This window comes from Streptomyces sp. NPDC092370 (assembly GCF_044755265.1).
Classification (GTDB): Bacteria; Actinomycetota; Actinomycetes; order Streptomycetales; family Streptomycetaceae; genus Streptomyces.
Genome location: NZ_JBIVQO010000004.1, coordinates 273743 through 604772 on the forward strand (window position 1 = coordinate 273743; position 331030 = coordinate 604772).

298 protein-coding genes, 12 pseudogenes and 1 riboswitch are annotated in these 331030 nt (G+C 71.5%); of the genes and pseudogenes, 133 read left to right on the forward strand and 177 right to left on the reverse strand.

Annotation, left to right across the window (positions count from 1 at the left end; all coding sequences use genetic code 11):
* Positions 1–328: 328 nt before the first annotated feature.
* The 4 genes and pseudogenes from ACIQHQ_RS15290 to ACIQHQ_RS15305 form a co-directional block, all read right to left on the reverse strand.
* Positions 329–898, reverse strand: a pseudogene (locus ACIQHQ_RS15290) (ATP-binding cassette domain-containing protein); the annotation flags it as partial.
* On the reverse strand, positions 823–1005 hold the full coding sequence (locus ACIQHQ_RS15295) for an Ms4533A family Cys-rich leader peptide (protein ID WP_402612380.1): 183 nt from the start codon (positions 1003–1005) through the stop codon (positions 823–825). The gene ACIQHQ_RS15295 and the pseudogene ACIQHQ_RS15290, both read right to left, overlap by 76 nt.
* Positions 1006–1074: 69 nt before the next feature.
* Positions 1075–2400 carry a DUF3152 domain-containing protein gene (locus ACIQHQ_RS15300; protein ID WP_402612381.1) on the reverse strand — a complete coding sequence of 442 codons (1326 nt, stop codon included), beginning with the start codon at positions 2398–2400 and terminating at the stop codon, positions 1075–1077.
* Positions 2401–2981: 581 nt separating this feature from the next.
* Positions 2982–4028, reverse strand: coding sequence for an alpha/beta fold hydrolase (locus ACIQHQ_RS15305; protein WP_402612382.1), 1047 nt, complete (start codon positions 4026–4028; stop codon positions 2982–2984).
* A 255-nt stretch (positions 4029–4283) separates the two neighbouring features.
* Between ACIQHQ_RS15305 and ACIQHQ_RS15310 the strand changes: the two genes are divergently transcribed.
* From ACIQHQ_RS15310 to ACIQHQ_RS15325, 4 genes are all read left to right on the forward strand, one after another.
* On the forward strand, positions 4284–4508 hold the full coding sequence (locus tag ACIQHQ_RS15310; protein WP_402612383.1) for a hypothetical protein: 225 nt from the start codon (positions 4284–4286) through the stop codon (positions 4506–4508).
* A gap of 207 nt (positions 4509–4715) precedes the next feature.
* Positions 4716–5363 (forward strand): TetR/AcrR family transcriptional regulator, encoded by a 648-nt coding sequence (locus ACIQHQ_RS15315; protein ID WP_031132394.1) that lies wholly within the window; start codon positions 4716–4718, stop codon positions 5361–5363.
* Positions 5364–5498: 135 nt separating this feature from the next.
* Positions 5499–5726: a DUF3107 domain-containing protein gene (locus ACIQHQ_RS15320; protein WP_030854792.1), complete on the forward strand. Its 228-nt coding sequence runs from the start codon at positions 5499–5501 to the stop codon at positions 5724–5726.
* A 225-nt stretch (positions 5727–5951) separates the two neighbouring features.
* Positions 5952–6221, forward strand: a complete 270-nt coding sequence (locus tag ACIQHQ_RS15325) for a hypothetical protein (RefSeq protein WP_402612384.1) — start codon at positions 5952–5954, stop codon at positions 6219–6221.
* A 203-nt stretch (positions 6222–6424) separates the two neighbouring features.
* Here ACIQHQ_RS15325 and ACIQHQ_RS15330 read toward each other — a convergent pair whose 3' ends face one another.
* Positions 6425–7174 carry a ferritin-like fold-containing protein gene (locus ACIQHQ_RS15330; protein ID WP_283971459.1) on the reverse strand — a complete coding sequence of 250 codons (750 nt, stop codon included), beginning with the start codon at positions 7172–7174 and terminating at the stop codon, positions 6425–6427.
* Positions 7175–7649: 475 nt separating this feature from the next.
* Here ACIQHQ_RS15330 and ACIQHQ_RS15335 point away from each other — a divergent pair, with 475 nt between their 5' ends.
* Positions 7650–10304: a DEAD/DEAH box helicase gene (locus ACIQHQ_RS15335; protein WP_402612385.1), complete on the forward strand. Its 2655-nt coding sequence runs from the start codon at positions 7650–7652 to the stop codon at positions 10302–10304.
* A gap of 98 nt (positions 10305–10402) precedes the next feature.
* Complete coding sequence (locus tag ACIQHQ_RS15340) at positions 10403–11275, forward strand: alpha/beta fold hydrolase (protein ID WP_402612386.1); 873 nt, start codon at positions 10403–10405, stop codon at positions 11273–11275.
* Positions 11276–11326: 51 nt separating this feature from the next.
* On the opposite strand, the gene ACIQHQ_RS15345 is transcribed toward ACIQHQ_RS15340, so the two are convergent.
* A complete protein-coding gene (locus ACIQHQ_RS15345; RefSeq protein ID WP_402612387.1) occupies positions 11327–12220 on the reverse strand; it encodes an NYN domain-containing protein in 894 nt (297 codons plus the stop codon).
* 227 nt (positions 12221–12447) lie between these two features.
* Between ACIQHQ_RS15345 and ACIQHQ_RS15350 the strand changes: the two genes are divergently transcribed.
* Together ACIQHQ_RS15350 and ACIQHQ_RS15355 are read left to right on the forward strand one after the other, a co-directional pair.
* Positions 12448–12600 carry a hypothetical protein gene (locus ACIQHQ_RS15350; RefSeq protein ID WP_402612388.1) on the forward strand — a complete coding sequence of 51 codons (153 nt, stop codon included), beginning with the start codon at positions 12448–12450 and terminating at the stop codon, positions 12598–12600.
* A 133-nt stretch (positions 12601–12733) separates the two neighbouring features.
* Entirely contained in the window at positions 12734–13147 is a 414-nt protein-coding gene (locus ACIQHQ_RS15355; protein WP_402612389.1) for a hypothetical protein, read from the forward strand.
* Positions 13148–13170: 23 nt separating this feature from the next.
* Here the strand turns inward: ACIQHQ_RS15355 and ACIQHQ_RS15360 are convergent, their stop codons facing one another.
* The 3 genes from ACIQHQ_RS15360 to ACIQHQ_RS15370 form a co-directional block, all read right to left on the reverse strand.
* Positions 13171–13776: a MarC family protein gene (locus tag ACIQHQ_RS15360; protein WP_390988346.1), complete on the reverse strand. Its 606-nt coding sequence runs from the start codon at positions 13774–13776 to the stop codon at positions 13171–13173.
* Positions 13777–13937: 161 nt separating this feature from the next.
* Complete coding sequence (locus ACIQHQ_RS15365) at positions 13938–14798, reverse strand: PHP domain-containing protein (RefSeq protein WP_402612687.1); 861 nt, start codon at positions 14796–14798, stop codon at positions 13938–13940.
* A 105-nt stretch (positions 14799–14903) separates the two neighbouring features.
* Positions 14904–15545, reverse strand: a complete 642-nt coding sequence (locus ACIQHQ_RS15370; protein ID WP_402612390.1) for a DUF6758 family protein — start codon at positions 15543–15545, stop codon at positions 14904–14906.
* Between the two features lie 118 nt (positions 15546–15663).
* Here ACIQHQ_RS15370 and ACIQHQ_RS15375 point away from each other — a divergent pair, with 118 nt between their 5' ends.
* Positions 15664–16926, forward strand: coding sequence for an MFS transporter (locus tag ACIQHQ_RS15375; RefSeq protein WP_402612391.1), 1263 nt, complete (start codon positions 15664–15666; stop codon positions 16924–16926).
* 30 nt (positions 16927–16956) lie between these two features.
* Here ACIQHQ_RS15375 and ACIQHQ_RS15380 read toward each other — a convergent pair whose 3' ends face one another.
* Positions 16957–17541, reverse strand: coding sequence for a suppressor of fused domain protein (locus ACIQHQ_RS15380; protein ID WP_402612392.1), 585 nt, complete (start codon positions 17539–17541; stop codon positions 16957–16959).
* Positions 17542–17993: 452 nt separating this feature from the next.
* Here ACIQHQ_RS15380 and ACIQHQ_RS15385 point away from each other — a divergent pair, with 452 nt between their 5' ends.
* On the forward strand, positions 17994–19109 hold the full coding sequence (locus ACIQHQ_RS15385) for a magnesium and cobalt transport protein CorA (protein WP_402612393.1): 1116 nt from the start codon (positions 17994–17996) through the stop codon (positions 19107–19109).
* A gap of 23 nt (positions 19110–19132) precedes the next feature.
* Complete coding sequence (locus ACIQHQ_RS15390) at positions 19133–19645, forward strand: hypothetical protein (RefSeq protein WP_402612394.1); 513 nt, start codon at positions 19133–19135, stop codon at positions 19643–19645.
* A gap of 4 nt (positions 19646–19649) precedes the next feature.
* On the opposite strand, the gene ACIQHQ_RS15395 is transcribed toward ACIQHQ_RS15390, so the two are convergent.
* Positions 19650–20411 carry a hypothetical protein gene (locus ACIQHQ_RS15395; RefSeq protein WP_402612395.1) on the reverse strand — a complete coding sequence of 254 codons (762 nt, stop codon included), beginning with the start codon at positions 20409–20411 and terminating at the stop codon, positions 19650–19652.
* Between the two features lie 225 nt (positions 20412–20636).
* Between ACIQHQ_RS15395 and ACIQHQ_RS15400 the strand changes: the two genes are divergently transcribed.
* The 3 genes from ACIQHQ_RS15400 to ACIQHQ_RS15410 are packed head-to-tail and all read left to right on the forward strand — an operon-like array spanning position 20637 to position 23685.
* A complete protein-coding gene (locus ACIQHQ_RS15400) occupies positions 20637–21920 on the forward strand; it encodes a magnesium transporter MgtE N-terminal domain-containing protein (protein ID WP_402612396.1) in 1284 nt (427 codons plus the stop codon).
* Positions 21910–22509 carry a DUF1003 domain-containing protein gene (locus ACIQHQ_RS15405; protein ID WP_402612397.1) on the forward strand — a complete coding sequence of 200 codons (600 nt, stop codon included), beginning with the start codon at positions 21910–21912 and terminating at the stop codon, positions 22507–22509. Before ACIQHQ_RS15400 ends, ACIQHQ_RS15405 begins: the two co-directional genes overlap by 11 nt.
* Before the next feature lie 42 nt (positions 22510–22551).
* Entirely contained in the window at positions 22552–23685 is a 1134-nt protein-coding gene (locus ACIQHQ_RS15410) for an Mrp/NBP35 family ATP-binding protein (protein ID WP_402612398.1), read from the forward strand.
* Between the two features lie 138 nt (positions 23686–23823).
* On the opposite strand, the gene ACIQHQ_RS15415 is transcribed toward ACIQHQ_RS15410, so the two are convergent.
* The 5 genes from ACIQHQ_RS15415 to sigE form a co-directional block, all read right to left on the reverse strand.
* Positions 23824–24495: a hypothetical protein gene (locus tag ACIQHQ_RS15415; RefSeq protein WP_402612399.1), complete on the reverse strand. Its 672-nt coding sequence runs from the start codon at positions 24493–24495 to the stop codon at positions 23824–23826.
* A 226-nt stretch (positions 24496–24721) separates the two neighbouring features.
* Entirely contained in the window at positions 24722–25171 is a 450-nt protein-coding gene (locus ACIQHQ_RS15420; protein ID WP_402612400.1) for a sec-independent translocase, read from the reverse strand.
* Between the two features lie 217 nt (positions 25172–25388).
* Entirely contained in the window at positions 25389–27305 is a 1917-nt protein-coding gene (locus ACIQHQ_RS15425) for a trypsin-like peptidase domain-containing protein (RefSeq protein WP_402612401.1), read from the reverse strand.
* 125 nt (positions 27306–27430) lie between these two features.
* Positions 27431–28471, reverse strand: a complete 1041-nt coding sequence (locus tag ACIQHQ_RS15430; RefSeq protein ID WP_402612402.1) for an anti-sigma factor family protein — start codon at positions 28469–28471, stop codon at positions 27431–27433.
* Complete coding sequence (gene sigE / locus ACIQHQ_RS15435; protein ID WP_189592188.1) at positions 28468–29169, reverse strand: RNA polymerase sigma factor SigE; 702 nt, start codon at positions 29167–29169, stop codon at positions 28468–28470. Before sigE ends, ACIQHQ_RS15430 begins: the two co-directional genes overlap by 4 nt.
* A 235-nt stretch (positions 29170–29404) precedes the next feature.
* On the opposite strand from sigE, the gene ACIQHQ_RS15440 reads away from it, so the two are divergent.
* The gene (locus ACIQHQ_RS15440) at positions 29405–30103 is read left to right on the forward strand and encodes an O-methyltransferase (RefSeq protein ID WP_311774664.1); all 699 of its coding nucleotides are present in this window, start codon (positions 29405–29407) and stop codon (positions 30101–30103) included.
* Positions 30104–30219: 116 nt separating this feature from the next.
* Here the strand turns inward: ACIQHQ_RS15440 and ACIQHQ_RS15445 are convergent, their stop codons facing one another.
* A complete protein-coding gene (locus ACIQHQ_RS15445; protein WP_003966491.1) occupies positions 30220–30387 on the reverse strand; it encodes a DUF3117 domain-containing protein in 168 nt (55 codons plus the stop codon).
* A gap of 385 nt (positions 30388–30772) precedes the next feature.
* Between ACIQHQ_RS15445 and ACIQHQ_RS15450 the strand changes: the two genes are divergently transcribed.
* Positions 30773–31576, forward strand: coding sequence for an enoyl-CoA hydratase/isomerase family protein (locus tag ACIQHQ_RS15450; protein WP_402612403.1), 804 nt, complete (start codon positions 30773–30775; stop codon positions 31574–31576).
* 14 nt (positions 31577–31590) lie between these two features.
* On the opposite strand, the gene ACIQHQ_RS15455 is transcribed toward ACIQHQ_RS15450, so the two are convergent.
* On the reverse strand, positions 31591–32178 hold the full coding sequence (locus ACIQHQ_RS15455; protein WP_402612404.1) for a DNA-3-methyladenine glycosylase I: 588 nt from the start codon (positions 32176–32178) through the stop codon (positions 31591–31593).
* Positions 32175–32558, reverse strand: a complete 384-nt coding sequence (locus ACIQHQ_RS15460; protein WP_402612688.1) for a DivIVA domain-containing protein — start codon at positions 32556–32558, stop codon at positions 32175–32177. Before ACIQHQ_RS15460 ends, ACIQHQ_RS15455 begins: the two co-directional genes overlap by 4 nt.
* Before the next feature lie 149 nt (positions 32559–32707).
* Between ACIQHQ_RS15460 and folP the strand changes: the two genes are divergently transcribed.
* Positions 32708–33568 carry a dihydropteroate synthase gene (gene folP, locus ACIQHQ_RS15465; RefSeq protein ID WP_402612405.1) on the forward strand — a complete coding sequence of 287 codons (861 nt, stop codon included), beginning with the start codon at positions 32708–32710 and terminating at the stop codon, positions 33566–33568.
* A 142-nt stretch (positions 33569–33710) separates the two neighbouring features.
* Here folP and ACIQHQ_RS15470 read toward each other — a convergent pair whose 3' ends face one another.
* Positions 33711–34469, reverse strand: coding sequence for a TIGR00730 family Rossman fold protein (locus ACIQHQ_RS15470; protein WP_402612406.1), 759 nt, complete (start codon positions 34467–34469; stop codon positions 33711–33713).
* Between the two features lie 119 nt (positions 34470–34588).
* Positions 34589–35668, reverse strand: a complete 1080-nt coding sequence (gene dapE, locus ACIQHQ_RS15475) for a succinyl-diaminopimelate desuccinylase (protein ID WP_402612407.1) — start codon at positions 35666–35668, stop codon at positions 34589–34591.
* 85 nt (positions 35669–35753) lie between these two features.
* Here dapE and ACIQHQ_RS15480 point away from each other — a divergent pair, with 85 nt between their 5' ends.
* Together ACIQHQ_RS15480 and ACIQHQ_RS15485 are read left to right on the forward strand one after the other, a co-directional pair.
* Positions 35754–36734, forward strand: coding sequence for a heavy metal transporter (locus ACIQHQ_RS15480; RefSeq protein ID WP_402612408.1), 981 nt, complete (start codon positions 35754–35756; stop codon positions 36732–36734).
* Between the two features lie 346 nt (positions 36735–37080).
* Positions 37081–37527, forward strand: coding sequence for an ATP-binding protein (locus ACIQHQ_RS15485; RefSeq protein WP_402612409.1), 447 nt, complete (start codon positions 37081–37083; stop codon positions 37525–37527).
* A 72-nt stretch (positions 37528–37599) separates the two neighbouring features.
* Here the strand turns inward: ACIQHQ_RS15485 and ACIQHQ_RS15490 are convergent, their stop codons facing one another.
* Together ACIQHQ_RS15490 and fdxA are read right to left on the reverse strand one after the other, a co-directional pair.
* The gene (locus tag ACIQHQ_RS15490; protein ID WP_402612410.1) at positions 37600–38691 is read right to left on the reverse strand and encodes a bifunctional succinyldiaminopimelate transaminase/glutamate-prephenate aminotransferase; all 1092 of its coding nucleotides are present in this window, start codon (positions 38689–38691) and stop codon (positions 37600–37602) included.
* A gap of 121 nt (positions 38692–38812) precedes the next feature.
* Positions 38813–39133, reverse strand: coding sequence for a ferredoxin (fdxA, locus tag ACIQHQ_RS15495; RefSeq protein WP_003973842.1), 321 nt, complete (start codon positions 39131–39133; stop codon positions 38813–38815).
* Between the two features lie 140 nt (positions 39134–39273).
* Here fdxA and ACIQHQ_RS15500 point away from each other — a divergent pair, with 140 nt between their 5' ends.
* A complete protein-coding gene (locus tag ACIQHQ_RS15500; protein ID WP_402612411.1) occupies positions 39274–40290 on the forward strand; it encodes a GNAT family N-acetyltransferase in 1017 nt (338 codons plus the stop codon).
* A gap of 30 nt (positions 40291–40320) precedes the next feature.
* On the forward strand, positions 40321–41172 hold the full coding sequence (locus ACIQHQ_RS15505) for a tetratricopeptide repeat protein (protein WP_402612412.1): 852 nt from the start codon (positions 40321–40323) through the stop codon (positions 41170–41172).
* 309 nt (positions 41173–41481) lie between these two features.
* Here the strand turns inward: ACIQHQ_RS15505 and ACIQHQ_RS15510 are convergent, their stop codons facing one another.
* The 6 genes and pseudogenes from ACIQHQ_RS15510 to ACIQHQ_RS15535 all read right to left on the reverse strand — a co-directional run bounded on the left by ACIQHQ_RS15510 (position 41482) and on the right by ACIQHQ_RS15535 (position 47770).
* Positions 41482–44049 carry a hypothetical protein gene (locus ACIQHQ_RS15510; protein ID WP_402612413.1) on the reverse strand — a complete coding sequence of 856 codons (2568 nt, stop codon included), beginning with the start codon at positions 44047–44049 and terminating at the stop codon, positions 41482–41484.
* Positions 44050–44205: 156 nt separating this feature from the next.
* Positions 44206–44616 (reverse strand): DUF6113 family protein, encoded by a 411-nt coding sequence (locus ACIQHQ_RS15515; protein ID WP_402612414.1) that lies wholly within the window; start codon positions 44614–44616, stop codon positions 44206–44208.
* Positions 44613–45473 (reverse strand): N-acetyl-1-D-myo-inositol-2-amino-2-deoxy-alpha-D-glucopyranoside deacetylase, encoded by an 861-nt coding sequence (gene mshB / locus ACIQHQ_RS15520; protein WP_402612415.1) that lies wholly within the window; start codon positions 45471–45473, stop codon positions 44613–44615. The genes ACIQHQ_RS15515 and mshB overlap by 4 nt, the downstream gene beginning before the upstream one ends.
* Positions 45474–45524: 51 nt before the next feature.
* Positions 45525–46157, reverse strand: coding sequence for a Uma2 family endonuclease (locus ACIQHQ_RS15525; RefSeq protein ID WP_402612416.1), 633 nt, complete (start codon positions 46155–46157; stop codon positions 45525–45527).
* A gap of 52 nt (positions 46158–46209) precedes the next feature.
* Positions 46210–47133 (reverse strand): helix-turn-helix domain-containing protein, encoded by a 924-nt coding sequence (locus tag ACIQHQ_RS15530; RefSeq protein ID WP_402612417.1) that lies wholly within the window; start codon positions 47131–47133, stop codon positions 46210–46212.
* Positions 47134–47358: 225 nt separating this feature from the next.
* Positions 47359–47770: pseudogene (locus tag ACIQHQ_RS15535) on the reverse strand (ATP-binding protein).
* Positions 47771–47924: 154 nt separating this feature from the next.
* Between ACIQHQ_RS15535 and ACIQHQ_RS15540 the strand changes: the two are divergent.
* Both ACIQHQ_RS15540 and ACIQHQ_RS15545 read left to right on the forward strand, forming a co-directional pair.
* Positions 47925–48809: a helix-turn-helix domain-containing protein gene (locus ACIQHQ_RS15540; protein ID WP_402612689.1), complete on the forward strand. Its 885-nt coding sequence runs from the start codon at positions 47925–47927 to the stop codon at positions 48807–48809.
* A complete protein-coding gene (locus ACIQHQ_RS15545; RefSeq protein WP_402612418.1) occupies positions 48806–49015 on the forward strand; it encodes a DUF397 domain-containing protein in 210 nt (69 codons plus the stop codon). Before ACIQHQ_RS15540 ends, ACIQHQ_RS15545 begins: the two co-directional genes overlap by 4 nt.
* Positions 49016–49076: 61 nt before the next feature.
* Here ACIQHQ_RS15545 and ACIQHQ_RS15550 read toward each other — a convergent pair whose 3' ends face one another.
* Positions 49077–49271, reverse strand: a complete 195-nt coding sequence (locus ACIQHQ_RS15550) for a hypothetical protein (RefSeq protein ID WP_402612419.1) — start codon at positions 49269–49271, stop codon at positions 49077–49079.
* Positions 49272–49449: 178 nt separating this feature from the next.
* Here ACIQHQ_RS15550 and ACIQHQ_RS15555 point away from each other — a divergent pair, with 178 nt between their 5' ends.
* The gene (locus ACIQHQ_RS15555) at positions 49450–51573 is read left to right on the forward strand and encodes a prolyl oligopeptidase family serine peptidase (RefSeq protein ID WP_402612420.1); all 2124 of its coding nucleotides are present in this window, start codon (positions 49450–49452) and stop codon (positions 51571–51573) included.
* Positions 51574–51904: 331 nt separating this feature from the next.
* On the opposite strand, the gene ACIQHQ_RS15560 is transcribed toward ACIQHQ_RS15555, so the two are convergent.
* The 8 genes from ACIQHQ_RS15560 to ACIQHQ_RS15595 all read right to left on the reverse strand — a co-directional run bounded on the left by ACIQHQ_RS15560 (position 51905) and on the right by ACIQHQ_RS15595 (position 63623).
* Positions 51905–53053, reverse strand: coding sequence for an ABC transporter ATP-binding protein (locus ACIQHQ_RS15560; protein ID WP_402612421.1), 1149 nt, complete (start codon positions 53051–53053; stop codon positions 51905–51907).
* The gene (locus tag ACIQHQ_RS15565; RefSeq protein ID WP_402612422.1) at positions 53046–54104 is read right to left on the reverse strand and encodes an ABC transporter ATP-binding protein; all 1059 of its coding nucleotides are present in this window, start codon (positions 54102–54104) and stop codon (positions 53046–53048) included. Before ACIQHQ_RS15565 ends, ACIQHQ_RS15560 begins: the two co-directional genes overlap by 8 nt.
* 11 nt (positions 54105–54115) lie before the next feature.
* Complete coding sequence (locus ACIQHQ_RS15570) at positions 54116–55078, reverse strand: ABC transporter permease (protein WP_402612423.1); 963 nt, start codon at positions 55076–55078, stop codon at positions 54116–54118.
* Positions 55071–56000 (reverse strand): ABC transporter permease, encoded by a 930-nt coding sequence (locus tag ACIQHQ_RS15575; protein ID WP_402612424.1) that lies wholly within the window; start codon positions 55998–56000, stop codon positions 55071–55073. The genes ACIQHQ_RS15570 and ACIQHQ_RS15575 overlap by 8 nt, the downstream gene beginning before the upstream one ends.
* 131 nt (positions 56001–56131) lie before the next feature.
* The gene (locus tag ACIQHQ_RS15580; protein WP_402612425.1) at positions 56132–57745 is read right to left on the reverse strand and encodes an ABC transporter substrate-binding protein; all 1614 of its coding nucleotides are present in this window, start codon (positions 57743–57745) and stop codon (positions 56132–56134) included.
* Positions 57746–58365: 620 nt separating this feature from the next.
* Positions 58366–60273 (reverse strand): translational GTPase TypA, encoded by a 1908-nt coding sequence (gene typA, locus ACIQHQ_RS15585; protein ID WP_402612426.1) that lies wholly within the window; start codon positions 60271–60273, stop codon positions 58366–58368.
* A 219-nt stretch (positions 60274–60492) separates the two neighbouring features.
* Positions 60493–61116 carry a hypothetical protein gene (locus tag ACIQHQ_RS15590; protein ID WP_402612427.1) on the reverse strand — a complete coding sequence of 208 codons (624 nt, stop codon included), beginning with the start codon at positions 61114–61116 and terminating at the stop codon, positions 60493–60495.
* 113 nt (positions 61117–61229) lie between these two features.
* Positions 61230–63623, reverse strand: a complete 2394-nt coding sequence (locus ACIQHQ_RS15595; protein ID WP_402612428.1) for an ABC transporter substrate-binding protein — start codon at positions 63621–63623, stop codon at positions 61230–61232.
* 288 nt (positions 63624–63911) lie between these two features.
* Between ACIQHQ_RS15595 and ACIQHQ_RS15600 the strand changes: the two genes are divergently transcribed.
* From ACIQHQ_RS15600 to ACIQHQ_RS15615, 4 genes are read left to right on the forward strand one after another with little or no spacing between them, the layout of a single operon-like run.
* Complete coding sequence (locus ACIQHQ_RS15600) at positions 63912–64202, forward strand: hypothetical protein (RefSeq protein WP_402612429.1); 291 nt, start codon at positions 63912–63914, stop codon at positions 64200–64202.
* A 57-nt stretch (positions 64203–64259) separates the two neighbouring features.
* Positions 64260–65096: a hypothetical protein gene (locus ACIQHQ_RS15605; RefSeq protein WP_402612430.1), complete on the forward strand. Its 837-nt coding sequence runs from the start codon at positions 64260–64262 to the stop codon at positions 65094–65096.
* Between the two features lie 18 nt (positions 65097–65114).
* Positions 65115–67058 (forward strand): fumarate reductase/succinate dehydrogenase flavoprotein subunit, encoded by a 1944-nt coding sequence (locus tag ACIQHQ_RS15610; protein ID WP_402612431.1) that lies wholly within the window; start codon positions 65115–65117, stop codon positions 67056–67058.
* Complete coding sequence (locus ACIQHQ_RS15615) at positions 67055–67831, forward strand: succinate dehydrogenase/fumarate reductase iron-sulfur subunit (RefSeq protein ID WP_402612432.1); 777 nt, start codon at positions 67055–67057, stop codon at positions 67829–67831. Before ACIQHQ_RS15610 ends, ACIQHQ_RS15615 begins: the two co-directional genes overlap by 4 nt.
* A 19-nt stretch (positions 67832–67850) precedes the next feature.
* On the opposite strand, the gene ACIQHQ_RS15620 is transcribed toward ACIQHQ_RS15615, so the two are convergent.
* The 10 genes from ACIQHQ_RS15620 to ACIQHQ_RS15665 form a co-directional block, all read right to left on the reverse strand.
* Positions 67851–68936, reverse strand: a complete 1086-nt coding sequence (locus ACIQHQ_RS15620; RefSeq protein ID WP_402612433.1) for a hypothetical protein — start codon at positions 68934–68936, stop codon at positions 67851–67853.
* Between the two features lie 112 nt (positions 68937–69048).
* Positions 69049–69480 carry a GNAT family N-acetyltransferase gene (locus ACIQHQ_RS15625; protein WP_402612690.1) on the reverse strand — a complete coding sequence of 144 codons (432 nt, stop codon included), beginning with the start codon at positions 69478–69480 and terminating at the stop codon, positions 69049–69051.
* Positions 69481–69615: 135 nt separating this feature from the next.
* A complete protein-coding gene (locus tag ACIQHQ_RS15630; RefSeq protein WP_402612434.1) occupies positions 69616–72282 on the reverse strand; it encodes a SpoIIE family protein phosphatase in 2667 nt (888 codons plus the stop codon).
* 252 nt (positions 72283–72534) lie between these two features.
* Positions 72535–72978: an ATP-binding protein gene (locus ACIQHQ_RS15635; protein WP_402612435.1), complete on the reverse strand. Its 444-nt coding sequence runs from the start codon at positions 72976–72978 to the stop codon at positions 72535–72537.
* 125 nt (positions 72979–73103) lie between these two features.
* Complete coding sequence (locus ACIQHQ_RS15640) at positions 73104–73559, reverse strand: (deoxy)nucleoside triphosphate pyrophosphohydrolase (protein WP_402612436.1); 456 nt, start codon at positions 73557–73559, stop codon at positions 73104–73106.
* Positions 73560–73620: 61 nt separating this feature from the next.
* Entirely contained in the window at positions 73621–73815 is a 195-nt protein-coding gene (locus tag ACIQHQ_RS15645; RefSeq protein ID WP_402612437.1) for an SPOR domain-containing protein, read from the reverse strand.
* Positions 73816–74156: 341 nt separating this feature from the next.
* On the reverse strand, positions 74157–74909 hold the full coding sequence (locus ACIQHQ_RS15650; protein WP_402612438.1) for a GntR family transcriptional regulator: 753 nt from the start codon (positions 74907–74909) through the stop codon (positions 74157–74159).
* A gap of 147 nt (positions 74910–75056) precedes the next feature.
* Positions 75057–75308: a hypothetical protein gene (locus tag ACIQHQ_RS15655; RefSeq protein WP_402612439.1), complete on the reverse strand. Its 252-nt coding sequence runs from the start codon at positions 75306–75308 to the stop codon at positions 75057–75059.
* Between the two features lie 90 nt (positions 75309–75398).
* Entirely contained in the window at positions 75399–75752 is a 354-nt protein-coding gene (locus tag ACIQHQ_RS15660) for a hypothetical protein (protein ID WP_402612440.1), read from the reverse strand.
* A 140-nt stretch (positions 75753–75892) separates the two neighbouring features.
* Positions 75893–76180: a DUF4190 domain-containing protein gene (locus ACIQHQ_RS15665; RefSeq protein WP_402612441.1), complete on the reverse strand. Its 288-nt coding sequence runs from the start codon at positions 76178–76180 to the stop codon at positions 75893–75895.
* A gap of 180 nt (positions 76181–76360) precedes the next feature.
* On the opposite strand from ACIQHQ_RS15665, the gene ACIQHQ_RS15670 reads away from it, so the two are divergent.
* From ACIQHQ_RS15670 to ACIQHQ_RS15705, 8 genes are all read left to right on the forward strand, one after another.
* On the forward strand, positions 76361–77941 hold the full coding sequence (locus ACIQHQ_RS15670) for a S8 family peptidase (RefSeq protein WP_402612442.1): 1581 nt from the start codon (positions 76361–76363) through the stop codon (positions 77939–77941).
* A gap of 1113 nt (positions 77942–79054) precedes the next feature.
* Positions 79055–80638: an SDR family oxidoreductase gene (locus ACIQHQ_RS15675; protein WP_402612443.1), complete on the forward strand. Its 1584-nt coding sequence runs from the start codon at positions 79055–79057 to the stop codon at positions 80636–80638.
* 4 nt (positions 80639–80642) lie between these two features.
* Complete coding sequence (locus ACIQHQ_RS15680) at positions 80643–82016, forward strand: cryptochrome/photolyase family protein (RefSeq protein ID WP_402612444.1); 1374 nt, start codon at positions 80643–80645, stop codon at positions 82014–82016.
* An 84-nt stretch (positions 82017–82100) separates the two neighbouring features.
* Positions 82101–83243 carry a polyprenyl synthetase family protein gene (locus ACIQHQ_RS15685; protein ID WP_402612445.1) on the forward strand — a complete coding sequence of 381 codons (1143 nt, stop codon included), beginning with the start codon at positions 82101–82103 and terminating at the stop codon, positions 83241–83243.
* The gene (locus ACIQHQ_RS15690; protein WP_402612446.1) at positions 83240–84802 is read left to right on the forward strand and encodes a phytoene desaturase; all 1563 of its coding nucleotides are present in this window, start codon (positions 83240–83242) and stop codon (positions 84800–84802) included. Before ACIQHQ_RS15685 ends, ACIQHQ_RS15690 begins: the two co-directional genes overlap by 4 nt.
* Positions 84789–85772: a phytoene/squalene synthase family protein gene (locus ACIQHQ_RS15695; RefSeq protein WP_402612447.1), complete on the forward strand. Its 984-nt coding sequence runs from the start codon at positions 84789–84791 to the stop codon at positions 85770–85772. The genes ACIQHQ_RS15690 and ACIQHQ_RS15695 overlap by 14 nt, the downstream gene beginning before the upstream one ends.
* Positions 85765–86769: a DUF5914 domain-containing protein gene (locus tag ACIQHQ_RS15700; protein ID WP_402612448.1), complete on the forward strand. Its 1005-nt coding sequence runs from the start codon at positions 85765–85767 to the stop codon at positions 86767–86769. The genes ACIQHQ_RS15695 and ACIQHQ_RS15700 overlap by 8 nt, the downstream gene beginning before the upstream one ends.
* A 75-nt stretch (positions 86770–86844) precedes the next feature.
* A complete protein-coding gene (locus ACIQHQ_RS15705) occupies positions 86845–86934 on the forward strand; it encodes a DUF5914 domain-containing protein (protein ID WP_402612449.1) in 90 nt (29 codons plus the stop codon).
* A 58-nt stretch (positions 86935–86992) separates the two neighbouring features.
* On the opposite strand, the gene ACIQHQ_RS15710 is transcribed toward ACIQHQ_RS15705, so the two are convergent.
* The 4 genes and pseudogenes from ACIQHQ_RS15710 to ACIQHQ_RS15725 all read right to left on the reverse strand — a co-directional run bounded on the left by ACIQHQ_RS15710 (position 86993) and on the right by ACIQHQ_RS15725 (position 91483).
* Positions 86993–88501: an FAD-dependent oxidoreductase gene (locus ACIQHQ_RS15710; RefSeq protein WP_402612691.1), complete on the reverse strand. Its 1509-nt coding sequence runs from the start codon at positions 88499–88501 to the stop codon at positions 86993–86995.
* Between the two features lie 95 nt (positions 88502–88596).
* Positions 88597–89229 carry a class I SAM-dependent methyltransferase gene (locus tag ACIQHQ_RS15715; protein WP_402612692.1) on the reverse strand — a complete coding sequence of 211 codons (633 nt, stop codon included), beginning with the start codon at positions 89227–89229 and terminating at the stop codon, positions 88597–88599.
* A 32-nt stretch (positions 89230–89261) separates the two neighbouring features.
* A pseudogene (locus tag ACIQHQ_RS15720) lies at positions 89262–90251 on the reverse strand (lycopene cyclase family protein); the annotation flags it as partial.
* 107 nt (positions 90252–90358) lie between these two features.
* Positions 90359–91483 (reverse strand): MerR family transcriptional regulator, encoded by a 1125-nt coding sequence (locus ACIQHQ_RS15725; protein WP_402612450.1) that lies wholly within the window; start codon positions 91481–91483, stop codon positions 90359–90361.
* A gap of 163 nt (positions 91484–91646) precedes the next feature.
* On the opposite strand from ACIQHQ_RS15725, the gene ACIQHQ_RS15730 reads away from it, so the two are divergent.
* The 5 genes and pseudogenes from ACIQHQ_RS15730 to ACIQHQ_RS15750 form a co-directional block, all read left to right on the forward strand.
* Positions 91647–92252, forward strand: a complete 606-nt coding sequence (locus ACIQHQ_RS15730; protein WP_402612451.1) for a sigma-70 family RNA polymerase sigma factor — start codon at positions 91647–91649, stop codon at positions 92250–92252.
* Between the two features lie 105 nt (positions 92253–92357).
* A complete protein-coding gene (locus tag ACIQHQ_RS15735; RefSeq protein WP_402612452.1) occupies positions 92358–93185 on the forward strand; it encodes a DUF4397 domain-containing protein in 828 nt (275 codons plus the stop codon).
* 240 nt (positions 93186–93425) lie between these two features.
* Complete coding sequence (locus ACIQHQ_RS15740; RefSeq protein WP_402612453.1) at positions 93426–93824, forward strand: class F sortase; 399 nt, start codon at positions 93426–93428, stop codon at positions 93822–93824.
* Positions 93812–94180, forward strand: a complete 369-nt coding sequence (locus ACIQHQ_RS15745) for a hypothetical protein (protein ID WP_402612454.1) — start codon at positions 93812–93814, stop codon at positions 94178–94180. The genes ACIQHQ_RS15740 and ACIQHQ_RS15745 overlap by 13 nt, the downstream gene beginning before the upstream one ends.
* Before the next feature lie 46 nt (positions 94181–94226).
* Positions 94227–94414 (forward strand): annotated as a pseudogene (locus tag ACIQHQ_RS15750) (type II toxin-antitoxin system RelE/ParE family toxin); the annotation flags it as partial.
* A gap of 99 nt (positions 94415–94513) precedes the next feature.
* Here the strand turns inward: ACIQHQ_RS15750 and ychF are convergent.
* On the reverse strand, positions 94514–95602 hold the full coding sequence (gene ychF, locus ACIQHQ_RS15755; protein WP_352118740.1) for a redox-regulated ATPase YchF: 1089 nt from the start codon (positions 95600–95602) through the stop codon (positions 94514–94516).
* Between the two features lie 168 nt (positions 95603–95770).
* On the opposite strand from ychF, the gene ACIQHQ_RS15760 reads away from it, so the two are divergent.
* On the forward strand, positions 95771–96403 hold the full coding sequence (locus ACIQHQ_RS15760) for a DUF6542 domain-containing protein (protein WP_402612455.1): 633 nt from the start codon (positions 95771–95773) through the stop codon (positions 96401–96403).
* A 173-nt stretch (positions 96404–96576) separates the two neighbouring features.
* Here the strand turns inward: ACIQHQ_RS15760 and ppgK are convergent, their stop codons facing one another.
* On the reverse strand, positions 96577–97323 hold the full coding sequence (gene ppgK, locus ACIQHQ_RS15765) for a polyphosphate--glucose phosphotransferase (protein ID WP_402612456.1): 747 nt from the start codon (positions 97321–97323) through the stop codon (positions 96577–96579).
* 68 nt (positions 97324–97391) lie between these two features.
* The gene (locus ACIQHQ_RS15770; RefSeq protein ID WP_402612457.1) at positions 97392–98417 is read right to left on the reverse strand and encodes a 4-hydroxy-3-methylbut-2-enyl diphosphate reductase; all 1026 of its coding nucleotides are present in this window, start codon (positions 98415–98417) and stop codon (positions 97392–97394) included.
* Between the two features lie 181 nt (positions 98418–98598).
* Between ACIQHQ_RS15770 and xseA the strand changes: the two genes are divergently transcribed.
* From xseA to ACIQHQ_RS15785, 3 genes are all read left to right on the forward strand, one after another.
* The gene (gene xseA / locus ACIQHQ_RS15775; protein WP_402612458.1) at positions 98599–99807 is read left to right on the forward strand and encodes an exodeoxyribonuclease VII large subunit; all 1209 of its coding nucleotides are present in this window, start codon (positions 98599–98601) and stop codon (positions 99805–99807) included.
* A 9-nt stretch (positions 99808–99816) separates the two neighbouring features.
* A complete protein-coding gene (locus ACIQHQ_RS15780; protein WP_402612459.1) occupies positions 99817–100062 on the forward strand; it encodes an exodeoxyribonuclease VII small subunit in 246 nt (81 codons plus the stop codon).
* 121 nt (positions 100063–100183) lie between these two features.
* Positions 100184–100774 (forward strand): malonic semialdehyde reductase, encoded by a 591-nt coding sequence (locus tag ACIQHQ_RS15785; protein ID WP_390988212.1) that lies wholly within the window; start codon positions 100184–100186, stop codon positions 100772–100774.
* 64 nt (positions 100775–100838) lie between these two features.
* Here ACIQHQ_RS15785 and ACIQHQ_RS15790 read toward each other — a convergent pair whose 3' ends face one another.
* Positions 100839–101363 carry a DUF4245 domain-containing protein gene (locus ACIQHQ_RS15790; protein ID WP_402612460.1) on the reverse strand — a complete coding sequence of 175 codons (525 nt, stop codon included), beginning with the start codon at positions 101361–101363 and terminating at the stop codon, positions 100839–100841.
* 128 nt (positions 101364–101491) lie between these two features.
* On the opposite strand from ACIQHQ_RS15790, the gene glpX reads away from it, so the two are divergent.
* Positions 101492–102526, forward strand: a complete 1035-nt coding sequence (glpX, locus tag ACIQHQ_RS15795; protein WP_365094512.1) for a class II fructose-bisphosphatase — start codon at positions 101492–101494, stop codon at positions 102524–102526.
* Positions 102527–102626: 100 nt separating this feature from the next.
* Here the strand turns inward: glpX and ACIQHQ_RS15800 are convergent, their stop codons facing one another.
* Positions 102627–103004 carry a WhiB family transcriptional regulator gene (locus ACIQHQ_RS15800; RefSeq protein WP_402612461.1) on the reverse strand — a complete coding sequence of 126 codons (378 nt, stop codon included), beginning with the start codon at positions 103002–103004 and terminating at the stop codon, positions 102627–102629.
* 114 nt (positions 103005–103118) lie between these two features.
* Positions 103119–103820 carry a DUF1707 domain-containing protein gene (locus tag ACIQHQ_RS15805; RefSeq protein ID WP_402612463.1) on the reverse strand — a complete coding sequence of 234 codons (702 nt, stop codon included), beginning with the start codon at positions 103818–103820 and terminating at the stop codon, positions 103119–103121.
* Between the two features lie 167 nt (positions 103821–103987).
* Between ACIQHQ_RS15805 and ACIQHQ_RS15810 the strand changes: the two genes are divergently transcribed.
* The 4 genes from ACIQHQ_RS15810 (at position 103988) to ACIQHQ_RS15825 (ending at position 110349) form a co-directional block, all read left to right on the forward strand.
* Positions 103988–105655: a fumarate hydratase gene (locus ACIQHQ_RS15810; protein WP_402612464.1), complete on the forward strand. Its 1668-nt coding sequence runs from the start codon at positions 103988–103990 to the stop codon at positions 105653–105655.
* A gap of 77 nt (positions 105656–105732) precedes the next feature.
* Positions 105733–107136 carry a class II fumarate hydratase gene (locus tag ACIQHQ_RS15815; RefSeq protein WP_402612465.1) on the forward strand — a complete coding sequence of 468 codons (1404 nt, stop codon included), beginning with the start codon at positions 105733–105735 and terminating at the stop codon, positions 107134–107136.
* Between the two features lie 83 nt (positions 107137–107219).
* Complete coding sequence (locus tag ACIQHQ_RS15820; protein ID WP_402612466.1) at positions 107220–107912, forward strand: DUF402 domain-containing protein; 693 nt, start codon at positions 107220–107222, stop codon at positions 107910–107912.
* A gap of 292 nt (positions 107913–108204) precedes the next feature.
* Positions 108205–110349, forward strand: a complete 2145-nt coding sequence (locus tag ACIQHQ_RS15825; RefSeq protein ID WP_402612467.1) for a SpoIIE family protein phosphatase — start codon at positions 108205–108207, stop codon at positions 110347–110349.
* Positions 110350–110426: 77 nt separating this feature from the next.
* Here ACIQHQ_RS15825 and ACIQHQ_RS15830 read toward each other — a convergent pair whose 3' ends face one another.
* On the reverse strand, positions 110427–112724 hold the full coding sequence (locus tag ACIQHQ_RS15830) for a transglycosylase domain-containing protein (RefSeq protein ID WP_402612468.1): 2298 nt from the start codon (positions 112722–112724) through the stop codon (positions 110427–110429).
* 261 nt (positions 112725–112985) lie between these two features.
* Between ACIQHQ_RS15830 and ACIQHQ_RS15835 the strand changes: the two genes are divergently transcribed.
* From ACIQHQ_RS15835 to ACIQHQ_RS15855, 5 genes are all read left to right on the forward strand, one after another.
* Positions 112986–113921 (forward strand): SPFH domain-containing protein, encoded by a 936-nt coding sequence (locus ACIQHQ_RS15835; RefSeq protein ID WP_402612469.1) that lies wholly within the window; start codon positions 112986–112988, stop codon positions 113919–113921.
* On the forward strand, positions 113918–114187 hold the full coding sequence (locus tag ACIQHQ_RS15840; RefSeq protein ID WP_402612470.1) for a hypothetical protein: 270 nt from the start codon (positions 113918–113920) through the stop codon (positions 114185–114187). The genes ACIQHQ_RS15835 and ACIQHQ_RS15840 overlap by 4 nt, the downstream gene beginning before the upstream one ends.
* A gap of 127 nt (positions 114188–114314) precedes the next feature.
* Positions 114315–114839, forward strand: a complete 525-nt coding sequence (locus ACIQHQ_RS15845) for a helix-turn-helix transcriptional regulator (protein ID WP_390988194.1) — start codon at positions 114315–114317, stop codon at positions 114837–114839.
* Complete coding sequence (locus tag ACIQHQ_RS15850; RefSeq protein ID WP_402612471.1) at positions 114836–115525, forward strand: ABC transporter ATP-binding protein; 690 nt, start codon at positions 114836–114838, stop codon at positions 115523–115525. The genes ACIQHQ_RS15845 and ACIQHQ_RS15850 overlap by 4 nt, the downstream gene beginning before the upstream one ends.
* Positions 115522–117864 (forward strand): ABC transporter permease, encoded by a 2343-nt coding sequence (locus ACIQHQ_RS15855; RefSeq protein WP_402612472.1) that lies wholly within the window; start codon positions 115522–115524, stop codon positions 117862–117864. The genes ACIQHQ_RS15850 and ACIQHQ_RS15855 overlap by 4 nt, the downstream gene beginning before the upstream one ends.
* Before the next feature lie 26 nt (positions 117865–117890).
* On the opposite strand, the gene ACIQHQ_RS15860 is transcribed toward ACIQHQ_RS15855, so the two are convergent.
* Positions 117891–118841 (reverse strand): hydrogen peroxide-inducible genes activator, encoded by a 951-nt coding sequence (locus tag ACIQHQ_RS15860; protein ID WP_402612473.1) that lies wholly within the window; start codon positions 118839–118841, stop codon positions 117891–117893.
* A gap of 133 nt (positions 118842–118974) precedes the next feature.
* On the opposite strand from ACIQHQ_RS15860, the gene ACIQHQ_RS15865 reads away from it, so the two are divergent.
* Together ACIQHQ_RS15865 and ACIQHQ_RS15870 are read left to right on the forward strand one after the other, a co-directional pair.
* Positions 118975–119529 (forward strand): peroxiredoxin, encoded by a 555-nt coding sequence (locus ACIQHQ_RS15865; RefSeq protein ID WP_190195680.1) that lies wholly within the window; start codon positions 118975–118977, stop codon positions 119527–119529.
* A 6-nt stretch (positions 119530–119535) separates the two neighbouring features.
* Positions 119536–120069, forward strand: coding sequence for an alkyl hydroperoxide reductase (locus ACIQHQ_RS15870; protein ID WP_031103031.1), 534 nt, complete (start codon positions 119536–119538; stop codon positions 120067–120069).
* An 80-nt stretch (positions 120070–120149) separates the two neighbouring features.
* Here ACIQHQ_RS15870 and ACIQHQ_RS15875 read toward each other — a convergent pair whose 3' ends face one another.
* From ACIQHQ_RS15875 to ACIQHQ_RS15890, 4 genes are all read right to left on the reverse strand, one after another.
* Positions 120150–121457: an AI-2E family transporter gene (locus ACIQHQ_RS15875; protein WP_402612474.1), complete on the reverse strand. Its 1308-nt coding sequence runs from the start codon at positions 121455–121457 to the stop codon at positions 120150–120152.
* 138 nt (positions 121458–121595) lie between these two features.
* Entirely contained in the window at positions 121596–122297 is a 702-nt protein-coding gene (locus ACIQHQ_RS15880; RefSeq protein WP_402612475.1) for a transglycosylase SLT domain-containing protein, read from the reverse strand.
* Between the two features lie 419 nt (positions 122298–122716).
* Complete coding sequence (locus tag ACIQHQ_RS15885; protein WP_402612476.1) at positions 122717–124042, reverse strand: PhoH family protein; 1326 nt, start codon at positions 124040–124042, stop codon at positions 122717–122719.
* Between the two features lie 354 nt (positions 124043–124396).
* On the reverse strand, positions 124397–125170 hold the full coding sequence (locus ACIQHQ_RS15890) for an isoprenyl transferase (RefSeq protein WP_402612477.1): 774 nt from the start codon (positions 125168–125170) through the stop codon (positions 124397–124399).
* Between the two features lie 922 nt (positions 125171–126092).
* Here ACIQHQ_RS15890 and ACIQHQ_RS15895 point away from each other — a divergent pair.
* The gene (locus ACIQHQ_RS15895) at positions 126093–127337 is read left to right on the forward strand and encodes a winged helix DNA-binding domain-containing protein (RefSeq protein ID WP_402612478.1); all 1245 of its coding nucleotides are present in this window, start codon (positions 126093–126095) and stop codon (positions 127335–127337) included.
* Here the strand turns inward: ACIQHQ_RS15895 and ACIQHQ_RS15900 are convergent, their stop codons facing one another.
* The 5 genes and pseudogenes from ACIQHQ_RS15900 to ACIQHQ_RS15920 all read right to left on the reverse strand — a co-directional run bounded on the left by ACIQHQ_RS15900 (position 127338) and on the right by ACIQHQ_RS15920 (position 131312).
* A complete protein-coding gene (locus tag ACIQHQ_RS15900) occupies positions 127338–128195 on the reverse strand; it encodes a methyltransferase domain-containing protein (RefSeq protein ID WP_402612479.1) in 858 nt (285 codons plus the stop codon).
* A gap of 123 nt (positions 128196–128318) precedes the next feature.
* Positions 128319–128549, reverse strand: a complete 231-nt coding sequence (locus ACIQHQ_RS15905) for a hypothetical protein (RefSeq protein WP_402612480.1) — start codon at positions 128547–128549, stop codon at positions 128319–128321.
* 49 nt (positions 128550–128598) lie between these two features.
* Positions 128599–129481, reverse strand: a pseudogene (locus tag ACIQHQ_RS15910) (LLM class flavin-dependent oxidoreductase).
* Between the two features lie 158 nt (positions 129482–129639).
* Positions 129640–130665, reverse strand: coding sequence for a hypothetical protein (locus ACIQHQ_RS15915; RefSeq protein WP_402612481.1), 1026 nt, complete (start codon positions 130663–130665; stop codon positions 129640–129642).
* Positions 130653–131312 (reverse strand): hypothetical protein, encoded by a 660-nt coding sequence (locus tag ACIQHQ_RS15920; RefSeq protein WP_402612482.1) that lies wholly within the window; start codon positions 131310–131312, stop codon positions 130653–130655. Before ACIQHQ_RS15920 ends, ACIQHQ_RS15915 begins: the two co-directional genes overlap by 13 nt.
* A gap of 332 nt (positions 131313–131644) precedes the next feature.
* On the opposite strand from ACIQHQ_RS15920, the gene ACIQHQ_RS15925 reads away from it, so the two are divergent.
* Positions 131645–132019, forward strand: coding sequence for a DUF192 domain-containing protein (locus ACIQHQ_RS15925; protein WP_402612483.1), 375 nt, complete (start codon positions 131645–131647; stop codon positions 132017–132019).
* 629 nt (positions 132020–132648) lie between these two features.
* Here ACIQHQ_RS15925 and ACIQHQ_RS15930 read toward each other — a convergent pair.
* Positions 132649–133083 carry an Rrf2 family transcriptional regulator gene (locus ACIQHQ_RS15930; RefSeq protein WP_402612484.1) on the reverse strand — a complete coding sequence of 145 codons (435 nt, stop codon included), beginning with the start codon at positions 133081–133083 and terminating at the stop codon, positions 132649–132651.
* A gap of 128 nt (positions 133084–133211) precedes the next feature.
* Between ACIQHQ_RS15930 and ACIQHQ_RS15935 the strand changes: the two genes are divergently transcribed.
* The gene (locus ACIQHQ_RS15935; RefSeq protein ID WP_402612485.1) at positions 133212–133961 is read left to right on the forward strand and encodes an SDR family NAD(P)-dependent oxidoreductase; all 750 of its coding nucleotides are present in this window, start codon (positions 133212–133214) and stop codon (positions 133959–133961) included.
* Positions 133962–134482: 521 nt separating this feature from the next.
* Positions 134483–134746 (forward strand): hypothetical protein, encoded by a 264-nt coding sequence (locus tag ACIQHQ_RS15940; RefSeq protein ID WP_390988165.1) that lies wholly within the window; start codon positions 134483–134485, stop codon positions 134744–134746.
* 88 nt (positions 134747–134834) lie between these two features.
* On the opposite strand, the gene ACIQHQ_RS15945 is transcribed toward ACIQHQ_RS15940, so the two are convergent.
* The 15 genes from ACIQHQ_RS15945 to ACIQHQ_RS16015 form a co-directional block, all read right to left on the reverse strand.
* A complete protein-coding gene (locus ACIQHQ_RS15945) occupies positions 134835–137426 on the reverse strand; it encodes a hypothetical protein (RefSeq protein ID WP_402612486.1) in 2592 nt (863 codons plus the stop codon).
* A gap of 201 nt (positions 137427–137627) precedes the next feature.
* Positions 137628–138266, reverse strand: a complete 639-nt coding sequence (locus tag ACIQHQ_RS15950; protein WP_402612487.1) for an OmpA family protein — start codon at positions 138264–138266, stop codon at positions 137628–137630.
* A 20-nt stretch (positions 138267–138286) separates the two neighbouring features.
* Positions 138287–138868: a hypothetical protein gene (locus ACIQHQ_RS15955; protein WP_402612488.1), complete on the reverse strand. Its 582-nt coding sequence runs from the start codon at positions 138866–138868 to the stop codon at positions 138287–138289.
* 16 nt (positions 138869–138884) lie between these two features.
* Positions 138885–139505, reverse strand: a complete 621-nt coding sequence (locus tag ACIQHQ_RS15960) for a pilus assembly protein TadG-related protein (protein ID WP_402612489.1) — start codon at positions 139503–139505, stop codon at positions 138885–138887.
* Entirely contained in the window at positions 139502–139735 is a 234-nt protein-coding gene (locus ACIQHQ_RS15965; protein WP_398731477.1) for a Flp family type IVb pilin, read from the reverse strand. The genes ACIQHQ_RS15960 and ACIQHQ_RS15965 overlap by 4 nt, the downstream gene beginning before the upstream one ends.
* A 145-nt stretch (positions 139736–139880) precedes the next feature.
* On the reverse strand, positions 139881–140831 hold the full coding sequence (locus ACIQHQ_RS15970) for a response regulator (RefSeq protein ID WP_402612490.1): 951 nt from the start codon (positions 140829–140831) through the stop codon (positions 139881–139883).
* A 26-nt stretch (positions 140832–140857) separates the two neighbouring features.
* Positions 140858–142603, reverse strand: a complete 1746-nt coding sequence (locus tag ACIQHQ_RS15975; protein WP_402612491.1) for an ATP-binding protein — start codon at positions 142601–142603, stop codon at positions 140858–140860.
* A 16-nt stretch (positions 142604–142619) separates the two neighbouring features.
* Positions 142620–143507, reverse strand: a complete 888-nt coding sequence (locus ACIQHQ_RS15980; RefSeq protein ID WP_402612492.1) for a DUF5936 domain-containing protein — start codon at positions 143505–143507, stop codon at positions 142620–142622.
* Positions 143508–143523: 16 nt separating this feature from the next.
* Entirely contained in the window at positions 143524–144468 is a 945-nt protein-coding gene (locus tag ACIQHQ_RS15985; RefSeq protein WP_402612493.1) for a type II secretion system F family protein, read from the reverse strand.
* 9 nt (positions 144469–144477) lie between these two features.
* Positions 144478–145815, reverse strand: coding sequence for an ATPase, T2SS/T4P/T4SS family (locus ACIQHQ_RS15990; RefSeq protein ID WP_390988149.1), 1338 nt, complete (start codon positions 145813–145815; stop codon positions 144478–144480).
* A gap of 25 nt (positions 145816–145840) precedes the next feature.
* Positions 145841–146206, reverse strand: a complete 366-nt coding sequence (locus ACIQHQ_RS15995; protein ID WP_402612693.1) for a TadE/TadG family type IV pilus assembly protein — start codon at positions 146204–146206, stop codon at positions 145841–145843.
* A 109-nt stretch (positions 146207–146315) separates the two neighbouring features.
* The gene (locus ACIQHQ_RS16000; protein ID WP_402612694.1) at positions 146316–146639 is read right to left on the reverse strand and encodes a pilus assembly protein; all 324 of its coding nucleotides are present in this window, start codon (positions 146637–146639) and stop codon (positions 146316–146318) included.
* Between the two features lie 53 nt (positions 146640–146692).
* Entirely contained in the window at positions 146693–147925 is a 1233-nt protein-coding gene (locus ACIQHQ_RS16005) for a CpaE family protein (RefSeq protein ID WP_402612494.1), read from the reverse strand.
* Positions 147926–147934: 9 nt separating this feature from the next.
* Positions 147935–148642 (reverse strand): Flp pilus assembly protein CpaB, encoded by a 708-nt coding sequence (gene cpaB, locus ACIQHQ_RS16010; protein WP_402612495.1) that lies wholly within the window; start codon positions 148640–148642, stop codon positions 147935–147937.
* Between the two features lie 70 nt (positions 148643–148712).
* Complete coding sequence (locus tag ACIQHQ_RS16015; protein ID WP_402612496.1) at positions 148713–149546, reverse strand: hypothetical protein; 834 nt, start codon at positions 149544–149546, stop codon at positions 148713–148715.
* Between the two features lie 816 nt (positions 149547–150362).
* On the opposite strand from ACIQHQ_RS16015, the gene ACIQHQ_RS16020 reads away from it, so the two are divergent.
* Positions 150363–152051, forward strand: a complete 1689-nt coding sequence (locus ACIQHQ_RS16020; RefSeq protein WP_402612497.1) for a chitinase — start codon at positions 150363–150365, stop codon at positions 152049–152051.
* Between the two features lie 59 nt (positions 152052–152110).
* Here ACIQHQ_RS16020 and ACIQHQ_RS16025 read toward each other — a convergent pair whose 3' ends face one another.
* The 4 genes from ACIQHQ_RS16025 to ACIQHQ_RS16040 form a co-directional block, all read right to left on the reverse strand.
* Positions 152111–153427 carry an Nramp family divalent metal transporter gene (locus ACIQHQ_RS16025; protein WP_402612498.1) on the reverse strand — a complete coding sequence of 439 codons (1317 nt, stop codon included), beginning with the start codon at positions 153425–153427 and terminating at the stop codon, positions 152111–152113.
* Positions 153428–153583: 156 nt separating this feature from the next.
* Entirely contained in the window at positions 153584–154066 is a 483-nt protein-coding gene (locus ACIQHQ_RS16030) for an ATP-binding protein (RefSeq protein WP_402612499.1), read from the reverse strand.
* A gap of 80 nt (positions 154067–154146) precedes the next feature.
* Positions 154147–155043: an anti-sigma factor RsbA family regulatory protein gene (locus tag ACIQHQ_RS16035; RefSeq protein ID WP_402612500.1), complete on the reverse strand. Its 897-nt coding sequence runs from the start codon at positions 155041–155043 to the stop codon at positions 154147–154149.
* Positions 155040–158129 carry a LuxR C-terminal-related transcriptional regulator gene (locus ACIQHQ_RS16040; protein ID WP_402612501.1) on the reverse strand — a complete coding sequence of 1030 codons (3090 nt, stop codon included), beginning with the start codon at positions 158127–158129 and terminating at the stop codon, positions 155040–155042. Before ACIQHQ_RS16040 ends, ACIQHQ_RS16035 begins: the two co-directional genes overlap by 4 nt.
* 274 nt (positions 158130–158403) lie before the next feature.
* On the opposite strand from ACIQHQ_RS16040, the gene ACIQHQ_RS16045 reads away from it, so the two are divergent.
* A complete protein-coding gene (locus ACIQHQ_RS16045) occupies positions 158404–159756 on the forward strand; it encodes a M14 family metallopeptidase (protein ID WP_402612502.1) in 1353 nt (450 codons plus the stop codon).
* On the opposite strand, the gene ACIQHQ_RS16050 is transcribed toward ACIQHQ_RS16045, so the two are convergent.
* The 5 genes and pseudogenes from ACIQHQ_RS16050 to ACIQHQ_RS16070 all read right to left on the reverse strand — a co-directional run bounded on the left by ACIQHQ_RS16050 (position 159753) and on the right by ACIQHQ_RS16070 (position 162814).
* On the reverse strand, positions 159753–160253 hold the full coding sequence (locus ACIQHQ_RS16050; RefSeq protein WP_402612503.1) for a hypothetical protein: 501 nt from the start codon (positions 160251–160253) through the stop codon (positions 159753–159755). The two genes, ACIQHQ_RS16045 and ACIQHQ_RS16050, sit on opposite strands and share 4 nt — an antisense overlap.
* 65 nt (positions 160254–160318) lie before the next feature.
* A pseudogene (locus ACIQHQ_RS16055) lies at positions 160319–160515 on the reverse strand (hypothetical protein); the annotation flags it as partial.
* A gap of 63 nt (positions 160516–160578) precedes the next feature.
* The gene (locus tag ACIQHQ_RS16060) at positions 160579–160989 is read right to left on the reverse strand and encodes a RidA family protein (protein WP_402612504.1); all 411 of its coding nucleotides are present in this window, start codon (positions 160987–160989) and stop codon (positions 160579–160581) included.
* Positions 160986–161747 carry an IclR family transcriptional regulator gene (locus ACIQHQ_RS16065; protein WP_402612505.1) on the reverse strand — a complete coding sequence of 254 codons (762 nt, stop codon included), beginning with the start codon at positions 161745–161747 and terminating at the stop codon, positions 160986–160988. Before ACIQHQ_RS16065 ends, ACIQHQ_RS16060 begins: the two co-directional genes overlap by 4 nt.
* The gene (locus tag ACIQHQ_RS16070) at positions 161744–162814 is read right to left on the reverse strand and encodes a sugar kinase (protein ID WP_402612507.1); all 1071 of its coding nucleotides are present in this window, start codon (positions 162812–162814) and stop codon (positions 161744–161746) included. Before ACIQHQ_RS16070 ends, ACIQHQ_RS16065 begins: the two co-directional genes overlap by 4 nt.
* Before the next feature lie 134 nt (positions 162815–162948).
* Here ACIQHQ_RS16070 and ACIQHQ_RS16075 point away from each other — a divergent pair, with 134 nt between their 5' ends.
* Positions 162949–164226: an amino acid deaminase gene (locus ACIQHQ_RS16075; RefSeq protein ID WP_402612508.1), complete on the forward strand. Its 1278-nt coding sequence runs from the start codon at positions 162949–162951 to the stop codon at positions 164224–164226.
* Positions 164227–164239: 13 nt separating this feature from the next.
* Complete coding sequence (locus tag ACIQHQ_RS16080) at positions 164240–165853, forward strand: amidohydrolase family protein (RefSeq protein WP_402612509.1); 1614 nt, start codon at positions 164240–164242, stop codon at positions 165851–165853.
* 21 nt (positions 165854–165874) lie between these two features.
* Here ACIQHQ_RS16080 and ACIQHQ_RS16085 read toward each other — a convergent pair whose 3' ends face one another.
* Both ACIQHQ_RS16085 and ACIQHQ_RS16090 read right to left on the reverse strand, forming a co-directional pair.
* Complete coding sequence (locus ACIQHQ_RS16085) at positions 165875–166801, reverse strand: serine protease (protein ID WP_402612510.1); 927 nt, start codon at positions 166799–166801, stop codon at positions 165875–165877.
* 340 nt (positions 166802–167141) lie between these two features.
* Complete coding sequence (locus tag ACIQHQ_RS16090; protein ID WP_402612511.1) at positions 167142–167873, reverse strand: hypothetical protein; 732 nt, start codon at positions 167871–167873, stop codon at positions 167142–167144.
* A gap of 126 nt (positions 167874–167999) precedes the next feature.
* Here ACIQHQ_RS16090 and ACIQHQ_RS16095 point away from each other — a divergent pair, with 126 nt between their 5' ends.
* Together ACIQHQ_RS16095 and ACIQHQ_RS16100 are read left to right on the forward strand one after the other, a co-directional pair.
* Complete coding sequence (locus tag ACIQHQ_RS16095) at positions 168000–169211, forward strand: pyridoxal phosphate-dependent aminotransferase (protein WP_402612512.1); 1212 nt, start codon at positions 168000–168002, stop codon at positions 169209–169211.
* Positions 169212–169355: 144 nt separating this feature from the next.
* A complete protein-coding gene (locus tag ACIQHQ_RS16100) occupies positions 169356–169775 on the forward strand; it encodes a hypothetical protein (protein WP_402612513.1) in 420 nt (139 codons plus the stop codon).
* Between the two features lie 169 nt (positions 169776–169944).
* On the opposite strand, the gene ACIQHQ_RS16105 is transcribed toward ACIQHQ_RS16100, so the two are convergent.
* Both ACIQHQ_RS16105 and ACIQHQ_RS16110 read right to left on the reverse strand, forming a co-directional pair.
* Positions 169945–170220: a hypothetical protein gene (locus ACIQHQ_RS16105; protein ID WP_402612515.1), complete on the reverse strand. Its 276-nt coding sequence runs from the start codon at positions 170218–170220 to the stop codon at positions 169945–169947.
* Positions 170221–170546: 326 nt separating this feature from the next.
* Positions 170547–172376 carry a phosphoenolpyruvate carboxykinase (GTP) gene (locus ACIQHQ_RS16110; RefSeq protein ID WP_402612516.1) on the reverse strand — a complete coding sequence of 610 codons (1830 nt, stop codon included), beginning with the start codon at positions 172374–172376 and terminating at the stop codon, positions 170547–170549.
* Positions 172377–172704: 328 nt separating this feature from the next.
* Here ACIQHQ_RS16110 and ACIQHQ_RS16115 point away from each other — a divergent pair, with 328 nt between their 5' ends.
* The 4 genes and pseudogenes from ACIQHQ_RS16115 to ACIQHQ_RS16130 all read left to right on the forward strand — a co-directional run bounded on the left by ACIQHQ_RS16115 (position 172705) and on the right by ACIQHQ_RS16130 (position 176965).
* The gene (locus tag ACIQHQ_RS16115) at positions 172705–173418 is read left to right on the forward strand and encodes a hemolysin III family protein (protein ID WP_402612518.1); all 714 of its coding nucleotides are present in this window, start codon (positions 172705–172707) and stop codon (positions 173416–173418) included.
* Positions 173419–173518: 100 nt separating this feature from the next.
* Positions 173519–175033 (forward strand): annotated as a pseudogene (locus tag ACIQHQ_RS16120) (DHA2 family efflux MFS transporter permease subunit); the annotation flags it as partial.
* Positions 175034–175566: 533 nt separating this feature from the next.
* A complete protein-coding gene (locus ACIQHQ_RS16125; RefSeq protein WP_402612519.1) occupies positions 175567–176229 on the forward strand; it encodes a TetR/AcrR family transcriptional regulator in 663 nt (220 codons plus the stop codon).
* Between the two features lie 4 nt (positions 176230–176233).
* Positions 176234–176965, forward strand: coding sequence for a Mut7-C RNAse domain-containing protein (locus ACIQHQ_RS16130; protein ID WP_402612521.1), 732 nt, complete (start codon positions 176234–176236; stop codon positions 176963–176965).
* Here ACIQHQ_RS16130 and ACIQHQ_RS16135 read toward each other — a convergent pair.
* The 5 genes from ACIQHQ_RS16135 to ACIQHQ_RS16155 all read right to left on the reverse strand — a co-directional run bounded on the left by ACIQHQ_RS16135 (position 176962) and on the right by ACIQHQ_RS16155 (position 185669).
* Positions 176962–179304, reverse strand: a complete 2343-nt coding sequence (locus tag ACIQHQ_RS16135; RefSeq protein ID WP_402612695.1) for a galactose oxidase-like domain-containing protein — start codon at positions 179302–179304, stop codon at positions 176962–176964. The genes ACIQHQ_RS16130 and ACIQHQ_RS16135 overlap by 4 nt on opposite strands.
* A 59-nt stretch (positions 179305–179363) precedes the next feature.
* Positions 179364–180557 (reverse strand): glycosyltransferase, encoded by a 1194-nt coding sequence (locus ACIQHQ_RS16140; protein ID WP_402612522.1) that lies wholly within the window; start codon positions 180555–180557, stop codon positions 179364–179366.
* Positions 180554–182203 carry an ArnT family glycosyltransferase gene (locus tag ACIQHQ_RS16145; protein ID WP_402612523.1) on the reverse strand — a complete coding sequence of 550 codons (1650 nt, stop codon included), beginning with the start codon at positions 182201–182203 and terminating at the stop codon, positions 180554–180556. The genes ACIQHQ_RS16140 and ACIQHQ_RS16145 overlap by 4 nt, the downstream gene beginning before the upstream one ends.
* Entirely contained in the window at positions 182200–183489 is a 1290-nt protein-coding gene (locus ACIQHQ_RS16150; RefSeq protein WP_402612524.1) for a glycosyltransferase, read from the reverse strand. The genes ACIQHQ_RS16145 and ACIQHQ_RS16150 overlap by 4 nt, the downstream gene beginning before the upstream one ends.
* A 146-nt stretch (positions 183490–183635) precedes the next feature.
* Entirely contained in the window at positions 183636–185669 is a 2034-nt protein-coding gene (locus ACIQHQ_RS16155; RefSeq protein ID WP_402612525.1) for a thioredoxin domain-containing protein, read from the reverse strand.
* Positions 185670–185915: 246 nt separating this feature from the next.
* On the opposite strand from ACIQHQ_RS16155, the gene ACIQHQ_RS16160 reads away from it, so the two are divergent.
* Positions 185916–189113, forward strand: coding sequence for a tetratricopeptide repeat protein (locus tag ACIQHQ_RS16160; RefSeq protein WP_402612527.1), 3198 nt, complete (start codon positions 185916–185918; stop codon positions 189111–189113).
* A gap of 303 nt (positions 189114–189416) precedes the next feature.
* Here ACIQHQ_RS16160 and ACIQHQ_RS16165 read toward each other — a convergent pair whose 3' ends face one another.
* Positions 189417–189716: a hypothetical protein gene (locus ACIQHQ_RS16165; protein ID WP_402612528.1), complete on the reverse strand. Its 300-nt coding sequence runs from the start codon at positions 189714–189716 to the stop codon at positions 189417–189419.
* Positions 189709–190590 carry a mycothiol conjugate amidase Mca gene (gene mca, locus ACIQHQ_RS16170; RefSeq protein WP_402612530.1) on the reverse strand — a complete coding sequence of 294 codons (882 nt, stop codon included), beginning with the start codon at positions 190588–190590 and terminating at the stop codon, positions 189709–189711. Before mca ends, ACIQHQ_RS16165 begins: the two co-directional genes overlap by 8 nt.
* Positions 190591–190737: 147 nt before the next feature.
* On the opposite strand from mca, the gene ACIQHQ_RS16175 reads away from it, so the two are divergent.
* Positions 190738–191136, forward strand: a complete 399-nt coding sequence (locus tag ACIQHQ_RS16175) for a DUF4307 domain-containing protein (protein WP_402612531.1) — start codon at positions 190738–190740, stop codon at positions 191134–191136.
* 178 nt (positions 191137–191314) lie between these two features.
* Complete coding sequence (gene greA, locus ACIQHQ_RS16180) at positions 191315–191812, forward strand: transcription elongation factor GreA (RefSeq protein WP_390988082.1); 498 nt, start codon at positions 191315–191317, stop codon at positions 191810–191812.
* A gap of 58 nt (positions 191813–191870) precedes the next feature.
* Here the strand turns inward: greA and ACIQHQ_RS16185 are convergent, their stop codons facing one another.
* The 3 genes from ACIQHQ_RS16185 to ilvA form a co-directional block, all read right to left on the reverse strand.
* Positions 191871–192728, reverse strand: a complete 858-nt coding sequence (locus tag ACIQHQ_RS16185) for an ABC transporter permease (protein WP_390988081.1) — start codon at positions 192726–192728, stop codon at positions 191871–191873.
* On the reverse strand, positions 192725–193702 hold the full coding sequence (locus ACIQHQ_RS16190; protein ID WP_402612532.1) for an ATP-binding cassette domain-containing protein: 978 nt from the start codon (positions 193700–193702) through the stop codon (positions 192725–192727). Before ACIQHQ_RS16190 ends, ACIQHQ_RS16185 begins: the two co-directional genes overlap by 4 nt.
* A gap of 152 nt (positions 193703–193854) precedes the next feature.
* A complete protein-coding gene (ilvA, locus tag ACIQHQ_RS16195; RefSeq protein ID WP_402612533.1) occupies positions 193855–195084 on the reverse strand; it encodes a threonine ammonia-lyase in 1230 nt (409 codons plus the stop codon).
* A 163-nt stretch (positions 195085–195247) separates the two neighbouring features.
* Here ilvA and ACIQHQ_RS16200 point away from each other — a divergent pair, with 163 nt between their 5' ends.
* The 3 genes from ACIQHQ_RS16200 (at position 195248) to ACIQHQ_RS16210 (ending at position 196718) form a co-directional block, all read left to right on the forward strand.
* Positions 195248–195754 (forward strand): MarR family winged helix-turn-helix transcriptional regulator, encoded by a 507-nt coding sequence (locus ACIQHQ_RS16200; RefSeq protein WP_402612696.1) that lies wholly within the window; start codon positions 195248–195250, stop codon positions 195752–195754.
* 186 nt (positions 195755–195940) lie between these two features.
* A complete protein-coding gene (locus tag ACIQHQ_RS16205; RefSeq protein WP_402612534.1) occupies positions 195941–196444 on the forward strand; it encodes a sigma factor-like helix-turn-helix DNA-binding protein in 504 nt (167 codons plus the stop codon).
* A gap of 25 nt (positions 196445–196469) precedes the next feature.
* Entirely contained in the window at positions 196470–196718 is a 249-nt protein-coding gene (locus ACIQHQ_RS16210) for a hypothetical protein (RefSeq protein ID WP_402612536.1), read from the forward strand.
* A 237-nt stretch (positions 196719–196955) separates the two neighbouring features.
* Here ACIQHQ_RS16210 and ACIQHQ_RS16215 read toward each other — a convergent pair whose 3' ends face one another.
* A complete protein-coding gene (locus ACIQHQ_RS16215) occupies positions 196956–198110 on the reverse strand; it encodes a cystathionine gamma-synthase (protein ID WP_402612537.1) in 1155 nt (384 codons plus the stop codon).
* 119 nt (positions 198111–198229) lie between these two features.
* Between ACIQHQ_RS16215 and ACIQHQ_RS16220 the strand changes: the two genes are divergently transcribed.
* The 5 genes from ACIQHQ_RS16220 to ACIQHQ_RS16240 all read left to right on the forward strand — a co-directional run bounded on the left by ACIQHQ_RS16220 (position 198230) and on the right by ACIQHQ_RS16240 (position 203009).
* The gene (locus tag ACIQHQ_RS16220; RefSeq protein WP_402612538.1) at positions 198230–199348 is read left to right on the forward strand and encodes a hypothetical protein; all 1119 of its coding nucleotides are present in this window, start codon (positions 198230–198232) and stop codon (positions 199346–199348) included.
* An 81-nt stretch (positions 199349–199429) separates the two neighbouring features.
* Positions 199430–200140 carry a peptide-methionine (S)-S-oxide reductase MsrA gene (msrA, locus tag ACIQHQ_RS16225; protein ID WP_402612539.1) on the forward strand — a complete coding sequence of 237 codons (711 nt, stop codon included), beginning with the start codon at positions 199430–199432 and terminating at the stop codon, positions 200138–200140.
* The gene (locus ACIQHQ_RS16230) at positions 200133–200561 is read left to right on the forward strand and encodes a hypothetical protein (protein WP_402612540.1); all 429 of its coding nucleotides are present in this window, start codon (positions 200133–200135) and stop codon (positions 200559–200561) included. Before msrA ends, ACIQHQ_RS16230 begins: the two co-directional genes overlap by 8 nt.
* 486 nt (positions 200562–201047) lie before the next feature.
* Positions 201048–202223 (forward strand): AI-2E family transporter, encoded by a 1176-nt coding sequence (locus ACIQHQ_RS16235; RefSeq protein WP_402612542.1) that lies wholly within the window; start codon positions 201048–201050, stop codon positions 202221–202223.
* Positions 202224–202316: 93 nt separating this feature from the next.
* A complete protein-coding gene (locus tag ACIQHQ_RS16240; RefSeq protein ID WP_402612543.1) occupies positions 202317–203009 on the forward strand; it encodes a DUF4389 domain-containing protein in 693 nt (230 codons plus the stop codon).
* 341 nt (positions 203010–203350) lie between these two features.
* Here ACIQHQ_RS16240 and ACIQHQ_RS16245 read toward each other — a convergent pair whose 3' ends face one another.
* Complete coding sequence (locus ACIQHQ_RS16245; RefSeq protein ID WP_402612545.1) at positions 203351–203734, reverse strand: VOC family protein; 384 nt, start codon at positions 203732–203734, stop codon at positions 203351–203353.
* A gap of 147 nt (positions 203735–203881) precedes the next feature.
* Positions 203882–204922 (reverse strand): NAD(P)-dependent alcohol dehydrogenase, encoded by a 1041-nt coding sequence (locus ACIQHQ_RS16250; protein WP_402612546.1) that lies wholly within the window; start codon positions 204920–204922, stop codon positions 203882–203884.
* A gap of 181 nt (positions 204923–205103) precedes the next feature.
* Between ACIQHQ_RS16250 and ACIQHQ_RS16255 the strand changes: the two genes are divergently transcribed.
* The gene (locus ACIQHQ_RS16255; RefSeq protein WP_402612548.1) at positions 205104–206018 is read left to right on the forward strand and encodes a helix-turn-helix domain-containing protein; all 915 of its coding nucleotides are present in this window, start codon (positions 205104–205106) and stop codon (positions 206016–206018) included.
* 146 nt (positions 206019–206164) lie between these two features.
* On the opposite strand, the gene ACIQHQ_RS16260 is transcribed toward ACIQHQ_RS16255, so the two are convergent.
* The 3 genes from ACIQHQ_RS16260 to ACIQHQ_RS16270 all read right to left on the reverse strand — a co-directional run bounded on the left by ACIQHQ_RS16260 (position 206165) and on the right by ACIQHQ_RS16270 (position 211727).
* A complete protein-coding gene (locus ACIQHQ_RS16260) occupies positions 206165–209419 on the reverse strand; it encodes a S8 family peptidase (protein WP_402612697.1) in 3255 nt (1084 codons plus the stop codon).
* A 446-nt stretch (positions 209420–209865) separates the two neighbouring features.
* Positions 209866–211113 carry an Ig-like domain-containing protein gene (locus ACIQHQ_RS16265; protein ID WP_402612550.1) on the reverse strand — a complete coding sequence of 416 codons (1248 nt, stop codon included), beginning with the start codon at positions 211111–211113 and terminating at the stop codon, positions 209866–209868.
* A 284-nt stretch (positions 211114–211397) separates the two neighbouring features.
* A complete protein-coding gene (locus ACIQHQ_RS16270) occupies positions 211398–211727 on the reverse strand; it encodes a hypothetical protein (RefSeq protein WP_402612552.1) in 330 nt (109 codons plus the stop codon).
* 109 nt (positions 211728–211836) lie between these two features.
* On the opposite strand from ACIQHQ_RS16270, the gene ACIQHQ_RS16275 reads away from it, so the two are divergent.
* Complete coding sequence (locus ACIQHQ_RS16275; protein WP_390988049.1) at positions 211837–212151, forward strand: hypothetical protein; 315 nt, start codon at positions 211837–211839, stop codon at positions 212149–212151.
* Positions 212152–212196: 45 nt separating this feature from the next.
* Here ACIQHQ_RS16275 and hutH read toward each other — a convergent pair whose 3' ends face one another.
* The 3 genes from hutH to ACIQHQ_RS16290 all read right to left on the reverse strand — a co-directional run bounded on the left by hutH (position 212197) and on the right by ACIQHQ_RS16290 (position 215873).
* Positions 212197–213735 (reverse strand): histidine ammonia-lyase, encoded by a 1539-nt coding sequence (gene hutH / locus ACIQHQ_RS16280; RefSeq protein WP_402612698.1) that lies wholly within the window; start codon positions 213733–213735, stop codon positions 212197–212199.
* Positions 213736–213830: 95 nt separating this feature from the next.
* Positions 213831–214982 (reverse strand): diguanylate cyclase domain-containing protein, encoded by a 1152-nt coding sequence (locus ACIQHQ_RS16285; protein WP_402612553.1) that lies wholly within the window; start codon positions 214980–214982, stop codon positions 213831–213833.
* A 90-nt stretch (positions 214983–215072) separates the two neighbouring features.
* Positions 215073–215873, reverse strand: a complete 801-nt coding sequence (locus ACIQHQ_RS16290) for an enoyl-CoA hydratase/isomerase family protein (protein ID WP_402612554.1) — start codon at positions 215871–215873, stop codon at positions 215073–215075.
* Positions 215874–216101: 228 nt separating this feature from the next.
* Between ACIQHQ_RS16290 and ACIQHQ_RS16295 the strand changes: the two genes are divergently transcribed.
* Complete coding sequence (locus ACIQHQ_RS16295; protein WP_402612555.1) at positions 216102–216776, forward strand: hypothetical protein; 675 nt, start codon at positions 216102–216104, stop codon at positions 216774–216776.
* A 16-nt stretch (positions 216777–216792) separates the two neighbouring features.
* On the opposite strand, the gene ACIQHQ_RS16300 is transcribed toward ACIQHQ_RS16295, so the two are convergent.
* Complete coding sequence (locus tag ACIQHQ_RS16300; RefSeq protein ID WP_402612556.1) at positions 216793–217899, reverse strand: adenylate/guanylate cyclase domain-containing protein; 1107 nt, start codon at positions 217897–217899, stop codon at positions 216793–216795.
* 292 nt (positions 217900–218191) lie between these two features.
* On the reverse strand, positions 218192–219058 hold the full coding sequence (locus ACIQHQ_RS16305) for a biotin--[acetyl-CoA-carboxylase] ligase (RefSeq protein WP_402612557.1): 867 nt from the start codon (positions 219056–219058) through the stop codon (positions 218192–218194).
* A 110-nt stretch (positions 219059–219168) separates the two neighbouring features.
* Between ACIQHQ_RS16305 and ACIQHQ_RS16310 the strand changes: the two genes are divergently transcribed.
* The 4 genes from ACIQHQ_RS16310 to ACIQHQ_RS16325 all read left to right on the forward strand — a co-directional run bounded on the left by ACIQHQ_RS16310 (position 219169) and on the right by ACIQHQ_RS16325 (position 221875).
* Positions 219169–220773, forward strand: a complete 1605-nt coding sequence (locus ACIQHQ_RS16310; protein ID WP_402612558.1) for an acyl-CoA carboxylase subunit beta — start codon at positions 219169–219171, stop codon at positions 220771–220773.
* A 26-nt stretch (positions 220774–220799) separates the two neighbouring features.
* Positions 220800–221009, forward strand: coding sequence for an acyl-CoA carboxylase epsilon subunit (locus ACIQHQ_RS16315; RefSeq protein WP_402612560.1), 210 nt, complete (start codon positions 220800–220802; stop codon positions 221007–221009).
* 84 nt (positions 221010–221093) lie between these two features.
* The gene (gene mmpB / locus ACIQHQ_RS16320; protein WP_107062905.1) at positions 221094–221222 is read left to right on the forward strand and encodes a morphogenic membrane protein MmpB; all 129 of its coding nucleotides are present in this window, start codon (positions 221094–221096) and stop codon (positions 221220–221222) included.
* A 32-nt stretch (positions 221223–221254) separates the two neighbouring features.
* Positions 221255–221875 carry a Maf family protein gene (locus tag ACIQHQ_RS16325; RefSeq protein WP_402612561.1) on the forward strand — a complete coding sequence of 207 codons (621 nt, stop codon included), beginning with the start codon at positions 221255–221257 and terminating at the stop codon, positions 221873–221875.
* On the opposite strand, the gene ACIQHQ_RS16330 is transcribed toward ACIQHQ_RS16325, so the two are convergent.
* On the reverse strand, positions 221844–222356 hold the full coding sequence (locus ACIQHQ_RS16330; RefSeq protein ID WP_402612562.1) for a hypothetical protein: 513 nt from the start codon (positions 222354–222356) through the stop codon (positions 221844–221846). The genes ACIQHQ_RS16325 and ACIQHQ_RS16330 overlap by 32 nt on opposite strands.
* A gap of 308 nt (positions 222357–222664) precedes the next feature.
* On the opposite strand from ACIQHQ_RS16330, the gene ACIQHQ_RS16335 reads away from it, so the two are divergent.
* Positions 222665–224437, forward strand: a complete 1773-nt coding sequence (locus ACIQHQ_RS16335) for an acetyl/propionyl/methylcrotonyl-CoA carboxylase subunit alpha (protein ID WP_402612563.1) — start codon at positions 222665–222667, stop codon at positions 224435–224437.
* Positions 224438–224685: 248 nt separating this feature from the next.
* Here the strand turns inward: ACIQHQ_RS16335 and ACIQHQ_RS16340 are convergent, their stop codons facing one another.
* Complete coding sequence (locus ACIQHQ_RS16340; protein ID WP_402612564.1) at positions 224686–225666, reverse strand: DeoR/GlpR family DNA-binding transcription regulator; 981 nt, start codon at positions 225664–225666, stop codon at positions 224686–224688.
* Positions 225667–225831: 165 nt separating this feature from the next.
* Positions 225832–227280 (reverse strand): NAD(P)H-quinone dehydrogenase, encoded by a 1449-nt coding sequence (locus ACIQHQ_RS16345; RefSeq protein ID WP_402612567.1) that lies wholly within the window; start codon positions 227278–227280, stop codon positions 225832–225834.
* 97 nt (positions 227281–227377) lie between these two features.
* On the opposite strand from ACIQHQ_RS16345, the gene ACIQHQ_RS16350 reads away from it, so the two are divergent.
* The 3 genes from ACIQHQ_RS16350 (at position 227378) to ACIQHQ_RS16360 (ending at position 230679) form a co-directional block, all read left to right on the forward strand.
* Positions 227378–227815, forward strand: coding sequence for a gamma-glutamylcyclotransferase (locus ACIQHQ_RS16350; RefSeq protein ID WP_402612569.1), 438 nt, complete (start codon positions 227378–227380; stop codon positions 227813–227815).
* Positions 227816–227921: 106 nt separating this feature from the next.
* Positions 227922–228746, forward strand: a complete 825-nt coding sequence (locus ACIQHQ_RS16355) for a purine-nucleoside phosphorylase (protein ID WP_402612570.1) — start codon at positions 227922–227924, stop codon at positions 228744–228746.
* Positions 228747–229041: 295 nt separating this feature from the next.
* On the forward strand, positions 229042–230679 hold the full coding sequence (locus ACIQHQ_RS16360) for a phospho-sugar mutase (protein WP_402612571.1): 1638 nt from the start codon (positions 229042–229044) through the stop codon (positions 230677–230679).
* 35 nt (positions 230680–230714) lie between these two features.
* On the opposite strand, the gene ACIQHQ_RS16365 is transcribed toward ACIQHQ_RS16360, so the two are convergent.
* Positions 230715–231074, reverse strand: a complete 360-nt coding sequence (locus tag ACIQHQ_RS16365; protein WP_402612573.1) for a DUF6204 family protein — start codon at positions 231072–231074, stop codon at positions 230715–230717.
* A 721-nt stretch (positions 231075–231795) separates the two neighbouring features.
* Positions 231796–232500, reverse strand: coding sequence for a PH domain-containing protein (locus tag ACIQHQ_RS16370; protein ID WP_402612574.1), 705 nt, complete (start codon positions 232498–232500; stop codon positions 231796–231798).
* Between the two features lie 101 nt (positions 232501–232601).
* On the opposite strand from ACIQHQ_RS16370, the gene deoC reads away from it, so the two are divergent.
* The 4 genes from deoC to ACIQHQ_RS16390 all read left to right on the forward strand — a co-directional run bounded on the left by deoC (position 232602) and on the right by ACIQHQ_RS16390 (position 236766).
* Entirely contained in the window at positions 232602–233564 is a 963-nt protein-coding gene (deoC, locus tag ACIQHQ_RS16375) for a deoxyribose-phosphate aldolase (protein WP_402612575.1), read from the forward strand.
* Between the two features lie 5 nt (positions 233565–233569).
* On the forward strand, positions 233570–235006 hold the full coding sequence (locus ACIQHQ_RS16380) for an aldehyde dehydrogenase family protein (protein ID WP_402612577.1): 1437 nt from the start codon (positions 233570–233572) through the stop codon (positions 235004–235006).
* Positions 234999–235886: an aldehyde dehydrogenase family protein gene (locus tag ACIQHQ_RS16385; protein WP_402612579.1), complete on the forward strand. Its 888-nt coding sequence runs from the start codon at positions 234999–235001 to the stop codon at positions 235884–235886. The genes ACIQHQ_RS16380 and ACIQHQ_RS16385 overlap by 8 nt, the downstream gene beginning before the upstream one ends.
* Before the next feature lie 223 nt (positions 235887–236109).
* Positions 236110–236766 carry a uridine kinase gene (locus tag ACIQHQ_RS16390; protein WP_402612581.1) on the forward strand — a complete coding sequence of 219 codons (657 nt, stop codon included), beginning with the start codon at positions 236110–236112 and terminating at the stop codon, positions 236764–236766.
* Between the two features lie 234 nt (positions 236767–237000).
* Here the strand turns inward: ACIQHQ_RS16390 and ACIQHQ_RS16395 are convergent, their stop codons facing one another.
* Positions 237001–237807 (reverse strand): SigE family RNA polymerase sigma factor, encoded by an 807-nt coding sequence (locus ACIQHQ_RS16395; protein WP_402612582.1) that lies wholly within the window; start codon positions 237805–237807, stop codon positions 237001–237003.
* 237 nt (positions 237808–238044) lie between these two features.
* Here ACIQHQ_RS16395 and afsQ1 point away from each other — a divergent pair, with 237 nt between their 5' ends.
* The 5 genes from afsQ1 (at position 238045) to ACIQHQ_RS16420 (ending at position 241888) form a co-directional block, all read left to right on the forward strand.
* Complete coding sequence (gene afsQ1 / locus ACIQHQ_RS16400) at positions 238045–238722, forward strand: two-component system response regulator AfsQ1 (RefSeq protein WP_053675520.1); 678 nt, start codon at positions 238045–238047, stop codon at positions 238720–238722.
* Positions 238719–240323 (forward strand): ATP-binding protein, encoded by a 1605-nt coding sequence (locus ACIQHQ_RS16405; protein ID WP_402612583.1) that lies wholly within the window; start codon positions 238719–238721, stop codon positions 240321–240323. The genes afsQ1 and ACIQHQ_RS16405 overlap by 4 nt, the downstream gene beginning before the upstream one ends.
* A complete protein-coding gene (locus ACIQHQ_RS16410; RefSeq protein ID WP_402612584.1) occupies positions 240323–240940 on the forward strand; it encodes a hypothetical protein in 618 nt (205 codons plus the stop codon). The genes ACIQHQ_RS16405 and ACIQHQ_RS16410 overlap by 1 nt, the downstream gene beginning before the upstream one ends.
* An 85-nt stretch (positions 240941–241025) precedes the next feature.
* Positions 241026–241613, forward strand: a complete 588-nt coding sequence (locus ACIQHQ_RS16415) for a VanZ family protein (protein ID WP_402612586.1) — start codon at positions 241026–241028, stop codon at positions 241611–241613.
* Positions 241614–241675: 62 nt separating this feature from the next.
* Positions 241676–241888 carry a PspC domain-containing protein gene (locus ACIQHQ_RS16420; RefSeq protein ID WP_390987998.1) on the forward strand — a complete coding sequence of 71 codons (213 nt, stop codon included), beginning with the start codon at positions 241676–241678 and terminating at the stop codon, positions 241886–241888.
* A gap of 79 nt (positions 241889–241967) precedes the next feature.
* Here ACIQHQ_RS16420 and ACIQHQ_RS16425 read toward each other — a convergent pair whose 3' ends face one another.
* Together ACIQHQ_RS16425 and ACIQHQ_RS16430 are read right to left on the reverse strand one after the other, a co-directional pair.
* Positions 241968–242333, reverse strand: a complete 366-nt coding sequence (locus ACIQHQ_RS16425) for an ATP-binding protein (RefSeq protein ID WP_402612587.1) — start codon at positions 242331–242333, stop codon at positions 241968–241970.
* A gap of 140 nt (positions 242334–242473) precedes the next feature.
* Positions 242474–243631, reverse strand: a complete 1158-nt coding sequence (locus tag ACIQHQ_RS16430) for an adenosine deaminase (RefSeq protein WP_402612588.1) — start codon at positions 243629–243631, stop codon at positions 242474–242476.
* A gap of 123 nt (positions 243632–243754) precedes the next feature.
* Between ACIQHQ_RS16430 and ACIQHQ_RS16435 the strand changes: the two genes are divergently transcribed.
* On the forward strand, positions 243755–244513 hold the full coding sequence (locus ACIQHQ_RS16435; protein WP_402612589.1) for an alpha/beta hydrolase: 759 nt from the start codon (positions 243755–243757) through the stop codon (positions 244511–244513).
* 308 nt (positions 244514–244821) lie between these two features.
* Here ACIQHQ_RS16435 and ACIQHQ_RS16440 read toward each other — a convergent pair whose 3' ends face one another.
* On the reverse strand, positions 244822–245781 hold the full coding sequence (locus ACIQHQ_RS16440) for a LysR family transcriptional regulator (protein ID WP_402612590.1): 960 nt from the start codon (positions 245779–245781) through the stop codon (positions 244822–244824).
* 62 nt (positions 245782–245843) lie between these two features.
* Here ACIQHQ_RS16440 and ACIQHQ_RS16445 point away from each other — a divergent pair, with 62 nt between their 5' ends.
* Together ACIQHQ_RS16445 and ACIQHQ_RS16450 are read left to right on the forward strand one after the other, a co-directional pair.
* Positions 245844–247118, forward strand: coding sequence for an MFS transporter (locus ACIQHQ_RS16445; protein ID WP_402612591.1), 1275 nt, complete (start codon positions 245844–245846; stop codon positions 247116–247118).
* A 273-nt stretch (positions 247119–247391) separates the two neighbouring features.
* The gene (locus tag ACIQHQ_RS16450; protein ID WP_402612592.1) at positions 247392–248408 is read left to right on the forward strand and encodes a sigma-70 family RNA polymerase sigma factor; all 1017 of its coding nucleotides are present in this window, start codon (positions 247392–247394) and stop codon (positions 248406–248408) included.
* Here ACIQHQ_RS16450 and ACIQHQ_RS16455 read toward each other — a convergent pair.
* On the reverse strand, positions 248292–248678 hold the full coding sequence (locus tag ACIQHQ_RS16455; RefSeq protein WP_402612593.1) for an STAS domain-containing protein: 387 nt from the start codon (positions 248676–248678) through the stop codon (positions 248292–248294). The two genes, ACIQHQ_RS16450 and ACIQHQ_RS16455, sit on opposite strands and share 117 nt — an antisense overlap.
* Positions 248679–248834: 156 nt before the next feature.
* Between ACIQHQ_RS16455 and ACIQHQ_RS16460 the strand changes: the two are divergent.
* Positions 248835–249585 (forward strand): annotated as a pseudogene (locus ACIQHQ_RS16460) (AEC family transporter); the annotation flags it as partial.
* 3 nt (positions 249586–249588) lie between these two features.
* Here the strand turns inward: ACIQHQ_RS16460 and ACIQHQ_RS16465 are convergent.
* From ACIQHQ_RS16465 to ACIQHQ_RS16505, 9 genes are all read right to left on the reverse strand, one after another.
* Positions 249589–250173 (reverse strand): Uma2 family endonuclease, encoded by a 585-nt coding sequence (locus ACIQHQ_RS16465; protein ID WP_402612594.1) that lies wholly within the window; start codon positions 250171–250173, stop codon positions 249589–249591.
* A gap of 94 nt (positions 250174–250267) precedes the next feature.
* Positions 250268–251551, reverse strand: a complete 1284-nt coding sequence (locus tag ACIQHQ_RS16470; RefSeq protein WP_402612595.1) for a thymidine phosphorylase — start codon at positions 251549–251551, stop codon at positions 250268–250270.
* Between the two features lie 85 nt (positions 251552–251636).
* Entirely contained in the window at positions 251637–252041 is a 405-nt protein-coding gene (locus tag ACIQHQ_RS16475; RefSeq protein WP_402612597.1) for a cytidine deaminase, read from the reverse strand.
* Positions 252038–253303 carry an ABC transporter permease gene (locus ACIQHQ_RS16480; protein ID WP_402612599.1) on the reverse strand — a complete coding sequence of 422 codons (1266 nt, stop codon included), beginning with the start codon at positions 253301–253303 and terminating at the stop codon, positions 252038–252040. Before ACIQHQ_RS16480 ends, ACIQHQ_RS16475 begins: the two co-directional genes overlap by 4 nt.
* On the reverse strand, positions 253300–254418 hold the full coding sequence (locus ACIQHQ_RS16485) for an ABC transporter permease (protein ID WP_402612601.1): 1119 nt from the start codon (positions 254416–254418) through the stop codon (positions 253300–253302). The genes ACIQHQ_RS16480 and ACIQHQ_RS16485 overlap by 4 nt, the downstream gene beginning before the upstream one ends.
* Positions 254418–255989 (reverse strand): ABC transporter ATP-binding protein, encoded by a 1572-nt coding sequence (locus ACIQHQ_RS16490; protein WP_402612603.1) that lies wholly within the window; start codon positions 255987–255989, stop codon positions 254418–254420. The genes ACIQHQ_RS16485 and ACIQHQ_RS16490 overlap by 1 nt, the downstream gene beginning before the upstream one ends.
* Positions 255990–256199: 210 nt before the next feature.
* Positions 256200–257246: a BMP family protein gene (locus ACIQHQ_RS16495; RefSeq protein WP_402612604.1), complete on the reverse strand. Its 1047-nt coding sequence runs from the start codon at positions 257244–257246 to the stop codon at positions 256200–256202.
* A 273-nt stretch (positions 257247–257519) separates the two neighbouring features.
* Entirely contained in the window at positions 257520–258563 is a 1044-nt protein-coding gene (locus tag ACIQHQ_RS16500) for a BMP family protein (protein WP_402612605.1), read from the reverse strand.
* Between the two features lie 685 nt (positions 258564–259248).
* On the reverse strand, positions 259249–260481 hold the full coding sequence (locus tag ACIQHQ_RS16505) for a M20 family metallopeptidase (protein ID WP_402612699.1): 1233 nt from the start codon (positions 260479–260481) through the stop codon (positions 259249–259251).
* 299 nt (positions 260482–260780) lie between these two features.
* On the opposite strand from ACIQHQ_RS16505, the gene ACIQHQ_RS16510 reads away from it, so the two are divergent.
* The gene (locus ACIQHQ_RS16510) at positions 260781–261467 is read left to right on the forward strand and encodes a class I SAM-dependent DNA methyltransferase (protein ID WP_402612606.1); all 687 of its coding nucleotides are present in this window, start codon (positions 260781–260783) and stop codon (positions 261465–261467) included.
* Positions 261468–261983: 516 nt separating this feature from the next.
* Here ACIQHQ_RS16510 and ACIQHQ_RS16515 read toward each other — a convergent pair.
* The 4 genes and pseudogenes from ACIQHQ_RS16515 to ACIQHQ_RS16530 form a co-directional block, all read right to left on the reverse strand.
* Positions 261984–263042, reverse strand: a pseudogene (locus tag ACIQHQ_RS16515) (hypothetical protein); the annotation flags it as partial.
* 47 nt (positions 263043–263089) lie between these two features.
* A complete protein-coding gene (locus tag ACIQHQ_RS16520; RefSeq protein ID WP_402612608.1) occupies positions 263090–264028 on the reverse strand; it encodes an N-acetylneuraminate synthase family protein in 939 nt (312 codons plus the stop codon).
* A 13-nt stretch (positions 264029–264041) separates the two neighbouring features.
* Entirely contained in the window at positions 264042–265319 is a 1278-nt protein-coding gene (locus ACIQHQ_RS16525) for a cytidylyltransferase domain-containing protein (protein ID WP_402612609.1), read from the reverse strand.
* A gap of 35 nt (positions 265320–265354) precedes the next feature.
* On the reverse strand, positions 265355–266725 hold the full coding sequence (locus ACIQHQ_RS16530) for a DUF6716 putative glycosyltransferase (protein WP_402612611.1): 1371 nt from the start codon (positions 266723–266725) through the stop codon (positions 265355–265357).
* A 198-nt stretch (positions 266726–266923) separates the two neighbouring features.
* Between ACIQHQ_RS16530 and ACIQHQ_RS16535 the strand changes: the two genes are divergently transcribed.
* The 4 genes from ACIQHQ_RS16535 (at position 266924) to ACIQHQ_RS16550 (ending at position 271554) form a co-directional block, all read left to right on the forward strand.
* The gene (locus ACIQHQ_RS16535) at positions 266924–267910 is read left to right on the forward strand and encodes a glycosyltransferase family 2 protein (RefSeq protein ID WP_402612612.1); all 987 of its coding nucleotides are present in this window, start codon (positions 266924–266926) and stop codon (positions 267908–267910) included.
* Entirely contained in the window at positions 267910–269241 is a 1332-nt protein-coding gene (locus ACIQHQ_RS16540) for an alpha-2,8-polysialyltransferase family protein (RefSeq protein WP_402612613.1), read from the forward strand. Before ACIQHQ_RS16535 ends, ACIQHQ_RS16540 begins: the two co-directional genes overlap by 1 nt.
* Before the next feature lie 177 nt (positions 269242–269418).
* Complete coding sequence (locus ACIQHQ_RS16545; protein ID WP_402612615.1) at positions 269419–270573, forward strand: acyltransferase family protein; 1155 nt, start codon at positions 269419–269421, stop codon at positions 270571–270573.
* Positions 270574–270636: 63 nt separating this feature from the next.
* Entirely contained in the window at positions 270637–271554 is a 918-nt protein-coding gene (locus ACIQHQ_RS16550) for a class I SAM-dependent methyltransferase (protein ID WP_402612616.1), read from the forward strand.
* Positions 271555–271603: 49 nt separating this feature from the next.
* Here ACIQHQ_RS16550 and ACIQHQ_RS16555 read toward each other — a convergent pair.
* From ACIQHQ_RS16555 to ACIQHQ_RS16565, 3 genes and pseudogenes are all read right to left on the reverse strand, one after another.
* A pseudogene (locus ACIQHQ_RS16555) lies at positions 271604–271814 on the reverse strand (hypothetical protein); the annotation flags it as partial.
* 236 nt (positions 271815–272050) lie between these two features.
* Positions 272051–272698, reverse strand: a complete 648-nt coding sequence (gene leuE / locus ACIQHQ_RS16560) for a leucine efflux protein LeuE (protein WP_402612617.1) — start codon at positions 272696–272698, stop codon at positions 272051–272053.
* A 61-nt stretch (positions 272699–272759) separates the two neighbouring features.
* Positions 272760–274340: a methylmalonyl-CoA mutase gene (locus ACIQHQ_RS16565; protein ID WP_402612618.1), complete on the reverse strand. Its 1581-nt coding sequence runs from the start codon at positions 274338–274340 to the stop codon at positions 272760–272762.
* Between the two features lie 143 nt (positions 274341–274483).
* On the opposite strand from ACIQHQ_RS16565, the gene ACIQHQ_RS16570 reads away from it, so the two are divergent.
* A complete protein-coding gene (locus ACIQHQ_RS16570; protein WP_402612620.1) occupies positions 274484–275338 on the forward strand; it encodes a L,D-transpeptidase family protein in 855 nt (284 codons plus the stop codon).
* A gap of 225 nt (positions 275339–275563) precedes the next feature.
* Here the strand turns inward: ACIQHQ_RS16570 and ACIQHQ_RS16575 are convergent, their stop codons facing one another.
* From ACIQHQ_RS16575 to ACIQHQ_RS16590, 4 genes are all read right to left on the reverse strand, one after another.
* Complete coding sequence (locus tag ACIQHQ_RS16575; RefSeq protein WP_402612623.1) at positions 275564–276574, reverse strand: hypothetical protein; 1011 nt, start codon at positions 276572–276574, stop codon at positions 275564–275566.
* Positions 276574–277248 carry an RNA polymerase sigma factor gene (locus ACIQHQ_RS16580; protein ID WP_402612625.1) on the reverse strand — a complete coding sequence of 225 codons (675 nt, stop codon included), beginning with the start codon at positions 277246–277248 and terminating at the stop codon, positions 276574–276576. The genes ACIQHQ_RS16575 and ACIQHQ_RS16580 overlap by 1 nt, the downstream gene beginning before the upstream one ends.
* Positions 277249–277634: 386 nt before the next feature.
* Complete coding sequence (locus ACIQHQ_RS16585) at positions 277635–278426, reverse strand: hypothetical protein (RefSeq protein ID WP_402612627.1); 792 nt, start codon at positions 278424–278426, stop codon at positions 277635–277637.
* A 156-nt stretch (positions 278427–278582) separates the two neighbouring features.
* On the reverse strand, positions 278583–279200 hold the full coding sequence (locus ACIQHQ_RS16590; RefSeq protein ID WP_402612629.1) for an RNA polymerase sigma factor: 618 nt from the start codon (positions 279198–279200) through the stop codon (positions 278583–278585).
* 216 nt (positions 279201–279416) lie between these two features.
* Here ACIQHQ_RS16590 and ACIQHQ_RS16595 point away from each other — a divergent pair, with 216 nt between their 5' ends.
* Entirely contained in the window at positions 279417–280583 is a 1167-nt protein-coding gene (locus tag ACIQHQ_RS16595; protein ID WP_402612630.1) for a peptidoglycan recognition protein, read from the forward strand.
* A 2-nt stretch (positions 280584–280585) separates the two neighbouring features.
* On the opposite strand, the gene ACIQHQ_RS16600 is transcribed toward ACIQHQ_RS16595, so the two are convergent.
* The 4 genes from ACIQHQ_RS16600 to ACIQHQ_RS16615 form a co-directional block, all read right to left on the reverse strand.
* Positions 280586–280981, reverse strand: coding sequence for a hypothetical protein (locus ACIQHQ_RS16600; RefSeq protein ID WP_390987938.1), 396 nt, complete (start codon positions 280979–280981; stop codon positions 280586–280588).
* A 154-nt stretch (positions 280982–281135) separates the two neighbouring features.
* Positions 281136–281690 (reverse strand): hypothetical protein, encoded by a 555-nt coding sequence (locus ACIQHQ_RS16605; protein ID WP_402612631.1) that lies wholly within the window; start codon positions 281688–281690, stop codon positions 281136–281138.
* 108 nt (positions 281691–281798) lie between these two features.
* Positions 281799–282341 carry a hypothetical protein gene (locus tag ACIQHQ_RS16610; protein WP_402612632.1) on the reverse strand — a complete coding sequence of 181 codons (543 nt, stop codon included), beginning with the start codon at positions 282339–282341 and terminating at the stop codon, positions 281799–281801.
* A gap of 98 nt (positions 282342–282439) precedes the next feature.
* On the reverse strand, positions 282440–284029 hold the full coding sequence (locus tag ACIQHQ_RS16615) for a glycoside hydrolase family 20 protein (RefSeq protein ID WP_402612700.1): 1590 nt from the start codon (positions 284027–284029) through the stop codon (positions 282440–282442).
* 290 nt (positions 284030–284319) lie between these two features.
* Between ACIQHQ_RS16615 and ACIQHQ_RS16620 the strand changes: the two genes are divergently transcribed.
* From ACIQHQ_RS16620 to ACIQHQ_RS16655, 8 genes are all read left to right on the forward strand, one after another.
* Positions 284320–284793 carry a 2-oxo-4-hydroxy-4-carboxy-5-ureidoimidazoline decarboxylase gene (locus ACIQHQ_RS16620; protein ID WP_402612633.1) on the forward strand — a complete coding sequence of 158 codons (474 nt, stop codon included), beginning with the start codon at positions 284320–284322 and terminating at the stop codon, positions 284791–284793.
* Positions 284794–285014: 221 nt separating this feature from the next.
* Positions 285015–285395, forward strand: coding sequence for a succinate dehydrogenase, cytochrome b556 subunit (gene sdhC / locus ACIQHQ_RS16625; RefSeq protein ID WP_031107855.1), 381 nt, complete (start codon positions 285015–285017; stop codon positions 285393–285395).
* A gap of 5 nt (positions 285396–285400) precedes the next feature.
* A complete protein-coding gene (locus ACIQHQ_RS16630) occupies positions 285401–285883 on the forward strand; it encodes a succinate dehydrogenase hydrophobic membrane anchor subunit (RefSeq protein ID WP_390987931.1) in 483 nt (160 codons plus the stop codon).
* Between the two features lie 19 nt (positions 285884–285902).
* Positions 285903–287657 carry a succinate dehydrogenase flavoprotein subunit gene (gene sdhA / locus ACIQHQ_RS16635; protein WP_390987929.1) on the forward strand — a complete coding sequence of 585 codons (1755 nt, stop codon included), beginning with the start codon at positions 285903–285905 and terminating at the stop codon, positions 287655–287657.
* Positions 287657–288436, forward strand: coding sequence for a succinate dehydrogenase iron-sulfur subunit (locus ACIQHQ_RS16640; RefSeq protein ID WP_402612634.1), 780 nt, complete (start codon positions 287657–287659; stop codon positions 288434–288436). Before sdhA ends, ACIQHQ_RS16640 begins: the two co-directional genes overlap by 1 nt.
* 198 nt (positions 288437–288634) lie before the next feature.
* Positions 288635–289042: a hypothetical protein gene (locus ACIQHQ_RS16645; protein WP_402612635.1), complete on the forward strand. Its 408-nt coding sequence runs from the start codon at positions 288635–288637 to the stop codon at positions 289040–289042.
* Between the two features lie 41 nt (positions 289043–289083).
* A complete protein-coding gene (locus tag ACIQHQ_RS16650) occupies positions 289084–289578 on the forward strand; it encodes a thiol-disulfide oxidoreductase DCC family protein (RefSeq protein WP_402612701.1) in 495 nt (164 codons plus the stop codon).
* Positions 289579–289610: 32 nt separating this feature from the next.
* Positions 289611–290357, forward strand: a complete 747-nt coding sequence (locus ACIQHQ_RS16655) for a TetR/AcrR family transcriptional regulator (protein WP_402612636.1) — start codon at positions 289611–289613, stop codon at positions 290355–290357.
* Positions 290358–290745: 388 nt separating this feature from the next.
* Here ACIQHQ_RS16655 and ACIQHQ_RS16660 read toward each other — a convergent pair whose 3' ends face one another.
* Positions 290746–292305: a metallophosphoesterase gene (locus ACIQHQ_RS16660; protein ID WP_402612637.1), complete on the reverse strand. Its 1560-nt coding sequence runs from the start codon at positions 292303–292305 to the stop codon at positions 290746–290748.
* Positions 292306–292328: 23 nt separating this feature from the next.
* Complete coding sequence (locus ACIQHQ_RS16665; RefSeq protein ID WP_003992504.1) at positions 292329–292568, reverse strand: SCO4848 family membrane protein; 240 nt, start codon at positions 292566–292568, stop codon at positions 292329–292331.
* Positions 292569–292659: 91 nt separating this feature from the next.
* On the opposite strand from ACIQHQ_RS16665, the gene ACIQHQ_RS16670 reads away from it, so the two are divergent.
* On the forward strand, positions 292660–293979 hold the full coding sequence (locus ACIQHQ_RS16670) for a D-alanyl-D-alanine carboxypeptidase family protein (protein ID WP_402612638.1): 1320 nt from the start codon (positions 292660–292662) through the stop codon (positions 293977–293979).
* Here the strand turns inward: ACIQHQ_RS16670 and ACIQHQ_RS16675 are convergent.
* From ACIQHQ_RS16675 to ACIQHQ_RS16690, 4 genes are read right to left on the reverse strand one after another with little or no spacing between them, the layout of a single operon-like run.
* Entirely contained in the window at positions 293927–294844 is a 918-nt protein-coding gene (locus ACIQHQ_RS16675; protein ID WP_402612639.1) for a YihY/virulence factor BrkB family protein, read from the reverse strand. The genes ACIQHQ_RS16670 and ACIQHQ_RS16675 overlap by 53 nt on opposite strands.
* The gene (locus ACIQHQ_RS16680; RefSeq protein ID WP_402612640.1) at positions 294832–295257 is read right to left on the reverse strand and encodes a GtrA family protein; all 426 of its coding nucleotides are present in this window, start codon (positions 295255–295257) and stop codon (positions 294832–294834) included. The genes ACIQHQ_RS16675 and ACIQHQ_RS16680 overlap by 13 nt, the downstream gene beginning before the upstream one ends.
* A gap of 23 nt (positions 295258–295280) precedes the next feature.
* A complete protein-coding gene (locus ACIQHQ_RS16685; protein ID WP_402612641.1) occupies positions 295281–296225 on the reverse strand; it encodes a decaprenyl-phosphate phosphoribosyltransferase in 945 nt (314 codons plus the stop codon).
* Positions 296218–296739 (reverse strand): phosphatase PAP2 family protein, encoded by a 522-nt coding sequence (locus ACIQHQ_RS16690; protein ID WP_402612642.1) that lies wholly within the window; start codon positions 296737–296739, stop codon positions 296218–296220. The genes ACIQHQ_RS16685 and ACIQHQ_RS16690 overlap by 8 nt, the downstream gene beginning before the upstream one ends.
* A gap of 133 nt (positions 296740–296872) precedes the next feature.
* Between ACIQHQ_RS16690 and ACIQHQ_RS16695 the strand changes: the two genes are divergently transcribed.
* Together ACIQHQ_RS16695 and ACIQHQ_RS16700 are read left to right on the forward strand one after the other, a co-directional pair.
* Complete coding sequence (locus tag ACIQHQ_RS16695; protein ID WP_402612643.1) at positions 296873–298255, forward strand: FAD-binding protein; 1383 nt, start codon at positions 296873–296875, stop codon at positions 298253–298255.
* Positions 298256–298277: 22 nt separating this feature from the next.
* Positions 298278–299033, forward strand: coding sequence for a decaprenylphospho-beta-D-erythro-pentofuranosid-2-ulose 2-reductase (locus tag ACIQHQ_RS16700; RefSeq protein WP_402612644.1), 756 nt, complete (start codon positions 298278–298280; stop codon positions 299031–299033).
* 12 nt (positions 299034–299045) lie between these two features.
* Here ACIQHQ_RS16700 and ACIQHQ_RS16705 read toward each other — a convergent pair whose 3' ends face one another.
* The 5 genes from ACIQHQ_RS16705 to ACIQHQ_RS16725 form a co-directional block, all read right to left on the reverse strand.
* Positions 299046–299624: a 2'-5' RNA ligase family protein gene (locus ACIQHQ_RS16705; RefSeq protein WP_402612645.1), complete on the reverse strand. Its 579-nt coding sequence runs from the start codon at positions 299622–299624 to the stop codon at positions 299046–299048.
* A gap of 139 nt (positions 299625–299763) precedes the next feature.
* Positions 299764–300777 carry a tryptophan--tRNA ligase gene (gene trpS, locus ACIQHQ_RS16710; protein WP_402612646.1) on the reverse strand — a complete coding sequence of 338 codons (1014 nt, stop codon included), beginning with the start codon at positions 300775–300777 and terminating at the stop codon, positions 299764–299766.
* 120 nt (positions 300778–300897) lie between these two features.
* Positions 300898–302346, reverse strand: coding sequence for a glycine hydroxymethyltransferase (locus ACIQHQ_RS16715; RefSeq protein WP_402612647.1), 1449 nt, complete (start codon positions 302344–302346; stop codon positions 300898–300900).
* Between the two features lie 33 nt (positions 302347–302379).
* Positions 302380–302466, reverse strand: a riboswitch (ZMP/ZTP riboswitch).
* A gap of 84 nt (positions 302467–302550) precedes the next feature.
* Positions 302551–303732 carry a glutathionylspermidine synthase family protein gene (locus ACIQHQ_RS16720; protein ID WP_402612649.1) on the reverse strand — a complete coding sequence of 394 codons (1182 nt, stop codon included), beginning with the start codon at positions 303730–303732 and terminating at the stop codon, positions 302551–302553.
* A 17-nt stretch (positions 303733–303749) separates the two neighbouring features.
* Positions 303750–304103: a hypothetical protein gene (locus tag ACIQHQ_RS16725; protein ID WP_402612650.1), complete on the reverse strand. Its 354-nt coding sequence runs from the start codon at positions 304101–304103 to the stop codon at positions 303750–303752.
* Between the two features lie 125 nt (positions 304104–304228).
* Here ACIQHQ_RS16725 and ACIQHQ_RS16730 point away from each other — a divergent pair, with 125 nt between their 5' ends.
* Positions 304229–305074: a hypothetical protein gene (locus tag ACIQHQ_RS16730; RefSeq protein WP_402612651.1), complete on the forward strand. Its 846-nt coding sequence runs from the start codon at positions 304229–304231 to the stop codon at positions 305072–305074.
* Positions 305075–305183: 109 nt separating this feature from the next.
* Here ACIQHQ_RS16730 and ACIQHQ_RS16735 read toward each other — a convergent pair whose 3' ends face one another.
* Entirely contained in the window at positions 305184–306572 is a 1389-nt protein-coding gene (locus ACIQHQ_RS16735) for a PLP-dependent aminotransferase family protein (RefSeq protein WP_402612652.1), read from the reverse strand.
* A 47-nt stretch (positions 306573–306619) separates the two neighbouring features.
* Here ACIQHQ_RS16735 and ACIQHQ_RS16740 point away from each other — a divergent pair, with 47 nt between their 5' ends.
* Positions 306620–307129 (forward strand): carboxymuconolactone decarboxylase family protein, encoded by a 510-nt coding sequence (locus ACIQHQ_RS16740; RefSeq protein WP_402612653.1) that lies wholly within the window; start codon positions 306620–306622, stop codon positions 307127–307129.
* A gap of 64 nt (positions 307130–307193) precedes the next feature.
* Complete coding sequence (locus tag ACIQHQ_RS16745) at positions 307194–307913, forward strand: isocitrate lyase/phosphoenolpyruvate mutase family protein (protein ID WP_402612654.1); 720 nt, start codon at positions 307194–307196, stop codon at positions 307911–307913.
* Between the two features lie 3 nt (positions 307914–307916).
* Here the strand turns inward: ACIQHQ_RS16745 and ACIQHQ_RS16750 are convergent, their stop codons facing one another.
* The 9 genes from ACIQHQ_RS16750 to ACIQHQ_RS16790 form a co-directional block, all read right to left on the reverse strand.
* On the reverse strand, positions 307917–308873 hold the full coding sequence (locus ACIQHQ_RS16750; RefSeq protein ID WP_402612655.1) for an ABC transporter substrate-binding protein: 957 nt from the start codon (positions 308871–308873) through the stop codon (positions 307917–307919).
* A 1-nt stretch (position 308874) separates the two neighbouring features.
* Positions 308875–310824, reverse strand: a complete 1950-nt coding sequence (locus tag ACIQHQ_RS16755; protein ID WP_402612656.1) for an ABC transporter permease — start codon at positions 310822–310824, stop codon at positions 308875–308877.
* On the reverse strand, positions 310824–311936 hold the full coding sequence (locus ACIQHQ_RS16760) for a glycine betaine/L-proline ABC transporter ATP-binding protein (protein ID WP_402612657.1): 1113 nt from the start codon (positions 311934–311936) through the stop codon (positions 310824–310826). Before ACIQHQ_RS16760 ends, ACIQHQ_RS16755 begins: the two co-directional genes overlap by 1 nt.
* Complete coding sequence (locus ACIQHQ_RS16765; RefSeq protein WP_402612658.1) at positions 311933–313465, reverse strand: GMC family oxidoreductase; 1533 nt, start codon at positions 313463–313465, stop codon at positions 311933–311935. The genes ACIQHQ_RS16760 and ACIQHQ_RS16765 overlap by 4 nt, the downstream gene beginning before the upstream one ends.
* A 125-nt stretch (positions 313466–313590) precedes the next feature.
* A complete protein-coding gene (locus ACIQHQ_RS16770; protein ID WP_402612659.1) occupies positions 313591–315111 on the reverse strand; it encodes an aldehyde dehydrogenase family protein in 1521 nt (506 codons plus the stop codon).
* Positions 315112–315915: 804 nt separating this feature from the next.
* Entirely contained in the window at positions 315916–316905 is a 990-nt protein-coding gene (locus ACIQHQ_RS16775; RefSeq protein WP_390987870.1) for a malate dehydrogenase, read from the reverse strand.
* A gap of 331 nt (positions 316906–317236) precedes the next feature.
* Positions 317237–318550: a DUF2690 domain-containing protein gene (locus ACIQHQ_RS16780; protein ID WP_402612661.1), complete on the reverse strand. Its 1314-nt coding sequence runs from the start codon at positions 318548–318550 to the stop codon at positions 317237–317239.
* Positions 318551–318914: 364 nt separating this feature from the next.
* A complete protein-coding gene (locus ACIQHQ_RS16785) occupies positions 318915–319424 on the reverse strand; it encodes a DUF3017 domain-containing protein (RefSeq protein ID WP_402612662.1) in 510 nt (169 codons plus the stop codon).
* Positions 319414–320268: a bifunctional methylenetetrahydrofolate dehydrogenase/methenyltetrahydrofolate cyclohydrolase gene (locus ACIQHQ_RS16790; protein ID WP_402612663.1), complete on the reverse strand. Its 855-nt coding sequence runs from the start codon at positions 320266–320268 to the stop codon at positions 319414–319416. The genes ACIQHQ_RS16785 and ACIQHQ_RS16790 overlap by 11 nt, the downstream gene beginning before the upstream one ends.
* 274 nt (positions 320269–320542) lie before the next feature.
* On the opposite strand from ACIQHQ_RS16790, the gene ACIQHQ_RS16795 reads away from it, so the two are divergent.
* From ACIQHQ_RS16795 to ACIQHQ_RS16810, 4 genes and pseudogenes are all read left to right on the forward strand, one after another.
* A complete protein-coding gene (locus ACIQHQ_RS16795) occupies positions 320543–321124 on the forward strand; it encodes a hypothetical protein (RefSeq protein WP_402612664.1) in 582 nt (193 codons plus the stop codon).
* 287 nt (positions 321125–321411) lie between these two features.
* Positions 321412–321795, forward strand: a pseudogene (locus ACIQHQ_RS16800) (protein kinase); the annotation flags it as partial.
* Positions 321796–321867: 72 nt separating this feature from the next.
* A complete protein-coding gene (locus tag ACIQHQ_RS16805; RefSeq protein WP_402612665.1) occupies positions 321868–323628 on the forward strand; it encodes a protein kinase in 1761 nt (586 codons plus the stop codon).
* A gap of 77 nt (positions 323629–323705) precedes the next feature.
* Positions 323706–323990, forward strand: a pseudogene (locus ACIQHQ_RS16810) (ALF repeat-containing protein); the annotation flags it as partial.
* A gap of 50 nt (positions 323991–324040) precedes the next feature.
* Here the strand turns inward: ACIQHQ_RS16810 and purH are convergent.
* A complete protein-coding gene (purH, locus tag ACIQHQ_RS16815) occupies positions 324041–325606 on the reverse strand; it encodes a bifunctional phosphoribosylaminoimidazolecarboxamide formyltransferase/IMP cyclohydrolase (RefSeq protein ID WP_402612666.1) in 1566 nt (521 codons plus the stop codon).
* The gene (gene purN / locus ACIQHQ_RS16820; RefSeq protein ID WP_402612667.1) at positions 325603–326241 is read right to left on the reverse strand and encodes a phosphoribosylglycinamide formyltransferase; all 639 of its coding nucleotides are present in this window, start codon (positions 326239–326241) and stop codon (positions 325603–325605) included. Before purN ends, purH begins: the two co-directional genes overlap by 4 nt.
* A gap of 304 nt (positions 326242–326545) precedes the next feature.
* Here purN and ACIQHQ_RS16825 point away from each other — a divergent pair, with 304 nt between their 5' ends.
* Complete coding sequence (locus ACIQHQ_RS16825) at positions 326546–327328, forward strand: hypothetical protein (protein ID WP_402612668.1); 783 nt, start codon at positions 326546–326548, stop codon at positions 327326–327328.
* Between the two features lie 4 nt (positions 327329–327332).
* Here the strand turns inward: ACIQHQ_RS16825 and ACIQHQ_RS16830 are convergent, their stop codons facing one another.
* A complete protein-coding gene (locus ACIQHQ_RS16830; protein WP_402612669.1) occupies positions 327333–329387 on the reverse strand; it encodes a DUF6350 family protein in 2055 nt (684 codons plus the stop codon).
* Between the two features lie 96 nt (positions 329388–329483).
* Here ACIQHQ_RS16830 and ACIQHQ_RS16835 point away from each other — a divergent pair, with 96 nt between their 5' ends.
* Positions 329484–330749, forward strand: coding sequence for a helix-turn-helix domain-containing protein (locus tag ACIQHQ_RS16835; protein ID WP_402612670.1), 1266 nt, complete (start codon positions 329484–329486; stop codon positions 330747–330749).
* Positions 330750–331030: the final 281 nt, after the last annotated feature.

Consider the following 331030-nt stretch of genomic DNA (forward strand, 5'->3'; position numbering starts at 1 on the left):
TTTTTTGTGCGCGTCCTTTTGGGGGTGTTGTGGGGGTGGGGTTTTTTTTTTTTTTTTTTGGGGGGGGGGGGGGGGGGGTGGTGTTTGTGGTGGGGGGGGGGGGGGGGGGGGGGGGCGGGGGGCCCCCCCCCCCACCAAAAGGGGTGAACGGTCGTAACTTTCCCGTGCGGGTCGCGTTCTGTCGCGCTAGGAGATCAAACAGGCACGGATCGTCACGCTGCGGCCGACTCCCGTCGCTGCGCCCGGCGTCGCGCGGGGGCCTCCCGGCCGAGCGCCGGTACTACGGCCAGCAGCTGCCTGGTGCGGGTGTGGCCGGGCACCGCTTCGAGCCCACGCGCTCCCGCAGTTGCCCCACGCGCTCCCGGATGCGCTTCTCCTGCCGCTCGCCCAGCGGGTCGGCGCCGGCCTCGCCCGCGCTACGGGGGCATCGAGGGAGGAGACGGGGTCCCGCAAGACCATCCGCACCGCCGGGTTCACCCAGGGGTGCGCGCGGCCGTCGAAGGTCAGCGACCCCGACGTCGGTTCAGCAGTCCGACAAACATGCGCCCGAGGGTCGTTTGCCGCTGCCGCTCTCGCCGGCGATCCCGAAGGTCTCACCACGACGCAAGGTCTGCGACACGTCACCCACGGCCGAGGCCACCCCTTCACCACGGCCGAACTCGTGTCCGAGGCCGGTTGCCTCAGAACTGCCTCCTCGGGGGCCGACGAGCCCTTGCGCGGCGCGTCCAGCCGGGGGACGGCGGCCGGCAGGTCCCGGGTGTACCGGCTGGGCCGGGGCGCCACCGGCGACCGGGCCGTGCCCGACCGCCCGGCCGTGCCGCATCACCAGCACCTCGCCGACGCTCTCGACGGCGACACCCACGTCGCGCGTGACCGGCAACAGGCCCATGCGGGCCTCCCCTGGGGCAGGCGTCGGCAACAGCGGATAACGGCCACGCACGACGGGGTCACGCCGATGAGCGCCCGCTCGATGGCGGCGCGAACGGAGGCGGGACGGGGCGACATGCCCGGACTGAACGAACGAACTTTCCGAGCATGTCGACGCGAGCCGCGCCACACCTCCTGTGAGGTCCGTCAACTCCCGGGATACGCCCAGGGGTTGGGGCGGCATCGGATGCCGTCGTGAGCGAGGAACTTGGTCTGCTGCTGCATGACCGGCGCGAGGTCGCCGTCCTTGTCGCAGGTGACGTGACCGTAACCGAGGCGGTGGCCGACCTCGTGGTTGATCAGCATCTGCCGGTAGGCGTGGATCTTGTCGGCGCCGTAGGTCTCCGAGCCCTGCGCCCACCGGTAGGCGTTGATCATCACCCGCTCGGTCGCGGCCGAGTCGCAGGAGACGTTGTCCTCGGTGGTGTCCAGACCGGACTTGGCACACCAGTCGGCGGTCGTGCCGGGGCTGGCGAGAGTGATCACGAAGTCGGGCTTGCCGGAGTAGATGCGCTCGAAGGTGCGCGCGCCGTTGTGGGCCCAGCTGCGCCGGTCGTTGAGCGTCTTCTGCACGGCCTCGGCGAACAACGCGCCATCCAGCCCGAGTCCCTGCTCCACGTCCACGCGGTAGGTGAACTTCTGCCCGGCGCCCGGGGCCTTGGCGATCCCGGGAACGGCGTCGAACTTCCCCGAGCCCTTGAGCTCGACGCCGAGCGGGTACGTCCGGCCCATCTTCTCGTCGTAGGTCGGCGGCGCGGCCGCCGGGGCCGGGCCCCGGCCGTCGGCGCGGGACGCGGTGTCCCGGATGTCGCGGGCCTGGTCGGTGGCCGACTGTGACTGCACCTCGGCACCGGCGTGGTCGTCGGTGACCTGGCCGGCGACGACGACGGCCAGCACGGTCGTGATGGCCGCGGCCGCGATGCCGGTGAAGGTACGGCCCTTGCCGCCCCTGGCCGACACGGGCGTGCCGGTGGGCCCCGCGTCGTCGTGCCCGGACCCGGAATCGGCCGGCGTGCCGACGTTCCAGTCCGTGACGGAGGTGCGGGCGTCCGCGGCATGCGCGGAGGCGGGCGTACGGGGCGCGAAGACGTCGTCCTCCTCTTCGACGAAGGCGTCGAGATAGTCCTGTCGCGGCCCGGGCACGGAGGCCCGGCGCTGCCTCGGTATGGGAACACCGGCACCGGCGGGTCCCCCGCCCGGCCCCCTCGACTCGCCCCAGCCGCCTCCGGCTTCCCGCTGCTCGGGGTGCCCGCCCCGGGCCTGCCCAAAGCCGTGCGCGGTCGTGCCCCCGGGCACCCGGGGCATCCCACGCGCGGGCGTCCCGTCAGGCGTCCGCGGCATTCCGTGCGCCGGAGTGCCGTCAGGCATGCGCGGAGCCCCATGCGCGGGCGTCCCGTCCGGAACGCGCATTCCGCGTGCGGGCGTCCCATCGGGCAACCGCGGCATTCCGTGCGCCGGAGTGCCGTCGGGCATGCGCGGAGCCCCGTGAGCGGGAGTCCCGTCCGGCAGCCGCGGAACGCCACGCGCAGGAGTGCCCTCGGAGAAGCGGGGTACTCCACGCCCCGGCGTACCGTCCGGCAGACGAGGAACCCCCTGTGAGGGAGTCCCGTCCGGCAGCCGCGGAACGCCACGCGCAGGAGTGCCCTCGGAGAAGCGGGGTACTCCACGCCCCGGCGTACCGTCCGGCAGACGAGGAACCCCCTGTGAGGGAGTCCCGTCCGGCAGCCGCGGAACGCCACGCGCCGGAGCGCCGTCAGGCAGCCGGGGAACGCCACGCGCGGGCGTGCCGTCCGGAAGCCAGCCGTCCGGGAGGCGTGGCAGGCCGTGCGGCGGTGTTCCGTCCGCAGGGGCGGGCCGGGGCCCCGGCAGTCTGAGTGGTCCAGGCGGCGATGCCGTACGACCACCACGGCTCCCGTCCGGCGCCTGGCCCCTGGCTGGTCCCTGAGCCCGCTCGGACCCGACCCGGCCGTCCTGGCGGTCCCGCTCTGCGATTGTGTCCGCGCTGTCGCCCTTGACGACCGGCCCGCGGCGGCTGTGGCGTCCCACGTCGCGCCTCAGCCCCCCATGCTTTCGTCGGTGCCTTCTCCGTCGACGGCGTCGCCCCCGGAATCCGCCCGGCCGGCCCGCCTTGCCCGCTGCGCGCCCAACTCTCCCGCATCTTGGAGCAGTTCACGAAACGCCATGGCCACCGTCTCCGGGTACTCCATCATCGCCACGTGCCCGGCATCCGGCAACGTCATGAGCCGCGAGTCACGGAAGGCCCGGGCCGCCTTCTGGGCCATTCGGAAGCCGACGAGCTGGTCACGGCCGCCGTAGACGAGGAGAGTGGGCGCGAGAACCCGTTCGGCCTGACGCCACAGCCCCTGCTGGCCGCCCAAGGTGTACGCGTTGACGATCCCGCGCGCCGAGCGTGCCATCGCGTCCCAGAAGTACGGCAGCCGCAGCCGCCGCTCCATCTCCTGCACGGCGTTGCTGAATCCTTCCGGCGTCACCCGCCCGGGATCCCCGTAACACAGCGCCATCACGCCGCGGACGCGCTGTTCCGCCGTCCACTGCCGGGTGAGCCGGGTGAAGAGCAGGGCGACACCGGGCACCGCCAGCAACCCCGTGGGCACGGCGGCGCGCTGCACTCGGATTTCCGGCAGGGCGGGAGACACAAGCGTGAGCGTACGGACCAGATCGGGCCGAACCGCGGCGACACGGGTGGCGACCGCGCCGCCGAGCGAGTTCCCGAACAGGTGCACGGGGCCGCGCCCGGAGGCGTCGAGGTAACGGATGACCGCGCGCGCGTGCCCCGTGACGGAGTAGTCGCCGTCGTCCGGGGGCGGGGAGTCCCCGAAACCCGGCAGGTCGAGGGCCTCGCTGTCGACGAAGTCGTCCAGCAGCGCCATCAGCGCCGACCAGTTCTGCGAGGAACCGCCGAGCCCGTGCACGTACAGCGCGGGAGGCAGCCCCTCGCGGGCGGGAGGCCGCGACCGGACCGTCAGCGTGACCCCGGGGAGCTCGACCGACCGCAGGCGCTCGCCCTCCGCGACCCGGACGGTCCCCACCTTCGGCAGCACATTGGCGGGCGGCACGAACGGCAGCTCGGTCGAAGACATGCGGCAATGTTACGAGACGATCACGCAGTGACTCATACGTTCGCCTGTGTTCGCCGTCACAGGATTCGGCCTGTTGAGGGGATGGAAGAGAAGGCACCCGAGCACTCGTGGGTAGCAGTCGACGGGATGAGCAGCGCGTCACGTTCCGGACGCGGATCGCATAGCGTCCGGAACGGGTGTCTCCTAGGCTCGTACAGAGGGCACCCGCGTGTGGCCCCTGCATTCCCAGGGACGTTCGTAGGAAGGGAGCCCATCATGGCCGTAGACCCCACCGACCCGGAGACGTTCGAGGCCGAGGACGCGCAGGAGGTGCAGGAGTTCGACGTCGAGGCACCCGAGGTCGACGCGGCCGAGCAGCGGGCGGACATCACGCCCCATCGCGACGACCCGCTGACCGCCGTCGACCCGGACCGCGCCAACGAGGCCGACCTGGTGGAGCAGACCAGGATCGTCACGCTCGACGAGGACGACTACCGGTGACGTTCGCCGCCGACGGGCGACGAGCAGCTCCAGAGAACGGGAAAGGGGCAGAATTTTGCCCGCTCTGACCCTGTTTGAAACCTTCGCAACCGCTTTCGTAACCGTCCGGTCCGTGAAATTCTGCGCTCTCACCGCGCACACCACGGTTACCGAAAAGTACGATGGCGACGCGGCCAGATCCGCATGTGGACGACTATGGGAGGCGGCGTGACAGCCATCGAGCAGACAGAGGCGGTTCGCCCGCGGGGCACACGCCTGCCGCGCCGTGCCCGACGCAACCAGCTTCTGGGCGCCGCCCAGGAGGTCTTCGTGGCCCAGGGCTACCACGCGGCCGCGATGGACGACATCGCGGAGCGTGCCGGCGTCAGCAAGCCGGTGCTCTACCAGCACTTCCCGGGCAAGCTCGACCTCTATCTCGCACTGCTGGACCAGCACTGCGAGTCGCTCATCCAGTCCGTACGGAACGCGCTCGCGTCGACGACCGACAACAAACAGCGCGTCCGGGCGACGATGGACGCCTACTTCGCCTACGTCGAGGACGACGGCGGCGCCTTCCGCCTGGTCTTCGAGTCGGACCTGACGAACGAGCCCGCCGTGCGCGAGCGCGTCGACAAGGTCACGAACGAGTGCGCCGAGGCGATCTGCGACGTCATCGCCGAGGACACCGGCCTGTCGCGCGCGGAGTCGATGCTGCTCGCCTCGGGGCTGGGCGGCCTCGCCCAGGTGGTGGCACGATCCTGGCTGCACAGCGACCGCAGCGTGCCGCGCGACCAAGCGGTGCAGCTGCTCACCTCGCTGGCGTGGCGCGGTATCGCGGGCTTCCCGCTGCACGGCATGGACCAGCCGCACCACTGACGGGCGCTTTGTTCCCGCCCGATGTTCGCTCGTGGCGTTCTCGGGCGGAGCATGTACGTCCCCTCACCGGGCTAATGTGTGCTGCGTACGGCGCGGAAGGTCGCGCACATCACTGACCGTCGGAGGGACAAAGCCGTGGAGGTCAAGATCGGCGTGCAGCACGCGCCCCGCGAGATCGTTCTGGAGAGCGGTCAGACTGCCGAGGAGGTCGAGCGCGTGGTCGCCGAGGCACTGGCCGGGAAGTCGCAGCTGCTGAGCCTCGTGGACGAGCACGGCCGCAAGCTCCTCGTCCCGGCCGACCGTCTCGCGTACGTCGAGATCGGTGAGCCGGCCCCGCGCAAGGTGGGCTTTGGCGCGCTGTAAGCGCATACGCGAAACGGGGCGGGACGGCTGTCGGCCGTCTCGCCCCGTTTGGTTTGCCCTCCCTCGGACACCCCTTCCACGTAGCCTCCGCTTCTCCTTGCGGTACACCGGTTCCTTCACGGATGGAGCACAAGTCGCCCCCAGGGGTGGTTGGAATCCGCAGGTCAGGGGTAAGACGGGCTACGACCGATTTGGGCAGGCCGGCCGTGTGGGAGGGACCCCGACATGCTCCTGGAAGCGCTGAGCTCCGCGATCCTCGGCCTGGCTCTGGCATGGGCGGCCGCACACCGCCTGCCGCACCGGCTTCCAGCCCGCTCCCTGGTCCTGTCGACCGGTGTCGCCGGCGCCCTCTTCGGAGCCTTCGTCATGCACAGTGCGCTGGACGCCGGGCACGTGCTGCTCGTCCTGCTCGGCGCGATGATCGTCTCGGTGGCCTCGCTGTCACTGCTGCTGCGCCCCGCGGGAAGACTGCGCCGCCGGTCGGCGACCGCCTGAGGGGTCGCCGACGGTGGCGGCTCCGATGACGACGCGGCCCGGCCGGACGGCGGAAAGCCAGGGTGGGTCCGCCAAGTCCCGTCTCCCCCGCGACGCCCGGCACGCTCCCCCAAGCCCTCGACTCCGCCCGGAGGGCGCACCCTCATGACGCCGCAGCACCCGCCCTCCGGGCGGACGACGCGACTTCGCGGACACCAACGCCCCTAGGCGGCCAGCCCCAGCGCGGCCATCCGCTTGGTGTGGGCCTCGGTGATCCGGGAGAACATCTTTCCCACCTCGGCGAGGTCGAAGCCGTCCGCGACGCCGCCCACCAGCATGGTCGACAGCGCGTCCCGGTCGGCGACCACCCGCTGGGACTGCGACAGGGCCTCACCCATCAACCGCCGCGCCCACAGCGCGAGCCGTCCGCCCACACGCGGGTCGGCGTCGATCGCGGCCCGCACCTTCTCCACGGCGAAACCGCCGTGGCCCGTGTCGTCGAGGACGGCCAGCACCAGCTTGCGGGAGTCGGAGTCCAGCCGGGCGGCGACCTCCCGGTAGAAGTCGCTGGCGATCGAGTCGCCGACGTAGGCCTTGACGAGTCCCTCCAGCCAGTCGGAAGGGGCGGTCTGCTTGTGGAACCCGTCGTACGCGGCGACGAACGGCTCCATCGCCCGCGTCGGTTCCTCCCCGATCTCGGCGAGCCGGTCGCGCAGCCTCTCGAAGTGGTGGAACTCCGCCGACGCCATCTTCGCCAGTGCCGCCTTGTCCGCCAGCGTCGGCGCCAGCTTGGCGTCCTCCGCGAGCCGCTCGAACGCCGCGAGTTCGCCGTACGCGAGCGCGCCGAGCAGGTCCACGACCGCGGCACGGTACTGAGGGTCGGCGGAGGCCGTCGCCCAGTCCCGGGCGGCGACCGAGGTGGGTGCGGCGGCGTCGGTGTCCTTGGCGTTCTCAGGCTTGTCAGAGCTCGTCATGAAGCGCACAATAGCCCGCCCGCCGGGAGGCGTAAGGCCCTGGTCAATCACTGTGACGACGACTACGTGACCGAATCGGCCATCACATGTGCGGGATTCCGGGGTATGGTGGTAATGCGCCTGCTGGTACGTTGACGTACCTCGACAGGCCGCACGTATGAGGATGCCCGGTCGGTGGCCCGATCGGCTCCGACCCGACAGCCCTCCCCGGCCGTCCGCCTCAGTGCGTACGAGACCCGGAGGGGGACACCCTCAGCGGCACGAGCGCTAGAGCGTCGGCGCGGTCCTGTGCTTTTCGGCCCGCCCGTAAGCAGCCGACGTCCCCGGCACGGTCTGACACGACCCCGCGCTCGCCTCGCGCCGCCCACACAGAAGAGGCAGCACCCTGACTACGTTCCGAGAGCTCGGAATCCTCCCCGAGACCGCCGAGGCCCTGGAGGCCGTCGGCATCATCACCCCCTTCCCCATCCAGGAGATGACGCTTCCCGTCGCCCTCTCGGGCAAGGACGTCATCGGCCAGGCCAAGACCGGCACCGGCAAGACGCTGGGCTTCGGGCTCCCGCTCCTCGAGCGCGTCACCGTCCCCGCGGACGTGGAGGCCGGACGCGCCAAGCCCGAGGACCTCACGGACGCCCCGCAGGCACTCATCGTCGTCCCCACGCGCGAGCTGTGCACGCAGGTCACCAACGACCTGCTGACCGCGGGCAAGGCACGCAACGTGCGCGTCCTCGCCATCTACGGCGGCAGGGCCTACGAGCCCCAGGTCGAGGCCCTGAAGAAGGGCATCGACGTGGTCGTCGGCACCCCGGGCCGGCTGCTCGACCTCGCCGGGCAGAAGAAGCTGGACCTGAAGCACGTGAGGTGCCTGGTCCTCGACGAGGCAGACGAGATGCTCGACCTGGGCTTCCTGCCCGACGTCGAGAAGATCATCAACATGCTTCCGGTGCGGCGACAGACGATGCTGTTCTCGGCCACCATGCCGGGCGCGGTCATCGGCCTGGCCCGCCGCTACATGTCGCAGCCCACACACATCAGCGCCACGTCCCCGGACGACGCGGGCGCGACGGTCGCGAACACGAAGCAGTTCGTCTACCGCGCGCACAACATGGACAAGCCCGAGATGGTCGCGCGCATCCTCCAGGCCGAGAGCCGGGGACTGGTCATGGTGTTCTGCCGCACCAAGCGCACCGCGGCCGACCTCGCCGACCAGCTCAAGCAGCGCGGCTTCGCCTCCGGGGCCGTCCACGGCGACCTCGGCCAGGGCGCTCGCGAGCAGGCCCTGCGCGCCTTCCGCAACGGCAAGGTCGATGTGCTCGTCTGCACCGACGTCGCCGCCCGTGGCATCGACGTCGAGGGCGTCACGCACGTCATCAACTACCAGTCGCCGGAAGAGGAGAAGACGTACCTGCACCGCATCGGCCGGACCGGCCGCGCGGGTGCGAAGGGTACGGCGATCACGCTCGTCGACTGGGACGACATCCCGCGCTGGCAGCTGATCAACAAGGCGCTGGACCTGGGCTTCAGCGACCCGCCGGAGACGTACTCCACCTCCCCGCACCTGTACACGGACCTCGGCATCCCCGAGGGCACCAAGGGCGTCCTGCCGCGCTCGGAGCGTACGCGTGCCGGGCTGGAAGCGGAGGAGCTGGAGGACCTGGGCGAGCCGGGCGGCCGTGGGCCGCGCGGGCGCGGCGGCCGTCCCGGTCGCGGCGACCGGGACGAGTCCCGCTCGGCCGACCGCGAGCGGTCGCCGCGTACGCCGCGCAGCCGCCGCCGTACGCGCGGCGGGGCCGTACTGGACGGGGCGCCCGAGTCCGCCGGCGGCACCGCGCCGGAGACCACGGCCACCGGCGGCGCCACCGGGGCGGATGCCGTCACGGCTCCTCGCACCCCGCGTCGCCGTCGCCGCACCCGCGGCGGGGCCCAGTCCGAGTCGGCTCCGGTCGCGGCGGTCGAGACCCTCGCGTCCGAGCAGGCGGTGAACGCCGTCGCGTCGGCCGAGGGCACGACCGCAGGGGCGCCTGAGGCCGCCCCGACGTCGCGTCGCCGCCGCACGCGCCGGTCGGAGACGTCGGCGGTCGAGACCGAGGCCGCGGTGACGCCGTCGGCCCCGGAGACGACGGTCGTCGCCGAAGCCACGGACGCCGCGTCGCCCGAGGCTGCCGCCGCCGCGCCGCGCCGCCGCACCCGCACCCGCAAGGCCACGGCCGCCCCCGCGGCCGAGTCGGCGGTCGACACGGCCGAGGGGCTCACCGAGTCCGCGCCGGAGCCTTCGGAGACGAAGCCGCGCCGGACGCGCAAGACGGCCGCGAAGGCCGAGGCGAGCGTGGACACGGCCGAGGCGGCCGAGGCCAAGCCCCGGCGCACCCGCAAGACCGCCGCGTCGGCGGACACCGCCGAGCCGGCCGAAGCCAAGCCCCGGCGTACGCGCAAGGCCACGGCGGCCGAGACCGCCGTCGACACGGTGGAAGCCACCGAAGCCGCGCCGCGCCGCCGTACCCGCAAGACCGCCGAGCCCACGGCGGAGGCGCCGGAGGCCGTCGAGGCGGCCAAGCCGCGCCGCACGCGGAAGACCGCCGCGGCGGCCGAGACCGCCGTCGACACGGCCGAGGGCACGGAGGCCACGCCGCGCCGCCGCACCCGCAAGACCGCCGAGGCCGCGCCTGCCGTCGCCGAGATCCCGGCCCAGTCGACTCAGGAGCCGGAGACCGCCGAGGCCAAGCCGCGCCGCACGCGCAAGGCGAGCGCCGCCAAGGCGGAGGCGAGCGTCGACACGGCGGAGGCGACCGAGGCCAAGCCCCGGCGCGCGCGGAAGACGGCTGCCGCCGCTGTGGAGGCGGAGGCCGCGGAGGCCAAGCCGCGTCGGACGCGGAAGACCGCCGCAGCGGCCGAGACCGCTGTCGACACGGCCGCGGGTACGGAGGCCACGCCGCGCCGCCGCACCCGCAAGGCCGCCGAGCCCACCGAGATCCCCGCCCAGGCGGATCAGGAGCCGAAGACCGCCGCCAAGCCGCGCCGGGCGCGCAAGGTGACCGCGGCCGCCCCGGTTTCGGAGGACACGGCGGAGGCGAAGCCTCGGGCCCGCCGCACCCGCAAGGCCACGGCCGCCGCGGAGCCCACGGAGGGCTGACACCCCCTCCCGGACGGCCCGGCCCCCTCGCACGGGGGCCGGGCCGTCGGCGTTCGCCTGGGGCCACGGGGCCGGTCCCCACCCGCTACCCTCACCCCGTGACGAGCCACCCCGCCTTCCCCCCGCCCCCGGGCGCCCGTGCCTACCGCCTGCGCACCGCACGCGGCGAGTTCGCCGTCGTCGACTCGGCGCCGGCGGCGGGCGTGGAGGGCAAGGGAGCCGTCCTGATGCTGCCCGGGTTCACCGGAAGCAAAGAGGACTTCAGGCTGCTGCACGAGCCGCTCGCACAGCGGGGATACCGGGTCGTCGCCGTGGACGGGCGGGGACAGCACGAGTCGGGCGGCCCCCTGGAGGACGAATCGGCCTACGCGCAGCGGGAACTGGCGCGGGACGTGCTCGCGCAGGCCGAGGCCCTCGGCGCACCCCTGCATCTCGTCGGGCACTCGCTGGGCGGGCAGATCGCCCGTGCGGCCGTGCTGCTCGACCACTCCCCCTTCCTCTCCTTCACCCTGGTCTCGTCCGGCCCGGCGGAGATCTCCGTCTCCCAGCAGGAGCGCGTGAAGCTGCTGCGGGACGCGCTCGCCGTGCTGTCGATGGAGGAGGTGTGGGAGGCCATCCGGGCCATGGGGCCGCCGGAGGAGGTCGGGGGGCCCGCCCGCGGCCTCGGTGACCAGGAGCAGTTGCGCCGCCGCTGGCTGGGCCACAGCCCTGCCCAACTGCTGGCCACCGGGCGTCAGTTGTGCACCGAGCCGGACCGCGTCGCCGAACTGGCAGCGGTCCCGCTGCCGTTCCACGTCCTGTCTGGCGCGCACGACGACACCTGGCCGGTGGCGATCCTCGACGACATGGCTCTGCGGCTGGGCGCGCACCGCACGGTGGTCACGGGAGCGGAGCACTCCCCCAACGCCGACCGCCCCCTGCCGACGGCCCACGCCCTCGCGGACTTCTGGGACGGCATCGGAACGGCCTAGGGGTGTCCGGCTTCGGGCCGGTCCTCGCCGTCCGGCAGGGCGCCGGGGCGCCTAGTACTGCGTCCGCAAGTGCTCCCAGAAGCCGTCGCGCAGGGCTCGCCGCAGGTCCGCCTGGCCACGCAGCGAGTACTGCAGGAGGCCCTCCGCCTCCACGAGCAGGTCCTGGTCGACCGAGCCGGGCAGATAGGGGTGGCCGGGCAGCAGCTCCACCAGGGTGTCCCGGCCGCGTGCCGCCAGCCACTTCGCGGCGATCTGGGCGCCCACGAAGCGCACGTCCTCCCGACTGGGCCGGCCCGCGGCCGACTCGTGGACCTGGGCCGTGCGGCGGGAGACGTACGGCTTGAAGAAGTCGAGGTCGAAGGTGCGCTGGCTGTCGACCTCCCACAGGAGGGGCTCCGCCTGGTTGCGGCCCTCCGGCGCCTCGATGCCCCAGAGGTGGACCCGGGCGCCGTACCCCTGGGCCGCCTCCACCGCCGACACCAGGTCCTCGTCGCCGCCGAGCAGGGCCGCGTCGCTGATGGCGCGGTGCCGGGCGAGGGACTCCAGGTCGGACCGGATGAGGGAGTCGACGCCCTTCTGCTGGTTGTTGGCGTTGAGGTTGCCCAGGCGCACCTTGACGTCCGGCAGTTCCGCGATGGTCTGCTGCTCGCTCGTGTGGATGCGGCGCCGGGCGCCGTCGTACCAGTAGACCCGCAGCAGCCGGCTGTCCGCGAAGATCGTGCGGGCCTTGTCGATGAGCGCGTCGATCAGCCCTTCGGCGTCGAGGTCGACGGCGCGGCGGTCCTCCGTGCCGGCGACGAGGCGTCCGGCGGCCGCGTACAGGTACCCGGCATCGACGAAGATCGCGTGGGTCGAGGGCGTCTTCGCCACCTCGGCGAGCATGCGCTGGAGCAGCTCGTTGGTGCGGTCGATGCGGGCATGGAGGGCCGCGAGGTCGTCGTTCATCACGTCCATTGTCCCGGCGGTCACGCTGCGAACACAACCGGTCCCGGTCGGTCCCGTAACCACATTCTTACGGCACAGTAATTAGCCGTTCGAAAAATTTCCTTAGCGTAGGGAATGTTTGACCCGTGCTCCTCTGTTGACCCATATGGAACACCGGGCACGAGCCCGGTGGGCCGCACCACCGAGTAGTTCTCCTCAGGAGGATGACCAGACGAAGGGAGAAGCCCTTGCGCTTCGAAATCATGCGACTCGACGACGTCGACGGCACACCTGTGGACACGACCGTCGTGGACGCCGCCTCCGTCAACCGCATCGTTCAGCAGGCGGCCGCCATAGGGCAGCGCCTCTGGATCCGCCCGGCCGAGACCGCGGCCTCATAACGCGCGCAGTTCTCCCAGACTTCGCAGCCCCCGCCCGGCATCGGCCGCGCGGGGGCTTCGCCGTTGCGGACCTCGGCGGCCGGGGGCGTACTGGCTGGGGGGCACGGCGGGCGCCAGAACAGGACGGTGGAGCGTGCCGGAACGGACCGGTCGCACGGGGGAACCGCACGAGCGGGCCGCCGCCGAGGCCGCCCGGCGTGAGGAGGACTCCGCCGCCGAGCCCGAGCCAGTCGAGGCCAGGCCGGCGGCCGGGATGCGGTTCCCGGACCCCCCGGACGTGCTCGCCGTCCGCGCCGACCGGATCCTCGGCCGGGGCGGTCCGTCACCCTCGGCGGTGGTGGCGGACATCCACCGCGAGGCCATGAACCTGCCCGACGCCGACGAGCGGATCATCGACCTGCCCCACGAGCTCCAGGCCTGGAGCTTCTGCCCCGCCGGGTCAGGGCCGGGACCACGGTCCCCCGGATCGTCCAGCGGCCGCGAGCCGCACAAGAGGGACGTGCACCTCCGTATCCCGAAAGCGGCCGGGGAGACCGCGGCGTCCTGACGCTCCAGGCCTGACGCGGCCCCTCAGCTCCCCTGGATCACCTGGGTGACGCCGTTGATGATCTGCTGCACGGCGATGGCGGAGAGCATCATGCCCGCGAGCCGGGTCACGAGGACCACTCCGCCGTCCTTGATGATCCGGATGATCACCAGGGAGTAGCGCATCACCATCCACAGCACGACATGGATGGCGAGGATCGCCGCCCACACCGACACCTGGGTGGCGACGCTGTGGGCCTTCTGCACGGCGAGGATGACCGACACGATCGCCCCGGGCCCGGCCAGCAGCGGCATGCCCAGCGGAACGAGGGCGACGTTCACGTCCTTGGTCTGCTTCGGCTCGTCGGTCTTGCCGGTGAGCAGATCCAGCGCGATCAGCAGGAGCAGCAGACCGCCCGCGATCATCAGCGCGGGCACGGACACGTGCAGGTAGTTCAGGATCTGGTGCCCGAGAAGCCCGAACACGGTGATCACACCGCCCGCGACACAGACGGCCTGGAAGGCCATCCGCTTCTGCACCTTGCCGGGCCTGCCGGCGGTGAGCGCGAGGAAGATCGGTGTGATCCCCGGAGGATCCATGATCACGAAGAGGGTCAGGAAGAGGGAGCCGAAGACGGCGACGTCGAACATGGTGAGCCTTGCGCAGAAAGCTGCCGCTGTGTTCCGGCGTTCCGCACGGCGATGGGGGCACCGCCCTGCTCGAACGCAGTGGAGAGCTTGGAGGGAAGGCGAACACAGCGGGCAGCGCCGAGTGAGAAAAGAGGAAACGGACCTGCCGGGGAAGAGGAACCTCAGACGGCTCCGCCGGCACCCGGCACGGGAAACGCCCCGAAGGCCCGTCGTGTGATCTCCCCGTAGACCTCGGGATCCGTCGTGTACTCCCCGAGCACGCACGTCTTGCGGCTGCCGTGGTAGTCCGACGACCCGGTGACGAGGAGCCCGAGCTCCTTCGCCAGCCCTCGCAGTCGCGCGCGGGTGTCCGCGTCGTGGTCCATGTGGTCGATTTCGACACCGTCCAGCCCGGCAGCGGCCATCTCCGCGATGGCGGCCTCCGGTACCGTGCGCCCCCGCTTGCTCGCCCCGGGATGCGCGAACACGGCGACCCCGCCGGCGCCCTTGATCAGCCGGATCGCCTCGAAGGGGTCGGTCTCGTGCTTCTCCACGAAGACCCTGCCTCCGTCGGCCAGCCACTCCCGCGTGAAGGCGTCGTTCACGGTCGGCACGACGCCCAGCTCGACGAGCGCGCTCGCCACGTGCGGACGCCCCACGGACCCGTCACCGGCGATCCGTGCCACTTGCTCCCACGTCACGGGCACGCCCAGCCCCTGGAGCTTTGCGATCATGCCCTGGGCGCGCGGCACCCGGTCGTCCCGGACGAGCTCCCGCTCGGCGAGCAGCCGCGGCTCCTCGGCGTCGAAGAGGTAGGCCAGCATGTGCATGCTGATCCCGTCGAGCCGGCAGGACAGTTCGGCCCCGGTGACCAGCGTGACCCCCTCGGGCAGCGCGGCGATCGCCTCGGCATGCCCGCGGGTGGTGTCGTGATCGGTCAGCGCGACGACGTCCAGCCCGGCCGCGGCGGCCTTGCGCACCAGCTCGGCAGGGGTGTCCGTACCGTCGGAAGCGGTGGAGTGGGTGTGCAGATCGATGCGCACGACACGGACTCCAGACACGAACGACACGAACAGGGCCGCTCCAGGATAACCGGCTTCTCAGCATCCGATGTCACACCCGAACTGCGTGGGCACCCCCTACAGACCTCAGGTCCCCAGCAACCGCGGGGACAGGGCGCCGCAGGGAACCAGCTCGACCTCCGCCCCGGCGTCCCGCAGATCCGTCAGCACCAGCTCGTCGTACATCAGCAGCCCCGACTGCACCGGCCACACCACGGCCCACAGCCACACCCCCAGCGCCTCACCGGCGAAGACGGCACGATCATCGGGCGCCCCGGCCACATGCCACAACGGCGTGGGACGCCCGGCGGCCAGCACCTTCGCCTGGGGCGGCTTCTCGACGTTCATATGCGGCCCCGGGTCGGGACCGTCCATGCCCGCGTACCGCGCCCCGAGCCCGACGCCGAGCTCCTCGGCCACCAGGATCAGCTCGCCCATCCCGCCGAGCGGCCCGGGCCCCGTGCAGGCGACGGCGGTCGCACGGCCGCCCGTGCGGTCGTCGCCCGCGCAGGCCACACCCGTGAACAGCCACCCCACCGGCAGCGGCCACGGCATCCACAACGGCACCTGAGTGCGGTGCACCACGACGTTGAGGGCGTCGACGCTGGGCGGTATCACGGGCTGCACCGGATGGACGGTGCCGTGCACATCACACTGCCACGAGTCCGAGAAGAGGCCGGGAGCCCTGACCCGGCCACCGCACTTCGGGCAACTGGGTTCGCCCCTCATAGGGCCCCACGGTCCTACCGCCGCCGCGCCGCGTCAAGGACGATCACCCATCCGGACGGAACCCTTCACCACCCACACTAGATGTAACCTGCATTAATTAACCTTGCTAACTTAGTGCGTGTATATACCAACTACCTCCGTTCCGGGAAAGGCGGCAAGCAACCCCTTCGACGCCGGAGCGGGCGGCCTCCTGAAGCAGCCCAAGTCCGTGTGGGCGACCGCCGGAGCGTCGGTCGTCGCCTTCATGGGCATCGGGCTCGTCGACCCGATCCTGCCGTCCATCGCCCAGGGCCTGGACGCCACGGCCGGCCAGGTCTCCCTGCTCTTCACCTCGTACTTCCTCATCACCGCCGTCGCGATGCCGGCGACCGGCTTCATCTCCAGCCGGATCGGCGGCCGCAGGACCCTGCTGCTCGGCCTCGCGTTCGTCGTGGTGTTCGCCGGGCTCGCGGGCACCTCCGGATCCGTCGGCGAACTGGTCGGGTTCCGGGCCGGATGGGGCCTCGGCAACGCGCTGTTCGTCTCGACGGCCCTCGCGGTCATCGTCGGCGCGGCGGCCGGCGGCAGTGCGGCGGCGATCCTGCTGTACGAGTCGGCCCTCGGCCTCGGCATGGCCTGCGGCCCGCTGCTGGGTGCCCTGTTCGGCGACGCCTGCTGGCGCTACCCGTTCTTCGGCACCGCGTTCCTGATGGCCGTCGGCTTCCTGTGCATCACGGTGTTCCTGAAGGAGCAGCCGAAGCCGGCCCGCAAGACCTCGCTGCTGGACCCGATCAGGGCCCTCGGCCACGGCGGCCTCGCCTCCACGGCGGTCTCGGCGTTCTTCTACAACTACACGTTCTTCACCGTGCTGGCCTTCACGCCGTTCGTGCTGAACATGAGCCCCTACAGGTCGGGGGCGGTGTTCTTCGCCTGGGGTGTGCTGCTCGCCGTCTTCTCGGTGATCGTGGCGCCCCGGCTCCAGAAGCGGTTCGGTTCGCTGAAGGTGCTCGGCGGCTCCCTGGTGCTGCTCGCGGCCGACGTGCTGGTGCTCGGCTACGGCTCCCACCCGACCGCGGTCCTCTGCACGATCCTGTCCGGCGCCTTCATCGGCGTGAACAACACCGTCTACACCGAGCTGGCCCTCGGCGTCTCGGACGCGCCCCGGCCGGTGGCGAGCGTGGGCTACAACTTCGTGCGCTGGTTCGCGGCGGCGGCCGCTCCGTACGTCGCGCCGAAGATCGAGGAGTGGACGGACACCCACATTCCGTTCGTGGTGGCGGCGGTCACCGCGGTGGCGGGCGCGGCCGTGGTCGTCGTCCGGCGCAAGGCCCTCACCCATGAAACGGAGGAGCCGGAGCCGCGGCACGCGGCCCAGGACGGCGTCACCGTCTTCGCCAACTGACGCCGTGCGGCTCGGCGTCGGTGAGCTTCCTCACTCCAGCGGGACGGACTTCCGGGACGGATCCCGCAGGTCCGTTTCCTGGTTCAGCCATCGTTCGTGAAGCGCCTGCGCGCCGTGCACGCGCTTCCAGGCGGCCTCGTTCGGGGTCATCGGCAGCAGCGGCAGGAACCGTACGGGGTCGAGGGGCTCGTCGAGCTCCAGGTCCTCGACCAGCCCGCCCGGCTCGGCGACCAGGACCGAGGTGAACGGGGCGCCCGGCCACAGCGGCTCACCGACGTCGAGGGACGCGCCGGGAGCCACGACCAGGCCCTCCACCTGTGGAGACGCCGCGAGCACGGCGAGCGGCCGGAGCGCTTTGTCGGTGTCGGCGATCCCGGCACGGACCGACAGGATCAGCTCCGCACGCGGACCCTCGACGGGGTCGGCGACCACGGCCGTGGGGTCCGCCATGGGGTGCGCGGACATGCCGAGCGTGGCGTAGCAGACGATGCCGCCCCCCTGGAAGCGGAGCACCTCGATGCGGTCCGTGCCCAGGAAGGTGACCGCCGCGCGCGCGTCCGGTTCGCCCAGCGCGGTACGCAACCGGGCTTCGACCAGAGGAAGAACATCTGCCATGCGGCGAGCATAGAACTCGTCGGTAGCGGGCAAAGCAGCACCTTGACAGTTGTGTCGGCTGCTACTCTGGCCCGGTGGTTCGGGGCAGCACGCAGAAGCGTCGCGATCAAGCCCCGACGCCGAAGGAACTCCCTTACGAGGGACCGGCCGGAGGAGGTGGGGCTGCAATGGATCGAAGTCGACCGTGCAGTAGCACCACGCTCTTCGCGCCGCCGATGTAGCTGCTCTCTCTGGCTGCCACCTCTCGCACTCGCCTCACCGCGGAAGAGCGCTTCGTTTCGCTTTGCCTGATCTGCCTCAGTAGCTGAATCAGTAACGAAACCGGCCACCGCGACGGTGCGGTGCTCCCCGCTTTGTGGACGTGCCAAACATCCGTAGTCACTACGTCCTCATTCCGGGTGGTTCCACCCGTCGCCGGCGCCGTTCGTTGCCCGCCCGCGAAGGAGCCCGCCATGTCGATGATCCGCGACCTGCGCGCAGCCGTCCGTCCGTCCCGTGTCTCGCTGCGCAAGGACGGCGGCACCTACGACGCCACCCGCAGCCCCGCCGCGTCCTCCGCCGTCGTCGACTGCGCCGTCTACCGCGACGGCCGCCGCATCGAGACCGGGACCGCGCTGACCCCGCACGAGGCGGTCCGCCTGGTGCGCCGCGACGGGGGTTTCGTGTGGATCGGCCTGCACGAGCCGACGGAGGCCGAATTCTCCGGCATCGCCGGTGAGTTCGGGCTGCACCCGCTGGCCGTGGAGGACGCCGTCCAGGCCCACCAGCGACCCAAGCTGGAGCGCTACGACGACTCCCTGTTCACGGTCTTCAAGACCATCCACTACGTCGAGCACGACCAGCTCGACGCCAACAGCGAGGTCGTCGAGTCCGGCGAGGTCATGTGCTTCACCGGACGGGACTTCTTCATCACCGTCCGGCACGGCGGGCAGGGCTCCCTGCGGGCCCTCAGGCACCGCCTCCAGGACGACCCCGAGCTGCTCGCCAAGGGCCCCTCGGCCGTGCTGCACGCCATCGCGGACCACGTCGTCGACGGCTACATCGCCGTCGCCGACGCGGTGCAGGACGACATCGACGAGGTCGAGACCGAGGTGTTCTCCCCGGGGCGCAAGGGCGCGCCGCGCGGTTCGGACGCCGGCCGGATCTACCAACTCAAGCGCGAGGTGCTGGAGTTCAAGCGGGCCGTGTCGCCGCTGCTGCGGCCCATGCAGCTGCTGAGCGAGCGGCCGATGCGGCTGATCGACCCGGACATCCAGAAGTACTTCCGGGACGTCGCCGACCACCTGGCCCGCGTCCAGGAGCAGGTCCTCGGCTTCGACGAGCTGCTGAACTCCATCCTCCAGGCCAACCTCGCTCAGGCGTCCGTCGCCCAGAACGAGGACATGCGCAAGATCACCTCGTGGGCCGCGATCATCGCCGTGCCGACGATGGTGTGCGGGGTGTACGGCATGAACTTCGACCACATGCCGGAGCTGCACTGGCGCTACGGCTATCCGGTGATCCTCGGTTTCACCGTGGTCGTCTGTCTCGGCATCCACCGCACGCTGAAGCGGAACGGGTGGCTGTGAGCAGCCTGGTTAGGCTGGGGGCCATGACAAGCCAGCTGCTCGACCAGGCCCTCGTCGAGGAGGCCACGAAGAAGTCCGGCCTCGTCTGGGTCCAGGGCTACGACGGACCGGCGCGCGCGCTGTGGCACGTGTGGCACGAGGGTGCCGCGTGCCTGGTCGGCGACGGGCCCGGCGAGCAGCCGCTGCCGGGGCTGGCGGACGGCGCCGAGGCGAAGGTGACGGTCCGCAGCAAGGACAAGGGCGGTCGGCTCGTCACCTGGACGGCCCGGATCACCCAGCTCGCACCGGGCTCCGAGGCATGGGACGCGGCGGTCGCCGAGCTCAAGGGCAAACGGCTGAACGCGCCCGACGGCGAGGGGGTGCCGGAGCGCTGGGCCCGCGAGTGCCGGGTGCTGCGTCTGGAGCCGACCGGGCAGACGGCGCCGCTGCCCGACGGCTCCCTGTCCGAGCCGCCCCTGCCGTCCCCGGCGATCACCCGCCGGCCGATCCCGGCGGGGCTGCCCCGCCTGCTGCTGAAGCGGCGCAAACGGGCCTGACGGCCTACGACGCCGGCAGCTGCTTGCCGTAGTCCACCGTCTCGTTCCTCTCCGGCTCCCTGAGGGAGAAGTCCTGACCCCAGGCGGAGAACGTGAGGGTGCCCGCCCCGCCGGCCCGCTCCAGGCGCAGCGGATACGGCTTGCCCTCCAAGGAGACCTCCAGGGTGCCGCCGGAGCCCTTGTCACCGGTGACGCGGATGGTGCGGACGCCCGCCTCCTCGTCGTGGCCGTCCGTCGCGAGCGTCCCGTGCAGGGTGAGCAGACCGTCGAGGAGGAGAGCCTTGTCCGTGAAACCGCTGAACTTCTTGTACGAGGGGTCGCCCTGCGGCACCTTCACGAACTTGCCGCCGAGCTTGGAGGCCGCCGCCGCGTCCCCCTCGCCGTCCTCGCCCTGGCCGCTGCCATGAGCCCAGAACCCGGCGTCCGCCTTGACGTAGAGCTGCTCGCCGATGCGCAGCAGCTTGAAGGTAGCGCCCTGGGTGGTGACCGAGCCGTCACCGCCGTCGTCCTTCAGCCGCATGTCGAGGGCGTACGTCCGCTCGCCGCTGACGACGTTGCCGTGCACCCGGACCGCCCCGGCGGTCTCGGCGGCCGACCGGGTCTTGTTCTGGATCTTGGCGGCGGGGAGTCTGCCGACCCCGTTGGTGCCCTCGTTCGGATCCTCCGCGCAGCCGGTGAGCACCGTTCCCGTCACGAGCAGCGCGCACGTCGCGCTGGCGAGTGCGGCACTGCGGCTGCGGCTGCGGTTCTGGCGAATCGGAGTCACAGGTGGGGCTGCCTCTCTGACGGGAGACCTGAACGGCGTACCGCAGGGTACCGGGGTCGTGCGGGCAGGTCGGAGCCAGTCCGTCCGGACCGCCCGCCGACGCGGTCCCGATCGGGACGGGCTAGCCTGAAGCCCACCCGAGCGGGCAATTCGGAAGACACAGGCACAAGGACAGCCGCACAGACAGCCACCACGAACCACCCCGCACGTAAAGGAGCCGCGGCCATGGCAGCGGGCGCCCCCCGGATCTTCGTATCGCACCTCCAAGGCGTCGCCGTCTTCGACCCAGCCGGTGACCAGGTGGGGCGGGTGCGCGATCTGGTCGTCATGCTGCGGGTGGGGCAGCGACCACCGAGGCTGCTCGGCCTCGTCGTCGAACTCGCCACCCGCCGCCGCATCTTCCTGCCGATGACCCGTGTCACCGCCATCCAGTCGGGCCAGATCATCACCACCGGCGTGCTCAACGTCCGGCGCTTCGAGCAGCGGCCCACCGAGCGCCTGGTCTTCGGGGAGCTGCTGGACCGCCGCGTGACGCTCACCGAGACCGGCGAGGAGGTCACCGTCCTCGACCTGTCGGTTCATCAGCTGCCGGCCCGCAGGGAGTGGGAGATCGACCGGGTCTTCGTCCGCAAGGGCAGGAAGGGCAGTGCCTTCCGGCGCGCCAAGGGCGAGGCGCTGACCGTCGAATGGACGGCCGTCACCGGCTTCTCCCTGGAGGAGCAGGGACAGGGCGCCGAGAATCTGCTGGCCACCTTCGAGCAGCTACGCCCCGCCGACCTGGCCAACGTCCTGCACCACCTCTCCCCCAAGCGCCGGGCCGAGGTCGCCGCCGCCCTCGACGACGACCGGCTGGCCGATGTACTGGAAGAGCTGCCGGAGGACGACCAGATCGAGATCCTCGGCAAGTTGAAGGAGGAGCGCGCCGCCGACGTCCTGGAGGCCATGGACCCGGACGACGCGGCCGACCTGCTGGGCGAGCTGCCGACGGACGACCAGGAGCGGCTGCTGAGTCTGATGCAGCCCGGCGACGCGGCCGACATGCGGCGCCTGATGTCGTACGAGGACCGCACGGCGGGCGGTCTGATGACCACCGAGCCGATCGTGCTGCGCCCGGACGCCACCGTCGCCGACGCCCTGGCGCGGGTCCGCAACCGCGACCTCTCCCCCGCTCTCGCCGCCCAGGTGTACGTCTGCCGGCCCCCGGACGACACACCGACCGGCAAGTACCTGGGCACGGTCCACTTCCAGCGCCTGCTGCGCGAGCCACCGCCCTCCCTGGTCAGCTCCATCCTGGACAACGACCTCCAGCCGCTCGACCCCGAGGCGGAGCTGCCCGCCATCGCCGGATTCTTCGCCACGTACGACATGGTCGCGGCACCCGTCGTCGACGAGTCCGGCGCGTTGCTGGGCGCGGTGACCGTGGACGACGTGCTCGACCACATGCTCCCGGAGGACTGGCGGGAGACGGAGTTCCACCTGGACGAGGAGGTGGCCACCGATGGTTCCTGAGCGCGAGAGCCTGCGCGAACGCACCCCGGCGGGCGCCACGGCCGCCTCCCGGCCGCGTATCACCCGTCTCGACCAGCCGCTCCCGCGCCGGCGCCGGTTCCTGCCCGAGTACGACCCGGAGGCCTTCGGGCGGCTGTCGGAGCGCATCGCGCGCTTCCTGGGCACCGGGCGGTTCATCGTCTGGATGACGGTCGTCATCATCCTGTGGGTGGTGTGGAACATCTTCGCGCCGAGCGGCCTGCGCTTCGACGAGTACCCGTTCATCTTCCTGACGCTGATGCTGTCGCTCCAGGCCTCCTACGCCGCCCCGCTGATCCTGCTCGCGCAGAACCGGCAGGACGACCGCGACCGGGTCAATCTGGAGCAGGACCGCAAGCAGAACGAGCGGTCCATCGCGGACACCGAGTACCTGACCCGCGAGATCGCCGCCCTGCGCATCGGCCTGGGCGAGGTCGCCACCCGCGACTGGATCCGCTCGGAGCTGCAGGACATGGTCAAGGAAATGGAGGAACGGCACAACGGCCACCGTCACGACCCCGTCGTATTCCCGGCGGAACGGTCACGGGGACGTGACGCAGACGACCGCTGAGACGCTTTCCTACGCCCCGGTACGGCGCCGTACCATCGTCCTATGGCTATGGAAGACGCGGTGCGCGAGGCACTGGCGACGGTGAACGACCCCGAGATCCACAAGCCCATCACCGAACTCGGGATGGTCAAATCCGTGGAGATCGGCGCGGACGGGGCGGTCGCGGTCACCGTGTACCTCACGGTCTCGGGCTGCCCGATGCGGGACACGATCACGCAGCGCGTGACCGACGCCGTCTGCGCGGTCGAGGGCGTCACCCGCGTCGACGTCACGCTCGACGTGATGAGCGACGAGCAGCGCCGCGAGCTGGCGTCCGCCCTGCGCGGCGGCCAGACCGAGCGCGAGGTCCCCTTCGCCAAGCCCGGCAGCCTGACCCGCGTCTACGCGGTCGCCTCCGGCAAGGGCGGCGTCGGCAAGTCCTCGGTGACGGTCAACCTGGCGGCGGCGATGGCCGCCGACGGCCTCAAGGTCGGTGTCGTCGACGCCGACATCTACGGCCACTCCGTGCCCCGCATGCTGGGCGCCGACGGCCGTCCCACCCAGGTCGAGAACATGATCATGCCGCCGTCGGCGAACGGCGTGAAGGTCATCTCGATCGGCATGTTCACCCCGGGCAACGCCCCGGTCGTCTGGCGCGGCCCGATGCTCCACCGAGCCCTCCAGCAGTTCCTGGCGGACGTGTACTGGGGCGACCTGGACGTGCTGCTCCTGGACCTGCCGCCCGGCACCGGTGACATCGCGATCTCCGTGGCCCAGCTGGTCCCGAACGCCGAGATCCTGGTCGTGACGACGCCTCAGCAGGCGGCTGCCGAGGTCGCCGAGCGCGCGGGCTCCATCGCCGTCCAGACCCACCAGAAGATCGTCGGCGTGGTCGAGAACATGTCCGGCCTGCCCTGCCCGCACTGCGACGAGATGGTCGACGTCTTCGGCACGGGCGGCGGCCAGACGGTCGCCGACGGCCTGACCCGCACGACCGGCACGAACGTCCCGGTCCTCGGCAGCATCCCCATCGACGTCCGTCTCCGCGAGGGCGGCGACGACGGCAGGCCGGTCGTCCTGACGGACCCGGACTCCCCGGCGGGCTCGGCGCTCCGGGCGATCGCGGGCAAGCTGGGAGGACGGCAGCGCGGGCTGTCGGGCCTGTCGCTCGGTATCACTCCGAGGAACAAGTTCTGAACTGACTCAGGAGCGCGGGGCCGTGGCGATGTGCGGCTCCGCCGCGCGGGCGCGAGCGACCACATCGCACCCACAGCCGCCCCACACGGCCGAGGCCCTGTGGCGATGGGGCGCCGAAACCCACCGGCGCCCCGGAACTCACGCGTACGCGGCGATGTCCTTCACCACGGCGAAGCCGAGCCCGTAGGCGCTTATGCCCCTCCCGTACGCCCCGACGTGCACCCCGGCCGAGGTGGAACCGGCGAGCACCCAGCCGAACTCGGACTCCCGGTAGTGGAACGCCGTGGGCACCCCGTCCACGGGAAGCGACAGCGTCGACCAGTCGGACCCGTCCAGGTCGTCCGCCAGCACCCACGCCGTCTCCGTCTGCTGCTCCAGCCAGTCGTCCCGCAGCGCGTGGTCCATCTGCCCGGGCCAGGTGAAGGACAGCAGCCCCACCCCGGCCAGCCACGCGGCGGAGGACACGGACGTGGCCTCCAGCAGCCCCGTCCCGTCCGCCGTGCGCCGGGAGGGACTGGCCGCCACGGTCACCACGACCGCGAACTTCTCCTTGGCCTCCTGATCGCCGCCGGCGGCACGCTCGTTGCGCACTGTGGGCTCGTCACCGTGCCCGATGGACCCGTGTTCCACGGCCCCGTCGGCCGTCGTACCGACCTGCATCAGCCAGCGCGGTCCCGTGAAAGCCTCGTCGAGGCTGTACCACGGGAAGGGCGCACGCAGGTAGTCGTCGACGGTACGCCGGGCGGAGGGGAGCTGTTGCCCACCCTCCGCGGCCGGCGTCTGCGCGACTGCCCGACTCGTCGTCTCCATGTGCCCGGACGCCTCCTCGCTCTAGTCGGACCGGAACGGCCCGCCCCCCTTCGGGCGTACTCGTCACGGTCCGCACAACAACTCGGCAGCATAGCCACACCGCTGCGAGCAGCAGGGAAACCGCCCGGTGCGTGGGCCGCACGGCGCCCGGTTCAGGCCGTACACAGCCCGACCGGAGTATGAAACGCGTCACGCGCCCGGGGGCGTACGCCCCTGGTCGTGTCGCTCAGGTGGCGTCCGCGTCGAAAGGCGGCCGGTCATCCGGGTCGGGCGTCTCCGGCTTCTTCGTCATGTCGATACGGCCACCGGACGAACCGGCGGCGCCGGAGGACGACGCGGAGGACGTGTCGGAGTCACGGCTGTGGACGGCGTCGGTGACCTCGGCCATCTCCTTCTTGAGGTCGAAGCCGTTGCGGATCTCCTTGAGCCCCAGGTCCTCGTTGTCCAGCTGCTTGCGGATGAACGTCTTGGGGTTGAGGTCCTCGAACTCGAAGTCCTTGAACTCCGGGCCGAGTTCCTCCCGGATGTCGTTCTTGGCGCTCTCCGAGAACTCACGGATCTTCCGGATCGTGCGCGTCACGTCCTGGATGACCTTGGGGAGCTTGTCCGGACCGAAGACGAGCACGGCGAGGACGATGAGCGTCACCAGCTCGAGTGGTCCTATGTCATTGAACACCTGAAGCTCCTAGCGATGTCCTCGGTCCTCGGCCCTCGTGGTCGGTGCGGGTCCTGCCGTGGTCCGGGCCGGATCCACGGTACCCGGCGATCCTGTCCGACCGGTACCGTCCCGGGGCCTCCGAGTGCGGGAGGTGGGAGCGCTTTCCCGATTGTTTGCCTTGTCGGCCCCTTGGGGGGCCGGACGGGACGTCTTGGCGGGTCGCGGACATCATGTCTCAGCCACCGGACGATCCGAGGACGAGGGAGACGGTCCGTTCCTTGCCGGCTCGCTCCACGGCCAGCTCCAGCCGGTCGCCGGGGCGGTGCGCCCGCGTCTTGACGATCAGTTCCTCGCCGGAGTGCACCCGCCGGCCGTCGACCTCCCGGATGACGTCACCCGCCTTGATCCCGGCCTTGGCGCCCGGGCCGCCCACGGTGACCGGCGGCCCGCCCTGGCTGCCCTCGGCGGCCACGCGGGCGCCGTCGCCCGTGTAGTCCATGTCCAGGGTGATGCCGATGACCGGGTGGGTCGCCTTCCCGGTGTTGATCAGCTCCTCGGCGACTCGTTTGCCCTGGTTGATGGGGATGGCGAAGCCGAGGCCTATGGAACCGGACCGGCCGCTGTCCTGCGTGGAGCCGCTCTCCGCCGAGCGGATGGCCGAGTTGATGCCGATGACCCGGGCCCGGGCGTCGAGCAGCGGCCCGCCGGAGTTGCCGGGGTTGATGGGGGCGTCGGTCTGCAGCGCGTCGACGTACGACACATCGCTGCCGTCGCCCTTCTCGCCACCGGCCGTGATGGGCCGTTGCTTGGCGCTGATGATGCCGGAGGTGACCGTGCCGGCCAGGTCGAAGGGGGCTCCGATGGCCACTACCGGGTCACCGACCTGCACGTTGTCCGAGTTGCCGAGGGGCAGCGGGGTGAGTCCGCTGACGCCCTTCACCCGCACCACGGCGAGATCGTAGCCGCTGTCCCGGCCGACGACCTCGGCCTGCGCCGTCTCCCCGCCGTCGAACGTCACGGTGATCTCACCGCCCGATCCGGCGGGCTGCACGACGTGGTTGTTGGTGAGGATGTGCCCGCGGGTGTCGAGCACGAAGCCGGTGCCCGTGCCCTGCTCGCCGGCGCCGCTGACATGCAGGGTGACGACGCTGGGCAGGGCCCGCCCGGCTATCCCGGCCACACTGTCCGCGTCCCGCGCGGAGGCCTCCTTTCCCGCCTGCGGCAACTCGACGGACCCGACGCCCCCGTTCCGCTCCAGGTACGTACCCACCGCACCGCCGACACCCCCGGACACGAGCGCGATCAGCACGGCGGCGAGTGCCAGCGACTTCCTGCCCCGCTTGCGCCGCTGGTCGGTGCTGAGCACGGCGGCACCGTTGTGCTGGAGGGCCCCGTGCCCCCCGGCGACCGTGGGAGCCGCCCAGGGGTCGTAACGCTGCCAGGGGTCGGGAGTGGGGGCGGGGGTGAGGGCGGGAGTGGGGGCCGGCATCCCGGCGGGCGTGTGAGCGGCAGGCGCGGGGCTCCGGGGGGCCGGCATCCCGGCCGACGTGTGAACGGCGGGCGCGGGGCTGCCGGGGGCCGGTGCGGGTGGTGTGCCGTGCTGCGGCGGCACAACGGCCGGGGTGCCCGGCACGGCCGGCCCGCCCGGTGTCGCCACGCCCTGCGCGGGGACCGCCGCCGGGTGCTGGACGGGCGGGGCCGGCGCCCAGGGGCCGGGTTCGCCGTAGGGCGGGGTGCTGTAGGGGTCGGGGTCGTGCAGCGGCCGGGGAGCGCCCTCGGCCCGCCCGGTGTGCGAAGCGGAGGCGACAGGGGTGTCCTGGCCCTGGTCGGTTCCCCGGGCAGCGGGCACCGAAGCGGCGTCCTCGGCGGGTGCCTCGCCGGAGGCGGTCGTGACGGGGACGCCGCCGGACGGCACCTCCTCGGGACGCCTCAACTCGTAGTCGCCGTCTTGGTCGCGCCGAGGAGCGGGACGCGCCAGCTCGAAATCCCCGTCGCTGTCGGTCACGCCCGCCGGGGCGGTCGCCGGCCCGTGCGCCCCGCTCGCGGCCCGTTCTTCCCCGACGCCCCCGTCCGGACCCTCCGGCTCCCCCGCAAGGGACTGCGGACGCGGACGGCTCCACCACTTCGCCTTCGTGGGCTTCCCCTCGTTCATGCTCTCCCCACAGCAGCGGCACGGCTCGTCGCGGTGGCCGCAGTTCGTCGAATGCGCCCGGCCACACCTCGGCCGCGGGCAACCCCCGGATTCAATCAGGTTCGCGGTCCGGTGCGCAGAGGCGGTCAGCGAGCCGTACGCGAGGAGGCGGGGGGCGAGGGGGACGAGGTCGTGTCCGGAAGCGGCACGGCGAACAGGGGAGCGGTGATCTCGGGGACCGAGGACCACGAGGTCAGGGCGGCCGGTGCGGCCGCCTCGAGCGGACGTATCAGCGGGGACATGGCGGCGGCACCGGCCACCACCGGAGCGGTCAGGGCGTGCATCGCCTGGTGCCGGGCGGAGGGCGGTACGCCGGGCAGCAGCGGTGCGGACACCTCGGTCGGGGCGACCGGGGCGTGGCCGACCATGCTCTGGCCGTGCACCTGCCCGAGCAGCGGCGCCGTCCGGCGGCGCTGGGACTCGGGCGCCGCCGCGGCACCGCTGCCCTGGGTGCGCATCGGTGTCACGTTGCTGCCCGTGCCCTGACCGCCGCGGGCCTCCGCGTCGGCCGGGGCGCCGGTGGTGACCCCGCCCAGCGCGATCGCGGCGAGGGAGACGGCACCGGCGGCGACGAACGCGAACCGCAGCCGCGAGGAGGACCGGTCGGTGTCGGACCGGCCGACGTCGTGAATGCGGAAGCCCTTCCCCGCGGGCAGGCCGCGGTGGCCGGACGGCAGACCGCTCCTGCCGGAGGGGAGGCCCCGGCTGCCCGGGGAGGCGGGCAGTGCGGGCAGGTGCGGGCGGGACGGGGCGTACCCGAACTCGAAGCGCTCGCCGCGCTTCACTGCGAAGGCCCCGGACGATCCGAACCGTCCGGGCAGTCCCCCGGGCAGCCCTCCTGCGCCCGGCGGCGTGGCATCACCGTCCGGGCCGCCGCCCGCGGGTAGTCCCTGCAGGCGGGCCAGGAAACTCTCGGAGGGGGGCGGCGGGGCCGCCTCCGCGAAGACGTTCTTCAGCCGGCGCTGGGCGTCCACCTCCGCCTTGCACTTCGGGCAGGTGGCCACGTGCGCCAGTACGCGCTCGCGCGCGTCATGACCGAGCTCTCCGTCCACCAGGGCGGAAAGGCGGTCTCCCAGATGCTGCTCTGCGAGGTGACCCTCGGAAGCCTTCGGCCGTGATCCGCTCACGCGCTCGCGCCCCCTCCTCCCAGGGCGGGGACACGGGGCACGAAGGAGCGGCGCTCGGCGCGCGCCTGCGGTGAGCGGTGCGCGAGGGCCTTGCGCAGCTGGGACCGGCCGCGGTGGATCCGCGAGCGGACCGTGCCGAGCTTGACGCCGAGGGTCGCGGCGATCTCCTCGTACGACAGTCCTTCGATGTCGCACAGGACGACCGCGGCGCGGAATTCGGGGGCGAGGGTGTCGAGGGCCTGCTGCACGTCCGCGTCGAAATGCGCGTCGTTGAAGACCTGCTGCGGCGTGGGCTCCTTGCTGGGCAGCCGCTCGGCCGCGTCCTCGCCGAGCGCGTCGAAGCGGATGCGCTGCTTGCGGCGGACCATGTCCAGGAAGAGGTTCGTGGTGATGCGGTGCAGCCAGCCCTCGAAGGTGCCGGGCGTGTAGGTCGACAGGGAGCGGAAGACGCGGACGAAGACCTCCTGCGTGAGGTCCTCCGCGTCGTGCTGGTTGCCGGTCAGGCGGTAGGCGAGCCGGTAGACCCGGCCGCTGTGCGTGCTGACGATCTCCTCCCACGTGGGCGGAGTCCACGCCTGCCCGTCCGCGTCGGTGGTGAAGGTCGCGGTCTGGGCGAAGTCAGCGGCGTGACTGTGGTCAGCAGCGGTGTCGTTCACGGATGTCGGCCTGCCCGCCGATCCGAGGAAGCGCCGAAGCACTCCTGCGCGATCCACAGACGCAGCCGCACCTCCCCTGTCAGCTCTGGTGGTGTCCAGTGGAGCCCCTACCATAGCCACCTCGCCCGTTAGGACCGGATAAGCGGTTTTACGAGAATTTGATCTGGGCTGATACGCCTCGTACTGCTGCGTTGGCACTTGCTCGGCGTCCTGATCCACCGTCCGCCCCCCCGTCCCGGCCCGCGCCGTTTGCTCTCCCCTTTCAACGACCGGTCCCATCTGCGGGTTCCCGTGCCCAACGGATACAGTCACGCCCAGGCATTCACGGGGACAGGAGAGGGTCATTACCGGCAACCGGCAGACGAGCTGGGCGTTCGCCGACGCCTATGTCGCCGAGGACGAAGCGCTGCACTGGGCCCGGGACCGGGCCCGTGAGGCAGGGCTGCGCTCGGTGACGCCCGGCACGGGCGCCGCGCTGCGGTTGCTGGCCGCGTCCGTAGACGCGAAGGCCGTCGCGGAGATCGGGACCGGATGCGGTGTCTCCGGGATCCACCTCCTGCACGGTATGCGGCCCGACGGTGTGCTGACGACCGTGGACCCCGAGCCGGAGCACCAGCAGTTCGCCCGGCAGGCCTTCCGCGCCTCCGGCTTCGCCAGCAACCGGGCCCGCTTCATCCCGGGCCGCGCCCTGGACGTGCTGCCCCGCCTCGCGGACGCCGGTTACGACCTGGTCTTCTGCGACGGCGACCGCCTGGAGGTCATGGACTACCTCGCTGAATCGTTGCGTCTGCTGCGCACCGGCGGGCTCGTCGTCTTCGAGGGCGCCTTCGCGAACGGCCGGACGGTGGACTCCGGTCCCCAGCCGACGGAGGTGCTGCGCCTGCGGGAGCTGCTGCGCGCGGTACGCGAGAGCCAGGAGCTGTTGCCGTCCCTGCTGCCGGTGGGCGACGGGCTGCTGTGCGCGGTGAAACGCTAGCCGGGTCGCGCGTTAGGGCGGCGGGAGCCGGGGCAGGCGAGTGTCAGCGGTGAAAACAGCCGCCCCGGCACCACATGTGATGCCGGGGCAACTGAAAGGGTATGGTCGCTTGCCCGTCAGCCGACGACCTTCTTGAGGGCGTCGCCGAGCGCGTCGGCCTCGTCCGGGGTCAGCTCGACGACGAGCCGACCGCCGCCTTCGAGCGGAACGCGCATGACGATGCCCCGCCCCTCCTTGGTCACCTCGAGCGGGCCATCACCCGTTCGCGGCTTCATGGCCGCCATGCTCGTTCCCCTTCCTGAAACCCAGCTCATCGTCAAAGCCGACGGCCCTGAAGAAGGGCACACGTGCGGTCCTTGTGGCAGGACACGCGACACCGGCATCGAACACATTGCTTCCAGGCCATTATCCCGCATCTCAGGACCCGATGACCAACATCGGTCGGCATCGCTTGGGCAACGCACGCGAGCAAAACCACTCAATTCGGCGATGAGGCTGCGATACTCCGCCCCCGCACACGCATCCGCCGAACGAATCCGGGCGAGAATTCTTTGACGCAGGTCACACGTCCGGTCCGGTTCGACGTCGGCGATCTCCGTCATGCTGTCCTGCAGACCCGTGACGTACCGGCCGGTACGTCACCGATCCGCGACCCGGAGGGGATACGCCATGACCGACACCGTGCTCTACGAGGTGAGCGACGGACTCGCGACGATCACGCTGAACCGCCCGGAGGCGATGAACGCGCTGAACGTGGAGACCAAGGTCGCCCTGCGGGAGGCGGTCCGGTCCGCGGCGGACGACGGGGCCGTGCGGGCGGTGCTGCTGACCGCCGCCGGTGACCGGGCGTTCTGCGTCGGCCAGGACCTCAAGGAGCACATCGGGCTGCTGGCCGCGGACCGGGAGGCCGGGTCGGGGCAGACCATGAGCACGGTACGGGAGCACTACAACCCGATCGTGCGGGCGCTGGCCGGGGCGGCGAAGCCGGTCGTCGCCGCCGTGAACGGGGTCGCGGCCGGGGCGGGCTTCGGCTTCGCGCTCGCCGCGGACTACCGGATCGTGGCGGACACCGCCGCGTTCAACACCTCGTTCGCCGGGGTCGCGCTGACCGCCGACTCGGGGATCTCCTGGACGCTGCCGCGGGTGGTCGGCCCGGGGCGCGCCGCTGACCTGCTGCTCTTCCCGCGCAGCATCAGTGCGCAGGAGGCGTACGAGCTGGGTGTCGCCAACCGGCTGGTGCCGGCCGGTGAGCTGCGGGCGGAGGCCGAGAAGGTGGCGCGGGCGCTGGCCGAGGGGCCGACGGTGGCGTACGCGGCACTGAAGGAGTCGGTGGCGTACGGGCTGACGCACTCCCTGGAGGAGGCCCTGGAGAAGGAGGACGAGCTCCAGACCCGGGCCGGCTCCTCCGAGGACCACGCGATCGCGGTGCAGGCCTTCGTCAACAAGGAGAAGCCCAAGTATCTGGGCCGGTAGACCCCGGGGCGCCCCTACGGGGCGCTTCTCGTCACGCACGCCTCCAGGTGGTCGTCCACCAGACCGCACGCCTGCATCAGGGCGTACGCCGTCGTCGGCCCCACGAAACGCAGGCCCCGCTTCTTGAGGGCCTTGGACAGCGCCGTCGACTCGGGGGTGAGGGGCGGGACGTCCGAGAGGGTCCGCGGAGCCGGACGGGTGGCCGGGTCCGGGGCGTGGGACCAGATCAGGTCGTCCAGTTCGCCGGGGGACCACTCGGTCAGCGCACGCGCGTTGGCGAGGGTGGCGTCGATCTTGGCGCGGTTGCGGATGATGCCGGCGTCGGCCAGGAGGCGCTCGCGGTCCTCGTCGGTGAAGGCGGCCACCGAGGCGATCTTGAAGTCGGCGAAGGCGGCCCGGAAGCCGGGGCGGCGGCGCAGGATGGTGATCCAGGACAGGCCGGACTGGAAGGCCTCCAGGCTGAGTCGCTCGAAGAGCGCGTCGTCCCCGTGGACCGGGCGGCCCCACTCCTCGTCGTGGTAGGCCACGTACTCCGGGGCGGACAGGGCCCAGGGGCAGCGCAGCGCGCCGTCGGGACCGGGCAGGGCGGCGCCGTCGCTCACGGCCGGTCCTCCGGCCGGGGATCGGGCTTGTCCGTGGACACGTGCTTCTCCCCGGCCGTGCGCACCGGCCCGTGGGTGGGGGCCGACCGGGCGCCGGCCAGGGCCGACTCCAGGTCGGCGATGCGGGCGTCGCGCTCGGCGAGCTCGGCGCCCAGGCGGCTCAGGGCGTCGTCCACGTCCGCCATGCGGTAGCCGCGGACGGCGAGCGGGAAACGCAGGCCCTCCACGTCCGCGCGGTCGAGCGGGCGGTCCGGGGGCAGCTGGTCGCGCAGCCGCTCCGGGGAGGCCTCGGGCAGCGGGCCGTTGTCGCCGCCGCCCACCACGGCGATAGTCACCGCGCCGACCACGACGGCGAGCGCGACGACCAGGAACAGGAACATAACCATCGCGGGGCCCCCACGGTCGGATGGATCGGACTCTTCGGAAGTCCTCCGAGTCGATGTTGTCAGGCTCCGATCGTGCCATGCGAGTCCGCCGGTTAGGGTCGCAGGCGGCGGAGGACGGGATGTACCAGGAAAGGTCACAGGGGATGCTCAGGCTGGGCAAGCGGGAATTCGGGACGCACGAGCCGGTGATCATGGCGATCGTGAACCGGACCCCGGACTCCTTCTACGACCGGGGCGCCACCTTCCGCGACGAGCCGGCCCTCGCGCGTGTGGAGCGGGCCGTGGCCGAGGGCGCCGCGATCATCGACATCGGCGGGGTCAAGGCCGGGCCGGGCGAGGAGGTCACGGCCGAGGAGGAGGCCCGGCGGACGGTCGGGTTCGTGGCGGAGGTGCGACGGCGTTTCCCGGACGTGATCATCAGCGTGGACACCTGGCGGGCCGAGGTCGGCCGGGCCGTGTGCGAGGCCGGGGCCGATCTGCTGAACGACGCGTGGGGCGGTGTCGATCCGGGCCTGGCGGAGGTCGCCGCGCGGTACCGGGTGGGGCTGGTGTGCACGCACGCCGGCGGGGCGCAGCCGCGGACGCGGCCGCACCGGATCGAGTACGACGACGTCATGGCGGACATCCTGGACGTCACGGTCGCGCTGGCCGAGCGGGCGCTGGCGCTCGGGGTGCCGCGGGAGTCGATCATGATCGACCCCGGCCATGACTTCGGGAAGAACACCCGGCACAGCCTGGAGGCGACGCGGAGGCTGGACGAGATGGTCGCCACGGGGTGGCCAGTGCTGGTGTCGCTGTCCAACAAGGACTTCGTCGGGGAGACGCTGGACCGGCCGGTCAAGGAGCGGGTCGTGGGGACGCTGGCGACCACGGCGGTGTCCGCGTGGCTGGGGGCGCGGGTGTACCGGGTGCACGAGGTCGCCGAGACCCGGCAGGTGCTGGAGATGGTCTCGGCGATCGCGGGGCATCGGAGCCCTGCCGTCGCCCGGCGTGGGCTGGTCTAGTGCAGGGCCTGTCGTTGGATCATCCCGGCGCCGCGGGGCCCGGAGCGGCTGACAGGAGCCGGGCCTCGCAGCCGGCCCTGGTCCGAACGAAGGACCCTGGCCGGGGATCCCCGGCCAGGGTCCTCTGCCTCGCGGAGTCCTTTCAGCGGCCGGCTTCCTTCGAGACCAGGGCCACCGCCTCGTCCACGTCGTCCGTCACGTGGAACAGCAGCAGGTCCTTGTCCGCCGCCTTGCCCTGGGCGATCACCGTGCCGCGGAGCCAGTCGACCAGGCCGCCCCAGTAGTCGCTGCCGAAGAGGACGATCGGGAAGCGCGTGACCTTCTGCGTCTGGACGAGGGTGAGGGCCTCGAAGAGTTCGTCGAGGGTGCCGAGACCGCCGGGCAGGACGACGAAGCCCTGGGCGTACTTGACGAACATCATCTTCCGCACGAAGAAGTAGCGGAAGTTGAGGCCGATGTCGACATACGGGTTGAGCCCCTGCTCGAACGGCAGCTCGATGCCGAGGCCGACCGAGATGCCCTTCGCCTCCAGGGCCCCCTTGTTGGCCGCCTCCATCGCACCCGGACCGCCGCCCGTGATGACGGCGAAGCCCGCCTCCACCAGGCCCCGGCCCAGCCGGACGCCCGCCTCGTACTCGAGTGAGTCCACCGGAGTCCGGGCCGAGCCGAACACACTGATGGCGGGCGGGAGTTCGGCCAGCGCACCGAAACCCTCGATGAACTCCGACTGGATGCGCAGCACGCGCCACGGGTCGGTGTGGACCCAGTCGGAGGGGGCACGCTCGTCCAGCAGCCGCTGGTCCGTGGTGCTGGCCTGCACCTGATCCCGCCTCCGGAGGACCGGGCCCAGGCGCTGTTCATCCGGCGGCTGCTTCTTCCCCTCGGGGTTGCCGGTCGCCATGTGCGCTCCCTCCGTCGTGCCTGTCTTTCCACCTCAGCGTAGATCTACGCGGGTTACGAACGAGGGACGTGAGCATGTCCGCGATGAAGCGCCGTAAACACGAAGGCGTCCCGGCGGGGTCAGGCGGTCAGCCAGTTCCTCAGGCGCTCCTCACCCGCGAGGATCTTGGCGATCTCCACGCGCTCGTCCCGCTTGTGCGCCAAGTGGGGGTTGCCGGGGCCGTAGTTGACCGCCGGGACGCCGAGCGCGGAGAACCGGGAGACGTCCGTCCAGCCGTACTTGGGCATGGGGGTGCCGCCGACCGCCTCGATGAAGGCCTTGGCCGCCGGATGGGACAGACCGGGCATCGCCGCGCCGCTGTGGTCGACGACCTCGAACTCGTCGACTCCGCAGTCCGCGAAGACCTCCCGGACGTGGGCGACGGCCTCCTCGGGCGTGCGGTCGGGCGCGTAGCGGAAGTTGACGGTGACCACGCACTCGTCGGGGATGACGTTGCCGGCCACTCCCCCGCCGATGCCGACCGCGTTCAGGCCCTCGCGGTACTCCAGGCCGTCGATGACCGGCCGGCGGGGTTCGTAGGAGGCCAGGCGGGCGAGGATCGGGGCCGCGGCGTGGATCGCGTTCGAGCCCATCCAGCCGCGCGCCGAGTGGGCCCGCTCGCCGGTGGTCTTCAGCAGCACCCGCAGGGTTCCCTGGCAGCCGCCCTCGACCTGGCCGTCCGACGGTTCGAGCAGGACCGCGAAGTCGCCCTCCAGCCACTCGGGGTGCGTCTCGGAGACGTGCTTGAGGCCGTTCAGCTCCGCGGCGACCTCCTCGTTGTCGTAGAAGACGAAGGTCAGGTCGCGGTTGGGGGCCGGGACCGTGGCGGCGATGCGCAGCTGCACGGCGACGCCCGACTTCATGTCGCAGGTGCCGCAGCCCCACAGGACGCCGTCCTCGTCGAGCCGGGAGGGGACGTTGTCCGCGATCGGCACGGTGTCGATGTGGCCGGCCAGGATCACCCGCTCCGGGCGGCCCAGGTTCGTGCGGGCCACGACATTGTTGCCGTACCGGTCGACCGTCAGGTGGGGCAGCGCGCGCAGCGCCGTCTCGACGGCGTCCGCGAGGGGCTTCTCGGTGCCGCTCTCGGAACGGAAGTCGACGAGCCGGGCGGTCAGCTCCGCGGCGTCCAGCGTGAGGTCAAGTGAGGTGTCGGCCATGCCGTCGACCCTAACGCGCCAGGCCGTCGCCTCACTGTCCCCACCCGGCTCATACCACTCCCTACTCTCCAGTACCTTGTACGGCGTGCCAGAGCCGTCCTCTCCCAAGCGTCGTGGCCGCCTCTTCCGATGCGGGGCCGCCTTCGTGGCCCTGCTCGCGGTCGCCGGTTACCTCGTCGTGCAGTACGTCACCGGGGGCTCCGGCGGACCGGGCTGCAAGGTCGTCTCCGGCAAGGGCGACGGGGCGTCGTACGAGTTCACACCCGAGCAGGCGGTGAACGCCGCGACGATCACCGCCGTGGGGACCGCGCGCGGGCTGCCCGAACGGGCCGTGACCATCGCGCTGGCGACCGCGTTGCAGGAGTCGGCCCTGCGCAACATCAGCCACGGTGACCGGGACTCCCTCGGCCTGTTCCAGCAACGGCCCTCGCAGGGCTGGGGCACGCCGAAGGAGATCATGGACCCGACGTACTCGGCCGGTGAGTTCTACGAACACCTGGTCAAGGTGCCCGGCTACACCCGGCTGCCGCTCACGGTCGCCGCCCAGCGCGTGCAGCGCAGCGGCTTCCCGCAGGCCTACGCCAAGCACGAGCCCGACGCCGCGCTGCTCGCCGCGGCCCTCACCGGGCAGTCCGCGGCCACGCTGACCTGCGAAGGCCGCCCGGCCGCGACCCGGGCCTCGGGCCCGGACGGCGTGCGGGCCGCGCTCGTGCGGGACTTCGGGCGGGATGTGCTGGAGCCGGCCGGCGCCGCGGTGGGCGGCCCGTCGGCGGCCACACCGGCGCCGTCCCCGAGCGGTACGGGCGGGACCGGCGGGCGGACGGTGACCCTGCCGGTGACCGCCGACCCGGGTACGGCGGCCGGGCGGGGCCCGGACCGGCGCGGCTGGCAGCTGGCGCACTGGGCCGTGGCCAACGCCTCCGAGCTGCACATCGAGCGCGTCACCTACGCGGGGCGCGAGTGGGTCGCCGGGAACACCGCCAGCCAGTGGCGGGATTCCCCGGCGAAGGGCACCGCGGGCGCGGAACGGGCCGCGGACGCGGTCCGTATCGTCACGATGGGCTAGATCGCGCAGGGGTGCGGGGACTCACCCGAGGGGGTTACCCGCACGACTCGGTGGCGACGGGGTGCGCAGGTTTTCGCACCCCTCCGGGAAACCGTGGAATCCCTTGGGAACACAGGGCTGGAAGGATTCGGCGGCGTTTCCCGCAACAGCCTCTTTGACCGCTTTTATCCGCAGCCGATAATGCGACACATTGCCAACTCTTTACGTTGCGGCGCCGCAACCTTCGCGGGCTTCGAGCGGTAGTCACTGCGTCCGAGCCGGGGTGATCCTCAGCCAGTCGATCAACTGCCCCACCGCGGCCGGGCACTTCACGAAGCTCACTGTTCTCTCCCGTCGAAGGAGCACCATGTCCCTCCCCTTGACCCGCCGGATCGCCCGTGCCGCGCTGATCGTCGCTGCGGGAGCGGCTGCCGGGGTCGGTGCGGCCGGCTCCGCCAGCGCGGCCCCCGAGCTGCCCGCCACCCCGAACCTCGGGGGCCTGACCGCCCTGGACGGGGCGAACGTCGGCAACACCGTCGACGGCGCGGCGCAGAAGGTCACCGAGTCCGCGGGTGACACCGGCGGCAAGAGCGTCAAGAAGGCGACGCCGGCCCCGGGCAAGACCGGTGGCAAGGCGGGCAAGAAGACCACGCCCGTGCCGCACAAGGCGGCCGGTGACGCGGCGGACTCCGCCGGGCAGCTCGTCGGCGACACGGCCGGTTCGGCCCAGGGCGGCCTGCCGACGGACTCCCTCGCCAAGGGCGGCGTGCCGTCCGCCGACTCCCTGCAGGTGACGGGCCTGCCGGTCGGCTGACGCACCGGTGCTGTGACGCCGAAGGGGTCCGGGGAGCTTTCCCGGACCCCTTCGCCATGTGCTCGGCGGCGCTCACAGACGCCGTACGGCCGCCGCGACCCTTTCGTCGGTCGCCGTCAGCGCCACGCGGACGAACTCCGCGCCCGCCGGGCCGTAGAAGTCGCCCGGTGCGACGAGGATGCCGCGCTGTGCGAGGTGGGCGACCGTGTCCCAGCAGGACTCGCCCCTCGTGGCCCACAGGTACAGGCTGGCCTCGCTGTGCTCGATGCGGAAGCCGTGGGTGTGGAGGGCCTCGCGCAGGAGCTCGCGGCGGGAGGCGTAGCGCTCGCGCTGGACGCGCACGTGGTCGTCGTCGCCGAGGGCCGCGACGACGGCCGCCTGCGTCGGAGCCGACGTCATCATGCCGCCGTGCTTGCGGATCTCCAGCAGCGGCCCGAGGACCGCCGGGTCGCCGGCCAGGAAGGCCGCGCGGTAGCCCGCGAGGTTCGAGCGCTTGGAGAGGGAGTGGACGGAGACGATGCCGTCGTACGAGCCGCCGTTGACGTCCGGGTGCAGCACCGAGACCGGATCGGCCTCCCAGCCCAGCTCCAGATAGCACTCGTCGGAGAAGAGCAGGATGCCGTGCGAGCGGGCCCAGGCCACGATCCGGGTCAGCTCCTCCTTGGAGAGCACCTTGCCCGTGGGGTTCGACGGGGAGTTCAGCCAGAGGAGCTTCAGGCCCTCGGGGTCCAGTTCCGTCGGGTCGTCGTAGGCCTCGTACCCGGCGCACGCCAGCCGGGCACCGACCTCGTACGTCGGGTAGGCCAGGCGCGGGTAGGCCACCCGGTCGCCGGGGCCGAGGCCCAGCTGGGTCGGGAGCCAGGCGACGAGTTCCTTGGAGCCGACGACCGGCAGCACGTGGCGGTGGGTGACCCCACGAGCGCCGAGGCGGCGCTCGACCCAGCCGGTGATCGCGTCGCGCAGCTCGGGCGTGCCCCAGACCGTCGGATAGCCCGGCGAGTCCGCAGCCGCGACCAGCGCTTTCTGGATCAGCTCGGGGACCGGGTCGACCGGGGTGCCGACGGACAGGTCGACGATGCCGTCCGGGTGGGCGGCGGCCGTGGCCTTGTACGGGGCCAGCTTGTCCCAGGGAAACGTGGGGAGGCGGTCGGAGACTGCGGACACGGGTTCTGGCTCACTTTCTGGCACGTACGAGCCGGGCTACGGCAAACGCCTCGGTCCCGTACGGCGATCAGCGTGCTGATCGGGCCGTACGGGACCGAGGCGGCGCTGGTGCGGGCCGCTCTTACTGGTTCTGCGGCGGCAGCGCGGCGACGAAGGGATGGTCGCGCTCGATCAGCCCCAGCTTGCTGGCGCCGCCGGGCGAACCGAGCTCGTCGAAGAACTCGACGTTCGCCTTGTAGTAGTCCTTCCACTCCTCGGGAGTGTCGTCCTCGTAGAAGATCGCCTCGACCGGGCAGACCGGCTCACAGGCACCACAGTCGACGCATTCGTCCGGGTGGATGTACAAGGACCGCTGGCCCTCGTAGATGCAGTCGACCGGGCACTCCTCGATGCACGCCTTGTCCTTGACGTCGACACAAGGCTGCGCGATGACGTAGGTCACGCTGTCGTTCCTCCTCGATAGGGCGCTGGCGGGCCTCCTCAGGCTCCGCCGCCTGGCGCGCGGGAGCGCGGCGTCGTCGATGCCCGCCCCTAGTATCTCCGTTCCTGGGCATGATCCGAACAGGAGGGGTGAACTGACCTGTGGAAATCTCTGCCGCCGGGCGACTCGAGGTCCGTATCACCGCTGCTGACGTGGGCAAACGGGTCTCCGTGCGGAGCTTGATCGAACGTCCGGCTCCGGCGGAGAAGTTCACCGACACGGTCGGTGTTCTCACATCATGGGACAACGGTGTGCTGCTGATCACACGCAAGAGTGGCGAGAGCGTCCGAATCGCGGAATCGGCGCTGGTCGCGGGCAAGGTCGTACCCTCCGCACCGGCGCGTCGCCGCGGTCCCGCCGCCTCCTACGAGGAGCTGGCCCGGGTCACCGCGCGGGCCTGGCGGCCCGTGGAGAGCGAACGGCTCGGGGAGTGGGAGCTGCGGGCGGCGTCCGGGTTCACGCGGCGGGCCAACTCGGTATTGCCGCTTGGCACGCCGGGCGTGCCGCTCGACGAGGCCCTGGGCGCCGTACGGCGGTGGTACGCGGAGCGCGGACTGCCCGCCTACGTCCAGGCCGCGACCGGCGCCGAGGGCACGCAGGAGCTGCTCTGTGCCGAGCTGGAGGAGCGGGGCTGGGAGCGGGAGGTGACCGCCGAGCTGTGGATCGGGCCGCTGGCGCCGATCGCCGACCGGGGCGACCCCGCCGGGGTCGTGCTGTCCCGGGAGGCCGGTGAGGGCTGGCTGGCCCGGTATCAGCGCAAGGGTGTGAGCGAGGTGGCGCTGCGGGTGCTCGGGGGCGGGCCGTCGGTGTGGTTCGCGACCGTGCCCGGTGCGGCCGAGGGGGCGCCTCCGGCCGCCATCGGGCGGTGTGTCGTCGACGGGCGATGGGCCGGGTTCGCCGCCGTCGAGGTCGATCCGGCGCTGCGGCGGCAGGGGCTCGGCACGGCCGTGATGGCCGCGCTGGCCCGTCAGGCGCTCGACGAGGGCGCGTCGGCCGCGTGGCTCCAGGTGGAGGCCGAGAACGCGGGAGCGCGGGCGCTGTACGCCGGGATGGGCTTCGCAACGCATCACGCCTACCACCACTACCGGGAGCCGGAGGCCGACGGCACCGGCCGGTAAACGATCATCGTCGAAGGGCACGAGCCAGCTATGCGTCCCCCGTATCCCCCGTCCCCCGAGCGTTCCGCCGAGCTGCGGCGGCGGTTCGCCGAAGAGGCCCGTTCCGAGCGGCCCGATCTGTCGACGCTGTGCCTGCTGGTCGGCGCGGAGGCGGACGGGGAGCTGGACGAGGCGGGCCTGGACGCCGCACAGGTCGAGCTGGACCGGCTGGCGGGGCTGCTGCCGTACAAGCCCGGCGGGCCGCGGGCCTGGGCGGTCGCCCTGCGGGAGCTGCTCGGTGAGCGAACGGGCTTCCACGGCACGCCGGCCGACTACCAGCGTCTGGAGTCGTCGCTGCTGCACGAGGTGCTGGTGCGGCGCAGGGGACTGCCCATCCTGCTGTCCGTGGTGTGGATGGAGGTGGCACGGCGGGCGGGAGCGCCGGTGTACGGGGTCGCCCTGCCGGGGCACTTCGTGGTCGGGTTCGGGCCGGAGGAGGGGCAGGTGCTCGCGGATCCGTTCGGCGGGGGGCGGGTGCTGAGCGGGGCCGACGCGGAGTTGCTGGTGGCCGGGGCGACGGGGGCGCGGCTGGACGCGGCGATGTTGCGGCCGGCGGATCCGCTGGATGTGGTGCTGCGGATCCTGAACAACGTGCGGGCGTGGGCCGCCGCCCGGCCCGAGCGGTCGGATGTGGCGTTGTGGGCGGTCGAGTTGTCGTTGCTGCTGCCGTCACGTCCGGCTCGGTTGCGGTACGAGCGGGCCCGGTTGCTCGTCCAGCGGGGAGAGTTCCTCGGCGGGGCCGCGGAGTTGGAGGCCTATGCGGACGTGGTCTCGGCGGTGGACGAGGCGGCTGCCGAGCGGGTGCGGGGGGAGGCTTCCGCGGCCAGGGCGATGCTCAACTGACGCCTGCTCGCCCGCCTGCTCGCCCGCCTGCTCGCCGTGCCGGTCCCGCCGCCGGGCGGGTGCGGGTCGTCCGGGGCTGATCGCGCAGTTCCCCGCGCCCCCAGGCAGGCCGGCTTCATCGCGGCGGCCCTGGCGCAGGGCCGCGCGGCAGCTCGACCGTGCGGCGGCGGGCGCCGCAGGGACAGCGAGTGGCCGGGCAGACCGTGCGGGTCCCTGGCCGGGCGCAGGCGTTCACCCGTGAATTCCGTACGCCGCGCGAACGACGGAGCCCCTGCCGTGCGGGCAGGGGCTCCGTCGTTCGCGCGGCGATCAGTTCGGGGTGGTGTCGATGACCACGGTGCGCTCCGCCGCCGTCTTGCCGCGCAGCGCCTTGCGCAGTGCGGTGACGACGTCCTGCGGGAGTACGTCACGCTTCCCGGTGGCGGTCTCGATCTGCACGCCGTCGAAGGTCGTGCCGTAGGCCTCCTTGAGCGCCTTCAGGTCGTAGGTGTCCACGAGCTTGCCGTCGACGGCCTTGAATCCGAGGATCTTCGGCAGCGACAGCGCCCCGAACGGAATGCTGTGCGCCGCGTCGGTCTGCACGATGACCTTGGCCGACATCGCGGGCTGCGCGAAGTCCTTCAGGACCCGGTCGACCTCGGCGTTGGAGACCGTCGGCTGACGAGAGGTGGTCGGCAGGTTCACCGTGCCGGCCGTGCCGGTCTCCACCTGGGTGCGGTACGCCTCCTCCACCGTCGGCGTCGCCTTGGCGAGGTCGATGCCCTTGCCCACCTTGCCGTACACCGGGACGGCCTTGCCGTCCTTGAACTCGATCGTGCCGTCGGTCGACGCGCCGGAGCCGCCCGCCGCGTCCTCCAGGGAGGCGTGCAGCTTCTCCTCGTCGACGGGCATGACCGGCGTGACGACACGGTGGTTGCCGAAGAGGGAGCCGATCACGGAGACCGGGTTGTAGTCGCTCTTCGCCGCCGCGTCGGCCGTGGCGTCCATGTCGAACTGCAGGCCCGCGTTGTCCGGGTCGAGGGCGACGGTCTTGCCGCCCACCGACAGCTTCATCTCCTTGCCGACGTTCTTGTCGAAGGCCTCGTCGAGCTTCTTGACGGCGCCGTCGCGGGTCGTGCCGCCGATGTCGACGCCGAGCACGGTGGTGCCCTTGGGCACGTCGGTGCGGTTCATCAGCAGCCCGGCGCCGTAGACGCCGCCGGCGCCCACGACCACGGCGACCGCGAGCAGCACGAGCTTGTTGCGGCCCTTCTTCTTCGGCGCCTTCGAGGAGCTCGCCGGAGGCGGGGAGACCGGCTCGGGCAGCTTCGGGGCCGTGTGCGGCACCGGGCCGTCGCCGGGCGCACCCGGGCCGAACGGAGAGGCCGTGCCGGGCGGTACGACGGGGATGCCGCTGGTGACGGTGTGCCCGGAGACGTTGTCGTGCCGGGGGCCGTAGCCCTGGCCGTCCGACGGTTCGGGGGCCGGCTTCTGCGGGGTGAGGATGGCGGTGTCGTCGCTCATGCCACCACCGGGGCCGGGGCCCGTGGCGCCGGGGGTGCCGCCCTGGGCACCCGGGCCCGCGGGGCCGCCGGGTCCGGATACGCCCGTACCGGCGGGACCGCCGGGGGCGCCAGGGCCACCGGAGCCGCCGCCTATGGCTCCGGGGGCGTTGAAGGCACCGGGGCCGCCAGGGGCACCGGAGCGGCCGGGCTCGTTGAAGGACTCGGGGGCGCCGGGCCGGCCCGGGCCACCGAAGCCGCCGGGGGGACCGGGCTCGTTGAAGGACTCGGGGCCGCCGGGCCGGCCCGGGTCACCGAAGCTCCCGGGGCCGCCCGGGGCGCTGAAGGTGCCGGAACCGCCCGGCTCGTGGCCGAAACCGCCGGGGGCCCCAGGGCCACCCGGCGCGTCGAAGGCACCGGGGTCACCCTGGCCGGCGCCGCCGGGCGCGGTGAAGCCGCCCGGGCCACCGGCCTGCGGCACCATCGGGCCGTCGCCGGTGACCGGTCCGCCGGTCGGGCCGGCCGGGCCCCGGGACCCGGGCGTGGCGGGCTCGCCGAAGCCGTCGGCAGCGCTCGGACCGCCGTTCTGACCGTCGTAACCGCCCTGCCCGTTCTCGGCGAAGTACGGCAGGTCGTCGCGGCGCGGTTCGCCGCCGTCGCCCGGGGCGGGACGGGAGCCGTTGCCCGCCGAACGCGAGCCGTTGCCCAGCGGGCCCGCCGCCAGGGCTTCGGTGACGTCGAAAGAGCCGGTGCCGCCGCCGTGCCCGGGCGCGACAGGACCGCCGGTGGCGCCGCCCGGCAGCCCGGCACCGTTCGTGCCGCCGGAGCGGGAACCGCCCGGCGCGCCCATGGAGCCGACCACGCCTCCGGGCCGCCCGGTACCCGGACGCGCGCCACCGGACGCACCGGCACCGGAGCCCGGCGCACCGGGGCTGCCCGCCGCCGGAGCCGAACCGCCCGGCAGCCCGGCCCCGTTGGTGGAGCCGCTGCCCGGACCGCCCTTGCCTCCGCCCGACTTGCGGGGCGCGAACCAGTCACTGGTCGGCTTGTCGTCGCCGGGCTGCGGGGACTCGGCAGGAGGCTCGACCGGGGCCGGGGCGGTGCCCGACGCCGTCGACGTCTCACCGCGCGTGTCGGTGTCGGCGGAGCCCTCCGCCTCCGCGACGGGCTTGCGCACCACGACCGGCGGAATGGGCCGGGACCCGGGGATGTTGATCCGGATCCGGGTCGTCAGCGTGGTCTCGGTCTTGCGTTCCTCCGGCCGCGTGGCGGAACGGCCCGCGTCCGTACCGGCGTCGGAGACCGTCGGGGTCCCGTACGGCGGCGTGCCCGACGGGTAGGCGGCTCCGCCGCGCCCGTTGGGCCCGGAGGACGGAGTGTCAGTTTCACGACTCAAGGCAGGTTCTCCCGGTTGGCTCCGCCGCCCGACACAACCTCACGCGGGCAGCTCGGCGGCGCGCACCACCATACTGGCCACTTCTCAGCCGTATCCCAGGACCACTGGGGAAAGTCACACCGGACCCCCACCGGCGTGTCCCGGCGAAGTGGTACGTCACTTGCCAAGTCGGACGGGCTCACCGTCCGGTTGCCGCCCCGGGGCGAAGGTGGCACAGATCACAGCGACGGCGATGCCCCCGAGCAGGAAGAGATAGGAGCCGCTCCCCGCGGCGAAGAGGAAGTCGCCCTCGGGACGGCTGGCGGTGAGCAGGATGACGGCCAGCATCCAGCCGGCCGCGGCCGCGACACCCCCGGCCCGGCCCCGTACGACGCGCGCGGCACCCAGGACGGCTCCGGCCTCACCGGCGAGGGCGAGCAGCAGTCCGCCCGGGAACCACCCGGGCTGTACCAGCGCCCCGGCCACGCCGACCACGGCACCGAGCACGAAGAACCCGAGGCAGGCGGCGGCCCGCCCGGCGGTGGGCGGCCGCATCGGCTGGGCGAGGATCGGCGTCCGGTCGCTCACGAGGCCTCCTCGACACCGGCGAACAGGTCCGTCTCCCGCTCGCCCGGGCCCCGTTCGCCCCGCACGAGCTCGTAGTACTCGGTCGTGAGGATCGGCTGGGCGAGTTCGTTGGACAGCACGAAGTACGGCTCGGCCACGGTGATCTGGGTGGCGTGGGCGCGCATCGCGGCGGTCTTGGCGGCGGCGTGGGCGGTGCCGTCGACGACGGTGGTGATCCGCTCCTCGGCCACGACCCCCGGGACGTCGTCGATGTCGGCCGCCTTGGTGAAGGGCGTACCGGGCAGGTCCTCGTGGAGCCGGGCGAAGGACTGCTCCACAACCGGCCGGGGGACCCGGTTCCAGTAGACCTTGGGGATCGTCCAGCCCGACTCGGCGGCCAGCTCCGCGGCGCGCATCGCGACGCGGTGGGCCTGGATGTGGTCGGGATGGCCGTAGCCGCCGTGGTCGTCGTAGGTGACGAGGACTTGGGGGCGCACCTCGTGGATCACCCGGACGAGGTGTGCGGCGGCCTCGTCGACGTCGGCCTGCCAGAAGCAGGCGGGGTCGTCGTTGTCGGGCAGGCCCATCATCCCGGAGTCGCTGTAGCGGCCGGCGCCGCCGAGCAGGCGGAAGTCCGTCACGCCGAGCTCGGCCATGGCGGCGGTGAGCTCACGGCGGCGGTGCTGGCCCAGGGCGGCGCCCGTCAGGTGCGCGAGCTCGGGCGGGATGACCTCACCGCGCTCGCCGAGGGTGCAGGTGACCAGGGTGACGTGGGCACCCTCCGCCGCGTACCGGGCCATGGTCGCGCCGTTGTTGATCGACTCGTCGTCCGGGTGCGCGTGCACCAGCAGCAGACGACGGCCGGGCAGTTCCGTCATGGGACCACCCTACGAGGCACCGGACCACTGTTCGTCACGCCCCGGCCCCCGTCAGCCCTCGTCGTCGGCCACGTGGGCCATCTCTCCCGCATCGTCCTGGTAGCGCGGCAGGCCGCTCGTGGGGATGGTCCACTCACCGATGGTGACGTCCTCGCCGTAGACGAAGCTCTTGCGCACCGCGTAGCGAGGACCCTCCGGGGTGGAGTGGATGTCGGTGAAGACAGCACCGCTGCCGGTACGGGGGTCGAAGATCACGTAGATCGGAATACCGAGCAGCGGATAGTCGCGCATCTTGCCCACCCAGTCGTTCTCCGGGTTGGACCGGGAGACGATTTCGATGGCGGCGAGGACCGTACGGGGGTCGATGGAGCCTTCGACGTCGAGGTCGGCCCAGGCGATCACCATCACGTCCGGGTGCCGCATGATGCCCTCGGGTACGTCTTCCACGTCGGGCGTGCCGTTGTGGGCCAGCAGTTCGTCCGGCATGACCTTCTCCAGACGGCGGCTGACGTGCGCGGCCGTGACCTCGTGCGGGCCTCCCGGCGACATCATGTCGTGCACGATCCCTTCCTTGGTGACTTCGAACTTCCCGGGGAGGGTGTCGTCCATCGACTGCACGACATCCCTCATGGCCCGGTACAGATGGGAGCCGTCCCGCCGCGCGTTGCCGGATGCGATGGTCATGGCGCTCGCTCCTCGTCGTCTGTGCCCAGGGGCAAGGATCGTCACGTTCATGCTAGGCGGCTTCCTGGAGGTCGGGGCGGCAGTCACGGCAGCGGCCGGGGCGGGGCGCCCGGAAGCCGCGGTCGCAGCCGTCGCAGTTCTGCATCGGGTGCCGTGCGGGCGGCGGGGCGGTGGCCGGTGCCCGGAATGGGGCCGGGGACGGGAGCCGGTCGGCGAGGCGGTGGGCCAGGAGAGCCGCGGGACGGCGTACACCCTCGGGCGGCAGGTCGGCGGTCAGCGCGCGGCGTACGGCGACGGGGGCGACGTCCCGTTCCAGCCAGGCGGCGACGCCGGGGGCCAGGTGGTCGGTGTCGCATGCGGAGAGGAGCAACCGGGGGTCGTGGCGGTGGAGGTCCCCGAGGAGGTCGGTGGCGGCTTGGAGGAGGGCGGGGGCGGGGTACGCGGGGGCCGGTACGGCCGGGAGGGGCTTGCGGGGCGCTCGCTTCTCACGCGCCGCCGGGGTGTGGTGCGTCCCCCTGTCCTCGTACGCCTCACGCCGCTGCGGTGCCGCCGTGGTCCCGGCCCCGGGGCGTTCGAGGGCCGCCGTCGGCTGGTTGCAGGACGTCGTGCGGGTGACGATGCGGCCTATGGGGGTGCGGACGCGTTCGCGGCGCAGGTAGCCGTGGGCCTCCAGTTCGCGCAGGGCGGCGGCGATCCGGGGGGCTCCCTCGGGGAACCGGGCGGCGAGGGTCTTGATGTCGGCCGGGGCGCCCTTCGGCAGTGACTGGAGGTGCGTGGCGAGCCCGATGGCGAGGAGCGAGAGCTCCCGGTGCTGTGCCAGATGGTTGCCGATCACCGTGAAGCGGGTGGTGTGGCGGGTGTTGTCGTGCTGGAGCCCGCCGGTGCGGTGGGCCGCGCCGAGCCGCCGGTCCGGGTGCTTGTTGCCCGCGATACGGGCCTGGGCGTACGGGGGCACGCTAGGGTTCTGGGTACCCATCGGGAAGCTTCCTCTTCCTCGGTGGTCAGGCCCTCGCACTGGGATTGCCGTCCCGGCGGGGGCCGTTTCATGTCTGCGGTTGTGATGGTGCGTTGCGCTGAGCGTCGGGCCTCGGGGGCCGCGAAATCCAGCCGGTTCGGGGATGTTCACCCGCCCGAGTGAGCGTGGACCACGGGCGGGAGGGGTGGGGCTTGGCGGGGTGCTTTCCCCCGGAGTTCTTTGTCTTCAGCCGCCGACGGCACCGGAGCGCGAAAGTGCGGGTTCCGGCGGCGTGAAGCCCAGTTCGGCCCACACCGCCTTGCGCGGGAACCGCCCTTCGATCACCCTCCAGCGGTCCGCCGGCGCCTCGACGAGCAGCAGACCCCGGCCCGACTCGGCTACGGCATCGGGCGTCCGGGGTGCGAGCAGCCGGTGACCGCGCGGGTCGGTGACCTCGATGCGGAGCTTGGCGCCGACCGCCTGGATCGTGAGGCGGAAGCTGCGGCCGGGGAGACGGCCGTGCGTGGCCGCTCCGGAGCGCGTCCACCGCGAGCAGGCGGGCGAGGCGGGCACCACGTGGGGCGGAGGGCAGCAGCACGCGGAAGTTACGGACGCTGCTGTCGGGTTGGGGCCCGGTCTGGGCAGTTTCCTGATTCACGTCACTCCGCGTGGCCGACCGGACCTACCGTGATGTGTGATTGCCCTGCTACGTAGAGCTACCACCCAAGGCTTGTCCGGTGCTGTCCGGACTGTCGACGCGGCTCCCACGGACAGGGCGCGACGGTACGACGCGGCACTACGGAGGAGCACGCATGTCGGTGAACGGCGAGGCGGTGCGGGTCAGGACCGAGGCGGAGCAGACCGACGAGCCGGGCTGGGAGGTGGACCCGGACGACGACTGGGCGCTCGCCGTAGTGACCACGGTGGGCAGGCAGTTGAGGCTCCGCCGTGAGGCTGTGGGGATGCGGGTCGGGGAGTTCGCGGTGGCGGTCGGTTACGGCGAGGACCTCGTCTACAAGATCGAGAGCGGCAAGCGGATCCCCCGGCCCGAGTACCTGGACACGGCGGACGAGGTGCTGGACGCCGGTGGGCTCATCGCGGCGATGAAGGAGGACGTGAAGAGGGTCCGGTACCCGAAGAAGGTCCGGGATCTGGCGCAGATGGAGGCGCGGGCGGTGGAGCTTCAGCTCTACGATCCGCTGAACGTCCACGGGCTCTTGCAGACGGCGGAGTACGCGCAGGCCCTGTTTCGCATGCGACGCCCTCGCTATGCCGGCGAGGAGGTCGAGGGGGGTGTCGCCGCTCGCATGGCCCGCAGAGCCGTGTTCGAACGCGCTTCGGCGCCTGAACTCAGCTTCGTCCAGGACGAGTGGGCCCTCCGGCGGCGACTCGGAGGAGCAACGGTGATGCGTCAGCAGCTCGAACATCTGCTCACGATTGCCCAGTTGCCGAACGTCGAGATCCAGGTGATGCCGATGGACCGTGAAGAGCACGCCGGCGTGGACGGGAGCATCGAAGTGCTGAAGTTCGACGACGGAACGGCGGTGGGCCGTTCGCCGGGAGTGGCCAACGGCCGACCGGTCACCGATCCAAGGCAGCTCCGTATCCTGGAACTGCGGTATGGCATCATCCGGGCGCAGGCCCTCACACCGCGTGAAACAACCGCTTTCATCGAGCAACTGCTGGGGGAGACATGATCCGCAAGGCTTTGTCCGGGGACGCCTCCGACCTGGCGTGGTTCAAGAGCAGTCACAGCAGCGGGGCGGAGACCGACTCCTGCGTCGAGGTCGCCACAGAACCCGGCATCGTCCACGTCCGTGACTCCAAGAACGCCGAAGGTCCCCAGTTGGCCTTCGCTCCCGCCGCGTGGGCCGGTTTCGTGCCGTACGCGGTCGGGAGCTGATCCGGCGACGCCTCCGCTCAGGCCCGGATCGCTCCTCGGTCCGGGCCTGGACGCACGTCGCTCAGAACTTGATGCTGCCGATCATGCCCGCGATGTTCGTCGTCAGCTCGCTGATCGTGGGAGCGACGGTCGAGGAGGCGAGGTAGAAGCCGAGCAGCATGCAGACGATCGCATGCCCCGCCTTCAACCCCGACTTCTTCACGAGCAGGAAGACGATGATCGCCAGCAGCACCACCGCCGAAATCGAGAGTGCCACGGCGGCTCACCTCCAAAGATCCACGAGGGCGCGGGGGGGTCGGACTATGGGGGCATCAAATCCGTACAGCAGCCAGCAGGTTCATACCCACTATGCGACATTGATCATAACTATCCGTCCGCGCGCATCGATCGGCGCACGGCCGCACAAGGGGGCGCATGGCCAATATGGTCAGGGCATGACGACCGAGCCTCACTCCTTCCCCCGACGGCACGCCCGTACCCAGCGCTTCACGCTCGGCGCGCCGCGTTCGTTCACCGTGGCGCCCGACGGTTCGCGTGTCGTGTTCCTGCGCTCCGGTTCCGGTACGGACCGGGCGAATTCGCTCTGGGTCCTCGACATGGAGGAGGGCGGGGAGCGCGTCGCCGCCGACCCGCGCACCCTGCTGGGCGGCGCCTCGGAGGACCTCTCGCCCGAGGAAAGGGCCCGGCGCGAACGCAGCCGTGAAGGCGGGGCCGGCATCGTCGGGTACGCCACCGACACGGCTGTCGAGTTGGCCTCTTTCGCCTTGTCGGGGCGGCTTTTCGCGGCCGAGCTGCGGGCCGGGACGGCGCGTGGACTGCCCGCGCCCGGGCCGGTGATCGACCCGCGTCCGTCGCCCGACGGGCGGCACATCGCGTACGCCGCGCAGGGTGCGCTGCGGGTGATGGGCGCCGAGGGAGAGGGCGACCGGGCGCTCGCCGAGCCGGAGTCGGAGAATGTCTCATACGGACTGGCCGAGTTCATCGCGGCCGAGGAGATGGGGCGTTCGCGGGGCTTCTGGTGGGCTCCGGAGTCGGACCGGCTGCTCGTGGCGCGCGTGGACGACACGCCGGTGCGGCGGTGGTGGATCGCCGATCCCGCGCATCCGGAACGGGAGCCGCAGCGGGTGCCGTATCCGGCGGCCGGCACGGGCAACGCGGAGGTGCGGCTGTTCGTGATCGGGCTGGACGGGCCGCGCACGGAGGTCGCCTGGGACCGGGAGCGGTACCCGTATCTGGCGCATGTCCACTGGTCAGCGGCGGGTGCGCCCCTGCTGCTCGTCCAGGCGCGCAACCAGCGCAGTCAGCTGATCCTGGCTGTGGATCCGGACACCGGCGCGACACGGATGGTGCACGCCGACGAAGACCGAACATGGCTTGATCTTTTCCCCGGGGTGCCGTGCTGGAGCCCGTCCGGGCAGTTGGTGCGGATCGCGGACGAGGGGGGTGCGCGGGTGCTGGCGGTCGGGGGGCGGCCGCTCACCGGGGCGCAGTTGCACGTCCGGGCCGTGCTGGACGTCTCGGAGCAGGACGTACTGATCTCCGCGTCGGCGGGGGCGGAGGCCACTGAGGCGGAGACGGGCCAGGTGCATGTGTACCGGGTGAACGAGCTGGGTGTGGAGCGGCTGTCCCAGGAGCCGGGCGTGCACGCGGCGGTGCGGGCCGGGGAGGTGACGGTTCTGGTCTCGGCGACGCTGAACCGGCCAGGTTCGCGGGTCCAGGTCCTGCGCGACGGAAAACCGACCACAACTGTCCCGTCGTACGCCGAAGATCCGGGTATGTCCCCCCGCGTGACGCTCACCGAGGGGGGCGCACGCCGCGTCCCGTGCGCCGTGCTTATGCCTCGGGACTACGACGGTGACACCCCCCTGCCGGTGCTCATGGACCCGTACGGAGGACCGCACGGGCAGCGGGTGGTCGCCGCGCACAACGCCCACCTAACGTCCCAGTGGTTCGCGGACCAGGGCTTCGCGGTGATCGTCGCGGACGGCCGTGGCACCCCGGGCCGCTCGCCCGCCTGGGAGAAGGCGATCCACCAGGACTTCACGCTGTCGCTGGACGACCAGGTGGAAGCGCTGGAGGACCTCGCGAAGCGCCATCCCCTCGACCTCTCCCGGGTCGCGATCCGCGGCTGGTCCTTCGGCGGCTGGCTGGCGGGCCTGGCGGTCCTGCGCCGCCCGGACGTCTTCCACGCGGGCATCGCGGGCGCGCCGGTGACGGACTGGAGCCTGTACGACACCCACTACACCGAGCGCTACCTGGGCACACCCGAGGAGCACCCCGAGGCCTACGCGAAGAGTTCCCTGGTCACCTCCGAGGGCCTGTCCTCCCCGGCCGAGCCGCACCGGCCCCTGATGGTCGTGCACGGCCTCGCCGACGACAACGTCGTGGTCGCCCACGCCCTGCGCCTGTCCTCGGCCCTGCTGGCCGCCGGCCGCCCCCACGAGGTGCTGCCGCTGTCCGGCGTCACCCACATGACCCCCCAGGAACAGGTCGCCGAGAACCTGCTCCTCCTCCAGGTCGACTTCCTGAAGCGCTCCCTGGGCATCACCGGCACCTGAGCGCACGGCAACGGGCCGGGACGCCTCACAGCACCCCGGCCCGTTTACGGCACCCGCACGGCCGTACGCCGACCAGCCTGACGCGTCCGTATATCGGAACCGGGTCGGCGAAGTTGCCTGCGTGTTAACGCAGTTGGCGGGGGTTTGCGGGGTTTCGGGCGCCCAGTGGGACGGTGCCCGGCTGGGGGTGCGCAACCCGGCGCTGCGGGGTGCCGCTGCGCCCACCCGTGCCGCCCCAGCGGCACGACTGCCGGCACTGGGGCCGGACAGCCCGGTTCCCGGCACCCCTCCAGAGGGGCGCCGGGAACCGGAACGGACGTCACATGGACGTTCAGGCCGCGTGGACCACGTCCTTTTCCTCCGCGAAGTGGCAGGCCGACTCGTGGGCCGCCGGGGTGTCCGTGCTCTGGAAGCGCTCCGGGATGGCCAGGAGGGGGACCTCCTGGGCGCACTTGTCCTGGGCCTTCCAGCACCGGGTGCGGAAGCGGCAGCCCGAGGGCGGGTTGGCCGGGGACGGGACGTCGCCGGTGAGGATGATCCGCTCGCGGCCCTCGCGGGACTCCGGGTCGGGGACCGGGACAGCCGACAGCAGCGCCTGGGTATAGGGGTGCGTCGGGTGGTCGTAGATCTCCGTGTCCGTGCCGATCTCGGCCATCTTGCCGAGGTACATCACACCCACACGGTCCGAGATGTGCCGGACGATCGACAGGTCGTGCGCGATGAAGAGGTACGAGAGGTTGAACTCGTCCTGCAGCTTCTCCATCAGGTTGATGACCTGCGCCTGGACGGACACGTCCAGCGCGGAGACCGGCTCGTCGCAGATGATGATTTCGGGGTTGAGGGCCAGGCCGCGGGCGATGCCGATGCGCTGGCGCTGACCGCCCGAGAACTGGTGCGGGTAGCGGTTGATGTACTCCGGGTTGAGACCGACCACGTCCAGCAGCTCCTGGACCTTGCGGCGACGGTCGCCCTTCGGCGCCACCTCGGGGTGGATGTCGAACGGCTCCCCGATGATGTCACCCACCGTCATACGGGGGTTGAGCGAGGTGTACGGGTCCTGGAACACCATCTGGATGTTGCGGCGGACCGCCTTCAGCGCACGCCCGGACAGCTTGGTGATGTCCTGGCCCTTGTAGAAGATCTCGCCCGCGGTCGCCTTCTCCAGCATCATCAGCAGCTTCGCGACGGTGGACTTGCCACAGCCGGACTCGCCCACGATGCCGAGTGTCTCGCCCTGGTAGAGGTCGAAGGAGATCCCGTCCACGGCCTTGACCGCGCCGATCTGGCGCTTGAACAGGATGCCCTGGGTCAGCGGGAAGTGCTTGACCAGGTTGCGGACCTGAAGGATCGGTTCACCGCGCTCGACCGGCGCCTCGATCGCCGCAACGGCCTCTTCGTCGGTGGCCGCCTCGACCGTCTCGACCTCGGTGACGTTGGGGGTGGCGTCCATGGACTCGTCCGCCTTGTTCAGCTCAGCCATGGATCGTCTCCTTCCAGAAGTGACACGCGCTGCCGCGGCCGGCCAGCTCGCCGCCGTCCCGCTCGGTGACCGGGTGCAGCAGCGGGACGTCCGTACGGCAGATGTCCCGCGCCTGCGGGCACCTCGGGTTGAAGGCGCAACCCGACGGGATGCGTGTCAGGTTGGGCGGCAGGCCCTTGATCGCGTACAGGTCCTGGCCCTTCTGGTCCAGGCGCGGGATCGAGGCGAGCAGACCCTTGGTGTAGGGGTGCGCGGGCCGCTTGTACAGCTCGTGCACCGGCGCGGTCTCCACGATCCGGCCGGCGTACATCACCGCGATCTTGTCCGCGACGTCGGCGACCACGCCGAGGTCGTGGGTGATCAGGATCAGGCCCATGTTGTACTCGCGCTGCAGCTCCGCGAGCAGGTCCATGACCTGGGCCTGGACCGTCACGTCGAGGGCCGTGGTCGGCTCGTCGGCGATGATCAGGTCGGGCTCCAGCGCGAGCGCCATGGCGATCATGATGCGCTGGCGCATACCGCCGGAGAACTGGTGCGGATAGTCGCCGACGCGTTCCCTCGCGGCCGGGATCTTCACGCGGTCCATCAGCTCGATGGCCTTGGCCTTGGCGTCCTTCTTGCTCAGGCCCTGGTGGACGCGGAACATCTCGCCGAGCTGGTAGCCGACCGAGAGAACCGGGTTCAGCGAGGACAGCGCGTCCTGGAAGATCATCGCGATCTTGTTGCCACGGATCTTGCGGCGGTCTTCGCTGGACATCGTCAGCATGTCCTGGCCGCGGAAGAGGATCTCTCCCTTGGGGATGCGGCCGGGCGGCATGTCGAGGATGCCCATGATGGCCTGGGCGGTGACGGACTTGCCGGAGCCGGACTCGCCGAGGACGGCGAGTGTCTCGCCCGCGGCGACGGAGTAGTTGACGCCGTTGACGGCCTTGGCGACCCCGTCGCGGGTGCGGAACTCCACGTGCAGGTCACGGACTTCGAGCAGCGGGCGGCTCGTGTCCGCCGAACCGTCCGGTGCGGGGCTTCCCGCCACTTCTTCGATGATGGTCACGTACGCCTCCCTCAGCGCAGCTTGGGGTCGAGGGCGTTGCGTACCGCATCGCCGAACATCAGGAACGAGAGCACCGTGACCGAGACCATCACCGACGGGATGATCAGGGTGTGGGGCGCGATACGGAGCTGCTCACGTCCTCGCGCCACGTCGCCACCCCACGATACCGCCGCGTCACCGAGACCCACGCCCAGGAAGGACAGGGTGGCTTCGGCCGCGATGTAGCCGCCGAGCGCGATGGTCGCCACGACGATGATGGGAGCGAGCGCGTTGGGCAGGATGTGCCGGAACAGGATCCGGGACGTCGAGGCGCCGAGTGCCCTGGCAGCCACGACGTAGTCCGCCTGCTTGATGGTGATCACGGCACCGCGGGCGACACGGGCGATCTGGGTCCAGCCCAGGAAGGCGAGGGCCATGATGACGACCCAGACGGTGCGGTCGTCGAAGGAGTTGAGCACCACCAGCGCACCGAGCAGGAACGGGATGCCGAGGAAGATGTCCGTCATCCGCGAGAGCAGGGTGTCGGTCCAGCCGCCGAAGTAGCCGGCGATCATGCCGATGACCGTGCCGAGAAGGGTGACGGCGATGGTGACACCCACACCGACGGTGATCGAGGCGCGGGCACCGTAGACGACACGTGCGTAGATCGAACGGCCCTGGACGTCATAGCCGAGCCAGTCCGGAGCGAAGAAGTGACCCCAGTTCGGCTTGCCCAGATAGTGCTTGGCCAGATCGGCGTCGCGCGGCGAGGCGCTGGTGAACAGCCCTGGCCAGAGCGACATCACCAGCAGGAACACGATCAGCACGGCCGAGACCAGGAACAGCGGGTTGCGCCGCAGGTCGTGCCAGGCGTCGGACCACAGGCTGCGCGCCTTCTCCGGAGCCGGGCCGGCGTCGGTCACGACGACGCCCGCGGTGCTCACGGTGTCACCGGGAAGGGCTTCGACCTTCTTCTCGACGGTCTTGTCAGGCATACCGGATCCTCGGGTCCAGGACCGCGTAGAGCAGGTCGACGATCAAGCTGGCGGCGAGGTAGATGAGCACCATCAGCGAGGCGATTCCCACGACCGTGGCACCCTCACGCCGGGTGAGCGCGTCGTAGATCTCGAGGCCGATACCCCGCACGTTGAAGATGCCCTCGGTCACGATGGCTCCGGTCATCAGACTGCCGATCTCGATACCGAGGAAGGTGACCACGGGGATCAGCGAGTTGCGCATCAGGTGCACACCGATGACACGGCGGCGCGGCAGCCCCTTGGCCACGGCGGTGCGCATGTAGTCGGATCGCAGGTTCTCCGCGATCGACGTGCGGGTCAGCCGGGCGACGTAGGCGAGTGAGAGCGATGCCAGCACGGTGGCGGGAAGCACGAGCTGGGAGAAGTCCGTCGAGTCGGTCACGGTGGGCGTGGTGACCTGCCACTTGAACGCGAACTGGTACTGCAGCAGGAAGCCCAGCACGAAGGACGGCATCGAGACGAGGAACAGCGTCAGCGTCAGCAGTCCGCGGTCCCGCAGCGTGTCGGGGCGCAGACCGGCGACGACACCGAGGCCGATGCCCACGAGCGTGACGAAGGTGAAGGCGAAGAGCGTCAGCCGGATCGTCACCGGGAACGCATCGGCGATGACGTCCGCGATGGGCCGCTGGCTGGCGATCTGGGTGCCGAAGTCGCCCTGGAGCAGCCCGGTCATGTAATTGACGTACTGCTGAAGGAGCGGCTGATCGAGGCCCAGGTCCTTCTTGATGTTCGCGACCACCGTCGGGTCGTACGCCTGATCCCCCATCATCGCCCGGACGGGATCGCCGGGCAGGGCGTACATCATGCAGAAGATGAGCAGAGTTGACCCGATGAACACCGGGATCATCTGGAGCAGTCGTCGTGCGACATAGCGCCCCATAGGTGCCTCCGTGAGGGGTTAACGCAGGTGCGGGGGCCGTCTCCTGGTGACGAGACGGCCCCACGCACCTCCCACCGCCCCTGAATGGCGGCGGGCTTACGGCCGAGTGGGAAGAGCCCGCAGGGCTCCTCTTACTTGGTGGTGACGGCCCACACTTCGAGGTCACCGTGGAAGTCGACGTTGACGTTGTCGACGTTCTTACCGTGGCCGCCGTTGATGCGGTAGTACCAGAGCGGGATGGCCGGCATGTGGTCGACCAGCTTCTTCTCGACCTCCTGGAAGGCCTTCACCGACTCGTCGAGGGACTTGGCGTTGTCGGCCTTGTTCATCAGCGAGTCGATCTCCTTGTTGGAGAAGCGACCGTTGTTGGCCTCGGCGGTGGTGTGGTAGAGCTCCTTCATGAAGTTGGCGTTGACCGGGTAGTCGGCGACCCAGCCACCGCGGTACATGCCCTTCACCTGGTCGTTGTCACGGGCCTCGAGGTCCGTGGCGAAGTCCGGCTTGGGGTCGCCGGTGCAGTCGACACCGGTGGCCTTGCGGATGGACTCGCAGACCGCGGTCACCCACTCCTTGTGTCCACCGTCGGTGTTGTACTGGATGGTGAACTTGTTGCCCGGAACGCCGCCACCCTCCTTGACGAGCTGCTTGGCCTTCGCCGGGTTGAACGTGAACACGTCGGTGTCCAGGTTCTGGTTGCCCTTGACGCCAGGCGGCGTGAAGCCCTTGGCCGGCGTGCGGGTGTTGTTCAGAACCGTCTTGGTGATCGTGTCACGGTCGATCGCCATCGACAGACCCTGCAGGACCTTCGGGTCGATGTCCTTGAAGGTCTTGGAGTAGAACGCCGGGGTCAGCGTCTGGAGGGCCGCGTACGGCTGCTCGATGGCGCCGTCGCCCAGGTCCTGCTTGTACTTCGGCAGGTCCGTCGGGCCGACCTGGCGGATCATGTCCAGGTTGCCGGAGACGACGTCCTTGTAGGCGGCCTCGAGCGTCGTGTAGGCCTTGAACTGGACGCCCTTGTTCTTCGCCTTGTTCGGGCCCTGGTAGTCATCCCAGGCCTTGACCTGGATGAGCTTCTTGTGGTCCCACTTCTCGAACTTGTAGGGACCGTTGCCGACCGGCTTCTGGCCGAAGGCCTTCGGGTCGTCGTAGAAGACCTTGGGCAGCGGGGCCCACGTGGTGTAGCCCAGCTTGTAGTTGAAGTACGGCATCGTGTACTTCAGCTCGATGGTGAAGGTGTGGTCGTCCACGGCCTTCAGACCGGACATGGTCTCGGCCTTCGGGTCACCCTTCTCCGGGTGGACATCGTCGTAGCCCTTGATGTCCTGGAACCAGAAGGAGTTCTGCTGGTTGTTCTTGATGTTGGCGTACCAGTTCCAAGCGTCTATGTACGACTTGGAGGTGACTTCTTCGCCGTTGTGGAACTTCCAGCCCTTCTTGAGCTTGACCGTCCACGTCTTGGAGTCGTCGGTGGTGACCGACTCCGCGTTCGTGTAGACGATGTCGCCCTTGGAGTCGAAGTCCAGCAGCTGGGTGAAGATGGACTGGATGACGTACGAGCCGTTGGACTCGTTGGTGTCAGCCGGGATCAGCGGCTTCTGCGGCTCGCCGACGTCGATCGAGACGTATCCCGCAGGGCCGGAACCCTTGCTCTTCCCCTCACCATCACCGTTGCCGCCGCAGGCGGTGGCGGCCAGGGCGACGACTATCGCCCCCGCGACCCACTTGGCGCTCTTGGCACCGCGCATGGGTTCCTCCTATGAAGTCATTGGTTCACCGCAAAGGGAGCACAGACAGACCACCGCCACCGCCCGTCGCCGGTGACCGGAAATCGTCAGGTGCCCCCGCGCTCGTGAGTCGGCGCCGCCTCCAGCGAGTGACCCGTTCATCCGAGCTCTACGCGCCTAACTATCTGCCAAACGTCAGGACCGAACCACACTCTCGAGGTCTCGGTTCGATCACAGCTCGCGTATACATCTTCCAAAATCCGGACAAAGGGTTTGGTGAGAGATCCCTGCGAAACGGACTTGTTACACATCTATCGGGGTCGACTGTCCGCATTCCGGACGCGAGAGTGAAATAAACCGCTTGCGGCGTACCGTGGGTCCCGTGCAGGGTGCCACCGGAGTCTGTCGCGCGCTCAAGAAGCTTGTGCGGCAAGGCCGTTGTGCGTTTCCCCGGGGCACGGGGAAACGCGGCACTTGCGCAGCAGGGTAGTGGCAGAAATCCACCCCCGACGGCCGCCACCGGCAAATCGAGGGTTTTCCCTCACCCTTTCCTCTGCGCAACCGCCCCTTGGACCCCACGTGCAAGGAACGACACCGGGCACCCCGCCCATGCGGGGTGCCCGGTGTCGTCAGAGGGGGCGTCAGCCGTGCTTGGCGCGGCTCGCGGCGCGGGCGCGCTCGCGGGCGTCCAGGTTCACCTTGCGGATGCGCACGGCCTCCGGGGTGACCTCCACGCACTCGTCGTCCCGGCAGAACTCCAGGGACTGCTCCAGCGACAGCTTGCGCGGCGGGACGATCGACTCGGTCACGTCGGCCGTCGACGACCGCATGTTGGTGAGCTTCTTCTCCTTGGTGATGTTGACGTCCATGTCGTCGGAGCGGGAGTTCTCGCCGACGATCATGCCCTCGTACACCTCGGTGCCCGGCTCCACGAACAGCACGCCGCGCTCCTGGAGGTTGGTCATCGCGAACGCGGTGACCGCGCCGGCGCGGTCGGCGACCAGGGAGCCGTTGTTACGGGTCTGGAGCGTGCCGAACCAGGGCTCGAAGCCCTCGTGGATGGAGTGGCCGATGCCCGTGCCGCGGGTCTGGGTCAGGAACTCGGTCCGGAAGCCGATGAGACCGCGCGAGGGCACGACGAACTCCATGCGGACCCAGCCGGATCCGTGGTTGGACATGTTGTCCATGCGGCCCTTGCGGACGCCCATGAGCTGCGTGACGGCACCCATGTGCTCCTCGGGCACGTCGATCGTCATGCGCTCGACCGGCTCGTAGACCTTGCCGTCGACCTCCTTGGTGACGACCTGCGGCTTGCCGATGGTCAGCTCGAAGCCCTCCCGGCGCATCGTCTCGACCAGGATGGCCAGCGCCAGCTCACCACGGCCCTGCACCTCCCAGGCGTCCGGCCGCTCGGTGTCCAGCACCCGGAGGCTGACGTTACCGATCAGCTCGCGGTCGAGGCGGTCCTTGACCTGGCGGGCGGTGACCTTGCGGTCCTTGACGGCCGCCTTGTTGTCGGCGCCCTTGCCGGTGGCGCCGCGGCCGACCAGCGGGGAGGTGTTGGTGCCGATGACCATGGAGATCGCGGGCTCGTCGACCGTGATCAGCGGCAGCGCGACCGGGTTCTCCGGGTCGGCCAGGGTCTCGCCGATCATGATGTCCGGGATACCGGCCACGGCGCAGATGTCACCGGGGCCGGCCATCTCCGCCGGCTTGCGGGTGAGCGCCTCGGTCATCATCAGCTCGGAGATGCGGACGCTGCTGACGGACCCGTCACGCTTCATCCACGCGACCGTCTGCCCCTTGCGCAGCTCGCCCTGCTCGACGCGCAGCAGCGCGATACGGCCGAGGAAGTTGTCGGCGTCCAGGTTGGTGACGTGGGCCTGGAGCGGGGCGTCCTCGTCGTAGGTCGGCGCCGGGATGTGCTCCAGGATCGTGGAGAAGAACGGCTCCAGGCTGGTGGAGTCGGCCGGGACCGTGCCGTTCTCCGGCTTGGTCAGCGAGGCGATGCCGTCACGGCCACAGGCGTAGACGATCGGGAACTCGATCTGCTCCTCGTCGGCGTCCAGGTCGAGGAAGAGGTCGTACGTCTCGTTGACGACCTCGTCGATCCGGGAGTCCGGGCGGTCCGTCTTGTTGATGCACAGGATGACGGGCAGGCGCTGCTGGAGCGCCTTGCGCAGCACGAAGCGGGTCTGCGGGAGCGGGCCCTCCGAAGCGTCCACGAGCAGGACGACGCCGTCGACCATCGACAGACCGCGCTCCACCTCGCCGCCGAAGTCGGCGTGGCCGGGGGTGTCGATGATGTTGATGGTGATGACGTCCCCCCCGTCCTTGGGGTGGTACTTCACCGCCGTGTTCTTGGCCAGGATCGTGATGCCCTTCTCACGCTCCAGGTCGTTCGAGTCCATCATGCGGTCGTCGACCGAGTCGAGCTGGTGCGCGGCGAAGGCGCCGGCCTGCTTCAGCATGCCGTCGACGATGGTGGTCTTGCCGTGGTCGACGTGGGCGACGATGGCGACGTTGCGGATGTCGTGGCGCGTGGCCATAAAAGGCGTACTCCCGGAGTGTGAGGAATGCCCTGCGCGTACATCGGTGGAGCGCGGGCCCTGCCGGGCTGAACGTGCCTCGGCCTCACCCCATGGTACGGGTGCGCTGCCGTTGGGCTGTGCCGGGAGACATAAACGCAGGTGGCGGGGGTTCCACGGCACCCTCCACGGCACCCGGCGGCCGGGGCGGGCCGCCGGGGCGCTCTGGGACGGCTCGGCTCAGTCCGCCGCCCTCGCGGCTCGGGAGTCCGCCGGGCACAGTGCACGGGCCGCCGCACGGGCGCCCACTCCTTCGGGCAGTTCCTCGGAACAGGGCATGAATCCGCTGCCGGTGCCCTCCCAGGTCAGCACCTGCCCCTTGACGGGCTCGCCGTTTCCGCAGGTGTACGCGAAGTCGGCCGTGACCATTTTGATGTAGCCCCAGGAGTAGTAGTCGCCCTTGAGGTCGCCGGTCGCCGCCTCGAAGTAGTGGCCCACCTCCGGGGGCTCCTTCTCGGACGGACCAGCCAGCGGTTCCTCGACCGCCAGATGCGTGCCCAGCGCCGTGATCACGGCGGCCGCGCCGATACCCCGGGGCGCGCCGGTCACCGAGGGCCGGTAGACCTTGTCATCCACTGGCTTGAGCCTGGCCGAGTAGGAGGCGGTCCGCTTCTTGAACGTGATCGGGTCGCTCATCTCGGTCAGCTTCTCCGTCCGCCGCACGCCGGACCAGGCGTAGGTGCCGTTCGTGCAGGCCTCGGCCTTGCCGTCACCGCCCGCGTCCCCCGTGCACGCCGTCAGCCCCGTCACCAGGGCCCCGGCGATCAGTCCCGCTGTGCAGTAGCGCCGTACCGTGCCGCGCATTCGCCGGCTCCCGTCCCCCGTGCACGGACGCCCGGCGCCCGCACCATGATCGCGCTGACCTCATGGTGCGGACGCCGGGCGGGGGGCGGCAAGGCGTTTGAGCGTTACCAGAGCTACGGAGCGGCGGAGCCCTTCGCCGACGGGCCCGACGCCGGCTTCGCGCCCTTCTTCAGGAAGCCCATGTCCTCGTAGACCGGTGTGGCGAAGCCGAAGGCGCCGGTGTTGACCAGGTTCTTGCGGGCCGCCAGGAGCTGGGGGCGCTGGAAGAGGGGGATCGAGCCGGCCGCCGCCCAGATGCGGGAGTCCGCCTTGCGGATCAGGGAGCGGGACGCGCCCTCGTCGAGGGTGGCCACCGCCTCGTCGAAGAGCTGGTCGACCTGGTCGGTGCCGACGCGCGTGTAGTTCTGCTCGATGTTCAGCGAACCGTCGGCGGCCGGGACGGGCTTGGCGTAGACGGGCCGGGCGTCGGTGGCGGGGAACGCCGTGGCGGGCCAGGAGTACAGGGCGAGGTCGTACTGGCCGGAGGCGATGTGGTCCTTGAAGTAGGACTCGTCGGAAACCTTGGAGATCTCGGTGCTGATGCCGACGCGCTCCAGCATGCGGGAGATGCGGTCCGCGACCGTGCGCAGCGTCTGGGAGCCGGGGCCGGAGGGGAGCACGAAGCGCAGGGTGAGGACCTTGCCGTTCTTGGCGAGCGGGGCGGCCTCCTGGTTCGCCGGGGCGGCGGTGCCCCGGGGCGCGTACGCCCCGGGGGCGCCTCCCCGGTGCGGGGGCACGTGCTGCTTGCCGTCCTGGGCGACGCGTCCGGCGGGGTCCGGTCCGCGGTGCGCCTTGTTGTCCTCGCCGACGATGTACGTGCCGTCGTCGTCCGACTTCTCCCCGGAGTCGCCGTCGCCCTTCTCGCCCTCGGAGCCGTCGGCCTTCTCACCCTCGGAGCCGTCGGCCCCGTCGCCCTTCTCGCCCTCGGAGCCGTCGGCCTTCTCACCCTCGGAGCCGTCGGCGCCGTCGCCCTTCTCACTCTCGGAGCCGTCACCCTTCTCGCCCTCGGAGCCGTCGGCCTTCTCCTCCTCGGAGCCGTCGGCCTTCTCGCTCTCGGAGCCGGCCGCCTTCTCCCCCTCGGAGCCGGCCGCCTTCTCCTTCTTCTGTTCCTTGACCGGGCCGCCGCGCACCCATCCGGCCTCCGTGAGCAGCGCCTGGGCCTCCTTGGTGTCCTGGCCGCCGAGGGCGCCGCTGTTGTCGGCGTAGGCGGCCTGGCCGGACAGGGCCAGGTGGCTGCCGACCGGCACGGCGGGCAGGCCGAGGGGTTCGAGGACGGCCTTGGCCAGTTCCTTGCGGTCCAGGGCACGGGCGACGGCCCTGCGGACGCGTTCGTCCGTGAGCGGGCCCTCGGCACCGTTCAGGGCGAGCTGGGTGTAGGCCGGCTCCAGGGACTTGCGCACCTCGAAGCCGCTGAGGGCCCGCTGCTGCCGGGCGTACTTGGCGGCCGCCTTGCGCAGCTTCTTGCGGGCGACGGTCTCCTCGTCGGCGGCGTCCTCGTCGGAGCCGTTGGCGACGGCCCAGGAGCGCAGGGAGTCCGCGGCGGACCGGTCGGCGCCCGGGCCCATCAGAGGGCTGCTGGAACTGTGGGGGCGGGCGGCGACGGTGATGCGGCGGGCCGCGGCGGGGTCGATCTCGGCCAGGTCGAGGGTGCCGGCGGCCAGCTCGGCGGCCCGCTTGTCGCGCGGGACGGTGCGCAGCTCGATCTCGGAGAGCTTGGCGGGCTCGCCCCACCAGCGCGGGTTGCGGGTGAGGGTGACGCGCTCGTCGCCGCGGTCGACCTTCTGCACGGTGAAGGGTCCGGCGGTGACCTCGAGCTTCTTGCGGGCCCCGTCGTTGAAGGAGTCCGGGGTGCCCATGACGTCCTTCGGGTACAGCGGCGAGAACAGCGAGCGCCAGTCCGCGTAGGGGCGGCTGAAGGTGACCCGGACCTCCAGGGCGCTGTTGCCGCGCTCGATCTTCTGGATGCGTTCGTAGCCGGCGTTGCGGGCGGTCCAGTAGGCGGTGTCCTTGCCGGACAGGGCACGCCACTGGGCGGCGAAATCGGCGGCGCTGATCTCCCGGCCGTCGCTCCAGACGGCCTGCTGGTTGAGCTTGTACAGCACGACCTGCTTGGGCTCGGTGTCGACGACCTCGGCGGACTCCAGGTAGTCGGGGTTGCGCTCCGGGCGGCCGGAGGCGTTCATGCGGAACATCGACGGCAGGACGGCCTGGGCGACGCGGGTGGTGGTGGCGTCGGCGTCCGACTGGAACGTGTTCAGGGTGTCCGGCACGGAGTCCACGGCCCAGCGCAGGGTGCCGCCGTCGGTGATCCGGTCGCGGGGTGCGGGCTGGATGTCCTGCCCGGCGAGCGGCTTGCCGGACGGGTCGTCCGAGCTGCATCCGGCGAGCGCGGGCACCGCGAGCACGCCCGCGGTGAGAAAGGCGACCGAGCGCGTGACCGCACGCGGGCCGACACCGTGCTGGGACATCTGTGCTACCTCCGGGAAGCCGCGGGCGTTATGATCACTTTTGGCGGTATTTGGAGTTCATCTGATGTATGCGGCCACTGAAGAGGAAAGGGTTCGGCAACACAGGGCGACACGGCGGTCACGGACGGGAAGCCACCCGTGCGGCGCAGCGCACCGCAGGGTGCACCCACACACCTCGGCCAATCGATGCACATCCCTTCACAGCACAAGGTGTGACGCGCAACACTCGCAGGCGCATGAACGTTGCCGCCTTGGGCCACGAAGGACCCGCGGAAGTGAGGGCAAGTCATGTCCGTTCACGACGAACTGACGTCAGTCCAGCGCAATCTCGACGAGGTGCTCCGATCGCTGGGACGCCTGGAGAAGCAGCTCGGCACCGGCGGCCTGGAGATGCGCCGCGTCCGTGCCGACGCCAACCACCTGCGCGAGAGCGTCGCCCTGCTGCGCGACGCCGCAGCGTCACCGGCCGCGCCGCAGCGCCCCGAGCTGGTCACCATCTCCGACACGCCGTACGACTCCGCCCTGTGGAGCGACTCGGACGACGAGGGGCTCGGCGCCCGGGACCGGCGCGCTCCCTGACCCGGGGAGGAGTCGAGCGCGACCGGCACCTCCCCCGAACCCGAGCGGAGTCGTCACGTGGCCACTGGTACGGAACCCCCTGCCACCGAACCCCATCACCCGAGCGGCGGAGTGCGGGGCGGTACGCGCGCCGCGATCGCCGCCCCGCACCTGCGCACCGACCGCTGGTGGCTGGCCCCGGCCGGCACGGCCGCGGGCCTGCTCGCGTTCATCGTCTACTCGACCTGGCGGGCCTTCGCCGACGCCGACTACTACGCGGCGCCGTACGTCTCGCCCTTCTACTCCCCCTGCCTGGCGGAGCGGTGCGAGCCGATGAGGTCCGGACCGAACTGGGAGATCTTCGGGAGCTGGTGGGGCATCTCGCCCGCGATCATCATCCTGATCTTCCCGCTCGGCTTCCGCCTGACCTGCTACTACTACCGCAAGGCCTACTACCGGGGCTTCTGGGCGTCCCCGCCGGCCTGCGCGGTCGCCGAGCCGCACAAGAAGTACACCGGTGAGACCCGCTTCCCGCTGATCCTGCAGAACATCCACCGGTACTTCTTCTACGCCGCCATCGTGGTGGCCGGGATCCTGACCTACGACACCGTGCTGGCCTTCCGCGACGAGACCTACGCATGGGGCCACATGGGCCTCGGCACGCTCGTGTTCCTGGTCAACATCGTGCTGATCTGGGCGTACACGATCTCCTGCCACTCCTGCCGGCACATCGTCGGCGGCAAGCTCAAGCACTTCTCCAAACACCCCGTGCGCTACCGGATGTGGCAGTGGGCGGGGAGGCTCAATGCCCGGCACATGCAGCTGGCCTGGGCGTCGCTGGTGAGCGTGGCGCTCGCCGACTTCTACGTCTACCTGGTCGCGTCCGGCGCCTTCGACGATCCGCGCTTCTTCTAGAGGGATGGGGCCTTATCGATGTCCGTGGTCGACCGGCAGGAATGGGACGTCGTCGTGGTGGGGGCGGGCGGTGCCGGGCTGCGCGCCGCCATCGAGGCCCGCGAGCGGGGCGCCCGTACGGCCGTGATCTGCAAGTCGCTGTTCGGCAAGGCGCACACGGTGATGGCGGAGGGCGGCATCGCCGCCGCGATGGCCAACGTCAACAGCGGCGACACCTGGCAGGTGCACTTCCGCGACACCATGCGCGGCGGGAAGTTCCTCAACCAGTGGCGGATGGCCGAGCTGCACGCCCAGGAGGCGCCGCAGCGGGTATGGGAGCTGGAGACCTGGGGAGCGCTGTTCGACCGCACCGAGGACGGCCGGATCTCCCAGCGCAACTTCGGCGGCCACGAGTACCCGCGCCTCGCGCACGTCGGTGACCGCACGGGCCTGGAGCTGATCCGCACCCTCCAGCAGAAGATCGTCTCGCTCCAGCAGGAGGACTTCCGCGAGACCGGCGACTACGAGTCCCGGCTGAAGGTCTTCCAGGAGTGCACGGTCACGCGTGTCCTCAAGGAGGGCGGCCGCGTCTGCGGCGTGTTCGGCTACGAGCGCGAGTCGGGCCGCTTCTTCGTCCTGGAGGCACCCGCCGTGGTGATCGCCACCGGCGGCATCGGCAAGTCCTTCAAGGTGACGTCGAACTCCTGGGAGTACACCGGCGACGGCCACGCGCTGGCCCTCCTCGCGGGCGCTCCCCTGCTGAACATGGAGTTCGTGCAGTTCCACCCGACCGGCATGGTCTGGCCGCCGTCGGTGAAGGGCATCCTCGTCACCGAGTCGGTGCGCGGCGACGGCGGTGTGCTGCGCAACTCCGACGGCAAGCGGTTCATGTTCGACTACATCCCCGACGTCTTCAAGGACAAGTACGCCGAGACGGAGGAGGAGGGCGACCGCTGGTACGACGATCCGGACCACAACCGGCGCCCGCCCGAGCTGCTCCCCCGCGACGAGGTCGCGCGGGCGATCAACGCCGAGGTGAAGGAGGGACGCGGCTCCCCGCACGGGGGCGTGTTCCTCGACGTGTCGACCAGGATGCCCGCCGAGGTCATCAAGCGGCGGCTGCCGTCGATGTACCACCAGTTCAAGGAGCTGGCGGACGTCGACATCACGGCCGAGGCGATGGAGGTCGGGCCCACCTGCCACTACGTGATGGGCGGGGTCGCGGTCGAGTCCGACACGGCGGCGGCGCGCGGGGTGCCCGGGCTGTACGCGGCCGGTGAGGTCGCCGGCGGCATGCACGGCTCCAACCGGCTCGGCGGCAACTCCCTGTCCGACCTGCTGGTGTTCGGCCGCCGGGCAGGCTGGCACGCCGCCGAGTACGCGGCGGGGCCGGCCGGGGCGCGGCGGCCCGTCGTGGACGACGTCCAGATCGATGCCGCCGCCGCCGAAGCCCTGCGGCCCTTCTCGGCCGAGGCGGAGACCGAGGAACCGGCGGGCGGGCCGCCGGAGAACCCCTACACCCTCCACCAGGAACTCCAGCAGACGATGAACGACCTGGTCGGCATCATCCGCCGCGAGCCGGAGATGGAGCAGGCCCTGCGGAAACTGGCCGAACTGCGGGTCCGGGCGCGCAGGGCCGGGGTCGAGGGGCACCGGCAGTTCAACCCGGGCTGGCACCTCGCCCTCGACCTCAGGAACATGCTGCTGGTCAGCGAGTGCGTGGCGCGGGCAGCGCTGGAGCGCACCGAGTCGCGCGGCGGTCACACGCGCGAGGACCATCCGGGCATGGACCGCGAGTGGCGCCGGATCAACCTGCTGTGCGCGCTCACCGACCCGACGGGCGGCCTGGCGGCGACGGACCCCGTCCGTGGCCAGATCGCCCTCACCCGCGAGACCACCGAACCCGTCCGTGCCGACCTGCTCGCCCTGTTCGACAAGGAGGAGCTGGTCAAGTACCTCTCCGAAGAGGAGCTCTACGAATGAGCGGCTACACGGCCCACTTCAAGGTGTGGCGCGGGGACGTGAGCGGCGGCGGCCTGGAGGACTTCGAGGTCGAGGTCAACGAGGGTGAGGTGGTGCTCGACATCATCCACCGCCTCCAGGCCACCCAGACGCCCGACCTCGCCGTGCGCTGGAACTGCAAGGCCGGCAAGTGCGGTTCCTGCTCGGCGGAGATCAACGGCCGGCCACGGCTGATGTGCATGACGCGCATGTCGGTCTTCGAGCGTCAGGAGACGATCACGGTGACGCCGCTGCGGGCGTTCCCGGTCGTCCGCGACCTGGTCACCGATGTCGGCTTCAACTACCAGAAGGCGAGAGAGGTCCCGGCCTTCGTCCCGCCGGCCGGACTCGCCCCGGGCGAGTACCGCATGATGCAGGAGGACGTGGACCGGCCGCAGGAGTTCCGCAAGTGCATCGAGTGCTTCCTGTGCCAGGACACCTGCCATGTGGTCCGCGACCACGAGGAGAACAAGCAGGCGTTCGCCGGGCCCCGTTTCCTGATGCGGGTGGCGGAGCTGGACATGCATCCGCTGGACGCGGCGGCGGAGTCGGGCCTGGACCGCAAGACCACCGCCCAGGACGAGCACGGCCTGGGCTACTGCAACATCACCAAGTGCTGCACGGAGGTCTGCCCCGAGGGCATCAAGATCACGGACAATGCGCTGATCCCCCTGAAGGAGCGGGCGGTCGACCGCAAGTACGACCCGCTGGTGTGGCTGGGTTCGAAGATCCGCAGGCGCTCCTCGGCGGGGTGAGAGGGCGGCTCGGCCCCGGTCACCGCACCCAGTCCTCTTTGTAGGAGCGCCAGTCGGCCTCGGTGGCGGCGAAATCGATGTACAGCGCGACGCCGAAACGGGCCCGGTCCGCGTCCGTGCGGGACAGGCCCAGACGGACGCCCCGGACCGCCGCGGGCACGGTCTCGGCGTGGTTCCAGTGGCCGAAGCGGTTCTCGTGGAAGAAGGGCAGACCCATCAGCAGGTCGGTGGAGGGCGGGGTGACCTCCAGGGCGAGGGAGGTCTGCTGGGCCACGTAGCCGCCGTAGGTGCTCTCCAGCGGCTGCATGGTGTCGTACGACATGACGGCGATCTGGTCGACGCGGCGGGCGACCTGGCCGAAGAACTCCTGCGACCACCACTTGGGGTGACCGGTGAGGCGGCCCCAGACGGTGTGGAGGGCCGGGAGCGGGTCGATCTGGTGGGCGGCGACGGAGAGTCGCGCGTCACGGGAGCGGGTCTCGCGGCGCAGCAAGTCCAGGAGGGCGAGGTAGTCGCGGTCGCCGGACGGCATGGGCTCCAGGTCGAGGTGGATGCCCTCGTAGCCGGTGGCCAGGACCTGGCGGGCGGAGCGGACGACGGCGGCGCGGGTGTCCGGGTCCGCCAGGCGCATGCCGTCGGGGCCCTCGGTGGCCAGGACGTCACCGAGGAAGGCCTGGACGCGGACGCCGGGCAGTTTCTCGTGCACGGCGTCGATGAACCATCGGGCCCTCGGATGGACCGCCTCGGGGAGCGTGCCGTCGTGTTCCAGCGGGCCCGAGTGGACGTACAGGTCGCGGATGCCGGTGCCTTGGAGGCGGCGGGCGAGGGCGGTGACGTCGGCGTCCTTCTTGCGCCCGTCGACCCAGGCGTGGCCCAGCCAGAGGGCGTCCCGGTCGCGGGTGCGAGTGCCGTCGGCCGGGTCGCCCATGTAGTTGATGCGCAGGGCCGTCAGTACGGACAGGAGCGGGAGCAGGAGGAGCAGGGGGAGGGCGACGGCCGTGCGTCTGACCCAGCGCCGGCGTCTCGTGCCGCTGCCAGGGCCGGGTGGGGGATCCGCCTGTGGTGGTGGGGAGTTCTCGTCGTCGCCGGCTTCCGCGCGCTCCATGCCGTCTCCCCTCGGTGGTGCGGCTGGTGTTGCCGGGAAGGACGATCAGCACGGACGTTCGGTTGCGGTCAGCCGGGGCCTCCGGCCAGGTGCCGTACGTGCAGATGGCCCTTCACGGGCAGGCGGGCGGCTTCGCCGGCAGGACGGCGGCGAGGTCGTGACGGCTCTTCTCCGCCACGCGGCAGGAGGCGGTGTCGGCGGCCTGACGGCGCAGCAGGAGGCGGGTCAGGCCGTCGCGGGCGAAGGTCGCGACGGCCCGGTCGGACAGTGCGCGCAGGGTGCGCGGCGCGACGCCCCGGCCGCGTGCGCGCGCCACCGGCCAGTAGCCGACCTCGGCGGACGGGCCGCCCGCGACGACCTCCTTGAGGACCGCATGGCCGACCGGCGGCCCACCGGCGCGGGAGGGGTCGGCCTCCTCGACGGCGAACCCGCAGCGGCGGCCCTGCTCCCCGCCATGCCGCTGCTCCCGCAGCCACCGCGCCGCGCTCGACTCGTCGTGGACGGCGAACGATGTCCAGCGGCGCAGGGCCTCGTCCCCGCTCAGCGCGGCCGGCCCGGCCGCGTCCGCGGCATCTCAGGGGCGCGGGACCAGGGCGGGGGCCGTCGGTGTCGCCTCGGCCAGGAGCCGGGTCGTGATGTCGGGCACGGGCCGATCGTACGGTGGCGGGCCGGCCCGCTCTCAGAACAGGCTCAGCAGTGCCTCCGCCGGGTCCGTCAGTCTCGTGTCGCCTCCGGGGAGGGGCAGTTCGAACCACACCGTCTTGCCGCGGGGCGTGCGGCGGGAGCCCCACGCCGCGCTGAGGAGGCCGACGAGCTGGAGGCCTCGGCCGCCCTCGTCGGTGTCGCGGGCACGGCGGCGGCGGGGCTGGACCAGGCCGGAGTCCCAGACCTCGCAGACCAGGGTGCGGTCGAGCAGGAGGCGCAGGCGGATCTCGCCCTCGCCGTAGCGCAGGGCGTTGGTGACCAGCTCGCTGACCAGGAGCTCCGTGGTGTCGACCAGGGGCTCCATGCCCCAGGCGAGCAGTTGGGCACGCGCGTACTCGCGGGCCCGGCCCACGCTGCGCGGCTCGCGCGGCAGGGTCCAGTCCCCCACGGAATCCGTGGGCAGCCCCTGTACACGTGCCATCAGCAGCGCGATGTCGTCCTCGCCGTGATGGGTGTCGAGGGTGTTGAGGACGTGGTCGCAGACGTCCTCCAGCGGCTGGGTCGGGTCGGAGAGCGCGCTGACGAAAGCCTGCAAGCCCTCGTCCAGAGGGTGATCGCGACTTTCGACCAGTCCATCCGTGTAGAGCGCGAGCAGCGCGCCTTCGGGGAGTTCGACCTCGACCTCCTCGAAGGGCTCGCCGCCGACGCCGAGCGGCATGCCCGGCGGCACGTCGAGCATCAGCGCCGGCTCGCCCGGCTCGACCAGGACGGGCGGCAGATGACCCGCGTTGGCGAAGGTGCAGCGCCGGGTGACGGAGTCGTAGACGGCGTAGACGCAGGTGGCGAGATACACCTCCGAGAGGTCCGCCTCCCGGGGGCGGCGGGCCGCCCGGGTCGCCTGCTGCACACCTCCCCCCGTGCCGAATGCCTGGGAGGGACCGCCGGGGGCGCCGAGGCCGCGGGCGATCTCGTCCAGCTGGGAGAGGACCTCGGCCGGTTCCAGGTCGAGCTGGGCCAGGGTGCGGACCGCCGTGCGGAGTTCGCCCATGGCGACGGCGGCGCGCAGGCCGCGGCCCATGACGTCGCCGACGACCAGCGCGGTGCGGTGCCCGGGGAGTTCGATGACGTCGAACCAGTCCCCGCCGACCTCGCTGGGCCGGCCGGTGTTGACGTTGCCGGGCAGATAGCGGCAGGCGATGTCGAGGCCGGAGGCCTCCGGGTCGCCGGGCGGGAGCAGGGACCGTTGCAGTATCAACGCGCGTTCGTGTTCGCGCCGGTAGAGGCGGGCGTTGTCGATGCAGACCGCGGCACGGGCGGCGAGTTCGACGGCCAGGTCCCGGTCCCGGTCGCCGAACGGCTCGCTGCCCTTCGTGCGGGCGAACTGCACGAGTCCTACGACGGTGTCGTGGGCGACCATCGGCACTGCGAGCGTGGACTGCACGAGCCCGCCGTCCTCACCCGGGACGGTCTGGGGGCGGGCCGTGCGCAGGGCGTCCGCGCAGGGCGAGTTGAAGGGGTAGTGGTGGACGGCACCGACCGCGACGGGCACGCCGGTGCCGGCGAAGGGCGCGTCGGACACGGCGCTGGCGAAGGCCACGCGGCGCAGTTCGCCGCTGCCGTCGGCGAGCCCGGGCGGGGTCTCGTCGCCGACCAGCAGGCCCTGGTAAAGGTCGACGGTGGCCAGGTCGCAGAAGCCGGGGACGACGACGTCCAGGAGCTGGCGGGCGGTGGTCTCCAGGTCGAGGGAGTTGCCGATGCGGGCGCCCGCCTCGTTCAGCAGGGCGAGATTGCGCCGGGCGGCGGCCGCCTCGCGCGCCGCGGCGCGCCGGGCGGTGATGTCGGTGCCGAGCCAGGCGATGCCGATGGGGCGGCCCGAACCGCTGTGCACGCGGTAGAGGTTGACGGACCAGTGACGGCGCTCGTCGGATCCCGGCACGAAGCCGGTGACGTGCATGTCCGTGATGGAGTTGCCGCTCTCCAGCACGCGGCGCAGGGTCGCGGCGACCCGCTCGGCCTCGCCGCGCTGGAGGTAGTCGTGGACGCCCTTGCCGCGGTGGTCGTCGGGCGTGCCGCCGAAGATGGACGCGAACCGCTGGTTGGCGCGGCGGACCCGCAGGTCGGGGTCGATCAACAGGAAACCGAACGGGGATTGACTGAAAATGGCCTGCGAGGCGGCGAGATCGGTCTCGATGCTGCGCAGGGTGCGCACGTCGACGACGATGCAGACGGCTGCTTGGTCGCCTTCCTCGGTGCGCGTCGGCATGACGTACACCTCGGCGAGCCCTTCGTGGCCGCACTCCCCCTCGACGCCCTTCGGCATCCGGAAGGGCACCACGCCGGTCCACTCGCGGCCGTCGAGGATCTCGGCCATCTTGCGCATGCCGCGCTCGCGGTGGCGCGGGTCGATGAACGCCTCGATGGGGTCCATGCCGACGGCCTTGTCGGCGGAGATGCCGAAGAGGTGCTCGGCACGCAGGCTCCACTGCTCGACCAGCCCGTCGGGGCCGATGGAGAAGGACGCGACCTTGATGTAGTCGTAGATGGATCCGGGGGGACTGCTCTGCCACATGGCGTCCCCGGAGCGCACCCCGTCGGCAGCGAGCGCGCCTCCCACCGCGGAGGCCAGGCCGTCGACGGCCCTCGCCCTCGCGCCCGCCGACGGGTCCTCGGACTCCGTGGCCTTCGCTGGTATCTCGCTCACGCGAACCGTCCCCTCCAGCTCACCGCGCCCGGCACCGGTCACCGGGGGCGGCTGCCCGCAGTATCCAGCACTACGGTGCCGCACAACACGGTGTTCACGATCACAGCACGGTCCCGATGGTTTTCGGTCCGGACCGTGACAACACTTCCACTCTTCTAACCAGGGGACACGTCGTCGAATCCCGTCGGCCGGCAACCGCCACTGGCCTGAACCAATCGCTCTACAGCGGTCAGACGTACGTACACCGGATTTTCACTCCGGCAGCGCGAGTTCGAACCACACCGTCTTGCCCGTGGCGCCCGGACGGGTGCCCCAGCGGCGGGAGGAGGAGGCCACCAGGTGCAGTCCGCGGCCGCTCTCGTCCTCGGGGCGGGCGGCGCGCTCGCGGGGCGGGTCCGGCAGCGGGTCGGAGACTTCGACCAGGAGGACGGCGCCCAGGCCGGAGGGGCGGACCAGACGGACTCCGATGGGGCCGGTGGCGTGCCGCAGGGCGTTCGTGACCAGTTCGCTGACCAGCAGTGCCGCGAGATCCGCGAGGCTGTCGAGGCCCCAGGCGCGGAGTTGGCCGCGGACGGCCTGCCGGGCGGTGCGCACGGCGCCCGGCTCGGCGGGAAAGGTCCACCCGGCGCAGTCACCTTCGGTGTCGATCACGCCGATCACTTCCCAGGCAAGAGCCCCGCCCACGTCCGGTTTCATGGGGTTAATGGGCACATACCCGATATCCGGGACGTAGTACCGCGCGGGGCGGCGCACAGTGGCACAGAAGGCGTAGGGAGCGGCTCGTGCGGCACTGTGTCGAGGCCGCGCGCCCTCGGCCGGCTTCAGGCGCCGGGCTCTTGCGGCCTGCCGGAGACAGGGTGGCCGGATGCGAGGCCGTCCGCGACTCCCAGGTGCGCGAGGGTCTGCCGTACGGCCGGGACGTCCTGGTCGAGCCAGTTCACGTCCCAGATCTCGTGGGGACCGAGCCAGCGCAGCTCGTCGTGGTCCTCCAGGGGTGCGGGAGCGGCGGAGCCGGGCCGCAGCCGGGCGGTCCACACCTGCAGGACGTAGGGCGGCCTCAGGGGCCACTCCACCGGGACGCGCCCGCCCACCTCGGCGTCGACGCCGAGTTCCTCGCGCAGTTCCCGCACGAGCGCGGCGTCGGCCGTCTCCCCGGGTTCGACCTTGCCGCCGGGCAGCTCCCAGCGCCCGGCCAGCTCGGTGGGGGCGCTGCGCCGCGCGGCCAGCAGCCGCCCGTCCTCGACCAGCGCGGCACCTACGACGATCCGCTCACCCATGCGGGGAGCCTACGGGAGCCCGTCGATCGCCGGGGCCCCTCCCGGGGCGGCCCGGCGGCGGTCAGTCATGCATCACGGCCGACCCGTTCTGACCGAGCCGCTCGACCCAGTACAGCTGCTTGTGGCCGCGACCGTCGAGGCTGTCCGCGATCTTCTGGGCCTCGGCCCGGGTCGCGTACCGGCCCACTCGGTAGCGGTTGCCGTTGCCGTCCTCTCGTATCACGAGCCAGGGCAGAGTGACCGTGCTGTCGTTCATCGCGCCCCTCCACTTCCCACCCGCGGCCTGTGCCGTGCCCCACCCGCCAAGGAAACCGCAATGCGCATATGCCCGAGCGTACGCCTAACCTTTACGCAGCGAATACGGCTTTTCACAAAGAGGTACGCAACCAGCCAGAACGCAGGGGGCGCACGCCTGTGAACGCGCCGTCCGCGCACCTCCGCGCAACCAGCCGCACGGATACCGCATACACAGGCTTCGACCTGCGTGAACGACAGCTGGCCACGGGACGCGCACGCCCCCGGCCCGTGCCGGGCCGCACGGTGACCATGTGAGCGGGGCGCGCGGGGAGCGCGCCGCGGGACGGATGTGAGCGTTCGCTACTTGACCGGAAGGTGGTAGGCGACCCGGTACCGATCGGCCGGGATGACCACGTCGGCCGTCTCCACCGGGCGGCCGGAGGCGTAGAACGTGCGCTGGATGACCAGGACCACGTGCCCCGGGACGCCGCCCAGGACGAGCAGCTCCTCGGCGAGGCCGGGCCGGGCGCCGACCTCCTCCGTGACGTTGTCCACGATCACGTCGATGGCACGCATACGCTCGACGACACCCATGCCGCCGACCGGCCCCTCCTCCGGCAGCATCACGGGCGTACGCCCCGTCACGGCGAGGGGCTCCCAGGACGTGGAGAGCATCATCGCCTCACCGCCCTCGCGGTAGAGATACCTCGTGCACATGACCCGCTCGCCCGGCTCGACGCCCAGCCGCTCGGCGACCGCCACGCTCGCCTCGGACTGCTCGCTGCTGGACTCCCAGGTGCCGCGCCCCTCGCCGTCGGCCTGCTCCTGCCGGAACGCGGTGGCCCCACCGGTCGGGCGGAAGCCGGAGCGGGAGATGCGCCGGGGCACCGGCCGCTCGCGCACATACGTGCCCGAGCCGGAGCGGCCCTCGACCAGGCCTTCCGCCATGAGCACCTTGCGGGCCTCCAGCGCGACGGTGTCCGAGACCCCGTACTCCTGGCGGATTCTGGCCTGGGAGGGGAGACGGGTGTGGGGTGGCAGCTGACCGTCGACGATCTTCTGGCGGAGATCACCCGCGACGCGCAGGTACGCCGGCTGCTCACCGAATGTCACTGGCCGCTCCCATCAGGTTGTACAGACAGCGACAGCGTGGCAACCGTAGGTTGTGTGGTGCAAGCAAAGGCCAGAGAATCACTCGATGTGATGACATGGCGGCCCTGAAGGCTTTACGCAGGCGCTTTCTCCCCGCTATAGGCGCCGTCACACCTGCGCGCCGGAGTCCGCCCACTCGCCCTCCCCGGAGGCCGGTCCGGCCGCCGCCGGCCCGAGGACCTTGCGCGCCGTGACGGTCGCCGGCCCCTCCACGGGCGCGTACGCCTTGTCGTAGTGCGCGTGCGGATGGTCCGCGCACATCGGCGGCGCTCGCCCCTTCCACTCCTCGCGGGCGTCCTCCAGGTCCTCGACCGGGCCGGCGAGGGGCCTGCGGGCACCGGACGGCCAGGGGACGCGCATGACCCCGATCTGCTGCCGAGCACGTCGTGGACCTGAGCGGCCCGGGCCCGGTGCGCGGCGAGGTCCTCCTCGGGGGTCTTCCCGGGCTCCTCACAGAGCACCGCGTCGAGGGCGTCGCCGCCGGCCATCGAACGTCGACCGTCGGCAGGAGGACGACCTGATCGGTGTCGAGGGCGGTGGGGCCGCCGCCAGGGAGCCGGTCGGCTCGGCCGCGGCCCCGGTGCCGCCGAAGAGACGGGTGATCGCGCGGTCGCCGTAGCGTCGGCCGTCCCGGGACGGCATCAGGGAGTACGCGCCGACGTCGGTCGGCATCGCCCAGGTGTCCCGGGCGTACTGGCCCTGGAGGGCGTAGCACTTCTCGTCGGCGATGCCGGTGACGCCGGTGACGCCGGTGATCCTGGTGCCGCCCGGGAAGGCGCCGGGCAGCGTGACGACCGCGGACACCTCGCCGTCGTGTACGCCCCCGCAGGGCACGCTGTCGAGGTCGCAGGTGTCGCCCTCCAGCCCGCCGGGCGCGTCGAAGCCGTCGCCCTCTTGTCCAGCGACAGGCTCTCGTTGCCCCGCGTGCCGTCCTTGAACCCCTTTTAGCCCTGGGACACGGCGCCGGTGGACAGCACCACCGCCCACAGCACGATCCCGACGGCCGACAGGACCACGCCGGCGATCGCCGTGCCCCGCCCGCTCTGCCCGGGCCTTTGGATCTTGCCGCGGCGCGGTCGGCCCCAGCGCGAGCCCGGCGCCACCCGTGGATCCGGGGCAGGGGCGTGTGCCGGGTCTGCCGCCGGCGGCACGGGGTCGCGCTCCGCCTCGCCGTCCGGCTGATCGGCGGGCTGCCGCCGGCGGAGCGGCTTCGGTGGCTGACGGACCGTCACCCGGCCCCTTCCGGTCCGTGCAGGGCCCTTGTGCAATTCCTGTGGAGGCCTCAATCTTTCGCTGACGCACAGGAGTAGCCGCCATCTTGACATGGTCATGACCTATTGGCCCTCATCGGCGGCGACCGACGGGCGTGCACCACACCCCACAGCGCACCACCGATGAGGAGGACCCCTCAGATGGCAGTGATGCGTACTCCCCACAGAACCTCCCGGCGAAGACTGGCCGCGCTCGGCGCGACGGCCACCGCGGCACTCGTCGCGAGCCTCGTCTCCGCCCTCCCCGCCGGCGCGGCCCCGGCCGCGGCCGAAGGGCGTATCCAGTACGAGGACGCCGCGAACTCCGTCGCCGGCAGCTACGTCGTCACCCTGAAGACCGAGAAGGCCGGTTCCGCCGCGGGCCGCGCACTCGCGCACAAGTACGGCGCCGACATCGAGCGGACGTACACCAAGGCCCTGAACGGCTACGAGGTCGAGGCATCCGAGTCCGAGGCGAAGCGTCTCGCCGCCGACCCGGCCGTCTCCTCCGTCGTGCAGAACCGGACGTTCTCCATCACCGGGACGCAGCCCAGCCCGCCGTCCTGGGGCCTGGACCGCATCGACCAGAAGAGCCTGCCGCTGAACAGCTCGTACACCTACCCGGACTCGGCCGGCGAGGGCGTCACGGCGTACGTCATCGACACCGGCGTCCGCATCACGCACGGCGACTTCGGCGGCCGCGCCTCCTACGGCTACGACGCCGTCGACAACGACAACACCGCCCAGGACGGCCACGGCCATGGCACGCACGTCGCCGGCACTGCCGCCGGAAGCGCCTACGGCGTCGCCAAGAAGGCCAAGGTCGTCGGCGTCCGCGTGCTGAACAACTCCGGCCAGGGCACCACCGCCCAGGTCGTCGCCGGCATCGACTGGGTCGCCCGGAACGCGGTCAAACCGGCCGTCGCCAACATGTCGCTCGGCGGCCCGGGTGACACCGCCATCGACACGGCCGTGCGCAACGCCATCACCTCGGGCGTCACCTTCGTGGTCGCGGCCGGCAACGAGTCCACCAACGCCTCCACCCGGTCCCCGGCCCGCGTGAGCGAGGCCGTCACGGTCGGCGCGACGACGTCGAGCGACGCGAAGGCCGGCTACTCCAACTACGGCACCGTCCTCGACCTGTTCGCGCCCGGCTCGTCGATCACCTCGGCGTGGAGCACGAGCGACTCGGCGACCAACACCATCTCCGGTACGTCGATGGCGAGCCCGCACGTCGCCGGCGCCGCCGCCCTGCATCTGGCCGCCAACCCCGCTGCCACGCCCGCGCAGGTGTCCGCCGCGCTGACGTCCGCCGCCACCACCGGCGTCGTCACCAGCCCCGGCACCGGATCACCCAACCGGCTGCTGTACGTCGGCGGCGGCACGACCACCCCGCCCGGCCCGCGCTTCGAGAACACCGCCGACCAGGCCATCGCCGACAACGCCACCGCCGAGTCCCCCGTGACGGTCTCCGGTGTCTCCGGCAACGCGCCCTCGGCCCTGGCCGTCGAGGTGCACATCGTCCACACCTACATCGGTGACCTTCAGGTCCAGCTGATCGCCCCCGACGGCACGGCGTACACGCTGAAGTCGTACGGCACCGGCGGCAGCGCGGACAACATCGACACCACGTACACCGTGAACGCGTCCTCGGAGGCCGCGAACGGCACGTGGAAGCTGCGGGTGAGCGACAACGCCCGCTACGACACCGGGCGGATCGACGCCTGGGCGCTCCAGTTCTGACCGGTACCGCGGAAAAAAGGGGGGCCGGGCCGGCGACGGCCCGGCCCCCGCCGTTTGGTCACGCGGCCCTCACCGCCTGCGCGGGCAGCTCCGCGAACGCCACCAGGTGCACTGGGTCGACCGGGACCGGCTGCGCCGGTGGGCCGAACACGGCAATCTCACGTCCGGCGCGGTGACGGCGTGCCTCACCGGATAGCGACGGCCGGTCACATCCGCCGGGTCCGGGACGCCGGGGACCGCCGCGTGGTGCGCCGTGCTACGGGCGACGCGGCCAAAGGCCTGGCCCGGGACTACTTCCGGCCCCCGGCCCGGAGTACCGAGGCGGCCAGGGGCCGGAAGTAGTCCCGAGGAACTGGAGGTGGTCGTCCGGTTCCCCGCCGAGACGATCGCGGAACTCGTCCTGCCACGCCGTGGGCCGGCCGGCCTCTCGACTGCCGTCCACGAGGACTACCCGAACCGCGACGACGTCAACTTCATGCGGCACGCTGACGTTCCGCCGTTCCTGCGCGCACGGCATCTGCGGCTCGGACGCGATGCGGATCAACCGGCCGGGCGTGATGGGCCCATCGCATGTGTCCGGGGCGGAGTCGGCGACCGGGGGCGCGATCAGCGCCTGCGTGCCGGTGCAGGCCCTGCTCCTGGGCGAACCGGGCACCGGCGCACTGATGGGCGGGAAATGTTCGCGTCAGGGCCCGCCGCGAACCGACAGGACGGCGACGGCGTCATCGACCTCGGCCCGCGGGCGAGATGGCCGAACGCCCCGGCCCCAACGGCCCCACGAGGGCCGGACGGCCGTACACCCTCCGGCTGAACCGTCACCGACGCCCGTGTCGTGCATCCGCCGCGGGCGCCGGGCGGGAAGTGTTCGCGTCAGGGCCCGCCGCGAACCGACAGGACGGCGACGGCATCATCGACCTCGGCCCGCGGGCGAGATGGCCGAACGCCCCGGCCCCAACGGCCCCACGAGGGCCGGACGGCCGTACACCCTCCGGCTGAACCGTCACCGACGCCCGTGTCGTGCATCCGCCGCGGGCGCCGGGCGGGAAGTGTTCGCGTCAGGGCCGGCCGCGAACCGACAGGACGGCGACGGCGTCGGCGGACGGAGGCACGACCATGACGACGGACGGGCAGGGGCTGCACTGCCTGGTCACCGGGGCGTCCGGCTACATCGGGGGGCGACTGGTGCCCGAGCTGCTGCAGGAAGGCCACCGCGTCCGGTGCCTCGCCCGCTCCCCCGCCAAGCTCCGCGACCACCCCTGGGCGGCGCGCTCCGAGGCCGTCCGGGGGGACGTCACCGACCCGCGGTCGCTGGCGTCCGCGATGCGCGGCATCGACGTCGCCTATTACCTGGTGCACGCCCTCGGCTCCGGCTCCCGCTTCGAGGACACCGACCGCGCCGCCGCCCGGACCTTCGCCGAGCAGGCCCGGGCCGCCGGCGTGCGGCGGATCGTCTACCTGGGCGGGCTCACGCCGCGCGGCGTCCCCGAGGACTCACTCTCCCCGCATCTGCGGTCCCGGGCCGAGGTGGGGCAGATCTTCCTCGACTCGCCCGTGCCCGCGACGGTGCTGCGCGCCGCCGTCGTCATCGGCTCGGGCTCGGCGTCGTTCGAGATGCTGCGCTACCTCACCGAACGCCTGCCCGTCATGGTCACCCCCAGCTGGGTGCACACCCGCACCCAGCCCATCGGGGTACGGGACGTGCTGCGCTATCTCGTCGGGTCCGCGACCATGCCGGCCGACGTCGACCGGGCCTTCGACATCGGCGGGCCGGACGTCCTCACCTACCGCGACATGATGCTGCGCTACGCCGCCGTGGCCGGGCTGCGGCGGCGGTTCATCGTGCCGGTCCCGGTGCTCACACCACGGCTGTCCAGCCACTGGGTCGGCCTCGTCACCCCGGTGCCCGCCTCCCTCGCCCGGCCGCTTACCGAGTCGCTGCGGCACGAGGTCGTGTGCCACGAGCACGACATCGCCCGCTACGTTCCGGACACCCCGGGCCGGCCACTGCCCTTCGACGAGGCGTTGGCCCTGGCACTGCGCCGGGTGCGGGAAGCGCAGGTCACCACGCGCTGGTCCTCGGCCTCGGTGCCCGGAGCGCCCAGCGACCCGCTGCCCACGGACCCCGACTGGGCGGGCGGCAGCCTCTACCAGGACGAACGGCAACGGCCGGTCGACGCCTCCCGGGAGGCGCTGTGGAGGGTGGTCGAGGGCATCGGCGGCGACAACGGCTGGTACTCCTCCCCTGTGGCCTGGGCGGTGAGGGGCTGGCTGGACCGGTTCGCGGGCGGTGTGGGACTGCGCCGCGGACGGCGTGACACCGAGCGTCTGCGGGTCGGCGACTCACTGGACTTCTGGCGGGTGGAGGAGATCGAACCGGGTCGTCTGCTGCGGCTGCGGGCCGAGATGCGGCTGCCCGGCCTCGCCTGGCTGGAGATGTACGCCGAGACCGACGAGGAGGGCCGCACCCGCTACCGGCAGCGGGCCCTGTTCCATCCGCGCGGTCTGCTGGGCCACGCCTACTGGTGGAGCGTCGCCCCGTTCCACTCCGTCGTGTTCGGCGGCATGGCCCGCAACATCGCGCGGGCCGCGTCCGAGGGCACGAGCGGACGCCGGAGTGCCGCGCGCACCCGACGAGCCCGCCGGCGGCGAAGTGTCCGGGAGCAACGAACGCAATCCGCACCACCGCACCAGGAGTGACGCCATGACCGCCGCGGTCGTCCTGTTCACCTCGGACCTGCGCCTGCACGACCATCCGCCCCTGCACGCCGCGCTGAACTCGGCGGACGAGGTGGTGCCCCTGTTCGTCCGCGACCCCGCCGTGCACGCCGCCGGGTTCGTCGTGCCCAACCGGGCAGCCTTCCTCGCCGACTGCCTGGCCGACCTCGGCTCGGCGCTGCGCCGGCGCGGCGGACGGCTGGTGGTGCGCACCGGGCCGGTCGCCCGGGAGGTCCGCGCGGTCGCCGCCGCCTGCGGCGCCACGGAGGTCCACATGGCCGCGGGCGTCACCGGCTACGCCCACCGCCGTGAGGAGCGGCTGCGCGGGGAACTCGGCGCCGACGGTGTCGCCCTGCGAGTGCACGACGCCGTGGTCACCGCCGTCGCGCCGGGGGCCGTGACACCGTTCGGCTCCGACCACTTCGCCGTGTTCACGCCCTACATGCGCCGCTGGTCCGAGCAACGGCTGCGCGCCCCGCTGCCCGCGCCGCGCGCGGTGCGGGTCCCCGACGCCGCGCGCGGCGAGGAGCCGCCGTCCCGGACGGGCCTGGCGGACCTGTCACCGCGGCTTCCGGACGGCGGTGAGACGGCCGGGCGCGAGCGGCTGGCGCGATGGGCGGACACCGGTCTGTCGCGGTACGAGGAACGGCACGACGACCTGGCCGGTGACGCGACCTCGCGCCTGTCGCCGTACCTCCACTTCGGGGCGCTGTCGCCGGTGGAGGTCGTACGGCGGGCCCGGGAGAAGGGCGGCGCCGGCGCCGAGGCCTTCGTCCGCCAGCTGTGCTGGCGCGACTTCCACTACCAGGTCCTCGCGGCCCGGCCCGAGGCGGCCGTGCGGGACTACCGCGCCCGGGGCGACCGGTGGCGCGGCGAGGACGAGGCCGCCGAGGACATCGCCGCGTGGCGGGAGGGCCGCACCGGCTACCCGGTGGTCGACGCGGGCATGCGCCAGCTGCGCCACGAGGGATGGATGCACAACCGGGCCCGGCTGCTGGTGGCGAGCTTCCTGACCAAGACGCTGTACGTGGACTGGCGGATCGGCGCCCGGTACTTCCTCCGGTACCTGGTGGACGGCGACATCGTCAACAACCAGCTGAACTGGCAGTGGGTCGCCGGCACCGGCACCGACACCCGTCCGCACCGCGTCCTCAACCCCGTGCTCCAGGGCAAGCGCCACGACCCGGACGGCACCTACGTACGCCGGTGGGTGCCCGAACTGGCGGACGTCGGCGGCGCGGCGGTGCACGAGCCCTGGCGGCTCCCGGCGGACGAACGGGCCCGGCTCCGCTATCCCGCGCCGCTCCTCGACCTCGGGGAGGGACTGGCCCGTTTCCGGCAGGCCCGCAGCCGCGGCTGACAGCACGACACCGCGCGCATCCGAAACACCGCCCCCGGTGGAAGCACTGATGTGCGGATGACCGGAAGCGAGAAGGGGTTGTGCATGCTTGGACCGTGGCCGACGCCGGCCGGACCGGCGGAGACGAACCACGCCCCGCTCACCGCTCCCGGGGCCACGCGCGCCGTGGAGCGCGTCTTGGAGCGGGTGCTGGAGACGCGACTGCGGCAGGCCCGCGAGACCGACGCGGTGTTCGCCCAGGACATGGCCGACCGCGTCGCCGGGTTCGTCCGGCGGGGCGGCAAGCGGCTGCGCACGGCGTTCGTGTGGTGCGGCTGGCGGGCCGCGGGCGGCTCGGGCGACCCCGGGGCGGTCCTGCGCACGGGGGCCGCCCTCGAACTGCTCCAGGCCTGCGCGCTCATCCACGACGACGTGATGGACGGATCACCGCTGCGCCGGGGCGCGCCCGCGATGCACGTGGACTTCGCCCGGGACCCCCGGGCCGGCCGCGCGGCCGGATCCGCCGACGCGTTCGGGACGTCGGCCGCCGTGCTCGCGGGCGACCTGGCGCTCGCGTGGGCGGACGACCTGCTGACGGAGACGGCGCTCGCCGCACCGCACGGCGCGCGGCTGTACGACGAATGGCGGGCCATGCGCACCGAGATGGTCGCCGGTCAGTACCGCGACCTGCGTGCGCAGGCGAGCGGCTCGTCCGACGCCGAGGAGGCCCGGACCATCGCCGTGCTGAAGAGCGCCCGGTACACCGTCGCGCGGCCCTTGGCGCTGGGCGCGTTGCTGGCCGGTGCGGACGTGCCCGTCCTGGACGCGCTGCGGGCGGCGGGTCGCTGCGCGGGGCTGGCCTTCCAGCTGCGCGACGACCTCATCGGTGCCTTCGGCGACCCGGAGCTGACCGGCAAACCCTCCGACGACGATCTGCGCTCCCGCAAGCTCACGCCGCTCCTCGCCGCCGCCGTCCGGCTCGCCGACGACACCGGTGACCAGGAGGCCGCCGCCGTGCTCGCCCCGGGTGCGGGCGCCCGCCCGGAGCACAGCGTCGAGCGGATGCGGGCGGTGCTGGAACGGACGGGCGCCCGGGCCGAGATCGAGGCACGGATCGCGGAGCTGGCGTCCGCCGGCCTGCGGCACTTCGAGGCGACCGGTGCCGCGCCCGTCGTACGGCGGGAGTTCGCCGCCCTGGTCGAACGGGCCTCGGGCGTCGCCCCGCAGCCCACCGAGGAGCTGGTATGAGGACGGTGACGGGGCCGACGGACCATGTCGTCGTGGTGGGCGCCGGCCTGTCCGGTCTGGCGTGTGCCCTGCATCTGCTGGGCGCCGGCCGCCGGGTCACGCTCGTCGAGCGGGACGCCGGCCCGGGCGGCCGGGCCGGGCGGGTACGACTCGGCGACTACCTGGTGGACACCGGGCCGACCGTGCTGACGATGCCGCACCTGGCCGACGAGGCGTTCGCGGCCGTCGGCGAGAGTCTCGAACGGCACGTCGAGCTGGTGCCCCTGCACCCCGCCTACCGGGCGGGCTTCGCGGACGGGACCTCGCTCGACGTGCACACCGACGGAGACGCCATGGAGGCGGAGGTGCGGCGCTTCGCCGGACCGGCGGAGGCGGCGGGCTACCGCAGGCTGCGCCAGTGGCTGGAGCGGCTGTACCGGGCGCAGATGCGCCGTTTCATCGACACCAACTTCGACTCGCCCCTCCAGCTGGCCCACCCGGATCTGGCCCGGCTGGCGGCGCTGGGCGGCTTCGGGCGTCTCGACGGCCGGATCGGCCGCTTCCTCTCCGACGCCCGGCTGCGCCGGGTCTTCTCCTTCCAGGCCCTGTACGCCGGGGTGGCACCGGCCCGGGCACTCGCGGCCTACGCGGTGATCGCCTACATGGACACCGTGGCCGGTGTCTGGTTCCCCAGGGGCGGCATGCACGCCCTGCCCCGGGCGATGGCGGACGTGGCGGCCGGTGCCGGTGCCGAGCTGCGCTGGTCGGCCGAGGTGAGCGCGCTGGAACGCCCGGCGGGCCGGGTGCGGGCCGTCCGGCTCGCCTCGGGTGAGCGCATCCCGTGCGACGCGGTGGTGCTGACCTGCGAACTGCCTACCGCGCACCGGCTGCTGGGCCGGGCACCGCGGCGTCCGGTGCCGCTGCGGCACTCGCCGTCCGCGGTGGTGCTGCACGCCGGGACCGACCGCACCTGGCCCCAGCTCGCCCACCACACGCTGTCCTTCGGCGCCGCGTGGGAGCGCACCTTCGACGAACTGACCCGCTCGGGGGCGCTGATGAGCGACCCGTCCCTGCTGATCACCCGCCCGACCACGCACGACGCCTCGCTGGCGCCGCCGGGCCGTCACCTCCACTACGTCCTGGCGCCCTGCCCCAACACCGCCGTCGGCCCCTCCGCCGCCGCCTGGCGGGACCTGGGCCCGCGCTACCGCGACAGCCTGCTCGCCGAGCTGGAACGCCGCGGCCTCGACGGTTTCGCGGACAGCGTCGAGGAGGAACTGCTGGTGACCCCGCTCGACTGGACGGCCCAGGGCCACGCGGCGGGCAGTCCCTTCTCCGTCTCCCACACCTTCGCCCAGACCGGCCCCTTCCGGCCGCGCAACCTCGTACGCGGACTGGACAACGTGGTGCTCGCGGGCTGCGGGACCACACCCGGAGTCGGCGTACCGACCGTGCTCATCAGCGGGAAGCTCGCCGCCGCCCGCGTCACCGGGGGCCGCACCCGGCCGGCCCGGGCGGTCCGGCCCGCGGACCGCCTCCCGTCCACCCCGACCGGAGCAGGTGCCCATGACCCGTCGTGAACTGGACGCCGCCGGGATCACCGACCCGGGCCTGCGTGCCGCCTACGGCCGGTGCCGGCAGCTCAACGCCCGGCACGGCCGGACCTACTTCCTGGCCACGCGCCTGCTGCCGCTGGAACGCCGTGCGGCGGTGCACGCGCTGTACGGTTTCGCCCGCTGGGCCGACGACATCGTCGACGACCTGGACCGGCGTCTGACCCCCGACGAGCGGGACCTGCTGCTGAAGCGGCTGGAGGGCGACCTCGGGCACGCGCTGCGCACCGGCGGCGGAACCGAGCCGGTGGTCCGGGCCGTGGCGGACACCGCCGGCCGTTACGGCATCGACGTGGACCTGTTCGCCGACTTCCTCGCCTCGATGCGCGCCGACCTGACGGTCACGGACTACCCGACCTATGCCGATCTGCGGGCCTACATGCACGGCTCGGCCGCGGTGATCGGCCTGCAGATGCTGCCCGTGCTCGGCACGGTCGTCCCGCGTGAGGAGGCGGCGCCGCACGCGGCGGCCCTCGGGGTGGCGTTCCAGCTCACCAACTTCCTGCGGGACGTGGGCGAGGACCTTGACCGCGGGCGCGTCTACCTGCCCGCCGACCTGCTCGCCGCGCACGGCGTGGACCGCTCGCTGCTGCTCTGGAGCCGGCGGACCGGCCGCGGTGACCCGCGCATCCGGGCGGCACTGGTCGCGGCCGAGGCCATGACGAGGGACGTGTACCGGACGGCCCGGCCGGGCATCGCGATGCTCGACCCGAGGGTGCGCCCCTGCGTCGGCACCGCCTTCACGCTGTACGGCGGCATCCTCGACGCGATCGCGCGGCAGGACTACACCGTGCTGCTTCACCGTGCGGTGGTGCCCCGCCGCCGGCGGGCGGCCACCGCCGCGGCAGGTGTCCTGAAGGTGGCCCGCGCGCGGTGGCGCGCGGCGCCCGCGGCGGACCGCGCCGCACGGGAACGGAAAGGACCGGGCCGTGGCTGACCGAGCGGACAGGACACGCTGGACCGCGCCGCTGCGGCGGCGCCGCGGCCCCGGCTGGGCGGAGCAGACGCCGACCTGGCGCGCGGCCCGGCCGGCGCTGATCGCCGACGCCCTCAAACGGGCGTCCGCCCGGCCCTCCGGCAACTGGTTCGTGGTCGGCGCCTCCCGGGACGTGCGGCCCGGCAGCCCCTGCGGCAGGACCGTCGGCGGCGTCGAGGTGGTGCTGTGGCGCTCGCGGTCGGGTGACCTCCGGGCGGGGTCCGGTGTCTGCCCGCACCTCGGTGCTCCCCTGCGGGACAGCCGGGTGGTGTGCGGCACGCTGGTGTGCCACTGGCACGGACTGGCGCTGGACGGCTCGCCGTTCGCCGGCTGGCAGCCGTACCCCGCCCACGACGACGGGGTGCTGGTGTGGGTCCGGCTGGACGCGGTCGGCGGGGAGGAGCCCTCGGACCAGCCGGTGGTTCCCGCGCGTCCGGCGACGGCGACCGGGGTGGACGCCGTGTTCACGGCGGCCGGGCGGTGCGAACCGCAGGACGTGGTGGCCAACCGTCTCGATCCGTGGCACGGGTCCTGGTTCCACCCGTACTCCTTCGTCGATCTGACGGTGGCCCGGGAACCGCAGGGGGACACGGACGACGCCTTCGTGGTCGATGTGTCCTTCCGGGTGGCGGGCCGTCTGGTGGTGCCCGTCCGGGCCGAGTTCACCGCGCCGGAGCCGCGTACCGTCGTCATGCGCATCACCGATGGCGAGGGCGCCACGTCCGTGGTGGAGACCCATGCCACGCCGCTGACCGCCGCGGACGCGCAACGGCCGCGGACGGCCGTGATCGAGGCGGTCGTCGCCGCTTCGGACCGGCGCGGCTTCGCCCTGGCCCGGGCCGCCGCCCCCGTGCTGCGCCCCCTGATGCGGCGCACCGCCGGGCGTCTGTGGCGCGACGACCTCGCCTACGCCGAGAGGCGCTGGGCGCTGCGCAGCACCGGGCGTTTCCCCGGGTGAGAGGACGGCACCGGACGAGCCCGCGCGGATCGTCCCGGGTCGGTCCGGCCCTCCGGCGTCACCGGTGCGCCGGAGGTGCGCACCGCCGGGCGTCTGTGGCGCGACGACCTCGCCTACGCCGAGAGGCGCTGGGCGCTGCGCAGCACCGGGCGTTTCCCCGGGTGAGACGACGGCACCGGACGGACCCGCGCAGATCGTCCCGGGTCGGTCCGGACCTCCGGCGTCACCGGTGCGCCGGAGGTCCCGCGAGCGCGCCGAGTGCCCGCAGCACCGGGGAGCGGCCGGCCCGCGGCACGGTCCACAGCACCTGGCCGCGCACCCCCCACCCGGCGAGCAGGGCGTTGGACGCCAGAAAGCCGGTGGTGGCGGCGCGTTCCATCAACGCCACGGGCAGGTCGCAGCGCAATCCGTCACCGGCCAGCGTCAGCCAGGGGTGAGGGGTTCGTACGGTGGGGCGCCGGTGGTGGGTACCGGCCGGGAAGAGGGGGCAGTCCGCGCGCCATTCGTGCCGGGCATCGACGACCCGCGCCTCACCGATCTCCGGGTAGACCCGCCGCGCCTGCCCGAGCAGCGCGTCCTGCACACTCTTCCGGTTCGCGCCGGGGCCGACGGCATAGGCGTGCAGTTCCACGACCGAACCGCCCGTCTTCGCGGCCCAGCGGGCGGCCTCGCCCTCGTAGCGTTCCAGGACGCTGATGTTGTCGAGGCCGTCGTAGCCGCTGGTACCGAGGAAGCCGGGGCGGTCGGCGCGGACCGGCCGGTCGAGCCAGAGCCGCGAGACGAGGAACGGCGGGGCGGTGCGCAGGGCGGCGATGTCCGCGCGCCAGGGGGCGGTGCCCAGGCGGGCCGAGGCGGCGACGACCTGGCGCAGTCCCCCGGTGTCCAGGGCGAGCACCACCGCGTCGTGCCGGTCGGTGCCGGTGCCGGTGCGCACCTCCGCTCCCCCGGCGTCGGCGGGGTCCACGCCGTGGACGGGTGTGCCGGTGCGGACGGTCGTGCCGAGGCGCTGGAGGTAGCCGCAGAGCGGCTCCCACAGGGCCTGGGGAAAGGGCTCGTCGGGCACGTCGAAGAGCAGCCCCTCCGAGGAGCCGAGGAAGTAGATGTGGAACATCAGCAGCAGTTCGGCGGCGGAGAGTTCGCGCGGGTCGGCGAAGAAGCTGCGCGAGAACACCTCGAAGGCGAGGTGGTGCGCGGCCTCGGGGAAGCGGAGGCGTTCCAGGAAGTCGCTCGCGCCGACCTGGTCGAAGCGGGCGTACACCTCGGGGACGCGCACGTCCAGCAGCGGCAGTGCCGCCCGGGCGTCCAGGGCGGTGAGGTCGCGCCAGCCGAAGGTGGGGCTGAGGGCGACGAAACCGAGGGCGCTGAGGGGCGGGGTGCGCGGGACGCGGGCGAAGCTGTCGGTCAGTCCGCCGCTGTGCCGCAGGGGGTAGTCGGGCAGTGGGGTGAGGCGGGCGAGGGCGGGGTCGGTGCGCCGCAGCAGGCCGCGCAGGTTGTAGTACTGGCGGAAGAAGGCGTGGAAGCCCCGGCTCATGGTCACCTCGGAGCCGTCCGCCAGCAGGGTGCGGTGGCCGGCGAGACGGCCGCCCAGGGACTCCTGCCGTTCGTAGAGGGTCACCCGGGCGCCGCGCTCGGCCAGGCCGGTGGCCGCGGCGAGTCCGGCGATGCCGCCGCCCACCACGGCGACGGACGGCGCGTCCGCCGGCCCGAACCGGTCCCGGCCGGGCTCGGGCATCAGCACCTCGGCTTTGCGGTCCCGGCCGCGGCGGACGGTGGGACCGGGGCCCGTCGGGTGGCTTCCCTCGCTTTTACGGCCGGTGGTGCGGGTGCTCACCGGGCGGCCTCCGTCGTCTCGGTGACGCCGTTGCGGGCGACGAACGTGTGGGTGATGCCGGTCTGCCACCCGGCGAGGGGAAGGGCGCGGACACGCGTGAACCCCGCCCGCGTCAGCCGGCCGGTGAAGACGGGTGCGGTGTCGAACTCCAGGACGCTGCGCCACAGGTGCCGGTACAGGGCCCGGTCGCCGGTGAGCGTGCCCGCCGGGATGATCACCCCCTGGCACACGGCCGTCCACAGGGCGCGGTGCACGGGCGAGCCGCCGAGGCTGTATTCGTGGACGGCGAGGCGCCCGCCCGGCCGCAGCAGGGACCGCACGGTGGCGAGGACGCCGTCCGGGTCGGAGACGTTGCGGAACAGGTAGGCGGCGAAGACCGCGTCGAACGGGCCCTCGCCGGCCGTCGGCAGTTCCTCGGCGCTCAGGTGCAGGAAGCGCACACCGTCGGGCCACGGCTTGGCCAGCGCCCGCCGCAGCATGCCGGCGGAGGAGTCCACCGCGGTGATCCGCGCCCGGGGCGCGGTCCGCAGCAGGGCCCGCGTGGAGGCGCCCGTGCCGCACCCGAGATCGAGCAGGTGCAGACCGGCCCCGTCCCCGGGCAGCCGCAGCCGGCGGGCCGAGCGCAGCAGGTCGGTGCGGTAGCCGGGGTTGAGGCCGGTGAGACCGCGTCCATGGCGAGTGCCCGCCGCCCGTGCGGCCGGGGCACGGTGGCGCGGCCGTCGCGCAGGGTGGCGGCGATGGCCCGGCTGTGCCGCTGTACGGCCGCGAAGGTGTAGCCGGTGGCGGGGCGGGTGGCGCCGCCCGCCGTCCCGATGCGGAAGACCGACGCTCCCGTTCGCCGGGGGAAGCGGGCGTCGGTCATGGGGATGACGCCCTGCTCGGCGGAGTCCACGGTGAACTCGCCCAGGCGCAGCACCGTGCGGGCGTAGTGGCCGAGCGCCGCCTCGTACTCCAGGGTGGTCAGGGGGGTTCGGGAGAACTCGGTGTACTCGACGAGCGCCCGGTCCGGGGCCAGCGGGAGGACGTAGCCGAAGGCGAGCCCGTGTCGCGGCTGGGGCACCCGGAAGTCCATGAGGTCGGCGACCGCCGGGTCGAACCGGCCGGTGCGGGTGCGCACGAACCAGCCGCGGAAGTGCTGGAGCAGTTGCGTCCTGGCCGGGGGCAGGGCGGGCAGCGGCCGCGAGTCGAACACGTACCGGGAGCGCAGGGTCAGCGTGCGGCCGCCGGGTGCCGTGCAGCGGACCTCGGCGCCCCCGGGCACGTCCCGCACCGTGTCGGCCGTCGCGCGCAGCAGCCGCCCGCCGGGCGAATCCGCCAGCCGCGCGTGTACCAGCCGTTCGAAGGCCGTGGAGCGCACCATGCGGTAGCGCGAGGGGGCCGGGTCGACGGTGAGCGGGCTGCCGTCGGGGCCGTGCACCCGCAGCAGGGGCCAGGTCGCGGTGACCGCTTCGCCGAGGTCGTCGCCGTCCTGGCCCCAGTAGCACCAGGTACGCTCCGCCGGACGCGCGGGACCCTCCGGCGGCTCCACCACGGTCACGGTCGCGGCACCGGTCCCGACCAGCCGGTTCGCGAGGCTGAGGCCGGCCGCGCCGCCCCCGACCACCACCACGTCCGGAGTGCCGGCGGGCCACCGGGTCACCGCGTCCACCACGCGCCGCTCATCCGCACACCACGCTCGCTCCCGGCCACCCGGTCGACTGTGTCTGTCCGTTCACCGCTTCGGGCGGACGGCCGTGTTCGGATGCAGCGATACCGGAGCTACCGCGACACGACCGACTCCAGAACCGCGACGGCCTCGGCTAGTCCCGTCGGCCGCGGCAGGCCGGCGACGGTCCGGCCGGTCCAGCCCGGCCCGATCGTCAGGACGACCGGCTTGCGGCGGGCACCCCGCACGCCCCACTCCATCGCGGCCACGTGCTGGGCGAGCGGCCGGCTGGCGGTGGTCCGGGACTGCGCCCACAGCCCCACCGCCGCCGGCCCCGTTCTGCGTACGGCCGTCACGAGTGACTCCACGGGCAGGGCACCACCGAACATCCGCACCGGCAGGCCGCGTTCGGCGAGCGCGGCGGCCAGCACCTCCAGGGGCAGCGTGTGGTTCTCCCCCGGCACACAGGCGAGCACGACGGTCGCGCCCGGGCGGTCGGCGGCCGCGGGCGGGGCGCCGCGACGCAGGGCGCCCGAGACGTGCCAGGACAGGAAGTGCTCGACCTCGACGTACTTCTCGCCCGAGCTCTCCCACTTGCGGCCGACCGCCTGGAGGGTCGGCATGATGACCTCGGTCCAGGCGGCGACCAGCCCGTGCTCCGCGATCGCGGTCTGCAGCAGGTCGTCCAGCGCGGCGGCGTCGAGACGCAGCGCGGCACGGGCGATGCCCTTGCATTCCTGGCGCACATCACCGAGGCGCAGCCCACTGCCCGCCCGGCTGCGGGCGGGGGCGGAGGACCGTGGTGGCGCGCCGGCGACCCGGGCGTGGAAAGCGGGCCCCGGTGTCCCCTCGGCCGCCCGCCGGGCCGGGCCCGCTTCCACAGGCGCTGGGGCAGCCTGTCCCGCCTGGGCCGCCTCCGGTGCCGCCGGGGCTGCGTGCCCGGCCGAACCGGCCTCCTGCGTCGCTTCGCCGAGCACCGTGCGCGCCGCCTCGGCGGGCGGTATCCCGGTCGCCGTCAGGGCGCACATCCGCTCCAGCCGTGCCACGTCCACGGGGGTCCACCGCCGGTGCCGCCCGCCGGTGTGCGCCTCCGGCCCGAGGCCGTAGCGCCGGTCCCACGTCCGGACCGTGGTGGGCGCCACCCCCAGGCGCCTGGCCACCTCCCCGGTGGTCAGCCCGCCACCGAGCGGCGAGCCCTCGCGTCCGCGGTCCTCGCTGTCTCGTTCGTGTACACCCATACCTCCGACTGTACGACGCACAAACGACGCATGTTGAGGTGCGTCGTTTGTGCACCGAACACTGGCTTTCGAGCGCATGGTCGCGGCTCGGCACGGCGCGACCGGTGCGGTTCGGCAGACGGCCTTCCGTCCCCGCACGACGCACTGCAGGAGGAACCAGGCCATGATCACGAATACGCGACTCACCGCCCCCACCGCGCCCGCGGAGGAGACTCGGTACGAGGAGGAGCTGGCCCGTGGCCTCGTCGCCGCCGACGAGGAGGCGTTCGCCGCGATCTACCGGCGTTGGGGCTCACTCGTTCACACCATGGCCACCCGACTGCTCGGTGACACCTACGAGGCGGAGGACGTGACCCAGCAGGTCTTCCTCGGCGCCTGGCACGGCCGGGCCGGATTCCGCCCCGAACGGGGCCCGCTCGGCGCCTGGCTGGTCGGCATCACCCGCCGCAAGATCGTCGACGCGCTGGCGGCCAGGACACGGCGCCTGGCACTCGTCGACTCGGCCGGCCGCGACGCGGACACCGGCGGACCCGACGAGACGGCACCGGACCGCGTCCTGGACCGGGTCCTGCTCATCGACGCCCTGGCGCGGCTGCCGCGCCACCAGCGGGAGGTGCTGTGCATGGCCTTCTACGAGGACCTGACCCAGGCGCAGATCGCGGAACGGACCGGCATGCCCCTGGGCACCGTCAAGAGTCACGCCCGCCGTGGCCTGCACCGGCTGCGGATGGTGATCGAGCAGCCCCCGGTCCCCGACACGGACCTCTAGCGGGTGCGGCCGTCCGCATCCACGGCGGTCCCCGCGCCTGAAACAGGACCGAGACTCCGCACCGTACGGAGACCCCCTCACAGGGAATTCGAAGGGATGATCCCCATGACCTCCCACACCCGACTCGCCATCGCCGCCTCGACCGGAGCCTGTGCCCTGGCCCTCGGCGTTTCCGCTCCCGCCCTGGCCGCCCAGCAGACCAAGGCCATGGTGTCCGTCTTCCACGGCATCCCCGGCATGACCGTGGACGTGTACGCCAACGGCGACGAACTCATCGGCGACTTCGAGCCCGGCACGGTGACGGACCCGCAGTCCCTCGACGCCGGAACCTACGACATCCAGATCTTCGAGGCGGGCAAGGGGCCCGGCGGAACTCCGGCCCTGGAGAAGAAGATCCGGGTACCCGAGGGCGCGAACGCCACGGTCGCCGCCCACCTCTCCGCCGACGGCACACCGCGGCTCACGGCCTTCACCAACGACGTCTCCCAGGTCGACGCCGGCAAGGCACGTCTGACGGTCCGCCATGTCGCGGCGGCACCCGCCGTCGACGTCCGGGCGGGCGGACAGCCGGTCTTCAACAACCTCACCAACCCGAAGGAGGACACCGCCGAGGTCGACGCGGGCACCCTCAACACCGATGTGGTGCTCGCCGGCACGGACACCGTGGCCATCGGCCCGGCCGACCTGAAGCTCTCGGAAGGCACCGGCACCGTCGTCTACGCCTGGGGCAGCGCCGAGGACAAGAACCTGGCCCTGGCGACCCAGTCGTTCAGCGGCATGGCGTCGTCGCCCCGCGGTGTCCCCGCGGGCGTCAGTGCTGCCGCCGCCACCCCGAACTCCTCCGACTTGGGGCCGGCCTGGGCCGCGGCGGCCGGAGCGGTCGCGGTGACGGGCCTGCTGGTGGCCCGCCGGGTCGCCGGCCGGCGTGGCTGAGGGCACGCGACGGCTGACGGGACCGATCGTGGCGGCTGCCGCCCTGGCAGCCGTCCTCGGTTTTCCGGACCGTCCGTCGCAACCGGCCGCTCCGCGCCGGACTTCGCGGCCGCGCAGTCGGAGCGCGGGGCCGCGGTGGCCGCGGCGGCAGCACCCGCGGCCGGCACGGTGCGCAATCCGCCGTCCCGGCGCGTGCTCGTACCCCGTGCCGGTCTCGACGCCCGGGCCAGCCCCGTGTGCGTGACGGACCGAGGGAGCACGACCCTCCCCGACGGCCCCGACGTGGCCGGCTGGTACCGCCACGGCCCCGCGCCGGGCAGTGCCCGGTGCTCGGCGGTGCCGGTCGGACACACCGACACCGACACCGGCGACCTCGGCGAGTTCCTGGCGCTGTACGACGTACGGCGCGGGGTCCGCGTCGAGGTGCGCCGTGCGGAGGACGAGCCGGTGCGCTGCCGCCTCGTCTCACGCGTCACCGTGCCGAAGGACGAACCGCCCCCCTCGGCGTTCCGCCGGACCGGCGCCCCCGTCCTCACGCTCCTCACCTGCGCACCCCCGTACGCCCCCGAGCGGGGCGGCTACCTGTCCAACCTCGTCGTCACGGCGGAACCCGTCGGGAGGGCGCAGTGGCCCACGTAGAACCCGCGCACCTGGTGGAACTGGCGCTGCGCAACGCCACCCCGACCGACGCCGACGCCGAGGCGCTGCGGCACGTCGAGGAGTGCGAGCGCTGCCGCGACGAACTCCGCGTGCTGCTCCGCGTGGTCACGGCGGCCCGCACCGCGCACCTGGTGGACCTGCCGGCGGCACCCCCGGAGCACGTCTGGCGGGTCATCTCCCGGGACATCTCCCACGACACGGCCCCGCCCCGACCGCCCTCACACGTCCGCGACCGCGGAAAGCGAGCCCTCCTCGCCCTGCTCGCCGCCGCCGTGACCGCGGTCACCGGCCTCGCCGCCCGCTGGTCCCGACACCAGCGCTCGAAGTCCGGGTAGCGCGGGGCGGGACGGCGTCCAGCCCCGGTTCCGCCGCCGTATCGCGATCGGCTTCAGCGCCGCCCGCACGGTGTTCCGGCCCGAGGCCCAGGCCGAGCTGCGCGAGATCCCGCGTGACATCGCGCTTCGAAGCGCCGCCGCCTACGGGTCGGCGACCACCGTGTCGTCTGCGCCATCGACAACAGGGAACCGAGAGTGTGGGCCGTACACCTCGGACACCGCCCCACGGCGCATAGCCGCTCCCGCCGGCCGGCGGAGCGGTTCTGCGGACTGTTGGACAGCACAACGGCCCGACCCGCGTCCTCGCAGGCCGGGCCTTTCGTGGTGAGGCGATCAGACGTTGAAGCGGAACTCCACCACGTCCCCGTCCTGCATGACGTACTCCTTGCCCTCCATGCGGGCCTTCCCCTTGGCGCGGGCCTCCGCGACCGAGCCCGTCTCCACCAGGTCGTCGAAGGAGATGACCTCCGCCTTGATGAAGCCCTTCTGGAAGTCGGTGTGGATGACACCGGCGGCCTCGGGGGCCGTCGCGCCCTTCTTGATGGTCCAGGCGCGGGATTCCTTGGGGCCGGCCGTCAGGTACGTCTGGAGGCCCAGCGTGCGGAAGCCGACGTGGGCGAGGGTGGCGAGACCCGGCTCCTCCTGGCCGACGGACTGGAGGAGTTCCAGCGCCTCCTCCTCGTCGAGCTCGGCGAGGTCCGCCTCCAGCTTGGCGTTGAGGAAGATCGCCTCGGCGGGGGCGACCAGGGCACGCTGCTCGTTCTTGAAGTCCTCGTCGGTCAGCTCGTCCTCGTCGACGTTGAAGACGTAGAGGAACGGCTTGGTGGTGAGCAGGTGCAGGTCGTGCAGGAGCTCCGCGCGCTCGCTGCCCTGGACGAGGCCGTGCGCGAAGAGCGTGTCGCCCTTCTCCAGGATCTCCTTGGCCTCCTCGACGGCCTTGACCTTCGGCGCGATGTCCTTCTTGATGCGCGACTCCTTCTGGAGGCGCGGCAGGACCTTCTCGATGGTCTGCAGGTCAGCGAGGATCAGCTCGGTGTTGATCGTCTCGATGTCGTCCTTGGGCGAGACCTTGCCGTCGACGTGCACGACGTTCTCGTCCTTGAAGGCGCGGATGACCTGGCAGATCGCGTCGGACTCGCGGATGTTCGCGAGGAACTTGTTGCCCAGGCCCTCGCCCTCGGAGGCACCGCGCACGATGCCGGCGATGTCCACGAAGTCGACGGTCGCGGGCAGGACGCGCTGGGAGGAGAAGATCTCGGCCAGCTTCGTGAGGCGCGGGTCCGGGACGCCGACCACGCCTACGTTCGGCTCGATGGTGGCGAACGGGTAGTTGGCCGCCAGCACGTCGTTCTTGGTCAGGGCGTTGAACAGGGTCGACTTGCCGACATTCGGCAGACCGACGATTCCGATCGTGAGCGACACGTTGCGACTTCCCGTGAGTGGAGGGCCAGAGGGCCAGGGGACCGGCCGATCCACCAGTCTACGGCGTGTCCGGATCCACCCAGGCGACGTATCGAACGCTTGGCCAAGCAGCGGTCATCGGCGTGTCTGACGGGCTATTCGGCATATAGAACGACCTAAGTTGGTGCGGTGGAGCAATACAGGACGCGATCTCCCCAGTACGGACCGCGACGGGACCGGCCCAGGCCGCCCCGGCAACCCGTCCCGTCCCAGGCGGGGCGGGGAGCGGGGGGCGAGCCCGTGCGCGCGGCCCGGCCGCCCGGGCCGCAGCCCCGCCCGGCGCCGGTACGAGGCCCGGTACGAGGCCCGGCACGCCCCGCACGCCCCGCACCGGCGTCCGGCGCGGCCCGGCTGCCCAACCTCCGGCTGCCCAACCCCCGGCTGACCGGCCTGGGCAGCGGGCTGTTCTGCGCGGCGGTGATGTTCCTGCTCGGCGCGCTCTGCACGGCGCTGTTCGGGGCGTCCCTGACGGCATACGGCGTGCTGTTCCTGCCGGTGTGCGTGCTGACCGCCCTCTGGGTGCGCCCGGGGGATCTGATGAGCGCGCCCGTGGTCGTGCCGATCGCGTTCGCCGTGGGGCTGCTGCCGGCCACCGACGGCGAGGGCGGGACGGTCGGCAAGCTGATGGGCCTGGTGACAGGACTCGCCACACAGGCCGGCTGGCTGTACGGAGGGACGCTCATCGCCGGTCTGATCGTGATCGTCCGGCGGATCCGGCTGGTGCACCGGCGGCGGGCGGCAGGGGCCCGGCCACCGGTGTGACAACTCTCGGTCCGTACGCCCGAACGTCCGACCGCCCTAGTGTCCGGGCGTCCGAAGGTCCGACCGCCCTAGTGTCCGGCCGCCCCGGGCGCCCGACCGCCCGACCGTCCGAGCGTCCGAAGGTCCGACCGCCCTAGTGTCCGGCCGCCCGGGCGCCCGAGCGTCCGACCGCCCTAGTGTCCGGCCGCCCGCATCGCCGCGCCCACGATTCCCGCGTTGTTCTGCAGCTGCGCCGGGACGATCTCGGCCTTGATGCCCTCGATGTAGGGCAGGAACTTGTGGGACTTGCGGCTGACGCCGCCGCCGATGATGAACAGTTCGGGCGAGAACAGCATCTCGACATGGGCGAGGTACGTGCGCACGCGGTGCACCGCCCAGTGCTCCCACGTCATGTCGTGGTCCTCACGGGCCTTGCTGGAGGCCCGCTTCTCCGCGTCGTGCCCGTGGAGCTCGAGGTGGCCCAGCTCGGTGTTGGGGACGAGGACGCCGTCGACGAAGACCGCGCTGCCGATGCCGGTGCCGAAGGTCAGCAGGATCACCGTGCCCTGGCGGCCGCGGCCCGCGCCGAAGTTCATCTCGGCGACGCCCGCCGCGTCCGCGTCGTTGACCACCGTCACCGGCAGTCCGCCCAGCCGCTCGCCGAGCAGCGCACGCGCGTCGGTGTCGATCCAGCTGTCGTCGACGTTGGCCGCCGTGCGGATCGTGGCTCCGTCGGTGACCACGCCCGGGAACGTGACCCCGACCGGGCCCGTCCAGCCGAAGTGGTCGACGACCTGCTTGACGCCGTCGGCCACCGCGTCGGGCGTGGCCGGGTGCGGGGTGAGGACCTTGTGACGCTCCTGGGCCAGGTCGCCCTTGTCCAGGTCCACCGGGGCGCCCTTGATCCCGGATCCGCCGATGTCCACTCCGAAGATCTGCATGGCCCTACGTTACGACGAACGACTGACGGTCACAGGCCGGACGGCGGTGCTGCCCGGCCTGTACCCGATCACTCCCCGGAATGTTCACCGGACCCGGCGCCGCCGCGCTCGGCGACCAGGGCCGCCGCCTCCTCGCGCAGGTCGCGGCGCAGCTCCTTCGGCAGGGAGAAGGTGATGGACTCCTCGGCCGCCTTGACGAGCTCGACGTCCTCGAAGCCGCGCTGGGAGAGGAACTCCAGGACCTGCTCGACCAGGATCTCCGGGACGGAGGCGCCCGAGGTGACGCCGACCGTGTTCACGCCCTCCAGCCAGGCCTCGTCGATCTCCTCGGCGAAGTCCACGAGGTACGCCTCGCGGGCGCCCGCGATCTTGGCGACCTCGACGAGCCGCTTGGAGTTGGAGGAGTTGCGCGAGCCGACCACGATGACCAGGTCCGACTCGGCGCCCATCTGCTTCACGGCCAGCTGACGGTTCTGGGTGGCATAGCAGATGTCGTCGCTGGGCGGGGAGATGAGCTGCGGGAACTTGTCCTTCAGGGCGTCGACGGTCTCCATGGTCTCGTCGACGGAGAGCGTGGTCTGGGAGAGCCAGACGACCTTGGACGGGTCGCGGACCTCGACCTTCGCCACATCGCCGGGGCCGTCGACGAGCTGGATGTGGTCGGGGGCCTCGCCGGAGGTGCCGATGACCTCTTCGTGGCCCTCGTGCCCGATCAGGAGGATGTCGTAGTCCTCGCTCGCGAAGCGGACGGCTTCCTTGTGGACCTTGGTGACCAGCGGGCAGGTGGCGTCGATGGTGGCGAGCTTGCCGCGCTCGGCCTCCTGGTGCACGACGGGGGCGACCCCGTGCGCCGAGAACATCACGATGTTGCCCGGGGGGACCTCCTCCGTCCGCTCGACGAAGATCGCGCCCTTCTTCTCCAGGGTCTGCACGACGTACTTGTTGTGGACGATCTCGTGGCGGACGTACACCGGAGCGCCGTACTGCTCCAGGGCTTTCTCGACGGCGATCACGGCGCGGTCCACACCCGCGCAGTAGCCACGGGGGGCGGCGAGCAGGACACGGCGGCCAGGCGAAGCAGACATGCGTCCCATCGTAAGGCCGCGTCCGGCGGGTCGAAGATCGCCTGCCCGTGGAGTCCCCGGGAAGGCTGACGCGGCGCGAGGCGAGTGAAGCGGAGCGGAGGGCGAGGCGCGATGTCCGAGACCGGACCGGCGGCCTCTGCGGCCACCGGGGTGGGCCGTGTTGTCGGCGGTGGCCACTACGCTCGCGGGCATGGCTGTGAACACGACCCCGGAAGCCCCGTTGCCCGTCGGTGAGGTGTCGCGGCTCATCGGGGGCTGGATCGATCGGCTCGGGGCGGTGTGGGTCGAGGGGCAGATCACGCAGTTGTCGCGGCGGCCGGGCGCCGGCGTGGTGTTCCTGACGCTGCGGGACCCGTCGTACGACATCTCCGTGAGCGTCACCTGCTACCGGCAGGTCTTCGACGCCGTCGCGGACGTGGTGAGCGAGGGTGCCCGGGTCGTCGTCCTGGCGAAGCCCGAGTGGTACGCCCCCCGGGGGCAGTTGTCCTTGCGGGCCGCCGAGATACGGCCCGTCGGGGTCGGTGAACTGCTCGCGCGTCTGGAGCAGCTGAAGAAGGCCCTCACGCGGGAGGGGCTGTTCGCGCCGGAGCGCAAGAAGCCGCTGCCGTTCCTGCCGCAACTGGTGGGGTTGGTCTGCGGCCGGGCCTCGGCCGCCGAGCGGGACGTCCTGGAGAACGCCCGGCACCGCTGGCCCGCCGTGCGCTTCGAGGTGCGCAATGTCGCCGTGCAGGGCGTGCACGCCGTGCCGCAGGTCGTGCAGGCCGTGAAGGAGCTCGACGCGATCGACGACGTGGACGTGATCATCGTCGCCCGGGGCGGCGGCAGCGTGGAGGACCTGCTGCCGTTCTCCGACGAGCAGCTGATCCGCACGGTCGCGCAGTGCCGTACGCCCGTGGTGTCCGCCATCGGGCACGAGCCGGACAACCCGCTGCTGGACCACGTCGCCGACCTGCGCGCCTCCACTCCGACCGACGCCGCCAAGAAGGTCGTGCCGGACGTCGGCGAGGAGTACGAGCGGGTGCGGCAGCTGCGGGACCGGGCGCGGCGGTGTGTGGCGGCGCTGGTGGAGCGTGAGGAGCGGGGGCTGGCGCACGCGCTCGCGCGGCCGTCGATAGAGGATCCGCACCGGATGATCGACGAGCGCGCCGACCAGGTGGCGAACCTGCTCGACCGGGGCCGGCGCTGCCTGCGGCACCAGCTCGACCGGGCCGACTCGGAGCTGACCCACACGCACGCGCGCGTGGTGGCCCTCTCCCCCGCCGCGACCCTCAAGCGCGGGTACGCCGTACTGCAGAGGGCGGACGGGCACGCCGTCCGCGATCCCGGCGAGGTGACGGCCGGCGAGGCCCTGCGGGCACGGGTCTCCGAGGGCGAGTTCTCCGTACGAGTGGACACATAGGGTGGGTGGATGACCAGCGAGGTTGATGTGACACCGGGCATGAGCGAGGCGCTCGGCTATGAACAGGCGCGGGACGAGCTGATCGAGGTCGTCCGGCGCCTGGAGGCGGGCGGCACGACATTGGAGGAGTCCCTCGCGCTCTGGGAGCGCGGCGAGGAGCTGGCCAAGGTGTGCCGGCGCTGGCTCGACGGGGCCCGGGCGCGGCTGGACGCGGCGCTGGCGGAGGAGGCCGCGGAGGGCGAGGACGCGGAGTAGCCGGGACCGTTCGGGTTCGGGTGACGTACGACACCCTCACGTTAGTTGAACGTTGAACTTCATTCGCGTACGGTCGAAGATGTCAGCCGATCTCCCGGACCAGACGCGAGAAGGTGCATCGATGTCCCTCGTTCTTGACCCCGCCGCCCAGGACCTCCTGTTCCGTGAGGCCCGCACCGCCAACACCTTCACCGACGAGCCGGTGACCGACGAGCAGGTGCAGGCGATCTACGACCTGGTCAAGTACGGTCCGACCGCCTTCAACCAGACCCCGCTGCGCATCACCCTGGTCCGCTCGCCGGAGGCCCGCGAGCGCCTGGTCGCGCACATGGCCGAAGGCAACCGGGCCAAGACGGCGAGCGCCCCGCTGGTGGCGATCCTCTCCGCGGACAACGAGTTCCACGAGGAGCTGCCGCACCTGTTCCCGGCCTTCCCGCAGGCCAAGGACGCCTTCTTCGCCGAGCGCCCCGCGCGGGAGAGCGCCGCGGCGATGAACGCCGCCCTGCAGGCGGCGTACTTCATCGTCGGCGTACGCGCCGCCGGTCTCGCCGCCGGCCCCATGACCGGTTTCGACTTCGAGGGTGTCCGCAAGGAGTTCCTGGACGACGACCACACGCCGCTGATGGTCGTCAACATCGGCCGCCCCGGTCCGGACGCCTGGTACCCGCGCTCCCCGCGCCTGGAGTTCGACCAGGTCGTCACGACGGTCTGAGCGCCCCCTCGGACATGAGGAAGGCCCCCTGGAATTCGCGCCAGGGGGCCTTCCTCGTGCGCGCTCACTTCGTCTCCAGCGCCTCCGCCATCTTCGTCAGCTGCGCGAACGACGCGGTGCCCGTCACGACCGTGGTCGAGCCCTTGGTGCCCTCGAGGACCAGCGCATCGTACCGGCCGCCCTCGTAGCGGGTCCACGTCTTGCCGTCGATCTTCTCCGTCTTCCCGGTCTCCCGCGCACCCTGCGTCGCCTCGTCGAGGAAGACCGGGCGCCGCTGAGTGGACTGCTCGACCGCCACGTACTCCCCCTCGGGATCGTGGAAACCGAGGTGCCAGGCGTCGAACTCGTCCCCCCGGAAACGGACGGAGGTGGCCTTCCACGCGTCGGGCAGGCCCTGGGGCGCGGCCACGGGGTACGAGGCGGCGCGGCGCGCCGTGAGCAGCTCGACGCGGTAGTCGACGGCCTTGACGTCGGGCGCGCTGTCGTCGTGCGGGATGAAGAGGTACATGAAGCCCGCCACCAGGACGATGACTCCCATGGAGAGAATCATGTCCCGCGCCGTCTTCTGCTTGCCGTTCTTGCCTGCCACGCCCCCCATCGTCGCAGGTCCCTGCCGCGCTCATCCGTGGGGGCCCCTGCTCATTTTGCGGGCTCGGCGATAGAGTCGGGCGAACAACACCCTCATCCGGCCGTCGTCGTACAGAAAGGTGCGCTCCGATGACCGAGCATCATCACTTGCCGTCCGAACTCGATGTGCCCTCCGAGGCCCCCGACCGCAACCTCGCCCTGGAACTCGTCCGGGTCACCGAGGCCGCGGCGATGGCCGCGGGCCGTTGGGTCGGGCGGGGAGACAAGAACGGCGCCGACGGTGCCGCGGTGCGCGCCATGCGCACCCTCGTTTCCACCGTCTCGATGAACGGCGTCGTCGTCATCGGCGAGGGCGAGAAGGACGAAGCCCCGATGCTGTTCAACGGGGAGCGCGTGGGCGACGGCACCGGGCCCGAGTGCGACATCGCCGTCGACCCGATCGACGGCACCACGCTGACCGCGAAGGGCATGACGAACGCGATCGCGGTGCTGGCCGCCGCCGAGCGCGGGTCCATGTTCGACCCGTCCGCCGTGTTCTACATGGACAAGCTGGTCACCGGACCGGAGGCGGCCGACTTCGTCGACATCAACGCGCCGGTGTCGGTGAACATCCGCCGGGTCGCCAAGGCGAAGCGGTCCGCGCCGGAGGACGTGACGGTGGTGATCCTCGACCGGCCACGGCACGAGGGCATCATCAAGGAGATCCGGGAAACCGGGGCGCGCATCAGGCTGATCTCCGACGGCGATGTGGCCGGCTCGATCCTGGCGCTGCGCGAGGGCACCGGCGTCGATCTGCTGCTCGGCATCGGCGGTACGCCGGAGGGCATCATCTCGGCCTGCGCGGTGAAGTGCCTGGGTGGCACGATCCAGGGCAAGCTGTGGCCCAAGGACGACGAGGAGCGGCAGCGGGCGATCGACGCGGGGCATGACCTCGACCGGGTGCTCACGACCGAGGACCTCGTCACCGGGGAGAACGTGTTCTTCGTGGCCACCGGGATCACCGACGGGGAGCTGCTGCGGGGGGTTCGCTACCGGGCCGAGACCGCCACGACCGACTCGATCGTGATGCGGTCGCGGTCGGGCACGGTGCGCCGGATCGACTCCGAGCACCGGCTGAGCAAGCTGCGTGCCTACAGCGCGATCGACTTCGACAAGGGGAAGTAGCCCCGAGACGGAGCGGACCCGCACAGCGAAAAGGGCGTCCCCGGTGCGGTGGGGACGCCCCTTTCGCTGTGCCGTTCTCGTACGCCCTTGTGCTCGGCCGTCAGCCTGCCGCCGCTATCCGGTTCTCCGGACGGACCGCCTTCTTCAGTTCCAGCTCCCGCCGGCGGCGCCGGGCGAGGACCACCCGGCGCTCCGCGGCGGTGAGCCCGCCCCAGACGCCGTAGGGCTCGGGCTGGAGCAGGGCGTGCTCGCGGCATTCGACCATCACCGGGCATCGGGCACAGACCCGCTTCGCCGCTTCCTCCCGGGAGAGCCTCGCGGCGGTGGGCTCCTTGGAGGGGGCGAAGAACAGGCCGGCCTCGTCACGCCGGCACACCGCCTCGGTGTGCCACGGGGCGTCTTGGTCCCTGTCTCGCGCTGGCACCCGCGGGGCCGGAACGGCAGCGACCTGCAGGGACGAATGCGGCGGTTGCAGCACGGTCTACTCCTGACGACGGCTTCGCGAGCGAGAGACGATGCAGCAAGGCCTACCCGCTGTACGCGCGCCTATGCACTGAGTTCCCAACCGCCGGTTCCGGAGGCTTCGCGACTGTCAATGACCCAGGTGTTTGCGCAAACTCTTGTCGACCTTGCGCTGCACCCGGTCCAGGATGTCCGCGACGACCTTGCCCCGCCGGGGCCGCGCCTCGACGCTGCCCAGGACGGCCCAGCCGTCGACGTAGACGATGGGGGCCTCCGGTTCGCCCGAGTCGAGAGTGGCCACCTCGAAGCTGCCGAGGACGCCGCCGCCCATGCCGCGCAGCGACACGTTCTCCGGGACGCGGATCTCGACGCTGCCGAAGACCGCGAACGACTTGACGACGACCTGCTGGTGGTCGAAGAGGGCCTCGCTGAGGTCTATCTCGACACTGCCGAAGATCGCGTACGCGTGGATGCGGCGGCCCGCGCGCCAGCGGCCCTTGCGGACGGCGCTGCTGAAGACCGCGACCACGTTGTCGTCGGGGTCGATCGGGATCGCCCCGGCCGTGGGGCGCCGGGGTGCCGGGGTGTGGGACGGGCCGGGGGCCCGGCGGTGCGCAGCGGGCAGGTCCCGGATGAAGACCTCCAGCTCGCCGACCGTCTTGGCGCACAGCACCCCCTCGACGCGCTCGGCGTGCTCCTCCGCGGTGAGGCGGCCCTCGGCCAGGGCCTCGTGCAGGATGTCGGCGATGCGGTCGCGCTCGGCGTCGGAGGCGCGGAGCTCGGAGCCGGCGGGCGCGGCCTGTGCGTGAAGGTCCTGCTTCTGAAGGTCCACGGCAGCAGCGTACCGAAACACGATAGATCGCGACACCCCTGGGATCGCGCCCGAGTGTGACGAACTGAGCCTTACCTCACAAGCTCGCCGTCGGCGGCAGGTTCTACGCTGGTGGGCGCTCGCCAACGGAGGCGGGCCGCCGTCCGTCGAGTGAGGAATGGGCTGAGATGCCTGAGTTCGCGTACACCGATCTGCTCCCCCAGGGAGAGGACACCACCCCTTACCGGCTGGTTACCTCCGAGGGTGTCTCCACGGTCGAGGGGCCGGACGGGCGGACCTTCCTGCAGGTGGAGCCGGAGGCGCTGCGCAAGCTCGCCGAGGAGGCCATCCACGACATCCAGCACTACCTGCGCCCGGCCCACCTCGCGCAGCTGCGCCGGATCATCGACGACCCCGAGGCGTCGGGCAACGACAAGTTCGTGGCGCTGGACCTGCTGAAGAACGCCAACATCGCGGCGGCCGGCGTGCTGCCCATGTGCCAGGACACGGGCACCGCGATCGTGATGGGCAAGCGCGGGCAGAACGTGCTGACGCGGGGCCGCGACGAGGAGGCCCTCAGCCACGGCATCTACGACGCGTACAAGAACCTGAACCTGCGCTACTCGCAGATGGCTCCGCTCACCATGTGGGAGGAGAAGAACACCGGCTCCAACCTCCCCGCTCAGATCGAGCTGTACGCGACCGACGGCGGCGCCTACAAGTTCCTGTTCATGGCCAAGGGCGGCGGCTCGGCCAACAAGTCGTTCCTCTACCAGGAGACGAAGGCCGTCCTGAACGAGTCCTCCATGATGAAGTTCCTGGAGGAGAAGATCCGCTCGCTGGGCACCGCGGCCTGCCCGCCCTACCACCTGGCGATCGTGGTCGGCGGCACGTCCGCCGAGTACGCGCTGAAGACCGCCAAGTACGCCTCCGCGCATTACCTGGACGAGATCCCGGCCGAGGGCTCCGAGCTCGGGCACGGCTTCCGGGACAAGGAGCTGGAGCAGAAGGTCTTCGAGCTGACGCAGAAGATCGGCATCGGCGCGCAGTTCGGCGGCAAGTACTTCTGCCACGACGTGCGCGTGGTGCGCCTGCCCCGGCACGGCGCCTCCTGCCCGGTCGCCATCGCCGTGTCCTGCTCCGCCGACCGCCAGGCCGTCGCGAAGATCACCGCCGAGGGCGTCTTCCTGGAGCAGCTGGAGACGGACCCGGCGCGCTTCCTTCCGGAGACGACGGACGAGCACCTCGACGAGAGCGACGTCGTCAGGATCGACCTGAACCAGCCGATGGACACGATCCTCGCCGAGCTCACCAAGTACCCGGTGAAGACCCGCCTGTCCCTGACCGGCCCGCTGGTCGTGGCCCGCGACATCGCGCACGCCAAGATCAAGGAGCGGCTGGACGCGGGCGAGGAGATGCCGCAGTACCTGAAGGACCACCCGGTGTACTACGCCGGTCCGGCCAAGACGCCCGAGGGCTACGCGTCGGGTTCCTTCGGCCCGACCACGGCCGGCCGGATGGACTCCTACGTCGAGCAGTTCCAGGCGGCGGGCGGTTCCAAGGTGATGCTGGCCAAGGGCAACCGCAGCAAGCAGGTCACGGCCGCCTGCGACGCCCACGGCGGCTTCTACCTCGGCTCCATCGGCGGCCCGGCCGCACGCCTCGCCCAGGACTGCATCAAGAAGGTCGAGGTCGTCGAGTACGAGGAGCTCGGCATGGAGGCCGTCTGGAAGATCGAGGTCGAGGACTTCCCCGCCTTCATCGTCGTCGACGACAAGGGCAACGACTTCTTCCAGGACCCGGCGCCGGCGCCGACGTTCACCTCCATTCCGGTACGCGGTCCCGGACTCGCCTGAGAAGGGCGGTGACGATTCGCCTCCACGGGGAACAGTGGTCGCGGCGCTGACGCTGTGACACGTGGAGGTGATCGTCGATGACCGACGAGCAGGACAGGACCGAGTACCGCACCGAGCACGACTCCATGGGCGAGGTGCGGGTGCCCGTCCACGCCAAGTGGCGTGCCCAGACCCAGCGCGCCGTGGAGAACTTCCCGGTCTCCGGGCAGCGCATCGAACGGGCGCACATCGAGGCGCTGGCCCGGATCAAGGGCGCGGCGGCCAAGGTCAACGCCGGGCTGGGGGTCCTCGACCAGGACATCGCCGGGGCGATCCAGGAGGCGGCCCGGGAGGTCGCCGAGGGCGAGTGGGACGAGCACTTCCCGGTCGACGTGTTCCAGACCGGGTCCGGGACCTCGTCCAACATGAACACCAACGAGGTCATCGCCACGCTCGCCAGTGAGCGGCTCGGGCGGCCCGTGCACCCGAACGACCACGTCAACGCCTCCCAGTCGTCCAACGACGTCTTCCCCTCCTCGATCCACATCGCCGCCACCGCCGCCGTGACGCGCGACCTCGTGCCGGCCCTGGAGCACCTCGCCGCCTCCCTGGAGCGCAAGGCCGAGGAGTTCGCGGACGTCGTGAAGTCCGGGCGGACCCACCTGATGGACGCCACGCCGGTGACGCTGGGTCAGGAGTTCGGCGGGTACGCCGCCCAGGTGCGGTACGGCATCGAGCGTCTGGAGGCCTCCCTGCCCCGGCTCGCGGAACTGCCCCTCGGCGGTACGGCCGTCGGCACCGGCATCAACACCCCGCCGGGGTTCTCCGCCGCCGTGATCCAGGAGGTCGCCCGTACGACCGGGCTGCCCCTCACAGAGGCCCGGAACCACTTCGAGGCGCAGGGCGCCCGGGACGGCATCGTCGAGACCAGCGGACAGCTGCGGACCATCGCGGTCGGCCTGACGAAGATCGCCAACGATCTGCGGTGGATGTCCTCCGGGCCGCGCACCGGCCTCGCCGAGATCGCCCTGCCCGACCTCCAGCCCGGCTCCTCGATCATGCCGGGCAAGGTGAACCCGGTCATCCCGGAGGCCGTGCTCATGGTCGCCGCGCAGGTCGTCGGCAACGACGCCACCGTCGCCACAGCGGGTGCCGCCGGGAACTTCGAGCTCAACGTGATGCTGCCCGTCATCGCCAAGAACGTGCTGGAGTCGATCCGGCTGCTCGCCAACGCGACGCGGCTGCTCGCCGACCGGACGGTGGACGGCATCACCGCCGACCGCGAGCGGGCGCGGGAGTACGCCGAGTCCTCCCCCTCCGTCGTCACGCCGCTCAACAAGTACATCGGCTACGAGGAGGCCGCGAAGGTCGCCAAGAAGGCGCTGGCCGAACGGAGGACGATCCGTCAGGTCGTCCTGGAGGGCGGGTACGTGGAGCGCGGGGACCTGACCGCGGAGCAGCTCGACGAGGCGCTGGATGTCCTGCGGATGACGCATCCGTGACAGGGGGACCCAGGCGTGTGCCCGGCGGGTGAACCGTGACACGCGCCGCAGCGTCGTATGCCTACGGCACCTAATATCTGTTCATGGCAGAGGGTGAAGCGATGAGACGCGTGGAGACGGGTGGTGCGGCGGGCTTCTGGGCGCCCGGGAGCCGGGTCCTGTGGCGGTACCGGGAGAACGGCGGCACGCAGGTGCACATCGCGCGTCCCGTCACCGTCGTCCGGGACGACGCCGACCTGCTCGCCGTGTGGCTGGCGCCCGGCACCGAGTGCGTGAAGCCCGTGCTCGCCGACGGCACACCCGTGCACCTGGAGCCGCTGGAGTCGCGTTACACCAAGCCGCGGACCGTGCAGCGCGACCGATGGTTCGGCACGGGCGTGCTGAAGCTGGCCCGGCCCGGCGAGCCCTGGTCGGTGTGGCTGTTCTGGGAGCCCGGCTGGCAGTTCAAGAACTGGTACGTGAACCTGGAGGAACCGCTGGCCCGTTGGACGGGCGGGGTCGACTCCGTCGATCACTTCCTGGACATCTCCGTGCACCCCGATCGCAGCTGGCACTGGCGGGACGAGGACGAGTTCGCCCAGGCCCGCCGGGACGGGCTGATGGACGACCGGCAGGCCGAGAAGGTACGGGCCGCGGGGCGGGAGGCGGTGCGGGTGATCCGTGCCTGGGGACCGCCGTTCTCGGAAGGCTGGCAGCACTGGCGCCCGGATCCGTCCTGGGCGGTACCGTCACTGCCGGAGGACTGGGATCGTACGCCTGCGCATGTGTCCTCATGAGACCCTTGATGCGCCCCCGGGCAAGAAACGTAGGATCGTCCTCCGCAAAGACGCGCGGCGGCAACCACCTGAGCACGCGCTGGGCTTGACCGATCGTCACCGAGGGGCGGCAGGACGTGAGCGAGGGGTACGAGGGCAACACCGGCAGGGCCTGCGCCGCAGGCCGCAGACGGCCTTCCGGTGGCACAGGAACAACCTCTGACCACGCGGGAATTCCGTTCCTGGGGCACGTATTCCGGGTATCGGAGTTTCGGCGGGACCAACTGCGCGCGCGGCGCGCAGCCCCGGACGGATGGATTCGACACGCGTGACGGAGCAGCCGACCTCGTTCGAACGCCCCCAGGGGGGCGCCGACCCCGCGGATCCCCGCGGGGCGTTCGTGCATACCCCGACACCGGCGCGAGCGCCGGGCGCGGGCACCTTACCGGTACAGGGCCGCCCCGGCGGCGACGTCACCGTTCCGGTCACGACGGCACACAGCACACCGGGCACGTCGGAGCCGGGCACCTCCACGCCGTTCGGCAAGGGCAAGGACACCGTGAGCGACCCCGCATCCGAGCACTCCCAGCCGGGTGCCGAGCAGACCACCGAGCGCGAGACCCCTCGGCCGCGCCCCGTCCCCGAGGCCATTCCGCTCCAGCCGGCCGACGAGCAGGACCTGCCGGGGGCGAACGCCGACGGGCAGGAGCGCCGCAGCGGCCAGAGCCTGCCGCCCGGCCGGCCCACGCCCATGCGGCGGGACGGCGACCGGCTCCGGTTCGTGGGGGCCGCCACCCGGCGGATCGCCCGCGGCATCGACCTCGACGAGATCGTGATGGGGCTGTGCCGGGCCACCGTGCCGACCTTCTCCGACGCGATCCTGGTCTATCTGCGCGACCCGCTGCCCGTCGGGGACGAGCGGCCCACCGGCCCACTGCTGCTGCGGCTGCGCCGCACCGACCGGATACCGGCGGAGCGCGACACCGAGAACGGCTTCCTGCCGGCCGCGCAGCCCGAGCCGAACGAGCTGGACACGGTCGGCGCCGAGCTGTGCGAGGTGCGGCCCGGCAGTGCGCTCGCCGAGGTCCTGCGGGGTGTGCGCCCGGTGTTCACCGACGCCCCCGCGGCCCGCGCCGCACTGCCTGAACTGCTCGGCGACGGCGGCGAGTTCGCCGTTCCGGGCGGACAACGGGCGATCCTCGCCCCGCTGCGGGGCCGGCGCCGGGTGATCGGCGCCGCCCTGTTCCTGCGCCGTCCCGAGCGCATCGCGTTCGAGCCGGACGACCTGCTGGTGGCCGCCCAGCTCGCCACGCACAGCGCCCTCGGCATCGACAAGGCCGTGCTGTACGGCCGCGAGGCCTACATCGCGGACGAGTTGCAGCGCACCATGCTGCCCGAGACGCTGCCCCGCCCGACGGGTGTGCGGCTGGCCTCCCGCTACCTGCCGGCCGCGGAGACGGCCCGGGTCGGCGGCGACTGGTACGACGCGATCCCGCTGCCCGGCAGCCGGGTCGCGCTGGTCGTCGGTGACGTCATGGGCCACTCCATGACCTCGGCCGCCATCATGGGCCAGCTGCGCACCACGGCCCAGACCCTCGCCGGCCTGGACCTGCCGCCGCAGGAGGTCCTGCACCACCTCGACGAACAGGCCCAGCGTCTCGGCGTGGACCGCATGGCGACCTGCCTCTACGCGGTCTACGACCCGGTATCGCACCGCATCACCATCGCCAACGCCGGCCATCCGCCGCCCGTCCTGCTCCACCTGGGCGGCCGCGCCGAGGTCCTGCGCGTGCCCGCCGGTGCCCCGATCGGGGTCGGCGGCGTGGACTTCGAGGCCGTGGAGCTGGACGCGCCCGCCGGCGCGACCCTGCTCCTCTACACCGACGGGCTGGTCGAGTCCCGGCTGCGCGATGTGTGGACCGGCATCGAGCAGCTGCGGGAGAAGCTCGCCGCGGTCGCGCAGCTCACCGGGCCGGACCATCCGCCGCCCCTGGAAGCGCTGTGCGACGAGGTGCTCGACATGCTCGGCCCCGGCGACCGGGACGACGACATCGCGCTGCTCGCCGCCCGCTTCGACGGGATCGCGCCCAGCGACGTGGCGTACTGGTTCCTGGAGCCGGAGGACGCCGCCCCCGGCCGGGCCCGCCGCCTGGCCCGCCGCGCGTTGCAGCGCTGGGGCCTGGAGGAGCTCAGCGACTCCGTCGAGCTGCTCGTCAGCGAGGTCGTGACCAATGCCGTGCGCTACGCGTCCCGGCCGGTGACCCTGCGGCTGCTGCGCACGGACGTGCTGCGGTGCGAGGTCGGCGACGACGTGCCGCAGCTGCCGCGGCTGCGCCAGGCTCGCGCCACCGACGAGGGCGGGCGCGGGCTGTACCTGGTGAACCGGCTGGCCCGGCGCTGGGGCGCGACCCGGCTCAGTACCGGCAAGGTGGTGTGGTTCGAGCTCAACCACGGCTGACGGAGCCGTGGGGAGCGGAGCCGTACGAACAAGGCGAAGGGGCGCCCGGTGTGCACCGGGCGCCCCTTCGGCTTCTCCTACTCGTCGTCGCCCGGCTTGATCGGGTCGAACGGGCCGCCTCCGCCCCCGTTGTCGCCCGGCGGTGTCGTGGACGGGGCCGTGGGCGGGGTGATGGTGGGCGGTGTCGTCGACGGGCTCGGCGGCGGGGACGACGACGGCTTCTCGGAGGTGGGCGGCGGGGACGACGACGGTTCCTCGGTCGTCGGCTCCTGCGTCGGCTCCTTGGTCGGCGTCGGCGACGGCGACGGCGTCCAGGTCGGCTGGACGGCCGCGCCCTGCTGGGTCTCCAGGTCGAACGTGCTGACGTCGCCCATCACACCGAAGGTGTACGCCGCCCAGATCTGCGCCGGGAACCCGCCGCCGTTGACCCGGGGTTCGCCGCCCGCCTTGTACATCGGGACCTGGGCGTGGGTCTTGGCGTCCTCGCCGAACAGTCCCACCGAGGTGACCAGGCCGGGCGTGTAGCCGGTGAACCAGGCCGACTTGTTGTTGTCGGACGTTCCCGTCTTGCCCGCGACCTGCTGGCCGTCGCGACGGGGGTTGTTGGCCACGGATGCCTGGGCGGTGCCGTCGTCGACCACGCCGGTCAGCACCGAGGTGACGGAGTCGGCGGCCTCGCGGCTGATGACCTGCTCGCCGATCGGCTCGGGCATGGTGACGTTTTGGTTCAGGTGCTCCGCCTTCTTCACGAGGGCGGGGGTGACCTTCTTGCCGTGGTTGTCGAGGGTCGCGTAGACCCCGGCCATCTGCAGAGGGCTCGCGCCCATGCTGCCCAGTGTCTGGGCGGGTACGGCCTCCATGTTCTCGGTGTCCATGCCGAGCTTGCCGGCGACCTTCACCACCTCGGACATGCCGACGTCGACGCCCATCTGCGCGAAGACGGAGTTGACGGACTTGTTCATGGCCGTCTGGACGGAGATCGGTCCGTAGTTCCGGTCGTCCTCGTTCTCGGGGGCGAAGCCGACTTTGCGGCCGTCCTCCACGACCGGGCGCTTGCTCGTGCCGTCGTAGATCGTGCTCGCGGTGATCGGCTTGCCGTCCTGCGTCTTCGCCTGCGTCTCCAGGGCCGCGGCCAGGATGACCGGCTTGAAGGTGGAGGCCGGCTGGTAGTCGGAGCGGGTGGCGTTGTTGGTGTAGTGCTTGAAGTAGTCCTCGCCGCCGTACATCGCGACCACCGCGCCGGTCTTGGGGTTCACGGACGCGGCGCCGGCCTGGACGTTCGCGTCGACCTTGCGCTTCTCGGGGTCGAGCTTGCCGGTCAGCTGCTGTTTGACGGACTTCTCCAGCGCCGCCTGCTTCTTCTTGTCGATGTTGAGCGTGACGGTCCAGCCGCCGGCCTTGACCAGCGCCTCGGCTTCCTTGGCGCTGTCGGCGGTGCCGTCGGCGACGAGCTGCCTCTCCAGCGCCGCGTTGGCCGAGTTGACCAGGTAGCCCTTCTGGCCCTCCATGCCGGGGGCGGGCTTGGGCTCCTTCGGCACCGGGAACTTCATGCCCGATCGCTCCGACCGGCTCAGCCAGCCCTCGTCGACCATGTTGTCCAGGACGTAGTTCCAGCGCGCCTTCACCAGCTTCTTGCCGCCCTCGGAGGCGACGGCCCAGTCGTACTGGCTGGGGGCCTGGAGCAGCGCGGCGAGGTAGGCGCCCTGGGCGACGGTGAGCTTCTCGGCGTCGGTGTGGTAGTAGGCCTGGGCGGCGGCCTGGATGCCGTAGGCGTTGCGGCCGTAGTAACTGGTGTTGATGTAGCCGGCGAGGATGTAGTCCTTGGACTTCTCCCGGTCCAGCTTCAGCGAGATGACCAGTTCCTTCAGCTTGCGGGAGACGGTCTGTTCCTGCGTCAGGTAGTAGTTCTTGACGTACTGCTGGGTGATCGTCGAACCGCCCTGCGCGCCCCGGCCGGCCAGCGTGTTGAACACGCCTCGGGCGGTGCCCTTGAGGTCGACGCCGGAGTCCTTGTAGAAGGTCTTGTTCTCGGCGGCCACGAAGGTGAGCCGCACGCCCTTGGGGACCCTGGACAGGTCGACGACCTCGCGGTTGACCTTGCCGTCGCGGGCCATGATCGAGCCGTCGCTGTACTTGTAGATGTTGCTCTGCCGTTTGGCGTCGGCGTTCCCCTCGGGGATGCCGATCACCATGTACAGCACGACGAAGGCGCCCATGCCGAGCAGGCACAGGCCGAAGAAGGTGCCGAGGATCTTCTTCCAGGTGAAGAGCCTGCGTATGCCGCTCTTCCCGGCCGCTTCCGACGAACGGCGGCGCTTGGGTGCCGCCCGGCGCCCACCGCGCTGTCGGGCGCGTCTTTCTTCCGCTCGTCCCATGGGTCCGATCCGCTCCGCTTCGTTCATGTGTGCTCACATGTCACACAGGTTCGCCGCTCAGGTCAGCTCAGAAAGCTAACACCGGGAGATAAGAGATAGGGCTGCCGATCCGGCCCTTTGCGGACGTGACAATCAGCACCCATCCCAACGGAACCGACGTACGAGACACGCGCAGGGTTGCCAGGGCGCGATAAAGTGATATCACTTAGCTAGACAGAAGCTATGCAGGAGTGGCTTCGACCGAAGAACGGGGGACCACCCATGTCCACACACGACACGCAGGTCACGGCCGACGTGCCCGAGATGCCGGCGCCACGGGTGCGGGAGTTCACCGCACACAGCATCGGCGGCGGGCTCGCCCTGCTGCTCGGCCTCCTCGGACTGCTGGCCGGCGCCGGGCTGATCGCGGGCGCCACCACGGTGGACGCGACCGGCGCGAAGGCCGGGCTGATCATCGGTGGCATCCTGATCGCGCTAGCGGCGTTCCTCGCCATGTGCGGGCTGAACATGGTGGCGCCGGGCGAGGCTCGGGTCGTCCAGCTGTTCGGCCGCTACCGGGGCACGATCCGGGAGGACGGCCTGCGCTGGGTGAACCCCTTCACCTCACGCACCAAGATCTCGACGCGCGTACGCAACCACGAGACGGCGGTCCTGAAGGTCAACGACGCCTACGGCAACCCGATCGAGCTCGCCGCGGTCGTGGTGTGGCGCGTCGAGGACACCGCCCAGGCCACCTTCGAGGTCGACGACTACATCGAGTTCGTCTCCACCCAGACCGAGGCGGCCGTGCGGCACATCGCCATCGAGTACCCCTACGACGCCCACGAGGAGGACGGCCTCTCGCTGCGCGGCAACGCCGAGGAGATCACCGAGAAGCTCGCCGTCGAACTGCACGCGCGCGTGGAGGCGGCCGGCGTGCAGATCATCGAGTCCCGCTTCACGCACCTCGCCTACGCCCCCGAGATCGCCTCGGCGATGCTCCAGCGGCAGCAGGCCGGAGCGGTGGTCGCGGCGCGGCGGCAGATCGTGGACGGCGCGGTGGGCATGGTGGAGGCCGCGATCGCCCGCATCACCGAGCGGGACATCGTGGAACTGGACTCCGAGCGGAAGGCGGCGATGGTCTCCAACCTCATGGTCGTGCTGTGCGGTGACCGTGCCGCGCAGCCGGTCCTCAACACCGGGTCCCTCTACCAGTGACGGTCCCTCCCGAGGGTCCGGGTTCTCAGCGCCGGCCGCAGCAGCAGCGCAAGCAGGTGCTGCTGCGGCTGGACCCGGCGGTGTACGAGGCGCTCGCGCGGTGGGCCGGGGACGAGCTGCGATCGGCCAACGCGCAGATCGAGTTCCTGCTGCGCAGGGCGCTGGCGGAGGCGGGTCGGCTGCCGCGGGAGACCGGGCCGCTGCCCCGGCGGGGACGGCCGCCCGGGCCTCCCGGCCCCCCGCCCTCCGGCCCCCCGCCGGCCTGAACGAACCGGCTCCGGGGCTGTTGCGGAACCGTGACAACCCGGCCCGACCTGCACAGCGGTACGGCCCGCCATGAGCTACACACTCGGCGTATACATCCGGCGTATACACGGTGTGTAGAGTCATGGCATGTCCATCGGTCACACTCTTCTGGGACTCCTGGAGTCCGGTCCGCGGCACGGTTACGACCTGAAGCGGGCCTTCGACGAGAAGTTCGGTCACGACCGGCCGCTCCACTACGGCCAGGTCTACTCGACGATGTCCCGCCTGCTGAAGAACGGGCTCGTCGAGGTCGACGGCATCGAGGCGGGCGGCGGGCCCGAGCGCAAGCGCTACGCGATCACCGAGGCCGGCATCACCGACGTCGCGCGCTGGCTCGCCACGCCGGAGAAGCCGGAGCCGTATCTCCAGTCGACCCTCTACACCAAGATCGTCCTCGCGCTGCTCACCCACCGCGACGCCGGCGACATCCTCGACACCCAGCGCTCGGAGCACCTGCGCAGCATGCGCATCCTCACCGACCGCAAACGCAAGGGCGATCTCGCCGACCAGCTCATCTGCGATCACGCGCTGTTCCACCTGGAGGCGGACCTGCGCTGGCTGGAGCTGACCGCGGCGCGTCTGGACAAGCTCCGTGAGGCGGTGGCCCGGTGACGATTCCCGCTGGTTCGCTCCTCACCGCCCAGGACCTGCGCAAGGTGTACGGGCCGACGACCGCGCTCGACGGCGCCGGGTTCTCCATCCACCCGGGCGAGGTCGTCGCCGTGATGGGCCCGTCCGGGTCGGGCAAGTCGACGCTGCTGCACTGCCTCGCCGGGATCGTCATGCCCGACTCGGGCTCGATCACGTACAACGGGCGCGAGGTGACCGCGATGAGCGATGCCGAGCGCAGTGCGTTGCGGCGCTCGGAGTTCGGGTTCGTGTTCCAGTTCGGGCAGCTCGTGCCGGAACTCACCTGCGTGGAGAACGTCGCGTTGCCCCTGCGGCTGAACGGGTCGTCCCGCAAGGAGGCCGAGCGGGCCGCGCTGGCCTGGATGGAACGGCTGGAGGTCGACGACCTCCGCAAGAAGCGGCCCGGCGAGGTGTCCGGCGGTCAGGGGCAGCGGGTCGCCGTCGCCCGCTCGCTGGTGACGAACCCCCGGGTGGTGTTCGCCGACGAGCCGACCGGCGCACTCGACTCGTTCAACGGCGAGCGCGTGATGGAGCTGCTCACCGACGCCGCCCGGTCGGCCAACGCCGCCGTGGTGCTCGTCACGCACGAGGCGCGGGTGGCCGCGTACTCCGACCGCGAGATCGTCGTCCGGGACGGCAGGTCGCGGGACATGGAGCGCGTCGTATGAGCGTCAGGCAGTGGGCCCGGGACCTGGCCATGGGGGCACGGTTCGCCTTCGCCGGCGGACGCGAGGGGTGGACCCGGGCGCTGCTGACGGCCGTCGGGGTCGGGCTCGGGGTGGCGCTGCTGCTGCTCACCACCGCCATCCCGAACGCCCTGGCGGAACGGGACCGGCGCGAGGAGGCGCGCAGCGACCACACGTTCGGCCAGCAGAAGATCCCGAAGGCCGACGACACGCTGGTGATCGTGGACGCGGACACCACGTTCCGGGACCTGGACGTGCGCGGCAGGCTGGTGGAGCCGGAGGGCCCGCGCGCCCCGCTGCCACCGGGGGTCGCCGAGTTCCCGGCGGCGGGCGAGATGGTCGTCTCCCCCGCGCTGAAGGAGCTGCTCGCCTCCGACGACGGCAAGCTGCTGCGGGAGCGGCTGGACTACCGCATCGCCGGCACCATCGGCGAGCAGGGGCTCGTCGGCTCGCGGGAACTGGCCTACTTCGCGGGCGGCAAGGGGCTGGAGAAGGTACTGGAGGGCCCCGCGAGCGGCGCCCGGATCGACGGCTTCGGCAACGACGACCTGGGGTCTTCCGATGCCTGGGACCCGGTGCTGCTCCTGCTGATCCTGGTCGTCTTCGTGGTGCTGCTGATGCCGGTCGCCGTGTTCATCGCCGCGGCCGTACGGTTCGGCGGCGAGCGGCGTGACCGCAGGCTGGCGGCACTGCGACTGGTCGGCTCCGACAGCCGGATGACCCGGCGGATAGCCGCCGGCGAAGCGCTCGCGGGTTCGCTGCTGGGGCTCGTCCTCGGCACCGGGTTCTTCCTGCTCGGACGCGAACTGGCGGCCTCCGCCGAGGTGTTCCACGTCAGCGTGTTCCCGAGCTATCTGAACCCCTCCCCCGTGCTGGCCGTCCTGGTCGCGCTGGCGGTGCCGGCGGCGGCGGTCCTGGTGACGATCCTCGCCCTGCGCGGGGTGGTCATCGAGCCGCTCGGCGTGGTGCGCACGGCCAAGCCCGCACGGCGCCGGCTGTGGTGGCGGCTGCTGCTGCCGCTGGGCGGACTCGCGCTGCTCTACCCGATGATCGGGCAGGGCAAGGACGGTGGGGAGTTCAATCAGTACCTCGTCGTCGGCGGCGTGATGCTCCTTCTGGTCGGCGTCACGGCCCTGCTCCCCTGGGTGGTGGAGACGGTCGTGGCCCGCCTCGGCTCGGGCGGGGTCGCCTGGCAACTGGCCATCCGGCGACTTCAGTTGAGCAGTGGCGCGGCGGCCCGGATGGTCAACGGCATCGCGGTGGCGGTGGCCGGGGCGATCGCCCTGCAGATGTTGTTCGCCGGGGTGGACGGCAACTACACCCGGGCGTCGCGGTACGACGTCTCCCGAGCCCAGATGAGCGTGGACGTGCCAGACGGCTCCGACCCCTCGGCCGTCATCGGCAAGTACCGCGACACCGAGGGCGTGCGCAAGGTCACCGCCCTGTCCGACGTCTATCTCCACGAACGGCGCAGCGAGGACTCCTCCGTCCAGATCACCCTGGCCGACTGCGCGTCACTGCGGGAGGTGGCCACGCTCCCCTCCTGCCGCGACGGGGACGTCTTCGCGGCCAAGGGCTCGGAGTACGACAGCGCGAGCGACCATCTGGCCGAGCCCGGCACGACCCTGTGGACGCCCGAACCGGACGGCGACACCGCACGTTCGGGCGAGCGCCCGGTCTCCTGGACCGTGCCGCGGAACATCCGGCAGGCCCAGTCCCGCGAGGACCCCACCGGATACGAGCGCGGCGGCATCCTGGTCACGCCCGGCGCGCTGCCCGGGAAGCTGGCGGCGGTCACCTCGGCGCGGCTCTTCCTGAGCCTGGACCTCTCGGTGCCGGACGCCTACGACCACGCGCGCAACACGGCCGCGCGAATCGACCCGGCGGTCCAGCCCATGACCTGGCACAGCATCGAGAGCAACGACCGTTACGCCGCCATCCGCACCGGCCTGTCCGTCGGCGCCGCCTGCGTGCTCGCGCTGATCGGGGCGAGCCTGCTGGTCTCGCAGCTGGAGCAGTTGCGCGAACGCCGCAAGCTGCTGTCGGCCCTGGTGGCCTTCGGCACCCGGCGCCGCACCCTCGGCCTGTCGGTGCTGTGGCAGACGGCGATCCCGATCGGGCTGGGTCTGCTGCTGGCCGCGATCGTGGGCATGGCCCTGGGCGCGGTCCTGCTGCGGATGACCAACACGTCGGTCAGGGTGGACTGGCCGAGCGTGCTGTCGATGACGGGCATCGGCGCCGGGGTCGTCCTCGTGGTGACGCTGCTGAGCCTGCCGCCCCTGCTGAAGCTGGTGCGTCCGGACGGGCTGCGCACCGAGTAGCGGGACCGCGCGGACCGTACGGGTCGTCAGGCGTCCTGCTCCAGCACCCGTACGGGCAGCGGGCGCAGCGCCTGTCGCAGGGCGGCCGCGAGCTCCTCGTACTCCGCGCCGCGCGCGGCCCCCACCCGCATCGCCAGGGCGACCCTCCGGGTGGGGGCCGGATCGGCGAAGTACCCGGTGAGGAGCTGATTGCTGCGGGAGGTCTCGACCTTCAGGGCGGTGCGCGGCAGCAGGGTGACTCCCAGCCCGCCCGCCACGAGCTGCACCAGTGTGGACAGCCCGGCGGCGGTCGTGGTGACCGGCACGTCGTCGCGGCCGGCCTCCCGGCAGATGTCGAGGGCCTGGTCGCGCAGGCAGTGTCCTTCGTCCAGCAGCAGCAGATTCAGCTCGCGCAGCGCCTCACGCGCGATGCCCTCGCGTCCGCCGAGCCGGTGGCCGAGCGGGGTGACGAGCACGAAGTCCTCGTCGAACAGCGGAAGTTCCGCCACGCCCGGCACGCCCAGCGGCACGGCGAGCAGCAGCAGATCGAGCCGGCCGCAGGCGAGACCGTCGAGGAGGTTGGCGGTCTGCTCCTCGTGCACCTGGAGGTCGAGGTGCGGATACCGCTCGTGGACGAGCCGCAGGACCGTCGGCAGCAGATAGGGCGCGACCGTCGGGATCACCCCGAGCCGCAGCACCCCGGTGAAGGGCGCCCTGACCGCCTCGGCCTCCTCCATGAGGGCGCCCACCTCCCCCAGGACCGCCTTGGCCCGTACGGCGATCCGCTCACCCTCGGGTGAGAGCAGCACTTTGCGCGTCGTACGCTCGAGGAGCGTCACTCCGAGTGTCTCCTCCAGGGCCGACACCGCACCCGAGAGGGCGGGCTGGCTCATGCCGATCGCCGCGGCCGCGTCCCGGAAATGAAGGTGCTCGGCCACCGCCGCGAAGGCCCGGAGCTGGGCGAGGCTGGGCTGCCTGCGCTTATTACCGACCGTCACTGATAGCTACCTCCGATCAACTCGACCGAGTGTAGCTATTTCCGTAATCAATCGAGCCTGTGCCAACATCAACACAGTCCAACCCATGGGAAACGCCCGCAATCCGGGTGTTTCTTCGCTGCAAGGAGTGTGTGTGCTCACCGTCGGTGACAAGTTCCCCGAGTTCGACCTGACCGCCTGCGTCTCGCTGGAGAAGGGCAAGGAGTTCCAGCAGATCAACCACAAGACCTACGAGGGTCAGTGGAAGGTCATCTTCGCGTGGCCCAAGGACTTCACCTTCGTGTGCCCGACCGAGATCGCCGCCTTCGGCAAGCTGAACGACGAGTTCGCCGACCGCGACGCCCAGGTCCTCGGCTTCTCCGGCGACTCCGAGTTCGTCCACCACGCCTGGCGCAAGGACCACGACGACCTGCGTGACCTGCCGTTCCCGATGATGGCCGACTCCAAGCACGAGCTGATGCGCGACCTCGGCATCGAGGGCGAGGACGGCTTCGCCAAGCGCGCCGTGTTCATCGTGGACCAGAACAACGAGATCCAGTTCTCGATGGTGACCGCGGGCTCGGTCGGCCGTAACCCGAAGGAGGTCCTCCGGGTCCTGGACGCGCTCCAGACGGACGAGCTGTGCCCCTGCAACTGGTCGAAGGGCGACGAGACTCTCGACCCGGTCGCGCTGCTCTCCGGGGAGTGATCTGACATGTCGCTGGACGCCCTGAAGTCCGCCATACCGGACTACGCCAAGGACCTGAAGCTCAACCTGGGCTCGGTCATCGGCAACTCCGATCTGCCGGCCCAGCAGCTGTGGGGCACGGTGCTGTCGACGGCGATCGCCTCGCGCTCCCCGATCGTGCTGCGCGAGCTGGAGCCGGAGGCGAAGGCGAACCTGTCGCCGGAGGCGTACACGGCGGCCAAGGCCGCCGCCGCGGTGATGGCGATGAACAACGTCTTCTACCGCACCCGTCACCTCCTCTCGGACCACGAGTACGGCACGCTGCGCGCGGGCCTGCGGATGAACGTCATCGGCAACCCGGGTGTCGACAAGGTCGACTTCGAGCTGTGGTCGTTCGCGGTCTCCGCCATCAACGGCTGCGGCATGTGCCTGGACTCCCACGAGCAGGTTCTGCGCAAGGCCGGTCTCGACCGCGAGGTCGTCCAGGAGGCCTTCAAGATCGCTTCCGTGATCCAGGCGGTCGGCGTCACGCTGGACGCCGAGGCGGTCCTGGCCGAGTAATCCCCGGCCGGACGCCTCGTACCGCAGGGCCCCGCCCACCTGACCGGTGGACGGGGCCCTGCTGGTGTGTCGGGTCCCGGCTACTCCGGGGGCGTCTTCGGGGCGGGCTCCGCACTCACCGCCGTGGCCCCGCGGGGCCGCACCGAATGCCGTAGCGCCGCCTTCTGCGAGTAGGAGCGCAGATATCCGGCGACCGTGTTGGTCACCGCCACCAGCGGCACGGCGACGACCGCACCGCCGATCCCGGCCACCATGCCCCCCGCCGCGACCGACAGCACGACCGCCAGGGGATGCACCCGCACGGCCCGTCCCAGGATGAACGGCTGCAGGATGTGCCCCTCGATCTGCTGCACCGCGAGCACCACCACCAGCGTCATCACGGCCGTGAACACCCCCTGGGTGACCAGCGCGACGACCACGGCGAGCGCACCGGAGACCACCGCACCGACCAGCGGGATGAACGCGAACAGGAAGATGAACACCGCCAGCGGCACCGCCATCGGCACATCGAGGAAGTAGATGCCCAGCCCGATGAAGATCGCGTCGATCAGCGCGACGACGACCGTGCCCCGCACATACGCCGTCAGCGTCCGCCACGCCGCCGGACCGGCCCCGGCCACCCCCGGCCGCGCCGCCGCCGGCACCAGCTTCAGCGTCCACTCCCAGATCCGCTTGCCGTCGTAGAGCAGGAACAACGTCGAGAAGATCGCCAGCAGGATCCCGGCGAGCGCCTCGACGACGACCGTCACGCCTTCCAGGCCCGCCGAGGTGATCTGGTCCGTGTTCGCCCCGACCGCTTCGCGCAGGTTCTTGGCGATCTCGTTGATCTGCTTGTCCGTGACGTGGAAGGGGCTGTTCAGCAGCCAGTTCCGCAACTCGTCGATGCCGTCCTGAATCTGGCCCGAGAGGTCGTCGATGTTCTCCATGACCTGCCAGGTCACGAACCAGCCGATGAGGCCGATGACGACGAAGCCGAGGATGGCCGTCAGTGCCGTCGCCGGCCCGCGCGGCACGCCGTGGCGCCGCAGACGCGCCACCGTCGGCTGCAGGATCGCCGTGATGAGCAGCGCGATCACGAACGAGAGCACCACGAGCTGGACGGCGCTGATGATCCGCATCAGCACCCAGACGGTGCCCGCGAGGATGAGGAGCCGCCAGCCGGCCTCGGCGGCGACCCGCACCCCCCACGGCACGGCCTGTGCCGGATCGGGCCGGGCGGCGACGTCGGGCGCGTAGTCCGGGGGCGGCGGCACGTACTCGTCGGAGAGGACCGGGGATTCGGAGTCGTCCCGCTCCCGCTCGGCCTCGGCACGGCGTTCGTTGTAACGCTCGCTGATCTCGGTCAGCCCGGCACCGAGCCGACCGAGCCACCCTGGCACTCGCGACATGATCCGTCCTTTTCCCCCGTCTCAGCGCACCACTCCCCCTGGAGTCGGTCCCGTCCGACCGTACATGGCGAGAACCCCGCACCGGCGACGGTGCGGGGCTCTCGTGAGGCAGCGGGATCGGCCGTGCGGCCGGTCGGCTCAGTACCAGTGGTTGGCCTGCCAGAACGTCCAGGCCTCACAGGGGCTGCCGTAGCGGTCGTTCATGTAGCTGAGGCCCCACTTGATCTGGGTGGCCGGGTTGGTCCGCCAGTCGGCGCCGGCAGACGACATCTTGGAAGCGGGCAGCGCCTGGAACATGCCGTAGGCCCCCGAGGAGGGGTTGACGGCCTTGTAGTTCCAGTCGGACTCGTGGTCCACGATGTTGCTGAAGCACTGGAACTGACCCGACGGCACCATCTGGCGTGCCATCGCCTGGATCTGGGCGATGCTGTAGGAGCTCGCGACGGGGAAGTCGGAGGAGTCCTTGGAACGGCTGGCGGCGGCCTTGACCTCCGCGCGCTCCTTGGCTGCCGCCTCGGCGGCCTTGGCGGCCTTCTCGGCGGCTTCCTTCTTGGCGATGGCCGTCTCGGCGGCGGCCTTGCGGGCGGCCTCCTCGGCGTCCTTCTTGGCGCTCGCGTCCGCCTGGATGGCCTGCGCGTCGGCCTGCTGCGTCAGGGACGCGGTCTGCACCTGGGCCTGCTGGCCCGCGGGGATGTCCGCGAGCAGGGTGGCGCCGCTGGCCGTCGCTTCGGCGTCGTTGTTCTGCGCGGTGCTGCCCGAGGCAACTCCGACGACGCTTCCGACAGCGGTGACCGCCGTGGCCGAGGCCACTGCGAATCCCCGGACCGAGATCCGGCTCACACGGTTTTCCTTCCAGCATCGCCCGCTTCGGTGACCCTCGCGGACGCAATCGTGCCCCTGGCACTGGCCTCCCCAACTGCGGGGTCACGGGAGGCGCGGGCCCGGTGGGCAACTCCCGCGAGGGAGCGCCGCGTGTTGCTCGGGCGGCATACGACATCGCTATGCAGTTGATGCTGTTGCTTTGGTGGTGCCGTACCGCTGGGGGTACAGGTGTGTCGTATGCGGGGCCTGACAGGACTGAGACTCTGCCGTAACCCGACGGGGCAAGGCAATTCTGAGTTGCGTGTGAAAGCTCACATCCCGTTTCGCGCGGGGGATTCACAGGAACGCCCACATGCGAAGGCGCCGTCCGGCTAGGCTCTTTGCCTTTTCCGAACGGCGCCAACTATCGCATAACCGACCCTACTTACTGGGGACGGTCAGATCTGCCCGTCTTCGAGCATTTCGGTCACAAGAGCTGCGATCTGAGACCTCTCGGACCGCGCCAGGGTCACGTGCGCGAAGAGCGGATGCCCCTTCAGCTTCTCGACGACGGCGACGACACCGTCGTACCGGCCGACTCTGAGGTTGTCCCGCTGGGCCACGTCATGGGTGAGAACCACCCGCGAATTGGCCCCGATCCGGGACAGAACGGTGAGAAGCACATTCCGTTCCAGCGACTGCGCCTCGTCCACGATCACGAACGCGTCGTGCAGCGAACGGCCGCGGATGTGAGTGAGCGGCAGGACCTCCAGCATCCCGCGCGCGGTGACCTCCTCGATGACCTCGCGGGACGTGACCGCCGAGAGGGTGTCGAAGACGGCCTGGGCCCAGGGGCTCATCTTCTCGGCCTCGGAGCCCGGCAGATAGCCCAGCTCCTGCCCGCCCACCGCGTACAGCGGACGGAAGACCATCACTTTCTGGTGCTGACGGCGCTCCAGCACCGCCTCCAGACCCGCGCACAGCGCCAGCGCCGACTTGCCGGTGCCGGCCCGGCCGCCCATCGACACGATCCCGACGTCCGGGTCGAGCAGCAGGTCGAGCGCGATCCGCTGCTCGGCGCTGCGGCCCTTGATGCCGAACACCTCACGATCCCCGCGTACGACACGGATGGTGCCCTCCGGCGTGACCCGTCCGAGCGCCTTGCCGCGCTCCGACTGGATCATCAGGCCCGTGTGCACCGGCAGGTCGGCGGCCTCGGGGACGTAGACGTGGCCCTCCTCGAAGAGGATGTCCACCTGCTCGCCGGGCAGGGTCAGTTCGGACATGCCGGTCCAGCCGGAGGAGTCCGTGATGGCGAGTTCCGCGCGGTACTCCTCGGCGAGGAGTCCGACGGAGGACGCCTTGATCCTGAGCGGGAGGTCCTTGGACACGACGGTGACATCGAACCCCTCGGCCTGCAAATTGCGGGCGACCGCGAGGATGCGGGAGTCGTTGTCCCCCAGGCGGTAGCCGCTGGGCAGCACACTGGGGTCCGAGTGGTTGAGCTCGACACGGACGGTCCCGCCCAGATCCCCGATCGGGATGGGGGCGTCGAGGCGACCGTGCCGGACCCGGAACTCGTCGAGCAGGCGCAGGGCCTGCCGGGCGAAGTAGCCGAGCTCGGGATGGTGCCGCTTGGCCTCCAGCTCCGTGACCACGACGATGGGGAGCACGACCTCGTGCTCGTCGAAGCGGTTCAGGGCGTTCGGGTCGGCCAGCAGGACGCTGGTGTCGAGAACATAGGTGCGCCGGTCTGGCTTGTGGCGCTTTGCGCTGGTCACCACGGAAGGACGTACCCCCTCGGATGAGGTCGGGGAGCGACGGTATGGAGCTGGACCGGTCGTCGGCCGCCCTGCGCGGGCCGAAAACCGGCCCTCCGCCTCTTCGTCCGTGCTGTGACCGCACGATCGGGCTGGTGCAAAGGGCCTCCCGGGCGGACGGCCCCGTGCCGTCCGCTGAGATCCGACACCCGTGGTTCGGGCGTCGACCTGACTGGGTTATGCCCTCGAACGAGCGTCGCCATGCCACGGCATATGACGGCGAACCGGTGAACTCCGTGTTACGCGCGCCCTCGGCGGGGTACCGGGAGGTGTTCTGACGTGGGACGTCCCGCGTCCGGGGGTCCGGTGACGGGTGCGTCAGCCGCCGAACCGCCGGTGGCGGGCCGCGTAGTCCCGCATGGCGCGCAGGAAGTCGACCTTGCGGAACGCCGGCCAGAACACGTCACAGAAGTAGTACTCGGAGTGCGCGGTCTGCCAGAGCATGAATCCGGACAGCCGCTGCTCGCCGCTGGTGCGGATCACCAGGTCGGGGTCGGGCTGGTCGCTCGTGTAGAGGTGACGTCCGATCATGTCGATGTCGACGGCCTCGGCGAGCTCCTCCATCGAGGTGCCCTTGTCCCGGGCGTCGAGCAGCATCGACCGCACGGCGTCGGCGATCTCCTGGCGGCCGCCGTAGCCGATGGCCACGTTGACCACTATCCCGTCGACGTGGGCGGTGGCCTCCTCGGCCTCCTTGAGGACCGTCTGCATCCCGGAGGGCAGCAGGTCGGGCGTGCCGACGTGGTGCACGCGCCAGCGGCCGTCGGCGGCCAGGGTGCGGACGACGTCCTCGATGATGCCGAGCAGCGGGCCGAGTTCCTCCTGCGGCCGGTCGAAGTTGTCCGTGGACAGGAGCCAGAGGGTGACGACCTCGACGTCGGTCTCACTGCACCAGCCGAGGAACTCCTCGATTTTCTCGGCACCGGCCCGGTGGCCGTGGACGGTGCTGGAACCGGCGGCCTTCGCCCAGCGCCGGTTGCCGTCCATGATGACGCCGATGTGCTTGGGCACCTGAGCGTGGTCCAGGTGGCCTTCCACCCGGCGTGCGTACAGCCTGACCAGCAGGCCACGCAGCTTGTCGCGCAGGTTCACGTGATTGTCAGCCCCTCCGTACGGATCGGACAGGCCGCGGCGTGCGGCCCGGTCGTGGCCCGCGGGCGGTCCCTGCCCGTATGGCAGTCCCCGGAGGCGAAGCCTACCCCCGCTGCGGCCGTGGGCCGCCAACAGGGGCGGAACGAACGGTTCCGGCCGGTGGTTCGAGCCGCCCGGCAGGCAAAGAAAAACGGGCCGGTCCGTGGGGGGGAGACGGACCGGCCCGAGGGGGGGTTTCCACCATAACCCTTTGTAAGTGATGCCGCGCGCATCGGCGTGTCACAACTACTCTCCGGAGCCACCCGGCGACGCGGCGATGCTCACGGAAGCCCTCGTTCAGGGCGGGCTCCTGGCCGAAACAGGGCCCCCGCACAGGGGAGATCAGGCACTCCGGGACAGAGTCCGGGGGAATTGCCGCACCTTGGGGACCACTCGGGTGACGTGTCCCGGTATCCCCCCGACGGGTGAACCGGCCGCGCACGGCCGCTTGACCTCGAGTCGCCACCCGGACCGTCTCCTTGCCACCACGCCCCCCTCCACCCAGTCGCTGAGTACCTCGCGATAGGGGGCGCGCTGCCGCTCCAGGGGGATGCCCGCCCCTGGAGCAGCAGCCGCCGCACCGGCTCGGCGGGGACCGGGCACCGCGCAGCCCCCTCCGCTGCGCGGTACCTCCCGCGCAGCTTTGCTCACGCGAATTCCCTTGGTCCGAATGTACGTGAGGGGTGTCCGAGAGGCGAGGCGCAAGCGATAACGATGTGAAAACTGTCGTCGGAAGATGCGCAAGTGTGGTGAGGGAGACGAGTGACCCGCGGCGGCCGGTGACGCCGATCATCCGTGCTCGCACCTGGATGCAGGTCGGCCATGGGGACTCGACCTTCTCACTAGGACAGGATTCGTCCTCATTCCCCTCTAGCGTCACATCATGACGACGACGCTGAGGATCACGTGGGACGCGGCGAACGCGCGCCGGGCGGAGCGGCAGTTCCTGGCCGGACCGGCCGGGTCCGGCACGCCGGTCGCCGAGGTGGTCGGGGCGATGCGGGGCGCCCACGCGCAGGTACTCTCCGCGGCCGAGGTCTCGGTGGGGATGCGGACGGACGGCGTGACGCGGGCGGACGTACGGACCGCGCTCTGGGACGAACGGTCCTTGATCAAGACATACGGCCCGCGCGGCACGGTCCATCTCCTCCCGGCCCGCGAAATGCCTCTCTTCTCTGCGGCCTTGAGCGCGGTCCCGAGCGGGCCGAGCCCGTTCCCGCCCGACGTGCGACTCACCGAGGGACAGGCCCGCCAGGTCGTGACGGCGATCGGTGACGCGCTCGACGGCAGGTGCCTGACCCTCGACGAGCTGTCCGAGGAGGTCGTCGCCCGTACGGGCCCCTGGGCCGGTGACCGCGTGATGCCGGCCTTTCAGGACCTGTGGCCGCGCTGGCGCCAGGTGATGCACCGGGCCGGATGGGCGGGCACGCTGTGCTTCGGCCCGAACCGCGGCCGCAAGGCGACGTACACCCGCCCACCGCGGGGGGACGGCGGGGCGGGGGACACGCGGCCCGTGCCGAGCGCCGGGGGCGGGGACGGCGACGGGGGCGACCGGCCCGTGCCGGGCGGCGAGCACGGGGAGAGCGTGGGGGGCGTGCCGGTCGCTTTCGTCCATCGCTATCTGTACGCGTACGGCCCCGCCGCCCCGCAGCACTTCGCCCGCTGGCTGGCGGCGCCGCCCGGCTGGGCGACGGCCCTGTTCGGCGAACTGGCCGCCGCGGGCCGTATCGAGGAGGTCGACTTCGAAGGGACACCGGCGTGGGTGGCGGCGGGCGACACGGACTTCCCGGACGGTCCGCCGCGGGGTGTGCGCCTGCTGCCCTACTTCGACGCGTACGTCATCGCCGGGCAGCCCCGCGAGCGGCTGTTCCCCGGGACGGCGTACCAGCGCGCCCTCGGTGGCGGCCAGGCGGGCAACTACCCGGTGCTGCTGGTCGACGGTGTGGTGGCGGGAGTGTGGCACCAGCGGCGCCGGGGCCGTCGTACGACCGTCACGGTCGAGCCGCTCGTCCGGCTGACGGCACGGCAGAAGCGGGAGCTGGGCGAGCAGGCGGAGCGGGTGGGTGAGGTGCTGGAGGCTGCGGCGGAGCTGGTGGTGGGAGAGGTGACGGTGGGTCCGCACGCGTGATCAGGCGGCCGGCGTGCGTCCGCCCGGCTTGCGTGCCTCGACGAGGTGGCGGGTGCTGTGGGCGACGAAGGGGCCATCGGCCTGGATGCGCTCGTGCAGCTCCCGCAGCCGCGGTTCGTACGCCTCGACGGTGAAGCCGGGGACCATCCAGACCACCTTGCGCAGGAAGTGCACGACCGCGCCGATGTCGTGGAACTCCATGCGCAGCCGCTCCGCCCGCAGATCGACGACATCGAGCCCGGCGGCCTCGGCATCGGCACGCTCACGGTCGGGGTGGCGGGCGCTGCGGACGTCGTCCGGCTGAGGCCCGAGGAAGTACTCGACGACTTCGAAGACGCTCCCCGGGCCCACATGCTGGGCGAAGTAGGTCCCGCCGGGCTGGAGGACGCGGGCGATCTCCTGCCAGTGCGGGCGGACGGGATGGCGGCTGACGACCAGGTCGAAGGCACCATCGGCGAAGGGCAGCGGATCGTCGTCGGCAGCGGCCACGACGGCGACGCCGCGCCGGCGGAGCAGGGCGGTGGCCTTCGCGACGTTGGGGGGCCATCCTTCGGTGGCGATGGTGAGCCGGGGTGGCTTCGAGGTGGGGGCGCCGGTGGGGGCGGAAGCACCGTCGCTGACCCTCGCGAGGGCGAAGTCCAGCACCTCCCCTCCCCCGGTCTGCACGTCCAGCGCCGCGGTCGCCCGGCCCAGCCGCTCGGCCATCGACACGGCGTAACCCCAGGAGGGGCGTGCTTCCGTCGCCCGCCCTTCGAACCAGGAGAAGTCCCAGCCTTCCGTCGGGACGGAGGCGCCCTCGGCGAGGAGCTCTTCGAAGGTGGCGGGCTGTGGGGGGTGTGGTTCCTGATGCACTGCCATGGGCAGATGATGGCAGGGGCCGTGCGGGGGCGCTCGGTATTTTCACGCCGGTGGCGTGCGGACGTCTCCACCGAACTCGAAGGGCGGTCGACGGACCCGGGGCGGGACCTCACCGGGTGCGCCTCACGTGAGGACGAACACGACATGCTCGCCTGTCACCGTGCCGGACGGTGCCGGACCGGAGGAAGCCGTGTTTCCCGAGCAGGCGTACGGAGCTTCGGCCTTCCAGTGCCGCAGGAACGCCTCGCGCGGTCCAGGCGTGAACCTCGGCCGCCGCACGGCTTCCGGATCGTGCTCGTACGCCAGGACGAACTCCGGGTCGGCTTCCACCACGTCTCGCAGACGTACGTCCACGTCGTCGTCCCTCATACCCCGGTGTGGCAACCACCACTGACAACGGGCCTCAGGGAACCAGGGGACGCACCTCCTCGGCCGCGAACCGCACGAACCCCTCCGGGTCGGGCTCGTCCGCGGTCGGCTGCAGTACGACGCTGTCGGCGCCGGCCTCGACCAGCCGCTCGACGGCCTTGGCCACGGCGCCGGCGTCCCCGGCGACCCCGACGTCCGCAGCGGGGTCGAGCCCCTCGGCGGCCAGCTCCGCGCGCAGCCGGGCGTCGGCGTCGGGCCCGGTGGCGGTGAGCAGATAGACGACGACGCGGTGCGGCCCGGCCGCGCGACCGGCCGCCGTCCGCCCCTCCTCCACGAGCCGGCGCGCCTCGCGCACACCGTCGGCGCTGGTGGATGCGGTGAGAATGGTCCCGTCGGCGGCCTCGCCGCTGAGCCGCAGCGATCGAGGACCGGTGGCCCCGGCCAGCACCCCGCCCTGGGCACCCTGAGGCGGCCAGTCGAGAGCGACGTCGTCGAGCTTGACGTACCGGCCGTCGACGGAGAGCCGCTCTCCGCCCAACAGGGCGCGCAGCGCGAGGAGATACTCCCGCAGCAGGGTGACGGGCGACTCGACCCGGGCCCCGACCTGCCCCATCCAGTCCTGCACGCCGTGCCCCACGCCGACGACCGCCCGCCCGCCCCGGGAACATCCGGTGCAGCGAGGCGATCTCCATGGCCGTGATGGCGACGTTCCGCAGGGGCACGGGCAACAGCCCCACCCCGACCCGCACCCGCTCGGTCCACGCGAGGGCAGCGGCGGCGGTGGAGATACCTCCCTCTCTGAAACAGTCCTCCCAGAGCCAGAGCTCTTCGAGCCCGGCATCTTCGGCGGCTTCGCAGACCGACCGCAGACGCTCGGGGGCCAACTGGGGACGGAAGACTGCACCTAGTGAGGTCATGGGGTCTTCCTACCCAGGAGTGCGGGAGCCGGACAACACCTTTGTGCGCCGCGTCGTCGCTGCCCTTGCCCCGCCCGATGATCCGGGCACGATCTTCGGAGGGCGGAGCGGCCACCCTCACGAGTGGCCGCCCTGTCGGATCGGCTTCGAAGCGCGGCTCAGCGGTTGACGGCCTGGATCTCCTGCACGGTCACGTCCTGGGTCGCGCCGAACGTGCCGTCGGGAAGATCGCCGCCGGTGCCGCCGGTGCCGGTCCACTGGATTTTCCAGGTGACGGTGGCCTGGAGGGGGTACGTGCCGTCGCCGGAGGAGCGCAGGTACCTCACTCCACAGGGCGGCGTGCGGTCCGCCTTGCCCTTGGCGTAGGGCTCGCCGATGCGGCCGTTGTTGATGGCGCAGACGCCGGAGGCCGGGTAGGTGACAGCGTCCTTCGTGCCAGGTTCGATGCGGAGCGACACGGGTTCCGCGGTCGCGGTCGCCGCGATGCCGATCACGGGCACGGAAGCGGTGACAGAAACCGGCTTGAAGTCGGCGGCGTCCAGCCAGGCCCAGGTCGGGAGGTTGACCTTGGTCTGCGCGGCGGGGGCCAGGGTCACCTTGGTGCTGGGGACACGGACCTCGGCGTAGGCCAGTTCGGCGAGAATCTCGGGCGTGACGGCATTCTGGATGTCGGCGGGCGGCGGGTCGCCCTGGTCCACCCAGAAGGGTTCCTTCGTGCAGGCGTCCCACCCCGGGGGGAAGTCCTCGTCGACGAACGAGTCCCAGAAGTAGCCCTCGCCGGTCTTGTCCTTGTTGAAGTCCTTGTACGGCTTCCCGTTGACATACCGGTCGCGCTGCTTGGCGTCCCACTCGTAGCCCGTCGAACCGGCCTCCCAGACCGGCTCCATGGCCTTCTGGAGCTGTTCCGGGGTGTACTTCGGGGCGTACCAGCAGGGCGGCGGGGTCCAGGAGGTGGAGGAGGTGAGCGCTCCGGCGGAGTTGCCGCTGCCGTTCTTGGAACGGTCGAAGACGACACCGCCGACGGTGACGGAGACGGTGCCGTCTTTGCCTGCGTTTGCTTGTTGCGTTTCCCCATCCGTGCCGCCGAACCCCTTTTCGGCGTGAGCGGGACCGGCCAAGGTCAGGGCTGCAGTCACGACGCACGAAGTGAGCAGTATGCGTCCGGTACGACTCAAGGCTGGCACTTCGCGCTCCCCCGCTGCGAGATCAGTCGCTCGGTGACCCATACGCCCTTGTCGTTCTTGCGCAGGGTTCCGGCGTAGACGACGTAACTGTCCTTGGTCACCGGCGTGACGTCGGTCTTCCCGGTCTTCAGGAACTTGTTGTACGCCTTGCTCTGGTCCTCGCAGTACACGAGTGCGGCCGTGCCGTCTTCCTTGAGGGTCAGACTCTCGTTGTAGTAGCGGGTCAGACCAGTGGTGCGTGCTTTGTGGTCGACAAACTCCTTGATGTACTTCTGACTTCCGGCGGCCGCCGCGCCTTCGGAGTAGAAGCGGTAGGCCTTGTCGAGCGGATCCTGTTTGGCAATCGCCATGTCCACGGCCCTGATGCGCTGCTCGGCATCGTTGAGCACGGCGTCCTTCTGGGCGTCGCCGGTCTTCTTCCATTCGAACTCGTAGGTCACGTCCGACGGGAGTTCGATCTTCGGTCGACCCGCCGCACCCGGCTCGCTCGGGCTGGAGGAGGGCGACGCCTTTTCCCCCGTGTCGGCTCCCGCGATCTTGTCGTTGTCCTTGTCCTTGGAGCTGTCATCGCTCCCGCACGCGGACAGCGTCAGGGCCGCAGCGGCGGTCAGCGTGAGCGCTGCGAGGAGGGTGGGGCGGCGGTTCACGGTCGGCTCCCGGTCAGAGGCGAGGCTTCTCTCGAGCGAACCAAAGCTATACAGCGGGGTGCGGCCGCACCAGGGTGATGGTTGTCAACAGGCGGGGTGTATGGGGAGGAATCGACGATCCATCGACCCGTTCGGGTCGTAACGGTTGCATAACGCGTCAATGGGGTGCACAACACGGACGCGGCGCGGGGCGTTCCAGTCAGGAACAAGCAAACGCAGGCCGTCCGGCGTCGACTTGGCATGGGCCAGTGGACCCGTGTGACGGGCTGACCGCTGCGGATACGTTCGGGACGGAGAGCATGGGGCGGGTGACACGATCGAAGGGGACCCGGATGGGGCGGCGTTGGGGAGACGGGCGTGGGCAACTGATGGTGCGCACGGATGGTGACGAGCCGTCTGTGACAGTGCCTTTAGAGATCGCCACCTCGTATCGAGCCCGTACGAAGGGGTTGTTGGGGCGGGACTCCATCGACGGGGCGATCCTGCTCTCCCCCGCCAACAGCGTGCACACCTTTCGTATGCGCATGCCGATCGATGTCGCCTATCTCGACCGGAACCTTCGCGTCATCGCCGTCCGCACCATGCGGCCCGGCCGGCTGGGGATGCCTCGGCTGCGCGCCCGGCATGTCGTGGAGGCGGGGGCCGGGGCGATGGGTGAGTGGGGGGTCCGGAAAGGGGCGCGGGTGGAGGTCGTCGGGTCGGTGTAGTCGTGTCGATGTCGGGAGGTCAGGGTCTACCGGCGGCCCGACCGCGCCGGCGCACGACCCGCCGATCCCACGTCTCCTCGGCCTGCGACTCCGTGCCCGGCTCACGCAACCCCGTGTCCCACCCGTGTCTCGTCTCCGCCGTCCGCTCAGTTGATGCCCGGGTACGCCTTGGCACTGGCCGGGTCGCTCATCCTGACCGGCTCGTCGTGCCGGGCCGGCTCGAACTCTGCGGGTGTCCTTGCGGGTCAGGACATAGCGGACGACGGCGTGGCTGAAGTGGCGTGAAGCGGAGCGGTGGTTCGTCGGTGGTGTCGGCGAACGTCACCGGCGTTCAGCGGTAGAGCTCGTAACACGATCATGGGTGGGCCTTCTTGAGACGTCTCCAGCAGATGAGGCTGCAGGCCAACGAGACGAAGGTGTCGTGGAGTTCGGTTCGGCGTTCCCAACGGACGGTAAGGCGTTTGAACTGGTGGAGCAGCGCGAGGGTCTGCCACTACAACAAGATCAAGTTACGAGCTCGTAGGACACGGCCTGATACCGCAACGGTCTTCGGCGTGACTGGTTGCCCGGCTGATCGCCGGCCTGGGCATGGATGGGAGTCTTGGTGATGTCAGGACGTAACGGGGAGGCTAGCGAGGTGCCGCGAGTACGTCCCGGAGTACATTCTCGAGCGTGACGCGGGCCAGTTCGTGTCTCAGGGTCTTCTCGATGCCCTCGTAGATGCTCTGCATCGCCGGCTGGATGCCGTGACCCACCACGCATCCCTGGTCCGGGGTGGTGCGGTGCATCGCGAACAGCGGGCCGGGTTCCACTGCCTCGTACACGTCGAGCAGGGTCATCGAGTCCAGCTCGCGTGCCAGCGACCAGCCCGCACCCACGCCCCGCCGGGAGTCCACGAGCCCGGCCCTGCGCAGCTCGCCGAGCAGCCGTCTGATCACCACTGGGTTGGTGTTCGCGCTGGTCGCGATCTGCTCGGAGGTGGCGACCTCATGGCCTTGGCGCTGGTAGAGGCCGATCCAGGCCAGCGCGTGGGCGGCGATGGTCAGCCTGCTGTTGGCGCTCATGGACTCCTCCTCTCGGCCGCAACGCTTTATGTTACGACAATGCAGTCGTAACAGTGAAGGTTGCAACAGCCTGTCGTAACAATTAACGTTGCGACTGGCCGGAAGGGTCAATCAACGAGGTGAGAAGAATGAGCAAGCCACTCACGGGCAAAGTCGCCCTGGTCACCGGGGGGTCGCGCGGACTGGGAGCCGCGACCGTACGACTGCTGGCCGAGCAGGGCGCCGACGTCGCCCTCACCTACGTCAGCTCCGAGAAACAGGCGCAGACCGTCGTGGACGAGGTGCACGGCAAGGGAGCCAAGGCCGTCGCCTTCCAGTCCGACCAGGCGGACACGAGCCGGGCGCCGGCACTGATCGACGACGTGGTCGCGCACTTCGGCGGCCTGGACATCCTCGTCAACAACGCGGCGATCTCCGTGGCTGGCACGGTGGACGACCCGGATGCCGACACCGCCGCACTGGACCGGATGCACGCCACCAACTACCTCGGCGTGATCGCCGTCATCCGGGCCGCCTCCCGAGTGCTGCGCGCGGGCGGCCGCATCATCACAGTGAGTTCCGGACTGGGCTCCCGGGTCGGCGCCCCCGGTCTTGCCGACTACTCGGCGACCAAGTCCGGGATCGAGAGGTACACCATGGGCGTCGCACGCGACCTCGGGCCCCGGAACATCACGGCCAACGTCGTGGAGGCCGGACTGATGGAGGGCGGCATGCAACCGCCGGACCCCGAGACGCTCAAGGCCCTGGTCAGCTCGCTGTCCCTGCAACGCATGGGACACCCCGACGAAATCGCCGCGGCGATCGCCTTCCTGGCGAGCCCCGCCGCGTCATACATCACGGGCGCAGTGCTGGACGCCCACGGCGGCTACAACGCTTGAACCCGAACCCCTGCCGCGCGCTCCGAAGGACATCGCGCCTTCGGGGCGCGCACCGCCAACGACCCGCGTGTGCGTGGACACGCCTCAAGAAGCCCGGATGGTGATCGTGTTACGAGCTCATAGCGCACTCAACGTTCGCATTGGCTAGAGTCGCCATTATGAGCACCGACTTGCATGGATGGCTGGAATGCAGGCCCAAGCCTGGACGCTATGGCACTGAACATGTGCCGTGGGAGCCCTTCTCGGAACTCAGGCATCTTTACTGGGCCCGTGATTACATGTCATGGTCAGCACTCTTTGACGTCCGGAGCGTGGAGCCTGTCAGAGCTCTGTTCCCTGACCGCGGAGCTCCTGTAGATATTTCGGACACGGCACGAAGGGATGTGGACGAATTCGAGGGGCACAGTCATTCGTGGTTCTCGTGGAGTGAACTGTCAGCTGTCGACTGGAATGCCCCCTGCACCGACGGCCCGTCTCGGTACTGGGTCCGTCGCTGGTCCCGTGCTCCTGAAGGATCCCTCGTGCCCGAGGGATTGGCCGCACTCCCGGACGAGCTGTACGACTCGGCCGCTGCCAAGTTCGGGGAAGGAAACATCGCTCCGTCCCGGTGGCCCGCCGACGGAGAGCTCCTGCTGGGCGACGAGGTGTACCGCCCTGTCTCCCCTGCCTATCGCGACCTGGTGCCGGCCGACGGACCATGGCAACCGGTGTGGAATGTGATGGGCACGCTGTCCGAACTCCATGGTGAGGACAACGTCCGCCTCGTCGTCTGGTTCGGCGGCTGAACGGAAACCTGGGGGCATCAGTCGTGCGTCACGGGGTGACGGCTTCCGAGCCGTCACCCTCCTTCTCGTCTTCACCCCGGCCCTGCTGTCATTCCAGCCCCAGGTACTCCAACGCCCCCTTGGGGTCATCGTTCAACCGATTCCAGTCGATTTCCTCACCTCGACTGTACTTCGCCTCCAGCGCCCGCTGCATGTCACCCAGCTGCTTGGCCGTGAAGTTCGCATCACCGATACGAGCGTCAACTCCCTTCTCATTCATGAGCTGGGCCGGAGAGACCTTCTGTCCCTTGATGGGCCGGAAAACCTCGGTCCACTTGTCAGGCTTGTCGATCTCAACTCGAGTCGCTCTGCCTGGATTCGCATTCTTCCACTCGGAGAGTGTTTTGATCTTCCCGACGAATTCCGGCTGACGCGTCGGGTTCACCGTGTTCTTCACCTCGACCAGGTGCACCCTGCCGTCACGCCCCTTGTACAGAACATCGGCGTCCGGCACGTTCGACACATCCACGGCTTCTCCCGGCGCGACCTCGACCTGACGCCGGTTGTGTTCCGAGCCGACGGCGGTGTGCACGGTGCTGTCGGGTGCCGCGTCCTCCGAGGCGCGCCGCACACCGCGCACCTCAGCAAGCATCTCCTCAAGCCTGCTGGCAGTACGCGCGTTGGTCACTTCGGAGCCGAGCTTGCTCGCGCCCGCCCGGTCGACGTTCTTGCGTCGAGCGAGATCAGTGAGCTCGTCCAGCGCGGCCGCCGCCTGGTCTTTGCCGATCTCTTTCTTGCCAGGGGTCTTCTTGGCGTTCCCGACGAAGTCGTCGATGTTGCGCTCGTCAATACTGAGCCTGCCCTGCCTGATGGCGGCCTTCGCAGCCTCCGCCTGCGCCTCCAGCGCCTGTTGCTGCGCCTCGTCGGCCTGTTTGCGGGCTTCCTGGGCCTGCTGTTCGGCCTCCTCATCGCAGCCGTCCTCGGCGAGGACGACGTACCGGGAGTCGGACGGGCCGGCGGCGAGGATCGTGGTGCCTGTGCCGGAGGAGCCGGTGAGGAGGCCAGGGCTGGTCCCGGGTAGGTTTCCGCCGTACGGGATCCGGCGGGCCGGCCCCGCGATGGTGCAGCCCGTCTCCCGGGCTTGCTTCTCGGCCGCGTCCGCCGCCTCGTCGGCGTCCTTCGCCGCCTTCCGAGCGCCCTCGGCATCGCCCGTCTTGGCAGCCTCGCGGGCCTTCTCCGCCGCGTCCGCCGCCTTGTCGAGGGATTCGCCGACCTCGGCCAGTTCCTTGAACTTGGTGAACTTCGTGATGGTCTTCGGGCTGAAGATGCCGACGACGTTGACCACGGTGTTACCGATGGAGGCGCCGTAGTTGCCCTTCTCCCAGTTCTCCTTGTCGACGAACGTGTCGATCGCCAGGTCGGACACGAAATCCTCGGGCGAGTTGACCCAGCCCCACACGGAGGAGACGTAGTTCCCCTTGTCCCACTCCTCGCCCAGTTCGTCGGCCTTGTCGCCCCACCAGTTCGTGGTGTAGCCCTTCAGACCGTTCCAGGTGTCCTTGATCGAGCCGACGGGGTCGCTGACCACGTCCATGGTGCCGGCCAGAAAACTCTTGGCCGGGGCCACGAAGAAGCCCCGGACATGGTCCATGAACGACCTGTCGTGGCGTTCCTGGTCATGCACCTCGTCCCAGAGCGACCTCTCTTCGAACGGCCCCGGAGCGAGTGGGACCGTGTCGTTCGTCCCCGCACCCTCGTAGGTGATGATCCGAGCCGACCAGGACGGGCCTCCGCCGCTGTTGTCACCGCCCGTACCACCACCGGCACCCGTGCGTCCCTGGCCACCCGCCTCGCCCTCGGTGCCCGAGTCGCCTTCGGTACCCGCCTCGCCGTCCGCGCCCGCACCACCGACTGCCGCCGCGCCACCGTCGGCTTCCGCGCCACCGTCGGCTTCCGCACCGCCGTCCGCGCTCGCGCCACCGTCGGCTTCCGCACCGCCGTCCGCGCTCGCGCCGCCGTCGGCTTCCTCACCGCCGTCCGGGTCGGCGCCGTTGCCGCCGTCGGCATCGGCGTCCGCACCACCCGGCCGGCCGGCGTCGTTGTCCCCGGCCGCCCCCGTCTCCGTACCGTCGCCCTGCGAAGCGGGGCAGGCCGTGCCCGTCACCGAGCAGACCGCCGACTGGATGCCGTCTGCGATACGCCCGCCGAGGCCGCCCACCGACAGTGCGACGATGATCACCGCGACTACGGCGATGAGCCCCGCGTACTCCACCGCGGTCTGGCCCTCGTCCCGCCGCCAGCGGATCATCCTCGCCAGGCTGAACGCCCGGCGCTCCTCCCTGTCCTGGGGAGCGATCTCGAACCACTCGCGCGACCGGGCCCGGCGCAACAGCACGATGACCGCCACCGGCATCGCCGCCTGCGTGATGCCCCGCAGATCACCGTGCAACAGCGTGCCGAACGACAGCCACACGATCCACGCCTGTACGGCGATCAGTGTGCGGCTCGTCCACGCCCCTCCCCGCCACAGGCGACGGGCCAGGTAGACCCCGGCCACGCTGGGCAGCGAGTCGTACGCCAGGATCCCGAAGATCTCCCCGGAGTAGTACGTCACCACCGACAGCACGGTGACCACGTACAGCACCGTCAGCGCGAACTGCACCCACAGCAGTACCTGCGCCCAGCCCAGCTCCCTCGGCAACGGCGAATGCCGGCTCCAGGAAGGGCTGTTTCGTGCACCCCACATCCCGCTCGGGGGTATCGAGTCACCGGCAGGGGACATGCGCGACCTCAGCTCAGCTCGATGAACGGCCGTTCAAAACGGACACCGAGCCGAGGCTAAGGAACGTCGATCACTCACACATGGGCCCGTGGCCCCAACGCCGGGCCCACTTTCTGTGGCTCAACCCTCCGTGCGCGGGAAGGAGACCTCGACCCGGCGGTTCTTCTTGCGGCCGGTCTCCGTGGAGTTGTCGGCGATCGGGTACTGCTCGCCGTAGCCGCGCACCTCGTACGTGGCATTGGAGTCGGTCAATTCCTGGTCGAGGACGTTCTGGACGGCGTCGGCTCGCTTCCGGGACAGGACGTCACCGTGGGCGGAGGAGCCGAGGTTGTCCGTGAAGCCGAAGACGCGGATCTTCGTGGCGTTCTGCGTCTTGATCTCCTCGGCGATCGCGGAGATACGGGCCTTCGCCTCACCGCTCAGTTTCGCGCTGTCCTTGCCGAAGAGGACCTCGGCCTGGAGGGCGAACTTGACGTCCGCGTTGGTGTCTTCGCGGCGTTCATCACCGCTTTGGTCTTCGACGACCTGTTTGATGTCGAGGACCTTGGCTTCGGCGAGGGTGGCGCCTTCGGGCAGCTTGAGGTCGGGGTCGTTGGCGTCGACCTCGACGGGAGCGGCGGCGGAGGCCTCGGTGCCGGGGGGTACGCCGGGTGTCTCGTCGGCGTGGGCCGCGACGGCTCCACAGAGGTTCGCGGCGACCATGAGGCCGGCGGCGGTGAGGACCAGGGCGAGGCGTGGAGTCGCCGGTCGGGTGCGCATGCGGGTTTCCATGGCCGGCCTCACCCGGAGATCTTGATGGTGCCGCTGGAGAACGTCGGCAGTTGCAGGGCGACGTCAGCCGTGTCGGTCGGTGGAGCGGGGAACTGCATGAACACGGGGAGCGCCTGCCCGGCCTCAAGGGTTGTGAGACCCGTCGTCGTCAGCGGACGCCCGTCGGTGTCACGCAAGACGTAGTAGCGCTTCTTCCCCTTGGAGTCCACGAGAGTGGCACCGCCGAGCGACTGACCGTGCTTGATGACCTCGGTCTCGTCGCCACTCGTCTGGGCGGGGATGGCCACCGACTCCGCCCCGTCGTTCTTCAAGCTACCGCTCACCGTGACGAAGCCTCCAGCGTCCCGTTGGGCGGAGGTGACTTGCAGGAAAAGTCCGTCCGTTCCCTTGAGCTCGGCGAGCGGTGTCTCCGACTGCCCTTCCTGAGCACTCGGCTTGGATCCGCTGTCCTTGGAGGCGGATGCCGGCGGGGTCGGCTTGTCATCGTCGCCGCCACCGCCGCCGCAGCCGGCCACGCCGAGGGCCAGTCCGGCCGCAAGGGTCAACGCGACCGTTCCCCTGCGGGCCTTCGCAGTGAACCGAATGCTCATCTCTCTGCTTCCTTCATCACTCGTCGTTCGCTTGTGGCTCGGCCAGGTGGACGTCGAAGAGGTCCTCGGGTTCCGGCAGAACATCGAGATCGTCCGGGTCCAGCTCCCAGACCACGTCGTCTTCGCATGTGAGCGTCGGCAGAACGTCGGGACCGGCGTCCCCGGCGGGCGGGTCGAAGTCGCAGCGGGGCTCGATCACGGCGGTGGCGGTCGCGTCGGACTTCCGGGCCGCCGTTCCGGGAACGACGGACTCACCGACGGATTTGTTGGTCTCGACCTCGACCGTGAAACCCAGGGGACCCTCGGGTCCGCAAGTGTTCACCCTGGCGTCGTTCTGCTCGGCGAGCTGATACGCACGCCAGCAGGACGGGCCGAGACCGTCAGTGGTGCCCTCGAAGATCGCCGGCCACTTGGCCGGATCGAGTACGTCCTTCACCCACGCGCCGGCGAGTTGGTCCCGCCTGTCCTGCGCTGCAGCGAGAGCCGCCGCGTCCGCGGCTGTCTGGGCGCCGTTCCTGTTCGCCGCGGCCTGGCCGACCGCGAAATACGCGAGCGCGAGAAAGAGCAGGCCCCCCACCACCACGATGTAGATGGGGAAAGCCTGCCCTGCGTCGCCGTACCGGCGGGGTCGCGTCAAGGAGCGACCTTGGCGATCTGCGCCTGGATCTTGGTGAGGATCGTCTGACCGATGTTCGTACCCGTGATCGCCAGCACGATCGCCACCACCACCGCGATGATGCCCAGGTACTCGACCGCCGTCTGTCCCTTGTCGTCGGCGCGGCGCTGCATCGCCTCGACCGTCGTGTTCTTCCAGCCGTTCACGCGGACCTTGGTCGCGACGGCGGTCTTCAGCATCAGGTCGCTCATGGTGTTCCCCTCCGGGTTCGGCTGTGTCGCTTTCGACACGAGGAACGTACGGCGAATCGACCAGTCCGCCAGAGGGCCCCTGGGCCCAATTCCGGGCCCAATCGATCGGGCACGACCGGCTGTTCCCCCTTGGTGTCACCGACGGTCACCCCCGTCCCCGGTGTGCGTCCGGCGCCGTGCCGATCCACTTCGCGGCGGCCTCGGAGCGGCTGGTGCTGTGGAGCTTGGCGAAGATGCGGTTGATGTGGTTCTTGACGGTCTTCTCGCTGATGAAGCACGTGGCGGCGATCTGCTGGTTGTTCATGCCGGACGCGATGAGGTCCATGATCTCCGCCTCCCTCGTGCTCAGTTGGAACCGCGACCTGTCGGGAGCGGCCGGACGGCCACTCGTCCACCCAGACGAAGACTGTCCCACATGCGGTTGCACTTGCGAAAGGTTTTCTGGAGAAGAAGGTGGCGGCGTGTTGAAGTGCACTGGTGGAGAGGGTGATTGGGTCTGCATATACGACTGGGCGGAAGTGGAAAGTCCGTATGCAGTCGCACTTGACGACTGACCCAGGCCCTCGGGGAGGGGTGGTGCGGAGGTCCGGTCCTGGCGGAGTTGGGCCAGCAGGGCGCCCGCCGCCGTGGCGGTGAAATGGGCCCGGCCCTCCTTGATGTCCCGTACGGCCTCGACCAGTTGGTCGGCCGTGAATTCGCCGTGGACCAGGTAGCCGCCCGCTCCCCGTCGCAGGGCCTCCTGGACGATCTCCGACTCCCTGCTGTAGGTGAGCATCACCACCGGGGCGATCTGCACCAGGTACGGGAGGGCCGAGATGCCGTCCACGCCGGGCATACGGACGTCGAGGAGCACGACGTCCGGGCGGTGCCGGTGGGTGGCCTGGTAGGCCTGGCGGCCGTCGGCGGCCTCCGCCACGACCTCGATGTCCGCGCGGCCGGAGAGCAGGGCGGTCAGGCCGGCGCGGACGACGGGGTTGTCGTCCGCCACGACGACCCGGAGACGGCGGGTCGGCCGGGCCGGTTGTGGGAGGTCGGCGAACGGGTCGTGCGGCGGCGGCTGCGGGGCGCCGGTGGGGTGGGGCGTGTGGTCCGGCATCAGGGGCCTCCTCTCGGGTCGTGGGGTCATGCGGTGGGTGTGGTCAGGGCGGCCAGGGGGAGTTCCAGGCGGACCTCCGTGCCCTGGGGGTGGCCGCCGCGGCCTATGCGGATGCGGGCGCCCACGGAGGCCGCGCGTTCGACCATGCCGACGAGACCGAAGTGGCCCGCGCGGCGCAGCTGTTCGAGGGTGGTGCCGGGTGGGAGGCCGCGTCCGTCGTCGTGGACGCTGATGCGGAGCAGGTCGCCGTGGACCCCCGCGCGGACGTCGACGCGGGTCGGGTGTGCGTGGCGGTGGGCGTTCTCCATGGCTTCCGAGGCGATGGTGAGAAGCTGGCGGGCCACCGCCGGCGGGACGGGGGGCACGGCGTTTGCGCCGGTGGGGCGGTAGACCGCGGGGAGGCCGGTGCGGGTGCTGAAGTCGCGGGTCCGGGCGGCCAGTTCCACCAGGACGTCCGTGCCCTGGCCGGGGTCCGACTCGCGGCGCAGGTCGGCCAGGAGCTCGCGGGATTCGGCGGCGGCCCGGCGGGCCGAACGGGCGACGAGGGCCGCCTGTTGCCTGACCAGGGCCGGGTCCATGCGGTCGGCGTTCGCCGAGGTGGTCAGACCGTCGGCGGCCAGGGCCACGCCGTGCAGGGTCTTGGCGACGGAGTCGTGCATCTCGCGGGCCAGGCGGGCTCGCTCGGCGCTGACCGCTTCCGTCACGGCGAGTCGGGCCTGGACGGTGGTGAGGGCCTGGGTGGCCGCGCCGAAGCGGAGCATGAGGTTGCGGAGGCTGGAGCCGACGGCTCCGGCGATGACGCAGAGGCCGGGCAGCAGGGCCGACTCGGTGAGGCCGGGGGCCGGGTTCTCCTGTGCCGCGTGGATGAGGAGCAGCAGGAGCGCTTGGACGGAGGCGAAGACCGCGGCTCCCCGCCAGCCGTAGACGAGCCCTGCCAGGAGGGGGGTGCAGACGCTGACGTAGGCGAGGGTGCTGTCGGGGCCCGCGGCGATGAGGAGGAGTGACCCGAAGAGGGTGTCCGCGGCGAGGAGGGAGGGGTGGCGGAGGAGGAGCGGGCCGAAGCGCTCCCAGTCCCTGAAGAGGACGTAGGAGGTCATGAAGGTGACGACCACGGCTGCGCCGACGAGGCGGGTGGGGAGGCCGTCGTTCGCGTTGACCAGGGCGGTGGGGGTGGCCAGGGCGATCATGGCCAGGCGGAAGCCGAACACCTGCCGGCACATGGCCTGGAGGGCGTTGATCTGGATGTCGATCGCGGGGTGGGCGGGCACGCCGGGTGCCCTGGCTTCGGCCGGGAGGGGGTTCCCGGCCGCACCGACGGCGTAGCCGTCGTCGTCGGGTGCGGCCGGCCCCTGCGAGGCCGCGGCGCCGGCCCACCGGCCGTCCGCAGGTCCTTGCGGCCCGGTGCCGGCCCGCGGTGCGCGATCGTCCTTCGGCCGTCCTGCCGGACCACGTGTCCCGTCGCCCGGTTCGCCGTTCCCGGCCGTCGGCACCGGGCTCTGCGCAGAGGTTGCCGCCTCCGCGCGAGGCGGCTCCGCTTTCCGGCGCCCGCCGCCCTTGATCCGCAGGATCGGTCCCCCGCCGGCAAGGGCCCCGGCCGCCTCCCACCCGGGCGGCAGCGCGGGCGTCACCGATGTCACCGGTACGTCCGGCGCGCCCGTGCGGACATACGCGGGCAGCACCGTCCCCGCCGGAGGTGTGGTGATCTCCGGTGTCCGCTCGGCTCGGCGGCGGCGCCGCCTCAGCGGCCCCGTCCGTTCCCCTGTCATCGCCATACCTCCGCCCCCTTCCCTACTTCCCCGTCACCGAGCCGAAGTCCGTGCCCGAGCCGAGGATCAGGCCCGCGCCGAGCAGCAGCATCGTGGCCGGGACCATGAAGGTCGTGATCATCATCGTGGCCTTGGGGACGGCCCGGGCGGCTTTGCGGCGGGCGTTCTGGGCGTCCGTACGGCGCATGTCCTTGGCGAGGGACACCAGCGTGTCGACGATCGGCGCGCCCAGTTCCTCCCCCTGCTGCAGGGCGGTCACGAACATCGCCACCTGCTCGGAGTCGTTACGGCGGCGCAGTTCCGCGAAGGCCTGGCGGCGGCTCATGCCGAGGTCCATCTGGCGCAGGGTGATGCGCAGTTCGTCCGCCCAGGGGCCCTCGTACCGGGAGGCGACCCGGTCCAGTGCCTGGCGGAAACCGAGACCGGCGCTCACCACGACCGCCAGGACGTCCAGGAAGTCCGGCAGGGTCCGTTCGATGACGTCCCTGCGGATGCGGATCGCCGACCAGATGCCGACCTCCGTCCAGAACGCGCCGAAGGCCAGCAGGAGCAGGGCGACGAACAGCTGGCCGCGCATGAGGAAGACCAGGAAGCCCACGGCCCCGAGGAAGCCGTAGACCGCCCGGCGCGCCCCGTACCTGTCGATCGTCAGGCCGCCGGGGTTGCCTGCGAGGTCGATCTTGCGGCGGTACTTGGCCACCTGCTTGGGGCCCATCAGGCGCAGCACCGCGGGGGCGTAGCGCATGCCGAGGCGGTCGACGAGCGAGTCGACGGCGCCGGTGCGGGTGGAGCCGACCTCCAGGGCCAGGGCGAGGTCGCCGGGCAGTTTGGCCTCCGCGCGGTACATGCGAAGGCCGGCGAACACGCCCCAGACGCTGAGGCCCATCAGCAGGGCGAGGAGCAGTCCCATGGTTGCCTCCGGGCTCTCAGACGTCGATGCGGGACAGGCGGCGGATGAGCAGGAAGCCGACGGCGTAGAGCGAGAAGGCGATGATGACCGCCGCCTGGCCGAAGGGGGAGCCGGTCATGCGGTCCAGGGCGCCGTCCTTCACCCCGTTCATCAGGAACAGGGACCCGACGCCCAGGACCGGGACGGCGTACGACGTCATGTTCACCTGGGAGAGCTGGGTGCGGACCTCGCGCCGGGTCTCCTTGCGTTCCTCCAGCGTCTCCGTGAGGTTGCGCAGGGCGCTCACCACCTGCCCACCGGCCCGGTTCGACAGGACCAGCGTGGTGACGAGCACGACCAGCTCGCGGGAGGGAAGGCGGTCGGCCAGTTCGCCGAGCGCGTCGTCCATCGAGGCGCCGACCGCCAACTGGTTCGACACCTTGCCCAGTTCCTCACCCGCGGGGGCTTCCATCTCCTCCGCGGCCATGCCGATCGCCGTGCGCAGGGCGAGGCCCGCCTGGGTGGCGTTGGCGAGGATCCGGGCCATTTCGGGGAGCTGGTTGATGAACTTCTCGATGCGCTTCTGCCGTTGCCAGTTGAGGAACTGGACGGCGACGCCGATGCCGAGCAGACCCGCCAGCGGGCCGAAGAACGGGGCCAGGGCCGCCTGGCCGATCAGCCACAGGCCCGCGACCGTGGCGAGCATGTAGACGAAGAACTCACCCGGGGTGATGTCCAGGCCGGTCGCCGCCAGGCGGAGCTCCAGCTTCTTGCCGAGCCTGGTGCGCCGCAGACGGCGGTCGATGCCCCGGAAGTTGCGGCGCCGGCCGCCGGCCTGGATCTGGCCGGTGGCGGACAGCCGGTCCACCAGGGCCTGTCGCTGCGCCTTGCCCGTGGCGTAGGAGTGCAGGCCGACGACCGCGAGGACGCAGGTCAGCAGGGTGATGCCGGTGGTGAGCGTGATGAGCTGTTGCAGTTCCATCGGTCGGTCCTACCTGGCTTCTCGGGTGGCTAGCTGGTCCGCGGACCCCGCGATGCCGAACGCCTGCGGGAGGGGCTGGCTCGCCATGTAGAGGCGGTCGGCGGTGCGGCGCGGCAGCGGGAAGTACTCGAAGGCGCCGTGGATGCGTCCGTCGGAGGTCATGGGCTGTGCGGCGAAGCGGGCGGCCGTGACCAGGCGGTACGGATCGCTGCCGTGGCTGTCCATCAGCGCGATCTCGGTGATGCGGCGGGCGCCGTCCGCGAACCTCGTCAGCTGCACGATGACGTCCACCGCGCTGTTGATCTGGTCGTGCAGCGCCACGAAGGGGATCTCCACGTCCGACATGGACGCCAGGGTCTGGAGCCGCATCAGGGCGTCCTCGGCGCTGTTGGCGTGGACGGTGGCCAGCGAGCCGTCGTGGCCGGTCGACATCGCCTGGAGCATGTCGAGGGACTCGCCGCCGCGGACCTCACCGACGACGATCCGGTCGGGGCGCATGCGCAGGGAGTTGCGCACGAGGTCGCGGATGGTGATCTGCCCCTTTCCCTCGACGTTCGGGGGGCGTGACTCCAGGCGGATCACGTGCGGCTGCTGGAGCTGGAGTTCGGCGGAGTCCTCGATGGTGATGATGCGTTCGCCCTCGGGGATGAGGCCGGAGAGGGCGTTGAGCAGCGTCGTCTTGCCGGTGCCGGTCGCGCCCGAGACGATGATGTTGAACTTCGCCTGAACCAGGCCCGCCAGCAGGTACAGCATGTGCTCGTCGAGCGAGCCGAGGCCGATCAGTTCGTGGAGCGTGAAGGAGCGCGGGAAGCGGCGGATGGTGAGGGTGGCGCCGGTCAGGGACAGCGGCGGGATGATGACGTTGACGCGCTCGCCGGAGGGCAGGCGGGCGTCGACCATCGGGTTCGACTCGTCCACGCGGCGGTTGACCGTGGAGACGATCCGCTCGATCGTCTGCATGAGCTGGTCGTTGGAGGCGAAGCGCAACGGCAGTTGCTCGACCCGGCCACCGCGCTCGACGAAGATCGCGTCCGGGCCGTTGACCATGATCTCGGTGATGGACGCGTCTTCGAGGAGGGGCTCCAGGATGCCCAGGCCGAGCGCCTCGTCGACCACCCTGCGGATCAGCTGCGAGCGCTCCACCGTCGACAGGACCGGGCCCTCGCGGCTGATGATGTGCCCGAGCACCCGCTCCAGGCGGGCCCTGCGCTCGGCGGCGGCCAGCGAACTCATCTCCGCGAGGTCGATCTCCTCCAGGAGCTTGGCCCGGTAGGAGGCGACCATGTGGCCGTCCTCGCCCCGGTTGCCGTTCTCCTCGGGGGTGTTGATGCGTGCTCGAAGGCTCATGAGTGCGGTGCTCCTCGCTCGTTGCTCAGTGATCGCGCGGCATCGTGGCGGTCTTGACGGCGGGGTCGAAGTCCCAGCCCGGCACGACGGACGGGATCTGCACGGTGGCCGTGACCGTTACCTCGTCCCCGCCCGGCGCCGACAGGCAACTGGTCCCGTCGGCCAGCCAACTGCTCACGGCCGCGCGGCAGTCCGCCTCGTACGGTCCCTCCAGCGACGCGCTGCGCGCCCCCGTACGGGCCGCCGTGCCGGCCTGCTGGGCGGTGTAGGCGATCAGTCCGAGCTGTACGGCCGCCAGGGCGACGAGCAGCAGGATCGGCAGGAAGCCGATGAACTCGATGGCGACCTGGCCGCGGTCGCGGACTCTACGGACTTCTCGGAGCTCACCGATCTCTGGGACTTCACGGATCTCCCAGAGCTCATGGATCTCTCGGACCTCACCGATCTCCCGGATCTCACCGATCTCTCGGACCCCTCGGATCCCTCGGCTACGAGCCATGTCAGTCCGCCTCCTCGACCGCGCCGGCGTGGCCCTCGACGGCGTACGGGAAGGACAGCGTGCCCGGGAAGAGGATCGGCACCTCCAGCCGGACGTCGGCCGTCACATAGCCGGAGCCGCCGCAGGTCACGGTGGCGTCGGATCGCCACGCCTCCGACAGGTGCTTGCGGCCGGCCTCCTCGCACGCGCCCTGCCGGGCGCCCGGTTCCGCGGCCGTGGCCTGCCGTACGGCCTCGTCGGCGGCGTTGCCCGCGAGGATGAAGGTGTAGCCGACGAGGACGACCTGCCACAGCGCGATCAGCGTCACGATGATCGTCGGTGTCATGCCCAGGAACTCGATGGTCACCTGGCCCCGGTCCCGCTCCCTTGACAGCACCGTCACCCCTCCCTCCTCCGCCGAAAGCTCACCGGCCCCCGGCCCCCCTTGTGGGCGCCGTCCGCGGCCTTGACCAGGCCCAGTTCCCCGGCCAGGCCCCACAGGGCCTGCTTCACCGAGCTCTTGCTCTCCAGTTCGTGGACGCGGCCCGCGTCGACGACGCTCTGGAGTTCCTTGAAGTTGGCGGGGACCACGGTGGCCGCGACCGTCGTGCCGGTGATCTTCTGGATCAGGGGCGGCTGGATCTCGGTGGCGCGCGAGTGCCGGTTGACGACGACGGTCGTCTCCTCGGCCTTGCGGATCTGCAGCCGGTCCCACATCCGCACGGCCCGTTTGGCGCCCCGGACGGCGACCACGTCCGGGGTGGTGACCAGCAGGGCCCGGTCGGCCATCTCCACGGCCGCCGCCCCGGCGCCGCCGAGCTGGGCGCCGCAGTCGATGACGACGACCTCGTAGCGGGAGCGCAGGGCGCTGACGATCTGCCGGGCGGCGCGGTCGGTGACGTCCTCGCCGCGTTCGCCTTCGGCGGGGGCGAGCAGCAGGGCGAGGCCGGTGTCGTGGCGGAAGACGGCGTCGGCGAGGACGCGGGGGGAGATGTCGGTGATGGCGGCCAGGTCGACGACGGAGCGGCGGAACTGGACGTCCAGGTAGGAGGCGACGTCGCCGGTCTGGAGGTCCATGTCGACCAGGGCGGTGCTGCGGCCGGAGGCCTGGGCGGCCAGCGCCAGCTGGATCGCGGTCAGAGTGGTCCCGGCCCCGCCCTTGGCGCCGCTGACCGTGACGACGGTACCGCCGACGCCGGTGAAGACGTCGCCCCCGGCACCCAGGTGCCGTCGTACGCCGACGGACCACTGGGCGACCGCCTGGACGCGGCTGGCGAGTTCCTCGTAGCTGAGCGGCAGGGCGACCAGGCCGCGGGCGCCGTAGTCCATGGCGGCCTGGAAGAGGCCGGGGCTCGCGTCGGAGGTGACGAGGATGACGCCGACGGCCGGGAAGCGCAGGGCCACTTCGCGGATCAGCTCCAGCGCGGGGACGGGACCGATCCGCTCGTGCACGACCACGACCTCGGGCAGCTCGTCGACGGACTCGGCGGCCAGCCGGGCGAGGGTGTCGATGAGCTGGGTGGAGTCGACCACCGGGGCGACGGGCTCGGCGTCCGGGAGCTGGCTGAGCAGCGTCGTGATGGACCGGACCGCGTCCGTGTCACCGACTGCCGGGAGGATCCTCGTGGGCATGGCAGCCTCTCACTTGTCCTTCGCGAGTTCGTACGTCCGGTCCCGCTCGGGGACGGTGGTGTCGCTGCCGGGCGCGACGAGGGCGAGCCGGACCCGCTTGGCGAACGACTCGGCGTAGGTGATGCGCTGGGCGTCTAGGGCGGACAGCGCGAACGTGATCGGGACGGCGTCGGTGGGCTGCTGGGTGCGGTTGCCCTCGTCGGGCTTCAGGGCGGTGAGCCGGCCGACGTCGAGGACCTTGGCGTTGGTGACGATGATCTTCGACTGGTCGGGGTCGCCCTCGCGTGCGCCCTCGAAGGTGGCGTAGACGTTGACCGAGGCGCCGGGCGTGATCTTGCCGGCCACGCCGGTGGCCGCGTCGATCATGATGGCGACCTCCTGCTGGCCGGGCTGGAGGGCCGGCTGGCGGACGATCATGTCGGACTGGAGCAGGGAGCCCGCGCGCAGCGTGGTCACGGCGATCTTGCCCCGGATCTCCCGCAGATCGGTGACCGCGTTGCCGGACAGCCACCGTTCGGGCATCTTGATCTTCTCGAACTGGCCCGTGCTGAGGGTGGTGTAGGGCGGCACGTCCGATGTGAGCCGGTAGGCGGTGACCTCGGGGCCGACTTTCGACTTCACGTCACTGATGACGGAGAGCACGCCGGCGAAGGCGCCGAGGGCGCAGACGACCGACAGGAGCAGGAGAATCACGCCGCGGCGCTGACGGGAGTTCATGAACCGTACAACCTCGTTGGGTATATCGGTCGAGCGGGATCGGAACAGTGCTGACGAGCGGTGCCGGGCCTCACCCGACGGCCGTCCGGTTCTCGAGCTGCCGGCTGGGCGGGCTGTCGTGGACGGGCGGCGTGGCCGAGCAGAACACGCAGCGGTCGCCGATGACGTCGATGCCGCACCAGTGGCACTGACCTCGACGTACGGACGTGACCAGCTGGTAGAGGACGGACAGGTCGGGCAGGTAGCTGCAGAACTCGATGAGCTTGCCGGTGCCCCACCAGGCGGGCGACTCGGCCGGGAGCGGGGTCTCGCGCAGCCCCTGCACCTTCCAGGAGGGGGCGAGGGTGCCGGTGACCCAGTCGGACTGGAGCTGTCCCTTGGCGACGAGCATCCAGGTGCCGAACTCGGGGCCGGGGAGCCCTGCTTCGGGGGTGATCCTGACGAGGTGCGGCTCGGGGTGGGCGAGGACGCCGAACTGACTGCCGGGCACCCAGGACTTGGCGTGCGATTTCAGGCCGACGGGGACGCGGTCGAGCCGGGTGACGGAGTTGAGGAGCGCGCCGGCGTGGATGTAGTGGACGAGCAGCCGGCCGGCCGAGGCGAGCACGCCGGGGCTGATGTCGCAGGAGGCGAGCTGCCGTAACTGGCGGGCCAGGACGGCGAGTCCGAGCGGTGGCAGTTCCGGCCGGAACAGGGCGATCCGGTCGCTCTCCATGAGGGAGCGCAGGGTGTGCAGCCGTCGCTGCACCGCGGTGGGCGCGGCCTGCGAGCAGACCACGATCACATGGCCGTGGTGCTCGACCAGGGCCTGCATCTCCGCGAGCGCCTGCTCCAGGGGGCGTCGGTCGATGTCCCTGAGCACGACGGCGGGCAGGGTCCGTTCGTCCTGTGGCGGCAGTGCCATGTCAGCACTGGTCACGGCAATGGCAGTTGGCACGCGCAGCTCCCCGTTTTCCCCATGCCCGTCGGAACGCCGGGTGTCACTCCGGCGCACCGTTTCGACTTCACTGCGTGACTACCTCAGCACTGTATCCACGGCTCTGTGACCGGAGAACAGCGTTTGTGTAGCTGGAGAGCAACTGCCGTTGCACAAGATGCGTCAAAACGGGGCAGGTTGAGCATCTTGCCGGTCCAGCGTCGAGCTCCGGCGGTCCCGGGCGATGAGGCCGGGAGGCCAGTGCTGACGGCGGCCTTCATCGAGAGGCAGAAGGGCATGGAGCCGGCCGGGGGGACGAGGCGAAGCGGATCGACTTCACCTTCGAGACGACCGGCGAGAACGGCGGCCCGGCCACGGGCACCCCGGTCGAGGGCGCGACCCTCACCGGGCCGGACTCGGCCGGCACCACCTTCGCGATCCGGATCGACGCCGCGCCGGGTTTCCCGCGCCACCACATCTGGTCGACCACCGCCGGATCGGCGCGCCTGGGCGGCGGCGTGGGTGCGTTCGGAGCCGCGGCCGCCGGATGCCGGTCCCGCTCGGGGCCGTCGCGTACGTCGCGCGCGCCCGCGGCGTTCCCGCTCAGGCGGCATCTGGCGGCGGCGTGCGCGCGGCGGCGGCCCAGTGTTGTTGCCGGTGTCGCGGCCGGGGTGCCGGACCCGGCGGGTGCCGCGTTGTGGATGTCCGCGGGCACGCTGCCGGCGGGGTGCGCGGTGGGACTGCCGCTCGACAGGTTGGTCTGGACCTCTTGACACCACCTCTAGTCTGGACCATTTTCTTGTCATGTCCAGACACAGACGATCCCTGCGGCTGTGGTCGGGTGCCGTCACGGCTGCCCTGGCCCTCACTGTCACGACCGTCGGCCAGGCGAACGCCGCCGACGTCAACAACGTCAGGAACGCCGGCTTCGAGTCGGGCCTGAGCGACTGGACCTGCTCGGGGGGCAGCGGCACGACGGTCTCCTCCCCGGTGCGCTCCGGGTCGGCCGCGCTGCGGGCGACCCCGGCGGGGCAGGACAACGCGCGGTGCAGTCAGACGGTGGCGGTGAAACCGAACTCCACCTACACGCTGGGCGCGTGGGTGCGGGGCGGATACGCCTACCTCGGCGTGACGGGCACGGGCACCACGGACGTGTCCACCTGGACGCCGGACTCCTCCTCCTGGAAGCAGCTGTCCACGAGCTTCAGGACGGGTTCGTCCACGACCTCGGTGACCGTGTACACGCACGGCTGGTACGGGCAGGCGGCGTATCACGCGGACGACGTGTCGGTGTTCGGCCCCGACGGCGGCGGGGGCACGGACCCGGGTCCCACGGTCCCGTCCGCGCCGAGCGGCCTGAACGTCTCCGGCACGACGTCCTCGTCGGTCTCCCTCGCCTGGAACGCGGTCTCCGGAGCGACGGGTTACACCGTCTACCGCGACGGCACGAAGGTGACGGCCGTCTCCGGCACCTCGGCGACGGTGACCGGACTCGCCGCCTCGACGTCGTACTCCTTCCAGGTCACGGCGACGAACGGGGCCGGTGAGTCGCCGAAGTCGGCGGCGGTGACGGGAACGACGAACCAGCCGAACGGCCCGGGCCCCGCGCTCCCCAAGCACGCGGTGACCGGTTACTGGCAGAACTTCGACAACGGCGCGACGGTCCAGCGCATCTCGGAGGTCCCCGCCGCCTACGACATCATCGCCGTGGCCTTCGCGGACGCGACGGGCACGCCGGGGGCGGTGTCCTTCACCCTGGACTCGGCCGGGCTGAAGGGCTACACGGTCGACCAGTTCAAGGCGGACGTGCGCGCCAAGCAGGCCGCGGGCAAGAAGGTCGTCATCTCGGTGGGCGGAGAGCGCGGCACGGTGTCGGTCAACGACGCGACGTCGGCGGCCAACTTCGCGAACAGCGTGTACTCCGTGATGCAGACGTACGGCTTCGACGGGGTCGACATCGACCTGGAGAACGGCCTCGACGCGACGTACATGACGCAGGCGCTGCGCGCGCTGTCGGCGAAGGCGGGCCCGTCGCTCGTCCTCACGATGGCTCCCCAGACCATCGACATGCAGTCGACGTCCGACGCGTACTTCCGGACCGCGCTGAACGTGAAGGACATCCTCACGGTCGTCAACATGCAGTACTACAACAGCGGTTCCATGCTCGGCTGCGACGGCAAGGTCTACAGCCAGGGCTCGGTCGACTTCCTCACGGCCCTGGCCTGCATCCAGCTGGAGAACGGCCTCGCCCCCTCCCAGGTGGGTCTGGGCCTCCCGGCCTCCCCCCGGGGAGCGGGCAGCGGCTACGTCTCCCCGGCCGTGGTGAACAAGGCCCTGGACTGCCTGACCAGGGCCACGAACTGCGGCACCTTCACACCGCCCCGGACCTACCCCGACCTGCGCGGCGCGATGACCTGGTCGACCAACTGGGACGCGGCGGCGGGCAACGCGTGGTCCAGCGCGGTGGGGCCGCACGTGCACGGTCTGCCGTAGCCGAGGACGACGAGGCCGGCGGGGTGAAGGGCGGAACTTTCCTCACCCCGCCCGCCGCTCTAGAAGAACTCCCCCCACGGCTGGTCCCAGATCTGCTTCACGCACAGGACCAGGAACAGCAGGCCCGCCACGGCCAGCATCGCGTTGCTGAGGGGGCCGCTGCGCCACTCGCGGGGCGTGCGGGAGGAGTTGAGGAGCCAGATCAAGGTGGCGGCGAGGAAGGGGAGGAAGGCCGCGCCGAGGACGCCGTAGACGATGATCAGACGGAAGGGCTGGCCCTCGAAGAGCAGGATCATCGGCGGGAAGGTCAGCCAGAGCAGATACGCGCGGAACGGCCAGGAACGCTCGCGTTCACCCGAGGCGACCTCCGCGCCCTTGGCCTGGCCCTTGCCCGACAGGCGGGCCACGAAGTCGGCGAACATCAGGCTCACACCGTGCCAGACGCCGATCAGCGAGGTGAAGGACGTGGCGAAGAAGCCGATCAGGAAGAACTTCGCCGTCGCCGGGCCGTACTGGTCCTCCAGGATGTCCCCGAGCTGGATCAGGCCCTTGTCACCGCTGGCGATCGCGATGTTCGCCGAGTGCAGCAGCTCCGCACCGACGAACAGCATGGCGATGACGAAGATGCCGGTCGTGGCGTAGGCGACGCGGTTGTCCAGCCGCATGACCTTCATCCAGCCGGTGTCGGTCCAGCCCTTGGCGTTGACCCAGTAGCCGTACGCCGCGAGCGTGATCGTGCCGCCCACACCGCCGATCAGACCCAGCGTGTTGAGGATCGAGTCCTTCTCGTCCGGCAGCACCGGCAGGAGCCCGGCGAAGGCGTCGGGGATGTTCGGCGTGACACGGATCGCCAGGTACACCGTCACCACGAACATGACGCCCACCAGGACCGTCATGACCTTCTCGAACACCGCGTACTTGTTGAACCAGACGAAGACCAGTCCGACCAGACCACTGGCGATGCCCCACCACTTGAGGTCCATCACGTCCGGGAACAACGCCTGCAGCGGCAGCGCGCTCGACGACATCGCCGCCGCGCCGTAGACGAACCCCCAGACCACGACGTAGACCGCGAAGAACCACGTGGTCCAGCGGCCGAGGCTCGCCCAGCCGTCGAACAGGGTGCGGCCGGTGGACAGATGCCAGCGGCCCGCCGCCTCGGCCAGGGAGATCTTCACCAGACAGCCGATGATCGCGGCCCACAGGAGGGTGTAGCCGAAGTTGCTGCCCGCGATGAGTGTGGCGACCAGGTCGCCGGCCCCGACGCCGGTCGCCGCGACGACGATGCCCGGCCCGATGTACTTCCAGCTCGCCTTCCGGGGCTGTGGGGGATGTGTGGCCGCGCTTTTCGTGGTGTTTCCCGTGGTGTCCGCCATGAAAGTCAAGAAACCGCAATGCGGCCGGGCCGACAAGAGGGCCTGAACGGAATCACCCCGGAGGTGCGAGACCTGCGCGAAACCACCACGATGAACGAGCGGACCGGAGCCGGGCCCGGGCGGCTGGAGCACCGCCGAGACCCGGCAGGCGGAGCGTCACGGCTGTCGCCGACCACAGCCGTCCGATCCGCACGTGCCGAGCTCGAACCACACGGTCTTGCCCGGCCCGTCCCGGTGGCAGCCCCACCGCTGGGCGAGTGCGTCCACCAGGAACATTCCGCGGCCGCTCTCCCCCGTGCCCGCGTCCAGCACCCGCGGCACGCGGCGTTCGCTGTCGACGACCTCGCAGCGCAGCACGCCGTGCGCCGCGAAGAGCGTGAGCCGGAAACGACTCCCGGCGTGCACCACGGCGTTCGCTGCCAGTTCACCGACGAGCAGTTCGGCCACGTCGGTCACCTCACCGCGCTCGGCGAGTCCCCAGGCCTCCAGCTGCCTGCGGACCTCCGCGCGTGCCTCGCGGACGGCGGAGGGCCGCGGTGCGTACTCGACACTCAGGTGGCCTGCTCCCAGGGGTGGTTGCGGGAACGGGCCACAGGGGGCGTCGGGGTCCGGGAGGTGCCGCCCGGAGAGTTGCAGCATGCGTCAAGGGTGATCCGCGGGGGTGGTCCGGCGCAGGGGGAGGACTACCCGATCCTCTACCTGTTCGCGCAGGTGGGGTGTCATGCGAACTGGAGACGGACCGTCGCTCCGTCGGCGTCGTCGCGGATGTCCACGTAGGCGCAGACCTGACGCGCGTACCAGAGCCCCGGGCCCGCGGCGGAGGCTGTGGGCGGGACGAAACCGGCGAGCGGGTCGTCGAGACGGCGGACCGAGCGCAGTTCGCAGACGCAGGCGGGCGCCTCGCCCCACAGCAGGGCGTCATCCGCGAGGGGCGCGAGGGCCACCGCGGTCTCCGCCACGGCGGCGGCGAACAGCTCGGCGTCCGCGGCGGCCAGTCCCCTGGCCGCCGCCCAGCGCTGCACGGCCGCGGCGTGCGGCTCCCTCAGGGGCCACGCACCGGCCGGAGGCGACGGCAGGGGCACGGCGTCGAGTTCGGCCGCGAGGCGCAGCGGGTCCTCGTACACCTCCGTGTCGGGGTGGGTCCGGCGGGCCGCGGCGACGACGGCGGGCCCGGCGGTGCGGGTGTCGTACGCGCACAGAGCGGTCGTGGCCTGGGGCGCGAACAGGAGGTTGGCGAAGGCCTCGTAGCGGATCCACTCGGTGGTCTCGCGGGCCGAACGGCCGGCACGGCCGCTCCAGACGGGCTCCATGACGAGGTGGATCCGGCCGCCGGGGCCGGCGTGCGCGGTGAGGTACGCGGCGGCCCGGGCGACGGCGTTGGCGGCGGAGCCGGTGTACCAGTCGGTGTGCGGGATGCAGGTGACGTCCTTCGCGTCGCGGCCGAGGGCGTCCCGCAGGAGGTCCAGGTTGTGCGGGGCGGCGATGGCCACCGGCGGTGGTTCCCCGCAGGCGCCGAGTCCTTCACCGAGGAAGGGCAGGGCGGCGGCGACGAATCCGTCGTCGGAGTCGAAGACGGCCATGCGGTGGTCGAAGGCGCTGAGTGGTCCGGTGATCATGCGATCCCCTCGGGTGGGTGTGCGTGGAGGGCGTGGGGGGCGGGTCGTCGCTGTGCCGTCATCCAGGCGGCGATCTGGCTGCGGTTGCTGAAGCCGAGCTTGCTGAGGATGCGTTCCACGTGGCCTTCGGCGGTGCGGCGGGCGATCACCAGGCGGTCCGCGATCTGCTGGTTGGCGAGTCCCTCGGCGACGAGCCGGGCGACTTCGGTCTCGCGGCGGGTCAGAGGCACCGCGGTGTCGTCCTGCGGCGGTGCGGCGGGCTCCGAGGGGAGCGGGCGGCCGGGCTCCTGGAGCGCGTGGCCGGCCAGCTCCCCGAGACCGAGCGCCGCGCCGCGCCGGTGGGCCCGCTCGAACGCCTCGCGCCCCAGGGCCCGGACGGCCCGCTCCTCGCTGTCCCGGCGTACGGAGGTGAGGACGTGGGCGCCCCAGCGGCCGGTGTCGATGTCGGCCCAGACGCGGTCGGCGCCGCCCAGCAGCAAAGCGGCGTGCCGGTGGGCGTCGCGTGCCGCCGCGACGGACGCGAGCAGGTCGAGGGTGAGGGCGATGCCGATGACGTCGTGGACGGCGAGCTTGAGCCGCAGGGCCTCGCGGGCGTGCCGTTCGGCCCGGGGCCAGTCGCCGCGCGCGGTGTGCGCGAGGGCGAGCATCCGCAGCACGTACGACCGCACCCATTGCTCGCCGTGCCGCTCGCACAGCCGCAGGGCCCGCTCGCAGATCTGCACGGCCCGTTCGGCCTCCCCCAGGAAGCCCAGCGCGCAGGCGAGTTCGACCTGGTCGAGGCCGACGAGGCTGAGGTGCTGGCCGGGCACGGGGCCGCGGGCGACGGTGGTCTCGAAGTGCCTCAGCGCTCCGGGCAGGTCGCCGCCGAACAGCCGGATGACGCCGATGACGTACTCGGCGTGGGCGCCCTCGGCGGTGTCACCGATGGCGCGGGCGAGGGTGAGGGCCTCGGTGGCGTGGCGGCGGCCCCGGGGGAAGTCCCGGGTGGCGGCGGCCAGCAGCCCGGCGACCCAGAGGCCGCGGGCCCGTTCCCGGGTGGGTTCGGGGGTGGCGTTCAGGGCCCGGTCGAGCCAGTACAGGCCCTCGCGGGAGGCGCCGCAGGCATGCCAGTAGAACCAGAGCGTGCCGGCGAGGCGGAGGGCGGCGGGTGCCTCGCCGGGCGTGGAGAGGCTGAAGTCGAGGGCGGCGCGCAGGTTGTCCCGGTCGGCGCGCAGCCGGGCGACGGTTTCCGGCTGCCCCGGCCCGAACCAGCCGCGCTCGCACTCCTCGGCCCGCCGCAGCATCCAGTCCCGCTGCCGCCGGGCGGCCTCCTCCTCCCCCGCGTCCCGCCGCAACTGCTCCAGCCCGTACTGCCGCAGGGTGTCGAGCAGTCGGTAGCGCACCCCGCCGGGCCCGGGCTCACGGCTGAGCACGGACTTGTCCACGAGCCCGGCGACGGCTTCCAGAACGTCGTCGGCACGCAGGCGGGGGGTCGGAGCCAGAGCCCTCGTGGGCGCCGCGGAGGGCCGCGCCTGCGGCCCCGGTGCCTCCATGAGCCGCGCATGCGGCCCCGGTGCCTCCGTGAGCCGCGCATGCGGCCCCGGTGCCTCCGTGAGCCGCGCCTGCGACCCCGGGGCGTCCGCGAGCCGCGCAGGGAGCGCGGCCGGGCGAGCGGGCGGAAACGCCGTCAGGTCCGGGGCCGGAAGCACGACGAGCCGCTCCCCGCCTTCCGGAGGCAAGCCGGCGCCCTCCGGGGACCGGGAGACATACGGGGATCGGGGGACCTCCGGCGGTTGGGAGCCCTCCGGCGGTCGGGAGCCCTCCGGCGGTCGGGGGAGTTCCGGCGGTTGGGAGCCCTCCGGCGGTCGGGGGAGTTCCGGCGGTTGGGAGCCCTCCGGCGGTTGGGAGCCCTCCGGCGAGCGGAGGGCCTCCGGCGGTCGGGGGACCTCCGGGGGTAGGAAGCCCTCCGGGGGTTGGGGGGCCTCCGGAGACCGGCGGTCCTCCGGCAGTCGGGAGCCCTCCGGGGGTTGGGGGACCTCCGGAGACCGGCGGTCCTCCGGCAGTCGGGAGCCCTCCGGAGACCGACAGACTCCCGGCACACAGGGAGCCTCCAAGGACCGGCAGACTCCTGGCACACAGGGAGCCTCCGGTGGCCGGGAACCCTCTGTGGGCCCAGGGGCCGGGCCCTCGGGAATGCCGTCCGCGCACACCGCCTCCGCCGTCTCCAGGTCGAAGCTGCCCGCCAGGACCGACAGCCGGGCCCACACCGTCTGCTCGGGGGTGGTGCACAGGTCGTGGCTCCAGGCGACCGCCGCCCGCAGGGTCTGGTGGCGGGGCAGGGCGGTGGGGCTGCCGGTGGTGAGGAAGCGGTAACGGTCGTCGAGGCGGTCGAGGCGGTCGAGGAGCTGGTCGACGTCGAGGACACGCATGCGAACGGCGGCCAGTTCGATGGCGAGGGGCAGACCGTCCAGGCGGTGGCACAGCCGGGCGACCAAGGCGCGGTTGGCGGCGGTGAGGCGGAAGCCGGGGACGACGGCGGCGGCCCGGTCGGCGAAGAGGGTGAGGGCCGGGTAGCTCTCGGCGGCGGACAGGTCGCCGTCCGGGTCGGGCACCGGCAGCGGCCGTACCTCCAGCAGGTGTTCCTCGGTGAGGCCGAGGCGGTGCCGGCTGGTGGCGAGGATCCGGACGCCCTCGGTGCCGTGCAGCAGGGCCGCGGCGAGCTGGGCGCACGCACCGGCCAGGTGCTCGCAGTTGTCGACGACGAGGAGCAGCCGCCGGTCCCTCACCTGCTCGACGAGGGCGTCCAGGGGCGGTTGGGCGGAGTGGTCGTGGAGCCCGAGCGCGTCGGCGGCGGCGAGCGGGACGAGGGCCGGGTCGTGCAGTCCGGACAGGTGTACGAAGCGCACGCCGTCCGGGAAGGCCCGCCGCACCCGGGCCGCGATGCGCCCGGCGAGCCGGGTCTTGCCGACGCCGCCCGGCCCGGTCAGCGTCACCAGTCGCGCGCGGGCCAGCAGTTCGCGGCCCTGGGTCAGTTCGCCACGCCGGTCGACGAAGCTGGTCGTCTCGGTCGGCAGGTGGTGGTCCCGTCGTGGCGCTGATCCGCCCATGATCAGCCAGTCCTCTGAGGGGTGTCGTCCGGGGACCGGGACACTCCGGCTCCCCCTTGCGCGGACCCCCACCCTCCCCCGCTCCGTCCATACATGCACGCCGCGGCCACTCCTGCGGGTGCACTTCCGCCGGGGCACCTCGATCGCGGCGGCGCACGCGTACACTGCACGGCCACTTTCAGTCTTGACCCGCTCATGGCATTAGCAGAACGATGTGCGCCACCCGCACCAAGCACGTCGCACGGAACAACCCCACCTCCCACAAGGAGATTTCATGCGACTTCGCATACGAGGCTCCGGTGCCCGCACCGGCAGACGCACCGCCGCCCTCGCCGGCCTCCTCGCGTTCGCCCTCGCGGCGCCTCTGTCCGCGACGACGACCGACGCCACCGCCGACGGCGCCCGTCAAGCGGCCGCCACGGCCGACGACATCCGCCAGTACGAGGTCCATCTGCACTCGACGGCCGAGGACCGCACGGCACTTCAGCGTACGGGCGTGACCGTGGACGAGGTCCACGGCCACGGTGTCGTGGTCTCCGGCCGCGCCGACCAGGTCAGGAAACTGCGCGCGCTGGGCTATGAGGTCGCCCCGCTCGGCGCGGTGCCCGACCGTTCCGCGGGGGAGGACGACGTCCGGCTCTTCGACTTCCCCTCGGGCGACTCGAAGTACCACAACTACGCGGAGATGACGAGCGAGATCAACGCGATCGTCTCGGCCAACCCGTCCATCGCGAGCCAGCGCGTGATCGGCAAGTCGTACCAGGGCCGGAACATCGTCGCCATCAAGATCAGCGACAACGTCGGCTCCGACGAGTCCGAACCGGAGGTGCTGTTCACGCACCACCAGCACGCCCGCGAGCACCTGACCGTCGAGATGGCGCTCTACCTGCTGCGCGAGCTGACCTCCGACTACGGTTCCGACTCACGCGTCACCGGCATGGTGAACAACCGTGAGATCTGGATCGTCCCCGACATCAACCCGGACGGCGGCGAGTACGACATCGCCACCGGCTCGTACCGCTCCTGGCGCAAGAACCGGCAGCCCAACTCCGGCTCGTCGTACGTCGGTACCGACCTGAACCGCAACTGGAACTACCGCTGGGGCTGCTGCGGCGGCTCCTCGGGCTCCACGTCGTCCGACACCTACCGGGGGCCGTCGGCCGAGTCCGCACCCGAGGTGAAGGTCGTGGCGGACTTCGTGCGCAGCCGGGTCGTCGGCGGCACGCAGCAGATCAAGGCGGGGGTGGACTTCCACACCTACAGCGAGCTGGTGCTGTGGCCGTTCGGCTACACGTACTCCGACACGGCGACCGGGATGACCGCGGACGACAACGCGGCGTTCAAGGCGGTCGGGCGGAAGATGGCCGCGAGCAACGGGTACACGGCGGAGCAGTCCAGCGACCTGTACATCACCGACGGGTCGATCGACGACTATCTCTGGGGCGCGCACAAGATCTTCGGGTACACCTTCGAGATGTACCCCCGGTCCGGCGGGGGTGGGTTCTACCCGCCCGACGAGGTGATCGAGCGGGAGACCTCCCGTAACCGCGATGCGGTGCTGCAACTGCTGGAGAACGCGGACTGCATGTACCGGTCGATCGGCAAGGAGAGCCAGTACTGCGCCTAGCCGGCGTCTTCCTCGAAGTAGGCGTCCAGCACCGCGTCCAACTGCGCGTCCCACTCCTTGAAGTGGCTCCTGGCCGGCGCCTCGATCTCGATCGGGTACCAGCGCCGGTCAGGGGTGTGGACGGTGACGGTGTACCGCTTGCCGAAGCGGGCCGTCTCCGTCTCCACCGCGCCGATCTCGTCCCAGCGGAACTCGCATTCCTGGTCGTCCAGGGACAGTCGTACGCCTCTGTGGTCGGCGACCAGCCTGGCGCGGCGGTCGGACGCCTCGAAGACGGGGCCGTCGACCTCGGTGTCCTCCTCCTGCTCGGAGGGGGCCGCCTCCGCCGTGTCCGCCGATGCGGTGCCGGCCTCCTCGGTTTCCGCGACCTCAGGCTTCTGCTCCGGCTCGTCCTCCTCCGTGGGTCGGGACGCGGGTGACGTGAGCCCGGGGATGAAGGCCGGGTCGAATCCGGCGCCTTCCAGGGGCTGGCTGCTCGAACCTATGCGCTGCTCCACAGCGGAGCAGTATGGTCGACAAACCTGTGCGGCACACAGTCGACCCCGGCATCGTTATGAGACGCCTACACGAACAGACTCAAAACCGCCGCCACCGCGCACCCCGCCACCGGCAGCACGCTGTCCAGGACGGTCCAGGTCTTGGGCGTGTCGCGCTCGCTGATGCCGAAGTACTTCGCGGCCGTCCAGCCGCATCCGTCAGCGCACTGCGCGCGCGGGCCCCGTCGTTGAGGTGCGAGGCGAAGATGGAGCCGGCCGAGACAGGGCGGAGCGCGGCGCGGCCCGTCGAAGGCGCCGCGCCTCGAAGAGGGCGGGGTGGGGTGGGTCAGCCGAGGACGGCCAGCGCGTCGATCTCGACGAGGAGACCCGCGGGCAGGCCGACGTAGACCGTCGTGCGCGCGGCGGGCGGCTGGGTCAGCTCCTGCTCCTCGAAGTACGCGTTGTAGATCTCGTTCATCTCGGCGAAGTGGGCCACGTCCGTCAGGTAGACGCGGATCATCATCACGTCGTCCCAGGAGGCGCCGCCCTCCTCCAGGATCGCCTTGACGTTGGCGAGGGTCTGCAGGGTCTGCTCACGCAGGGTGGGCCCGGCGGGCGTGGGCGCCTTGCCCTCCTCGGCGGGCAGGAAGCCGACCTGGCCGGCGACCTGGAGGATGTTGCCCTTCCGCACGCCGTGCGAGAACTTCGCCGGCGGGGTGGTGTGGGTCTTCGGGGTGAGTGCGACCTTGTCCGTCATACGGTGCCCTTCACTGGTGTCCTGCCGGAGTACTCGCCGCTGATGGCGTCCGCCGTACGGCGCACCAGCGGCAGGAGGGTGAGGAGTTCGTCGGCGGTGACGACCACGTTCGGCGCGGAGACGGACATCGCGGCGACGACCCGGCCGTCGGCGCCGCGGATGGGCGCCGCGACGCAGTTGATGGACTCTTCGTGGCCGCCGAGGTCGGTGGCCCAGCCCTGTTCGCGTACCTTCTCCAGCTCACGCAGGAACGCGTCGGCGTCGGGGGTCGAACGGGACGTGTAGGTGGGGTAGTCGAGCTTCTTCGCGACCGCCCGCCGCTCGTGCTCGGGCAGGTCGGCCAGCAGCAGCTTGGCGACCGCGGCGACGGTGATGGCCACGGGCTTGCCGATGCGGGAGTACATCCGCACCGGGTAGCGGCTCTCGACCTTGTCGATGTAGAGGACCTCGTTCTCCTCGTACACGGCGAGGTGCACGGTGTGCCCGCAGTCCTCGTTGAGGCGGACCAGGTGGGGGTGGGCGATCTCGCGGACGTCGAGGTTCTCCATCGCCTCCTGGGCGAGGGCGAAGAGCCGTGCGCCCAGGCGGTAGCGCTGGTCGGACTGGCGGTAGACGAGCCCGTGCTCGTGCAGGGTGCGCAGCAGCCGCAGGGCCGTGGACTTGTGCACCCCGAGGCGGTCGGCGACCTGCCCCAGGTCGGCGGGGCCCTCGGCGAGCAACGGCAGGATGCTGAGCGCGCGGTCGACGGTCTGGCTCATGGCGTACGTACCTCCTCGTCGGCCCGCTGTGTCCGCTCGGTCCAGCCCGGGCCGAGTCGCAGTCTCCCCCATGCCGCGTCGTCCAGGGCGACGAGCCGGTCGGCGTGCTCGCGCCCGGGCGGTGTCGCGAGATCGCCGGGCACGGTGAGGGCGGCGGCGGCCATCAGATGCCCGTGCCGCAGCCGGTCCCGGACGGGCAGCGCACGCAGGGTGGCGGAGAGGAACCCGGCGGCGAAGGCGTCTCCGGCGCCGACGGCGGCGACGACGTCCACGCGGGGGGCGCGGGCGAGGGTGGCCGTGCCGTCCGCGTCCTGCGCGTCGCGGGGGTCCTTGTCGAGGGCGACGGCGCCGCCCGGGCCCATCTTGACGACCACGAGCTCGGGCTCGGGCAGCGCGTCCCGGACGGCGGACGGGCCGTTCAGGCCCCACGCGTCGAGGGCCTCGTCGGACCCGACGAAGACGAGGTCCGCGCGGCGGGCGAGGTCCAGCAGGACCCGGCATCCGTCGGGGTCGGGCCACAGCCCCGGCCGGTGGTTGACGTCGAAGGAGACGAGCGGCCGCCGCGGGCCCGGTTCGGTCAGTTCCCACAGCAGGTCGAGGCAGCTGCCGGAGAGCGCCGCCGTGATCCCCGACAGGTGCAGCACGCGGGCGGCCCGGACGGCCGCGAGGTCCACGGTGTCGGTGGACATCGCCGAGGCGGCCGATCCGGCCCGGTAGTAGGCCACCTCGTGGGCGCCGGTGGCCCGGTCCCCCGCCGTGCGGAAGTAGATGCCGGTCGGACGAGCCGGATCGCGCCGTACGGACGCGACGTCGACGCCGTAGGACCCGATCTCCTCGACGAGGTGGTCGCCGAAGCCGTCGGCGCCGACGGCTCCGACCCACCGCACGGAGTGCCCCGCCGCAGCCAGCACGCACGCCACGTTGGACTCCGCCCCGCCGATGCCCCGCTCGAAGGACGGCACGTCGGCGAGACGCCCCGGCCGGGAGGGCAGGAACGTGACCATGGACTCGCCGAGCGCGACGACGTCCACGACGTCGGGGGCGTTGCAGGGTCCGGTGAGGGTCACGATGCTCGTAGCTCCTCGGCGAGGTCGGTGGGCGGCGGCTTCATTGACCGGCGGTGGCCGAGATGTTAGACAGCGTCGAGCGATATACGCAATGATAGTTGCAAATAGTGCAACAGTGCTGATCAGGAGGCTCCATGCCAGCCGACCCCGCAGCCGAGTCCCTCGCCCGGCTCGCCGCAGAGCGCGTCGACCACCGGTTCAAGGGCCTCCCGCCGGACGCCGACGGCCTGACGGTCGGCGAGCTGGCCGGCCAGCGCCGCAACCTCTTCACCGGCGACTTCGCCACGCCCGTGCTCGCGCTGTCCGCCGAGCGCCTGGAGCACAACCTGAGGCTCATGGAGACGTACGCGGCCCGGCACGGCCTGGCCTTCGCGCCGCACGGCAAGACCTCCATGGCGCCACGGCTGTTCCAGCGGCAGATCGAGCACGGGGCGTGGGGCATCACCCTGGCCGTGCCGCACCAGGTGCGGGTGGCGCGCGCCTTCGGGATGCGGCGCGTGTTCCTCGCGAACGAGCTGGTCGACGCGGCGGCCCTGCGCTGGATCGCCCGCGAGCTCGGCGCCGACCCGGACTTCCGGTTCGTCTGCTACGTCGACTCCGTGCGCGGCGTCGAGCTGATGGACGCAGCCCTCCGGGACGCCACGCGGCCCCTGGACGTCGTCGTCGAACTCGCGGCCGGCGAGGGCGCCCGGACCGGGGTGCGTACGGAGGCGGAGTGCGCGGCGGTCGCGGACGCGGTGGCGGGCACGCGGACACTGCGGCTGGTCGGTGTCGCGGGCTACGAGGGCGAGGTGCCGAAGGCCGACACCGGGCGGGTGACGGCGTGGCTGCGGCGGCTGGTAGCGCTCGCCGCCGAGTTCGACGAGGCGGGGCGGTTCACCGGACTGGACGAGATCGTGGTCAGCGCGGGCGGCAGCGCCTGGTTCGACGCGGTCGCCGAGGTCTTCGCGGAGATCCCCGAACTGTCGCTCCCCGTCCTGAAGTTGCTCCGCTCCGGCGCCTACGTCTCGCACGACGACGGGCATTACCGCAAGCTGACCCCGTTCAACCGGGTCCCCGAGGAGGGCGCGCTGGAGCCGGCGTTCCGCCTGTGGACCCAGGTGGTCTCGCGGCCGTCGGCCGAGCAGGCCTTCGTCAACGCGGGCAAGCGGGACGCGGCCCACGACCTCGATCTGCCCTTCGCCCAGGTGATCCGCCGAGGCGGCGTCGAGCGCCCGGCCACCGGCGTGTCGGTGACGGCACTGTCCGACCAGCACGCCTGGCTCGCCACCACCCCGGAGGCGGATCTGGAGGTCGGCGACTGGGTGGGCCTCGGCCTGTCCCACCCGTGTACCTCGTTCGACAAGTGGCAGCTGATCCCGGTCGCGGAGGCGGACGGCACGGTCGTCGACTACGTCCGCACCTTCTTCTAGGAGGCCGGGCGCGATGGAGGAGCTCGTCATCCGGGACGCCGACGTCGTCGACGGTTCCGGCGCGGACGCGTACCGGGCCGATGTGGTGGTCGACGGCGGCCGGATCGTCTCCATCGTCAAGGAGGCGGCGGCGGCCGGCTGTCAGCGGCCGAAGGCGCGCCGGGAGCTGGACGCCGAGGGCCTGGTCCTCTCCCCCGGCTTCGTCGACATGCACGCGCACAGCGACCTGGCGCTGCTGCGCGACCCCGACCACAGCGCCAAGGCCGCGCAGGGCGTGACCCTGGAGGTCATCGGCCAGGACGGCCTGTCGTACGCGCCGGTCGACGACCGCACGCTCGGTGAGGTGCGGCGGGCGATCGCCGGGTGGAACGGCCCGGGCGACGACATCGACTTCGACTGGCGCACGGTCGGTGAGTACCTGGACCGGCTGGACCGGGGGATCGCTGTGAACGCGGCCTACCTGATCCCGCAGGGCACGGTCCGGGCGCTCGTCGTCGGCTGGGAGGACCGCGCGGCCACACCCGCCGAGCTGGAGCGGATGCGCCGGCTGGTCGCCGAGGGCCTGGAGCAGGGCGCCGTCGGCATGTCGTCGGGGCTGACGTACCCGCCCGGCATGTACGCGCGGGACGCCGAACTGACCGAACTGTGCCGGGTGGTGGCCTCCTACGGCGGCTACTACTGCCCGCACCACCGCTCCTACGGCGCCGGGGCCCTTCAGGCCTACGAGGAGATGGTCGCCCTGACCCGGGAGGCGGGCTGTTCCCTCCATCTCGCCCACGCCACCATGAACTTCGGCGTGAACAAGGGCCGGGCACCAGAACTGCTGGCCCTGCTGGACGAGGCGCTGGCGGCCGGGTCCGACATCAGCCTCGACACCTACCCGTACACCCCGGGCTGTACGACGCTGGCGGCCGTGCTGCCGAGCTGGGCGAGCGAGGGCGGCCCGGAGGAGACCCTCAGGCGGCTGGCGGACGAGGAGACCGCGGAACGCATCCGCCACCACCTGGAGGTCACCGGGTCCGACGGCTGCCACGGCGTGCCGATCGAATGGGACACCATCGAGATCTCCGGCGTGAACGATCCGGCCCTGGCCGATTTCGTCGGCCGGACGGTCCGGGAGTCGGCGGACCGGCGGCGCGAGAAGCCCTGGGTGACCGCGCGCGGCCTGCTGCTGGCGGACCGGCTGGCTCCGACGATCCTCCAGCACGTGGGCCATGAGGAGAACGTCCGGGCGATCATGCGCCACCGGGTGCACACGGGCGGCTCGGACGGCATCCTCCGGGGCGCCAAGCCGCACCCGCGCGCCTACGGCACCTTCCCGCACTATCTCGGGCACTACGTCAGGGAGTTGGGGGTGCTGTCGCTCGAGGAGTGCGTCGCGCACCTCACCTCGCGCCCGGCCGCGCGGCTGCGGCTGCCCGACCGGGGCCTGGTACGCGAGGGTTACCGGGCCGATCTGGTGCTCTTCGACCCGGCGACGGTCGCGGCGGGCTCCACGTTCGCGGAACCCCGCAGGCTCCCGACGGGCCTCCCGTACGTCCTGGTCGACGGCCGGTTCGTCATCGAGGACGGCCGGCGCACGGACGTGCTGGCGGGCCGGGCGGTCCGCAGGACTCCTCCCGCGTGACCGCCCGGCCGGCACTCAGTCTTACGGCTTGGGCAGGGTGCAGCCACTCGCGCTCAGGTCGAGTTTGCTGTCGATCCCGAAGCAGGCCGGGATCCCGTAGGTCTCCTGGGCGTAGTTGATGCCCTTGCGGACGGTCACGGTGCCGTTCGCGTCGACCTCGCACGGGTTGTTCACCGTGCAGCGTTCACCGTCCTCGTTGCCGGTGTTGTTGATGGCGACGACCTTGTTGGTGGCCTGGTCGACGACGGGCGAGCCGGACGTGCCGCCGATGGTGTTGCAGGCGGAGGTGTAACGGACCGAGTCCTTCCAGGTCCAGTCGCCCTCCTTCAGGCGGTACGCGAACCCGTCGATGGAGCAGCTGTAGATCCGCTTCCAGTAGCCGGAGGGGATGCTGATGGCGGTGCCGGCCACCGGGTGGGTGTCGTTCAGTGTCAGCGCGTTGATGTTGTACGAGCTCTTGATCTGCGCGTACGTGGTGGTGAGCTGGTACAGCGCGACGTCCGTGTCGGTCATCGTGCCGTAGGCGAGCTTGGCGGCGCGCAGGGTGGCGACGCGTGAGCCGGAGGCATTGAGCAGGCTGAAGGTGCGGCTGGAGGCCTTGTCGACGAGGACCTGGCCGGGGCCGGGGAAGCCGGACTCCAGGCAGTGGCCGTTGGTCATCACGAGCGCCGGGTCGTCGGCCTCGGAGTCCGGCATCCGGACGACCGAGCCGGAGCAGTTGCTGAGGGCGACGGTGCCGGCGAAGTTCACGGCCTTGGCGGACGGGTTGGCGAGCCCGGACAGCGTCTGCTCCACGGACGTGACCACGCCCGAGACGGCGGACGTGGCCGAGCCCGTGTCCGCGACCTTGCCGACGCCCGTGGGGGCGGCGTCGGCGGCGGTCGCGGGAGCCGCGCCGGCTCCGGCTATCGCCAGGGCGCAGAACGCGGCGGCGAGAGGTTTTCTCATGGGGGGTCCCCTCTTGCGACGAGGCGGCCGGAAATCTTCCGGCCGCCTGCACTGTTGTCATGTGCATTGTGATCGTCACAAGGGGGGCGGCACAAGAACCCGTTCCAGAACCGGAATCTCGGCGTCCCGACCGACCCTACTCAACGGGCCAGAACGGCCGGTCACTTGGGGCGGCGCGCACCCATCCGGAATCCTCTACCGCCCGGCAGACGGTATACCTCCCTACCGGCCGACCGCCCTACTGCGTGCGGGCGGGTGGCCTTCGGCCGCCCGGACACCGAGACCGGACACCCACCGGAGCAAGCCGGGGTCAGCGGTGAACACCCCCCGGCACCCGGGGCTACTTGGGCCCCTTCGTGCCGCCCGGCCCACGGCCGGGCTTCCCGTCCGAGCGCCCCGGTGGCGTGTTGGCGGCCGGGGCCGACGTCGTCGGGGTGGCGACCGTGGGGCTGCTCTCCGAGGACCCGGGCGTGTCCGCGCCACCGGCCGACGAGGTGCCGCTCGCCGGGCCCGACGGATCGGCGGAGAGGCCGCCGGAGGCCTCGCCGTCACCCACCGGTACGCCGTCGAGCGGTGCGCCCGGGGTGGTCGCGCGCACACTGCCCGAGGGCGGCGCCGTCGGCGTCTCCCCCGCCGTCGGAGCCGTACGGCCGCTTTTACCGCCCCCCGTCCCGTCCGTCCCGTCGGAGGACGTGCCCGAGAAGGAGAACCCGGCGATCAGCGCGACCGCGGAGACGGCGCCCACGGCCCCGGCCGCCACCGCCGCCCGGCGCGTCCGCCACGGAGGGGGCTTGCGCCGGGAGCGGTGGCCCCGGGCGGACCGGGCCCGTGCCGGCACCGCTGGAAGCTCACGCGTGTCACCCACGCCGTCCGCGCGCCCCCCGTCGCGCAGGCCATCCCCACCGTCCGCGGCAGCCGTGCCGTCGTAGACGTCCTGCCATCCGTGGGCCGCGGCCGGGTCGGCGTAGGCGTCGTACTCCGGGGGCGGGGCGCCCTGCGGCACGTAGACGTTCGGCGTTCCCTGGGGACCGCTGCCCGTCACTCCGTCGGCGTACTCGAATGGCTTGGACATGGCGGCGAATTCTAGGGACCTGAGGTGCTGATGGGACAGCGGACGGCGATATCCACCCAAACCGCCGCGTCTCACGTGGCGGAAAACACGACCCGCGAGGCGTTACCGGGCCGTAAGCTCCCAGACATGCAGGTGATCCAGTCGACCAAGCTCGCCAACGTCTGTTACGAGATCCGGGGCCCGGTGCTCGAGGAGGCGATGCGGCTGGAAGCGGCCGGTCACCGGATCCTCAAGCTCAACACCGGCAACCCGGCGGCGTTCGGCTTCGAGTGCCCTCCCGAGATCCTGGAGGACATCCTCCGGAACGTGTCGTCGGCGCACGGCTACGGCGACGCCAAGGGGCTGCTGGCGGCCCGCCGGGCCGTGGTCATGCACAACCAGACGCTCGGCATCGAGACGGACGTCGAGCACGTGTTCATCGGCAACGGCGTGTCCGAGCTGATCGTGATGGCGATGCAGGGCCTGCTGGACGACGGCGACGAGGTCCTCGTGCCCGCGCCCGACTACCCGCTGTGGACGGCCGCCGTCTCCCTGTCCGGCGGCACCGCCGTGCACTACCGCTGCGACGAGCAGGCCGACTGGATGCCGGACCTCGCCGACATCGAGCGCAAGGTCACCGACCGGACCAAGGCGCTCGTGATCATCAACCCCAACAACCCGACGGGGGCCGTCTACGACGAGGCGATGATCAAGGGCCTGACCGATATCGCGCGCCGGCACAATCTGCTCATCTGCTCCGACGAGATCTACGACAAGATCCTCTACGACGAGGCCACCCACACCCCGACCGCCTCCGTCGCCCCCGACCTGCTCACCCTCACCTTCAACGGCATGTCGAAGGCCTACCGGGTGGCCGGTTACCGGGTCGGCTGGATGTCGATCTCCGGGCCGCGCGCCCATGCCGACTCCTACATCGAGGGTCTGACGATCCTGGCGAACATGCGCCTGTGCGCGAACATGCCCGGACAGCACGGGGTCGTCGCCGCGCTCAGCGGACGCCAGACGATCAACGACCTGGTGCTGCCGGGCGGGCGACTGCGCGAGCAGCGGGACACCGCCTACGAGCTGCTGACCCAGATCCCCGGTGTGACCTGCGTGAAACCCAAGGGCGCGCTGTACCTCTTCCCACGCCTCGACCCCAAGGTCTTCAAGATCAAGGACGACCGGCGGATGGTCTTGGACCTGCTCCGGCGCGAGAAGATCATGGTCGTGCAGGGTACGGGCTTCAACTGGCCGGAGCCGGACCACTTCCGGGTGGTGACCCTGCCGACGGTCGGGGACCTGACCGACGCGGTGGGGCGGATCGGTCACTTCCTGGACGGCTACAGCCAGCCCTGATCCATCCCTGATCCGACGGAAGACGAACCCCGCCGGCCTGCCCGCTCACCCTACGTGCGCGGGCAGTCTGATTTTGTGAGCGACTCAACTTTAGACGAAATCTAAGCTAGGATGGCTTCCTGAAAGACCTCAGGAGGCCTTCCCATGTACGAACCGATCCGCACCAAGTCGGTCCACAGCACGGTGGACGGCCCCAACCCGGACTTCCCCCACCGTTCCCGTGAGGAAGAGCTGGACATCCAGCTCGCGGGCTATCTCGCCGCCCTGCTCGCCGTCACGGACGAGCTGCGTGCGACGCAGGCCTCGGCCGACTTGGACACGGCGGCGGAGCGGCTCGCGAAGCAGGTGGGCAGGTTGCGGGGAGGGCGCGCCCCGGTGCGTGCGCCGATGAGCGGCCGGCCCGAGCAGGGCGCCACCGCCCTGCACCGGCGGGCGCACGCCCTGGCGGGCCGCGCGCTGGTCGTCGCCGCCTCCCGCGCCGACACCGCGGCCGCGATCCTGGCCGCCGAGCGGATGGACGCCCACACGGCGGCCCTGGAGCCGCGTCCACTCGCGTCCCGCTGAGCCCCGCGGGGCTCCCTCGACGGCCCCGGTCCGCGCGCACCCGCAGCGACGCGCGGACCGGGCGCCACTAACCCCTCTGTGAGGACCCTCGGGTACCCGCACCCGAAGCACGTCACGCCTGTTACGGACCGCGATCACCCGATCGTCCCCGACCGTCGGCCGGTTGCGGCTACGCGCGGCCGGGAACGACCGGGTCGGCCGGAGTGCCGAGAGCGGTGACGACGTGGCGGAAAACCACCCGGCCGTCCGCCTCCGTCTTTGCCCGCACCGGGGCGCCCGTCTCCGGATCGATCGTGAAGCCGCGCGTCAGGCTCTCGTCCGGGGCGCGGGCACGCAGCAGGAGGCCTGTTGCTCGCTTTCCTTGCACGGCCGGAGCTGCTCGGCGCTCAAGGGGGAGTCGGTGAAACGCAGAACTCGTGACAGCCGGCTGCTTGTCATCGGTCACGCTGCTTTCACCTGCCTCGCCGGAGTTCTCGCCCGACACCGACACACCGAAAACGCCCGAGCGCCCCGGTCGACGTAGGCCGTCGGCCGGAGCGCTCGGTCATTCATCGGCACGTTCGTGAGCCCGCGGGGCGGGCCGCGCCGAAGCGGGCGGGAGTGGGCCTGTCGCCGCCAGGTTCCGTCGGGGCGGACGGAGGGCGGCGGCGGGCCCGGAACCCCGCACGCCGTTGTGCGGGCCCCGCCAGTCGGTTCCGCGGCCGGCCGTGACGATGTTGCTGGTCAGGGCACTGTCGGTTCCAGCCGGCCGCGGAGTACAGGGGGGTGGGATCAGCCGAGGCGCTCCACCAGGGCGCGGTACTCGTCCCACAGCTCCTTCGGCGTGTGGTCGCCGAAGGTGTTGAGGTGCTCGGGGACCAGGGCGGCCTCCTCGCGCCAGACCTCCTTGTCGACCGTGAGCAGGAACTCCAGGTCGGACTCGGCCAGTTCCAGGCCTTCGGTGTCGAGGGCGTCCTTCGTCGGCAGGACGCCGATCGGGGTCTCGACGCCCTCGGCGGTGCCCTCCAGGCGCTCCACGATCCACTTCAGGACGCGGGAGTTCTCGCCGAAGCCGGGCCAGACGAACTTGCCCTCGTCGTCCTTGCGGAACCAGTTGACGTAGTAGATCTTCGGCAGCTTGGACTGGTCCTTGTCCTTGGCCACGTCGATCCAGTGGGCCATGTAGTCGCCCATGTTGTAGCCGCAGAAGGGCAGCATCGCGAAGGGGTCGCGGCGCAGCTCGCCGACCTTGCCCTCGGCGGCGGCGGTCTTCTCGGAGGCGACGTTGGCGCCGAGGAAGACGCCGTGGTTCCAGTCGAAGGACTCCGTCACCAGCGGTACGGCGGTGGCGCGGCGGCCGCCGAAGAGGATCGCCGAGATCGGCACGCCCTTGGGGTCCTCCCACTCGGGCGCGATGATCGGGCACTGCGAGGCCGGGACGGTGAAGCGGGCGTTGGGGTGGGCGGCCGGGACGCCGGACTCGGGCGTCCAGTCATTGCCCTTCCAGTCCGTCAGGTGGGCCGGGGTCTCCTCCGTCATGCCCTCCCACCACACGTCGTTGTCGTCGGTGAGGGCGACGTTGGTGAAGACGGAGTTGCCCCAGAGGGTCTTCATGGCGTTGGCGTTGGTGTGCTCGCCGGTGCCGGGCGCGACGCCGAAGAAGCCGGCCTCGGGGTTGATGGCGTAGAGGCGGCCGTCCTCGCCGAAGCGCATCCAGGCGATGTCGTCGCCGATGGTCTCGACCGTCCAGCCGGGGATGGTCGGCTCCAGCATGGCGAGGTTGGTCTTGCCGCAGGCGCTCGGGAAGGCGGCGGCGACGTACTTGGCCTCGCCGCGCGGCGGGGTGAGCTTCAGCACGAGCATGTGCTCGGCCAGCCAGCCCTCGTCACGGGCCATGACGGAGGCGATGCGCAGGGCGTAGCACTTCTTGCCGAGCAGGGCGTTGCCGCCGTAGCCGGAGCCGTAGGACCAGATCTCGCGGTCCTCGGGGAAGTGCGAGATGTACTTGGTCTGGTTGCAGGGCCAGGGGACGTCTTCCTGGCCGGGCTCCAGCGGGGCGCCCAGGGTGTGCACGGCCTTGACGAAGAAGCCGTCGGAGCCGAGCTCGTCGAGGACGGCCTGGCCCATGCGCGTCATGGTGCGCATGGAGACGGCGACGTACGCCGAGTCGGTGATCTCCACGCCGAGGGCGGACAGCGGCGAGCCGAGCGGGCCCATGCAGAAGGGCACGACGTACATGGTCCGGCCGCGCATCGAGCCGCGGAACAGACCGCCCTGCCCTCCGGAGCCCTGGAAGACCTCCCGCATCTCGGCGGGGGCCTTCCAGTGGTTGGTCGGGCCGGCGTCCGCCTCCTTCTCGGAGCAGATGAAGGTCCGGTCCTCCACGCGGGCGACGTCGGTGGGGTCGGAGGCCGCGTAGTAGGAGTGGGGGCGCTTGATCGGGTCGAGTTTCCGGAAGGTGCCCTTCTCCACGAGCTCTTCGCACAGTCGCTCGTACTCGGCCTCGGATCCGTCACACCAGACCACGTTGTCCGGCTGCGTCAGTTCTGCGATCTCGTTGACCCACGAGATCAGCCCCTGATGAGTGGTGGGGACGGTGGGAGCCGCGATGTCGCGCGCCACGATTGCTCCTAAATGAGGGATTTTTTGTGATGTGGAGGCCCCGTGGGGGCTGCGACCCGGATGCTTCACGGAGGATCTTGGGCGCTCATCCGGTGCCGACCGCACTCATTTGATCATCCGATGCTCGCGCCCATCTGTCCAGAGGAGCGCACAGGTGAGCAACGTGAGGCTCGCCACGGTTTCTCGCGCCGCTTTACCCGCACGTTGCGTTAACCTGACCGCTCATTTGCGTAACCATTGCCGGGCCGAAGTGAGAGGATGGCCACTCTTCGCCGGTCAAGCCGAGGCGCTGATACGTCACTTACGGTTCCGTAGCTACCATTCGGCCATGACTGCGTTCGTCCCCGACGCGCCCTCGGACTCGGCGGCCGACGGCCACGGTCCACAGGCGCTCCCCCTGCCTCACCCGGTGAAGCCGAAACTGCGTGGCTGGCTGCACCTCGGCATGTTCCCGGCGGTTCTGATCGCGGGGCTGGTGCTGACCGCCCTCGCCGACACCTCCAGAGGGCGCATCGCCTGCGGTGTCTTCGCCCTGACCGCATGCCTGCTGTTCGGCGTGAGCGCGCTGTACCACCGGGGCGACTGGAGCCCGCGCATGGACGGCGTCCTGCGCCGGCTGGACCACGCCAACATCTTCCTGATCATCGCGGGCACCTACACGCCGCTGACCATGCTGCTCCTGCCGGACTCCAAGGGCCGGTGGCTGCTGTGGGGCATCTGGAGCGCGGCCGTGGCCGGCATCCTCTTCCGCGTCTTCTGGGTCGGCGCCCCGCGCTGGCTCTACACCCCGTGCTACATCGCGATGGGCTGGGCGGCCGTCTTCTACCTGCCCGACTTCATGCGCACCGGCGGTGTGGCCGTCCTCGTCCTGGTCGTCGTCGGCGGCCTGCTCTACAGCGCGGGCGGCGTGATCTACGGGATCCAGCGGCCGAATCCCTCGCCGCGCTGGTTCGGCTTCCACGAGGTGTTCCACTCCTTCACCCTGGCGGCCTTCATCGCGCACTACGTGGGGATCTCGCTGGTGGCGTACCAGCACGGGTAGCAGCTGCCGCGCAGCACAGGGCCACGGCTTCCGCGCCGTGGCCCTTTCTCATGTCCCTCCACGTTGACAGTAAGACTCTTTTGAGAGTTACTTTCATTTCATGGCTACTGTCACTCAGCGGGGCCCGAGGCCCAGGGACCCCCGCCGCTGGTGGGCGCTCGGTGCCCTCGTCGCGAGCATGCTGGTGCTCGGTTTCGATCTGACGATCCTCAACGTGGCGCTGCCGACGATGGCCGCGCAGCTGGACGCGACCACCGGCGAGCTCCAGTGGATCGTCGACTCCTACGTCGTCGTGTTCGCGGCGCTGATGCTGCCCGCCGGACTGCTCGGCGACCGGTTCGGGCGGCGCCGGATGCTGGTCACGGGCCTGGTGGTGTTCCTCGCCGGATCGCTGGCCGGCACGGTGGTCGACACCGCGGAGCTGGTGATCGCGGCGCGCTCCCTGATGGGTCTCGGCGCCGCGCTGGTGATTCCGCTCGGCCTGTCCGTACTGCCGTCGATGTTCGGCGAGGAGGAGCGCGGCAAGGCCGTCGCCGCCGTCACCGCGTCCATGGCCGCGGGGATGCCGCTCGGGCCGCTGATCGGCGGGCTGCTGCTGGACCGCTACTGGTGGGGCTCGATCTTCCTGATCAACATCCCCATGGCCGCGATCGGCATCGCCGCCTGTCTGCTCCTGCTGCCCGAGTCCCGCGACCCGTCCTCACCCCGCGTGGACGCCCTGTCGACCGCGTCCAGCGCGCTGGGGCTCGGTGCCCTGGTCTTCGGCATCATCGAGGCGCCCGAGCGCGGCTGGGGCAGCGGCCTGGTGCTCGGCTCGTTCACGGCGTCCGCCGTGCTGCTCGCCGTCCTCGTCGCACGGGAGCGCCGCGCGATGCGGCCCATGCTGGACCTGAAACTGCTCGGCCACCGGGGGTTCCTGTTCAACAGTCTGGCCGCGACGCTCGGCACGTTCGTCTTCTCCGGGCTGCTGTTCATGCTGCCGACATATCTGCAGGAGGTCGGCGGCAGCGACGCCTTCGGCACCGGGCTGCGGCTGCTGCCGATGATGGGCGGGCTGATGGTCTCCGCGCGGCTGAGCACCCTGCTGGTGCGGCGCGCGGGACCACGCCCGGTGGTCACCACGGGCCTGGTGGTGCTGTGCTTCGCCGCGCTGCTCGGCTCCCGCACGGAGCCCGGCTCCGGCTACGGCTTCACCGCCCTGTGGCTGACGATCGCGGGCCTGGGATTCGGCCTGGCGATGGTGCCCGCGATGGACGCGGCGCTCGGCGGCATCCCCGCCGAGGAGGCGGGCAGCGGCTCCGGACTGCTGATGACGCTCCGCCAAGTGGGCGGCGCCATCGGCATCGCGCTGCTCGGCAGCCTCGTCGCCGGCGCCTACGACGACCGCCTCGACACCGCCGGTCTGCCCCGGGGGGCGGCGGACGCGGCACGCGACTCGGTCAGCGGCGCCCACGCCGTGGCCGAGCAGCTGGGACTGCCGGCGCTCGCCCGCTCCGCCGACGCCGCGTATGTGGACGGCATGTCCACGGTCCTCGTGGTCTGCGGCATCGCCGCCCTGGTGACGGCCGCGCTGACGGCACTGCTGCTGCCCGACCCGCGGGTCACCGCTCCGGCGGGACAGGCAGGGAAACTCGGCGGACCCGAGGAGGCCGGGGAGTCCGGGAGGCCAGGGGAACCTCGGCAGCCCGGAGGGCCCGGCGGACCCGGCCGACCTGGGGAAGCCTGGGAACTCGGGAAAGCCGGGAAGCTCGGGAGGACCGGAAAGCCCGGCGGACCCGAGGAGGCCGGGAAGGCCGGGAGGCCCGGGGAACCTCGGCAGCCCGGAGGGCCCGGCGGACCCGGCCGACCTGGGGAAGCCTGGGACCCCGGGAGGCCCGGGAGGCCCGGGGAACCCGGGAAGCCCGGCGGACCCGGAAAGCCCGGCGGACCCGGGAAAGCCGGCAAAGCCGGGGAACCCGGCGAACGCGGGAAACTCGACGGCCCCGGGAAAGCCGGGGACCCCGGCGGACCCGGGAAGCCCGGCGGACCCGGGAAAGCCGGCGGACCCGGGGAACCCGGCGAACGCGGGAAGCCCGGGGAGCCGCAGGCCGAGGTGGCCTCGGGACCGGACGTGGCCCGGGTGGAGGCCGATGACCGACAATGAGCCGTATGACCACGGCACGGACCCCTGTTCCCGAGGCCGCGCGGCATCTGGGCCTGCGGGAGCGCAAGAAGATCAAGACGCGGATCGCGATCAGGGACGCCACGTACGCCCTCATCAAGGAGCAGGGCTACGAGGCCACCACGGTCGAGCAGATCGCGGAGCGCGCCGAGGTCTCGCCGAGCACCGTCTTCCGCTACTTCCCCACCAAGGAGGACATCGTCCTGACGGACGAGTACGACCCCTTGGTGGAGGACCTGCTGCGGGCGCGGCCCCAGGACGAACCGGTCCTGGAATCGCTGCGCTGGTCGATCCGTCAGGGAATGACCATGGCCATCGCCGACACCGCGGACTCAAAGCAAGACGACATGATCCTGCGCATCCGGCTGATGGTCGAGGTTCCCGCGCTGCGCGCGCGGATGATGGAGAGCATGTCCCTCACCGGCCGCCTGCTGTGCCGGGCGCTGGCGGAACGCAGCGGCCGCGACGAGGACGAGCTCGAAGTGCGGGTCTACGCGATGGGACTGATGGGTGCCCTGCTGGAGGCGATGATCTACTGGGTCGAACGGGACTTCCGGGACGACCTGCCGGAACTGGTCGACCGCACCCTCGACACCCTCAAGGACCTGCCGAAACGGCCACCCTCTTCAGAGGCCCCCGTGGCATCCTGACCGGGTGAACGGTCCCGAGATCCAGGTCGAGTTCGCCCCCGAACTGACGGTGTTCGTGCCCCGGGCCCGAGGGACGGGCACCGTGCGGGCAGCCACCGACGGCGTCTCCAGCCTCGGCCATGTCGTCGAGTCGCTGGGCGTGCCGCTGACCGAGGTGGGCGCCCTGGTCGTGGACGGCCGCGAGGTCCCCTTCGCGCACGTCCCGTCGGCCGGCCAGGCGGTGACCGTACGGGCCGTCGCACGCCCCCAGCAGGTCCCGGGCGCATCCCTGCGCTTCCTCCTCGACGTGCACCTCGGCACGCTGGCCCGCCGGCTGCGCCTGCTCGGCGTGGACACGGCCTACGAGTCGACCGACATCGGTGACCCGGCCCTCGCGGCGCGCTCGGCGGCCGAGCAGCGGGTGATGCTGAGCCGCGACCGGGGACTGCTGCGGCGCCGGGAGCTGTGGGCGGGGGCGTTCGTCTACAGCACCCGGCCCGAGGAGCAACTCCGCGACATCCTCGACCGCTTCCGTCCCGTGCTGCTCCCCTGGACGCGCTGCACGGCCTGCAACGGGCTGCTCCGCAAGGCGACCAAGGACGAGGTCGCCGATCAGCTCAAGCACGGCACGCATGCCACGTACGACGTGTTCGCGCAGTGCACGGCGTGCGGCCGGGCGTACTGGAAGGGCGCGCACCACGAGCAGCTGGAGGCCATCGTGGAGCGCGCCCTGGCGGAGTCGCGCAGCAACGGCTAAGGGCGTTTGGCGTCGCCCTTGCCGCAGGCGGTCCCGTCCCGGTTCCGGTCCAGGCCCAGCGGGTCGTGCTTGCCGTTGACCTTCAGACGGCCGTAGTCGTTGGCCTTGAGCCATTCGCAGCGGGCGGCCGTCGTCCTCTTCACCTCAGCCGGGAAGTCCGTCGGCACGCAGACGTTGATCGAGCCGTAGTGCCGGTCGCAGCCGGAGATCGTCGGGCTGACCTTCTGGGAGTTCCGCTTCTTGCCGGGCCCCGTGACCTTGCCCTTCGGGGCGTCCGCGAAGTCGTGGACATGGGCCGAGGCATCTGTCGCCTTGAGTGCCTGCGGGCCCCGCAGATGCACCCACTTCGCCACCGACGGCACCCCGTTCGCGTCGACCGCGAAGAGCATGTACCAGCCGGGCGGGGCCAGACTGGGGTTGCTCGTCACGTTCAGGTCGACGTTGTCGCCGTCGACGGACAGCGGCAGGTCCACGAACCGCTGGTTCGGGTCCGAGGAGTGCGTGACGGCGGCCGGGCGGATCAGCTCGGCCTTGGCGATGGGCCGGTCGACGGTGATCCGCTGGGTGTCGCCGTAGTTCCACTCGGTGTCGATGACCGAGGTGATCTGCGGACGCGGGCCCTTGAACAGGTAGGGCGGGCTGTAGACCGACACGTCGTGGTTCCAGGAACCGTTGCCCGGGTTGTCGCCGGTGGTCATCACCCGGCCGTCGGGCAGCAGGAACGCCGAGGAGTGGTAACCGTGTGCCTCGGGGTCGACGGCCACCGGGTCGAACGTCTCCGACGCGGGGTCGAAGAGCGAGGTCTCGTACACCGGGTTGGCGCGGTTGTGCAGGGCGCCACCCGTCTCCAGCACCTTGCCGTCGGGCAGGAGCACCGCCGAGACGTACATCTTGCCCTGGTTCCCGGTCTGCGGGACCGCGCCGTTGCCGAGGTCGACCGTGCCCTGCGGGATCGGCGGACCGGCCACGTACGACGGGTTCGGCTGCTTGAGGTCGATGATGTCGGTCAGGCGGTTCGCCTCCGGGTTGGAGTCGATGTTGCCGCCGCCGAGGGTGAGGACCTTCTGGTCCTGCGCCGGGGGCAGCAGCACGCTGGCCGACTGGTCGCGCTCGTCCTTGTTCCGCAGGCCCGGTACCTGCGTGATGGTGTTGGCGCCGTAGTCGTAGATCGCCGAGCCCGTGCCGGGGATGTTGTTGCCGAAGACGTGGCTGCCCGAGTAGAAGAGGCGGCCGTCCTGCATCAGGATCATCGACGGGTACAGACCCCAGTACGACCAGGTCTGGTTGACCTTCCACAGCGGCTGCCACTGCTGCTCGGCCTGGGAGAACAGCTCGGCGGTGACCGATCCGGTGGAGTCCTCCTTCAGGCCGCCGAAGGAGATGACGTCGCCGTTGCCGAGGATCGTCGCCGACGGGTACCAGTGGCCGTCGTTCATGTCGTTGGTCTTGGAGAAGGTCTCGGTCTCCGGGTCGAAGACGTACGAGTCCCTGTAGCCCTGGTAGCCGACGCGGCCGTCGGCGGACGGATAGCCCTTGTTGCCGCTCATCACCAGCACGCGCCCGTCTTGGAGCTGGACGTGCCCGGCGCAGAACATGTCCTTGGGCGTGGGGACGACCTTGTAGGAGCCGTTCGCCGGGTCGTACACCGCCGAGGTGAAGGTGCCGGCCTCGAACATCGACTCGTCGTTGCCGGAGCCCGCGATCAGCAGCACCTTGCCGTTGTGGAGGACCACGGAGTGCATCGAGCGGACCGGGTTCCGCGTGGGCAGCACGTCCCACTTGCCGTTCGCGCACTGCTCGGCGGTGCCGGTGCACTCCGGGGGCAGGACCGGGTCGGGCACCTGATCCATCGTGTAGTCGTCGGTGGTGGCGGAGCCGGTGCCGTGGACGGAGACGCCCCAGGAGATGCGGTCGGTGCCGGCCGGGACCTCGGGGGTACGGACGGTGGCCTCGGTCCAGTTCCCGGCCATGTCCAGGGTCTTGAGGTCGGTCCAGTACTGCCAGCCGGCCGTGGTGTCGTGCCGGAACAGGGTGATCGCCGCGTCCGGGGTCGTCGTCTTGTACCAGAGCCCGAGGTCGTACTGCTTGCCCGGCGTCACCACCGGCGCGCACGCGTCGGACTCGGTGATCAGGGCCTTGCGGTCGCCCTCGACCCGGCGGGTCAGCTCGACCTTCATGGCCTGGGAGCCGGAGTGCGCGTCGGCCGTGGTGGTGAAGGTGAAGTCGTTGTCGCCCCAGCCGGACTTCTCCCAGCAGTACGGCATGTCGCCGGCTCCGGCGGTCTCGAAGCCCGGGTTCTTGACGAGGTTGGCGGCGGACGCGGGCTGGGGCGCGGCCATCAGGAGGCCGGCCGTGAGCGCGCCCACGCCGGCGAGCGCGGTTCTTCTCCGGTACTTGTTCACACGGATCTCCTCGCGGTGCGGCTGTCGCGCCCGGGCTTCTCGCGTCCCCGGCGCGGCAGGTAGACCAGCGCTTCGGTCCCGGCGAAGCGCAGGACGAACGTCGTCACCAGCGCGAGCGCGGTGGCCGACAGCACGCCCAGCTGGAACTGGTGCATGAACAGGGCGATCAACGGGATGCGCAGCACCAGGTCGGCGTTGGCGAGCAGCGCGAACCGCCCGGCCCGGTCCCACCAGCGCTGGTGCCGGCGCCGCTCGCGGAACAGCAGGTGCTCGATGAGCAGGAAGTTCCAGGCGACGCCGAGCTGGTTGGCGAGGACCTCCGCCGGTACGTAGTGCATGCCGACGGCGGTCAGCCCCCACAGGCCGACCAGGTTCGGCACGAAGCCGGTGAGCCCGATCAGGCCGAAACCGACCATGCGCGCGACCGGTGAGGCGGCACGCAGGCCGGCCAGATGGCGCAGGAACCGGAAGCCCTCCTGCGCGGTGGACTTGGACTCCCCGGCGAACCGGTCCTGGAAGACGAAGGGCACCTCGGTGACCCCGCGCGGACGGCTGCGGACGGCGAGTTCGAGCAGGATCTTGTAGCCGAGCGGCTGGAGGACGTCGGCGGTGACCGCGCTGCGGCGGATCGCGAAGAAGCCGCTCATCGGGTCGCTGATGCCGCTCAGCCGGCGCGGGAACAACGCCTTGGTCAGCCAGGTCGCCCCGCGTGAGACGAACACCCGGTAGCTGCCCGCCAGTCCGGCGCGGCTGCCGCCCTTGAGGTACCGGGAGGCGACGACCAGCCCGGCGTTCGCCCGCTCGCCGGTGGCGACCAGGTCGGGCACCAGGGACGGCGGGTGCTGGCAGTCGCCGTCCATGACGACGATCCAGTCGGACGTGGCCGCCTTCAGCCCTTCGACGACGGCGCCGCCGAGCCCGCCCACCGGCTCCTCGCGGTGCAGGACGGTCACGGGGAACGGGCAGTCCTGGGCCGCCTTCTCGATGACCTCGGGGGTGTCGTCGGTGGAGTCGTCCACGAAGACGACCTCGCAGGGCAGCCGGGCCGGGACGGCTTCGGTGATCTGGCGCAGCAGCTGCCGTACGTTCGCCGCCTCGTTGAACGTCGGTACGACGATGGTGACGGCGCCCGGCTCGGGGATCTCGGCGGTCTCGACGACCTCGCCCGGGACGGTGGACTCCTGGCTCATCGCGCGCCTCCGGCGGACGTCTGGATCTGGCGGATCTCGATACGGTCCTCGCCGGTGCCGAAGGTGGCGACCGGGTCCGAGTGTTCCATGGCTGCCTTGACGTTGGGCAGGTCGGCCGCGTCACGCCGCACGGTCGGCGAGGCGACGACGTAGTCGAGGTCCTTCCAGCCGCGCGGCATCGTCTTCGTGACCGCCGGGTCGAGGTCGGCCTTGTAGAACCAGATGACGCCGAGGCCCGGCCGGTACCCCTGGTGCACCAGGTCCAGCCAGAGCGCGTCGTCGACCAGCACGCGGGTGCGTTCCGGGTCCTCGACCTCGGTGGCCAGCCACCTGGAGGCTGCCTTGTAAGGGGCGTTGGCGTCGGTGGTGACGGCCGTGCGGGCGCCGTCGTACCAGCGCGGTACGACGTAGGCACCGGCGGCCAGGGCGAGGGCGGCGGCGAGCGCGTACCGGCCCACGCTGACGTACGGCTTCTCCGTCTCGGAGCGCCAGCGGCTCAGCACCGCGTGGGCGACCGAGGCGGTTCCTCCGGCGAGGACGAGCGCGAGGAACGGCAGGGCCTGGATGACGTACATCGCGGGCAGGTAGCCGTTGGGGCGCAGGGCCAGAGCGGCGAAGATCGCCACGGCCAGGGCGGGTCCGGCCAGGGCGCGGGCGGTGACCGACCAGCGCCAGGTGACGAGCAGGAGCAGGGCGCCCGCGAGGCCGCCGAGGGGCAGGATCTTGTCGTAGTACAGCCACGACTGGAGCACGCCCCAGGAGCCGGAGCCCTGGTCCAGGATGAAGCCCGAACCGGGTCTGGTCATCTGGTACGTGACGCCGTCCCACAGGGACACGTGCCCGCTGCCCGGCAGCAATTCGCCCTTGAGCAGGGCGAACAGGGGGTATGCGAAGCCGATCAGGACGCAGGCCGTGACGGCTCCGGTGAGGGCGAACTTGCGGGTGTCCTTGTGGCTGTGCCGCCACATGGTGACGAACAGGGCGGGCAGGACGAGGAGCATCGTCTCCTTGGTGAGCACGGCCGTGGCGGCCGCGATGCCCGCACCGAAGTGGTGCCAGAGGTGGCGGCTCGGGGAGGCGGCCAGCGTGAAGGCCAGCAGCGTCCACATCACCGCGAGGTTGTCGAGGAAGATCTCCCGCTGGAGGATGACCGACAGCGGCGAGAGCCCGAACAACACCATGCCGAGCGCGGCCGCCCAGCGGGGCAGCGCCAGGCGCCGGCCCAGGACGTAGACCAGGACCGCGCTGATGCCGCTGATCACGAGCATCGCCGCGCGCATGCTGCCCACCGTCATCGATTCGGGGCTGATCAGCGCGGGGATCCAGGTCAGCACGGCGATCTGGATCCAGCCGAGCGGCGGGTGGTCGTACCAGTAGGTGTAGTGGGCGAGGCCGTCGCCCTGCTGCACGGACCAGGCCTGGGCGAGGTAGGTGCCCTCGTCGTCGCTGAGGGCCGGGTAGTCGGCGATGTTCCAGCCCTGCACGACGAGGATCGCCACGAGCAGCACGCCGCACAGGATCAGGTCGGACCGGGAGGAGCGCAGCCGGCTCGGCGGTTGTGGCCGTCGGTGCCCACCGGTGCGGGGCGCGGGCCGGCGCTGCGCGGGGGTCCTCGAAGGGGTCACCGCGGGAAGGGTGGAGGTCACGCGGGAACGTCCTCTCGGGTGACGGGAACGTCCTGCCGGGGCACGGCCGTCTCGCCGAGATGCGCGCCCACATGGGTCGTCAGCTCCCAGTCGTTGCGACCACGCTGCTCACGCCACACGGCCCGGACGGCCGCACCGGCGAGGAGGACCTGGTAGAAGGGGCCGCCCAGGATCAGTTTCAGGTAGTGCGCGAAGCGGACGCGCAGGCCGTACTGCTTGCCGAAGTCGTGCAGTCCGACGACCTCGAAGACGAAGGTGACCAGGGCGGTGACGGCCGGCAGGAAGGTGATGAAGGCGATGCCGACGGGCACGTCCAGGAACAGCGCGATCGCCACGTTCAGCGGGATGATTAGACCGGTGAAGGCCTGCATGAACGGCGTCATCAGGGTGTAGCGGGCGAGCAGCCGCTGCCCGAGGGTGGGCAGTTGCTTCCAGTCCTTCTTCCGGTACACCTGGAGGAAGCCCTGGTTCCAGCGGGTGCGCTGTTTCAGCAGGGACATCAGCGAGCCCGGGGTCTCCTCCCGGGTCACCATGTCGGAGTCGTAGGCGACGACCACCTTCTTGCCGACGCTGGACAGGCGTACGCCCAGGTCACAGTCCTCGGCCAGGCAGTTCGGGTCCCAGCCGCCGGCTTCCCTGAGAACGTCGGTCCGGACGAACACGGTGTTGCCGCCGAGCGGAATGAAACCTTTCTGCGCGTGCAGGTGGAGCCGCGAGCGGAACCAGAAGAAGTACTCCAGGCAGTTGCGCAGGCTGTACCAGCTGGAGTGGAAGTTGATCAGCTGCACGCCGCCTTGGACGACGTCCGCGCCGGTGGTGCGGAAGGCGTGGTCGACGTGCGCGAGGAGCTCGGGATGGACCTGGTCCTCCGCGTCGAAGACCCCGACGACGTCGCCGCGGCAGTGCGGCAGCGCCGTGTTCATGGCCTTCGGCTTGTTCTTCCTCTCGTGCGTGTCGACGACGACCCGGACCCGTGCATCACGCGCGGCGGCCTGCTCGGCCACCGCGGTGGTCTCCGGGTCGTCGTGCCCGACGATCACGATGATCTCGAAGTCGGTGTGGCTCGACTCCAGCAGCCGCTGGATCGTGTGATCCAGCACGGCCTGTTCGTGCCGCGCGGGTAATAACAGCGAGAAGGAGACGTGCTCGTCCCCGTCCGGACTGCTGAACCGGGTGGAGGCGAGCACTTTCGGCGTACGCCAGGCGTGCATCTGCCACCACAGGGTGAACGCCGCCATCCAGAACAGAGCAAGTGAAACGGCCGCGATGAAGACAGACGTCAGCAAACAGATCCCCCCAGATCCCAGAACCCCCCGTCGCGACGGCGGGCCGATGCGGCCCCATCCGCCACGTCACTGTGCAGAGAGTAGGGGGGAACCGTGAAGCCTGAGGGCTGTTCAGATAAAGACCATGTTTCCGTCGATACGTGACGTCAGCCACTCAAGGCCGTACGCAGCCGGTCAGGCTCGGTCGTCGGGGCATCACACGTGAAGTTGCGGCAGACGTACGCGGACGGTTCACCGCCGACCAGCGGACGGTCCGCGAGCAGCGGGAACTCGTCGCTCTCCGGGGCGCCGACGGCGACCACCGCACCGGGTGCGGTGCCCAGAAGTGCCGTACGGTGCAAGGCCCTTGTGGCCTCGTGGTCGAGGGACGGACCCACGATCGCCACCTCACGCGGCCCGTCCAGCACGGCCTCCGCCACGGCGAGCCCCCAGCCGATGAAGCGCGGCACCCGCGGCCCGAGCGCCTTGACGACCCCGAGCGCCCTGTGCGCGGCGGCGCGGTGCGGCTCGGACCCGGTGTGCGCGGCATAGCTCAACAGGGCGCCCGCGGCCGCCGTCCACCCCGACGGAGCGGCGTTGTCGGTCGGGTCCTGCGGACGGCGGATCAGCCGCTCGGCATCGGCCGCGGTGTCGTACAGCGAGCCCGACTCGGTGTCCGTGAAACGCGCCAGGACGTGATCGAGGAGGAACCCGGCGAATTCCAGCCACACGCCCTCGCCCGTGACGGACGCGAGCGCGAGGAAACCCTCCGCCACATCCGCGTAGTCCTCCAGGACACCCGCGTTGGCGCCGGCGTGACCGTCCTTGCTGGTACGGGTGAGCCGGGCCTGCTCGTCCAGATGCAGCCGGACCAGGAGGTCGGCGGCCGCGACGGCGGCCTCGACCAGATCGGGCCGGTCGAAGTAGGCACCCGTCTCGGCGAGCGCGGCGATCGCCAGCCCGTTCCAGGCCGCCACCACCTTGTCGTCCCGGCCGGGCGCGGGCCGCTCGGCCCGCTTCGCCAGCAGCCGCTCCGAGATCGAGGCGATCTTCTCCGCGTCGAACACGCCTTCCCGCACCGGCAGTTGGAGAACGGATGCGCCTTCCTCGAACGTGCCCTCCTCGGTCACACCGAAGTGCTGGGCCGCCAGCTCGGCGTCCTCCTCGCCGAGAACCTCCCGCAACTGCTCGGGCGTCCACACGTAGTAGGCGCCCTCGACGTGCTTACCGGTGCCGTCATCGCTGTCGGCGTCCAGCGCCGAGGCGAACCCGCCCTCACTCGTACGCAGTTCACGCACCATGAAGTCGGCGGTCTGCAGGGCGACCCGGCGCGCGAGCTCCGAGCCGGTGGCGCGCCAGAGATGGGCGTACACCCGGCACAGCAGGGCGTTGTCGTACAGCATCTTCTCGAAGTGCGGCACGACCCAGTCACGGTCGACGGAGTAGCGGGCGAAGCCGCCCCCGAGCTGGTCGTACAGACCGCCCCGGGCCATGCGCTCACAGGTGTCCCGCGCCATCTGCAGAGCCCCCTCGGCACCGGTGCGGGCGTGGTGACGCAGCAGGAACTCCAGCACCATGGACGGCGGGAACTTCGGCGCCCCGCCGAAACCGCCGCGCTGCGGGTCGTACTCCCGGGTGAGCCCGAGCAGCGCCTGCGCGAGCTCCTCCTCGCCCGGGGTCCGCGCGTCGCCGTAGGAGATCTCCCGCCCCGCCAGATCCCGGACGATCTTCCCGGCGACCTCGGTCACCTCGTCCCGCCGCTCGTCCCACGCCTGATGCACCCCCTGGAGCACCTGCCGGAACGAGGGCATGCCCTGGCGGGGGACGGGCGGGAAGTACGTACCGAAGTAGAACGGCTCGGCGTCCGGGGTGAGAAAGACGGTCATGGGCCAGCCACCCTGCCCGGTCGCCGCCTGCACGGCCTCCATGTACACGGCGTCGACGTCGGGGCGCTCTTCGCGGTCGACCTTGATGTTGACGAAGTGCTCGTTCATCACGGCGGCCGTCACCTCGTCCTGGAAGCTCTCCTTCGCCAGGACGTGGCACCAGTGGCAACTCGAGTAGCCGACACTCAGGTGCACCGGGACACCCCGTCGACGCGCCTCTTCGAAGGCCCCTTCCGACCAGGGCCACCAGTCGACGGGGTTGTCGGCGTGCTGAAGGAGGTAGGGGGACGTCTCGTGCGCCAGTCGGTTCGGCATGGTGTCCATCCTGCCGCAGTACCCGGCCCCTCACCTGTCAGGCGTCCCGCGGACGCCGCTTTCGCTGCCCCAGCCGGCACGGGCACCGGGCGCGCGGCACACCAACCCGCCCTGCTCTTCACACAATCGGGCCGGGTACGCCCCCTCGCCCCGATGCGCCGTCCACAGCACACTTGACCAAGGGAACGACCGAGGAACGACCTGGACGACGGAGAGAACGCCGTTGCCGCCGGAGGGGGACATGACATGCGGGACAGTCATCGGGCGGAGGCCGAGCGGCTGTTGGCGCGGGCCGTCGAGGAGGAGGTGCGCCGCTCGGGCGGCCGCAGCGACGGGAAGGTGCTGCTTGCGCGGGCGCGCGGGGCGCTCGACGTGATGGCGCGGAGCGCGTCCGAGGAGTACGAGGCCTACACGAGCGCCCTGGACGAGGCGGCGGCCGGTCAGCTCACCTTCGGGCAGCGCTACGCCCGGGAGGGCGCCGGGACGGCGCTGCTGGTGGCCGGGGTGGCGGCGGTCGCGGCCGTGGCCGCGGACATGGCGCTGGGCACGGGGACCGGCACCGCTCTCGGGGCGGGTGTGACGGTGGGTGCCGCAGGGGCGGCGGCGACGGTGGTGAAGGTGGTCGGCTCGCATCTGCCGGCCGCGAGCCGTCGCGCCGGGGCCGCGAGTCAGCCGGGCGGTCCCGAACAGTTGCGACTGCAGTGGCTGACCGCGCTTGAGGTGCGGGGCATCCGCCCGTTCCTGGACCAGCAGCGGGTGCTCGCGGCTTCGACAGGGCCGAAGAAGACGGGGCCGCGGCTGCGGGGCGCCGACAAGAGCGCGGCGGCGCGCGGGCGCAACGTGCTGGAGCAGTCCTTCGGGCAGCTCCCGGAACCGGCGGAGCCGTTCGCGGGGCGGCGGCACGAGCTGGCGCAGATCCGGCAGTGGGTGCAGGCGGCCCGGGCGAGCACGGAGACGCAGCCGACGGTCGTCGTGCTGCACGGCACGCCCGGCAGCGGCCGCACGACGCTCGCGGTGCACGCGACGCACGATCTGAAGGACTACTTCCGCGGTGCCTGCGTCGTCGACCTGCGCGCGGACGGACCGGGCGAGTCCCCGCTGTCCACCCGTGACGCCCTGCTGCATCTGCTGAACCGGCTCGGCGCGCCCCGTGAGCAGCTGCTGTTCCGTGAGCGCTCCTCCCCCGGCCAGCAGGTCAAGCGGCTGAGCGAGCTGTACCACCAGCATCTGACCGGCCTGCCGGTGACGGTCGTCCTCGATGACGCCGCCGACGCCGAGCAGATCCGTGCCCTGGTCCCGGAGCGGTCCGACAGTCTGGTGCTGGTGACCGCGCGGGGCCCGCTGGAGTGGGCGGGGCTGCCCGCGCGGGTGCATCAGCTGGCGGTGGCGCCGCTGGACGCCGCCGGTGCGGAGGAATTGCTGGGGGCGGTGGCGCAGGACCGTTCGGGACCGTACGACGCCGAGTCCGCGGACCGGGTCCGGGAGCTGTGCGGCGGGCTGCCGCTGGCGCTGCGCATCGCCGGCTCGTGCCTGGGTCCGCGCTCCCCGCGCGTGCTGGCCACCGACCTGGCCGCGTACGGCCCGGTGGAGCCGGTGGAGCGTGCTCTGTGGCTGCGCTACACGGACCAGTCGGAGACGGTACGGCGGCTGCTGCGCCGGCTGGCCCTGGCCGGGCGGGCCTCGCTGGGCGCCGCCGCTGCCGCCGCGCTGCTGGCGACCGACGAGGCGGAGGCGAAGCGCCACCTTCAGGCCCTGACCGGCGCCGGCCTGATCGACCACGTCCGGGGCGATCGCTACCGGCTGCACGACCTGGTGCGTTCCTTCGCCCAGGCCCGCCTTCTCGACGAGGAGGAGCCGGCCGAGCGCACGGCGGCGCAGGAGCGGCTGATCGTCAACTACGCCGAGCTGGCCGACTCGGTGCTGCGGATGGTCGACGGCAACATGTCGACCCGCACCAACCGCTTCAGCCCGTACGGTTTCACGTCCCTCGACGAGGCGCTGCGCTGGCTGGACGACGAGTCGAGCTTCATCACGGCGGCGCTGCGGCATGCCGAGGGCGTGGACCAGGGGGCGGTGCTGAACCTGCTGGGCGCCCTGTGCGACTACTGCCTGCTGCGGGGTGACCTCTACCGCCTGGGCGAGATCAGCGAGCTGGCCCAGGCGGTGGACGAGGGCCTGCTGGTCCGCTCGGTGCAGTGGCGTACGGGTATCGCGGCGCGGCAGCTGGGCGAGCTGGACAAGGCCCGCACGACGCTCACGTCGGTCGTGGACCTCTACCGGGAGGCCCATCACGACGCCGGTGCGGCCCGCGCCCTGTGCTCCCTCGGCATCACCCTGCACCACCAGGGCAACCTGAGCGAGGCGTCGGAGAAGCTGCGTGAGGCCCTCGCGCTGCAGGCCTCGCCCGCGCTGGCAGTGGACCGGGCGTGGACGATGCACGCGCTCGCGGCGGTGGAGCGGGACCGGGCCCGGCTGGCGGAGGCGCTGGAGCTGCTGACCGAGTCGCTGGTCCTGCATCGCCGGGGCGAGTCGGTGCACGGCCAGGCGTGGGCGCACTTCCAGCTCGGTCAGCTGGGTCTGCGCATGGGGGACGTCCCGCGTGCCGAGGCGGAGCTGCGGGCGGCTCTCGAACTGTACGGCCGGACCCGTGACGCCCGTGGTGAGGCCTGGGCTCTGACGCAGCTGGCCCGGGCGCTGCTGGTCGCCGGGGACGCGTCGCCGGCGGTGGAGGAGCTGCGCGGGGCTGCCGCCCGCCACCGTGACAACGAGGACGCGCGCGGCGAGGCCTGGACGCTGTACTACCTGGGCCAGGCCCTGGAGGAGACGGGCAACCTCGACCAGGCGGTCCGTGAACTGGAACGCGCCCGCACGATGTTCTCGCGGATGCGCGATGTGTACGGCCTGGCCTGTGCCCGGCACCACTCGGCCCGTGTCACCCGCGATCAGCGAGCGGCCCAGACGGGTTCCCTGCGCAACTCGGGCTTCGCGCGGCAGCTGCTGGTCGACGCCCGGGCGGACTTCCAGCGCATCGGTGTCGCCCATGGCGAGGCGTGGACCTGCCTGGAGCTGGCGATCGTGGACGCGGGCAACGCCCGCACGCAGCAGGCTCTCGGCCTGTGCGACGAGGCGGTGGAACTGTTCGCTTCGTACGGCGACCGCCGGGGCGAGGACTGGGCCCGCTTCCTGCGCTGCACCCTGCTCCCCTACGCCGCCCCGGGCGGCATGGAGATCGGCACGGCGGTGGCCCAGGAGGAACTGGCGCAGTTGTCCCGCGCCGGCCACGGTCTGCGCGACCAGAAGCTGGACGACTACCTCGACGCGTACCAGCTGCTGCTGGAGCGCGGGGTGACCCTGGAGGCGGGCTGGCAGGCATGGCGTCTGGGCATGGTTCCGAACCGCCATGCGCGTGAGGTGATGGGCGTGGCCGTGGAGTCGAAGGAGTAAGCACGGGCCCCCGTCGGCGGCGCTCCTCGCCGGGTACCCGTCGGCGACGCTCCTCGCAGAGGCGTGGGCCTTTCGGTTCGCGACGCTCCTCGCACACGCGTGAGCCTCCGGTCCGCGGCGGGCGCACCTCGCAGATGCATGGGGCCTCGGTCCGCGGCGGCGCACCTCGCAAGTGCGCGCGGGGCCCGCCCGCGGCGCTCTTCAGCGCGGCCCGAGCACCTGTCAGGGCGCTCCTCGCTGCGCGCGGCGCACCCGTCGGCGGCGCGTGGTGCCGGCCACCGACGGGTGGCGCTCCCTCGGGGGTCAGCCTTGCTTCTTGCCGCCCTGGCCGGAGGGCTCGGCTTCCGCGGTTTCCGTGTCCGCCCCCGACGGGTCCGCCGGGGAAGGTTCCGGCTGCTCGGCCTTCGGGTCGGGGGCCTGGGGGAAGTCGACCCGGTTCATGTGCCGGCTCATGGACTTCATCAGGGCCCACACCGCCAGGGCCATCGCCGCGAAGACGATGAAGCCGAGGACGCCGGGGGTGACCTTGTCCTCGTCGACCTCCTTGGCGAAGGAGACGAGGTGCGTCATTGCCAGGCTTGCGCTTGCGCTCATGTCAGGCATTGTCGCGGATGCCCGCAAACAGGTCGTCCTCGGGGAGGGAGGTATCGACGAGGGCCTTCGCCAGCTCGTACTCCTCCGTCGGCCAGACCTCCTTCTGGATCTCCATCGGGACCTTGAACCAGCCGCCGTCCGGGTCGATCTGGGTGGCGTGGGCGATGAGCGCCTTGTCGCGGATCTCGTAGAACTCGGCGCACGGGATGTGAGTGGTGAGCGTGCGCTGCTTCATGCCGAACTCCTCCCAGCGCTTGAGCCAGTCCCCGTAGGGGGACTCCAGGCCGCGGTCGAGCATCGCCTGGTGCAGGGCCTCGGTGCGCGGCCGGTTGAAGCCCTGGTTGTAGTAGAGCTTCTGCGGCTGGTAGGCGGGCCCGTACTCCGCCTCCGGGTACTTCTCGGTGTCCGCCGCCGACTCGAACGCCACCATCGAGATCTTGTGGGTCATGATGTGGTCGGGGTGCGGGTAGCCGCCGTTCTCGTCATAGGTGGTGATCACCTGGGGGCGGAACACACGGATCTTGCGCACCAGCTCGCCGGCCGCGTGGTCCACGTCCTCCAGGGCGAAGCAGCCCTCCGGCAGCGGCGGCAGCGGGTCGCCCTCGGGCAGCCCGGAGTCGACGAAGCCGAGCCACTCCTGCTTGACGCCCAGGATCTCCCGGGCCTCGTCCATCTCCTTCTTGCGCACCTCGTGGATGTGCTCCTCGATGTACGCGTCGCCCTGGAGCTTGGGATTGAGGATGGAGCCGCGTTCCCCGCCCGTGCAGGTCACGACCAGCACGTCCACCCCCTCGGACACGTACTTCGCCATGGTCGCGGCGCCCTTGCTCGACTCGTCGTCGGGGTGGGCGTGAACGGCCATCAGTCGCAACTGGTCAGTCAAGACTCAATCCTCAGTAAGTCGGCGCCCTGTGTGCCTCGGCGCAATCAGCGGCTTCTATAGTGACCGAATCGGGGGGCGAATAATTCCGGGGCCCGGCCCTGGAGCCCCTTCCGGGACCTTCGTCCCGGCCCGGTCTGGAGGACGATCATGAGTACGGCGAGCACGCGACTACCCGAGGGCCGATACGGCCGCTCCTCGGACGAGCGCGCCGATCGCACGCTCAAGGTCGTGGGGGTCGTGCTCGCGGTGGCGCTGCTGGGGCTCGTCGGCTGGTTCGGCTACCACTACGTCGCCCAGAACGAGATCAGCGCCGAGGTGATCAGCTTCGAGCCGGGCAAGGAGTCGGTGCGGGTGCATCTGGAGGTCCGCAAGGACGCCGGCACCGACGGCTACTGCACCGTGCGCTCGCAGGCCGAGAACGGGGCCGAGGTGGGCCGGGCCGACTTCCGCTTCGACGGGGACGACACCCGCATCGACAAGGTCGTCACGCTCCGTACGACCTCCCCGGGGACGACGGCCCAGCTGCTGGGCTGCCACGCCGGCTGACCACAACGAGCGGCACCTGGAATACGTACTACCTGACCTGCATTGACGTGATTCTGGTCGCTTATGTCCTCCCCCTTGGGCCCCTGAATTGTTAGGCTCGTGGTTTCGCCCTTCCGTGAAGGAACATTCTTCTGGGTAGGGCGATGCTTTGTATTCCCAGTACCTACGAGGAGCACCTGTGACCCAGACCAGCGAGAACGTCACCTGGCTGACCCAGGAGGCGTACAACAAGCTCAAGGCTGAGCTTGAGTACCTTACTGGTCCCGCGCGGGCGGAGATCTCCGCGAAGATCGCCGCGGCGCGCGAGGAGGGCGACCTGCGTGAGAACGGCGGGTACCACGCGGCCAAGGAGGAGCAGGGCAAGCAGGAGCTCCGTGTGCGCCAGCTCACCCAGCTCCTGGAGAGCGCCAAGGTCGGTGAGGCGCCCGCGGCGGACGGCGCGGTGGCGCCCGGCATGGTCGTCACGATCGCGTTCGACGGCGACGAGGACGACACGCTGACGTTCCTGCTCGCCTCCCGCGAGTACGCGAGCTCCGACATCGAGACGTACTCGCCGCAGTCCCCGCTGGGCACCGGCGTGATCGGCCACAAGGTCGGCGAGGACGCCCAGTACGAGCTGCCGAACGGCAAGAAGGCTCTGGTCAAGATCCTCAAGGCCGAGCCGTACGAGGGCTGACCCGCGGCCTTCCGAGCCTTCATCCGCCCCCGGCGCCGCATCGGCACCGGGGGCACTGTCATGCCGTCGCCGACCGGTACTTGCGCACCGCCAGCGTCCGGAACACCACCAGGATCAGGATCGAGTAGATCAGCGAGGCCCAGACGGGGTGCTGCATGGGCCAGGCGTCCGACGGTGACTGGCCGGGGTTGGCGAACAGCACGCGGCAGGCCTGAACCGTGGCGCTGAACGGGTTCCACTCGGCGACGTGACGCAGCCACGGGGTCATGTGGCTGGTGTCCACGAAGGCGTTCGAGATGAAGGTGACCGGGAAGAGCCAGATCAGGCCGCTGGAGGTGGCCGCCTCGGGCGTCTTCACGGACATGCCGATCAGGGCGCCGATCCAGGTGAACGCGTAGCCGAGCAGAAGCAGCAGGCCGAAGGCCGCGAGGACCTTGGCGGCGTTGGTGCTGCCGTCCGACCCGACGCGCCAGCCGACCAGCAGGGCGACCACCGCGAGGACGACCAGGGTCAGGGCCGTCTGCACGGAGTCGGCGAGGGTGCGGCCGGTGAGTACGGCGCCGCGCGCCATGGGCAGGGAGCGGAACCGGTCGATGAGGCCCTTGTGCATGTCGTCGGCGATGCCCGCGCCGGAGCTGGCGGTGGCGAACGTGACCGTCTGCGCGAAGATGCCCGCCATCAGGAAGTTCTTGTAGTCGGCGGCGCTGGTGCTGTCGCCGATCTGCATGGATCCGCCGAAGACGTAGGTGAACAGCACCACGAACATGATCGGCTGGATCAGCCCGTAGATGATCATTTCGGGGATCCGGGACATGCGGATCAGGTTGCGTTTGGCGACGACCAGCGAGTCCCGGATCGACTGGCTGACCGGGTTCGCGGCCGGCGCGACCCGCACGGTGTCGGTGACGGCGCTCACTGGGCGGCCTCCTTGTCGTTCTCCTGGTCCTTGACCTCGGCCGCGTGTCCCGTCAGGGACAGGAAGACGTCGTCGAGAGTCGGCCTGCGCAGGCCGATGTCGTCGATCTCGATGCCCCGCGTGTCCAGTTCGCGGATGACCTCGGCGAGGAGCTTGGCGCCGCCGGTCACGGGCGCGGTGAGCTTGCGCATGTGCTCCTCGACCTTGGTCTCGCCCTTGCCGAAGCCGGCGAGGACCTCGGCGGCGGCCTGGATGTGTTCGCGCTCGTGGACGACGACCTCGACGCGCTCGCCGCCGGTGCGCGCCTTGAGCTGGTCGGAGGTGCCCTGGGCGATGACCTTGCCGTGGTCGACCACCGCGATGTCGTGCGCCAGGTGGTCGGCCTCCTCCAGGTACTGCGTGGTGAGCAGCAGTGTGGTGCCGCCCGAGACCAGTTGCTTGATGACCTCCCACAGCTGCTGGCGGTTGCGGGGGTCGAGGCCGGTCGTCGGCTCGTCCATGAACATCACGGGGGGTGAGACGACCAGGGCCGCCGCGAGGTCGAGGCGGCGGCGCATGCCGCCCGAGTAGGTCTTGGTGGGGCGGTCGGCGGCGTCCGCGAGGTGGAACTGCTCCAGCAGTTCGGCCGCACGCTCCTTCGCCGCTTTCGCCCGCATCTGGTAGAGCTGGCCGACCATCTGGAGGTTCTCCCGGCCGGTGAGGTATTCGTCGACGGCCGCGAACTGGCCGGACAGGCCGATGGAGCGGCGGACCGCGTCGGGCTGTTTGAGCACGTCGATGCCCGCGACGACCGCGCGTCCGGCGTCGGGCCGCAGCAGGGTGGTCAGGCAGCGGACGGTGGTCGTCTTGCCCGCGCCGTTCGGCCCGAGCAGGCCGAGGACCGTGCCTTCGGGCACGTCGAGGTCGACGCCGTCCAAGGCCTTGACGTCACCGAAGGTCTTGACCAGCCCTTCGGCGTAGATGGCGCCTGGCATATGAGTCTCCACGTCTTCGTAGATGACCGGACAGACGTCCGGCTAGGCTTTCCACCAACACACCATAACGCGATGTATCGCGTCTCGCGATGCGTTTTTGGCGCGTTGCTCCGCATGAGGCGGAAAGGATCTTCGGCCGACTCGGGGGGCGCTCAGCCGATGACCGTGTAGCCCGCCTCGCGCAGCGCCTGACCCACCTCGGCGCAGTGCGCCGGACCCTTCGTCTCCAGGTGCAGCTCGACCTCCGCCTCCGTGAGCCCGAGCCGTGGGTCGGTCCGCACATGGCTCACATCGAGCACGTTAGCGTCGACCACTGACAACACGCCCAGAAGAGTGGCGAGAGCGCCGGGCCGGTCCGTCAGCCGCAGCCGGACCGCGAGATAGCGGCCCTGCGCGGCCATGCCGTGCCGCAGCACCCGCTCCATCAGCACAGGATCGACGTTGCCGCCGGACAGCACCGCGACGACCGGGCCCTCGAAGGTGCCGGGATCGCTCAGCAGCGCCGCGACCGGGCTCGCCCCGGCCGGCTCCACGACCAGCTTGGCCCGTTCCAGGCACAGCAGCAGCGCGGCGGACAGCTCGTCCTCGCTGACCGTGCGCACCTCGTCCACCAGCTCGCCGACGATCCCGAACGGCACGTCGCCGGGCCGCCCGACCTTGATGCCGTCGGCCATCGTCGCCGGGTTCTCGACCGTCACCGGCCGCCCCGCCGCCAGCGAGGGCGGGTAGGCCGCCGCGCCCGCCGCCTGCACACCCACGATCCGCACGTCCGGCCGTACGGACTTCACCGCCACCGCGATCCCGGCGGCCAGCCCGCCGCCGCCGATCCCGACCAGGATCGTGCGCGCCTCGGGGCACTGCTCCAGGATCTCCAGGCCCACGGTGCCCTGGCCGGCGATGACGTCGGGATGGTCGAAGGGGTGGATGAACACCGCACCCGTCTCGGCCGCGTACTCCTGGGCGGCGGCCAGCGTCTCGTCGACCACCTGGCCGTGCAGCCGCACCTCGGCCCCGTAGTCCCGGGTGGCGCTGACCTTGGGCAGTGGCGCGCCGTTCGGCATGAACACCGTGGAGCGCACGCCGAGCAGGGAGGACGCCAGGGCGACGCCCTGCGCGTGGTTGCCGGCGCTCGCGGCCACGACACCGGCGGCGCGCTCCTCCGGCAGCAGACCGGCGATCCGGACATACGCGCCGCGCAGTTTGAACGAACCCGTCCGCTGGAGGTTCTCGCACTTGAGATGCACCGGCGAACCGACCATCTGGGACAGGTGCCTGCTGCCCTCCATCGCCGTCACCCGTGCCACACCCGAGAGCATCTTCTGCGCGCCGCGCACGTCGTCGAGGGTGACGGGCCGAAAGGAGTCAGCCGTGCTGTAGCTCATGACTCCAGCATCGCAGTTCACAGGCGGGAACGACCGTTGTGACCAACCTCCGAGACCCGCTTTGCGCAGCGCCGGTACGGCCCGCCTTCCGGCCGCGTACCCTGTCCCCCAATCTGCCAGCCCTTCACGAAGTGAGCCCCCGGCCATGCCCACAACACCTGAAATGTCGATGGACATGACGACCGTCGGTGACACCGGTCTTCTCGACACGCTGCAGCACGAGGTGGCGCTGTTCGCCCGCCGTGCCGAACAGACCCGGCTCGGCGGCGTCGGGCAGGTGCGCAACTCCATGGACCGCGCCGCGTATCTGCTGCTCAACCGCCTCGACAAGGAAGGCCCGATGGGCGTCAAGGCGCTCGCCGCGAGCATGGGGATCGACTCCTCGACGGTCACCCGGCAGGTGGCTCCGCTCGTCGACACCGGTCTGGTCAAGCGCACCTCCCACCCCGAGGACGGGCGCGCGGTGGTGCTGCAGCTGTCTCCGCGCGGACAGTCCCGCCTGGAGGAAGTGCGCTCCTCCCGGAGGCAGTTGATGGCCGAGCTCACCCACGACTGGCAGCCGGAGGAGCGCGAGGCGTTCTGCGGCCTCCTCACGCGCTTCAACACCGCGCTGTCCTCCCGGATGGCTGTGCAGGGGGTCCCGGCGCCGGAGGCGCAGCCGACGACCTGAGTGCCACGCGGCGCCGATTCCGTACGACTTCGGCACGACGGCGGGGACACCACGCGCCCGTGGCGCCGCCCAGGCCGTGCGCGGCTCTTGACCCCGGGGCCGTCCTTGGCCTGATATGAGACCGGGTCCCCGTTCGTGCGCGGCCGGGGCCCGCATCCTCAGGGTCGCCGTCAGGCGGGAGGTGCTGTGCTGGAGCGGCATGCGTCCCGGGCCACCCGTCGCGCCCGGGAGTTCGAGGCGTTCGTCGCGGGCGCGGCCGGGCGGCTGCTGCACGCCGCCACGCTGCTCACCGCGGAGGCCCCGGACGACAACCCCCGCGCGCGGCGCCTGCTGACGCTGTCACTGGCTCACACGTACGCGCGCTGGGACCGGCTGCGCGGCGAGGACCCCTACGACCGCACCCGCTCGCACCTGACCGCCCGCTTCGCACGCGGCGTGTGGCACCCCTTCGGCGGACTCGGCCGCTCCCGGCCGCACCCCGCGAACCCGATGGCCCCGCTGACCCCCCAGGAACGGCTGATCCTGGTGCTCAGGCTCTACGAGGGCGTCGCCGAGGAGCAGACGGCGGCCCTGCTCGGCCTGTCCCCGGAACGCGTACGCGCGATCTGCCACCGGGCGACCTCGACCCTGTTGCACCGGCAGCGAGGCCCGGCGCCCGCGGTGACGGCCGCGAAGGCGGTGCCGTCATGAGAACGGCCGGCGACCGGAGGGCGCGATGAGGGAGAACGACCGCGACGCGGCCGTACGGCGGCTGCTGGAGCAGTCGCCGCGGCCCCTGCCGCCGGAGATCCACACGGAGGCGGTGCGCCGGGGCGCCCGCGCCCTGCGGCGCAGGACACTCGCCCGCCGCGCGATGTGGCTGCTGCTCTTCGCGGCCGCCGTGGCCTTCACCGTGTGGGCGCTGACGGCCCGCCCGTGGGTGGAGCCGCCGTCCGACACGACTCCACCCCTCACCGGCTGGTGATCCCGCCGAGGGCCTGCCAGGGCCTGCCGTTCGGATCACCCCGACGTCGCCGGGCCCGGCACGCCCGTCTCGGCGTGGTCAGTCGGTTGCCGACTCCACCGAGCTCTCGACTCCGCTCGAGCAGGGCCCCATCCCGTGGGCGCCCTTCTCCGCCTTGCGGCTGGACGCACGCGGCCCCGCTCGGATCGGCCGACACGAGCCCGAGCCTCACAGCCGGCCTGATCCGGACAACAGGTGCTAGCCCAGCGCCTGCTGGAGGTCCTCCAGCAGGTCGTCGGCGTTCTCGATGCCCACCGACAGACGCACCAGGTCGGCCGGGACCTCCAGCGCCGAACCGGCCACGGAGGCGTGCGTCATACGGCCGGGGTGCTCGATCAGGGACTCGACGCCGCCCAGGGACTCGCCCAGCGTGAAGATCTGGGCCCGGTTGCAGACCTCGACGGCCGCTTCCTCGCCGCCCTCGACGCGGAAGGAGACCATGCCGCCGAACGACTTCATCTGCTTGGCGGCGACCTCGTGCCCCGGGTGCTCCGGCAGGCCCGGGTACAGCACGCTGCTCACGCGCGCGTGCCGGGTGAGCATGTCGGCGATCTTGACGGCGTTCTCGCTGTGCCGGTCCATGCGCACGGAGAGGGTCTTGGTGCCGCGCAGCACCAGCCAGGAGTCGAACGGCCCGGCGACCGCGCCCATCGCGTTCTGGTGGAAGGCCAGCTCCTCGCCCAGGGCGGCGTCGGCGGTGATCAGGGCGCCGCCGACGACGTCGGAGTGACCGCCCATGTACTTCGTCAGCGAGTGCACGACGACGTCCGCGCCCAGCGCCAGCGGCTGCTGGAGGTAGGGCGTGGCGAAGGTGTTGTCGACGACGAGGCGGGCGCCCGCGTCCCGGGCGACCTGGGCGACGGCGGCGATGTCGGTGATGCCGAGCAGCGGGTTGGAGGGGGTTTCCACCCAGACGACCTTGGTCTTCGGGGTGAGGGCGGCCCGGACGGCGGCCGGGTCGCTGGTGTCGGCGACCGACCACTCCACGCCCCAGCGGGCGACGACCTTGGCGAACAGGCGGAACGTGCCGCCGTACGCGTCGTTAGGGATGACCACGTGATCGCCCGGGGTGAGCAGCGTACGCAGCAGGCAGTCCTCGGCCGCCAGCCCGGACGCGAACGCGAGACCGCGGCGGCCGCCCTCCAGGGCGGCGAGGTTCTCCTCCAGCGCGGTCCTGGTGGGATTGGCGCTGCGGCTGTACTCGTAGCCGCCGCGCAGCCCGCCGACACCGTCCTGCTTGTAGGTGGAGACCTGGTAGATCGGCGGGACGACCGCGCCCGTCAAGGGGTCGGCGGTGTTGCCCGCGTGGATCGCGAGCGTCTCGAAGTGCTGACTGATGTGCCTGTCGCTCATGAGCACCGAGGGTAGTGCGCCGACGCGGCGAGTGCCCGGGGGCGGGGCGAGCCCGGGGTTTTCCACAGGTTGTGGGAGCAGGTTGGCCAATTGTCGGCGCCGTCTGGTTCGCTTGTCGTATGGAGATTCTCTGGGTCCTGATCGCGCTGGTCATGCTGGGCTTCGTGCTGCTCCCCTTCCTGCGGCGCAGGCGCGGTGCGATAGGGCTGGTCTCGCCCGACCACCCGGACGCGGCCGACCCGGCGAACTACGGCTTCGTCCAGGAGGAGGAGCTCGACATCCGCATGCCCGGCCCCGACCAGGACCTGTTGGACGTCCTGGACGTGGTGCAGCGCACGCAGGACTACCGAGCGGCACAGCAGCTCCTGGCGGGCACCGAGACGGAGGGCGAGCGGCGCTGGCAGCGCGTGCAGGCCTTCGCGGGCGCGGCCTCGCTGGAGCTCGCCCGGCGCCCCGGCGGGGTGAGCGAGGCACCGGGTGGGCAGTGGCTGCGGGTGTGGCGGGCCGAGGCGCCCAAGGACGCGGGCGGTGCGGCGGTGCACGCCGAGTTCCTGGTGCAGCAGGCGTGGCGGACGGCGACTCCGGGGACGGACGAGTTCCGGATCATCATGGAGGAGGCGCGGACGGCGTGTGGCGAGGCGGCGCTGCTCGCCCCCGGTGACCCGATCCCGTACATCGTCGAGCTGTCGGTGGCCCGCGGTCTCGGCTACTCCCAGAAGGACTTCGAGCAGATCTGGCTGAAGATCCTGGACCGCGCCCCGGCCCACATGGGGGCACACCTGGCCGCGCTGCACTACTGGTGCGAGAAGTGGCACGGCTCGCGCGCCGAGGCGTACGCGTTCGCCGAGGCCGCGGCGGCCCGGGCCCCCCGGGGCTCCCTCCTGTCGGCGATGCCCCTCTTCGCGGTGTTCGAGCACCTCCCCGAGGTGACCCTCGTGGCGAACTTCTGGCAGAGCGAGGTCGTCACGAAGGCGGTCCACGGCGCGCTGCACGCGGTGCACTCGGCCCGCCCCGACGACCCGATGCTCGCCCACGTGCGGCACATGCTGGTGTTCTTCCTGGTCCGCGGTGAGCGCTGGTCGGAGGCCATGAACCAGCTGATACACATCGACGGCCATGTGGGCGCCCTGCCCTGGACGCTGTCCGCCGACCCTGCGGCGGAGTTCGCGGTGTACCGGGCACTGGCGGTGGCGGGCTACGAGGCGAACGGCGGCAGCCCGGCGAGCCTGCCGCACTGAGCTCCGTCCGTGCCGGGAGCCCACCGGAATTCCAAGGGGTCCGGGCACGTTGACAGGGCAGTCGCCCCGATTGGAGACCGCATGTTCCTGCACAGTCGTACGCCCCAGCTGCCGACTCCCGAGCAGGCGCTGCCCGGCCGCCCGCAGCCGGCGTTCACGGTCCCCGACCGCCACACCGTCCTCGGCAACCCGCTGCTCGGCCCCTACCCCGAGGGCCTGCAGACCGCCGACTTCGGCCTGGGCTGCTTCTGGGGCGCCGAGCGCACGTTCTGGCAGCTCCCGGCCGGTGTCTGGACGACCCTCGTCGGCTACCAGGGCGGCCACACCGAGAACCCCACGTACGAGGAGGTCTGCTCGGGCCTGACCGGCCACACGGAGGTCGTGCGCGTGGTCTTCGATTCGGAGCAGATCTCGTACGAGCGCCTGCTGAAGACCTTCTGGGAGTCCCACGACCCCACACAGGGCTACCGCCAGGGCAACGACCGGGGCACGCAGTACCGCTCGGCGATCTACACCCACACCCCCGAGCAGGAGGCCGCCGCCAAGGCTTCCCGCGAGGCGTACCAGAAGGTCCTCACGTCGTCCGGCTACGACGGCATCACCACGGAGATCGTGACGGCACAGGGCCGTCCCTTCTACCCGGCGGAGGGCTACCACCAGCAGTACCTGGACAAGAACCCGGCGGGCTACTGCGGCATCGGCGGGACGGGGGTCAAGCTAAGTGACCCGTTCGAGACGAACTGGGGGGCGTCCTGCCCGACGGGCCTTACCCCGGCTCCGACGGATGACTGACCGCACACCGGTGTCCGTATTCGGGGATCGCCGCATCGGCGAGTTCAGCTTCAGGGAACACCTGGAGCTCATCCGGACGCGGCCCGGCATGTACGGCCTGGACGGCTCCTACGGCGACTACGTGACCTACCTACACGGTTACGACGCAGGCTCACGAGACAGCGCACTCCTGGGCTTCCGGGAGTGGCTGCTCCTCAAGCTCGGGCATGAGAGCAGCTTCGTATGGTCAGCCCTCGTGACGGAGCTGGCGCTGCCAGGAGCATCCCGGGCCTTCGATTACAGAAACCTGGATCAAGAACAGAGCCAGGTGGCTGTCGATGCGCTGTTCCAGTTCCTGGAGGGCTTCCTTCGTGACCGTGACGAGCAGCGGGACGGGCTACGGAGCATCTTCCGGGAGTACTCGCTCCGCTTCCCGGAGTGATCCGCAAGCCGAACGGCGATGGGTCACATGGCAGCACAGGCTCGCCGGCACAGGAGTGTCCTGCCCGATCGGCGTGGCCAGGGCCGGTGGCTGCGCCCTCGGGGTCTGCCGCCTCCCTGGGCGGAGGGTGGATCTTCGCGGAGAATCTGCGGCCGTTCCGCGAGTCGGTCGCACAGTTCTCGGGCGACGACTTCGACGACTCGCACTGGCGGGCCGTCGAGAACGCCCTGCCGGCACGGACGTGGAGAAGTCCGACGGCTGGTACGACTACCCGCTGCCGGGCCGGACGCCGCTGACCCTGCTGGTCGCGGACGATCCCGGCTCGTCCGTCGTCTTCGTGCGGCTCACGGGGGGAACTCGACGACCGTACGCGGACGCGGATCGAAACGGTCCTGTACCTCTTCAGCGCGTACATCGTCCGCTGACAGGTGCGTTCTTCGGGGGCCGGGCTGCCCGGGGCGGGCTCTCAGCCCATAGGGTGCCTGCGTGACTGCGCCCTTGAGTACCGAGAGGTCCCGTGCCGCGTTGCGGATAACCGCGCGGGTCTCCGCCGAGTTGCTGCTGGTGTTCGCCATGTCCGCCGTGGCGTTGTGGTTGCTGGGCCGCATGTGGCCGGTGGTGTGGCCGCTCGTGGTCGGGCTGTTGTTGACCACCCTGACCTGGCCCGCGGCCCGGTTCCTGCGCCGACGCGGGTGGCCGCCCGCGCTGGCCGCGTCGGTCGTGACCGTGGTGTTCCTGCTGGTCGCCGCCGGTGTCGTGGCACTGATCGCCGTGCCGGTGGCCTCCCAGTCCGGGGAGTTGACCGACGGTGTCGTGGAGGGCATCCAGCGGCTGCGCGAGTGGGCCGCCGGGCCGCCGTTGAACATCGGGGACGCGCAGATCAACAAGGCCTTCGACAGTGCGGTCTCCCGCGCCCAGGAGGGTCTCGGCAGCATGGTGGGCGCCGTCGTCACCGGGGTGAGCACCGTGGTGAACGGCGTCGTCACCGCTGTCCTCGCGCTCTTCCTGATGTTCTTCTTCCTCAAGGACGGCACCCGGTTCCTGCCGTGGCTGTCCCGGCAGCTGCCCGGCCGGCTCGCCACCGACGTGCCGATCGTGTGCGCCCGCGGCTGGGACACCCTGGGCGCCTTCGTGCGGTCCCAGGCGGCCGTCGGCCTGCTCGACGCCGTCCTGATCGGTCTGGGGCTGTGGATCCTGGGCGTGCCGCTGGTGCTTCCGCTGGCGGTGCTGACCTTCGTCTCGGCGTTCGTGCCGATCGTCGGCGCCCTGTTCGCCGGTTTCGTCGCGGTCCTCATCGCCCTGGTCTACAACGGCCTGGCGGACGCGCTGATCGTGCTGGTGATCATCATCGTGGTGCAGCAGCTGGAGGGCAACGTCTTCCAGCCCATGATCCAGAGCCGTGGCCTCGGCCTGCACGCGGCGGTCGTGCTGCTGGCGGTGACCCTGGGCGGCAGCCTGGCCGGCATCGTGGGCAGCCTGCTCGCCGTGCCCGTGGCCGCGTTGATCGCGGTGGTGTGGAACTACGCGCGCGAGCAGCTCGCCGATCCGGCGGGCGGACCGGGAGCGGGCGGACCGAAATCCGGCGGACCGGGAGCGGGCGGACCGGGAGCGGGCGGACCGGAGACCGACGAGCCGGGCTCCCGAGGCGCCGTCCCGTCGTGATGGCCTTCGAAGGCGGCTGATACGCGAACGGCCCCGCCCCGGTCGCGGGACTCCTCCTCGCTTGCGAGTCTGCAGGCGAGGAGGAAGCCGCCCATGAATCCTGTCGCCGCGTCACCCGTGCGTCTCGAGGCGTCCGTCGATCCCGGCCTGTCCCGGTGGATGTGGCTGGTGAAGTGGCTGCTCGCCCTCCCGCACTACATCGTGCTGATGTTCCTGTGGATCGCGTTCGTCGTCGTGACCGTGATCGCCTTCTTCGCCATCCTGTTCAGCGCCCGCTACCCGCGGGCCCTCTTCGACTTCAACGTCGGTGTACTGCGCTGGAACTGGCGGGTCGGCTACTACGCGCACACCGCGCTCGGCACCGACCGGTACCCGCCGTTCACCCTCGCCGAGGTGCCCGGCTACCCGGCGCGCTTCGACGTCGTCTATCCCGAGCGGCTGTCCCGGGGACTGGTCCTGGTGAAGTGGTGGCTGCTGGCGATCCCGCAGTACATCGTCGTCGCGCTGTTCACCGGGGGCGGCTGGGGCAGCCGGGACGGCTGGCGGGGCGGGCTGATCCCCTTCCTCTCCCTGGTCGCCGTCGTCGTCCTGCTCTTCACCGCCCGTTACCCGCGGCACCTCTTCGACTTCCTGATCGGGCTGGCCCGCTGGGCGGCCCGGGTGACGGCCTACGCCGCGCTGCTGACGGATCAGTACCCCCCGTTCCGGCTCGACCAGGGCGGGCAGGAACCGCCGGCGGCGTCTCCACCGGCACCGCCACCGGCCTCCCCGATGACCAAGACCTGACCTCGCGCAGGGCGCCATGGGCAGCGGAGGCGTTTCCTGCCCGGGATTCTCACCAGGCCCCCTGCGCGGCGGCTGCCGCGCAGGGGGCCTGGTGAGGATCCGGACGTCGTGGCCGCAGGCGCAGCGGCGGGACGACGTGGCCGCCCAGGGCGCCCGTGACGCCGGTGACGCCGGTGACCAGGCTCGGTGCTGCCGGTCACCAGGCTCGGTGCCGCCGGTCACCAGGCTCGGTGCTGCCGGTCACCAGGCTCGGTGCTGCCGTGTCTGCTCCCCGCTCCGCGTCGGTGGTGTCGCTTTCGCCGGTATGACCCGCGGCGGCGCGACGAGGGGGGTGCGCAGGCTCAGCCGCCGCTGCCGTAGGGCCGCGTGATGATCTCCAGGCGGTGGCCGTCGGGGTCGTTGAAGTAGGCTCCGCGGCCGCCGTCGTTGTGGTTGATCTCGCCCGGCCGGCTGTGGAACGGGTCCGCCCAGTACGTCAGGCCGGCCTTCTGGACGCGGCCCAGGATCTCGTCGAACTCCTCCTCCGAGACGAGGAAGGCGTAGTGCTGCGGCGAGATGGCTTCGGAGCTGTCCATGAAGTCGAGGGTCACGCCGTTGGAGATCTCGACCGGGAGGAACGGGCCGTAGGGCGGACTCACGTCGAGGCCCAGGAGATCGGCGAAGAAGCGGGCGGACGCTCGCTTGTCGTGTGCGGCGACGATGGTGTGGTTCAGCTGCACGGTCATGGTGGGCCTCCCCTGACGTACCTGGCGGAACCCTTACGTGCACTCCCCCACGTGTACCCCGCGTGCGCCCCGTCGTGCACCGGGAATGCCCTGAGGGACCCGGCGCGCGGCCGGGGCCCTCAGGGCTGCTGCACGAGAGGCCGGGCGTCAGATCGTCGCCGTGTCGATCACGAACCGGTAGCGCACGTCGCTGGCCTGGACCCGCTCGTACGCCTCGTTGATCTGGTCACCGCCGATGAGCTCGATCTCGGCGCCGAGGCCGTGCTCGGCGCAGAAGTCCAGCATCTCCTGGGTCTCGGCGATGCCGCCGATCATGGAGCCGGCGAGGGTCTTGCCGCCGCCGATCACCGAGAACAGGTTGAGGGAGACGGGCTCCTCGGGGGCGCCGACGTTGGCCAGCGTGCCCTCGGTCCTCAGCAGCGACAGGTAGGCGTTGAAGTCGAGCGGGGCGGACACCGTGGACACGATCAGGTCGAACGTGCCGGCCAGCTCCTCGAAGGTCTTCGGGTCGCTGGTGGCGTAGTAGTGGTCGGCGCCCAGCCGCAGGCCGTCCTCCTGCTTGCGCAGGGACTGCGACAGCACGGTCACCTCGGCGCCCAGCGCGTGGGCGATCTTGACGCCCATGTGGCCGAGGCCGCCCAGGCCGACGATCGCGACCTTCTTGCCGGGACCGGCGCCGAAGCGCTTGAGCGGGGAGTAGAGGGTGATGCCGGCGCACAGCAGCGGGGCCGCGACGTCGAGCGACAGGCCGTCGGGGATGCGGACGACGAAGTTCTCGTCGACGACGACGTTCTCCGAGTAGCCGCCGTACGTGGGCTCGCCGTCCTTGCCGATGCCGTTGTACGTCGGGACGTTGCCCTGCACGCAGTACTGCTCCCGGCCGGCCTCGCAGTTCTCGCACTCGCGGCAGGAGTCGACCATGCAGCCCACGCCCACGCGGTCGCCGACGGCGAACCTCGTGACGCCCGGGCCGACCGCGGAGACGACACCGGCGATCTCGTGGCCGGGGACCATCGGGAAGATCGCCTCACCCCAGCCCTCCTGGACCTGGTGGATGTCGGAGTGACAGATGCCGGCGAACTTGATGTCGATCAGGACGTCGAACTCGCCGACGTCGCGGCGCTCGATGGTGGTGCGCTCCAGCGGAGCCTTGGGAGCGGGAGCGGCGTACGCAGCAGCAGTGGTCATGCCGGGGGTTCTCCTAGCGGGGGTCGTGCGCCCGGCTGCCTTCTGGATCTTCTGGCCGGGCACGATCACCAGCGTGCCCGATACGCGAGCACTCACCCAGACCACGCTTTTGCGTACGCACACGGTGCGTACCACTGCCGGGGTCAGGCTCGTGTGCGTACGACCGTGAATACTGGACGGCATGGACGAACAGCCCGAACCCGCACAGGCGGCCGGTGGCGGCCTGGACCGGCGCGCCGAGCTCAGTGAGTTCCTGCGCACCCGGCGGGCCCGGCTGAAGCCCGAGGACGTGGGCCTGCCCGACTTCGGGCGGCGGCGGGTGCCCGGACTGCGCCGGGAGGAACTGTCGCAGCTGGCCGGAGTGTCCGTGGCGTACTACACACGGCTGGAACAGGGCAACGGCCGCAACGTCTCGGCGGAGGTGCTGGACGCGATCGCGCGCGCCCTGCGGCTGAGTGACGCCGAACACACGCACCTGATGCATCTGGCGAAACCGAAGCAGCACAAGAAGAAGACGGTGGCACGCAGCCGGCAGGTGCGGCCGGCGCTGCGGCATCTGCTGGACTCGATCGACGGCGTCCCGGCGTACATCGTCGGCCGCCGCTCGGACATCCTGGCCTGGAACCGGATGGCGGCGGCGCTGTTCGGCGACTGGGCGCAGGTGCCGGCGCAGGAGCGGAACTGGGCGCGGATGGTGTTCCTCCGGCCGGAGTACCGCGAGCTGTACCTGGAGTGGGAGCAGAAGGCGGCCGACATGGTCGGCTATCTGCGTATGGACGCGGGGTGTCACCCGGACGACCCGCGGTTGTCGGCCCTGGTGGGCGAGCTTTCCGTGAAGAGCGAGGAGTTCCGCCGCCTGTGGGCCGCCCACGACGTCAAGGAGAAGAGTTACGGCGTCAAGCGCATGCGCCACCCCCTGGCCGGTGAGCTGACCCTGTCCTTCGAGACGTTCCGCCTCGTCGACGACGCCGAGCAGTCCCTGATCACGTACCACGCGGAGCCGGGCACACCGTCGGCGGAGGCCCTGCGCCTGCTGGCGAGCTGGGGCGCGGACGCGACCCGCTCCGGCACGAGGGCTTCGACGCCGTCGGAGTGAGGGCCACCGCCCCTCGGTCGCGAACGGCGAGGTCGCCCCACATCAGCGCGCCGCTCGTCAGGCCCGGTCCTCCACTCGCCCGCGGACGCGTACGGCCCGCCGGAAGCCGGAGCTTCCGACGGGCCGTCGCACGTGTGCGCTACCGCTTACTTGCCGTAGTACGCGTTGTAGATCGAGATCGTCGACTTGTTGCCCTTCTTGTCGGCGATCTTGGCGTGGAAGGAGATGGCCTTCCCCTTCGCCGGGTTCTTGACGCTCACCTTGCCGTCCTTGACGGTGAGCTTCTTCCAGGTCTTGCCGTAGTCGTACGACGCGTACACCGACAGCGACTTCAGGTTGCTGCCCTTGGCCGCGCCCTCGACGGTGACCGGGATCTTGACGGTCTTGTCGGCCGGGACCTTGCTGTCCAGGCCGGTGGTCGCGAGGAAGCGGGCCGTGGAGACGGGCAGCTTCGTGATGCCGCTGGTCTTCTTCGAGCGGAACGTCCAGCTGGCGTCGACGCGGGTGGAGGCCGCGGCGACCTTGACGCTGCGCTTGACCGACGTGGTCAGCTTGTACTCGGCGTCGGCGGACGGGACCTTGAACTGCTTCTCGCCGAACAGCGGGTCGTCGTTGCTGCCGACCTTGGTGCCGTTGCGGTACAGGGTCGTGTTGACCGACGAGAACTTCGAGTAGCCCACGTTGCCCTTGCCGTCGGCGAACAGCGGCAGGGAACCGTAGATCTCGTTGCCTTCACGGATGACCCCGAAGTCGCTGGTCAGGCGCGGTCCGAAGACGGCCGTGTTGACGGTCTTCGAGTAGCTCTTGCCGGCGGCGAACTTGTGCGTGCCCAGGGTGTAGGCGGCATCGTCCATCGGGAAGCCGTCCGCGTCCGCGCCGCCGTACTGGCTGAACTCCAGCTGCCACTTCACGCCGCCCTGGGCGGACAGGTGGAGCGTGCGCGTACCGGGCAGGGTCTGCACCATGCCGATCGAGGAGGCGCCGGAGCTCCACGGCATCCAGCCCACCGCGTTGATCGCGCCCTTCTTGCCGCTCGCCGCGGCGCCGAGGCCGGCCTTCACCGTGGCGAGCTCACTCGCCTTGTAGTGCTTGGTGAAACCGGTGGCGAGCTGCTTGACCGGACCGCCGGCGACGACGTCGTACTCCTCCTTGTCGCCCTTGGACCAGTGACCGTCCCACTGCTGGGTCACCGAACCGTCGGTGATCTGCGGGCCGACGTGGGCGGTGCGGAAGTTGTCGTACGACTCCAGCCACCAGCCGAAGCCGTAGCTGCTGTCACCGGCTTCCACCGTGTAGTCGGCCGAGGCGAACTCCGACTTGACGCCTGTGGCCGGAACGGTGATGTCCACCGGCTTGGCCTTGCGGGCGTCCAGCGTGATCGTCGTGTTCTTGCCGACGTTCAGCTTGGGCTGGGCGAGCCAGTCGGCGCCCTCGAAGTTCTCCGGGTCGTCGCCCGCGTAGACGCTCGTGTTGAGGATGTAGGTGCCCTTGGGGACACGGGCGGTGACGGTGCCGTCCTCGTCGTACGGCATGGCACCCTTGCCCTCGCCCAGGCCCGCGATCCCCATCAGGTCGGCGCTGTAGTACTTCGCCGCCTTGCCGTCGCGGTCCAGGAACTTCAGGGTGACGTCGTACGACTCGACCTCGCGCTGCACCGCCGCCGCCGTGCGGACGGTCTGGCCGCCGCCCGTCGCCGTCACGTACGCCGAGTAGGCGCCGTCGACCGTGCCGCCGAGCTTGGTGTCGACCGTGAACGGCACGGAGGCCTTGCCGCCGGCCGGGACCGTCACCGAGGTGGCGCCGAGCTTGAAGAAGCCGGCCGGGGCGGCCTGGCCCTTCGGGTTGGTGGCCGTCGACGTCAGCTTCAGCGTGACGTCCTTCGCGCCGAGGTTGCGGTACGTCAGTTCCTTGGTGACCGGCTTGTCGTCGGTGTGCGGCCACTGCTGCACCCCGAAGCTCACCGAGCCCGGCTCGGCGATCACGGACTGCTTGATGGCCTTGTCGACCTGGATGCGGCCCGAACCCTGCTGGAAGGGGGTGTACTTGCCGCCCTTGGTGGAGCCGGTGAGGGCGCCCTTCAGTTCGGCGTACTTCCAGTCCGGGTGCTGCTGCTTGAGGATCGCCGCCGCGCCCGCGACATGCGGGGTCGCCATCGACGTACCGGAGATCGACATGTAGCCGGCCGGCTTCTCGCCGACCTCCTGGGCTATCTGGTTGCCCGGGGCGGAGGCCGCGGTGATGTCCACGCCGGGCGCGGTCACGTCGGGCTTGAGGGCGCCGTCCATGCCGGGGCCGCGGCTGGAGAAGTCGGCCAGCTTGTCCTTGTCGTCGACCGCGCCGACGGTCAGGGCCGCGGCGGCGCTGCCCGGGGAGCCGACGGTCTGCTCGCCGAAGTCGCCCTCGTTGCCGGCCGCGATGGCGAACAGGATGCCCTTCTCCTCGGACAGCTTGTTCACCGCCGCTTCCAGCGGGTCGATCTCGGGCGTGTCGCCGCCGCCCAGGCTCAGGTTGACGACGTCGGCGCCCTCGGCGGCGGCCCACTCGATGCCGGCGAGGACTTCGGAGTCGCTGCCGAATCCGCCGTCGTCGAGGACCTTGCCGTTGAGGATCTTGGCGCCGGGCGCGACGCCCTTGTACGTGCCGCCGGACTTCTTTCCGGTGCCGGCCGCGATGGAGGCGACGTGCGTGCCGTGGCCGACCTTGTCGGAGGCGTCGGGCGCGGTGGTGAAGTTCTTGGCGCCGATCACCTGGCCCTTGAGGTCGTCGTGGGTGGCGTCGACACCGGTGTCCAGGACGGCGATCTTGACGCCCTTGCCGTCGTAACCGGCCGACCACGCCTTGGGCGCGCCGATCTGCGGGACGGACTTGTCGAGGCTGGCCTTGCGGACGCCGTCGAGCCAGACGTGCGCGATACCGGAGGCGGTGTTCTCGCCGTTGGTGAGCGCGTCCCAGAGCTCGGGCGTGTCCTTCTGCGGTGTCTGCACCGCGTCCGCGTTCACGGACTTCAGCGCGTGGCTCAGGGTGCCGGCGTCGCGGACGTCGGCCTTGGTGGCCGCGGCGCTGCCGCGGTAGCCGACGATGACCTTCAGGCCCTTCTTCTGGGCCTTGCGGGTGGTGGACTTGTTCAGCTCGGTGACGTCGAAGAGCCGCTGGTCCAGCTTGCCGGTGGCGACCAGGCGGGCCGCGTCGGCCGGGATGACGAGGGTGTGGCCGTCGCGCTTGCGGATCTGGACGGGGACGTGCTCCCGGCCCTTGGCGTGCTCCAGGCCGATGACACGGCCCTTGGCGTCCAGGACGACGCGGTCGCCGGTGATCAGTGTGACGCGGTGCTTGGCGGTCAGGGACGCCGGCTTGGCGGCTGCTGCCGCCTGCTCGCCGTTGGCCGACGCCGGGCTGGTCATGCCCGCCGCCAGGGCCACGGCCGCCGCGGTGGCGACTGTGGCGGCGTACGCCCTTTTCACTTGTCTGCGCAAGTTTCCCCCTTGCAGAAGAACCGGGTGAATTCCCCGTTCACCCGGCCGGGGGTGGTCTCGTACGCATGCCCGTACACCCCCCGGAATACGCAGTATGCCGAGGGGTGATCAGGTGCTCAATAGACGAGAGGAAGGTAAGAATTCCGTCGGCCGACTGTTACACGGTCGTCGGAACTCCGTTACAGGGCCGGGGCGTTGCGCACGCGTGTTCCCCTTGACGCCGCTCCGGCCCTTGCGGATCGCCGCCGGACGCGCGGCCTTCGTGCAAGGGATTGAACCGCGCACGAAGCCGGACGAGAAGAGACGAAAGGGCCGCCGCCCACCCCCCGGCGGGGGTGGGCGGCGGCCCTTTCGTCAGTGGAACCGGCGAGTGGTCAGACCGCCGAGCCGGCCTTCCAGTCGGCCCAGCTCATGTTCCAGCCGTTGAGACCGTTGTCCGGCGCGATCGTCTTGTCGCCGGTGTTCTCGACGACCACGACGTCACCGAGGATCGAGTTGTTGTAGAACCACGCGCCCGGTGTGTTCGGGTCGTTGGCACCCTTGGCGTCCTGCAGGCCCACGCAGCCGTGGCTCGTGTTGACGCTGCCGAAGATGGACTTCGCGCCCCAGTAGTTGCCGTGGATGAACGTGCCCGAGCTGGAGAGGCGGATGGCGTGCGGCACGTCCTTGATGTCGTACTCGCCCTTGCCGTCGTCGTCCGTGAAGCCCACGGTCGCGCCGTTCATGCGCGTCTCCTTGAACTTCTCGGACATCACCATGATGCCCTCGTAGGTCTTGTTCTCGGGCGAGCCGGCGGAGATCGGGATCGTGCGGACGACCTTGCCGTTCCGCGTGATCTTCATCTGCTTGGTCTTCGCGTCCACGTACGAGACCTGGTTGCGGCCGATCTTGAAGGTGACCGTCTTCTGCTGGACGCCGAAGACGCCCTTGGCCCCCTCGACACCGTCGAGCGCGAGCTTCAGCGTGACGGTGGAGCCTTCCTTCCAGTAGTCCTCGGGCCGGCAGTCCATGCGGTTGGCGTTGAACCAGTGACAGGCGACCTCCTGGCCGCCGGTCGTGCTGACCTTGACGCCCTTCTGGACGGCGGCCTTGTTGGTGATCGCCTTGTCGAAGTTGATCGAGACCGGCATGCCGACGCCCACGGTGGTGCCGTCGTCCGGCGTGAAGTTGCCGATGAAGCTGTTGGCCGGGGAGACCGTGGTGAACGAGGCGTTCTCATGGGCGACGCGGCCGTCGGAGTCCTTCGCCTCGGCCGCCAGCTTGTAGGTGGTGGACCGCTCCAACTGGGTGGTGGGCTTCCAGCTGGTCTTGTCGGCGGATATCTGGCCGCTGACCTCGGTGCCCTCCGACGTCGTCATCTTCACGTCCGTGAGCGTGCCCTTGCTCACGGTGACGGTGGCGGAGTTGTTGATGGAGGCGTTGTCCGAACCGTCCTCGGGCGTGATCTTGATCTGGGCCTCGGAGGTCTTCTTCGCCGCCGCCTCGTCGACCTTCGACTGGGAGCTGTCGCCTCCGTCGCTCCCGGCGCTGTCGTCGCCTCCGGAGCAGGCCGAGAGCATCAGCACTCCGCCGAGCAGTGCGGACGCGACCGTCAGGCCCTTGCGCCGCTTACTGACCGTCATCACACGCTTCTCCATCGTTGCCGATTTCCCCAAAACCCCGAGTGTCCCCGTCACACCTGAGCGCCCCCGCCACATCTGAGTGCCCTCATGGGGACCCATGAGTCCTCGTCCGGAACGTTCCACGCTACGACCGGTTCGACCGGTTCCCCAGGTCGCGCAGGTGTGGGCATCACCACGTCCGTGACGGACGGTGCCGGTCGATACCGGTGCGGTCGATGCGCCGCCTGAGACGCGAAGACCCCGGGCGGCGGTTGCCGCCCGGGGTCACGAGTTTCCCGAACAGCTCAGCCGTCGTTGTCGTCGCCATCATCCTCGTCGAGGTCCCACTCCGGCGAATCGGGGTCGTAGTCGATCCGCTCGCTGCTCCAGGAGGCCTGCTGGAGCTCCACCCCCGGTACCTGACTGACCAGGTCGAACGGGTCCACGAGGTACGCCAGGGCCTCCGCGGTGTCTTCCGTCACAGCGCCCTCGGCGTGGGCCCGTTCCGCCGCCGGCATCTCCGCCTCGTCGGCGATCCGGCGCAGCGCGGCCTTGGTGACCGCGTCCGCGTCGTCTACCTCGAGAACGACTTCTACCCGAACCCGCACATAACGTGATGTCTCTGGAGTGCTCATGGCGCGAGCGTACGTCCAGGCCCTCCCGTGACTTTCCCGTGACCCGCGACTTTCACTAACATCACCCCACACGGCCAATTCGCCAGTACCACAAGGGGATCGATATTCCGTGTCATCCGCTCGCCGTCCGTTGCTGACCGCCACCGCCGCGGCGTCCCTGCTGGGCGCCCTGTGGTTCGTCCCGTCCGCGAACGCGACGTCGGACTCGCCGGTGAGAGACGCGGTCTCGACGAGCCCGTCGCCGCAGGTCACGGAGCAGGCTCGGATCGCGGCCACGACCGCGGACGCCTCCGTCACCGGCACCCGTCTCGCCGACACCGGCAGCTTCGACAGCACGCCGTACGTGATCGGCGGGACCTTCTGCCTGACGCTGGGCGCCGGGTTCGTCGTGTACTCGGTCCGCCGGGAACGGCTCGGTTTCTGACGGTCGTTGACGCGGGGCCCCGTCGGCGACAGGGCCCCCGCCGCCCTACTGGAGCGGCCCGGTGATCTTCTCCACGGCGGCCAGCAGCCGCCCGTCCCGCACGAACGCGTCCGCCGCGGCGAGGTCGGGGGCGAGGAACCGGTCCGGTCCGGTGCCCTGAACTCCCGCCTCCCGTAGGGCGTCGACGACCGCCCGCGTCGCGGGTGCCGGGGTCAGCCCCTCGCGCAACTCGACGGCGCGCGTGGCGGCGTAGAGCTCGATGGCGATGACGCGGGTGAGGTTGTCGACGGCCGTGCGCAGCTTGCGCGCCGCCGACCAGCCCATCGAGACGTGGTCCTCCTGCATGGCGGAGGACGGGATCGAGTCGGCCGACGCCGGTACGGCGAGCCGCTTCAGTTCGCTCACCAGCGCGGCCTGTGTGTACTGAGCGATCATCAGGCCCGAGTCCACACCGGGGTCGTCGGCGAGGAACGGCGGCAGGCCGTGGCTGCGGTTCTTGTCGAGCAGCCGGTCGGTGCGCCGCTCGGCGATGGAGCCGAGGTCGGCGGCGGCGATGGCGAGGAAGTCCAGGACGTAGGCGACGGGCGCCCCGTGGAAGTTGCCGTTGGACTCCACCCGACCGTCGGGCAGGACGACGGGGTTGTCCACGGCGGCCGCCAGCTCGCGGTCGGCGACCAGCCGGGCATGGGTGATGGTGTCCCGCCCGGCGCCGGCGACCTGCGGGGCGCAGCGCACCGAGTAGGCGTCCTGGACGCGCGGGGCGTCGTCCTGGTGGTGCCCGGTCAGGCCCGACCCCTTCAGCACGGCCAGCATGTTGGCGGCGCTGGCGGCCTGCCCCGGGTGCGGGCGGATGGCGTGCAGCTCGGGGGCGAGGACCCTGTCGGTGCCGAGCAGGGCCTCCAGGGACAGGGCGGCGGTGACGTCGGCGGACCGGTAGAGCTTCTCCAGGTCGGCCACGGCCATCACCAGCATGCCGAGCATGCCGTCGGTGCCGTTGAGAAGGGCGAGGCCCTCCTTCTCGCGCAGTTCGACCGGCTGGATGCCGTGTGCGGCGAGGAGTTCGGCGGCCGGGCGCACGACGCCGTCGGGACCCTCGGCGTCGCCCTCGCCCATGAGCGCCAGGGCGCAGTGGGACAGCGGCGCGAGGTCGCCGGAGCAGCCGAGGGAGCCGTACTCGTGCACGACCGGGGTGATCCGGGCGTTGAGGAGGTCGGCCATGGTCTGCGCGACCTCGGGCCGTACGCCGGTGTGCCCGGAGCAGACGGTCTTGAGCCGCAGGAACATCAGGGCGCGGACCACTTCGCGCTCCACGGCCGGACCCATTCCGGCGGCGTGCGAGCGGACGATGTTGCGCTGGAGCTGAGCGCGCAGCTCCGGGTTGATGTGCCGGGTCGCCAGGGCGCCGAAGCCGGTGCTCACGCCGTACACGGGGTCCGGCTTGGCCGCCAGTGCGTCCACGATCTCGCGGGCCGCGGCCAGGGCGGCCACGGCCTCATCGGAGAGCTCGACGCGGGCGCCGCCGCGCGCCACGGCGAGCACGTCGGAGGCCCTCGTCCCGGACGTCCCCACCACCACAGTGTGCATATCCATATTCAGGAGCGTACGCAGTGAATTCGATGATGTCACCACTGGGGGCGGCGTTCACCCCTTACCGAATGCGTCACACCGCCGGCACGCGGTCAGGGCGCCTGCCGGCCCCGGAACCTCCGGCGCTCACCGCCCGCCTCCTGGGACGGCTGGTCCGCCAGCCGCACGACGGGATCGTCCGGCCCGGCCCGTCCGGCCACGACCGGCCGGTTCGCCCGCTCGGCCTTGGCCCGGTACTGGGCGGCGTCGGCGAGACGGAAGAGCCGCCGGGCGGAGCGCACGGGCCCGATCGGATCCCCGGTGGACGCGACCCCGCAGGCCACACCGTCCCCGAGTTCCAGCTCGGCGGCCCGGCGGCACAGTTCGCCGGCTGCCTTCACGACCTGGTCGGCGGGCGGCCCGACCGCGAGCAGACAGAACTCGTCCCCGCCGAGCCGCGCCGCCAGCGCCCCCGGCAGCATGGCCCCGCACAGTGACAGCACCGAGCCGAACCGCTCCAGGAGCCGGTCACCGGCGGCGTGCCCGTGGGTGTCGTTGACCCGCTTGAGCCCGTTCAGATCGCAGACGACGAGACTGACGACGGCCCCGTCACCGCGATGCCGCTCGATCGCCTGCTCCAGGCGCACGTCCACGGCACGCCGGTTGGCGAGTCCGGTGAGGGAGTCGGTGAAGGCGAGGCGCCGGACCTCCTCCAGCCGCTCGGTCTGGGCGATACCGGCGGCCACGACGGAGGCCAGGACGGTGGCGAAGTCGGCGTCGCCCCGGCCGAAGACGGCTTCGCCGACCGGCCGGGCGACGTACAGCTCGCCCCAGGCCCTCCCGTGCAGCACGATGGGCGCGACCACGCAGCAGCCGCGGCCCCGGCGCCGCAGGGCGGCCACCCGCTGGTGGCAGTATCCGGGCCGCCGCCCGGCCGCGGGCCCCTCGGCGGTCTCCACCCACGCGTCGGGCTCCCCGCCACCGGCCCACTGCTCGTGCAGGAACTCGGTGATCTCCGCGAACTGGTGCACCGGATAGGCCTCGCCCTCGGGGAACTCCTCCTCCCCCTCGGCCAGTTCGCCGACGTTCACGAGGACCCTCAGCCGCCCGAGCTCCCGCTCCCACACCGACAGCGCGGCGAAGCTCCCGCCCAGCGCCCGGCACGCCCCGATGGCCGCCGCACGCCACGCCTCACGCGACCCGTGCGCGGCCGCCATCCCCTGAGCCAATGCGACGACGGCCGCCAGCCGTCTGTCCTCACCCATCACTCCAGGCTAGGGAGTTTCCAGCCAGACTGACCTGTTTACGACGCGAACGGGGACGACCTTTCCGGCCCGGGCCGCCGCTCCGGTCCCCTACTCTCCCGGCCACTGCGGCTTGCGCCGCTCGTTGAAGGCCGCGACACCCTCCGCCCGGTCCCCCGAGAACGCCGTGGCCCGCCACGCCGCGTCCTCGACCTCGAGCCCGGCCCGCAGGTCCAGCCCCTGCCCGAGCCGCAACGCCCGCTTCGCCGCCCGCAGCCCCACCGGCGAGTTCCCGGCGATCCGGGCCGCCAGCGCCAGCGCCTCCTCGCGGTCGCGTCCCTCCTGAACCACCTGGTCGACCAGCCCCAACTCCCCCGCCTCCACGGCCTCCACCCGCCGCGCGGAGAAGATCAGCTCGGCCGCCCGGGCCGCCCCGACCCGTCGCGGCAGCAACTGCGTCCCCCCGCCCCCGGGAATCACCCCGACCGAGACCTCCGGCAGCCCCACCACGGCCGTCCGGTCCGCCACGATCACGTCACACGCCAGCGCCAGCTCGAATCCGCCGCCGAGCGCGAACCCGTGCACCGCCGCCACCGTCGGCACCGGCAGCTCCAGCACCCCGGTGTACGCCCCCCGCGTCACCGGCCGCTGGCGCAGCAGATCCGCGTCGCTGAACGAGTTCCGCTCCTTCAGGTCGGCCCCGACACAGAAGGCGCGCTCGTGCGTCGAGGTGAGCACGACCACCCGGACGTCCCGGTCCTCCCCCAGGGCCGTGCACGCCTCGGCGATGGACCGCGCCATCTGGGTCGACACCGCGTTCATGGCCTTGGGCCGGTCGAGGACGAGCTCCGCGACATGCCCCTGCTCGTGCCGCCGCACCACCACGAACTCCCCGAACCGTTCCTCACTCATGACACCCTCCGGTTAACGCGGGTTAACAAGACGCTCAGATCATCGCAGCCGCACCTCACCCGCGAAAGGCCGGACGCGTCCGGTTCCCCTTCCGCCCCCGCCCACCCGTTCGAGTGACATCACCCCGACTCCGGCCCAACCGCCCGTGGGAGCGCTTAGCGTGCGTCCGCCACGGCGCACAGGGAGCGCAGGTGCTTCGGGGAGGGACCGTTTCGGGGAGGGAACACGATGACGACGAACACGCCGGCGAGACCGCGAGGAGACATCGGGAGCACCACGGCACCCCACCGGCGTGAGCCGCCCGGGCCCCTCGGCCCGGCCCCGGCCGAGACCGGGCCCTTCGCTCCCCGCGTCCGGGGCCGGCACCGCAAGCCCCGTCCCCGCAAGGTCCTGCTCGCCGTCGGCGGCCTCGCCTTGGCCACCGGCGCCCTGAGCCTCCTGCGCCTGGCCTCCGGTCCGGACGCCGACGCCGGTCCCGTCACGGCCGGGCCCCGCCCGGACCCGGTCTCCACCGCCCCCGATGACACCACCCACACCGCCGCGGCCTTCCCGGCCGCGCCCGAGGCGAGCCCCTCGTCACCCACACCCCTGGGCGACCTGCCCCCCTCCCCGGCCACCGGGGGGCCACAGCAGCCCCCGTCCACCACGGCCGGCACCTCCGCGGGCGCCCCGGCCACCGGCCCCGCACCCACGACCATTCCCGACACGCCCAACACCCCGGACCCGGCGCCGACGGCGTCGCAGGGCGACGCCCCACGCCCGGCACCAGCCCCGTCCGCACGGCCGAGCCGGACCGCACCCACCCCGGCACCCCGGCCCGAGGCTCCTGCGAAGCCGCAGGACCCGGGCCTGTGCGTGCCGGTCATCGGCCTCTGTGTGGACTCGCCCCTCGGCCACCGGTGACGCCTCGGACCATCGGCTACAGCGCGCCGTCCCGCCGGGTGAGCAGCCACGGCTCCACGACGCCCAGCCCACGCACGGGCCGCTGCCACATCGGCTGGAGCCCGAACCGGTACACGGGGGGTTCCTCGCCTTCCTTCTCCGCCGCCGCGGCCTCCTCGGCCGCCTCCGCCTCCGAGGTCGGGGCGTCCTGCGTACGGATCAGCTCCTCGGCGAAGGCGGTGTCGACGAGGACGGCGTCCTTCGGAGCTATCGAGGTGAGCCGGGAGGCCAGGTTCACGGTCGTACCGAACACATCGCCCATACGGGTGGTCACCGTGCCGAACGCCATGCCGACACGCAGTTCCGGCATCGTCTCGTCGTGCGCCATGGTCTCGATCAGCCGCAGGGCGATCTCCGCGGCCGTACCCGCGTCGTCGGCGGCGTACAGCACCTCGTCGCCGAGGGTCTTGATTAGCCGCCCGCCGTTCGCGGCCACCAGGTCGGCGGCCGTGGTCTCGAAGGCCTCGACCAGCTCGCCGAGCTCCTCCTCCTCCATGCGGCGGGTCAGCCGCGTGAACCCGACCAGGTCGGCGAAGCCGACGGCGAGACGCCGGTCGACCATCTCCTCGTCGTCGGCCGCCTGCACGACCCGCCCGGCCGACGCGGCGAGCTGCCGGCGCCAGACGTAGACCAGGAACTCCTCCAGCTCGGGCAGGAGCAGCTCGACGATCGGGTACGTCACCTCGGTGCGGGTCATGCCCGGCTCGGGCGGCTCGGTCAGGCCCTCCAGGAAGGAATCGATCTGCCACTCGGCGAGCCGCGCGGTGGTCTGCCCCGTGGACCGGGCCACCTGCACGGCCATCGCCTCGCTCAGCAGCCCCGCCTCGACGAGACCGGCGAGACGCCGCAGCGCGAGGACGTCCGCCTCGGTGAGGGCCTTGGCCTGGCCGATGTCGGCGAAGCCCATGGCCCGCCAGAAGCGGGAGGCCAGCTCCATGGAGACGCCGGCGCTGCGGGCCGCCTGGAACGGGGTGTAGCGGCGCTCGGCGCCCAGGATGAGCCCTTCGAGGCGCAGGGCGAGCGGATCCTCGCCGGAGTCGGCGCCCTGCGCGTCCTCGCCGGAACCCGAGTCGTCGACGGTCACGCGTGTTGCCCTTCCGATCTGTCACGGTCATGTATCGACCGGCCTCAACTCTACGGCAGGTGTGCGCCAGCTCACTCCGCTGGTTGAGCCGACGGGTGAGATGCCCGGCGTTTGCCGGCCGCCCGGCGTCGGTGCCGCGGCCCACCGGGGGCTGCCGCCCCTGGCCCCCGCTTCGGCCCGACCGGCCTCGTGCTCGATCGCCGGACGGCCTGGAGGCACCCGGCCCTCGTCCGGTCTCAGCCGCAGCTGCGGGCATGCGTGCCGCCGGGTCCCGGCCCCACCCGGCCTCAGCTCACGCCGGCCTCAGGTGCACGATGTCCCCGGCGCCGACCGGCTCCTGTACTCCCTCCGCGGTGGCGAGCACCAACCGCCCGTCCCCGTCCACAGCCACCGCCTCCCCCACGACCGCCCGGTCCCCCGGCAACTCCGCTCGCACCACTCGCCCGAGCGTCGCACAGCCGGCCGCATATGCCTCGTGCAACCCGCAGATCCCCGCGTCGCCGTCGGCGGCACGCCACTTGCCGTACCAGTCCTCCAGTGAGCGCAGCACGCCCCGCAGCAGCGGGTCCCGGTCCGTGCTCACCGCCCCGGCCAGCGCCAGCGAACCCGCCGTCGGCACGGGCAGTTCGTCGTCCCTGAGGGAGACGTTGACGCCGACCCCGATGACCACCCCGTCGTCGCCGGCCCGCTCGGCCAGGATCCCGCCGGCCTTGCGTTCGGCTCCCCTCACCGTGACCAGCAGATCGTTCGGCCACTTCAGGGCCGTGTCCACGCCCGCCGCCCGGGACAGCCCCGTCGCCACCGCGACCCCGGTCAGCAGCGGCAGCCACCCCCAGCGCGCCACCGGCACCTCGCTCGGCGCGAGCAGGACGGAGAAGAAGAGGCCGGAGCGGGGCGGTGCCGTCCACTGCCGGTCGAGGCGGCCGCGGCCCGCCGTCTGCTCCTCGGCGACCAGCACCGCGCCCTCGGCCGCCTCGCCCTTCGCCGCCCGCGCCACCAGATCGGAGTTGGTGGAGCCGGTGCGCTGCACCACGTCCACCTTCGACCACAGCCCTCCCTGCCGTACCAGACCCCGGCGCAGTGCGGTGATGTTGAGGGGCGGACGGTCCAGGTCCGACCACCGGCTTCCGTTCGGCTCTGATGCATCTCGCGGCGTCATGCAAGCCACCCTAGGTGTGGTAAACGCCGCACTGCCGATGCGGAGGCACCCCACTACTCTACGGATGAGTAACCGTCCCCCCTTTTGAGCAGGCAGGGAGCCACATCCCGATGTCCGAGCCGGAAGAGCAGCAGCAGCCCGACATTCACACGACCGCGGGCAAGCTCGCGGATCTGAAGCGACGCATCGAGGAAGCGACACACGCCGGCTCCGCACGTGCCGTCGAGAAGCAGCACGCCAAGGGCAAACTGACGGCCCGTGAGCGGATCGAGCTCCTGCTCGACGAGGGCTCCTTCGTCGAACTCGACGAGTTCGCCCGGCACCGCTCCAGCAACTTCGGCCTCGACAAGAACCGCCCGTACGGCGACGGGGTCGTCACCGGGTACGGCACCGTCGACGGCCGCCCGGTCGCCGTGTTCTCCCAGGACTTCACCGTCTTCGGCGGTGCCCTCGGCGAGGTCTACGGCCAGAAGATCGTCAAGGTCATGGACTTCGCCCTGAAGACCGGCTGCCCGGTCATCGGCATCAACGACTCCGGCGGCGCCCGCATCCAGGAGGGTGTGGCCTCGCTGGGCGCCTACGGCGAGATCTTCCGCCGCAACACCCACGCCTCCGGCGTGATCCCGCAGATCAGCCTGGTCGTCGGACCGTGCGCGGGCGGCGCGGTCTACTCCCCGGCCATCACCGACTTCACGGTCATGGTCGACCAGACCTCGCACATGTTCATCACCGGCCCCGACGTCATCAAGACGGTCACCGGCGAGGACGTCGGCTTCGAGGAGCTGGGCGGCGCGAGGACCCACAACGCGACCTCGGGAGTCGCCCACCACATGGCGGGCGACGAGAAGGACGCCATCGAGTACATCAAGCAGCTGCTGTCGTACCTGCCGTCCAACAACCTCTCCGAGGCGCCGGTCTTCGCGGAGGAGGCGGACCTGGAGGTCGGTGACGAGGACCGCGAGCTGGACGCGATCGTCCCGGACAGCGCGAACCAGCCGTACGACATGCACACGGTGATCGAGCACGTCCTGGACGACGCCGAGTTCTTCGAGACGCAGCCGCTGTACGCGCCGAACATCGTCACCGGGTTCGGCCGGGTCGAGGGCCGCCCGGTCGGCATCGTCGCCAACCAGCCGATGCAGTTCGCCGGCTGCCTGGACATCAAGGCCAGCGAGAAGGCCGCCCGCTTCGTGCGGACCTGCGACGCCTTCAACGTCCCGGTCATCACCTTCGTCGACGTCCCCGGCTTCCTGCCCGGCGTCGACCAGGAGCACGACGGCATCATCCGCCGCGGCGCCAAACTGATCTACGCCTACGCCGAGGCGACCGTCCCGCTCATCACGATCATCACGCGCAAGGCCTTCGGCGGCGCCTACGACGTCATGGGCTCCAAGCACCTGGGCGCCGACCTCAACCTCGCCTGGCCCACCGCCCAGATCGCCGTCATGGGCGCCCAGGGCGCGGTCAACATCCTGCACCGCCGCACCATCGCCGAGGCCGAGGCGGCCGGGGAGGACCTGGAGGCGGTCCGGGCACGGCTCATCCAGGAGTACGAGGACGCCCTCCTCAACCCCTACGTCGCGGCCGAGCGCGGTTACATCGACGCCGTGATCCTGCCGTCCGAGACCCGTCGGCACGTCGTACGGGGACTGCGTCAACTGCGTACGAAGCGGGAATCCCTGCCTCCGAAGAAGCACGGCAACATCCCCCTCTAGCCCGACAGCGAGCCCAGGAGGCCCACATGACGATCAAGGTCGTACGGGGCAACCCGACCCCCGAGGAGCTGGCCGCCGCCCTGGCGGTGGTCAGGGCCCGCGCCGCGGCGGCAGCGGCGGCGCCGCCCGGCGCGCCGGCCACCCGCGACTCCTGGTCCGACCCGTCCCGCATCGCGGCCCACCGCCTGCCCCAGCCGGGGCCGACGGCGTGGGGCCGCACCTATTGGCCAGGGTGAGACCGGCCCTGCGCAACCACGCGGGGCGCCGATTTGAGTACCCCTACTCAGGCGCCCCGCCGGGCCAGGCCGCACGCTGGGGTCATGCTGTGGTCCGACCCCGAGAACGAGCCGCCCGAAGAACTGCGCGACACGCAGGACATGCTGCGGCGGCTGAGCGTTCTCCTGGCCCTGGCCATGGTCCTGGCGATGATCGTGATCGGCGTGAGGTGAGACGCCCGGGGTGACGCCGATACGCTGAACGCATGACAGATCAGCCGCGTCGCCGACTCGTCCTCGCCTCCCAGTCCCCCGCCCGGCTCGGACTGCTCCGCCAGGCCGGCCTCGCCCCCGAGGTGATCGTGAGCGGCGTCGACGAGGACGCCGTCACCGCCCCCACCCCCGCCGAGCTCGCGCTGGCCCTGGCCGAGGCGAAGGCCTCCGTCGTGGCGGCCCGGCCGGAGACCAAGGGCGCGCTCGTGATCGGCTGCGACTCGGTGCTCGACCTGGACGGCCGGGCTCTCGGCAAGCCCGCGGACGCCGAGGAGGCCACCGCCCGCTGGAAGGCGATGCGCGGCCGGGCCGGCACCCTCCAGACCGGCCACTGCGTCTACGACACGCTCACCGGCCGCTACGTGTCCGCCACCGCCTCCACGGTCGTCCACTTCGGCGAGCCCACCGACGAGGAGATCGCCGCCTACGTCGCCTCCGGCGAACCTCTCTACGTGGCCGGGGCGTTCACCCTGGACGGCCGCTCGGCGCCGTTCATCGACGGCATCGACGGCGACCACGGCAACGTCATCGGCATCAGCCTGCCCCTGGTCCGGCGACTGCTGGCCGAACTGGGCGTCGGCATCACGGAGTTGTGGGCGCCGGCGGAGAAGTGACCGGGGACCCGTCGCCGCTCGTGCCGCCCGCGGGCGCGGCGTCGGCGGGCCCGGCCGGGCGGTCGTACACCATCAGCAGCAGCACGATCAGGGCGAGCAACAGCACCATGAACAGGAACGCGGTCCAGCCGACGAGCCCCCAGGTGAACGCGCCCAGCAGCCCGTGCACGACGGCCGCGCTGATCAGCAGCACGCGTCCGAAGCCCGCCGGGGGCCGGTTCCGCAGTGCCACCAGCAGGGCGACCAGGCCGCACAGCGCGAAGTAGAGGCCGAAGGCGATCCCGCCGATCTTCGACGACACCGACATCACGTGGGGGTCCAGTCCGGCCAGCGACATGTCCTGCCGGTCCACGACCGTCCCCAGGAACCAGTTGAGTGCCGCGACACCGAACGCCTCCGCGAACAGCGCCACCGCCAAGACCCACGCCACCGGCCTGCGGATCACCGGGCCCACCCTCTTACCCTCGTACGTACGAGACATCGCGAACGCTACTAACCGGTAAACGTGGGGACAAGAGTCCGGCGGGGGGCAAAGAATCATTGGGCCATTCGTAGGGACTCGACAAAGAAACCGAGTGGCCCGCAGCACGTGATGACAGAGACCTTGGCCACAGGAGAAGGCTAGGGTTTCCGGCAGGAGTACTGCGTACCGCGGTGCGGCAAGGGATTACGCGGGTCGAGCGAGCCACGCATCACGCTCCGTGTGGGCAAGCTCACCACTGGGGACGGGTCGTAGTGCCGTGTCGGCAGTCCCTAAACTCGGCTTGTTTCAAGGAGGGAGCCTCAATCGTGCGCAAGGTGCTCATCGCCAACCGTGGCGAAATCGCTGTCCGCGTGGCCCGGGCCTGCCGGGATGCCGGTATCGCGAGCGTGGCCGTCTACGCCGACCCGGACCGGGACGCTCTGCATGTCCGCGCGGCGGATGAGGCGTTCGCCCTGGGCGGTGACACCCCGGGCACCAGCTACCTCGACATCGAGAAGGTGCTGGGCGCCGCCCGCGAGTCGGGCGCGGACGCGATCCACCCCGGCTACGGCTTCCTCTCGGAGAACGCCGAGTTCGCGCAGGCGGTCCTGGACGCGGGCCTGATCTGGATCGGCCCGCCGCCGCAGGCGATCCGCGACCTCGGCGACAAGGTCGCCGCCCGGCACATCGCGCAGCGTGCCGGTGCCCCGCTGGTGGCCGGCACGCCCGACCCGGTGTCCGGCGCCGAGGAGGTCGTCGCGTTCGCAGAGGAGCACGGCCTGCCGATCGCGATCAAGGCCGCCTTCGGTGGTGGCGGTCGTGGTCTGAAGGTCGCCCGCACCCTCGAAGAGGTGCCGGAGCTGTACGACTCGGCGGTCCGCGAGGCCGTCGCCGCCTTCGGCCGGGGCGAGTGCTTCGTCGAGCGGTACCTGGACAAGCCGCGGCACGTGGAGACCCAGTGCCTGGCCGACCAGCACGGCAACGTGGTGGTCGTCTCCACCCGTGACTGCTCCCTCCAGCGCCGGCACCAGAAGCTGGTGGAGGAGGCCCCGGCCCCCTTCCTGTCCGACGCGCAGGTGGAGCAGCTGTACTCGGCCTCCAAAGCGATCCTGAAGGAGGCCGGCTACGTCGGCGCCGGCACGGTCGAGTTCCTCGTCGGCCTCGACGGCACGATCTCCTTCCTGGAGGTCAACACCCGTCTCCAGGTGGAGCACCCGGTCACCGAGGAGGTCGCCGGTATCGACCTCGTGCGGGAGATGTTCCGCATCGCCGACGGCGAGGAGCTCGGCTACGGCGACCCGGAGCTGCGCGGCCACTCCTTCGAGTTCCGCATCAACGGCGAGGACCCGGGCCGCAACTTCCTCCCGGCTCCCGGCACCGTCACGACGTTCGCCCCGCCGTCCGGCCCGGGTGTTCGTCTGGACGCGGGTGTGGAGTCCGGCTCGGTCATCGGCCCGGCGTGGGACTCCCTGCTGGCCAAACTGATCGTCACCGGCCGCACCCGCAAGGAGGCCCTCCAGCGGGCCGCCCGCGCGCTGGAGGAGTTCCAGGTCGAGGGCATGGCGACGGCGATCCCGTTCCACCGCGCGGTGGTGAAGGACCCGGCGTTCGCGCCCGAGCTCACGGACTCGTCCGACCCGTTCACGGTGCACACCCGCTGGATCGAGACGGAGTTCGTCAACGAGATCAAGCCGTTCACCGCACCGGCCGATGCGGAGGCGGACGAGGAGCCGGGCCGCGAGACGGTCGTCGTCGAGGTCGGCGGCAAGCGCCTGGAGGTCTCCCTGCCGTCGTCGCTGGGCATGTCCCTGGCCCGTACGGGTCTCGCGGCGGGCGCCAAGCCGAAGCGCCGGGCGGCGAAGAAGTCGGGCCCCGTGGCGTCCGGTGACACCCTGACCTCCCCGATGCAGGGCACCATCGTCAAGGTCGCCGTGGAGGAGGGCCAGGAGGTCAAGGAGGGTGACCTGATCGTCGTCCTGGAGGCCATGAAGATGGAGCAGCCCCTGAACGCGCACAGGTCGGGCACCATCAAGGGCCTGAGCGCGGAGATCGGCGCGTCGGTGACGTCGGGCGCCGCCATCTGCGAGATCAAGGACTGACGTCCGAGTCCGGACGGACAACACCGACGGCGCGGCCCCGGATCGGGGCCGCGCCGTCGGCGTCACGACACGCCCGCACCCGTGTACCGCGGATGGGACGTGTCGAGGGTCGTCCTGGGGCGATGGGGTGCCCCGCTGCTCGGACCGTGCCGAGAGCCCGGGCGAGGGCGGGCGCGGCGGCGCCTCCTCGCGCCGGGGTGCGCACCCACCCGCCCGAGCACCCGAAGCCGAGTGCCCGGCGGCCGGCGTCAGCGCCGCCGGAGATCCGCCACCCGCGCCCGCTCCGCCCCGGGACTCTGCTCACCCAGCATCGAGGCGGGCCGCAACTGGCCCCCGGTCCCTGGCACCTGCCGTCGAGGCCCGGGCAACGGCACGTCCCGGCGCTGCTGGCGCGCCGGGACGGAATCACCCCCCGGGCCCCCCGCCCCCGCTCCGGCAGAGCCCCCTTGGCCCCCGGCGACAGCGATCTGTACGCCCTGGTCGGCGAGCGCCTGGAGTTCCGTGGCGGCACGGTCGTCATGCGCGGGCGGCTCGTCCGTGACCAGGCGTGTGATGAGATCCGTCGGCACGGTCTGGAACATGGTGTCGGTGCCGAGCTTGGTGTGGTCCGCGAGGACCACGACCTCCGCCGCCGCCTGCACCAGCGCCCGGTCGACGGACGCCGACAGCATGTTGGACGTGGACAGCCCGCGTTCGGCGGTCAGCCCGCTCCCGGACAGGAACGCCCGCGACACCCGCAGCCCGTGCAGGGACTGCTCCGCACCACTCCCGACCAGGGCGTAGTTCGAACCGCGGAGCGTACCGCCGGTCATCACGACCTCGACCCGGTTGGCGTGGGCCAACGCCTGGGCGACGAGGAGGGAGTTGGTGACGACGGTGAGCCCGGGCACCCGGGCGAGCCTTCGGGCCAGCTCCTGGGTCGTCGTACCCGCCCCGACCACGATGGCCTCCCCCTCTTCCACGAAATTCGCGGCGAGGTCGGCGATGGCGGTCTTCTCGGCGGTCGCGAGATGAGACTTCTGCGGAAAGCCGGACTCCCGCGTGAAACCGCCCGGCAGTACCGCACCGCCGTGCCGGCGGTCGAGGAGTCCTTCTGCCTCCAGCGCGCGCACGTCCCGCCGTACGGTCACTTCGGAGGTCTGGACGACGCGGGCGAGCTCACGGAGCGACACGGCCCCGTTCGCTCGCACCATTTCGAGGATCAATTGGCGACGTTCTGCAGCGAACACGAAACTGACAGTAACGCCAGCGACCGTCTGCTTTCAGCAGTTTGCGCTGAATAGCAGAAGATGTTCGCACCGGGTAGCAGGAAGTGGTATAGAGCCTAGTTCCGCCGCCTATGCCGTACGCATGGTCGAATACTCCCCGCGACCAGGGAGGAGCCGGTTTCGGCCTCAGCCCTCGCCGCTCTCCTTACGGGTGTGCAACTGCCGTGCCACCTCGGCGATCGAGCCCGACAGGGAGGGGTAGACGGTGAACGCCTTCGCGATCTGTTCGACTGTCAGATTGTTGTCGACCGCGATCGAGATCGGGTGGATCAGTTCCGAGGCGCGCGGCGCCACGACGACACCGCCCACCACGATGCCCGTGCCCGGCCGGCAGAAAATCTTGACGAAGCCGTCGCGGATGCCCTGCATCTTCGCCCGCGGGTTGCGCAGCAGCGGCAGCTTCACGGACCGGGCGTCGATCTTCCCGCCGTCGACGTCGGCCTGGGTGTAGCCGACGGTGGCGATCTCCGGGTCGGTGAAGACGTTCGACGAGACCGTCTTGAGGTTCAGCGGGGCCACGGCGTCGCCCAGGAAGTGGTACATGGCGATGCGGCCCTGCATGGCGGCCACGGAGGCGAGGGCGAACACGCCGGTCACGTCACCGGCCGCGTACACGCCCGGAGCGGTCGTGCGCGAGACCTTGTCGGTCCAGATGTGACCGGACTCGCGCAGCCGGACCCCGGCGTCCTCCAGCCCCATGCCCGCGGTGTTGGGCACGGCACCGACGGCCATGAGGCAGTGCGAGCCGGTGATGACCCGCCCGTCGGCGAGGGTCACCTCGACCCGGTCCCCGACCCGCTTGGCGGACTGCGCCCGGGAACGCCCCATGACGTTCATGCCGCGCCGCCGGAAGACGTCCTCCAGCACGGCGGCGGCGTCCGGGTCCTCGCCCGGCAGCACGCGGTCGCGCGACGACACCAGCGTCACCCTCGACCCCAGCGCCTGGTAGGCACCGGCGAACTCGGCACCCGTCACACCGGACCCGACCACGATCAGCTCCTCCGGGAGCTCGTCGAGGTCGTACACCTGGGTCCAGTTCAGGATCCGCTCACCGTCGGGCAGGGCGTCGGGCAGCTCACGGGGGTGCCCACCGGTGGCGATGAGCACGGCGTCAGCCGTCAGCGTCTCCTCGCTCCCGTCGACGGTGCGCACCACGACCTTGCGCGACCCGTCGAGCGCCTGCATGCCCTCCAGCCGCCCGCGCCCGCGCATGACGCGCGCCCCCGCACGGGTCACGGAGGCGGTGATGTCGTGCGACTGGGCGAGCGCCAGCCGCTTCACACGCCGGTTGACCTTGCCCAGGTCCACACCCACCACCCGGGCGGCCTGCTCGACGTGCGGGGTGTCGTCGGCGACGATGATCCCCAGCTCCTCGTAGGAGGAGTCGAAGGTGGTCATCACCTCGGCCGTGGCGATCAGGGTCTTCGACGGCACGCAGTCGGTGAGCACCGACGCCCCGCCCAGACCGTCGCTGTCCACGACGGTCACCTCCGCGCCGAGTTGAGCGGCCACCAGGGCCGCTTCGTATCCGCCGGGTCCGCCACCGATGATCACGATCCGAGTCACGTACTCCATTGTCCCGCACCGCCCACGGTGCCACCGCCCCGGGGCCCCGCCGCAGCGCCGGTTGTTACGACAGTGACGCCGGGGCCGCCTGCCGTACCCTTCCCCCATGTCGCTCTACGCCGCGTACGCCGGCAACCTCGACGCGCGGCTGATGTCCCGCCGCGCCCCGCACTCGCCGCTGCGCGCCACCGGCTGGCTGAACGGATGGCGACTGACCTTCGGCGGTGAGCACATGGGCTGGGAGGGCGCGCTGCCCACGATCGTGGAGGACCCGCTCTCCCAGGTCTTCGTCTCCCTGTACGACATCGCCCCGATGGACGAGGATTCCCTCGACCGCTGGGAGGGCGTGGGCCTCGACATCTACCGCCGTACGCGCGTACGGGTCCACACCCTGGACGGTGAGGAATCGGCCTGGGCCTTCGCTCTGAACGCGTACGAGGGCGGTCTGCCCTCCGCCCGTCACCTGGGCGAGATCGCCGACGCCGCCGAGTCGGCCGGCGCTCCGCACGACTACGTGATGGAGCTCCGCAAGCGCCCCTGCTGACGGCCGCCCGCCCGCTCCCCTTCGTCGGAAACGACAAGACAACGATCGCCACCCCGTGAGCTCTGCCATCTACGCGCGTAGGCTTTCACCGGCTACCCTCTTCGGCGTGAACGCATCTCTTCTTCCGGACGACATCCAGGGCGACCCCCACGCCGCCACCGACGCCGCCGCGGCCCGCCTGCGCGAACTGACGGGCGCCGAGACCCACGACGTCGCCCTCGTGATGGGCTCCGGCTGGGCCCCGGCCGTGGACGCCCTGGGCGCCCCCGAGGCCGAGTTCCAGGTCACCGAGCTCCCCGGTTTCCCGCCGCCGGCGGTGGAGGGCCACGGGGGCAAGATCCGCTCGTACCGGATCGGCAACAAGCGCGTCCTGGTCTTCCTGGGCCGCACGCACTACTACGAGGGCCGCGGAGTGGCGGCGGTCGCCCACGGCGTCCGTACCGCGGTCGCGGCCGGCTGCAAGACGATCGTCCTCACCAACGGTTGCGGCGGTCTGCGCGAGGGCATGCGCCCCGGCCAGCCGGTCCTCATCAGCGACCACATCAACCTCACGGCCACCTCGCCCATCATCGGCGCGAACTTCGTCGACCTGACCGACCTGTACTCCCCGCGCCTGCGGGCCCTGTGCAAGGAGGTCGACGCCACACTGGAGGAGGGCGTCTACGCCCAGTTCCCCGGCCCGCACTACGAGACCCCGGCCGAGATCCGCATGGCCCGCGTCATCGGTGCGGACCTGGTGGGCATGTCGACGGTCCTGGAGGCGATCGCCGCGCGTGAGGCGGGCGCCGAGGTCCTGGGCATCTCCCTCGTCACGAACCTCGCCGCGGGCATGACGGGCGAGCCCCTGAACCACGAGGAAGTCCTCCAGGCCGGCCGCGACTCCGCGACCCGCATGGGCTCGCTCCTGGCCCAGGTCCTGGGCCGCCTGTAAACGACCCGAGGCCCGGGCGCGCGGCGGCCCCCGGCAGCCGAGCCGACATGTGCCCGCACCCGCGTACGGCGGGAAGGGGACGTGTCGGGGGGTGTCCGCCCGCAGCGGTCGGCGCGTCGACGAACGATCGGCCGGTACCCGACCCCATCGGGCCGTCCCGGGGACGGACACCCCCGGAACGGCCCGGCCCATACCCGGCATACCGAAGCTCGCGCACCCTCACCGGACCAGCACAGGCCGCAGGCCGCAGGCATGGCACCCCGCATCACAGACAAGCGAGAGGCTGACACCGACCGTGCACGACGAACTCATCGCACAGGCCCAGGCGTGGCTCACCGAGGACCCCGACCCGGAGACCCGCACCGAGCTCGCCCGCCTCATCGACGCCGGAGACCACACGGAACTCGCCGCACGCTTCGGCGGCACCCTCCAGTTCGGCACCGCCGGCCTCCGCGGTGAACTCGGCGCCGGCCCCATGCGCATGAACCGCTCGGTCGTCATCCGCGCCGCCGCAGGCCTCGCGGCGTACCTCAAGAAGGAGGGGCACGACAACGGCCTCGTCGTCATCGGCTACGACGCCCGCCACAAGTCGCACGACTTCGCCCAGGACACCGCCGCCGTCATGACCGGCGCCGGCCTGCGCGCGGCGATCCTCCCGCGCCCCCTGCCCACCCCCGTCCTCGCCTTCGCGATAAGGCATCTCGGCGCGGTCGCCGGTGTGGAGGTCACCGCCAGCCACAACCCGCCCCGCGACAACGGCTACAAGGTCTACCTCGGCGACGGCTCGCAGATCGTCCCCCCGGCCGACATCGACATCGCGGCGGAGATCGCCGCGGTCCCGTCCCTCACCACCGTCCGGCGCCCCACCGAAGGCTGGGACATCCTCGACGACAGTGTCCTGGACGCCTACCTCGCCCGCACGGACGCCGTCCTGTCCGAGGACTCCCCCCGCACCGCCCGCACGGTGTACACGGCGATGCACGGTGTCGGCAAGGACGTCCTCCTGGCCGCCTTCGCCCGCGCCGGGTTCCCGGAACCGGTCCTCGTCACCGAGCAGGCCGAGCCCGACCCGGAGTTCCCGACCGTCGCGTTCCCCAACCCGGAGGAGCCCGGCGCGATGGACCTGGCCTTCGCGACGGCCCGCGCCGGCGAGACCGCCCCGGACCTGATCATCGCCAACGACCCGGACGCGGACCGCTGCGCCGTCGCCGTTCAGGACGGCACCGACTGGCGCATGCTGCGCGGCGACGAGGTCGGGTCCCTGCTCGCCGCCCATCTGGTCCGCCGCGGAGCGACCGGCACGTTCGCGGAGTCGATCGTCTCGTCGTCCCTCCTCGGCCGGATCGCCGAAAAGGCGGGTCTCCCCCACGTCGAGACCCTGACCGGTTTCAAGTGGATCGCCCGCGCCGAGGGCCTGCGCTTCGGCTACGAGGAAGCCCTCGGCTACTGCGTCGACCCCGACGGCGTGCGCGACAAGGACGGCATCACGGCCGCGCTGCTGATCACGGAACTGGCCTCGCAGCTCAAGGAGGAGGGCCGTACGCTCCTCGACCTGCTGGACGACCTGGCGGTGGAGCACGGCCTGCACGCGACGGACCAGCTCTCCGCCCGCGTGGAGGATCTCTCCCTCATCGCCGCGGCGATGCGCCGCCTGCGCGAACAGCCCCCGACGGAACTGGCCGGCCTGCCGGTCACCCGCACCGACGACCTCACCCAGGGCACGGCCGAACTCCCGCCCACGGACGGTCTGCGCTACACCCTCGACGGCGCCCGGGTGATCGTCCGCCCGAGCGGCACGGAGCCGAAGCTGAAGTGCTACCTGGAGGTCGTGATCCCGGTCGGGTCCCACGAGGATCTCCCCGCGGCCCGCACGAAGGCGACGGCGCTGCTGGAGTCGATCAAGCGCGACCTGTCGGCGGCCGCGGGCATCTGAGGCCGAGGCCCCGCACCACCGCCCCCGCCGACGACTCAGGAACTCTTCCGGGCGGCTTCCCGCCGCTGCCGCTTGCCGAGAGGCGCCTGGGAGAGATCCTCGGCGGCGGACCTGAGGTTCTTGTAGCCGTACCCGCGCTGCTCCAGCCACGCCCGCGCCGACTCCTCGGCCCGCTCGGTGGCCTCCAGGATGTCCTCCTCGGCCTCCCCGGAGTCCAGGAACCGGAAGGTGAGGGCGGGCCGCACGGCCACGTCGTACGTGAGGCTCCCCTCGGGGGTGAAGGCGGCGCGCAGCACGTCGTGCTCCGCGGCCCGCTCCAGCAGCTCGGTTCGCTGCGCGGCGCTCAGCCCGTCGAAGACGCCCCGGACGGTGACACGAAAGGTGCGGCTGCTCATCCCCCGAACCTAGGCGCGCAGCCCCTCGATCAGCCACCGGATTTCCGGCACGCTCCGAGGGGCCGAGGCCGGCGGCACAGACCGGGGAGGCCGAGGCCCGGCGGCACAGACCGGGAAGGCCAGAGCCCACCGGCACAGACCGGGAAGGCCAGAGCCCACCGGCACAGACCGGGGAGGCCGAGGGCCGGCGGCACAGACCGGGAAGGCCAGAGCCCACCGGCACAGACCGGGGAGGCCGAGGCCCGGCGGCACAGACCGGGAAGGCCAGAGCCCGGCGGCACGGAAGGCCGGAATCCAGCGACACAAACCGGGGAGGCCGAGGCCCGGCGGCACAAACCGGGAAGGCCGGAGCCCGGCGGCACGGAAGGCCGGAACCCAGCGACACAAACCGGAAAGGGCCGGGCCCACGGCACAGAATCGCGGGCCCGGATCTCACCGCACGGACTGAGAGGCCGAGACCTCACCCCCCAGTCGAGAAGCGAGACCTCACACCGCAAAGACGAGAAGCCGGGACCCCACCACCCAGTCGAGAGGCCGGCCTCCACAACACGGACCGGGATGCCCGAACCCACGGCGCAGGCGGAGAGGCCACAGCCCCGCACCCCGCCCCGAGAGGCCGCAGCCCCGCGGCCCACGGCGTCGGGCCCCGACCAGGGCGTCGAGCCGCAGCCCCGCGGACCCCGGCGTCGGCCCCCGACCAGGGCGTCGGGCCGCGGCCCCGTCAGCCCGCCGCCACCAGGATCAGCACCAGCACAGCCCCCGCGAGGGCCGGCGCCAGCACCTCGTAGGCCCACCGCACGGTCACCTCGCCCCGCGCCGACTCCGCCTGGTGCCGCGCCTCACGCAGCGCCCGCAGCTCGTCCATGATCCGGTCGGTCTCCGCCCGGACGGGCCCGTCCGACATCGGCTCCCGGCTCAGGCCCTGGCCCAGCCCCGCGGTCATCCCGAGCGCGCTGCCGCGGCTCTCGTCCCGCCCCATCTCCCGCCGTGCCTGCGCCGTCGCCCGCATCTCGCGCCGCGCGGCCTTCTTGCGCGCACGCAGCGAGACCGGCACGGCCCACAGCTGGTACTTCGCACCGGACTGGGTGAGGACCTCGTTCGAGTACGAGGAGCGCAGCGAGGCGACCTGTCCCCAGGGCAGGACGACGACGCGGAAGGGGTTGCGGATCCGCAGCCGGTCGTCGCCCGCGTACACGGCGGGCCGCAGGGTGAAGGCGACGACCAGCGGCACGACGAGAAGCAGCACGGCGAGCGCCAGCCACGGTGTGCGCTCCCGGCCGGAGAGCACCGCGTCGATACCGAGCCACCCGGCGATGGCGAGCAGCAGCACACCACCGGCGATGGCCGGGACGGACCGGTACACCCGGTCCTGGGGCTCCGGCTCCGGAGGCTGTGGCGCGTGCGACTGGGACTCGGGGCTCGTCATGTCTCGATTCTGCCGGACCGGTCCCGCGGGTCCGGCATCCGCCCGGACGAACCGGAGGGCTGTACAGCCGCTACGCGCGTAGATATGCTCGTCTGGTGACCATGCCCAGTTCTGCACTCACCGCAGCTCACCCCCTCAAGGACGTCGCCGCGTCCGACAGCGCGCTGCGCCGCTTCCTCCACGGGCTCCCCGGCGTCGACGCGGTCGGGCTCGAAGGCCGTGCGGCCTCCCTCGGCACGCGTTCGATCAAGACGACCGCGAAGGCGTTCGCCATCGACCTCGCCATCTCGATGGTCGACCTGACGACGCTGGAAGGCGCGGACACCCCGGGCAAGGTCCGGGCCCTCGGCGCGAAGGCGGTCCAGCCCGATCCGACGGACCGCACGACGCCCGCCACGGCGGCGGTGTGCGTCTACCCCGACATGGTGGCCGTGGCCAAGGAGGCCGTCGCCGGCTCCGCCGTGAAGGTCGCCTCGGTGGCCACGGCGTTCCCGGCCGGCCGCGCCGCGCTGGAGGTCAAGCTGGCCGACGTGCGCGACGCCGTCGCCGCCGGCGCGGACGAGATCGACATGGTCATCGACCGCGGGGCGTTCCTCTCGGGTCGATACTTGAAGGTGTACGACGAGATCACCGCCGTGAAGGAGGCCTGCGGGACCTCCGCGCGCCTGAAGGTCATCTTCGAGACGGGCGAGCTCTCGACGTACGACAACATCCGCCGCGCGAGCTGGCTCGGGATGCTGGCGGGCGCGGACTTCATCAAGACGTCCACCGGCAAGGTCGCCGTCAACGCGACCCCGGCGAACACCCTGCTCATGCTGGAGGCGGTGCGTGACTTCCGTGCGCAGACCGGCATCCAGGTGGGTGTGAAGCCGGCCGGCGGCATCCGGACCTCCAAGGACGCCATCAAGTTCCTCGTGCTGGTCAACGAGACCGCAGGCGAGGACTGGCTGGACAACCACTGGTTCCGCTTCGGCGCCTCCTCGCTGCTGAACGACCTGTTGATGCAGCGCCAGAAGCTGGCCACCGGCCGCTACTCCGGTCCCGACTACGTGACGGTGGACTGATCACCATGGCACCCGTATTCGCATACGCCCCGGCCCCCGAGTCGCGCGCGATCGCCGACATCGCGCCCTCGTACGGCCTGTTCATCGACGGCGAGTTCGTCGAAGCGGCGGACGGCAAGGTCTTCAAGACCGTCTCCCCGTCCACCGAGGAGGTCCTCTCCGAGATCGCCCAGGCCGGTTCCGAGGACGTCGACCGTGCGGTGAAGGCCGCGCGCCGGGCCTTCGAGAAGTGGTCGGCGCTGCCCGGCTCGGAGCGCGCCAAGTACCTGTTCCGCATCGCGCGGATCATCCAGGAGCGCAGCCGGGAGCTGGCCGTCCTGGAGACCCTGGACAACGGCAAGCCGATCAAGGAGACGCGCGACGCCGACCTGCCCCTGGTCGCCGCGCACTTCTTCTACTACGCGGGCTGGGCCGACAAGCTCGACCACGCCGGCTTCGGCGCGAACCCCAGGCCGCTCGGCGTCGCGGGCCAGGTCATCCCCTGGAACTTCCCCCTCCTCATGCTGGCGTGGAAGATCGCCCCGGCGCTCGCCACCGGCAACACCGTGGTGCTGAAGCCGGCCGAGACCACCCCGCTCTCGGCGCTGTTCTTCGCGGACATCTGCCGCCAGGCGGGCCTGCCCAAGGGCGTCGTCAACATCCTCCCGGGCTACGGCGACGCGGGCGCCGCGCTGATCGCGCACCCGGACGTGAACAAGGTCGCCTTCACCGGCTCCACGGCCGTCGGCAAGGAGATCGGCCGCACGGTCGCCGGGACGCGCAAGAAGGTCACGCTCGAACTGGGCGGCAAGGGCGCCAACATCGTCTTCGACGACGCCCCGATCGACCAGGCCGTCGAGGGCATCGTCAACGGCATCTTCTTCAACCAGGGCCAGGTCTGCTGCGCCGGCAGCCGCCTGCTGGTGCAGGAGTCGATCCAGGAGGAGCTCCTGGAGTCCCTGAAGCGCCGCCTGTCCACGCTGCGCCTCGGTGATCCGCTGGACAAGAACACCGACATCGGCGCGATCAACTCCGAGGAGCAGCTGACGCGCATCACCTCGCTCGTCGAGCAGGGTGAGGCGGAGGGCGCCGAGCGCTGGTCACCGGCGTGCGAACTGCCCGAAAGCGGCTACTGGTTCGCCCCGACGCTGTTCACGAACGTCACCCAGGCGCACCGCATCGCCCGGGACGAGATCTTCGGCCCGGTGCTGTCGGTGCTGACCTTCCGCACGCCGGACGAGGCGGTCGCCAAGGCCAACAACACGCCGTACGGCCTGTCCGCCGGCATCTGGACGGAGAAGGGCTCGCGCATCCTGGCGGTCGCCAGCAAGCTCCGCGCGGGTGTCGTCTGGTCCAACACGTTCAACAAGTTCGACCCGACGTCGCCGTTCGGCGGTTACAAGGAGTCGGGCTTCGGCCGCGAGGGCGGCCGCCACGGCCTGGAGGCATACCTCGATGTCTGACGCGCGACTCAGTGTCCTCAAGACCTACAAGCTGTACGTGGGGGGCAAGTTCCCGCGTTCCGAGAGCGGCCGGGTGTACGAGGTGACCGACGCAAAGGGCAACTGGATGGCGAACGCGCCCCTGTCCTCCCGCAAGGACGCCCGTGACGCGGTCGTCGCGGCCCGCAAGGCGTTCGGCGGCTGGTCCGGGGCGACGGCGTACAACCGCGGCCAGGTCCTCTACCGCGTCGCCGAGATGCTGGAAGGCCGCCGGGACCAGTTCACCCGTGAGGTGGCCGACGCGGAGGGGCTGTCGAAGTCCAAGGCGGCGGCGGTCGTGGACGCCACGATCGACCGCTGGGTCTGGTACGCGGGCTGGACCGACAAGATCGCCCAGGTGGTCGGCGGCGGCAATCCGGTCGCGGGCCCGTTCTTCAACCTGTCCTCCCCCGAGCCGACTGGCGTGGTCGCGGTCCTCGCGCCGCAGGAGTCGTCCTTCCTGGGCCTGGTGTCGGTGCTGGCCCCGGTGATCGCGACGGGCAACACGGCGATCGTGGTGGCGAGCGAGAAGGCCCCCCTGCCCGCCCTGTCCCTGGCCGAGGTGCTGGCCACCTCGGACGTCCCCGGCGGCGTGGTCAACGTCCTGTCGGGCCGTACGGCGGAGATCGCCACCCCGCTCGCCGCCCACCAGGACGTCAACGCGATCGACCTCGCGGGCGCCGACGAGGTCCTGGCGAAGGAGCTGGAGATCGCGGCGGCCGACAACCTCAAGCGCGTTCTCCGTCCACAGCCTGTGGATTACGCGGAGACCCCCGGCATCGACCGTCTGACGGCGTTCCTGGAGACGAAAACGGTCTGGCACCCCACGGGGTCACTGGGCGCGTCGGGTTCCTCGTACTAGCCCGCCACCCCTCGATACGGAAGCCCCGGCCCTCCTCCGTCCAGGAGGCCCGGGGCTTCTTTGCGTTTCGCTCCGCCTCACATCCCGAGCCGCTGCCCGAGAGCGGCCCGGCCGCCCGCCACCACCGGCACACCCCTGATGCGCTGCGTGAGCGAACGATGACCTGAGGTAGTTGAGGTGTGATGCGCGCATCAAAGCCGACCCGTGGGGCGTACGGCCCCCGATGGATGCCTCACACTGGTGTCCCGTGAGTTCTCCACTGCCCCTCCCGACGCGAGTCGTGCTGCTCTGCGGCCCTTCCGGCTCCGGCAAGTCCCTCCTCGCGGCCCGCTCCGGCCTTCCGGTGCTGCGGCTCGACGACTTCTACAAGGAGGGCGACGACCCGACGCTGCCCCTGGTGGCGGAGAGCTCCGACATCGACTGGGACCACCCGGAGTCGTGGGACGCGGACACGGCCGTCGCCGCGATCATGCGGCTGTGCCGCACGGGCCGTACGGAAGTCCCCCGCTACGACATCTCGCTCAGCGCCCGCACCGGCGAGGAGACCGTCGACATCGGACGGACCCCGCTGTTCATCGCGGAGGGCATCTTCGCCGCGGAGATCGTCACGCGCTGCCGCGAACTCGGCGTCCTGGCTGACGCGCTGTGCCTGAGCCGCGGCCCGGTGAAGACCTTCCGCCGCCGCTTCCTGCGGGATCTCAGGGAGGGCCGCAAGTCGGTGCCGTTCCTGCTGCGCCGCGGCTGGCGCCTGATGCGTCAGGAGCGCACGATCGTCGCCCGCCAGACGGCACTGGGCGCGTACGCCTGCGACCGGGACGAGGCGTTGGGCCGGCTGGCAGCGGCTGCCGGCCGGCGCGCGAGCCTCGACACGGTGGCCTAGGCGGCCGGGCACGGAAAAAAGCGGGACTGGACGGACCCCCCGGCCCTCCAGTCCCGCTTCGGTGCTCCCCCGTTGTCCTCCCCCGAGTCCCCCACTCTCCTGTGGAGACGCCCCCCAGCGCCTCTACAGTTCCCCCGTGGGCCCCCTTTGTTTCCCCCATGGCCCCCGTGTGGTGCTCCCCCGTGGGCCCCCTGCGTTTCCCCCGCGGGCCCCGTGTGGTGCTCCCCCGTACCTTCAGGCGACAAGCTCGCCGAAGGCGTCCTCCTCGTCACGGCCGAAGCTGAGGACCTCGTCCTCGCGCAGCCGGCGGAGAGACCGCCAGATGCTGGACTTCACCGTGCCGACACTGATGTCGAGGATCTCCGCGATCTCCGGGTCCGTGCGGCCCTCGTAGTAGCGCAGGACCAGCATGGTGCGCTGGAGTTCGGGCAGCCGGGCCAGCGCCTGCCACAGGACCGCGCGCAGCTCGGTGCCGCGCATCGCGTCCGTGTCGCCGGGCGTCTCCGGCAGTTCCTCGGTCGGGTATTCGTTGAGCTTGCGGCGCCGCCAGGCGCTGATGTGCAGGTTGGTCATGGTGCGGCGGAGGTATCCGCCGACCGCCGCCTTGTCACTGATCCGGTCCCACGCCCGGTAGGTCGAGAACAGCGCGCTCTGCAACAGGTCCTCGGCCTCGAAGCGGTCACCGGTGAGGTGGTAGGCGGTTGCGTACAGGGAGGCGCGGCGCTCCTGGACGTAGGCGGTGAACTCCGCCTCCGTCAGCGAACGGCGCTCCCCCGAGCCCTCCCCGTACGCTGCTCCCCCGATGGTGCCCGTGGCGGCTGCCGCCGCGGACCCCTTGTTGATCTCCCCCGTGGGTGCGTCAACCACCGTCATGAACGCGGTGTGCTGACGCCCGGTGCCACGAGCGCACCCCCGCCCTCCCCCACGCTCGAACGAGCTCGCGCGGGAGGGGCCCTCGGCACCGGACTTCTCGGAACCCCGGTGCACGTCGTGCAGACGCGTGACAACTGCGCTGGTGCTGATGCCGTGCAGCGTGTTCATCTCGCGCCCCCCGTCGTGGACTTCCGGTGTGCGGCCCGCCTGTGGAGCGGGCCTCCCTGCCTGTGCCGAGAAGCTTGCCGCCGCACTTTCATGGCCGTGTCCGCCGACTGTCACAGACCTGTCACAGGGGCCGGCGACAGTTCGATGACAGGTCCCGCACACGCGTCGGCGGTGCCGGCCACAACGACTGGGCCCCACCGGTCGAACCTCGACCCCTCCATGGGCCAGAATGAGCGCGTGCCTTCCCTGTTGCTGATCGAGGACGACGACGCCATCCGGACGGCCCTGGAGCTCTCACTGACGCGCCAGGGTCACCGCGTGGCGACCGCTGCCAGCGGTGAGGACGGTCTGAAGCTCTTGCGCGAGCAGCGGCCGGATCTGATCGTGCTGGACGTGATGCTGCCCGGCATCGACGGGTTCGAGGTGTGCCGGCGCATCCGGCGCACGGACCAGTTGCCGATCATCCTGCTGACCGCGCGCAGCGATGACATCGACGTGGTGGTCGGGCTGGAGTCCGGCGCCGACGACTATGTCGTCAAACCGGTGCAGGGGCGCGTGCTCGACGCCCGGATCCGGGCCGTGCTGCGGCGCGGCGAGCGGGAGTCGAACGACGCGGCGAGCTTCGGCAGCCTCGTCATCGACCGTTCGGCGATGACCGTGACGAAGAACGGCGAGGACCTCCAGCTCACGCCGACCGAGCTGCGGCTGCTGCTGGAGCTGAGCCGGCGGCCGGGCCAGGCGCTGTCCCGGCAGCAGCTGCTGCGGCTGGTGTGGGAGCACGACTACCTGGGCGACTCGCGGCTCGTGGACGCGTGCGTCCAGCGGCTGCGCGCCAAGGTCGAGGACGTGCCCTCGTCCCCGACGCTGATCCGTACCGTGCGGGGTGTCGGCTACCGGCTGGACGCGCCTCAGTGACCCAGGCGCACCAAGGGGGGGCCCACGGCTGGACCGGGGCGCGCAAGGGAGTTCTGTCGGGGCTGCGCTTCACCAGCCTGCGGCTGCGAGTGGTCGTGGTCTTCGGCCTGGTGGCCCTGACGGCCGCCGTGTCCGCGTCCGGGATCGCGTACTGGCTCAACCGCGAGGCCGTGCTCACCCGCACCCAGGACGCCGTGCTGCGCGACTTCGAGCAGGAGATGCAGAACCGGGCGGGCGCGCTGCCCGAGCGGCCGACGCAGGACGAGCTGCAGCACACCGCGGGCCAGATGGCGGGCAGCGACCAGCGCTTCAGCGTGCTGCTGGTCGGCCGTGACAGCGAGGGCCGCACCGTCTACGGCAGCTCCGGCGGGCTCAGCGGCTTCTCGCTGGGCGACGTGCCGGCCTCGTTGCGCACGGCGGTGAACCGGACGCAGAAGGTCGACGGAGACGAAAAGCACCCGTACCACCTGTACTGGCAGCGCATCGTCGACCACGACACCCCGTACCTCGTGGCGGGCACGCGTGTGATCGGCGGTGGTCCGACCGGTTACATGCTCAAGTCGCTGGAGCCGGAGGCCAAGGACCTCAACTCGCTGGCCTGGTCGCTGGGCATCGCCACGGGGCTCGCGCTGATCGGCTCGGCGCTGCTCGCGCAGGCCGCGGCGACGACGGTGCTGAAGCCGGTGCAGCGGCTCGGGACGGCCGCGCGGCGGCTCGGCGAGGGCAAGCTGGACACCCGGCTGCGGGTGTCCGGGACCGACGAACTCGCCGATCTGTCCCGGACGTTCAACAACGCGGCCGAGGCGCTGGAGAAACGGGTCGCCGACATGGCCGCCCGCGACGAGGCGTCCCGGCGGTTCGTTGCGGACATGAGCCATGAGCTGCGGACGCCGCTCACCGCGATCACCGCCGTGACGGAGGTGCTCGAGGAGGAGCTGGAGGCGGAGACCGGCAGCATGGACCCGATGATCGAGCCCGCCGTGCGGCTGGTGGTCAGCGAGACGCGGCGGCTGAACGACCTGGTCGAGAACCTGATGGAGGTCACCCGCTTCGACGCGGGCACCGCCCGGCTCGTCCTGGACGACGTGGACCTCGCCGACCAGATCACCGCCTGCATCGACGCCCGCGCCTGGCTGGACGCGGTGGAGCTGGACGCCGAGCGCGGCCTGCACGCCCGCCTGGACCCGCGGCGCCTGGACGTCATCCTGGCCAACCTCATCGGCAACGCGCTCAAGCACGGTGGCTCCCCGGTGCGGGTGTCCGTGCGGGAGGCGGACGACTCCATCGTCATCGAGGTGCGGGACCACGGGCCCGGCATCCCGGAGGACGTCCTGCCGCACGTCTTCGACCGCTTCTACAAGGCCAGCGCCTCCCGGCCGCGCTCCGAGGGCAGCGGCCTGGGCCTGTCCATCGCGCTGGAGAACGCCCACATCCACGGCGGTGAGATCACCGCGGCCAACTCGCCCGACTCGGGGGCGGTGTTCACGCTGCGGCTCCCGCGCGGCACGTCCCCGGAGGAGGAGCAGCCGGCCGAGGACGAACTGAGGCCCGGGAGCGACACCGACCGGCCCCAGGGCGCGGACTCGAAGGGGGACGCCTGATGACCGCGCGTTTGGCGGCCGTGCCTCGGCTGCTCGCCGTTTTGGCGCTCGCCGTGCTGCTGGCCGGCTGCGGGATCCGGGCCACGGAGGTGCCGACCAACTTCGGGCCCGCGCCGTCGCGGGTGCAGTGCTCGCTCTCCGAGCCGGACGTGTCGACGCAGGCCGCCCGGGGACTGCCGGTGCAGGTGTTCCTGCTGTGCGGGTCCTCGCTGGTGACCGTCGACCGGACGGTGCGGGTCCCGGACGGCGCGGCCGACTCCGAGCGGCGCATGCTCGTCGCGCAGGGTCTGCTGGACCAGCTCGCCACACCCCCGTCGACCGCCGAGAAGGAGGCCGGTTACAGCACGGACGTCCGCGGCGGCATCTCCGTGGGCGGGCCGCGCCCCGGCGACCCGGAGGACGCGCTGCGGTTGAGCACGGCGCCGGCCGGACTCACCTCGTACGCCCTCGCGCAGATCGTCTGCACCTTCTCCGACTCGGCGGCGGCCCAGGGGGACGGCTCGGTGGTCCTGGGCGGACCCGGCGCCGAGGCTCCGCGCCGCTACGAGTGCACCGACGAGGTGCGAGCCCGGCCCGGCAGCACGGAACCGCCGTCGAAGGACGTGGCCGGGGAGTGACCCGCCCGGGCTGTGGCGTATGCCTCACCGGCCTTCCGGGGGCCCTTGCGGAACCGATCCGGCCGGAGGCCGCGTCTTGGGGGGCGTGCAGCGTCAAGGCTCCATCGGCGGCAGCGCCGCGTCCCGCATCCGTGTGACAGGAGGTGTCCTCCTCGTCGCCCACCTCGCGTTCGTCGCCTGGTTCACGCTGCGGCCGCTGGACGTGCCCTGGGTGATGCCCGCCAACTTGCGGCCCTTCGCCGGTATCCGGGCCGATCTCGCCCTGGGCTGGCCCGAGGCGACCCGCCGGATCGGTCAGGGGCTGGCCCTGCTCGCCCCGCTGGGTGTGCTGCTGCCCGCGGTGGGCGGCAGGCTGGTCGTCTCGCCGCTGGCGTCCCTGCTGCGCACCGTCGCGGCCGGCGCGCTGCTGTCGTGGGGCATCGAACTGCTGCAGACCGGCGTGCCCGGTCAGGTCGTGGACGTCGACTCGCTGTTCCTGAACACCGCGGGCGTGGCCCTCGCGCACCTGGCGCTGGTCCCGGCTGGCCGCTCCTGGCTGCGCCGCCACACCACCACCGCCCGTCTGCTCCGTGCGCCCCTTGCTGCGGAGGAACCGGCTCAGGGTCGGACCCCGACGATTCCCAGGGTCGGGATCGCCCCGTGGAGTGACGCTTTGCCCCCTTCGTCTCCGTAGCGTGGAGTGCGGATGGGGTACTCGGACGAGAGGCCTCACACACCCTCACGAAGGAGTCGCACATGTCCCGCCTCGCCCGCCCCACCCACGGCCGCATGATCGGCGGCGTGTGCGCCGCGCTGGCACGGCGCTTCGGCACCTCCGCGACCACGATGCGGGTGATCTTCCTGGTCTCGTGCCTGCTGCCCGGCCCGCAGTTCCTGCTCTACATCGCGCTGTGGATCCTGCTGCCCTCCGAGGACAAGACGCACGGCAAGGCCCAGACCGCCTGGTGAGGCCCGTATGCGCGAACGCCGATGGGGCGCACCCCTTTGCGGGGGCGCCCCATCGGTGTGTGTCCGCCTCGGCGGGAGGTCAGCCGACCGGCACGCCGTTGACCGGCAGGCCCTGCGTGGGCAGGCCCTGCGTGGGCAGGCCCTGCACCGGGAGGCCGCCCAGCAGGCCGGCGGCGGGGCCCGTGGGGCCGTTGGCGAGCACCTGCTCGGCGACCGGCTGGGCGGCGGCCGCACCGGCACCGGCCGCCGTCTGCCCCTGGCTCAGCGCCTCGCCCGAGGCAGGCAGCGTCTGGAGCTGCTCCGCCGGGAGCGCCGCGGTGACGGTCTCCAGCGTCTGGGCGGTGTCCGGGAGGGCCGGGGCGGCGTTGGCGGCGCCCGCACCGGCGGCGGCGAAGGCGGCACCGAGAGCGGCGACACCGAGGGTCTTGGCAGCAGACTGCTTCATGAAATGCGTCCTCGTAACGGGATGACGGAGTGTGAGCGGTTCAGCGACCGTAATCACGCGGCCCCGCCCGCCGCAAACATCGAAAGGCGGGCGGGATGGCGAACACCGCCCGCATTCGCTGTGCACCGAAGACCCCCGAATCAGTCCTCCGTGACGGCAGAATCGCTGGTGGGAGCGGTCTGACGGAACAGCCATTCGGATTTCAGCTCGGCATATCCGGGCTTGATCACGTCATTGATCATGGCCAGCCGTTCATCGAAAGGAATGAAAGCTGATTTCATCGCATTGACGGAGAACCACTGCATATCATCGAGCGTGTATCCGAATGCCTCGACGAGGTGCTCGAATTCCCGGCTCATGCTGGTGTGCGACATGAGACGATTGTCCGTATTGACGGTGGCACGGAAATGCAGCCGTCGCAGCAGCCCGATGGGGTGCTCGGCGTACGAGGACGCGGCCCCCGTCTGGAGGTTGGAGCTCGGGCACAGCTCCAGCGGGATGCGCTTGTCCCGGACGTACGAGGCGAGCCGCCCGAGTTCGACGCGGCCGTCGTCGTGCACCTGGATGTCGTCGACGATCCGCACGCCGTGCCCCAGCCGGTCGGCGCCGCACCACTGGAGCGCCTGCCAGATGGACGGCAGACCGAAGGCCTCGCCCGCGTGGATGGTGAAGTGGTTGTTCTCGCGCTTGAGGTACTCGAAGGCGTCGAGGTGCCGGGTGGGCGGGTAGCCGGCCTCGGCACCCGCGATGTCGAAGCCGACGACGCCCAGATCGCGGTAGCGGTTGGCGAGTTCGGCGATCTCCAGGGCGCGGGCCGCGTGCCGCATGGCGGTGAGCAGCGAGCCGACCCGGATGCGCAGGCCGTTCTCCCGGGCGCGCCGCTCCCCGTCCCGGAAGCCCTCATTGACGGCCTCGACGACCTCTTCGAGGCTCAGGCCGCCCTCCAGGTGCTGCTCGGGGGCGTAGCGCACCTCGGCGTAGACGACGCCGTCCGCGGCCAGGTCCTCGGCGCACTCGGCGGCGACCCGGACCAGGGCGTCACGGGTCTGCATGACGGCGACGGTGTGGGAGAAGGTCTCCAAGTACCGTTCCAGGGAACCGGAGTCGGCGGACTCGCGGAACCAGACGCCGAGCTTCTCCGGGTCGGTGTCGGGCAGCTGCGCGTAGCCGCTGACGCGGGCGAGTTCGACGATCGTGCCGGGGCGCAGACCGCCGTCGAGGTGGTCGTGCAGCAGAACCTTGGGCGCCCGGCGGATCTGGTCCGGTGTCGGGGTGTTCGCGATGGTCTGGCTCGTCATTTCCGCACTCTAACTCCTACGCGCGTAGATGGCGCGTTCCCCACTGCTGTACGTTTTCGTCGATACGTAACGGTGACCGCAAGGACAGGTCGGGTACACCCGCGCTTCTGACACTGTTCTGTCATGGCACACCAAGCGACGCCGGTTCGCAGGGCCCGGCTGGGCAGGGCACTGGGGCCGGAGCCGACAGCGGTGAGCGGCGCGGTGCTGCTGCTCCCGGGCGGCGACGAGGTCTCCGGCCGCAGACCGTCTCCCGTACTGGCGACCGCCTCGATGCGCGGCGTCGGGCGCCGCCTGGCCCGCGCGGGCCGGGACGAGGGTCTCGCCGCGCACGTGGTGCACTACCGCTGCCGCGGCTGGAACGGCGGCGAGGCCAACCTCGCGCAGGACGCGACCTGGGCGGCCGACGAGATCGTACGGCGGTACGGAGACGTCCCGGTCTGCCTCGTCGGCCTCGGGATGGGCGGCCGGGCGGGGCTGCGGGCGGCCGGGCACGAAGCCGTCAACTCCGTGCTCGCGCTTGCCCCGTGGCTGCCGGAGGAGGATGTCGCGACGCCACCCGAACCGGTGAAGCAGCTGGTCGGCCGCCAGGTGCTGATCGTGCACGGCACGAACGACGGGCGGACGGATCCGGAGCTGTCGTTCCGGCTGGCGGCGCGGGCGAAGAAGGCGAACCGGGACGTGTGCCGGTTCGAAGTGCACGCGGACGGGCACGGGTTGAGCCAGTACCGGGACGAAGTGCTGTCGCTGGCGGAGGACTTCGTGATGGGGGCGCTGTTCGGGCGGCCGGTGTCGCGACCGGTGCGGGACGCGTTCGCCGCGCCGCCGCCGTTGGGGTTGCGGATGCCGCTGGCCGCGGGGTTCAGCCCTTCTCGGCGGTAGCGCCGTCCGGGGTCGCCGTGATTCCCGGGACGCGGGTGGTGCAGGGGTGCTCGCCCCCACGCGGCGGAGCCGCACATCGGCACCACGCCGTGATTCCCGGGACGCGGGTGGTGCGGGGGTGCTCGCCCCCACGCGGCGGAGCCGCACATCGGCACCCCGTGATTCCCGGGACGCGGGTGGTGCGGGGTGCTCGCCCCCATGCGGCGGAGCCGCACATCGGCACCCCGTGATTCCCGGGACGCGGGTGGTGCGGGGGTGCTCGCCCCCATGCGGCGGAGCCGCACATCGGCACCGCACCGCGACCCCGCTCAGGGCAACAGACTTCCCCTTCTCGAGAGCAGGAACTTCTTGAAGGCCGCCACCGGGGGTGTGTCCGGGTGGCCCTCCAGCCAGGCGACGCCGATCTCGCGGGCCGCCCGGGGGGCCGTGACCGTCAGTTCCACCACTCCTGGGCGAGGGACGGCCGGCGGGGGCAGGAGGGCCACTCCCAGGCCCGCCGCCACCAGGCCCCGCAGGGTCTCCGCCTCCTCGCCCTCGAAGGCGATGCGGGGCTTGAAGCCGGCCTCCTTGCAGAGGTCGTCCGTGATGCGGCGCAGGCCGTAGCCGGGCTCCAGGGTGACGAAGGTTTCGTCGGCCGCCTCGGCGAGGCGGATGCGACGGCGGCCGGCGAGGGAGTGGTCGGCGGGGACGACCAGGCACAGCTTCTGCTCGTCCAGGCGGCGGGCCACCAGGTCGGGCGCGTCCGGCACCGGGGACGTCAGGCACAGGTCGAGCTCGCCGGCGCGCAGGCGCTCCAGCATGGCCTCGCCGTAGTTCTGGACGAGGCTGAAGCGGACGCGCGGATGGTCGGCGCGAAAGGCGTGCAGAAGACCCGGGACGGTCTCGGCGCCCATGGTGTGCAGGAAGCCGAAGGCGACCTTGCCGGTGGTCGGGTCGGCGTCCGCGCGCACCTCCTCGACGGCACGCTCGACCTCGGCGAGGGCGCGTTCGACGGAAGTGAGGAAGGTGCGGCCGGCCGGGGTGAGGGAGACCGTGCGGCCGTGCCGGGCGAACAGGGCGACGCCCAGGTCCTGCTCCAGGCGGGCCATGGACCGCGAGAGCGTCGACTGCGGGACGTTCATCTCCTGGGCGGCGCGGGTGACGTGCTCGGTGCGGGCGACACCCGCGAAGTACGCGAGGCGCGGGGCCAGCACTCTGGACATCTCCGCCCTGTCTTGTGTGTCACTGCTCGGTGACAGGCGGCCCTGTGAACTCGGTTGATGCGCCATGGGAACGATTATGACCGTTCCATGCATTGGACGGATGAGTGCGGTGTCCGTACGTTCGAGGCATGTCTCCCGCCAGTACCGGGGCGTCCACCGTCGTGGGCGCCGCTGCCTCTGTCCCTGCCGCCGACTCACGCGTCTCCCCGGGTGGCCCCGGCTACCGCCGGATGAGCTTCGCCCTCTTCCTCGCGGGTGTCGCGACCTTCGCGCTGCTGTACTCCACGCAGGCCCTCCTCCCGCTGATCTCCGGCGAGTTCGGGGTGGCCGCGAGCGACGCGAGCTGGACCGTGGCGGCGGCGACCGGCGGGCTGGCGTTGTTCGTCCTGCCGATGAGCGCCCTGTCGGAGCGCTTCGGACGCCGTGCGGTCATGACGGGCTCGCTGGCCGTGGCCGTGACGCTCGGGCTGCTGGTACCGCTGGCTCCCTCCCTCGATGCGCTGATCGCGCTCCGCGCACTGCAGGGCGCCGCCCTGGCCGGACTGCCGGCGTCGGCCACCGCGTACCTCGCCGAGGAGGTCAGCCCCAAGGCGCTGGTCACCGCGATCGGCCTGTTCGTCGCGGGCAACAGCGTCGGCGGGATGAGCGGCCGCGTCATCACCGGCTGGGTCGCGCAGGAGTGGGGCTGGCGGGTCGCCGTCGGTGTCATCGGCGTGATCGCGGTCGTGTGTGCGGTGGCCTTCCGGCTGCTGCTCCCCGCCCCGAAGCACTTCAGGGCCGGTTCGCTGCGGCCGCGCGTCCTGGCCCGGACGGTCCGCGATCACCTGTCCAACCCGCTGCTGTGCCGGCTGTACGCGATCGGCGCGCTGTTCATGACGGTGTTCGGCGGTGTGTACACGGTCATCGGCTACCGGCTGACCGAGGCCCCGTTCTCGCTGCCGCAGGGCATCATCGGTTCGATCTTCCTGGTGTACCTGGTCGGTACGGTGTCGGCGTCCACGGCGGGCCGGCTGGTCGGCCGGCTGGGCCGCCGGGGCGCGCTCTATGTGGGCGGCGGTACGACGGCGGCGGGTCTGCTGCTGTCCCTGGCCGGCTCCCTCCCCCTGGTTCTGCTGGGCCTGGTCCTGATCACGGCGGGCTTCTTCGCGGGGCACGCGGTCGCCTCCTCGGCCGTCAGCAAGACGGCCACGCACGGCCGCGCCCAGGCCTCGGCGCTGTACCAGTCGGCGTACTACATCGGCTCCAGCACGGGCAGCACGGTCGGCGCGATCGCCTTCCACGCGGGCGGCTGGGCCGGGACGGTCGGGGTCGGGCTGCTGGCGGTCCTGGGCGTCGTGACGATCACCGTCTTCGGTACCCGGGCGGCCCGGCTGCAACGCCGGCGACTGGCCCCGGCTGCCTGAGGACGGGTGCCGTCCGGGCAGCGGGCGCTGCTGCACGCCGTGCCGGGCGGCGGGGAGGCGGGTGCGGCGGCGCCGGCCGGGGAGCACCGGCATCTGCTCATGTCGGTCAAGGAGCTCGTGTGAAGGCCCGCCGGCTTGGCGCACCCGGTCTCATCACCGGGCTCGACCTGCGCTTTCGTGCGCTCGGGGGGCCGTTGTCAGTGGGCTGCGGTAGCTTCCGAAGTGCTGATGCGCAAGGGCGCGTGAACAGAACGTCCACAGGGGTGGGTGGAGATGACGAACGGCACGGCGACATCGACGGACCTGGACACCAGGCTGGAGGCACACCGCACCGAGCTGACGGGGTACTGCTACCGGATGCTCGGCTCCTCCTTCGAGGCCGAGGACGCGGTGCAGGACACCCTGGTCCGCGCCTGGCGCAGCTACGACAAGTTCGAGGGCCGCTCCAGCCTGCGCTCCTGGCTCTACCGGATCGCGACCAACGTGTGCCTGGACATGCTCACGGCGGGCAACAAGCGCGCCCGGCCCATGGACCTCACGGAGTCCACCCCGCTCGCCCGGGCGGCCCTCTCCCCCCGACCGGACAACACCTGGTTGGAGCCCATGCCGGACGCCCGTGTGCTGCCCACGACCGACGACCCGGCGGAGGCGGCGGTCGCCAAGGAGTCCGTGCGACTCGCCTTCATGGCCGCCCTCCAGCAGCTCCCGGCCAAGCAGCGGGCCGTGCTGATCCTGCGCGAGGTCCTCGCCTGGAAGGCCAGCGAGGTCGCCGAGCTGCTGGACACCTCGGTGGCATCGGTGAACAGCGCCCTCCAGCGGGCCCGCGCCACCCTGGCCGAGCGGCAGGAGCCGGGCGCCGCGGCGGCCGTCTCCGACCCGCTGGACGAGGCCCAGCAGAAGCTTCTGGACCGCTATGTGGCGGCCTTCGAGGGCTACGACATGACGGCACTGACGGCCCTGCTGCACGAGGACGCGGTCATGACGATGCCGCCGTTCGACCTGTGGCTGACCGGCACGCAGGACATCACCGGCTTCATGACCACCCTCGGCGCGCCCTGTGCGGGTTCCCGGCTGGTGCCGGTGCAGGTCAACGGCCTGCCGGGGTTCGCCCAGTACAAGCCGGACCCGGAGAAGGGCGGCTTCACGCCGTGGGCGGTCCAGGTGCTGGAGATCTCAGACGGCCGGATCACCGGGTTCCACTGTTTCCTCGACACTCAGCGCTGGTTCCCGCTCTTCGACCTCCCCCTCCACCTCGAAGCGGATGCCGACCAGGTCGAGCAGGGCGCGTAGGGCCGGGTCCGGGTCGCGCAGCCGGATCCGGCCCCCGGCCCGGCGGGCGGCCAGCTGGAGCCTCGCCAGCAGGTCGACGGCCGCGAGCCCCGGCGGCCCCAGGCCCGCGACATCGCACACCACGACCCGGGCGCCGCTGCCGTGCAGCAGTGCCCGCACATCGTCGCTGAGTCCTCTCGCCTCGTCCTGGGTGACGGGACCGGGCAGTACGAGTACGGGCGGTGTCATGGCGTCCACGAGCGGTAGACCCGGCGGGCGGCTGTAACTCATCGGGGCTGTCCGCCCCGTCGGCGCCGCGCGGATCGTTCGGCGCCGGAAGGATCACATCTACCCGGGGCAGCGCCCCCCGGAGGCCGCCTGTGCGAGGGTCGTGAAGAGCAGCGCCTGGGACGCCACATGGAAGGCGAGCCTGGTCAGGACCTCCCGGCGAACCTGCCGGTGATCTTCTCCGGCCGGCTGATGGTCACGGCGTTGAGCACGGCAGCGGCGGCGGGTGTCTTCGTGGGTGTGGCGCGTGGCTGGGGCGTGGGCCGGAAGACGATCGGCGCGCTGTGCTCCAGCTATGTCAACTCCGGAAACCTGGGCATCCCGATCGCCGTGTACGTGCTGGGCGACGCGTCCCTGGTCGCGCCGGTGCTGCTGTTCCAGCTGGTCGGTGTCACACCGGTGGCGCTGACGGTCCTGGACCTGGCGAGCGGCGGGGAGAAGCGGCCCCTGTGGCAGCGGCTGCTCACGCCGCTGCGCAATCCGATAGCGCTGGGCCCCCTGGCCGGTGTGGCCGTCTCGGCGTCGGGCCTCACGGTGCCGGGCCCGCTGATGGACCCCCTGACCCTGATCGGCGACATGTCGGTGCCCGCCGGTGCTCCTGGCCTTCGGCATCTCCCCTGCGGGGCAACACACCTCCCCCTACGGGGCGCCGAGCGGGCCCCTGGACTCCTCGCCGTGACCCTCAAGTCCGGCGGTCCAGCCCCTGGACGCCTGGGCCCTCGCGGCGGGCGTCTTCGGCCTCCACGGGGCGCCCCCGCTCGACGTGGTGGTGACATCGGCACTCCCGGCGGCCCGGAACCTCTTCACGTACGCGAGCGGCTACCGGGTGGGCGAGGTGCTGGCGAGGGAGGCGATCCTGCTGTCGACGGTGCCGGCGGTGCCGGTTCTGGTGGCGGCGGTTTTGGGGTGACGGTCAGTCGACCGGAAACTCACCGGTGTCGATCGTCACGTCGAACGGGTCCGGCAGCTTGATGGGATCACCGAATTTCACGGCGCTCAGGACGCGGTAGACCTCGCCCTTCGGCTCCCCGTACAGCGTCGTCGTCGGGCCCCCGGGAGCCCAGCGGTCGACGAGGAGGTAGAGCGGAATCCCGGCAGTGGCGTAGGCGGCGGGCTTGCTGACGCGGTCGTGGCGGGCGTTGGATTTGGAGGTCACCTCGACCACCAGTTCGGCCAGGGCCGCCGGGATGTGTGACTCCGCCTCCGCGCATTCCCGCACGGGCGCTACCAGCAGGTCCGGGATGAGCATGCCCAGTCGGGACGGCACGGCGATCGCCTGTGTCTGGAAGATCTCCCAGTCCTCGGGAATCGCGGAGTAGAGGCGACGCTGAATACGGGCCGCGATCACGTTGTGGCGGGACGCGGGAGCAGGTGACACGGTGATGATCCCCTCGATGATCTCCACCTTGCTGCCCTCGGGCCATTCCATCTCCTCCCAGAACCGGACGAGGTCGTCCCAGTTCTGGTCGGGGTCCTGGCTCACGGTGAGTGCGCTCATGGCGGTCTCCTTCGGTGCGTCACCGATCCCAGCATGCCGAACGGGACCGGCGGGGGTCCACCGGTCCCGTTCACCCGAGAGGGGAACCACCTGGTCAGGCGATACGTTCCAGCACCACCGGCGACGGCGTGAAGTCCGTGCCGGGGGCCGCCACGTCGTAGGAGCCCTCGACCGCCTGGAGGGCGTAGTCGAAGCGCTCGGGGGTGTCCGTGTGGAGGGTCAGCAGGGGCTGGCCCTCGGTGACCGTGTCGCCGGGCTTGGCGTGCATCTCGATGCCGGCGCCCGCCTGGACCGGGTCCTCCTTGCGGGCGCGGCCCGCGCCGAGGCGCCATGCGGCGACGCCGATGTCGTAGGCGTCGAGGCGGGTCAGGACGCCCGAGGCCGGGGCTTTGATCACGTGTTGTTCGCGGGCCACCGGCAGCGCAGCGTCCGGGTCGCCGCCCTGGGCCGCGATCATGCGGCGCCAGACGTCCATCGCGGAGCCGTCGGCCAGGGCCTTCGCCGGGTCGGCGTCCTTCACGCCGGCCGCGTCCAGCATCTCGCGGGCCAGGGCGATCGTCAGCTCGACCACGTCCGCGGGGCCGCCGCCCGCCAGGACCTCCACCGACTCGCGGACCTCCAGGGCGTTTCCGGCGGTCAGGCCGAGGGGCGTGGCCATGTCCGTGAGGAGCGCGACCGTCTTCACGCCGTGGTCGGTGCCCAGGCCGACCATCGTGGAGGCCAGTTCGCGGGCATCTTCGAGCGTCCGCATGAAGGCGCCGGTGCCGACCTTCACGTCCAGGACCAGCGAGCCCGTGCCCTCGGCGATCTTCTTCGACATGATCGAGGAGGCGATCAGCGGGATCGCCTCGACGGTGCCGGTGACGTCCCGCAGGGCGTAGAGCTTCTTGTCGGCGGGGGCCAGGCCGTCGCCCGCCGCGCAGATCACCGCGCCGGTGGTGTCGAGGACGTTCAGCATCTCCTCGTTGGACAGCAGCGCACGCCAGCCGGGGATCGACTCCAGCTTGTCGAGGGTTCCGCCGGTGTGGCCGAGGCCGCGGCCGGACAGCTGGGGGACGGCCGCGCCGCAGGCGGCGACCAGGGGGGCCAGCGGCAGCGTGATCTTGTCGCCGACGCCGCCCGTGGAGTGCTTGTCGGCGGTCGGGCGGGACAGGGACGAGAAGTCCATGCGCTCGCCGGAGGCGATCATCGCGGCCGTCCAGCGGGCGATCTCGCGGCGGTTCATGCCGTTCAGCAGGATCGCCATGGCGAGAGCGGACATCTGCTCGTCGGCGACCTCCCCGCGGGTGTACGCGTCGATGACCCAGTCGATCTGTTCGTCGCTGAGTTCGCCGCGGTCCCGCTTGGTGCGGATGACGGAGATGACGTCCATGGCCATGGCTTGGCTTCCTTCCGATGGTTCCAGAAGCCGCGCGGCCCCTCTGAGCCGGTCGCGTGAGCAACTCAGAGGGGCCGCACGGAAGTTACTTGCTGAGGTGGTCCGGGCCGAAGGCCTGGGGCAGCATCTGAGACAGCGGCAGGATCCCCGCCGGGGTCTCCAGCAGGAGGTCCGGGCCGCCGAACTCGTGGAGCAGCTGGCGACAGCGCCCGCACGGGACGAGCGTGTCGCCCTCGCGGTCGACGCAGGTGAAGTGCGTCAGCCGGCCACCGCCGGTGTTGTGCAGCTCGGACACCAGGCCGCACTCGGCGCACAGGCCGAGTCCGTACGAGGCGTTCTCGACGTTGCAGCCGGAGATGATCCGGCCGTCGTCGACCAGGGCCGCCACGCCGACCGGGAAGCCGGAGTACGGGGCGTACGCCCGGGTCATGGCGTCCCGGGCCACCGCGCGCAGCTTCTCCCAGTCGACGGCCGGGCCGGTGCCGGTCACTTGCCCTGCCCCTTGCGGTACGGCAGCCCGTCCGCCTTCGGCATCCGCAGCCGCTGGGCGGACATCGCGAGGACCACCAGGGTGATGACGTACGGCGTCGCGGAGACGACCTGGTTCGGGACCTCGTCGGTGGTCGCGTACCAGGCGAACACCAGGGCGGCGACGACCGCGGTGATCACCGAGGGGACGTACTTCTTGCGCACGGCCAGCCAGATGGCGCCGATGATCAGCAGGAGGGCGCCGAGCAGCAGCAGGGCGTGGACGTTGGCGGAGCCGCCGCGCAGGTTGAGGCTGTCGGTGTAGCCGAACAGGCCCGCGCCGAGGGCGAGGCCGCCCGGCATCCAGTTACCGAAGATCATCGCCGCGAGGCCGATGAAGCCGCGGCCGCTGACCTGGCCCTCGAGGTAGAAGGGGTTGGCCACGATGGACAGGAAGACACCGCCGAGGCCGGCCAGACCGCCGGAGATGACGACGGCGATGTACTTGTACTTGTAGACGTTGACGCCGAGGGACTCGGCGGCCACCGGGTTCTCTCCGCAGGAGCGCAGGCGCAGGCCGAACGCGGTGCGCCACAGGATCCACCAGGTGGCGGGGATCAGCGCGATGGCGACCAGGGTCAGCCAGGACACGTTGGTGACCAGGCCGCCGAGCAGACCGGCGATGTCGGAGACGAAGAACCAGCCCTGGTTGTTCAGGTCCCGAAGTGCGTCGGACAGCCCCGGCACGGTGAAGTGGCCGAGGGATTCCACCGCCGGGGACTGCTTGGCGGAGCCGCCCGTGTGGCCCTCGAAGGCGAGGGGCGCGAGGTAGCGGGTGGCGCCGAGGGCGAGGATGTTGATGGCCACACCGGAGACGATGTGGTTGACGTTGAACGTGACGGTCACGAAGGCGTGCAGCAGACCGCCGATCGCGCCGCCGAGGATGCCGACCAGGACACCCGTCCACGGGCCCCACTGGAAGCCGGCCCAGGCGCCGAACCAGGTACCGAGGATCATCATGCCCTCGAGGCCGATGTTGACCACGCCCGCGCGCTCGGCCCACAGACCGCCGAGACCGGCGAGGCCGATCGGCACGGCGAGCTGGAGGGCGGTGGACATCTGGCTGACGTTGGTGATGCCGTCGGCGCCGGTGATGAGGCGGACGATCGAGGTGAGCGCCAGGCCTCCGGCGATGATGAGCAGCAGGACAGGCCACGACAGGCGGCGGCCGGTCGGCGCCGCGGGCTGCAGCGTGGGCTGGTTGACGTCGGTCGCGGTGGTCATCGGCCAGCCACCTCCTTCGTGTTCTGAGCGCCGAGGACGTGTCCGGCGGCGAGTTCGGCGCCGACGCGACGCTGCTGGCGGCGCAGACCCCATTCGCGGACGGCCTCGTAGGAGACGACGACCGAAAGCACGATCAGGCCCTGCATGATGACCGCGATCTCCTTGTCGTAGCCGTGGAAGTCCAGCTCGGGCGAGGCCTTGTCGAGCCAGGCCCACAGCAGGGCGGCGAAGGCGATGCCGACGGGGCTGTTGCGGCCGAGCAGGGCGATGCCGATACCGAGGAAACCGATGCCGGTGGGGAAGTTCAGGCTGTAGGTGTGGGTGTCGCCGAGCAGGATCGGCAGGCCGGCGAGGCCCGCGATGCCGCCGGAGATCAGCATGGCGCTGAGCACCATGCGCTTGGGGTCCACACCACTGGCCGCGGCGGCGGTCTGCGACGCGCCGGAGGCGCGCAGGTCGAAGCCGAAGCGGGTGCGGTTGAGGACGATCCAGTAGCCGATGCCGAGCAGGACGGCGAGCAGCACCAGGCCGTAGATCTCGCCGGAGTCGCCCAGGCTGATCCCGGGGATCCAGCCGGACTCGTACATCTCGCCGGTGGTGTTGTTGTTGCCGACCTTGACGCCGAAGACGTTCGGCAGCCACATGTAGGCGATCACGGAGGTGGCGATCGCGTTGAGCATGATCGTGGCGACGACCTCGCTGACGCCGCGGGTGACCTTGAGGACACCGGCGATGCCGGCCCAGAAGGCGCCGGTGAGGACGGCGGTCAGGAGCAGCAGCGGGATCTGGAGGGCGGCCGGCAGGTTCATGTGGGCGCCGACGACGGCGGCCATCATGGCGCCGAGCTGGTACTGGCCGTCGACGCCGATGTTGAACAGGTTCATCCGGAAGCCGATGGCCACCGCGAGGGCCGCGATGTAGTACATCGAGGCCTGGTTGATGATCAGCACCTGGATGTCCGAGAAGCCGATCTGCTCGAACATCAAGGCGAACGGCTCGAAGGGGCTCTTGCCCGAGGCGAGCAGCACGATCGCGCTCAGGACGAAGGCCACGGCCAGCGCGATGACCGGTCCGGCCACCGCGAGGAGCACGCGCTCCTTGTCGAACTTCTTCATCAGCGGGCCTCGTCTTCCGGAGACTCGGGGGCGTCGGCCTTCGAGGTCTCGGGGGTGTCGTCGTGCTCGAGGTGCCCGGTGACCGCGCCGGTCATGGCCGAGCCGAGCTCCTCGGGAGTGATGGTGGCCGGGTCGGCGTCCGCGACCAGCTTGCCGTTGTAGATCACGCGAAGCGTGTCGGACAGGCCGATCAGCTCGTCCAGGTCCGCGGAGATCAGCAGCACGGCCAGCCCTTCGCGGCGGGCGTCGCGGATGTGGTCCCAGATGGCGGCCTGGGCGCCGACGTCCACGCCCCGGGTGGGGTGCGCGGCGATGAGGAAGCGCGGCTTGTGGCTCATCTCGCGGCCGACGATCAGCTTCTGCTGGTTGCCGCCGGACAGGGAGGCGGCGGTGACGTCGATGCCGGGGGTGCGGACGTCGTACTCCGTCACGATTCGGCGGGTGTCCTCCTGGGCCGCCTTCGGGTCCAGCCAGACGCCCTTCGCGAGGGGCTTCTCGGTGACGTGGCCGAGGATGCGGTTCTCCCAGAGGGGTGCCTCCAGGAGGAGACCGTGGCGGTGCCGGTCCTCGGGGATGTAGCCGACGCCCTGCTCGCGGCGCCTGCGCGTCGGCCAGGCGGTGATCTCCTCGTCGGCGAGCCGGATCGTGCCGCTGTCGGCGGACCGGAGGCCGATGAGGGCGTCGACGAGCTCGGTCTGGCCGTTGCCCTCAACGCCGGCGATGCCGAGGACCTCGCCCGCGTGGATGGTGAAGCTGATGTCGTCGAGGAGGGCCTTGCCGCCGGGGGCGGCGAGGCGCAGCCGGTCGACGCTGATGACCGGGCGGTCGGTGACCGTGGACTCGGCCGTCTCGGGCGTGGGCAGCTCGCTGCCGACCATCATCTCGGCGAGCTGGCGGGGTGTCGTCTCGGCGGGCACGGCCGTGCCGACGGTGGTGCCGCGGCGGATGACGGTGATGTCGTCGGCGACGGAGAGGACCTCGCCGAGCTTGTGCGAGATGAAGATGACCGACAGGCCCTCGGAGCGCAGTTCGCGCAGGTTGGCGAAGAGGGCGTCGACCTCCTGCGGGACGAGCACGGCGGTCGGCTCGTCGAGGATGAGGGTGGTGGCGCCGCGGTAGAGGACCTTGAGGATCTCCACGCGCTGGCGGGCGGCGACGCCGAGCTCCTCGACGAGGAGGTCGGGCTCGACGCCGAGACCGTAGCGCTCGGAGAGGTCCTTGATCTTGCGGCGGGCCTTGGCGCCGATCCCGTAGAGCTTCTCGCTGCCGAGGACCACGTTCTCCAGGACCGTGAGGTTGTCGGCGAGCATGAAGTGCTGGTGGACCATGCCGATGCCGCGGGCGATGGCGTCGGCCGGGGACGAGAAGGTGACCTGCTCGCCGTCGACGGAGATGGTGCCCTCGTCCGGCTTCTGCATGCCGTAGAGGATCTTCATCAGCGTGGACTTGCCGGCGCCGTTCTCGCCGACGAGGGCGTGCACGGTGCCCTTGCGGACGCTGAGGTGGATGTCGTGGTTGGCCACGACTCCGGGGAAACGCTTGGTGATCCCGGCGAGTTCGACGGCGGTCACCGATTCGTTGACCGCCGCTCCGGCCGGAGGGCTGCTGGACGCGTTGATGGCGCACTCTCCTGGGGACGGGGGCCGTCTACGCGCGTAGCGCCCCTACGGCATACAAAGGGGCCGACGCCCCGCGGCAACGGGGCACGAGGAGCAGCTCCCCGTACCCCGTCGAGCGGACGTAACCCCGGGGGTTACCGCCTGCTTCGAGGCAGTCGCCCGTCAGCTGCTCTTGACCTTGATCTCGCCGCTGATGATCTTCTCCTTGGCCGTCTTGATGGCTGCCTGGAGCTCGGCGTCGTCCGCGAACTTCGGGTTGGAGTTCGACAGGCTCACCTCGCCGGTCTTCAGATCGCCACGAACGATACCGGTCTCGGGCTTGCCGTCCTCGACCGACTTCGCCAGGTTGTACACCGCCTTGGCGACGTCCTTCATCGCCGAGGTCAGGATGGAGTCCTTGTACTTGGCAAGGGCTTCCTGCTGGTACTGGTCCGAGTCGACCCCGATGGCCCACACCTTGTTGGCGGCGGCGGCCTCGATGACACCCTGACCGGACAGACCGGCGGCCGCGTAGACGACGTCGGCCTTCTTCTCGATCTGACCCTCGGCAGCCGTCTTGCCCTTGTCGGGGCTGGCGAACCCGCCCTCCTCGGCCGTCTGGGTGAGGTACTGGGAGAGCACCTTGACCTTCGGGTCGGTGTCCTTGACGCCCTGCGCGAAGCCCGCCTGGAACTTGTGGATCAGCGGGATGTCCACGCCGCCGACGAAGCCGACGACCTTCGACTTGGAGGTCTTGGCCGCGGCGACACCGGCCAGGTAGGAGGCCTCCTCCTCGCTGAAGACGAGGTCGGCCACGTTCTTGGCGTTGATCGTGGCGTCGTCGACGATGCCGAAGGTGGTGTCCGGGAACTTCTCGGCGGCACCCTTCACGGCCGCGGCGTACGCGTAGCCGACGCCGATGACCGGGTTGTGGCCCTGCTTGGCCAGGGAGACCAGGCGCTGCTCCTTGTCGGCGTCCGTCTCGCCCTCCGTGGGCTCCACGTCGGCCGTCTTGTACCCGAACTCCTTCTTAGCCTGCTCCAGGCCCGCGTAGGCGGCGTCATTGAAGGACTGGTCACCCTTGCCGCCGACGTCGTAGGCGATGGCGAGCCCCTTGTCGCCCTTCGAGTCGGACGACCCGGAGGTCGAGGTGCTGCCGCAGGCGGAGAGGGCGAGGGCCAGGGAGGCGGTCGCTGCGCCTGCGACCGTGATCCGGGAAATCCGGCGCATGTCTGGGTGCTCCTGTCGTACAACGAGGTCGCACAGCGCCGGGACGGTTCAGCTTCAGCGCTGGCTTCGCCGCAGATTAACGCGCGTAGACCTGCCTGAAAACCCCTTCTGTCCACCTTGTTATGCGCCCGTGGCCTAGCCATCACCGGGGCTTGGCCACGGTGTTGCCGACCGCAAACGGGGGGTGGCGCTGGGTGATCCGCTTCCCGGGAAGCACGGAGCGGGCGGACACCTGGGGTGTCCGCCCGCTCCGCTGCCCTGCGAGGGTCGTTCTTACTCGGTCTTCACCTTGATGGAACCGTCGTCGATGCCCTGCTTGGCCTTGTCCACGGCCTCCTTGAGGCCCTCGACCTTGGCGAACTCGGGGTTCGACTCGGAGAGGCCGACGCCGTTGACCTTCAGGTCGAAGGTCTGCGTGCCGGTCAGCGGCTTGCCGTCCTGGACCGACTTGGACAGCGCGTAGACCGCTCCGCCGACGTCCTTGAGCGCGGAGGTGAGGATGTAGTTCTTGTACGGGGCGAGGGGGGGCTGCTTGTACTGGTCGGAGTCGACGCCGATCGCCCAGACCTTCGCCTTGGCGGCGGCCTCGATGACGCCCTGTCCGGACAGACCGGCGGCCGCGTAGAGCACGTCCGCCTTCTTCTCGATCTGGCCCTCGGCGGCGGCCTTGCCCTTGTCGGGGCTGGCGAAGCCGCCCTCCTCGGCCGTCTGGGTGAGGTACTGCGACAGGACCTTCACCCCGGGCTTGGTGTCCTCGACACCCTGCTGGTAGCCGGCCTCGAACTTGTGGATCAGCGGGATGTCCACACCGCCCACGAAACCAACGACGTCGCTCTTCGTGGCCTTGGCGGCGGCGACACCGGCGAGGTACGAGGCCTGCTCCTCGGCGAAGACGAGGGAGGCGACGTTCTTGCCCTCGACCACGGAGTCCACGATGCCGAAGGTGGTCTTCGGGTACTTGGCGGCCGCGTTCTTCATTGCCGGGCCGTAGGCGTACCCGACACCGATGACCGGGTTGTAGCCCTGCTTGGCCAGCGAGACCAGGCGCTGCTCCTTGTCGGCGTCCGTCTCGCCCTCGGTGGGCTCGATGTCGGCCGTCTTGTAGCCGAACTCGTCCTTGGCCTTCGTCAGGCCGGCGAAGGCGGCGTCGTTGAAGGACTGGTCGCCCTTGCCGCCGACGTCGTACGCGATGGCGACACCGCGGTCGTTGCTGTCGCTGTCGCCGCTGTCACTGCTGGTGCCGCCGCAGGCCGTGGCGACGAGCCCGAGCGACGCGACCCCCACCGCGACACGGGTCAGTTTGGAAATCCGACGCATCTGAAGTTCCCCATTCTCCAAAGCCCCGCAGTGGGTGCTCGGTTCGGCGCACATTAACGCGCGTAGACACTCCTGGGAACGGTTCGCCGCGGGGCCGTTATCCATTCGTGCCGATGGCCCGTTACGCCCTTGTGAACCACGGGATCGAACGGGGTCGAAAGGTGTACTCGGGAACACGGCGCGTGCCTACCTCGTGACGCGCACCAGGCTGCCGTGAGGCTGCGCCGCTCGCAACCGGAGGCTCCGCCGGGGTGGGCGGTTGGGTGCGGGGGTGACGCCTGGGGCCCTTGGGTACGGGGGTGACGCCCCAGGGCAACTGGGTACAGGGAGTGACCCCCCAGGGCAACTGGGTACGGGGAGTGACCCCCCAGGGCCCCTGGGTACGGGGGTGACGCTCCGGGGCCCCTGGGGGGTGCGGGCTCGTCCTCCTCGTGCGGCGCCGTCGTGGCTCCTCGCGCAGTTCCCCGCGCCCCCCCAGGGACCCGTGCGGCGCCGTCGTGGCTCCCTGCCCACTTCCCCGCGCCGTCAAGTCCGTGCGGCGCCGCCGTGGCTCCTCGCGCAGTTCCCCGCGCCCCCAGGGACCCGTGCGGCTCCGCCGTGGCCGGTCGCGCAGTTCCCCGCCCCGAGAATCCGTGCGGCGCCGTCGTGGCTCCTCACTCAGTTTTCTGCGCCGCCAGGGAGGTGGCTAGCGGAGGCCGTTGACCAGGGCCGCGGCCGTGAAGAGTTCCACGCCGACCGTGATGGCCGACTCGTCGACGTCGAAGTCGCCCTGGTGGAGGTCGCGCACATGACGCTCACCGGGGGTACGGACGCCCAGGCGGGCCATGGCGCCGGGGACGTGCTCCAGGTACCAGGAGAAGTCCTCGCCGCCGAGGCTCTGCTCGGTGCCCTCGACGGATTCGACGCCGCGCCGCGCGATCATGGCGTCGCGCAGCAGTTCGGTGACGCCGGGCTCGTTGACGACGGGCGGGACGCCGCGCACATAGTTGATCTCCGACTTGGCGCGGTGCAGGTTGGCGATCTCGTCGATGGCGGCGACGACGACGTCGGGGGCCTGCCGCCACGCCTCGATGTCGAGGCAGCGCACGGTGCCGGAGAGCTCGGCGTGCTGGGGGATCACGTTCGGGGCGTGGCCCGACTCGACGCGACCCCAGGTGATGGCGAGCCCGCTGCGGCTGTCGAAGCGCCGGGCGACCAGCGCCGGCACGTCGGTGACGACGCGGGCGGCGGCGGTGACCAGGTCGGTCGTGAGGTGCGGGCGTGCGGTGTGGCCGCCCGGGCCGTCGAGGCCGACCTCCAGCCGGTCGCACGCCGAGGTGATGGGCCCCTCCCGGAGACCGATCTTCCCCGCGTCCACCCGGGGGTCGCAGTGCACGGCGATGATCGCGCCGACGCCTTCCAGCGCCCCGCCCTTGATGGCGTCGGCGGCACCGCCGGGCAGCACTTCCTCGGCGGGCTGGAAGATCAGCCGGATGGGGCGGGGCAGCGCGCCCTGGCGGTGCAGCCCGGCGAGGACCAGGCCGGCGCCGAGGACGACGGTGGTGTGCACGTCGTGACCACAGGCGTGGGCCCGGTCGGGCACGGTCGAGCGGTACGGGCACTCCGTCTTGGTGTCCGGGATGGGCAGGCCGTCGATGTCGGCCCGCAGCGCGAGCATGCTGGGACCGCCGTCCCACTGCTCCCCCTCCACGCCGATGTCACAGAAGAGTCCGGTCCCCACGGGCAGGACGCGTGGCTTGAGGCCGGCCTGCTCGAGCCGCTCCTTGATCGCGGCGGTCGTGCGGAACTCCTGGTTGCCGAGCTCCGGGTGCATGTGCATGTCGCGTCGGAACGCGATGAGCTCGGCCCGTAGAGCATCGGGCAGGGCACCGGGAAGTACGGCTCCTCCGGGAAGGTCGACCTCGGACTCCAGTGACATCAGTGGCTTCACCCTTTGAAGGGTAGGGCGCCAAGGCGGTCGGCTGACCCTGGATCAACAAAACTTCAACCTGATAGGGGAGGAAAATATGACCGCCGGGCGCATAGCTGTCGAGTGGGATGGGTAAACTGGCCAGCCTTTTGGGCTGGACCGGGCCACCCATCCCCCGGAATGTGACTTCGATCACATCAGGCGTCACGACTCCGGTATCCATCCATCTTCTCCACGGATACCACGCCCTGCGCGGTGAACACGGGCTTGTTCATCTGCCGGACGCGCGCCTCCACTAGTGTGCGCCCGTGCGCGCCCCCGAGTTCTTACAGTTCACGCAGTCCTCGTACGACGCCATCGCCGAGGCCTATACCGCCGAGCACCCGGACAGCCTGGCCGGGAAACCGCTGGAGCAGGCGCTGCTCGCGGCCTTCGTGGATCTGGCCCGGGCCTCCGGAGGTGTCGAGCGGCCACCGGTCGCGGACATCGGCAGCGGCCCCGGGTACGTGACGGCGCGGCTGCACGAGGCCGGGCTGCCGGTGTTCGGGGTGGACGCCTCGCCCCGCATGGTGGCCCTGGCCCGCAAGGCCCACCCGGAGCTGCGGTTCCACGTCGGTTCGATGACGGCCCTGGACCTGCCGGACGAGACGCTCGGCGGCATCGTCGCGCTCTACTCGATCATCCACGTGCCGGACGATCACCTGCCGTCCGTCTTCGCCGGGTTCCACCGCGTCCTGCTGCCGGGCGCGCCCGTCCTGCTCGGCTTCCAGTCCGGAGGGGAGGACGGACACCAGCGCCTGACCGAGCGCTTCGGTCAGGAGATCTCGCTCGACTACTACTGGCGCACTCCGGACACCGTCGCCGGGCACCTCACGCGGGCGGGTCTGCACCTGTACGCGCGCGTCCTGCGCGAGCCGGAACCCGGGGAGAAGATGCCCCGCGCGTTCCTGCTGGCGCGCAAGCCGGTGGAGACCGGGGAGCCTGGCGCGGGCTAGGCAGACGGGGGTTGTGTCCGACGGGCCGGGCGGACCCGGTGCGTGCGGAGCCCGCCGACGGGCCTCCGCGCCCGCCGGGCTCCCCCTGGGAAGCCAGCCGTCTCAGCCGGCCGCCACCGCCCCGGCTGCCCCGGGCGGGGCGGTGAAGCTCGCCGTGCCCGCCGACTCCGTGGGGTCGGGCGGATGCGGCGGATTCTGCCGCAGCGATGCCGCCGGACCGGGCGGATGTGGCAGGTCCGACCGCAGCGGTGCCGCCGGACCGGGCGGATGCGGCAAGTCCGACCGCAGCGATGCCGCCGGACCGGGCGGATGCGGCGGGTCCGGCCGCAGCGGTGCCGCCGGACCGGGCGGATGCGGCAAGTCCGACCGCAGCGATGCCGCCGGACCGGGCGGATGCGGCGGGTCCGGCCGCAGCGGTGCCGCCGGACCGGGCGGATGCGGCAGGTCCGACCGCAGCGATGCCGCCGGACCGGGCGGATGCGGCGGGTCCGGCCGCAGCGGTGCCGCCGGATCGGGCGCGGACGTCGGAGGCAGCCGGTGGACGTCGCGGGCCGTGCCGGTGACCCCGGACAGGAAGCCCTGGGCCCGCGGAGAGGCGTGCTCGGTCAGCCAGGCCGGGTCGATGTCGCAGACCGCGACGCGGACCTCCGTGCCGGACAGGGCGAGGGGGAGGGTGTGGACGACCGTGGAGGGGAAGCTGAGGATCGTCCGGCCGATGGGGCCGCGGCGGGCGATCAGTTCGAGGGGGAGCTCGGGGCGGACGATCTCCAGGCCCGTCTCGACCGCGAGGCGGTGGAGCTTGTCCGTGCTCTCGCGGCGGTGGGCGAAGTAGCGGGTGGCGCCGTGGGCCCTGGCCAGGGCGCGGACGGCCTCCAGGTAGCGGCCGTCGTCCACGACACCGGTCTCCACCAGGGACGTGCCGACCATGTCGGCGCCCTTGGTGATGCGGGGCGGGCCGAAGCGGGACCGGGTCCAGGCGAAGGTGTTGGCGCCGAGCGTGACGCCCGCCGGTGTCTCCTCCATCGGCATGGAGGAGAAGATCGCGATGCGGCGGCGGTCGCCGGGGGTCAGCCGGCGCCGCGCCGAGGACGACACCGGTGCGAAGAGCACGTCCCGCGGGCCCGGGCGACCGCCCTTGCGGTGCCAGCGCACCAGTCGCTCGCCCCGGGCCAGCTGCCCGACGAACTCCATCGTCGCCGTGCCGTCGTCGACGACGACCAGGTCACGGGCGCGGGTGATCGTCAGCAGCAGCTGGACGTAGCGGGAGAAGGGGTCCCCCAGCACGATCCGGTGCGCCCTGCGGAGCAGGCCGCTCAGGCCGCCTATGGTCTGGAAGGGCGCCAGGGGCCCGCCGCGTGCTTCCTCCCAGCGGACCTGGTGCCCCTCGTCGCGGGCCAGGTCGGACATCCGCCGCAACTGGCCGCGCGTCATCGGGTCGACGGGCGACAGCACCACGAGGGTGAGCCCCGCGCCGGGGGCGTGCGCATGCGCCCACTCCAGCACGTTCAGCAGCTGTACCGGGCTCTCGACGAAGGCGAGAGTGTGGGGGCCGGCGTTCCCGGCGCGGGGGCTCATCGAGGTACGACCGTCCCGTCGTAAGGGGGGTGGTGTGGGTGGTGCGTTCAGACGCCGACCGGCTCGCCCGCGGCCGTGGCGATCTCCGCCTCGGCGACCACACCGCTGACGCGGCGCAGCTTCTTCATCGGGCCCAGCTCGGACTCGTAGACCTTCTTGACGCCGTCGCCGAGGGAGGCCTCGATGGTGCGGATGTCGCGGACGAGGCGCGTGAGGCCCTGCGGCTCCACGGACGCGGCCTGGTCGGAGCCCCACATGGCGCGGTCGAGGGTGATGTGGCGCTCGACGAAGGTGGCGCCCAGGGCGACCGCGGCGAGGGTGGTCTGCAGGCCGGTCTCGTGGCCGGAGTAGCCGATCGGGACGTTCGGGTACTCCTTCTCCAGCGTGTTGATCACACGGAGGTTGAGCTCCTCGGCCTTGGCCGGGTAGGTCGAGGTGGCGTGGCACATCAGGATGTTGTCGGAGCCGAGGACCTCGACCGCGTGGCGGATCTGCTTCGGCGTCGACATGCCGGTGGAGAGGATCACCGCGCGGCCGGTGGAGCGCAGGGCGCGCAGCAGCTCGTCGTCCGTGAGGGAGGCGGAGGCGACCTTGTGGGCCGGCACGTCGAACTTCTCCAGGAAGGCGACGGCCTCGGTGTCCCACGGGGAGGCGAACCAGTCGATGTTCTTCGACTTGCAGTAGTCGTCGATCGCGCGGTACTCGTCCTCGCCGAACTCCACGCGGTGGCGGTAGTCGATGTAGGTCATCCGGCCCCAGGGGGTGTCGCGCTCGATGTCCCACTGGTCGCGCGGGGTGCAGATCTCCGGGGTGCGCTTCTGGAACTTGACGGCGTCGCAGCCGGCCTCGGCGGCGGCGTCGATCAGCTTGAAGGCGTTCTCGAGCTCGCCGTTGTGGTTGATGCCGATCTCACCGCAGACGTAGACCGGACGGCCCGGGCCGACCTCGCGCGAACCGAACCGGCGGATACGGGAGTTGGTGCTCATGGCAGAGATGTCCTTACTTGGTGAGGGAATCGAGAGAGGGGCCGAGGATCCAGCTGGCGATCTCTCGGATCGCGCCGTCGCCACCGGGGACGGTGGTGACCGCGCGTGCGGCGCCGCGCACGACGTCGTGGGCGCTCGCGACCGCCACGGGCCAGCCCACGAGGGCGAAGCACGGGAGGTCATTGACGTCGTTGCCGACGTAGAGCACGCGCTCCGGCGCGATGCCCTGCTCCTCGCACCACTGCTTCAGCGCGAGGTCCTTGCGGTCGATGCCGTGCAGCACCGGGAGCTTGAGCTTCCGGGCCCGTGCGGCGACCACAGGGTTCTGTTCCGTGGACAGGATCAGCATCTTCACGCGACCGCTCGCACGGAGGGCCGCGATGCCGAGTCCGTCCCCGCGGTGCACGGAGACGAACTCCCGTCCCTCGGAGTCGATCAGCACCCGGTCGTCGGTCTGGGTGCCGTCGAAATCGAGGACGACCGCGTCGATGTCGTCGGCGGTCGGGAGGGCGCCGGGGCGGTTCGCGTCGAAGATCGGGGCGAGGGCCCGGGCGCGGGCGAGGTCGTGCGGGTCGTCGATCTCCAGCACGCGCGCGGGGTCCGTGCGGACCAGTTCGGTGCGGCCGAAGAAGCGGTGCTGGTGCTCGCGGAAGCCGGACGCCTCCATGGCGTAGGCGGCGCCGGTCTCCAGCAGGTCCTGGGGACGGTCCTGGCGGCGGGGCCGGAAGGACTTGTCGTGGTTGATGCCGTAGCCACCGCCGACGGCCGTGTCGGCCTCGGCGATGCCGCCGGCGGCGACCGTGTTCCCGGCGGCATCGGCGTCCCGCCAGATGAACCCGTGGAAGGGCGCCACGGTCACCGCGGTGTCGGCGCCGTTCTCGGCGATCGCGCCCGCCACCCCGTCGATGTCCTCGCGGACGATGAAGGGGCTGGTGCACTGCACGAGCAGGACCACGTCCACCGGCGCGCCGTGCAGGGCCTCGTGGGCGTCCATGGCGTGCAGGACGGCGGCCTCGGAGGTGGCGGTGTCCCCGGCGATGGCGGCGGGTCGCAGCACGACCTCGGCACCGGCCTGGCGGGCGGCGGCCGCGATGGCCTGGTCGTCGGTGGAGACCACGACGTCCGTCACGAGCCGCGCGGCCCGGCACTCGCGTACCGCCCGTGCCACCAGCGGGACGCCGCCGACGGGGAGGAGGTTCTTGGCGGGCACGCCCTTGGAGCCGCCGCGCGCGGGGATCACCGCGAGCACACGGCGCACCGAGGCGCCTCGGCCCGCTTCCGGGTGGGACATGGGGTCTACTCCTTGGGCAGGGGTCTCGGGGCGGCTCACAGCTCGCCCATCCGCCGGATGACGGGCGCCACGCGCTGCACGCCGTGCCGGTAGGCGCCGCGCGCCGCCCGGCGCACGATCTGCCGGACCGGTCCGGGCTCCTTGTCGGCGGCGGGCGCGCCGGGCAGCGGGGTGCCGTCCGGGCCGAGGTGGTGGCGGGCGAGGATCCCGGGCAGATAGCCGGGCGCGGTGACGGGGGTGTAGTACGGGGTCAGCGGGGGCATGCCGCCGGGCCGGTCGAGCAGCTCGGTGATGCGTTTGCGGGCCGCGTCGAAGGCGGAGTCGTACGAGCCGTCCGCCGCGACGCCCTGCCGGGAGACCCACTCCCCGTCGGGCGCGGGCCGGTGCCCGGCGTCGAGCTGGTCCCAGGAGGCGAGGCAGCCGGAGCCCACGAAGTGGTGGTTGCCGAGGGACTCGCGGATGCCGAGGTCGGTCAGTACGACGGTCGGGATGCGGCGGTGCAGCGACTCCAGGGCGGCCGTGGAGCTGACCGTCACCAGCAGGTCGGTGCGGTCCAGTACCTCGCCCATGTTCCCGTACACCAGGCGGAAGTTGGCGGGCGGATCGAGGCGCTGCACCAGCTTCTGGTACGGCAGCTCCTCGATGTGGGTGGTGTGTTCGCCCGGCTTGGAGCGCAGCTTGAGCAGCACCTCGCGCTCGGGGTGGCTGCGGGCGTGCCGCACCAGCCGGTCCAGCAGGTACGTACGGTCCCTGCGGTTGTCCGGGACGGAGGGCTGGGCCGCGAACACCACCGTGTAGGGCCTGCGCCCCTGCTTCCCGGAGGGGTCGTGGTCACCTTCGTAGGGAGCACCGCCGAGGAACGGCAGGGCCACCTCGGTCACCGCGGAGGCGTCGGCGCCGACCCCTTCGTAGACGGCGCGAAAACGGTCGGCGTCCTGGCGGGAGTTGGCGAGGACCAGGTCCGCGCCGTGCCGCAGCAGGAGGCCGTCGGCGAGCTTCTCGTAGACGACGCCGACGTAGCCCGTGACCACGACGGGCCGCTCGGTGCGGTTCTCCCACACCCGCGCCAGGCCGTGCAGCATCGCCTGCACACCGCCGCCGACCAGGGAGAGGACCAGGACGTCGTAGGACCCCTCGGCCATGGCACGCAGGAACTCGACGGCGGTGACCTCCCGCAGCGAGTCGGCGCGCACGCCCACTTCCTCCAGCTGGCGCGGGGTGGGCGTCGCCCGGCCGCGCAGCAGGAATCCGTCGAGGAGGGGGCCGGCTTGCGCGCCCTCGCGCGGTGCGGCTTCCATGGACGGTCGCGGGGCGATGCGGTCCGCGGTCAGCGCACCCCATTTCCATCGGGTGTCGGAGTCCGCCAGGACCGCGATTCGCGGGCGCTTCGGTGTACTTACTGGCACGCCGAAGACGCTAGGAAGCGAATCCTAGGTATGGCGGAACCGCGACTCAACGAAAAGTTAACAACAGCCCACTGAGAGCCGAACTGGCCTGCTGGAAGGCGGGAAGTACACGGGGTGCACCGTTCTGACACATTGAGTTCACCCGGTGTACCTCCCTCGGAAAGTTCCGCTGCCGGGCCGCCTCCTAACGTTTTGCGGGTGCCTAAGCTTTCCGTGATCGTGCCGTTCTACAACGTGCAGCAATATGCCCCGGACACCCTCAGAAGCCTGCGGTTGAACGCCGACCGCGATTTCGAGTTCATCCTGGTCGACGACCATTCGAAGGACGGAACTCCGGCCATTCTCGAACGAGCGGCCGAGGAGCTTTCGGATGTCGCCCGGGTGCGGTACATCCGCCACGAGCACAACGGCGGGCTCGCCACCGCGCGCAACACCGGCCTGGACGCCGCGCAGGGCGAGTACCTGACGTTCCTGGACGGTGACGACTGGCTGGCCCCCGGCTACCTCACCGAACTGGTGTCCGCGATGGACGACTTGGGGTGCGACTTCGTGCGCACCGACCATGTGCAGGCCACCGCGCGCGCCCGTTCCGTGCACCGGGTCCCGGTCGGCCGCCGCTGGGAGGCGTTCGACCCGAGGGAGGCGATCCTCCCCGCCCACCGCTCCACCTCCGTCGACTACGCGTACGCCTGGGCCGGCGCCTACCACCGGCGCCTCGTCGACAAGGGCGTGCTCCACTTCACCGACGGGCTGCGCACGGCCGAGGACCGGCCGTGGATCTGGAAGCTGCACCGTGAGGCGGAGTCGTTCGCCGTGGTGAGCCTGCTGGGCGTGTTCTACCGGCGCGGGGTCGCCTCGTCCCTGACGCAGATCGGTGATGTCCGCCAGCTCGACTTCATCCGTGCCTTCGACCAGGTGATCGAGGAGACGGCCGCGGACCGCGACGCCGACCGGCTGCTGCCCAAGGCGGTGCGGACCTACTGCGCGATCATCGCCCACCACCTCTCCAACGAAGACCGGTTCGAACCGGCCGTGGCCAGGCAGCTGCGGTCGATGAGCGCGGCGGCCATCAGGCGCATGCCGCAGGACGCACTCGCCGACGCCCTGGAGGCCATGGACATGGACCGCTCGTCCAAGCTGCGGCGGCTGCGGCGCCGGGTGACCACGACAGGAGCGGCCGCCTGATGCCCGGGACCACTCAGATCTTCTGCGCCTCGACGCTGTACGGCGTCGCCACCCTGGCCGCCGCGATCGACTCCGGCTTCTTCGAGGAGCCGGACCGCCGGGTGCTGCTGGTGTTCAACAACACCGCCACCCCGGAGACGGCTCCGGCCCTCGACGAGATGCCGGGCTTCGCGCCGCTGCGCGAGCACTTCGACGAGGTGCTGTCCTGGAACGAGGCCATCCGCCCCTTCCACCCGGGGGCGTGGGCGCCGCGCGCCGACGACATCCCCCTCTTCGAGCGCTATCTGCGGCTGCTGTGGGGCCTCGGCGACGACCGGGTGAGTCTGGTACTGGAGTCCATCCAGGTGGCGCCCGCCCTGACGGTGGCGCAGTTGTTCACCGACGCGCCCATCGACGTCTACGCCGACGGGCTGATGAGCTACGGCCCCACCCGCAACAAGCTCGACCCGCTGGTGGGCACGCGCGTGCGGCGGCTGCTGCACCTCGATCTGGTGCCGGGGCTCACGCCGATGCTGCTGACCGAGTTCGGCGTGCCGGCGCACCTGGTGCCGACGCCCGCCTTCCTGAAGGTGCTCGGCGAGGTCACCGAGACCGTGTCCGACCTGCCCGCCCTGCCCGGCGATTCGGCGCTGCTGCTCGGGCAGTACCTGTCCGCGCTGAACATCCTCTCCCCCGAGGAGGAGGAGGACCTGCACGTGCGGATGATGCGGGGGGCCGTCGCCCGCGGCCACCGCACGGTCGTCTTCAAACCGCACCCGACCGCACCGGCCCGTTACAGCCGCGCCCTGGAGGCCGAGGCCGAGCAGCTCGGTGTGGAGCTCACGGTGCTGGACACGCCGGTGCTCGCCGAGGTGCTGTTCGACCGGGCCCGGCCCGCGCTGGTCGTCGGCTGCTTCTCGACCGCGTTGTTCACGGCGTCCGTCTTCTACGACCTGCCGGTCGCCCGCATCGGCACCGAGCTGCTGCTGGAGCGGCTGACGCCGTACCAGAACAGCAACCGGGTTCCGACCACCCTGGCGGACGCGTTGCTGCCCGACCTGGAGAGCGGCAAGGACGGTGACCTCCTGCCGGCCGAGCGGCTGTCCGCGCTCCTCACGGCCCTCGGGTTCACCATGCAGCCGCAGATTTACCCGGATCTGCGCCCGCAGGCCGAGCAGTTCCTCGCCCGGCATCTCGGCCCGCGCACCCGGCGCTACTTCAAGAAGCGCCGTCTCACCGCGCTCGGGCTGCCCGGCGGCATTCCGCAGCGGCTGGCGTTCCTGCCGCGCAACTCCACGGCACGCCGGGTGGTCCGGCGGGCCCGGGCACTGCGCAAGGCGGTACGCCGCTGAGCCGGTCCGCCCGGCGTCCCGCCCTCCCCCGGCGACATCCAGATGAACCCATGGAGACCGGCGGGCGAAGCCTGTCGCCATCGAACGTCATTGCGTCAACTCTCGTCCTAGGGTGACAGGCGCCCGCCCACAGGCGGCTCAGGCAAAGGACATACGAGCCACACAGAGGTTTTCAGCGTGACCGAGACGGTCGTCAGCACCCGCAAGCCCCGGCCCGGCGTCGCCGTGCTGGTCGAACCGCCGGGCGCCACGACCGTCCCACGGCGCGGAAAGGACTCCGGCGGGCGGCTGCGCGCCCTCGACGGGCTGCGGCTGGTGGCCGCGCTGATGGTGGCGCTGTACCACTACGGCGGGCGCGGCGGTGAGGTCGCCCAGGCCTGGGGCACCTCACCGAGGGACCAGTTCCCGACCCTGCACTCCCTGTTCGCCTACGGCTGCCTCGGCGTCCAGGTCTTCTTCGTGATCAGCGGGTTCGTGATCTGCATGAGCGGCTGGGGCCGGCCCCTGAAGTCGTTCTTCGCCTCCCGCGCATCCCGGCTGCTGCCCGCCTACTGGGTGGCGGTGCTCATCGTCACGGCGGTGTTCGCGCTGCCCGTGGTGGCCTACGAGGCGGTCTCGCCCAGCGACGCCCTCGTCAACCTGACCATGCTGCAGATGCCGCTCGGCGTGGACCGGGTGCTCGGCGTGTGCTGGACCCTGTGGGCCGAGGTCCGCTTCTACGCCCTGTTCGCGCTGTGCGTGGTGCTGCCCGGGGCGAACCGCCGCCGGGTGATCATGTTCTGCGCGGGCTGGATGCTGGCGGCGGTGATCGCCGAGAACGCGAACACGCCGCTGCTCGACATCGTCCTGATGCCCGAGTACGCGCCCTTCTTCATCGGCGGCGTCGGCCTCTACCTCGTGCACCGCGACCGGCGGGACGTCTACGGGTGGGGCATCGTGGCCGTCAGCTGGCTGATCGGCCAGCACTACGCGGTGCAGGGACTCTGGCACGCCCCCGATCCGGAGGCCTTCTCCTACCGCTCCGCCTTCGGGATCATCGCCGTCGTGACGTTCGGCTTCGTGGCGGTCGCCGCGATCGCGCTGGGCCTGCTCAACCGGGTGAACTGGCGGTGGCTGACGGTCGCGGGGGCGCTGACGTACCCCTTCTACCTGGTCCACGAGCACCTCGGCTGGGTGGTGATCCACGCCCTGCACCGCGGTCTGGGACTTGCCTCCGGGGTGACGTTCACGCTGACGGTGGCGTCAATGCTGCTGCTGGCGTGGTTGCTGAACAAATATGTGGAAAAGCCGCTGACGCCCCGGCTGCGGGCGGCGCTGGCGAAGGCCCGCTGATCCGTTCACCGGACGTTCAACCGGTCGTCGGTTCGGGCAACGCTCAGAGAGAAGGCTCGTCTCATGACCAACGCACAAGCGACCGACACGCCCCCCGGCGAACTCGCCGACGTCCCCGGCTGGTTCCCGGCGCTGGACCAGATGCTGTTCACCTGGTTCCTGGAACGGCAGAAGACGGCCGGGATAAAGGGTGACCTGCTGGAACTCGGCGTCTACATGGGCAAGAGCGCGATCCTCCTCGGCCACCACCTCCAGGACGGCGAACGGTTCACCGTCTGCGACCTCTTCGAGGGCGACGCCCCCGACGGGGCCAACCAGGCGGAGGCGGCCAAGTCGTACGCCTCGCTGACGAAGCGGGCGTTCGAGCGGAACTACCTCTCCTTCCACGACACCCTGCCGACGGTGATCACCGGCCCCAGTTCCCTGGTGTCCGGGAAGGTGGCCCCCGGCACCTGCCGCTTCGTCCACATCGACGCCTCGCACCTGTACGAGCACGTGTACGGCGACATCGGCGCGGCCCACGATCTCCTGCTGCCCGAGGGCGTCGTCGTCCTCGACGACTTCCGTTCCGAGCACACCCCGGGTGTCTCGGTCGCCGCCTGGGAGGCCGTCCTCAACCGCGGCCTGCGCCCGATCTGCCTCAGCACGCAGAAGATGTACGCCACCTGGGGCGATCCCGAGCCGCTCCAGGAGGAACTGCTCCAGATGCTGCGGCAGCGCACGGACGTCGGGCTGAGCGTGCAGGAGGCGGCCGGGCACCGGCTGGTCCGGGCCCGTTCCAGGAGCATGAAGCCACCGTCCTTCCCGCGCTCACGGCACTACGTGGAGCCCGTGCCGGTGCAGGCCCGTCCCGAGGTCAGCGAGTCGCGTGCGGCGCGCCCGGCCCGTCCCGCCCCGTCCCGGGCCCGCCGGCTCGCCAAGGACCTGCTGCCGCCCCTGGTGACCCGGGCCGTGCGGCGGGCTCGCGCGAAACGGGCCTGACACTCCGGACGGCGTCATGAGACCCCGTAGCGCCCCCGATCCCCCCGATCATGAGGGTGGTCCCGTCCTTGAAGCGCCAGTCGAGGGCGGGCGCCTTCACATCCAGTTCCCGGGCGATGGCGCCCAAGGCCGGGCCGTCCAGGCCGGTCTCGTTCAGCGGCTGGCGAAGAAGCCCTGCGTCGGCCGCCAGCGGCCGCAGCGCGGTGTCCGCGACCCGTGGCGGTCCCGGGCTCGCGTCGTTCCGTACTGACAGCTGACAACGCAACACCGTCAAGGACGCCTTCCGCGGCCCGCACTGGACCCTGTCGGCCCCGGGGGACGTCCAGGCGCCCCGGAACTCGACGGGCAGGCGCGCCTCGTCCGGACCCGGCACCCGGGACGTACGGGCCCGGCCTGTACCTCGTCCGCCCCGACGGCTACGTCGGCCGGGCGGACGACACGGCGGCCTCACTCCCGGACTACCCGGCCCGCTTCGGCCGGTGCCAGGGCCCTTGCCCTACGAACTCGCCAGGGACAGCTTCACCGCGAAGCCCAGGAACAGCGCGCCCGCAGCCGAGGTCGCCCCCGCCGACAGGCGCCTGCGGCGGCGGAAGACGGCGGCCAGCCGGGTGCCGCCGAAGATCAGCGCGCTCAGGTAGAGCACACTGGCGAGCTGGGCGAGGGTGCCGAGGACGACGAACGACAAGGCGGGATGGGCGTACTGCGGATCCACGAACTGCACGAAGAAGGCGACGAAGAACAGGATCGCCTTGGGGTTGAACAGGCTGACGACGAAGGCACGGCGGAAGGGCCGCTCCTCGGGGGGCGCGGGAGCCTCACCGTCGGCGGTCCGCTCGGCACGCGTCCGCCACATGCCCCACGCGGCCCGCAGCATGCCGATGGCCAGCCACGTCAGATATCCGGCCCCCGCGTACTTCACCACGGCGAACAGCACGGCGTTCGCCTGCAGCAGCGAGGCGACCCCGGCCGCGGACAGCGTCATCAGCACCGCGTCACCGCACCAGACGCCGGCGGAGGCGGTGTACCCGGCACGCACCCCGCGTCGGGCGGCCACGGACAGCACGTACAGCGAGTTGGGGCCGGGCAGCAGAATGATCAGGACGAGGCCCGCCAGGTACGTGGGCAGATCGACGACACCGAACATGCGAAGGAGTGTCGCACGCGCGTCCGGCAGCCGGGTAGGACGTACGGGAGCTCCCCGCCGGTCAGAAGGCGTCCGACGGGACGTGTGTCCCCCACACCTCGCGCAGTGCGTTGCAGACCTCGCCGACGGTGGCCCGGGCGCGCAGGGCCTCCTTCATCGGGTGGAGGACATTGTCGTCGCCTTCGGCGGCCTTCTTCATCGCGGCCAGCGCGGTGTCGACGGCCGGCTGGTCGCGTTCGGCGCGCAGCGCGGCCAGGCGCTCGGCCTGGCGGGCCTCGATGGCGGGGTCGACGCGCAGGGGTTCGTAGGGTTCTTCCTCGTCGAGACGGAAGCGGTTGACGCCGACCACGACCCGTTCGCCGGAGTCGGTCTGCTGGGCGATGCGGTAGGCGTTGCGTTCGATCTCGTTCTTCTGGAAGCCCCGCTCGATGGCCTCGACGGCGCCGCCCAGTTCCTCGATCTTGGTCATCAGCTCCACGGCGGCGGCCTCGACGTCGTCGGTCATCGTCTCGACGGCGTAGGACCCGGCGAAGGGGTCGACGGTGGCGGTGACGTCGGTTTCGTGGGCGAGGACCTGCTGGGTGCGCAACGCCAGGCGCGCGGACTTGTCGGTGGGCAGGGCGATGGCCTCGTCGAAGGAGTTGGTGTGCAGCGACTGCGTGCCGCCCAGCACCGCCGCCAGGCCCTGCACCGCCACCCGGACCAGGTTCAGCTCCGGCTGCTGGGCCGTCAGCTGCACCCCGGCCGTCTGCGTGTGGAAACGCAGCATCAGCGATTTCGGGTTCGTCGCGCCGAACTCCTCGCGCATCACCCTCGCCCAGATACGTCGTGCGGCACGGAACTTGGCGACCTCCTCCAGGATCGTGGTGCGGGCCACGAAGAAGAACGACAACCGCGGCGCGAAGTCGTCGACGTCCATACCGGCCGCGACCGCCGTCCGCACGTACTCGATGCCGTCGGCCAGGGTGAAAGCGATCTCCTGTGCGGGCGACGCCCCCGCCTCCGCCATGTGGTAGCCGGAGATCGAGATGGTGTTCCACCTCGGGATCTCGGCCCGGCAGTACTTGAAGATGTCCGCGATCAGCCGCAGCGACGGCTTGGGCGGGAAGATGTACGTCCCGCGCGCGATGTACTCCTTCAGCACGTCGTTCTGGATGGTCCCGGTCAGCCGATCCGCGCTGACGCCCTGCTCCTCCGCGACGAGCTGGTACATCAGCAGCAGCAGAGCCGCCGGTGCGTTGATCGTCATCGATGTCGACACCTGATCCAGCGGAATCCCGCCGAACAGCACCCGCATGTCCTCGACCGAGTCGACCGCCACCCCCACCTTGCCGACCTCACCGTGCGCGATCGGAGCATCGGAGTCATGGCCCATCTGCGTGGGCAGGTCGAACGCCACCGACAGACCCGTCGTCCCGTGCGCGATCAGCTGCCGGTAACGGGCATTGGACTCCGCCGCCGTTCCGAACCCCGCGTACTGGCGCATCGTCCACGGACGGCCCGTGTACATCGACGGATACACACCCCGCGTGTACGGGTACGCCCCCGGCTCCCCCAGCCTCTCCGCCGGATCCCAGCCCTCGAGGGCCCCCGGCCCGTAGACCGGCTCGATGGGCAGTCCGGACTCCGACTCACGCGCCATGGTGGCTTGCCTCCCGCAGAGCAGTGACCTCGCTCACCACCATGCCCCCTGGTTCGCGGCGGGTCACGCCCGGGGAAGCATCTCAGGTGACATCCGGGTGGACCGGTGAGACGAGCGGGGGGGGCCGTGTGCGTACTACGGGCATGGGGAGAGCGTTCGCAGCGGGACTCGCCGTGGTGGGGGCGCTGACCGGCTGCACGGTGCAGGCTCCCGACGGCGAGGAAAAGGGCCGCTCGCCGGTGCACATCGAGCTGCCCGGCACCCCGTCCCCGGCCCGCACGGCGGCCGGCGGAGACAGCGACGGCGACGGACCGAGCGCCGCGCCACCGTCCGGCGACGACAAGCCCGGTGCCGCCCCGGCCCCGCCTCGCGTGCTGTGGTCCCGCGGTGACACCGGCCGGGACGTCCGGGAGCTCCAGGCCAGGCTGCGGCAGGTCGCCTGGCTGTTCGAGGGGCCGACCGGGACGTACGACGAGCCGACGGAGCGGGCGGTCAGCGGCTTCCAGGGCAAGCGCGGGCTGCCGCGCACCGGGAAGGCCGACGCCGTCACCTGGCAGCGGCTGCTGCGCATGACGCGGGAGCCGGGCCGCTGGGATCTGTATCTGATGGGTGGCCAGCCGGCCGACCCGCCGGACGCGCGCTGCCGAACGGGCCGGGTGCTGTGCATCGACAAGACCAGCCGGACGTTGCGCTGGATGGTCGACGGGCGGACGGTGTCGACGATGGCGGTCCGCTTCGGCTCGCAGTACACGCCGACCCGGGAGGGCGTCTTCTCCGTCTACTGGAAGTCCCGCGACCACGTCTCGACGCTCTACGACTCGCCCATGCCGTACGCGATGTTCTTCAGCGGCGGCCAGGCCGTGCACTTCTCGGCGGACTTCGCCGCCCGGGGCTACGCGGGCGCCTCGCACGGCTGCGTCAACGTACGGGACGAGGCGGCGATCGCCGGGCTGTTCGCGCAGGTCCGCGTCGGCGACAGAGTCGTCGTGTCCTGGTGACGGCGGAAGCGGGGGTAAGGGGCGCGGGCGGGACCGGGGGAACGTGTCCCGCCCGCGCTCAGGTGCACGAGCCGTAGGTACGGGGGGAACCCCGGCTCTGTGCGACGGCCGATGACCAGTCGGCTCACTCATTACTGCGCCGGGGCGGCCGAAAACGTCACACCCTCGGCGAGGAGTTTTCCGCAGCACGCGAAACAGCAGGTCACAGCGGTGTCAGGGGGTCGGTCACCGGCCGCGGTCCGCGTCGCCCTTGTCGCTCTTCTTCCCGCCCTGCTCGCCTGCCTGCTTGCCGGCCTTCCGGTCGGCCTTGTCCGGCCCGCGGTCCTGGCCGCGGTCGTGGTCGCCGCTCCGGCCCGCGCCCTTGCCCCTGCCGTTGCCGTTGTGCCGGCCCTGGTCCGGGTGCTCGTCGCTCCTTTGCTGCCCCGAGCGGGGGTCGGCCGAGGACAGGACGCCCTCGCAGTACTTCCACACCCGCGCACCACCCGCCGCGTCCCGCAGGACGCGCCTGCGGTCGGCGTCCAGCGGCTTGCCGTCGCGCAGGTCACGGCAGGCGGAGGCGATCGTGCCGTGACCGTCGTCGGGGCGGTCCGCCCGGTCGCCGGAGTCGGGCTTCCGGCCCGCTTCCGGCTCATCGCGTCCCTGGGCGTCCGCCCCGCCCGTCGAGCTCCCCTCCTGGACGTCCCCGGGGGTGGTTCCGCGCTGCGCGCCATCGCTCGGCGAGGGCGACACCAGCGGGCGTTCGGGAGGAGTGACGTCGGCCGGGAGGGAGGCGCCGGGGGCGGGTTCGTCGCCGCCGAACGGTGCCCTCAGGACTCCGGTTCCGGCCGCGACGGCGACCCCGCCGACCATGCCCACGGCCAGCACGGCGGCCAGGGCCAGACGCGCGGTACGGGCCCGGCGAGGCCGCCGGGCGGTGCCGGTGCCGCCGTCGCCCGGGCTCCCGATCCGGACCAGTCCGGCGTCGGTGACCCCGGGCGCGTCCCGACCGCCGGTGGCCGCACGGCCCGCGACCGCGTCGGCGCGTTCCGCGCGGGCCTTGCGGAACGCGGCCACCGCCGCGGCCTCACCGGGGAGTTCATCGCTGGTCAGCGGGGGTGTGGCGGACAGGGCACCGAGGGTCCTGACGAGGTGTTCGGCCTGGTCGCGGGCGGCGCCGTCAACAGCTTCGAGTGGCTCTCCGCTCAGCAAACGCTCCGCCGTTTCGCGGTCCAGCCACCTGTACTGCTCGTCGGCCATCACACACCCTTCTGCGTCCGCGTAACGCTGTGCGTCACACCTGCGGACGTCACGGCACCGCCGCGCGGTTCTCTCTGGGGCGGCAGGGCGTCGAGCACCCCGGCCGATTCCGGATCGGCCTGCGGATCGTCGCCGAGCAGTTCGGCGAGCCGCTTCAGGCCCCGGTGCGCCGCCGTGCGGACCGCGCCCGGGCGCTTGCCGAGCGTCTCGGCGGCGGTCTTCGCGTCGAGCCCCACCACCACGCGCAGCACGACCGCCTCGGCCTGGTCCTGGGGCAGCCGGGAGATCAGGGAGAACGTGCCGTCGGTGGCGAGCGCCTCGATGGCCTCGCCGGCGGTGTCGGACTCGGCGGCGCGGCCGGTCAGCTCGGTCTCGTCTCCGCCGATCGCGGGCCGGCGCCCGCGCATGCGTATGTGGTCCAGCGCGCGGTTGCGGGCGATCCGGGCGGCCCAGCCGCGGAACCGGTCCGCGTCGCCGGTGAACCGCTCCATGTCGCGGGCTATCTGAAGCCACGCCTCGGACGTCACGTCCTCGGCGTCGGGGTCGCCGACCAGCGTCCGTACGTACCCGAGCAGCCGCGGATGCACGGTGCGGTACACAGTCCGGAAGGCGTTTTCGTCTCCGTCCTGTGCCGCGCGCACCGCGGCGGTCAGCTCCGCGTCGTCCCCCAGCACCGCGCGCCCTTCTGCGCCTGAGCCGGCGCCGCTTTCGCGGACCGGGTTCTCGCCGTCGTGTGGTTGCTCAATTGGTGGTTGCGGTTACAAGGCCGCAGGTGGTTGCGGTGGTCTTGCCGCCTTCGCCGTTGGCGCGAATGGCACGTTACGACCTGAAACCAGTCCCCGTCCATGTCCGTCCGGGATGCAACTAAGCCGTGACGCGGCGGGGTGTGACAGAAAACGCACACCGGGCGCTGTAGGGAGTACGGGCCGCCGCGCGGCCCGTGCCGTGCGACGGCCGGGGCCTCTCCTGTGGGGGGTGGCGGCTCCGGCCGTTGCCATGGCGGCTACCGCCGGGTCCGCGGCACCGCTGAGCGGTGACGACCGGCGCTCGCGGAAATCCCTTACTGATGACGGCCCTTGGGCTGGGAGCGCTTGGGGTCGCTCCGGTTCTGGCCCGTTCCGTTGCCCGACTCGCCGCTCCCGGCGTTGTCCGGCTGGACCGCCCCGCCGTCGCCCGCGGTGGAGGAGCCGCCGCCCCGGTCGGGATCGCCGTTCCCGGAGCCACCGCTCCCGCCCTTCGGCTCGGTCGATTGTCCGGCGCAGTACGCCGTGACGTTCCTCTCACCGCCCGCGGCGGTCACCAGACGCTGCCAGGCCGTCGCGTCCATGGCCTCGCCGCGCCCCCCGGCCCGCTCGTAGGCGCGGCAGCGGACTTCGTCGTCCTGCGCGGGGGACGGCCGGCCGGGGCGGGCCGGGGCCGAGCCGGTGCCGGAGCCGGGGCTGTGGCCACCACGGGGAGGCTTCCCGGCCGGGTCGTGCGGGGCGCTGCTCGGGGCGGGCTTGCGGCCGGGGGCGTGGGTGGTGCCCTTCTCCGGCGACCCCGCCGCACCGATCGCCGCCACGGCGACACCGCCCAGCGTGAGACTGGCGAACAGGACCGAGAGCGTGGTCTTCAGGGACCGGCCCAGGTGCCGCCGCTCCCCGGACCGCCAGTCGTCCCGGCGGTGACCGCGGGTGCGCAGGGCTCCGGCGTCCCGGGCGGCCCGGAAGGCGGCCACGGCCCGCTGCTCGGCCTCGGCGTCCACACCGTCCCTGATGAGGGAGGCGATGAGCAGCGCCTCGACATCGCAGTCCAGGAGGGTGTGACGGGAACCACGGCCGGACAGCCCGCCGCCGCTCTGCCGTTCACCCATGTCCGTATCCGTCCCTGCTCGATCCGATCGATCCGTCCACCCCGGTGGCGCCGGCCGGGCCACCAGGTCCCACCAGTACGTCCCGCCGGTCCGCCCTGTTCAGGGCGGACGGCCCGGGCGACCCGCCCGGACCGTGAGCGAAACCGCCGGTTCCGCTCATGTCGACTCACCCAGCGTCCGGGGGGCCTCATCCGTCACACTCTCCGCGCCCAGCTGCCCGGCGAGGCGTTTCAAACCCCGGTAGGCGGCCGTGCGGACCGCACCCGGCCGCTTGCCCAGGACCCGCGCGGCGGCCGGGCCGTCGAGGCCGACCACGACACGCAGCAGCACGGCCTCGGCCTGGTCGCGCGGCAGCCCCCGGACCAGCTGCATGGCGCGCTCGGTGGACATGGCCTCCAGCGCCTGGTCGTGCGTGCTCTGCGGCCCGGGCAGTTCCAGGACGTCCTGCTCCAGCGCGGACGACCGGGGCCGTACCCGTTGCCGGCGCAGGTGGTCCAGCGCCCGGTGCCGGGCGATGGTCGCCGTCCAGCCCCGGAAGCCGGCCCCGTCGCCCCGGAACCGGCCGAGGTCCCGGGCGATCTCCAGCCAGGCGTCGGACGCCACGTCCTCCGCGTCGTCGCCGACCAGGCCGCGCAGGTAGCCGAGCAGCCCGGGCTGCACGAACCGGTAGGCGACCGCGAAGGCCGCCTCGTCACCCTGCTGGGCCCGCGCGACGGCCGCGCCCAGTTCCCCGTCGTACGCCTGCCCGCGCCGGGGTTCCGCTCCCTGACCCAAGTACCGTCCTCGTCCGTGCCGAGTGCGCGCCCTCCCACGGTGATCAGCGCCGGTCCGCGCGGAAGTGTCACAGGGCGCCGGATGCCGGGGGCCCACGACCGTTCGGGTCAACCCGGCCCGCCGTCCTCGGGAGCCCGGCCCCGGGGAGGTTTCGGCCGAGTTGACCACCGGGGAGCTCTGCTCGCGATGCAACCGCCCACGAAAGGCGAGCGCCGTATGACACCCCGCCTCCTGCGCACCGCCGTCGCCACCGTCCTTGCCCTCGGTGCCCTCGGCCTGAACCAGCCCGCCCGGGCCTCCTCCTCGGACGGTGTGCACACCGTCCGCGTGCCGGACGGCGACCCGCACGAGCGGTCCCTCGCCCCGCGCACCACCGAACCGTTCAGTCTGGTCGGGGTCACCTGGGACGACCCGGACGCGACGCTGGAGGGCACCGCACAGGTGCGCACCCGCTCGCGCGAGAGCGGCGCCTGGAGCACGTGGCGGCCTCTGGAGACCGACGCCCGTACGCCGGAGATCGGCCCCGACCGTGACCGGGCCGGGGTGCGCGGCAGCACCCAGCCGCTGTGGACCGGGCCCTCGGACGGCGTTCAGGTGCGGATCTCGGGCTCGCGCCTGCCGGAGGGGCTGCGCGTCGAACTGGTCGACCCCGAGGCCGGGTCCGGCACCGTGCACACCGCGGCCGTCGAGCCGGACGCGGTCGGGCCGGCCGCCGGTCCGCTCTCCGCCGAGCGGCCCGTCGTGACCTCTCGCTCCTCCTGGGGCGCTGACGAGTTGCTGGTGAAGGATCCGCCCACCTACACCGGTGGCACCCGGGCGATGTTCGTCCACCACACGGCGGGCACCAACGACTACGCGTGCTCCGCGTCGGCGTCGATCGTGCGCGGCGTCTTCCTCTACCACGTGAAGAGCAACGGCTGGAACGACATCGGCTACCACTTCCTCGTCGACAAGTGCGGCACCGTCTTCGAGGGCCGTGCGGGCGGCATCGACAAGCCCGTCCTCGGCGCGCACACCTACGGGTTCAACACCGCCACCAGCAGCGTCTCGGTGCTCGGCGACTACTCCACCGCCGCCACCAACGCCGCGGTGCGCCAGTCGGTCGCGAAGGTCGCGGCCTGGAAGCTCGGCCTCTACGGCATCGACCCGACCGGGACGGTCGTGCTGACCTCCGGTGCCGACAACGGCAAGTACAAGCTGGGCCAGAAGGTCACGTTCTCCCGCATCTCCGGCCACCGCGACGGCTACCCGACCGCGTGCCCCGGGCAGCACCTCTACGGCGTTCTGCCCGAGATCCGCACCTTGGCCGCGAACGCCGGCAGGTCCGCCGTGACTGCCCAGGAGCCACCGGGACTCCGGGACGAGGTCGTGCCCGCGCGCTGACGCTATCGCCGGGGCGCCGCTCTGCCCGCGTCCCGGCACAGCAGCCGCAGCGATCCATGGCCCGCGTAGCAGCGGCGGGCCTCCTCGATGGGGTCCCACAGGCGTCCGTCGGGGGTGCGGATCCAGTGGTCGCCGCCGGTCGCCCACCACTCGGCGCCCGTCTGACGCGCCATCACCTCACCTGCGTAGGCGCCGAAGCCGCGCAGTACCTCCTGGACGGCGGCGTCGGGCGCTCCCTCCCGCCGTATCCCCTCGATCATCCGGTCGATGCTCCACAGGCTCTGCGCCGAGTAGTCGAGGCGCAGCCGTGCTCCCTCGCGCATCGTCGCCACCGTGTCCGCCGCCCACCGCAGCGGCTTGGCAGCCGCCGATGGCCTGGTCTCCGCTTGAGTCGTCACATCCCGGAAAGCGCTGCGGCGAAGCGTTTCGTCACCCGGAATCGGCGGCTCCCCCGAAGCGGCGCAGGACCGCCCCACCTCGCTCAAGGGACAGTCACAGGACTCTTCCAGAAAGCGGGTTTAGGCCGGTCGGGGCCGTCTGCCGAGGGGATCTTCAGCCCTGCCGGCGGTTCCGGCGGGACACCACCGCGCGCAGCACCCGACGTCCCTCGACCGACACCTCCAGCGCCCGGCGCAGACCGGCCGGGCCATGTCCGGCCAGTACCTCCAGGACGGTGATCTGGCGGCGCAGTTCGGCGGCGACGAGAGGTGACATGCCCTCCGTCCGGCCCTCGCGGCGGGAGTCGACGGACGAGGCCTCGTCCTCGGCGGTGTCCAAGAGCCGGTGGATCTGGAGGGAGGCGACGGAGCAGGCGTCGGCCCACGCCCGCACTCCGGCGGCGGACCGCTCGGCGGGAGCGGCCTGGAGCATCCGGTGGGCGAGCACGGCCGCCTCGTCGCCCGGGCCGACCGCGTCCAGCTTGCCGCGCACCTGCTCCAGCCGTTCGCCCCACTCACCGGCGTCCGCGCCGTCACCGAGGCTCGCCCACACCGGCCGCAGGATCTCGTCGTCACCGCCCAGCAGGGGCACGCACCGATCCAAACAAGCCAGCCCGCTCGCGGCCAGCCCGCGTTCGTCGGCCTGTGCGATCAACTCCACCAGGCTCATCCAGGTCTCCCTCCACAGGCCGTCCCAGGGGCCCGATCAGGCCGCTATCGGCCTTCACCCCTCACGGAACCCGCACTTCCCCTTACTGCGTGCAACAGCCCCGGAGTGTCACAGGGGCACCACGCCCAGCCTGTCGAGGAAGCGGAACAACAGGTTTTCGGCCTGGGGGTCCCCCCGGTCGAGCGAAGCCGAGAGCGGGGGAGGATCGAGGTCTGACGTGAGTACGTCCAGCAGCGACTCGGCGGTCACCGCGCACCCCGCCTCGGCGGCCCAGCGCACGGCACGCTCGGCGGCGTCGCCGGGTTCCAGGAAGTAGTCCTCCAGCGTGAGGCCCCCGCGGTCCGCCCCCAGGTACCCGGCCATGGCGGAGCGTACGAGGCAGGTGGTCCACGCCCCGCTCTCGGGAGCCGCCGCCTCCAGCACCACGCACTCGCTGTTCATGACGTACCCGAAGAGCGCGGGCGCCCCGGTCTCCCGGGCGAGGGCGTTCATGTTCCCGATGTCGCCGTCGCCGCTCGGGTACTCCCACACCTGCCAGCCACCCGGCGCCGAGGTGTGCCGCACGAGCCCCTCCGCGGCCCCCGCCAGCGCGTCCAGCTCCGGCAGCGACCGCTCCCCCCGGCCCACGACGAAGTATCCCCAGTAGCCCATGTCCCGGTTCCCCCCCGGCATATTCGATTCCCGCTGCGCTCAGAACACCACCACAGTCGTACGGGAGTTCGCAGCCGTATGGGGCAATTCGTGCCGGGTCAGCCGAGCCTGTCCGCCAGCGTCCGGAACTCCGTCCAGGACAGTTCGGGCTTGTCCGGGTCCCACAGCTTCTGGACGGTCGCCCGCAGCGGCATCCGGATCCCGGCCGCCACCTGCTCCTGCGTCTGGGAGTTCGCGAGGTCGCACCACACCGCGAAGGACCCGCCGAGGATCTGGCCGTCGTAACGCGCCGGCACGGCCGCGGTGCCGCGCAGCACCCGCGGCGTCCACTGTTCGTAGATGCGCTGTCCCGTCGGATAGACGAAGGTCTGCGGCTCACCGAGCACGTAGTACAGGAACTCGTCGTTGTAGTTGATCACCTTGCGGCCCGCCTGGAGGTACTCCAGGGGCGCCCGGGCGCCGATCTCCTTGCCGGTCCAGTAGGCGACCTGGATGTCCTTGGCGGCCTGGACGGAGGTGCCGCGGAAGAAGCCGTCGTTCCACGCGCGCGGGACGCGCTGATGCTTGCGGACGGTGTCGGCCCGGTCGTTCAGCCAGCCCGTGGTGAGGTCGGCGACCGTCGCGCCGGAGCCGTACTTCTCCCGGGCGGCGGCGGCCAGCTGCGGGAACGAGGCCTCCGGGTTCGACCGGGTCAGCGCCTGGTACTCGTCGCCGCCGAGGTGCCAGGGGCCACCGGGGAAGAGGTCCGCGTACTCGTTCAGCAGGTCGTCGACGATGTCGGCGCTCTCGGCCTTGGAGATGTCGATGGCGCCCTGCACCGCCGACCCCTGCGCGCTGCGCAGCTGCAGGTCGGGGTGGGCGTCGATGACGGCGCCGAGGTGTCCGGGCGAGTCGATCTCGGGCACGATCGTGATGTGCCGGCTCCGCGCGAGGTCGATGATCTTCCGCACCTGCGCCTTGGTCAGATGCTGTCGCGACACGACCTCGGGGTGCGAGGTGGACTCGATCCGGAACCCCTGGTCGTCGGAGAAGTGCAGTCCCAGCTGGTTGAACTTCAGGTCGCCCAGTTCCCGGATCCGGTCCTCGATCCAGCCGGCCGTGAAGTACTTGCGCGCGATGTCCAGCATGAACCCGCGCTGAGCCTTGGCCGGTTCGTCCTTCACGACGCCCTCGGGCGCCGTGCCGCCGTCGTGGGTCTCCTGCTTGAGCGTGCGGGTGCCGTAGAAGACCCCGGCGTCGGAAGGCCCGTTGATCTCCACCCGCCCGTCGCGCACGGTCATCACGTACGACTCGAGGTTCGCGCCCTTGTCGCCGTTGAGCGCCAGCCGCAGGTCCCCGGCGCGCCGGTCGTCCTTCTCGCCCGCGTACGACATCCCGAGCTCGCCGGCGACCAGCCGCCCCTCGTCGGCCAGCGCCGGGTCGTCCACGACCACCCGGTTGCCCGCCTCGGGACGCCAGCCCGGGCCGCGCGCCGGCTCGTGCTCGCGCACGGCGGGGATGGTGCGAGGCGCCTCCGACAGGGGGTAGGAGCGGGTCGGGCTCGCCTCCGGCGCTCTGTCCGGGGGCGCTGCCGCGGTGGCTTCCCGCGAGGACGTGGCCTGCCGGCCCGTGGCATCGCCGTCACCGCCCGAGGCCGCCCAGAGCCCAAGACTCACCCCGGCCGCGACCACGACCAGGGCTACCGCCATGGCCACGACCAGCACCTGCCGCTTGCTCTCCTGCTTCGCCGAAGCCCGGCGCCTGTGCTGACTCACACGGCCAACCTAAAACTCGAGGCCCCATGGCGCGCGTCCACCACGCGTCCCGAAACTCTCTCTCCCGGGTGAAATTCAGGCATCCTTCGGACACGTCATGGTCGTACTCGATAGCGTGACGTCACATCTCTCACAGCTTGCCCTGCCGACACACGTGACGCCCACGAGGACCCACGCTGCCTGCGCACCGTCTCCCAGATCTCCCCGGTCGGCTCGCCATACCGGTGGAACACTTCAACGCAGCCTCCGAGGAGGACCTGGAGCAGGCCCTCCTCTCCTGCCTGCGCAGCCTCCGCTGGACCCGGCGTGTCGCGGAGCACCGCCCCTATCCGGACCTGGACGCCCTGCTGGCCGCCGCGGACGAGGCGGCCTACGACCTGAACTGGTCCGACCTCGCGGAGGCACTGGCGGCCGAGCCGCTGCCCCTCCCCCCGCCGGACGCCTACTCCGCCGCCCACACCGCCCTCAGCGCGGCCCACGCCGCCTATGAGGCCCGCTTCGGACACGTGTTCGTCATCTGCCTGGACGGCCTGTCCCCCGCCGAGGTGCTGGACCACCTCCTGGAGGCCATCCGGTCACGATTGGCGAACGATCCGGAAGAGGAGCGCACGGTCGCCGCCGAGGAGCTCCGGCGCCTCGCCAGGGGGCGTCTGCTCGATGCCCTCAGGGGTGCCGGGAACTGCGCGATCAACCACTGACGGCCCGCAAGGGTCGGTCCCGGAGACACCCCCGGCCCCCTTGGCCGCACTAGTCCACCCGTACCTCTTTGCGTGCCAGTTTGATCACACCAGGGGACCCCCGCTCAGCCCAGCGGCAGCGCATCGCTACGATGCTGGGGGCCGGTGGACCGTACCCGGCCGGGCCCGACCGACACACCAAGCCGGCGCGGCCCCAATCCCCGCTCCCGGAGGAAACTTCCGTGCCGGCTGGAACGCTGTACCGCGGCCGGGAAGGAATGTGGTCCTGGGTGGCTCACCGAGTCACCGGCGTCCTCATCTTCTTCTTCCTGTTCGTTCACGTGCTGGACACCGCCCTCGTCCGTGTGTCCCCGGAGGCCTACGACACCGTCGTGGCCACGTACAAGACGCCGATCGTCGCGCTGCTGGAGTACGGCCTCGTCGCCGCCATCCTCTTCCACGCGCTCAACGGTCTGCGCGTCATCGCTGTCGACTTCTGGATCAAGGGCGCCCGCTACCAGAAGCAGATGCTCTGGACCGTCGTCGCCCTGTGGGTCGTGCTGATGCTCGGGGCCATCTACCCCGTCCTCGGCCACGCCGCTCGTGAACTCTTCGGGAGCTGACGCCAATGTCCACGTCTGAGAAGACCGCCGCCGGCGTCGGCCCCGTCGAGGGTGGCGCCGTCTACACCGTCGACAACCCGGCGCCCTTCATCGAGGCCCCGCGCCAGCGCACCCGCAAGAGCCCGAAGAGCACCCGTGGCAACTTCGAGCTGGCGGCCTGGCTGTTCATGCGCCTGTCGGGCGTCGTGCTGGTCGTGCTCGTCCTCGGCCACCTGCTGATCCAGCTCGTGCTGGACGGCGGCGTCTCCAAGATCGGCTTCGCCTTCGTGGCGGGCCGCTGGGCGTCCCCGTTCTGGCAGGTCTGGGACCTGCTGATGCTGTGGCTCGCCATGCTGCACGGCGCCAACGGCCTGCGCACGGTCATCAACGACTACGCGGAGCGCGCGAACACCCGGCTGTGGCTCAAGGGCCTGCTCTACACCGCCACGGTGTTCACCATCCTGCTGGGCACGCTGGTGATCTTCACCTTCGACCCGAACATCCGCTAGGCACGGGGCTGCGAGAATCATGAAGATCCACAAGTACGACACCGTCATCGTCGGCGCCGGTGGCGCGGGCATGCGCGCGGCCATCGAGTCCACGAAGCGCAGCCGCACCGCCGTGCTGACCAAGCTCTACCCCACCCGCTCCCACACGGGCGCCGCGCAGGGCGGCATGGCCGCCGCGCTCGCCAACGTGGAGGAGGACAACTGGGAGTGGCACACCTTCGACACGGTCAAGGGCGGTGACTACCTGGTCGACCAGGACGCCGCCGAGATCCTCGCGAAGGAGGCCATCGACTCCGTCCTCGACCTGGAGAAGATGGGCCTGCCGTTCAACCGCACCCCGAACGGCACGATCGACCAGCGCCGCTTCGGCGGTCACAGCCGCAACCACGGCGAGGCCCCGGTCCGCCGCTCCTGCTACGCGGCCGACCGCACCGGCCACATGATCCTCCAGACGCTGTACCAGAACTGCGTCAAGGAGGGCGTGGAGTTCTACAACGAGTTCTACGTCCTGGACCAGCTGATCACCGAGGTCGACGGCGTCAAGAAGTCGGCCGGCGTCGTGGCCTACGAGCTGGCCACCGGTGAGATCCACGTCTTCCACGCGAAGTCCGTGATCTACGCATCCGGCGGCTGCGGCAAGTTCTTCAAGGTGACGTCCAACGCGCACACGCTGACCGGTGACGGCCAGGCGGCGGTCTACCGCCGCGGTCTGCCGCTGGAGGACATGGAGTTCTTCCAGTTCCACCCGACCGGCATCTGGCGCATGGGCATCCTGCTGACGGAGGGCGCCCGCGGTGAGGGCGGCATCCTCCGCAACAAGGACGGCGAGCGCTTCATGGAGAAGTACGCGCCGGTGATGAAGGACCTGGCGTCGCGTGACGTCGTGTCCCGCTCCATCTACACGGAGATCCGTGAGGGCCGCGGCTGCGGTCCCGAGGGCGACCACGTCTACCTCGACCTCACGCACCTCCCGCCGGAGCAGCTGGACGCGAAGCTTCCCGACATCACGGAGTTCGCCCGCACCTACCTCGGCATCGAGCCCTACACGGACCCGATCCCGATCCAGCCCACCGCGCACTACGCCATGGGCGGCATCCCGACGAACGTCGAGGGTGAGGTCCTGGCGGACAACACCACCGTCGTCCCGGGCCTGTACGCGGCCGGCGAGGTCGCCTGCGTGTCCGTGCACGGCGCCAACCGCCTCGGCACCAACTCGCTGCTGGACATCAACGTCTTCGGCAAGCGCGCGGGCATCGCCGCCGCGGAGTACGCGCAGAAGGCGGAGTTCGTCGAGCTGCCGGAGAACCCGGCGGAGCTCGTGATCTCGCAGGTGGAGCGGCTGCGCGACTCCACCGGCACCGAGCGGGTGGCGGAGCTGCGGCGCGAACTGCAGGAGACCATGGACGCCAACGTCATGGTGTTCCGCACCGAGCAGACGATCAAGACGGCGGTCGAGAAGATCGCGGAGCTGCGCGAGCGCTACCGGAACGTGTCGATCCAGGACAAGGGCAAGCGGTTCAACACGGACCTGCTGGAGGCCATCGAGCTGGGCAACCTGCTCGACCTCGCCGAGGTCATGGCCGTCTCCGCGCTCGCCCGCAAGGAGTCCCGCGGCGGTCACTACCGCGAGGACTACCCGAACCGCGACGACGTCAACTTCATGCGGCACACCATGGCGTACCGCGAGGTCGGCGCCGACGGTTCCGAAACCGTCCGTCTCGACTACAAGCCGGTCGTCCAGACCCGCTACCAGCCGATGGAGCGTAAGTACTGATGGCTACCCCTGTTCTGGACAAGGAAGACGCGGCCGGCAAGCCCGAGCCCGGTTTCGCCGACTCCCCCTACATCACGGTCACGTTCCGCGTCCGCCGCTTCAACCCGGAGGTCGCGGCGGAGGCGGTGTGGGAAGACTTCCAGGTGGAGATCGACCCCAAGGAGCGTGTCCTCGACGCCCTCCACAAGATCAAGTGGGACCTGGACGGCACGCTGACGTTCCGCCGTTCCTGCGCGCACGGCATCTGCGGCTCGGACGCGATGCGGATCAACGGCAAGAACCGTCTGGCCTGCAAGACGCTGATCAAGGACATCAACCCCGAGAAGCCGATCACGGTCGAGGCCATAAAGGGCCTCACGGTCCTGAAGGACCTCGTGGTCGACATGGAGCCGTTCTTCCAGGCGTACCGCGACGTCATGCCCTTCCTCATCACGAAGGACACGAACGAGCCGACGCGTGAGCGTCTCCAGACGGCCGAGGACCGCGAGCGCTTCGACGACACGACGAAGTGCATCCTGTGCGCGGCCTGCACCACGTCGTGCCCGGTCTTCTGGAACGACGGCCAGTACTTCGGCCCGGCCGCCATCGTCAACGCGCACCGCTTCATCTTCGACTCGCGTGACGAGGCCGGCGAGCAGCGCCTGGAGATCCTCAACGACCGCGACGGCGTCTGGCGCTGCCGCACGACCTTCAACTGCACGGACGCCTGCCCGCGCGGCATCGAGGTCACGAAGGCGATCGCGGAAGTGAAGCGTGCGCTGATCACGCGCCGCTACTGAATCGACCGCTGGATCGAGAGGGCCCCGTTTCCACTGGAAACGGGGCCCTCTGGCATGTGCCACACCATGGGGCGAACGCAGCAGACACAGTGCGGGGCACCACAGACGATCACCCCGACCCACGTGTTGAACATGTTCAAAAGTAGGTCTAGAGTCATCCCCGACAGCGTTTTGAACGTGTTCAAGAAGGGTGGGGCAATGGACCGCACGGTCATCGCCTACGTCATCTACCTGCTGGTCAGCATCGGCCTGACCGTCTGGGTGGCCCGCACGCTCAGCCGGAACGGCAAGATCTTCCTCGCCGACGTGCTGCACGGCAACGAGAAGCTCGCCGATGCCGTCAACCACCTCCTGGTGGTCGGCTTCTACCTCGTCAACCTCGGGTTCGTCGCGCTGTACCTGAGCGGTGACGGGACCATCACCGACGCCCGCGGCATCTTCGAGGCCCTGTCGACGAAGCTCGGCGTGGTGCTGCTGGTGCTCGGTGTGATGCACCTCGCCAACGTCTACGTGCTGAACCGGATCCGGCGCCGGGGGGCCATGGAGCGGGAGCAGGTGCCGCCGGTGCCGCCGCAGGGCTGGGTCGCCCCGTCGGCGCGGGCCTGAGCGGGGCCCACGTGAACGCCACCGGCACCGACGCGACCGGCATGAACACACCCGCACCGCTTAGCCGGCTCACCGTCCTGTACGACGCCGAGTGCTCCCTGTGCGCGTTCCTGCGCGACTGGCTCCTGCGGCAGCCCCACCTGGTGCCGCTGGAGCTGGTCCCGGCCGCCTCCGAGGAGGCCCGGCGGCGGTTTCCCGGCCTCGACCACGGCGCCACCCTCGACGAGATCACCGTCATCGGTGACGCCGGGCAGGTCTACCGGGGCCCCGCCGCCTGGGTGGTCACCCTGTGGGCGCTGCGCGAACACCGGCCGCTGGCCCACCGGCTGAGCACCCCGTCCGGCGCTCTGCTCGCCAGGGGCGCGGTACTCGCCGCCGCCAAGTGGCGCGGGGCGCAGGGGCACCGGAGGCAGCGCGGCGGGACGCAGTGGGGCGGCCGGGTGTACCGGCGGGCGGACGGATGGTCCTACGCCCCGGACAGCGGCTGGAGCTACACCGCGCCGGGCTGCGCCGACGGCACCTGCGCCCCTCGGTGACCGCACCGGTGCTGACGTTAGGCTCTCTTCCCGTGCCCGCGAAGAACGACGGCCCCGACGACGGCGCCACCCCCACCAAGTCCGAGCAGACCCGCGCCCTGATCCTGGAGACGGCCATGCGGCTGTTCCAGGAGCGTGGCTACGACAAGACCACGATGCGGGCCATCGCCCAGGAGGCCGGTGTCTCCGTCGGCAACGCCTACTACTACTTCGCGGGCAAGGAACACCTGATCCAGGGCTTCTACGACCGGATCGCCGCCGAGCACCAGGTGGCGGTCCGGGAGATCCTGGACCGGGAGACCGACCTGGAGACCCGGCTCGCGGGGGTGCTGCGGGCCTGGCTGGACATCGCCGCGCCCTACCACGAGTTCGCGGTGCAGTTCTTCAAGAACGCCGCCGATCCCGACAGCCCGCTCAGCCCCTTCTCCCCGGAGTCGGAGCACGCGCGCGAGGAGGCCATCAGCGTCCACCGGGACGTGCTGGCCGGGGCGACGAAGACCAAGGTGCCCGAGGAACTGCGGGGCATCCTGCCCGAGTTGATGTGGCTGTCCCAGATGGGACTGTGCCTGTACTGGATCTTCGACCGGACCGAGGGCCGCGAGCGCAGCTACCGGCTCGCCGAACGCGGTGCCCGGCTCACCGCGCGGGGCGTGGCCCTGGCCCGCTTCCGGGTGCTGCGGCCGCTCGTGCGCGAGGTGCACGAGCTGTTCACGGACTTCCTGCCGGGGATGACGCACGCCATCCCGGACCCGGCGGCCCGGCGGCGTTCCGACCCCTGAGCGGCGACCGGGGCGGGCCGTCAAGGGGGAAGTCGGCGGCCCGGCCGACGGCGTCCGCGTCGAGCGTGCCGGTCGCCCGCTGCCTGGGGAAGGCGGTCCACTCGTGGCCCTTGGGGGTGACCTGGGACAAGCGCTCGCCTCCGGCTCCTTCTTGATCTCGGCCGCCTCCTGCTCACCGGCGCCGCCGCCCTTGGCGTAGCCGTAGGTGAAGTGCGCGGGCAGGCTGACGCCGGCCCGGGTGAGCGGCTGCCGGGCCTTCCTCGGGCCGGGCTTCGGGTGGTCGTCGAAGAACGAGGCGGTGTGCCCGGTGAGGCCGGCCGGGATCGGGGAGTACAGCGGGTCGGCGATGCCGTCGCAGACCGTCACGGCTCCGCCCTGGGCTGTGCGCTCAGGCCTGCTTCGACGCGAGCTCGACCACGGTGATGTCCGACGGTGCCCCCACCCGGGTGGGCGGGCCCCAGGCGCCGGCGCCGCGCGAGACGTAGAGCTGGGTGTCGCCGTAGCGCTCCAGGCCCGCGAGGGTGGGGTTCGCGCCGGAGGCGACGAGGTTGCCGGGCCAGAGCTGGCCGCCGTGGGTGTGGCCGGAGAGCTGGAGGTCGACGCCGTGCTCGACGGCGTCATGGATCTGGACGGGCTGGTGGGCGAGCAGCACGCACGCGCGGGCGGTGTCCCGGTCGCCGAGCGCCTTCGCGAAGTCGGGGCCCCGGCCCTCGTCCTCGCCCGCGACGTCGTTGACTCCGGCGAGGTCGAAGTACGGCATCTCCCGGCGGGCGTTCTCCAGGGGGTCGATGCCCAGGCGACGGACCTCCTCGACCCACTGCTCGGCGCCGGAGAAGTACTCGTGGTTGCCGGTGACGAAGTAGGACCCGTGACGGGCCCTCAGCTGGGCGAGCGGGGCCGCCGCGGGTCCCAGGTCCTTCACACTGCCGTCGACCAGGTCGCCGACGACCGCGATCAGGTCGGGCTGGGTCGCGTTGATCGTGTCGACGACCTTCTGCGCGAAGCCGCGTCCCAGGACCGGTCCGAGGTGCACGTCACTGACCACGGCGATCCGGTACCCGTGCGCGGCGCGCGGCAGCTTGGCCAGTGGCACGGTGACCCGCTTGACCTTCGGCCCGCGCAGCACACCGTACGTCCCGTACCCCACGGTCCCGACGGCGGCGGCCGCGGCGGCCCCGGCGACGACCCGCGAGACGAAGAGCCGACGGGAGGGCGAGGGAGGGGTGGCAGAGGGCTGGGGCGAGGCGTCGGGGGCGTCCGGCGCCGAGTCGGCCTGCGGGTGGACGGCGGTCACGCCACGGGCGCGGCCGGGCTGGGAGGCGGTCGTGGGCGCCGTCCCGGGGACCGTCGCCGCACCGGAGCCGCCCGCCCGCGAGGCGGTCGCGGGCGCGGTGGGCGTGTCTCCGGCGTTCTCCTGCGGCGCGGCCGTCGGCGTCCCGGCGCCGCCGCCACTCCCCTGGGGGCCGTCCGCTCGCGGGGAGACGCTCGCGGGGGGAGTGCGGTCCGCGGTCGAGTCGGGTGCCGTGGCCGGCGCCGTGGCGCCGGCCGGGGCGTGCGGGCCGGGCTCGGAGGCGGTGGGCTGCTCGGTGGCGGTCGCCGGGCGCCGGTCCTGGTGCGTTCGTCCCGCCCGGTGGTCGAGGAAGCGTCGCAGGAGCGGGCGGACGATCTCTCCCGCCAGCACCGCCAGCAGCAGGTACATCGACAGGGCCAGCCACAGGAAGCCCGGCCAGGCGAGGACCTGTTGGAGCGGGAAGGGGGCGCCCGAGCGTTCGGCGACCAGGGCCGTGATCGCCAGGATCCAGCCGCCGGCGATCAGGACCGCGCCCGCGCGGCGGACGAGGCCCGGGCCACTGGTCGTGTCGCGGAACAGGCGGCGCCACACGTACCAGTTGGCCGTCACGACGACGGCCAGGACCAGCACTGCGACGAGTACGAAAACGATGACCACGGTGTCGTGTCTCCCGATCGCCGCTATGACGTCCGGCGCAGTGCGCGCAGACCACGCAACCCGATGGCCCCGATGACCGTCCCCAATACGAAGGAAACGACGGCGAGCAGCAGGTGCACCCAGAAGTAGGCCGTGGGACGACCGTCGTCGAAGGCGAGCCCGCTGCCGTCCTTGACCAGGTTCTTGACGAAAGTGATCCAGATGACCCAGCTCCACACCCCGAAGGCGAGCAGGAACCAGGAGACGGGGCGGCTGAGCTTCATGCACCCAGTATCGCCAGGCCGTGTCCGGTTCCGTTCCCGGGGTGGGGCCGGAGGCAGGACTTCCGACCGTACGGCATGTACGTTTCCGACCGTGCCCCCTCCGCAGCAGACCACCAGGCGATCCCTGCTGGTCACCTACGCCGTCCTGTCGTCGCTCGCCCTGGCCGCGCCCGCCGCCGTCGCCGCCCCGAGCCCTTCGGGCAGTCCTTCGGGCAGTCCCTCGCCGAGTCCGTCGGCCACTCCCCCGGCATCGATGTCGAGCGTGGGCGGCGCCCGCCTCGGCCGGCCGGGGACGCAGGTGAATCTGGCGAGCGGCGTCCCGGTGCTGCCGAAGGACGTCAGCGCCCGTTCCTGGATCGTCGCCGACGCCGAGTCGGGCGACGTGCTGGCCGCGCACAACGCCCACTGGCGCCTCGCCCCGGCGAGCACCCTGAAGATGCTGTTCGCGGACACGCTGCTGCCGGAGTTCCCCAGGGACACCAAGCACAAGGTCGTCCCCTCCGACCTGGCGGGCATCGGCCCGGGCTCCAGCATGGTCGGGATAAAGGAGGAGGAGACGTACACGGTCCACGACCTGTGGCTGGGCGTCTTCCTGCGCTCCGGCAATGACGCCGTGCACGTGCTGTCCGCCATGAACAAAGGCATCGAGAACACCGTCGAGGAGATGAACGAGCACGCCGAGGAGCTCCAGGCCCTCGACACGCACGTCGTCAGCCCGGACGGCTACGACGCCGAGGGGCAGGTCTCCTCGGCGTACGACCTGACGCTGATCGCCCGCTCCGGGATGCAGAAGAAGGACTTCCGCGAGTACGCCTCGACGGTCAGCGCCAAGTTCCCGGGTAAGACGAAGAAGGGCAAGAAGGGCAAGAGGGTCCGCGAGTCCTTCGAGATCCAGAACACCAACCGGCTGCTGGCAGGCGACTCGGACGTGCCCGTCTACGAGGGCATCGCGGGCGTCAAGAACGGCAACACCACCAACGCGGGCGCCACCTTCACCGGTGTCGCCGAGCGCGGCGGCAAGGTGCTCCTGGTGACGGTGATGAACCCGGAGAAGCCCGGGCACAACGAGGTCTACAAGGAGACCGCCCGGCTGTTCGACTGGGGTTTCAAGGCGGCCGGGAAGGTGCGGCCGGTGGGCGAGCTGGTCCCGCCCAAGAGCGCCGCGCAGGCCAGTGCGCAGCCCGGCGCGAACCCCTCCGGCGAGGCCGGCGGCTCCGGGGACGGCGGCAGCGGCACGGCCGGGACCGGTGCGAAGCCGGTGGCCAGCGCCCCGGCCGCGGACGGCTCCAGCGGCATCGGGACGGCGCTCGGCATCACGGGCGGGGTGCTGGTGCTGCTCATGGGCGGCGCGTTCCTGGTCAACCGCCGCTGGCCACTGCCGGATCTGGTGCGCCGTCGGACTCGCCCGTGAGACCCGGGACTTCGTCCTGCTTGCTCTGCGTCGCCGTCCAGGCGGCGCAGAACAGCACCAGCTTCGAGGTGAAGTTGATCCACAGCAGCAGCGCGACGGGCACCCCGAACGCGCCGTACATGCTCTTCGCGGCCACGCCCTGCAGATAGCCGCTGAGCAGCAGCTTCAGCAGTTCGAAGCCGATCGCGCCGGTCAGCGCCGCCACGAAGAGGCGGTGGCGCGTCGGCTCGACGCCGGGCAGCAGCGTCAGGACGTAGAGCAGCAGCAGGAAGTTCGCCAGCACGGCGACCAGGAACGCGACGACGTGCAGCAGGACCCCGCCCCAGCCGCCCTCGTCGACACCGAGTTGCCGGGTGACCCAGCCGATCAGCGCGGAGGCGACGGCGGAGGCGGCGATGGTGACGAGGAGCGCGCCGCCGAGGCCGATCAGGACACCCGCGTCCTTGCCGTAGCGCAGGACGGGGTTCTCCTCCTCGTCGGTCAGTTCCCACACCGCCCGCAGGCACTCGCGCATCGAGCCGGCCCAGCTGACGCCGGTGAAGAACAGCAGGGCGCCCGCGATGAGTCCGATCGTGCCGGCGTTGTCCACCAGACCGGCGATGTCCATCTGATCGGAGATGCCGGGGACCTGCTCGGCGAGCTTGTCCCGCAGCTTGTCCTCCTGCTCCGTGCTGAGCGTGGCGGCGGCGATGGTGGCGGACACCGTCAGCAGCGGGAACAGTGCGACGAAACTCGTGAAGGTCATCGCGGCGGCCAGCCGCGTCCACTTCACGCGGTCCAGCCGTTCGTACGACCGCCACGCGTGGGTGATCATCAGCCGCTCCGCCCACGGCCCGACCACCGGGAGTCTTTTCAGCCAGTCCATGATCCGACTCTGCCCTCCGCCCGGAACACCCATGTACGGGTACCCCAGAACCGCAGGACTGTGGCCAGCGCCATCCCGACGACTCCGCCGGAGACGGTGTCCGCGCGCTGCGAGGTGAGGCCGAGGCCGTAGTGGCTGGCGGCCAGGCAGAGCAGTTGCAGGCACGCTCCGGCGAGGTTCACCGCGAAGAACACGGCGTACGGGCGCAGGCCCCGGCGTCGTGTGGTCCGGTAGGTGCCGAGGGCGTTGCCGGCGTAGGCGAGCGTGCAGGCGGCCAGGAAGGACACGGACTTGGCGGTGAGCGGGCCGAGTCCGGCGGGGCCGCGCAGGTACGTGAAGAGGGCGAGGTCGACGGCGTAGGCGAGGAGACCGGTGGTGGCGAAGCCGATCAGTTCCCGGCGGCACGGGAGCACGGGGCTTCGCCCCGGGCGCGTGGTCACCAATTGGCCACTGCCAGGCCGTACATCGCCACCCACACCACACCGATGAGCGCGAGGGCGCGGTCGCGCAGGATGACGTCCTCGGGTTCGCCGGCGGTGCCGCGGTCGGCGAACACGGCGTAGCGCAGGATCGCGAGGATGAAGGCGACCATGGACAGCTGCCGCCAGGGCAGCACGCTGGTGTGCGGGACGCCGCCCTCCTCCATGGCCCACAGGCAGTAGCCGAGGACGGCGACACCGGCCGCGAGCTGCCAGACGAAGCGGAGGTAGCCGGTGGTGTACTCGGTGAGCAACGCCCGTGTGGCGCCCGCCTTTCCGGCCATCTGGACGGCTTCCGAGTAGCGCTTGGCCGACACCATGAACAGCGCGCCGAAGCCGGTGGTGATGAGGAACCAGCGCGACAGCGGGATGCCGAGGGCGAGTCCGCCGACCATGGCCCGCATCAGGAACCCGGTGGTGACGACGGCGAGATCGACGACGAGGACGTGCTTCAGGCTGATGCAGTAGGCCAGTTGCATGGCGAGGTACGCGGTCAGCAGCGCGGCGACGGCCGGACCGCACAGCCAGGCAGCGGCGGCGGGCGCGAGGACGCCGAGGATGCCTCCGACGGCGTAGGCCACGGGCACGGGGACCTGCCCGGCGGCGACCGGGCGGTGCCGCTTGGTGGGGTGGGCGCGGTCGGCGTCGGCGTCGCGGGCGTCGTTGACGAGGTAGACGGCGGCGGCGCAGGCCGTGAAGAGGACGAAGACCAGGGCGAGTCGGATCAGGGCGTGCCGGGAGAAGAGCTCGCCGGCGGCGGCCGGGGCGGCGACCACGAGAACGTTCTTGATCCACTGTCTGGGGCGCGCGGTCCTGAGGAGACCGGCCAGGAGACCGCCCTTGCCCGGTGGTGCCGGCCGCTCCTGGTGGGTGCGCTGCCGCAGGACGGCCGTCTCAGCCATGGTCGGCGCCTCCTCGCATCCAGCGGGCGCCGAGCCGGGCCGTGAGGGCGCCCAGCGCCGCGCCCGCGGCGACGTCGGAGGGGTAGTGGACACCGGCCACGAGGCGCGAGAGGCACACGGCGGCGGCGAGCGGCGGGACGGCGTGCGCCCCCAGGGCGCCGAAGGCGACGGCGGCGGCCGCCGCCGAGGTGGCGTGCGAGCTGGGGAAGGAGTGCCGGCCTGCGGTGCGCACCAGGGGCTCGACGTGCGCGGGGCGCGGCCTGCGCACGACCCGTTTCACTCCCATGCTGACGAGGTGCGCCCCGGCGGTGAGGGCGGTGCCGCGCAGCCAGACGCCGCGTCTGCCGCCGTCGACGGCGGCTCCGGCGAGCCCGGCCACCAGCCACAGTGCCGCGTGCTCCCCCGCCCAGGACAGGGCACGCGCGGCACCGGCGACGCGCGGGTCGGTGCCGCACGCCCTGAGCGTCGAAACGATCCGGTGGTCCATGTCGTGCAGGTCGTCGAGGTCGTCCATGTGGACTCACTGTTCACGCCCACCGGGCCTGAACTGCGGCAATATTGAGCGACATCCCATTAATCACCCGTTTCGGGGAGGGGTGCCATGTTCACGAACTAATCGCCCACGATAGGGCGATACGGTCGCGGACATGTCTGCCGACACCGATTACGACCCGGACGTCATGGGGCTGGATCACACCACCGTCACGGGCTGGGGCCGCACCGCCCCCACCGCCGCCCGGCTGATCCGCCCACGGACGTATGAGGAGGCCGTGGCGGCCGTCCGGGACTGCGGGGCCCGCGGGGGCATCCCCCGGGGCCTGGGGCGGGCGTACGGGGACGCGGCGCAGAACGCGGGCGGCTCCGTGCTCGACATGACGGCCCTGGACCGTGTGCACGCGATCGACGCCGGCGGCGGGACCGTGCTGTGCGACGCGGGCATCTCCCTGCACCGGCTGATGGAGGTGCTCCTCCCGCTCGGCTGGTTCGTGCCGGTCACCCCCGGCACGCGCTACGTCACCGTCGGCGGGGCGATCGGCGCCGACATCCACGGCAAGAACCACCACGTCTCGGGCTCCTTCGCCCGCCATGTGCTCGCCTTCGAACTCCTCACCGCAGACGGTGAGATCCGCACGGTCGTACCCGGCACGCCGCTCTTCGACGCCACCGCGGGCGGTATGGGCCTGACCGGCGTGATCCTCACCGCCACCATCCGGCTCCAGCCCGTCGAGACGTCGTTGGTGTCGGTCGACACCGAGCGGGCGACGGACCTGGACGACCTGATGGCCCGGCTGGCGGCGACCGACCACCGCTACCGCTACTCGGTCGCCTGGATCGACCTGCTGGCCCGGGGCGCCGCCACCGGCCGCGCGGTCCTCACCCGCGGCGACCACGCGCCACTGGACGCGCTCCCCGCCCGCCTGCGCCGGGACCCGCTCGCCTTCCGCACCCCCCGCTTGCCGGCGACGCCCGCGATCCTCCCCGAGGGCCTGCTCAGCCGGACGACCGTGGGCCTGTTCAACGAGCTCTGGTACCGCAAGGCCCCCCGCGCGCGCACCGGCCGCCTCCAGCGGATCTCGGCCTTCTTCCACCCCCTGGACGGCGTGCCGCACTGGAACCGCGTCTACGGCCGCGGCGGCTTCGTGCAGTACCAGTTCGTCGTCGGCTACGGCCGGGAGGACGCCCTGCGCCGCATCGTGCGCCGCATCTCCGAACGCCGCTGCCCGTCCTTCCTGGCCGTCCTCAAGCGCTTCGGGGAGTCCGACCCGGGCTGGCTGTCCTTCCCCGTGCCGGGCTGGACACTGGCGCTGGACATCCCGGCGGGGCTGCCCGGCCTCGGCGCGTTCCTCGACGAACTCGACGAGGAGGTCGCCGCCGCCGGCGGGCGCGTCTACCTCGCCAAGGACGCCCGGCTGCGACCGGAGCTGCTCACGACCATGTACCCGCGTCTCGACGACTTCCGCGAGCTGCGCGCCGAGCTGGATCCGCGCGGGGTGTTCGTGTCCGACCTGGCCCGCCGCCTCAGTCTGTGAGCAACCTCAAGGAGCTGCTGTCATGAAGGACGCCTTCGGCCTCCCCCAGTCCCTGCTCGTCCTCGGCGGTACGTCCGAGATCGCGCTGGCCACCGCCCGCCGGCTGATCGCCCGCCGCACCCGCACGGTCTGGCTGGCGGGCCGCCCCTCCCCCGCCCTGGAGGAGGCCGCCGGGCAGCTGCGCGGGCTCGGGGCCGATGTGCACACCGTCGCCTTCGACGCCCTCGACCCGGCCTCCCACGAGGCGGTGCTCGGCAAGGTCTTCGCCGAGGGCGACGTCGACATGGTGCTGCTCGCCTTCGGGCTGCTCGGCGACCAGGCCCGCGACGAGCGCGAGCCGGAGGCGGCGGTGCGGGTCGCGCAGACCAACTACACCGGCGCGGTCTCGGCGGGGCTGGTGTGCGCCCGCTCGCTCCAGTCGCAGGGGCACGGCTCGCTGGTCGTGATGTCCTCCGTCGCGGGCGAGCGGGCCCGCCGCGCCAACTTCATCTACGGCTCCAGCAAGGCCGGCCTCGACGCTTTCGCGCAGGGCCTGGGCGACGCGCTGCACGGCACGGGCGTGCACGTCATGGTCGTACGTCCCGGCTTCGTCCGGACGCGGATGACCGCCGGTCTGCCCGAGGCACCGCTCGCGACCACGCCCGAGGCGGTCGCGACGGCCGTGGAGCTGGGCCTCAGGCGCCGTTCGGAGACGGTGTGGGTGCCGGGGGCGCTGCGGGTGGTGATGGCGGCGCTGCGGCACCTGCCGCGCGGGGTGTTCCGGCGGCTGCCGGTCTGACCCGCGGGCGGGTCAGCGGGTGGGGACCGAGCCGTGCTCCACGCGCCCGGCCTGCGGGGGGACCACCGAACCACCGAAGGGGAACTCGCGGAGCTTGCGCCAGACGCCGTCGGCGCCCTGCTCGTAGAGGGCGAAGGCGGTGCAGGGCCACTCGGCCTCGTAGCCGGCGAGCTCCTCGAAGGCGCGGTCCATGGCCGCCTCGTCGATGCCGTGCGCCACGGTGACGTGCGGGTGGTAGGGGAACTGCAGTTCGCGCGCGGCCGGGCCGGCGGGGTCGCGGACCTGCTGCTGGAGCCGGGTGCAGGCCTCCGCGCCCGAGACGACCCGGACGTACACCACCGGTGACAGGGGCCGGAAGGTGCCGGTGCCGGACAGCCGCATGGGGAACGGGCGGCCGGCCGCGGCGACCTCGGCCAGATGCGCCTCGACGGCCGGCAGGGCGGTCTCGTCGACCTCCGTCGGCGGCAGCAGGGTGACGTGCGTGGGGATGCCGTGAGCCGCGGCGTCGCCGAAGCCCGCGCGCAGCTGCTGGAGCTCGCTGCCGTGAGGCTCCGGGACCGCGATCGAGACACCGATCGTTACGGTCCCCACGTCGTCTCCTGTCGTGTCAGTGTGGCCGCTGATACGACCACCCGGTTATCGACTGTACGGCCACGGCCGGGTTACGGGCAGGCGCAACCGGAGTGATGTACAGCGCTGTTCGGTGGTACGGCTGCGCGCGGGAGCGGTTTCAGTGCTTGGCGGGCAGGAAGCCGACCTTGTCGTACGCCTGCGCGAGGGTCTCGGCGGCGACCGCGCGGGCCTTCTCGGCACCCTTGGCCAGGACCGAGTCGAGCGTCTCGGGGTCGTCCAGGTACTGCTGCGTGCGCTCGCGGAACGGCGTCACGAACTCGACCACGATCTCGGAGAGGTCCGTCTTGAACGCGCCGTAGCCCTTGCCGGCGTACTTCTCCTCCACCTCGGCGATGGTCGCCCCGGTGAGGGTCGAGTAGATGCCGAGGAGATTGCTGATGCCCGGCTTCTCCACCGCGTCGTAGCGGATGACCGTGTCGGTGTCGGTGACCGCGCTCCTGACCTTCTTCGCGGTGGCCTTCGGCTCGTCCAGGAGGTTGATGAGGCCCTTCGGCGTGGACGCCGACTTGCTCATCTTGATCGACGGGTCCTGGAGGTCGTAGATCTTCGCCGTCTCCTTCAGGATGTACGGCTTCGGGACGGTGAAGGCCGGGCCGAACCGGCCGTTGAAGCGTTCGGCGAGGTCGCGGGTGAGCTCGATGTGCTGGCGCTGGTCCTCGCCGACCGGGACCTCGTGGGCCTGGTAGAGCAGGATGTCCGCGACCTGGAGGATCGGGTAGGTGAACAGGCCGACCGAGGCGCGCTCGGCGCCCTGCTTGGCGGACTTGTCCTTGAACTGGGTCATCCGGCCGGCCTCGCCGAAGCCGGTGAGGCAGTTCATGATCCAGGCGAGCTGGGCGTGCTCGGGGACGTGGCTCTGCACGAAGAGCGTGCAGCGGTCCGGGTCGAGGCCCGCCGCGAGGAGCTGGGCCGCGGCCAGCCGCGTGTTCGCGCGCAGGCCCTTCGGGTCCTGCGGGATGGTGATCGCGTGCAGGTCGACGACCATGTAGAACGCGTCGTGGGTCTCCTGGAGGGCCACCCACTGGCGGACGGCGCCGAGGTAGTTGCCGAGGTGGAACGAGCCGGCGGTGGGCTGGATCCCGGAGAGCACGCGAGGTCGGTCAGAGGCCATGCTCACCATTCTCTCAGGTCTCGCTGCCAGATCCGGAACCGGTCGCGAACAGAGGGATGAGGGTGCCCCGGCGTAGAGCGCCGGGGCACCCTCGCGAGCAACAGGTGACGGGGCGGGGCGTCAGCCCAGGTCGATCTCCGGGTACAGCGGGAAACCGGCCACGAGGTCGGTGGCGCGGTGGGAGATCTCGTCGGCGATCTTGGCGTCGAGCACGTGGGCCGCCTTGGAGGGGGCGCCCGACTTGGTCGTGCCCGGCTCCGTGGCGGCAAGGACGCGGTCGATGAGACCGGCGACCTCGTCCATCTCGGCGGTGCCCAGGCCGCGCGTGGTCAGGGCGGGGGTGCCGATGCGGATGCCGGAGGTGTACCAGGCGCCGTTCGGGTCGGCGGGGATGGCGTTGCGGTTGGTGACGATGCCCGACTCGAGCAGGGCGGCCTCGGCCTGGCGGCCGGTGAGGCCGTAGGAGGAGGCGACGTCGATGAGGTTCAGGTGGTTGTCCGTGCCGCCGGTCACGAGGGTGGCGCCGCGGCGCATGAGGCCTTCGGCGAGGGCCCGGGAGTTGTCGACGATGCGCTGCGCGTAGTCCCGGAAGGACTCCTGGCGTGCCTCCGCGAGGGCCACGGCCTTGGCGGCCATGACGTGCGGCAGCGGGCCGCCGAGGACCATCGGGCAGCCGCGGTCGACCTGGTCCTTGAGGGAGTCGTCGCACAGGACCATGCCGCCACGGGGGCCGCGCAGCGACTTGTGGGTGGTCGTCGTCACGATCTGGGCGTGCGGCACCGGGTCGAAGTCGCCGGTCAGGACCTTGCCCGCGACCAGGCCGGCGAAGTGCGCCATGTCGACCATGAGCGTCGCGCCGACCTCGTCGGCGATCTCGCGCATGATCCGGAAGTTCACCAGGCGGGGGTAGGCGGAGTAGCCGGCGACGATGATCAGCGGCTTGAACTCGCGGGCGGAGGTGCGCAGGGCCTCGTAGTCGATGAGGCCCGTGGCGGGGTCCGTGCCATAGGAGCGCTGGTCGAACATCTTGCCGGAGATGTTCGGGCGGAAGCCGTGGGTGAGGTGGCCGCCGGCGTCCAGGGACATGCCGAGCATGCGCTGGTTGCCGAAGGCCTGGCGCAGCTCGGCCCAGTCGGCGTCGGTCAGGTCGTTGACCTGGCGCACGCCGGTCTTCTCCAGGAAGGGCACCTCGACGCGGGCGCCGAGGACGGCCCAGAAGGCGACCAGGTTGGCGTCGATGCCGGAGTGCGGCTGGACGTAGGCGTGGCGGGCGCCGAAGAGTTCGCGGGCGTGCTCGGCGGCGAGGCCCTCGACGGTGTCGACGTTGCGGCAGCCGGCGTAGAAGCGGCGGCCGATGGTGCCCTCTGCGTACTTGTCGCTGAACCAGTTGCCCATCGCCAGCAGGGTGGCCGGGGAGGCGTAGTTCTCGGAGGCGATCAGCTTGAGCATCTCGCGCTGGTCGGCGACCTCCTGGCCGATGGCGTCCGCCACGCGGGGCTCGACGGCGCGGATCACGTCGAGGGCGGCGCGGTAGGCGGTGGAAGCGGGGGAGAGGGGCGCGGCTGACATGTGTGGACCTCCGGACGTTGCGTTCAGCGTTCACGGTACGGCCCAGGCGCACGGCTCTGACTGCTCGGGCCGCTCCCCGATGGTTGGACCCATCCCAGCGCGCCAGTCACGGCCCACGGGCAGCCTACCGGACCTCGTCTGCGGGATTCGTGTTGCTGGTCGCGAGTTCCCCGCGCCCCCGGGGGAACCGCGCCCGTCCCCGATCTAAAGGATGACGTGGGGCAGGAACCGTGCGTATTCGTCCGTGATCAGGCCCGACGACTCGCGGATGCCCAGGCCGGCCGACTCGTTCTCCACCACCCACGCGCCCAGGACCACCCGGTTGCCGTCGAAGTCGGGCAGGGGGGCCAATCGCTGGTAGCAGCACGGTTCGTCGCGGAGCGCGGGGGCGGATCCGGGCTCGTGGATCGTGACACCCGCGCCCTCCCGGCCGAGGAGGGGCTTGGCCGCCCAGCCCGTGGTGGTGAGGTCCCGGGGGCCGTCCAGGTAGGCCGGGAGGAGGTTGGGGTGGCCGGGGTAGAGCTCCCAGAGGACGGCCAGCAGGGCCTTGTTGCTGAGGAGCATCTTCCAGGCCGGTTCGATCCACAGCGTGGAGCCCGTGCCGCCGCCGTTGTCGAGGGTGTCCAGGACGTGGCCGGCGAAGCGGTCGGTGGTGAGCCATTCCCAGGGGTAGAGCTTGAAGACGCTGCGGATGAAGCGCAGGCGCTGGTCGACGAAGCGGCCGGAGAGTCGGTCCCAGCCGATCTCCTCCATGGAGATCCAGTCGGTGGCGAGGCCCGCCTGCTCGGCGGTCTCCTTCAGGTAGGCCACCGTCATCATGTCCTCGCCGAGTTCGTCGGCGGAGGAGTAGGCGAAGTGGAGGGGGCCGCCGGGCGGGAGCAGGGCGGCCTGGTTCTTCCACGCGTCGACGAGGCGTTCGTGGAGGGAGTTCCACTGATCGGCGCCGGGGAAGCGGTCCTCCATCCAGAACCACTGGGGCGACGCGGCCTCCACCAGTGAGGTGGGGGTGTCGGCGTTGTACTCCAGGAGCTTGGCCGGGCCGGTGCCGTCGTAGCGGAGGTCGAAACGGCCGTAGAGGGAGGGGAGTTCGGCGCGGCGGTGCCAGGCCTCGGCGACCGCGCCGGCCACGCGGGGGTCGGTGATGCCCAGGTCGGCGAAACGGTCCGCGGTGACGATGTGGTCGGCCGCCGCCAGGCACATGCGGTGGAGGTCCTCGACCACCTCTTCGAGGGCTTCGATCTCCTCCAGGGAGAAGACGTAGTACGCGCTCTCGTCCCAGTAGGGGCGCAGGGAGTCGTCGGGGTAGCGGGTCAGGGGGTAGATCAGGCCCTGTTCCTCGACGGTCTGCTGCCAGCCGGGGCGGGGCTCGGTGATCCGGCGTTCCATCTGCTGCGTCCGCCCGGTCAGCCGCCGCCGCTGCCGGAGCCGGAGCAGCCGAAGCCGCCCCGGTCGACGGCCTCGCTGCGGCTGAAGGTGCCGTGGTCGGCGTAGCCGCCGCTGACGTCGGCGTCGTAGTACCAGTCGGCGTCGGCGGCCCTGGTCTTGCCGCTCTTCTTGCGGCCCTTGCCGGAGGAGGAGGCGCCGGACGAGCAGTTCTTGTCGGCGACGATCTTGTAGCCGTTGATGTAGTCGTAGCTGTCCCGGTCCACACAGCGGCGGTCGGGATCGGAGCCGCACGCGGACAGGGCCGCCGCGAGGACGCCCATGCCTCCCAGCACCACCGTGCTCGAACGCAGCCTTCGCCGTGTTTCAGCCATATGTGTGTCTCCCCCGGTCTCCCCGCTGTGCACCGACAGACGGTCAGCCTAGAGATCGGTGTGACCGGGCGTGCATGACCCCCCGTCCACGACCGTTCCCCTACTGTCGATTTGTGATTTTTGGAATGCTGTGCGCCCTTGGTGCGGCGGTCTGTTTCGGTACGGCGACGGTGTTGCAGGCGATCGCCGCGCGGGCGGCGGCGGCGACCGGCCCGGGCGGGGACGTGGCACTGCTGTGGCGGGCGCTGCGGCAGTGGCGGTACCTGGCCGGACTCGCGCTCGACGGGATCGGTTTCGTGCTCCAGATCCTCGCGCTGCGATCGGTGCCGATCTACGCCGTCGGGGCGGCCCTGGCCGCGAGCCTCGCGGTGACGGCCGTGGTCGCGGCACGGCTGCTCAGGGTGCGGCTGAGCCGTGTCGAATGGGCGGCGGTGGCGGTGGTGTGCGCCGGGCTCGCACTGCTGGGGCTGGCGTCCGGCGCGGAGGGCGACGAGCCGGGTCCGGCGTGGCTGAAGTGGGCGATGCTCGGGGCGGCGGCGGGGGTGCTGCTGCTGGGTGCGGCCGGCGGGCGGTTGCCCGAACGGGGGCGGGCCCTGGCGCTCGGTCTGGGAGCGGGGCTCGGGTTCGGGGTGGTGGAGGTGTCGGTGCGGCTCATCGACGGTCTGTCCCCCGGTGAGCTGTTCCCGAATCCGGCGACGTACGCGCTGCTGCTCGGCGGCGGGGCGGCGTTCCTGCTGCTGACCTCGGCCTTGCAGCGCGGGTCGGTGACCACGGCGACGGCCGGGCTGGTGCTCGGGGAGACCGTCGCCCCCGCGCTGATCGGTGTGGTGTGGCTCGGGGACCGTACGCGGCCGGGGCTGGGGTGGCTGGCGCTTCTCGGTTTCGCGGTGGCGGTGGTGGGGGCGCTGGCGTTGTCGCGGTTCGGGGAGGCACCGGTGGTGGCGGAGGAGAGCGTCGTCGCACCGCGGTGACGCGGTGCCCGGAAGGGCCGTGCCCTCGGCGAGGAGCCCCACCGCCGGACATCCTCCCGGCTGCCTCGCGGGCCACCGGGACCTTGCCCGGGCGGTGGAAAGCGCGTGTTCACCCGGGCAGTACGGCGCACAGCGCGTCCAGCGCGCCGGACCACGCGTGGTCCGGGGGTGTCCCGTATCCGACGACCAGGGCGTCGAGCGGCTCGGCCCGCGCGGCGGGGTTGCCGTAGCGGGCGAGGCCGTGGAGCGCGAGGCCCCGCCAGTGGGCCGCCTGGATCACCGACTGCTCGGTGCCGGGCGGCAGCCGCAGCAGGACGTGCAGACCCGCCGCGATACCGGTGACGTGGGACTTCGAGGCCCTGGCCGTCACGGCGGCGACCAGGGCGTCCCGGCGGCGCCGGTAGCGCAGGCGGTTCGCGCGCACGTGCCGGTCGTAGGCACCGGAGGTGAGGAACTCGGCCAGGGTCAGCTGGTCCAGGGCCCCGCAGGAGTCGACGCCGCCCTTCGCGGCCGCGACCTCTTCGGCGAGGCCCGGCGGCAGCACCATCCAGGCCAGCCGCAGCCCGGGCGCGAGGGATTTGCTCGCGGTGCCCAGGTAGACCACCCGGTCGGGGTCCAGGCCCTGCAGCGCGCCGACGGGCTGCCGGTCGTAGCGGAACTCACCGTCGTAGTCGTCCTCCAGCACCAGCCCCCCGGTGCTCCGGGCCCAGTCAACGACGGCCGCACGGCGGTCGCGGTGCAGGGGTACGCCCATGGGGAACTGGTGGGCGGGGGTGAGCAGCAGCGCGTCGGCCCCGGGCAGGGCGCCCGGGTCGGTCCCCCGCCGGTCGAAAGGCAGCGGGGCGGTGCCCAGACCGCAGCCGGCCAGGATGTTCCAGTGCGCGTCGAGCCCGTACGCCTCGACCGCGACCATCGCCGCTCCGCGCGCCCGCAGCACCGTGCCGAGCAGTTTCAGGCCGTGTGCGAACCCGGCGCACACCACGATCCGTTCGGGTTCGGCCCGCACGCCCCGGGCCCGCGAGAGGTACCCGGCGAGCGCGGCCCGCAGCTCGGGGCGGCCACGGGGGTCGCCGTAGCCGAGGGCGTGGTACGGGGCGGCGGCGAGGGCGCGGCGGGCGGCCTTGAGCCACTCCGCGCGCGGGAAGGACGCGAGATCGGGGCTGCCGGGTCGCAGGTCGTAGGCCGGGCGGGCGCGGGTGCGGGGGTGGGGTGCCGTGCCGGACGGCGGGACGACCTCGCGCGCGGCGACCCGGGTGCCCGAGCCCTGCCGGGCGGTGAGCCACCCCTCGGCGGCCAGGTCGGCATAGGCGTCGGCGACCGTGTTGCGGGCGATGCCCAGGTCGGCGGCGAGCGCGCGGGAGGAGGGCAGCCGGGTGCCGGGGGCCAGCCGGCCGGAGCGCACCGCCTCGCGCAGGGCATCCGTCAGCCCTCGGCGCAGGCCCGGCCCGGCCGGTTCCACGTGCAGGTCGAGGCCCAGAGTGGCCCAAGGTTGCGCCATGGAAATGGACCATACTCCTGGGCGACTTCCTTCTTAGGGTCGAGGGCATGACGACGCACACCGACGAAACCGAGGCCGTGGCGTACGCCCCCGAGCAGCCCGCCCGGCTGGAGTGGACCAAGCACGCGCCCGAGGTCTACAAGGCGATGGTCCGGCTGGACACCGCGGCCCGCAAGGGCCTCGACCACAAGCTGTACGAGCTGGTGAAGATCCGCGCCTCCCAGATCAACCACTGCGCGTTCTGCATCGACATGCACACCAAGGACGCCCTCGCCTCGGGCGAGACCGTCGAGCGGATCGTGCAGCTCAGCGCCTGGGAGGAGTCGCGGCACTTCTACACCGCGAAGGAGATCGCGGCACTGGAGCTGACGGAGGCGGTGACGGTCCTGACGGACGGGTTCGTGCCGGACGAGGTCTACGAGCGGGCGGCCAGGCACTTCGAGGAGGCGGAGCTGGCGCAACTCATCGCGGCGATCACGGTCATCAACGCCTGGAACCGGTTCGGGGTGACCTGCCGTATGACGCCCGGGCACTACCAGCCGGGCCAGTACAAGTGACGACCCGCGACAACCGGAACCGGGTGATGGTCACTCGCCGGATTCCGCCAGGGGGATACACGCCGTGAGCAGGATCGAGACGTTCCGCGCCCTGCACCACCACCGGGCGCCGGGTGATCCGCTGGTGCTGCCCGGGCCCTGGGACGCGGCCAGTGCGCGGGTGTTCGCCGAGGCCGGGTTCCCGGCGCTCGCCACACCCAGCGCCGGGGTCGCCGCCTGTCTCGGCTACGAGGACGGGCAGGTTCCGGCCGACGAGATGTTCGCGGCGGTCGCCCGGATCATCCGGGCCGTCGACGTGCCGGTGTCCGCGGACGTGGAGGGCGGATACGGGCTCGCGCCGAAGGAGCTCGTGGAGCGGCTGCTGGAGGTGGGGGCGGTCGGCTGCAACCTGGAGGATTCCGCGGACGGAGTGCTCAAGGACCCCCGCGTGCACGCCGGCTGGCTGGCCGAGGTGCGGGAGGCGGCAGGTGACCGGCTGTTCGTCAACGCGCGCATCGACACCTTCGTCCGCGGGGTCGACGATCCCGGACGGGCCATCGAGCGGGCCGCGTTGTACGTGGCCGCGGGCGCCGACTGCGTGTACCCGATCGGCGCCCCGCCGGAGGTGCTGCCGCTGCTGCGGGCCGGGATCCAGGGGCCGATCAACGTGGGGGCTCCGACGGAGGGTGGCCCCTCGCCCGCCGAACTCGGCGCGAAAGGGGCCACCCGGATCACCTTCGGGCCGGGACTCCAGCGCCGGGCCACGCGGGCCCTGCGGGAGATCGCCGACCGACTGAGCCGGTGAGCGTCAGGACAGCCACTTCTTCCACGTGGACCTGTGGCTGTCCACCCACTTCTTCGCCGCGTCCTCCGGTGTCATCTTCTGGTCGGCGATCATCAGGGAGACCTCGTTCTGGTCCTCCGTCGTCCACCGGAACTTCTTCAGGAAGGCCGCCGCCTTGCCGCCCTTCTTCGCGAAGTCCGCGTTGAGGTACTTCTGCAACGGGGTGTGCGGATAGGCGCAGGCGACCTTGTCCGGGTCGGCGTCGCAGCCCTCCTTGTACGGCGGCAGCTTCACCTCGGTCATCGGGACCTTCTTGAAGAGCCACTGCGGCGAGTACCAGTAGGTGAGGAACGGCTTCTTCTCCTTGGCGAACTGCCGTATCTGCGTGATCTGCGCCGCCTCGGACCCGGCGAACACCACCTGGTAGTCCAGCTTCAGGTTCTTCACCAGCGCCTTGTCGTTGGTGACGTAGGACGGCGAACCGTCCATCAGCTGGCCCTTGCTGCCGCTCTCCGGGGTGCGGAAGAGGTCGGCGTACTTGTCGAGGTTCTTCCAGTTCGTGATGTCGGGGTGCTGCTTGGCGAGGTACGTCGGGACGAACCAGCCGATGTGGCCGGTGACGCCGAGTCCGCCGCCGCGCGCGATCGTCTTCTTGTCCTTGACGTAGCGCTGCTCCTGCTCGGGGTGGCCCCAGTCCTCCAGGAGCGCGTCGACGCGGCCCTGGCTGAGGGCGTCCCAGGCGGGCACCTCGTCGACCTGGACCGTGTCGACGCGGTAGCCCAGCTCGTGCTCCAGGATGTACTGGGCGACGGCCACGTTGGACTGGGCGCCCACCCAGGACTGCACGGACAGGGTGACGGTCTTCGCGCCCTGCGCGTTGGCGAAGGGCGAGGCCTGCTTGGTCATGTCGGCGGCACCGCAGCCGGTGAGCAACGCCAGGGAGCTCAGCGCGGCGACCGCGGCAGTGGTACGGACGCGCATGTCAGGCTCCCTTCTTCGCGCGGCGTTCGGTGGGCTGGGTCACCCGGTCGAGCATGAGGCCGAGGCAGACGATCGCCGCGCCGGCCACCAGACCGGTCGCCAGGTCGCCCTGGGCGAGACCGAAGACGACGTCGTAGCCGAGGGCGCCACCGCCGACCAGACCGCCGATGACGACGACGGCGAGGACCAGGACGAGGCCCTGGTTGACGGCGAGCAGCAGCGCCGGGCGGGCCAGCGGGAGCTGCACCTGCCTCAGCTGCTGCCAGCTGGTCGCGCCGAGCGAGCCGGACGCCTCCAGCGCGGCCGGGTCGACCTGGCGCAGGCCCTGGGTGGTGATGCGGACGACGGCCGGCAGCGCGTAGACGATCGCGGCCGCGACGGCGGGGGCGCGGCCGACGCCGAACAGGGCGACGACCGGGATCAGGTACACGAACTGCGGCATCGTCTGGAACACGTCCAGGACCGGGCGCAGGGCCCGCTCCAGACGGTCGCTGCGGGCCGCGGCGATACCGACGGCGAAGCCGACGGCGAGGGTGACGGCGACGGCCGCGAGGACCTGGGAGAGGGTGTCGAGGGAGGGCTTCCAGACGCCGAGGACGCCGATCGCGGCCATGGCGAGGACGGCGGTGAGCGCGGTGCGCCAGGTGCCTATCACCCAGGCCAGCGCTGCGACGATCAGCAGGACCCCCCACCAGGGCAGCGCCTGCAGGCTGTCCCGCGTCGGGTCGAGGACCCAGGTGGTGAAGTGGCCGGCCCAGTCGGCGGTGCCGCCGATGACGGGGACGCCCGAGTACAGGTGCGCGGTCATCCAGTCGACGGCGCGGTTGACGGGCTCGGCGATGCCGAAGACCCAGGTGTCGGGCCAGTCGAGGCGGCCGGCGAGCCGCCCGGCGACCGCCACGGCGACGACACCGGCGAGCGCGATGAGCCAGCCACGGCCGCTGTGGGGCTCGGGTTCGGCGCCGAGCTTCTCCCCCGCCGCGCCGGTGACGCGGTCGAGGACGACGGCCAGCAGCACGATCGGGATACCGGCGGCGAGCGCGGCACCGACGTCGACCGAGGCCAGGGCCTGGTAGACGCGGTCACCGAGACCGCCCGCGCCGATGACGGCCGCGATGACGGCCATGGACAGCGCCATCATGATCGTCTGGTTGAGGCCGAGGAGGAGTTCCTTGCGGGCCAGCGGGATGCGGGCCGTCAGCAGGCGCTGGCGTGCGGTGGAGCCGAGCGATTCGACTGCCTCCAGCACCTCCTTGTCGGCACCGCGCAGACCGAGCGAGGTGAGGCGGGCCATGGGGGGCGCGGCGTAGACGACGGTGGCCAGGACGGCCGCCGGGACGCCGATGCCGAAGATCAGCACGACCGGCAGCAGGTAGGCGAAGGCGGGCAGCACCTGCATGGTGTCCAGGACCGGGCGCAGCACGCGGTCCATCCGGTCGGACAGTCCGGCGGCGAGCCCGAGCAGCGCGCCCACCACGACCGACGCGAGGACCGCGACGGTCATGAGGGCGAGCGTCTGCATGGTCGGGACCCACATGCCGAGCAGCCCGCAGGCGAGGAACGCGACGGCCGTGCCGAGGGCGAGCTTCACCCCCGCCACCCGCCATGCGACGAGGGCGCCCAGGGCCGTGACGCCGGCCCAGCCGACGGCCAGGAGGATGAGGTAGACGGCCCGTACGGCGATGACGACGACATTGCTGACGTGGCCGAGGAAGTACAGGAACAGCGGGTGGCTGTCGCGGTTGTCGATGATCCAGTCGCTGGCCTTGGCGAGCGGCTCGGAGAAGTCGACGGTCAGCGCGCCCGGCCAGGCGCCGCTCGCCCAGCGGGCGTTGGCCAGCGGCACGAGGATCGCGGCGGCGAGTCCGAGCAGCAGCAGCTTGCGGACGGCGTGGTGCTTGAGGAGGGCGGGCAGGCCGATACGCGTCGGGGAGGCGGTGATGGTCGCCATCACACCGCCTCCTTGGGCTGCCGCTTGCCGGGCGGAGCGGGCTGCTCCGTCCCGGCGACGACGCCGAGGAGCGTGTCGGAGTCGACCACGCCCACGCACCGGCCCTTGTCGACGACCCGGGCCGGAGCGCCGGCGCGGGCGACCGCCTCGATCGCCTCGGACACCGTCGCGTCGGGCCGCACCGCCGGTCCGCTGCCGTCCTGGCCCGCCGAGGGCCGGCGCATGGCCGAGCGGACGGTCATGACCTGCTCGCGCGGGACGTCCCGGACGAACTCGCGGACGTAGTCGTCGGCGGGCGAGCCCACGATCTCCTCGGGCGTGCCGAGCTGCACGACCCGGCCGTCGCGCATCAGGGCGATGCGGTCGCCCAGCTTGAGGGCCTCGTTGAGGTCGTGGGTGATGAAGACCATCGTGCGGCCCTCTTCCTGGTGCAGCCGGACGACCTCATCCTGCATATCGCGCCGGATCATCGGGTCGAGCGCGCTGAACGGCTCGTCGAACAGCAGGACCTCGGGGTCGACGGCGAGCGCGCGGGCGAGGCCGACGCGCTGGCGCTGGCCGCCGGAGAGCTGGCCGGGCCGGCGGTGCTCCATGCCTTCCAGACCGACCTTGGCGACGACCTCGGCGGCCCGCTCGCGCCGCTCGGCCTTGCCCACGCCCTGGATCTCCAGGCCGTAGGCGACGTTGTCGAGGACCGTGCGGTGCGGCAGCAGGCCGAAGTGCTGGAAGACCATGGCGGCGCGGTGGCGGCGCAGTTCGCGCAGCCGGGAGCGGTCCATGGCGCGGACGTCCTCGCCGTCGATGGCGATGGTGCCGGCCGTCGGTTCGATCAGCCGGGTCAGACAGCGCACGAGCGTGGACTTGCCGGAGCCGGACAGGCCCATGACGACGAAGACCTCGCCCTTGCGCACGTCGAAGCTGACGTCGCGGACGGCGGCCGTGCAGCCGGTGCGGGCGCGCAGCTCGGCGGGGTCGAGGGCGGTGAGCTCGGGGTCGGCGGGGATGCGCTCGGCCTTGGGGCCGAACACCTTCCACAGACCCTCCACCGAGAAGACGGGCGTGGTGTCGGTGTCCATGGTCTGCTCCGTCGGGGGTTCGAGGGTCGCGGTCATCGGGAACCACCACCGATCAGCTCGGCGGCCTTCTCCCCGACCATGAGCACGCCGATCATCGGGTTCACGGTGGTCATGGTGGGGAACACGGAGGCGTCGGCGATGCGGATGCCCTCCAGGCCGCGGACGCGCAGCTCGGGGTCGACGACGGCGCTCGGGTCGCCGACGTCGCCCATCTTGCAGGTGCCGGCGGGGTGGTAGACGGTGTGCGCGACCTTGCGCGCGTACTCGCTGAGCTCCTCGTCACCGGTGACGTCCGGGCCGGGGGCCACCTCGCGCTTGAGCCAGCCGGCCAGCGGCTCGGTCCTGGCTATCTCACGGGCGATCCTGATGCCGTCGACGAGGGTCTTGCCGTCGTAGTCGTCCTCGTCGGTGAAGTAGCGGAAGTCCAGCGCGGGCTTGACCTCGGGGTCGGCGCTGGTCAGGTACAGGCGGCCGCGGCTCTTCGGCTTGGGGATGTTCGGTGTCATGGAGACGCCGAACTCCGGGCGTTCGTAGCCCAGTCGCTCCGGGTTGTCCGTGAACGGGATCTGGTAGAAGTGGAACATCAGGTCGGGGTGCGCCAGTTCGGGGTCGCGGCGCACGAACAGGCCCGCGTCGGAGTCCATCGCGGAGTTCTCCGGGATGGGGCCGTTGGTCTCCCACACGATGACCGACTCGGGGTGGTCGAGCAGGTTCTCGCCGACGCCGGGCAGGTCGTGCGTGACGGGGATGCCGAGCTTCTCCAGGTCGGCCTTGGGGCCGATGCCGGAGTGCATCAGCAGCCGGGGCGAGTCGACGGCGCCGGCGCACAGCAGGACCTCGGCCCGCGCCTTGACGAGGATCTCCTCCCCGTCCTTGGTGCGCACGTGCACGCCCTCGGCACGGTTGCCGTCCAGCTGGAGCTTGTACGCCCAGGTCTCCAGCAGGATCGTCAGGTTGGGCCGTTCGTCCATCACCGGGTGGAGGTAGGCCACCGACGCCGAGGAGCGCTTGTTGTTCTCGGGGTGGTAGGCGAGGTCGAAGAAGCCGACGCCCTCGGTGAACGGCTGCTTGTTGAAGCCTTCGACGCGCGGCACGCCCAGCGCCTCCTGGGCGGCGTCGACGAAGTCGCGGGCGATGGCGTTGCGGTCCTTCTCGTCGACCGGGACGATGTTGTTGAGGAGCCGGGCGTAGTACGCCTCCATCTGCACCGCGCCCCAGCCCTTGGCGCCGGCGCTCTCCCACTCGTCCCAGTCGGCCGGCAGCGGCTTGAAGGCGATCAGGGTGTTGTGCGAGGAGCAGCCGCCCAGGACACGGGCCCGGCTGTGCCGGATATGCGAGTTTCCGCGTCGCTGTTCGGTGGTGGGGTAGTCGTAGTCGAGCTCGCCGCCGAGCAGGCCCATCCAGCGGCGCAGGGTCAGTACGTCGTCACGGCCGACGTCACTGGGTCCGCCCTCGATGACGGCGACGGTGACGTCCGGGTTCTCGCTCAGGCGGGAGGCGATCACGGAACCTGCGGTTCCGCCGCCTATCACGACATAGTCGTACTCGTGGCTGGTGTGGGACATGGCGTGCTTGCTCCAGTGGGGATGAAGTGAACGGGCTCGGGGGGAAGGGGACGTCAGCCCGGGATGTGGGGGTGAACCCGGGATGAGGAGTCGGCGGCCCGGCGGCCCGGCGGGGGTGCGGGGGGTCAGCCCGCGAACCAGCGCACCGGCTTCGGAGCGAGGTTCTGGTAGACGTGCTTGGTCTCCCGGTATTCGGCGAGTCCGGCCGGGCCGAGTTCGCGGCCCACTCCGCTCTTGCCGAAACCGCCCCACTCCGCCTGCGGCAGGTAGGGGTGGAAGTCGTTGATCCAGACGGTGCCGTGGCGCAGCCGCCCGGCCACGCGGCGGGCGCGGCCCGCGTCGGAGGTCCAGACGCCGCCCGCCAGCCCGTACTCGGTGTCGTTGGCGAGGGCGACCGCCTCGTCCTCGGTCCGGAAGGTCTCGACGGTGACGACCGGCCCGAAGACCTCCTCCCGTACGACGCGCATCTCGCGGTGGCAGTGGTCGAGGACGGTCGGCTCGTAGAAGTAGCCGTTCTCCGGGCGCTGCGGGGACGGCTCGGGGCGCTTGCCGCCGGAGCGCAGCACCGCGCCCTCCTTGAGGGCGGACTCGACGTACATCTCGACCTTGGCGCGCTGCTGCTCCGAGACGAGCGGCCCGCACTCGACACCGTCCTCGGTGCCGCGGCCCAGGCGGATCTTCTCGGCCCGCCGGGCGAGTTCGGTGACGAAGCGGTCCCGGACGGACTCCTCGATGATGAGACGGGCACCGGCCGAGCAGACCTGGCCGCTGTGGATGAAGGCGGCGTTGAGGGCTTGGTCGACGGCGGTGTCGAAGCCCTCCTCGGTGGCGCAGGCGTCGGCGAAGACGACGTTGGGGTTCTTGCCGCCGAGTTCGAGGGCGACCTTCTTGACGGTCGGGGCGGCGGCCTCGGCGACCTTGATGCCGCTGACCAGGCCGCCGGTGAAGGAGACCAGGTCGACATCGGGGTGCTCGGACAGGCGTGCGCCGACGGTGTGGCCCGGGCCGGTGACGATGTTGGCGACGCCGTCGGGGAGTCCGGCCTCGACGAGCAGTTCGATGACCGCGATCGTCGTCATCGGCGTGATCTCGCTCGGCTTGACGACGAAGGTGTTGCCGGCGGCGAGGGCGGGGGCGATCTTCCAGCTGGCCTGGAGCAGCGGGTAGTTCCAGGGCGTGATCATCCCGCAGACGCCGATGGGCTCGTGCACGACGACGCTGTGGATGTCGGTCGAACCCGCGTCCACGACCCGGCCGGGGGCCTCACCGGCGACCAGGTCGGCGAAGTAGCGGAAGGCGTCGGCGACGCAGTCGATGTCGACGCGCCCCTCCTCGACGGTCTTGCCCGCGTCGCGGGCCTCCAGCCGGCCCAGCTCCTCGCGGTCCCGCACGAGCAGGTCGGCGACGCGCCTGAGCAGCGCGGCCCGCTCGGTGGCCGGTGTGTGCGGCCACGGCCCCTCGTCGAAGGCGCGCCGGGCGGCGGCGATCGCCAGGTCGGTGTCCTTCTCGTCGCCTTCCGCGACCACGGCGAAGGGCAGGGCGTCCGCGGGGTCGAGGATCTCGCGCGTGGCGCCGGAGACGGCCGCGCGCCACTTTCCTCCCGCGTGAATGGTTTCGCGTGCCTGAAGTTCGGTACTTTCCGCCATGATCGCTTGTTCGCCTTCCGTTCCTGATCAGCGCCCCTGTGTCACACACGTGTCACTAAGAGACCGGGTTCGCCTGCCCGACTCCCCCGGATGCATGCGCGCCGATGGCCGAAAGTGCGCTGGGTCACGGGGGATGCGGACAAATCCCCTCATGCCACCCAAGTGGTGAGCGCGGTCCGCCACCGTCCCCCAGCCGCGCGGGAGCACTGGCGGTCACCACGCCCGCGGCCGGGCGCGGAGGGCCTCCCGTAACGCCCCGCGCGACCAGGCATGCGCCGGCTCCACGCCGTGACGCGGGTGCCATGCCGGCCCGGCCTCGACCGGCGAGAGCGGAAGGGGGACCTCGAAGGTGACGGCCCCAGGGCCCGGGTCATGGGGAGGCGGCGGACTGGCCCTCATAGGCCCCGGCCTGCTCGGGGTGTCACGGCGGGCACGCCCTACCCGCTGTACGCCTGCTGGCCGCTGGTCATCTCGGCCGGTGCCGGGGGTGCATGCCGGCCCCGACCCCTGGGCGTCGTCACATCCCTGCCGCCCACCAGGCAGGTCTGTGCTCCGGCCTCGGCACCTGCCGCCCAGGAGATCGGCGCGGCCCTCGGCGTCGCGGTCACCGGCACGGGCCTGGCTTCCCACGGTGACCTCCACACGGGCATGGCACCGGCCCTGCGCACGGTCGGCGTGGTGGCCCTGGCCCCCACGGCGGCGGTTCCCGCCGGATGCGGCGGGTCCCGGCAGACCTCGGGAAAGCCCGCAGGCCCCGCACCGGAACCGGTGCGGGGCCTGCGCGTCGACGCGGAGAGACTCCGGTCAGATGAGGCCGAGGCCGCGGACCGCCTCGCGCTCCTCCTCGAGCTCCTTGACGGAGGCGTCGATCCGGGCGCGGGAGAACTCGTTGATCTCCAGGCCCTGGACGATCTCGTACTTGCCGTCCTTGGTGGTGACCGGGAACGAGGAGATCAGGCCCTCCGGGACGCCGTAGGAGCCGTCCGACGGGATACCCATGGAGACCCAGTCGCCGTCGGCGGTGCCGTTGACCCAGCTGTAGACGTGGTCGATCGCGGCGTTGGCGGCGGACGCGGCCGACGAGGCACCACGGGCCTCGATGATGGCGGCGCCGCGCTTGGCGACGGTCGGGATGAAGTCCTCGGCCAGCCACTTCTCGTCGTTGACGACCTCGGCGGCGTTCTTGCCGGCGACCGTGGCGTGGAAGATGTCGGGGTACTGGGTGGCGGAGTGGTTGCCCCAGATGGTCAGGCGCTTGATGTCGGCGACCGTCGAACCCGTCTTCTTCGCGAGCTGGGTCAGCGCGCGGTTGTGGTCCAGGCGGGTCATGGCCGTGAACCGCTCGGCGGGGACGTCCGGCGCCGCGGCCTGGGCGATCAGGGCGTTGGTGTTGGCCGGGTTGCCGACGACCAAGACCTTGATGTCGTCCGCCGCGTGGTCGTTGATGGCCTTGCCCTGCGGCTTGAAGATGCCGCCGTTGGCCTCCAGCAGGTCGCCGCGCTCCATGCCCTTGGTGCGGGGGCGGGCGCCGACGAGCAGGCCGACGTTGGCGCCGTCGAAGGCGACGTTCGGGTCGTCGGTGATCTCGATGCCCTGGAGGAGCGGGAACGCGCAGTCGTCCAGCTCCATGGCCGTGCCCTCGGCCGCCTTCAGGGCGGGCGTGATCTCCAGCAGGCGCAGCTTCACCGGCACGTCCGCGCCGAGCAGCTGACCGGAGGCGATGCGGAAGAGCAGGGCGTAACCGATCTGGCCGGCCGCGCCGGTGACGGTGACGTTCACGGGAGTGCGGGTCATGGCGTTCTCCGTATGACAGCTGGCGGTGGGGCGGGGTCCCTGCCCCGGACGTTTGATCGATCTCTTGGCATCAAGAGATCGATCCAGCGGTCAGGCTATCGCGCATCCGGGATCCCGGACGTCCGGGTCGGTGTGGCCCGGCCCACAACCCCTCCCCCTGTCCATGCGAAAGGCGGCCGCCCGTCCGGGAGAGGAGGACGGAGGCGGCCGCCTGGGGGATACCGACCATGCCGGACTCCCGTGGGGGTACGGTTCGCGTGCCCCCGATTCCGGCGGGCATTCCTCCCTGTCCGAGATTTCTCCCCGGGTCCGGGTGGACCGCTCCACGCGCCTACTCGGTGCAGCCCTTCTGGCCGGCCGCCAGCGTCGCGCAGGCCTTGGCGTCGGCGGCGCTCTTCACCGCCACCATCGGGGTGTACGCGATCGTGTCCCCGGCAGCGGTGATGCCGCCGGACTGCTTCGCCTTGCCCGCGCTGATCTGCACCTCGTCGCCCGGTGCCGCCTGGGTGATGCGCCCCCAAGCCGACTTGCAGGTCTCGCTGTAGCGGACCTCGACCGTGGCCGCGCCGACGGTCGCCGTCCGCGCGGTGGTCACCAGGTCACCGCTGCATCCCATGGCCTCCGCGTCCTTGCCGGTGCAGCTGTCGCCACTGCACTTCACACCGGGCGGCAGCTTCGGGTCGGCGCTGACGGTCGGCGAGGGCGATGTGTCGCTGCCCTTGTTCTCGTCTCCGCCACCGGCGCCGGTGAGGTAGAACGCGCCGGCGATCACCACGAGCACGCCCACGACACCCGCGAGGAAAGTCGCGGTCCGCTTCTTGCCCGCGGAGGCGGGGGCGGCGCGACGGGTCCCGCCGGAACCACCGGAGGCTCCGCCGGCCCGGGCCGGGACGGCGTCCTGCGGTTCGCCGTACGAGCCCGCCCCGCCCGCGGTCCGGCCGGGGCCGCCGGGCGAGCCGGCGGGGGTGGCGGGCCCCGAGCCGGGCCGGGAGCCCCCGCCGGCGCCGGGACCGGCGGAGCGCCCGCCCGTCGGCGACGGGCCCTGGTACCCGGCCATGCCCCATGAGTTGACCTCGGGCTCGGCCCTCCGGCTCTCCCGCACACCCGCGCCGGTGGAGTCCTGGACCTCGGGGGCCGTCGGCTGCGGCGGCACGGACGGCGCCACGCCGGCCGGTCCCGCGATGCCCGGCGTGACGGTGGTGCCACCGCGGCGGGCGGGCTTGCCGCTGCCCGCGGAGGCCGCTTCGCCCCCGCCCGAGGAGGACGTCCTGCCGGTGGCCGCGGGGTCGGTGAAGTCCTGCCCGCCGAACTCGCCGAGCGCGGCGCGCGCCTGGGAGATCCGTATGGCCTCCATCGTCATGTCGTGCCGCATCTCCGAGCGGCTCCAGGCACGCTCGGCGAGCTCCCACATGGTGGTCAGGTGCACCGGATTGGTGCCGGTGACCTCGGCCAGGGCCACGATCGCGCCCTTCGGCGCGAGCAGCCTGCCGTTCAGGTAACGCTCCCAGGACGTCTTGCTGTAGCCCGTGCGGTCCGCCACCGACGCGATACTCAGGCCGCTGCGGTCCACGAGCCTGCGCAACTGACTGGTGAACTCCCTGATCTGTGGATCGAGCTCATCCGGCAAGGCCTTCCAACGAGGCATTGCTCCCCCTCTTCCCCCCGGTACGTGCTGATATTTCTCGCGCTGTTCGCCCCGCGCGTGGCGGCCTTGGCCGAGTCCCCGTTCTGGATACCCACAGGGATGCGCCCACTCAGGATCTCAGTTCCCTGACGAGGGGCGCACAGGAGCATGGTGACCGCGCGCGGTACACCCTGGACCGTCCCGATTGTCCATGCCGGCCCCGCGCTTGCACCACTTCATGCCGAATTGGATGCGGGACGTAGCGGAACCGTCACTTCCGTGCCACAGCGCACTGACAGCCGTTGAACAGGCCGTTCGCCGTGCTGGAGGGTGGGGCGTGACGGCGTCCCGTCCCTCCTCGGGGGAAGGGACGGGCCGCCGTCAGTCATTCGTTGGTGACCGTGAAGTGCAGGGTGTCCTTCAGGAACGGGATCTGCAGCCACGGATTCGGCTGCGCCATCAGCGCCAGCAGGACGATCACGGTGCCCAGCAGGCCGCAGGTGACGATGTCCGTGAAGCGGGAGCGGACGGCGAGCATGCCGACGTCCGGCAGCAGCCAGCGCATCGCGCCGCCGCCCAGCAGAGCGACACCGATCAGCAGCGTCCCGAACCGGAACTGGCCGAACGCGGTCACCAGCAGCCCGAGCCCGGCCAGCCCCAGCACGGCGAGCACGGGCCACTGGCGCGCCGGCGCGGGCGCGTCCCCGGACGCGGCCCGGCCGCCGCCCTCGGGCCGCGCGGTGTCCTTGGTGAACAGCGGGAAGCGCCGGGTGACCCGCCGCGGCCGCCCCTGCGCGTCGGGCGCGCTGATGGGGTCGCGGACGGTGATGTCCTCCGGCGACTCCTGCCCGCTCGGCGTGTCATGCTCGCCCGGGGCGCGGTGCTCAGCCGACACTGCGCTCCGCCGCCTCGACCACGTTCACGAGCAGCTGGGCGCGGGTCATCGGGCCGACTCCACCGGGGTTCGGGGAGATCCAGCCGGCGACCTCGGCGACGTCGGGGTGGACGTCGCCCACGATCTGGCCCTCGGCGCTGCGGGAGACACCGACGTCGAGGACGGCCGCGCCGGGCTTCACGTCCTCGGCGCGGATGAGATGGGCGGAACCGGCGGCGGCCACGATGATGTCGGCGCGCTTGAGGTGCGCCGACAGATCACGCGTGCCGGTGTGGCACTGGGTCACGGTCGCGTTCTCGCTGCGGCGGGTGAGCAGCAGCGGCATCGGCCGGCCGATGGTCACACCCCGTCCGACGACCACGACCTCGGCGCCCTTGATCTCCACGCCGTAGCGGCGCAGCAGCGTCAGCACGCCGTTCGGGGTGCAGGGCAGCGGGGCGGGCTCGTTGAGGACGAGGCGCCCGAGGTTCATCGGGTGCAGCCCGTCGGCGTCCTTGTCCGGGTCCATCAGCTCGAGGATGCGGTTCTCGTCGATGCCCCTGGGCAGCGGCAGTTGCACGATGTACCCGGTGCAGGCCGGGTCCTCGTTCAGTTCGCGGACGACCGCCTCGATCTCCTCCTGGGTCGCCGTGGCGGGCAGTTCGCGCTGGATGGAGGCGATGCCCACCTGCGCGCAGTCGCGGTGCTTGCCGGCGACGTACTTCTGGCTGCCGGGGTCGTCCCCGACCAGGATCGTGCCGAGGCCGGGCGTGACGCCCTTCTCCTTCAGCGCCGCCACGCGGGCGGTCAGATCGGACTTGATCGCGGCTGCGGTGGCCTTGCCATCGAGAATCTGGGCGGTCATGACCCCATCCTCGCGGATGACCCCGCCGCGGTTCCAATCCGACCGCAATCCGGGCACCGCGGGGCCCGTCCTCCCGTATCCGCCCATGATCAGCGATGTTGCACTTGCACAACACATCGGGAATGCGGCTGGACAAGCCGGTCAGTGGTGCAGAACGATGACATGACAAGGGCCGCGGGCAGTTCAACGGGGGGACGGTCGCAATACTGAAGATTTCCTCCGTGCGGATGTCACGCGTCGTCCCCGCACTCGGACCAACGGAGGAAAGTCCCCCATGAGCTACGGCGACCCCAACAACCCCTACGGCGCTCCCCAGGGGCAGCAGCCGCAGCAGCAGCCGGGTTACGGCTACCCGCAGGATCAGGGGCAGGCTCCCGGTTACGGCTACCCGCAGGCCCCTCCGGTCTCCCCCTACGGCGGCCCCGCCGCACCGACCACGATGCCCGGCTCGGTGAGCGCGGCCCGCGTGATGATGTGGGTCATCGTCGGTCTGCAGGTCCTCGGCGTGGCCATCTTCGCCTTCTCCGCCATCGCGCTCAACGCCGCGAAGGACGAGGAGTCCCTCAAGGACAACACCGCCTTCCAGGACCTGGTGGGTGACTCGACCGGGCTGATCTGGGGCTACGTGGTGTTCGGCCTGGCCTGGCTGGTGTTCGCGGCCGTCCTGGCGACGAAGTTCAAGAACGGCGGCAACGGCGCCCGGGTCACCATCCTGGTCTTCGCCATCATCACGGCGGTCCTCGGCATCTACCCGTTCGTCGTCGTGGGCCTGGTGCACACGATCCTCGCCATTCTGGTGGCCGTCTTCGTCGGCAACGCGGCCGGCAAGGCCTGGTTCAACCGCCCCCGCTACTGAACGGGCCCGGCCGACCGGACCGGTTCACTCCATGCACACCCAAGGGCCGTGTCCCACCCGCACGAGGGGGACACGGCCCTGGTGCGTCGCCCTGGTCTGAAGGTGGTAGCCGTTCAGACACGGGGTGAGCACCTTGTACAGCATCATCGTGGTATCTCCGCCGACCACGGAGGCCGAGCGAAACCCCACCCGGACCCGACACGCGTCCGGCGAACGCCTCACCTCCGGCCGGTCCCCGCACGCGCCTTCCGCATCCACGGCCGTCCTGACCGGACGAGGGCGGCCCGGTGACCGAGACACACGCCGTGCCGGTACCCAAGGGCTACCGGGTCGGCGTCCGGGAGGTGCGCGAGCCCATGGCGACGGGCGCCTTCGGCAGCGTGTACACGGCCCGGCGCATCGGCGACGGCACCGGCACCGAACCGCCGTCCACGGCCGTGCTGAAGTGCCTGCCCACCGGGACGGCCACGCCATGCGGGCTGACCTACCTGCACGACCTGATCGAGCGGGAGGTCGAGATGTACCGGCAGCTGTGGCATCCGCGGCTGGTGCGGATGTACGAGACGCTGAAGGTCGACGCCCCGGGCCGCCCGGAGCCGGACGGCGCCACCGTCCTCGTCCCGGAGAGGGCCGAAGGTTCCCTGTCCGCTCTGCTCGCCGCCACTCCCCGGGGACGGTAGCCTTTCCGTCCAACTGGCGTGACGCGAGCGTTCGTTGCGAGACCGCAGCTCATCGGGGGGCCCATGTCAGACCGACGGCCGATGCCGCCGTACTCTCCAGCGCCCGGGAACACCGCGCTGGAACAGGCGGGCGCGAGTCCGTTACGGGCCAGGGACCCGGGACAGATCGGCCCCTATTTATCGCTCGGGCTGCTCGGCAGCGGCGGCATGGGCCGCGTCTACCTCGCCCGCTCCGCCGACGACACCGCAGGTCTCGCCGCCGTCAAGGTGATCCGCCCCGAGTACGCCGAGGACCCCCGGTTCCGGCGGCGTTTCGAGCGGGAGGCCCTGGTGCACGCCCGGCTGCGTACGCCGCACGCGCCACCCCTGCTCGGCAGCGGATTCGAGGACGAGTTGCTGTGGATGGCGACCCGGTACCTGCCCGGCCTCAACCTCGCCGACGCCGTTCGCGAGTGCGGTGCGCTCGAGCCGGCGGGCGTGTGGCGGCTGGTGGCGGAGCTGGGGCGGGCGCTGTCGGCACTGGACGCCGCCGGGGTCGTACACCGGGATCTCAAGCCGTCCAACGTGATCCTCTCCCCGCAGGGCGCGCACGTCATCGACTTCGGCATCGCGCAGGCCGTCGACAGCAGCTCGATCACCATCACCGGAAACCGGGTCGGTACCCCGCCCTACATGGCGCCCGAGTACCTGCGCGAGGGCCGCTGCGACACCGCCTCCGACGTCTTCTCCCTCGCGTGCGCGATCGTCTACGCCGCCACCGGGCACGCCCCTTTCGGGGACGGCACCGGCGTGGACGTCATGCACCGGGTCGCCTTCGAAGAGCCCAAGCAGGAGGTCATGGCCGAACTGACGGCCGCCGACCCCGCGTTGGCCGCGCTGCTGTCCGCCTGCCTCGCCAAGGACCCGGGAGGGCGGCCCGCCCCGCAGGAGTTGACCGCCGCGGCCGCGGCGGCCGGCCACGGCCGCACTTCTTCCTGGCAGGAACCGCTGGCCACCCGTCTGCTCGCCCGGCAGCAGGGCTGTCGGCTGCTGGAACGTTCCTCCGCCGAGGAGACCGGCCACGTCCGGGCGTCGACGCCGCCGGGACGGCACGGCGGCCCGGCGACGCCGCCCGTTCAGGACGCCCCCTCCGCCACATCCCCCACCGGCGGGCACGCCGACCGCCGTGCGCGAAAGGTGCCCCATCTCGCCATCGCGGCCGTCATCGCCGTGGCCGCCGTGGCCGCGGGCGCCTTCCTCCTCACCCGCCCGGACCTCGGCGACGGCGCGTCGGCCTCGCCGACGGCCTCCAGCGGCGTCACCCCCGTCGACGGACCGGCCTCTGTCCGGCCCGGCTCCTCCGCTTCGCCTTCCGCCACGCAGGAGGACAAGACCGGCACGGAGGCGGTGACGGAGGGGACGCGGGAAGACGCCGGCAGGGATGCGTCCGGGTCGGCGGGCCGTGCCGACGGAGCAGGAGCCACCCCCGACGGTGGCGCCACCGCCCCCTCGGGCAGCGGCGATACCGGGAGCGACAGCGGCGGCAGCGCCCAGGCCCCCACCCCCACCAGCACCGCGACGAAACCCGCCACCCCGCCCTGGATCGCCCGGTGCACCCACTACTCCGGCACCGAACTCACCCGGCGCGGCGACCGTGGCCCGCGCGTCGTGCAGGTGCAGTGCATGCTGACCGAACGCGGCTACGGTCTGGGTGATACGGGCGTGGACGGCCAGTTCGGCAAGGGCACCGACGCGGCCGTGCGGGAGTTCCAGCGTTCCGGGGGACTCAGCCCCGACGGCAAGGTCGGACCCGAAACATGGGCGGCACTGCGCAGTGCGAAGTGACGGGTGTGCCGGGCGGCCCCGGCCACGACCCGGCAGGGGCACCGCCCGAAGACTGCCCGCCTTGGCAGTGATCCACCGACGGGATCGCGATCCTGCGCATCCTGGGCGACGAGGACAGCGGCCGCAGGGTCACCCGCGAGGCCAACGAGGCGCTCGACGGGACCGTGGAGGACATGCGCGCCTTCCTGAAGTCCGGCCACCGCCTCGCCCAGGCCGAGGACGACCGGGTCGCCCTCGCCCGCATCCTCGCCGACCCGACCATCAGCGCGGCGCTGCGCGCGGCCGCCGAGGACGCCATCGACGGTATCCCGGAGGAACTGCGGTACTTCCTGAAGGTCAGGCGGTACGAGGTCGACGCCTGAGCCGTACGGAGCGGGCCGGGCTGTGCCGCCGGCCCGCTCCACCGGCACTCTCAGTGGAAGAAGTGCCGCGTCCCCGTGAAGTACATCGTGACGCCCGCCTTTTTCGCGGCCTCGACGACGAGTTCGTCGCGGACCGAACCGCCGGGCTGGACCACGGCCTTCACTCCGGCCTCGGTGAGGATCTCCAGGCCGTCCGGGAAGGGGAAGAACGCGTCGGACGCGGCGTACGCGCCCGCGGCGCGCTCGGCACCCGCCCGCTCGACGGCGAGCTTCGCGGAGTCGACGCGGTTGACCTGCCCCATGCCCACACCGACCGAGGCACCGTCCTTGGCGAGCAGGATCGCGTTGGACTTCACCGCGCGGCAGGCCTTCCAGGCGAAGGCCAGCTCGGCCAGCTCGCCGGCGCTCAGCGCCTCGCCGGTCGCCAGCGTCCAGTCGGCCGGGTCGTCGCCTTCGGCCTGGAGGCGGTCGGTGACCTGGAGCAGCGCGCCCCCGTCGATCGGCTTGACCTCGACCGGGGCCGAGGGGCCGTCGGGGCAGCGCAGCACGCGGATGTTTTTCTTCTTGGTGAGGGCCTCCAGGGCCCCGTCCTCGTAGCCGGGCGCGACGATGACCTCGGTGAAGATCTCCGCGACCTGCTCCGCCATCTCCTTGCTGACCGGGCGGTTGACCGCGATCACGCCGCCGAACGCCGACAGCGGGTCGCAGGCGTGCGCCTTGCGGTGCGCCTCTGCGACGTCCGCGCCGATCGCGATGCCGCAGGGGTTGGCGTGCTTGATGATCGCGACGCACGGCTCGGCGTGGTCGTACGCGGCACGGCGGGCGGCGTCCGTGTCCGTGTAGTTGTTGTACGACATCTCCTTGCCGTGCAGCTGCTCGGCCCGGGCGAGACCGCCACCCTCCGGGGTGACGTAGAGCGCGGCCGGCTGGTGCGGGTTCTCGCCGTAGCGCAGGGTGTGCTCGCGCTCCCAGGTGGCGCCGAGGAAGTCGGGGAACCGCGACTCGTCGACGGGGGCGTAGGAGGAGGCGAACCAGGAGGCGACCGCGACGTCGTAGGCGGCCGTGTGCTGGAAGGCCTCGGCGGCGAGCCGCTTGCGGGTGGCGAGGTCGAAGCCGCCGTTCTGGACGGCCTTGAGCACATCGGCGTACCGGGCGGGGCTGGTGACGACCGCGACCGACGGGTGGTTCTTGGCGGCGGCGCGGACCATCGAGGGACCGCCGATGTCGATCTGCTCGACGCACTCGTCGGGCGAGGCGCCGGAGGCGACGGTCTCGCGGAAGGGGTAGAGGTTGACGACGACGAGGTCGAACGGCTCGACGCCCAGCTCGGCGAGCTGCCGCCGGTGGTCCTCCAGGCGCAGGTCGGCGAGGATGCCGGCGTGGACCCGGGGGTGCAGGGTCTTGACCCGGCCGTCCAGGCACTCGGGGAAGCCGGTGAGCTCCTCGACCTTGGTGACGGGGACGCCGGCAGCGGCGATCTTCGCGGCGGTGGAGCCGGTGGAGACGAGCTCGACCCCGGCCTCGTGGAGCCCGCGCGCGAGGTCCTCGAGCCCGGTCTTGTCGTAGACGCTGACGAGCGCCCGGCGAAGGGGCCGCTTGTTGCTCTCGGCGGTCACTGGATAACTACCTTTCGTCCCTCAATGCGATGGCCGTTGCGGGCGAGGCGCCCCACGACCTCGACGAGCAGCCTTCGCTCGACTTCCTTGATGCGCTCGTGCAGAGCGCCTTCGTCGTCCTCGTCCCGGATCTCCACCACGCCCTGCGCGATGATCGGCCCGGTGTCGACTCCGTCGTCGACGAAGTGGACGGTGCAGCCGGTGACCTTGGCGCCGTACGCGAGCGCGTCCCGCACGCCGTGGGCCCCCGGGAAACTGGGCAGCAGAGCGGGGTGCGTGTTGACGAACCGTCCGCCGAACCGGGCGAGGAACTCCTTGCCGACGATCTTCATGAACCCGGCGGAGACGACGAGGTCGGGCTCATGAGCGGCGACGGCCTCGGCGAGGGCGGCGTCCCACTCCTCGCGGCTGCCGTGGTCCTTGACCTTGCACACGAAGGTCGGCAGTCCCGCGCGCTCGGCACGCGACAGTCCCTCGATGCCCTCGCGGTCCGCGCCGACGGCCACGATCTCGGCCCCGTACTCCTGCGCGCCGACGGCGGCGATCTCGTCGAGCAGCGCCTGAAGGTTGGTGCCGGATCCGGAGACCAGCACGACGAGGCGCTTGGTGCGCGGGGCCACGGGCTTGGCGGCCACGGTGGAGCCTTTCTCGGGGAAGCGTCTGTCCAAGGCGGCCGGCACTCAACGTCTTGTACTTTCGTACAAATGCTTTGCGTTCCCGGATACGGGGAAGCCTACGAACCGGCCGACCGTCAGCAACGATACCGGCACACCGCACGGCCCCCACGGGACGGGGGCGTGGCCGGAAGGTAGCGTCTGGGCGGAGCCGGTTCGGGAACGACGTCCGGACGTGGTGCGTTCAGGAGGTGACGGACCCGGGTCCGACGCCGTTCCGTTCTGTCCACTCACTCCTCCTCACCAACGGGAAGACGCTCACCTGATGCCGGACCGCAGCCTGCGACTCCTCACGTTCCCCCAGCTGTCGCCGCAGGGAGGGGAGCGCGGCGCCGTGCTGCTGCGGGAGCGCTCCAGCACACCGCCCGACGCGCCTTCGGGCGGGGACGGGCGGGGGCGCGGATCCCAGGAGGACAATCCCTTCGCCCCGCCGCCCGAAGGCACCCCGGACCGGCCCTGGCAGCCGCGACACCCGTCGGGTGACGGCTCCCACGACTCCGGAGACGGCGGCGGGCGCGACCGCTCGCCCTGGGGCAGCCAGTGGAGCGACCAGCAGCCCGGCCGCTCCCCCGGCGGCTTCGGTGAGCGTCCCCGCGGCGGGCCCGAGGGGCAGGGCGGCCCCCAGGGCGGCGGCCCGAACATGCGCTGGGACCCGACGGACCCCACCCAGCGCCGGGCGCGCTATGCCCTGTTGTCGGGCATGTGGGCCTTCTTCTTCGCCCTCTTCAGCTGGCCGTACGTGGCCCTGCTGCTCGGCGCGCTCGCCCTCTACTGGGCCATCAGCTCCCTGCGCGCCAAGCCCCGCCGGCCCGACCCGGACTCCCCGGCCCCCGAGCAGCAGGGCGGTCGTCCTCAGACGACGGCGGCGGTGAGCGGCCTGGTCACGGCGTCCCTGGCGATCGCCCTGGTCGCCGCGTCCTTCACGGCGCAGCTCGTCTACCGCGACTACTACACGTGCACCAACGACGCCCTGACCAACGAGGCGAAGCAGACCTGCTCCACGCTTCTGCCGGAGGAACTCCGAGGGCTGCTGGGGACGGACGACTGACGCCCTAGCGGTTCTCCGGCGGGAAGGACCGGTCGGGCGGAGCCGGAGCGTCGGGCGACTCGGGGGCAGGGCCGGGCGGCAGGAAGTCGTAGAGCCCGGAGTCCGTGCCACGGTGCCGGTCGTGGTCCTTCAGCCCGGAGAGGGCGTCGTGCTCGAAGGGCGCGTAGGGGGCGTAAGACCTGTCCGGTGCGAGGTCGGAGGTGTGCGGCGCCGGGGTGGCGTCCGCCGGTGCCGCGTCACGCCCGTGGCGCCCCGGGTCACCGACGCCCCAGGCACCCCCCGGATCTCCGAGATCCCAGAAGGGGGCGGCGCCGTCGCCGCCCTTGGCGCTCGCGGCACCCGGACTGCCGTCGGCGGCTCCGGAACCCCGGAAGCGTCCGCCGTCGTCGTAGGCCCCCGCTCGCCCGGCACCCCCGGGGGCGTCAGCGGCTCCGGCACCCGGAAAACGTCCGCCGCTCTCGAAGTCCCCGGCCCGCCCGGCACTCCCAGGGGCGTCGGCCTCTCCGGCTGCCCGAGAAGCCCCTGCTGCCCGATTTGCGTCGGCGGCTCCGGCGGCTCCGACCACTCCCGCGATCCCGGCGACTCCGGTGCGCGTGAACCAACCGGGGCCGAGCCGTGCACCCTTCCGCAGCCACCCGGCCCCACGGGCGCCCTGAGCCGTGTCCTCCCGCGGCCTGCCGATCGTCGGTTCAACCGCACGCGGCGACCGGCACCGCCAAGCCCGTACGCCGATCGCCGTCGGGATCGCCGACAGCCCCAGCCAGGCCAGTGTCGCGGCGCCGACCTGCCACCAGACCGGGCCGAAACGGGACAGCACACCGGAGCCGAGGGGCCCGCCCGCCAGCCCGGCAAGCCCCGCGAGCACCACGGCGCCCAGCAAAGAAGCCAGCGCCGCGGCACGGGCCGTACGGCCGGTCGGCCAGACCGCAGTCCGCGTACTGCCCGGCGTCGTCGCGGCGTCCTCCGCGGACGCCGCCCGCTTGGCCACCGTCCAGCCCACGACCACCCCGGCGACCATCGGCACCACCCCGGCCGCCCAGTGCAGCGGCGTCCCCTCTCCCGCCACCGGCACCGCCGCCAGCAGCGGAAACGGCGGAAGGAACGGAGCCGGCGCCGAGGACAGCGGACCGACCGCGTGGCCGGTACCGAGGGTGAAACCCGGGCCGAGGGCGTAGGCGGCACCCCAGACCGCCGCGTTGGGGACCAGAGCCGCGCACAGCAGCAGCACGGCGACCCGCCCTGACCACCCCTCGGTCAGCCGGAGCAAGGACGCCTGGGCCGTCGCGCCATGCCCCACCAGCGACACGGTCAGCAGCAGCGCACCGCCGCCGAGGAGCACCGCCACCCCGGCCGCCGCGGCCCGGGCGGCGACACCAGGGCGCCCGTCGGGGCCGAGCACCAGCGGGCGCACTCCCACCGGCAGCACACCCAGCAGCCGCCGCAGCGGCCTGTGGGGACGGCCGTGCGCCGACCACACGCCCGCCCCAGCGGCCACGACGGCGACCAGCAGGACGCACGGCCCCGTCCCCACCCAGGACGGGCGCAGTGCCCCTCCGGCGGCGTACAGGGCGGCGGGCGCGGCGACGGCCAGGTAGCCGAGGACCACGCCTGCCCACGCGGTGCGAGGGGCGACCAGGCGCGGGGGCGCGACCGGTTCGGCGTCCGCCCCGGAGTCGTCGTCCTCGTCTCCTCCCCCGCCGTCCGTGGCGTCCCGTGCCGCCCGGTGCAGCAGCCACACCGGCAGTGCCAGCAACAGCAGGGGCGGGATGCCCATGGGGGCGGGGACACCGGAGAGCGTGTCGGTGCGGACCAGCTCGGCACCGTGCGCCAGCAGCCACAGGGCCGCCGCCACGTGCATGGCCCCGCCGGGCCCGCTGTCGGGATACGGCGAGCTGATCCACAGCAGCATCACGAGCAACGCGAACGACGCGAGCCCCAGGCCCGCCGCGAGGGCACCACCCGTGAACCCGCCGGCCAGTCCGGGCGAACGGTCGCGCATCCGGGTGAGCAGGGACGCCGGTGAACGTCGGCGAGCGGTCGTCTCGATCACGACCGCCATGCTCCCAACGACACGCGTTTTCCCGTCGTAACAGGCGAACCATCGCCGTGTCGCTCAATATACGTTTATGTACTTTTCTGGACGGAGGGGCGCCCTGTGACACAGAGCCCTGCCATCCCCCTCCCCCCACCCGAGGAACGCCGACGCCTGCGCGAGGCCGCCTCGTTGACGCGGGCTCAGCTGGCCGCCCGGGTGGGCGTCACCAGCGAGACGGTGCGCGGGTGGGAGGCCGGCCGCTCCACGCCGCGCGGCCGCAAAGGGGAGAAGTACGCGAAGCTGCTCAACTCACTGGGTGACGAGGCGGAGGTGACGCCCCCTCAGGAGACTCCCGCCGATGCCGGCGAGCCCGCGACTCCGCCCGAGGCGGCGGCTGCCCGGCGAGCGGCCCGGACCCGGCGCAAGCCCGCCCCCACCGACCGGAAGCGGCCCGCCGCGAAGGACCGCGGCCGAGGACCCGTCACCGTCCCCGACCGGAGCGACACCCCTGTCCCGCACGGACTCCGCGTCATCCTCACGGACCGCCCGCGTACGACGTCACCGCGCCGACCGGACGACGCCGTCGCCGCCCTGACACCCGACCAGGCCTTCGACGCCCTGTATGCCTTCTGCGCCCCCGCACTCGTCCGGCAGACCTACCTGCTGACCGGCCGCCGCGAACTGGCCCGGGAGTCGGTGGAACGGGCTTTCCAGATCGCCTGGCAGAGGTGGCCCGAGGTGGCCCGCGACCGTGACCCGGCGGGCTGGGTGCGTGCGATGGCGTACGAGTGCGCGCTCTCCCCGTGGCACCGGTTCCGGCCGCGTCACCGGTACCCCGAGCCGCCCCCGTCCGACGCCTTCGACCGTGCGCTGATGGACACCCTGCTGAAGCTCCCGCCGTCCTACCGCCGCACACTCGTGCTCTACGACGGGGTCGGGCTCGGCCTGCCGGAGACGGCGGCGGAGACGGAGGCGAGCACCCGCGCGGCCGTGAACCGGCTGGCGCACGCGCGCGAGGCGGTCGCCGAGCGGCTGCCGGAGCTCGCGGACCCGGAAACACTGCACTGGCGGCTGGTCGAACTGGCCTCCACCGAGCGGCTGCGTGCCTCCAAACCACCGACCGTCCGCAAGGCCAGTGAGCGCCGGGCCCGTTTCTGGACCCGGGCCGCCATCGCCTTCACGGTCGCCCTGATCGGCACGACGGCCCTCACCCTCCGCACGGCCCCCACCCACTACGAGCCGCCGGTACCGGCGGGAGAGACGGTCCAGGGCGTGCCGCCCCCGGTCGCGCCCGGCCCCTTGTCGGAGTCGGAGCGGGAACTGCGCGCGAAGCTGCGCGAGGAGGAGCAGAAGGGCCCCGACCGGTTGCTGCCACAGCCGCGATGACGGGTGCGGCGGTCGTCAAAGGGCACGACGCCGCCGGACAGCACGACGTCGCCGGAGGACACGACGTCGCCGGGGGCGCGGCGCGCAGGGCTGTCGCGCGGGCAGGGCTGCCGCGCGGGCAGACCATCGGGCGCGCGAGCAGACCATCAGGCACGCGGGCAGGGCTGCCGCGCGGGCAGACCATCGGGCGCGCGAGCAGACCATCAGGCACGCGGGCAGGGCTGCCGCGCGGGCAGGCCGTCAGGCGCGCGAGCAGACCATCAGGCACGCGGGCAGGGCTG

Bases quoted from the DNA above. Each gene is read 5' to 3' on its own strand.
- ACIQHQ_RS16160 (WP_402612527.1), top strand. From the start codon at position 185,916: ATGCGGGACAGTCATCGGGCGGAGGCCGAGCGGCTGTTGGCGCGGGCC.
- ACIQHQ_RS15300 (WP_402612381.1), bottom strand. From the start codon at position 2,400: ATGCCCGACGGCACTCCGGCGCACGGAATGCCGCGGTTGCCCGATGGG.
- ACIQHQ_RS15445 (WP_003966491.1), bottom strand. From the start codon at position 30,387: ATGGCGGCCATGAAGCCGCGAACGGGTGATGGCCCGCTCGAGGTGACC.
- ACIQHQ_RS15975 (WP_402612491.1), bottom strand. From the start codon at position 142,603: ATGGCGATGACAGGGGAACGGACGGGGCCGCTGAGGCGGCGCCGCCGC.
- ACIQHQ_RS16350 (WP_402612569.1), top strand. From the start codon at position 227,378: ATGTCGCTCTACGCCGCGTACGCCGGCAACCTCGACGCGCGGCTGATG.
- ACIQHQ_RS16480 (WP_402612599.1), bottom strand. From the start codon at position 253,303: ATGACCACCGCGACCGACGTCAACCAGCCCACGCTGCAGCCCGCGGCG.
- ACIQHQ_RS15530 (WP_402612417.1), bottom strand. From the start codon at position 47,133: ATGGGTACCCAGAACCCTAGCGTGCCCCCGTACGCCCAGGCCCGTATC.
- ACIQHQ_RS15710 (WP_402612691.1), bottom strand. From the start codon at position 88,501: ATGCCCGAGCCCGGCCGGGACCGGTTCGGGCCGGCGGACGCGCCGTCC.
- ACIQHQ_RS15545 (WP_402612418.1), top strand. From the start codon at position 48,806: ATGATCCGCAAGGCTTTGTCCGGGGACGCCTCCGACCTGGCGTGGTTC.
- ACIQHQ_RS16750 (WP_402612655.1), bottom strand. From the start codon at position 308,873: ATGCGCGTCCGTACCACTGCCGCGGTCGCCGCGCTGAGCTCCCTGGCG.
- dapE (WP_402612407.1), bottom strand. From the start codon at position 35,668: ATGGCCGACACCTCACTTGACCTCACGCTGGACGCCGCGGAGCTGACC.
- ACIQHQ_RS15505 (WP_402612412.1), top strand. From the start codon at position 40,321: ATGCGTCCCCCGTATCCCCCGTCCCCCGAGCGTTCCGCCGAGCTGCGG.
- ACIQHQ_RS16305 (WP_402612557.1), bottom strand. From the start codon at position 219,058: ATGACGCCGCGAGATGCATCAGAGCCGAACGGAAGCCGGTGGTCGGAC.
- ACIQHQ_RS16045 (WP_402612502.1), top strand. From the start codon at position 158,404: ATGCGACTTCGCATACGAGGCTCCGGTGCCCGCACCGGCAGACGCACC.
- ACIQHQ_RS15725 (WP_402612450.1), bottom strand. From the start codon at position 91,483: ATGGGTGTACACGAACGAGACAGCGAGGACCGCGGACGCGAGGGCTCG.
- ACIQHQ_RS16200 (WP_402612696.1), top strand. From the start codon at position 195,248: ATGTCGATGGACATGACGACCGTCGGTGACACCGGTCTTCTCGACACG.
- ACIQHQ_RS16065 (WP_402612505.1), bottom strand. From the start codon at position 161,747: ATGAGCCAGACCGTCGACCGCGCGCTCAGCATCCTGCCGTTGCTCGCC.
- ACIQHQ_RS15955 (WP_402612488.1), bottom strand. From the start codon at position 138,868: ATGAGCATTCGGTTCACTGCGAAGGCCCGCAGGGGAACGGTCGCGTTG.
- ACIQHQ_RS16015 (WP_402612496.1), bottom strand. From the start codon at position 149,546: ATGGCACTGCCGCCACAGGACGAACGGACCCTGCCCGCCGTCGTGCTC.
- ACIQHQ_RS16470 (WP_402612595.1), bottom strand. From the start codon at position 251,551: ATGGCCATGGACGTCATCTCCGTCATCCGCACCAAGCGGGACCGCGGC.
- ACIQHQ_RS16140 (WP_402612522.1), bottom strand. From the start codon at position 180,557: ATGAGCCAGGAGTCCACCGTCCCGGGCGAGGTCGTCGAGACCGCCGAG.
- ACIQHQ_RS16125 (WP_402612519.1), top strand. From the start codon at position 175,567: ATGACCACGGCACGGACCCCTGTTCCCGAGGCCGCGCGGCATCTGGGC.
- ACIQHQ_RS15335 (WP_402612385.1), top strand. From the start codon at position 7,650: ATGACGCTTCCCGTCGCCCTCTCGGGCAAGGACGTCATCGGCCAGGCC.
- ACIQHQ_RS15540 (WP_402612689.1), top strand. From the start codon at position 47,925: ATGTCGGTGAACGGCGAGGCGGTGCGGGTCAGGACCGAGGCGGAGCAG.
- ACIQHQ_RS16695 (WP_402612643.1), top strand. From the start codon at position 296,873: ATGTCTGCCGACACCGATTACGACCCGGACGTCATGGGGCTGGATCAC.
- ACIQHQ_RS15570 (WP_402612423.1), bottom strand. From the start codon at position 55,078: ATGCCTGACAAGACCGTCGAGAAGAAGGTCGAAGCCCTTCCCGGTGAC.
- ACIQHQ_RS16650 (WP_402612701.1), top strand. From the start codon at position 289,084: ATGAACACACCCGCACCGCTTAGCCGGCTCACCGTCCTGTACGACGCC.
- ACIQHQ_RS16505 (WP_402612699.1), bottom strand. From the start codon at position 260,481: ATGTCACTGGAGTCCGAGGTCGACCTTCCCGGAGGAGCCGTACTTCCC.
- ACIQHQ_RS15770 (WP_402612457.1), bottom strand. From the start codon at position 98,417: ATGGGACGCATGTCTGCTTCGCCTGGCCGCCGTGTCCTGCTCGCCGCC.
- ACIQHQ_RS16365 (WP_402612573.1), bottom strand. From the start codon at position 231,074: ATGAGCAGCCGCACCTTTCGTGTCACCGTCCGGGGCGTCTTCGACGGG.
- ACIQHQ_RS16790 (WP_402612663.1), bottom strand. From the start codon at position 320,268: ATGACCGCCCAGATTCTCGATGGCAAGGCCACCGCAGCCGCGATCAAG.
- ACIQHQ_RS15675 (WP_402612443.1), top strand. From the start codon at position 79,055: ATGACGACGGACGGGCAGGGGCTGCACTGCCTGGTCACCGGGGCGTCC.
- ACIQHQ_RS15310 (WP_402612383.1), top strand. From the start codon at position 4,284: ATGGCCGTAGACCCCACCGACCCGGAGACGTTCGAGGCCGAGGACGCG.
- ACIQHQ_RS15980 (WP_402612492.1), bottom strand. From the start codon at position 143,507: ATGGGACTGCTCCTCGCCCTGCTGATGGGCCTCAGCGTCTGGGGCGTG.
- ACIQHQ_RS16395 (WP_402612582.1), bottom strand. From the start codon at position 237,807: ATGAACACGCTGCACGGCATCAGCACCAGCGCAGTTGTCACGCGTCTG.
- ACIQHQ_RS15670 (WP_402612442.1), top strand. From the start codon at position 76,361: ATGGCAGTGATGCGTACTCCCCACAGAACCTCCCGGCGAAGACTGGCC.
- ACIQHQ_RS16685 (WP_402612641.1), bottom strand. From the start codon at position 296,225: ATGGCTGAGACGGCCGTCCTGCGGCAGCGCACCCACCAGGAGCGGCCG.
- ACIQHQ_RS15640 (WP_402612436.1), bottom strand. From the start codon at position 73,559: ATGGGTGAGCGGATCGTCGTAGGTGCCGCGCTGGTCGAGGACGGGCGG.
- ACIQHQ_RS16255 (WP_402612548.1), top strand. From the start codon at position 205,104: ATGGACGAACAGCCCGAACCCGCACAGGCGGCCGGTGGCGGCCTGGAC.
- ACIQHQ_RS15580 (WP_402612425.1), bottom strand. From the start codon at position 57,745: ATGCGCGGTGCCAAGAGCGCCAAGTGGGTCGCGGGGGCGATAGTCGTC.
- ACIQHQ_RS16675 (WP_402612639.1), bottom strand. From the start codon at position 294,844: ATGGACTGGCTGAAAAGACTCCCGGTGGTCGGGCCGTGGGCGGAGCGG.
- ACIQHQ_RS15900 (WP_402612479.1), bottom strand. From the start codon at position 128,195: ATGGCAGTGCATCAGGAACCACACCCCCCACAGCCCGCCACCTTCGAA.
- ACIQHQ_RS16780 (WP_402612661.1), bottom strand. From the start codon at position 318,550: ATGCCTCGTTGGAAGGCCTTGCCGGATGAGCTCGATCCACAGATCAGG.
- hutH (WP_402612698.1), bottom strand. From the start codon at position 213,735: ATGCACACTGTGGTGGTGGGGACGTCCGGGACGAGGGCCTCCGACGTG.
- ACIQHQ_RS16575 (WP_402612623.1), bottom strand. From the start codon at position 276,574: ATGGCCGACGAGCAGTACAGGTGGCTGGACCGCGAAACGGCGGAGCGT.
- ACIQHQ_RS16630 (WP_390987931.1), top strand. From the start codon at position 285,401: ATGTCCACGTCTGAGAAGACCGCCGCCGGCGTCGGCCCCGTCGAGGGT.
- ACIQHQ_RS16020 (WP_402612497.1), top strand. From the start codon at position 150,363: ATGTCCAGACACAGACGATCCCTGCGGCTGTGGTCGGGTGCCGTCACG.
- ACIQHQ_RS16410 (WP_402612584.1), top strand. From the start codon at position 240,323: ATGACCGCGCGTTTGGCGGCCGTGCCTCGGCTGCTCGCCGTTTTGGCG.
- ACIQHQ_RS16455 (WP_402612593.1), bottom strand. From the start codon at position 248,678: ATGAGTTACAGCCGCCCGCCGGGTCTACCGCTCGTGGACGCCATGACA.
- ACIQHQ_RS16725 (WP_402612650.1), bottom strand. From the start codon at position 304,103: ATGGCTGAAACACGGCGAAGGCTGCGTTCGAGCACGGTGGTGCTGGGA.
- ACIQHQ_RS16370 (WP_402612574.1), bottom strand. From the start codon at position 232,500: ATGACGAGCCCCGAGTCCCAGTCGCACGCGCCACAGCCTCCGGAGCCG.
- ACIQHQ_RS16380 (WP_402612577.1), top strand. From the start codon at position 233,570: ATGGCACCCGTATTCGCATACGCCCCGGCCCCCGAGTCGCGCGCGATC.
- ACIQHQ_RS16155 (WP_402612525.1), bottom strand. From the start codon at position 185,669: ATGCCGAACCGACTGGCGCACGAGACGTCCCCCTACCTCCTTCAGCAC.
- ACIQHQ_RS16250 (WP_402612546.1), bottom strand. From the start codon at position 204,922: ATGACCACTGCTGCTGCGTACGCCGCTCCCGCTCCCAAGGCTCCGCTG.
- ACIQHQ_RS15610 (WP_402612431.1), top strand. From the start codon at position 65,115: ATGTCCGTGGTCGACCGGCAGGAATGGGACGTCGTCGTGGTGGGGGCG.
- ACIQHQ_RS16325 (WP_402612561.1), top strand. From the start codon at position 221,255: ATGACAGATCAGCCGCGTCGCCGACTCGTCCTCGCCTCCCAGTCCCCC.
- ACIQHQ_RS16435 (WP_402612589.1), top strand. From the start codon at position 243,755: ATGGCACACCAAGCGACGCCGGTTCGCAGGGCCCGGCTGGGCAGGGCA.
- ACIQHQ_RS16450 (WP_402612592.1), top strand. From the start codon at position 247,392: ATGACGAACGGCACGGCGACATCGACGGACCTGGACACCAGGCTGGAG.
- ACIQHQ_RS15815 (WP_402612465.1), top strand. From the start codon at position 105,733: ATGACCGACGAGCAGGACAGGACCGAGTACCGCACCGAGCACGACTCC.
- ACIQHQ_RS16165 (WP_402612528.1), bottom strand. From the start codon at position 189,716: ATGCCTGACATGAGCGCAAGCGCAAGCCTGGCAATGACGCACCTCGTC.
- ilvA (WP_402612533.1), bottom strand. From the start codon at position 195,084: ATGAGCTACAGCACGGCTGACTCCTTTCGGCCCGTCACCCTCGACGAC.
- ACIQHQ_RS16645 (WP_402612635.1), top strand. From the start codon at position 288,635: ATGGACCGCACGGTCATCGCCTACGTCATCTACCTGCTGGTCAGCATC.
- ACIQHQ_RS15390 (WP_402612394.1), top strand. From the start codon at position 19,133: ATGACAAGCCAGCTGCTCGACCAGGCCCTCGTCGAGGAGGCCACGAAG.
- ACIQHQ_RS16385 (WP_402612579.1), top strand. From the start codon at position 234,999: ATGTCTGACGCGCGACTCAGTGTCCTCAAGACCTACAAGCTGTACGTG.
- ACIQHQ_RS15985 (WP_402612493.1), bottom strand. From the start codon at position 144,468: ATGGAACTGCAACAGCTCATCACGCTCACCACCGGCATCACCCTGCTG.
- ACIQHQ_RS15925 (WP_402612483.1), top strand. From the start codon at position 131,645: ATGGGGCGGCGTTGGGGAGACGGGCGTGGGCAACTGATGGTGCGCACG.
- ACIQHQ_RS16735 (WP_402612652.1), bottom strand. From the start codon at position 306,572: ATGGCGCAACCTTGGGCCACTCTGGGCCTCGACCTGCACGTGGAACCG.
- ACIQHQ_RS16760 (WP_402612657.1), bottom strand. From the start codon at position 311,936: ATGACCGCGACCCTCGAACCCCCGACGGAGCAGACCATGGACACCGAC.
- ACIQHQ_RS16285 (WP_402612553.1), bottom strand. From the start codon at position 214,982: ATGGGTGAGGACAGACGGCTGGCGGCCGTCGTCGCATTGGCTCAGGGG.
- ACIQHQ_RS16430 (WP_402612588.1), bottom strand. From the start codon at position 243,631: ATGACGAGCCAGACCATCGCGAACACCCCGACACCGGACCAGATCCGC.
- mshB (WP_402612415.1), bottom strand. From the start codon at position 45,473: ATGACGGAACTGCCCGGCCGTCGTCTGCTGCTGGTGCACGCGCACCCG.
- ACIQHQ_RS16270 (WP_402612552.1), bottom strand. From the start codon at position 211,727: ATGAGCACTCCAGAGACATCACGTTATGTGCGGGTTCGGGTAGAAGTC.
- ACIQHQ_RS16290 (WP_402612554.1), bottom strand. From the start codon at position 215,873: ATGAGTGAGGAACGGTTCGGGGAGTTCGTGGTGGTGCGGCGGCACGAG.
- ACIQHQ_RS16525 (WP_402612609.1), bottom strand. From the start codon at position 265,319: ATGTCCCACCCGGAAGCGGGCCGAGGCGCCTCGGTGCGCCGTGTGCTC.
- mmpB (WP_107062905.1), top strand. From the start codon at position 221,094: ATGCTGTGGTCCGACCCCGAGAACGAGCCGCCCGAAGAACTGCGCGAC.
- ACIQHQ_RS16190 (WP_402612532.1), bottom strand. From the start codon at position 193,702: ATGCCAGGCGCCATCTACGCCGAAGGGCTGGTCAAGACCTTCGGTGAC.
- ACIQHQ_RS15410 (WP_402612398.1), top strand. From the start codon at position 22,552: ATGGCTATGGAAGACGCGGTGCGCGAGGCACTGGCGACGGTGAACGAC.
- ACIQHQ_RS15730 (WP_402612451.1), top strand. From the start codon at position 91,647: ATGATCACGAATACGCGACTCACCGCCCCCACCGCGCCCGCGGAGGAG.
- ACIQHQ_RS16025 (WP_402612498.1), bottom strand. From the start codon at position 153,427: ATGGCGGACACCACGGGAAACACCACGAAAAGCGCGGCCACACATCCC.
- ACIQHQ_RS15845 (WP_390988194.1), top strand. From the start codon at position 114,315: ATGTCCATCGGTCACACTCTTCTGGGACTCCTGGAGTCCGGTCCGCGG.
- ACIQHQ_RS16245 (WP_402612545.1), bottom strand. From the start codon at position 203,734: ATGACCGTGCAGCTGAACCACACCATCGTCGCCGCACACGACAAGCGA.
- ACIQHQ_RS16775 (WP_390987870.1), bottom strand. From the start codon at position 316,905: ATGACCCGCACTCCCGTGAACGTCACCGTCACCGGCGCGGCCGGCCAG.
- ACIQHQ_RS15620 (WP_402612433.1), bottom strand. From the start codon at position 68,936: ATGGAGCGCGCGGAAGCCGGCGACGACGAGAACTCCCCACCACCACAG.
- ACIQHQ_RS16830 (WP_402612669.1), bottom strand. From the start codon at position 329,387: ATGGCGGTCGTGATCGAGACGACCGCTCGCCGACGTTCACCGGCGTCC.
- ACIQHQ_RS15450 (WP_402612403.1), top strand. From the start codon at position 30,773: ATGACCGACACCGTGCTCTACGAGGTGAGCGACGGACTCGCGACGATC.
- ACIQHQ_RS15360 (WP_390988346.1), bottom strand. From the start codon at position 13,776: ATGTTCGACGTCGCCGTCTTCGGCTCCCTCTTCCTGACCCTCTTCGTG.
- ACIQHQ_RS16230 (WP_402612540.1), top strand. From the start codon at position 200,133: ATGACTGACCGCACACCGGTGTCCGTATTCGGGGATCGCCGCATCGGC.
- folP (WP_402612405.1), top strand. From the start codon at position 32,708: ATGCTCAGGCTGGGCAAGCGGGAATTCGGGACGCACGAGCCGGTGATC.
- ACIQHQ_RS15855 (WP_402612472.1), top strand. From the start codon at position 115,522: ATGAGCGTCAGGCAGTGGGCCCGGGACCTGGCCATGGGGGCACGGTTC.
- ACIQHQ_RS16420 (WP_390987998.1), top strand. From the start codon at position 241,676: ATGTCCCGCCTCGCCCGCCCCACCCACGGCCGCATGATCGGCGGCGTG.
- ACIQHQ_RS16755 (WP_402612656.1), bottom strand. From the start codon at position 310,824: ATGGCGACCATCACCGCCTCCCCGACGCGTATCGGCCTGCCCGCCCTC.
- ACIQHQ_RS16000 (WP_402612694.1), bottom strand. From the start codon at position 146,639: ATGACACCGACGATCATCGTGACGCTGATCGCGCTGTGGCAGGTCGTC.
- msrA (WP_402612539.1), top strand. From the start codon at position 199,430: ATGTTCCTGCACAGTCGTACGCCCCAGCTGCCGACTCCCGAGCAGGCG.
- ACIQHQ_RS16610 (WP_402612632.1), bottom strand. From the start codon at position 282,341: ATGGGCTACTGGGGATACTTCGTCGTGGGCCGGGGGGAGCGGTCGCTG.
- ACIQHQ_RS15600 (WP_402612429.1), top strand. From the start codon at position 63,912: ATGTCCGTTCACGACGAACTGACGTCAGTCCAGCGCAATCTCGACGAG.
- ACIQHQ_RS16700 (WP_402612644.1), top strand. From the start codon at position 298,278: ATGAAGGACGCCTTCGGCCTCCCCCAGTCCCTGCTCGTCCTCGGCGGT.
- ACIQHQ_RS15305 (WP_402612382.1), bottom strand. From the start codon at position 4,028: ATGTCTTCGACCGAGCTGCCGTTCGTGCCGCCCGCCAATGTGCTGCCG.
- sdhA (WP_390987929.1), top strand. From the start codon at position 285,903: ATGAAGATCCACAAGTACGACACCGTCATCGTCGGCGCCGGTGGCGCG.
- ACIQHQ_RS15295 (WP_402612380.1), bottom strand. From the start codon at position 1,005: ATGTCGCCCCGTCCCGCCTCCGTTCGCGCCGCCATCGAGCGGGCGCTC.
- ACIQHQ_RS16500 (WP_402612605.1), bottom strand. From the start codon at position 258,563: ATGCGTCGGATTTCCAAACTGACCCGTGTCGCGGTGGGGGTCGCGTCG.
- ACIQHQ_RS15485 (WP_402612409.1), top strand. From the start codon at position 37,081: ATGTCCCTCCCCTTGACCCGCCGGATCGCCCGTGCCGCGCTGATCGTC.
- ACIQHQ_RS15825 (WP_402612467.1), top strand. From the start codon at position 108,205: ATGGATTCGACACGCGTGACGGAGCAGCCGACCTCGTTCGAACGCCCC.
- ACIQHQ_RS16615 (WP_402612700.1), bottom strand. From the start codon at position 284,029: ATGGCGGTAGCCCTGGTCGTGGTCGCGGCCGGGGTGAGTCTTGGGCTC.
- ACIQHQ_RS15685 (WP_402612445.1), top strand. From the start codon at position 82,101: ATGCTTGGACCGTGGCCGACGCCGGCCGGACCGGCGGAGACGAACCAC.
- ACIQHQ_RS15950 (WP_402612487.1), bottom strand. From the start codon at position 138,266: ATGCGCACCCGACCGGCGACTCCACGCCTCGCCCTGGTCCTCACCGCC.
- ACIQHQ_RS16215 (WP_402612537.1), bottom strand. From the start codon at position 198,110: ATGAGCGACAGGCACATCAGTCAGCACTTCGAGACGCTCGCGATCCAC.
- ACIQHQ_RS16665 (WP_003992504.1), bottom strand. From the start codon at position 292,568: ATGAAGCTCAGCCGCCCCGTCTCCTGGTTCCTGCTCGCCTTCGGGGTG.
- ACIQHQ_RS15990 (WP_390988149.1), bottom strand. From the start codon at position 145,815: ATGAGCCTTCGAGCACGCATCAACACCCCCGAGGAGAACGGCAACCGG.
- ACIQHQ_RS15425 (WP_402612401.1), bottom strand. From the start codon at position 27,305: ATGAACGAGGGGAAGCCCACGAAGGCGAAGTGGTGGAGCCGTCCGCGT.
- ACIQHQ_RS16425 (WP_402612587.1), bottom strand. From the start codon at position 242,333: ATGAAGCAGTCTGCTGCCAAGACCCTCGGTGTCGCCGCTCTCGGTGCC.
- ACIQHQ_RS15870 (WP_031103031.1), top strand. From the start codon at position 119,536: ATGTCGCTGGACGCCCTGAAGTCCGCCATACCGGACTACGCCAAGGAC.
- ACIQHQ_RS16825 (WP_402612668.1), top strand. From the start codon at position 326,546: ATGCCGGACCGCAGCCTGCGACTCCTCACGTTCCCCCAGCTGTCGCCG.
- ACIQHQ_RS16715 (WP_402612647.1), bottom strand. From the start codon at position 302,346: ATGTCAGCCGCGCCCCTCTCCCCCGCTTCCACCGCCTACCGCGCCGCC.
- cpaB (WP_402612495.1), bottom strand. From the start codon at position 148,642: ATGAACTCCCGTCAGCGCCGCGGCGTGATTCTCCTGCTCCTGTCGGTC.
- ACIQHQ_RS15575 (WP_402612424.1), bottom strand. From the start codon at position 56,000: ATGGGGCGCTATGTCGCACGACGACTGCTCCAGATGATCCCGGTGTTC.
- ACIQHQ_RS15370 (WP_402612390.1), bottom strand. From the start codon at position 15,545: ATGAGGGGCGAACCCAGTTGCCCGAAGTGCGGTGGCCGGGTCAGGGCT.
- ppgK (WP_402612456.1), bottom strand. From the start codon at position 97,323: ATGCAGATCTTCGGAGTGGACATCGGCGGATCCGGGATCAAGGGCGCC.
- ACIQHQ_RS16595 (WP_402612630.1), top strand. From the start codon at position 279,417: ATGACACCCCGCCTCCTGCGCACCGCCGTCGCCACCGTCCTTGCCCTC.
- ACIQHQ_RS15680 (WP_402612444.1), top strand. From the start codon at position 80,643: ATGACCGCCGCGGTCGTCCTGTTCACCTCGGACCTGCGCCTGCACGAC.
- ACIQHQ_RS15690 (WP_402612446.1), top strand. From the start codon at position 83,240: ATGAGGACGGTGACGGGGCCGACGGACCATGTCGTCGTGGTGGGCGCC.
- ACIQHQ_RS16390 (WP_402612581.1), top strand. From the start codon at position 236,110: ATGGATGCCTCACACTGGTGTCCCGTGAGTTCTCCACTGCCCCTCCCG.
- ACIQHQ_RS15405 (WP_402612397.1), top strand. From the start codon at position 21,910: ATGGTTCCTGAGCGCGAGAGCCTGCGCGAACGCACCCCGGCGGGCGCC.
- ACIQHQ_RS16770 (WP_402612659.1), bottom strand. From the start codon at position 315,111: ATGGCGGAAAGTACCGAACTTCAGGCACGCGAAACCATTCACGCGGGA.
- ACIQHQ_RS15525 (WP_402612416.1), bottom strand. From the start codon at position 46,157: ATGACCATCGCATCCGGCAACGCGCGGCGGGACGGCTCCCATCTGTAC.
- glpX (WP_365094512.1), top strand. From the start codon at position 101,492: ATGACCGAGCATCATCACTTGCCGTCCGAACTCGATGTGCCCTCCGAG.
- ACIQHQ_RS16640 (WP_402612634.1), top strand. From the start codon at position 287,657: ATGGCTACCCCTGTTCTGGACAAGGAAGACGCGGCCGGCAAGCCCGAG.
- ACIQHQ_RS15780 (WP_402612459.1), top strand. From the start codon at position 99,817: ATGACCAGCGAGGTTGATGTGACACCGGGCATGAGCGAGGCGCTCGGC.
- ACIQHQ_RS15965 (WP_398731477.1), bottom strand. From the start codon at position 139,735: ATGAGCGACCTGATGCTGAAGACCGCCGTCGCGACCAAGGTCCGCGTG.
- ACIQHQ_RS16260 (WP_402612697.1), bottom strand. From the start codon at position 209,419: ATGACCAGCCCGGCGTCGGCCAACGGCGAGCAGGCGGCAGCAGCCGCC.
- ACIQHQ_RS15380 (WP_402612392.1), bottom strand. From the start codon at position 17,541: ATGGCAGATGTTCTTCCTCTGGTCGAAGCCCGGTTGCGTACCGCGCTG.
- ACIQHQ_RS16765 (WP_402612658.1), bottom strand. From the start codon at position 313,465: ATGTCCCACACCAGCCACGAGTACGACTATGTCGTGATAGGCGGCGGA.
- ACIQHQ_RS15735 (WP_402612452.1), top strand. From the start codon at position 92,358: ATGACCTCCCACACCCGACTCGCCATCGCCGCCTCGACCGGAGCCTGT.
- ACIQHQ_RS16080 (WP_402612509.1), top strand. From the start codon at position 164,240: ATGGAGGAGCTCGTCATCCGGGACGCCGACGTCGTCGACGGTTCCGGC.
- ACIQHQ_RS15830 (WP_402612468.1), bottom strand. From the start codon at position 112,724: ATGGGACGAGCGGAAGAAAGACGCGCCCGACAGCGCGGTGGGCGCCGG.
- ACIQHQ_RS16805 (WP_402612665.1), top strand. From the start codon at position 321,868: ATGTCAGACCGACGGCCGATGCCGCCGTACTCTCCAGCGCCCGGGAAC.
- ACIQHQ_RS15895 (WP_402612478.1), top strand. From the start codon at position 126,093: ATGACGACGACGCTGAGGATCACGTGGGACGCGGCGAACGCGCGCCGG.
- ACIQHQ_RS16095 (WP_402612512.1), top strand. From the start codon at position 168,000: ATGCAGGTGATCCAGTCGACCAAGCTCGCCAACGTCTGTTACGAGATC.
- ACIQHQ_RS16445 (WP_402612591.1), top strand. From the start codon at position 245,844: ATGTCTCCCGCCAGTACCGGGGCGTCCACCGTCGTGGGCGCCGCTGCC.
- ACIQHQ_RS15555 (WP_402612420.1), top strand. From the start codon at position 49,450: ATGACGACCGAGCCTCACTCCTTCCCCCGACGGCACGCCCGTACCCAG.
- ACIQHQ_RS15930 (WP_402612484.1), bottom strand. From the start codon at position 133,083: ATGAGCGCCAACAGCAGGCTGACCATCGCCGCCCACGCGCTGGCCTGG.
- ACIQHQ_RS15615 (WP_402612432.1), top strand. From the start codon at position 67,055: ATGAGCGGCTACACGGCCCACTTCAAGGTGTGGCGCGGGGACGTGAGC.
- ACIQHQ_RS16115 (WP_402612518.1), top strand. From the start codon at position 172,705: ATGACTGCGTTCGTCCCCGACGCGCCCTCGGACTCGGCGGCCGACGGC.
- ACIQHQ_RS16570 (WP_402612620.1), top strand. From the start codon at position 274,484: ATGGGGAGAGCGTTCGCAGCGGGACTCGCCGTGGTGGGGGCGCTGACC.
- ACIQHQ_RS16465 (WP_402612594.1), bottom strand. From the start codon at position 250,173: ATGAGCGCACTCACCGTGAGCCAGGACCCCGACCAGAACTGGGACGAC.
- ACIQHQ_RS16210 (WP_402612536.1), top strand. From the start codon at position 196,470: ATGAGGGAGAACGACCGCGACGCGGCCGTACGGCGGCTGCTGGAGCAG.
- deoC (WP_402612575.1), top strand. From the start codon at position 232,602: ATGCCCAGTTCTGCACTCACCGCAGCTCACCCCCTCAAGGACGTCGCC.
- ACIQHQ_RS16220 (WP_402612538.1), top strand. From the start codon at position 198,230: ATGGAGATTCTCTGGGTCCTGATCGCGCTGGTCATGCTGGGCTTCGTG.
- ACIQHQ_RS16295 (WP_402612555.1), top strand. From the start codon at position 216,102: ATGACGACGAACACGCCGGCGAGACCGCGAGGAGACATCGGGAGCACC.
- ACIQHQ_RS15460 (WP_402612688.1), bottom strand. From the start codon at position 32,558: ATGTTCCTGTTCCTGGTCGTCGCGCTCGCCGTCGTGGTCGGCGCGGTG.
- trpS (WP_402612646.1), bottom strand. From the start codon at position 300,777: ATGGCCTCTGACCGACCTCGCGTGCTCTCCGGGATCCAGCCCACCGCC.
- ACIQHQ_RS15470 (WP_402612406.1), bottom strand. From the start codon at position 34,469: ATGGCGACCGGCAACCCCGAGGGGAAGAAGCAGCCGCCGGATGAACAG.
- ACIQHQ_RS15935 (WP_402612485.1), top strand. From the start codon at position 133,212: ATGAGCAAGCCACTCACGGGCAAAGTCGCCCTGGTCACCGGGGGGTCG.
- ACIQHQ_RS16345 (WP_402612567.1), bottom strand. From the start codon at position 227,280: ATGGAGTACGTGACTCGGATCGTGATCATCGGTGGCGGACCCGGCGGA.
- ACIQHQ_RS15875 (WP_402612474.1), bottom strand. From the start codon at position 121,457: ATGTCGCGAGTGCCAGGGTGGCTCGGTCGGCTCGGTGCCGGGCTGACC.
- ACIQHQ_RS16100 (WP_402612513.1), top strand. From the start codon at position 169,356: ATGTACGAACCGATCCGCACCAAGTCGGTCCACAGCACGGTGGACGGC.
- ACIQHQ_RS16605 (WP_402612631.1), bottom strand. From the start codon at position 281,690: ATGAGCCTGGTGGAGTTGATCGCACAGGCCGACGAACGCGGGCTGGCC.
- ACIQHQ_RS16440 (WP_402612590.1), bottom strand. From the start codon at position 245,781: ATGGCGCATCAACCGAGTTCACAGGGCCGCCTGTCACCGAGCAGTGAC.
- ACIQHQ_RS15330 (WP_283971459.1), bottom strand. From the start codon at position 7,174: ATGACGAGCTCTGACAAGCCTGAGAACGCCAAGGACACCGACGCCGCC.
- ACIQHQ_RS15560 (WP_402612421.1), bottom strand. From the start codon at position 53,053: ATGGCTGAGCTGAACAAGGCGGACGAGTCCATGGACGCCACCCCCAAC.
- ACIQHQ_RS15415 (WP_402612399.1), bottom strand. From the start codon at position 24,495: ATGGAGACGACGAGTCGGGCAGTCGCGCAGACGCCGGCCGCGGAGGGT.
- ACIQHQ_RS16060 (WP_402612504.1), bottom strand. From the start codon at position 160,989: ATGACGGACAAGGTCGCACTCACCCCGAAGACCCACACCACCCCGCCG.
- ACIQHQ_RS16090 (WP_402612511.1), bottom strand. From the start codon at position 167,873: ATGTCCAAGCCATTCGAGTACGCCGACGGAGTGACGGGCAGCGGTCCC.
- ACIQHQ_RS16585 (WP_402612627.1), bottom strand. From the start codon at position 278,426: ATGGGTGAACGGCAGAGCGGCGGCGGGCTGTCCGGCCGTGGTTCCCGT.
- ACIQHQ_RS15325 (WP_402612384.1), top strand. From the start codon at position 5,952: ATGCTCCTGGAAGCGCTGAGCTCCGCGATCCTCGGCCTGGCTCTGGCA.
- ACIQHQ_RS15810 (WP_402612464.1), top strand. From the start codon at position 103,988: ATGCCTGAGTTCGCGTACACCGATCTGCTCCCCCAGGGAGAGGACACC.
- ACIQHQ_RS15400 (WP_402612396.1), top strand. From the start codon at position 20,637: ATGGCAGCGGGCGCCCCCCGGATCTTCGTATCGCACCTCCAAGGCGTC.
- ACIQHQ_RS16310 (WP_402612558.1), top strand. From the start codon at position 219,169: ATGTCCGAGCCGGAAGAGCAGCAGCAGCCCGACATTCACACGACCGCG.
- ACIQHQ_RS15590 (WP_402612427.1), bottom strand. From the start codon at position 61,116: ATGCGCGGCACGGTACGGCGCTACTGCACAGCGGGACTGATCGCCGGG.
- ACIQHQ_RS16565 (WP_402612618.1), bottom strand. From the start codon at position 274,340: ATGGCGCGTGAGTCGGAGTCCGGACTGCCCATCGAGCCGGTCTACGGG.
- ACIQHQ_RS16495 (WP_402612604.1), bottom strand. From the start codon at position 257,246: ATGCGCCGGATTTCCCGGATCACGGTCGCAGGCGCAGCGACCGCCTCC.
- ACIQHQ_RS16720 (WP_402612649.1), bottom strand. From the start codon at position 303,732: ATGGAACGCCGGATCACCGAGCCCCGCCCCGGCTGGCAGCAGACCGTC.
- ACIQHQ_RS15785 (WP_390988212.1), top strand. From the start codon at position 100,184: ATGTCCCTCGTTCTTGACCCCGCCGCCCAGGACCTCCTGTTCCGTGAG.
- ACIQHQ_RS16550 (WP_402612616.1), top strand. From the start codon at position 270,637: ATGACCAACGCACAAGCGACCGACACGCCCCCCGGCGAACTCGCCGAC.
- ACIQHQ_RS16315 (WP_402612560.1), top strand. From the start codon at position 220,800: ATGACGATCAAGGTCGTACGGGGCAACCCGACCCCCGAGGAGCTGGCC.
- ACIQHQ_RS16075 (WP_402612508.1), top strand. From the start codon at position 162,949: ATGCCAGCCGACCCCGCAGCCGAGTCCCTCGCCCGGCTCGCCGCAGAG.
- ACIQHQ_RS15835 (WP_402612469.1), top strand. From the start codon at position 112,986: ATGTCCACACACGACACGCAGGTCACGGCCGACGTGCCCGAGATGCCG.
- ACIQHQ_RS16330 (WP_402612562.1), bottom strand. From the start codon at position 222,356: ATGTCTCGTACGTACGAGGGTAAGAGGGTGGGCCCGGTGATCCGCAGG.
- ACIQHQ_RS16175 (WP_402612531.1), top strand. From the start codon at position 190,738: ATGAGTACGGCGAGCACGCGACTACCCGAGGGCCGATACGGCCGCTCC.
- ACIQHQ_RS16030 (WP_402612499.1), bottom strand. From the start codon at position 154,066: ATGCTGCAACTCTCCGGGCGGCACCTCCCGGACCCCGACGCCCCCTGT.
- ACIQHQ_RS16040 (WP_402612501.1), bottom strand. From the start codon at position 158,129: ATGGGCGGATCAGCGCCACGACGGGACCACCACCTGCCGACCGAGACG.
- ACIQHQ_RS16540 (WP_402612613.1), top strand. From the start codon at position 267,910: ATGCCCGGGACCACTCAGATCTTCTGCGCCTCGACGCTGTACGGCGTC.
- ACIQHQ_RS15385 (WP_402612393.1), top strand. From the start codon at position 17,994: ATGTCGATGATCCGCGACCTGCGCGCAGCCGTCCGTCCGTCCCGTGTC.
- ACIQHQ_RS16485 (WP_402612601.1), bottom strand. From the start codon at position 254,418: ATGAAGAAGTTCGACAAGGAGCGCGTGCTCCTCGCGGTGGCCGGACCG.
- ACIQHQ_RS16520 (WP_402612608.1), bottom strand. From the start codon at position 264,028: ATGAGCACCAACTCCCGTATCCGCCGGTTCGGTTCGCGCGAGGTCGGC.
- ACIQHQ_RS16240 (WP_402612543.1), top strand. From the start codon at position 202,317: ATGAATCCTGTCGCCGCGTCACCCGTGCGTCTCGAGGCGTCCGTCGAT.
- ACIQHQ_RS16740 (WP_402612653.1), top strand. From the start codon at position 306,620: ATGACGACGCACACCGACGAAACCGAGGCCGTGGCGTACGCCCCCGAG.
- ACIQHQ_RS15970 (WP_402612490.1), bottom strand. From the start codon at position 140,831: ATGCCGGACCACACGCCCCACCCCACCGGCGCCCCGCAGCCGCCGCCG.
- ACIQHQ_RS15695 (WP_402612447.1), top strand. From the start codon at position 84,789: ATGACCCGTCGTGAACTGGACGCCGCCGGGATCACCGACCCGGGCCTG.
- ACIQHQ_RS16135 (WP_402612695.1), bottom strand. From the start codon at position 179,304: ATGGCCGCGCCCCAGCCCGCGTCCGCCGCCAACCTCGTCAAGAACCCG.
- typA (WP_402612426.1), bottom strand. From the start codon at position 60,273: ATGGCCACGCGCCACGACATCCGCAACGTCGCCATCGTCGCCCACGTC.
- ACIQHQ_RS16795 (WP_402612664.1), top strand. From the start codon at position 320,543: ATGAGCTACGGCGACCCCAACAACCCCTACGGCGCTCCCCAGGGGCAG.
- ACIQHQ_RS16730 (WP_402612651.1), top strand. From the start codon at position 304,229: ATGCTGTGCGCCCTTGGTGCGGCGGTCTGTTTCGGTACGGCGACGGTG.
- ACIQHQ_RS15345 (WP_402612387.1), bottom strand. From the start codon at position 12,220: ATGAACGACGACCTCGCGGCCCTCCATGCCCGCATCGACCGCACCAAC.
- ACIQHQ_RS15595 (WP_402612428.1), bottom strand. From the start codon at position 63,623: ATGTCCCAGCACGGTGTCGGCCCGCGTGCGGTCACGCGCTCGGTCGCC.
- ACIQHQ_RS16005 (WP_402612494.1), bottom strand. From the start codon at position 147,925: ATGCCCACGAGGATCCTCCCGGCAGTCGGTGACACGGACGCGGTCCGG.
- xseA (WP_402612458.1), top strand. From the start codon at position 98,599: ATGGCTGTGAACACGACCCCGGAAGCCCCGTTGCCCGTCGGTGAGGTG.
- ACIQHQ_RS16265 (WP_402612550.1), bottom strand. From the start codon at position 211,113: ATGACGGTCAGTAAGCGGCGCAAGGGCCTGACGGTCGCGTCCGCACTG.
- ACIQHQ_RS16085 (WP_402612510.1), bottom strand. From the start codon at position 166,801: ATGAGAAAACCTCTCGCCGCCGCGTTCTGCGCCCTGGCGATAGCCGGA.
- leuE (WP_402612617.1), bottom strand. From the start codon at position 272,698: ATGTTCGGTGTCGTCGATCTGCCCACGTACCTGGCGGGCCTCGTCCTG.
- ACIQHQ_RS15655 (WP_402612439.1), bottom strand. From the start codon at position 75,308: ATGCGCGTCCCCTGGCCGTCCGGTGCCCGCAGGCCCCTCGCCGGCCCG.
- ACIQHQ_RS16690 (WP_402612642.1), bottom strand. From the start codon at position 296,739: ATGGACGACCTCGACGACCTGCACGACATGGACCACCGGATCGTTTCG.
- ACIQHQ_RS15645 (WP_402612437.1), bottom strand. From the start codon at position 73,815: ATGAACGACAGCACGGTCACTCTGCCCTGGCTCGTGATACGAGAGGAC.
- ACIQHQ_RS16035 (WP_402612500.1), bottom strand. From the start codon at position 155,043: ATGATCACCGGACCACTCAGCGCCTTCGACCACCGCATGGCCGTCTTC.
- ACIQHQ_RS15820 (WP_402612466.1), top strand. From the start codon at position 107,220: ATGGCAGAGGGTGAAGCGATGAGACGCGTGGAGACGGGTGGTGCGGCG.
- ACIQHQ_RS15635 (WP_402612435.1), bottom strand. From the start codon at position 72,978: ATGAAACCGGACGTGGGCGGGGCTCTTGCCTGGGAAGTGATCGGCGTG.